This is a genomic window from Cohnella sp. AR92, assembly GCF_003990975.1.
Taxonomy (GTDB): domain Bacteria; phylum Bacillota; class Bacilli; order Paenibacillales; family Paenibacillaceae; genus Cohnella.
Window position 1 is genome coordinate 1 of sequence record NZ_RZJR01000004.1, and the last position, 380362, is coordinate 380362.

Consider the following 380362-nt stretch of genomic DNA (forward strand, 5'->3'; position numbering starts at 1 on the left):
ATGCCAGACTGCGCAACCTTAAAACCCGCCTACAAGATTCCGGCGCAACTAAGACGCAGATCGACGGAGCAAACAAGATGGACGTCATCGAGAGCGATCCACGGCTTAAAGAGATTTATACGAGTATCGTCAAGGAACTGGCGATCGGATCTTTAGCAGGGAAATGAAAAAGGCCCAAACTCGGGGTAGGAGCCGAGTCGGGCCGCGTCCAAAAAATGTTACCGCAATACTATCACGAAAGGAGCGGCTTTGACAATGCCTAATCTGGACCGCTTCTCGCAAGGGCTCCCTGACCCGCAGGACAAGCCGGCGGCACAAGTAGGTACATGCCATTATGCTTTCTGCGGGAAACCGATCTTTAACGGGGATCGCTGCTATGAAAGTGAAGACGGAGATTTGTACTGCGATGATACGTGCTTCTCGCAATGGAACGGCAAGTTCATCATCGCCGGGACGGACCAATTAACCTACTGAGGTGATTCGATTGAACGCATATCAACTGAACGAATTTGAAGGTATCCCAGCTCCGGAAGAGCGTGAGCAGTTCCGAATTGAAACGATCGATCAAGTGAATTGGGCGCTGCGCAAACTGGCGGCAATCGAGGCGAAGCAGAAGGAAGCCGAACGGCTGGCCGAAGCAGAATTGCACCGGATTCGCACTTGGCTTGAATGCGAGAAGTCTGCGCTAGAGTTGGACAAGCAGTTTTTTGAGTCGCAGCTCGGCTTGTATGCGCTCAATCAACGGGACGCGGACCCGAAATGGACGAAGGCTTCCACACCATACGGAACGGTGAAGTTCAGGAAGCAACAGCCGAAATGGCATTATGACGACGCCACTCTTGTTGAGAGCCTTAAGTCGGCAGGCCGAATCGATCTTATCCGGATCAAAGAGGAACCGAACAAGGTTGATCTTAAGAAATCCGTCAAGGTTGTTGGCGGACAGGTAGTTGACCCTGAATCTGGCGCTGTACTCGATGGAGTCAAGGTCGAGGAACAGGCGGATTCTGTAGTCGTCGAGGTGGGGTCATGAGCGCCCCATCTCTGTACAAAAAGATCAGCGCTGTCATGCAAGATGTATCTTACCTCTCCAAAGATGACAAGGTGGAGTTCGGGAACACGAAGTATAAGGCAATCTCCGAAGAGAAAGTAACCTCCACGGTTCGTGAAAGCCTTATAAAGAACGGGCTTGTCATCCTCCCAATTGAACAATCGCATCACCGTGACGGAACACTCTCCACCGTTGATACAAAGTACAAAATCATCGATATCGAAACGGGTGAATCGGAGATCATTGTGAGTTCCGGTACAGGTGCGGATACACAGGATAAGGGTGTTGGCAAGGCGATGACCTACAGCTACAAATACCTCTTGCTCCGAACATTCGCCATTCCAACCGGAGAGGATCCGGATAAGATCAGCAGCGCGGAATTGGACGCAAAGCAACAGCGCGAAGGGGATCAGAAACAGGATCAACAGAATAAACCGCCAGCCTCCCTTAAGGCTAAGTACAAACTCTATAAAGGGTCTGACGAAGGGTTCGATACGTGGGTAGCGGATCAATTGGGGAAAAAGCGTGATTATCCGAAAATGGAGCAAATATTGATCGAAGGCATCAAGAAGAAGGAGGAACAAGCTAATGCTTAATCGAGTTGTACTGATCGGAAGAACGACTAAGGACCCTGATCTCAAATATACCCCAAGCGGCGTTGCAGTTGGCCAAATGACGCTTGCGGTCGATCGTCCGTTTACCCGTGATGGCGAGAAGGAAGTTGACTTTCTCCCGGTCGTTATGTGGCGTCAGTTGGCCGAGACGGTTGCCAACTACGTTCGCAAAGGCAAACTCGTTGCCGTCGAGGGCCGCATTCAGGTACGCAACTACGAGAACAACGAGGGACGCCGCATCTACGTGACGGAGGTAATCGCCGACAACGTGCGCTTCCTGGAGCCGGCCAACCGCGAAGGTCACTCTAATCAAGATCCTTTTGCAAATGATAGCAAGCCTATCGACATTGATGACTCCGATCTACCCTTCTAACCTATGAATCTATTATCCCATCTTAACGAGATTACGAGACTTCGGCGGGAGGCGGACAGCCTCCCCGAAGATAACCCTGCTGCCCTAATACAGAAGATTGAACTATTGGCGAAATGCTTGGTGTATGTCGGCCGCGTCTCTAGCGTTCTGGACGGCGATTACAAGCGCGTGTACGCCGAACGTAAGCGCACCTATGCCGAAGCATATATCGCGGCTCCTAGACCGAAGGAAGCGCATGCTGAATTGGTTGTAAGCGAACTGAGAGAGCGCGAAGCCCAAGCATACGAGGATAGTCGGCGTTGGCGAAACGCACACGAGAGCATGATCGAAGAGATACACGCTCTAAAACTCAAGATGCGAATCGACTTCGCAGAGGCGGTGGTTGGCGATGGCGTTCGAGTTGCGACCCGTTCCGAAGCCCAAGCACAAGCGTAGGAGCAAGACAGCCAAGCAGCGGGGCCAAGTGACCAAGCCAGTCTATGCAATGGCGTGGGAACGCTCTGGCGGTCGCTGTGAACGCTGTGGCAAGGCTGAAGGACAAGCCTGGACTCTGGAAGCAGCTCACGTGGAACGGCGCTGGAGATACGGACAAGAGGGCGTAACGGCCGCAGATATTGTTATCCTCTGCGGTCCGTCCACTGACTCTCATACGTGTCATCATTGGGCGGATTATACCCGAGTGGGAAGAGAATGGCTGCTAAAGCAGCGTGAGGTGAACAAGCGGTGAAGGAGGCTTACTACTTCTCTCACGACGCGAATGCTCGGACTGATCCGAAGATATCGGCCATGAGAAGCGTCTACGGAGCGGAAGGCTACGGATGGTACTGGATTATCGTGGAGATGCTTCGCGAGGCTAACGACTTCAAGTTGGATATGCGTTCGAAATACGTTTACCATGCGTTCGCATCACAAATGCAATGCGACGCATCAAAAGCGCAAGAGTTTATCAATGATTGCGTATCCGAATTTGAGTTATTCGCATCGGACGGATCTTATTTTTGGAGCGATTCTCTGCTTCGAAGGATGCAGGAAAGGGAGTTGAAGTCCGAAAAGGCACGTCAGTCTGCTCGTGCTAGGTGGAGCCGAGAACCCGCGCCAAGTAAGGAATCTTCCGAATCTGAAGTGCAATCGGATTGCGTTGGCAATGCGAACGCATCGAAAAACGATGCTTTAAAGGAAAGTAAAGTAAAGGAAAGTAAAAGAAAAGAAATTAAAGATAAGACCTTCTCCGCTTACACGTCGAATGTTGGATTGATTGAATCTTTGGAATCCTTTGCCGAATTCCGGAAGAAGATCAAGAAGCCAATGACGGATAAAGCGATCACCTTGTTACTCGGCAACTTGGACAAGCTCGCTTCCAGCGACGAGGACAAGATAGCCATTCTTGAGCAGTCCATTTTGAACGGGTGGCAAAGTATCTACGAGTTAAAGGACAAGCGAGGTGGACGGAATGCAAGAACTGGGGGACGTCCTGAAGACCCTTATGCCGGAATTAACTTCGGCTTCTGAGATAGGACGGCATATCTGCGAAGGTTGCGGCAACGAAGTCATCACGGTCGAGGTGCCAATTATCGGCGGCCCGAACAAAGGGCAGATCATCAGGCAAAAGCGTGGTTGCGTCTGCTGGGAGAACGAGCAAGCACGTGAAGCCAAGCAACAGCAGCAGAGAGCGAAGGTTAATTACATGGTCGAGCGGTACAGCACGGTTAACCCAGACCTGGAAGAAGCGACCTTCGAAAGCTACCAAGCTAATAACGAAACCCTCCGTCAGGCGCTCGAATTGTCCAAGGAGTACGCAGAGACGTTTGAACTGGACAAGCCAAGAAATCTCTTATTCGCCGGCCTGTACGGTCTGGGTAAGTCTCACCTCTCATACGCCATATGCAAGCGCCTGAAAGAACGTGGGTTTATCGCCGTGTTCATCTCCGTACCGAAGCTGCTGACGATCATCAAGAGCACTTACCAGCGCAACAGCGAGTTCTCGGAGGCTGAACTGCTGGATGTGCTCTCGAAAGTGGACTTTCTCGCCTTGGACGATATCGGAGCTGAGAAGGTTCGGAAGGAAGAAGAGGGGGACAGTTGGGCGACCGAAAAACTGTTTGAAATCATCGACGGCAGAAGCGGCCGGCATACCCTCTACACCACAAACCTATCGTCGGAGGATCTTGGTCGGAAGGTAGGCCCTCGCAACTTCTCCCGGATGATGATGAACACCAAGTCGTTCAAGTTCGAAGGTAACGATTACCGGATTAACAATATGCGGTTCTGATCATGAAGATTCCGGATAGCATACACGAAGTCTGGGACAGTTGGGAACCTCTGCTGAAGAGCAAGCTCCAATCGCTCGATTACATGGCCCGGCAAATGTTCAGCGAGATGCGGTTAACAAACGCAGCAAACAGTGACTCGATACGGGCTTATATGCAAGAGCACTTTGCAATGCTTTGGGAGCAAGTAGCAGCAGAGGAAGAAGTGAAAACGAAACGGAGGGCAAGAGAATGAGCCAAGGAACCGGACTTAACATACGGGAGATTGAACGGCAGACTCGTCAGTCCATCGAAGGGGTGCAGAGCTTTTTCGGAACGATCGTTGAACTCTCATCCCTGGCGGTGAGGCTGGGGAAAGAGTATCAAATGGACCCGCGCATCGTAGCGACGATGATCAGCGCGAATATGAATCGAGGTGCTGGCAAATGAGATTCATAGGAATCGATCCAAGCACCAAAACCGGACTCGTCATCTTGGACAAGCACGGCGAAGTAATCGACACGATGGAGATCACCGCCAAGGGGACGGACCCGGGCCGGATGCTCGACATCATCGAGCAAGTGGACTTCCAACTGGATCACGGTGACCAAGCAGCTATCGAGGGCTTCGCATACGGCGCTAAGGGCAGAGCGGTAGACATCCAGTATGGCATCGGCTGGGGGCTCCGGATGAGATTGTTTGACGGCAATACGGATTACATCGAAGTCGCGCCGGCCGCGCTCAAGAAATTCGCTGGAGCAAAGGGAAACGCAAAGAAGGACGAGCTTGCGGTTCACATCTTCAAGCGGTGGGGATTCGAACATCCCTCTGACAACGTCCGTGACGCCTTCGTGCTGGCTCAAATCGCTCGGGCAGTGTACTTGGAGCGGAGCGCACGTCCAATCGATCTGACAGCCTTCCAGAGCGCTGTAGTAGCCGCCATTATTAATCCCCCAAGTAAGAAGAAACAAGGAGCGTAATAGATTGAGAGTTTTAGAACAGCTTCATGAACTACAGGAAGGCGAAGAAACGGTCATTGTCATCGGTGATAAAGCATTCGTCGTTACCCCGGCAACCGAGGACGACATCGAACGGATTGGCAGAGGATATTTTTGCATGGATTAGAGGTGTCCGGATGAACTGGAAACTAGCAAAACCATCCCAACTTTACGAGATCGCCTATTACGACCTAGGAGCCCCTTTAGAGCACCGGATCGCGGCGGAATCGCATTAAGCATGGACGGACCCAATACAAGATCAAGGAGGCTTACAGATGATCGGACCGGTTAAGGTTTGGAAGCTCCCGCCAGGGGAGTTTAATAGAGTCCTGCAAAATCCCGGGATGGAACTCGGGAAGCCGGACCGAGTGTATCAACCGCTATCCGAGTTAGCCAAGCCCCTACCGCCTGCCCTAGGAGGCCAGAAGCGCAAGAAGCTCGGCAAGGTCGGCGGGACCAAGAAGCCCAAGATCACCCGAGAGAAGTACCTGCAGTTTGTGAACGAGGGTCTGAACGAAGATCAGATATGCGAGCGAGTGAACATGACGCGAAACACTTTGCTGAAATACCTTCGCGAATGGAAGAAGGCAGAACGAGAGGTCGCGGCGGGCCTCCAATAACAGCGCATAGGCGCATAAAGGAGAAATGGGAATGAACCCAATCACTCAAGAAATGGCAGACGATTTAAACGCTGAACTGGTGAAGATCGGATCGGCATATCGCATCATCAAAAGTGAAGGTAACGATTACTCGTATGAGATCAACATCAACAAAGACCCGTTCGAAAGACATCGCCCGATGATCTATCCGAACCAAGAGTTCTTCGGAATCTTGGAACGACATTTTCGAAAATATGGAATCGTCATCACCTATAACAACACGAGGTCCACGTTTTGGACCGACGCACGATGAATTTGCGCTTGCGCCCCCGTACCGACCGAATAATCCCAGCCGAAGGCGGGGGCCGTATAAGGGTTTAATCCATTACTCCCAAGTAGGACGGACATCCTTCGGCCCCCACTTCGTTAAGCGGATTCGGTCGAGACGGAGAAAGGATGAAGAGCATGAAGGCCTTAAGCCTATTCAGCGGAATTGGTGGAATCGACCTCGCATGTGAATGGGCCGGCATAGAGACGGTGGCGTTCTGCGAGAGAGAGCCGTTCCCACAGCAAGTCCTCAAGAAGCATTGGCCTCACGTACCCATATACGACGATGTATGTACGCTCACGAAAGAGAGGTTAGAAGCGGATGGAATCGGAACAATTGACCTTATTCACGGAGGATACCCTTGCCAGCCTTACAGTCTCTATGGGGAGCGAGAAGGCGCGGAAGATGACCGTGCTCTCTGGCCAGAGGTATGCCGACTTATTGAAACYATCAGACCCAGTTGGTTCCTTGGTGAAAATGTTATTGGTCACGTCACATTGGGGCTCGACGAGACGTTATCTGACTTGGGAAACCTCGGGTACACCGCGCAACCGTTTGATATTCCGGCTGTCAGCGTCGGCGCCCTCGACGAAAGACGAAGAGTCTTCATTATTGCCTACTCTAACAGCGAGCAGTGGGAGACACCTTCGATTTTCCCAAGACTCAATACGAAAGGTTCACCAAAAGCGCCAAAAATCTGGAGTGAGTTTCAGTTTTACAATGGTGGAGCTAATGACTTTCTATTTCGGAAAGAGGATGAATCCTTGCTTTGCCGAGCAGATGATGGGGTTCCCAGAGAATTGGACGAACCTCGATTCAAAGCCCTCGGAAATGCCGTCAACCCATACCAAGTCTTCCCGTTCCTTGCCGGCATAAAGCAAATAGATAACATGATGAAGGAGATGCAAAAATGAGCAGCCACAACGGAAGTGATTACGATTATAAAGTCGGTCAAATCGTGCAAGACATGGTCGATGAAGGATGCAAAGAGATTCTAGTAAGAAAAGATCCAAATGGCGGATGGGATGTAAACGGGGATAGAAAACTGTTTTGGTTACTGGCGACTCCGAGCGACATTGAATCAATCAACGAGGTTAAGGAACTTAAAGCCAAGATCAAGAATCACATCGATGTTGTTCTGAAGATTCAAGATGAATTGATCGCCACTCGCAATGAACGGGATAAATACAAAGCGCTATATGAGCATGTTGAAAGGTCGTATGCCGAGCTATATAAGCTATCAGTCTCTTTCGAGAGACAGCTAAACATGTTGCGAGAACAAACGCCTTAACACTCCGAGACGACCGAACAACCTAGCGAAGCGGCAGCCGTACCAAGCCATTAACATCATCACCCCATAGAGGATGGATATAGAGTCCATCCCTCTAGATAAGGAGACAACCATATGGCACGTAAGTACACATGTCCATATTGCAAGGAGAAACATTACCCGAATGCTTGGAATGCTCGTACCCTCAAAACATACAAAAGAGAAATATTTTTCATTCAGGAAGAGGAAGATTATTCATCGTTCATCTGTCCGTCATGCGATAACGAGTCTGAATTGGTTAAGGGAGAACTTATCGAGGAGGCAACCAATCATGAGTGACGCTAAACGAGCCATCTGCCAAGAATGCGGCATGCAGTTAAGTCACCCGGCTGAGTATCATCCATACGATTTCTGCATTCTTGYAAAAGCCGGTCAGGATCCACGACGTTTGTATGCATCGATCGTTGAAAGAGTTGCATCTTCTCTCCCATCCCTCCCAGAGGGAGCAGCAGAGGGGCGGGTACTCAATGATGACAAGTATCAGTTCGCTCATAAGCTGCTGGACAAATGGAGCGTATATCACGATGACAAGCTCCTCGTTAAGTCAGTAGTCGATCGAGCGAGATACTTGGAGCAAGAAGTCGAGCGCTTATTGGCAGCAGAGGGACGGTATAGGGAGGCGCTGGAGAGAATCGCAACGATTCCTGACCGTCAATGGTGCATGGATGATCCGATTGTAATCGCCCGTGCAGCCATCTCCCATAGCGGTGAGCAGAAGGAGGAGACAGAATGATTAAACTGACGGAAGTTACATTGAACGGAAGAGACGACATCATCACGGAAAGCGCGGTATATATCCCCGAAAACGCCGTCGTTAAGCCTTGGAAGATTCGATACTCGCTCGTTACAGTACCAAATGCCGGCGCTTATGTAGTCAAGGAAGCTCCAAGTGAAGTAGTACGCAAGATCATGGAGTATAAGTTGGCAAAATGGCGGTATCCGAGTTCTGTTCTTCACGACTCGCAAGAAGGCCTAAATAAAAACGTCGATGAGTTAATTCGTCTCGCCGGACTGGAGGCCGATCATGCCTAACGATCCAAGGATAGAGATACAGAAGGCGCTAGAGGTAACGAAAGGTCAAGAATGGGATAACTTCGATGGTCATGTCGATTCAGCAAATGTATACGAAATTGACCGCATAACAGAGGAACACTGCAATGTAATTGCAGAATGCGAGACGGTTGAATTAGCTCATTTCATCGCCAACGCCCCCGAATGGCTCCGCTATCTCCTAACCCTTGTAGAACAGCAGCAGGGGGAGATAGAGAGGCTAATAAACGAACGCGATTATTGGCAGGGTTACGGCGAAGAAAGTATTCGAATTGAAGAGCAACTTCGCGATCAACTCCAAAAGGAACAGAAAGAGAACGAACGGCTGCGGGGAGAACTGGAACAGGTAGTTGAGAGCGTGAAATGTGCTCATTTGTCGCTGACATGGTGTAACACCGAGTATCAAGTTCCACACGCTGTCTGGCATTTAGACTCCATCCTATCCCGTTATACAGAGAAAGGAGATAGCCCGGATGATCAAATTCGAGATTAAGTGTACGTGCGGAGAGATTCATCCGGGACTGCTCTTCAAAGATTCCACCCATGACTCAATACATTGTCGGTGCGGTCTGATGTGGACGATCCCAAAGCCGGACAAAGAAGCAAACGTTACTCTGTCAATCGAGGACGTGAAGCCAGAAAGACAGTACGGAACAGGTGAGGGCGAAGTACATGTTCTCCCTGGTTACAAGGTGCTCACAATTACATTTCCCTCTTAAATCAAAAGGACTAAGGGATATATCATCGTCCGCCGCTAACGCTGAGTATTTCGGTCAAACGACGAATACACAAAGGACTCTCATTTACGAGAGTCCCGGTAATCAATTATTTGCTTTCTTAACCAGACCGGCCCACTTGCAAGACGCTGGATCGGGGAAGGGAATACGCCTCGACTCAGGTACGTGATTATGCGTTGCTTCGTCCATCCAAGGAGTTCGGCGGCTTCTGCTACGCCTGCAAGGGGCGGGATCAGTTTCCCTCCTGCCACTCCGAGTAGAAGCCGTAGGAACCGAATTGAGCAAGCACTTCGTCGTCTTCGCTCGGTTCTACGCCGTACCAATGGGATACGAGGATTTCAGCGCCATTCTCATTGAGGATTTTTACATCGGTTTGAGTATAGGCCATGCCTTCAAGTGCAGCAGTCTTTGCATCGTTCAGGTCACCTTCAACCGTATGGATAACGCCAGTACCGTAGTCAATCGTAAACATTAGAATCATCCTTTCGCCTCATCCGGTTTCTCCGGCTTGTCGGTGTTCCGCGTCTCTTGTTGTTAACTTTATAATACACCAATTGTATTACAAAGTAAACACGAACAAATGGCGAACAGAATAATTATTTTGCCGCAGGCCATCGCCACGACCGAATCCGCTTAGCGACAGCGGTAGCCGTATAAGGTCATCATTCAAGTAAGAGGGAGGTATTAACATGCTCAAGCTGCGCCAATATCTATGCCGCCATTATTTTAAAATAATCGCAAATCATAGAAGTGTATCGGAAAACCTTTGGCAGTGCAAAAAGTGCGGCGTTTACTGCATTCAACACTGGGGAATAGGAGTCAGTTACCTACACAAGACACCGCATATTGACGGATGGATCTACAAAAATCAATCCGAGGGAGGTAAATAGAATGAACACCAACGATCAGCCTGGTCATGAACTTAACATACTTGTAGCCGAGAAAGTATTCGGATACAAGGTATACAGAGGCGTTATCGGACGAAACACCGAACGGCAAGACGGAAAACTCATTTACCTCGATGATTACTCCACCACATGGGAAGGAATGCGTCTAGTAGTAGAGGAGATAGAGCGCCGAAGCTTCGAATGGGCGATACAAGGCAAGAGAGCAACTGTTTGGAATGACGACGAGGGAATTGACGAAGATGTAAAGGGAGAATCGTCTCCACATGCGTTATGTCTTGCTATTTTGGCCGCTCTGGGCGCTCTGGAGGGACAGAGAGATGAAACAGCCGCTAACTGATAAGCAGTTGAATGTCTTCCGGTACATCCGGGAGTACATCACCGACAAAGGATACTCTCCAACCGTCAGAGAGATCGCCAGAGGCGTCGGGCTGGCCTCTACAAGCTCAGTAGCTCGATACCTCACTGAACTTGAGGACAAGGGTTACATCGAGCGGAGAGAGGCAACCCCGAGGGCTATCGCGCTTAAAGGCGAAGGGAACACCGTCAGGGCCGTTGTGACAATCGTCAAAGCGAAAAAGGACATTCCCACGGTAATAGCCGTAAATGGGCATGAATATGTCCTGCGTCATCCGGACGAATACAAGGCGCCGAAGAGAGGTGAAGCATGAACGCCATGCAACTGGACTTCTTTCCCGARGCAACATCSGAAGAGTTTAAGCTAACCAARACGCTATTGTCCAAGTATCGTCGGCTGAAGTCGCTCGTAGGCGCGTTGGAGCAAGAAGGGGTAGACACGCTTGCTCCGAAACAGAGAAAGGCTTATACTGCCTACAAGGAAGCGACAGCTAGCATCGAGAGAGCCGTAAGACTGATTCTGGATGAGGAAGTCCGACGAATCATCGAGATGAGGTACATCAAGGGGCAGAAATACGTCGTAACGGTAGCGTACTTCGGGAATATGCACCCGGCTACTGTAGCGAGGAAGATCAACGAGGGAATTGAGTCCGTGGCTAACTCCCTAAAGTACATTGACTGAAAAATGCGACAAACATGCGAGTAAGGCGCGACAAATATGCGAGTTATATCGGGATACAGTTGGATCATAGAGCGAAAGCTCGGGTGATTCCCGCTGTATCCCTTATTATTTGCGGGACCCGGCCATGCGGTGGGTCTGAACGACCTTAGGCGCGAGTCGCCGAGCGTGTGGAGATGGGGACGGGTTTGAAACCCACTATTTTGTATTTTCTTCTGTGGATCGGAAAGTCCGGACTAGAGAAGAGAGTGCAAGCTCTCAAGAGCGGCTGTCAATCTCCAAGGAGGTTAGGCGGTCGCTTATTCCATTCTCGCAGAGCAAGATCAATATGTTGTGTGCAAACTCATACGGATCGAGGTGCATGCGAGAGATTCCTTTTCTTGCTCGTCTCTATCGGATCGGGATTCCCTGGTCGCCGCTAACGTGCCACGTTGACGGTCAAGTAGAGAGGGGCAATTGCTGAGTATGGGGACTAAGTACCGTAAGGTGTCCAATTAGATTGGAGACTGAGCGAGAACGGTTCCCTTTCTATTTTCCGGCCACGTCGCAAGGTTACGGGAACAGAGCCGTACCCTTCCTCCTACCGCGAATGGGCGGTGCGGCGTGGCTCCATATTATCATGATGCGGTGGCGGAATAGGTAGACGCTATATCTCGTAGGGTGAGGTGCAGACGAGAGAATAAGCCTTCGGTGCACACCATGAATGGTGCAAATCCATTCCCGCATCACCCGAAAAAAACAAAGACACCGCCGGATGCTTTCCGAACGGTGCAAGAAGATAATAGCACGACATGGAAGTGACTGGCAATTGAAAGTTTGGGCTAAATCATTCTATCGATCGAAAGCGTGGCGACAATGTCGTGACGCTTATTTTCATTTACGGCATGGATTATGTGAGAGATGTGGTGGAGCAGGAAAGATCGTGCATCACAAGGTATGGCTAACACCTCAGAACATCAATGACCCAAACATATCACTGAACCATAACAAGCTCGAGTTACTATGCCAGGAATGCCACAACAGAGAACACCATGGCAGTGGGACAGTAGGAGACGGGCTGATGTTTGATGAGCAAGGGAATCTGGTAGCGAGGTGAGAGACATGAGAGAGTTCGAAGAGTTCAACCAAGCATGGAATAGATTCCTGAATGAAATAGGTAAGGCGTTGAGGCTGAAGGAGCTTGGTGAGTGGTTGGTCTCGAGACTGAGCCGACACGTCTAGCCCCCCCTATGAAGAGAGTGGCAACCTCGCTCAGAGACCGATGTGTCCACATTCAAATAACACACAGGTCACACGCGTGAGGGGGTGTGGTCATTACGAAAGGAGGGAGTCCCGGTGGACGACGAAAAGGCAAAGCGAATAAACGCCGAGAAAGCGAAGATTAAGCGGCAGTTCGCCAAACTTGAGACAAGATCGAAGAAGATCGCGGAGTCCCTGATTGATAACGCAGCCTTTATGGTTGTTACGCTGCAGGACTTGCAGGAAACGATCAATAAGGAGGGCGCCGTCAGCACTTATCAGAATGGCGAGAACCAGTGGGGGACGAAGAAGTCTCCTGAAGTGGAGATATACAATGCCATGATCAAGAATCACATGGCTATTATGAAGCAACTCACCGACTTGCTCCCGATTGAGAAAAAGGCAGGTCCAGAGGAAGATGGATTCGATGAATTCGTGTATAGCCGATGAGTGCTCTTAAAAAGGTGTATCCACTCGCCTACAATCCGATCCTTGAATACTGGGATCAGATTGAGAGTGGCGCCGTCGTTGTTGGTGACAAGGTACGCCGGATTTACAAAAAGTTAGCCGCGGACGTCTATGATAAAGATTCCGAATACATCTATGACGCAAAGCGAGCCAATCATGCGATCGAGTTCATCGAGAACTTCTGTAAGCACTCGAAGGGCAAGTGGGGCGGCCGGCCGATTGATCTGGAGTTATGGCAGAAGGCTTTCCTTGCTGCCACGTTCGGATTCGTGCATGCAATCGAAGGAACGAGGAAATACCGCGAGGTCATGCTTGTTGTCGCCCGTAAAAACGGGAAATCGACGATCGCATCCGGGATTGGCCTTTACCTTCAGATTGCAGACGGAGAACCCGGCTCCGAGGTCTATGCGGTAGCGACAAAGAAGGACCAAGCGAAGCTCGTATGGCTCGAAGCAAAGCGCATGGTCAAGAAGTCTCCGGTCCTACTTCGACGCATTAAGCCGCTTGTCTCTGAGCTTGTCAGTGAGTGGAATGATAGCAGTTTTAAGCCGTTAGGGTCTGACTCCGACACGCTTGATGGTCTGAACGTTCACGGCGCCATGATGGACGAGATCCACGCCTGGAAGGACAAAAACCTCTATGATGTCATCGTGGACGGCACAAGCTCGCGGGAGCAGCCGCTGATCGTAATGATCACGACGGCCGGCACAGTGCGAGAATCTGTCTACGATATGAAGTATGACGAAGCGGAGATGTTGCTTAACGGCATCGATGATCCTAACGGTTACAAGGACCCGAGATTCCTTCCGGTCATCTACGAGCTCGACAACAGGCTTGAGTGGACGGATAAGGTGCATTGGCCTAAGGCAAACCCGGGATTAGGGACAATCAAGCGAGTCGACCAGGTCGAGACGAAGGTCAACAAGGCGAAAGCTAACCCTATGCTCGTGAAAAACTTACTCACGAAGGACTTCAATATTCGGGAGACATCGGCTGACGCTTGGCTGTCGTTCGAAGATATCGACAACCAAGAGACTTACGATATGGAGGAAATCCGAGATTGCTATGCGGTGGGGGGCGCGGACTTGTCGGCCACGACGGACCTGAGCTGCGCAACACTTCTGCTCATGAAGCCAGGGAGCTCGAAGAAATACGTCCTCCAGCAATACTTCCTGCCGGCCGAATTGCTCGAGTCACGAGTCAGAGAGGACAAAATCCCTTACGACCTATGGTCGGATCGTGGCTTGTTGACGCTCTGCGAAGGCAACAAGGTCAATTACAGCGACGTGACAAACTGGTTTATCCAAATGGTCGAAGAATATGATATGCGGCCTGTATGGGTCGGTTATGATCCATGGAACTCGAAATATTGGGTTGATGAGATGATCAGCCGCGGGTTCCAGATGGAAGTCGTTCGCCAGGGACCGCAAACGCTCAGCCAGCCAATGAAGGAGATGGGGGCGGATCTCGCTGCTAAGGAGATCAATTACAACAACAACCCTATCCTGAAATGGTGTCTTACAAACACGGTTGAAGAGCGAGACAAGAACGACAACATACGGCCAATAAAGGGAAAGAATCAGAGACGGCGCATCGATGGCGCGGTCTCTTTGCTTATCGCTTATACCATTCTCTTTAACCACATGGAAGACTATCAGGCGCTAATTTGAAGGAGGTGAGGAAGGGACATATGGCAGAGAAGAGATCGCTATTCAAAATCATCTTTGGCCGCGAACAGCCGGCGCCGCAGACAACGCAAGTCATGCAGATGCTCAACAGTTCGCCTGTATTCTATGATTTCTCCGGGGATGGTTACAATAGCGATGTTGTCCGATCTACAGTCGATGCTTTTGCTCGGAATGTTGGCAAATTGAAGCCGAAGCATATCAGACGAAAGCGAAACAAAGTCGAACCTGTGGGCGATTCCAACATCGAATGGTTGCTGCAGACAAGGCCAAATCCGCTGATGAACGCCTTTATCTTCTATTACCGGCTTGGAACTCAGTTTCTGATGACAAATAACGCATTCGTTTGGATCAAGCGCAATCCGGCGACAAACGCGGTTGAAGCGTTCTACCCGTTAACCTCTGCGGGAGTAGAATTGCACGATTACAAAGGCGGAATTGCAGTTAAGTTCCGGTTCTACGACGGCAAATGGTACACAGCGCCGTATGAGGACGTCATCCACCTGAGGCGCTTCTACTTCAATAATGATCTATTTGGCGAGTCGAACTTTGAGGCGCTAAGTCCGATGCTCAAACTCATCTCGACAACAGACCAAGGTATCGGAAATGCAGTCAAACAATCGGCTTTCATTCGCGGGATTCTTAAGTTCACAAGCATGCTAAAGCCTGAAGACATGAAGAAGCAAACGGAAGCCTTTAGGGACGATTACCTAACAGCAGCCAACAATGGCGGCATAGCGGCAACAGACGCGAAGGCAGAGTATCAGGAGCTTAAGAACGACCCTAAGATGATTGACGAAAAAACTATGAAGGCCTTGTCTTCCAAGGTACAGAGCTACTTCGGAAGCAATGAGAAGATCGTACAATCAAACTTCTCAGAGCAAGAGTGGGCCGCATTTTACGAGTCCATGATCGAACCGTTCGCGGTCCAGATGGGGCTTGAATTTACGAGCAAGGTGTTCAGCGATCGAGCGCAGGGTCATGGAAACGAGATCCTGTTCGAAGCAAATCGCCTGCAATACGCCAGCAACGATACCAAAATCAAGATCATTGAGACGTTGGTCGACCGCGGACTGATGAACAAGAACGAAGGCCGAGAAATCTTCAATATGGGACCCATCAAGGGAGGCGATAAGTACATCGTCTCCCTTAACTATGTTCAGGCGGATAAAGCAAACAAGTATCAACTTGGTGAAGACGATCCGGGGAAGGGAGGTGAGGAAGAAAATGACGACGGTGGAGATACGTGAGCTACCGGAATTTAGAGTCGAGTTGCGAGAAGAAGACGGCAAGAGGACCGTCACGGGTTACGCGGTCAAGTGGGAGCAGTTATCCCAGAAACTCGGCTACTGGCGAAGATTCCAAGAGAAATTCGTCCGAGGTGCCTTTACGAAGTCGCTCGAGTCGTTTGATCAGCGTGCTCTATGGAGTCATGACACCAACCAGGTGCTAGGTCGGACGAAGAACGGAACTTTAAGGCTGACAGAGGACGACATCGGGCTAAGGTTTGAGATTGACTTGCCGAACAGCCCGCTTGGAGACAACGCCTTTGAATCGATCAAACGCGGCGATGTTGATGGCGTAAGTTTTGGGTTCCAGCAGCGGATCGAAGAGTGGGACGACACAGACCCGGATAACATCGTTCGAACCATCAAAGAGGCTGACCTATATGAGATCAGCCCGACCGGCTTCCCTGCCTACCCTGATACCGAAGTTGCCGTTCGCAGTGTGGAGGACCCTTACAAGTCCTTCAGAGAAGACAAGCTTCGCCGCAAAAGACTTGCACTTAAAACCATGTGTTAATCGAGAGGAGCTATTATCCATGAATCGTATCCAACAAATCATTGCAAGACTTGCCGAGATCCGCTCTGCGCTGGACACAGCGAACGATGAGCAGATCACATCGTTTGAGACTGAGATCCGGGAACTGAATGCAGAGAAGTCCCTGATCGAGAAGCGCGAGGCACTTCGAAACGGCATTCCAGCCGGCAGCGCACCTTTCGAAAACCCGAATGCAAACCCTGCGGAGCAACGCGCTGATGAAGACGTGACAACCTCGCTGGAATACCGCCGCGCGTTCATGGAGTTCGCGAAGTCCGGCAAGCGTTCCGACCTTCTTGAATCCCGCGCCAATGCGGTAACCACGACGACGGATGCAGCGGCCGTGGTGCCATCGACCATCCTGAACGAAGTCATTCGCAAGATGACATCTTATGGTCAAATCTTCTCCCGCGTCCGCAAGCTTAACATCAAAGGCGGCGTATCGGTGCCGATTCTGTCGCTCAAGCCGGTCGCTACATGGATCGGTGAAACGGCTGTTTCTGACCGTCAGAAGGTGCAAGCCAATACTAGCGTCATCTTCAGCTACTACGGCCTCGAATGCCGCGTAGCAACGTCCCTGCTGGCTGAGACGGTCACGCTGGACATTTTCGAGACGCTTATCTCGGATCTGATTGCTGAGGCAATGATCAAGGCGCTCGACATCGCAATCATTAAGGGCAGCGGCACTGGCCAACCGGTCGGGGTCACGGTAGACACCCGCATCCCTGCTGCAAACAAGGTCGATCTGACGGAGGCGGAAGCCAAGACGTGGGCGGCATGGAAGAAGGAAGTCTTCGCGAAGATTCCTCTTGCCTACCGCGCTGGCGGTTCGTTTATCATGGCGGCCGGTACCTTCGAAACGTACATCGATGGCATGACGGACACGACGGGTCAACCGATTGGCCGCGTCGATCATGGCATCACGGATGGACCGCAAGAACGATTCAGCGGCCGCGAGGTTATCCTGGTCGAAGACGATGTAATCGCTCCGTTCGACGCTGCTGCAACTGGCGATGTCATCGCCGTCTTCTGCAAACTGTCCGACTATGCGATCAACAGCAACCTGAGCATGCAGCTCTTCCGCTGGATGGACCACGAAACAAATCAATGGGTCGACAAGGCGATTCTGATCGCTGACGGCAAGATCCTCGACCCTAACGGCGTCATCATCATCAAAAAGGCCGCAACGGTCTAAGGAGGCCTGACGAATGAAGAAGAAGGTCATTCTCGGCTTTGAAGAAACGGCGAGCAAAAAGCGCTATCGCGCCGGCGACGAGTATGAGTCCAAGGACGCCAAACGCATCAAAGAACTAACCGATCTCGGTCTCTTGGAAGGAGCTGCTGACGATGGCGATGATGGAATCGGTAAAGAAGGCACTCCGAATAAGCCCGAGTAATACGGCATTCGATGAAGAAGTCTCCGACTTGATCGCTGCAGCTAGGGACGACCTGAAACTATCAGGCGTCCTCGCTGCGAAGGCGGATCTCGATGAACCGGACCCACTGGTTAAGAGAGCGATCATTACCTATGCGAAGGCTAACTTCGGTTATGACAATCCTGACGCGGATCGGTTGCGGGATGCTTACAGCATGCTGAAGGCCCATCTAACGCTATCCCAGGAGTTCACGGTAGGTGATGACGCATGATGTGGCGAGATGTCATCTCTTTGATTCCCACTCTTGAAGGCCGGGATAGTTACGGCGATGAGACGGAGACAGACGGCGATCCGAGAGAAGTTTTCGCGAATAAGAAGTCCGTCCGTCAATCGGAGTTTTACCAGGCACTCGCCGCGGGACTGAAACCGGAAATCGTCTTTGAAGTCCGGGAGCAGGAATACCAGGACGAGAAGAAAGCTCGATACGGGGAAACGGATTATCACATCATTCGGACCTTCAGCCGAAACGGCGAGATTCTGGAGCTTGTCTGCAGCCGTTATCCGATGGAGGGCTAGCCGATGGCGAAGGGATTCAAGATTGAGGGGATGAAGGAACTGGAGCGATCTCTTAATAAGCTCGGGAAAGTTCCTATGTCGGTAGTTACGCCGGCCGCACGTGCAGGCGCTCAGATTGCCCTGAAGGCGGCTAAGGCAAATGCTCCGGTAGATACCGGGGCGCTTCGTGACGGAATCATCCTGAAGCCAGAGAGGCGGGTTAAGGCTGGAAAGAAGATGTACGACGTCATGATGGACCCAGCCAAGAACGACATTTTCGTCAAGATAACCGAGAGCGGGCATCGCTACTACTATCCGGCATCCCAAGAATATGGCTTCGTTACGGTTGACGGTGGATACGTTCCTGGTTATCACTTCCTTCGCCGATCGCTTACCGATAATGTTAGAGCGATTGAATCGAAGATCGTTTCCGTCGCTGGCAAAGCGGTAGACAAGGCGCTGAGGGGGTGAACGCGATGAACTTCGAAGAAGCATTAACCTACGAGCTCGAAACGATACCGGGGCTTTCCGGAAAGGTTTACCCAATCTCCACACCGGGGAAGGGAGCGCCATATGCGCAATATCAATCGAGTTTTGGCCGCCAAGACAAGGCTCTTGCCGGCCATCTGGTAAGCAAGTCAATCGAGGGAGAAATCAACCTCTTTGCAAAGTCATACGGTGAGCTGAAAGACTTGGAGAACGTCGCGATTGCTCTGATTGTGGGATTCGAACAAAGGACGATCGGAGACGATGGTCCTTTTGTTTATGAAATCACCTACGAGCAGCCGGTTGAGATGTTTGAATCCGCTCCGAAGCTTCATCGATGTGTGATCTCATTTAATGTTCATATTTGAAGGGGGTATGTACCTTGGCAGTACGCGCGGTTGGAACACAACTACTCTTTGGAACGACGCCTGTTGCGGAGCTGTCCTCGATTGGTGGACTCGAGCTATCGGCCGACACGATCGACGTGACGAGCCTGGACAGCGATGGCGGTTACCGTCAGTTCATCGGTGGATTCAAGGATGCTGGCGAAGTAAGCATTTCTGGATTCTTCAACCCAGAAGACGATGGACAAGCAGCCGTCTATGCTGCATTCGAAAGCGGGGAAACGCAATCTTGCAAAATCGTATTTCCGGCAGCGCTCGGCGCCTCCTGGGAGTTCAACGCGGTTGTAACGGGATTTTCGACGAGTGCCGAACTGGAAGACGCCGTAAGCTTCGAAGGAACGCTTAAGGTATCGGGCAAGCCGACACTGAAGCTTCCGACGACGCCGTAAGATAAGCAAGAACAAATCACAAGGCCGGGGGATAACCTCCGGTCTATTCCAATTTGGAGGGATTTACATGAGTAACGGAAATAACGATGTGGTCATGATCGATCTTGATCGTCCGCGGCAGCTTAGATTCGGTCATAAAGCCTTGAAGCAACTGGTTGCGCTGACGGGCATGAACATCGATGACCTCGACACGAGCAAACTCGATCTCGGTGAAATCGAGAAGTTCCTTTACTGTGGCCTGTTGTCCGATGCGAAATCGAACGGCGAGTTGCTGAGGCTCGAAGATATGGAGGATCTTCTTGACCAGGCTCCGTCATTCTCTCACATCGTAGAGAAGATGACAGAAGCCTTTAACGTATCGTTCGGTTCCTTCGGAGAGCAGGTCCCGGAGGGAAACTCGCAGGAGCTGGCGGTGAAGCCAGCTGCGGTAAGTGGGACTGGCAAGAAAGTTTAAAAGCGGCTATCCGAGTAGGCGTCACGATTACGGAATACAACGAGATTACGCCTCATGAACTGAATCTCTATATCCACGCTTACAATGAGCGAGCAAAGGCCGAGAACCGCGAGGGAATTACCCTAGCGTATCTGACGGCCTCTTTGAGTCGTGCCAAGAAGATACCGCAGCTCAAAAAGCTCATTGAAGATGACAAGCCTAAGCGACGAATTCAGACACCGGAACAGATGCTTGAGAACGTGAAGAAACTGAACGCCGCATTCGGCGGAACGAGCGGGTGAATATGTGGCAGTCGTAAAGAACCTAATGGTTCGTGCCGGAGCTGACTTCAGCGGGATGCGCCGGGAGATGGCAAAGGCAAATAAGAACCTGACCGACTTCAAATCCAACATCTCAAGAAGTTTGAAGGGTGTCGGTGCAGCTCTTGCAACTCTGAGCATTGGAGCRGGACTTAGTAGTGTAATCAAGAATGCCATGCAGGTMGAAGCGGCATTTGGCCAGCTCGAGCGAACGATGGGCGAAAGCGCTAAGGAGTTTAATCGTTGGGCAAGCAATACCGCATCAGCATTTGGTTTATCAAGAAGCGCGGCGATTCAATACGGGGCGACCTACGCACGGGTAATATCTGATTTCTCTAGCGGTTCGAAGGAGACGCTTAAACTAACGCAGGATACGTTGAAGGCAGCTTCGATGATTTCAGCGAGTACTGGCATGCGAATGACGGAAGTGGTCGATCGTATCCGTTCTGCACTTAACCAAGAAGCAGATGGAGCGGATGAATTGGGTGTGGACGTTCGTGTAGCTGCCATCACGGCTTCAAAAGCATTCAAGGAGTTATCTAATGGAAAACCTTGGGACCAATTAGGGACTGCACAGAAAAAGCAAATCCTGCTCATGCACGTCCTGATGGAAACTTCCCGTCGCTATGGCGACACGTTACAAAACAATACGATGGTCAAGCATAACCAGTTGATCGCACAACTCCAGAATGTGAAGGAAGCACTAGGACAAGCATTCTTACCGATTTACAACAGCATCCTACCTGCACTAACTCGAATGGCATCAGCGCTCGTTACTGCAATGCGGTTTGTATCCCAGTTTATGCAAGCATTATTCGGAGGCGGGAAGGCCAACGATCAAACAAAACAAACGTCGGCGCAAGTTGCGGCTGTGACTGATTTAGGCGACGCATATAAGACGGCTGGCAAGAAGGCAAAGCAATCCGTCGCTAGCTTCGATCAGGTCAACCTCATCGGAGATAAGAGCGGTGGAGCGGCTGGTGCTGCTGATACTGCCGCTGGAGTGGGCATCACGGACGACTCTCTGGTAGGTGGAGTCGGCAAGGGCATGGAGGAAGTCTCCAAGAAGGCTCAAGAGATGGCCGACAAGGTCAGTAAGGCATTCGGCAGAATGAAGGACTTTATCGTTAAGAACAAGGCTATCATTCTGTCGGCGCTGGCGGGACTAGCGGCAGGCTTCGCGACTTATATTGTTGCCTCGAAGTGGGCCGCGGGTGTAACGGCATTGACAACGGCATTCCAGAAACTTGGCGCCGCGATAAGAGTAGCATGGGCGGCTTTAACGGGTCCAATTGGACTGATCGCTGTCGCGGTTGCTGCTCTGGTTGCGGCCTTTGTTTACCTGTATCAGACTAACGAGAAGTTCAAGGCAGTCGTCGATAACGTTTGGGCGAAGCTGAAAGATCACCTATGGGAGATCCTTGCGATACTCGGAGGAGTCGGAACTTCTCTTCTGTACTTCTACAGCACAAACGAGAAGTTCCGGGATCTGGTAAACGGGATCTTCGAAAAAATTGGCGAGGCCGCAATGTGGTTGTGGAAGAACGTCATGGAACCGTTCGGAGCTTGGCTTTCTGATGTTATGCCGATCGCCTGGGATGCTGTTGCGAAGGCAGCGCAGTGGCTATGGCAAAACGTTCTCGTTCCATTCGGGGACTTCCTGCAGACATTATGGACAACCGTCCTTGTGCCAATTGGAAAGGTAATAGGTGAGGCATTAGCCATATCATTCAAAACAGTCGCTGCAGTTGCTAAGGACTTCTGGGAGCTTGTAATCGTTCCGCTAGGGAAAGCCCTTAAGGAAATGTTCGGGCCTGCGGTCGAAGCGGTGTCGGCGGTTCTGACATTCCTTTGGAAGAATGTCTTTTCTCCTTTTGGATCGTTTATCAAAATAACGATCATGCCGATCCTCCAAGGGTTAATCGACGTCATTAATTACTTATGGCAGAATGCTATGAAGCCGTTGGCAAACTTCATATCGGGAACCCTCGTTTCTACCTTCCGGACTGCGTTCACAACCATCGGTGATATTATCAACGGGGTTAAGACGACGTTCATTGGTCTCATGACCTTTATTACAGGAATCTTCACTGGAGACTGGAAGAAGGCTTGGGAAGGCGTTAAGACGATCTTCAAAGGTGTTTTCGATTCTCTATGGGGAATCGTGAAGTTTCCGCTTAACCAGATCATCGACGGAATCAATTCTTTAATTGATGGTCTCAATAGTATTAAGATCGACATCCCTGGTTGGGTGAAGGATCTTACTGGCTACAGTTCTTTTGGATTCTCGATTCCCAAGATTCCGAAGCTAGCCAAGGGCGGTCTTGCTTATGGTCCAACGCTTGCGATGGTCGGTGATAACCGCGGCGCTGCGAGTGACCCGGAAGTCATCTCCCCGCTTTCTAAACTGCAAGGAATGATCGAAGGAGGAAGCGACAACAGCGAGATGGTATCAGTCCTTCGAATGATCCTCCAGGCGGTCAAGGAGAGCAAGCCAGTCCAAGCAATTATTTCCGAGAGCGCCGTCGGATATGCGGCTGCTAACTGGAATAATACGCAAGTCAAGAGGACGGGTGTGAGTCCATTTGCATTTTAGGAGGCGATCTATATGTTGATGAAGATAAACGGCGTGGAGATCGCCGCTTACCCCGCTCAGATGAGTGTTACGGTGCTGGACCTGGACGACGCAGATTCCACAACTCGGACAGTCGATGGAACGATGAATCGAGACCGTGTGGCCGTCAAAAGGCAGATTGAGATGACGTTTACTGCTCTCCCCATGGAGAAGATATCGGCATTGCTCAAATCAATGCGGGGTGTCTTCTTCGAGGTTTACTATCCGGACCCCATGGACGGCGGTTATGCAACGCGGACGTTTTATGCGGGGAATCGGCCGGCGCCTGTTGCGATCGAGAAGAATGGCGTGGTCTGGTGGGATCAACTCCAAATCACGTTAACGGAGCAGTGAGGATATGTACCAATTAAGCGCGCTTTACGCTGACTACCTGCGCCGGATGGACCACCAGTTCATCGTTAAGGTCGACGTCGACGGGGTTGAATACGACAACACTGTAATCGTGGATTTCACAATCGAGAATGGGATTTCGCCTAACGATGAGTTCACGGTCGGCGCGGCGGTCGCGTCCAAGTTGACGATCAACCTTCGCATGCGCGGCGAGATACCGGTTAACGCACAGATGACGCCTTATCTGGCGATCGATACCGGAAACCTGACTTGGGCTTCCGCAAAGTACCCATGGAACGAGATGCACGTCGCGTGGGAGAGCGGCTCGACGGAATGGTTGCCACTTGGAGACTTCTACATCGACACACGCACGCGGGTGAACAATTACTGGACGTATACGTGCTATGACAAGCTGATCTGGGCTGATCAACCGTATACGTCTTTGCTGAGCTTCCCGGCGAGCCAGCGGGCTGTCTGGGATGATATCTGCAACTCACTCGGATACGAGTGCGAGGACGTCGTCATTGATCCGTCCTACTCGATCGAGACGGCGCCGACCAACCTCACCATGAGGCAGGTCATGGCGAACATCGCGGGGTGCAATGCGGCAAGCGTTTTTGTCTCTCTGGACGGTAAGATCAAGTTCAAGCGGTTCGCGGCCGCGGCACCGATTGACTTCGATATGACGTCTCGAGATTACATCCGCGCCAAGCTGACCAACCCCATCAAGACGTACACGCGCATCGTGGTAACGGCCAGTACGGAGGATGACATCATCTACGGTGCCGGTTCGGGGGACGAAGGGCATACGCTTAGCCTCGACAATACGTTCGCGACACAGCAGATCGTCAATGACCTGTATGCGCAGCTAAACGGATTTTCCTATCAGCCTGTTGAGATGGATACCCGCGGCTTCCCGCAGCTTGAGCCTGGGGATTCGATCGACTTTTCCCGGAATGAAGGTGCGACGTGGGCAGAGATGACATTGCAGTGGGCTAATGCCAATATCCCGTGGGATGGCATGGTCCATTATAAGTCGATCATCTTGCATCAGACGCTCTCCTTCAAGGGCGGGCTCAAGATGTCCATCAAGGCACCGAGCAAGTCCGAGCAGCGGTCTGAGTTTGTGACGAAGGGCCCGCTGACGCAGCAGGTTGAGACGATCGACAAGACGGCCGTTAAGCAAGGGAAATCCTATTACGGGGTCACGACGAGCAAAGAAGAAGGGCTTGTCATTGATCGAGATGACGGGAAGGCGAAGGCTGTCTTTAATGCGGACGAGCTGACCTTCTATAAGGGGAGCAGCAAGGCGCTCTGGTTTGACGTCGCGAATGACAAATACAAGTTCTCCGGCACGCTGGAAGGCGTGGACGGCATCTTCAGCGGCACAATCCAGGCAGGGACAATCATCGGCGGGACGATCTCGGGTTCGTCGATAAGCGCAGGGACAATCAGTGGAACCACGATTACCGGAGGAACGATAAACGGCACGACGATTACGGGATCACTGATTCGGACGGCGGCTAGCGGACAGAGAATTGAACTTAGCACAACCGGCAAACTGCTTGCTGCTTATTACAACGATTCTGACTATATCGCTTTGAATCCGCTACTCGGGAGCGGTCCAGCATTGGAAATGTTCAAGGGCGGAGCAAGGATCGGAAGCTTAGTGATGGACGGTACTAACGTATGGTTAAATGCCCAAAACTCTCTCGTTTTAAATGCTGGAGGGGGTATCTCAATTCAGGGAGGTTGGTCTAGCTTATCAGCTTCAGGACAAACGATGGAGGCTGCACTTGCAGCAAAGGCTTCAGCGTCGACAGCAATTGTCAATGTAGCGTTTGATAATTCTACTCGGAATCTTAAATTCTATAACGCGGCTGGAACGCAGGTTGCAACCGTAAATATTCCTGTCTCGTAACATGTGGTATACTGTCACCAAATGGAATAACATGGGAGGGTGCCACATGAAAAGGATTCCAACATTTCTTCTCGGCGCAGTGGTGGGCGTCGCTTTAACGGTTTCTGCCAGCACGTATGCCGCTTCTGCAGGTTTGATTGGAAAGAAAATTACATCTGAGGTGCCTATCGTTCTTGATGGAAAAAAGCTTTCCGAGAAGGGTTCGGTTGCAGAAGGAACGACGCTACTTCCGGTTCGTTCTCTGGCAGGAGCATTCCAAGCAGGCGTTGAATTCAAGGATGGAACGGTATATTTGACCACTTCAAGTGCGTCAACTGAAGGAGGCGCTTCGGCGTTGGATGACGAGGCGAAACAAGGGAAAATAGCGTTGCTCAATCAACAAATTCAAGAAATATCCGAGAGAATTGCTGCAGCTCAAGCCTCTTATGATGAAACTCAAAAAACAATTGAAAACGCAAAAGCATACCCGGAATTGGCAGATTTTGTTGAAATAACAACCAAGAATAATGAAAAAACAAAAGCAACAATTGATCAATTGGAAGCCGAAAAAGCCACTATCGAAGCCCAGCTTAAAGCCCTGCAGCAATAATCAAATAACATGCACACGGTCCGCCATTGGCGGGCCTTTTTGTTGTGCGAAGGAGAGTGTCCATTATGCCGAATATCGGAGAGCTTACGGTGAAGGTGAATGTGGAAATTGAGCCAAGTGTGGAAGAGAGTATTCGCCAGATCGTCCGCGAAGAAATAGCCGCCCACAAGGAGCGGCTGGAAGTGAAGAAAGAAACAGCCCCGTACTACGGGGTTCAAGTTAACCGATGAATCATTGTTTCAATACTGAGGCTGGTAAATACAACTCGACATACCCGCATGAATCGCAAATATGAGGGACGACAGGTAGAATCTTGTCTTCCGCCAATTCGAAGCCGTTGTCGGTTTGTTTGATTTCAACAAGACCGTTATAGACAGAATGTTCTTTTAGCGGTTTTCCGCATTGTCTACAATCCAAAATTTTCTCCATTGAGGATTCCTCCCTTCTCGGTAGATAGGCACAACATCCTATCCTTCGACATATTGGGAGGTTTTTCCTTGCAAACAAACGTTCGAAGGAGGTCATCCCATTGGCAAGAGTGGAACCCGTGATTCGTCTCGAGATCGACCCTCTGCAGCCGGTCCCTGAAATCTGCGCGGTCATTATGTCCGTCGTCCCTTATAATCCCGGACAAGAAGAGGCGATCCTTCAGGGGGTTAAAGAGGCCGTTGAGCAGAGGATAGCCCAATTGAAAGGAGCTGAGAAGCTTGGCTAATCCATATTGCAACCTTCCTGGCAATGAGAACATCAGTGACACATACCAGATGATCACCGAGGGGTTCGACGGCGTTGATACGGATCTCCAAGGCCACATCGGCAAAGGAGGCAATGCCCACGCCGTCGCTACGCCAACGAAAGCCGGTTTTCAGTCTGCAGAAGACTTCATCAAGCTGGACGGGATTGAGGCGGGAGCGGAGGTAAACCAGCCGGCATTCTCCAAGATCAATGGAATTCAAGCAGACGATCCGGAAGATGAACTGACATTCGAGGAAGGAACAGGCATTGCGATAACGACAGATCCTGCCTCGAAGAAAGTCAGGTTCACTGCAACAGGAGACGCAACACCGGGGCCTCACGCAACAAGCCACATCCCCGGGGGTAACGACGTCATCCCCGACGCGGTTGCGGGCGGAAGCTCGGGGCTTATGTCCGGAGCGGATAAGGCGCTATCCAATAACCGTAACGGATACGGCACGACAACCGGCACGGCAACTGTATTGGCGGTCACGCTGTCTCCTGTTCCGACAGGGCTGGTCGAAAGTCTCCGGATCGCCATTAAGCTTCATGTCGACGTTACTGCGGCTGCCACTCTTAATGTTAATAGTCTCGGAGCCAAGTCACTAAAGAAGGCTAATGGGAACGACTTCACGGGTAAGGCCGGTGGCATCTATACCTTCGTTTACAGCGGATCGGCTTTTATCTTACAGGGTGAAGGGGGGGAGTATGGGACAGCAGGCGCGGGTGATGTTCTTACTGGCAAGACGATCGGGACAGATACGGGCGTTGTCGAAGGTGCGATGCCTAATATCGGGGCAGTCACGATCACTCCAGGCGATGTCGAACAGACAATACCGCTAGGCTATCACAACGGGTCGGGCAAGGTTAAGGCGGTCACGCCGGTCACGGGGCAGACAGAAGAAACGTTCATCTTCGCAGAGTCGATCAACGTAAAGGATCCCGTTTATATCTCCCTAGTCGGGGGTGCGCCAACCAAGATCGCTGATCCTGATGTCATGCCGACCGGGAATCCATATACTGGACAAACAAATGCTTTCTCGCCAGACGGATTATACCTTGCTGTAGCCCATAACGGAACACCTTACATCACGATTTATAAGCGTTCAGGAGATAGCTTCACGAAGCTAGCTAACCCAAGCACGCTGCCCGCAGGTACGGGAGGGCGTTGTGCTGCGTTCTCTCCAGACGGAATTTATCTTGCTGTTGGATCTATTGCATCTCCTTATATCACGATTTACAAGCGTTCTGGAGATACGTTCACGAAATTATCTGATCCAGGTACATTACCAGCCTCAGCAGTAAACGGAGTGACATTCTCGCCAGATGGTCTTTATATGGTTGTTAGTCATGGGACTTCTCCGTACGTAACAATTTATAAACGTTCAGGAGACACCTTCACAAAACTAGCAAATCCAAGTAGTTTGCCTGCGTCAGCAGCGAATGGAGTTGCTTTTTCGCCAGATGGAAACTTTTTGGCGGTTGGTCATGCGAATTCGCCTTATGTAACAATTTACAAACGTTCAGATGATACATTCACGAAATTAGCTAACCCGAGCACACTGCCTACTGGTACCGTTATTGGAGTTGCATTCTCTCCAGATGGAAACTACTTGGTTGCTGCTCACGGGACGACCCCGTACATTACGATTTATAGCAAGGTAGGTGATGTGTTTACGAAATTGGCTAACCCAGCTACTCTGCCGACCGACAATTCGTATGCTGTTGCTTTCTCGCCAGATGGAAACTTTATGGTTATTGGTCACTCTACAGCTCCGTTCGTAACTATTTACAGTAAATCGCAAGACGTATTCACTAAATTGTCTGACCCATCCTCGTTACCAACGGGTCAGACCTATGCTGCCACCATTTCCCCAGATGGCGTCTATTTGGCCCTTAATTGTTACATTACTCCTTTTCTGATGTTATATAAATTCAACTTTAGCTGCTATCTATTTGACACAATGGCAGAGTGGAGGGCAGCGGCAGTAAGAAAGATTGGCTACGCCAAAGAATCGGGTGCGGCCGGAGAAAGCAAGAAGGTCATTATTACTCATAGATAAGGAGATGGGACAATGAGAACATTTTATTTTCAACTAGACGGCAATATCATCCGTGACGCGATCGAATATCCTTTTGACGGTTATACGGCTGTGCAGTTGGAGGTTACCCACCTGCCTGCAGGGATCAACGCTGGGTACTATCGTTGGAACGGAACGGCGTACCTGATCGATGAGGAGCTGCGAGCGCAGATCGAGCAAGCGTCGGTTGATCCGACCGTAGCCGAGAAGATGGCTCAGCTAGAAGAACGACAGAATCTAATGCAAGCGGCTCTTGACGATCTCATCCTTGGAGGTGGCTTGTAATGGCGGCATATATGGCTCAGAGGATTATCGACGGGGCCTTTGACGCTCAAGGCGGATACGCATACGTCATCAGTAAGCGGGCCGATCTAAAGGCGGGCATCGACGCTTACCTGACACAACAGGGACGAGAGGACTTGATCTTATAAAAGGGGCTGATCTGAGATGAATTGGCAATCCATAGTGAATGCAGGCGCCGGGATTCTCGGCGCTTTTATTACGTTTGCGTTCGGACACTGGACGGAGTCGCTGACGTTCCTGTTAACCGTCATCGCGATCGACATCGTTAGCGGCATGTATGCCTCGATCCGGGAGGGACGCGGCCTTAACTCAGCGGTTGGAGCTGCGGGACTGGCGAAGAAGGGCTTAATGCTCCTGGTCATCATCCTGAGCTATCGAGTGGATGTTCTACTCGGCAGCGAGGTGGTCATGGGCGGCGCGATCTATTTCTACATCGCGAATGAGCTCGTATCCGTGACGGAGAATTACGGCCGGATCGGGCTGCCGATGCCGGACAAGCTGAGGCAGATCATCGCGGTACTGAAGCAGAAGGGGGAAGCGTGATGGCTACCTATAAGAAATACGCCAAAGACGCCTTTATCGCGCTTATCGCTCCGATCGTAATGCAGGTCCACAAGGAGGGCGGCCGGCTGCTGCCTTCCGTCCGGATTGCTCAAGCATGGCTAGAGACAGGCGGCAGCGTGCCGAGCTGGAACAACCTCGGCGGCTACAAGGTCGGGAGCGGCAAGCCCACGGCATTCTGGGACGGCTCCAGCGTCAATACGGCGACCAAAGAGGTATACGGCGGCAAAACGGTCAACACGACGGCCAACTGGCGAGCCTATCCGTCCATCTACAACTATTTCAAGGATCAAGACCTGCTGTTCACCAAAGATCGCTATGCGGCTGTACGGGCGGCTACGACGCCGCTGACGCAATGCCAGGCGCTTAAGTCTTGCGGGTATGCAACCGATCCGGATTACGCCAGCAAACTCATGGCGATCGTCACGGCAAATGGTTTAACCAAATATGACGGCCTTGGGGCCGCGGGGGAGGAAGAGGAATTGAAGCTTTCCGAATATCAATGGGGAATTGTTGAGGCAAAGATAAAGGCATTGATCGACACCGGCACGGTTAAAGATGTGTCTTGGCTGGAGAAGGCCAAGAAGCGGACGCTGACGATATCTGATCTCGCATGGCTCACATTCGTTGTCGCTTAACGATCAGCCCGGGGGCTTCGGCTCTCGGGCTTTTTTTGTTTTCAAAGGCAGCGAGGCTACAATTCCTGCCCATCTTCGATATACGGGTGATGGTACTTTTCTTCAGCTTCAGCACGCAATGCGATTGCTTCCTCCTTGCTGATTCGGTACCCCAGATGAATAGTTTTTCCTTGGAACCCGATATAAGCTTTCCACTGCTGACGATCTTCTAGCCATATGACGCCTTTATGTCCGCTCTTATTGCCGCTATGCAGTTTGGCTTTAAGAGCGGTTTTGCGCGTTCCATCAACTTTATCCGATTCTATATGCTTTTTAGCTCCTAAATCGCGTTTAAGTGGTTGAATGCATCCGCAGCTTTTATAATAACCCGCTCTCAAACTTGTACCGGCCACATAAGTAATTTCTCCGCAGGCGTGACATTTACATTTCCACAATCTCGTTTTGTGTTCATTCCGTTCATTGCTTAATTCTATAACTTCAAGATCACCAAATCGTTGACCAGTGATGTCTATTCTTCTGCTCATCGATTGTTCCTCGAATCCCGATACTCATTAATCTGTTTCCTAAACCATATCGGCCCACTTGCAAGACGCTGGATCGGGGCAGGAAATACGCCTCGACCCAGGTACGTGATGATACGTTGCTTAGACCATCCGAGCAGCTCAGCGGCTTCCGCAACGCCTGCAAGGGGCGGAATCAGTTTCCCTCCTGCCACTCCGAGTAGAAGCCGTAGGAGCCGAACTGAGTTAATACTTCGTCGTCTTCGGCTGGTTCTACACCATACCAACGGGAGATCAGGATTTCAGCGCCGTTATCATCGAGGATTCTAACGTCTTGTTGCGTGTAAGCCATCCCTTCCAGCGCAGCAACTTTTGCTTCGTTCAGATCGCCTTCAACCGTATGTACAACACCAGTGCCGTAATCAATCGTTAACATCGCAATCATCCTTTCGCCTCATCCGGTTTCTCCGGCTTGTTGGTGTTCCGTGTATCTTGCTGTTAACTTTATAATACACTAATTGTATTACAAAGTAAACATCATTTTATCGTTAGATGGATGTTTTCTGTGGCTCCTTATTGTAACTTGATAAGAACGCTAGTTCGCATATATAATACAAAATATAACAAGAACACGTGTTCTTATATTTGGAGGCGAACGGGAATGTCCATCGAGAAGTTTATCGGGCGTCGCGTAGAAGTTATTTACCAAGATGGCAAAGGTGAGTTGTCGCAGCGGGTCGTCACCGTGCATTCCGTGAGAGACGGCAGCGCCCGCGTCTTTGATTGCGACAAGCAGGCGTTCCGGACACTTAACTTGGACCGTATCCTCGCCGTCATGCCAACTAGGAGGGCATCATGAGTAAAGTGCCAGTACCGGCCACAGGCCAGCTAACAGCAGACGAGATGTACCTGGTAAGAGAAGCTATCCTGCTTCCGTTGATCCTTCAGATGCTCGACAAGAAGCTAAAGGAAATGGAATGGTCATCCGACACGCTAAAGACGCTCTATAAACGTTCTATCGAGCTCGTGATAGATCGGGTGCTTCAGGATCACATTGGTGTACGTAAGGAGCTGCGGGCCAGAAGGATTAAAACATGGGACGGAGACAACACCGATTTCGCGCTATACATCAATTACAACTGTCGGGGATACGACGGGAATTTCTTCGTTACCCATGACCTGGCTAAGTCGGAGATAGGCGTGAGGCTAGGCAAGTACATCCAGGAGGCATTCTTGCCGATCTCTGGAGGCCTGACATGAGGGATATCTATGTCGTGATTCACGGCGGCGTCAATGTCCTTGTGACTCCCGTATTCATCGATGCCTTTAGACGATACATGGAGAGTTTTGAAGAGGGGATAAGGGTCGAGGTCTGGCGTAATGGAGAGTCGTCGACTTGCTGGGATATCTCTGATTTCATGGCAGTTGGTTTAGTAAGAAGGATGTAAAAAGTAACAGAAATGACAGGGATATAATTCCATATCATTGAAAGCTTAACGGATACATAGTTCGACAGCTTTCGACCATTTATTTGGTTTACAATTTATTTGGGAACGCCGGCGTTCCCAATGACCCAGGGGAGTGCGGTTTGTCCGCAATACCCGCTCATTCTGTCTGCCATTCGTACAATTCCTCCATGTTGCATCCAAGGATACGAGATGCTGTGTACATCGCCTCGACACTCATCAATCTAGTGCGATTGCAAAAGTGGGATACCATCCTCTTGGACCATCCGGAACGAATTGCAAAATCGGTTTGTGACAACCCACGAATGTCTAGCCAGTCTTGAAGCAGGCATCTCCCTCGGGAGTATGCCAATGTTTTATCTCCTTTCGCAGATTTCGCAGGTACATTATACCATCAAAGGTGGGAACAAGGTATGGGGGAGTTATGGCCAATCACTAAGATCACATTGAGATCAGCGAGGCTCCTTCGAAATTTAAGTCTGAATGAAGTTTCTATGCATGTTAAAATCTCTGCAAGGAAAATTAGTTATTACGAACGAAACGTTTGTGCAACTCCTCTAGATGTTGCTATCACCCTTCTTGACTTCTACGGAGTTCCATTTTATGCACTCGATTATTAAAGAAATTGTTGAGTCTAAAAATACAAAAGGCGATCCCATTGCCGATTTGTACGAGGATATAGCGGCAGAAGAAAAAGCGCGCGCAACTTATCAATGGCTGATCGATTATACGGATGATGTCGATATACAAGACGCCTTGAAATTCCTGAGGGAACGGGAGATCGTTCATTCGTTGCGCTTTAAGGAAGCGGTTGAGATCCTTAAAGCCGACCGGGAACAGAAGAAGGTTTTCTAAGCCGAGCTATAGCGGTTGCAGGAAGGAGATAGAAACGTTTGAGCGATTCCCCTCTGGAGGAGCATCGTTTCTGGCTGCAGATCATGGGCGACCATGGCCGATTCATCTTCTCCGCGTTGTCTCCGGCCGAGAAGACCGATATCCAAGCGGCAGAAGCCTTTAAACAGGCCTACGACAGCCTGTTGGAGCAGGCCCGCCGAATGACATCGGAGCAGGAGAGCGGAGCTATCGACCGACCGGCCTATGAGCTGACCTTGAATTTCAGGGAGTTCAAGCTTGATTTGCTTCGGAGAACGATTCTCGGACAAGTCGCGATCTCGTTTACCCCCACGTTCCTCAATCATATGGTCAACGAGCTCGAAGAGTATCTGCGCATCCTCTCCGCGTTAGTCGAAGGGAAGCCGGTTCCGCAGTTCGATGCGCTGCATCACGACTTTCTATGGCTGCCGGATGCGGCGGGCCACGCCGCTTCGATCGCGGGGGATCTGGATTTCATGGAGAAGCGGATGATCAAGGCGAGCCAGCAATTCGAGATGCACTTCGAGCAGCTCTACCTGAAGAGCATCGAAATGGCGGGCTACATGAGAACGAGGCTTAAGGATTTCCCCGCGTTCCGCAGGTTCCATACGGAGATCGATGTCGAGATGAAGCTGTTCGTCGCGTTCCTGGGCGAGCTGGAGGCGATGGAGCTTTCCGCCGAAGCGTTGGATAGGATCAGCCCGTTGATGCCGGATCATATGATGCGGGAGGAATGCTATTACTTAACCAAATTAGCCCGAATCGGTCTGGTTCCCGCTCCCGATTGCCGGCCGGATAAGCCGCGAATGGAAGCGTGAAGCCATCGGAAGCGGCAATAGACCGGGGAAGGGCCCCGTTCGCCATTAGGCGAGCGGGGCTTTTTTCTTTCGGTGTATTAGGAAATGATCTTATCGGCATCTAATGACGCCGAAAGCATTTTTTGCTTGCTGCATCGGGAATTGTCACAGACTTCCCATCGGGTCGTAACCGAATGGACGCAATTGATGCTCGAATAAGCCAACCGTTTGCCGTCATTTTTCGGTATGATGAGAAGGAGAATAGCAACGGGGCTCCTGTTGGCGGAAGGAGAAAAGCGCGAATGATTCAACATGGCGAAGACAGAAGAGGACGATGGCCGAGAAGGGCAGCGCTGCCGCTGCTCATGCTCGTTGCGATATTCTGGCTGGCGGGCTGCGGGAACGGAGAGAGCAAGCTCAGGTTCGACGAGGTCTCGCTTGCCAGCGAACCGGCCGCCGCGGCCGCAGGCGCGGAGACGAAGCTGATCGTCGAGGTCGATAACGATAAATACAAAGACAAGGAAGCGAAGGTTCAGATCCAGATCAATTCGAACAGCACGCTTCCGCAACTGCTCGACGCCGCCCGCGAGGAGGACAACTATGTCGTCTCCTACACGTTCCCGAAGGCGGAGCAATACACGATCACCATTCACATGTACTACGGGGAAGACGAGCATTACGCGTTCGGCAAGCCGTTTAAAGTATCTTGAGAGAACGGAACGAGACTATCAAGTATGGAATGGGGCTCCTGCTTAACGCGGGGGTCTTTTTCCATTCCCATCCGGTATTTTGGCAATACCCCCTCTTGTCGAGGCTAAAAATACGTTTAAGCGTCGCTCATCTCCGTAAGAATTCGTATTAGCCCCTTTTCGAGCGAAAAAGGGGCTGTCACTTCCGTTGCTATGAACGTTTTAGTCAAGCCCTTCGTATTTGTTCTGTTTTTACTCAAGCACTAGGCACAGGAGCAAATATGCGAGCGACGGTTGGCACGCTGCTATCCGTGGGTTGGTTACCACATTTTATGCCTTCGTCAGGGAGAGCAAGCGCTAGCTAGAAACGCACGTTCGACGAATCCTCGTCTAGTGCAAACGGAAAACGCGAATTCTCTCCTGAAACCTTCCATTTGCTCCTGGGCCTAATGCTCGAGCGGGAGCTTGTCAAGCGCATTCCTTGACAAGCGGTTCTCTATACGGAACACTGTCATTCCTTCCAACAGCTTGCTGTTGGAAGATGCGACACGGCGAGTGTGGGGGTGCAGGGGGCGACGTCCCCTGCGTATCCCCTTTAGGGGACGGAAGGGGGAATTACACGGCTGTTGGCTTCTCAACCGTTCGAGCTATTGCCCATATAAAGCCGGTCAATTCCCGTGCCACAGCCCCAATGGCTACATTTTTCTGCTTGTTCTTTCCGAATACCAGATGCCGATATTTACGGTGAAGCCGTTCCTGCGCTCTCCAAGACAACTGCTGTACTTCAGCAGATAATCCATCCAAACGCTTTACAAGCTCACCCTTAATCGCCGGACGGTGACGGTAACTCCAAGCCGATTCAATCAACGTGCGTCGCAAGTGTCCGTTGCCCGCCTTGGTCATGCCTCCCCGGCGTGTGCGCTGTCCAGTGGAATACTCGCGAGGAACCAGTCCCAAGTAAGCCATAAGCTGAACGGGAGAACGAAACCGAGCGAATGTGCCGATCTCTGCGGCGATGGTGATTGCCGTTAGAAGCCCTACCCCACGCAAAGACTGAAGCACTTGAATGATTGGCGCTTTCGCTCCTATGGTTGCCTGTTCGAAAAGCACTTTTTCAATCCGCGCTATGCGTTGTTCTACTTCTTCCAGTGCATGCAGCATTTCCGTAAAAGCAATTTGCAGGGCGATGTGCTCGAAGGTGAGCCGTGCCAGCCATTCCCGATACTTCTTGGTCCACCTGCGTTTGATTGTGGTTGGCGGATGGATTTGATGCCGAAGCAGGAACTTGAGCAACCGCTGCCTGGCCCTGTGAATATCTTCTCTTGCAGCTTCGCGAGTGCGAACAAGGTCGCGCAAAGCTTCATCTTCTCTCGATGGCACGTGAACGGCCGTCAGTTCGCCTGCACGGAAAAGACGTGCCAATTGCTCGGCGTCTCTGCGGTCTGTTTTCACATGATCTCCAGCGCGTTTTGGGATGAGAGAGGGAGCAATAACGGTGCAGCTAGCACCCATGGATTCAATCCAGCGATGCGTTTCAAAGCCAGTGGGTCCAGCCTCATAACAGAAGGTTAAACTATCCGCTGGCCCCAGTTCTTTAATGAGTTTACGAATCGCAGCAGGTGTGTGAGCGATGGTGCCGTAGTATCGCGGCGCCTCGCGCCCAGCATCCGCGATAGCAACGGAAATTTTTTCTTTGGAGACATCTAAACCGACGTATTTTGTGGCAGAATGCATAGTAGCAGCTCCTTTTGCTTGTAGCTCTGAAAATGGTGTGTTGATACTCTCCATTTTTAACCTACGACTTGAAGCAAATACGGGGCTGTTTTTGTTTTACGTTCATCATAGCTAGACGATAGCTGCATGCTGTAAGCGGATGCTGATAGGATGGGCCTTTTTCGCCCAGCAACTTTTTTCCAATTGTTCCGTCTTATTGGTTAATAAGATTGGAGGTATTTATCGGTGAAGAAGGCAGTGGGGGTGGCCGTTTTGCTTGGCGTGCTTCTAAGCGCGCTGCTTGCCGGATGCTCGAACGGCGAGATCGAAGCGGTAAAGGCCGATCCGGCCAGGCGGGTCGAGGAGGCCCCGATCCGAATCGTTCGGAATGGGAAAGAAGCCGGTCCCGGCCCTCTTACGAACGAGAACGTCTCGATAGCCGGTATCCGCATCGGCGACAGCCAAGACCAAGTCCGAGGGATCCTGGGCGAACCCTCGAGCTTTCAGAACGGGGGCGGAGGGAGCCCGGATATCTGGTGGACGTACGAGGAGAGAGACCTGTCCGTCAGTTTCTATCGCACAGGAGAAAAGGAGCCGGCTGGAGGAGTGGACGCCATTAAGCTAAACTCCGCCTCCAAGATGAGGAGCCGGAACAGCATCGGTATCGGCAGCACGAGGAAGGAGATCCTCGCCGCTTATCCGGAGGCGGTACAGAGCGAAAGTACAGCAGCCCAAGGTCTCTATACGCTATGGATAACAGGAATGACCGAGAGCGAGGGCTTCCATACCCCGACGCTTATTCTGAGCTTATCGGAAGACAAAGTAACGCATATGGAGCTGACGACTTTCCTGACCGATCCCGATAGATAAAGAAGAAGGTCCCCGCAGATTGGACGTTGCTTAAACGTCCAATCTGCGGGGACCTTTCTTGATGGGAAGGCGCTGTCCGAACCGGCCTTCGCCTTTATTGGAAGAACAAGAAATTCGTCGCGAGAGGGCGAAGCTGGCCGTCCGACGGACTGTTCACGACCCTTCCCTTGAACACAAGGGCGGAAGAGCCGCCGCCATCGAGGTTATAGCCGTCAATCGTCCCGTAACGGGTCAGCAGCATCTGTATCTCCGCCAGCGTAGCCCCCGAGCTTCCGTTCTCGTCGCGGCCGTCGATGACCAGGAAGAGCAGTTGGTCGTCCTTATAGTTAGCGACGATCGTGCGCGGAGCGCGATTCGGGCTCGTCTGCCACTTGAACGGAATCGCGAGATTCACGCCGTTCTTGCGCAGCATCGGCACGAAGGAGGCGCCGAATTTGGGGTTCAAACGGTCAAGCTGGGCTTGGCTGTTAAACACGCCGCCGATGAGTTCCATCCGATCGTTCAGCCCGACGAAGAACAGATCGTTGTAGCTCGCTTCGAAGCCGCTCACGTACTTGCCGTTCACGACCGTCGTGCTGAGCGGGTAACGCTTGCCCTTCGAGTCGGCGAAGCCTCCGGCGTTGACCCCGGCGACGGCGCCCGTACGCTTGACCGCTGCGAGCGTCGTCTCGGAGCCGCCGAACTTGTCCTTGCCCAGCGCCATGTTCATGGCTCCGTTGCTCTTCAGCTTGACCTTGAGCGCGTAACCGCTGAAGTTCTGGGCTTGGATCCGGAATAGCTGGGCGGTGAGCTTGTCCGAGGTGACGGAGTCGGCAACCGTACCCAACCGGCTCGTGATTCTCTTGTCGTAGATGAGAGCCGGCCTGTTCACTTGAGCCTTCGCCGTGGACATGATCGAGCTCATGCTGTTGTTCGTCTTGGCATAAAGCTCGGATACTTTCTTCATGGAAGACGATATTTCCTTGGCAATAATCTCGGCTTGATTCAGCTCGTCCAAGACGGGAGCGGCGCTCTCGGCCAGCGACGGCAGCTTGGCGGCCGAATCGTCCGTCCTCTCGATCTCCGGGGCCTGGACGGAGAATTGGACCGATAGAATCCAGATCAGCAGACCGATGAAGGGGGCGCAGGCAAGCAGCAGCGTCCGATTGAAGCGTTGGACCGTGCTTATCATTTGAGCACGTCCAGATTCTTCTTCAGGGCGTCGATCTGCTTCTTCAGCTCGGCGATCTGCGTATACAGCTTGTTGCTGTTGTCGGTCTTATCGTTCACGTTATCCTGATTGAAGGTCAGAAGCTCATTCAAGGATTCGACCTTCGATGACAGATCCGTCATCTCCTCCTTATAGCTGGCTTGCAGGCTGTCCAGGCGCTGCCGGTAGTCCTGCTGCATCGTCTCGATCTGCTTGGCGGTCTGCGCTTGCAGATCGCTGGAGATTTGTTCCTTCAAGTGCTCGGTATACAGGTAGGCTCCGGCGGCGCCGGCGCCGATCAGAACGATCCATAGTAGGAGGAAGGGAACGATCGATTTCTTGGGTGCGCGGCGCGGGGTCAACTGCTCGGAAGCATGGTCCGGGGCCGGCGCTAATCTGGGAAGGGAAGAAGAATTACTCATAACAACAAACCACCTCGTATTTCGGCAAAACCGATAATGAAAGTTTATTGTAGCACAACCTGGCGCAAATGGCCTGTCCGTTTGCCGGATTCGAGCGAACGAGAGCGAATCGCGGAGAATTCTGCCGAATCATGCCAGGCGGCAACACAGGGATAGACGATCCGAAGCGCCCGAAGGTTGCCTTTTTCGGTCCTTGTTCGTTATGATGGGAGGAAAATATAGGCGGCAGGAGAGGAAACAGCCATGACAAACGCCCACTCATTGAATAAGGATACTCTATACGTTCCCGAGGCGATGCTGTTCGATCTGGACGGCACGCTGTTCCAGACGGAATCGCTGCTCGCGACGGTTCATACCCGAGTCTTCGATACGCTTCGCGAAGAGAAGCTCTATACGAAGGAAGAACCGCCTCTTGAGAGACTGCTTGGAGCGCTCGGGATGCTTCTCGAGCATATCTGGCAGCGGGTCATGCCGGACGGATCGCCGGAGGCGCATGCCCGGGCGAACGAGCTGCTGCTTAAGTACGAGCTGGAGGATCTGGAAGCCGGCATCGGAGTGCTGTACGAAGGGGTAGAGGAGACGCTTCAAGCGTTGAAGAACAAAGGAATCCGTTTGTTCGTGGCGAGCAACGGGCTGGAGAGCTACGTGAAAGAAGTGCCGCGTCTGCGGGGAATCGGAACGTTGTTCGAAGGTTTCTACAGCGCGGGAGAATACCAGACGGCAACCAAGGCGGAATTGGTGCGGATTCTGCTGGATAAGCACGGGATTCGCTCCGCCTGGATGGTCGGAGACCGTTCTTCGGACGTGGACGCGGGCAAGCGCAATGGGCTGTTCGTCGTCGGCTGCGATTACGCGGGCTTCCGCAAAGACGGGGAGCTGGAAGGATCGGATGCGGTCATCGGGGACTTCCGGGAGCTGCTCCGGCTCGTCGAGTCGGCAGAAGCCAAGTAAGACTGCAAGCAATAGAAAGCCCGCGAGCCCGTTCCGGAATCGGAACGATGGCTTGCGGGCTTTCGTGGCGTTCTCGCGCCGTTTAATCGGTTCCGTCCAAGAGCTCGTCGTACCAGGAGCGCATATCCTGCTGCGAGACGTTCTCCGGGCTGCGCGACTCGTGGGAGGAGCGCGAGCGGGAGCGGGACTCGGAGCGGTTCTGGCGGTCCGCTTTTTTCTCCCGGTATAGCCAAAGGGCATATTCAAGGGGGCGGGTGATGGCGCGGCGGTAAACCTCGCGCTCGCCTGCCCGGATGAATACCTCGCGAGAGGGCTTGGGGTTGACCTCCAGCAGCCAGACTCGGCCGCTGCGGTCGATCGCGAGATCGAGGGCAAGCTCGCAAAGCGCGCTGTACGACGCTTCGAGATGCTTCGCGACGCGGATTCCGAAGGACTCGGCGGTCTCCCGAATCTGGGAGATCTTGGCGTCGTTGTCGATCCAGAGGCGAAGCAGGGAGTTCATCGGAGCGGCTCTTCCGCCGCCGTGCAGATTGGAGGTGATGCTGCGGGCCGGACCGACGCGGCCGGCGCAGCCGGTCACTTCCCATTCTCCGGAGCCGTTCTTCTGCACGAGCATGCGGTAATCGTGCACCCTGCCGCCCGGCAGCTTGATGTTCAGTCCTTGCTGCACGATATATTTATCCCCGTTCATATCCCATTCCGACAATTCGGCGGCAAGGCTCTGGCGGGACACCTGCCTGGGATTGACGATCTTCCTCTTGTGATCTCTTCCTTGAAGAAGATAAGTTCCGTTCTTCTGCTTCTCGATCCGCAGGATGCCGCGCCCTCCCGTGCCGTTGATCGGCTTCACGTAGAGGAGAGGGAACTTGACCAGCATGGCCGAGACGTCCTCGAACGATTGATAGAGCCGGGTGACGGGCAAGTGGTCGCGGAAGGAAGAGACCTTCGAGAGAGTGCGATAAACGGTCCACTTGTTGCGCAGCGGACGGTTCAAGAACGTAAGATGAGAATACTTCTTCCGGAAAGCGAGAAGCTGCTCGAACCGCCTGCTTCGCTGGATGCGGCAGCGGTCGTAAATCAGGTGAGGGAACCGCACCCAGCGCCGGCTCCAGCTCCGGGTGTCGGGTTGATAGACCATCGCGTGAATGCGGGCGCTCCGATCCTCCACGTCGTCGGGAGTGAAGACGAAGGCGTCCAGCCCCATCTTGGCGGCGGCCGCGATCATTTTCTCATAGACGCTCTTCTCTTCCAGAACCTTGTTATCGTTGAGATATAGGGTCAGAATGCCTAGCACAGGTTGCGTCAACCTTGTCACCTCTATGCCGAATACGGGCTGTAGGCAGATGCGTTACGTTGGCGTGCTGCCTTGCTGCTGAAGCGCGGTCGAATGAAGATATTGGCTGTAGTTGAAGATCTGCTCGAGAGACTTCTTGCGGATATGCGGCTCGTCGAACTTCATCGGCTTGGAATTGGCTTCGAAGAACCACACCTGGCCGGTGGCGTCCACGCCTAGGTCCATCGACATCTCGCCGGCCTTGTGCTTGGAGGATCTCTCGATCTGGCGAGCCAGGATCAAGGCGGTATTCTTGACCTTATTCAGAACCTTGCGGGCTTTGTCTTGGCCGAATACGGAGACGAGCAGCTTCTCCGGCTCTTCGATGTAGCCTCCCCGAGGCACATGAGTCGTAATGCTGGTATCGCCGGCAACCCTTGCTCCGATCCCCGTCAGTTCCCATTGGCCGAATTCGTTCTTCTGGATCAGCGCGCGAAGATCGAACGGTCTCTCGTTCACGGAAGCAAGGGCGATGCCTTGCTGGGCGATATAAGGCTCCCCGATGGAGTTGGACTGCTTCAGGATCCGGTTCCATAATCTAGACAACGTCGAGCTGCGGAACGTTCGGCTGCCCTTCTCTTCTTGAATCTGCAAAGTATAGGGAAGGTTTCTCTCCGGCTGAATCTTGAGAGACATGATGCCGACTCCGGCTTTGCCCCTTACGGGCTTCAGATAGAGGAGAGAATGGCGCTTCAGCAGGCTGGAGAGCACCGCGATCTCGGTCAGCTTCCTCGTCTCCGGGATGAAGGGGCGGGTCAGCTTGGAATCGTTCAGCCATTGAAACAAAGACCACTTATTGAAAAAACGTCGGTTGAAGAGCTGGACGTTCGGGTTCTTGGCGATCGAGATCAGCTTCTTGCGCACGCGGGGAAGCATCTCGTCTTCACGCAGAGGGATCCGGTTGTAAACCACGTCCGGGCGAGGATAATAAGCGCTGTTCCAGATGCCTTCGCTCTTGCTGTACGTGTAGCCAAGAACGATCGGCCTGCTTAATTTAAGGTGCTTCACGGTAACGACATAAGTCATGAAGCCCATTTTCTCCCCCGTGGCGATTAGATCCGCGAAGTTCTGCCGATTGCCTCGAAAATCCTGGACATCGTCATCGATCGTAAGAATGGCCAGAATCGGCTTCTCCCCGAAGCTATGGTTGGCATGGACAAGAATCTCCGGGGAGGGGAGAATCGGATTCATGACGACTCATCCTTCCTGCGGAATTTGCTCAGGTACAGGCAGTGGTCCAGAATATACTGCATGGACGCCTTGCCCTGCTCCTTCAACGCCGGATGCTTGAAGATGGAGCGTCCTGGCTTAGCGTTCGCTTCGAACATCCAGACGTCTCCGTCCCGGTCGATCCCGATGTCGAGCCCCAGCTCGCCGAGCGTATGGGAATAGTTGCGTTCGATCGCCTCCGACAGGCGGATCGCGACGGTCTTGGCGTTATCCAGAACCTCGCCCGCCCGATCGCCGAACGTCCTTCCTAGCGCTTGCTCCGGCGTCATGAGCGAGCCGCCGTTCTTGATATGGGTCGTCACGCTTCCGCGTCCGGCCTTCTTGGCTCCGATCCCGGCAACGACCCAATCGTTGTTGCCGTCCTTGTGCATATGAAACCGGAAGTCGATCGGACAATTGTCGATCTCCATCAGACGGATGCCCTGCTGGACGACATAGCCGCTCAGGGCGCTTCCGTGCCTTCCTCTAAGCATTCGCATCAAGCTGCCGAAGTTCGAGAACCGGAGCAGAACGTTCTGTCCGCTGCGCCGATACCGGGCGAAGTAGCCCCTGCGGGGATGGTAGGTCAACCGGTAGATCCCGTTGCCGAGACTGCCGCCCGTCGGCTTGTAATAGAGAAAATGATGCTTCTCCAGCAGCTCTTTGATTTGCTCCGGCTCCGGGTTGTTGATCGATTCCGGGAGATGACGAAGCGCCTCGGGATCTTTGTCCAGAAGGCTGTATACGTCCGATTTGTTGAAGAAGCTCCAGTTGAAGAACGGAATCTTCCGCCGAACGAACCGTTCCCTCAGCGTAGTGATCGCCGCGCCGGTCTCCGCCCTGCGGCTCGGCAGCCGGTTGTAGACGACATCGGGAAGAGGGACGACCTTGCGAATCCAGCCGCCTCCGCCGTCGAGGAACCAACCGTTCACCGTCTCTTCCTGCCAATCGATATCCCTCGGGGTGAAGGCGAAGAAGTAGGCTTTCTTCTGGCCCAGTTGGAGCAGTTGCTTCACGAAGGAGGTTCTCACGCCGAACGGGGCGCCGGCGGAACGAACGCTGCTATCGGTCAGAATGCCGATCAGCGGCCCGAGCTGGACCTCTTCGCTGTTGGCGTTGGCGATATAGATCTTGCCGGACTTCGGTATGCGGACGGAGCGGCGCAAGCCGGCGGAGAGGAAGACGTGGTGGCCGCTCCTCTTGACGGTCTTGACGGCTGCGGGAACGATGTCCCGCCCGAGCTTGACGTTGATCGATTTGCGCCCGTTAAGGTTGAGAAGCTTCGCAAGGGGGCTGGAGAACCATACGACTCGCTCCGCTTGTTGCGTGAAGTGAACGTTACATTGGGTCAAACTCATGAAATACCCTCCCAGGTGGTCGAAGCAGGATATATCGGGCGTAAGCAAGCGGACGATCGACGGCATCGGCAGCCGCGGATTCGCCTGCGCACGCCATGGAGGCGCGCCCGGGTTTGGTGTTCGCTTCCAAGAACCAGAGTCTTCCTGAACGTTCGATTCCGAAGTCGAGTCCAAGCTCGGAGAACCTTCCGTATTTGCTTTCAAGGCAATCGATCACGTCTCCCGACGCTTCGATCAGCTCTTCGTGCAAGCGATCGGCTTGCTCTCGGCCGAACAGAACGGTCAGATAATCCTTCGCGCGGCGAGCCTTGCCGCCGCCGTGAAGATTCGCCGTCACGCTATGCGCCCTGCCGCAGCGCGCCGCGATTCCCGCGACCGCCCATCGGCCGCTGCCGTTTCTCTGCATGAGCGCTCGGATGTCGAAGGGCTCTCCGCTCGTTCCTCTTAAATCAAGCATGGGCTGCATGAGATAAGCGCGAGACCCGATCGCCTTGTCGATGCGGCTAAAGGCTTCCTCTTCCGGGATTCTCGCGAGGTGAAAAGGGACATTGGCGGCATTGCGTCCTTGAATGCGCAGCATCTCCGGTTCTTCCGCATGCCGGGCCACGGCGATGACCCGGCGTCCTTTGGAGCCGTGAGAAGGCTTAAGAAAGGCGGCGCCGTGGTGCTCGGCAAGCCAGTCTCGCAGAGCGATCGTCCCTTCATAGGGTTTCGTCGGAGGCAATAGGCCGGCTAAACGAGACTCCTGCCTCAAGCTGCGGTAGACATCGAGCTTGCCGGGAAGCCGTCCGTTCATCAGCCGAACCTTAGGCCTGCTCCTCAGCAGCTGCCGAAGCCCCTCTCGATAGAGGCGGCGTTCTCTTGCGTCGCCGGGCCACGCCCGATCGTAGACGAGGCTTGGAGCGGGAAGAGTCTCCCGTCTCCATTCGGCGCCCCGGGAGCTCCAGGCGAATACGGTGCCTTGCTCCTCGTCGAGAGTCCATGGAGCGAATGCGAAAACGCGCAAGCCATGCTTAGGACCGGCGGCAACGAGCCGTCGGATGAAAGCCGCTTCCGCGAAAGGGGGATATCCTCCTCTCTCGCAAACGGCGATTCCAAGTGAGAGCGCGGGGCCGTCTCCTTCAGGAGGGGCCGGAACGTCCCGGAGCCGCTCTCTCGTCAAGAACGACCCTTTAGAAACCGGAGAGAAAACGGGCATATTGAATCATCATCCGCACCGACGGGCGGATTTTCCCTTCGTTTAGTGGGGTGTTATCGTTCTTGGACGGCTTGGAATTCACTTCGAGCAGCCAGACTCTGCCGGAGGTGTCGATCGCCAGGTCGATCCCGAGCTCGCCGAAATGCGCCTGGATATGCGTGTCGATCCCGCGGGAGATCTCAAGCGCCGCGCGGTTCAGCTTGCTGCCGGCGTCTCCCCGATGGATGGAGGGAAGATTCGATCTTGCGATCGACTCCCGCACCGTCGCGAGGGTGCCCCCGCGCGCCAGGTTCGACACATAATGCTGGTTGCCCGCCGTTCGGCCGACGATCGAAGTGACAACCCATTTGCCTGCCGAATTCTTCTGGGTCAATGCCCGGAAGTCGATCGGACGGCCGCCCGAATCGATCAGGGTCAAGCCTTGCTGGACCAGGTAACGGACCGTCTTCATCTTGCCGGAGATGACCGAGAAGAACTTGAGCAGATTCGGATAAGTGACCTTGCGGGTTCCGCCCGCCGTGGTGAACGAGGCCTGCCATCCCTCCGCTCCCGAACGGCTCAAGCGGATGATTCCTTTGCCGAGGCTGCCTCTTACCGGCTTCAGGAAGACGACCGGATAGCGCGAGCACATGCTCTTAAGCGTCGTGAAGTTGCGCAAAGAATAGGACTCGGGCAGATACCTCAGCAAGGAGGCATCGTGCTTAAGGGCCTCGAACACCTCCGACTTGTCAAGGAACTTCTCGTTGAAGATGATGGCGCCATAACGGTACTTGATCTCCGAAACGAATTGCTGGACGATGGGACGGTTCTCAAGCTTGCGGGAGGTCAACCGGTTGTTCACGACGTCCGGCGCGGGAAAATCGGATTGGCGCCAGCCGCCGGGGCCGAGCACCCATCCGCGTACGCCCTTCAGGTTCTCCTGAATGCCGGAGGGAGTGAAGAAGTACACGAAGGCGCCTTGGCTGCGGCAGGAATCAACCAGTTCCTGGCAGAACATCGTGATGGCTCCGAACGGCTTCTCGAGCTGGTCGGGATAATCGCGGCTAATCAACACGCCGATAAGAGGCCCTAGGGCGAGCGTGCGCGAAGCCGACCGATACTGCAGCCGAAGCGGAGTGCCGGAGGAGATCCCCATCCTGCGGGCCAGCGAGTGGCTGATCCGCAAGCCATCGTAGCGAGAGACGGACGAAACGGTAACGGTTTGCTTAAAGGAGCCGAATTGAAGCACAAGCTGCTGCTGGACCGGGATCTTGGCTTGCTTGATCACAGACTCCCCAAGCATGAGGACGTCCTCGGACAGGATTCCTGAGCTGATTACCTGGACGTCGATTTTCGGGGTGGACATGCGCGTTCTCCTTCCACCTTGTCGAATTCTGTGGCGTAAGCTCTCGTAGGCTTCCTTCCCGGGGGCATGCGAGAATACTCCATTGTATGAGGACGAATATCTATCGGTGATTGGCTACATCCGCCGAAAACGGCTATACTGGGGGAGGAATTGGAGAAAAGTGTCGGGTGGCGTTCGTTATGACGGAAGCAATGGAAACGATAACAAGATTGGCAAACGGCTATATTCAGGTCAAGGTGCCGCTTCCGTTCTCCCTGCGTTGGGTGAACGCCTATCTTCTGCCGCATGGGGGGAGCTGGACGCTCGTGGATCCCGGACTTCGCGCGGCGGAGACGCAAGCGTTCTGGGCGGATGCCTTGGCGGAGCTGGGAATCGCGTGGAAGGACATCGAATCGATCGTCCTGACCCATTATCATCCCGATCATTACGGATTATCCGGATGGTTCCAAGAGAAGACGGGCGCCCCGGTCTATATGTCCGATGTGGCCGCCGCTTACGCCGATCGGCTGTGGGGAGAGAACGAGACATTCTCGGAAGAGCTGATCGAAGCGTTCCGGCAGCATGGCTACCCGGAGGAGTTGATCCCGGGAATGAGGGAGCATCTGGCCGGCGTCAAGGATCAGGTGAGCCCGCCTCCGCGGGAGATTCGAATCCTTCCGGAGCCGGGCCAGAGCTTCGGGATGGCGGGGCAGGCTTGGAAGATTGTCGGAGGAGAAGGGCATGCGCCCGGTCATCGGGCCTTCTACCGGCCGGAATCGGGAGTCATCCTGTGCGGGGACCAGGTGCTGCCGAGAATAACGCCGAACATCGGCTGGCTTCCGGGAGGAGACCCCGATCCGCTCGGTTCGTATCTCGCCAGCTTGGAGAGCTTGCTGGCCTACGACGTGAGCCTGGCGCTTCCCGGCCATCGGGATCCGTTCCCAGAGTTTAGCGGCCGCGTGCGGGAATTGATTGCCCATCATGACAGAAGGCTAAAGCAGATAGAAGATCTTCTGGCGGAAGCGGAATCGTACAGCTCTCATGAACTGTGCGACGCGTTGTTCGGAGCTCGAATCAGCGGCAACTCCCATAACCACCGGTTCGCGATGTCGGAGACGATCGCCCATGCGGAACGGCTGGCTTTCTCCGGAGCGGCCCTCCGAACGTGCGAGCCGGATTCGGAGGCGGGACGGTCGGTCATCCGCTACCGCAAGGCATGAGGCCGGGCGCATGAACGGCTTATTGGCAGGACTATCGAGAATCAACCGGGCGCTGGAGAGAATCATGCCGCTGATTACTCCAACCGCCATCCTGATCGGAGTTTTGTTGGACTCTCGTTTGCACTCTTTCGAGCATTGGGTTCCGTGGATATTCGCTGTCATGACCTTGATCGGGAGCTTAAAAACGAGCTTCGGGGATTTGCTCCGCGTCTTGACGCATCCGAGCAAGCTGATCGTTCTAATGGTTATCCTGCATGTGGTCATGCCGTTGATAGGCTGGGGAGCGGGAAGCTTGTTCTTCCCGGACGATCCTTATCTCATCACGGGTTACGTGCTGCTGTTCGCCATTCCGACAGGAGTGGTGAGCGTCGTCTGGGTGACGATCTACAGCGGGAATCTCGCACTGACCCTTGCCCTTATCCTTATCGATACGCTGCTCTCGCCGCTCCTGGTCCCCGCCACGCTGCACGTTCTGATGGGCGCCAGCGTTCCGATCGAGACGTGGAGCATGATGAAGGGCCTGCTCCTGATGGTCGTTCTTCCGTCCCTGATCGGCATGCTGCTGAATCAATGGACGAGAGGACGGGTGAATCGGACCTGGGGGCCGCCGCTCGCCCCGCTCGTGAAGGTCGGCTTGTTCATCGTCGTCGCCATCAACGGCTCGACGATCGCGAACGATCTCAAGCATGCGGACGCCAAGCTGGCGGCCGTTATTCTCGTAACGCTCGCCACCGTCGTTCTCGGTTACTTGATCGGCTGGGGGATCTCCGCATGGAGACGCTGGAGCCTGGAGGATTCGATCGCCGTACAATTCAATTCGGGCATGCGCAATCTAAGCGCGGGGGCGGTGCTGGCGATTCAGTACTTTCCGGCAGCCGTATCGCTGCCGGTTATCTCCGGCATGCTGTTCCAGCAGCTGCTGGCCGCTACCTTCGGCTATCGAATCGGAAGAAGCAAGAGAAAAGCCGAGGCTGCGGAAGCGGAAGGCAGGCGGGGAGAGGAGTAAGGACCTTCGCCAACGGTTTCCCGAAGACGAAGAGGCTTTGGCCCGTCGCGCATAAGCTGCGCGCGGCCAAAGCCTCTTCTTTGTCGGAATGGAGAAGGAGGGGCGGACGGCTCCGCCCCTCCTTCCGTTTACTCATTGACGGATTCCTGGATGGCTTCCAGCTCGGCTTCCTTCTCCGCCTGCTTGCGGTGGGCGATGCGGCTGGAGGCCGCTGCGGCGATGGCGCCGACGATATCGTCAAGGAAGGTATGGCACTCCTTGCTGTTCTTATCGTTTAGCTTCTTGAGAATCCCCGGCTTGAACTTGTCGATATAGCCGAAGTTGGTGAAGCCGATGCTGCCATAGACATTCACGATGCTGAGCGCGAGCACTTCATCGCAGCCATACAATCCTTCATCGTTCTGAATCATCGCTTGCAGCGGGGGGAGCAGCTTGCCTTCCTCCGCGAGCATATCCAGCTGGATACCGGTCAGAATCGCATTCTGGACTTCGCGCTTGGACAGAACCCTCTCTACGTTCGCAATGCATTCGTCGAGAGTCAGGTCCGGGAAATAGTCCTTCTGCAGGAGCATGACCAGCTGGCCGATCTGGCCTTTGGATACTCCGCGCTTCGCCAGCCATTCCTCCGTTGCGTTAGCGACCTCTTTGCTGTTCAGACGATAGACGTTCGATTCGGGCATGAACGGCACCTCTTTCCGACCCTGTCAGTAACGGTTCTCCCCGCGAACGAGAATAAACTTGGCCTTCTCGAGGGACAAACCGTTCATACAATTCTCTAGGGTCTCGTATATATATTACTACAATTGGGGAAGCCGGTGATACCGGTGAGCCCTTCCTTGGGAGGAATTGGAATGAAGCCGATAACCGGCCGTAAGCACGTTCACAAGCTTCTAGCCGCTCTGCTGCTGCTGCCGCTCGCAGCAGGCTGCAGCTTGAGCAACAAGGAATCGCCCGATACCGCGGCCATAGATCCGCCGCCGTCGGATGTCGAGCAGCAGATGGTCGCGGCAGCCGCGGATCCCGCTATGGCGCCGCTCTCGGCGGACACCGACGGCCTCACGGTGTATCTGCAGGACCGCAATGGCTTCATCGCCCCGATGACCCTTCGTCTGACGGATGAGGAATCCGGCAAGCCGAAGGAACAGCAGGCCCTCTCTTGGATGACGGATGGCACGGCCGCGTCGGACCAGCTTCCGGCGGGCTTCAAGCCTATTCTGCCCAAGGGAGCGTCTATTCGCTCGGTCACGGAAGACGCGAAGACGTCGACGGTTACGATCGACTTCGAGTCGGCGTTCCCGAGCCTGTCGGCGAACCAAGAACGCAAGGCGGTCGAAGCGCTGGTATGGACGATGACGGAACTGCCGGGAGTGAAGCAGGTTCGATTCACCGTGGACGGCGTTCCGCTGAGAGAGCTGCCCGCCTCGAAGCTGCCGATCGACGAGAGCATGTCCCGCGCCATGGGGATCAACGTCGAACAAGCGTCCGACCTGAGACCGACCCGTTCCATGGCGGTCACCTTGTATTTCTCGGCCAAGACAACGGACGGCGAAGGGTACTTCGTGCCGGTCACCCGCTTGATCGAGCGTCAGCCGAACAAGAACAAGGCTGCTCTGCAGGAACTTATCAAAGGTCCCCTTCAATCCGGAAAGCTGCTGCCCGTCGTCGCGCCGAACATTACGCTCGGCGAGATCGCGGATTCGGACAACCTTCTTAGCGTCTCTTTGAAGGACGCTTCCTGGGAACCGGAGATGCAGGTTCCCGCCGATACGATCGAAGCTCTTGTCCTCACCATGACGGAGGTCAGCGGAGATCCGAAGGTCAAGCTCGCCATCAACGGCAGCGACTCCTTCACGGATACGAACGACCAATCCTACGCGGAGCCGATCAGCCGCCCGATCGCCATCAACGCTCTCGAACAATAACCGACGGCGGCCGCTTATCGGATGACGCCCGGTCCTCTCACGCGAACGTCGGTGACGACATTGAATTTCGCTTCGGGGTAAACGGACTGCCACCACTTGTAATCTTTTTCTTTGCCGAAGTAAGTCGACAGATACTTCAACCCGAAGCCGAGGGGATCGACGCCGGCATCCCGAATCTTGATTAGCAACTGCTCCATCTGTTCCGAGTAGCGATCCGCCATCCTCCTTTCCAGCCCATGCCAGTCTTTCTCAAGCAGGTTCGGAGGACTCTCTTCGAGGGTGCCGCCCATTCGGATCTTCACCGTGATGACCGGCACGGAGTCCCGCTTGATATGGACTTTTGCTTTGATATCGGATACGGTCATGACGACGCGCTTGCCGTCCTCCAGCGGCAGGACGAGCTCGGATTTGCCCGAATGCGAGCTTATCATCTTATAGAGCTGCGTTTCCCCCGGAGTCAGGGTGAGACGCGGCTTTTTTTTGTCCAGAAGCATCACCCTGTCGATCACGTACGTTTTTTCTTGGGTACGGATGATAGGAAGAACGGGATCGATTCCTTTCTCTAACAGTCTCCGGGAGTTGTCGAACAGATAGGAAGTGACCGTGTAAGGCGATTCGGTGCCCTCATTGCCGAAGCTTAAGAATAACGCGTTGCCTGGGTAACGTTCGGATTCCGGCGTGATCTTCAAGACGGAGAGGGCATCGGGTTCTCCGACCGCGAAATACGAGATCATCTGGATGTCCCGCCTTCTCGCGAACCAGCTCATCGCATCCGGCGAACTGCTCTCCAACAGGGATTTGCCCAGCACGAACACGCGGCAATGGCCGAATTCCAGCTCTTTGTCTACATAAGCCTTCAGATGCCGCACCCCTTCGGCGATCGAAGCGGCTTCGATCGTCTGAATCTCCGTGCGCGAGGAGCCGCTTTCTGCCTTAGCCGACGTGATGGCCAGCCGAAGCGAGATGCGGTATGGCTTCGCCGGGTTGTCGCTGAGGTCGACCCCGGTCGTCACGACATAGAAGCGCTTGTCGATGTCTTTCATCCCGCATCCGCTAACCAGCAAGCAGAGGAGGAGAGTAATCGCGATTCTCTTCAAGGGATCACCTCACTGACCGCTGGTTGCGGCGGGTTGTCCGGACTTGGAAGGCGCGGAGGAAGACCGGCGCTTGATCAGCACGGCGAAGATGATCATCTGGATCAGGTTGACGATCTCGAACAGGAATCGAATAATCAGCCAGATCTCCGTCGCCCAATGGCTTCGTCCTTCGTTCGCCCATAAGGAGAAGAGAAAGCAGAGGACGCCGAAGACGCCGCAGATGATCCAATTCGTCTTCGGAACCGGCAATTGCTCCGGCTGCGGCTTATGTCCGGGAACGCTTGCCTTGACGTATTCCATGCAGGCATGGAACACGTTCATCATGAACATCATCGACAGGAACGTGTACATGATGAGGAACAGGAACAGCACCCGTTGGATGAACCCGTACTTTAGGTACATGGAGTCGGCGGTGACGCTCCAGACATAGACGTATTGCTCGACCCCTACCGTGCCGTGGAATCCGATCGGAATGAAGAAGGAGACGAAGCCGAACATCGCGCCGAGAATGGGAATGGACCACACATGCTTGAGGCGGAAGTTGGCCGGATTCAACCGATTGAACAAAGTCAGGGAGAGGTATCCGGTAAAGAAGAAGGTGGAAGAGGCCATAACGCTGAGCGACGGCGTTCTTCCGAAATATCCGGCAACGATTCGAATGGCATCCCAGCTCAAATAAGGGTTGAAGAGCGCTTTGAACAGAATGAACAGGAGAAAAGGAACGCAGAGCCAGAACAGGATCTCGACCGAGAATTGAACGGTTCGCGTCGAACGGGAGCCGGAGAATATGCTAGCCACGATAATGAGAAGCAGGAAGTGATAATGGTTCATCTCGGGGTTGAAGAAGATTCCCATCGTCTGCGAGAACGTATAGGTAGCGAGCACTCCGCCCGCCAGCCACAGCAGGCAGGTGCTGTAGAGCATGGGGGCTGCGACCCAAGCGGGCACGAACATCTTGAGAATCTCGGGATAGCCTTGTTGAGGAAAAAAACGAAAGCAATAGATCGTTCCGATCGCGAGGATAGAGCCGACGACAATGCCCAGGAGGAGGCCGGACACGGCGCCGTCGAACCGATGCTTCAGCAGAATATGGGGAACGAAAAGCATGATGTTCATCATGCCGATGTAGAAGACGTGATAATAGAAGTAACGGTTCATGGCTAATCACCTCGGCTGGCTGGAATGCTTCTGGTCGCGCTTCAGATTGACCGCCAGATAAGGCTGGCCGAAGCTGCGCAGGTGGCACAGGTAAACGACGATGAGGAAGACCGCGACGATAATGCCGACCATTCCGTAGAAGGTGGCTACGATAACGAAAATATATTTCATGGCCCGAATGCTGTAGCTGAACGAGCTGTTCGGAATGAGGAAGTTGGAGATCGCCACGACGGAGGTCACGATGATCATGATGCTGCTGACCAACCCCGCTTGCTGGGCGGCTTGTCCGAGAATCAGGCCTCCTACCGTCGCGGCGGTGGAGCCGACGAACCGGGGCAGCCGTATGCTGGATTCGATCAGCGCCTCGATCATGAACAGCATGATGAACACCTCGACGAAAGACGGATAGGGAACGGCCGCCCGGCTGCCGTCGATGGAGAATGCCAATTGAACCCGGAATACTTCCGGGTTATAGGAGCAAGCGGCGATATATAGGGCGGGAAGCGTCATGGAGAGCATCATCCCGATATAGCGGAACAGGATCAGAATCCTTCCCATCCAATAAGGCTCGTAGTCGTCGTCCATCGCATGCATGAAGTCGAAGAAGCGGATCGGCAGCGTGACGGCGAAGCGGCTTCCGTCGAGCATCAAGGCGATCTTCCCGCGCTGCAGCAGCTGCGCGACCCGGTCCGGACGTTCGGTCTGGAGGGTGATCGGGAACATGCTGAAGCGGGCGTTGCCGATCAGCATGGCCAGTTGGCCGGCGGCCTGAATCAGCTTGGGATCGATCGACTCCAGCCGTTTTTTCACTTCGTCCAGGGAGCTCTTGTCGACGGTTACCCGGTCATAGACGATCATGATCCGGGTTCTGGAAAGCTTGCCCTTCGTCATCACGTCCGCATTCATGGTCGGGCTGTTGTAGCGAAGGCGGAGCAGGTTCATGTTCATGTCCAGATCTTCGGTAAAGGAAGATTGAGGCCCTTGCAGCGAAGCTTCGACTTCCGTGTTGCCCGGCTCCGTCAGCATTTTGCGAACGCAAGTAAAGCAGTAGACGACTCCCTCGTACTGCAGAAGCGCACATCCCTTCAGCAGCAGCTCGGGCCATTTCTGAGGCTCGTCCGACCGAATGAAGGAGATGTCCGATTTAAGCATCCGGCGGAATTCGTCCGGATCGAACCGGTAGGAGAACGGCACCAGAACGGCATCTTTGAGATGATCGATATCGCACATGCTGGGGAAGAAGCAGAGCTCCATGCTCGTATAGCCGTTATCCATCACTTCTGTGACCAAATCCTTCGGTTGGCCGAATACGGCTTCTATCCGCTCGAGCATCCGGGCTCCCCCCCTTTCTTCTCAATCATTCCCAACTCCGGTTATCTTGCCCTATCTTCCGGATATCATGCCGAGCATGCGAAGATCGCGAAGTGCTTTTGCCGAAGGACTTTGGTAAAATGGGATAGGTCTGACGATAGATCAGAGAGTTCAGGAGGAATCAAGATGCGATCCGACGGAAGGCAACCCCGCGATCTGCGGCCGTTCGCCATTACGCTTCATCCGAATAAATATGCGGAAGGCTCTGTGCTTATCGAGATGGGCGATACGAAGGTGCTTTGCACCGCCACGATTGAAGAGAAAGTGCCGCCATTCCTGAAGGGCCAGGGCAAGGGCTGGATCAACGCCGAATATTCCATGCTTCCTAGGGCGACCCAAACTCGCAACCCGCGCGAGTCGGTAAGGGGCAAGCTTGGCGGCCGTACCATGGAGATCCAGCGGCTTATCGGGCGGGCGCTGCGCTCGATCGTGAACCTGGAAGCGCTTGGGGAACGAACGATCATGCTGGATTGCGACGTGCTTCAGGCCGACGGCGGAACGCGCACGACCTCGATCACCGGCTCGTTCATCGCGTTGGCGCTAGCCTTACATAAGCTGGCGGAAGCCGGCAAGTTCAACAAATACCCGATCACGGATTATCTGGCGTCCGTCAGCGTCGGCTTGCTGGACGGACAAACTCTGCTGGATCTTAACTATGAGGAAGATTCCAAAGCGAAGGTGGACATGAACGTCGTCATGACGGGAGAAGGGGCCTTCGTCGAGCTGCAGGGCACGGGAGAGGATTCTCCGTTCACCCGGCAGGAGCTGGATTCGCTCCTCGAGATTGCCGAAGGCGGCATCGAGCGCTTGATCGCCTGGCAGCGGGAAGTGCTGGGAGAAGCGGGACGCCGTATCGGGGAGGGACGGGCATGATCGCTGCGGGAGATACCTTGCTGATCGCGACCCGCAACGCGGGGAAGACGAAGGAGTTCGCTCAAGCCTTCGCCGCGATCGGCGTGACCGTTAAGGATCTGAGAGAGGTCGATTCCATCCCGGAGATCGATGAGACGGGGACGACCTTCGCGGAGAACGCCCTGATCAAAGCGAAGACGGTCGCCGACCTAACCGGCTTGCCGGTGCTGGCGGACGATTCGGGGCTGTGCGTCGATGCGCTTGGGGGCGATCCGGGCGTTTATTCGGCTCGATATGCGGGAGAGAAAGCGACGGATTCGGAGAACAACGCCAAGCTGCTGAGGGAGCTTGGCGCGCTGTCTGAACGGCCCGCTGTCGAAGAGGAAGGGCCGGAGGGCAAGCGGCTGCTCAGCTCCGCCCGCTTCGTGGCTTCCCTCGTGCTGTACGAACCGGCTACGGGAGAGAAGACGGTCGCGGAAGGGGCTGTCTACGGCTTCATTATGGACAGCGCCAGCGGAGAGGGGGGCTTCGGCTACGATCCTCTGTTCTACGTTCCGGAGTTCCGCCAATCGATGGCCGAGATGAGCGTGGCCCAGAAGAACAAGATCAGCCATCGGGGACAAGCTTTGCGAGCGCTCCTGGAGAAGCTTCGTTAAATGACAAGTGGGGTTGCGCCAAGGCCATACGGGCCAGGCGGCAACCCCCATTTCGTTTCGTAAGGCGGGTTTTGCTCGGTCAGACGATCTTCACCTTGTAATGGCGAAGCCAGAAATCGAACTGCAGCAGGTACGCGAACAGCTGCGGCGCGGACATCAACTGACCGAACCAAGGCAGATGGGAGGACGTATCCGCGGTCACCGCCATCTCTCGGACCTTCTGCACGTTGATGAGCGGCAGAAGCGGCGAGGAGGAATCCTCCAGCTTCTCCAGCAGCATGCCGCGAACGGCATTCAGATAGCCGGGGTTGTGGGTCTTCGGATAAGGACTTTTCTTCCGGTACAGAACCTCTTCGGGAAGGGCTCCCGTCAGGGCTTTGCGGAGGATGCCTTTCTCCCGGCCTCCGGCCATCTTCAGCTCCCAAGGAATATTGAAGACGTAATCCACCAGCCGATGGTCGCAATAAGGGACCCTTACTTCCAAGCCGACCGCCATGCTCATCCGGTCCTTGCGATCAAGCAACGTCGGCATGAAGCGGCTGATGCTCAGGTAGGACATCGTTCTCATTCGGCGCTCCGCGTCGCTCTCCCCGGGAAGAAGGGGGACCTCCGCCAAGGCTTCCGAGTAACGATCGCCCAGATATTCCATCGGACGGGATTTCTCTCTCAGCTCGTCGGACATGACGCTCTCCCGGAGCTCGGGGAACAGGGACCATCCGAAGGTCTGGGCGTTCAATGCTTCCGGGCGATGGAACCAAGGGTAGCCCCCGAAGATCTCGTCGGCGGCTTCGCCCGAGAGGGCGACCGTGGCTCCTTTCTTGATCTCCCGGCAGAACAAATACAAGGATGCGTCGATATCCGCCATGCCGGGGGAATCCTTCGCCAGGACGGCCGCTTCCAACGCCGAGACGAGCTCCGGCGTATCGAACTTCACCTCATGATGCTCGGTGTCGAGGTACTCCTGCATCCTCTTGATCCAGGGGGCGTCGGAGTTCGGCTGATAAGCGTGCGCCGTGAAATATTTGTCGTTATCGACGTAATCGACGGAGTAGGTGTGAACCCGATCCTGGCCGGTCTGTGCGTAATATTGCACAGAATAGGACGTGAGGGCGCTGGAATCGAGTCCGCCGGAGAGGAGGGTGCAGATAGGAACATCGGACACCAACTGGCGTTCGACCGTATCGTAGAGCAGCTCCGCTACTCGCTCGGCCGTCTTCTCCTCGCTATCCTCGTGCGTCCGGCTCTCCAGTTGCCAGTACGGCGAGATTCTCATCCCGTCGCGGTTGTATACGAGACAATGCCCGGCTCTCAGCTCCGACATATCCTTCCAGATCCCTTGGCCGGGCGTTCGCGCCGGTCCGATGATGAAGAGCTCCGCGAGCCCTTCGCTGTCGATCTCCGCCGGCACGTCCGGATGGGCGAGGATCGCTTTCGGCTCGGAGCCGAACAGCAGGCGCCCTTCCTCGCGGCGGTAGAACAACGGCTTCACCCCAAGCCGGTCCCGCGCCATGAACAGCTGCTGCTTCTCCGTCTCCCAGATCGCGAAAGCGAAGATTCCATTGAATTTGTCGAGACAATCCGGTCCCCATTCCACATACGAGAGAAGAAGTACCTCCGTGTCGCAAGCGGTGCGGAACCGATGTCCCAGCGATTCAAGCTCCCTTCTCAGTTCGGGAGCGTTGTAGAGTTCTCCGTTGTAGACCAGCACGCAGTCGTGCTCTTCCGCATGCTTGGATGCCCTGACCATCGGCTGGGCGCCGCCGACAGGATCGATGACGCTTAATCGGCGATGGCCGAAGGCGGCATGGCGCGACAGCCATGTTCCGGATGCGTCCGGTCCGCGCAGCTCCATCGTCGTCGTCATTTTCTCAACCGTATCCTTGTGCCGCGTCAGATCCTCGTGCCAGTCAATCCAGCCCGTTATCCCGCACATTCATGCATTCCTCCCCAGAGATCGGCAACAGCCGACGTCAACCAAAAGAAACCGAGATAAACATCCCGCTTACACCATATTCCGATGAACGCCGTTTTGCCCCTCGAGTCATGAAAGTAGAGGTAGCAAGCGACATAAGTTCGCTGGAAATGGGACAAGATGAATGGGAGCAAGCTCACGATTCTGGAGTAGTCAGGGAGGGAGGATCGCCGAATTGGATTCTCAAACCGAGGAGAGAGTCTCGGGCTCAAGCGCCGCGGAAAGCCGCAAAACTTACTATGTGGCGGTCGGAGCCGGACAGATACAGCGGGATAAGGAAGCGGCTCCGTTCGAATTCGCGATCCGCGCGAACGAGGAAGAGTTGAACAAGCTTCAGGAGGCGTTCGAAGAGTTGGCCGGCTCCGACGAGCCTGCGATGCGATCGGCAAATGCCGAGACGAGCCAAGCTTCCGATCGTTCCTTCAAGAAGGTCTATCGAAAGCTTTACGAGCTGGGGACGGAAGAGACCAAGCGGCACATCGAGTCCAACGGCATTCTCGATTAAGCGGGCGGGGGAGGACTCGGATGATTACGATTCGGAACGCCGAATTCCGCCGCATTCTCGACAGAGGGGGCCAGCGCTTCGCCGAGATCGAGCTGGATACCGATCAGGCAAGCACTCCCCGCCTGCTCGCTTACTTCCGCAAGGAAGGGAACGGGCGCTACCAATTGGTGCGCATCATGGCCGACGATTCGGCCAGGGAGACGGAGAAGGAATCCTACGCGCATTCTTATGCGGACGGTTCGGATGTCACTTCACTGCTGTTCGCCGGTCCCAGCCATGGGGGGACGGAGGATCGCGTGCAGTTCGGCTATCAAATTCTAGATTTCGGAGATATTCGCAGGCAACTGGACAATCAGCTTCAATAAGCTCCTAGGAGGCGAAGAAATGGCGCAGAAACGCAAGAAGAACAAAGGCAACGAATACGCGGAACGCGGGGAAGAATTCGCCGAGAACGTCATCAAACAAACGAACAGCGGCACGCATCCCGCCCAGAACGCTCCGGCGACTCCGCACAACCGCTAGAACGGCAAACCGCCCGCGAACGAGGCTTCGCGGGCGGTTTTTTATGAGGAGCATAGAGTTTATGAATGCTCGGAAGAGCTCGTTGCGCTATAGAAGAGCCTGCCTATGTATCCGATCGCCTAAGCCTGCGAAGACGACAATCATGCCGTCTTGTCCTTCAACCATATCCGATAGCCTCCGTAGCCGGCCAAGAAGACAGCCGCATAAGCCCCGAGGAACAGCAGGAAGCTGCTCAGATCCGTGAACATGCTTTTCCCGATGTAGGAGAACAGCAGAATGGAAGGAATCTTGCCCAAGGCGGACGCGATCAGGTAAGGCCATAAGCGGATCGAAGTGAACGCCGGGTAAATATTGACCAGAGCCTGAGGGACAAGCGGAATAAGCCTCGCGGCCAGGACGGCCAGGAACGGACGGCTCTCCATCGCCTTCTCCAGCTTGGCCATCCCTTCGAATCGGTTCAGATGGCGTCTTGCCGGCTCTCGAAACAAGTAGCGGGACAGAACGAAGACGAGCACCGAAGCGGTAGAAGCGGCCAGCCAACTGATAAAGGCGCCCGTGAGCGGCCCGAGCACCATTCCGAGCGTTCCGATAACGACCTTATAAGGAATGACGGGGACAAGTACGAGAGCCAGGGCAATGAGATAGATGGTGCCGTATCCGGCCTCGGAGATAAAGGACAGAAGCTCGTTGCGATAAACGGCGATAGCCCCTATGAACAGCAGAGCAAGAAGAGCGGTTATCCATCTTCTCATCGGTCAGTTGAGCGCGGCCAGAATGGCTCCGACCGCGATAAGGCCGATGCCGATCCCGTTGACCAAGCTGATTTTCTCCCCGAGGAACACGAGCGCGAGCAGAACGGCGAAGACGACGCTAAGCTTATCGATCGGACCGACCTGCGAGACTTTCCCGTTCTTGAGGGCGATAAAGTAGAACAGCCAAGACAAAGCTCCCGCCATTCCGCTAAGGACGATAAAGAGCAGAGCGCGCCGATTGCCGAGAATCTCCCCGAGCTGGGCCGTTCGTCCCTGGAAGAAGACGACCGCCACCAGGAACACGGCCATGATGACGGAGCGGATCGCGGTGGCGGCGTTCGCATCCAAGCCTTTGAGGCCGATCTTGCCGAAGATCGCGACCAATGCCGCCATGACGGCGGACAGCAACGCATAAACGAGCCACATGGCTGTGCATTCCCTCCTGCTGGGGTCATTCTTTCGACCGGGGCTTGGGTTTGTCGGGCTGATCCTCGCTTGCCTTCGCCATCTTGGAATTCTTCTTAGCGGAGTCCTTCTCCTCCCTGGGATTCTTGGAGAAGTGGATTCCCCTCCCGACGAAGAAGATGACTCCGAAGACGATGCCGATTCCCGCCAGCGTATAAATCATCGTAAAGATCTTCCCGAAGGCCGTCTCGGGAGCCAGATCGCCCGCGCCGACCGTCGTTAAGGTCATGACGCTGAAGTAGAGGGCATCCAGGTAAGAGAAGTGCTCGACTTCATGGTAGAACAGCGTTCCGGACAGAAGCATCAGCAAGGTGGTCAGGAACAGATTGCGGAACCGCTTATCCTTGAAGGAATGCCATAGTCCCGTGAGCATGCGTTTGAGGGTCAAGATAAAGGAGACCATGACGCCTTCCTCCCCGCCGTATAAATAGGTTCTTTCGGATATGTTACCTTACTTTCCGAGAGCTAAGCAATCCAGCATGTTCCAATTGTCGGATTCGTTCTATTTCTGCCGCTTATGGTTCGCGTATTCGGCATTCAGGATGCCTCCGGTCAGCATGATGATGGAACTGATATAAAGCCAGATCAGCAGGACGATAACCCCGCCTAGGCTCCCGTAGGTTCGGCTGAAGCTGCCGAAGTTATTGACGTAGAAGGAGAACAGAAGCGAGGAGACGATCCAGCCGACCGAAGCGAAGACGGAACCCGGCATGACTTCGGACCAGGATAACCGGCGGTCGGGTGCCATTCGGTAGAGAAGGAGGAAGACGCAGAAAAGCACGACGACCGGCACGCATACCTGAAGGATGGACCATACTCGCGACCAGGACTCCGGAGCGTTCAGCCGGGTAAGGAGATCGTTCTCGATCGTCTTGCCGAAGACGAGCAGCGCCATGCTGACGAGAATGATCGCGGCCAGCACGAGGGTAGAGAGCATCGAGATTCCGCGCACTTTCCAGAGCGGGCGAGTTTCCTTCTCTCCATAGGCTTTGTTTAGACCCTTGATCATTGCGTTGATCGCGCCGGACGCCGTCCAGATCGTGCCGACCAGGCCGAAGGACAGCAGCGCGCCGCTCTGATTGGCGGTCACCTCTTGCACGACGTCCCGGACGGAACTCCCCGTGGCGCTGGGCAGCAAGCGGACCAGAATGTCCATCAGCGACTCGGCGGACAGCCGGAAGTAACCGATCAAGCTGAACAGGAAGATGAGGAATGGGAAGAAGGACAAGATAAGATAATAGCTTAGCTGCGCGCCCAGAGAGATGACATCCGTCTCGCGGAATTTCTCGATCAGGCTTCGGATCCGGCGCGGCAGCCGATTCAACAGCGATTTCATGACGACGCCTCCAGTCACCGGTAATGGGAGCGGCGAGATACTTGGCTTTAGCATAGTCTAACGGATGTCAATCTATGATGGGGCTCTTCGATGCTCCCTCAATCCGTGCGGCGTTCACCGCTCGAACGAATTCGCCCGGCTCGTCGACGGCGAGGTAGATCGCGCTCGCGGATCGAGGCAGGAACAGCAAGCCATTCGCTTGCAGAGGTTTGTCTAGCTCGATACTAACGTTAGGCACAGCCAGCGGAGGAGAGATCGCTCGGCGAAGCTCGGCTCCCGAGGGGCGATACTCCGCGGAACTCTCCGCATGGAGGATTAGATCCACAGGGACATCCGCCTGCAGACGCAAGCCATATCGAATTCGCAACACCCCGTCGCTTAGGACAATCGGCTGTAGAACGGACGCCCGATAATCCGCCCAGAGGAGGCCCAGAAGCCATAGATCCGCGACGGATAGAAACCACGCCGCCCATGCAGACCATTGCAGGAGCAGGAAATGCATGGCGACGCCTTCGAATACGATTAGATGGGTAATCCCGATGGCATACAGCGTTAGACCGGATTTACGGTGGTAAGTGTAGGAAGAAGCGGACGGTCCCCATTGCCTTTTTCCCCGTCCCCAGGAGAAAAACAAATAGTACAGCATGCTGATATCGTGCAGAAGCAAGCTGGCCGTCCGTCCGTTGCCGAAGCTTTCATACATGGCAGTACGCAGGGCTTCTCCCTTATTGGGCTCCCGCTTGGACACTTCTCGGAAGCGCTTTGCGAAACGATAGGCCAGACGGAGTTCGAAGCCGATAACGGCCAGCTCCAGGAGAATGAAGAAGGCTTCGAGGGGCCAAGCAGCTTTCCAGATTTCGCTTCTCATGGACGCAGGCACGGCGATCCAAGCGGCTGCGGCCCCTACGATCGCGAGCGGAGCGGCCTTCCGGATGGACTTGCCTTGTTTTCTCAAGAGGAGGAGCCAGCAAAGGAAAGGAACGACAAGCATATAATCGAACAAGACGGCGTAAAGAACGAGAGGATCGCCGTTTAGCGAAGGAGTTCTCGCCGCGAATGCGTCCACGGTCAGGATGACGAGAACCAATAGGCCCAATACGAAATAATTGGATCGTTGAAGCTTGATCGCGTTCATCGTATTCTCCCCTTCTCATGAATTCTAGCTATATTATAGTTCATTCTAGAGGCTAACCTGTAATCGGAAGCACGAAAAAACCTCGGAAACCCTTGCAGAACAAGGTGACCGAGGTTTTTGGTATGTTTAGCCGGCTTATTGAATCTGGATCAAATGGCGTCCCAGGAGGGATTCGAACCCCCGACAACTCGCTTAGAAGGCGAGTGCTCTATCCGACTGAGCTACTGGGACACAGCCAGATTATATTAACACAGCCCGCTCAGAAGCTCAAGTACAATTTTGGGAAAATCGGAACGTAAATCTACACGGGCTTTCGCATATGGCGGAATAAATGCTTATTGATGGTGATGTCTTTGTCCTGCTCATAGCCAAGCCTGCGGTAAAGCGCATGCGCCTTCTCGTTGTCGTAATCTACGTTTAAGGCGATTCGGTCGCAGCCCCTTTGGGCGGCCCAACGTTCGGCGGCGCGCAGCAGTTCGGTGCCGTAGCCTCTCCCTGCGTATTCCTCGAAGACGGCGACGGAATCGATGTAGAATTCGTCGGTGTCGGCCTCGACATCCAGAGCGATGTCGGGGTTGCCCGTTCGAAGTTTAAGCTCCTCCAGAAGGGGCTTGTCCAACGCGGCGGCGTCTTGGCCGCGGTAGCAGAGGATCATGCCGGCTACTTCGCCGTCCGCTTCTTTGACAAGGACGTTGCGGTAGCTGAAGCGGTTGCCTTCCATTCGATAGAATCGCTTCAGCTTGCCGGCGGCTTTCTCCTCCGTATCCTCGCCGGTCAATTGTTCGGCTATATCGTGTATGGCTCTAACGATGAGTTCGATTACGGGTTGTTCATCGCCTAACGCAGCCTGTCGAATCGTCATGAAGTCTGTCTCCCTTGGAATCGGATTGTTTCGCATAGATGGTTGTCCTTAGGCTCGGGCAAGAGAAGGGCGGAGCGGATTCGCGATCCGCGCCGCCCCGTCTTGAGCAGCTCAGGCGTTATTTTCTTCCGTCCGATGCCCGACACCGCCATGGAATCCAGGCCCTGGGCCGGGGAATCCGGGTCCTGGACCCGGACCGTGAAAGCCAGGACCCGGGAACGGACCCGGACCATGGAAGCCAGGACCCGGGAACGGACCCGGACCGTGAAAGCCCGGACCCGGGAAGAACGGTCCGACCGGACCTACCGGGAACGGAAGCAAGGCAGGCGAATAAGGGTACGGATAAGGATAGGGCGGGTAAGGCGGATAAGGATACGGCGGATAGGGGCCGAACGGACCTCCGAACGGACCGCCGAGCGGACCTCCGAACGGACCGCCGAGCGGACCCCCGATGGGGCCAAGTGGGCCGAGAGCCATAGCAACTCCTCCATTATCGTGATGATAACAGCCTATGCCTATCCCTGCCTCCGTGACACTAGCCGCTGTCTCGAAAGCCGAGTCCGAGTCCGGCCTTATTAGAACCAAGATATTATATAGTAAGAAATTCCTGACGGCATGGCGCTAAATGGGTTTATGCCCATGTACCGGCAATGGGCTGGAGCATACAATAGGTCGAAACCCATCCTGAAGGAGTGAACTTTTTGTATCATACGTTCGTAAACCCGGCGGCCCAGCAAGTTTCTCCGGCGCAAGTTTCTCCCGCGCAAGTTTCTCCCGCGCAAGTCTCCCCTGCCCAGAACGTCGTGCCGGTACAGACCGTGTCCCTGGTAGACCCGTATGTCGTGGAAACGTTGAGGCGCTTGATCGGGCACTGCGTTTATTTCGAGACGACAAGGGGAAGGATCGAAGGCACCATCCTGGATGTCAAGCCGGATCACGTCCTTCTGCAGCTATCGCATAATCGCCAGGCTTGCGTAAGAATCGCGGAGATCGTATGGACGATGCCGCTCTAATCCTACCGCTAGACAGGGCTGCCGGGGGCAGCCCCTTTTTCTCAACCGCAAGGGTTGTCCAAAATAAGAAAAAAGCCTTGCGGCGCAAGGCTTCTGGTCGATTATCGGATTGGAGCGGGTGATGGGAATCGAACCCACGCCTCAAGCTTGGGAAGCTGGCGTTCTGCCATTGAACTACACCCGCAAAAAACAGCTATGGATAATGTAACGTATTGCTTGAGAAAACTCAAGTCAGCCAACCGTTTTCGGAGACAAACACACTAGCCATTTGATGAACTTGGTCAAGATTATATAGCGTCTTACTCGGCTTGTCTAGTGTCTTTAAACGAAGAAAAAAGCTAGTGTCTTGATGGAACGGGGGAGGGGGGATTTCATCTCTAATCGTTGAAATGACGATTTTTATTCTGTCGCACCTCCACATACATATCAAACCTTCTTGAATGTATTATGCCAATTGGTGCCATAGAAGGGACTATTACATATGCGATGAAATAAGCTCTACCTCACAAAAAAAGTTTGACCCTAATGATATATTCAACTCGTTCGGAAAGGCGTCTATACGGCTCTGTGAGGCGCTTTAAGATATTTTGAAAGGAATTTGTGCAGGACATAACTTCGGCAGTTATTGTAGGGCTTACGGAGCGTTAATGAGGTGTTGTGTTTTTTTTGAAGCTAGGACGCTAACAGAAAACAAAAAAAGCCCCTGTTCAAGGCTTTGTTTTGGTTAAGGTTGTAGTTCTCGCTCGATAAGGTCACAATATCCTCTTAAGATTCCGTTGTCTTTTTCTGCTCTTGCCTTAATCAGCTTACGAACGACCTCAGAGCGTGAAATGCCATAACTCAATGCCAATAGCTTCAACATCTTATCGCTGTAGTCATCCAAGGTCAAATTAACATTTCTCATGACTTCTTCCCCCCGACTACAGAAATCATCTTCTTAACTGTTATAATTTCTCTTTGAGTGTCTAAGCCCGGATTCCTGCCTGAGTCGCGGAGTTTAACCAATATATCCGGCACTACCTCGGCAGAGATTAGAACTGTTCTTTCCGGCGTGAATCTCGTCTCCTTGATGTTCACGCTCATGGCTTCCTTGAATGTTAAGTTGCCCGCTGTAATCATATCCAACGACTCCTTCTCGATACCCCATTGAACAGCAAGAGCGGCATAGTCAAAGGCTAATGAGTCCCTTTTGCCCCCAAAGTCAATGAAGCCTTCCGGTTTGACTCTGTGCAATGTGTATTCTTCAAGCTGGTATGAATTTAATATTGTTACTTTATCCATTATTCTCCCCCTAATCGTAAATGTGCGAATGGCTTTCTTGACTGACTCGCAACTGATAAGAAAATAGCTTCCTTGTCGGCGGGATTAGCTACTACACCGACACCGCCAAATATGACTTCATTAAAGATTCGAGCAACACTCTTGCCCATGTATTGCTTACCCACATATGGAATGACACCTAGTTTTTCGGCTGTTGCATGGTCGAGTGTTTTGCCGCCGAGCGAATAGCTGGCGTTCTTGTAATAGCACTCCATCGACAGTTTTAAATCGCCGGAAGAAGCCTTTGCCTTTATCTCTTTGGCAAGGTTAGGATAGGTATACTTCCAGATGACGCCTGTTGCTTCAATATAGCCGACCCCGTTCGCGTATTCTTTATATACACTGTTGAGAATGGTTCCAATAACAGGTTGTCCGTGTTCCCAATTAATCGGTTTGTTTTTCGGCGTATACTGTGCTTGCTTAAGAACTTCGTTTGTGAATGTATCTCCATTTGCGTTCTGTTTCGCGTGACAGAGAATAAAGCGAATTATCATTAAATCGGGGTCATGAGACACTTCTTCATAGCCGCCTATTGCTAACTCAAACTTACAGTAATTGTTGTTCACTGTTTCACCGCCTTCATACGTTAAATAAATACGTTAGGAAAGGCTTACGCCTGTCCCTTGGAGGTCATAATGAAAGCTACGCAAAAATCTATGTCGCAAGGTCAGCCCTTACGTTCTGGAACCGGGAACCAGTCCGGTTCCTTTTTGGAAGGAGCCATTAACAAGGAGAACCAGTTTAACCCTTGTTAAATGACGTTTGCAAGGAGTGAATAAGGCTCCTTGCATTAGGAGATATATCAGGGATAGGCTCCCTCAAGCCCACTACTGATATGTGAAAGGATAAGTACTTCTTGTCCTAGAATCATAACTTCCTAATATTCTGTTTTTATGCGCTGTTGCGTATCCAATCGTGCATATTTACATGATTCATAACAAAAGGCAACCAGATTGAATGGTTGCCCGAGGATATTATTTATTTGTTGTAGAGGGCTAAATAGTCAACATTTTCATCACTATCGAGATGTGCAAGATATAAATCATAATCATCCTCAACATCAAATGTTTCCATTGGGACATCATTGAAGTATCCCGAATCAGGGTACGGTTCTTTAAAAAAGTCTCTGAATTGCTCATATGTATATTTATTATCTGCATTGTACTCTATGCCATTAACAATTCCGTTTACAAGGAGATATGATATATCTCCATACGTTATCTTTTCATCGTACTTTAAAAATGAAAACATATTATTAGGATTGGGCTTGCCAGGCTCGCCTAATGATTTGATTATTTCCTCACTTGTTGCACCGATTCCAAATCGGCTATCAAAAACTTTGCCAGAAGTAAAAGATTGGAATGAATTTCTATCACCGCTCTCATTGGCATTATTAATAAAATCAGTATTGTTTTCATCACTACCCTCAATTGCATCGCTTTTAGGAGTTTCGATATTATTGTTAAGTGATGAATGAGTCGGTTCTTGACTTTGTTCCTCAATAGCCTTGACAGCATCTATGTTTTTAGTTACTGATGGCTCGTTATTTAAAGTCATTTGATGAATTTCCAACCACTTTTTATAAATATCGCTGTTAACGTCATCAGGTGGGTACTTCCGTGCAGGGCATTTGTTGCACTTCATTACCCATTCTCCCATAGGCGAATCTTTGAGGTTTTTGTGCATTTCCACATCAATTTCAGAAACTCCAAGCCCATAGACCTCAACATAGCCTGTTAAATTGTATTTAATAAAATCATCAGTCTGGCTAATCTTCTCCACTTTGGCATCTGCAATTTCAATATCTTTAGGATATTCTATTAGCATTTCAGCAAAGTAGGGCTTGCTAGCATTGATAACTTCGTTGTCAATCTTACTAGAAGCCCAGTTAGTCGCAATGACGATGATGATTAATACGAACAATAGAACCCCGCCGATTATGAACTTCTTCTTCACCCAAAGTCACCTACCTTTTTTATCCATAATGTGATTTTAGCAAAAACATACACTGTTGACTATGGCCTTATCGAAACATAGCCTATTGTTTATGTAACTCTCTATTAGGCTTCCGTAACCTTGGATATAGCAAGGAGGTTAGCCGAATGGATGACTTTGGAAGGTTGCTTGGGGAACGGATTCGGTCATTTAGAAAACGCAAGGGTTTAAGTCAAGAGGAATTAGCTCACCGCGCTACATTTTCTACTTCTTTTATTAGTGATATTGAGCGAGGGATTAAATCACCAACAATGGAAAGTATGTATAAGATATCTACGGCACTGGACATATCTTTAGAAGAACTGTTCATCAAATTTCAACCGATAAAGAAAACGCCAGAGGGTGAATTGGTCGATTCAATTATTCGTAAGGTCAACAATCTACCAATGAAAGAACTCCAATCCGTAAATTCCATACTTGAATTGCTTGTTAATTTCAGAGCTAGATGAGAAGGAGCCTTTTAGTTTGGCTCCTTATTTTTTAGACCGGATTAGGCTATTACATTCATTTTAACAAATTATGTATTTATTTAAATCAATTTCTGCATTGGCTACTTTTCTTACAAATCTAGGATGAATATTAAACTTTTTCGCTAGTGCGTGTTGGTTATACTCTTCATCATGTGGAGTGTATACTTCGTAAATGTAAAGCACATCGTCAAGGGATAACTTGGTTCTACGCAGGCCCTTTCCCCATGAGTGACTTATGTTTTCCAAACTTGTCACCCAACATAGATTAGAAACTATATTATTGTTCTTCCTTCCATCAATATGATTAACTTGAGGTTTATCTTCTGGGTTCGGAATAAATGCTTGTGCAACAAGCCTATGAACCCGCTTTGATACTTTTGTTCCATGCTTAGATAAGCTAACAATTAAGTAACCATCCTTATCCTGTCGCAAAGAGCGTAGTTTGCCCTTTATAGGTATAGGTATTACAACTTTATTTCCCGACTGTTCTCGGTAAATAATTCTGTCAAGGCTTCTGACTCTGCCATAGCTACTTACTTCATACACTCCTTCATATCCAACAACTTCCTTCCATGATTCTTGTTCGTAAATGTCATTCATTATAGATACATCTCCTATTTTATATTCGCCAGCGTCTTGCTTGACGTGTTGTGTAACCCGCCGCGAATATCGGAGAATACTTTATTACATTACTGTAATGAAGGGTACTCATATCCATGTTTAACATTTCCGCTTTTACAATTCGTAGAACGTAGTAATGGTTGTTTTCCTGACTACATAGTCAATGTAATTTACGATTGCCTGAACGATATTTGATTGCTTTTTCTGATTTGCAAACGGGCTATAACAATACTCTGACTGACTATGTAAATAACTTTTAAGTCTTTTCTCCTGAATCTTACCGCACACTCAATTAAGCTTGACTCTTAACAGGCGGTAAGATGAACTCGACTTGTCAAAGTAATTACAATCAGCCCATTGGCAAGTCGAGCATTATAGATATTAAAATTATCAATTATCTTTATGTAATTTCTTCTACTTGACTGACAATGCCTTTTACTCGTCAATCACGAAATGGTGAACATGCTTGATATGATTGACGAGGCATATGCTTCGCATTTGCTGTGTTAAAATCTTTCTTTTTTTGTATTATAAAGTCAAATACTTTGACTAAGAGAATATAAGAACCCTATTTTAAGAATAAGAATAAAGTGAAGCCCCAAAAACATTAAAACCCTTGATATGACTGGGTTTTTTGCCATTTTTCGAGTCCGAGAAATTTTACCTTTTTGAGGTGTTCTGTCTGAGAAATTTTACTTTTTCGCATTATCAGAGCTAAATATGGATAGTAATGTTGCGTCTGGTTTGTATGGATTTAATTTTTCATCTAGCAAATCATCATTAGGAATCCCATCCATGCGATAGAATATCCAAGGATTAACTAAATATGATTTTTGTTGTCTCTTTTTTCTTATTTCAGCGAGTACAACCTTACCACCATATTCCATGTCTAAAAGACGGTTGAATGTAGGCTTACTAATTCCAAGCAATTCGCATACCTGCTTCTGATTTAGCTTCTTTAACTTTGTTGGGTCTGCTTCATATGGATTCTCACAGAGCGTATTAGTTTGCAAATGTATGTAAGGAATCAAATCATACAGCAACCCTAAATCTGCCCACTTAATTTTTCTCATCATATTCCTTACCTCCGTATTCCATATCTTTACAGTGTTATCGCCTTTGTTCTGTTTTCCTCTGAAATGGTACTTGCTGTTCAACTTATAGCTTTCGGTATCAGTCTTTATGATGATGTTGTTATCTAGGCAATTTTTCATAAAGTCCGAGAAAGTTTGCTTAGATATGCCTAAAGCTTCAATCATATCTTGATTGGTCATTGCCGTTTTATTTTGTTTTAGCCATGCAGGGTTTCTTAGGATACCTTCATAATCGACATATGTTTGAAGCACAAGGAACAGTCCGCGCTGTGGTCTAGTTAGCACGGCTTTAATTTCAGGTACTGCTTCCATTCTGGCAAAAACAAACTTTTCTTCGTGCTTGTTAGCCCATTTATAAGCATTAGCCGCTTTCTGCGCTTTTTGTTCGCGCTCGTACTGTGCGAGTGTTTTATCGTAAATTTCACCAGTTTTATTGTTAATTAAGCCGATATGTTCCTTTCTGATAGCTGAACTCAATCAACATTCACTCCTGTCTGTTCCTTATTCTTCTGAACCCATTCCGTCACTTCATCTAAGTAATATCTGACCATGTTGTAAGATAATTTAACCGATGGTAATCCTTCGTTTTTCCATCTGCATAGCGTTCTCTTAGAAATGCTGAACTTCTCACATACCACACTTGCTTTAACTAGGCTCTTGCTCATTCAAATTTCTCCTTTTGATTAGAGTTCTTAACACTATATAGGCTTCCTGAAAGTGAAAAATAATGCCCTAATGTGTCGTTACTTATATATTTAGGGAACTATTTCAAAAGTCGACACCATGCCGAAGAAAGATTTTAGCATTTTGGGAATTCTCGAAAGAAAGTGGGGGAGTTTAGGCAAGTACTACACAAATACTGCCAAGGTCGGAGGGAACAAAGAAAAAAACGACCTCCTGAAAAGGAAGTCGCCAAATAATCAAATATTAGACTGTTACTCTTAATATCTTTTCTCGCTCTGCTCTAAGCTGTCTAATTTCGTTTCTAATGGCTTCGCGCCTTTCAGAAGAGGTAAACCTGCCTGAATGCTCTAACGCTAATTTAACGTGCCTACGTGCGATTTCGGCAAGCTTGGCGGCGGCAACATCATCAAGTAAATATACAGTTCTGCTCATGGCTTCATTAAATACCAATCGAATTCAGCGGATTGAATTTCTCATTCTGCGTCTTTAACGCAGTTCCAAACATCCTAACGTAACGATTCGTCATGCTAATGTCATTGTGTCTAAGCAACCGTTGAAGCGTGAAAGCGTCCATGCCGTTTTGAATACAACGCACAGCAAAAGTTGAACGGAACGTATGGCAAGATAGACGAACATCCTTAAAGTTCATGATTCGTTTAAGACGCTTGAATATTGTTTTGACGGATTCCTCATGAAGCTGTGTATTCTTATCGGTGGGGAAAACATAAATACCAAGTTCCCCGAAATGCTGTTCGCAATAAAGACGGAACTCTGCAAGCTCCTTACATAAGCGCTCAGTAAGTGGCACAGACGATAGTTCCCGCTTCTTGCCCAAGATTGAAGCAGAACCGCTCTTAAGTTCAACGTCAGTCCATTTCAAGCCGATTAGTTCGCCAAGCCTGACACCTGTTCCAAGAAGGAAGACAATAATGGTGTAATCTCTGATTGCATAGTAACTCCGCTCACGTTGTTTTGTCCGGCGCAAGAAGCCCAACATCTGCTCTATGTGATAATCTGTGAATGGCTGGATAATGATTTCCTCTTTAGCATAGTTGACTTTCTTACATATGTTTTGCTTCTCGGTTATGATTTCATTTTCATACATCCAATTGAAGAAGTTTTTCAATACGCGCAGTTTGTTGTTTCGAGAAGTGGGGTTATTGCCTTTTTCATTTTGAAGCGTCATAAGGAAGGATTTTACTGTTTGAGCGGATACATCGTGAACACTGACAATTTCGTTCTTTGAACAATAAGCCTGAAACATGTCCAGAACCGAAACATAACCATCAATAGTCTTACTGGAGAGATTTTTGTAATTCTTGTCGGCAATGAAGTCCTTAACTGCAAACTTAATCAACATAACAAAAAACACACCTTTCCTATAGAGGTTTGTGTCCTCAAAGGTTAGTGTGTTACGGCTCTGATTTCCGGTTTTGAACTGACCACTAAACAATATTTGTTACAAATCCAATCGTGTCGCGGTTTATGTAGAGCGCCCTCGCCTCAAGCTTGGGAAGCTGGCGTTCTGCCATTGAACTACACCCGCAAACGAGAAGGATCATTCGATATAAATGTAGCATAAGCATGGGGAAAACTCAACAGCGGCGCCGGTTGAGGCGTTGTTTCCGCTGTATGCGCCAACCTAGTCTATCCCCGGGAGCGATATCGGATCACCAGAACGATAAGGGTCGATACCACGCAGAGCGAAAGGGTGTTCGTGATCAGGAAAGCGATGCCGACCCCGCTTGCCGCCAAGCGGATCGCATAGGCTTCCATAAGGCCGATGCCAAGCAGCATAAGCAGATAGGATTTGAGATTCAAATCCGAGACGGATTTGGACTTCCCTATTTGAACGATCTGGGGGATCCACCCAAGCGAGAGGATGATTCCTCCGGCAAGCTGCATAACGGAGAAGAGCATCGGAACACCTCTTCGGTTTATTTGTTACTGATATATTCGCCCGCATCCTCCGAGTAGACCTCTACCCGTTGTTCGCCGCTGCGCTTTTCCTATTTGGGGGAAGTTCATGGTATAATGCGGGAGAATCGGCAACCTAAAGGCCGGACGGCCGACAGGAAGGTGTTCGCCCCGTGACAGAATCGAAAGACAACTTGGTCTTGTTCCCCAAGACATTGGATTATTATCAGATACAATTGACTCGCATGCTGGAGACGGAGCGGTATGCCGAAGCCAGAAGCCTTCTGGAATTCCTGCTGCAATGCGGAGGGGAAGCGGAACGGCATCATACGGAGTGGCAAGCGCTCCTCGGATGGCTGGAAGCGGCGTTTCCGGAAGCGGAGGGCGGCGCTTACACCGGGGAAGCGTACACGGAAGACGAGGAGGACGCCGAAGAAACGCTTCGGCAGCGCTTGGCGGACCGCTCCGTGCAGGACTCCGAATACATACCCCGACTGATCGCGAATCTAAGCGAGACGGACGATCCGGAGCAGCAGCTGCTTATTCTCGGACAGTTGAATTACGCGGATCATCCCGAGCTGGAAGCCGGCTTGCGCAAGTGGCTCGCGGACGCCGAACGCCATGCGGTCGTGCAGTTTCGCGCCCTTCAGGTGCTACGCAGGCAAGGCGCCGCGGGAACGGTCTATTTCCTGCGAGGGGGAGAGCTCCTGTCGGTGGAAGCGGAGGCGACCCCGCTGCAGTTCGGCGAGTTCCCGCCGGCTGTCTTGGAAGTGCTTGACCGGGTGCGGCAGACGGCGGAGGTGTCCGACCCCACGCTGTCTTATTTCGCGGAAGAGATGTGGAAGGAATGCATTCAGGTGGCTTACGGGACGCCGATCTTCCGGTTCATGATGGAAGAGGAAGACGGCGCTTCGGATTTGTGGGCGGCGGCCCTCCACCAGTTCTTGACCGAGAAGCTGCATAATCACCAAGGAGACGACTGGGTCCGGGATCAGTACGGAATCACGGACGAATTGCGTTTCCGTTACGAGCAGGCGCTGCGTTGGCTGCGAATGTATGCGGGAGAATTGAATGCGAATGACTAGCTAATGCCTTCCGATCAGGAAGGTTGAGACAGATCTTGAAATGATGGTTGCGGTTGATTATAATAGAATGGTTTATGTTAAGCTGCCGCAAGGTCGGCAAGCTGTCTTCGGAGGGGAATGCAAATAATGAAAGCAACTTGGGAAAAAATAGAAAAGAACATCGGCCTCTTGGAGGTCGAAGTAGAAGCGGATCAAGTCGCAAGCGCATTGGACAAAGCCTTCAAGAAAGTCGTTCAGAAAGTGAACGTACCTGGCTTCCGCAAAGGCAAAGTGCCTCGCTCGATCTTCGAATCCCGCTTCGGAGTGGAAAGCCTGTATCAAGACGCGATCGACATCCTTCTGCCGGGCGCGTACAGCGACGCAGTAGAGCAAACGGGCATCGAGCCGGTCGACCGTCCGAGCGTCGACGTCGAGCAGTTCGAGAAGGGACAATCCTTCAAGTTCAAAGCTAAGGTTACGGTTAAGCCGGAAGTGAAGCTGGGCGAGTACAAGGGCCTGGAAGCTCCTGCCGCCGACGTGGAAGTTACCGAAGAAGAACTGAACGCCGAGCTGAACCGTCTGCAACAACGCCATGCCGAGCTGGTTGTCGTCGACGAAGGTCCCGCTCAGATGGGCGACATGACGGTCATCGACTTCGAAGGCTTCGAGAGCGGCGTTCCGTTCGAAGGCGGCAAGGGCGAGAAGTATTCCCTTGAGCTGGGCTCCGGTTCGTTCATCCCGGGCTTCGAAGAGCAAGTGGTCGGCCTGAACATCGCGGAAGAGAAGGACATCGAAGTCACCTTCCCTGAGAACTACCACGCCGAGAACCTGGCCGGCAAGCCGGTCGTGTTCAAGGTCAAGCTGCATGAGATCAAGCGCAAGAGCCTTCCGGCTCTGGACGATGAATTCGCTAAGGACATCAGCGAATTCGATACGCTGGATGAATACAAAGCGGACCTCTCGAGCAAGCTTAAGGAGCGCAAGGCAAAGGATGCCGAAGCAGCTCGCGAATCCGCGATCATCGAGAAGGCGTCCGCTAACGCCGAAGTCGAAGTTCCTGAAGTCATGGTCGACAGCGAAGTGGAGAACATGCTGCGCGACTTCGAAAGCCGCCTGCGCCAGCAAGGAATGACTCTTGAACTGTACTACCAGTTCAGCGGCCAAGACGAAGCGGCACTGAAGGGTCAAATGAAGACCGACGCTGAGAAGCGCGTTCTGAACAACCTCGTCCTGGAAGAAGTGGCCAAAGCGGAGAACCTCGAAGTATCCGAAGAAGAGCTGAACGAGGAGCTGGACAACCTGGCGAAGATGTACGCTCGTTCCGCGGACGAGCTTCGCGACATCTTTACCTCCAATGGCTACATCAGCACCTTGAAAGCCGATCTGAAGGTTCGCAAAGCGGTAGCTTTCCTGGTTGAGAACAGCAAGAACGCGTAACACATAATCGGTTCAATCATAGGACAAGGCACGTGGCATTCCCGCGTGCCTTGTTTTTCACCCTACATATGCCTGATTCTTCTCACCGGCTGTCCCCCAACATGACATTGCTCTTTGAACGTGTTAGAATATTACCGATACTCGAAGTCCACCGTATTTAAGTCCATTAGAGAAAAGAGGTTGGATCACATGAACTTGGTGCCTATCGTCGTCGAACAGACGAATCGCGGGGAGCGTTCGTATGACATCTATTCCCGTCTGCTTAAGGACAGAATCATCTTTCTCGGAAGCGCAATTGATGACGATGTTGCCAATTCCATCATCGCCCAACTGCTTTTCTTGGCAGCGGATGATCCAGAGAAGGATATCAGCCTGTATATCAATTCTCCCGGCGGTTCGGTAACGGCCGGAATGGGAATATATGATACAATGCAATTCATCAAGCCGGATGTAAGCACGATCTGCGTCGGGATGGCCGCTAGCATGGGGTCTCTTCTCCTGACGGCTGGCGCGAAGGGCAAGCGGTTCGCTCTGCCGAACAGCGAGATCATGATTCACCAGCCGCTTGGTGGCGTTAGAGGGCAGGCAGCCGACATCAAGATTCACGCCGACTGGATCATCAAGACCAAAGAAAAGCTCAATCGTATTTATGTCGAGCGTACCGGCCAAACCTACGAGACCATCGAGAAGGATACCGATCGCGACAACTTCATGAGCGCGGAGGACGCTTGCGCTTACGGGCTTGTCGACAAGGTCATCGCCTCTCCAATCAACGGCTAAAGGAGTGATCCCATGGGATTCAAGTTTAATGACGAGAAGGGCCAATTGAAGTGCTCCTTCTGCGGCAAGTCTCAAGACCAAGTTCGCAAGCTGGTCGCCGGTCCAGGCGTCTATATATGCGATGAATGCATCGAGCTTTGCACCGAGATCGTGGAAGAAGAGCTCGGCCATGAAGAAGAGCTCGATCTGAAGGATATCCCGAAGCCTAAGGATATCCGCAACATCCTTGACCAATATGTCATCGGCCAAGAGCAAGCCAAGAAGTCCCTCTCCGTAGCGGTGTATAACCACTACAAGAGAATCAATTCCCAGAGCAAGATCGAAGATGTCGAGTTGCAGAAGAGCAATATCATGCTCGTCGGTCCTACGGGATCGGGCAAGACGCTTCTTGCTCAGACCATGGCCAAGATTCTGAATGTTCCGTTCGCCATCGCGGATGCGACTTCCCTGACGGAAGCCGGATACGTAGGCGAGGACGTCGAGAACATTCTTCTTAAGCTGATTCAAGCGGCGGATTACGACGTCGAGAAAGCCGAACGCGGCATCATCTATATCGACGAGATCGACAAGGTGGCTCGCAAGTCCGAGAACCCGTCGATTACGCGCGATGTATCCGGCGAAGGCGTTCAGCAGGCTCTGCTGAAGATTCTCGAAGGTACGGTTGCTTCCGTTCCACCGCAAGGCGGACGCAAGCACCCTCATCAAGAATTCATCCAGATCGATACGACGAATATCCTGTTCCTGTGCGGCGGCGCGTTCGACGGCCTGGAGCAAATCATCAAACGCCGGATCGGCAAGAAGGTTATCGGCTTCAACACCGGAGCGGAAGGCCAGAAGGATCTGAAGCCGGGAGAGTACCTCTCCCTCGTTCAACCGGAAGACCTGCTGAAGTTCGGTTTGATTCCGGAGTTCGTCGGCCGTCTGCCCGTCATCTCCTCGCTGGAGCCGCTCGATGAGCCAGCTCTCGTTCGGATTCTGTCCGAGCCGAAGAACGCTCTCGTCAAGCAGTACCAGAAGCTGCTGGAGATGGATAACGTCAAGCTCGAATTCGACCAGGGCGCGCTGGAAGAGATCGCTCGCGAAGCAATCAAGCGCAACACGGGCGCCCGCGGCCTTCGCGCCATCATCGAGAGCTTCTTGCTGGAAGTCATGTACGAGATTCCTTCCCGCGAAGACGTGACGAGCTGCGTCATTACCGAGAAGGTCGTCAAAGACAAGATCGCTCCGGAACTGACGACGAAGAAAGGCAAGAAAAAAGAAGAAAGCGCGTAAGCGGACATTCATTCGGCTTCCATTCATTCGATGAAGCCGAGCGGTGCGCTTGCCGCTTCCGAAGTCTGCCGGTTCCACCCCGAGCTCGTTACCATTGAGCGGAGGGTGGACTTGGCGTATACAGGGAGATTGGGAGATATGTATTTACGTACGGATACCGTTCCCGTTCGGGTGGGGAACCTGACGATCGGCGGGAACAACCAAGTGATTCTGCAGAGCATGTGTACGACCAAGACCGCCGACGTCAAGGCGACGGTCGCCGAGATCAAGCGCCTGGAGGAAGCGGGGTGCCAGATCGTACGGGTCACCGTCAACAACAAGGAAGCGGCGGAAGCGATCAAGGAGATCAAGAAGCAGATCTCGATTCCGCTCGTCGCCGACATTCATTTCGATTATCGCTTGGCGCTGCTGGCCATCGAGAACGGCATCGACAAAGTCCGGATCAATCCGGGGAACATCGGTCGCCGCGAGAAGGTCGAAGCCGTCGTCAAGGCATGCAAGGAGAAGGGGATTCCGATTCGGATCGGCGTCAATGCCGGCTCGCTCGAGAATCATTTGCTCGAGAAATACGGTTACCCGACGGCCGATGCCATGGTCGAGAGTGCTCTTTTCCATATTGGCATTCTAGAAGAGCTTGATTTCCACGACATTATCGTCTCGTTGAAGGCTTCCAACGTTCCGATGGCGATCGAAGCCTACACGAAGGCGGCCGAGGTCATCCGGTATCCTCTGCATCTCGGAATCACCGAAGCGGGAACGCTGTTCTCCGGGACGGTCAAGAGCGCGGCCGGTCTCGGCGTTCTGTTGAACGCGGGAATCGGCAATACGATGCGGATCTCCCTAAGCGCCGATCCGGTCGAAGAGATCAAAGTGGCCCGCGAATTGCTCAAGACGTTCGGCCTGATCACGGACGCTCCGACCTTGATCTCCTGTCCGACCTGCGGACGGCTGGATATCGACCTGTTCTCCGTGGCCAACGAGGTCGAAGAATACCTGTCCAATCTGAAGGTGCCGATCAAGGTATCGGTGCTCGGTTGTGCCGTTAACGGTCCGGGGGAAGCGAGAGAAGCGGATATCGGCATCGCCGGCGCCCGCGGGGAAGGAATGCTGTTCCGCTACGGCGAGATGGTTCGCAAGGTGCCGGAAGCCGAACTGCTGAACGAGCTGAAGAAAGAAATCGACCAGATCGCGAAGGCCTACGCCGAGACCGGCGTTATTCCGGGCCGCAAGCACTGAGGCGCACGGGGGAGACACTCGAATGAAGATCAGGCTGTTCTGGCTGCTGACCGGGTTGGCCCTGCTTCTCTTGCTTGCCGCATGCGGCGGCAAGGGGGGCGAGTCCGGAGCCTCCGAGCTCGGCGGCAACGCGCATCTCCACGAGAGCGGGGATCTCCAGGAAGAGACGGCTTCGTTGACGGACATGCCTTCGTTCCTCCAAGGACAGAGCGAGCTGGTGGGATTGGCGTACACGGCAGCCGCCAAGCTGAAAGATACGCTGCAATACATTCCCTGCTATTGCGGATGCGGCGAATCCGCCGGCCACACGAGCAATCTGGATTGCTTTATCGCCGGCGTTCGCGAAGACGGAACCGTCATCTGGGATGACCACGGCACCCGTTGCGGGGTCTGCCAGCATATCGCCATCCAATCCGCCCAATTAAAGCAGCAGGGCAAGACGGACTTGGAGATTCGCCAGTTTATCGATCAGAACTATTCGGAAGGATATGCCGCATCGACGGACACTTCGATGCCGCAAGCCTAATCGTATCGCAAGAGGATTCCTTATTCCGATAAGGAATCCTTTTTTTGTTTCGTTTCGCTTGCCGGGGCGCGGCAAATCAGGGGATTCATGACTATCCTTCGGCATTCGGGCAATACTAGCATGTAGTTGCCTTGGGGACGCACGGAAAGGATGGGATCGAATTGACTCTAAGCTCGCTTCTTATGTTGGTTCAAGTATTCTTTGCCGTGGTAATCGGCGTTTATTTCTGGAACCTGCTACGCAATCAGAAGAACAACCGTACGGCGGTTGACCGGGAATCGCGCAAAGAAATGGATAAGCTTCGCAAGCTTCGGTCCATCACGCTGACCAAGCCATTGTCCGAGAAAACCAGGCCTGCCTCCATGAACGACATCATCGGTCAGAAGGAAGGCTTAAGAGCGCTTAAAGCGGCTCTCTGCAGCGGCAATCCGCAGCATGTCATCGTCTACGGGCCACCCGGCGTCGGCAAGACGGCGGCAGCGCGCGTCGTTCTCGAGGAGGCGAAGAAGAATCCGGCCTCCCCGTTCCGTCTCGATGCCAAGTTCACGGAGATCGACGCCACCACCGCGCGGTTCGACGAACGCGGCATCGCCGACCCGCTGATCGGCTCGGTGCATGATCCGATCTATCAAGGGGCCGGGGCGATGGGAGTGGCGGGCATTCCCCAGCCGAAGCCGGGCGCGGTGACGAAGGCGCATGGAGGAATCCTCTTCATCGACGAGATCGGCGAACTCCATCCCATTCAGTTGAACAAGCTGCTGAAGGTATTGGAGGATCGCAAGGTATTCTTGGAGAGCGCATACTACCATGCGGAGGACCCGAACATTCCGCTCTATATCCATGATATTTTCCAGAATGGCTTGCCTGCGGATTTCCGGCTTGTCGGCGCCACGACGAGATCGCCTAACGAGCTGCCTCCGGCGCTTAGAAGCCGCTGCATGGAGATTTACTTCCGTCCGCTTCTCCCGTCCGAGATCGGCCAGATCGCCGAGAACGCCATCTCGAAGATCGGCTTCCCGCCGCAGCCGGAAGCGGTAGAGGTCGTGAAGCATTATGCGACCAACGGACGCGAAGCGGTCAACATCATTCAATTGGCGGCGGGTCTCGCGCTGTCCGAGAACCGTCAGGGACTCTCGGCATCCGACGTCGAGTGGGTGGTGAACAGCAGCCAACTGCCGCCGAGACCGGACCGGAAGATTCCAACCGAACCGCAAGTCGGGCTTGTCAACGGCCTGGCCGTGTACGGCCCGAGCATGGGCGCGCTGCTGGAGATCGAAGTAACCGCCATGCCTGCCATTGCCGGCAAAGGCCAATTCACGATCACCGGCGTCGTCGACGAAGAGGAGCTCGGGGGCGGCCATCGCACGCTGCGGCGGAAGAGCATGGCCAAGGGCTCCGTCGAGAACGTGCTCACAATCGTTCGCAAGTTCGGGCTTCGTCCCGAGAATTTCGATCTTCACGTGAATTTCCCCGGGGGGAGCCCGGTCGACGGACCGTCGGCCGGCATCGCGATGGCGGTGGCGATCGCGTCGGCCATCACGGGCCGCCCGGTGGACAACAAGCTGGCGATGACCGGCGAGATCAGCATCCATGGCCGCGTGAAGCCGGTAGGCGGCGTGATCGCCAAGGTAGAGGCGGCATTCCAGGCGGGGGCCGAGACAGTCATCATTCCCAAGGAGAACTGGCAGGCCATCTTCGAAGGGCTGGAAGGGGTCAAGGTCATTCCCGTCGATACGATCGAGGAAGTGTTCACCCGCATCTTCGGCGAGTCATTGGCTTCGAATGCAGGCAAGGAAGCGGAGAGGCCGCCGGCTCCGGACGCCTTCGCCGCCGTGCCGATCTCGGTTCTGCACGCGGGTGGCATGGCGACGCAGAGCGAGCTTGTGTCTCCTCCTATCTATCCGAGAGACAGCCATGGGAACGCTCCGGCGGGAAATCCCGCTCCCGGCTGATACGGAGCCAAGTTCGTCGCGCCGATCGACATTCGATTCGAATAACCGGAGGACAAGGGCCAAGTTGGGCTTTAAGCCGCTTGGCCTTTCCTGCGTCGAGGCGGTTGGAACAAGCCGTTTTGCGACGGGTAAGAACATTTGATACAATGTCTGAAGTACCTAATCTAGCCATTCATTACATCTTTGGAGGTGTCGGATCATGGGTTCGCCTAAATCCAAAAGCCGTACCCTGCCCCTGCTGCCCCTAAGAGGGCTCCTGGTCTACCCCAGCATGGTGCTGCATCTCGATGTTGGACGGGAGAAATCGGTCAAAGCCTTGGAGCAGTGTATGATCGACGATCACATGATCCTTCTCTGTTCTCAGTCCGAAGTGAACATCGAGGAACCGACTCAAGAAGATATTTACAAGGTCGGCACGATCGCTAAGGTCAGACAGATGTTGAAGCTGCCCAACGGAACCATTCGCGTCCTGGTTGAAGGGGTCATCCGCGCGGAGATTGAACAATATTTGCCGAACGATCAGTTCTACGAGGTCGTCGCCAAGGAATTGGCGGAGCAGAACGGCTCGGATTCGGAACTGGATGCGCTCATGCGAGCCGCCCTTAGCCAATTCGAGCACTACATCAACCTCTCGAAGAAAGTCACTCCCGAGACGCTGGCCGCCGTATCCGATATCGATCAGCCGGGGCGTCTCGCCGACGTGATCACCAGCCACCTCTCGCTAAAGATCAAAGACAAGCAGGAGATTCTGGAGACGATCGACGTCCATAAGCGTCTGGAGAAGCTTCTCGACTTCCTGGGCAACGAGCGCGAAGTGCTCGAGCTGGAACGCAAGATCAGCCAGCGAGTGAAGAAGCAGATGGAGAAGACGCAGAAGGAGTACTACCTTCGCGAGCAGATGAAGGCGATTCAGAAGGAGCTTGGCGAGAAGGAAGGCCGGGCCGGAGAGGTCGAGGAGCTGCGCAATCAGCTCGAGGAAGCGAATCTTCCGGAGAAGATCGCGGCCAAGGTAGAGAAAGAGATCGACCGTCTGGAGAAAATGCCCGCTTCTTCCGCGGAGGGCGGCGTCATCCGTACTTATGTGGAATGGCTGCTTGCCCTTCCGTGGAACAAGGAGACGGAGGACCATCTGGACATCGCGAATGCGGAGAAGCTTCTGGCGGAAGAGCATTACGGCCTCGACAAGCCGAAGGAGCGGGTGCTGGAATACTTGGCCGTACAGCAGCTGGTCAAGAAGCTCAAAGGCCCGATCCTGTGCTTCGTCGGTCCTCCTGGCGTCGGCAAGACGTCCCTTGGACGTTCCATCGCGAAGTCTCTCGGAAGGGAGTTCGTTCGAATCTCCCTCGGGGGCGTACGGGATGAAGCGGAGATCCGCGGCCACCGTCGCACCTATGTCGGAGCGATGCCGGGACGCGTTATTCAAGGCATGCGCACGGCGGGCACGATGAACCCCGTGTTCCTGCTCGACGAGATCGACAAGATGGCGATGGATTTCCGGGGCGATCCCGCCTCCGCTATGCTGGAGGTACTCGATCCGGAACAGAACGGGACTTTCAGCGACCATTACATCGAGGTTCCGTTTGATCTCTCGAAGGTTATGTTCATCACGACCGCCAACGCCGTCCATCAGATTCCCCGTCCGCTGCTGGACCGGATGGAGGTTCTCTACATCCCGGGCTACACCGAGCTGGAGAAGCTTGAGATCGGCCGGAATCATCTGCTTCAGAAGCAGGTCAAGGACCACGGTCTCCAGCCGGAGCAGCTTATCCTGGAATCGGATGTGCTGATGACGCTGATTCGCGACTATACACGCGAAGCCGGCGTACGTAACCTGGAGCAGCAGCTTGCGGCCATCTGCCGCAAAGCGGCGAAGGAGCTCGTGGCGAATCCGGAGTCCGGACCGATTACGGTCGACGAAGCGAAGCTCAGAGAGTACCTCGGCCCGTCCAAGTACCGCTATGGGATGGCGGAGCAGGAGGATCAGGTAGGCGCCGTTACGGGGCTGGCCTGGACGGAAGTCGGCGGAGACACGCTCGTCATCGAAGTGACGGTCATGCCGGGAAGCGGCAAGCTGACTCTGACGGGCAAGCTGGGCGATGTGATGAAGGAGTCCGCGCAAGCGGCCTTCAGCTACATTCGCAGCCGCGCGAAGGAGTGGGGCATCGACCCGCAATTCCACGAGAAGAACGATATTCATATTCATATTCCGGAAGGCGCGATTCCGAAGGACGGTCCATCCGCCGGGATTACGATGGCGACGGCGCTCGTCTCCGCATTGACGGGGCTGAGAGTGAACCGCGAGGTCGCGATGACCGGGGAGATTACGCTGCGGGGCCGGGTGCTTCCGATCGGCGGCCTGAAGGAGAAGTCGCTGGCCGCTCATCGCGCGGGCATCAAGAAGGTGCTCATTCCGAAGGACAACGAGCGCGACCTGCGCGATGTCCCGGACAGCATTAAGCAAGAGATGACCTTCGTTCCGGTCGCTCATCTGGACGAGGTCCTGCTTCATGCTCTGTCCGATCCGCTTCCGAACAAGCCGGAAGGCGAGGACGACGCTACCATCGCTGCGGAGAACGTAGCCCTTGGCACCGCAGGCGATTCGGAAGACGTGCCGCCTCTCGGAGCCCATTGACAGGAGACATGCATTCTTATGAAAATCAAATCCAGCGAATTTGTCATTAGCGCGGTAAGTCCGAAGCAATATCCGGATGGAGGCCTGCCGGAGATTGCTCTGGCCGGCCGGTCGAACGTGGGCAAATCGTCGCTGATCAACAAGCTGCTGCTGCGCAAGAACCTGGCTCGAACGAGCTCGCAGCCGGGGAAGACGCAGCAGCTCAACTACTACCTCATTAACGAAGAACTGCACTTCGTCGATGTTCCGGGCTACGGATACGCGAAGGTGTCCAAGTCGGAGAGAGAAGCGTGGGGACGCATGATCGAGAACTATCTGCGCGAACGCGAACCTCTTCGGCTTGTCCTTCATCTCGTCGATCTGAGGCATCCCCCGACCGCGCTTGACGTCTCGATGTACGAATGGCTGTCGCATTACGACATTCCGATCTGCGTCGTTGCGACCAAAGCGGACAAGCTGACGAAGAATCAGCTGCCGAAGCATGCCAAGATCGTTCGGGAGACCCTTGGAATGCCCAAAGGCCAGCCGCTCGTGCTCTTCTCCTCGGAGACGGGAATGGGAAGAGACGAATTATGGAGCGTCATCGAGCAAGCAGCCGGTTTAACGCAGGAATCCCCTCCGGAAACCGTAGAATGACCCGCGGGAAAGCGAGGTTGACGGGGAAATGCTCAAGGAAAGTCAGGGAGAAATCGATTTTTACGGGATTATCCTTCAAAATCGAGATTCAGGCGCAAGAAACGATCTCGGAATTATCGTATAATTAAAGGGATTCAAGCGTTAAAACCTGTAACAAATGGAATTGAGGAGATTTCAATGGCTGAGCGAGTAGCCACGGATTATGTCCATGCAACCCTGAAGCTAACGGAAGCCGAAATGCCTGCTCTCTTCGCCTTGAGCGAGACCCAGCAATTGCGCATGCAAGTGTTCGTATTGGATACGGGCAATCATGAACTGATGTTGGAAGACGCAGCAGCCGGAGAATCCGTCCGAATGAAGTTCGAGCGGGTGGACGGCATGTACGTCTGCACGTTGTCCTGCAAGGTCGTCATGCCGAAGCTGACCAACTTCCTGCGCAAGCTCGTATCGACCTTTAGGGGCGATGCGGTCGTCAATCGGATTTATCCCGGCTTCACGATGATTTATCATTATTTGAACGGCAAAGTGATCCGGATCGCGGAATGCAAGGGCGAAGAGGTTCATACCGTATTCGAATATCGCAATACTCTAGGCTTAATAGAAGAGCAATTCAAGCGACGCCATGTGGAGCAAGAGATCGGAATCGTCCGTCACGCCGTCAACGAGCTGCTGGATCTGCGGAACCGCTCCGATTCGGAATCGGAGATCCTTGAGATCGACGAGAGATTAAAGCATCACAGCCGATTGTTGTTCGCTTTAGAAGCCTAAGTCCCATAAAATGACGAATGCCTGCAGAACTCTGCAGGCATTTTTGCATGCAGCCCGACAACTTTAACCAATATTTAGAAACTTCTCCGAATTCCGCGTCGTATATCCCTTGGATCAAAGCATGAATTGGGGGATAAATATGAGGAAATTTTGGGGTCTGGCAATCATTCTGGCTTTATTCGCAAGCCTTCTGACCGCCTGCAGCGGCGGAGGAGGAGAGGGAGAGCTCAAGAAGCTGGGCAAGGACGAGAAGGCTACGATCAAAGTCATGTTCTGGGACGAGAACTACTTTTTCCAGCAATACGGCAGTCTCTTCATCAGCAAGTTCCCGAATATCGACGTGGAAGTAGTGAATCTGCAGACCTTGTACAGCCAAGGAATGACCGACGAATCGTTCGCGAAGTTCGTGAAGGACAACAAACCCGATGTTCTTATGCTAACGACGGATCAGTATGAGAAGTTCGCGGCGGACGGCAAGCTGTACGATCTTGGGCCCGTCATCGAGCAGGACAAATACAAGACGGACACCATCCATCCGGCCGTCTTGAGTCTGCTGAGGGGGAAAGCGAACGGCAAGCTGCTCGGACTGGCGCCGTCCTTCAATAGCCAAGCTCTCTTCTATAATGTCGATCTGTTCGACAAATACAAGATTGCGCATCCGACCGACTCCATGAGCTGGAGCGAAGTGCTGAACTTGGCGAAGCAATTCCCGACCGACGGCGACAAGGATAACCGAATCTATGGCTTCAGCACGAATAACAGCAGCTATTTCACGCCTTTTGACATGCTATATGCCATATCCGGAACGGAGAACCTCCGAATTCTGAGTCCGGACGGCTCGCAGGCGACGCTTGCCAGCGACTCCTGGAAGCGCGTCTACGAGACGGTCGTGGACGCGGTGAAATCCAAAGCCGTCTTTATTCCGGACGGACAAGGCAACCAAGGCGGACAGACGATGGAGGATTACCTCATGCAGGATCTGTTCGTGGCGGGCAAATCGGCCATGGAAGTGAATTACCCGTACATCGTCGACAATATCAAGCAAGCCCAGAGTTATATTCACAAAGACAAGCCTTTGAACTGGGGAATCGTCACGGTTCCCGTCGATCCGAACAACCGCGGCCAGAGCAGCAGCTTCAGCCTCAACAATATCTTCTCCGTAAGCGCGGATTCGCCAAATCCGCGGGCAGCTTGGGAGTTCGTCCAGTACGTAAGCGGAGAAGACTTCGCGCGAGTCAAAGCGAGATCGAACGGTTCCGGAGAATTATTGACCCGTACCTCCTTCATTAAAGAGCAGGATGGAAGAAGCCTTGAGCCATTCTATAAGCTGGAACCGCGCACGGATACTTCCAACGGGCTCGAGAAAGCCCCGGCTGCCTTTTACGGTTCGTTGACGCAGATCGTGAATGAAGAGCTAGGCGCGGTCATTGACGATAAGAAGTCGATCGACGAGGCAGCCGGCCAAATTCAGGAGCGGGCGCAAGACGCGTTGACGACCGCCAAGGAGCAGGAGAAGGCGGCCAAAGCCACGGCTCCGGCTTCGACCGAAGAGGCCTCGGCAAGTCCGGCCGCGGCGAACTGACAGCGCTGGAAAAGCCTATGAAACAGGCGGGGAATTGCCCCAAAATAACTGTTGCAATTAGGGCGGATAGGTGTTATTTTTATTGTCGTTGACAACACAATATAGGAACCAGGATTCACTCAGGAACGGATTGCGATGAGATGCAAATTCCCTCGAGAAGTGAATGACGTAGGTCCTAGCGGATGAAATCGGTAGCCTAATTTTATTCCTAGGAAGGGGGAACCGGAAGGTGGAATACTCTACTTTCGGACGACACGTTGCGGTTGACACATGGGGAGTCGAATTCGACGTTCTGAACAATGCGGAGGTTCTGCAGTCTCACATGATCGAAGCTGCGGAGAACTGCGGCGCAACCGTACTCTCGGTTCAGGCCAAGCAATTCGAGCCGCAAGGCGCGACGGTACTTGTTCTGTTGTCGGAGAGCCATCTCTCCATTCACACGTATCCTGAAAGAGGTTTTGCCGCGATCGATTGCTATACTTGCGGCGAGACGGTCGATCCCCAGCTTGCCATCGACTACTTGGTTAGCGTGCTCAAGCCAACGAGCGTATATGCCAAGAAGCTGGTTCGCGGATTAGGCGAGCTCCAGGTTGAAGATCCAGGGATGAAGCAGGTTGAACTGGTCTGATCGACGGATGGAATCAAACGAATCAATACCAAGCCATAGGGACTCCTATGGCTTTTTATATTGTCCTGCGCAGCCCGCAACCGGAATAGGATTTGCCTAACTCGACAACAATAGGTAAAATACGGGGGCGACTGTTCGCAAACTTTTCATAAAACCTTCATGACGCGAGCGGCAACTGTGCTATAATTAATAAAGTGAAATTGCTGCTGCGCCAGCTACTTCTTGCGGAAAGGCAGGTGAATGTCTGTGCATTTGATCGTGGTCGGCTTGAACTACCGGACGGCGCCCGTGGAAGTGCGGGAGAAGTTCGCGTTATCGGAGCAGGACCTTCCTCAAGCGCTGACGGCACTTAGACGCACGATGGGCATTCTCGAAGGAGTCATCGTGGCTACCTGCAACCGCACGGAGATTTATGCTGTCGTCGACAGACATACTTTGTGCGGACATTTTATTCGTTCCTTTATGGAGCACTGGTTCAACGTACCGCGGATGGAATTCAATCCGTATTTGTTCATGTACGAGGACGATCAAGCGATCGACCATCTTTTCAAGGTCGCTTGCGGCCTCGATTCCATGGTGATCGGAGAGACGCAGATTCTCGGACAAGTCCGGGATGCGTTCTTGTTCGCCCAACAGCAGGGCGCTACGGGCACTCTGTTCAACAAGCTGTTCAAGCAGGCGATCACGGTGGCCAAGCGTGCCCATAGCGAGACTTCGATCGGCGAGAGCGCCGTCTCCGTCAGCTATGCGGCGATTGAGCTCGGCAAGCGGATCTTCGGACGCTTCGACAATAAGAAGGTCATGATTCTCGGCGCGGGCAAGATGAGCGAGCTGACGGCCCGTCATCTGAGCTCCAACGGAGCGAAGGAAGTATGGGTGGTTAACCGCACGTATTCCAGAGCGGTCGAATTGGCGGATAAGTTCGAAGGCGTGGCCGTTCCCCTGGAAGAAGCGATGGAGAGGCTGTACGAAGCCGACATCGTCATCAGCAGCACCGGCGCGAATCGCTATGTTCTCGACAAGGACATTCTTGAGAAAGCGATGCAGAAGCGGAAGCGGAAGCCGATGTTCCTGATCGACATCGCCGTTCCCCGCGACATCGACCCGGCCTGCGCCGACTTGCCTAACGTATACCTCTACGATATCGACGATCTGGAGGGAATCGTGGAGATGAATATCTCCAAGCGCAAGCAGGAAGCGGAGCTGATCGAAGCCATGATCGGCGAAGAACACGAAGCTTACCGTCAATGGTACGCTACGCTCGGCGTGGCGCCGCTCATCCGCGGCTTGCAGGAGAAGACGGCGTCCGTGCACGACCGGACGATGGAGAGTCTGCTGCGCAAGCTGCCGGAGCTCGACGAGCACCAGATCAAGGTCATCAGCAAGCTGACCAAGAGCATGTTGAATCAAGTCATTCACGATCCGATTCTGAAGGTCAAGGAGATGTCGGCGGAGAAGCGCGGCGAGACGGTGATGGATACCTTCACCGAGCTGTTCGGCCTCGAGGAGGACGTGCAGCGCCTTCGCGCGGAGATGAACGCGCAGGACAAAGCCCGCATGGCCGGCCAAGCTTCGGGCAAAGAAGCCAAATCCGGCGACAAGACGACTGCCGGCGCGGCATCCTTGCTCTCCCAGTTAGCCGGAGCGCTTCGCTAATGAAGCGTCAGACATCCCGTGATGGGACGCGGGAGGAGCTCTCGAATGCTGACGAACGATTGGTTAACCGATGCCGTATTGTATATGTACGCCCTGAGCCTGCTGTTCTTCGTCTCCGATGTCGCCTACGGCAATCGGAGACGAAGGCGGATAGGAACAGGGCTGCTTGTTTTCGCGTGGATCCTTCAGACCTTCTTCCTGCTTGACCTTCTGTTATCGCATCTAAACGATCCGGACGTCACGTTCCAGGAATATTTCTTTTTCGTCTCCTGGATTCTCTTATCGGTCTCTTTCGTTATCGATCTGTTCGTCCGAGCCCAGATTCTCGTCCTGCTTGTCAATGTCGTCGGCTTCGCCGCCTTCGTCGTCAACCTGCTGGGAAGGCCGCAGAAAGGCGTTACGCTGGCGACGGGAGAGGTGGCCCACCGGCTGCTGATCGTTCATGTGTCCATGATAACGATCGCTTTCGTCATGCTGACGATCTCCGCGTTGCTGGCCGGAATGCACCTGTTCTTGAACGAGCGGCTTAAACGGAAGAAATTCGGTACGGTATTGATGAAAATGCCGAGTCTGGAAACGATCGACCGCTACTCCTTCCATTCGAGCATCGTCGGCGTCCCGCTGCTGCTGATCGCCTTGTCGACCGGCACGGCCGCCTTCTTGCTGGAAGAGAGATATTACCGCGTTCTCGATCTAAGGGTGCTCTTAGCGTTCGCAGCGGCCGTCATGTATATTCTATATCTCGTTCGCAAAGGGACGAATCGCAATGCCGGCACGAAGGGAGCCCGTTGGAATCTGTACGGCTACCTGCTGCTAGTCATCAGCTTCTTCGCAAGCTCGCTGTCCGAATTCCACAATTGGCTTTAGGAAGAAGGAGATGAGGGTATGGCATCCGGTTATCCTGTCCTGCTGAATCTAGCGAATCGCTTGTGCGTCGTGGCGGGGGGCGGCTCTGTAGCCGAGCGCAAGGCCGCAGGCCTGTTAGAGGCGGAAGCGGATATTCATGTCGTTGCCCCCAGGCACTCGGCAAGACTGAAGGAATGGGGAGCGGCCGGTCGAATCCGATTGTCGGAACGATCGATCGAACCGGGCGATCTGGAGGGGGCGGCGCTGCTGTTCGCGGCGACGGACAAGCCGGATATCAACCGCTGGATCGCCGAGGAAGCTAGGGCAAGAGGGATTCCGGTGAACGTGGCGGATCTCGGGGACGGCGGAGATTTCTCCGTTCCGGCTCTCGTGCGGAGAGGAAGACTCGTCTTCGCGGTGAGCGCCTCGGGAGCCGGCCCTGCCTTCGCTTCGCGTCTAGCGTCGGAATTGTCCGACAGTTATGGCGAGGAGTACGAGAATCTCGCGGAGATCCTTTATAAGCTTCGCCGGGAAGTGCTGGTCTCCATCCGCGAGCCGGAGGAGCGCCGCCGGCTGCTTCATGCCTCCGTCTCCGACAAGGCACTGGAGCTGTGGCGGGGAAGCGCCGCCGAAGCGACCGGAGAAGAGCTGCTGAATCGATTGAGGCAGTTGGAAGGCTTGGAAGGAATGCTGTAAAATCTTACTCATCAGCCAGATCAGGAGGACGCCATGCGCACCATTATCGTAGGAAGCCGCCAGAGCGCGCTAGCCTTGACCCAGACGGGACAGACGATTGACCGAATGAAAGAAGCCTGCGCGGCCGCAGGCCTGGATTATACGTTCGAAGTGAAGCCTATCGTCACGCGCGGAGACCGCATTCTGGACGTGACGTTGTCCAAAGTCGGCGGCAAAGGCTTGTTCGTCAAGGAGATCGAACAAGCGCTGCTCGACGGGGAAATCGACTGCGCCATCCATAGCATGAAGGACATGCCTTTCGATCTGCCGGAAGGACTGACGATAGGAGCGGTGCCCGTGCGGGAGGATCCGCGCGATTGCTTGGTCAGCTTAAGCTCTCGTTCGCTGAAGGACCTTCCTCAGGGCGCCAAAGTCGGAACGAGCAGCCTGCGACGCGGAGCGCAGCTCAAAGCCAGCCGGCCCGATCTGCAGATCGAGTCGCTGCGGGGCAATATCGATACCCGGCTGAAGAAGCTCGAGACCGAGGGCTTCGACGCGATTCTGCTGGCTGCGGCCGGCTTGCGCCGAATGGGCTGGGGGGACCGAATCACGGCTTATATCGAGCCGGAGGAATGCCTGCCCGCCGTCGGCCAAGGGGCGCTAGCCATCGAATGCCGGGAGAACGACGCCGAAGTAATGGCCATGCTAGCCCTGCTTAATGATCCGAAGACGGAGCGCGCCGTAAGGGCGGAGCGCCGATTCCTGGGCCTGCTTAACGGCGGCTGCCAGGTGCCGATCGGCGCTTACGCCGAAGCGGAATCCGGGGAAGAAGGCGCGACGGTCAAGCTGACGGCAATGGTCGCCGAACCGAACGGCCGGACCGTTCTGAAGGCGGTAGCGTCCGGAACCGATCCGCTTAAGGTGGGAGAGACGGCGGCCAAGGAGCTGCTCGCGCAAGGAGCGGACCGAATTCTGGACGAAGCGAGGGAATAGCCGATGCCGATGGGCAAAGTATATCTGGTAGGCGCGGGTCCCGGCGACCCGAAGCTGATCACGCTGCGGGGCCTCGAGGCTCTGCAGCGCGCGGATGCCGTGGTCTACGACCGATTGGCGGGTCCTCAGCTTCTCAGCCGGATTCCGGATCACGTGGAGAGAATCTATGTCGGCAAGCGCCCCGACCGCCACACGATGAAGCAGGAAGAGATCAATCAACTGCTTGTCGATCTTGCCTTGCAGGGCAAGACCGTCTGCCGCTTGAAGGGGGGGGACCCCACCGTCTTCGGGCGAGTAGGCGAGGAGGCGGGCCTGCTGAAGCAGAACGGGATCTCCTATGAGATCGTTCCCGGCATCACCTCGGCGATTGCCGTTCCGGCCTATGCCGGCATTCCCGTCACGCATCGCGAGCTCGCTTCCTCCTTCTCCGTGGTAACGGGCCACGAGAGCCCGGATAAGCTGGATCGTACCATTCATTGGGACAAGGTCACGAATGCGACGGGAACGCTGCTCTTCCTGATGGGAGTAGCGAAGATCGGCTACATCAGCGAGCAGTTGATCAAGCACGGCCGTTCTCCGAAGACCCCGGTCGCTCTCGTGCGGTGGGGAACGCGGGCCGAGCAGGCTACTTTGGTCGGCACGCTTGAGGATATCGAGCAGAAGGTACGGGAGGCGGACTTCCAGCCGCCTGCGGTTATAGTCGTCGGCGATGTCGTCAAGCAGCGCGAAGAACTGCAGTGGATCGAGAAGAAGCCGCTCTTCGGCCGGAGAATTCTCGTTACCCGTTCCCGCTCGCAGGCAAGCGAGCTGGCGGATCGCATCGACGAGCTCGGAGGAGAGCCATACGAGTTCCCGGTGATCGAGACGCGGCTTCCGGAAGGACCGGAGGCCGTAGCGGCGATCGAGTCCGCTTTGCAAGAAGCGGATTCGTACGATTGGGTCGTGCTGACCAGCGTCAATGGCGTCGAATTCTTCTTCCGCTGGTTGGAGACGACGGGGACCGATATTCGGCGCTTCCATCGAGCCGAGTTCGCGGCGGTCGGACCGAAGACGGCGGAAGCTCTCAAGAAAAGAGGTATCTCGGCTACCGCCCTTCCGGAGAAATTCTTGGCGGAAGGCTTGCTCGAATCGTTGGCCCAGCGCGTTCAAGCGGGCCAGAAGGCTCTGCTGCCTCGCGGAGATCTCGCCCGGGACGTGCTTCCTCGGGAACTGAATGCCCTTGGGCTAGAGACGGTATCGCTGGACGTCTATGAGACGGTTCCGGCTGGCCGGCACGACGAGTTCCTGCTGGAGCTGCTTCAAGACGGCGGGATTCATGCGGTCACTTTCACCAGCTCCTCAACGGTAACCAACCTCATGGAGGCGCTGCGCCGGATGGGGGCGGAGTCTCCCGCCGAGCTGCTTGCCGGAGCGGCTGTGGCCTGCATCGGGCCGATTACGGCAAAGACGGCGGAAGAGCACGGCCTTCGCGTGACGGCAGTCGCGGAGGAGTCGACGATCGAAGGACTAATCCAAAGTCTGATCGAAGCGACGAATGAACGCCGATAGCAGTTGGTCTAATCCCATATTGATTCTCGGAGTACGGAAACTAGTTGGATATAGGGTATCGGGAAGAAAAAGAATCGTACAAGGAACGAACCGGCGCTCGGCCTAGCTGAAACCCGACAAAATCGGGTTAGGGAGCCCGAGCATGAGCTAGGTCCAGCTGTAACCCGACAACATCGGGTTAGAGAGCCGGAACAAAATCAAGGAGATGAGTTTTATGGGATTCCCCATTAATCGCCATCGCAGGCTCCGCCGCACGGCTGCTCTTCGCAGCCTGGTGAGGGAGAATTATTTGCACGTCAACGATCTGATCGCGCCGATCTTCGTTATTTACGGCGAAGGAGTCAAGAACGAGATTCCGTCCATGCCGGGCGTCTATCAATGGTCGATCGACCGTCTGGAAGAAGAGGTTCGCGAGCTGGTCGACGCCGGCATCCAAGCGGTGCTGCTGTTCGGGATTCCCGAGCACAAGGACAGCGCGGGAACGGGCGCTTACGGGGAAGACGGAATCGTACAGCAGGCGACGAGGAGAATCAAGGAGATCGCTCCTGAACTGCTCGTCGTGGCGGATACTTGCCTGTGCGAGTTTACCGATCACGGACATTGCGGCGTCGTCCATCATACCAAGGCGGCGGCGGTTATCGATAACGACGAGTCGCTGGAGCTGCTCGTCCGCACGGCGGTCTCGCAAGCGGAGGCGGGCGCCGACATCATCGCGCCTTCCAATATGATGGACGGCTTCGTCGCCGCGATTCGCGCCGGACTGGATGCGGCGGGCTTCGAGGATATCCCGATCATGTCTTATGCGGTCAAGTACTCGTCCGCTTATTACGGACCGTTCCGCGAGGCCGCGCAATCGGCGCCTCAGTTCGGAGATCGCAAGACGTACCAGATGGATCCGGCGAATTCCCGCGAAGCGCTTCGCGAGGCTGAGTCCGACGTGGAAGAAGGCGCCGACATGCTGATGGTGAAGCCGGGGCTGGCATATCTGGACATCCTCCGGCTGCTCAAGGACCGATTCGATCTGCCGGTCGCCGTCTACAACGTAAGCGCGGAGTACTCGATGGTCAAAGCCGCCGCCATGCAGGGATGGATCGACGAACGCGCCATCGTTCTCGAGACGCTGACGGGCATGAAGCGCGCGGGAGCGGACGTGATCATTACCTATCACGCCAAGGACGCGGCAAGATGGCTGCGAGGCTAAGTAATATAAAGAATTCGATCGGCGAAGTACGGCGAAGAAATCGAAGAACCGATGAACCGAAACCGATAAACCGATGGCCTCAACCTCCTCGCGGAGTTTTCCAATACTGATAGCAGGGAAGTGTCGATAATGACAGATACTCGTCGAATTCGTTCCGATTCGCGTTCCAAAGAAGCTTTCGAGCGCGCCAAGCGCTTCATTCCCGGCGGAGTCAACAGCCCGGTTCGGGCCTTCAAGTCCGTCGGGCTCACTCCGCTTGTCATCGAACGCGGCGAAGGCAGCCGTATTTACGATATCGATGGGCAAAGCTATATCGATTACGTGCTGTCTTGGGGACCGCTTATTATCGGACACGCGCATCCGGAAGTCGTCGAGGCTCTGCAGCAGGCGGCCGCGAAGGGAACCAGCTTCGGGGCGCCTACCGAGCTCGAGACCAAGATGGCCGAGCTCGTATGCGAGCGCATGCCGTCCGTCGAGATCGTGCGCATGGTCAACTCCGGAACGGAGGCGACGATGAGCGCCCTGCGTCTGGCTCGCGGCTATACGGGCCGAAGCAAGATCCTGAAGTTCGAAGGCTCCTATCACGGCCATGCGGACAGCCTGTTGATCAAAGCCGGCTCCGGCGTGGCGACGCTCGGCCTTCCGGACAGCCCGGGGGTGCCGGAGAGCATCGCGACCCACACGATCGCGGTTCCTTACAACGACATCGAGTCGGCTAAGCTTGCTTTCGAGAAGTTCGGAGAAGAGATCGCGGCGGTCATCGTGGAGCCGGTCGCCGGCAACATGGGCGTCGTTCCTCCGCTGCCCGGCTTCTTGCAAGGCTTGCGCGACTTGACGACGAAGTACGGAGCGCTCTTGATCTTCGACGAAGTCATGACCGGCTTCCGCGTCGGCTATAACAGCGCTCAAGGCCTCTACGGCATCACCCCGGACCTTACCTGCATGGGCAAGGTCATCGGCGGGGGTCTGCCGGTTGGCGCCTACGGCGGACGCCGCGACATCATGGAGAAGATCGCGCCGGTCGGACCGATCTACCAAGCCGGAACGCTGTCGGGCAATCCGCTAGCGATGACGGCCGGATACACGACCTTGAGCAAGATGACGCCGGAAGCCTATCAAATGCTGGAACGCTTGGCGGTCCGGCTGCAAGCCGGCCTGGAGAAAGCGGCGGCCGAGTTCGGCGTTCCGCTGACCGTCAACCGAGTCGGGTCGATGGTATGCCCGTTCTTCACCGACAAGCAGGTTATCAACTTCGAGATCGCCCGCACGTCCAACACGGAACGGTTCAAGACCGTATTCGCCCGATTGCTGGATGAAGGGATCAACATTCCTCCTTCCCAGTTCGAGGGCTGGTTCCTGTCCACGTCGCATACGGAAGCGGATATCGACGCCTCGGTCGCCGCTTTCCGCACGGCCCTGTCCAAGTTCTGACAACGAGGCGCTCTTGCTATAGCTCCTGATGCCGTCCCTTCCCGGGACAGGCTCGGGAGCTGTTCTATTTCTATAGGCATGCCCGAGTTAGGACGGCATATAGATAAGTAGTAAGCTGTGCCACCCCTGAATTGGCAGAGATATCTCCCCGAAAGGAGGACTAGGCTTGACTGAGTCGTACAATGGGCTTCGCTTCGATATTTTCGAGAGAGTTCACCTCCCCGATGATGTCGCGGCCATCGAAGAATTGGAAGAGATTGAATTGGTTCCGCATATGCAGGCATTGACGGTAGATGACCAGATTCTCTTGCGCGGGCATCTGCTGCTGACAGGCTCCTATCGCTCCGAGGAAGAGCGTTCCGAAACCAGGCAGCTGGAGCATTGGATTCCCGTCGAGATCTCCCTGCCGCTCGGACGCGTAGAGAGATTGGAAGACCTGGCCGTGGAGATAGACAACTTCGACGTCGATCTGTTGTCTACTCGTTCGCTCAATGTAACGGGAGTCCTGGGGTTAAGAGGGCTGCAGGTGTCGGTTCCGCAAGCGCCGGTCTGGCAGGAGGACAGCTTCACGGTCGTCCATCAAGCGCCGCCGGAAGCAACGCAAGCCGAAGAGCAAGCTTCGGAGGACGACAGGAACGGGGCGGGGGGAAGCGGGTATCCCGGTTATCCTTCTCCCGATTACTCCTGGTACGAGTCTTATTCGCAGAGAGAGCAGAACCCTGCGCATGCTCCTCCGGCGGAGTACGCCGCGCCGCCCGTTTATCTGCCGCAGATCGAGGAGCCAGAACCGGAGCCGTACCCGTTCCCTCCGAATGCATTCGGATATGGACAATCCGCTCCTTATTCCTATCGGCCTCCGGAGCCGTCTCCCGCCCCGGCAGAACCGGCTTACGGCGCAAGTTATTCGCCGCAGCCTTGGGGCGATCTGTCGCAGGAGCGCGTGGAGCCGAAGGCGCAAGAGGATTCTTCCATTCCGGGAATCTCCTCGGTTCCGTCAGCGCCGTCCGTACCCGCCGTGCCCGGCATATCGGCGGCGCCTGAGGTACCCGCCGAGCCTGAAGCGCCTGCTGTTCCGGGAGCGTCCGCGGAATCGTACGTTCATGCGGAACCGGCGCCCGCGCAGCCGCCCGCGGAAGAGAAGCCGGAGCTCAAGGTCGGCTTGAACGCCAAGTCTTCCGCTTCGGCGGCTTCCTCTCCCCTCGGCGTCGGAATTCTGTCTCAGCTTGGCGAGAAGGGAGCGCGGCGGGAAGCCGAGCTAAGGATCGCCGAGGAGGCGAATCAGGCCGATCAGGCCGCCTTGGCCGCGCAAACGAACGCATCGCTGCAAGCGAACTCGTCTTCCGCCGATTCCTCCGGCGACGAGGTGGAGTGGACCCGGCTTTTCCTGGCGAAGAGCGGGGCCGTCAACACCTTCCGCAAGTTCAAGCTTTGCATCGTTCAGCGCGAGGATACGTTGGACGCCATCGCAACGCGCTACAATGTGCAGGTTCGAGAGCTCCAGCTGCATAACCGCCTGCTCGATCCTCACGTAACGGAAGGCCAGATTCTCTACATTCCATAAGAGCCATGCCGCGAATGGGCCGCCGGTTATCCGGCGGTCCTGTTCTCGTTGCCGCTCCGCCTACGCCGCCGCCTTAAACCCAGTGTTTTCTCAACTTTTCCGTCTTCTCTCCCGACACCATTTTCCGCTAGAACGACATTGACCTCGAACCTGTACGATTTAGGCGATAATCGGATTCCTCTTGTTGGAAAATGGGCCATATTGACTGTGACCCCGCAGAAAAGGTATCATAGGGGAATAAAGACGTGGAAAGGGAATAGTATGCAGTTCGCCCCTACAGAGAGCGGAATCGGTGCCTTAGGCATCGCTGTAAGGTTCCGCAGGCAGGCCGCTGCTGAAGTCGCCCTGGAGTCTCCCGTTTGAAGCTTGCCGTAGAACGGGGCGGTGGCAGCCGTTAACATGCGTTCAAGCGCCGATCAGCCGGACAAGAAGGGCGATCGGAATGAAGGTGGTACCACGGAAGCGAGCCTTTCGTCCTTTGTGACGGGAGGTTTTTGTATTTTTTGTCCCTATGGAGGTATGGTTCTCAATGAGCGAATCCCAAGAACGGAATTCGGCCTCGATGCCGACGACCTACGACCCGACGAATGCCGAGCGCAAATGGTATGACGCTTGGACGAAGGGCGGATATTTTCAAGCCGGCCGCCGGCCGGACGCACCTAAATACACGATCGTAATCCCGCCTCCTAACGTGACCGGGATGCTTCACATTGGCCATGCGCTCGACTTCACGCTGCAGGACATCCTCATCCGCTTCAAGCGGATGCAAGGGTTCGACGCGCTGTGGCTGCCGGGTACCGACCACGCCGGCATCGCCACGCAGACGAAGGTAGAGCAGAAGCTCCGCGAGGAAGGCAAATCCCGCTACGACTTGGGACGAGAGGCGTTCCTGGACAAGGTATGGGAATGGAAAGACCAATACGCGAACACCATCCGCAGCCAATGGTCGAAGATGGGCCTGAGCCTGGACTACTCCCGCGAGCGCTTCACGCTGGACGAGGGGCTGTCCCGCGCGGTTCGCGAAGTATTCGTCCGCCTGTACGAGAAGGGACTTATCTATCGCGGCAAGCGGATCATCAATTGGGATCCGGCGGCCCGCACGGCCCTGTCGGATATCGAGGTCGAATACAAGGAAGTAAACGGCCATCTCTACCACCTCCAGTATCCTCTGGCGGACGGAAGCGGCCATCTGACGGTAGCCACGACCCGTCCGGAGACGATGCTCGGGGATACCGCGGTCGCCGTCCATCCGGAAGACGAGCGCTACAAGCACCTGATCGGCAAGATGCTGAAGCTTCCGATCGTGAATCGCGAGATTCCGATTATCGGCGACGAATACGTCGAGAAGGAATTCGGCAGCGGTGCCGTCAAGATTACGCCGGCGCACGATCCGAACGACTTCGAGGTCGGCTCGCGCCATGACCTGCCGCAGATCATCGTCATGGACGAGAGCGGCAAGATGAACGAGAACGCGGGCCCGTACCAAGGAATGGATCGCGCGGACTGCCGCAAGCAGATCGTGAAGGACCTGCAGGAGCAAGGCGTCTGCATCAAGATCGAGGACCACGTTCACCAGGTCGGCCACAGCGAGCGCTCTGGCGCGGTCGTCGAGCCGTATCTGTCCACGCAATGGTTCGTGGCGATGAAGCCGCTGGCCGAGAAGGCGATCGGCTCGCAGAAGTCCGGCCAAGGCGTAAACTTCGTTCCGGACCGCTTCGAGAAGATCTATCTGCATTGGATCGAGAACGTGCGCGATTGGTGTATCTCCCGCCAGCTGTGGTGGGGCCATCGCATTCCGGCTTGGTACCATGAGGAGACCGGAGAGATTCACGTCGGCATCGACGCGCCGCAAGGGGCGGACGAACCGGGCTCGCCTTGGAGACAGGACGACGATGTCCTCGATACGTGGTTCAGCTCGGCGCTGTGGCCGTTCTCGACGCTCGGCTGGCCGGAGAACACGGAAGATTTGAAGCGTTACTATCCGACCGACGTTCTCGTGACCGGATACGATATCATCTACTTCTGGGTTGCCCGGATGATCTTCACCGCGCTCGAATTCACCGAGTCCATCCCGTTCAAGGACGTGCTGATCCACGGTCTCGTTCGCGACGCGGAAGGCCGGAAGATGTCCAAGTCCCTGGGCAACGGCGTCGACCCTCTCGAGGTTATCGAGAAGTACGGCGCGGACGCGATGCGCTACATGATCTCGACGGGCAGCACGCCGGGCCAAGACCTGCGCTTCCGTTGGGAGAAGGTCGAGCAGGCGCGCAACTTCGCCAACAAGATCTGGAACGCTTCCCGCTTCGCGCTGATGAATCTCGAAGGCTTCGGCGTGGAAGACATCGATCTCAAGGGCTCCTTATCTACCGCGGACCGCTGGATCCTGCATCGGTTCAACGAGACGACGCGGGATATCACCCGCCTGATGGAGAGCTACGAGTTCGGGGAGACCGGACGCCTGCTGTACAACTTCATCTGGGACGATCTGTGCGACTGGTACATCGAATTCGCCAAGCTGACGCTGTACGGAACGGACGAAGCTTCGAAGAAAAGCACTCAATCCGTGCTGGCCTACGTGCTCGATCGGACGCTCCGCTTGCTGCATCCGTTCATGCCGTACCTGTCCGAGGAAATCTGGCAGCATTTGCCGCATGAGCCGGGCGAGACGATTACGCTGGCATCCTGGCCGCAATACAACGAAGCCTTCGAAGCGCCGGAAGCCGTGGGCGAGATGAGCTTGCTCATGGACGCTATTCGCGCCGTGCGCAACGTGCGAGCCGAAGTGAACGTGACGCCGGGCAAGAAGATCGAGCTTCACATCAAGCCGACGAACGAGTCGTCCAGCGGCATTCTCAAGCGGAACGAAGAGTACGTGCGCCGCTTCTGCAACACGTCCTCGCTGCTCCTCGAAGAGACGCTGACGCCGCCGGACAAGGCGATGTCGGCGATGATCACCGGAGCGGAGCTGTATCTGCCGCTTGCCGGCCTGATCGACATCGGCCAAGAGATCGCCCGCCTCGAGAAGGAGCTGGCGAACTTGAACGCCGAGGTGGACCGCGTGGAGAAGAAGCTGTCGAACGAAGGCTATATCGCGAAGGCTCCCGCCCACGTCGTTGAGCAGGAGCGGGCCAAAGGCGAGGATTATCGGGATAAGCGGGACAAGGTGCTCGCCCGGATCGCAGAGCTTCGCGGCTAATGGAGGCGCAGCATCATGAATGATCAACAACAAGGGGAATTCAAGACGGCGCAGCAAGCGGTGGAATGGATTACCGGATTGATGCCGACGGTCGGCATCCGTCCGGGCCTGGAGCGCATGGAGCTTCTGATGGAGAAGCTGAACAATCCTCACCGGAGGCTGAAGTTCATCCATGTCGCGGGCACGAACGGCAAGGGCTCCGTCTGCTCCTACCTGGATAGAGTGTTAAGAAGCAACGGCTATGATGTGGGGATGTTCACATCCCCCTACATAACCTCTTTCTCCAATCGGTTCCAATACAACGGAGAGGACATTCCGGACGACGCGATTCTCAAGCTGGTCAACCGGCTGAAGCCGCTGGCGGAAGAGATCGCCCGGACGGAATGGGGCCCTCCGACGATGTTCGAGATCACGACGGCGCTCGCGATTCTCTACTACGCGACGGTGTCCTTCCCGGACTACGTCGTCTGGGAGACCGGGCTCGGCGGAAGATTGGACGTGACGAACGTCGTGACGCCTCTCATCAGCGTCATCACGAACATCGGCCACGATCATATGGACATTCTGGGCTCCACGATCGAAGAGATCGCCGGCGAGAAGGCGGGGATCATCAAGTCGGGGGTTCCCGTCGTCTCCGCCGCGACTCAGCCGGAAGCGGTCGAAGTCATTCGCCGGACGGCGGCGTCGAAGAACGCATCCTTGTATTTGCTTGGCGAGCAGTTCTTCTACGAGAGGCTGTTCGCTTCCGAGAGCGGGCAGTCGTTCTCCTTCGAGGGCACCTTCCGCAAGTACGACTCGCTGGATATCTCGCTGGCAGGCGCGCATCAAGTAACGAATGCCGCCGTGGCGGTCATGACGCTTGACGTCCTTCGCCAATATTACGCGACGATGGTCGACGAAGAGACCTTGTCGGAAGCGTTGAAGCAAACGGTTTGGCCAGGACGCTTGGAGCTGGTATCGAGTTCCCCGCGCATTCTCGTGGACGGGGCTCATAATCCGGAAGGAATGGAAGCCCTGGCGAATGCCCTGGAGGATGTCTATTCGTACGATTCGCTCAATGTCATGCTGGCGATGATGCCGAATAAGAATCACGAGCAAACACTTAAGCATATATTACCAATGGTGAATTCGTTGATCGTTACCGAGCCGGATTTCCATAGAAAAATGAGTGCCGCGGATTTGGCCGAGTTGACGAAGAGGCTGCAAAGCGAGCTGGGCGGCCCCCGGAATATCGTCGTAGAACCGGACTGGCGGCAGGCATTGGATCTCCTTGGCAAGATGGCCGAGCAAGAAGGCGAACGCACTCTGTCGGTCGTGACGGGTACCTTGTACCTCATCGCCGATGTCCGTTCGTGGCTGCTCCATCAATCGAAATCAGAAAAAGGCTGGTGAAACGTCGTTGCGAACGGAACAGCGCGTACATTTTATCGGCATTGGCGGCTACGGCATGAGCGCGATTGCCCGAGTCATGCTGGAGATGGGTTATGAAGTAACGGGATCGGACGTCGCGCGTCAGGAGCTTACGGAGAAGCTGGCGGCGAAGGGCGCCCGAATCTCGATCGGCCATGAGGCGAAGAACGTTCACGGGGCGAATCTGGTCGTCTATTCGACCGCATTGCCAAGAGACAACGTCGAGAGGAAGGAAGCGGAACAGCTTAACATTCCGACGCTGCATCGGGCGCAGATGCTGGCCCGTCTACTGAACGACCGCAAGGGCGTTGCGGTGGCGGGGGCGCACGGCAAGACGACGACCTCCTCGATGATCGCTCTCGTCATGGAGCTCGGCAAGATCGACCCGACTTTTATTATCGGAGGCGAGATCGTCAACGTCGGCACGAACGCCAAAGCGGGCAACGGCGAATACGTTGTCGCGGAAGCGGACGAGAGCGACGGCTCCTTCCTGCAATACAGCCCGGCGATCGCCGTGGTGACGAATATCGAGCCGGATCACTTGGAGAATTATGAGGGAGACTTCGGCAAGCTGAAGGAAGCGTACGTCAAGTTCTTGAACAACGTGCGCCAAGGCGGCAGCGCCGTCGTCTGCCTGGATGACGAGAACGTCAAAGAGATTCTGCCGCAAGCCTCGTCCACGCGGGCGATTACCTATGCGATCGACAACGAGCAAGCGGATTATCGCGCGACGGACATCGTGCTGGGCGACCGGTGCGCTTCGTTCCAGGTCGCTAAGAACGGACAAACGCTCGGCGTCATCGAGCTTTCCGTTCCGGGAAGACACAATGTCTACAATGCCTTGGCGACGGTCGTCGTCTGCCTGGAGGCGGGGCTTTCGTTCGAGCAGATCGCCGAAGCCATCGTCGAGTTCCGGGGAGCGAAGAGACGCTTCCACGTGCTCGGCGAAGTGAAGGACATGCTCATCATCGACGATTATGCCCATCACCCCACGGAGATCGAAGCGACGATCCTCGCGGCCAAAGCGACGGGCAAACGGATTATCGCGGTCTTCCAGCCTCAGCGCTACACGAGAACGTTCTTCCTGCTGGACGCGTTCAGCAGGGCGTTCAAGGAAGCGGACGAGGTAATTATCACCGATATCTATTCTCCGGCCGGGGAGCAGAGGATCGAAGGCGTGACGTCGCAGCGGCTCGTGGAGCTGATTGCGGCGAACAGCAATCCGAACGTCGCGTACGTGCCGACGAAGGAAGAGGTCAAGGCGCTGCTTGCTTCCCGCATCGCGCCGGGAGATTTGGTTCTCACGATGGGCGCGGGCGACATCTGGAAGGTCGCGGACAGCCTGGCGAGAGAGCTTCGGGAGCAAGAGGAAGCTTAACGTGGACTAGCGATTCGCCGAAAGGGCGAATAAGAAAGAGAGAGGCGGCCTTGTCAAAGGCACGCCTCTCTTTGCCGTTTCAAGCCCTATCGCTAGGGGCCCATGGGGGTTGTTAGCGGATGATCTTGTTTTCTTGGGTGAGCTTGAATTGTTTATGGGCCTTATACGCGAAGATCAGGTACAGCGCGAACGTGAGCGGCGGTATGGCCCACAAGCAGCCTCTGAGGATGGCGAAGGGCGTTTCGAATAGAAATGCCCTCCAGAAAGCGGCTCCTTCCATGTCCCATAACCCAGGCGTGTAATAGATGGATTTCGGATCCAGCAATACGCCGGGATCGATCGCTTTGGAAACGAGGAGCGCCGTGAGAATGGGGATGAAGGTAAGGGCCATCGTCTCCCACATATCCGCCAACCGCTTATATCTGCCCGCTTTGGAATCGATATCGGAGAAAATGTCGTCGCTTCCCCGCGGGTCGGCTTTCCTGAAATATTGATAGCCCGAGCTTTTGGACCCCGAGAGATGCGTCCAACCGCTGTCCTCGAATAAGAAGAGGTACTCTTCGAAATCCTCTTTCTTCTTAAAGGTGCGGTAATCCACTTTAATAATGGCGTTATCCGGCGCGTCGGCCGCGAATTCATAGCAGAACGACCTTTTTGCAACGAATCGGTAACCTTGCTTCGCCATGTCGTTTAACCATTTCTCTTCCTTGTCGAAGTTCGTGAAGTGCTTGTATTTTTTCATGCGCTGCTCCTCCATTCCGATTTAAATTCGATCTCCCGTCACGGCAATCATGTGCCGCATCCGTTCCATGTCGAGTCTCAGAATAGCCAGCCCTTGGTCGGTAATGGCATATACTTTGCGCCTGTTGTTCTCGTCCGTCGACACGGGCTGAATGAACTTCAGCTTCATCAGGTTCTCGATCGCGCCATACAGGGTTCCCGCAGCCATACGGACCTGTCCGTTGCTGAGCTCCTCCACCTTCTGAATAATGAGATAGCCGTGAGCCGGCTCGGTCAAGGCCAACAGGATGTAATAGACGGTCTCCGTCAACGGCAGGTGCTTATCTCTTCCCATGCAAACCCTCCTGCAACAATTCGTTATAACGCGCGACTTTATATCGTATGACTATATAGTTAGACTATATACAGTTTGACTTTATAATGCAACCATAAAATTCTAATGATCCCAATTGATGAATCCGGCCCGCAGGCGCTCGTCCATTTCTCTCACATAATCCCGGGGTCTCCTTCATAGGATTTAATAGATTAGGGACAAGGGGAGAGGCCGACTCATGCAGCCGAATAAAGCGCGAATGACCTTTCGATTCGATAACAAGACGCCGGCGTCCGCCGTGCCTAACGTTCTAGCGCAAGAAGATCCGAAACAAGAAGATACGAAGCCGACTATTACGCCGGAACCGGAAGATAGAACGGAATCCGCAGCTGCCAGGGCATTCGCGGAACAAGGGACGATTCAAACGCCGATGCAGGCGCAGCCGTCTGCCCCGCTCTCGCGGAACAAGGCGAAGTCCGACTATCAAGCATGGAACAGCCCTTATCAGGACGATATTCTCGCGCTTGAAGAGATGATTCGTACGACAGAACGGGAGCCGGCTTCAACGTTAAACCGTGAGCCGGCGGAGAAGCGTAAGCCTGATCTTGGTCAAGAACGAATAGATGAACGCAAATATGAGTTTAGGCATGAGTTCGAACTAGAGCAACCGGAGAAAAAGGCAGCAAAGGAGTACGGGAAGAAGCGCGATACGAACTCCAAACGCGGGGAGACGATTCCTTTTCCGGGCTATCGAGTTCAAGATTCTCGGCCTGCGGAACCAAGGGAATTCCCTCGCGGCCCGCTGCAGCCTGCTTCGGAAACTCCGTTCCAGCCGAACCGATATGAGAATCCGGAAGAGGAATGGGCGGGAGTGAACGGCTTGCGCGGGGGAGGGCATACGTACCGGGAGGATGGGCCTTCCTGGATGAGGGTGTTCCTGACGGTGTTCGGGGCCATCGCGACGGGGGGGCTGTTCGGCTATCTGCTCCTGACGCTGTTCACGGGCGAACCGCTGCTCCCGGATAAAGGTTCTCCGCTGCCCTCCACGGACGTGCCGGCGATGGCGGCATCCCAGAGCTCCGCGGGCAACGCCTCGGGTTCGGCCGCCGCCAAGCCGAACGGCTCGAAGCAAGGGACTGCCGTTCAAGCCCAAGGGCAGGGGGGAACGAAGGCGAATTCGCAATCTCAGAGCGCGGTCATTCCGAGCGTTGCCTTATATGTGCTTCAGCATGGAGTGTTCCGCACGGAAGACAGCATGTTGGAAGCGGCCAAGAAATTGAGAGAGCAGGGCATCGCGGCAGCGACGGACACGAAGGACGGATACCGGGTCTATGTCGGCCTGTCGCCGACCAAGGCGGAGGCGGATGGGCTGGTCTCGAAGCTTGCCGGCACGGAAGTGTACGTGAAAGCCCTGGAGAGCGGCAGCATTCAGATTGCGGGAGTGAAAGAAGTCGAAGACTATGCAGGCTTCCTGCGCGAGAGCGCCGATCTTGCCGGCAAGGTGGCCGGGTTCGCGTCGCAGGCGCTACTTGGCGAGTCTCCTTCCGAAAGCAACGCCATTCTCTCTATCCGGACGGCGCATCAGCAGTGGCTGGAGAAGACGAAGCCTGCCTCCTCATGGACCGGAACCGCGAAGACATCCGCTCAGAAGGAGATCGAGCAGTTGAATGCGGCCGTGAACGCGCTGAATTCCTATGCCGATAAGCCGGATGAAGCGCTTCTGTGGAAGGCTCAGGAGGCGGTCATGAACGCCGTCTTCGCGGATCGGGAATTAAGATCCTACATCGAGCTTCAAGCAGGAGGATGACGGAAAGCAAAGAATATAGGGCAAGTTCCCCGCAAAGCTGTTCCTTCGGTCTGTCCAAAGACCGGGAACGGCTTTGTTGTTCTTTCGCGGATTAAGCAGCGATGAGGGATTCGTCAGACATTCAAGATAATGTCAGGGATGTAACGGGCATGTTAGCTATTTCCGATCCATCATCCAAAAATAGCTTACATGGCGTTTACATATGCGCATTTTGCCGATTGACGAGCGCGATTTCGGCTGATAGTATCTAATTAATAACATTGTGTTAATAATTGATGGCGTTATCGAGGGTCCAAACGACCCTCAAGGGAGTATTTGTTGCTTATTATTTGTTATTTAAGTCAATAATCGTCTTCAAATAATAACACGATGTTATTAATGTGAAGGAGTGCCTTATGTCGGATTCCAAGCATACGGTCAAGCAAGATCAAGATGTGATCAAGCAGCATAATAAGCAATTGGTGCTGGATGTCATCCGCACCAGGCGGCCGATCTCCCGTTCGGAGATCTCGAAGATCACCGAGATGAGCGCAACCTCCGTCGGACGCATCGTCGGCGAACTGGCGGAAGAAGGACTGGTGAGGGAGACCTCGCTTACCTCTACGGGCGTGGGGCGCAAGGCGGTCATGCTCGACATCGAGCCCGGCGGACGGTACACGATCGGCATCGACATCCAGAAGAAGCGGATCGTAATCGGGCTAATGGATTTCTCGGAGCAGCTGATTACGGCGAAGGAGCTGAAGCACACTTCGCTCGAATCGAGTTCCGAAGAGACCATCGTTTTGATGGCGGGCACCGTGCTCGGCCTTCTGGAGGAACGCAAGATCCCGGCTTCGAAGGTCGCCGGCATCGGGATCGGAACGCCGGGGGTTATCGACTACGAAGGCGGAGTCGTGCAATTCTCTTCGACGTTAGGATGGCGCGAAGTCCCGTTGGCAGGCAAGATCGAGGAGTCGACGGGAATCCGCACGGTCATCGACAACGACCTTAAGGTGAAGATCCTCGGAGAGTACCTGTTCGGAGCGGCGAAGGGCTCGGACAAGACGGTTCTGATCAACGTCGGCACCGGTATCGGCTCCTCGCTTATCATCAACGGCGATATTTTCCGAGGCGGATCGAACAGCGCGGGCGAGCTCGGGCACATGACGATCAACCCGCACGGCAATCTGTGCGAGTGCGGCAAGCGCGGCTGCCTGCAAACGTATATCGACGAATCGGCGCTTCTTACCGAAGCGCGCAAGGTCAGAGGGATAGGAGAGATCGGCGAGCTGTTCGCGGCCGTTCGGGCGAATGAGCCTTGGGCGGTCGAGATCATCGATCGGGCGGCGCTTCATATCGCGGTTACGATCAACAACATCGTCTGTCTCTATAATCCGGATACCGTTATCCTCAGCGGGGATCTGGTTGAAGAGTTCGGCGAGATTCTCGAATGGCTGGACCGGCATTGCTCGGTCGTCGTCTGGGAGCCTTTCCGTGATTCCTTCCAAGTCATCGCTTCCCAGCTTCATGGAAGATCCATCGTGCTGGGTGCCGGCGCGCTTGCTCTTCATCAGGTCACACACAACTAGAAAGAAGGCTTTGGCAAGATGAACCTACAACCATTGGTTGAGCAGTACCGGGGCAACATCCTCGAGAACGTGCATTTAGGCTTGCTCTGCGGGGTGAACGACAAGAAGGAGCTGATCTCGGAGATCGGCAACGCGCAGCACGTCACCTTCCTTCGTTCGGCGGCCAAGCCGTTCCAGGCCATACCGGTCGTGAAGGCGGGCGTCCCGAAGAAGCTTGGGCTGACCAGCGGCGAAGCGGCGCTGTTCGCGGCTTCCCAGCGCGGCGAAGCTTATCAGATCGAAGCGCTCGAATCGATTCTGAAGAAAGCGGATATCGCGGAAGAGCTGCTGCTCCCGTGCCCGACCGTTCCTCTTAACGACGAACCGCGCGCGGATTTCTACGCGAAAGGATTGCCCAAGCGGCGAATCTATCATAACTGCTCCGGCAAGCATCTCGGCATTATCGCCCTGTGCAAGGAGCTGGGATATCCGGTAGACACCTATTGGAGCCTCGACAATCCCGTCCAACAGAGCATTCTGGATACGCTGTCCTACATGACGGAAGTTCCGCGGGACGAGATCAAGATCGCGGTGGACGGCTGCGGCTTCCCGGTCTTCGGCATTCCGCTTCAAGCCCTGGCGGTCGGTTACCTGAAGCTGGCTTGCCCGGATCTGATCGAGGACGAAGCGACGCGCGAGGCCGTCATCGAACTGACAGGGTACATGAATGCAAGCCCGAACATGATCGCAAGCCATGGATTCATCTGTTCCTCGTTGTTAGAAGATTCAAACATCGTGGCCAAAGGCGGAGCGAAGGGAGTCTATGCCTTCGGTTTGAAGAAAGAGAGAATGGCTTTCGCGCTTAAGGTCATCGATGGGGCCGAGCCGCCGTGGGCGACGATTGTCGCTTCCGTCCTGGAACAGATCGGCTACGACAACCAAGCGACCATCGATCGCATGTACGCCCTGACTCCGAAGGAGATCGTCAATGACAACCAAGCGGTCGTCGGCGAGAATCGCGCCGTGTTCCGACTGTTCGATCGATAAGCTTCACCCTGCCAACGGGTTATACCGACAGGCGATGGCAAGCGCTGGCATTGTTAAGTTTCAAGCCGGACAAGCTAACCGGAAGCTCTCGGTTCAACTATATGTTTTGTCTAGACCATAACAACATGAGGTGAACGATTGTGAAGAAAAAAGGGTCTCTATCACTGCTGGCGCTAATGCTCGTCTTCTCCGTAGTCCTGGCTGCTTGCGGCAACAACAACGATAACGCGGCGAACGGCTCCAGTCCTTCCGCATCCGCTGGCGCCAGCGGCGGCGCCGCACCATCCGGCAAGCCGATTAATCTGTATGTCGAGAACGAAATCAAGAACCTGAGCCAATGGGCGGCGTCGGACGATATCTCCTTCACTGTCCTTAACAACGTAAGCGAAGGCCTCTACCGCCTGGACGCGGACAACAACCCGCAGCCGGCTCTGGCGCAAGACGTTGCCATCTCGGATGACAAGCTGACTTATACCTTCAAGCTTCGCGACGGCATTCAATGGAGCAACGGCACGCCGGTTACCGCAGCCGACTTCAAGTATGCTTGGCTGGGCGAGATGAATCCGACCACTTCGACGAACGGCTACTCGTTCATCCTGACCGACTACATCGTCGGCGGCGCCGAGTATGCCGCCGGCACGGGCACGGCGGATCAAGTCGCGATCGAAGCCAAGGACGACAAGACTCTTGTCGTTAAGCTGAAGCAACCGACTCCGTACTTCCTTCGCCTGACTTCCTTGGTTCCTTACTTCCCGCTTAACGAAGCCTTCGTAACGTCGCAAGGCGACCAATACGGCCTGGCTGCGGACAAGCTGATCTATGCGGGCCCTTACGTTCTGAAGTCGTTCGACATCGCGGCAGGCGCGGTTCTCGAGAAGAACCCGACTTACTGGGATAACGCGAACGTCAAGACCGACACGATCAACCTGAAGGTCATCAAGGAGCAAAGCACGGCGCTTAACGCTTACAACGCCGGACAGATCGACCGCGTTACGCTGTCTTCTTCCGATGTCGACGCGAACAAGAGCAACCCGGAATTCGGAACGGGCATCAAGTTCCGCACGACTTACCTGCAATTCAACACGAAGGCGGATGGCCTGAGCAACGTCAACATCCGCAAGGCTCTGTCCCTGGCGTTCGACTCCAACATCCTGGCTTCCACGATCCTGAACAACGGTTCCGCCGGCGCTACCGGCCTGATCCCGGACCTGATGAGCGGCGACGGCGCGAAGACGTTCCGCGAGCTGCAAGGCAACGTCATTCAAGCGAACGTCGAGCAGGCGAAGGAGCTGTGGGCGCAAGGCGTCAAGGAACTCGGTTCCGCGCCTAAGCTGACCCTTCTGATCGCGGACACTTCCGAAGTGAAGGACGTCGCGACGTTCCTGCAAAGCGAATTCAAGAACAACCTCGGCATCGACGTCGCCATCGACACGAAGACGAGCAAGGCTCGCAACGAGCTGATGGACAACAACAACTATCAGATGGCCGTAACGGCTTGGGGCGCGGACTACGACGACGCTATGACGTACATGGATCTCTGGACGAACCACACGCCATACCGCGGCAACTACGACAACTCCCAGTACGACACTCTGATCGCCAACGCGAAGAAAGAAACGGATGACGCGAAGCGTGCCGACATGCTGCTGCAAGCCGAGAAGCTTCTGGTAGAGACGGACGCGGTTGTCGCTCCGATCTACTTCGGCGGCTACTCTTACCTGCAGAAGTCGAGCGTAACGGGCCTGATCTACCACCCTTACGGCAACCCGGTTGAATTCAAGAGCGCTGTCGCACAATAATCCCACCAGATAGTCGGGAAGGAGAGCGGGCAACTTCTCTCCTTCTTTCTTTTCACGCCAAAGAGGTGAAAGAATGAAAAGGTATATCGCCAAACGAGTCGTCTATCTAGTCATTACCCTATTTATTATCACGACAGCAACCTTCTTTCTGATGAAGAACCTGCCGGGCACTCCGTTCGACGAGGAGAAGCTCGCCTTGCTGACGCAAGACCAGCGGGACCAAATCTACGCAAGCTACGGGCTGGACAAGCCGGTGTTCGTTCAGTACGTCAACTATATAGGCAATATCGTCAAAGGGGACCTTGGGACCTCGATTTATTACACCGGGCAAGACGTGAAGGATATCATCGTCGATCGGATCTATCCATCCGCGTTGGTCGGCCTTCAAGCCATCCTGCTGGGAACCGTCATCGGGCTCATCCTAGGCGTGCTCGCGGCCTATCGGCATAACTCCGGCTGGGATTACGCCGCGATGATTATCTCGGTGCTGGGCGTGTCGATTCCGAACTTCGTTCTCGCCGCCTTGCTGCAATACTATATCGGGTTAAAATGGGGAATTCTTCCGGTCGCGTTCTGGGAAAGTTACGATAGCTCCGTGCTGCCTTCCATCGCTCTGTCGGTAGGGGTAATCGCCATAATCGCGCGGTTCGTCCGTACGGAGATGCTTGAGGTGCTGCAACAGGATTACATCGTGACCGCGAAGGCGAAGGGCCTCGGCCAGATGGCGATCCTGTCCCGTCACGCGGTGCGGAACTCGCTGATTCCGGTCATCACGATCCTGGGACCGATCATCGTCAATCTGCTTACCGGCTCGCTCGTTATCGAGAACATCTTCGGCATCCCGGGGATCGGCAGCCTGTTCGTCGACTCGATCAAGACGAACGATTACGCGACGATCATGGGCGTCACCATTTTCTACAGCGCGTTCTATGTCGTCGTCATGCTTCTCGTCGATATTCTGTACAGCTTGGTAGATCCGCGGATTCGTCTCGGATCGGGAAGGGAGTGAGCGGAGATGCAAGCACCATCGGATTCTTTAGACAACTTGTTCGTCCCCGTTCGCCAGGAGAGCGGCGAGCAGGAACGGATCTCCCGGCCTGCGCTTTCCGCTTTCCAAGATAGCTGGCGGAGGCTTCGTCAGAATAAGGCGGCGGTCATCAGCTTGATTCTGCTTGCCATCATGGTCATTCTGGCGATCATCGGGCCATGGCTGACGAAGTACTCGTATGCGCAGACCAATTATTCGGCCGTCTATCAATCTCCCAGCTCCGAGCATTGGTTCGGCACCGACAAATTCGGCCGCGACCAGTGGGCGCGGATCTGGCAAGGCACGCGCATCTCGCTTCTGATCGCCGTTCTGGCCGCGGCGCTGGACCTGGTGGTCGGCGTCGCTTATGGCGCGATCTCCGCGCTGAAGGGCGGCAAAGTCGATAACGCGATGCAGCGGATCATCGAGATTCTGATCGGCGTTCCGAGCCTTATCATTATCATCCTGCTGATGATGATCATGAAGGCCAACATCTTCACGATCATGGTCGCCATGTCGATTACCGGCTGGGTAGGCATGGCGCGGCTCGTTCGCGCCCAGATCCTGAAGCTGAAGCAGCAGGAGTTCGTTCTCGCGGCCCGGACGCTAGGGACTTCGAATACCCAGATTATCATGAAGCATTTGATACCGAACACGATCGGCATGATCGTCATCAATACGATGTTCACGATCCCGTCGGCGATCTTCACCGAAGCCTTCCTGAGCTTCATCGGGCTGGGCCTCCAATCGCCTCAGGCTTCCCTGGGCGTGCTGATCCACGACGGCTTCCAGACGCTCAATTCGCACTTCTATCTGCTGTTGTACCCAGCGCTTGTTATCGTCGTCATCATGGTAGCGTTCAATATTCTGGGCGACGGCCTGCGCGACGCGCTGGATCCGCGGATGCGCAAATAAGGTAGGACAGGGGGGAGAACGATGAGCCAAACATTGCTTCAGGTACGCGATCTGGAGGTTGCGTTCCGAACTTATATCGGAGAGGTTCAAGCGGTCCGGGGCGTCAGCTTCGACTTGAACAAAGGCGAGACGCTGGCGATCGTAGGAGAGTCCGGTTCGGGCAAGTCCGTGACTTCGAAGAGCATAATGCGCTTGCTTGCTAAGAACGCGAAGATTCGCGGAGGCGAGATTCTCTTCGAGGGAGAGAATCTCGCGAGCGTCTCCGAGCGGCGGATGCAGAACATTCGCGGCTCGGAGATCTCGATGATTTTCCAGGATCCGATGACCTCGCTCAATCCGACGATGACCGTGGGCAAGCAGATCATCGAAGTTCTGAAGAAGCACCGCAAGCTAGGCGGGGCGGAAGCGACGGCCAAGGCGATCGAACTGCTCGCGCTGGTCGGCATTCCGAGCCCGGAGAAGCGCGTCAAGCAGTATCCGCACCAGCTGTCCGGCGGAATGAGGCAGCGCGTCGTCATCGCGATGGCGCTGGCCTGCAGCCCGAAGGTGCTGATCGCGGACGAGCCGACGACCGCGCTCGACGTTACGATTCAGGCGCAGATTCTGGAGCTCATGAAGAAGATCCAGGAGGAGACGGGAACGTCGATCATCCTGATCACGCACGATCTCGGAGTGGTGGCCGAATCGGCGGCGAGGGTTGCCGTCATGTATGCGGGAATCATCGTCGAGACGGGAACGGTAGACGAGCTGTTCTACGACGCGAAGCATCCGTATACGTGGGGACTGCTCGCCTCCATGCCGAAGCTTCATGAGAAGAGCAGCGAGCTGACGGCGATTCCGGGCACTCCACCGGACCTGATGTTCCCGCCTGTCGGCTGCCCGTTCGCGGCCCGCTGCCCGCATGCGATGGAGGTATGCGTCGCGAAGATGCCGGCGTATACCTCTCACTCGGTTACGCACAGCGCCGCATGCTGGCTTCAGGATCCTAGAGCGCCCAAAGTCAACGCTCCTTCGGGAGTTCATGAAGGAGGCGAGCGTTAATGGCGAATCCGAAGAAGAAGCCGCTCGTTCAAGTGAATAACCTGAAGAGGCATTTTCAGGTGGGAAGCGGCAAGACGCTGAAGGCCGTCGACGGCGTCTCGTTCGAGATCTATCAGGGCGAGACGTTCGGCCTGGTCGGAGAATCGGGCTGCGGCAAGTCCACGCTCGGCCGTACGCTGATCCGTCTCTACGACGCGACGGAAGGTACCGTCCTGTTCGACGGCGAGCCGGTGCACGGAACGAAGTCGAAGGCGGAGCTGAAGAAGCTGACCCGCCAAATCCAGATGATTTTCCAAGACCCCTATGCATCCTTGAACCAACGGATGAACGTCGAAGACATTATCGCCGAAGGCATGGACGCGCACGGCTTGGCCAAGAACCGCGAAGAACGTTCGAAGCGCGTCGTGGAGCTGCTCGAGACCGTCGGCCTGAACGCCGAGCACGCGAAGCGGTTCCCGCACGAATTCTCCGGCGGCCAGAGGCAGCGGATCGGGATCGCCCGCGCCCTTGCGGTCGACCCGGAATTCATCATCGCGGACGAGCCGATCTCGGCGCTCGACGTATCGATTCAGGCTCAGGTCGTCAACCTGCTGCAGAAGCTCCAGCGAGAGCGCGGCCTGACCTACCTGTTCATTGCCCATGACCTGTCGATGGTCAAGCATATCAGCGACCGGATCGGCGTCATGTATCTCGGCGGCATGGTGGAGCTTGCGACGAGCGACGACCTGTTCGACGAGCCCCTTCATCCTTATACTCAGGCTCTGCTGACGGCGATCCCGATTCCCGACCCTCGTCTGGAGCGGGAGCGCAAGAGACAGCTGCTGCAAGGCGATCTGCCAAGCCCGATCGACCCGCCAAGCGGATGCCGCTTCCGGACCCGCTGTCCGTTCGCGACCGAGCATTGCAAGAACAAGGCTCCCGAGTGGCGGGAAGCTCGCCCGAACCACTGGGTGGCTTGCCACCTCTATGGCAGCGAGAGCGATCAGGCGGCGATGAAGGCATGAGGAACGGAGTGGAAGCCATGGATTGGAACAAAGAAGCAGAGAAGCGTAAGGATCGGCTGTTGGCCGATCTCTCGGATCGAAACGGAGTTATGGATTGGAATAAAGAAGCGGAGAAGCGTAAGGATCGGCTACTAGCCGATCTCTCGGATCGAAACGGAGTTATAGATTGGAACAAAGAAGCAGAGAAGCGGAAGGATCGGCTGTTGGCCGATCTCTTCGCGCTTCTGCGTATAAATAGCGTGAAGGATCTAGGCACCTCCGGACCCGGCAAGCCCATGGGCGAAGGGATCTCGGAGGCTTTGAATTATATGCTTCGGCTCGGGGAAGAAGCCGGATTCGAGACGAAGGATCTGCAAGGTTATGCGGGCTACGCGGAGTACGCTCCTTCGGAGTCGGGCGATTACGTGGCGGTGCTCTGCCATCTGGACGTCGTTCCGGCTAGCGGAGAATGGACCGCGCCTCCATTCGAGCCGGAGATTCGGGATGGCCAGCTATATGCCAGAGGAGCGATCGACGACAAGGGCCCGGCGATGGCGGCGTTCTATGCGCTGAAGATCGTGAAGGAGCTCGGCTTGCCGGCTAAGCATAACGTTCGCCTCATCTTCGGCACGGACGAGGAGCATGCCTGCGATTGCATGACGATGTACCGCAAGCTGGAGAAGCCCCCGATCTGCGGCTTCACGCCGGATGCGGAATTTCCGATCGTGCGCGCGGAGAAGGGGCAGATCAACGTCAAGGTGCTGCTGACCGCTTCGGGAGACTCGGACTCGGAAGGTAGGGCTGACGGCTCCGAGTTCTGCCTGAAGGCCTTCCATGGCGGCGGCACGGCCAACATGGTGCCGGAGAATGCGGTTGCCTTCCTCGAAGGGGAAGAGGCGAACCTGGAAGCGTTGGCGGCCGGCTTCACGCAATATTGCATGGACAAAGGGATGGAAGGAAGCGCCTCGCGGGAGGACAAAGCGCTGACGCTTCGCCTTAAGGGCGTATCCGCGCACGGCATGGAGCCGCATCTCGGCCGCAACGCGGCGCTTGAGCTTCTCCACTTCCTTCGCCGCTTGTCGCTGCAGCCGGATGCGGAACGATACGTGGCTTGCGTGAACGATCATCTGCACGGGGACTGCCTGGGGCATGCCTTCGGCGTGGCCATGAGCGACGACGTGACGGGCGCGCTTACGATCAACTGCGGCATTCTCGAGTATGCTCCCGGCGAGCCGTCGTTCTTCCATCTGAACCTGAGATACCCGGCATGCGGGACCTCCGACTTCATTCTGGACCATATCTCCAAGCGGGTCGCCTCATACGGCTTCCAGGTGGACACCCCGATCCTCAAAAATCCGCACCATGTGCCGGACGAATATCCGATGATTCGCATGCTTCAACGAGTGTATGAGGAAGAAACGGGGCGGGAGCCGGCGCTCTTGTCTACCGGAGGAGGAACATACGGGGCGCTGATCCCGAACGGGGTTGCCTTCGGCATGGAGTTCCCGGGTACGAAATCCACCGCCCATCAGGGGGATGAGACGGTAAGCGTCGAACAGTTGATCAAGGCGACGGCCATTTATGCCAGAGCGATCTACGAGCTGGCGAACCTGGATTTCGAGCCGAACGACGCGGGAGGCGAAGGGGGATGACGGAGCTTGCGATTACGTCGGGCCGTTCCAGCCTCGCCGGGGAGGAAGCGATCGTATATCCCTCGTTTGAAGGAGCGGCGGAAGCTTCCGGGCTTCCGTTCGAGCTTGTCCCATATATGGCTAAGAGAGGGGAAGCGACCTGGTTCTTCGGACGCCGGGGTGAACGTCACTATCTGGTCATCGGTCTTGGACGCCGGGAGGAGTTAACCCTGGAGCGGGTTCGCGAAGCGGCGGGGATCGCCGGGCGGGCACTCCGCAAGCCAGGCTTCCGTTCCGCTGCCGTGTCGCTGGCATTCGGTTCTTCGGAGGCGTTCGGCGAAGACGAGATCGTGTCCGCATGGACGGAAGGCTGGCTTCTCGGAACGTACGAGTTCAATGAATATCGGTCCAGCCGCACGTCTTCTCCAATGGAGAGCCTTCACTTCTTGACCTCCGAAGAGTATGGCAGCGAGATTGAGCGGGTCCGCGATCGAGTCGAAGCGGTCAAGCTGGCCCGCGACTTGGTGAACGAGCCCGGCGATCGGCTGAATCCGGACGTATTCGCGGAACGAATCGTCGAGCGGTTCATCGGCACTTCCGTGAAAATAAAGGTGTACAAGGGGCTCGAGTTAGCGGAGAGAGGCATGAACGGGCTTCTGACCGTCGGGCGGGGAAGCAGGTATTCGCCCGCTCTCGTCGAACTGGTGTACGATCCCGTGCCGGGTGAGGCGCCGATCGCGCTGGTCGGTAAGGGAGTTACCTTCGACATGGGCGGGATGAACGTCAAAACCGCGAATGACATCAGCGACGCCCGAATGGACATGGGCGGAGCGGCAGCGGTCGTCGGCGCGCTTGACCTGCTGGTTCGTACGAAGGCGCGGCGCAATGTCGTCGCCCTGATTCCGATCGCGGACAACGTTCCCGGTCCCGGCGCCTGCTTGCCTTCGGAGGTTGTCGCCTACCCGAACGGCTTGACCGTTCAGGTGAAGAACACCGACGCCGAAGGACGGTTGATCATGGCCGACGCGATGCTTCATGCGGCGAAGTTCGATCCGGCGGAGCTGATCGACGTGGCGACGTTGACCGGCAACGTGGGGCAGGCTCTCGGTCTTGGCATTGCCGGCATGTGGGGCGACGCGGGAATGACCGCGCGGCTTCATAAGGCCGGCGAAGCATGCGGCGACCGCATCTGGGCGATGCCGCTGATGGACGATTATGAAGAGCAACTGCGCAGCGACTATGCCGACCTATCGAACTGGGCGCCGACTCCTTACGGCGGAGCGATTCTTGCGGCTCTGTTCCTGCGCCGCTTCTCCGGCGGGGTGCCGTGGGTGCACATCGACATGGCCAACACTTCGCAAGCGAAGAGCGAGCGGAGCTACTATCCGGTCGGAGCATCGGGCTACGGGGTTCGGCTGCTCGCGGATTATATCCTAGGGAATTGAGCAGGGGGAGATAGAATGCTGCTGGAAGTGATAGCGACCAATCTGGCGGACGCGATCGCCGCGGAGAGAAGCGGAGCCCAACGTATCGAGCTGGTCACCGGAATGCTGGAAGGCGGGCTTACGCCGAGCATCGGCCTGATCGAAGAGACGATTCGTTCGGTCTCGATCCCGGTGAACGTCATGGTTCGCCCCCACAGCTTGTCCTTCGTGTACGGGGCGGAAGACATTCGCACGATGAGGGCGGATATCCGCGCCATTCGGAAGTCGGGAGCGGCGGGCATCGTCATCGGCGCGCTCACGGCGGATCGCAAGATCGATTCGGCGGTGCTGCGGGTGCTGATCGCGGAAGCGGAGCAGCTCGACATCACCTTCCACCGCGCTTTCGACGAGGCGGAGGACCAGTTCGAAGCGCTGGAGCTGCTGGCTTCGTTCCCGCAGATCAGCCGAGTGCTCACCTCGGGCGGACAGCCCTCCGCGCTTCGCGCGATGGGCCGAATCCGCTCGCTTGTCGAAGCGTCGGAAGGAACGAACCTGCGGATTCTCGCGGGGGCGGGCTTAACCGTCGAAGCGCTGAAAGAGTTTATTCGGCAGACAGGAGCGCCCGAGGTCCACTTCGGCTCTTCCGTGCGCCAAGAAGGCCACAGCCTGCTTCCGATCGTTCCGGAACGGATCGAGGCGATTCGCTCCATCTTCGAAGAGCTGGAGCAGGAACGCGGGAGCGAGGCGTAAGCAAGCGCGGACAGGCGGCAGAATCACGCGGATTGCGTCGGTTGCGAAGCGCCGCTGTCGCCTACCAGCTGTAACCCGATAAATTCGGGTTACGGAGCCCCAGGCCCGTGGGCCGGGGGCTCTGAATATGAAACTTTAAGCAGATTCTATCCGGCCGCAGGGTCCCGGAGCGCTGGAACTGCTGCTCCAATCATAGAGGGTTTGCGTTCTATCGCCGACGGCGGAGGGAGCGCAACCCTCTTTTGTTTGGCTTCCGGAACGAATTCTTTAGAGATTCCACTTTTCTTCGCCAATTCGCCAATTGGCAGCCGATGACGGAATGAGGTCCAATTACGCATTGAACAGGTTGCCCAGGCAACGTATAATGAATGGACAAGTGTCAAAAAATGGTGGGAGACGTTGAAACATGAAGAAAAGCGCTTGGGTTCTCGTGCTGCTTGTATTTATCGGCCTGCTGGCGGGAGCTATGGTCGCCAGGTGGCTCGAAGACGTTCCCGGGCTTGATTTTCTGACTCGGACCTTCAAGATCGATTGGTCGCCTTCCGCCGATCTCCTCGTCGTCAATTATTCGATTCATATTGGATTCGACCTCAGCCTGCTCAGCATAATCGGAGCGATTGTCTCCATCTGGGCTTATCGCAGAATGTAACGCAATAGAAAGGAAAGAAAACAGCAATGACTTCCAATCAGAATCAATCCCCTTCAACTCCGCCGGCGCCGGCGACATTGGTGCTGGCATCCTCTTCGCCTCGCCGCCAGGAGCTGATCGCCAAGCTCGGGCTTCCGGTGCTTATCCGGCCGAGCCACGCCGACGAAGACACTCCCGCGGGCTGGAGCCCGGCGAGAATCGTCGAAGAATTGTCCCTTCGCAAAGCCAAGGCCGTGATCGACGGCGCCGAGCCGTCCGACCTCAAAGGCGATGGAGCGGTCTCCATCGTGGTCGGCAGCGATACGATCGTCGCTCTCGGAGAAGAAGCGATGGGCAAGCCGAAGAACGCCGCCGATGCCGAAGCGATGCTGGAGAGGCTGCAAGGCCGAACCCACGAGGTGTATACCGGCGTCACTTGCCTGGAGCTGGAGTCAGGCCGGGCCGTGACGACGCATCGGGTCACGCGCGTTCGGATGAGAAAGCTGTCGAAGGAGCAGATAAGCCGATATGTCGAGACCGGAGAGCCGATGGACAAGGCAGGCGCTTACGGAATTCAAGACCGCGGCGCTTTGCTGGTCGAAGGCATCGAAGGAGACTTCTATAGCGTGATGGGGCTTCCGGTCTCGCTGCTCGCGGAGATGCTTGAGTCCTTCGGAATCGTTAAGCCGTAAGTCTTAAGTTGAACGGTAAAGCCAATTACCTCATGACCTCAGACGATACCCGCGGCCGACGCGGATAACGGAGAAGAGGAAGCGGAATGGAACAACGCGCTTATACGATGAGGGAATTGCCGGCGGACGATCGTCCGCGGGAGAGAATGCAGCGGCACGGATCGGAGTCGCTCAGCCACGCGGAGCTGCTCGCGATTCTGCTGCGGACGGGAACCCGGAACGAGTCGGCCGTGCACCTGGCCCAGCGGATTCTGAACGATTGCGGCGGGCTGCGCCGGTTCGCGGAACGGAGCTGGGAAGAGCTGACGCACATCCGCGGGATCGGACCGGCCAAGGCGCTGCAGCTGCAGGCGTCCATCGAGCTGGGCAGGAGAGTCGCGAGGTCCCGCCTGCCGGAGATGCCGCGCATCTCGAGGCCGCAGGATGCGGCCGATCTTCTGATGGAGGAATTGCGGCACTACCGGGAGGAGCACTTCGTCTGCCTGTTTCTCAACACGAAGAACCAAGTGATCGGAAGGCAGACGCTCTCGATCGGAAGCTTGAACGCCTCGATCGTCCATCCCCGAGAGGTATTCCGGGCGGCCATCCGGCGCAGCAGCGCGTCGATTCTATGCGCGCACAATCATCCGAGCGGGGACCCGACCCCGAGTCCCGAAGACATCCAACTGACGAAGAGGCTGGCGGAAGCGGGACAGCTGCTCGGGATCGAGCTGCTCGACCATCTGGTAATCGGTGACAATCGCTATATTAGTTTGAAGGAAAGTGGATGCTTGTAATATAATAAGAAGGATTGTCCCAACAGGAGGTAGCAGCATATGTTTGGTGGATTTACTCGAGATTTAGGGATTGACTTGGGAACGGCTAACACTCTGGTTTATGTTAAAGGCAAAGGAATTTCTGTGAGGGAGCCTTCCGTGGTTGCCCTGCGTACAGATACGAAGAAAATCGAAGCCGTAGGAGAGGCCGCGAAGAAGATGATCGGGCGCACGCCCGGCAACATTCGCGCCATTCGTCCGATGAAGGACGGCGTTATCGCCGACTTCGACACAACGGCTACGATGATCAAATATTTCATTCGCAGAGCCCAGAAGGAACGTTCTTTCCCGCCGCGCCATCCGAACGTGATGGTATGCGTGCCTTCCGGCATCACGGCTGTCGAGAAGCGCGCCGTGGAAGACGCGACCAAACAGGCGGGAGCTCGCGAGGCTTATACGATCGAAGAGCCGTTCGCGGCCGCGATCGGCGCCGATCTGCCGGTCTGGGAACCGACGGGCAGCATGGTCGTCGATATCGGCGGAGGAACGACGGAAGTCGCGGTCATCTCCCTCGGCGGCATCGTAACGAGCCGTTCGATTCGAGTGGCGGGCGACGAGATGGACGAATCGATTATGCAGTACATAAAGCGACTGTATAATCTGATGATCGGCGAGAGAACGAGCGAGCAGCTCAAGATGGAGATCGGTTCCGCGCTTCCGCTGGATAAGGTAGAATCGATCGAGATCCGCGGACGCGACCTCGTGACGGGTCTTCCGAAGACGCTCGCCATTACTTCCGACGAGATCACGGAAGCCCTGTCCGACACGGTCAACGCGATCGTGGAAGCGGTCAAGGTTACTCTCGAGAAGTGCCCGCCGGAGCTTTCCGCGGACATCATGGACCGCGGCATCGTGCTGACCGGAGGCGGTGCGCTGCTCCGCAATCTGGACAAGATGCTCGCGCGCGAGACGGGAATGCCGGTCATCGTCGCGGAGAATCCGCTGGACTGCGTGGCTATCGGAACAGGCAGGGCGCTCGAGAATATTCATCTGTTCAGGAACAAGGGCGGCTCGTCCTCCCGCAAGCGTTGATTAAGCAAAGGTAATTAGTTCGGATCGGAGCCCGGCGGCAGGGAAAGCAGGTGAATGGTTATTTTTAAATTCATGCGCAACAAACGGCTGTTCATTCTGATGATTGGGCTTATCTTGTTCATCTCTTTGCTGGGTTTCTCCTCTGGACGTACCGGATTGACTTGGCCTGAACGCTTCGTCAACGATGCTGTCGGAACTGTTCAAGAAGCGTTTTATCGGCCGGTCGGGGCGGTCTCGGAGTTCTTCCGAGACCTCGGCCGGCTTTCCGACGTGTATGAAGAGAACGAACAGCTTCGGCAGACGGTCGCTCGTTATACGCAGGACAAGATCCGCTACAATATGATCGAGAACGAGAATAAGAGACTGCAAGATGATCTCCATTTTACGGAAAGACAGAAGCAATTATACGATTATCGCTATTTGATCGCCCAAGTCATCGCAAGCAGCTCGAACCCTTACGACAAGACGATCAAGATCAACCTGGGCTCGCATGACGGAATCAAGCCGAAGATGGCGGTCACGACGGTCGACGGACTCGTCGGGCTGGTCAGCAAGGTATCGGAATTCACCTCGACGGTGACGCCTCTCTCGGAGCTGGACTCCACTTCGACGGACGCGATCTCGATCGCGGCGACCGTCCTCGGGCGCGAAGACCAATCCTTCGGCATCGTCGATTACGACAAGGAGAACAAGGTTCTTCAGATGAGCAAGATCGACGAGAACGACCAAGTGGTCGAGGGAGACCTGATCGTCACGTCGGGTCTAGGCAACGTTCTGCCTAAGGGAATCATCATCGGCACGGTTATCAGCAATCAAGTGGGAGACTTCGGTCTGACCCACACGGCCACGCTTGAGCCCGCAGCTAAATTCGATCACCTGACCGAGGTGTTCGTCGTGGTCACTTCGGATGTGGATGCGCCCTGAACATGAGAATGAATCGGACGATCCTGCTGACGATCCTGCTGCTGATCATTCAAACCGCTATTCTCCCGTGGCTGATTCCATCGGCTTGGAGCGACAGGCTTCTTCCGCACATGCCGTTCGTGATGACGGTATTCGTCGCCTTATTCGGCGGAAGATATAAAGCTTTCTTCTTCGGTCTGGGCTTCGGCTTGGCGGAAGACATTCTATTCTATGGCGAGCTGCTGGGCACTTACGGCTTCGCCTTGGCGTTGGTCGGGTATCTTATCGGCTTGGCCGGCGAGAGAAAAAACCACCTTCTCAGCTTTATGCTCCTGGCAGTCGGCGTGGGAAGCGTGGTCATGGATACGATCGTCTACTTCGTCTATAAGCTTTTCCAATTAACGAGCTTGACTTATGCGTTCGCCCTCTATTGGCAGATCGTTCCGACCCTGCTGCTTCATGTGGGCTTCGCCTTGCTGCTGTACCTGCCCGTTCGCAAGTGGCTTGCGAAGGCGGGTGCCGGCGAGGAGAGTTCTGCTTCATGAGTCCGATCCGTTCCCGCGGGGGACGGTGAAGGGGGCGTCAGACCGAATGGTTGTTACTGTAGGGAGGAGCGGGCTTGCGTGAGCGTCAAATCGGCCATAACGATTAAGGGTACCAAGGAAGGCCTTATCTTTCTTCTGGACGACCAGTGCGACTTCGTGTCGCTGCTGGATGAATTGCATGCGAAGCTGGACAAGCATGAGCAACAATTGAACGGCCCGATGGTTCACGTATTCGTTAAGCTCGGCTCCCGGGTGCTCGAGGAGGAAGACAAGGAGAAAATCCGCAGCGCCATTCGCAGGCAGGGCAATTTCCTCGTTCAGAGCATCGAGAGCGACCCGGAAGTCGCGGAGCAGAAGGAAGAGCCGCTTGGTCTCCAGACGATAACCGGAATCATCCGTTCCGGCCAGGTCGTCAGCCATGACGGACATCTTCTGCTGATCGGGGACGTGAATCCGGGAGGGACGATCCTGAGCACCGGAGACATCTTCATTATGGGAGCGCTCCGCGGGATGGCCCACGCCGGCTGCGAAGGCAACGAGAATTCGATCATAGCGGCTTCCTTGATGACTCCTACCCAGCTTCGAATCGCTGAGGTCATCAGCCGTCCGCCGGAGGAATGGGCGTCAGCCGATCCGTTGATGGAATACGCGTTCTTGCGCAACGGGGCGATGGAGATCGATAAACTGACTCATCTGCACCAGCATCGTAAAGAAGCCATTTTATTTAAAGGAGTGTAGAGCGATGGGAGAAGCGATTGTCGTTACATCCGGCAAAGGCGGGGTCGGGAAGACGACCACCTCGGCGAATTTGGGAACTGCACTGGCCTTGATCGGCAAAAAAGTGTGCATGGTCGATACGGATATCGGCTTGCGCAACCTGGATGTCGTCATGGGGCTGGAGAATCGGATCGTGTACGATCTTATCGACGTCGCGGAAGGCCGTTGCCGCCTGCCCCAAGCGCTGATCAAGGATAAGAGGTTCGAGGAGCTCTACATGCTTCCGGCCGCGCAGACAAAAGACAAGAACGACATCACTCCCGAGCAGGTGACCAAGATCATCGAGGAGCTGAAGCCGGATTTCGACTTCGTGATCATCGATTGTCCCGCCGGCATCGAGCAGGGCTTCGATAATGCCGTTACGGGCGCGGATCAGGCGATTGTCGTAACGACGCCGGAGAAAGCCGCCGTACGCGACGCGGATCGAGTGATCGGAATTCTGGATAAGCGCGGCATCCATTCGCCCAAGCTCCTGATCAACCGCATTCGTCCGAACCTCTTGAAGAACGGGGACATGCTGGAGATCGACGATATCTGCCAGGTTCTGGCGATTGACTTGATCGGCATTATCCCGGATGATGAACTTGTAATCCGGGCCGCTAATCACGGGGAACCGACCGTGATGAATCCGAATTCCCGCGCCGCGATCGCGTATCGCAACGTGGCGCGCCGAATTCTGGGAGAGACGGTTCCCCTGATGCAGTTAGAAGAGAAAACAGGGGTGTTCGGACGGGTCAAGAAGTTTCTTAGAATGGGATGAGCAAGCTTGCTGAACCGGTTAAAAAAGATCGATTGGCTCATGGTGTTGATTCTATGCGGGTTCATGGTCATCAGTACGCTGGTGGTTCGAAGCGCCACGCATAACAACCCTCAATATTATCACTTTGACGTCAAGACGCTTATCTATTACGGAGTAGGGTTCGGCGTTCTCTTCCTGATGACTCTTATCGATTACCGGCTGCTGCTAAAAGTCTGGTACGTCTGGTATATCATCGGGATTGGCTCGCTGATTGCGGTCTATCTCTTTGGGGGGGAGCTTAACGGAGCCAAAGGCTGGTTCAAGCTTCCTGGGAACCTGGGACTTACGATTCAGCCTGCCGAGATCATGAAGCTGTTTCTCATCATCGCGGTTGCGGCGGTGCTTGGACGAAGGCAAGGCGACCCGTTGCGAATGAGAACAGATGTCATGGCGATCGCGATGATCGCATTCGTTCCGTTCGTTCTCGTCATGATTCAGCCGGATTTGGGCAATGCGATCATCTATCTCTTCATCGTACTCGGGATGCTGTGGATCGGCAATATTCGATATACCTACGTGATGATCGGGCTCACTGTCGTTTTAGGGGGCTTGATGCTCTTCGTCAGCTTGTTCAATGCCTATAATGATGATATCAAGAACTACCTTGACGATCATAAAAAGATTCACTGGTACGAACGAATCAACACGTATATTCACCCGGACGAAGCTTCAGATGACCAAAGACGGCAATCCGAGAACGCGAAGATCGCGATCGGTTCCGGGGGGTTGTCCGGAGACGGCTACATGCAAGGCGAGTCCAAGAACCGCAAGTTCATTCCTTATCCGTATTCCGACTCCATCTTCGTCGTGATTGGGGAGGAATTCGGGTTCCAAGGAGCGGCGGTCCTGCTGCTGTTGTACTTCGTCTTTATCTATCGGATGATTATAACCGCGTATCAGTGTTACGACTTAAGGGGCTCCTTTATTATCATTGGGGTCGCCTCCATGATGGTGTTCCAGATCTTCCAGAATATCGGCATGATGATCGGATTGATGCCGATAACGGGGATTACGCTGCCGTTCATCAGTTATGGAGGCACCTCTCTTATCCTGAACATGCTCTCGATCGGGCTCGTGTTCAGCATCCGGGCTCATCAAGAGAAATACACGATGGATACGTAAACAAGCCGTAGGCCGATAGATGGCAGGCTTGGCGGGTTAGGTAGGTAAGGCTGGCGAGGCGGGTAAGGCGGGTAGTGCAGGTAATGTAGGCAGTGCAGGTAGTGCAGGTAATGTAGGCAGTGCAGGTAGTGCAGGTAATGTAGGCAGTGCAGGTAGTGCAGGTAATGTAGGCAGTGCAGCTAAGGCAGGCGGCGTACGGGGCAACCCGGCGCTGCTTTTTTGTTGTATCAGCCCCCAGTTTGACTGGGGAGGTTAAGATCATGGACTTAATTTTAACGGAAATTTGCGACCCTTAGAGGCGCAGATTGGTGTCTTTTGAATTTTAACGGAAATGACAGACCCTTACATGAACAACTCCCCCTAACGTCGAGGGTAAAATGCAATTTAAGCGTCGCGAATATCCATTAGAATTTTAACGGCTCTTTTTCGAGCATTTAAGGGGCTGAAATTTCCGTTAAGCGAATTGATAAAAGACCGACGCGGGGTGATAGAGATGGACGAAGCGGCAGCGGCAGCCTCAGTCTAAAGTCGATAGCGGCAGCCGAAAGTCGCAGCCGTAACCCGTAAGCCGCAAACGATAAGCGATAGGCAGATGCCACATCCGCAAGCGATAGGCAGATGCCACATCCGCAAGCGATAGGCCAAAGTGGTTAGAAGCAGCCGTAAGTCGATAGCGGCGGCCGTAGCCCGAATCCTAATCCGAATGCGGATAACTATAGATGAGCAGCTTAGGACACCTGCGATTGGATGAGTATCGTAGGTGAAGGATTTATTGGCGCTTGTTATAGTAACGCCCCTATGTGCGAATGCAAGCCCCGGCTAAGCCGCAGGTTACGGCGAGCGATCGCCTCTCTGTTTCCCCCTTGCTTCTAAATGCGGCGGACTTGCCATATCGTGATAGTAAGAAGCGGGACAAGGGAGGAACGGGCGATGCACGTACGGGATAACGTCCGCGAGAGAAGAAGGAATCGGATCCGGCAGCTGACGGGGGTTCGTTCGGAGAGCTGGAGTCCGGAGGAAGCCGCGGCGGATAAGGACAGCTACGGTGCCATTCCGGACATGGCAAGGCGGGATGCCCTTGCCGAGGCCATTCGAACAAGTCCGAACCTGCTCCCGAGCAAAGGGGCTAAACGCATGGTGGCCTCCGCGACTCCGGAGGCCGATGCCGAGCCTGCCGACAGCTTGGCGGCGTTGAACGCCTGGTTCGAAGCGACGTCCGCGGAAGCCGGAGGATCTTCCCGGTCCGCTACTTCGTTGGATACTTGGCTGGAATCGGCAGCTTCTTCGTCCGGAGGAAGCCAGTGGAACGGGGGGAGGCCGCAGGAACGTAACGATTCGACGATTCCGTCGGCCGGACGAGCAAGCGGAGCCGCTCCAGAGCCGATTTTATGGCCCGATGCGGGTCCTCCGCCTTATGCGCCCGAAACGCTGACGCCGTTGCCGATCGAGGCGCCTGATGAGGAACCGGATCCCGAGAAGTGGTGGAAGGAGAGGCAACGCCTGCAATTCTCGAACCGAGCGCCCTCCGGCGACGCGGGCCGGACGGCGCTCGGAACGGGGCCGATCAAGCGCCTAAGCGATTATCCGGGACTTGTTCGCGGACCCGCGGAGTGGAACGAGGGTCCGTCGAGCTCGCCGCCGGGAGGGGCGTTAAGGAGATTCCTGCGAGGCTTCGCGCTGCGCACCGCGGTCGCTCTTCTTCTGCTTGGGGGAGCTTGGGCCTGGTTCCGCTTCGAGCTGCCAGGAAGCGAAGCGGCGCAAGCTTGGACCGTTCAGGCTCTTACCAAAGACATCGATTATATCGCCGTCCAGGAATGGTATGAGAAGAAGTTCGGAAGCACGCCGGCTTTCCTGCATCTGCTCAACCGATCGGATAACACGCAGGCCGTCACCGCAAGCTGGAGCCGCGAGGACATCGCGGTGCCCCTGGCCGGGAAGATCGTTCGGACATTCGGGCAGGACGGCGAGGGGATCCGAATGAGCGCGCCAAGCGGAAGCCCGGTTAGAGCCGTTCATTCCGGTCGCGTAACCCGAGTCGCGAGAGACGACCAGGGCTTCGCGACCGTCGAGATCCAGCATCCGAACCGGGTCGTCTCGATCTACGGCAACGTCGATAACGCCGCCGTGAAGGAGAACGACTGGGTGGAGACAGGCGCCTCGCTGGGAGAGGCGGCGGCCGATGAATCCGGAGAGGGGGCTTTCTACTTCGCGCTTAAGCAGAACGGGAGATCGCTCGATCCGTCGGAAGTGATCCCGTTTGATTAATTGGCGAGGCATCTCGTTTAAACTCCACCCTCTGTTCGTTCTGCTTATGCTTCTGGCTCTGGCGATGGGCCAGTGGCTAGGGATCGTTACGCTGTTCGCCATCGTTCTTCTGCACGAGCTCGGTCACTTGTTCATGGCGCTTCGGTTCGGCTGGACGATTCGAGAGGTGAAGCTTCTTCCCTTCGGCGGAGTGCTGGAGGTAGAGGAAGCGGGGGCGGTGCCTGCCCGGGAAGAAGCCTGGGTCGCGATCGCCGGTCCTGCTCAGAACGCCTTGCTGGCGCTGATTGCATGGCTGGCCGGAAGCGTCGGCTGGGTGGAGACGGCATGGGCGCACGACTTTATCAAAGCCAATGCGCTAATCCTCCTCTTCAATCTGCTGCCGATCATGCCGCTGGACGGGGGCAAGCTCGCCCAAGTGTGGATGTGCCTGCGGATTCCGTATCATCGCGTCCTGTTGTGGAGTACCCGTCTCAGTCTTTTTTTTAGCGCGGCGGTCGTGCTCTATTCGTTCGTCCCTCTCCTCCAAGGAGGGGTCCTGCAGATGAATACGCTTGCCGTAGGCGTCTTCCTGTGCGCTTCGAATTGGACTTACAGGCGCAACGTTCCGTTCGTCTTCCTTCGCTTTCTCGTGCATCGGGCTCGCCGCTCGGAAGGCCGAATCAGCGGAGGAACGCTGGCTCAGCCGATCGTCGTCTCGGAGCAAAGGCAGCCATCGGAGGTGGTCAAGCTCCTGATGAAGGAGCGCTATCATCTCGTTTATGTGATGAAGCAAGGAAGAATCCAGAAGGTCGTTCCGGAAGGGCAGATGGTGGACCGGTTCCTGAATACTTTGACGAACGGGCATGCGGATTTGCGGTTTTTCATGTAAAATGGAGAAAAGGCCAGGCAACGGGAGGTAGGCATGAAGCAGCTGTTTGTCCATTGTACGCGCAACGCAACCCATTCGGCATTAATGGAAGACGGTAGGTTGGCGGAATTCAGCGTTGAGAAATCGGAAGGCACGTCGCTCGTCGGGAATCTGTACATAGGTCGTGTCGTAAACGTGCTTCCGGGCATGCAGGCGGCTTTCGTCGATATCGGCTTGCCGAAGAATGCGTTTCTGTACGTGGACGATGCTCTTCATCCCCATCTGGACAAGCAGCCGAAGGTGAAGCCTTCGATTACCGAGCTACTGAAGCCTGGCGACGAGAGAATCGTTCAAGTCATGAAAGAGCCGCTGGGCGGCAAGGGAGCGCGGGTGACCACGCATTATTCCCTGCCCGGCCGCTGGCTGGTCTATATGCCCGAAGCGGATTACGTGGGCGTGTCCAAGAAGATCGAGAACGATCAGGAGCGCAATCGGCTTAAGTCGCTGGCCGAGCAGCTGCGCGAGCCGGGGGAAGGAATGATCCTTCGAACGAACTCGGAGGGCGAGAGCGCGGAGGCCTTGCTGGAGGACCTCAAGGCGTTAAGGGGAGTGTGGCGCGACATCGTCTCGCGAGCCTCGCATCTAAGCGCGCCGATCGAGCTGCACCGCGACTTCGGACTCGTTCAGCGGATGGTTCGGGACGTCTTCACCCCGGATACCGAAGAGCTGGTCCTCGACGACGAGAACGCGTACCAGGAAGCGGCCGCTTACCTTAGGCAAACCGCGCCGTCGCTTGCCGACCGGGTTCATCTCTATAAGGAAAATACGCCATTATACGATAAGATGGGAATCAACGATCAGCTGGACAAAGCGTTTAAGCAAAGAATCTGGCTGGACAGCGGCGGCTACCTCGTGTGGGACCAGACGGAGGCGCTCACGGTCATCGACGTGAACACGGGCAAATACATCGGCAACGTCGATCTGGAGGAGACCGTCTTCCGCACGAACCTGGAGGCGGCCGCCGAGATCGCGAGATTGCTTCGGCTTCGGGACGTCGGCGGGATCATCATCGTCGATTTTATCGACATGGAGACGGAGGAGCACCGCCAGCTCGTCGTGCAGCAGCTCGAAGGAACGATGAAGCGCGACCGAACCAAGTGCCAGGTGCTGGGCTGGACAAGGCTTGGCCTTCTCGAGATCACGCGGAAGAAAGCGCGGGCGAACGTGGAAAGCTTCCTATATGAGACGTGCGCGGCTTGCAAGGGCAAAGGCAAAATCTATATTCGGTAACCGATCGGCGAAAGTCCGATTGCGGGTTGTATTCTGCCCGAAGATATGGTAGTATCTTAGGGTGCGTGCAAAGTGCTTAATAGTTACGGCATGCTACAACCGCTCTCCAACGGGTCGGAAGACCGATTTATCGGCCTTGCGCTGATTCGATCGGCACCCCTAGAGGCGAGTCTTAGATATGAGGAGGTGCACACACATGTACGCAATTATCGAAACAGGCGGCAAGCAATACAAGGTACAAGCCGGCGACGTTCTCTTCATCGAGAAGCTGAACGCGAACGAAGGCGAAAGCGTAACGTTCGACAAGGTCCTCGCTGTATCCAGCGACAAAGGCTTCGTAACCGGAGCTCCGCTCGTAGCCGGCGCATCCGTAACGGCTAAGGTCGAGAAGCACGTGAAGGGCGAGAAGATCATCGTCTTCAAGTATAAGCCTAAGAAGAACGAGCGCAAGAAGCAAGGTCATCGTCAACCGTACACGAAAGTGACGATCGAGAGCATCAAGGCGTAAGAAGGTGCCTGAATGGTTACGATCACGATCTATCGCGGAAGGGATGACCGGATCAAGCGATTCTCCGTCACGGGGCATGCTATGTACGACGATCCAGGCAAAGACATCGTATGCGCGGGCGTATCGGCTATTACGGTCGGTGCCGTCAATGCCATAGAGAAGCTGACGGGACTCGTTCCGGAGGCGGACATGAAGTCGGGCTGGTTGTCGGCAACGGCGCCTCAGAGCGAAGAAGCATACCGGAACGATCAAGTCCAATTGCTATTGGAAGGCATGATCGTCGGGCTTGAATCCATCGTAGAACAATACCGCAAGCACGTGAAGATAAAGCACGCATTAGCCAAAGAAGGAGGTTGACACTCATGTTGAAACTGAATCTTCAGTTGTTCGCTTCCAAGAAGGGCGTAGGCTCGACGAAGAACGGACGCGACTCCCGCTCGCAGCGCCTCGGCGCTAAGCGCGCGGACGGTCAAACGGTAACGGCTGGTTCGATTCTCGTTCGCCAACGCGGAACGAAGATCCATCCGGGCAACAACGTAGGCATCGGCAAGGACGATACGCTGTTCGCGCTTGTCGAAGGCGTAGTCAAGTTCGAACGTTGGGGACGCGATCGCAAGAAAGTGAGCGTATACCCGGTTGAGCTGGCACCCGTTGCGGCTGCCCTGGAAGTCTAATCGACTGCCATCCACGAACCCCGGCCATCAGTGAGGCCGGGGTTCGTTGCATGATGGCGGGAATAGCACTTTGACATATGTCTATTCCCGCCATCATGGTATACTAGAGTTCAGAGTAGGATTTTTCCAGCCGATTACGAAACGGAGAAGTCGCGCATGTCGAGAAGATTTATCGCCCGAGCGAGCGGCATCGGCCTATCTCTCCTCTTGCCCTGCTTGGCGCTGGTTTTCTGGCCTGACGAAGGATGGCTGCTCGCGTTGTTCGTCCTGTGGACGATCGCCGCCGCCGCCGTCATCATTGCGATGGCGCAACGGGAGACGAACCGAAGGAACGAATTCGCTGTCGAATCGATGCGGATGACGACGATCAATACGGTTCGCCATCATCGGCACGATCTGATGAACGAGGTCCAGATTCTGTATGGCTATCTAAAGCTGGGCAAGCCCGATAAAGCAATCGACGTTGTGGAGAGACTAAAGAAGCAGATGGAGCAGGACAGCCGGCTGTCGCGGCTTGCGGCCCCCAAGCTGATCGCTTACCTGCTGTCTTTCCGGACGATGTGCAGCACGATGAAGCTCGAGGTCGAGGTCGCCGACGACTTTAGCCTAGACTCTGGCGGAAGCTTGGAACGAGGCAAGTTCGCCGAAGCGGTGATCGGCCTGATCGACGCCATTCGCGTTCGATCGGACGTCTCCCCGGTTGGGGAAGAGAACCGGCTGCAGCTCGTTTTCTACAGGTCGGAGAACGGCATCGAGCTGGCAATGAACTACGACGGCATGCTCGCCGCAAGAGACAGCCTTCCCTTCGAGTTGGAGCGGGTGCTTAAGGGGATCGGGCAATGGTCGGAGGAGGATCGTGAGCCGAGCTCCGGATTGTCCGATTCCAGGCAGCGGATGATCGTCGCTTTTCCTCTCAAGGAGCAAGCCGGTTAACGGGACGTAAAGGGGATTGGATTCAACCTCATTGACTCCTTCCGGCTGCCTTCGCAAAGCTCAACAACGGCAAGGGACGCCGCGGGCGTCTAGGCTTGCATAACGGAGTGAATAAAGAATGTTTGTAGATAAAGCGAAAATATATGTCAAAGGCGGAGACGGCGGGGACGGCTTGGTGGCGTTCCGACGCGAGCTCTACGTGCCGGAAGGCGGACCTGCGGGCGGCGACGGCGGCAAGGGCGGAGACGTGGTCTTCCGCGTCGACGAAGGCTTGCGCACCCTGATGGACTTCCGTTACCAGAAGCACTTCAAGGCTCCGCGGGGAATCAAGGGCAAGAACAAGACGCAGCATGGCGCCAACGCGGAGGATCTGATCGTTCGCGTACCGCCGGGAACGATCGTCTACGACGACGACACCGGCGAGATGCTGGCCGATCTGACGAAGCATGATCAAGCCGTCGTCATCGCCAAGGGAGGCCGAGGCGGACGGGGCAATACCCGCTTCAAGAGCCCGGCGAACACGGCTCCGGCGATCGCCGAGAACGGCGAAGAAGGCCAGGAGCGTTGGGTGACGCTCGAGCTCAAGGTCATGGCGGATGTCGGCTTGGTCGGCTTCCCGAGCGTAGGCAAGTCGACGCTGCTCTCGGTCGTCTCCGGCGCGCAGCCGAAGATCGGAGCTTACCACTTCACGACGATCACGCCGAACCTCGGGGTTGTCCAAGTGTCCGACGATCGAAGCTTCGTGATGGCGGACTTGCCCGGATTGATCGAAGGAGCGCACACGGGCGTCGGGCTCGGACACGAATTCCTTCGCCACGTCGAGAGAACCCGGATCATCGTTCATGTCGTGGACATGTCCGGCATGGAAGGCCGGGATCCGTACGACGACTGGGTCAAGATCAACGATGAGCTTAAGCTCTATAACGCGAAGCTGACGGAACGCCCGCAGATCGTTGCCGCGAACAAGATGGACATGCCGGATTCCGAAGAGAATCTGGCCGCGTTCAAGGAGAAAGTTCAGGCGGAGCTTCCGGATCTGGAGATCCTGCCGATCTCCTCGCTGACGCGTCAAGGGATTCCGGAGCTGCTCTATCGCGTAGCCGATCTGCTCGATACGCTGCCTGATCCGATGGAAGTCGCCGCGGAAGAAGCCAGACTCGCCAAGGAAGCCGAAGGCGTCGTCTATCGCCTGGAGGACTCGTCGGATAACCACGAGTTCACCATCTCCCGCGACAACGAGGTTTATGTGGTGGAGAGCGAATCGATCGAGAAGCTGCTCAAGCGGACGCAGTTCGCTTCTTACGAGGCGGTTATGCGCTTCGGCCGGATTCTGCGCAACGCCGGCGTGGATGCCGAGCTTCGGAAGAGGGGCGCGAAGGACGGGGACACGATCCGAATCGGGGACTTCGAATTCGAGTTCTTCGAGGGCGGCACGGACTCCTATCTGTACGAGGAACGTTGATCCGGAGCAGCACGCCTGACGGCGACGATGACCAATCGGGGATAACCCCCCGGTTGGTTTTTTTGTAAACGGGCAGCCGTTGAGCGCGAATCGTCGGTTTACCTATTGCCGAGGTCACGTTCATCCGATATAATGTCCACTATACACAAACAATCGTCTTTCCTGGGAGGACGTAATATGGCAGAGCAATATTATGTCGTTCGCGAGGATTTACTGCCGGAAGGCATCCTGAAGACGGAGCAGGCCAAGGAGCTCCTCCGCAGGGGAGAAGCGGCTACCGTTCACGAGGCGGCGGAGAAGGTCGGGCTCAGCAGAAGCGCCTTCTATAAGTATAAAGACGGCGTCTATCCTCTGGAGCAGAATTCCAGAGAGCGCATGGTTACGCTATCCATGGATCTGGAGCATCGTTCGGGCGTCTTGTCCAAGGTTCTGGGGATGCTTGCGTTAAGCGAAGGGAACGTCTTGACGATCTCCCAGTCCATCCCCCTTCAAGGGTTGGCTAACGTCGTCTTGTCATTGGACATATCCGGCCTGTCCGGGCCGTTCTCGGACTTGATCGAGCAATTGAAGGCGATCGACGGAGTCAAGCGTACGCACATTGTCGGGCGCAGTTGAAGCATTCGCCATGGCGAGGCGGGAACGTCCGATGTCTTCATACTTACGAACCTAATTGATTTTATGCACCACCATGAGGAGGAGCTATCAAGATGAAGCCCGTTAAAGTAGGATTGCTTGGATTAGGCACGGTCGGCACGGGGGTCGTTCGCATCGTGGAAGGCCACCAGGAGGATCTCCAGAGCCAGGTGGGCTCTCCGATCTCCATCTCCAAGATTCTGGTGAAGGATCGCTCCAAATCCCGCAGCATCGCCGTGGACGCCTCCAAGCTGACGGAGGACCCATGGGAGATCGTCCGCGATCCGGAGATCGATATTATCGTCGAGGTGATGGGCGGCATCGGTTCGACGAAGGAATATATTCTGGAGGCGCTGGAGCGCGGCAAGCATGTCGTAACGGCAAACAAAGACCTGATGGCGCTGCATGGCCAGGAGATTCTGGCGAAGGCGAGCGAGAAGGGCTGCGACGTTCTGTACGAGGCGAGCGTTGCCGGCGGCATCCCGATCATCCGGACGCTGATCGAAGGGTTCTCCTCCGACCGGATCACGAAGATCATGGGGATCGTCAACGGCACGACCAACTACATCCTGACGAAGATGAGCCAGGAAGGCGCCGCTTATGCGGACGTGCTGAAGGAAGCCCAAGCGCTGGGCTACGCCGAAGCCGATCCGACCTCGGATGTCGAAGGGCTGGACGCCGCTCGCAAAATGACGATTCTAGCCACGCTCGGCTTCCGCTCGAACGTGGCTCTGGACGACGTCGACGTGAGAGGGATCAGCTCGGTGACGCAAGAGGACATTCAGTATGCCCAGCGCCTCGGCTATGAAGTGAAGCTGCTCGGCATCGCCGAGAGGCAGGACGACTTCATCAGCGTAAGCGTGCAGCCGACCATGATCAAGAAGAGCCATCCGATCGCTTCGGTAAACGGAGTGTTCAATGCGGTGTACGTATACGGAGAAGCGGTAGGAGAGACGATGTTCTACGGTCCGGGCGCAGGCGCGATGCCGACGGCGACGTCGGTCGTATCCGACCTGGTGGCCGTTATCAAGAACTCCAAGCTGGGCGTGAACGGACGCCAAGCGGCGCTGACTTACAAGGAGAAGAAGCTTAAATCCGACGAACAGATCGCTTCGAGGTACTTCCTTCTGCTTCATGTCGAAGACCGAGCAGGCGTGCTCGCGCAGATCGCGAACGTGTTCTCCCGCGTCGAGATGAGCATCGAATCGGTCATGCAGCCGGCCGCTCCGGATCAATACGGCGCCGAGCTGATCATTACGACGCATAACGCCTCCAAAGCTTCCCTGAATCAAGTGCTAGGCGAGTTCGAGAAGCTGTCGGCCATCCGCCGGGTCAAGAGCGTTTATCGGGTCGAAGGCTGATAAGCGGCAAGCCGGTCTCATACGATTCTTCCTATTCCTACAGAAGAGGTAGCAAAATGAAACTAGATCAGCACCAAACGTTAGGAGCCCCGTCCGTGAAGGATCGAGTCGTCGTTCGGGTTCCAGCCAGCACCGCTAATCTGGGGCCAGGCTTCGATTCGCTGGGCATGGCCTTGTCTTTGTTCTCTTGGGTCGATCTTCGCCCTTCGAATGCAGGGGAAGGCACCACCGTCACGCTCTTGGGCGATCAGACCCAAGGGCTGGCGACAGACAAATCCAATCTGGTGTACAACGTAGCCCAGAAGGTATTCGCCAGAGCCGGAGTGGAGCTGCCGGAGCTTCACATCACGCTTCGCAGCGACATTCCTCTTACCCGCGGCTTGGGCAGCAGCGCCTCCGCCATCGTCGGGGCGCTCGTCGCCGCCAACGAGCTGATCGGCTCTCCGCTCTCGCTCGACGAATTGTTCCAGATGGCAACCGCGCAGGAGAAGCATCCGGACAACGTGGGCGCTTCCTTGTATGGCGGCATCATCGCGGCCGCGTGGGACGGCACCCGGGCGGAGGCGGTTCGCCTGGAGCCGCCTCAAGGGCTGGAAGCTCTTGTCGTGATCCCGGAATTCGAGCTGTCGACGAAGAAGGCGAGGACGGTACTGCCTCAGCAGCTGTCCATGCAGGACGCCGTATTCAACGTCAGTCACAGCTCGCTTCTGACGGCGGCGCTGGCGACCGGCCGCTTGGATCTGCTGCGGCACGCGATGAGGGACAAGCTTCATCAGCCTTACCGGGCTGCGCTTGTTCCCGGCATGGACGTCATTCTCCGCGATGCCGCCGATCATGGCGCCCTTGGAGCGGTATTGTCCGGAGCGGGACCGACGCTTCTGCTGCTGGCGGATTCCGCCGTCTCGGACCGCGAAGAGATGATTCGCTTCGTCACGGAAGTCATGGCGGAGAAGGGGATCGAAGTCACGACCCGCTGGCTCCAGCCTTGGCCGCTAGGCCCGGAATCGGTCGTCCTTCGCTCGTCCGACGAGAATTTCGGCCTTGAGCTGTCGGAGATTCTGCCGGTTCCCGTCGGGACGGAGGTGCAGCCGTGACCAATGCCCCTCGAGTAGCCAGCCTCCCCCGAGGAACGTTCTCGGACGAAGCCGCCCGTTACTTTTTCCGCGATCGTGAGATCCATCAAACCTATTATAAAATCATCTCGGACGTCTTCCGTTCGACAGAGCGCGGAGACACGGACTGGAGCGTCATCCCGATCGAGAATACGATCGACGGTTCCGTCAGCCTGCATACGGATTGGCTCGTTCACGAAGTAGACCTGCCGATCCGCGCCGAATGGGTCTATCCTGCCGTGCAGAATCTGGTCGGCCGGAGAACCGAGCTTGCGAACGACAACGGAGAATGGCAGCCGGAGAGAATCACGAAGGTTCTGAGCCATCCGGTCGCCATGGCGCAATGCTACGATTTTCTCCGGGGGACGCTGCCGCATGCCGAGCAAGAGACGGTCAGCAGTACCTCCGAAGCGATCAAGCTCGTCTCGCAGAATCCGGACAAGGGCTGGGCCGCTATCGGCACCCGAACGGCTGCGGCGGATTACGGGCTTGACGTCCTTCAAGAGAAAGTCACCGACCATGACAACAACTATACCCGCTTCTTGCTCGTAGGGAACAAGGAGTACGAGAATCCCGCCGCTACCGTCTACAAGACCAGCATTCTCGTCACCTTGCCGGACGACTATCCGGGTGCTCTCCATCAGGTTCTCGCCGCGATGGCGTGGAGGAGGATCAACCTCTCGAAGATCGAATCCCGTCCGACGAAGAAGAAGCTCGGCGTCTACTACTTCTTCATCGACATCCTGATGTCGATGGATTCCGTGCTGCTTCCGGCGGCGATCGCCGAGATCGAAGCGATCGGCTGTCAGGTTCGCGTGTTGGGCTCCTATCCGAGCCTTCCGTATGAAGGGTAAAAATATAATGTTCGCAGATCCTAAGTCTCCGCTGCGGCCGTCACGGCTATGGCGGAGATTTTCTTTTGGGTCGGTCAGATTTTTCGCCGGATGGATGTCAAACGCCTACTTCCTGCATAGGATGTTCGATCCCGGGAATCCTTGATATTACGGGGTTCTGTTCGAAGCGAGAGCGGAGTTGTTGCAAATTTGTTGCAAAAAATGTTCAAATTGCACGCGAAGTGAAGACAATTCCTTGTAAGTATGCTTCGTGTTTGAGAGGTGCAGTTCATTGCTGTATAGCTGTTTTAGGATTGAAGATGAGCGCCTCCAGCTTATCCGCAGCGGATTGGTCAGCAGAACGGAGAGCGTGCCCATATATATTCATCGTCGTCGTTATGTTGCCGTGACCGAGCCGTTCGGAGATAATCTTCGCATGAACGCCCTGGCTAATCAGAAGCGTTGCAGACGTGTGTCGCAGATCGTGGAATCGGATTCGTCGGAGTCCATTACCTTCAAGGAACAGCCGGAACCACTGATTCGGACTATGATGGTGAAACGGTGTTCCGTCTGCATTGCTGAAAACGAAGTTCCATTCTCGGCCTAGCTTGTCCTTACCGTTCCATGCGTCGCCCAGCTTGTCCCGTTCCTTCGCTCGATAAGCGTAGTATTCACGCAACTCCTCAAGCACAGAGGCGGATAGCGCAAGTTTGCGTTTTCCGTTCTTTGTTTTTGGTTCTTTAATGATGATCTCGCCTTTGCTGGCGTGGACAAGCGTTTGGGAGACCTCAATAATACCGTTCTTCCAATCGATATGCTTCCATTCCAGGCCCAACAATTCGCCTCGTCTCATGCCTGTCATTAGCGCTATGGTTATCATCATGCGCCAGTGATACGGCTCGCTCTGGGCCGCTCTGAGCATACGGTGAACTTCGTGTTCATCGAAGGGGTGGAACTCTTGATGACTCACCTTGGGCTTTTTAATGGTGACGACAGGGCTGTTCTTGATGATCCGCCATTCCACGGCCCGATTAAAGATGTTCATTAGGATACGACGGTTCATATCGATCGTGCTCGAGGATAGGCCACCTGTTCCCTTTACCTTCTTTTCGCGCTCGAGTTTGTCCAGGTAATTGACGATGTTAAGAGGCTTGATGTCCTCTAACTTCATACCGCCGAACTCCGGTATGAGACGTGTCTTAAGCTGCGCATCGTAGGCTGCCAAAGACTTAAATGCCAGATGCTTCACTGCATATTTCTGCCGCCATTCCTCTATGAACGCTCCGAACGTCATTTTCTCCGGTTTGATGTATTCCCCAGATTCCACTTCTTCCCGGAACTTCACGTATTCGGCGTCTAAATAGTCCTGCAGCCGCTTCTTTGTCTTCAATAAGGCCGGATCATCAACTGTAACCGTCTTGAACCTACGGATGTATTTGCCGTTCGCGTCCTTGCCGGCCATAACTGTGAGCAACCATGAGTTTTCTCCACGCTGGCGTATGCTAGCCATACATCATCCCTCCTCGTGTTCGATCTGATCGTTGTACATCAAGTCTAGATAGGCAGCAATGAGTTTCTTTTCCTTTTCAGAAATACTTATTCCCTTATAATTTGGTTCGACTTCGGGGCTGAGCATAAGATCCAAGCTTTTATTAACGCTAATCTCCGCTTTTGCTATTTCGTGTAGGTTTTGTAACGCTTCAAAAACGACTTCTTTTACGGATTCATTTTCATCATTATCAGAGTTCCAATTAAGCATAGTTAGGAGTTTATAGAAGTTAATTGGATCTAGCTCAAAAACATCTCCAGTAAGAACATTTCTTATGCTGTCTCTAATTTCATCCATATCATCAGTGAATCTGGTATAAAACCGATCTTCATTAACCATTGCAATTTCGATTCCGCCCCATAACCTTAAAACTTCTGCATTTAGGTTTGAGGCGCCATATGCCATTTTAGCTAGCGTCAACCTTCCGATCATATCAGCATATCCCGCACGAAGTAGAAGTGTAGAGTTCGGCACCCCCAACGGGCCAGCTAATTTATTAAGAATCTCAATTGACGGAATACCCCTGTTTCCATTCTCAATGTTAGACAAATAAGGTTGCGATACATCCGATGCCTTTGCTAGCTCAACAAGCGTTAACTTCTGTTCCTTCCTCAACGATCGGACGTATTCTCCGAATTCAATAGCTTTATCGTTTTCCAATGCAACGCGCTCCTCCATAAAAAAATATCTCTATTGGAATAAATTTATCATACCCTATTGAATTTGAGAATATACCGTGGTAATATTTCGTTAGAAATATTTCTAAAGTAATAAACGAATATTGTGATATTTCAACAGAATATTTGGAAAGATCATCAATGGTCGTACTTATGTGAGCACTGTACGCGGGAACTGGATTTCATTGTCTTTACTAGCTAAGGAATGATCATCTAATCTTATGCTCCTTGAAAACTGAATCCGGCAAAGTGAATAAATCATCAAGAGGGGGATGTTGTATGAGCACACAATTTCATCAACTGGCTGCAAAAATGGATGAAGCAATAGTTGCTGTTGCTGCAAGGGTGGATGCACTGAAGGATATTGATGTGAAATTCTCGCAACTGAGAGTAGACATGGATTCAGCTGTTATAAAGGGCATGGAGAAATTCGCCTACCGTGAACATCACTTAGAAGTGCGGGTGCTATCGGAACTTATGTTTTATGTCATGAAGGAATTACAAAGGAATATTGAGGTCGCTGAGAAACTCAGCCAACAGTTCTTTAAAGATACGAGTGCAGAAGCATCATGAATGCTATGAACTTGACCAGAAAAGCGTTGTGGTCTGCTTCCAATGAGGTTGCAGACCACTTAGTACAAATAGCTCGGGAGCACACCAGAATCGCTCTTGAGATCAGCAATGGCCGTAAGCGTAGAACCTTATCGGTTGAAGAGTATTCGAAGCTCATGGACCGCTTATCCTCGCTTAGATCGGAGCGGGCTAGAATCATAATGAATCTTGAGGAGGATATAACGAATGGAAAAACCAATTAAGTTGACGATCTCTGTAAGTGAAGTAGCCGAAATGGTAGGCGTATCAACGGGGACTATTTATACGATGGCGAGGGAGAACCAGTTGCCTCATGTTCGAGTTCGTGGTCGTATCCTATTCTACCGGGACAACATCGAAAAATGGCTGCGCGGTGAACTCCAGACGGCTGTAAACTCTTAAACCCTCAAGGGGGTCATTTTAACTGATATCCTTCCTATTATGACCTCATTTCTAATGATCCCACAAGTGGTTGGTGACCTAGTTTCAATCGAGGGCATGCATCAAACGCTGTGGGTTGAAACCACAGCATCAAGTAAATCTGAGAACGCAATATTTCGTTTTCTAAAACTTTGGAAACCGACCAGTTAGGGGGTAGAGAAGTGAAAAGGAACGATATGTTTGGCGAGGCAAATATAAGAGTGGTGGAGATGAATGGAAGGGTGGATTAAGCTTCACCGGAAAATACGTGCTAATCCGATATTCAACGACATCGAGTTGCTTCGGCTTTGGATGATATGCCTTCTTGAGGCAACCCATAAGGAGCGGGACCAGCTCGTAGGGCGCCAGGTTGTCCGGCTGATGCCGGGAGAATTTGTGACGGGAAGATTCTCTCTTCAATCGATGTACAACAACGGATTAAGCCGTGAGCAACAAAAAAGCCCCACTACGGTGTGGAGGTGGCTTGAGACATTAGAAAACGGTGAATTTCTGAGCATCAAATCGAGCAACAAATTCTCAGTGGTATCAATACTTAACTGGCATAAATACCAAAATGATGAGCAGCAAAATGAGCAACAAGTGAGCAACAAACGAGCAGCAAGTGAGCAACAAGTGAGCACAAACAAGAATGTAAAGAATTATAAGAATGAAAAGAATGATGTTACTACTGCCGGTGACGACCTAGAAAAAGTTTTCCGATCCTATTGCGAGATCCATGGTAAAGCAGAGCACCATGTTGCTAATCAAATGTACGACATGGAACAAGTTCTCAATAAGGGGATACCGGCTGATTTTATCATCTCAGTCATGAGAATGAAATACGAAAAGAAAGTAAGCGAGGGCGGGACGGTTCACTCATTCAATTATTACAACGATGCTATCACCCGGGAGTGGGAAGGGAGGAACAAGATTGAAGAGCTTAAAGAGCGGACTCAAGGAATTCAATCTGGAGGATCTACGCCAACGCGCCCAGAGGATTCAATCACTGGAGGCCAACTCGGATGGATCAGAAGAGGAAAAGTCGTACCGATGCCAAACATGCAAGGACGAGATGGGTTACCTGGTTAGAGACGAGGAAGGCGTTGAGAAATGGCGTATGTGCGTGGACTGCCGGGACTGGAGGAAAGCCGAAACCGTAATGAAGCAAAGCAAGATCACGGAAGAGTTCATGAGCAAGACGTTTAAGGGATTCCAGCATGAGACTCGGCCGCAAATCGTTCAGGACGCTTATCAAGCTGCTTATGAGTACGCCAAAGAGTTTCCAAACATCCGTAACAACCGCTTCAACAGTCTCGCCCTTCTCGGGGACCCGGGATGTGGCAAAACACATCTTTGTATGGCCGTAGCTAATCACCTAATGCGTAAGGGCGTTCCGGTAATCTATTTTCCATGGGTTGAGGGATTCAATGAAATGAAGAACAATCTCGCAGATTTAGAGACCCGGATCGGACTTATGCAACGGATTGATGTTCTGTATATCGACGACATGTGGAAGGGCCGCAAGACGCCGACTGATTTCCAGATTGAGCAAACATTTGCGGTCGTTAACTACCGGTACATGAACAAGAAACCAATTCTCGTATCCTCCGAATTCGACGTTGATGCAATGTGTAAGTTTGACATGGCGATTGGATCACGCATATTCGAGATGGCTCGTGAATTCTGCGTTGTCGTCCACGGTGATGCAAAGCAGGTCAACTACAGGCTATAAACCAAGACAGGCGGTGCCTATGCGAAAGAAAAGAGAACCGAAGGTCCATACCATCAAAATGGCAGGCGAAGTCATATTGATTGAGAGCGAGTATACAAAGGCCGACAGCATCGAGTTACTGATTAAGTCGCTCGCCGTGCATTATCGGGACAAGAAGCCAGAGAGATTCGATAACTTGGTGCAAATATTGAATTTCATCAACGAAGATAAAAAGCAAGGCGCTCGCTCCTGAATTGATCGTCACAACCAAATCGCAAGAAAATCGATAAATTTACAACCAGACTGCATTTGCCGTGATTCCCAACAAGATGGGGAGAGTGTCAAAATCGACGCGGATTATTCCAAAAATTATTCCATGGAGAGGAGGAGCGGGGATGCAAGTGGTTACTTTAAATCATTTATATCCAACTCGGCATAGCAAACCAATGAAGGCATTGTTGCTCGAAGAGGATTTAGTCATTACAAGCGATGGGTTCTTAACGTCGTTGGTCAGAGTGAACCCAACCGAACAGGAAGGGGTATATGTCCAGGCGGAAGCGGGTAACTTCATCATCGTTGCAAAGGGTGGTCGTACCCTTGCTTCTCTGGAGAAAATTGTCCGACAGTTAAAGACTATGGACGCTTATACGTTGCTGTACAAGCACTATGACATCCAGGACAATGTATTCTTCATAAACTACCCATCAAAGCCAATATACTGACGGAGCGGTAGATGATGTAGTTTCAAACTACCCCATTGCTTTAGTTATAAGTACGCTCATCAAATCTGGCGAGCGTAACACCCTCGATTCAAACGAGGGTGAGAGGAGTACAAGGACTTCAATAGTTATAAACTATAAAAAATACAATGTAGATAGATACAAACTATTAATGATAAAATGAAATCAGTAGGAGTTGATAGGATGGCTGGATTATTAAGCCGAATCTTTGGACGAAGGCGAGAGCAGCAGATGACCAGTGTAGATGTCATGAGTGGCGGCCCCGCGATCTTCACGCCATTCAGTGGTGACGCTTATGAGAGCGACATCTATCGGGCAGCGGTGGATGCGATCGCCAGAAATGCGGCGAAGCTTCGAGGGACCCACGTTGTCTCTTCAGAGCAACGGAGGAAATCGGGGGAAAGCAGCTTGAATTATCTGCTGCAAATTCGACCGAATCCATACATGACGGCTTATGACCTGATCTATAAGCTTGTCACGCACTATTACCTTCATAGCAATGCATTCGCCTATCTCCAGAAGGACGAGCGCGGATATCTTGTCGGTATCTGGCCGATCCGGCCCCAGAGCATGGAATACGTCGTGGATGGCGCTGGAACACTCTATTGCGCATTCATTCTAGCTGGCGGGCAGAAGTTCACGCTTCCGTTCAGCGAAGTGTTAACCATTCGCCGGTTCTTCAACTCTAATGACTTACTAGGCGAAGCGAACACCGCAATCCTTCCGACTCTCGACCTGGCACATACGCAAAGCGAGGGCATGGAGAACGCTATCAAGGCAGGGGCGACGATTCGCGGGCTGCTGAAATTCAACCAGGTCATAGCACCGGACAAGCTTAAAGCCGAAAAGGAAGCGTTTATCAATGATTACCTGACGGTGAGCAACAGCGGGGGCATTGCCGCGATTGACACCAAGGCCGATTATATCCCGCTGGAAATGAATCCCGCTGCCATTGACGAGAAACAGCTCAGCGCGGTCAAGACCAAGATTTACGAATACTTGGGAATCAGCGAGAAGATCGTCAACAGCACCTATTCGGAAGACGAATGGGCCGCATTCTATGAGAGTGTGATCGAACCGCTGGCCGTGCAATTCTCTCTAGAGCTGACGGACAAGCTATTCACGCAGCGAGAGAAGGCGTTTGGTAACTCGATCATCTTCGAGGCTAACCGGCTCCAATTTGCTAGTAACACCACCAAGACGAACATCCTTAAGGAACTAATGCCGCTTGGGTTATTTACCATCAACCAGGCGTTAGACATATTGAACCTTCCACCGGTTGAGGACGGCGACCGAAGGCTACAGACCTTAAATGTGGTCAACGCGGACAAAGCCGATCAATATCAGCTCAAAGATGACATAACGGGTCGTGAGGGCACCGGCAATGAGTAAACTGGATGACATCATTCGAGAAATGGAAGCTGAGCTAAACGAAAGCGAGGAGATCCAAGATGAAAGAACTGCGAATAGCAGAACTGAGGGCCGCTGATCCGGCAGGAGAAAGCACCCTCATTCTCACTGGTAGGCCGATAGTGTACGATCAGCCGACCACGATAAAAGATGTTTTTGGGACGTACACGGAAATCATACGGGCCGGGGCTTTGGAAGGCGCGGACTTATCCGACATTCGGTTGTTGTACAACCACGACATGAGCAAAGTACCTCTGGCCCGTACCCCAAGAACAATGCAATTTCAGGCAGACCCGGCAGGGCTGACCATGACCGCAGATTTACCCGATACGGAGGAAGGCAGAAGCGTTTATACGGCAGTAAAGCGCGGCGACCTCTCCGGCATGTCATTCGCGTTCAAAGTTCCACAAGGCGGCAGCCACTTCGACGCGAAGGCGAACACTCGAACCATCACCAAAATCGAAAAAGTATATGAGTTCAGTATTACGCCATTCCCGGCCTATCCTCAAACGAGCATTGAGGCCAGAGCAGCCATTGAAGGGACTTGGGCAAAGCTTAAAGATCCCGAACGATCGGAAGCTCGAATCAAGATCAACCAAATTCTAAAGAGGAGCGTGTAACACGCCATGAAATTCAAAACCGTAGCAGAAGCATTTAACCATTATCGCAACCACAGCATTACCGACATCGAGAAGCGAGCAGCAGAGATTGGGCAACTCATCGATAGCGACCCGAACGCTGAAATTGCCTCTCTGAACATCGAACTGGACGGCCTAAAGGAAGCTAAGGCGAACGTCGAACAACGCAGCGCGGGAGCCGGTGCAGGATTTAACCCAATCACGGGGATGGGTTTTCAACAACAAGCTCAACAAGATCCGGAAGGTGATGTGTTCGCCTCCACTGAATACCGCAGCGCCTTCTTCAAGACGTTACTGGGTCAGAAGCTCTCCGATACCGAATCCCGCACGTACAAGCGCGCTATGGAGCTTGTAGGCACTGAGCGCCGTGCAGATGCGTTCAACACGACGACCGACAGTGCTGCGGTCCTACCGACAACTACGTTGAACGAGATCATTAGCAAGGCCCGTAAGATGGGCGGCCTGATCAGCGTCTGCCGCAACTTCAACATTCCAACGAATCTGCGCGTCCCGATCGGCACACCAACGAGTAAAGCTGCTTGGCACGTTGAGGGCGCGGCCGTCGATAGCGAGAAAGCAACGACAGCCTATGTCTCCTTCGCGGGTTACGAGCTGTTGAAGATCATGTCCATGAGCGCGACCGTTCGCCGCATGAGCATTTCGGCATTCGAAGCATACATCATCGACGAACTGAGCAACAGCGTCATGGAAGCAATCGCAGACGCTCTGGTAAACGGAAGCGGGAGTGGGCAAGGAACCGGCGTACTAACCGGCATCACGTGGGACGCGACCAACAGCTTCACGTATGCTAGCGGGCAGATCCCGAAGTATACGGACTTCACGAAGATGATGGGGTTGCTGAAGCGGGGATACGGCGCCGGGGCACGCTTTGCCATGAGCAACGCAACGCTCTATAACAATGTTTACAGCATTGTGGACGCCAACGACCGTCCGATCTTCATCACTGACCCGAAGAACGAGGAAATCGGCTACATTCTGGGCAAGGCGGTCACCATCGACGACAACATCGAAGATGGAGTCATTGTTCTGGGTAACTTCAGTTACATGGGATACAACATCCCACAAGGCATCCTAATCGAGATGTCCAGAGAATCGAGCTTTAAGAACGGCCTTATCGATTACCGCGCCTTGGCGATCGCAGATACTAAACCTTTAGTAAGCGAAGCGTTCATCAAGTTGTCGGAAGGCGCCTAATATCTAACCAAGCAAGGGGGATCAGCGGACACGCTGGTTCCCTTTTCATAAGGAGAAATCGACATGCTGATAACAATCGAGGAAGCCAGGGACGCTCTTAGGATCGACGGCACGGACAACGACAGCATAATTCAGGCGCTGCTCGATTCCATTCCGTCATACCTGGAAGTTAGCACTGGAAAGTCATGGGACACGGAACCGGTGCATCCGTTAGCTCAGACCATAACGAAATTCATTCTACAGCTATGGTTCGATCCTCAAGGACCAGATAGCGAGCGGTTAAGGCGAACGATAGAAAGTCTATTTGTAGGGCTGACAGCGATCGGCAGGGCGTTAGAATAATGGCCCAGGATTACGCGAAGGCATTCTACAAAAGCGCGGCATGGATAAAGTGCAGGAATGGATACATGGCAAGCAAGCACTATGTATGTGAGCGGTGTGGTGGGTTAGCAGAAATATGCCACCACAAAACGTACATCACTCCGCAGAACATCCATGATTCAAGCGTTACGTTAAGCTGGAGCAACCTCGAAGCGGTTTGCCGGACCTGTCACCAACATGAACACTATTCGAATACAGAGGTATGCGTTGAGGGGCTGACGTTTGATGCAAGCGGCAACTTTGTACGCATACCCCCGGGTGCACCATCATCGTGACATCCGCTGGAGACCGAGTAGCCCCCTTTTTAAGCCCCTCCATGAGATTTCCTATAAAGGGTGGGTTAGTGACTATAAAAAGTAAAGGAGTGATTCCATGAAATCGCATAATGTTGCGGACGTCTCCACGGAAATGAAGAAACTTAAAGCGAATATGAAGCAGATTCCGAAAGAACGCCAAGCGTTGGCGCAAAGTCTATTTAACGAGCTTGTATTCATGCAGAAGACCCTCTCGACGCTCAAGGAACAAGTCGAGGAAGAGGGGCCGACGGCCATGTTCAAGCAAGGGGCGCAAGAGTTCCTTCGGGAGCACCCGGCTTTGAAGGCGTACAACACGACCGTTCAACGTTTCAGCCTTCTCTCGAAGCAGTTAGCCGATCTATTACCACCCGCGAACGCATTACCCACTAAAGACCCGCTTCTTGACTTCATCAAATGAACTGGATAATAGCATATTGGGAAGAGATCGAGACGGGCGGGGTGACCGTCTCCAAGCGGGTACGAAGGCAATATCAGCGGCTAGTTGATGAGATCAAGAATCCAAGAAACTATGTCTTCGATGAAGCCAAGGCGAATAAGCCTATCGAGTTTATCGAATCGTTTTGCAAGCATAGCAAAGGAGAATGGGCGGGGCAGCCAGTTCTCCTCGAACTGTTCCAGAAGGCCTACATTGCTGCTTTGTTCGGATTCATTGATAAGGAAACGGGGTTGAGACGGTATCGGGAAAGCCTGTTCTACGTGGCTCGTAAGAACGGCAAATCTACCATGCTGGCGGGGATCGCCGCTTATATGATGGTAGCTGACGGAGAGGGCGGCGCGGAGGTTTACAGTACGGCTACAAAACGCGACCAAGCCCGGATCCTGTTCGACGAGACCCACAACATGATTAAGCAGAGTCCAGACCTCTCCAGGCATATCAAGAAGCGCAAGAGCGATCTATATTTCCCGCTCACCATGAGCAAGTTTCAGCCACTTGGGAAGAACAGCAACACTTTGGACGGCCTGAACGCCCACTGTGTCATTATGGACGAGCTTCACGGGGTTACGGACCGCAACCTATACGAAGTTATGAAGCAGAGCCAGAGCGCCCGCAGACAGCCAATGCTCATTATGATTACCACGGCCGGCACGATCCGGGAGTGCATCTTCGATGATATGTACGCCTATGCCGTCAATGTGGTGGATGGGAAGTTCCAGGATGATAGTTTCCTGCCGATCCTGTACGAGCTGGATGAGCGCGAGGAGTGGACGGACTTCAAGATGTGGGGCAAGGCCAATCCGGGACTTGGAACAATCAAGAAACTGGACGATCTATCTCGCAAGGTGGAGAAGGCCAAAAACAGCCCGAATGACATCAGCGGCGTTCTCACGAAGGACTTCAACATTCGGGATACGATCGCCAGCGCCTGGCTCACGTTCGACGACATCAACAACGAGGAAGCCTTCGACATTTCTAGATTCAAGAACTGCTATGCGATCGGCGGCGCCGACCTGTCCATAACAACCGACCTGACCGCAGCCACGCTCCTAATGATGGATAAGGAGACCCAGCAGCGATTCGTTCACCAGATGTACTGGCTGCCGCGTGAGAGCTTCGAGAAGCGCGTTCAGATGGACAAGATTCCATATGACAAGTGGTTGCAGCAGGGACTTCTAAGGCTCTGTAACGGCAACAGCATCAATTATGCGGACGTGACTGCATGGTTCCTTGAGATGGTCAATGAGCACGGCATAACCCCTCTGTGGATCTATTATGACAGCTACAGCGCAAAGTATTGGGTTGAGGAAATGGAGCAGCACGGCTTCAAGATGGAGCGATGTATCCAGGGAGCCAAGACGCTCAGCCTACCGATGCAGATGATGGGCGCCGACCTTCAGGCCAAGAAGATCAATTACAACAACAATCCAATCCTAAAATGGAATCTGACAAACACAGGCATTCAAACAGACCGTAACGGTAACATCGTCCCAGTCAAGAACCAGGCGGCAAAAATGCGGATTGATGGAATGGCCTCCATGTTAGACGCTTATGTCGGACTGTTCGAACACTATGAAGAGTTTGTAAGAGCATTGTAGAAGGAGGAAGCCTTATGACCGGATCAAGTAGATTGAAGTCTAAGAAGATTTCCATTCTTAAAAGAACAGACGAGAGTGATTCCTATGGCGATCCTCTTGATATATGGAATCCCATTCCGGAAGGTGAAAATATCTGGGCATATTATCGCCAAACCTCGGGAAGTGAATTCTATGCGGCCGCAGCCGTCAATTCGAGGGTAGAAGCAATATTCGAAATTCGCTGGCGTGACGACCTAGACGTGGCAATGCGGATTCAGTATCAGGGTGATCAATATAGCATTACACGCATTGACGACTATGAAGGCAACAAGAACGACCTTAGAATATCAGCCTACAAAATTAACTGAGGTGAACCATCTGAAAAGCGTTAATGAACTGGATAGCCGACTCAAAGAAGCCGTGCAATCTTTTAACCATGAAGTTCGGTTCATGTTGGACACGTTCGAGCAGAGCCATGAAGACGAGTGCCTAACGAAAAGGGACCTTGAGGAAATCGGGAGGCAAGTGTTCTACTGCCTGTCCGAGTTCCGCGAACACATCGTTGATTTTCTGAACAAGCAGAATGGAATACTAACAAATCAAAATTAACATTGGGGAGGTTTTAAACATGAGCTTATGTATTGCTTTGCAGACTGCTGATGTTATCATGCTATCCGGTGATTCCCGACTATCGGTAAATATCAATGGCGAACACTTCGCACTTAAGAAGGAGATTCCTAAAATTCGCCAAATTGGGAACAAGGTAATTTTTTCTGGCGGAAGTGCTGAAGTGGCAACTCGAATTCTTGATGATTTCTCGAGATCGGGTGACCAATCGATTGAATATCTGCAGCATCTGACAATCGAGCATAAAAATGCCCACATTCAAAAGCATGGACCGGACTATTTGGGGAAGACTGCTCATGCGATGTTCTTGGTCGGATACTTTGATAATGGAAGATCGGTATTGTGCGGGATCAACTCCAACGATGACTGTAAAATTAAGATGAATTATGGAACAAACCAATTGACTACCGCTATTGTGGGACCAGGAGCTTATACGACTAAGGCACACGAAATCAAGCAGGAATTTCAGCGCAATGGCTACGGTGTCGAAGATATGTATCGAGCGGTATATGATAATTTAGCAAATGAAGAGATCGGCGGCGGCTTAACCATGTATACGATCCGCTCAACCACGATTAGTAGAAAAGTGTTTCCGATTATGGACAACCGACCGATTAAGACCGTTGATATCGCCCCACATTTCAATGCGGATGAAATGTTTTGGGAAGTTGCCGGGGAAAAAGTCTTCTGGATTGACATTCCTAATATGAAATTAAAGTTCGGTGGTACGCTAGAGGCTGCTACAGGGACGTTCACTGGAGATCTATCAGCAGCCGGGGGGACATTCACTGGGACACTTGTCGGAGTTGATGGCGACTTCAGCGGAACGATTTCAGCAGCAACGATTAATGGCGGAAGTATCAACGGTTCGACAATTACAGGCGGTTCGATAACGGGTACGTCGATTCAAACGGCAGCTAGTGGAAGTTATGTTAGAATGCAAGCCGGCTTTGCTAACCTAGCAATCTTCAGCGATGATGCAAATGTATTTCAGATTAACGGTAGCGGTGCAAATTCGCTTATTTGGAACCCGAGCGCCGGAGGTATTGAAACGAATTCCAGTGATACATGGTGGTTTTACAGCAACAACTATTTTGAAGGCTATACTCGATTTGACGCGGGGGTTTATTTTTCTCCTTCAGCTGTTGTTTCTGGTCTATCGATTTCTAGCGTTAGCGGGTTACAGTCATCGTTAGACTCTAAGGGAGTAAATCTAGCCTACGACTCAGCTACAAAGAATTTGAAACTGTTTTCCGCAACAGGAGCAACCCTTGCAACCGTAAATCTCTCATGATCGTATTATGTGGTATACTGACGAAAATACCACATGTTGGGAGATGGTGTTGTGTTCCAATTCATGCATCGAGCAAGAAAGTATATCATCGGCGCCGTAGCTGGAATAGCTTTGACATTTGCATTTCAAGCCGGAGCATCTAATCTTCTTACCGGATCAAAGGTAGTCGCTACGAAGGATGTAACTTTGAACGGAAAGACAATTGGTCAAGCTGCAATTATCAATAATTACAGTTATCTTCCTGTTCGCGCGACCGCGGAGGCTCTAGGATTAAAAATTGATCTGACTGGAGGATCGATAAATTTGAACAGCGTTCAGCAGACTTCCCAATCATTAACTGAAGAGCAGATTAAGTCTAGGATCTCAGAGATCGCTAAGCAATTAACGGACAATGCAACACTTAAACAGCAGACTGAGGAGCAGATTGCATATTATACTAACCGGACGGACGGAGAGAAGTATCTTGCTCCTCTCCAAAGCACTTTAGACTATGTTAATGAGTTGATTGAGAAGCTAACCACAGAAAGATCCGACCTGGAGAGTCAACTTCAATCACTGCAAAACCAATAATTGCTCTCAATATTAGAGGGTCCACCAATTAGTGGACCCTCTTTTGATTTTTCTACATGGAGGCTTCTTATGCAACAATTAAAGGTTGAATTGATGATCAACGTTCCTTCCGAATATGTTCTCATCAGCAAGGTTGAACTTGAGCAATTGAAGAGTAACGAACTGATCGGCGTCTATTGGTCAATGAGAGATCTGGAGCGGAGAACGAGCCGTAAGTGTGAGTGGATCAAGGAGAACATCCTTTATCCCCCACGCTTCCGAAAGGTCCTTGATATCGAACATGGCGGTTTCGTATTTTACCCCAAATCAAAAGGACAGGCATGGAGCTTCCAGGCGTCCATGATGGCCGACTTTTTAGAGAAGCATTTTGCTCGTATATTTAAAGGTGATAAAAGGATCTAGGTGACGAGTTCTACCTACTGAACGGAAAATATCGCTCAGTGATTTAACCGACGGAGATTTCCGTTCGTAGCCTTATGGGGTGATTTCAAATCACCTCATCCGGCAATTGGTCGCATACTAAGTTTTTAGTAAACGAGTCGGCCGCCTCCTTGTTGCAAAACTGTTGCAAAAAATTGTTGCTAAAGGCAGATAAACGACAATATTTAATATGAAGAGAATCCGCCCGAATCTTAAAACCCTTGATATCATTGGATTCCTGACAAACCCTGAAAACCCCTAGGCACGTGTACCATATTTCCTGCATAGGATGTATGGACTATGCGGGGGCATTCGCCCGCATGCGAATTTGACCCGATCAGGGAGGGAACGGCTTGAAGATCCATATGGTCAAAAAAGGCGATAGCTTATACCAGATCGCCCAGAAGTATGGAATCACACTGGAAGAGCTGCTTCAGGCGAATCCGGATATCGCGAACCCGGACGTCATCGACGTCGGAATGAAGGTCAAGATTCCGATGCCTGCCACGCCCGCCTATGAAATCATGCATCAGCACACCGTTCAGCAAGGCGATACTTTGTGGAAGCTCTCCAAAGCCTGGGGCGTTCCGCTAGAGACGATGATCAAAGCGAATCCCCAGCTTAAGAATCCGAATGTTCTTCTGACCGGCGAGGTCGTCAACATTCCGAAGCTTGCCTCCGAAGGAGAGAGTGGCACGGGCGTTACCGTTGCGCCGGCTCCTTCCGCAGACGGAGGCGCGCAAGCCGGCTGGTGGCCGGGCGGCAAGGCGAATACGGGCGTCGTGCCGGGCATGGGACATAAGAAGGAAACCGGCGTCATGCCGCTACCGCAGCCTATCGCTCCGCTTCCTATCGCTCCGGCCCCGGCGCCTGCGCCAGCCCCGGCTCCAGCTCCGGAAACCTACCCGGTGCCGCAGCCTATCTACCACGAATCTCATCATCATCACCACCACCATCCATACGCTCCCGTTCATGTGGAGTACAACACGGTCGATCTGTTCCAGCAATACCCGGTTCCTGCGGTTGAAGCGGCGGCTCCGATCGCGACGGGGGCTTATCCAACGCATGAAGCGGCAGCCGAAACCTCGTATGGGCACGGTTATGGCAAGCCGGAAGCCGCTCATGAATACGGCAAAGGCCAGGAGACTTACGGACAATACGGCCATGAAGGGTATGGGCATGGGGGCTATGGCCATGAAAGCTATGGCCATCAATATGGTCAAGTCGGTCACGCTCATGAAGGTTATGGGCATGTGGGCTATGGGCATGTAGGCCACGCTCATGAAGGTTATGGGCATGTAGGTTATGGTCAAGTAGACTACGGGCATGAAGGCTATGGTCAAGTCGGTCACGGTCATGAAGGTTATGGGCAAGTAGGCTATGGGCATGAAAGCTACGGCCATGAGGGCCATAAGCATGAAGGATATGGTAACGAGGGTTACAAGACGGAGAGCTATGGTCATGAAGGTTATAAAGCCGACGGCTATGGACACGAAAGCTATGGTCAAGTAAGCCATGGGCAAGTCGGTTATGGTCATCAGAGCTACGGCCATGAAAGCCATGGTCATGAAAGCTACGGCCATGGCGGTTACGGGCAGCTTTACGGATATGGCCATGGCCATGAGCCGATTCCGGGAATCGGCGCGGCGCCTCACTTCCCGACCGAAGCGCTGGCAGGAACCTATGCCTCCACTCACGGACATGGCTGGACGGGGTCCTTCGACATGACGCCATACAGCGGTTATTTTCCGGGAAGCACGTCTCCCGTTGTTTCTCCAGTCTCCACGATTCCGACTGCCCAGGCTTATGAGCCTTCCACGATGGTAAGTCCGGCAGCGGTCTCGCCAACGGCTATCGCACCGACGGCTTGGCAGCCTCAGCCATGCAGCACGTGCACGGGCGGTACGGCGCCATGGCCCGGGGCCGTTAGCCCGGCAGCGGTCTCTCCCGCCGTCGCCACGCCTTACCCCTATCCGGGAGCCGTTGCGCCCACAGCCGTTTCTCCGGCCATGGTTTCTCCGCAAGCTTTTGCACCAAGCGGCCATTACGGAGTGCCGGGAATCTCGCCGACGATGGTATCGCCGGCCATGACCTCTCCGCAGCCGTTCGCTCCCGCAAGCCAATATGGCGTGCCCGGGTTATCGCCGACCATGGTCTCTCCGGCGATGACATCCCCGCAGCCATTCGCGGGCAGCCATTACGGAATGCCTGGAATTTCGCCGACAGCCGTGTCCCCCGCGATGAGTTATCCGGGAACTTTTCCAACCGTATCGTCGACTCCTTCACTCTCCCCGTTAGCCGCGACACCGCTCGTCGATACGGAAACCACTTACCCGGGAACTTATCCTTACGTTGGAGGAGTAAGCGATTTTCCTGCAATCCCGCCGCTCCCTCCGATGCCTCCATTGAGAGAGCCGGAAGATGCGAATGAACAAGAAGAATCTGCGGAACTGAGGCTGAATTCCAGCGAGAACAGCTCGGCGCCGGCGAAGAAGCCCGCCTCCAAAGCGAAAGTCAAAGCGAAGAAGTCTCCCCGGCCAAGCGCTCCTCGGCGCAAGCAAAGCCTTCCTTGGGTAAATTGGTAACAAATGAAGCATAATGCCGGAATCCCTGGGCAACAATAGGAAAAAAACAAAGAAGGGGATTCCGGTGTTTGGATTACGCATCAAGGGAATCAAGAAGCGGCTCAAGCGAACGCGGCGTCCGATCTGGACTTTGGGCATGTGGGCAGGGTTGGCTGTATCCTCCGCAATCGCGGGAACCTGGGTATCCGGCCATCTCGTCCACGGTATTCTTCGGCCAGCCTCTGTGGCGGTCGATTCCTCTGCTCTGGAAGCGGACAACCATCCCGTGACCTATGAGCAAGGAGGCTCGCAGCGCGGCATCGCGCTCGATAAGCTGTCCACCTGGCCGTCGGATGTATCAATCGTGCTTCATCGGGTTTATCTGTGCGGAGAAGAGACGCGGATGCTGGGCCTTCACTCCACCTCGGAGACGATGAACCTCATCAAGTCCCATCGGGACTGGATGCCTACCTTCCATAAGGAAGGGACGGTTCGAATCGAGGAGAAGGTAGACGATCTGTCGCCGGAATGCCGCAAGTCCGCGTACATCTCGCTGGACCAGGACGGAAATCTCTCCTTGTTCGACGGACCTCCGCGCAAAGAGAAGGTCATGAGAACCTTCTTCCAGCTGGACGTCAAAGCGTTGGAGAGCAGCATGTCCAAGGAGAAGCTGCGGGAGCTGGCGGACGGAATTCGGATCACCGACAGGGACGAATACAACAGCGTGCTCTCTTCCTTCAGCGATTACGCGAAGGAGCCCGCCAAAGATGTGATGAGGCCGTCTCCTTGACGGCCTTTTCTATTTTCCGACAACCAGTTGACGAAAAATGGAATATTTATCTATAATAGATAACAACCTGACAGAACAAAGTCGGAGCATAAGGAATAACGCGAGGAAGAACCCGCAGACGATCGTAACCGCGTCGCGTGTGCTTTCTTTTTTTTGTCTCTTTTTATCGGGGGAGGGAGAGGTGGAACAGAGGTGAGCGAGAAGACTTCGAAAAGATGACGGGAGGATTATAGATGATTTTTCATACATAATTTTTGGGAATTTGGCCGATTGATCGATTATATCTGAATTTTCATATATAATCGTCTGCTTTTCTCGAGAAGGGCCCCATTATAGCTGAAAAATCATACACAATCCTCGACTGATGGGCTTTTCGCCAAAATGAATTCGAAATTTCATATCCATAGCATTCTTTAACCAAGTTGAACTCTAAAAGGAGGAATTAATGATATGAGAAAGTCGCTTCTCGTTTCTTTGGTGATGTTGGTTGCTTTTGCGTCTTTGCCTTCTGCTTGGAGCTCTAGGGCATTGGGGGCAACAGCGGGGGTAGCGGTAGCGTTGGATGGCGTCAATCTGGCGTTTACGGATGCCAAACCGTTCGTGGACGCTCAGAAGCGCGTACTCGTTCCGCTGCGATTCGTTAGCGAGAAGCTGGGAACGACGGTGGATTACCAGGAAGCGCAAGGCACGGTGTCGATCAAGTCCGACTCGCTGGACATCACGCTAAAGCTCGGGTCGCAGAAAGCAACCGTTAATGGCGTCGAGAAAAATCTCGGTACTCAGCCGGTGCTTAAGAACAGCCGCGCCTACGTGCCTCTACGTTTCGTGAGCGAAGCTCTCGGCCGCCGCGTCGTCTGGGACGGCGCGAACAATACGGCTCATATCTGGAATTTGATTAGCGATAAGGTGTTGGAGGAACAGAGCGCTATCGACTGGATGGCTAGTGGAATTTCTATGCCTGCTCATGTGTCCTATCATTACTTCGACGCAAAGGACGGCAAGCTGACTTTCGAGGATTCTCTATGGGATGGCCCGATGGGGCCGTATAAGGGATATAGCGTCAGCGAGAAAATCACGCCGGACTTGAGCAAGAAAGCTTATCAGATGGTGAAGTATCTGGCGAACGATGAGCAGTATACGAGTGCGCATTATTGGCCGGAGACTTCAAACGGAACGTCTTCATCGTTAGCAATCGCTTATGCAGTCCAATCCAGAGCAGTAGATAATGACAACTATTATTTTAGGTTCTCTTTTCCTGAGAAAACATACTACTCTAGCTTCGCTAGTAAAAAGGTTACCATGCGGTTAATTGTTAATCGACTTTTCTGGAATGAAGAGAGCGGTCGGAATTTTAAAGTCGAAAACAAACTCAGAATGGCACTAGTTGCGTTGTATGGGGATTCCATTGGTATCAGTATGTTTAACTGGATAATGTGTTACTACAATTCTGCAATGGTTGATTTTGAAAAGCTGAGAACAGTTAAAACATCTAAGACGTTCGGTAATGTACAAATTGATTTAGACGGAACGGGAGTGCAATTATTGACCTTCAGCTTCTCCAGTAAATAGGAGGTGAACGCTGGATGCCAATGAGGAAGATGAAGAAGCTTATCTTAATACTGTTATCGATTTTACTTTTATTCGGAGGATGGCCATTCTCTATAAAAAAGACATTGGCTGATGCAACGACTGGAACATTTAATAGTCAAGCAGAATTTTATGCCTACTTAGCTGGAGTTGGAGTTCCAAATAAATCGGCTTACAATAAGTATGATGCCTCAATGGCTACTTATAATTTGTATGGTCTTATTGTTTATGGCGCTCCTTTTGGAGAATGGGGGAAAGGGACTGTTACGCAAGGAAAATGCGTAGCAGGTACATCCTATCAGCGTTATTTAGGATACGATGTAGCAAACAACCCGGTCACTAATAGCTGTTTTCCTAACGACGATGATGCAGGCGGGAATCTAGAGGATCGAAGTTGGATTAGCGTAAGTGGAGCATCTACATGGGGATCAATGTCTAATGCACAGGAGAACCAACTTCTGTATAGTTCTCTCACAGGAAATGGGGTAAGTTCTCCCAAGTTCACCGTGGCAAGTGTAGGTGGTAAAGATTACGCCAAGGTACTAGCCAAGCCCACCCTCTGCGCTCAAGGCTCCGTTCAAATGCAGCATCAGAGAAGTTCAGGAACATGGTACGCAACATTTTTTGTTCCTGCCTTTGGCTGTGATAAAGCCGTCACGACAACGATCACGACTGACAGCTCCGAATATACAATCCCGGTTGGGCAGGATTCGATCACGATTCCGGTGTCGGTAACAACGCGGGCGGTCTATAAAGACTACTTTAACTCCAAAGATTACATCGACAAAATCGTGTCGCAGTTCGTAAACAATGGGGCGGGTAATACGACGAATAGAGACGATCTATCCACCGTAAACACCTCCCTGACGATCAAACGTAGCGACTTCAACGGGACCGTGTCGATGACGAAGACGTTGACCGGCAAAGGAACGCTGTTCGCATTCGGAGGTTATGTGTCCTCGTCGGCCGAAAAAACCATCACGATCAAACTCGCCGTCGAATCCGGAACCCCAAACGCAAGCTGCTCCTGCAATCCTAGCGAGGTTACGTTCGACGGATCGGAAGTGACAACGGTTGTGACGGTCAATGCTGCGATCACGGGTGTCTCCGGCAGCTCGATCTCGAAGTGGATTTTCTATGGGCACGATGGCGATGGAGGGCAGCAGCAGACAACCACTGTGACGCCTAGCGGCGACAAGACGAAAGCATCAACCGCGTTTACCTACAAGACTCCAGCTTCGAAAATGACCGGAGACTCGTATGTCGCAAGGTTCGAGCAGCGGGTGGTACTTGTTTTCGCAGATGGAACACGCAAGGAGACCGGTCTTGCCGTATGTACCACGACAATCGTTAAGCCTGGGGCAACGCCTCCGCCTACGACTCCGCCGGAAACGGAGCCGCCCGAGGTCGTTGGTCCTTCCGGTCCCGTTGCGGTCATTAGCGGGCCGACCAAAGTAAAGGCCAATCAACCGCTGCCGTTCCCGATCACCGGCGAGAAATCGTTTGATTGGGATAGTGTTCCGATCGTTCAATACACGTGGGACCAGAAGTTGGTTCAGAAATCGCCCATCTACGATATCCGATACGATGAGCCCGGAACTTATACCGTCATTCTGTCCGTCAAGAACGGCAACGGCGTCTTATCCGAAGAAGATACGCATACGATTGAGGTCGTTCCGGACGAGCCGCCGGTGACGTCGATCGCCGTTCCTCCGGAAGAGACCCGCCTTGGGAACGTTCGGGTCCAGAGCAACGCTTATAGCCCGGACGGCGATACGATCGCAAGCCATACGTTTGAGATGAAGTACGATTCGAACAACAATGGCTTCGAGGACGAGAGCTGGAAGACCGTTCAAACGGGAGCGGAAGCGGCTTATATCTTTAAACCGGATCGAGTCGGCAGGTATCTATTCCGCGAGACCGCCTGCGAGACCTACGGAGCCTGCGCGAACACGGACAAACAGCCGGAGAACGAGAGGACGCTTATTGTCCATAATCTTGCTCCGACGATCGATGTCGTGACTTCCTCCAACCAGACGGACACCTCCAATCAGACTCTTTTGCCCATGTCCGCGCTTTATCACTCGGGAACGGTAACCTCGCTCGACACCGGAGTATCGGGTGACAAGTCCGGATGGACGCTTCAGAACGAGACGCTCTCCACGATGAATTACCGGACCGATATCGGCATGTTCAACATGAATATGGCCGTGGATAGCTATTACGGCGATGATTTTATCGACCGAACGCTCTATGCCAGCATGCAGAACACGCCTACATTAGAAGTAATGCCATTTACTTCGACGCAGCTCGACCCCTATTATGCGGACGAGAGGTATATTTATAAGATCACCGGCCTCCCGATAAAGAACACTGCTTCAAGATTAATTACACTTTACATTTATGATCACAGCATGCAGCTAGTCCGTACGGTTCCGGTCAATTTGGACGTGAGTATAACGCCTGGTCTAACGTATACCCGATTGATGGTTAAAGGCGATCTTGTTTTTATTTCGATGGCGGAAACGTATAGCGCCAATAATCCCTTTACAACCGTCATCAACCGAGAGACAGGAGAAATCCTGGTAAAGCAACTGGCAATAGCTTCTCCCATCATGAATGACACAGCACGCTGGTACAATTACCAAAACGGACTATATGCGGATTCTAAAGGCATTATCGGCACTGCGCGAAAAAAATCGGCTTACAATTACAATAACCAGCCCTATATAACCGGATTTGATAGCTCGGGTCTAATGCGAGTAGAAGATCTCAACGCCTTGACAACAACCGATTATTTCAAGACCCAAGATCATCTATTCTTCAAGTTTTTCCTGCCAAGATATATTTCGCAGAAGGGTCCTTCGCTCTACTTCACTGGACAATTCGATGACTCGGTTGCGGTCATCTACGATACGAATCTTGTCCAGACGGGTTCCTTGCAGCAACCTGCCGGTAACCAGCGCTATACTTGGCAATTGATCGGTGTCGACGATGCCTATAATTTCTATTCGTCAGGTAGAATCGGCGAATGGACCGGACCGCCGATCATGGCCGTGCATGACCGTACGGGGAAGCTGCTTCGAACGTTCCCCTATCCGACCGATTTGCAAGGCAGGGACTCTTACGTAGAGACATACTCCGATGGTTCAACGAGAACCGTTTACTTCCAGACGGAGGGCGATACTTTCCCTTACCACGTCGATGCCAAGGGCAATATGTGGTTCGGAGCCAAAGGAAAAGCTATCGCGGTAACGCCGACAGGCGAGGAGAAGTACGTCCACGCATTTAAACAACCGAATTCGACTTCGACTCCGGTTACGTTTAAGATCCTGGAGGGTTCTGACGGCCTTATCACCTTCTTCACGTACCAAGGTTCTTCATCCAAAATAAATCTGGAGGTAACCGTCATTGATCCCGCCACCTATAGCGTGGTTAGTGACACGGATCTCGGCCAGATTTGGTCGTATAAGACCAACGGAACTGAAACTAGCGGTCTAGCATCTACAACTGTTAACAAAACAACTCTTTATGCTTTTAACGTTATACCGACTGGCGATCAGACGTACCTTCTTCAAGCGATTACGGATCGATATAATGCCGCTCCATATGTCTATAAAATAAGCTCGACAGGTGAACTGAACCGCCCTAAGAAGTTCGAGATCGGGACGCCGACGAAGGATCTCTGGCTTGGAAGCAAGGTAGGGGAAGGACTTGTTCTCCAAGGCAGCCTTCAACCGAAGAACGATTCGGCGGCCGCTGCCGGTTACGTCTATCTCGCCCAGGATAAGGACAACTATTACAGCGCCGAATTCGAGGACGGAAAGCTGAAAGTCAAGAAGACCGTTGCCGGGGTAACCCAAACAGTGTTCTCCAAAGCCTACTCTTTCGTCGCCGGACAGACCTACACGCTGAAGTTCGTTCCGGAAGGGACCGGTTTCTCTCTTTACGTCAATCGCCTGAAGCAGACGACGATCGAAGACAGCGGATGGACAAGCGGCAAGTATGGGGTTATCAGCCGAGGTCAGCCTGGCGTCTCGTTCTTCGGCGCTTCGACAGCGGAGCCGAGAGGAGCGACTACGGGGAAAATCTATGGCGTGGTGCTCGTGAACGAGCCGCTGACTTATGACGTTACCTTCGACGATCCGGAATCGGACAAGCGGATTACGGCCGGCGAAGCCTGGATCTACTCGCATAACCCGAACGTCTTCCTGAATCCGCAGGGAGCCTGGAGTGACGCCGGCAAATCGTTCGACACGCCCGTCCCTTCATTTAGCTTGCCGGGAGAGTATCCGTTCCGCTTCAGAACGAAGGACGATCCGAACCCGGACTATCCGTATCCGAGCGATGTTTTCGATAGCTACCGCCAGGAGTCGAACGAAGTGAACGGAACGATCCGCGTTCATCGGCGGCCGATCGCGAGCTTCACGGCAGCGGCGGACGACAGCGGGAATGTCGTTTATACGAACAGCTCCTACGACCCGGATCGTTACAATCCAACAACCGGCGCGTATTCGACCGAGAATACTGGACTTGACTATCAGTCGACCAAAGGGATCTTCACGACGAGGTGGCGGTTGCTTACGCCGAAGGCGGCCGAATTCAAGTACGTCGATCATCCGCCGACGAAGGTCACGGAGAGCGGTCATTATGTCATCGAGCTGCAGGTTCAGGACGAATACGGAGCATGGGCGGAGGATTGGGCGCGGCAAGAATTCGATGTAGCAGCTGCAACGCCGATCGCTCCGCCGGTCGCAGGGTTTACGATCTCTCCGATCACCACCTTCCGCGGCGTGCCGGTGACGATAAACTCTACGGCGTTCGACCCGCAGGATGGCGATCGGACCATGATTGCTCACCAATACTACTTGAAGCCGTCCGGAGGCGCAGAGACGCTTGCAAGCACGTCGAGAACGTCTTGGGAGAAGGCGTTCAACAGCTTGGGGATCTTCACCCTTCGGCAGATCGTAACCAACAGCTACGGCCTGAAGGATGAGGCGACTGGACAGATTGCCATCGTCAATCGGAAACCAATGGCTCAGGTTACGAATCCGACAAGCTCGGACTCGCTCCACCCGACCGAATTGGACATTTTGCGGCCGACTTTCACATGGTCTTATCTGGATGAAGATCATGATCCGCAGTCGAAGTACCAGCTTCGGATCTACAAGTACGGCGGCTATTCTTATCTCGATACGGGCGAGATAAGCTCTAGCGCGAAGTCGTGGACGCCATCGTCCGATTTGCCGGAGGAGATAAACTTCTATGTCATGGTTCGCGTCTATGACGGCTATGACTGGAGCGGGTGGAGCGATCCGAAGTATTTTGTCATCGTCACCAACAAGGCGCCCGATGGGGACTTCGACTGGATTCCGAAACCGGCATATGAAGGCGATACGGTTCAGCTAAGCACTTTAGTGTCGGACCCGGATCAAGACATGCTGGATATCAGCTACGAGATCGTGTCTCCGACAGGGGAGAAGTCAAGCTACGCCTATCAGTTAAGCTTCCCCTATCCCACGACCGGTTCTGTTAAGAGATTCGCAGAACCCGGCCGTTGGACCGTTACGATGACCGTAAGCGACCGGAAGGCGCCTGCCGCAACGGTTACGCATTCCATCGAAGTTCTGCCTCTCGGCATTGTCGGCTATGTACGCCATACCGAGGCGTGGGAGAAGAATCGCCTCGCTTACAATGAGAAGAACCCGAAGGCGCCGCGGCCGGCGGAATGGTTCTGGGCGGGCGAAGCGTTCGTGCTGGACGCGGTGACGACGGATACGGGAAGCTCGTCAACCAAGCCGGTGGAGGTAACCGCTGCGGCCGGAGAGACGCTCAAGCATCGGCTGGCTCCCGTGAATCCGAGCCTTCCGGTGAATTGGAACGGACTACTGGGAAGCAAGGAAGCTGGCTTCCCGCTCAGCGAGCTTCCGGAAGGTTTGTATACCTTCGTCTTCACTGTTCGTTACAGCAACGGAACCGTGAAGACGGCCGCCGTGACGATCCGAATCGTCGACCAGGTCGGCAATTACGTGCAGGTCCACCGAATCACCTAATCTCTCAGAGGCTGCCGAGTAAGGGCGTTGACCCCTCGGCAGTCTCTTTGGCATGGAGTCGATAGACAAGCGATGTTCGTCCTTTTGTTCTCATTCGTGCGAACATTTGCTATAATCAAGTCTATAACTTCAAGTTAAGAGAGCGGGGATTCCTTATGCGGGTGCTTGGAATTGACCCCGGTATCGCGATCATGGGCTTCGGATTCGTGGACAAAATCGGCCACCGGATCGTTCCCGTTCAATACGGATGCATCCAGACGGAAGCGGGAACGCCGACGGAACAGCGTCTTGTGCAGATCTACGAAGCATCCTGCCAGCTGCTGGATCGGTATCAGCCGGAGACGATCGCGGTCGAGAAGCTATTTTTCAATAAGAACGTAACGAATGCGTTCAGCGTCGGCCAAGCGAGAGGCGTCTTGCTGCTGGCGGCGGCTCAGCGCAATATCCCGATCGGCGAATACACGCCGATGCAGGTGAAGCAATCGGTCGTCGGCTACGGCGGCGCCGAGAAGAAGCAAGTGCAAGAGATGGTGAAGCGGCTGTTGAAGCTGTCTGCCATTCCGAAACCGGATGACGTGGCGGATGCTCTGGCAGTCGCGATCTGTCATGCCCATTCCATCGTATTGAATGATAGAGTGAACGGAGTGACTCCGAGATGATCGATTTTCTAAGAGGCAAAGTGGTGCACTTCGAGACCGAATACGTCGTGCTTGACGTTCGCGACATCGGCTACCGGGTGTTTACGCCGAATCCGTATGCTTTCGCGAGATCGGAAGAGCCTATAATGATGTACATACACCACCACGTGAGGGAAGACGCCATTCAGCTGTTCGGCTTCGCTACGCGCGAGGAACAAGCGATGTTCCGCAAGCTGCTGGACGTATCGGGCATCGGACCGCGGGTCGCCCTAGGCGTGCTGGCGGGAGGGAAGCCGGAAGTGGTGGCGGCGGCCATTCAATCGGAGAACTTGACGTTCCTGACGAAGCTGCCCGGAATCGGCAAGAAGACGGCTCAACGCATGGTACTGGATCTCAAGGACAAGCTCGGGGCGGTAGACGACCGCTGGATGGCCGCGACCTCGATGCAGCTTACGATGGAGGCGGCGCCCGTCGCTTCGGAGGCGAATGCGGCTTGGGCGGGAGCCAAGGAAGCGCTCGGCGGACTCGGCTACCGCGAAGCGGAGCTGGATAAGGCTTGGAATGCGATGAAGGATAACCTAACCGGCAGCGAGACGACGGACGTATTGATGAAGAAGGCGCTGCAGCAACTTTTCCAAGGATAAGAACGTATAGCGTCTAGCGGCATTACAGAGAGGCGGGGAAGCGATGGAGGACCGGATCGTCACGGCGAACCTGATGATGGAAGACCAAGCGGCGGAGTTCAGTCTCCGTCCGCGTTACCTGACGGAATACATCGGGCAGGCTCAGGTCAAGGACAACCTGAAGATCTATATAGAAGCGGCCAAGATGCGCAACGAAGCGTTGGATCACGTGCTTCTGTACGGCCCGCCGGGCCTGGGCAAGACCACCTTGTCCAACATTATCGCCAACGAGCTTGGCGTCAGCATTCGGACGACGAGCGGGCCCGCGATCGAACGGCCGGGCGATCTGGCGGCGATTCTGACGAATCTGCAGGAGAACGACGTGCTGTTCATCGACGAGATCCATCGCCTGCACCGGACCGTCGAAGAGGTGCTGTACCCCGCGATGGAAGATTTCGCTTTGGACTTCATCATCGGCAAGGGCCCGAGCGCCCGCTCGGTTCGTCTCGATCTTCCGAAGTTCACCTTGATCGGCGCGACGACTCGCGCCGGCTTGCTGTCCGCGCCGCTTAGGGATCGCTTCGGCGTCGTCAGCCGGCTGGAGTTCTATACCGAGGAGGAGCTCTCCTATATCGTCTCGCGGACGGCCGATCTGCTCGACGTCGGCATTATCGGCGAAGCGTCGAGGGAGATCGCACGGCGTTCGCGCGGCACGCCGCGGATCGCGAATCGCCTGCTGAAGCGGGTGCGCGACTATGCGCAGGTCCGCGGAGACGGCATGATTACCGAAGATTTGGCCCAAGAGGCGCTAGAGCGAATTCAAGTGGACCCGATGGGCCTTGACGCCATCGACCATAAGATGCTTCAAGCGATGATCGCCAATTATAAGGGCGGACCGGTAGGCGTCGATACGATCGCGGCATCCATCGGCGAGGAGAGCCAGACGATCGAGGATGTCTACGAGCCCTATCTCTTGCAGATCGGATTCCTGCAGCGTACGCCGCGCGGCCGTGTCGTGACGGCGGCGGCGTACCGCCACTTGGGGCTTCCGATTCCGGAGCAGAGATGAGCGGGGGGCGCGTTCCGGTAGTCTCGGGTGAGTCGGCCTCGAAGCTGATCGCCCTTTATGACGGACACTGCAATCTCTGTCTCGCAACGGCCTCCAAGCTGCAGGAGCTGGAATCGCTCGTTCCGGTAGATTGGATCACGATCCAATCCTATCAGAGCGGAGAGCACGGGAGCTGGCCCGCCTTGGCGAATACGCCGACGGAACGGTTGTTGGCTCAGATGCATGTCATCGACGGAGATCGGCTGTACTCCGGTCCGGATGGGGTCATGAAGCTTCTGCGCAATGTCCCGTCGCTGAGATGGATAGGCATTCTGGGAACCTGGCCCGGCTTCAGAGGATTAAGCCGGCTGGTTTACAAGCTGGTGGCGCGATATCGTTATCGCTTGTTCGGGAAGAACGACTCCTGCGCAGACGGAGTGTGTTCGCTGCCCCAATCGAAATCAAACGGCGGAGGGAAAACAACATGATCAACCGGCAACAGCATTTTATCGGCAGAACGGCTATCATTGGAACTCTTCTTGCCGCAGTAGCTCTCGGTACCACTGGAACGGCCGCGAACGCGGTCACCGTGCCGGATACCATTCGGGTCGGACTGTTCCTGGACCTGGGCAGCAAGTACAAAGCGACGACCCCGACCGCGACTCTGTCGTCCGATGGGGGGCTATCGATCCTGCTCGACGGCGTCGCGATCACGAAGGCGGCTTCCGCGCAGACGATTCGTTTCGCCGTGGACGGCTATAAGGCGAAGGTGCTCGAGACGTCCGACCTGCTGACGGCAGTCGGCGTGCTGAAGAAGATTCAGGCCTCGTCGAACGCCGCCTACATCACCAAGCTGACGAAGAACGGCAATGCGGTTTATCAAGTAACGGAGGGCAACTACGCGACGGCCGCGGCCGCATCGACCGCGCTGGCGAAGTACAATACGCCTTCGGTTACGCTTGGAGCCCCATCCTTGACTCCTGCGTCGGTGGTCGGTCCGCTCGCCGTAGAGGCGGGCCCTTACGCAAGCGAAGCGGCTGCGGCGGAAGCGCTGACCAAGTTCGGCAACGCCGGGCTCGACGCTTTCCTTGCTTATAAGACCGCAGGCGGCAAAGCGGCTTATTACGTTCGGATCGGACAAGCCTCCGATCCGGCGGCCCTGACGGCTATCCAGGTCCAGGCAGCCGCCCAAGGCGCGAATGCGAAGGCGGCTTCCGCCTCCGATTCCTACGTGATCGTCCGCAACGATATGACATACAACGGTTCGCTGAACAAGCCCGTTCCCCTATACGCCACAAGCGCCGCTTCCGGGTCGGTGCTGCGCGCGAGCCCGGCGGGGGACGCGGGCATCGCGGTTGCGGAGCGCAGCAAGCAGACGTACCGCGGCAGCATCGAGGTCAGCGTGCTTAACGGCAGCCTCGCGGTCGTGAACGAGGTGGACCTCGAGAAGTATCTGTATTCCGTCGTCGGCTCCGAGATCTATACCTCTTGGCCGGCCGAATCCCAGAAGGCGCAAGCGGTCGCGGCCCGCACGTATGCCCTGTCGTCGGGGGTCGGCTTCCAGATCGCCAACGTGGTGGATACGACCTATAGCCAAGCCTACACGGGAATCAAGGGCGAGAACGCCCAATCCATCAGCGCGGTCAATGCGACTGCGGGCGAAGTGCTGACCTATGGCGGCAAACCGATCTCCGCGGTGTTCTCCTCGAATGCCGGCGGAATGACGGCGGACAACGCGACGGAGATCTGGAGGAACGTGACGAACTATTTGGCGAGCGCGGTAACCAGCCCCGATGCGGGACCGCAGGAAGGCAAGCTGAATTGGAACCGCGTGGCTCTGGACGATGGAACGACCGGGTACATAAGAAGCGACTTCCTGAGAGACAGCGGCAAAACGAACGAAGCGGGAATCAAGCTTTATGACGTAACGGGCGACGGAGTCGCCGTGCGTTCCAGCCCTCAGGTCCTGTCGAACGTCGAGCCTGTGGCGCGGGTGAATAAGGGCGATCAAGTGGTTACCTTGGAGATCGTTCCGGAATATACCGCCTTCAGCTGGGTGGAAGCGCCGATGACCCCGGACGAGCTTCTGACGGCTATCAACAAGAGGGCGAAGACGCCGATCCAAGGGCCTCTTCGAACGCTTGAAGTGTCTCAGCGCGGACCGTCCGGAAGAGCGATCGAGATCAAGGCGAACGGCCGGGTGGTCGACGTCGGCGTCCCCGATAACCTTCGCAGCGCGCTTGGAGGAATCAAGAGTACGCTGTTCGAGATCGAAGAGACGGGCAGATATACCGTTGTCGGCGTCAATGGCCAGACGAACGAGGTTACCTCATCCGCTGCCGTCAGAGTTCAAGGAGCCGACGGCGCCGAGAACGTGTCGGGCAATCTTCTCGTGATGGGGGCTAACGGCCAACTGCGGTCCGTCACGACGGATCCGAGCTTCGTCATCAGCGGGCAAGGCTACGGCCACGGGCTGGGCATGTCCCAATGGGGAGCGAAGGGGCTTGCCGATCAAGGGTATGACTACAAATCTATTCTGCTATACTACTACAAGGATGTTAAGATCGAGAAGGATGAGCATTAATGAACGTTAACGACTTTGATTTTGAACTGCCGGAGCGGCTTATCGCCCAGACACCGCTGGCGGACCGCACGGCCTCCAGGCTTCTGGTGCTGCATAAGGATACAGGGGAGACGGAGCATCGAACGTTTACCGATCTGAAGGAATACTTGAAGCCGGGGGACACGCTCGTCCTGAACGATACCCGAGTGCTGCCCGCCAGGCTGTACGGCGTTAAGCCGGATACCGGAGCCAAGGTAGAGCTTCTTCTGCTCAAGAGACTGGAAGGCGATACCTGGGAAGTGCTTGCTCGACCGGGCAAAAAAGTGCATGTGGGCACGGTGCTGCACTTCGGAGCGCAGGAAGAGGACGGCGAGCCTCTGCTGACGGCGGTTGTCGAAGCGGAAGGCGAGATGGGAGCCCGGCATGTTCGCTTCCAATACAAAGGCATCTTCAACGAGCTGCTGGACAAGCTGGGCACGATGCCTCTTCCTCCTTATATTAAGGAAAGGCTGGAGGACCGCGAACGTTACCAGACCGTCTACGCCAAGCATGAAGGCTCCGCTGCCGCTCCGACCGCAGGGCTTCATTTTACCGAAGCGTTCCTGCAGGAGCTTCAAGCTTCCGGCGTCCGGCTCTGCTGGATCACGCTGCATGTAGGGCTTGGCACTTTCCGTCCGGTATCGGTCGAGAACATCGACGAGCACGAGATGCATTCCGAGTGGTACTCGGTAAGCGGAGAGAGCGCGGAGCTGCTGAATCGCACAAAATCGGAGGGTGGACGGATCGTGACGGTCGGCACCACCTCGGCCCGGACGCTGGAGACGCTCGGGCAGCGCTTCGACGGTGGACCGGTGTCCGCCTGCAGCGGGTGGACCGATATCTTTATTTATCCCGGGTACGACTATCGCATGGTGGACGCTCTTCTGACCAACTTCCACCTGCCCAAGTCGACACTCGTCATGCTAGTCAGCGCTTTGGCCGGACGGGAAGCCGTACTGAATGCTTACCGGGAAGCCGTCGAGCGAGAATATCGCTTCTTCAGCTTCGGCGACGCCATGTTCATCGTGTAGTTAAATCCGCTAGGAGGCTATAGCATTCATGTCAGCCATTAGATACGAACTGATCAAGACGTGCGCCCAGACGGGCGCCCGCTTAGGCCGCGTTCATACCCCGCACGGCGTTATCGAGACGCCTACCTTCATGCCGGTCGGCACGCAAGCATCCGTGAAGGGCATAAGCCCGGAGGAACTGAAGGATCTGAACGCTCATATCATTCTCAGCAATACGTACCACTTGTTCCTCAGACCGGGCCATGAGCTCGTCCGGGAAGCGGGCGGCCTGCACAAGATGATGAATTGGGACCGTTCGATCCTGACCGACAGCGGCGGCTTCCAAGTGTTCTCGCTAAGCGAGAATCGCAAGATCACGGAGGAGGGCGTCCACTTCCGCTCCCATCTTAACGGAGACAAGCTGTTCCTCTCGCCGGAAGTGGCGACGGAGGTGCAGAACGCGCTCGGCGCCGACATCATGATGGCGTTCGACGAATGTCCGCCTTATCCGGCGACCTACGAGTACGTCAAGCAATCGACGGAGAGAACGTCCCGTTGGGCGGAGCGATGCCTCAAAGCGCACCAGCGTCCCCACGATCAAGGCCTGTTCGGCATCGTTCAGGGGGGGATGCATGCCGATTTGCGCAAGCAGAGCGCCCGAGATTTGACTTCCCTGGATTTCCCGGGGTATGCTATGGGTGGACTAAGCGTAGGCGAGCCTAAGCATATGATGTACGAGATGCTTGAGGAGACCGTTCCGCTGCTTCCGGCTAATAAACCCCGTTACCTGATGGGGGTTGGCTCGCCGGATGCCCTGGTAGAGGGCAGCATTCGCGGCATCGACATGTTCGATTGCGTGCTCCCTACGAGAATCGCAAGAAACGGAACGGCCATGACCAGCCAGGGAAGGCTGGTCGTCAAGAACGCCAAGTATGTCAGCGATTTCGGTCCGCTTGATCCGGAATGCTCCTGTTACGCGTGCCGCAACTACTCCCGAGCCTACATTCGCCATCTCATTCGGGCGGATGAGATGTTCGGCTTGCGGTTGACGACGATTCATAACCTGCACTTCCTCGTCCATCTGATGGAGCAAGTCAGGGAAGCGATTCGGCAGGACAGGCTGCGCGATTTCCGCGACGAGTTCTTCGAGAAATATGGTATGGCTAGCAACGAGAGCGGTTTCTAAACACAGAGAGGAGGGGACATGGAATGCAAGGATTACTCATGATAGTGGTCATGATCGCTATTTTCTACTTCCTGTTGATTCGACCGCAGCAGAAGAGAACGAAGACTCGCAACTCGATGCTTCGCGCCTTGAAGAAGGGCGACAAGATTACGACGATCGGAGGCCTTCACGGCACGATCGCCGAGCTTACAGACGATGTCGTGGTACTGAAGGTGAACGACGTCACCAAGCTGACGTTCGACCGGTCCGCCATCAACAACGTCGTCGAGGCTTCCCAAGCCAAGTCGGAGCCGGCGGAAGTCAAAGCCGAATCCTAATGGCCGCATACAAAGAACGGAGAAAAGCCCTTCCCGGGTTCGCGATAAGCGAACGGGAAGGGCTTTTTCTCTAATAAAATTACGGCACAACAGGCGAAATCTTGTTGTCAGCTAATTTGACGTAGAGGAACTGGTCGATCGCGACGCGGCTCGAGCCCATCTTCTCTGAGGTTCGGCCTTGCCGGCGGCCCTGGCCTTGGCGGGGCGTTCCGCCCAAGCTCCGACCTTCAAGCCAACGGCAACGGAGATAGCGGCGAGACCGAGCCCAAGGGTCATATCCGTCAACCAATGAATGCCCAGATAAAAAATGGAGAAAAGAATAATGGTCGCATTGATCCCGGCGAAGACCGCCCATCTTCGGATGCCGGAGCGCGCCGCCAGCAAAGCCATCGTGACCGAGATGGAGGTATGAAGGCTCGGCACGCAGTTGTCGAGCCCGGACAAGTGCCGGTATTCCTGCTCGAAGCGAGGAAACACGTCCAGCATCAGGAATTGGATGTGCGGCGAGGCCGACCAGGCTTCATCGACCGGGACGAACAGGAAGAACGGCAGAGCGATCAAATAATTCAGCAGCAAAGCGACGCAGAACGCGTAGAAAAGCCTGGAATTCCCTTTGTATGTATAAATCGCGATGGAAGCAATCATGACCGCTTGGAAGAAGACCAGGTAAAAAACGGAGCAGAGGACCGTCAGCCAATCGGCGCGAAGAACGGACTGAAGCGTTCCTTGCCAGTTGCCTTCCCAGCCGGTCAAAGCGGAGGTCAGATCGTAGTGCAGCGGCAGCAGCGCTTCCAGCTTCAGCTCGAATTTGTTGATCAGAAGGATGGCGAGCAGTGACAGGAAAAATAACATGCGTTTCGGCGAGGTGACCAGAATCCTGACGAAAGCCGCCGCCGCGGCCAAGGGCTGACGGCCTGTCCCGAACCAGAGAAGCGCGGCCACCGCGATCCCCGTATAGATCGAAATCGTCAGCATGGAATCAAACAAAACCAACCTTCTCCCCCGCATTCCGTAACCAAATTAGGACTTAGTATATCATACCCGGAGGGGGAAAAGGAAAACGGAAGCCGCGGAGGTTATTTCCTGCCTTTGGAGCCGGAACCCGTATTGACCCCCATCATGCCTCCGATCGCTCCGGCTGCGCAGGATACCCCGAGCAAGGAGAGGATGCGCACCGTCCAGCCGATGTCATGGGCGAGATAGCTGGAGACCAGGACGAGCAGCGCATAGATAAGACCGGTCGCGAAGCCGACGTACCAGCCTCTGCGCCCCGAACGCCGGGCGGACACGAATCCTCCGCACAGGGAGGCGAAGCCGTGAACGCCGAATACCCAAGGGACGATCTCGTCCTCGCCCATGGACGAGCTGTACAGCAGTACGGAGACAAGCAGCGTTCCCGCAGCGAGCCAAATAATGGCCCAGAGGATTCCGGAAACGACCGGAGAAGCAATGCGGAAGCCGGATACTTGCGGAATGGACTTCATGAGACACGCTCCTTCACAAGAGTGTTTTGTATCAGCCTATGGCCGCTAGCCGAATGCTAGTACAAGAAACCTTGATCCGGCGCGAGCGAATGCCATTATTTCCACAAGCCGGGCCGTATGAGCCTGAGCGGGGAGGGTGACAATAACAGGCGCCTGAGCGCGCGCATCGCGACGCGACTTCCGAAGAACGAGAGGAATCGGAGCATGATGAAGAAGCTTACGGCCGTTCCTGCTGCGTACCCGAAGTTCCGTTTCGAACCTCTTCCGACTCCCCTGATCCTGGACGGACACGTTCAGGACGACAATCTGGAGAAGCTTGGCAAAACCCGGTTCTGGCTCAAAAAAGAGCTGGGGCTGCGAGGAGTCGGAAGCTTCAAAAGCGTATACCTCTGCACCTGCAGCCAGCAAGGCAAGCTATATGTGAATCGCAAATAACCGTTTAAAAGCGTCTCATCGGAAAAATCGGCCGACAATCGGTACCCTGGCGGCGTCCAGGCGGTCGATGAGCTTGAGCCAGATCAGCAGCAGCACATAGACGACGACGGCAGCGAGCGAGGCGGCGGCTAAACGGGCCGCGTCGTTCGCCATTCCGTCCCAGTTCCATATCGCGAGAGCGCAGGCACCCGTTATGATCATCGCAAGCGCTACCTTAAGGAAGTCGATCGGCATGAGCCGGAAGCCGGTCAGACGGGCGACGCTGAACCAATGAAGCAGCGTGACCAGAACCATGTTGACTCCCGCCGCGATTATCGCCCCTTGAATGCCGAATTCGGGACGGCTGGCCAATTGAACGATAAGAGTAAGCTTCACGACGGCTCCGACGAAAGTGTTGACGAGCGCCGTGCCCGGACGGTTGAGCGCTTGAAGCGCAGCCTGGAGCGGCGATTGCATATAGATGAAGACGGCGACGGGAGCAAGCCACCGCAGCATGCCGGCCATCGAGTCGTCCCCGTACAGCAGAGAGCAGATCGGCCCGGCGAGAAGTCCCATGAGCACGATGAACGGGGCTGCCGTCACGACGGCGAGCCGCAACGATTGATGAAGCCGTTTCTGGATACCGGCCCAATCCCCTTGGGCGGCGGCGTCGGACAAGGCGGGAACGAGAGAGACCGCCAGCGAATAGGTAAGAGCGCCGGGGAGGGTCAGCAGCGGAATGACCATTCCCTGCAAGGATCCATATAGAGAGGTGGCCATCGAGACCGCGATACCGGCCGCGATCAGGCTTTTGGTCGTCAGGATCGACTCAAGCAGATAAGATAGAGAGCCGATCAGCCGGCTTCCGGTGACGGGAAGGGCAATCCCTAGCATTCTCCGCGTGATCGAACGCTCCTCCGCGCTGTCTACATCATTATTTTCCGTTTCGGTTGGTGCGGACTCGGCTGGAGATCGCTTCGACCGGACTTCGATTCTCAGCTGGCGCCATAGAACAAGCAGGCCCGCGAGCTCCCCCATGACCAATCCCGCCATCGCTCCGGCAGCAGCCGCTTGCAGCCCCCAAGGAAGCAGCAGGGAGGTCAGCAGGAGCGTCAGCACGATGCGTACGATGGTCTCGGTCGTTTGGGAGATCGCAGTGGGAATCATGTTCTGCTTGCCTTGAAAATAGCCTCTCCAGACGGAGGAGGCCGCGACGAGCGGAAGCGCAGGAATCATGGTGATGAAGGCCGTTCCGACGCGCGGGTCGGTCATGATCGTCGTCGAGATCCAATCGGACAAGGCCAGGCAAGCGGTAGCCGCGGCGAGACTGGTCGCCAGCGCCAGCCCCATGGCGGTTCGCAGAATTCGCCCGATCAGCTTCGATTTGCCTCTGGAATCGGCTTCGGCGACAAGCTTGGCAACGGCAAGAGGGAGTCCGCCGGTAATGATCGTAAGAATGACGATCATGAAGGGGTAGACGAGCTGAATGAGCCCTACCCCTTCCGCTCCGATAATGCGGGGAAGCGCGATGCGCGGAACGAAGCCGAGCAGCCGATTCACGAGACCGGCCGCCAGCAGGATCATGGCCCCTTGAATAAACGTTTGCTTGCGTTTGGACATGGCAACCCCTTCTTCTCGTCCAGGTAGGTAATAGTACATGCTTATGCTCCCTCGGCGCCGCTTGATGACAGGAGTTGTCCGATTAAGATTCGTCTCGAAGGAGGAATTCGCGACGGGGACATCGAAGTTAGGGTATGACGATGTTGGAGGGGTCATGGAAGATGCGAGGAGGGCAAAGGCATGAAGGATGGGGAAGAAGGGACAGGGGCCGCCGACATTCTGAACGAGGCGGAACGCAATCAGATGTTCGAGCAGCTCTGCCGGGACAAGGCGGAAGAGTTCAAGATGCTCGGGTACGATCAGGTGACGGGCCAGGATATCTGGGAATGCGTCAGTGACAAATATTACAAGACGGGCACTCCGCCGCTGCATGCCGTCGTTAACGATATCATGTCGCTTAAGGTGAATCAGTATATGAATTTCATTACTCTCAGCTTATATCGCGGAGAAAAGCGGTAGAGAGGATCATAATCGCAGGACAAAAGAAAGGCAGCCGGGCGGGTTCGACGCCGGGCTGCCTTTGCTTTTGGAAGAGACTGCCCTGTTTTCGACAAATTGACTTCCTTTTTGGCCCGTAGGTATAATAGGAACATTGAGAACTGAAAGGGGATCGCAACGCATAATGAAACGACTGCTCACCTTCGTGTTTGTCGTCGTAGTAGCGTTCGGGGCAATCGCATGGACAAGCCCTCACCTGCTCGATCAAACAAAGCTAGGTCTAGACCTGAAAGGCGGATTCGAGATTCTGTACGAAGCGCAACCGCTTAATGAAGGCGGTACCGTAACCAAGGAATCTCTCAAAGAAACCGCGAAGAGCTTGGAGAAACGCGCGAACAAGACCGGCGTTGCCGAGCCCGAAGTGACAACGGAAGGGAGCAACCGGATTCGCGTCAAGATCGCGGGAGTATCGAACGAACAAGAAATCCGCGACAAGATGAAGAAACCGGCCGAACTGGAATTCCGCAGCGCCAGCGGCTGCGCGGCCGATGCGGGATACTGCAAGGTCGAACTGGTCGGCAGCGACTTCGTGGAAGGCGCGGCTAAGGTCGAATACAACTCTCTGAACGAACCGCTGATTGCGATTCAAGTCAAAGACAAAGCCAAGTTCGCCGAGATCTCGACCCGGCTCGTCGGCAAGAACCTGGCGATCTTCCTGGATGACGACATGCTGTCCGATCCGGTCGTTCAACAGCCGTTGACGGACGGCAACGCGACGATCTCCGGCCAACGCACGATCGCGGAAGCCAAGGATCTTGCGGATACCATCAATCTGGGAGCCCTTCCCCTCAGCTTGACCGAGAAGTACACGCAGAGCGTGGGAGCGACGCTGGGACAGAAGTCTCTTGAGGATACGGCTCTGGCCGGCATTGTCGCTTCTATCGTTATTCTTCTGTTTATGCTTATTTTCTATCGTCTTCCCGGCTTCATCGCCTGCATCTGTCTGCTCGTCTTCGTCTGGGTGCTGCTCGCCGTCTTCTGGATGATGAACGCGACCTTGACGCTTCCGGGCATCGCGGCGTTCGTTCTCGGCATCGGGATCGCGGTGGATACCAATATCATTACGGCCGAACGGATCAAAGACGAGATTCGCAACGGCAAGAGCATCGCTTCGTCCCTTCGTTCGGGCAACAAGAACAGCTTCCGGACCGTTATCGACGCCCACATCACGAACATCATCGTCGGCGCCGTGCTTTACTTTATCGGGCAAGGCACCGTTCGCGGCTTCGCCGTCGTTCACTTGTCCAGCATTATCATCAACATCGCGACGAACCTCTTCCTGGCTCGCTTCCTGCTGCTGCTTGTCGTGAAGAGCGGACGTTTCAACAAACCGTCTTATTATGGCGTAAAGGAGAGTGAAATCCGTGCGCTATAAGTTCAGCAACCTCAACTTCGTCAAGATCGCCCGGCCGGTGTTTATCTCCGCGATCGTGCTTGTTCTCGCCGGAATCGTCTCGCTGTCCATCTTCGGATTGAATTACGGAATCGACTTCAAGTCCGGTTCCTCCGTCGATATCTCGGTAAGCAAGAACGTGGAGAAGGCGCAGGTCGAACCGTTCCTGAACTCCGAGGAATTCGGCAAGTACACCTTTACCTCGGGCGAATCCCGCATCTCGATCCGTTTCGAGGAAGCGTTGACGGATGTCCAGCAGAAGAAGCTCGAGTCCGACTTTAAGGAGAAGTTCGATGCGAAAGCATCGTTCGAGGTTAATATCGTTGACGTAGACATCGCGAAGGAACAGGAATGGAACGCCTTAAAAGGCATTCTGATCGCTTGTATCGGCATCGTCATCTACGTGGCGATCCGTTTCGAATGGCGCTTCGCGATCTCCGCGGTCGCATCGCTGATCTTCGTGGCCTTCATGGTCATCACGATCTTCTCGATCTTCCGTCTCGAGGTCAACCTGCCGTTCATTCTGGCGATTCTGACCATTATCGGGTACTCGATCAACGATACGGTCGTCATCTTCGACCGGATTCGCGAGAATCTGCGCTTCGCTAAGCTGAAGACGGATTCGGACCTGACCGATGTCGTCAACAAGAGCATATCCCAGACTCTGACGCGTTCGATCAATACGGTCGTTACGGTCGCGTTCGCGGCTGTTTGCTTGTTCGTGTTCGGCAGCGAATCGATCAAGATGTTCTCGCTCGCGATGATTCTGGGCCTCCTGATCGGCGCGGCATCTTCGATCTTCATCGCTAGCCCGCTGTGGCATCTGCTGCGCCGCAAGGCGAAGCCTCATCAGAAGGCGAAGCCTCAGAGCGCTTCTTAAGCAAGCGAATATCTTAATAGCAAGATCAAGGGAGGGCTCGATATGTCTCAAAGGCGGTTCGCTGGCGCGGAGCATGGAGCTGGAATGTCCGCATTAGGGCTGCTTGGGCTCTCCATTCTCAAAGGCGGAGTCGGATGGCTGACGGGCAGCCGGGCGCTGCTCGCGGATGCCTGCCATTCGGCTGCGGATACGGCGGCGGCAACGACGACGTATCTGGAGATGAGAAGAGTCGGCCATGCTCCTAGGACTCACCTGGATAAGCAGAAGCTCCCCGCGGAAGCCGTCGTCGGAATCGTATTCTCGGCGCTGCTGTTCGTCGGAGGAATCGAGATCGCCATCTCTTCGATTCGCAAGATGGCGAGAGGCGTTGACGAAGCGCCCGGATGGAGCGCCGTCGCGGTCATCGTGTTCGGGATCTTCGTTCGCGAAGGGCTGATTCGCTATCGCAGAAGATACGAATCCCGGCTGGGCATGAGGCCGGACTCCGTTCGGGGAGAGAGCCGCTCGGATATTTTCGCCTCTCTCACCGCCCTTGTCGGATCGGTAGGGGCGATGACCGGCGAGCTGTTCGACATCCCGTCGCTGTACTTCCTCGATCCGGCAGCGGGCATCGTCATCGGCGTCTTCGTCATGAAGTCGGGCTATCAGCTCGTTCAAGGGGTTATCCGTTCCGTGGACGACAGCTCCCTCGACGAGGTTGACGTCCAGTCGCTGCTCGAAGCGGTTCAAAGGGTGGACGGCGTCGTCGCCGTCGAAGGATTGAGGGCAAGAGAGCTGGGCCATTACGTCATCGTCGACCTGACGATTCGGGTGAACCCGAGAATCACCGTGTTCGAAGGGCAGGATATCGCGCTTCGAGTCCGGAGGCAGTTGACCAAGAGGTTCCTCCACGTGACGGATGCGAACGTTCAGGTTCAGCCTTTCGACCCCGGCTATCCGTACAAGTCCAATCATCAAGAAGAAGAGCTTGGAGCCTTCGTCCAATAATAGGCAAGCAGGCAGCTCCGCCGAATTGCGGCAGCTTCGCAGGGAATCGTCATCCAACCTTCGGAGCGCTCTACTCGGCGGAGTTGATCTGTTTATGCCGCCCATAAAGCTAGGATAAATAGAAAGGTGGATACCGGCATGAGAAGATCTTATCGTTGGCTGCTTCGAGAAACGGACGAACGCGAGACTGAAGCGCTCGTTCGGGAGTTGAAGCTGCCGCCGATGGTTGCCAGGCTGCTCGTATCCAGAGGTTATCGAACGCCGGGAGAGGCGAGAGCGCTGCTCAGCTCCGAAGCGGAGTCTTTCCATGATCCTTTTCGGATGAAGGGCATGCAAGCGGCAACGGAGCGAATACATAAAGCGCTGCGGGACCGCGAGAAAATCAGGGTATACGGGGATTACGACGCGGACGGGGTCACATCCACGGCGCTCATGACCCGGCTCCTGATGCGCCTGGGAGCAAGCTTCGATACTTATATTCCCCATCGGAGCCTGGAAGGCTACGGCTTGAACCTGAAGGCGGTCGATCTGGCCGCGGAGGCCGGCATTGGGCTGATCATTACGGTCGACAATGGTATCAGCGCATCGGAGCAGATCGCTTACGCTCGCGAGAGAGGCATCGACGTGGTGGTGACCGACCACCACGAGCCGCCGGAGAAGCTGCCGGAAGCGGCGATCGCTCTGGTGAATCCGAAGCAGGAGGATTGTCCGTATCCGTTCAAGGGGCTGTCGGGAGCGGGGGTGGCCTTCAAGCTGGCTCACGCCATGCTCGGCACGATCGAGCCCGCATATGCGGACGTGGCGGCGATCGGAACGGTGGCCGATCTTATGCCTCTTACGGGAGAGAACCGCGCTATCGTGAAGCTAGGCCTGAGCCGTATGGTCAGCGATCCCGCGCCCGGGATTCGCGCGCTCGCCGAAGCGAGCGGAACGGATTATACGAAGCTGACGAGCGGCAGAATCGGGTTCGGCTTAGCCCCCCGGCTGAACGCAGGCGGAAGGCTGGAGCGGGCGGATGGAGCGGTTCGGCTGCTCGTGACCGAGGACGAGGAAGAAGCGAGAATGCTCAGCCTCAAGCTGGATGAATTGAACAAGGAGCGACAACAGCTTGTCGAGGATACGGTGGTGCAAGCCGAAGAGCTGTGGCAGGCGAAGATCGCGGAGCATGAAGGCCGGATGCCGGAAGCTATCGTGCTTGCCGGGGACGGCTGGAACGCGGGGATCGCGGGCCTTGTCGCCTCCAAGCTGGTGGAACGCTACTACCGGCCCGTGATTATTCTCGCCCACGATCCCGCCACCGGCAAGTGCAAAGGCTCCGCGCGCTCGATCGAAGGCTTCAACCTCTACGACGCGCTGACCGAATGCTCGGACCTGATGGATCATTTCGGGGGACATGAGGCGGCGGCCGGGATGACTCTTCCCTATTCGAACGTGCCGGAGCTCGGCGAACGGTTATCCGAGCTGGCGAAGGAGAGAATATCGGCGGAGGATTGGATTCCGAGCAAGAAGGCCGACCTGGTCTGCTCGATGAACGAACTGACCTTGGAAGCGGCCGATCAGCTGAACCAGCTGGAGCCGTTCGGCAACGGCAATCCGACTCCCCGCATCGTCATAAGAGGCGTCTCCATAGCCGAGAGCAAGACCCTGGGGAAGGAAGGCACCCATGTTCGCTTCGTCGCGGTGTCCCAGGGGCGGCGGCTGGAGACGGTCGGCTTCGGCATGGCGGATTCCCTTGAACTGTTCCGGTCGGGAGCCGAGCTGGACCTTCTAGGGGAGTTATCGGTGAACGAATGGAACGGCAGCCGGAGAGTGCAGTTCATGCTGCAGGACTTCAAGAAGAATCAACCTTCGGTCCGGGATTGCCGGCAAGAGAAGCTTGGGGATTCCGTGGCCGTTCGGCTTGCCGAAGAAGGACGGAAGGCGCTGTTTCTTTATTCCTCCGCCGCGGGAAGAATCGGCCTCGAGAATCTGGACGGCATATCCCCGGCCGGAATCAATGCCGCGGTCTACTCGGCTCTGGGCGATCGGGAAGATTCGGCGATATGGGAAAGGCTTGAGGCTTCCGCGTCCGCATCCTCGAACGCGGGCGCGGAAGAAGGATGGACGCTTGTGCTGGCAGGACTGCCTAGAACGACGGAAGAAGCGGAAGCGCTGCGGGCAGCGGTTGCGCGGAATTCCGACAAACTCGAGGAGATCCGCATCTATTTGGCGGAATCGGATCGCAGCTCCGAGAGGAAGCGATCTTTTCCCGACCGTACGCAATTCGGCAAGGTGTATACGATGTTCCGCAAGCAAGAGCGGTGGATCGACGCTCCCGACGGCTTCCTCAGGAAAGTATCGGAAGCTTCGGGCTGGCCGCTGGCGACGGTGCGCATGATGCAGGAAGTATTCCTCGAGCTTGGCTTCTTGACGGCGAACCGCTCCAACATCGATTGCGTGGCCTCGCCGCCGAAGCGCGAGCTGGATCGATCCGAGCGCTACCGCAAAGCCAAGGAACAGGCGGAGCTGTCGGAGCTAGCCGAGCTTCCGCTTCAACAATTCAAGAAATGGCTCTTCAAGCAAGGGGAAGGCTGACGGACGTGCCAAGATTAAGCAGTCATAGCCAGCCACCCTTCCGAAGTGTATAATTCTATTCGTGATCAGTACCGGAAAGGGGTATTCAGAAGGATGGATTTCAAGGATTACATTCGAGTGATTCCCGACTTCCCGCAACCGGGAATTCGTTTTAAAGACATTACGACTTTGCTGAAGGACGGCAAAGCTTACCAGGCGGCAATCGACGCGATGAAGGAGCTGGTCTCCGATCTTAAGATCGACGTGGTCGCCGGACCCGAGGCTCGAGGCTTCGTCGTCGGCGCTCCGCTTGCGCTTGCGCTTGGCGTCGGCTTCGTGCCGATTCGCAAGAGCGGCAAGCTGCCTTACGAGACGGTAGAAGCTTCTTACGATCTCGAGTACGGCAAAGACAAGCTTGCCGTCCATAAAGACGCCATTACGCCGGGACAGCGGGTGCTGATCGCGGACGATCTTCTCGCTACGGGCGGAACGATCGCCACGGCAACTCAATTGATCCGCCAGCTCGGCGGGGAGATCTCGGGCGCCGCGTTCCTGATCGAGCTGAGCTACTTGGACGGCCGCGACAAGCTGGCCGGCATCGAGACCCGCTCGCTCATTCAATATTGATGGTTTGATCCTGCATGCAAGAGGGCTGTCTTCTTGGTACACGAATTCGTGGCCATGAAGACAGCCTTTTTGCATTTTCGGCCGCAGCAGTCCGTGACAGAAAAGGAGATTCGTTTTCATCCTAGATTAAGGTCGAGTTCATCATCCGTTCATTTACGAGTGCTAGTATTCAGTTAATATTTGCTACATAGAAGGATCCGATATTGGGAGGCTCTCGCAGAATGAAGAAGAAACGCATAAAGAAAATCATTACCTGGGTAGTCATCGTGTGCATTCTCGGCGCGGCCGGCGGCACCGGTTATTGGTACTACACGAAGGACGACGCGGTCGCCGCGGCCCAGACCTTCCAGCAATCCCGGGTGACCAAGGGAACGATCACTCAAGGCGTGTCCGGTTCGGGATCGGTGGCCGTCAGCGAGACGGAGGACGCTCTCGTGTCCGAGGCGGGAACCGTGAGCACGGTCAAGGTGGAGGAAGGCGACGTCGTCAAGAAAGGAACCGTTCTGGCGACTTTCGAGGGCCAGGATGTCACCCTGTCGTTGAATAAATCCAAGCTCAGCCTGCAGCAGCAGCAGATGACGTTGGAGCAAGCCCAGGCGAAATGGAAGAACCTTCAGGTATCGGGGGGCAGCGAGGACGACATCGCGGCCGCGGAGATGAGCATCAAGTCGGCTCAGCTCAACATCGAGCAGACCAAGCTGGAGATCGAGGACTATGAGGAGAAGGCGAAGGCGCCGGATCCGATCGTGGCGCCGATCGACGGAACGGTGACGAAAGTGGACATCAAGGCGGGAGATGAAGTACAAGCCCGCTTGGCCGCTTTCACGCTGGTGAACTACGACAAGCTGGAAGTGACCATCTCCGCCGACGAGCTGGACGTTACCAAGCTTAAGGTCGGTCAGGAGGCGAACGTCTCCATCGAAGCCCTGAGCGGACAAGAGATTACCGGCAAGGTGACGGAGATCTCCAAGGACGGGACTTCCTCGAATGGCGTGGCGACCTTCCCGGTCATCGTCACGTTGAATGAGATCGAGAACGTGCTGCCGGGCATGTCGGCGGACGTGACCGTCGTCATCGAGCAGAAGAAGGAAGCTCTGATCGTGCCTGTCGACGCGGTCGAGTCGATCGCCGGCAAGTATTTCGTTCGCGTGCCGAATAACGGAACGAGCAGCTCGTCCGGCGCGAAATCCGGCAATGAAGAAGCGGCTTCGGGCGGCAAGACGGATGGAACGGCTGCGGGAGAAGCTCCGGCGGGCGGTGCCGTGCCGAGCGGCGCTCCGGAGGGCTTCGATCCCAACAATCCGCCGGAAGGCTTCGACCCGAGCCAGATGCAGGCGGGGGACAACGGCGGCCAAGCCGATCTAACGGGCAAAGCAAGTCAAGCGGGCCAGACGGGCCAGACAGGCCAGACAGCCCAAACGGACAAAGCGGGTCAAACCGGCCAAACTGGCCAAACGGGAGAAAACACGCAGCGCGGCCAAGGCTGGGGAAGCGGCAACCGCACAGGCGAGAATCGCCAAGGCGGCATGGCAAACTTCATGAACCAGATGAACTCCAGCAACGAGTTCAAGATGCAAGAGATCACGGTGGGCATCACGACCGATTCCCAAGTCGAAGTGCTGTCCGGCCTGACCGAAGGCCAAACGGTTCTGATTCCGGTCATCGTCAATACGTCTTCGACCAAGACCACCATAACAGGCTTCCCAGGGGGCATGGGCGGCGGCTTCCCTGGCGGCGCGGCCGGCTTCTCCGGAGGCGGGAACTTCGGCGGCGGCGGCTTCAGCGGCGGAGGCGGCACCAGAGGAGGAAGTCGCTAATGAGCAACAAAGAACAGGCTCCTCTGATCCGACTGGAGAACATCTACAAGCAGTATACGCTGGCAGGTGAGACCTTTAACGCGCTGGATGGCATCAACCTCACCGTGAATCATGGAGACTTCATGGCGATTATCGGCCCGTCGGGTTCGGGCAAGTCCACCCTGATGAACGTGCTCGGCTGCCTCGACCAGCCGTCGAGCGGCAAGTATTTCCTGGACGGGAACGAGGTCGAGGAGCTGAGCGAGCGGAAGCTGGCTACCATTCGCAACACGAAGATCGGCTTCATTTTCCAAAGCTTCCACTTGCTCCCCAAGCTTAAAGCCATCGACAATGTCGAGCTGCCGCTCGTCTATCGCGGGATGTCCTCCGGCGAGCGCCGCGCGAGAGCGAAGGAAGCCTTGACGAAGGTCGGCCTTGGCGAGAAGATGTTCCACGTCCCGAACCAGCTATCCGGCGGCCAGCAGCAGCGCGTCGCGATCGCGCGGGCATTGGCGGGGGTTCCTCCGCTTCTGCTCGCGGACGAACCGACGGGAGCGCTCGACAGCAAGACGAGCCGGGACGTGATGGGCCTGCTCAAGGAATTGAACGAAGAAGGCAACACGATCGTCATCATTACCCACGATCCGACCATCGCCGCCCAGGCGAAGCGGGTCGTAAGCATACAAGACGGCAAATTGACGGAAGAAAGGACTGAAGCATCGTGAAGTTATCCCAAGGTGTCAAGATGGCTTGGCACAGCGTAAGTTCTCAGAAGATGAGAACTTTGCTCACGGTGCTGGGAATCATGATCGGAATCGCCTCCGTTACGATCATGGTGGCGATCGGGAACGGGACGGCCGAACAGGTCAAGAGCCAGATGCAAGGGCTGGGCACGAACATGCTCACCGCCAACGTGGTCGGACGCGGTTCGGTCACCAGCATTACGCAAGCGGACGCGAAGACGCTGACGGATATCGACGGCGTGAAGGAATATGCGCCGGTCATCTCCGGCAACGTCACCGCGAAGTATAAGACGACGACGTATAGCGCTTCCGTCCAAGCGACCACGGCTTCGTTCGCCGATGTTCGCGACTACAAGGTAGCCCAGGGCCGCTTCATCAAGGATATCGACGGAGCGTTCTCGCAGAAAGTCGCCGTCATCGGCTCGGAGGTTGCTACGGAGCTGAACATCAGCAACCCGGTCGGCCAGAAAATCGGCTTGAACGGAAGCTCCTACAAAATCATCGGGGTACTGGAGTCGAAGGGTTCGACGACGAACGGCTCCAGCGACAACGTCGTCATAATCCCGGTCGAGACGGCGCGCGTCGCCTTGAAGACGGATGCGATCCGGACCATCTACGTTCAGGTCGAGAGCAGCGATAAAGTGGATTTCGTCCAGAAGATGCTCGAATTCAATCTTCAGACCTTCTTCCGCAACGACGAAGACGCTTATACCGTGTTCAACCAAGCGGACCTTCTGAAGACGATCACCGAGGTATCGACCTCCATGTCCACGATGCTCACGTACGTGGCCGCGATCTCGCTTCTGGTCGGCGGCATCGGGATCATGAACATGATGCTGACTTCCGTCTCCGAACGAACGAAGGAGATCGGCATTCGGAAGTCGCTGGGAGCGAAGCAGCGGGACATCCTGTTCCAATTCCTGGTGGAAGCCGCGATGATCGGCGGATTAGGGGGATTGATCGGGGTGATCGTCGGGGCGAGCGGTTCGTCCTTCGCGGGCAAGCTGATGGACTCGCCAGCGTCGCCTTCGGTTGATATTATGGTGTTAGCGCTGTTGTTCTCGATGGGAGTAGGCGTGCTGTTCGGCTTCCTGCCGGCAAGGCGCGCATCCCGTCTGAATCCGGTTGACGCATTGAGGCAATAATTCGTTACTTGACGGAAGGAGCCCGGCCCGATATGGCTATCGCCAACATCCTAATCATCGAAGACGATCCATATATCAGCGACCTTATCGGACTGTATCTCAGAAGGGAAGGCTTCGGCTTCGCCGTCGCGGTGAACGGGGAGGAAGGCATCGAGCTCTTCCTCTCCGAGACGCCCGATCTGGTCATCCTGGACCTGATGCTTCCGGGACTCGACGGGTTCGCGGTTTGCAAGAGGATTCGGTCCCAGCGGTCGACGCCGATCATCATGCTCACCGGCAAAGGCGAGAGCTACGACAAGCTCAAAGGCTTCGAGCTCGGAGCCGACGATTACCTGGTGAAGCCCTTCGACCCGAAGGAGCTGCTGGCCCGGATCAAAGCGGTGCTCAGACGGCTCAAGCCGGGCTATGCCCGCGAGCCGGTTCGTTACATGGATCTCGTCATCGATATGGACCGATACGTCGTTCAATGCGGAGGAGCCGAGATGACCCTGCCGCCCAAAGAGATGGAGCTGCTGCATGCGCTGGCTTCGATGCCGAATCGGGTGTTGACTCGCGAACAGCTGCTGGACCGGGTATGGGGCTACGATTTCGAAGGGGATCCGCGAACGGTGGACGTTCACATCAAGCGGATACGGGAGAAAATCGGGTCTTCGGAGCATTACCGGATCGAGACGATCCGGGGAGTCGGCTACAAGTTCGAGGTGAGCGGAGCATGATCCGGTGGAATGGCATCACCGCGAAGCTGCTGCTCGCCTTTTTTGCCGTTCTGGTCATCTCGTTCGCGTCGACATCGCTCTTCTCTTCCTGGTTCGTCCGAACGGAACTGAACGATCGGAATATCCGCTTCGAGAAAGACCAACTGAACGTCGCGGCGGCTCTCGTCCGCAGTTCCTACAGGGAGAGTTGGGATCCGGGGATGCTGCGCTCCGCGCTGTGGATGGCAACGGGACCGATGAACCGGACGCTCTTCTTGCTGGACGGGGAAGGCAGGAGGATTCTCAAGACAGGCCCGCAGGATTCTCTCGATTTATCCCAAGAGGATTTAAACGCGGCCATGAAGGCTCTCGGAGAGGGAACGGCTTATCTGGATGTTCCCTCTCTGACCAGCGCTCACGCGACGCTGTCCGCAACGCCGATTAACGGCACGGAGGACATGGCGGCAAAGTATCTCGTCATTCGCACCAAGGTCGAACCGCGGCCGATGTTCTTTTTCAACAAAACGTTCCGCTCCGTCATGGCGACCGCCTTCGTGCTCGGGTTCGTAATCGTGGCCTTCATCTCCGGCAGGCTGTCGCTCCGGATTCGCCGAATGAGCGACGCCGCGAGAAGGATCGCGAAGGGGAGATTCGATATTCGGCTGCAATCGAAGCCGAAGGATGAGCTTGGAGAACTGGCCGAATCGCTTAACCACATGTCGGAGGAGCTCGCCGGCTTGGACCGGATGCGCCGCGAGTTTCTCGCCAACGTGTCCCACGACCTTCGGTCTCCGCTAACCTCCATCGGCGGATACGTGGAAGCGATGATCGACGGAACGATTCCGCAGGAGAGGAACGGAACCTATCTGGGCCTGATCCGGGAACAGACCCGGCGGATGAACCGCTTGGTGGACGACCTCTTGGAGGTCGCCCGCATGGAAGCGGGACAAGTGGAGATCCATCCGGCGGATTATAACATCACCGAATGGGTTCGCCGGCTTCTGGCCGCCTTCGATCCGGATTTTACCCGACGGCAGCTGACGTTCTCGCTCCTCGGCGATCAGGACGACGTGTGGGTACGCGCCGATCCGCACCGAATCGATCAGGTTCTATCGAATCTGCTGCTGAACGCGATCCAATTCTCCCCCAACGGCAAGTCCGTCGAAGTGTCCATCGAACGGAGAGGAGACCGGGCCGTTATCGGCGTTCACGATCACGGAGTCGGAATCTCCGAGACCAACCTGGAGAAAATATGGCAGCGATTCTACAAATCCGACAAAGCGCGGTCGGTGCACTCCGGCAGCGGGCTGGGCTTGTCGATCGTTCAGCATATCCTGGAGAAGCATGGGACGCATGCATCGGCGGCGAGCCGATTGGGCGAGGGGTCCAGCTTCTGGTTCGAGCTGCCGACGGTCGAGCCGCCAAGCGGTCCTAGATCGCATACGCATCGCTAACGAATTCCGCGTCGCAGGCGTAGGCGCAAGGGAGGATTGCATAGCGTCGGTTGACGATTCCTGCCGCCAAGAGGCATAATGAAAGGAATACTTCAGGGTACAGTGGCGGCGCCTCCGGCCTGCGGAAAGGAACTTGCAATGGGCATGGAGCAATTGCTCGAGAAAGCATCGACTTATATGAAAGAGCAGGATTTGCAGCGAGTGAGAGAGGCGTTCGAATACGCCGACGAAGCCCATCGCGGGCAGATGCGCAAATCCGGTGAACCCTATATTCTGCATCCCGTTGCCGTTGCCGAAATTCTGGTCAATATGCAGATGGATGTCGTGACGGTTATAGCGGCTCTTCTTCACGACGTCGTCGAGGACACGACGGTCACTCTCGAGGATCTCAAAGAGTGCTACGGGGAGACGATAGCGGGACTTGTCGACGGCTTGACGAAGCTGGAGAAGATTCAGTTCCGCTCCAAGGAAGAGCAGCAGAACGAGAATTACCGCAAGATGTTCGTCGCGATGGCGAACGACATCCGGGTCATTCTGATCAAGCTGGCCGATCGCCTGCACAACATGCGCACGTTGAAATACCAATCCGAGGAGAGCCAGCGTCGCATCGCGCATGAGACGCTGGAGATTTATTGTCCGATCGCCCATCGTCTCGGTATCAGCGCGATCAAGTGGGAGATGGAGGATATCGCCCTCCGATTCCTGAATCCTCAGCAATATTACCGGATCGCGAATCTGATGAAGAAGAAGCGCACGGAGCGGGAAGAGTATATCTCCCATTTGATCAACAAGATCAAAGAGAAACTTGAAGAGATGGGCATTCAAGGAGATATCTCCGGCCGTCCCAAGCACATCTACAGCGTCTTCAAGAAGATGACGACCCGCAACAAGCAGTTCAACGAGATTTACGACCTGCTGGCGATCCGCATTCTCGTCGACAACGTCAAGGACTGCTATGCGACCCTCGGGATCATTCATACGCTATGGAAGCCGATGCCGGGACGCTTCAAGGATTATATCGCGATGCCCAAAGCGAACATGTACCAATCGCTGCATACGACCGTAGTCGGCCCGACCGGCGAACCGACGGAAGTGCAGATCCGCACTTGGGAGATGCATCGGACGAGCGAATTCGGTATCGCGGCGCACTGGGCGTACAAGGAAGGCAAGGAACAGGGGGTCGTCCAAGGCTCCTTCGGGGACAAAATGAATTGGTTCCGCGAGATCATCGAGCTGCAGCAGGAGACTCGGGACGCGGCCGAATTCATGGAATCGCTGAAGATGGACTTCTTCACCGATCTGGTCTTCGTCTTTACGCCGAAGGGCGAAGTCTTCGAGCTGCCGGCCGGTTCGGTTCCGCTCGATTTCGCTTATCGCGTCCATACCGAAGTCGGCAACCGCACGATCGGAGCGAAGGTGAACGGCCGCATCGTGCCGCTCGACCACAAGCTGAAGACCGGCGACATCGTGGAGATTCTCACCTCCAAGCACTCCTACGGCCCGAGCCAGGACTGGCTCAAGATCGCCCAATCCTCGCATGCCCGCAGCAAGATCCGGCAGTGGTTCAAGAAGGAGAAGCGCGAGGAGAACGTCGAGAAGGGCTGGGAGTCTCTCGAGCGCGAGCTGAAGCGCATCGGGCTTGAACCGTCGGAGTGGATGACCGACGACAAGCTGATCGAAGCCGCCCGCAAGTTCACGTTCAACGATATCGAAGACATGATGTCGGCGATCGGATTCGGAGGCATTACGGCCGCGCAGATCTGTACCAAGCTGACGGAGAAAATGCGCCGGGAGGCGGAAGAAGCCCAGCAGATCCAGCTCACGAACGAGGTCATCAAGGAATCGAAGCCCGTTCCGGCGGTTCGTCGGAATCGACCGTCTAACGGCGTTATTGTCAAGGGAGTCGAGAACCTTCTCGTTCGCTTCGCCCGCTGCTGCAACCCGGTTCCCGGCGACGATATCGTCGGTTACATCACGAGAGGCAGAGGCGTATCCGTTCACCGGACGGATTGCCCGAATCTGCCGCAAGCGACGGAGGGTGAAGAGGCCGCCCGCGTGATCGAGGTCGAGTGGGAGGAGTCTGTCGAGGCGAACTACAGCGTGGAGATCGAGGTGCTCGGCCACGATCGCCGCGGCCTGCTCAACGAAGTGCTCCAGGCGGTATCGGAGAGCAAGACCAACATGGCGGCCGTCTCCGGACGTTCGGATCGCAACAAGGTGGCCATCATGCATCTAACGATCCTGATCCGCAACAAAGACCATCTGCATACCGTCGTGGAGAAGATCAAGCGCGTCAAGGATATTTTCTCCGTGCAGCGGATGATGCAGTAGAGAATAGCAGAACGAGCATGACCCGGAGGTTGTCGTTAAAGTGAGAGTCGTATTGCAACGAGTATCGCAAGCGAGCGTTCGCGTCGAGGGCAAGACCGTGGGAGAGATCGGCAAGGGACTGCTGCTCCTCGTCGGAATCGCGCCGGGCGACGGCGATAAGGAGCTTGCCTGGATGGCGGACAAGGTCGCCGGCCTGCGGATCTTCGAGGACGAAGCGGGGAGAATGAATCTGTCCGCCAGTGACATTGGCGGAGAGATCCTATCGGTCTCGCAATTCACGCTGTACGGAGACTGCCGGAAGGGAAGGCGCCCGAACTTTATGGGGGCGGCGAAGCCGGAGCTCGCGTCCGTGCTGTACGACCGCTTCAACGGGCTGCTTCGCGAGAAGGGCTTCAACGTCGGAACGGGCGTGTTCGGAGCGATGATGGACGTGTCCCTCGTGAACGACGGACCGGTTACGCTGATCCTCGACAGTCCGGAATAAGCGAAGAGGATTGAGCCCCGTTGACTGAAGTTTCTATCGGATGGCAACACTACATGTCGATCCCTTGATTTGGAAAGGAAGTCGACAGCGGTGAGGCAATCCGCCAAAGAAGCGAAGCTGCAGCGTTTGATGCGCGAGGGCGAGCCCGTCGATCGCCGGGAAGCGATGGCGATTCAGACGGGAGTCGAGTTCGCGGGAGAGCTTGGAGAAGACGTTCGAAGCGGTGTCGGCTACAGCCGGAGACACCCTCCGATGTCGCGAGGATAAGGATGGAAGGACGCCGGCCTATGAATTAGGCTGGCGTCTTTTCTATTTATTTAGGACTTCGACCCGGCTGGCGAAGTGACCAAGGAGCAGCTTGCGACTTTCCTGATTCGGGGTCTTGGCGTTGATAGCAAAGCCCAGCCGACGGCTGGAACTCCAGACGGCACCGTCTCCGATTGGGCTAAAGGGTATGTCGCGCTATCTCTTGAACTCAAGTTGCTCTCGAATGGGTCGGACGGCAAATTCGGCGGGCAAGCCAATGCCACGCGGGATCTTCTTCTCACTGGAGCTTATGAGACGGCTAAATTGAGCGAGGCGAATAAGCCTTTGAACGTTTTGGGAGCCGACTTTACGGAGGGCAACACGCTGAAGCTGACGCTTTCCGCGGCGATCGACGAGAACTCGGTCGATCTGTCGAAGATCCTGGTCAACGGGGTTCCTCTCGATCCAAGCAAGGATAGCTTTACCTTGCCTGAAGACAAGAAGGGTCTCATCATCAAGCTGCATGATGGATTCACGATCGATCTGGCGAAGCAGCCGACGATCGGGGTCGAGGGGCTGAAGACGATTTTCGGCAATGAAGTGAAGAACGACGCGGAGAAGCCGTTTACGGTAACGGTGACCGCTCCGCCTGCCGGATCGACGTCTTCGGCAGCGGCTTCGTCGGGGTCTTCGGCGCCGCCTTCGTCTTCGGAATCTGTCCCGCCAGTGCTCCTTTACCCAAATGGGATTGAGGAAGGGCATGCTTACTACAACGTGTTCGGAACGTCAGCAGGCACCGTTTATTACGCGCTTTTCAAGGATAATGGATCTGCACCGAGCAAAAACCAGATTAAAACGGGCAGCGGCTCTTTATTTAAGGGGAATAAAATGCTCACTCCCGATGAGCAATTCGTCGCCAGCATCGATGTCCCAACGGCCGACTTGGAACCAGGATTCTATTTGTTATATACCGTCTTTCGCAGCGAGAACGGAGCTTATTCCGACATCAGTTCCGCATCGCTTGTGATCCAAGATGAAGGGGAGATCATTCCGCCCGACCCGATTGATGAAGGCGGAGCTGGGAATGGGGGAGGTCCAGAAGAAGATGGCGGTTCGAATGAAGAGGATAGCGGCGCAGGCGGAGAGGACACCGGTTTAACGCCATAATCCGGCTGCCTTCTCGTTGATGGTGTAGAGGTATGGCGGCGTGACGCATGCGCTCGTCGCCATCATGAACAAGCAACGGGTCGCTGGTGGATTATGTTAGCGTATAAGTCTCAATTCGAATAAATGCGATTTTTCGAGTATAATTGGCATTGAATAATGAAATTAAGGGATTGTATTCGAAAAATCATATAGAATCAGCCCTCTTTTCCCAAGAACCCACTATTGTGTATGAAATTTCATATATAATTAATCGATCATCCCATTGGCGGTTGATTATACTCGACTATTCGAATACATTCGCATTCGCCAACCTGACCGCGGCAAGATCAGGTTGCCGTTTCTCAAGTCCAACGTAACCGTTCAAGGTGAAGTCTAGAGCGACGCGACCATGCGCTTGACGCCTTTACTTTTCCATTCGCAACGAAGCGCTTCCAATCTTGTAATCAAACCGTAATCTCCGCAACATCGTTCTTTAAAACAAGTGCTTTATTATACAAGGTGACCCCCTTTTTTCAAAATAGATTCCATTGAACCTGCCCCTTGCGGCAGGTTATTTTCTTTGAAGCGGGGGTTCGCTTGACATGCCCTCCTTGGGCATATTAGAATAGAAGTCAATTGTATCTTGCCATTGATTCCATGACGGGAAGAAGTACTCCGGAACCAAGTCCCCAGAGAAGAGAGCCTTCGGCTGCAAGCTCTCCGACGATGACCGGACGAATGACCTCCCCGAGAACCGGATGGGAACGGCAGCTTATCGGCTGCTTAGTAGCATTGCGGCGTCGCCGGGCGTTAACCGGATCAAGCGCGAGCGCGGGCGGCTGACTCGGAAGAGGTTGGTTCGCTTCGTTCGAACGATGGGTGGTACCGCGGAAGAGAACCGAAGCTTCCGTCCCTGACAGGATTGTTCCTGCAGGGGCGGGAGCTTTTTTGATTCGCGCCCCAGTGGCAGATGGAAGAGGTAGAAAGGGAGGATCCAAAAGATGGCGTTCCAGAAACCTCCGGGCACGCAGGACGTGCTTCCCGGCAGCGTTGAGAACTGGCAATTCGTCGAGAAGACGGCAAGAGAGCTGTGCCGGAGATATCACTTCCGCGAGATCCGCACTCCGATCTTCGAGATGACCGAGCTGTTCAAGCGAGGCGTCGGCGAGACGACGGATATCGTGGAGAAAGAAATGTATACGTTCGAGGATCGCGGGGGCCGAAGCATGACCCTGCGTCCGGAAGGAACGGCGGGCGCGGTTCGCTCTTACGTGGAGAACAAGCTGTACGGCGAACCGGATCTGTCGAAGCTTTATTACATCGGACCGATGTTCCGGTATGAACGGGCTCAAGCGGGACGTTACCGCCAGTTCCATCAGTTCGGCGTGGAGGCGATCGGTTCCGACAGCCCGGCGCTGGATGCGGAAGTGATCGCGCTCGGCTTCAGCTTCTACAAGGAGCTTGGGCTGGAAGGAGTCACCGTCGAGATCAATTCCGTCGGAACTCCCGAAGTGAGAGCAACGTTCCGTTCCAAGCTGCTCGAATTCCTAACGCCGATGAAGGATAGCCTATGCAAGGATTGCCAGTCCCGCATGGAGCGCAATCCGCTGCGCGTTCTGGACTGCAAAGTGGATCAGGACAAGTTCGCGGACGCTCCTTCGATCCTGGACAGCTTGGATGAAGCGTGCGAGACTCACTTCTCCACGGTGCGCCAATGCTTGGACGCGATGAATATCCCTTACCGGATCAATCCTCAACTCGTGAGAGGACTCGATTACTACACGCACACCGCGTTCGAGTACAAGGCTCAAGGCATCGGCGCGATCGATACGGTCGGCGGAGGTGGCCGCTACAATGGTCTCGTGGCGGATATCGGCGGGGACGATCGTCCCGGCGTCGGCCTCGGAATCGGCTTGGAGCGCACGCTCATGCTGCTCGATAGCCAAGGAGTCAAGCCGGATAACGGCTCTCCGGTCGATGTCTTCTTCATTACGATGGGAGAGCGGGCGGAGCGCGAAGCGATCGGAATCGTACAGCGGCTGCGCAATGCGGGACTTGCCGTCGAGCAAGACTTCCAGGGCCGCAAGACGAAGAGCCTGTTCAAGGCCGCCGAACGCGCGGGAGCCGCATACGTCGCCATCCTTGGCGACGACGAGCTGGACCGCGGCGAGATTGCCCTCAAGAATCTGGCTGCGCAAGAACAGCGCCAAGTCAAGCTCGACGAGCTGGCAGCGGCGATTCGCGGGAACTAACCAACATACACCGCCTAATTTGGCAAAGGGGAACGATAACCATGATGCTCAAAAACCATGATTGCGGCACATTGACCAAACAGAACGTCGGGGAGACGGTCATTCTGAACGGCTGGGTGCAAGGCTGGCGCGACTTCGGCGGCCTGCTCTTCATCGACCTTCGGGACCGTTCCGGCATCGTGCAGATCGTCTTTAACCCGGACTTCAACAAAGACGCCCTCGAGATCGGCAGCCGAGCTCGGAATGAGTATGTACTTGCCGTCAAAGGCAAAGTCGTCGAGCGCGATCCGGAGACGTTCAACGCGAACCTGGCTACCGGCGAGATCGAGATTCAAGTTCAAGAAGTGGAAGTGGTGAACTCGGCGAAGACGCCTCCGTTCCCGATCGAAGACGGCGTTGAAGTGGATGAATCCCTTCGCTTGAAATATCGCTATCTCGACCTTCGCCGTCCGGAGATGCAGAAGACGCTGCGCCTTCGCTCCAAGGCAACCAAGGTCTTCCGCGATTATCTGGACGAGAACGGCTTCATCGACGTCGAGACGCCGATCCTGACGCTCAGCACGCCGGAAGGCGCGCGCGATTATCTCGTGCCGAGCCGCGTCCATCCGGGCGAGTTCTTCGCTCTGCCGCAATCTCCGCAGCTGTTCAAGCAGCTTCTCATGGTAGGCGGCCTCGAGCGCTATTATCAAGTCGCACGCTGCTTCCGCGACGAAGACCTCCGTGCGGACCGCCAGCCGGAGTTCACCCAAGTGGACATCGAGACCTCCTTCCTGTCCCAGGACCAATTGCTCTCCATGATGGAAGAGCTGATGGCGCGCCTGTTCCGCGAGACGATCGGCGTCGAGATTCCGACTCCGTTCCAGCGTCTCACATACCATGACGCCATTCATAAGTACGGCTCCGACAAGCCGGACCTCCGCTTCGACCTCGAGATCCAAGACGTTACCGACATCGTCAAGGGCAGCGACGTGAAGGTGTTCGCTTCCGTGGCCGCATCCGGAGGCGTCGTGAAGGCTCTCAACGCGAAGGGCTGCGCAAGCTGGAGCCGCAAGGAGCTTGACGATCTTCAGCCGTTCGCCGCCCGTTACGGCGGCAAGGGCATCGCTTGGATCACCGTGAAGGACGGCGAATGGAAGGGGCCGATCGTCAAGTTCTTCAAGCCGGAAGAGATCGCCGCTCTGACCGAGCGCCTGAACGTCGAAGAAGGCGACCTGCTGACCTTCTCCGCCGACAAGCTGAAGACGGCGGCGGACGTCATGGGCAACTTGCGCCTGAAGGTAGGCCGCGAGCTCGGGCTGATCGACAACAGCAAGTTCAAGTTCCTGTGGGTCGTGGACTTCCCGCTGGTCGAGTGGGACGAAGAGGCGAAGCGCTACGTGGCGCTGCACCATCCGTTCACCCGTCCGCATGACGAGGATCTTCCGCTGTTCGACACCGATCCGGGCGCGATTCGCGCGCAAGCGTACGACATCGTCCTGAACGGCTACGAAGTGGGCGGCGGCTCGATGCGGATCTATCGCCGCGACGTTCAGGAGAAGATGTTCTCCGCGCTCGGCTTCACGATGGAAGAAGCGAAGGAGAAGTTCGGCTTCTTCATGGACGCCTTCGAATACGGCACGCCTCCGCACGGCGGCATCGCGTTCGGTCTCGACCGTCTGATCATGCTGCTCGCCGGCCGTACGAACCTGCGCGAGACGATCGCGTTCCCGAAGACGGCGAGCGCAACCGATCTTCTGTCGGACGCACCGTCCGCCGTTACCGATCGCCAACTCGAGGATCTGCACATTCGCCTGTCGGCCAAAGCGATTGCCGCTCAAGCGAAGGCGGCTGCTCCGGCAGCGGCTGACGAGTCGGAGAAGCAGGAAGCCTAATGGAATTCGCCGCGTTCCCGGCCACTGCCGGAACGCGGCTTTCGACTATCCTTAGAGGAGTTGAACGCCGAACCATGCTGCATCAATTCTCAAGAACGGAACTTGCCATCGGCCCGGAGGGCCTTGAGATTCTGAAGGGAAGCACGGTTGCCGTGCTCGGAATCGGCGGCGTCGGCTCCATCGCGGCCGAAGCGCTTGCCCGTTCGGGAGTCGGCCGCCTGATCCTTATCGACAAGGACGTTGTCGACATCACGAACATCAACCGTCAGATCCATGCGCTGACGACGACGGTAGGCCAGCCGAAGGCCGATCTCATGAGAGATCGCATTAAGCTGATCAACCCGGACTGCGACGCCGTCTCGCTTCGCATGTTCTACACCGAAGAGACTTACGAGGAGCTGTTCAAGTATCCGCTCGACTACGTCATCGACGCTTCGGATACGATCTCCTATAAGATCCACCTCATTAAACAGTGCCTGCAGAGGAAGATTCCGATCATCTCCAGCATGGGAGCTGCCAACAAGACGGATCCGTCCCGTTTCGAAGTAGCGGATATCTCCAAGACGAGCGTCGATCCGATCGCTCGCGTCATTCGGACGAAGCTGCGGAAGGAAGGGATCAAGAAGGGCGTAAAAGTCGTCTTCTCGAAGGAAGAGCCGCTCAAGCCGCTGGAGGACGTGACCCAGCGGATCGTTCCGGATACCGCCCCGAAGGAGATTCGGAAGGCGCAGCAGCCTCCGGCCAGCAATGCTTTCGTTCCGCCGGTTGCCGGTCTCATCATGGTCAGCGTCGTCTTCCGCGAGCTGGTCGAGAACGGCAAGAAGAAGCTGGCGCAAGGCAAGCCCGATAGCGAATAACGAAGAAAAAGCCTCCACCCGTGCCGGCATTCGGCGGGATGGGGGCTTTTTGCTTATATCAGTCGCGGGACATTAACCTTATTCGGCTTCTCCGGCGGGAGGAGTGAACGAGCGAGTCGCGAGGTCGGCATCCATCATATAGAGGGCGTTGCTGTCCACATCGATGCGGCGCAGCTTCTGGATGATGGAGTCGAACGTATCCTCTTCCTCGACTTGCTCGTCGATGAACCACTTCAGGAAGTTGATGGTTGCATGCTCCCGGTCTTCCCAAGCGGCGTCGGACAGCGCATAAATCCGCTTGGTCACGGTCTGCTCGTGAGCGTAGGAATGCTCGAAAGCGTCCAGCAGCGATTCGTATTCGACTTGCGGGTTCGGCATGCCGGTGACGACGGCGCGCTTGCCCATTTGGTTGATGAAATGGTAGATCTTCATGGCATGGAATTTCTCTTCTTCCGCTTGCACGACGAAGAAGTTTGCGAAGCCGTCGTAGCTCTCGGCGGAGCAATAGGCGGCCATAGCCAGATATACTTGCGAAGAGTAGAACTCATAGTTCATCTGATCGTTAAGCTTGTCCAATAGAGCCTGATTCAACATAGATGGACACCTCCTGTCCCCATTATATGACAAGGAAGGTACTGGAGTAAACCGCAGGACCCGGACGCGACAAACCCGCCCGAGCCGATTGCGCGTGGCTCCAGGCGGGTATCCGTCAAGGCTTATGAATCGTTTTGATGTGATCGAGGTGAATGAACGAGCTGCAGCCGTCTGCGGTGACAAGCTCGATCAGATTGCTGCGGACCGTTTTCAGGAGGCCGATTTTGTCCGGTTGTTCTCCCAGGTCCAGGACGACGAATTCGCCTTCGAACTTCTTCAGCTGCTGCTCGAACGTGCGCGCGAGCGAGGTAGGCGTAGGATTGATCGGGAATTTCTCTTGGTCCAGCGCATAGGGAGTCGTTAACGGATCATATGGGATGAGGCTCTTCAGATGGCGCATGGACACGAAGAGGGACCGATACATAGGCGAGTAGAAAACGAAGAAGTCGTTCATGATGCTTGTGATATAGCCGTGGACGGAGCTGTTGCCTCCGATGGACATCTCCGAGAACATGCCTTTGGCGTTAAGAAGGACCTTGCGGTAGGAAAGTTCCGTGGTCGGGTCGAGCGGCGGTTCCTGGGGCACTCCGAAATCGGTCGATTCAAGGGAATTAAGCCGCGTCAGCATCTGCAGGTGGAGGAGAGGGATATATAAGAATTGATAGCCGTTATGAATGACGAAAATGTCGCTGCCGATATCGATCAAAGTGCCCTTGATGGGTAGTTTCTTGCCGGACACGCTTACCGTGACCGACTGGTTCAAATAAGTTTCCATGGGGTTGGCAAGGGCACCTCCTTTATTGTGGGATTATCCGGATAGGTCAACCCCTCTCATTCAGATGAGTCAGGAGGCGCCTTAGGTCCTGCCGCTTCTCCGGTTGCCTCCGCTCCGGGAGCGGTTATTGCCGGTACGGGAGCGGTTTGCGCCGCTCTTGCCGCCGCTCTTGCCGCCGCTTTTGCCACCGCTTTTGCCGCCGCTCTTGCTTCCGCTCTTGCTTCCGCTTTTGCTTCCGCTCTTATTGCCGCCGCTTTTGTTGCCGCTCTTGTTGTTCCCGCCGCTTTTGCTGCCGCTCTTATTCCCACCGGTCGTAATATTCACCGTTTTGATGTGGAAGACAGGGATGCGAATATATTCGCGTCCGGCAATGAGAAGCAGGTATTGCGGGTGGACTTCGGCGAGGAAGCCTTCGATTTTCTCCGGTCCGCCGCGGTTGATCTGGATAAATTGATGGTTCATCTTGCCGAGCAGCGAATGGAAGCTGGAAGCCGTGATATAACGATGGGACCAGCTGCGCAAGTTGGACTTGGAGCCTTCCGTAATGCTCTTCACGTGGCTGCCGTTGACATAAATGATGCCGTCCGCGGAAGAAAGCACGAGGTAATCGGACGGAACGGCGACCAGAAGGCCTTCCACGACTTCGGGTCCGCCGCGGTTGATCTTGACATGACGGCCGATCAGGTTGACCGCTTGCTGGGTTTGAGCATTCGTGCTCGGAGGACGATTGTTATAAACGACTTGTTGCCCTTGTTGACCTTGTTGACCTTGAAATTGGTATCCAAAGTAACCCATATACATATGGTTCATTCTCCTTCCGGAATATGAGGTTCTTGCTTCTTGATGATTTGACAGAATAACGACTCCCCGCATGACCTGACGGCATGGCAACCTTGTATCGTTAGTTATGCTTCCGCGTGTGTTCTGCTTCGTTCTATCCCTCCTTTGAACTTGTGTGGGATGTGAATTTATACTCTATAACTATGTGTACCCTCGATGAAGAGATACGGTTGGTTGTCCGAGGTCATACGAAATTCCACGAAATGATAGGAGAAGAATGCCCCTTTTGCCGCTGATTCTGCGATTGTCTCTATCGATGTCGATCCTTGAATCATAGACTGAACCATCCTTAGATTTCAGGAGGTGTAATGTGGTGAGCTTAAATACTCGCACCGCTCTTGGGACAAGTTCCTTCGAAGATGTACAACCGATTGCAAGATCTGCGGACGAAACCTGGGGCGATTGGGGAGGCTTCATTAGCGCGCGTTCCGGCGGACGCAGCGGAGGGCCGCTCAGTCCCGGTCGCTCTGGCGGACGCAGCGGAGGTCGCACGGGTGGACGCACTGGCGGACGTACCGGCGGACGCACGGGTGGACGCACTGGAGGCCGTTCCGGGGGACGCAGCGGAGGCCCGCTAAGCCCTGGTCGCTCCGGCGGACGCACTGGCGGACGCACGGGAGGTCGCACGGGAGGTCGCACGGGAGGTCGCACGGGAGGTCGCACTGGCGGACGTACTGGGGGCCGCACTGGCGGACGCACGGGTGGACGTACCGGCGGGCGTACTGGAGACGAATAAGCAGCAGGGATGAAACGAAGGAGCCGCCAATCGCGATGCGATGGCGGCTTTATTTGCGACTATCAGAAAGCATAAGTTTGGGAATGCCTTATCCCTTCTGATGCAAACGCAAAGTTTCAGCAGCGTCAATGAAAGACGCCGCAGGCGTTTTTGCTTGAGCGTCGTCTGTGCCTGATAGCGTTGGAAGGGCTTGCAGCATTGGAGTAGACATCGAGTTATTGAACTTTGTTCAATAACGAAGCACAAATGGCGGTACGCGAGCCAGATTTATTAAACTTTGTTCAATAACGGCGAATGAGCGGCGGTAAGCGGCGTCGAATTATTGAACTTTGTTCAATAACGAAGCACAAATGGCGATTCGCAAGCCAGAGTTATTGAACTTTGTTCAATAACGGATCATGAATGGCGGTACGCAAGCCAGAGTTATTGAACTTGGTCGAAAGTAATGCCTTATCCCATCTGATCCCAACGTAAAGCGTCTGCAGCATCGTGAAAGACGCCGCAGGCGTTTTTGCTTGGCAGAGGGAGTCCCGCTTACAAATCTGTACCTGCTTCGCGCTCGAATTCGACTCCACTTAAATAATCATTGCTTGCTTGGACCTTTCTCGCATCGGAAATCGAAGAGAGCCGCGGTTACTCACATCGGCCGCCGAACATGCAAATCGAAGTAACAACGGCTCCTTCAGGGCTCTCGAGCTTGCAAAATTGAAGAGGTGCACGGAAAGGACCGTCAGGGCGAACTTCCCTGACGGTTCTGCTTGGTTATCCGCGCTAGGCGTTTGCGACTAGACGAATGCCGTTTCCGCTAATAACGGGTGTTCATACCTTATACAGGAACGATAGCCCTGCCCACAGAAAGGCGGAGAACGGCATGACCCTACCGGTGCGGAATCTTCTCATCTCGGAGACGGAAAGCCATGAGCTGGAACGCAATTTGTGGAACGACCGGTACGTGCCGGCGGTCATGAGAACAAACGGACAGAACGTGTCGGTGAAGGTCAGATATCGGGGCGGGCATACCAGAGGTTATCCCAAGCGTTCTTATGAAGTCGTGCGCGAGGGACAATCGTTTCATTATAATGCCGAGTTCGACGATCCTTCGATGATTCGCAACGCACTATCCTTTCATTTTCTCCCGACCATTGGGGTACCGAGCCCTCGAACGAAGCATGTTCTGCTCTATCGGAACGGCGAGCCGCTTGGCGTTTACCTGGAGATTGAAGGAGTCGAGAGGAAGTTCTTCCAACGTAGGAAAATCGGCTATTCCTCGTTATTCTATGCCATTAACAACAATGCCGACTTCGGGCTGAGGGTCCCCGAGACGAACCGCAACAAGTCCTCGCTGTTGTCCGGTTACGAGCGTCGTTCGGGAGGAGCGGCCGAGAAAAGCAGGCTGGTGTCTTTTATCCGAGGGGTTAACGAGAAAAGCGGCAAACCGCTTCGTTATCACCTGCGCACCAAGCTGGATACGCCGAACTATCTCCGTTGGCTTGCCGGCGCGGTATTGACCGGCAACTATGACGGGTTCGAGCAGAATTACGCGATCTACCGGCATGCGAAGACCGGCAAGTTCCGCATGATTCCATGGGACTACGAGGGCACCTGGGGCCGGAATTGCTACGGCAGAGCCGTGGACAGCGACCTGGTCGACGTCAAGGGGTACAACTATTTGACGGAGAAAGTGCTGGAGATTCCGGCGATGCGAAGCCGCTATCGAACGATTCTCGGGAATGCGATCAAGGGTCCGTTCACCGAGCAAGCGCTTATGCCGACCGTATATGGGATGCTGGAAGGAATATGGCCGGCTCTCCGAGAGGATCCTTACCGCAGATGGTCGAGATCCGAGTTCATGGGGGAAGCCGACGTCATTCGCCAATACATTCGGGAGAGGCGTTCGATCGTGTCTTCGGCCGTGCAGAAAATGTAGGCGGGCGATTATGGCGAACGTGCGTTCCTCGATTCTTTCGAATCCTCCGTCATTCTGGTATGATGAAGGAACAGAAAGGCGGGGAGCAAGGTGGATTTGTTCAGCTATCGTGCGGAAGCGGAGCCGCGTGCCCGGCTGTTGGCGGATCGGATGAGGCCGGAGACGCTAGAGGAATATATCGGACAGGAGGATATCGTCGGTCCTGGCAAGCTGTTGCGGCGGGCGATCGAAGGGGACGCGGTCACTTCGATTCTGCTATTCGGTCCGCCGGGATCGGGGAAGACCACGCTGGCGCATATTATCTCCAAGCGGACGCAAGGCGACTTCGTTCGACTGAATGCGGTAGACGCTTCGGTAAAGGACGTCCGTGAGGTGATCGAGCAGGCGGAGAGCAACAAGACGCTGTACGGGCGCAAGACCATTCTTTTCCTCGACGAGGTGCATCGCTTCAACAGCGCGAGACAGGACGCCTTGCTGCCGGCGGTGGAGAAAGGAATCATCGTCTTTATCGGAGCGACCACCGAGAATCCGTACCATTCGGTGAATGGGGCGCTTCTGTCGCGTTCAACGCTGTTCCGCCTTCATTCTCTCACCAAGGAGCATTCGCTGCAGGCGATGAGAAGGGCGCTTGCCGATCCGGTCAAAGGACTGGGCTTCATGAAGCTGAACGTGGACGAAGAGGCGCTGGAGCACATCGCTTCCATGTCGAACGGAGATATTCGCCGCGCGCTTACCGCGCTCGAGCTGGCTGCCATCACGACGCCGTCCGAGCTTGACGGTTCCGTACGCGTGACGCTCGAGATCGCGGAGGAGTCGATTCGCCAACCGACCGTGCAAGCCGATGAATCGACCCAGTACGACGTCCTCTCCGCTTTTCACAAGAGCGTTCGGGGCTCCAGCGACGCCGCCTTGTTCTGGTTCCTGTACGCCGTCGAGAAGCTAGGGATGGACCCGATGACGTTCTTGCGCAGGCTGACGGTCGCTTGCAGCGAGGATATCGGTCTTGCCAACCCGCAGGCGATGGTACAGGCGGTAAGCGCGATGGAAGCTTATCACCGCATCGGCTGGCCGGAGTCCAAATACATCGTCGCCCAGGCAATCCTGTTCGCGGTGGAGAGCCCGAAGTCGAATTCGATCGCCGTCGCGATCGGCACTATCATGAGTACGCTGGAGAACCTCAAATCCGCCGAGGTGCCGCTGCATCTCAGGGACGGCCATTATAGCGGAGCCAAGAAGCTCGGGCATGTCGGGTACCAATACCCGCATGATTTCCCCGGGCATTACGTGGAGCAGCAGTACTTGCCGGATGCGATCCGCGACCGGCACTTCTATTCGGCGTCCGATCAGGGGACCGAGAAGAAAATCAAGCATAATCAAGACCTAAGGAATGGACGAGCTTGATAGGGCGTTAGGCAGCTATGCAAGGACAAGCCGTTCGGCTAATGAATAGGAATTATAGGAAAAATTAGACAAGCAATCTGCTCTTAGAGCTTCTATGGCGGGTTAACGGCGGATATGGGGCGATTCTCGGCGGAAAATCGGCCTCAGATTCCGTTTCGCGCGCGTGCAAGGCGTTTCTACGGCTTTTTACGGGGGGGAACGAAGTTTGACGCTCGCGGAATGATCGTCTAAGCTAATGTAAAGACGTTTATTCACTTACCATAATTTAATTTTTTATCATATGAAGGAGGTGTACCTATCCTCTGACTCAGAGGATAGGGAGCATTTGGATCCTGACCCCTTTCCGCTAGCCGTGGACATTATTTTGATTTTTGCATTAGTCTTCCTCAACGGATTCTTCGTATCCATCGAATTCGCGATGGTCAAGGTGCGCGGAACCCGGATCGATACCCTCGTGCAAGAAGGGAATCAACGGGCTAAATTCGCATCGCGCCTGACCGGCAACCTGGACGCTTATTTATCCGCCTGCCAGCTTGGCATTACGCTTGCTTCGCTGGGCCTTGGCTGGATCGGCGAGCCTGCGGTTGCGCGCGCGCTTGATCCCGTGTTCAAGTGGTTCGGAATGTCGGAGAGTCTCGTTCATCCTCTCGCGTTCATCATCGGTTTCTCGGTGATTACCATTCTCCACATCGTACTAGGCGAGCTTGCCCCCAAGACGTTGGCCATTCGTCAGGCCGAGACCGTTACGTTATGGGCTTCCTTCCCGCTGATCCTTTTCAGCAAGATCATGCGTCCTTTTATCTGGCTTTTAAACGGTACGGCGAACGGCTTGCTGAAGCTGGTAGGAATCCAACCGGCGAATGAGAGCTCCTCGGCTCACACCGAAGAAGAAATCCGCATTCTGATGAAGGAAAGCCACAAGAGCGGCCTTATCGATAAGACCGAAATGACGCTGGTGGACAACATCTTCGAATTCGCGGAGACGAACGCCCGCGAGATCATGATTCCCCGCACGGAGATGATCTGCCTTTATGCGAACCATCCGTTCGAAGAGAACCGGGCAACCGTTCTGAAGGAGATGCATACGCGTTATCCGGTCTGCGAGAAGGATAAGGACAACATTATCGGATTCGTGCACATTCGGGACGTCCTAAGAACTTCCGCTGAAGCTTCCGTGCAAGATATAAGAACGCTGTTAAGGCCCCTCCTTACCGTGCCGGAGAGCATGCCGATCAGCAATCTTCTTAAGCTCATGCAGAAGAACAAATCGCAGATCGCGATCTTGATCGACGAATATGGCGGCACCTCCGGCTTGGTTACGCTCGAGGACATCATGGAAGAGATCGTCGGAGAGATCCAGGACGAATTCGACGAAGAACGTCCCGACTTGGAGAAGAAGGACGAACAGACGTATTCCGTCAGCGGGATGATGCTGATCGAAGAAGTGAACAGCTACTTCGGCTTGGACATTCCGACGGAGGACTACGACACGATCGGAGGCTGGATGTATTCTCAGATCGAGAATCCGCCCAAGAAGAATCAGACGGTCGAAGTGGAAGAAGGAATACGGTTTATCATTGAAGAGACCGATCACTTACGAATTTCCCGCATTTATATCATACGAGACGAAGCGGCAAGCTCGTGGGAGCCTCCCGAGTCCGTTACGGGTTAAGATAGCAAAAAAAAGAGCCTTATTATCTCGCTGTTTAGCGAATAATAAGGTTCTTTTTTTAAACCCTCGACCGACGGAAGTGAACGAACATGAAGCCGATGACGGCTGTCAGCGCGAAGGCTCCGCCAAGCCGGAAGACGGCGCTGTAATCGTAAGCGTCGTACAGCCAGCCGCCCAGCGTACCTGCGATAAGGCCGGCTAGGCCCGTCCATACCATGCCGAACAAAGCCTGCCCGGAAGACCGGTATTCGTCCGGAACGATAATCTGCAGGAATCGCAGGGCGGTAATGTAATAAATGCCGAAGGTGATGCTGTGCATCATCTGAATGCAGACGAATGCGATCGGCTCGTGCGAGATGCTGAGGAGCATCATCCTTACCGCATACATGAGACTGGCGAAAGCGAGCAGCGGCAGTTCCTTGAAGCGATGCCCGTACTTGGACAGCAGGAAGAACATCGGAATCTCGCTAAGCGACGATGCGAGAGATGCGGCGCCGATCATGGATTCGGATGCTCCGAAGTCCTTCATGGTGACGGCGAGAAAGCCGTCGTTCATGCGGTGAGAGACCGAAACGAGAACGACAAGGGAGAAGAAAGCCAGACTTTCTCTTCTCTTTAAGACGTTCCATAGGTTGACGAACCGGAACGGGGTGGACGACTTCTGGAAGTCGCCGAGGGCAAGCGAGAGAATCAAGGAGATGCAGACGGTGATCAGGCCGATCCCTATCGTCAGATCCGATCCGGTCGATTTGAGCAGGAAGCCGAAGAGAATGGCGCAGATCGCGTAGCCGAGCGAACCGAACATCCGAATGGCGGAGAAGGAACGGTTCAGCTTCTCGGCAGCCAGCATCGTGACGCTGTCCATCATGGAGTTGACCGGCGTCTGGAAAAAATAGAAAATGCCCATGATCACGGAGATGACGCCGAATTCTTTCTGCGGAAGCAGAAGGGCGAGAGCAAGGATCTGTCCGAGGAAGATCAGGTTCAACACCCGGCGCAGCGCTTTGGTTTTGTCGGCGGCGAACCCGGCCAGAAGGTTGGAGAAGATCGAGAGCAGGGGGCCGATCGAGAAGATCGTTCCGATCTGCAGCTTGGTGAAGCCGATGTCATAGAAATAAAGCGGGAAATAAGTGACGACAAGGACCATCGTTGCGTAATTGACAAAGTGAAGGCCGCGGAGAACCGTTAGCTGCCCCGAGCCGTTAAGCCATCTCATCATGCTTGCGTCTCCTTGCTAGGTAGTAGAGTCAGCTTCTCGGCTGTCGCGCTTCGGGAGTGGCGGCGGAATAGCCAGATCAGCACAAGAAGCTCGGCGATCATGCCTCCGGACTGGGATAAGGCGGCAAGAGCGCCGGCCCATTGAGGGAGAATTAGCGTCAAGGTTACGATTAGAACAATGGTCAAGGCCGCATTGGCCGTCTGAGAACCGAACATCAGCTTCGTTTGGCTTCTCGACAAGACGATTCCGTTAAGCGTGTCGAGAAGCGGGAAGATGAGAACGTAGGGCAAGAAAGCTCTAAGCGCATGCACGCTGGCCTCCAGTAGCTGATCCTTTACCCCGTAGACGGAGGAGAATACCCATTCTCCGACGGGAGTGAACGCGCAAGCTGCGACAATCAGGCCGGGAATGCCTGCCATGATGAGCACGAACCTTCCGACCAGCTCCGGGTGGGTCCGGTGGAACTGCAGCGCGATCTGGTGGAAGTAGGTGAAGAACCCCAGTATCATGCCCATAAAGCTGCTCGCGAGGGAGAAGGATGAGATCGACAGCGCTCCTTGCTCGGTATGGCCCAGCAAAGCGTTCAGGACAGGCGGGACCCACACGATAATGAAGGAGGAGAACAACAAAGGATTATAGAAGTTCAGGACCTGCTTCGGACGGCGAATCTCGCAGCCGGGCTCCGCCTCCGGAAGCTCTCGGGCCAGCTTGCGTCCTTCCAGCCAACTGACGGCCGCTTCGATGACCATCCCGAAGACGAAGATAACGGCGCCCTGCCGGGAGCTTGTCACGCCGATATGAAGGATGTACTGGGAGAGAGCGAACATGCCTCCCAGGCGGAAGACCATTCCGATCGTTAGCCACTTCGTTCGCATCCGATAGATGATGATGCCTTGATAGAGGCAGCGAATGCCGGAGAACACGCTAAGGAACATCAAGACCGAGTAAACGTCGATTGAAGCTTTCGTCGTTCCTTCGTCTGCGCCGTAAGCTCCCCCGAAGACCCAGGTTCCCGCGGGTGAATAGGCGATAAGGGCGCCGAAGACGAGAGAGGCGCCGAACACGATAAAGGCGACCTTGCGGATGGCGGCGAATGAACGGCGGTCGCGCGCAAGCGCGGAACAAGTCTCGCGGAAGAGCACCGCGGGCCGTTCGGTCACGGTCAGCAGGCTCATGGCGGTCGCATAGCCCGCGATGATCAATTCGGGATTGTCGGCGCGCGCAAGCGTGCCGTTGATAATGGCGTGGGACAGGTTGATCAACAAGGCGGAAAGGCCAAGCGGAATAAAGAAGAAGAAAAGCCGCTTTAGGTTGACTTGGTCGGGCTGCGCTGACAAAAGCTCCATCTCCTTATGAAACGATACAGAATAATAATGTCGTCTAGGGCGTTGCCTGTATCGTCTTCGCAGAACGCTTCTTCGAAGGCATTCGTTCGAGGAGAGCGCTTTGCTAGCATAACGGAGTTATTATAACAGGTTAGATCGGGGATAGGGGATGTTTAAGAGAGATTTTGACTGGATTTAGACTTTCTGAAATGATAAATTAGAGAATGACATGGGAACAGGAGATGAGCATGAGTTATAGGGTTAACCGGCGCGCGGGGACGGAAGCCCATTTCGCGCACGATGACCGCCTGGGCATTGCCGTTCCAAGCCTTGCCCTTCCGTGGGAACGGCTTAGCCGGAGCGAACGGATCGCCGTGCTGGAAGCATGGGAGTCGATACGCGGAACGATTCCAGATCGGATCTTCGAGTTGGAGGACCGAATTCGGGGTCTTCAGAACGCGCTCTTCGAGGAAGAGGATTTCGACAAGTCCTGCCGATTGAACGGAATGATCGCCGAGCTGGCCAGCCGAATCAACGATCTGAATATCTGGTATCGCACGGAGCAGGATTTCGAAGAAAAGACTTAGGCTGCGCAGCTTAGTCTTAAGGCAGCTGGAGGTACGCAATTGATCGATAACAACTTGCTCGCAGGCCGTTCTCCTCGCGGCCCGGTCGCCATGATGGCGCGGGTCTACAAGCACATTCTTCCGGACGTCAGGCGCGAGCTTGGCGAATGGAGGAAGATCGCCGAGGATATACCGGATCCGGAGCTTCGCAAACAAGCGATTGACAGTATGACGGCTAAGGAGTTTCACTGCATCGGCGGAGGAGTTTATGCCGCGGCCAATCTGGATGCCAAGGCGGTTCTGCTTCCCTTGATCGTAGCTCTGCAGACGATCAGCGATTACCTGGACAACTTGTGCGATCGAAGCACTTCCCTCGATCCCGACGACTTTCGTCTGCTGCATCAAAGCATGCTGGACGCGGTAACCCCGGGAGCGCTGCCCGTGAACTATTACGAGCTGCGAGAGGAACAGGAAGACGGCGGTTATTTGCGGAAGCTGGTGATGAAGTGCCAAGACTGCGTATCCCGCCTTCCTTCCTATAAGCTGGTTCAGGAGGATGTCCGCTATCTGGTTTCTCTCTACGGCGATTTACAGGTTTACAAGCATATCGCCGTCGATCAGAGAGAGACGAAGCTTCTGGAATGGTGGGGGCAGCATTCCAGCCGCTATCCCGAGCTGAAGTGGAACGAATTCGCGGCTGCCACCGGTTCGACTTTGGGGATGTTCATGCTTTTCCTCGCCGCCAGCGACGAGAACCTGAAGCCCTCCGACGGCCGGGGAATCCGGGAGCTTTATTTTCCATCCATTAACGGACTTCACATCCTGCTCGATTATTTGATCGATCAGGAAGAGGATGCCAAGGGCGGAGATTTGAACTTCTGCAGCTATTACGAGAACCAGGAAGATTTGAACGACAGGCTGCTGAGAATGGTCCGAGCCGCCAGGGCTTCGGCCGACCAGCTCCCGTTCTCCAGCTTCCACCGGATGATCGTGGAAGGGCTGATCGCCCTCTATCTGTCCGATCCCAAGGTTCGGGGACAAGCTGAAGTTCGCCGCACCGTCCGGCAAATCATGAAAGGAAGTCCTCTGACGAGAGTGTTCTTCTGGCTGAACAGCCATTTGATACGCAAGGCCATGTGAACAAGGAATAGCAAAGATTTGAAGGGAGATTTTTGACATGAGCGCAGTCCAGAAAATTGCCGTTCTCACGAGCGGCGGAGATTCCCAAGGCATGAATGCTGCCGTTCGTTCGGTAGTGAGAAGCGCATTGTTCCGGGGCTTGGAGGTTTACGGAGTGCAACGCGGCTATCAAGGGCTATTGAATGAGGATCTCCGTCCGATGGACCTACGCAGCGTAGGCGACATCATTCAGCGCGGGGGAACGATTCTCCAGACGGCACGGTGCAAGGAGTTCGTGACTCCGGAAGGCCAGCAGCGCGGAGCGGAAGTTCTTCGCAAGTTCGGCATCGACGGGCTTGTCGTCATCGGCGGCGACGGTTCCTACCAGGGCGCGAACAAGCTGAGCAAGCTCGGCATCAAGACGATGGGCTTGCCGGGAACGATCGACAACGATATTCCGTTCACGGACTTCACGATCGGCTTCGATACCGCGGTCAGCATCGTCGTTGACGCGATCAACAAGCTGCGCGACACGATGACTTCTCACGAGCGCTCTTCCGTTGTCGAAGTCATGGGCCGCCACTGCGGCGACATCGCGCTATACGCCGGCCTTGCGAGCGGGGCCGAATCGATTCTAGTGCCGGAGGTTCCTTTCGATATTCAGGAGATCTCCAAGCGGATGAAGGAGAATTTCCAGAACGGCAAGCGCCACAGTATCGTTGTCGTTGCCGAAGGCGCGGGACGCGGCGAAGACATCGCCAGCGAAATCACCGGCCATTGCGGAATCGAACCTCGCGTTACGGTGCTCGGTCACATTCAGCGCGGGGGCACGCCAACGCACAACGACCGCATTCTTGCCAGCCGCCTGGGAGACTTCGCCGTGCAGAAGCTGACTGAAGGGGATTCGGGGAAGGGCTGCGGCATTATCAAGGGCGAGCTCGTCACGACGGACATCGACAAGGTTGTCAGCACGAAGAAGGGCTTCGACATGAACTTATACAACCTCGCTATTCGTCTCGCTCAATAACGATCATCGCAATGATTGCTGCTATCCACAGCACAGGTCAACCGGAGCTCTCCGGTTGACCTGTTTTTTGCAGATAGCCCCCGATCACGCCGGCACGTAAAATAAATAGGCAGTTCCCGACGATAGACGCGGGAACTGCCTATTATGCTTATTTATATGTCGCGCCGGACGAATACCGGTTGCCTGCGTTCCAGAGAAGGAACTCCTCGACGCCGGAATCCTTCAACGCCTTCACTTGAGCGGATACCTCGGCGGCTCCGTACTTGATGTAATGGCCCTTGCCGAGCCAGCTTGCGGTGAAGTCCTGAATCCACGGACGAATGACGGGCTGGGCGTCGCCCAGCTCTTCCAGCTTCTTGTGGGTGTCGTCGAGCGCGCCCTTGATCGTTGCGTACGGAGCGGTGTCCGGGTTCTTCTGGCCGAACCAGCCTGTGCTGTAGTGGCTCGGGTAGATCATCGGGCTGATGACGTTCACCGCGTCGGAGATCTTCACGAAGTCCTGCCCGATTCCTTCGGCAGCCGGCACGGAAGCGGCATAACCGAAAATATCGACGGAGACGCGGACTCCGAGCGGAGCTAGCTGCTCGCGGGCATAATGGACGAAGTCGGAGACGATCTGCACGCGGGTCTCGTCCGTCTTGGCGAACTTGAGCGAGTCGGCTTTCTTCTCGAAGCCTTCCGGGAATCTCACGTAATCGAACTGGATCTCCTTGAAGCCAAGCTTGGCCGCTTCCTTCGCGATCTCGACGTTGTAATCCCAGACTTCCTTCCGGTAGGGATTCACGAAGCTGTCTCCCTTGCCGTTCTTCCATACGCTTCCGTCCGATGTAACGTAAGAAAGCTCCGGATGCTTCTTGGCCAGGATCGTATCCTTGAAGACGACCACTCTTGCAATCGGGTAAATGTCGTGCGCCTTAAGCGTATCCATGAGGCCGTGGATATCTTTGATGAAGGGCTGAGGAGTACCCAGCTTCTGGAGCTCCGGGTTGTCGGTCTTGTACGTGATGTAGCCGTTGTCGTCCTTGATGTCGATGACCATGGCATTCAGCTCGGTCTTGTCGACGAGATCCAGCAAGGTGGACATTCGGGCTCCGCCCGCGCTGTAAGCGGTGACATAAATGCCCTTGACTTTAGGAGCGTTCGGCTGAGGGTCGGAACCCGAAGCCTCTTGGGCGCCATCCTCGGAAGCCGCTCCGCCGGTACCCAAGCTGGATGCGGATTGGAGCGCTTGTTCGGTCTGATAGACGGCGTGAACGAATTTGCCCAGCGAGCTTTGTTGCGGATGTTCGGAGGACAAAGCGCCAGTTGCGGTGTGTAGTAGCAGGAACAAGGTCAGCAGAATGTCCATCGAATCTCTCTCCCTATGACTCTTTGTCCCGATTATATACGAGATTTGAGCAAGGAGACAGGGGTATTTTGTAGGAATATGGCGAATATGAGAAGATAGACCATAGGACTCTGGCAGCCTGCTGGCCGGGGCCTTGCAAGAAGAAGCCGTTAATATAACGGCTTCTTGCGGAATTCGCCGATCACATCGATCGTCTGGACGACATTGACGAACGCTTGAGGGTCGATATCGCTGATTAATTTGCGAAGCTCGGCCAGCTCGTACCGGGTCGTAACCGTCATGAGCATATCCTTCTCTTCGCTGGTGTAGGCGCCTTTCGTTCGAAGAACGGTCACCCCTCTAGGCCACTGGAGCAACTGGCTGGCGATCTCGTTGGATTTTTTCGAGACGATAAACGCGGTAACTTTGCGATGAGGGGTGTGAACCGCATCAATTACTTTTCCCGTCACGAAGATGGAGAGCATAGAATAGAAGGCGGCATCCCAATTCCCGTTGTATAACCCGAGCGCTAACACGACGGCGGTATTCAGAATAAAGATAAGTATCCCCACGGGAAGATCCCGTTTGCGGGAAATAATGGAAGCGACGATATCGAACCCGCCGGACGAACCTCCGTAGCGCAAGGCGACCGCGGTGCCGGCGCCGACCAGCACTCCCCCCATGACGGCCGAGAGAAGCGGCTCTTCCGTCAGATTGCCAAGCGGGATGATCTGCATGAACAGGGTGGTAAAGATAACGTTCACTACGCTGAGCAGGATGAATCTTCGGCCCAGATCGGTTAATCCCCACATCAAAACCGGGATGTTCAGGACAAAATATAGGATACCGATATTCCAATCGGTGATATACCCGATGATCATCGCGACGCCCGATAAGCCGCCGCTTAACAGTCCTTCAGGAATGATGAGCAAGCGGAAGCCGCTGGCGATAGCCGCCGAAGAGACGATCATGGCGACGATTCCGAAAAGCAGAGTCAATCTTTTGTGCATTTCAAACTGTTCCTCCCGAACCTAAGATGCCTAAAATCAAACCTTAGGTTACCACGGGCGGAGCAGGTCATACAAGCTGATGTTTGCCGGTCGCCGAATGGCCCCAGAGGAACGAATCGCAAAGGTAAAATTCGGAGAAAAGAAGGGGGAAAACAGTCCAAATTTTGCGTGAAAGAGAATGACTGGAGTTTCCAGCGGAGTTTGTGGTATAATTACCTGTATATTTTTTTGGAAGCCGTTTGTTTAAAGGCACCATTACAGAAGGAGTTTGAAAAAAATTTGAGCACATTCTCAGAATTCGGGTTGGAGCCGGATGTACTCCAAGCCATTACAGATTTGGGTTATGAAGAACCCACCCCGATTCAAGCACACGCGATTCCCGTCGCTCTGAGCGGCAGAGATATGATTGGTCAGGCCCAGACAGGAACCGGTAAAACCGCAGCCTTCGGGATTCCACTCGTTAGCAAAATCGCCCCCTCTGAAGACCGTATCGTAACTCTGATCATGACTCCGACTCGCGAGCTTGCTATTCAGGTAGCGGAAGAAATCGAGAAGCTGGGCCGTACGAAGGGCATTCGCTCCCTTCCTATCTATGGCGGTCAAGATATCGGACGCCAGATTCGCGGATTGAGACGCCGCCCGCAGATCATTATCGGCACGCCGGGTCGTCTACTCGACCATATCAACCGGAAGACGATTCGTCTGGACGACGTTCAGACCGTCGTGCTGGATGAAGCGGACGAGATGCTGGACATGGGCTTCATGGAAGACATCACTTCCATCTTGAGCCTTGTGCCGGAAGCGCGCCAAACCCTGTTGTTCTCCGCTACGATGCCGACGAACATTCAGAAGCTCGCGCAGCAATTCCTGAAGAATCCGGAGCACATCTCCATGATTCCGAAGACGCAAACGACGAACAAGAACATTCAACAGTTCTACATCGAAGTCCAAGAACGCATGAAGTTCGACGGTCTCTGCCGATTGCTGGACATGGAACCGCCTGAGCTCGCGATCATCTTCGGACGCACGAAGCGCCGCGTCGCCGAATTGTCCGAAGCGCTCATGAAGCGCGGCTATGCGGCAGACGGCTTGCACGGCGACCTGTCCCAGAACCAGCGCGACGCGGTCATGCGCAAGTTCCGCGACGGCAGCATCGACGTTCTCGTCGCAACGGACGTAGCGGCTCGCGGCCTGGATATCTCCGGCGTAACGCACGTCATCAACTTCGACCTTCCTCAAGACCCGGAAAGCTACGTTCACCGGATCGGCCGTACCGGCCGCGCAGGGAAGGAAGGAACTTCTTGGACGTTCGTGACACCGCGCGAGACCGATCACCTGCACTTCATCGAGAAGATCACGCGTCACCGCATCTCCAAGAAGCCTCTTCCTACCCTCAGCGAAGCGATGGAAGGCAAGCAACGCGTCATTGCCGAGAGAATCATCGAAGCGGTCGGGAACGAAGAAGACACCAATGCGTATAAGTGGGTAGCGGCTCAGCTGCTTGAGCAATACGATTCGGTGCAGCTGCTTGCGGCTGCGATGAAGCTTCTCACCGGAGACAAGAAGGACGTTTCGGTCGAATTGACGCCGGAAGATCCGATCCGCTCCAAAAAGCGCAAGTTCGACGGTCGCAGCGGCGGCGGTTACGGCGGTCAGCGCCGCAGCGGCGGCTACAACGGCGGCGGTCAAGGACGCGGCGGCTACGGCGGCCAAGGACGCGGCGGCTATAACGGCGGCGAACGCCGCAGCAGCTATAATGGCGGCGGCCAAGGCGGCAGCCAAGGCGGCGGATACCGCAAGCCGTATCGCGAAGGCGGCAATCGCAGAGAAGACGGCGGCGGGTATCGCAACGATCGCCGAGAAGAGACTCGCAGCTCCCGCAACGAGGATTTTGTAAACATCTAATCTGATGGCAACTTAGTTGGCAGCTAGGGAGGATTACCCATGGAAATGCGGGGCATGATGGGCGGCTTCTACAAGATCTCCGAGTGGATCATGAGATTGGCCGTTACGAACGTTCTTTGGGTTCTGTGTTCCATACCGGTATTCTTGGCGGCTTTCTCTGGTCTCGTGACAGCGGACCAGGAAGGCTCGCTGGTATGGCACACGATCGTTATCTCCATACTGTCCCCATTTACTCTGTTTCCGGCGACCTCGGCTATGTTCTCGGTCGCCCGGAAGTGGGTAATGGGAGATACGGACGTTCCGCTGTTTAAGACTTTCTTCCGGAACTACAAGCAAAACTATGTACAAGCTATGCTTGGCGGCATCATCTACGCTGTGCTGTTCGCCGTCCTGTTCATCGATTATCGGGTTTACCTGAAGGATCTCGATGGCTTCGGCGTTCTCGCTATCCTGTTCCTGGCGCTGATGGTTCTGCTGTTCGTCTCGGTGTTCCAATTCTTCTCGCTGCTCTCGCACTTCCATATGAAGACGATGCAGCTTATCAAGAATTCGGTCATCCTGACAATCGGCCGTCCGTTCCGTTCCTTGTCAACGGCGATTGTGAGCGGTTTCATTCTTTATATCAGCATCTTCACCAAGTTTACTTTCCTCATCCCTTTCTTTATGGGGAGCTTAATCGCTGTCTTTGCCTTCTTTAACTTCTATCAGACGATTCAGAAGATGCAAGCGAAGGCTGCCGCCAACGAGGCAGACGAAGATGCGCTTCCGATCGAAGAGTCCCCGACCAAAGACGATGAGAAGATCAAATAAGAGCAGGTAATTTTCACAGGTTTACTTTTGCGGTGGCTGTGATTATAATGTTCTTACTCCTGCGATGTGCGTCACGACGATATATTGTTTTGAACCAATGGCTGTTTCAACGGGAGTTCGACATTGTACGGCGGCTGACATGCCCCCGAAAGGGGAAGTCAAAAGCGCGGACTGAGGACACCCACCTGCGAGAGCGGGTTCAGAAACTTGCGCGTCGAACGGCAGAGCGGGTTTTTTCTTTTTATTGCCTTTAATCCCCGGGACAAGCGTGTTATTATTATGAGAAGCGCATATGGCACCCGGAGGGAGAGAATGTGTATTGCTTAAGCGAATGCTCATCGGATTATTCCGCAGCCAAGAGCATACGGGCGATAAGGCTAAAGATCCAAAGCTAAAGTCTCATTATTACCGTATGTCGAAGGACAAGGCATGGGAAGAAATCGCATCCATCCTTAAGAAGATGCAGGGCTACAAGATTCTCCATGAAGTGCCGAATATCGGCGAGATCGTCATGGAGAAGCGTACGATGTCCGGACGCACGATGGACATCACCATCCAGATCGTAGGGACGGGTCCCGGGCGATCGGCAGTGGACATCTATTCGGCCTCCAGGGGATCTCTCGGAGATCTGGGAGCCAACTATCGCGTGATCCAGGAGATCTACGCGGTACTGGACAAGAAACTGGCCGCTTACAAAGCATAATAGGATTGGACGAACATACAAAAGCAAAAAAGCGAGAAAGGCGGCTAGCCTTCACTCGCTTTTTTTGACGATCGCGGCCGGATAGCGTTGACTTCCGCCGCGCCTATCGCTGACAATCGGTTACAGCAGGCTCTTGACGGCAGCGATTGCCGCTTCATAGTCCGGGTGTTCGGTCATCTCGTTAAGCACTTGGACGTAGGCAAGCTTGTTGTCGGCGTCCAGGACGAAGATGGAGCGCATATCCAATTGAAACTCTTTGATCAATACGCCGTATGACTTACCGAAGGAATTATCCTTGTAGTCGGACAGGAGCACGACGCGATCGACGCCGGCCGCGCCGCACCAGCGGGCTTGGGCGAACGGAAGGTCGGCGCTGACGGTCAGGATGACGACGCCGTCTCCGAGCTTGGAGGCTTCCTCGTTGAAACGGCGGGTTTGGGCGTCGCATACGCCGGTATCGATCGAAGGCACGACGCTGATCAGCTTAACCTTGCCCGCGTAGTCCTGAAGCGAAGCGGTCTCCAGAAGATTCTTGCTCAATGCGAAGTCGGGAGCCTGATCGCCTACCTTAAGCTCCGGTCCTACCAAGGTTAGCGGGTTGCCTTTAAATGTCGCTGCATTCGAGCGTTCTTGACTCATGTTAGGAAAAACCTCCCTTATAAATATGGGCTTGCCGACTTTCATTATAAACTTTGGCAATAATCATTGTCCAATAATGGGAAAAGAATAAAATCACAGCGAGACTGGAGGGACATCATGATCTTCATCCGTTACGAGAACTGGAAACAGTACCTCCGTTCCTATCCGGTCAACTCCCTCATCCTGGCTGCGTGCGTCGTCATGTTCGCGGTCGAATTGCTCACCGGCGGATTCGCGGAAGTCAATCTTGTCCGGCTGGGCGGGATAACGAACTTGGAGGGCTATGACGGCGTTTGGCGATATGCGGCTGCGTTGTTCCTGCACGGCAACTGGCCGCACCTGATTTTTAACCTGTTCGCGATATTCGTCTTCGCGCCGCCGCTCGAGAGGATGTTCGGACACGTGCGTTATGCGTTGTTTTATTTGGCTTCGGGCATTCTGGGCAACGTGATCTCGGAATGGTTTCCCTTGTCGGGCTATTGGGTCGCGGTGGGGGCGTCCACGGCGATATACGGTCTTTATGGGGCTTACCTCTATATCAGCCTCTTCGAGCGTCAACGGCTGGATCCGGGCTCTCGAACGACGGTATACGGGATCCTGATTACGGGGCTGCTCTATTCCTTCTTCGTGCCGAACATCGGCATTGCGGCGCATCTCGGCGGTCTGGTGAGCGGATTCGTGCTTTATAAGGTGCTTGGAGGCCGGTTGGAGCGTCAATCGCGCTAGCTGTTAAACTAAGAGTCATCGTCCAATTCGGAAGGGGTATCGTCAGGTGGAGCTGCGTCAATTGCAATACTTCGTTCATGTGGCGCGCATGCAGCACGTCACCAAAGCGGCAGAGGAGCTTCACGTCGCCCAATCGGCCGTGAGCCGGCAAATACATCGGCTGGAGGAGGAGCTGGGGGTTCGGCTCTTCATGCAGCGCGGCCGGAACGTTCAGTTGACTCCGGTCGGACAGCTGTTCCTCAAGCGAGCGGAAGAGATCATTCAGGACCTGGATCGCGCCGTCAACGAGATACACGAGTTCCTGGATCCCGAGGTCGGCGAGATCCGGCTCGGTTTCCCTCACAGCTTGGGCACTCATCTGATTCCGAAGGTGATAGCGGCATTCCGCCAGAAGCATCCGAATGTGAAGTTCCGATTCCGTCAAGGCATGTATCCTTCCTTGATCAGGGATGTCATCGAAGCGGAAGTGGATCTGGCGTTCATCTCGCCGATGCCCGATAAGAACGATCGGGTAGAAGGAGAAGTGATCCTCACGGAGAACTTGTGCGCCATCCTTCCGTTGGATCACCCTCTCGCCGGCGAGGAGTATATCGATCTGAATCAGTTACGGGACGATACGTTCGTGCTCTTCAGCAGCGGCTATTCTCTGCGTCCGATCGTTTGGGAGGCGTGCCGGACGGCAGGCTTCCTGCCCAAGATCGGATTTGAAGGAGAGGAGACGGACACGATCCGCGGCTTCGTCGCCGCCGGCATGGGAGTGAGCCTGCTGCCCGAGATGGCGTTAAGCCTGCGAAGCTCGTTCATGCCGGCCATCGTCAAGATACGGGAGCCGAACGTGACAAGAACCATCGCTCTAATCCGAAGGGCGGGGGAGAAGCCTTCGACCGTGGTGAAGCTGTTCCACGAGTTTATTCTGGATTACTTCCGGAACGATTACCAACCGACCTGAGGGCCGATCGATCATGTAGTCTAAGCGAGCATAACAAACAAAGGAGCTGTCCCCTAAGTCAGATGACTTTCGGGACAGCTCCTTTTGCTTTCTTTCCTTGCTTATTCTTCCCTGCTGCTGGTGAAGATCATGATGTACTTGACCAGCTCAAGCAAGGAGATGAGCGCTGCGGCCACATAAGTAAGCGCGGCTGCGTTAAGCACTTTCGAGACTCCGCGTTCTTCGTCGTTGCGGATGAAGCCCTCGGCGACCATCAGCCTGCGCGCGCGGTTGCTGGCGTTGAACTCCACCGGCAGGGTGACAAGCTGGAAGGCGACGGCTGCCGAGAAGAAGATGATTCCCAGGCCGATCAGATTCGTTGCTTGGAACAAGAAGCCGGCGATCAGCAGGAACGGCGCGATGCCGGAAGCGAAGCGCACGACCGGGAACATCTTGTGGCGAAGCACGAGCATCGGATAATGCTCCTTATGTTGGATCACGTGTCCGATCTCGTGGCAGGCGACGGAGACGGCGGAGATGGAGCTTTCATAATAGACGGGCTCGGACAATCTTACGACGCGATTAACCGGGTCGTAGTGGTCGGACAGCTTGCCGGGGATCGGCTCGATCGGAACGTCATGCAAGCCGTTGCGATCCAGCAGCCGCCGCGCGGCTTCGTAACCGGTCATCCCGCTCGACGCGCTGACCTCGGACCACTTGTTGAAGGTGCCGCTTACCCGGAATTGCGCCCACAGCGAGAGCAGGAACGCAATGATGATGAGAAAGTCCATAGGGTGAAAAAACATATTGATTCCCTCCGTGTTCGGTCGAACCTCATCTGGTTTACATCAAGTTGCTCTTGCCTAACAGGAGCAGAAGCGCTTCAACGCAAGCGGCTGTCTGGGGCGTAATGACGCTGAACAGCTTCTTTGCTTGCTGAGGCTTAAGCGTATCGAGCACGGGCTCGAGCTCTTTGACTTGTCTCTCGATCTGAGTGAGGTTGTTCTGGAGCTCGGCAAGCTGCTTGGTGACCTGTCCGGATGGAGAGGCTCGATGCAAAACGGCGAAGTTCTCTTTGATCTCTTCAAGCGTAAATTTCTGCGCCTTCAACATTTCAATACGGCGAATCCGTTCCAAGGTTTCATCATCATACAAACGATAATTTCCGGAGGACCGTTGAACGGGACTGATGAGTCCGATTCCGGTGTAATAATCGATGGTGCGGGGGCTGATTCCGGTTATTTTGGATAATTCTCCGATTCGATACAGGCTGCGCGGGGTTTCCGAAGATGCTTGTCGCACGACTTCCACCTTCTTTCTTAGCTGATTGCTTATCATCATTGTCTTTCTAGGTTAAGGCTTAGCTCGACTATATCCCTTAATATACTCATCCTCAACCATACAGTCAAACGTGATGCTTTTGGAATAAGTTTAGGATACGTTTTGGATAAGTCGTGTTAGGTTTCCTCTGCAAATTCAGTCTGATGCCTCCGGAGTTGGGATTTATGAACATTTCCCAAAAAGGCGAAAGTATCCCTTGGACGGTAAGTTGACAAGGGTTAAGGGTAAAAAGGCCCAAAAGGACGCTAAAATCTTAACGTTCGGATGATTTTACATTTGCAATGTTAGATATTTGGTTCAAAACTCCCCGTTTTTTCATATTTTTGTATTGTCAAATCGTGAACATCTTACTATAATGACACTAAGCCTTTCTTAAAATGTTATGAAACATTACACGTAGGGAGTGGTCGGTAGTGGTCAAAAAGAGTTTGCTCGCAATTGGCGCAATGCTCATGCTTTTCCCAACTATGGCATTCGCAGCAGATGGTGATGGCCCTTCAGCGGCGACTTTGGACATGGGACTTAATGCCCTGTGGATCCTGGTTGCGGGAATTCTCGTCCTCTTGATGCAAGGCGGCTTCATTCTCCTGGAGACAGGTTCGACTCGCATGAAGAATGCCGGACACGTGGCAGGCAAGACGATCTTCACCGTAGGTCTTGTTTCTCTGGTCTATTGGGCGGTCGGCTACGGCTTCTCCTTCGGCGGGGACGCGGGCGAAAGCTTGAACAAATTCATCGGCCTCGGCAACTTCTTCTTCGATCCATCGATCGTAGCGGCAGAGGGCGACAGCTATCCTTCTACGATCTTCTTCGTATTCCAGCTTGCCTTCGCGGCGGTATCGCTGTCGATCGCATGGGGCGGCTTCGCGGAACGCGCCAAGCTGTCCGTATACCTCATCTTTACTCTGGTCTTCGGCTCGGTCATTTATCCGGTCATCGCTCACTGGATCTGGGGCGGCGGCTGGCTCGCGGAAGACGGCTCCCAAGACTATGCCGGATCGACGGTCGTTCACTTGACGGGCGCAATGGCGGCGTTCGCCGCTACGATCCTGCTCAAGCCGCGGATCGGCAAGTACAATAAGGATGGCTCCGCGAACGAGATTCTCGGCCACAACCAAGTATTCACTTCTCTTGCGGTTCTCCTTCTGTGGGTTGGCTGGTTCGGCTTCAACGCCGGTTCCGCAGTAGCGGTCGGCGACGGCTTCTTCGGCTATGTGGCCTTCACGACTCAGCTCGGCGCTGCAGGCGGCGCGGTTGCTGCGCTGCTGATCTCCTGGCTGGTCAAGGGCAAGGCGGATATCGGCGTCACGCTGAACGGCGCGCTTGCCGGTCTGGTTGCCATCACCGCATCTTGCGCATACGTAGAGCCTTGGGCTGCGGTCGTCATCGGCCTCGTTGCCGGCGTGCTCGTCTTCCTGAGCCAAATGTTCTTCGAGAAGATCAAAGCGGACGACCCGATCGCCGCCATGTCCGTACACGGCGCGGCCGGCGTATGGGGCACGCTCGCAAACGGCCTCTTCGCGGCACCTGCTCTCGTTACGCAAGTAGGCGTAGGTAAAGAAGGTCTCTTCTACGGCGGCGGCGGACATCAGCTGTGGGTCCAATTCGAATCCGTTGTCGTGTGCGGTGCTTACGCATTCGCGGCTTCCTTTATCGTTCTCTGGATCGTTAAGCAAATCATCGGCCTCCGCGTCACGGAAGAGCAAGAAATCATCGGTCTTGACCTTAGCGAGCACGGCAACTATGGTTATCCGGAAGCTCTTAAAAAATCCGGGACGGCTAGTGTATAATTAAAGAAATATCTAGTCGGCCGTTGATTTACTGGCGTCCGTTCAGGAGGGAAGAAGCCGCATGTCCACTCTCCAATGGGAGAAGCGGCTGCTTGACGTCACCGGCGCCGGAGATCCGGATAGCTTACGGAAGATAAGGGAAGAGGAGCAGATTCGTCTTCGAGCGAATCTCTCCTCTTCTCCGGTGATTGAACTGGTCGGAGATCTCAACGAGCTGCACGACTTCCTTATCGGAAAAGCGTTGAAGCTCGCCGAGATCGAAATGGCACGGTTGGGGCATGGCGCTCCTCCCGTGCCTTATGCTTATCTGCTCTTCGGAAGCGGCGGGCGGCGAGAGCAGACTTTCAGCAGCGATCAGGATAGCGGCCTTATTTATAACGATCCGCAGAATGAAGCAGAGGCATTGGCTTACGAGAATTACTTTCAGACGCTTGCGCAGATCGCGGTGGGCTACTTAATCGATATCGGCTATCCTCCTTGCGAAGGGAACGTGATCGCCTCCAATCCGGAATGGTGCTTGCCGATCTCGGCATGGGAGAGGAAGCTCGACGCTTGGTTTGAAGAGCCCACATGGGAGAACGTGCGCTACCTGCTCATCGTCGCGGACGGCCGTCTGGTCGGAGGAGACAAGGAGCTGGGGGCGAGATGGAACAACCGTTTCTATCGGGATTTCCTGGGCACTCCGGTCATTGCGAGAAGAATGATGGAGAATACGCTTCGTCATAAGGTGCTTGTCGGCGTGTTCGGCCAGCTGCTTACGGAGAGATACGGCGAATTGGCCGGCAGCTTGGACATCAAGTACGGAGCTTACATTCCGATGGTCAACGTGTTTCGCTTGCTGGCGGTGCACGCAGGTTTAAAGGAGACTAGCACGATCGGGCGGATTCGGGCTTTGGAGAAAGCGGAAATCCTGTCTCCCCGAGAAGCGAAGGAATCCGTAGAGGCATTCGAACTCATTCTGAAGCTGCGTTTGAAGGCCGTAACGAAGGATGAGAACGGCCAATGGGTTGGAACCGGCGTGCTTCCGGTTGCCGATCTGAAACGGGAATGGAAGGTCCCCTTGAAGAAGGCGCTGAAGCTCGGACGCAAGCTCCAACGCCAGGTGGAGAAGGAGATGCGATACCGCTTCGGCGGGAGGTGAACAGCGTGAAAGAGCCTAAGAGCCCGATGGGGCGCATGTGGCATTTGTACAAAATGGGAGGGATAACTCCCGCGATCGCTTCGATGCTTGGTTCTGCCAACGCTCAGCAGATGGCTTTTATTCGTTCAATGTCCCGCGATCAACGGAAGGAATCCGCTTTGGATACGCCCCTGACCGAGATGGATGCCGTCGTGTTCGATCTCGAGACGACGGGGTTCAACCCTTATAACGGCGATGAGATCATGTCGATCGGCGGCGTGCTAATCCGAGGCGGGGAGCTTCAGGAAGCTGAGCCTTTCTATACCTTGGTCAATCCCAGAAGGAAGATTCCTAAGCATATTACGGAATTGACCGGCATTACGAACGAGATGGCGGAGGAAGCTCCCGATCTCATGCAAGGGCTGCACGACTTCCTGGATTTCGCGGGAAAAAGGGTTCTGATCGCGCACGGAAGCGGCCACGACAAGCAATTCCTGAACGCAGCCCTATGGCGGACGTCTAAGATCAACCTGACTCACCGCGTGCTGGACACGATGATGGTTGCCAAGTGGCTGGAGCCGAAGCGGAAGAGCTATGGCCTGGATGAGCTCCTGGAGACCTACGGCGTCGACGTGACCGTTCGTCATCACGCCCTGCACGATTCGGTGATGACCGCGAAGCTATGGTTCCAATTCCTGCCCATCATCCAATCCAAGCAAGTGGTAACGATAGGCGATTTATATGCTTATTTAAGCAGGCATTAAACAGCGACCAGAGGAACGGGGTTCCACTCCGCGCCGCGCCTGCTGTAGACGCGCGCTTCCCGATGGTCCCCTTCGAGACCGATGATCCAATACGTTCCGCATCCATCCCACCCTTCGGCGTCCTGAGCGCTGGGAAGGGCGGGACCCCGTGGATGGGAATGCCACAAGCCGACGACTTCTCGTTGGTTTTTTTGCGCTTGGATACAGAAAGCAAGCCATTCGGACGGCTCGAAGCGGAAGGAAACCTGAGGTTCCGCTGCGATATTGCGCAGAAGCCGAAAGCCATCGACCCAAAGCTCCCCGGCTTTCCGAACGCCTGTCAACGCGCCGCAGCTTTCGTAGGGCAATCGAGCCTGGCATTGCCGATACAAGTCATTCAAGATCCGCTCTGGAATCCGGCATCGCTCCAAGTTCTCCATGATATCCTCCGTTTGGCTGAATGCATCCAGTATGAAGGATGGACACGCGTCCCGCAACGTTATTCGGTTCGGGCAATAAGCGATTATTTCACTTGCTTATCAGGCTTAACAAGGAAAAAGACCGCACACAACGTCACGAAAGCGAGAACCGTAACGGAGATGAATACCGTTCTCTGCGAGATGCCCATCATCCAGCCGAAGATCGGAGGACCTAAGGCAACTCCGAAAAAGCGGAGACTGCTGTATAACGAAGTAATCATGCCTCGTTCGGCTTTTTCGACTACTCCCGTAATCATCGTCGTCAAGCAAGGCAGGAGCATGCCCGTGCCGATGCTTCCCACGCTCAGCAGCCCGATAAAGACGTACAGATTCTGGTTCAGCCAGATGGCGCAGGCATAAGCAGCCACCGTCAGGATAAGGCCGATGTTGATGAACCAGCGAATCAGCACCCCGTTCTTGCGTACGATGATTCCCGTCAAATAGGCAGTCGTCACCATGAAGAAAAGAGGAATGGCCAACACGAAGCCCTTGGTTACGCCGACAATCTGATAGGGCTTGTCTTCCAGCATATTGGAGAGGAAAAACAGGACCCCGAACAGAGTAAACATGGACACGGCGCCGGCCCAGAACGAGACCAGCATCCACCGTCCGTTTTTGGCGAAGATCGTTTTGATTTTATGGAGGTATTCCTTTAATCGAATCGGTTCGGCTGTTTTCTTGGGCTCCTTGATCAAGAATAACAAGGCAAGGACCGCAAGGAGACAGAAGCCGGGGAAAGAGAAGAAAGCGGCATACCAGACGATCAGGGCGAACAGGGAACCCAGAATCGGACTCACGACTTTGCCCGTTCCGTTGGAGGCCTCGATTAAGCCGAGAGCCTTGCTCTCTTCCGCATCCTTATATAAGTCGCCGACGAACGCCATCGCGATCGGCGTCGTTCCGGCGGCGCCGATTCCCTGAATCGCCCTTGCGCCAAGCAAGAGGCCGTAGTTATGCCAGACGGCGGCGAACCCGGACAGAATTCCGGCTGCGCCGTAGAGGATCAAGGCGGGAATCATGACTTTCTTGCGGCTGAAGCGATCGGATAGATAACCGGCAATCGGAATGATAAGAGCTGCAGTAATCGAGAATAATGTCACGACAAGGCTGCTCTGAAAGGAGGAGATGCCCAGCTCGCGCCTCAGAGTCGGGAGAATCGGAACGATCATGGAATTGCCGAGCACAAGCACGAGAGGGACGGAAGCCAATGCGAGGTACTCCCATACTTTTCCTTTCCCCTTGGGCTTGGCTTGGTTGGCTTCGCCGCTTTGGTCCTGAGTACGGGAGGAAGACTCCATGTCGCTGGTGAAGGTGACCCTGAGTTTGCGTTTGGCTTGGGCCGATGACGAAGACATGCTGCTCCTCCTTCATGTCGATTTGAGATGCGCGAACAGGGGTAATGTACCCTTTAGGGAAAGGCGGCATGCACTTCATTCGGTTGAAAAGATGGAAGGTTGTTTCGAAATGGGGTAAGATAAGGATCAGAGTTCGAGGAAAGAAGGAACAGCGATGAAGCGCAATCAGATTATTATCATTCTAGCCTTCTTATGCATCATTGGAATCGTCCTGTGGAGTTCGCTAGGTAACGACAAGAAGGAAGCCCAAGCGGTCAACGAACAGAAGGCGGGATCGGAAGTCGGCCAGACGGAGCTGAGAACGGCGCCCGTGCAAGGCTCGCTCGCTCCGGCATTCCAATTGTCTTCCATCGATAAGAGTACCCAATATTCGGTCGGAGGCAAGAGAGACAAGCTTCTCATCGTCAACTTCTGGGCTTCTTGGTGCGGGCCTTGCGATATGGAAGCACCCGATCTGCAGAAGATCTATGAGAAATACGGCGACCGGGTAGACCTGTACGCCGTGAATGCCACGAAGTACGATACCGTCCACGGCGCGAAGGATTTCGTGAAGGAGAAGGAGATCGAATTCCCGGTCATGATGGACGTAGACGGCAAGGTCGGGGACGATTATAAGGTATTTTCTTATCCCATCAGCTTCATCGTGGATAAGGACGGCGTCGTTCGGGAACGGATCGAGGGCGTTCAACCGCTGGAGAAGTGGGAGAAGATGCTGGATGATCTGTTGGACGCATAAAAGGAGTTAAAGCAAAAGGCGACGTTAGGGGTTCCTAACGTCGCCTTCTTATTTGCGGCTAAGGGTGTGATCAGTGGTTGACCAGGCCGATCGATTCCGGCAATTCATCGACGATGTGGGTGCTCTTCTTGCCGATGAGAGCGTAGCGAATGCTGTCCACGAGAGCTTCCCAGCTGGCTTCGATGACGTTGGAAGAGACGCCGACCGTGTTCCAGGTGTCCTTGAAGTCGGACGATTCGATCAATACGCGAACTTTGGCCGCGGTGGCGTCCTTCTCGTCCAAGACACGAACCTTATAGTCCGTCAAGTGAACGTTGGCAATGCTCGGATAATATTGAACGAGCGCCTTGCGAAGCGCGTTATCCAGCGCGTTGACCGGTCCGTTGCCGTCCGCGATCGTATAAACTTGCTGGTTATTGACGCGAATCCGCACGATCGCTTCGGTCACCGTATTGGCTTCCGACTTCTCGTACAGGATCTTGAACGATTCGATCGCGAAAGCGGTCTCTTCGTTGCCGAAGGCATCGCGAAGAAGCAGCTCGAGGGAGGCGTCCGCGCCTTCGAACTGGTAGCCTTGATGCTCCAGTTCTTTGATACGGTCGATGATCTGGCGGGATTGCGCAATCTGCTCCGCATCAAGGCCAAGCTCTTGGGCCTTGGAGAGAATGTTGCTTTGTCCGGCCAGCTCGGATACGAGCACGCGCTGCTTGTTGCCGACGAGCTCCGGAGAGATGTGCTCGTACGTCTTGGAATCCTTCATGATCGCGGACACGTGAATGCCGCCTTTATGAGCGAATGCCGCGTTGCCGACGTACGGCTGATTGACGGGTTGAATCATATTGGCGATCTCGCTGACGTATCGGGAGACGCTCGTCAGCGATCGGAGCTGGTCGTCGCTCACGCAGCTGTAATTTTTCTTCAATTGCAGGGTAGGGATGATGGAGCACAGGTTCGCATTGCCGCAGCGTTCTCCGTATCCGTTGATCGTTCCTTGCACCTGACGGGCTCCGGCGTCGATAGCGGAAAGCGTATTGGCGACGGCCAGTTCGCAGTCGTTATGGGTATGAATCCCGATCGGAGCATCGATGATACGGCATACGTTCGACACGATCTCATGAATCTCGTTCGGGAGCGTGCCTCCGTTCGTATCGCACAGGACGATCCAATCGGCTCCGGCTTCTTTGGCTTTCGCCAAAGCGGCGATCGCGTATTCCGGGTTCGCCTTGTAGCCGTCGAAGAAGTGCTCGGAGTCGAAGATCGCTTCCATGTTGTTTCTCTTCAGATAGGCAATCGATTCGTAGATCATGGCCAGGTTCTCTTCGAGCGTCGTCTGGAGCGCGGTGTGAACATGGAAGTCCCAAGTCTTGCCGACGAGAGTTGCGGCCAGCGCCTTCGAATCGATCAATTGCTTCAGATTGATGTCTTGCTCGCAGATGCTGTTCTTGCGCCGCGTGCTGCCGAAAGCCGTCAATTTGGCCTTGAGGTTCATCTCTCGGGCGCGCTTGAAGAATTCAATGTCCTTGCTGTTGCTTCCGGGATTGCCGCCTTCGATATAATGAACGCCCAGCGCATCGAGCTTCAGAGCAATCTTGAGTTTATCCTCTGCGGTGAGACTGATTCCCTCTCCTTGGGTCCCGTCGCGGAGAGTGGTGTCGAAGATGCTGATTGAAGTGGTCATGAAGTACGTGATGCCTCCTACCCTGAGTCCTTATAACAAAACCATTCTAGATATTATAACATGCCTGCATGGAAAAGTAGAGGGACAAGGTGCTTTAAAAGTGCTTATTTGGCGCGGCCGGAACGGGGGGGAGCTTGCTCGATACGCTCATTTGTTCGTATAATGATTGCATATTGGATTAGATGGCGGAGAAGGAGGGACTGCCTTGGAGGGACAGCTGGAACCAATCGTGCTGCAAGGAAATAAGGCAGTTCTGAGAACCCTGACGATAGAAGATCTGGAGACGCTGTATCGTTTGAGATACAGGGAAGAAGATCCCGAATGGAAGAAGTGGGATGCTTCGGGAAGAGTGGGAGCAAGCGAATTCATGAGCAGAAGGAGGGAAGGCAGGCATGGACGGACGGCGCGGAAGAATCATTCTGCACATGGACATGAACGCCTTCTATTGCTCCGTGCACGCGGCGGAGGAACCAAACTTATACAAAGGCAAGGCGACTGCCGTGGCGGGAAGCGTCGAGCTTCGCAAAGGGATTGTCGTGACGAGTTCGTACGAAGCCAGGGCGAGGGGAGTCCGAACCGGCATGACGGTTCGCCAGGCGCAAAGAATCTGCCCGGAGCTGATCCTCATCCGCCCGGACTTCGATTTGTATCGCCGGTATTCCCGGGCATTCCTTCGGATCAGCAACAGCTATACTCCCCTCGTCGAGGCCGTGTCGATCGACGAGTGCTATATGGACATTACGGGAAGCGGGCAGTTCGGAACGCCGCTCGAGATTGCGGAGGCCATCCAGAGAAGGGTCCGCGAGGAATTGAACCTTCCTTGCTCGATCGGAGTAGCCCCGAACAAGCTGCTTGCCAAGATGGCATCGGATATGCGCAAGCCGAATGCCATAACGGTTCTCCGCCGAAGGGACGTTCCTGCCGTTCTCTGGGACAAACCTTGCCAGACCTTATTCGGAATAGGGAAGAAGACGGCGGAGAAGCTAACACGGATTAACGTTATGACCATAGGGCAGCTGGCGAACGCGGACGCGAAGCTGCTCCAAGATAAATTCGGGGTGTATGGGGAGTGGATGAAGCGGGCGGCACACGGTATCGACGAGGCGCCGGTGGAGCCGCAGCGTGAGGCGGCGAAGTCGATCGGGCATACGACGACGCTTCCGGCCGACCTTACCGAGGAAGAGCAATTCAAGCATGTCCTGCTGAATCTGGCGGACCAGACGACGAGACGTCTCCGGAAGCAAGGAATGGTATGCTCAACCGTATCCATCACGATCCGCGACCCGGACATGAAGACGATCACCCGCGCGGCCGCCTTGGACTCGCCGACGGAATCGACGGACGACGTGTATCGGGTAGCGTGCAAGCTGATGGAACGCAATTGGAAGAACGGGCAGCCGGTTCGCCTGCTCGGCATTACGCTGCAGAGCTTGACGGAGAAGAAGGAGACGCCTATCCAACTGGATCTGTTCAGCTTCGAAGAAGCGCCGCGCAAAGAAGAATTGAATAAGGTGATGGATCGATTAAGGGATAAGTACGGGGAATCCGCGGTCCTCACGGCCGGCATGTTGACCGACGATCCGTCTTCGCTTATCCGCAATAAGAAACTGCGCGGAACGTCGCTCCAGACCGATTTTTTGCGGGAACAGGATCCGCATGGAGAGAACGATTATTAAGCGTGGTTCAACATGGGTACAATCTTCAAATTCGTTTGATCTAATCAGGTTTTTATATTATATTGGACAACAGAAGTACTCTTTCTTATGTACTTGTGTTCGATTAAGGAGGATCTGCAATGGCTAAATTTACTTACGTGGATAAGGACACATGCATCGCATGCGGCGCATGCGGCGCGACGGCTCCGGACATCTACGACTATGATGACGAGGGCTTGGCCGAAGTTATCTTCCAAGGCGATGGCAATCATGGCAACACGGAGATTCCCGAAGATCTGTACGACGATCTGCAGGATGCTTGCGACGGATGCCCGACCGATTCCATCAAAGTGGCCGACACACCGTTCAATAATTAAGCGGATAGCAAGCGGCTCCAAGTGGAAGCTTGCAGAAGCGTGACCGACCTCCCACGGGCGTTTAGCCTAGGGAGGTTTTTATTGTTGCGGGGATTGCGGACTCCTAACGGAAATTTGGGACCTTTAGAGGCGCAGATCGGGGTCGTTTGGATTTTAAAGGAAGTAGCGGCCCTTATTTTGGCGATCCCCTCCCTATTTGAGGCTAAAATGTATTTTAAGCGTCGCATATTTCCGTAAGAGTTTAATTAGTTCTTTTTCGGGCCTGTAAGGGGCTGAAATTTCCGTTAGCCGTGAGCCGCAAGCCGAATGACGGTAGCGGACGGCTTTATACTGTAAGCTAAAGCCGCAAGCCGCAAACCGATAGCCGCAAACCGATAGCCATGAGTCTTAACCGATGTGGAAAATAGGGCGGCTGTCGATGGAATCGTTAAAGGGCGGCGATGATAGCGATCGGAACGTTTGCGGTATAATGTGGGGGAGATAAAACCGAGCCCATTAAGAAGGAGCATGGAATGTCGAACCGTATCTGGAATGTAACCCTCCTCCTTCTCGCCTGCGCTTTTCTAACCCTGCTTATTCTCTTCGCGTTCTCGGCTGGGCACACCCGGGATCTGGCCCTTCAGCTCCGGCCGGAGAGCGCGGCGGAGCATCCCCCTTTGCGCGTTGCGCTTATCTCGCAGGAGCTTAACAATCCGTTCTGGAGATCGATCGAGGAGGGAGCGCGCGCTTCCGCGCAGCGGAATGGCATGACGGTCGAGTATGCAGGGCCTTTAAGGAATAATGCCGAGGAGCAGATCCGCCTGATGGAGAAGGCAGTCGCTTCGGGAGCCGACGCGCTGATCCTACAAGGGCTGGGCGATCCGGCTTACGCGAAGCTGATCGACGAGGCTTCGGAACGCGGCATTCCGGTCGTCACCGTGGACGCGGATGAACCGACGAGCAGGCGCATTGCCTACGTGGGAACGAACAATCGGCTGGCGGGGGAAACGATGGGAGAGCTGGTCGTCGGGAACTCGGGGGAATCCGGCGGGATCGGCGTGCTGCTTGGAAGCGAAGCGACCAACCAGAAGCTTCGGCTCGAAGGATTCCGCTCGGTGGTCGGCCGGAATCCGAAGCTCTCCATCGTTGACGTTCGGATCTCCCATATCTCCCGTCTTCAAGCGGCGAAGCAGGCTCAAGAGATGCTGCTGGAGCATCCGGATCTGAAGGCGATCGTCGGCTTCAGCGCGCTGGACGGAGCGGGAATCGCGGAAGCGGCGGCTTTGACGGGCTCCTCGGACGTGCGCGTCTTCGCTTTCGACGATCTGGAGAACACGAGGCGAGCGATTAGGGAGGATCGAATCGAGGCGACGATCGTTCAGAGTCCTTATGGAATGGGAGCGAAAGCGATCGACATTCTTCATGACTTCCTTCAAGGCAAGAAGATAAACGAGATGAACTACTCGGCCATTCGCGTTCTGGATAAATCCGCCCTCCCGGCAGAAGAGGAAGGGGAAGAGCGATGACCATCCGTGCCAAGCTTCTGATCGTCATTCCCCTGCTCGTCCTGCTTGCGAGCGGAGATTATTTCTTCTTGTTCCGGAGCACGGCGGTCGTTCAACGCAGCTATAACCGGATGATGGACCGGGTGCTGGGCTACCAACAGTCCATACAGAGCGCCGAGCAATCTCTTGAATCGCTTTACGGCTTCCTGCTAGACCCGAGCTCCGCCAAGCGATCGGAAATCAGCTCGCGGCTGGATGAGCTGGTTCGTCAGCGCGAGGCGCTCGAGCAAGGAGGGTATACGCCTGCGATGGCTTCATCGGCTGTCGGATATGTCCAACTGCTGCATACGCTGACGGAACAGGAGGTTGCCGCACTCTCCGCAGCGGCATCTCCGGCGGACGCTCTCGCCCGTTACGAATTGGCGGAGAAGACCGTCGGTTACATTCGGGAGTCGGGGGAAGAGCTCGTCAAGCTGGAGCTCAGCTTCGATCGTCCGATCTTCCGCAGCATCCAGGGGGAGAATGCCAGAATGAACAAGCTCGGCGCATCCATACTCGCGGTTCAGACGCTACTCGGCGTCGCGCTGGCCTACTGGATCTCCCGCAGCGTCACGGTCCCGGTCGAGCAGCTCGTTCGGGCGGCGAAGCGCGTATCCGAAGGCAAGCCGCAAGAAGCGCTGCCCGTCCTTCCGTCGGCCGCCTCCAAGGACGAGCTCGGCGTATTGACGGGCGCCTTCCTGCAGATGCTGGCCGATCTGAAGAAGTCCGCGGAACGGGACCGCGAGCGGCTGGAGCAGAGCCGCTTGGTCAAGGAGCTGGAGCTGCGGGCGCTGCAGAGCCAGATCCATCCTCACTTTCTGTTCAATTCCTTGAACGTGCTGTCCAAGCTCGCGCTGATCGAAGGGGCGGAGAAGACGAGCGATTTGATCGTATCCATGTCGAAGATGATCCGTTACATTCTTCGCAACCCCGACGAGCCGGTTACGCTAAGGGAGGAGCTGGGGCACGTGGCCGACTACGCGGCCATCCAGCAGGCGCGATTCCGCAATCGCATCCGCTTCTCCATCCATGCGGACGAAGCGGCGCTTCCGACCCGCGTTCCTTCGCTCACGATTCAGCCTCTCGTCGAGAACGCGTACGTGCATGGCGTCGAACGGCTGGAGAACGGCGGAGTGATTCGCTTATCCGTGGAGACCGACGGCGCTTGCGCGATCGTCACGGTGTCGGACAACGGAGTCGGCATGGATGAAGCGACCAAGCAGGCCCTCCTGCGCATGGACTATGAAGAAGAAGCTTCATCGGATAGCTTGTCGACGGGTCTTGGCACCCGAAACGTTTTTCGCAGGCTGCATTTGTTCGGAGGCTTGAACGATGCGGTGTCGATCCGCAGCGCGCCGGGAGCCGGTACGACGGTAACGATCCGCATCCCCATGAATAAGGAGGACGAGAAGAACGATGTACCGCCTGTTGATCGCGGATGACGAAGCGCTGGAGAGAGAAGGCTTGGAGTGGATCGTCCGCCGCATGCTGCCGGATACGTTCGAGATCCTGCACGCCGAGAACGGCAGGCAGGCGATCGAGCTTGCCGACGAGAGGCGGCCGCATATCGTCTTCATGGACGTGCAGATGCCCGGGATTCAAGGACTGGACGCCTTGAAGGAGATTCGGGCGATGCTCCCCGAGGCCAAGTTCGTGCTGGTAACGGCCTACGATTCTTTCGCTTATGCCAAAGAGGCGATTCCCCTGGGGGTTCGGGACTATATCGTGAAGCCGGCCGGACGGGAACAGATCGCGGCTCTCTTGAACAAGCTGGTCGAAGAGCTGGAGAAGGAAAAAGGGCGCCGCGCGGAGCAGTTGGAGCTGAAAAACAGGGTATCGACGCTGCAGCCTCTTGTCGAGAACGAGCTTGCCCTCATGTTAATGGTGGATCAGGTGCTGGACGCGGACATCGGGCAGCTCTCGGAGTGGCTGGACTTTCCGCTCGAGGATTGCCGCTGCTTCGTCGCCGCTTTCCCTTCGCATGAGCCGGCTCCGGCAACCGATCGCCGGACGTTATTCGAGACGATCCGCCGCTTCGCGAAGTCGAACGGCCAGTGCCTCGTCAGTTCAATTCTGGAGCATCACCTCGCGATCTTCCTCAAGAGGCCTTCCCCGCAAGCGGGAGAATGGAAGGAGGAGGCCGTCCGGTTCGCGCAGCGGCTCGGAGAGACGGTTCGAGCCCAGACGGGATGGGATATCTCCGTCGGCATCGGGAGCCTTAGCAGCGGGGCGGAAGGACTTCGCAACTCGTATTTCGAAGCGGTATTCGCTTCAACCCTGTCCCGGAAGGAAGGGGGGGCGAGCCTCTTCGACGACCTGAGGCAAGGGAAGGCGGAAGGTCTCCCTCCCGGGAGCTTCTCGGAGGATCGGGGCTACGTTCTGTCTGCGCTCATCCGAATCCGCGAGATGAGAGAGGAGCAAACCTCCTCCGTCATCGACCGGTCCAAAGCGTACATCAAGCAGCGCTTCGCCGAGGAATTGTCTCTGGAGGAGGTGGCGAACCATGTCCATCTGAATCCGTTCTACTTCAGCAAGGTGTTCAAGCAGCATGTCGGCGAGACGTTCATCGACTTCTTGACCGGGGTGCGGATCGATAGGGCCAAGCAGCTTATCGAGGAGGATCGCCTCAGCTTTAAAGAAGTTTGCTACGAGGTCGGCTATAAGGACCCGAACTACTTCAGCCGGGTATTCAAGAAGGTAACCGGCGTCGCTCCGTCCGAATATCGGGTTCGCAATCCATGATTGCCCAGAAGTCCATGCCGCCGCGGCATGGACTTTGTTGTTCAGCCCCCTCAATAAAGTGCAGATCGGCAAGGCGAAGAAGAGGGGCAAAGGTCCTCGGGAAGATAAGTGCGGGTTCTGAGCAAAATAATGCTGATTCTCGCTGAGGTCGCGAACCGAAACGGGTGTTATACTGAAACCCGCTTCGCAAGAAAGCATCGGAAGGAGACTTACTTATGACCTCAAAAGCCAATCTTAACGGGCATTCCGACAAACCGAACATGCGGTATGTCACGCTCGTCTCGATAGCCGCGGCGCTGGGCGGCTTGCTGTTCGGTTTCGACACGGCGGTCGTGTCCGGGGCCATCGGCTTCTTGGAAGATAAATTCCAATTGAACGATTTTCAAGTCGGTTGGGCGGTGTCCAGCCTCATTATCGGGTGCATCGTAGGCGCCGCCGCCTCAGGTTGGCTTAGCGACGGCCTCGGGCGGAAGAAGGTTCTGATCGGCGCGGCGATCCTGTTCATCATCGCCTCCATCGGTTCGGCGGTGCCCGAGACCTTCACCGGCTATATTGTCGCCCGCATGATCGGAGGCCTCGGCATTGGCGTCATCTCTACGCTAAGCCCGCTGTACAATGCGGAAATCGCGCCGGCCCGTTACCGCGGACGGTTGGTCGCCTTTAATCAGTTCGCCATCGTCAGCGGCATCTTTCTGACCTACTTCGTCAATTCCTGGTTAGCGGGGTTCGGGGACGACGCTTGGGACGTCTCGACCGCTTGGCGCTGGATGTTCGGCATTGGCGCGGTACCGGGACTGTTCTACATGGCTATGCTGTTCATCGTGCCGGAGAGTCCCCGTTGGCTGATCAAGCAAGGCCGCGCGGAAGAGGCGCTGCCGGTTCTGATCCGGATCCACGGGGAAGAAGCGGCCAAGCAGGAAGTGCGCGAGATCAAGGAATCGTTCAAGGAGAAGAAGACGCCGCTGCGCGAGCTGTTCAAGCCGGGCTTGCGCTTCGCCCTCTTCGTCGGGGTCGTCATCGCCGTGCTGCAGCAAGTGACGGGCATCAACGCGATTCTCTATTACGCTCCCGAGATTCTGAAGGAGACGGGGGCGGGGACGAACGCCGCCCTCATCCAAACCATTCTCGTCGGTTTCATCAACTGCGCGTTCACGATTCTGTCCATCTGGCTTATCGACAAGGTGGGACGTAAAGCGCTGCTGCTGGTCGGCACGTCGATCATGGCCGTAAGCTTGATCCTGATCGGCTTCGTCTTCCACACCGGGCACAGCTCGGGGTACCTGGTGTTGGGACTGATCCTGGTTTACGTCGCGGCATTCGCGATCTCACTCGGGCCGGTGGTCTGGGTGCTCTTATCCGAGATCTTCCCGAGCCGCGTGCGGGGAAGAGCGACCGCGATCGCTTCGATGGCGCTATGGGCGGCAGACTATGTCGTTTCCCAATCGTTCCCTCCGCTTCTTAAATCGGCGGGACCTGCCGGAACGTATTGGATCTTCGGAGCGCTCGCCCTGTTCACGGTGCTCTTCACCTGGAAGTTCGTGCCCGAGACGAAGGGCAAGTCGCTTGAAGAGATGGAAGAGATGTGGGCGAGCCGGGAATCCGGGAAAGCAGGAAAGGCAATGCGAGAAGCCAGCAATCCGTAACAGGCGATTGAACGACCCGAGAGACGTTGCCATTGGCCGCTTAGCCGAGGCAACGTCTTTTTGGCGTACCGCCGGACGATCTCCGCAGAAAATGACATTTTTCATCAATCTCCCGCCTTCATGCGTTATAATAGGAACGAATTGTCAGATTCTCATAGGGTGGGAAGCGGATTGAGAGAGAAAATCAAGAGGATCGCGATCGTGCTGAATGTTCTTCTGCTGATCGCGGTCTGTCTCGTCTATCAACAGAAATCGCTGCAGAAGATCGACAACCTGATCTTCGATTACGAGATGAAGCAAGCGGCCGGGCATCAAGCGAAGGACATCGTCGTCGTCGCGATCGACGACGAGTCGCTGCAGGAGCTTGGCCGATTCCCGTGGGACCGCGCCGTCTATGCGCCTTTTCTCGATGCGTTGAATCAGCCGGGGTACGAGCCCAAGGCGATCGCCTTCGATATCGTGTTCAACGAGGCGTCGGATCCCGATAGCGACGCCGCGTTCGCCGAGACGCTGGCCGCTTACGACAATATCATCCTTCCGGTCGTCGGAGTGACCGAAGGCGACTTTACGAACCGCACGACCTTGCATCGGGATGAATATATGAAAGCCGTTAGCATTCAGGGCCCGATTCCCTCCTTCGCCGAGCATGCGCGTCTCGCGAATATCAACCGGGTTGTCAGCGAGGACGGCGTCATTCGCCAGACCGTGCTCAAGATCGCTTCGGAGGAAGGAGAAGCCGTCCCTTCCCTTGGCTATGTCGCGGCGGAGATGGCGGGGGCGGATCTCGGCAAGTACGATCGGCTGACCGATCCCGACAAGCGCTTCGACCGGAACGTCGTGGCCAAGAATACGATGACGATCGATTATCAGCTGGTGCAGGACGACGTGATCACGGTGCCGTTCGTCCAGGTGCTGAACGGGGAGATCGACCCCTCCGTCTTCAAGGATTCGGTCGTGCTGGTCGGCTTCACGGCGGCGGGGTTGTCCGACGACAGCGGCCAGGATTCCGGAGTAACGCCGATCGACAAGCATATGAGACTGGTGTACGTTCATGCGAACATCATCAACCAATTGTTGAACGGGACGACGGTCGGCTTCGTGCCGGATTGGGCGACTCTGCTAGCGACGCTGGTCCTTTTCGGCCTCTTTATTCTGATTCCGTGGCGCCTTAAGAACATCTACTCGATCCTCTTGTTCTTGGTCGTCGCGGCGATCCTCTTATTCGGAGGACAGCAACTGTACGAGACGAGCGCCGTGCATGCGAATATCGTGTACGCGCTGTTGGCCATGACGCTGGCGTATCTGGCGAACGTCTCCATGAAGTCGTATCTGGAGAGCTCGCAGAAGAGCTTCGTCACCCGGCAATTCGGCCGCTACTTGTCTCCCGATCTGGTCAAGGAGATCGTCTCCAAGGATATGGACATCGAACTGGGCGGGGATTCGAAGGTCCTCACGATTCTGTTCCTCGACATCCGCGGGTTCACTCCGCTGTCGGAGAAGCTGACGCCGGCCGAGCTCGTCGATACGCTGAACACGATGTTCAATATGATCACCCAGACGGCGCTTAGCAACCGGGGAACGATCGACAAGTTTATCGGCGATGCCGCGATGATCCTGTTCAACGCTCCGCTAGACGTGGAGGACCATGAACGGCTGGCCGTGAAGACGGCATGGGAGATCCAGCGAGGCATGAACGCCATCCGAAGCCAGATCTCCGAGAAATACGGCTGCGAGGTTAATGTAGGAATCGGCATCCATACCGGCGTCGCGGTCGTGGGCAATATCGGATCCTATCTTCGGGTCGACTATACGGCGATCGGAGACAACGTCAATATCGCGGCGCGAATCGAATCGCAGACGAAGCCGGGTCAGATCCTCGTCTCGGAAGCGGTCTATGAGAAGACCAAAGAGCATTTCGATTACGGGGATTCGGAAGAGAGAATGTTCAAGGGCAAGTCCCAAGCCATCCGGGTCTATGAGGTTGTTCGTCCGGCGTAATCCTAGCGGCTATAAATTCCGGCTCTCCTGACCGATATAGGTGACAAGAGAACAACGAGAGGTGCCGGAAGGAGCGGAATCGTGAGTCGGGACGATCGACTGGAGAAGCAGATCAACGAATTCTATGAGCGAAGTCCGGAGTTGGCGGATTCTCTGCCGATGAAGGATTATTTATTGAAGCACGAGAACAATCAGATGGCGTGGTATCTGTTGGGCAAGCAGTATGCGGCCAAGGGCGAAGAAGGCAAAGCGAACTACTGCTTCGCTCAGGCGGGCTCGATCTATGAGGCTTTCGAAGCGAAAGAGAACCCGCTGCTGCAAGCGTCTTTGCCTTCGTCGTCCGCTGCCAAGGGCAGGGGGAAAAAGCGCAAATACTTGATCGCCGGCCTGCTTCTACTTCTGGCGGGAATGGGCGCCGGAGTTCTGATCGGAAGGGAGGCGGCCGCACCGGCGGCGGATTCTCCTTCGGCGGGAGCGTCCGTCCAGGGACAGGCTTCGGCGGAGCCAGGCGATTCCCGCGGAAAGCCAGCGACGGGCAAGCCTGCCGGCGGCAAAGGAACGGCGGCGGGCAAATCGAAGGCGGAGCTGGCTTATGTCGCGGGTGCGGCGGATTCCCAGTCGGACGGTCCGCTAACCCTTGGCGCCCTGCTGATGAAGAGCGCGGCGCCGTCGGCATCGCTGCTCGTTCAATCGCCGGTCCTGGACGGCAAGTGGACGGATTGGCAGAAGAGCGGCTTGCCGCTCGCCGAAGTGCGGCCGTCTTCTTCGGAAGAGAAAGCGGAGGTCGACTGGTTCGATTCGGGCTGGTGCCCGTGCGGAGTCGGCCAAGGGCAAGACAACGCCAAGGCCAGGCAGCAGGTCGCAGCCTGGAAGCCCCTTCAGGAAGGCAAGCTCGTGCTGAGATCCGCCGTCAATCAATACAAGGCGCGCACGGGCAACTGGCCCAAATCGGCGGAGCAGCTCGCGGCCGATTACCCGAACAACGCCATGTCCGGCTGGAACGAAGAGATGGGCGCTTGGTTCGAGGAATTGAGCGAGGAACTGACCAAGGTGGACGGCAAGCTTCCGTCCTCCGCGAGTTGGCCGAAGGCAAGCGGCCCGGAAGCGGGAAGCGGACAGCCGGCCGGCAAGCTCGCCGCGCTCGCCAGCCAGCCGCTTGAGATTATCGTCGACAAGTCGAACCACCGGCTTGCCGTCGTCAGCGGCCAGGTGCTGCTTCGCAATTATGAGGTAGGGCTCGGCGCCGGCCGAACGCCGGTTGGAACGTTCGTCATCTCCGAGAAGGTACGCAATCCGAACGGAAGCTCCACCGGCCCTTACGGGAGCCGCGGGATGGCGCTGTCGGACACGCTGTACGCCATCCATGGGACGGACGAGCCGGACAGCATCGGCAAGGATGAGTCCAAGGGCTGCATTCGGATGAACAAGGCGGACTTGGAGGAGTTATACGATCTGGTCTCGCTCGGAACGAAAGTGACCATCATGCAAAAGGGTCTGCCCCAAGAGCTGCGCGTGCCGACGGAGAGATTCCATCTGAAGCCTTCGCAGAACGAGACAAACCCCGATAAGAAATATGAATGGCTGGACTAGACTGTTAGACGTTAAACGTCAAAAATCATACGTTCAGGATCAAGAGGACGGCCACCGCGACGATGACGACGGCGACGATGCTTCCGATCCATATTAAAGCCCGTTTATTGACCTCTTCTTCTTGCTTGTGACGAGGGGTGACGGGCGGTTTTTTTTTGGCTGCGCTCACGATAATCAACCTTTCTATTATTATTGAAAGAAATGGCTTGTATTAATTGTAAACGGTTGCTACCCAAAAAGCCAGATGCGTTATGCAAGGGAATGGCCATTGTTCCCTTTTCTTTTCGCCAAGAAAAGGCTAAACTGATACCCGAAGGTTTTGTTTCTGCTAGGACAGCGGAAGACGCGCCATGACGGAAAGGATGTAAGACGTTCTCATGTACAAATTGGTCAAACCCTTGTTCTTCAAAATGGATGCCGAGGCTGCCCACCATCTGGTGGTAGACGGACTTGGAACGGCGGCCCGGGTCCCCGGGATGCCTTCCCTCTTATCCGCCATATGGGGAGTTCGCGAGCGCGCGGAGCTGGCGGTCGATCTATTCGGCATGCATTTCTCCCATCCCGTAGGACTGGCTGCCGGCCTGGACAAGAATGCGAAAGCCGTTAACGGCTTCTCGCGTATCGGACTCTCGTTCATGGAGGTCGGCACGGTGACGCCGAAGGGCCAGCCCGGCAACGAGCAGCCCCGTCTGTTCCGGCTTCCGCCGGATGAAGCGCTGGTCAATCGAATGGGCTTCAACAACGATGGGGCGGAAGCGATGGCCGAGCGGCTTGCGGGGCTCGCGCGCAGGCCGATTCCGATCGCGGTCAACATCGGGAAGAACAAGACGACTCCGAATGAGAATGCGGCGGACGATTACCGGGAGTGCATCCGCTTGCTCTACCCGCACGGGGATTTCTTCGTGGTCAATATCAGCTCGCCGAACACCCCGGATCTGCGCAAGCTGCAGCACGGGGACGAGCTTCGCCTGCTGCTGGATGCGGTCCGGGACGAGATGGGCAAGCAAGCCGCGGCGCTCGGAGGGAAGCCGAAGCCGATTCTCGTGAAGATCGCGCCGGATAACGACGAGACCCAGCTGGCCTATATGGCGGAAGCGATTCGGGCAAGCGGCATGTCCGGGATTATCGCGACGAATACGACGATCGGCCGCGACGGTCTCACGCATCCGAATGCGAAGGAGACCGGCGGGCTGAGCGGCCGTCCGCTTACCGAGCGTTCGACCGAGATCATTCGTTCGCTATACGCGCTGACAGAGGGCAAACTGCCCATTATTGGCTCGGGAGGAATCTTCTCCGCTCAGGATGCTTATGATAAAATCCGGGCAGGCGCGAGCTTGATCGAGGTCTATACGGCCATGATCTATAAAGGCCCGGGCGTTATTAAAGAGATCGCGGGCGGCTTGCGCCAGCTGCTGAAGCGGGACGGCTATGAACGAATCACCCAGGCGATCGGCGCCGATCATCGCAAATAACGATTATCGGGGACAGAGCTGCCTAAGCCCGAACGCTGCATCATTAGGCTTGTATGGAGCGGGGGCTGCGGCGCGGAAAGGAGTTGGCGGAATGGACGGCAGGGATTGGAACAAATTTTTGCTTCCTTACCAACAAGCGGTTGAGGAGCTTAAGATCAAATACAAGGGGCTCCGTACCGAGCTTAAGGCTCGCGACGAGTACGCGCCTATCGAATTCGTGACCGGCAGGGTCAAGAGGATCTCCAGCATTCTCGAGAAAGCGAAGCGGCTTAGCGTGCCGCTCGACCAGATCGAGACGGGGATCGAAGATATCGCGGGCATCCGGATCATGTGCCAATTCGTTGAAGACATTCATCGGGTGGCGGATTTGGTGCGCATGCGCAAGGATATGAAAGTCGTCTACGAGAAGGATTACATTACTCATTACAAGGACAGCGGCTATCGCAGCTATCATATTATCGTCGAATATCCAATCCAGACCTCCATCGGTTCGATGCCCGTGCTCGCCGAGATTCAGATTCGGACGCTTGCGATGAACTTCTGGGCGACGATCGAGCATTCGTTGAATTACAAGTACAAGGAAAAGCTGCCCGAAGACGTGAAGGAGCGGCTGTTCCGAGCGGCGGAGGCGGCGGCCAAGCTGGACGAGGAGATGTCCAGCATCCGGCAGGAGATCGTCGACGCCCAACAGGATTTCGAGGGCAAGAGCGGCATCGTCCGCAAGGTCCTTAACGATATTCAAGGCTTATACTTCTTCCGCCGGGTTCGCGAAGCGGCGCAGTTCCAGCTGCGATTCAACGAGCTGTGGGAGCAGGAAGACGTATGGGGCCTTACGGAGCTGTCCGGCGAGCTCCAGGAAGCTCTGCTGAGAGCCCGGAAGGGCGTATCGGATAGCTCGTCCGAATAGGCAAGGCGGGCAATCCGCCGCCTATATGAAGTTCAGCTAGCGGAAGCAACCGGGGCCGATGGGGCTTCGGTTGCTTTCTGTGTTAGAATGGAAGTCATCAGAAGTCGGGGTTGAACCTGCAAGGAGGCTTACGGGGCGAATGCGGCTTCCGGAAAAATTCGAGAGTACGATGAGATCGCTGCTGGGAGAGGAAGCGGAGGCTTTCTTCGCGACCTATTCGCAGCCAAGAACGTCCGGTCTTCGCTTTAACGGCTTGAAAATCGGATACGAGGAATACGACCGCAGGTTCGTTCAAGCCGGAGAAGGGAGCTTCGGGGACGGGAAGCGTCCGGCTGCCGCTATTCCATGGGTGCAAGGCGGCGTCTATACGGAGGAAGAGGATCGGCCCGGCAAGCACCTCCATTATTATCTGGGCTTGTATTACATACAGGAACCGAGCGCCATGCTTCCCGCCGAGCTGTTGGACGTTCGTCCGGGCCATAAGGTACTCGACCTGTGCGCGGCTCCGGGCGGCAAATCGACGCAGCTGGCGGCGAAGCTTCAAGGACGAGGGCTGCTTGTCGCGAACGACAACGCCGCGGAGCGCACGAAGGCGCTGGCGAAGAACGTGGAGCGGGCGGGAGCGGCGAATGCATTGGTCGCGAACGAGGAACCGGCAGCGCTGGCCGCTGCCTTCGGGGACTTCTTCGACCGGGTTCTGGTGGACGCCCCTTGCTCCGGGGAAGGCATGTTCCGCAAGGACGAGGAGATGATCCGCCAATGGGAGCGCCATTCGGTCGAACGATGCTCCCTCATGCAGGAGGAGATTCTGAGGGAAGCCGCGAAGCTGGTCGCGCCCGGAGGCAAGCTCCTGTATTCCACCTGCACGTTCTCCCCCGTGGAGAACGAGGCGTCGATCGCGAGATTCTTAAGCGAGAATCCGGAGTTCGAGGTCGTCCCGGTCGAAGCTCCGCCGGAATGGGGACTTGCCTCGGGACGGCCCGATTGGCTGATCGAAGAGAAGCGGTTCGGCCTTGGCGGCGACAGGCTTGCGTCGATCGCGGGAACGGTACGCGTCTGGCCGCATCGCGCGCGCGGCGAAGGGCATTATGCGGCGCTGCTCGTCCGCAAGCCGGGCGGCGACGCGGGGGCGGAGGTCTCGGCTGCCGGAGCCGCACCGGCAACTCAAGCCGAAACCGCAAGGGCAATGGGCGAGGCTAAGGCAATGGCGGCGGCAGAGGCAACGGCGGATGCGGCGGCTCGCCCGACAGGCGCGGGCCTTGGCGACGGATGGTCGTTTCCGCGGCTGGCGGAAGCCCCGGCGGCGGGCAAATCTCACCTGAAGGCGGCTGTAGACCGGAAGCGCTCCGGACGCGGCGACGCTCCGCGCGGACAAGGCTCGAAGGGCGCGCCGGCCGCCGAGGAAGACCCGAGAGAGAAGCTGCTGGCCTTCGCCCGGGAAATCCTGCCGGACTGGCGGCCCGAAGGCCGGCTCTACCGGAGAGGGGAGCAGCTTTATCTGCAGCCGAACGAGCTGCCGGAGCTGGGCCGCTTGAACCTTGTTCGGCCGGGTCTCTTGCTCGGATCGGCGACGAAGCACCGCTTCGAGCCCTCCCAGGCGCTGGCGATGGGCCTGCGGATGGAAGACGCTTCGCGGTCGCTTCGGCTGCGGAGCGGCGAGGACGAAGCGCTTAAATACATGAAGGGCGAGACGCTTCATCCGTCCCCGGAGCGAATCGTCGGACCGGCCGGGGCTCCGGCGCCCGGCAGAGGCTGGACGCTGGTGTGCATCGACGGATTTCCGGCAGGCTGGGGACGTTGGGACGGAACGATCTTGAAGAACGAGCTTCTGCCCGGCTGGAGATGGGTATGAGGCTTAAAGAGAAGCAGGTGAGGGCATGAAAAAAACAATTCGATTGGATAAGATGCTAGGCAACCTTGGCTATGGGACAAGAAGCGGCATCAAAGCTCTGGTCCGCCAGGGAGCGATTGCCGTGAACGGAGCGAGAGCGAAGGATCCCGGCATGCAGATCGATCCGGAAGCGGACGAGGTTGTCTTGGACGGGGAGAAGATCGTCTACCGCGATACCGTCTACGTGCTGCTGAACAAGCCGGCCGGCTACGTGTCGGCGACGGAGGATCGCCGGGACCGCGTCGTGCTGGAACTGCTGGATGAAGAAGTGAACGTGCTGTCTCCTTTTCCCGTCGGGCGGTTGGACAAGGATACCGAGGGGCTGCTGCTGCTCACCAATGACGGCAAGCTCTCGCATGAGCTGCTCTCTCCCCGCAAGCACGTCCCGAAGACGTACCAGGCTCTGGTGGAAGGCGCGGCCGGCGAGAACGACGTCGCTCTTTTCCAAGAAGGGGTCACCCTGGACGACGGCTACCGCACTCTTCCGGCCCTTCTGAGAATCGTATCGGTCGGACAAGCCGGGACGCTGCCGGATCATCCCGAAGCCGGGAAGGCGGCGGAGCGCATGAAGAAGGTGTCGGCGCTTCGAGGACCGGAGCTTCAAGCGGCGATCGACGCGGGAAGCCCTCTGAGCTGGATCGAGCTGACGATTCAGGAGGGCAAGTACCACCAGGTCAAGAGAATGTTCGAAGCCGTCGGCAAGAAAGTGCTGTACCTTCGCCGGGTGGCCATGGGGCCGCTCCCTCTGGACGAATCGCTGGAGGTCGGCGAGTGGCGGGAGTTAACGGAAGAAGAAGTGACCGCTTTGCGGGAATACCGGAAGGAGTCCGAGGGCCAATGAACTACCGGATTATCGCGCTTGACGTGGACGGAACGCTGATCGACGACCATCATGAATTGCGGCCAAGGGTGCGCGCGGCGGTGAGAGCCGCTGCCGAGCAAGGGGCGGAGATCGTCCTATGCACGGGAAGAGGGACCACGAGCACGCTGCCGATGCTGGAACAGCTGGGCTTGAACGGTACGGTCATCACGCACAACGGCGCATGCGTCGTCGACGGCCGGACGAGAGAGGTCCTGCACCAATCCGTCATTCCGGCTCAGGCGGTGGAGCGTTATCTCGCTTATTGCCGGGAGCGCGGCTATCATTTCGACATGAATACCGCCTTCGATCTGTATGTGGAGAGCTTGGACGAGACGATGGCGGCGGTGTATAAGCGAATTTTCGTGACGCCTATTCTCCGCGACGCTCTTGCCGAAGGGTTGCCGGAAGGAACTCTTAAGATTTCGATTTTTGCCCTGAAGGAACAATTGGACGAGTTGGAAAAGGATTGGGCGGAGTGGACGCACGACCTGCAGACGGTCAGAAGCGGAGACTTCTTCATGGACGTTCAGCCCCTGACGGCGTCGAAGGGGATCGCTCTTGAGAGGCTGGCCAAGCTTCGCGGGGTGCCCCGCGAGCAGATTCTCGCGATCGGCAATTATTTTAATGATATCGGAATGCTGACGTTCGCGGGCCACGGCGTGGCCGTCGCCAATTCTCCGGATGCCGTTAAGGAAGCGGCCGACGAGGTTACGGTATCGAATAATGAAGACGGAGTGGCGGTCGTGCTGGAGAGGCTGCTGGGGTAGCCGGAAATAGGTGGAAACGGCAGAAGGCTATTTCGGTTAAGGCGAATAACCGCAAAAAAATAAGCCAACCAGCTGACTGGTTGACCTCATTGCGATCCTGCGTATTTGGCGAAGGCTGCCCATAAGCGAGCTTATGGGACAGCCTTTTCTATTGGCACAAGTTCTGCTTCGTATCGGTTTCGTTCCGTGGGTTGCATCGAATAAGCATGGAACTTATTCGATGCGGCTAGAAATTAGTAGTACCCAGCTCTCAGAATGATGACAAGCAGGATGAACAGGACCAATACGAAAGCTGCGGATGCATAGGCGCCGCCGACAACACCGGACATGCAAACTCCTCCTTCATATGAAGTGTTGTTGGTTGCCGAAACGGGTGGCTAGCGTAGCTCGGAAGTAATGTCCCGTCATTCGGTCTACCCTATCATATGAGAATGCGGCACAGCGGATTGGACATTTGTCCCATGGCAGCTGATTTTGAGCAATTCGCCTAGTTGGGGCGGTGCCGCCGGTCGGACGGCCGACGGCGAGAGGCCCTTGCGGGCTGTTTGCCGGCAGCTGAAGATAACGATTAAGGCAACCGCAGCCCTTTGGGGAGGCGGTTTTTGAGTTGGCCGTCGCTCGCTTTAAACCAGCCGAGCGGCAGTCCCATGACCGTCAGCAAGCCCCAGCCTTTGACGGCGGGATCGGGAGCCGGGAGGCTCTCTCCGCGCAGGTAAGCCGCTGCCTCATGGCTGTCCGGAGCGTAATCCGCGCTTCTCGCGGCGTCCGTCGCGCAGGCGGCCATAGCGAGGGCGTGGCTGGGCTCGAAGCGTCCCTTGAGCACGTCGCCGAGATGAAGGCCCGGCCGAGGCGTGCGTAGCCCGGCTAGCGTATCGCTGCGGAGCGGACTGCCCGCGGGCGTGGGCAGCCAATAGAGCGCGTCGCCGAACAGAAGCGGCTCGCCGTCCGGGGAGAGGGCGAAGCCGGGCAGCGCTTCTCGCGCGAATTGCCGGAATAGCTCCATGGCCGCCGCTGGCGTTTGGGAGCTCGAAGCCGATGAATCGCTTCGCCGACCCTTCGAGGGTCGGCTCTTGGGCTTCGAACGCGATTCCTGAGCCTGAGGCCGGCTGGTTTCGTATTCGATATCGGTTGCGTTGACAGCCGTTGCCGCCCTCTCCAATACGGCGGCGTAGTGTCCTTCGCCTTCCAGTTGATGAGGCCACATGCGCTCTTCCTTCAGAAGAACGAAATCGGGATGCTCGCTCAAGAACCAGGCGATCGTCTCTTCGTTCTCCGCGCGATTGAACGTGCACGTCGAGTACACCAGCCTTCCTCCCCGCTTCAGCATCCGCGCGGCGTCGGGCAGGATCGAGCGCTGGCGGCCGACGCAGACGTCCACCGCTGCCGGCGACCATTCCGCGACGGCTCCGTCGTCCTTGCGGAACATACCTTCGCCCGAGCAGGGAGCGTCCAGCATGATGCGGTCGAACGCCTCCGGCCATCGCGTGGAGAGCTCGTCCGGCGCCGCATTCGTCACGACGGCGTTGCGGATGCCCATCCGCTCGACGTTCTCGGCCAGGATCTTCGCCCGACCCGCGTGAATCTCGTTCGCGACGAGCAGCCCTCGCCCGGCAAGCTTGCCGGCGATCTGGGTTGTTTTGCCGCCGGGGGCCGCAGCCAGGTCGAGCACGAGCTCGCCGGGCTGAGGATCGAGCAGCTCCGCGGCGATCATGGCCGACGGCTCTTGGATATAGAGGAGTCCCGCCGCATGGAAAGGATGCTTGCCCGGGCGAGTGCTCTCCTCGTAATAATATCCGGTTCCGCACCAGGGCACCGGCTTCAGCCGGAACAATTCCTTCGCAGCTTCTGCGGCAGGGTGAGCGCGCGTTCCATAGACGTTCGAGTCAGTGCGGCGGGAGTCGGCATCGGAATCGGCGTCGGCTTGCTGATTATCGGGAAAATGAGGAGCGGATGGGCTGTTTTCGGATGGAATGGCGGTTCCAAGAGGAAGGTCAGCCTCCGTCTCGCTCGTACAGTCGGTCTTCAACGGGTTCAGTCGCAGGCCGTACGTTCTCGGCGAATCATAGCTCCTTAGGAAAGCGTCGGCTTCCCCGCCCAACTGCTGCTTGATTCGTTCGACGTAGGCTGCAGGCAACGATGTCATGCGGACAATCTCCTCCGGTAAACTAAATAATGCTTACCAGTATACACGAAGCGGCTAGGCGGGGGAAATAAGCGGAGGCAACCGGTAGGAGTTCGATAAGGCGGGAGGCGACGTTATTGCGAAAATCGCATTAACTCGTCGCAGAAAGGCGCGGATAGATGGCCTATTGGGAAAATCATAAAAACTCGAGCTAGTAGGAGGATGTAGGTGGGCCGTTATTGAACAAAGTTCAATAACTAGGTCAAAGAGGAGCGAGAAACGGGGGCGTTATTGAACAAAGTTCAATAACTCGGTCAAAAAGGAGCGGGGAACGGGGGCGTTATTGAACAAAGTTCAATAACTCACATATGTAGCGCACGGAGAGGGAGATAGTCGAAAAAATCGACTACCGGAGCGCCGAACGGGCTGCAGAGGAGGGAGATAGTCGAAAAAATCGACTACCGGAGCGCCGAACGGGCTGTAGAGGAGGTAGATAGTCGAAAAAATCGACTACCGGAGCGCCGAACGGGCTGTAGAGGAGGTAGATAGTCGAAAAAATCGACTATCGGAGCGCCAAACGGGCTGCAGAGGAAGGAGATAGCCGAATAAATCGACTATCGGAGCGCCGAACGGGCTGCAGAGGAGGGAGATAGCCGAATAAATCGACTATCGGAGCGCCGAACGGGCTGCAGAGGAGGGAGATAGCGTCCCCAAACAAGAAAACCGTTCAAACTGTACCTCTGTCAAGAAAGTGGACACAACTTTACGCTCCCTGGAGTTGCTCGTAGTACTTTTTCTCGCAAGCATGTGGAGTTAAGTAGCTAATGGTCGAGTGGATGCGAATGCGGTTGTACTCTAACTCGATGTACTCGTAAATGGCATCATAGGCTTGTTTACGAGTTCTAAATTTGGTTTGGTAAATGAGCTCTTTCTTTATCACACTATGAAATGCCTCAATACAGGCATTGTCATAGCAATTCCCTTTTCGGCTCATGCTGCCTATCATGTTGTTTTTCGTTAACCGTTCCCGGTACTCTGCTGAGGCATACTGAGAGCCGCGATCCGAATGGTGGATAAGGCCTGCAGCTGGCTTTTGACGCTCACAGGCCTTATCGAAAGCTTCAAGTACAAGTTCCTTGGTCATCCGCTCTCCAAGCGCCCAGCCCACGATCTTTCGAGAGTAAAGATCCATTACGCTGGCAAGATAGACCCAACCTTGAAGAGTGGCAATGTAGGTAATATCCGTTACCCATACTTTGTTCGGCGCCTGCACCTTAAAGCCACGGTTCAGCACGTTCTCATAAACCGGTTGGTTATGGTTGGAGTTCGTGGTTGCTTTGTATTTCTTCACCGTGCAGGAACGTAGTCCCATTTCCTTCATCAGGTTGGCGACGGTCTTTGGCGCAACAACATCGCCCTCTTCACGCAATTTAGCCGCGATTTTATCGCTGCCATATCGTCTTTTAAAGGCGTAGAAGTGATGCTGAATTCGCTTCATACGCTTCTTGCGAAGCTTCTCTTGATCGCTTGGTTTACGATTTACCCACTTATAGTAGCCGCTTCGGGAAACACCCATGACAGCGCACATCTTCTCGACACGAAACTGGAAGCGGTATTTGCGAATGAACGCGTAAATCAGTTTCGGCTTTTGGTGAAGAAGTGCATCGCCTTTTTTAAGATCTCGAGTTCCTCCTGCAACTCGCGGTTTTGTTCTTCAAGCTTTTTCAGCTTTTCATAATCAACAAACACCTGCGATTTTTCTCCGGCATTAGCAAACTTTTTTCTCCATGCACGAATGCTGCTTACGGGAATGTCCAGCTCTTTAGAAACTTCAGCTGGTGTTTTACCGTTCTCTTGCATGTGTTTAATCGTTTGACGCTTAAACTCATCATCAAAATGCTGACGGATATCGCCCATGACACACCTCGACCTTTTTAGTGATTTTATTGTAGCAGGTCGCTGTTACAGCGTGTCTACTTTCTAGACTACATCCACTGCGCGCTCCGTTAGTCGATTTTTCCCACTATTTCGGCCTCCGGACACCCTCTGCGCACTCCGTTAGTCGATTTTTCCCACTATCTCGGCCTCCGGACACCCTCTGCGCGCTCCGTTAGTCGATTTTTCCCACTATCTCGGCCTCCGGACACCCTCTGCGCGCTCCGTTAGTCGATTTTTCCGACTATCTCGGACTCCGAACCCCCTCTGCGCGCTCCGTTAGTCGATTTTTTCGACTACTCGGACTCCGAACCCCCTCTGCGCACTCCGTTAGTCGATTTTTCCCACTATCTCGGCCTCCAAAGCCGCTATTTGCGTTCCGTTAGTCGATTTTTTGGACTATATGTTTAGAGCAGCGAGCTTCTCCCTCGCCAGACGGCTCCACTCCTCGGAGCTCTCGCTCTCGACTTCCCGCAGGAGCTGGGCCGCCTCCTCCTGCCTGCCGCGCAGCAGCATGGCGCTTGCCGCGTTATACTTGGCCGAGCTGAACAACGCTTGGTCCTTGTCGTCCCACGGGTTGCTCTTGCCCTTGTAGGTCGTGCGATATAGCTCGCGATACCCTTCGAACATGTCGATGGCAGCGTCGGCCGCGACGGCGGAGCGGTCGGTGCTGCCCGCCGCGGCGTAGCGCTCGGCCAAGACCGCCGTGCGCGCGATGGCGGCGTTCTGCGCCTCGCGGTCGAAGCGGTCGAGCCGCAGCGCTTCGCGCAAGTGCGCGGCCGCGGCCGCGGGCTCCGCCAGCTCGGCATAGGCCATGCCGAGCTGAAACTCCAGCGCCGGGTATTGCGGATCATACCGCAATCCCCGCGCCAACAGCTCTACCCTCTCCTGCGCCGGCAGGAGAGGGGCGAGCTCCAGCCGAACCCGGCTCCATGCCGGGTTCGATGCCAGAGCCGCGCGCAGCCCCGCCTCGCGCGCGGAAGGCGCCGCCGCGAGCGCGGAATCGCGCTCGCTCGCGGCGTCCAGGCTTCGCCACGCCGCAGGCAGCGCGGCGGCGGCGGCAACCAGCAGCAGCGCGGCGATCAGCGCGCTGGCTCCCCGCGCTTTGCGGCCGGATGAACCCGGCTGCGAAGCGCTTCCCTTGTTCGAGAAGGGCCACGATGGATCGGAGCGCGGTGAAGCATTTGACGGATCCGGGTCCGGCTCCGTGTTCAAAGGAGAATACGAATTTTCATCCTTCTTCAAGCTCGGGTCCCCTGCTTCCTCATCCGTACGAATCGTTTTCGCCTCTTCGCTCTCTCGCATCTGCAAAGCGAACCAGAACAGAAGCAAGAGCCAGACGAAGCCGAACGCCCAGTCGAAATCGACGGCGGAATGGGCGAGCAGCAGCGCGGCTGGCGGCCATGCGGCCGAAGGCCGAACCCGCAGCTTGAACAGGAAATAAAACAGCATGCCGAGCAGCAGCAGGATCCCGACCAGCCCCGTGTCGATCAGGATCTCCAGATAGCCGCTGTGGACTTCATTGCCGATATAGGGAACGTTCTTGTATTGTCCGACGAGCATTCGCCAGCTCTCTCCCCCGGCACCCACCCAAGGCCGATCGTTGAACATCCGCAGCGCGTCGGCATAATACAGCTGTCTGGCCGAGGCGGTCTCGTAATGCCCGTCCAGCCTGGCTCCGCCCGTCTCTCCCTGGGCTAGAAGCAGATAAGCTGCCGCGCAGCCAAGCGCCAGCAGGATCGCCCCCCACAGAGGCGACGCGAGCGAGAAACGCTTGTTTCTCGGAACCAGCCGAACCCTTCCGCTAGAGTCGAAGCTGTGCCAATAACGCTCCGCTTCCCGCCGAAGCGCCTCCAGCAGCAAGGCACCTAGGCAAGCGGCTCCAGCCAGCATCCAGATTCCGTTCCCGGGCTCTCCGCTTCGCATCGTTTGGAACGCCGTGCTAGCTGCAAGCGAAGCCAAGCCAAGGGAGATTCCCGCCGTTGCCAAGCCATAGCCGAGCTTCATTCTCCCTCCGAACAGCAAACCGAGCAGGAAAGCCCCCAGCAAAGCGATAGTCGCTCCTCTCGATTCGGTCAGGAGCAAGGCGGCAAGCGACGGGACAAGCAGCAGCGACGCCGTTCGGGATATCCGCCGATGGCTTGAAGTCAGAAGCTGCCACTCGATCACAACGATAAAAGCCGCGACGGCCCCGAAAGCATTCGGGTACTGCAGGAAGCCGGCGAGCCGCGCCCCAGTCGCAGCCAGCGCCGCCTGATCGGAACGGAACACCAGGCCGTCAACGTCGATCCAGCCGAACCAACCGATCCAGGAGCCGAGAATCAGAACGGAGAAGGTTGCCTGCAGGGCGATCCATGCAGCCTGCCGATTGCGGGCAGCAGACAGGTAGACCGCTAGCAGCACGGTCCAGGATCCATAAGCCGTCCAGCGAATGAAAGAGTCCATCGTTCCTTTCCAACTGACCGGATCCAGCAGGAGATGCAAGCCGTAAGCCGCTCCAATCGCGAAGGGGAGCAGCGCCCAACCCGGAATGATCCTCTGCCGTCGCCGCCATCCCAGGATAGCGCCGCCAATTCCGACGAGTGCCGCCAAGGCAAGCAGGAGGATCTCTACCGGGTAGATGTCCGCTTCGAAGTACATGCCTTGACGCAGCGCGGCGTCGATCAAGATCCATGCGACAGCCGCCCCTCCGGCCCATGCAACCGCTATGTTCCACGACTTGCTTCTCATAGACGCACACTTCTCCGATTCTTAGAATTCCAATTATTTTCCAAGCATATCCTCTAAGCTTAGACTGAACGGCAAAACAAGGCAAGAGGCGCCGCTCCTACCCGCCTATAAAGACAGTTCATTCCGGCATCTGGATGTTTGATTTCACGTTCATTAGTCCAAGCGCTTAACCCCGGCTCTAAGCCAAAAAAGCCCTCCATCCAACCGGACAGAGAGCGTTAATTGCGGATCGTTGGTGTTTGCCGTTCGTTATTACCGTTCTTCGTTCTGTTGCTGTCGTGATCGCCTATTGTTATTACCGTTCTTCGTTCTGTTGCCGTTCGTGATCGCCTTATGTTACGCCGTTCTTCGTTCTGTTGCCGTTCGCACCCTATTTGCCGTTCGCCCCGCGTTTGCGCCCCTCCGCGCTCCGGGCTTGGATATTGAGTTCCACCTGGTTCCGGAGAATAAAGGCTCTCAGCGGACGGAGCATCTCCGTATCAACCGCCTTCATGCGGAAGCCGTAATGAATCTCATCGAGAAGGCGTTCCCGGCGGACGACTTCAAGGTCGCAAGCGAACGGGAACCCGAGGTGGAGAACGGCGCCGATCCGGCTGACCTGCTTCATCTCCTCGTGCGGCGGCATGACGAGGCCCACGCCACCCAAGCTGATATCCCGCAATTTAGCCTCCAGCGGCGTACTCAGCGTTCGAACTTCCCCGTCGTCCCGGACCAACCGGATGATCTGGGCTTCTCCGGAAGCTTCCACGCGGAAAAACTCTCTTTTCTCCTGGAATCTCTGGCTGACGGCCGGAGGCTGAATGATGGCGATCGCCCCGTCGTACTTCGCGAAGACGATGGAGTGGAACGATTGAATGCCTGCGGGAGAGTATACCGTCAGCTTGACGCTCTCGCCAAGCTCGAACAGCTCGAACTCGTTAAGCTCGATCTCGAACAATTCCCCCTCCGCCCGCGTCATGATTCCCGTCGACACGAAGTTCTGCTTCTCCACGACCGTTCGGCAATGCAGCAGCGTTTTCAGAGAGATCGCATCCCTATCCGGGGCTAGCGCTGCCCTGCGATTGTTAGCTTCTTCTTGACCCATCGGGATCTACACCCTCTCCTTGGCCACTCGCCGCGAATAACCCGTAAGAAGCCATGAAAAAAGGCGGCCTCCACATGGAAGCAGCCCGGAACCGACTCTATAGCCTCTATGAAGAAGCGAAACCTTCGGCGGCCAGGCTGTCATTGTTCTCGCGAACGTTAGACCCTTTAGCTTTGCGTCCTTGCCTTTCGACAAGTTTGCCATTAACGTATTTCTTTGTCATTACGCTAACTATAGCATGTTTGGCCAAAATGAGGTAGATGAAGCTCGTCCATTCGATCGAGCGGATGCTAGGCGTTCATTCTCCGTGCAGGAGGAGCCGTCTCGACTTGCTTGATCGTGCTCTTGTTCTCGTACATCTTCCGATCGGCGCAAGCCACTAGTTGGGATAGCAGCTTGCCGTCGTCCGGGAAGACGGCGGAACCGATGGAGACCGACAATCGCTTGTTCTCCTGTTGGGAGAGCGCCTCGAGCTTGGCTTGGATCTCCAGGTGCAGGCTGCTCATCGCCCCGCGTTCCGCGTATGGACTCAAGAGGATGAACTCGTCGCCGCCCCATCGTCCGATAATCTCGCCGCGGTCCGTCCGTCCCTTAAGAACGTCGACGATCCTGTTCAGCACGTGATCCCCTGCGATATGACCGTATGTATCGTTGATGACTTTAAAGTCGTTCACGTCGATGAGAGTTACCGTCATCTTCTTGCTTCTGCCCAGAGCCTGTTCGGAGAGACGCGGGAAGCACTCTTCGATGAATCGCCGGTTATAGGCGCAGGTCAGGCTGTCCCGTACGGATCTCTCCTTGAGATGATCAAACTTCTGTCCCAAGTACCAGCCTAACGGAAGCAGGGTCAAGAGGAAGCCGATACCTGAGGAGGCGACGAAGAGCTCATGCCCGGTCCAACCCGAGCCAGCGGCGGCAAGCCCGACGGCAGCCGCGCTGATAAGAAGTCCAAGACTTAATCCCACGTAACGTCCCGATCGCTCCAACCTCGCCCCTCCTCTCCATGCAAACTTTTGTTAAGACACAGTATATCAATATTCGAACTAAGAGGCCACTACAATACAATTCCTGCCCTGGTTCTTCGCCTCATAGAGCGCCGTATCCACTTGAGAGAAGATAAACCTCAAATATTCCTTTACGTCCCTGATCGGAGTATCGAACGATTCCTCGGTGAACGTCCCCATGCTGATCGTGATTCCCGTCTTCTCCTTGCCGGTATCGACCTCGATCTCGGTCACGGCCCTCAGAATCCGCTCCGCTAGAACCTCCGCTTGCTCCCGGTTCGTATGAGGCAGGTAGATCGTGAACTCTTCTCCGCCGTATCGGGCCAGAATATCCGTCTTGCGAAGGGTGCCGCGCACGGTATCCACCGTCTTGCAGATCACTTCATCCCCGATGAGATGCCCGTATCGATCGTTGAAGAGCTTGAAGTGGTCGATGTCGAAAAGAAAGATGGAGAACGGCGTTTGGTAGCGATGGTTCAGCATGACCTCGTGCTCGAGCTGCTGCATAAGGAACCTGCGGTTGTAGCAGCCGGTCAGGCCGTCGGTGATCGCCATCTGCTCCAGCTTCTGGTTGACGCGGAAGAGCTCTTCCTGGATCAGGATCAGCTCCAGATTCCTCTCGTGCAGCGCTTCGTTCTTGCGGTTCATATCGTCCACATGCTTGCGCTGCTCGGTCACGTCCTGGAAGGTTATGACTTTCGCCAGCACGGACTTCATATCGTCGAGAACGGGCGAGATCTGAATCGATACGTACCTTCCGTCCCTCCATGAGATCTCCGTCTGCTGGCGAACGTACGGGGTGTTGCGGTAACGATATAGAAACTCGCGGACTTCTTCCTGATCCTCGACCGCGGAGAGGAACTTGTCCATCTCGAAGACGTCTTTCTTGGCGACCAGGGCGAACGGCTCGGTTCCCCGATTCACTTCGATCACCCGGTTGCTCTCGTCGACGACGATGATTCCCATGCTCATATGGTCGATGATGTCTTTCTGCGCCATGCTGAGCACGTCGAACATCCCGTAACGCGAGATCACCACCACAAAGCACAAATCCGAGAGCAGGATCCCGACCGACATCAATCCCGAAATAATCGGCAGCCTGTCCTGCAGAACCACGTTCAAGAGCATGTCCAGGACCGCGAACACGGTCAAGACGAGCATCCCGAACAAGGTAAGCATCATCTGCTTCCGCCTCTTGACGGAATGGTCGTTCCTCATGGTGTAGTACATGCTGAACAGGGTGACGGAGAGATAGATGAATTGGATCAAAGCCAGCAGCCAGAACATCGGCCCGTACTGGCGTTCGGCGAAGTGCTCGTTCTCCGATACGAAGAACAAACCGTTCGGATTCCAGACGACAGCGATTATGCTGATCAGAGAAGGAAGGAGGGCGCCCGCAATCCTTGGCTTCGTAAGCCAAGCGGTACGCTGCGTTAGGAACAAGACGAAGAACAGCCAACTGACGCCTATCAAAGCGATGGAGACGAAAGAAACCTTAACGAATATCCGTTGAACGTCCGTTCTCTCGGCGATGGATACGATGTACTGGCCAAGCGGCCAAAGCATCATAATAGAATGAAAAGCCAAATACACCTTGTGAGTCTTAGTGATTTGGCTAACAGAGATGACTATGATGAGTAGAAGAAGCAAGCAAAGGAAAATAAACAAGTCAGGTCGAAGTAGTCCCAAAGCATTCACCCTTCGATTCTATTCCCCCGGAAATATATGGGACTTAATTCCTTTATTCTAGCATACCGTTGTTTTTTTCGACAACAACTTTCTAGCATTTTCTTCCTATCCCGTTCGTCATGCCTTCGCTTTTCTTCCAAGCTCCCGCGGCGCCGTTCCCATTCGGTTGCGGCGAGCAAGCACGCTTTCCCCCATTCGATAGAACAGGACGGAAGACAAGGCGACGAAAGCCATCGATACGAACATGACCGTGCCGTTGTACCTACTCAGCAACAAACCGCCGACCCACGGTCCGATAAAATGGCCGAGGCTGCTGAACGATTGGGCTCCGTAGTAAGCTCCCCTCATTTTCTCCGGGGCGATCTTGTCCGTTAGCAAAGCCCCTGCCGGGAAGGTGAGAATCTCTCCGAACGTGAAGACGGCCATCGACAAGAGGAAGAACAACCAATTCTCGGATAAACCGAACCCGACGTTGCCCAGCGCGTACATGAGCGTGCCGACGGCGATCGCGGTAAGCGGCGTCCTCTTCTCGGCCCATCGGCTGAAGGGCACCTGCAGCACGACGACGATGATGGCGTTCACGCTGGTCATTACCGCGAAGAGAGTTACCCCATCCTCGAACTTGCCTCCTACGTATTGGGACAAGGTCGCCGTCATCTGGGAATAGCTGATCGCCGTCACGATTCCCCCAAGCAGATAATACCGAAGGACAAGATCGCTTCGGACGACGTTCCAGACCTTAAGGAAGGTCTGGTCCTTCTTCTTCTCGACTTCGATCTGGCGGATGCCGAACTTGTTCAGCAGCAAATAAAGTGAGAAGGCATAGGCAAAATAAGTGCCGCTCGTGATCGAGAAAGCCAGAGAGCTGTTCACCGCGGCGAAGAGCGCGCCGAGCAGCGGCCCTACCGTCACGCCGATATTGATGGCCAGATAACGAAGGGAGAACACCCGCATGCGCTTCTCCTTCCCCGTCAGATCCGCCATCAAGGCTTGGGACACCGGTTCATAGAAGGAGCGGCACAAGCCGTTAAGAAGGCTGAGGAGGAAAAAGAGCAGAACATTCTGGGCGGTCGCGAATCCCGCGAAGACGACGCCCCAGCCGAGCAAAGCTCCGAGCATGATCTTGCGGCGGCCGAATAGGTCCGACAGCGTCCCGCCGACGAAGCCTCCGAACGTTCCCGCAAGCGAGCCCGCGCCGATGATAAACCCGATCATGACCGCGCTGAGGTCGGTCGTCCGGGTCAAGTGGATCGCGAGGAACGGAAGGCTCATCGAAGACGCCATTCTCGCCAGAATCGTGCCGAGCAGCAAGGAATGAACGATCGGATGATAGGAACCGCGGAAATGAAGGAACTGCCTGTACAACGATTGAAGTCTCATGATCTCCCTCATCTCCTTTTTGAGTTGTTTCGTTAGATGAAACTAAGTTTCATTTTACACCAAATTTACACTTCCTATCATAGCGAATATCCGTTCGGATTACTAGTTAAAATTCCCTAAACGGAAAAAGAAAAAGATCCCTCTCCTAAAGGCAGGAGAGAGAACTTTGTAAGGGAGCGACAATTCGGTTTAAAGGCGAGCCAGGAGCTTCGCCAGATCGCCTTGGGCGTGCTTCTCCATATAAGGAGACAGATCCAGGAACGCCTTCAGCTCCTCGTACTCGCGCAGCGCTTCCGGCTTGGGAGGCTGACCGCTCCGCACGGCCCGGATGAGCAGGTTCTTGGGCGTATTCTCGAGATCGATGAACTCCAGCATCTGCACCTTGTAGCCGGCGAGCTCCAGAAGCTGGGCCCTTACCGCGTCCGTGACCAGCGCCGAGAACCTCTCCTTGAGAATGCCGTGCTTCAGCAGCGGCTTCAGAATCGGCTGCTTGATCTGCCCGAACAGCTCATGCTGGCAGCAAGGGACGGACAGCACGACCTCCGCTTCCCAGCCGATCGCCTGCAGCAGCGCCGCATCGGTTGCCGTATCGCACGCATGCAAGGTGACCACCATATCGACCTTGGTCGACTCCGCGTACTTGGAAATATCGCCGACCGCGAACGTCAAACGCTCCCAGCCCAGCCGCTTCGCAAGAGCGGAGCATGTCTCGATCACGTCCGTTTTCAGATCGAGGCCGAAGATGCGCACGTCCCGCTTCTCCTTGATCGCAAGGAGGTGATAAAGCGCAAAGGTAAGGTACGACTTCCCGCAGCCGAAATCGACGATCCGAAGCTCCCGTTCCCGCGGCAACGAATCCAGCGTGTCCGATACCATCTCGAGGAAGCGGTTGATCTGCCGGAACTTGTCGTACTTCGCTTTGACGACGCGCCCTTCGGGCGTCATGACGCCCAGCTCGATCAGGAACGGCACCGGCTCGCCCTCCGGCAAGACGTACGATTTCGTCTTGTTGTGGGAAGGCGCGGATGCGTTCTTGGCGGTAGGCGCATTGCGAAGCAGGGCGGGCTTGCCCTTCTTGCTGATCAGCACCTGCACGTCCGCTTCGGCCGTCTTGAACAGCGCTTGCCGGAATTCGCTCTCCAGCAGGCGGGCAATCTCCACGGCCGCTTCCTCCCGCGCGAGGTTGCTGTGCAGCGCCTTGGCGCCCACCAATCGTTCGAACTGGTAGCGCAGCCCTTCCTTCAGCTTCACGGGGCGCACCGTCACCTTGCGCGGAGCGTCCTCTCCCTTGTTCCTCTGCTGGCTGAACGTGGCTTGGAGGAGACGCTCCCCCGACACCGTCTCCCGGATGAACGCCGTCAGCTCTTCCCGCTTGTCCGCGCTCTCTTGATTAAGTCTATTCTCTTGATTCATCGTACCGTCTCTCCCGCTAGCAAATTCCATTGGGCCCTGCCTTCCAGGAGCTCTTCCCTCGGAAGGCCTCCGGCCTCCAGATCGCCATCCTCCAGCTCAGCCAGCCGGTCGTAGAAGGCCAAGCCCTCTTCTAAGCTAGCTCCTCCCGACTCCCGCAGCTCATAGAGCAAATCCTCCGCATCCGCAAGCTTAAGCTCGCTCTCGTACCACTGCCAGAGAGAGCGCTTGGTCTCCGCCATTCGTTCGTAGGGCTCCGTGCGTTCGATCAGCTCGGCCGCTCTGCGTTCCAGCTCGAAGCCTTTGATCGGCCCGTTCAACCGCAGGACGTATAAAATGAGCCGGAGCGCTTTCTCGTAGCGGGCCAGCGTATCGTGAACCTGGCCCTGCTGCTCGAGAATCTCGCCTTCCTCCTGGAGGAATACGGCGATCATGGCGACGGACTCCATGTTCGGCTGGCCGCCTACGCTGAGCATCTGCAGCAGATCCTCGTCCGAGAGGCCGAGCGCCAGCTTCGTCCGCATTCGCAGCTCCTTGTTCAGGAACTCGTCGATGAGAGCCAGAGCCTCGTCGTTCTTCCTCTGTTCCTTCAGCCCCATCAGCTGGCCCATCATCGTCGTCATCTGGGAGATGAGCCTCATCAAGTAGTCGCGGTTATACATGAGGCCCCTTGCCTCTCGCCTCCATCGCCCGGTCGACGTACTCCACGATAGTCTGCGCGAAGGCTAACGGTTTCTCCAGCATGCCCATATGGCCGGACTGGGGAAGCGTCACTTGGGTAATCAACGGGCCGCTTGCCGGGAACCTCTTCGCCGGTCCGATGACCTCGTCCGCTTCGCCCGCAAGCAGCAAGACCGGAACCGCCGTCTGCTCCAGCACGCTCGTGCGGTCGGGGCGTTCCTTCATGCCCAAGGCTCCTCCGATGGCGCCCAGGGGAGAAGTGCGATAGCCGATCTCGCGGGCGAAATCCAGCTTCTCCGGCATCGTGCTCCGATGCTCCGCCGCGAACAGCTTCGGGATCAGGTCGTTGATATGGCCCGTTATCCCTTCTTCGGCCACCCGCTTGGCGACCTTCTCGCGCCCGGCCCGTCCAGCCTCGTCGTCCGGATAAGAAGTGGAGTGCAGAAGCCCGAAGCCGAGCAGCCGGTTCGGATGCTTCTCCGCTAGAGCAAGCGCGGCATAGCCGCCCATGGAATGCCCGAGAACGAAGGCGCGTTCGATTCCCAGCTCGTCCAGCAGATCGACGACATCCTGGGCGAGCCGGTCCATCGAATACGCGCCTTCCGTCGCGCCCGATTCGCCGTGGCCCCGGCAATCCGGCGCGATGACCCGGAATCTCCAAGCCAGGAGCGGAATGACCTCATCGAAGTAACGGCTGTCTCCGCAGTATCCGTGCAGGAGGACAACCGGAATTCCTTGCCCTTCGTCGGCGTAAGAGATCTTGAGCTGATCCTTGCTCAATATGGATGGCATAAAGTCACGTCCCTTCCTATTGGTTGGTTCTATTGTAACGAATCGTCCTCCACGAACACAAATGATCGTTCATGCCCCAAGCGAGGGCCGCCGCGTCCGCGATCTCCTCCGCCATCCGGAGAACCCGGAGGAGCGGCGTCGTCTGCAGCGTCCAATGCGGCTTCGGCCCGTTGGCGTTCACTACCGCGGCGACGCTGAAGGAGCCGACGGGCGGAAAGCTTCCTCTCACCGATCTCGCCGGCTGAAGCGGCCCTTCGGCGAGCAGATAGCGGCCGACGCTCTCCGGCCTTCCGAGGCAGGCATCGATCGCGATAACCGGAGCTTCCGGAGGGAGCGACTTCAACGCTCTGGGCAAATAATCGGCGTCGCAGGGCTCTTCAAGCGTTCCGATCACGCGGCCGAAGCCTCTCTCCTGCAGCATCGTGCCGACCCAAGGGCCGAGGCTGTCCCCGGTCGACCGGTCGGTTCCGATACAGAGGAAGCGGATCTCGCCTGCGTCGTGCCGGGATGCCGCAAGGCGAAAGAAAGCCTCCAAGGAAGCGGCCTCTTCCGTCCGCCGGTAGTCGGAGTAATACGAGTTGGGCATGCGGGTTGCGGCTCCTTTCCAAGCGCTATGGCTTGCTCGATTCGTCTTGCATAAGGATGTCATTCAAAAAAAGGCCATTAGCCAGCCGATGGAAGCCCCACTCGCATGGACATGCGGCACATAGGATAAAGCTAGAGGACTGGTATGCACTCCGACTCCGACTCTTGAACGGGAGGTATGCGCCATGGGCGGTTGCTCCATCGGTCAGGTCTATATCGTCAACAACGGGGGCACGATTATTTTCGGCAATGTCCAGAATGCGGGCGGAAGCGGAACATCGTCGAGCTCCGCGAGCGAGACTGGCGGAAGCGGCGCGTCCGCCGAGGCTGGCGGCGCCAATGGACACGGCGAGTCCGCTCCGGGCGGCGCCGCTGCCGGCAGCGGCGCTTCGGGCAGGAGCACCGGCTCCGGCGCAAGGAACGGCGCGAATAGGAGCTATGGCGCCGGCGGGATCGACGGCGCGAACGGCAGCCATCGCTCGAGCAAAAGCCAAGGCTCGCACGGGAGCGGCGGCGTAAAATGGATCTGCAGCCCGAGCAGCTCTAAAGGCTCGGCGTCGGATTGATGCGGCAGTAGGATGCATCCTACGGCTTTCTTCTTCCCATGGCTACTACGATAACAAAAGATGCCCCATCCGCCAACTCGCCCCCTTCGCCAAGTTTCCTGGTTTCGAGCGATGCGGCGGTTATGGTACAATGGGCATCACTAAGCGTGATTAGCGAGAGGAAGATGTCCGATGGATTTATCCCAACCGACCCAAGAGAACGTCGAGTTCATGATAGAAGGAATCAAGGCTAAGCTGCGCATGGCTTCCGCCGCGGCCATGCAAGCCTCCCACTTCCAAGTCGACAAATACGAGGACATCAAGGACCTCTACGACATGGTGAGCTCCAAGGACCGGTTCAGCATCAGCGAGGTTGAAGCGCTCGTCTCCGAGCTCGGCAAGCTGCGCGGGTAAGCATTGAGCGGCCTTGAGGGCGGCTTCAACGATCCCGACGCCGAATTCTCGGCATTCGCAAACCAACAAACAGCCCCTGCGCATCGAATGCGCAGGGGCTGTTGCTTTACTCACCCGCCGAAGCCGACGGCCGCGAGGAAGCGTCCGATTGCGGCGCGGCCCGCTTCATTGTCCTTGTACACGCCCGCGTCGGCGAGCACGGCGCGGAACTTGTCGCCGACCGCCGAGCGGAGCAGGTTCAAGGCTTCCCATTCTCCGAGCGCGATGCCGTGCTCGGCAACGAGCTCCGCGATCCATGGCGCGTGCTTCGCCAGCGGATGGTCCGCCTTCGCCAGTTCGGCGGCGTCGTAAGGCGCGGCGCCGGTCAGGATCTGCGCGATCTCCGCGAGCTCCTCCTGAAGGCGTCCCGGCAGGACCGCGAGGCCCATGACCTCGATAAGGCCGATGTTCTCTTTCTTGATGTGGTGCAGCTCCTTGTGCGGATGGAAGATGCCGTCCGGATGCTCTTCGCTCGTGCGGTTGTTGCGCAGCACGAGATCGAGCTCGTATTCTCCCTTGTCCGTCATGCGGGCGATCGGCGTGATCGTGTTGTGCGGCGTCTCGCCCGTGAAGGCGGCGACTTCCGCCGCCGGATCGCTATAGCCGCGCCAAGCGTCGAGAATCGAGTTGCTGACGCGAAGAAGCGCTTCGCGGTCGGCGGAGCGAAGGCGCAGCACCGACATCGGCCAGCGGACGACGCCGACCGTAACGGCTCCTTCGGTCGCATGCTGGCGCCAGCGGTCGACGACGGCCGTCTCCATCGGGAACACGTGGCGCCCGGCCTGGAAGTGGTCGTGGTTCAGGATCGAGCCGCCGACGATCGGCAGGTCCGCGTTGGAGCCGATGAAGTAATGCGGGAAGCTCTCCACGAAGTCCAGCAAGCGCGGGAACGTCGCATGCGAGATCTTCATCGGAACATGCTCGCCGCTGAAAACAATGCTGTGCTCGTTATAGTAAACATAAGGAGAATATTGCAAGAACCAAGGCGCTCCCTGCAGCTCCAGCGGAATGGCGCGCAGGTTCTGGCGCGCCGGATGGTTCACTCGGCCGGCATAGCCGACGTTCTCCTTGCAGAGCAGGCACTTCGGATAGTTCGACTGAGGAAGCGTCTTAAGCAGCGCGATCTCCTTCGGGTCCTTCTCCGGCTTCGACAGGTTGATCGTGATCTCCAGCTCTCCGTATTCCGTCGCATGGCGCCAGTAGCCGTTCTTGCGGATGCGGTCCATGCGGATGTAGTTGGAGTCGACGCTGAGCTTGTAGAACCAGTCCGTCGCCTCCGAGATGCCCTTCGACTCCGCAAGCTGGCGGAAAATCGCGTTCGTCTCGGAAGGACGCGGCATCAAGAGGCCCATGATGCGGGCGTCGAACAGATCGCGGTACGTCGTCGTGTTCTCCGGGATCAAGCCCAGCTCGAATGCGGCGTCCAGCAGCGGCTCCAGGATCGGCATCGGGCCGTCCGGAAGCTCCGATGCTTCCGAAGGCTCCTCCGTCTCCGCCGGCTCCGACAGGTTGAAAAGATCAAGCAGCGAGTTGATCGCGTACTCCTTGTCGTGAGGAGCGATCATCCCGTTCGCCAGGGCGAATTCGACCAGCCGTTCGATGCCGGCGTAGAGATTGCGCGGCTCGGATGCCGCGGTGGACATAGATGAGGTTGCTGCGTTCATGATGGGTAAAGCCTCCGTCCTATTTCTCGTAACCGTTCGGATGGCTGCTGTGCCAAGCCCAAGCGCTTGAGATGATGTCCTTCAAATGCGCCCTGCGCGGGTTCCAGTCGAGTTCCCGGCGCGCGCGGTCCGAGGATGCGACGAGCACGGCAGGATCGCCGGCGCGGCGCGGCTCGACGCGAACCGGAATCTCGCGGCCGGTCACTTCGCGGGACAGGTCGATCACTTGCTTGACCGAGAAGCCCGAGCCGGTTCCGAGGTTGTAGATGGCGCTGTCCCCGCCGCGGCGAAGACGTTCAAGAGCCAGGATGTGCGCGTCGGCCAGGTCGCTGACGTGGATGTAGTCGCGCAGGCAAGTGCCGTCTTCCGTCGGGTAGTCGTCGCCGAACACCGAGATGAACTCGCGCTGGCCGAGCGCCACCTGCAGCACAAGAGGAATAAGATGCGTCTCCGGGCTGTGGTCCTCGCCGATGCGGCCGCTCTCGTGGGCGCCCGCCGCATTGAAGTAACGAAGCGACGTATACTTCACTCCATGCGCGTGGTCGAACCAACGGATCATTTTCTCCATGGCGAGCTTCGTCTCTCCATAAGCATTCGTCGGCAGAGTGCGGTCGTACTCGTCGATCGGCACCTTCTCCGGTTCGCCGTAAGTCGCCGCGGTCGAGGAGAAAATAATGCGTTTCACGTTCGCCTTGTTCATAGCTTCCAGCAAGCAGAGCGTTCCGTATACGTTGTTGTGGTAGTATTTGCCCGGATTCTGCATGCTCTCGCCGACAAGCGAATTCGCCGCGAAATGGATGACGCCGTCGATCTCGTTCTCCGCGAACACCTTATCCAAGAACGCTTCGTCCCTCAGATCCCCTTCGTAGAACTTGCCGCCGAGCAGCGCGTTCCGGTGCCCTTGATACAAATTGTCGATGACGACGACTTCCTCGCCCTTCTCCAGAAGGGCCGCTACCGCGTGGGAACCGACATAGCCGGCTCCTCCCGTTACCAATACCGCCATTTTAGTTTTCCCCCTTCCATTCCTTGACGCCATCGCCGATGTTGCAGACATAGAAGTCTGCCTTCAATCCGGTAGCCGCCAGGTACTTCTCACCGACCTCAGAGATGAAGCGCTCGACCGAATCCTGGTGGACAAGCGACACCGTGCAGCCGCCGAAGCCTGCGCCGGTCATACGGGAACCGAGCACGCCCGGAACGGCGCGAGCCGCGTCGACCATGGCGTCGAGTTCGGAGCCGGTGACTTCGTACAGATCGCGCAGCGAGTCATGGGATCCGTTCATGAGCAGTCCGAACGCCGCCAGGTCGTTCGCCGTAAGCGCCGCGATGGAGCGCTCCACGCGGTCGATCTCTTCCACCACGTGCTGAGCGCGGCGGCGGACCGTCTCGTCTTTGATCAGTCCCTTGCTCGCTTCGAACTGCTCGAGATTGATCTGGCCGAGAAGCGTCAGTTCAGGGAAAGCCGCCTTCAGGTCTTGAACCGCTTCTTCGCATTGCGCGCGGCGCTCGTTGTACTTGGAGTCGACCAGGCCGCGGCGCTTATTCGTATTGCCGATGACCAGCTTGTAATCGCCGGATTGGAAAGGCACGAGGTCGAATTTAAGCGTATCGCAGTCCAGATGGATCGCATGGTCCTTCTTCCCGTTCGCGACGGCGAATTGGTCCATGATGCCGCTCTTCACGCCGACGAATTCGTTCTCCACGTGCTGGGACCAGCGCGCGATCTCGACCGTATCGATTGGCTGCCCTTCCAGCGTGAGCAGGCCGAACATCGTCACGACTTCGATCGAAGCCGAAGAGGAGAGCCCCGCGCCGTTCGGAATCTCGCCGTGGAACAGCAGGTCGTAGCCGCTCGAAAGCTTGATTCCGCGCTGCTCCAGCTCCCAGACGACGCCCTTCGGGTAGTTCGTCCAATCGTCTTCTTCTTTGTAGCTGAGGCCGTCGGCCGGCACGTAGCGGGTCAGCTCGAAGTTCGTCGAAGCTAGCCCAAGCTGGCGATCGCCTCTCGGACGGATCAGCAGCGTCGTGCCGAACGTCAGAGCCGCCGGGAACACCGCGCCGCCATTGTAGTCGGTATGCTCGCCGATCAGGTTCACGCGCCCCGGCGCATGGAAGACGCGCAAGCCTTCCTCGCCGCCTCCGAAACGAGACAAAAATTGCTGGGTCAATTGTGGGATGTTCGGCATGGTATCGGATACTCTCCTTGTTAGAGACTTGTTTTTCTTGACTTCATTATAGCGAAACAAGCGATTATCGGAAAATGGCTGGATGTGTTATTCATATGGACAAATGTGACTTAATGTTGCTTTTGGCGCGGATCCGCATGGTACAATGGAGGTATTCCGGAAACGGTTAAAAACGATTCCGCGCCGCAAGGAGACCTGCCGATGAGCCTGCGTCCCACCTATCAAGTCGCCTCTCATCCTCTCATTCCCGCACCCGATGACCGTGCCGCTCTGCTGACTGTCCTGTTCGTCGGAGAGAGCCAGACCCGGCCCGAGCATAAGGTCGGTCCCAAGGTTGTCGATTACTACTTGCTTCATCACGTCATGTCCGGCCGAGGCGTGTTCGCCAGCGGAGACCTGAGGGTCGAGCTGCGGGCGGGGCAGAGCTTCCTTATCCATCCTCGCCAACTGGTCAGCTACGAATCGGATTCGAAGGAGCCTTGGCGATACCGCTGGATTGCCTTCTCCGGGCGAATCGCGGACGAGCTCGTTCTGGATGCCGGCCTGTCCGCGATGGCTCCGATCGCCGACACCGGCGACAGCCCCGGTCCCGGTTCCCGCTTCGAAGCGATCTTCGATGCGTTCCGGCAGAAGGCGAAGTCCGCCGCCTTGACGGCAAACGGACAGTTGCACCTGCTGCTCGCCGAGCTGAAGGAAGCGGCAGCCGACGGCAGTTCCGAGCCGCTTCGCCCGGACTCGCACAGCGAGGAGCTCGTCCAGCGTGTCGTCGGCTATCTCTCCGCGCAATACCCGGAGGTGGTCACGATCGAAGCGATGTCCGAGACGCTGGGCTACAACCGCGCGTACCTGTCCCGGATTTTCAAACAGCATACCGGCTTGACGCCGATCGCGTTCTTGACCCGAACCCGCATCGATCATGGACGCCGCCTGCTGCGGGAGCGCCACGAGCTCACCGTCGAGCAGATCGCCTCCTCCGTCGGCTACCCGGACGCTCTCTACTTCTCCAAGCTGTTCCGCAAGCACTACGGCCAGACGCCGACCGAATACCGCGCTTCCGTCGCCAAGCCGTGACATGCGTTCTCTCTTCCGGCTCGGGTTCATAAGCTAATCTATATGAAGCTATCGTCGAGAGGAGAGGGCGCGCCGTGGAACCTGGCCAATGGAGAATCGAAGCCGTAACGATCGAGAGAGACGCCGACGAGGTGTACGAATATGCGGCCAACCCGGCGAATTTCGCCGAATGGGCCACCTCCTTCTGCCTATCCGTCCGGGAGAACGAAGCCGGCTGGAGCATCGAGACGACGGAAGGCGAGATGACGCTGCGCTTCGCCGAACGCAATCCGTACGGGATCATGGACCATTACGTCGCAAGCGCCGACGGACCCGAACGCCCGAATCACGCCAGGGTCGTCCCGTTCGGCGGCGGCAGCCGGGTCATCTTCACCGTGTTCCAAGCGAAGGATCCTCTGGATCTCCCATTGGCGCTGGGCTGCCGCAATGTCAGGGAGGATCTGCAGAGGTTAAAAAGCGTGCTGGAGTCGGAGGTAAGCGAAGGGAGTCGGAGGATAGGCGAAGGGAAGCGGAGGAAGGCGGAGGATCGGAAAGGATAGCCGGTCGGCAAATCGTGGTAGAATAGGGGTAAACGTTGAACTGCCGCCTGCCGCGGGAGCTCAGAAGGACGACAGACATGAATTGGACCTCATTAACCGAAGAGCTTGCTCCTCTGGATCTGCGAAGCTGCTTGATTAGCAGGCGCGGAGAGCTTGTCTTCGAGAGATATCGGAATCCCGGCGACGGATCGGAGATCGCCGACACCCACTCCGTCACCAAGAGCTTCCTCTCCGCGCTCGTCTGCATCGCCATGGACCGTGAACTGCTGCCGGGTCCGGATACGCTTGCTTCCGAGTTTTTCCCTCGGCTGGGCGTGGACGAGGATCCCCGCAAGCGCAGCATCACGCTGGAGCATCTGCTCACGATGTCGGCCGGGTTCGAATGGACCGAATTCGGCGGCCGCAATTCATTTCCCAAGATGACGAGATCGCCTCGCTGGGCCGACTTCGTGCTGGAGCTGCCGCTGATGGACAAGCCCGGCGACCGGATGACCTACAATTCCGGCATCTCGCAGCTGCTGTCCAGCCTGCTCTCGCGAGCCGTCGGGATGACGGCCGCGCGCTTCGCGGAGGAAGAGCTTTTCGGTCCGCTCGGCATCGGAAGCTACGAGTGGGAGAGCGATCCGCAAGGCGTGAACACGGGCGGCTTCGGGCTACATCTCCGGCCGGCGGATCTGCTGAAGTTCGGGCAGCTTTACCTGCAGCAAGGACGCTGGGGCGACCGCCAGCTCGTATCCGCCGGGCTCGCCGAGCGTTCCGTGCGGCCCGCTCTCCGCTCGCGGGACCATCGCGAGGGCTGGTACGGCTGGCACTGGTGGAGCGATCGCTATTCAGGGGAAGAGTCGTCCGCCTCGGTTGGCTCTAGCGCCGCCGCGATGGACTACTTCTTCGCTCGCGGCTATGGCGGCCAGTTTATCTACGTCGTGCCGAGCCGGGACGCCGTCGTCGTGTTGACCAACGACAAGCGGAAGAAGGACCGGATGCCGGTGTCCGTCTTCCGCGAGCTTATCGCCCCCCGGCTGTTTCCTGAGCCGTAACGGCGGGGTTCGGGGGCTCAACAGGCTGAGTTATTGCGATTTTGGCAATAACGGCGGTTGCTCGGGGGCTCAACCGGGCGAGTTATTGCGATTTTAGCAATAACGGCGGCTGCTCGGGGGCTCAATCGGCTGAGTTATTGCGATTTTGGCAATAACGGCTGCTTCTCGGGGGCTCAACCGGGCGAGTTATTGCGATTTTGGCAATAACGACGGCTGTTCCGGGGCTCAACCGGCGGAGTTATTGCGATTTTAGCAATAACGGCGGTTGCTCGGGGGCCAAGGGAGTGAACGTTTAATGTTTTTCCCCTTCCAAACGCCTTCAGTGTTCTCGGTTAAGCGGAGATGTTGCTTTGCGCGCTTAGGCGATCTTTGCGGAAGACTATACAGGCAAAGAAGCTGCTTTGGATGACGAACCCGCCACCTGGAGCAGCTTCTTTCTTTTACACTTTCTGTCCCTTCACCTCCACAATCCGGAAGCTCCCTGTCCCGAAGGCGAGAAGCTCTCCCTTCTCGTCGTGAACGTGGGCGATCGTATGCACCGATTTTCTCGTGCGCTGCACGATCTCGGCTCTTACGGTGATCCGCCCTTCTCGCGCCGAAGCGACGTAATGCAGGTTCAGGTTGGTCGTCACCGAACTCTCGCGGGGATTATCCCGCATGACGGCAAGCCCCATGACGGAGTCCATCAACGAGGCATGGACTCCGCCGTGCACGATGCCCATCAGGTTCAAATGTCTGGGCTCGATCTGCAAGGAGACGACGACCGATTTCTCCTCCAGCCTCTCGAACTCGCACCCCAGCAGCCCCCAGAACGTCGATTTTCCAAGCTCCTCCCATTCCTTCAGCTTCGCGGCCAGCTCCTCCGGTACCTCCCTCTCCATCTCGCACCTCCTTCTCTGTATGCTGCGCAATAACGCATAGCCTCTTATCCCTGTCGCTCAGAATGAATGGGCTGCCAGGAAGCCCTGAGGCAAGGGGATAGTGGTTCATCTTAACAAAATAGAAACAATCGCCTCGGCCCAGCCCTCCTGAATTCGACATTCTTCGATATATTTGAGTTGCTCAATTTTCAATCCGCCGCAGATCCCGTCAACCTACAGACCCTCCCTTGATTTTCTGCATCGCGCCAACTAAGAGCCTTCCCTCGACCCCGAAGTCCGCTCGTTCTCCTCCTCCACCAGCTTACGCCTCAGCACCTTGCCGGCCATCGTCTTCGGAAGCGCTTCCCTAAATTCGAACTGCTTCGGAATTTTATAAGCCGCGAGCTTATCCTTGCACCAGAACCTCAGCTCGTCGGGACTCAGCTTCGCCCCTTCGCGAAGGACGATATAGGCTTTGACCGTCTCCCCGCGATAAGCGTCCACCACCCCGGCGACCGCGACCTCCGCGATCAGAGGGTGCTCGTAGAGCACGTCTTCGACCTCGCGAGGATAGATGTTGTACCCGCCGGCGATGATGAGATCCTTGCGCCGATCGAGAATGTAGCAGAAGCCGTCGTCGTCCATCGTGCCCAAGTCGCCGGTCAGCAGCCAGCCATCCCGGAGCACTTTCTCCGTCTCGCCCGGCTTCTGCCAGTAGCCTTGCATCACTTGCGGCCCTCGGACGGCCAGCTCTCCGATCTCGCCCGGCGCCACGTCCTCCAGCGTATCGGGACGGACGATCCGAGCCTCCGTGTCCGGAACCGGAATGCCGATCGAACCGGCCTTGCGGCGTGCCCAGATGTTATTCACGTGGGTCACCGGGGACGCCTCCGTGAGACCGTAGCCCTCGATCAGCTTCCCGCCGCTTAAGGCCTCGAACTTCTCCTGCACCTGCTGGGGGAGCGGAGCCGCTCCGCTGACGCAGATTCGGATGGAGGACAGCCAGCCTTTTTTCCCCTCGGCATGGTTAATGATCGCGATATACATCGTCGGAGCTCCCGGCAGTATCGTCGGCCGCTTCTTGCGGATCGTGCTCAGAACCTGCTTGATCTCGAAGCGCGGCAGCAGGATCAGCGTCCCCGCCGTGTACACCCCAAGGTGAAGCAAGGTGGTCAGCCCGAACACGTGAAAAAAAGGAAGAGCGCACATGTACCGTTCCTTGCCCTCTTGAGCTTTGTAGAACCAGAGCCGGCACTGGATCGTATTGGCGACGAGATTGCGATGGGTCAGCATGACGCCCTTGGCAAGCCCCGTCGTACCCCCGGTATATTGCAGGAGGGCGAGATCCGTCGCGGGGTCGATCGGCACCTCGATGGGCGCATCGGAAGCTTCGGCCAGCAGCCTGCGGAAGCTCAGGATCCGGTTGTCGTAGGAGATCTTAAGCAGCGCGCTCTCTTTTTTTTGTTTGATGCGGAAGAGCACATTAAGCGGAAAAGGAAGATAATCGCGAATGGACGTTACGATGATTCGGTTAAGAGGTACGTTCTCGATGGCCTGCTCCACCCTCTTCAGCAGTTGGTCGAGAGTGACGATGACGGCGGCCCCCGAATCTCTCAGTTGGTGCTCGAGCTCCCTCTTCGAGTACATCGGGTTCGTCATGACCGCGATCGCTCCGGTCATGAGCGTCCCATAGTAAGCGATGATCATCTGCGGGCAATTCGGAAGCATGAGAGCGACGCGGTCGCCCTTGCGGATGCCGAGCCCGATCAAGGCGTTGGCGAATCGCCGGGCGGCGGCCAGCACCGCCCGGTACGTCATGCGCTTCCCCAGAAAATCGAGAGCCGTCGTCTTCGGATAACGGGCAGCGGCGTCGATCAGGAAGCGCGGGATCGGAATGTCCGGGTACGAATAGGAGTCGGGGACCTCGGCAGGATACTGGGACAACCAAGCATTATCCGGCATAGCCTGCACCTCTCTTGCATTGAAGTGGGTGACGGCAAAACGCTAGCGGACCCTGACGCGAAAGCCGAGCGGTCAGACCGTGTATCTCTCCCCGGCGATGACCCGGGCGGCGATCTGCCGCTTCAACTGCGTCAGGTTCACCGGCGACAGGCGGGTAAGCTTCTTGAGGATCGACAGCTGCGTGCGCAGCACGTCCCCTTCGGCCAGGCTCGCCAGCGACTCCTTCGCCAAGCCTTCGATGAGGCCGAACTGCTCATGGACGAAGACGGACGTCATCGCGATCGCTTGGCTCGCCTTCTCTTCTCCCGCGTTAGCGAGCAGCTTGCGGGTGCGGAGAAGGGCGCTCTCCATCGCGTAAACGGAGATCATCATGTCCGCCAGCTGGCTGAGCAGCTCCTGCTCCTGTTCCAGCTTCGTCTGGTAGCGCTGGACGGCTTGCGCTCCGATCATCAGGAATATTTTCTTCGCCATCGACAGAAGATGGAGCTCCTGCTCCAGCGTTCCTTCGAACGTACGCGATGGAATCGGCTCCATCAGCTCCGCCTGCAGCGCCGTCGCGCTCTGCAGCAGCGGCAGCTCGCCCTTCAAGCCGCGCTTGATAAGCGTGCCCGGAATCAGCAGCCGGTTGATCTCGTTCGTCCCTTCGAAAATCCGATTGATCCGCGAGTCCCGGTAGATGCGCTCGACCGCGTATTCTTGAATGTAGCCGTAGCCCCCGTGGATCTGCACCCCTTCGTCGGCGACGAAGTCGAGCGTCTCCGAGCCGAACACCTTGTTGATGGAGCACTCGAGCTGATACTCCGCGATAGCCTTGGCGGAAGCGAGACCGCTGCCGCCGCCCGCTCCTGCCTGCTCAAGCTCGGCGAGGCCCTCGTCGAACAGGCCCGCCGTGCGGTAGACCATGCTCTCCAGCGCATAGGTCCGAACGTTCATCTCCGCCAGCTTCTTGCCGATCAGCGGGAAGGAGGAGATCGGGCGGCCGAACTGCTGCCGCTCGTTCGCGTACTTCGCCGAGATGGCGATCGTCTCCTTGCAGGCGCCGAGCGTTCCCGCCGCCAGCTTGAAGCGGCCGATGTTCAGGATATTGAAGGCGATCAGATGGCCTTTGCCGACTTCCCACAGCAGGTTCTCGGCCGGCACCTTCACGTCCTCCAGGATGAGCGGGCAGGTCGAGGAGCCTTTGATGCCCATCTTCTTCTCTTCGGGCCCGATGCTGACCCCCGGCATCGTCCGCTCGACGATGAACGTGCTGAACTGCTCTCCGTTCACCTTCGCGTAGACAATGAAGATGTCCGCGAAGCCGGCGTTCGTAATGAACTGCTTCGAGCCGTTCAGCACATAATACCGGCCGTCTTCGGACGGCGTCGCCGTCGTCTTCGCTCCCTGGGCGTCCGAACCGGAAGAGGGTTCCGTCAGGCAGTACGCCGCCAGCTTCGCGCCGCTCGCGAGCTCCGGCAAGTATCTCCGCTTCTGCTCCGGCGTCCCGAAGTAGACGATCGGCAGCGTGCCGATGCCGACATGGGCGCCGACCGACAGGGCGAAGGAAGACGCCTTCGCCAGCCTCTCGTTGATCAAGGTCGAGCTCACCTTGTCGAGCCCGAGCCCTCCATACTCCTCCGGCACGTCCGCGCCGAGGAGGCCGAGTTCGCCGGCCGCGCGCAGCTTCTCGACGGTGAGCGCGTAGTCTAGCTTCTCGATCGCCTCGTCGTGCGGGGCGATCTCCTTCTCGACGAAATCCTCCGTCGTCTGCGCAATCATTCTCTGCTCCTCGCTGAAGTCCTCCGGGGTCACGATGCGGGACACATCCGGGTCGCCCGATCCTTCCAGAATGAAGCTGCCCCCGAGAATCTTGCCTTTGGTCGCCTGACTCATCGCCGCACTCTCCTTATCGATATGAGATGGTAATCGATTTCAATCCGACGAATTCCGTTTCTATCCGTCCTATTCCGCATGAACCTCGAACACCCCTGCCGCCCCCATGCCTCCGCCGATGCACATCGACACGACGCCGAAGCCTCCGCCCCTTCGCCTCAGCTCATGAATCAGGGTGGCCGAGAGCTTGCTTCCGGTGCAGCCGAGCGGATGGCCGAGCGCGATCGCTCCCCCGTTGACGTTAACTTTCTCCTCGTCCAGTCCCAGCTCGCGGATGACCGCGACGCACTGCGAGGCAAACGCCTCATTGAGCTCGAACAGCTTCACGTCTTCCAGGCCGATTCCGGCCATGCGCAACGCCTTCGGTATCGCCTTGATCGGCCCGATGCCCATCATCTCCGGCTCCACGCCGGCCAGGGCGAACGAGCGGAACGTCGCGAGCGGCTTGAGGCCGAGAGACTCCGCCTTCTCGCGGCTCATGACGACCGCGGCGGCCGCCCCGTCGCTCATCTGCGAGGAATTGCCCGCGGTGACCGAGCCGCCCGCCTTGAACGAAGGCTTCAGCTTCGCCAGCGCCTCCAACGACGTATCGGCCCGCACTCCTTCGTCCTTATCGAAGACGAAACGCTTCGTCGCGAAGCCGCCCCTGCCGTTCTCTTCGGTCCATTGCGCCGCGACGGGAATGATCTCTTCGCGGAATCGGTCCTCCGCGATCGCCCGCGCCGCCTTCTCGTGCGACCGCATAGCGAAGCGGTCCTGCTCCTCGCGCGACACGCCGTAGCGCGCAGCCACGTTCTCCGCCGTGTGCCCCATGCCGATATAGACCTCCGGCATGGCGGCTACGATGGCGGGATTCGGCGACATCTTGAAGCCGGTCATCGGAACGTGGCTCATGCTCTCGACGCCTCCGGCGATCACGGCGTCCGCGTGCCCGAGCAGGATGCGCTCGGCCGCGAAGGCGATGGATTGCAGGCCGGAAGCGCAGAAGCGGTTGACCGTCAGCGCCGGTACCGTGTTCGGGAATCCGGCGTACAGCGACATGATGCGGGCGAAGTTCAGCCCTTGCTCCCCTTCGGGCATCGCGCAGCCGATGATGACGTCCTCCACGTCTTCTTTGCCTAATCCGGGCGTCCGCTGCATGACTCCTTCCAGAACCGCCTTGCCCAGGTCGTCGGCCCGGGTCTGGGCAAGGCCGCCCTTCTTGGCCTTGCCGACCGGCGTCCGTCCAATCGTTACGATCACGGCTTCTCTCATGTCCGATTCCTCCTCTCTTCGCTTTAATTGCGAAGCGCTTTGCCCTTCGTCAGCATGTGCTGCATGCGCTGCTGCGTCAGAGGCTCGCCGCACAGGCTGAGGAACGCCTCCCGCTCCAGGTCGAGCATATACTGCTCGCTCACGAGCGTCCCCGCCGGCAGGTCCCCGCCGGCCAGCACGTGCGCCAGCTTCTTCGCGATCTTCAGGTCATGATCGCTGATATAGTTGCTCTCCCTCATGCCGATCGCGCCAAGCTGCATAAGCGCCTTGCCTTCCGACCCGGCGACGGCCAGCTTCCGCTCCGGCACGGGCTCCCAGCCGCCCCGCGCCATCCGGAGCACCGCCTGCTTCGCCTCGTAGATCTGAAAGTCCGGGTTGGCCGCCACCCGGTCCGTCTCCCTTAGATAGCCAAGCTTCTTCGCGTCATGCCCGCTAGACGACACCTTGGCCATCCCGATCGTCTCGAACGCGCGAATCACGTGGGGCTGCACGTCCGAGCCCGGAAGCAGCGCGGCGGCTTCGCTTGCCCGGAGCGCGAATTCCTTGCAGCCTCCGCCCGCCGGGATCAGCCCGACGCCGACCTCGACGAGGCCGTAATACGTCTCCGGCGAGGCGATCACCAGATCGGCGGGAAGGCAGGCCTCGACTCCTCCGCCGAGCGTCATCCGATGCGGCGCGGCGACGACCGGCTTCTCCAGCCGCTTCAGCTTCAGCATCGCGTTCTGGAACTGCCGGATGATGCCGTCGATCTCATCCCACTCCTCCTCCTGCGCCTCCATAAGCAGGAGCATAATGTTCGCTCCGACGCAGAAGTTCTTGCCTTCGTTGGCGATAACCAGCCCTTCGTAGTTGCGGCGAACCTCGTCCGCGCCTTGCGAGATCATGGACAGAATGTCCGCCCCGATCGCGTTGTTCGGGGAGTGGAACTCCAGGCACGCGACGCCGTCTCCCAGGTCGATCAGGCTCGCGCCGCCGTTGGCCTTGATCGTCTTCCCCTGCTCCTTCAAGCTCTTCAGGGAGACGATCTCCTCCCGCTCTTCCACCCGGCGCCAGCGTCCTTCATACGCGTAGCTGCGCGCGCCGCCGCTCTCTTGAGCATAGAAGGACGTATGGCCTTCCGCGATCCAGGAACGGACCCACTCCGGCAGGGCCTCTCCTTCCTTTTCCATTCTTTGAGCGGAAGCGACGAGGCCGATCGCGTCCCAGGTCTCGAACGGGCCGAGCTCCCAGTTGAACCCCCACTTCATCGCGTTGTCGATCTCCTCGATCGAGTCGGCGATCTCGCCTAACTTGGCCGCCGAGTAGAGCAGCGTCCGCTTTAGCACGTTCCATGCGAGCTCGGAATAGCGATCCCCGCCGCCGAGCAGCGCGCGCAGCTTCCCGCGCGCCCCCTTCGCCTGCTTAGCCGCCTCCAGAGATCCGGAGGACGGCTTCCTCTGCGGCCGATAGTCCATGACCGCCAAGTCCAGGGCCAAGATCTCGCTCGCTCCGCCGGCGCCTTTGCTTTTGCGGTAGAAGCCGGCTCCCGTTTTCTCCCCGAGCCTCCCGCCGCTCACGAGATCGCTGATCACGGCGGGCGTCGAGAATAGCGCCTGCTCCCGCGGATCCGAGACGTTGCTTCGCACGTTGTCCACGACGTGCTCGAACGTATCCAACCCGACCAGGTCGAGCGTCCGAAGCGAAGCGCTCTTGGGACGGCCCATCGCCGGTCCCGTCACCGCGTCGATCTCCTCGACGGTATAGCCTTTCTCCGCCATCTCCTGAAGAATGGCAAGCAAGCCGTACGTCCCGATCCGGTTCGCGATGAAGTTCGGGGTGTCCTTCGCCAGCACGACGCCTTTGCCCAGCTTCGTCTCGCACCATTCCTTCATGCGCAGGACGAGCCCGGGAGCCGTATCCCGGCCCGGAATGATCTCGATCAGCTTCATGTAGCGGGGCGGATTGAAGAAGTGGGTTCCCATGAAGTGGTTCCGGAACGCCTCGCTCCGCCCCTTCGCCATCTCATTGATCGAGATGCCCGACGTGTTCGAGCTGACGACGATGCCCGGCTTCCAATGCCTCTCGATCCTGCCGAGCAGCTCCTGCTTCGCCTCCAGCTTCTCGACGATGACTTCGATGATCCAATCCACGCCCGCGATCTTCGGAAGGTCGTCCTCGAGATTGCCCGGCGTGATCCGGTCCGCGAACTCCTCGACGTAGAGCGGCGCGGGGTTCGTCTTCTTCATCTTGGCGATCGCGGCCGTCGCCAGGCGATTCCTAACGCTCGGATGCTCCAGCGTCAGCCCCCGCTTCTCCTCCTCTTCGGTGAGCCGATCCGGCACGATATCGAGCAGCAGGCAAGGAATGCCGGAGTTGGCCAGATGGGCCGCGATGCCGGAGCCCATGATTCCGGAACCGATCACGGCCGCGCTTCTAATCGCCATGCTTCTATTCATCGTTTGAGTCATACGGAGCGAACCTCCTTGTCGGATGAATTATTGCCTGCTCCGGATCGGTCGCCGAAGACGGACAGCTCCAACAGCTCCGCCACGTCCAGCGTCTTCACCCGGTCCTGGACTTCCTTCATTCTCGTTCCGTCCTCCATCATCGCGAGGCAGTAAGGGCAGCCGCTGCTGATGACGGTCGGCCGCGCCTCAAGCGCCTGCTCCGTCCGGGCGAGATTGACGCGCTTGCCGCTCGTCTCTTCCATCCACATCCGCCCGCCGCCCGCCCCGCAGCACATGCCGTTCTCCCGGCTTCTCGCCATCTCCGCGAGCCTCACGCCGGGAATCGCCTCCAGCACGTTGCGCGGCGCCTCGTACTCGCCGTTGTAGCGGCCGAGGTAGCAGGAGTCGTGGTAGACGACTCGCTCCTTCAGCACATGCAGGGGACGCAGCCGCCCTTCCCGAAGCAGCCGGTCCAGCAATTGAGTATGGTGGAGCACCTCCACCCCTTCCAGCCCGAAGTCCGGGTACTCGTTCTTCAGCGTGTTGAACGTATGCGGGCACGCGGTCACGATCTTCCTCACGCCGTATCGCTGAAGGATCCCGATGTTCTCCGCCGCCAGCTGTTGGAACAGAAGCTCGTTGCCCATCCTTCTCGCCGTGTCGCCGGAGCTCTTCTCCTCGTTCCCGAGGATCGCGAAGGAGACGCCCGCTTCCTCCAGCAGCCGGACGAACGCCCGGGAGATTCGGCGGCTGCGCGGGTCATAGGAGCCCATCGAGCCGACGAAGAAAAGGTACTCGAAGTCCGGACGCTCCTTCACGGTCGGAACGCGAAGCCCTTCGACCTCGCCGGTCCACTGGGCGCGGTCGCCGCGGCTAAGCCCCCATGGGTTGCCCTGCCGCTCGATGTTCTGGAGCGCCCGCTGCCCTTCCTGCGGCAGGCTGCCCTGCATCAGGACGAGATGGCGCCGCAGGTCGACGATCTTATCCACGTGCTCGTTGCCGACCGGGCACTGGTCCTCGCAGTTGCGGCATGTCGTGCACGCCCAGATCTCCTCTTCCGCGATGACGTCCCCGATCAGTTCCAGCTCGGTCGGCGATCGCCCTTCCGCGGATTTCCACGTCGCCTTCTGCCAAGCCTGCGTCGGCCGGATGTCGGTAACGACTTCCTCCTCCCCCTGCCAATCGACTTCCGCCAAGGAGGAGGTGTCCATCGCATGAGCGCGCACGTTCTGCTTTCGCCCCGACATAGCCGCCGAACCGCTGGCCAACCTTTTGCCCGAACCATCCGCCGATCCGTTCGCCGACCTTTTCCCCGAGCCTTCCGCCAATCCGTTCGCCGGCTTTTTGCCCGAGCCCTCCGACGCCCTTCCGAACGCGAACTCGGGAACCCAGGGGGACTTGCCGCTGATAACCGCCCCTTTCTCCTGCAGATGGTCTCTCAGCTTCGTGATCAGGTGCATCGGGGACAGCGCCTTCCCCGTGCTGGACGCGGGACAAACGCTCGTGCAGCGGCCGCATTCGACGCAGGCGTAGAAGTCGAGCATCTGCTTGCGGGTGAAATCCTCGATCCTGCCCGCTCCGAACGACTCCGCGTTCTCGTCCTCCAGGTCGAGCTTCTGCAGCTTGCCGGGCGGCTCCCGTCGGCGAAACCACAGATTCACCGGGGCCGACAGAATGTGAAAGTGCTTCGACTGCGGAACGTAAACGAGAAACGACAAGAGGACAAGAAGATGAACCCACCAGCAAACGTAGAAAAGAACCTTCGCGGAAGACGTCGATAGCCCGGAGAATAGGGAGGCGAGCAGCGAGGAGAGCGGGGCCTGCCAGGATGCTTCCTCCCCCGCCCAGACCCGTTCGAATCCCAGGGAGAAGAGAACGGACAGCATCAGCAGCAGGATAAAGAACAGCACCGCGCTCGGCTTCCAGCCCCGCTTCAGCCGGGGGAGCTTCTCCCCGTAACGCCGATAAGCCGCGTAGCCCATCGCCGCCAATACGAGGAACACGGTTATTTCTTGAAGCAGGCCGAACGAGCCGTACGCCGGAAGCGGCAGGTGGCGGCCGTCCGTCAGGCCTTTGACGATCAGGTCCAGGGCGCCGAATTGAAGCAGGATGAAACCGTAGAAAATAACAACGTGCATCATGCCGCTGCGGAGGTCTTTGAGGAGCTTCTTCTGACCGAACAGCTGCGAGAGGAATTCGCCGGTCCGTCCGGGACCGCCTCCGCGGAACTCCGCCGGGCGTCCGAGCCGGACATAGAGATAGCGATGATAGACGGCGCGATAGAAGAGATAGAGAGCGTAGCCGGTCGCCGCCAGGAACAGCAATAAATTCGCGAGCTGCCATGCCATGCGCATCCTTCCTTTCCTATACCGACGTGAAGGAGGAACCGAACGGGCGTGCAATGAGCGCAAGCTTCCGGGCGAGGAATAGGGGTTGAAAAAGAGTGCGGTCGCGAGTGCGAATGAGAAGAGGAAGAAACCGGGTGCGGATGCCGAGAAAGAGCGAGTAAAAGATTTCGTAACAGACGGTTGATTAAGCTTTGATAACGGTTACAATTTTGCCTTCTATAACGAGTTTATGAGCGCTGACCCCCTTGACTTTCGTTTGATTTTTCCCTACGATGAAGAAAAAATGAATGAGCATTCATTCAGTAATTGATTCAAATTGTAGCACCGGGGTGCCTTCATGACAAGTAAAAAGAAAGAAAAATACAGCCTGATTCTCGACGCCGCGCAGAAGGTCATCGCCGAGAACGGCTACCACGGCGCGCAGGTGTCCCGCATCGCCAAGGAAGCCGGAGTCGCGGACGGAACGATCTATCTGTACTTCAAGAACAAGGAGGATATTCTCATCTCCCTGTTCCAGAGCCGGCTCGGGGAGCTCGTCGAGCAGTTCAACGCGAGGATAGGCGAAGCCGGTTCGGCCTCGGAAGCGCTGCGCCAGATCTGCGAGATCCACTTCACGCAGCTGGAGCGGAATATCGAGCTGGCCTACGTGACGCAGATCGAGCTGCGCCAAAGCTCGCTGGAGCTGCGCAAGGCGATCGGCCAGGCGGTGAAGCCCTATATCCAGCTCATCGAGCATATGGTTAGAAGAGGGATGGAGACCGGCGAGTTCCGGGCCGATCTGGATCCGAAGCTGACCCGCTTGCTGCTGTTCGGCGCGATGGACGAGGTCGTCACCTCCTGGCTGATCTCGGGCTGCAAGTATTCCCTGGCTCCGCTCGTGGAGCCGACCGTCGGGTTTTTCCTGCGAGGCTTGCGATAAGAAGGGCCTGTCCCTTATTTCCCTATGGGAGGAGACGTCGCTATGAACATCTATGTTCTGTTAAAGCAAACGTTCGACACCGAGGAGAAAATCGTGCTGAAAGACGGGCGTGTCTCGGAGGACGGCGTCAAGTTCGTCATCAATCCGTATGACGAGTACGCCGTGGAGGAGGCGCTGCTGCTCAAGGAATCGCTCGGAGGGACGGTGACCGTCGTCTCCGTCGGACCGCCGCGGGCAGCGGAAGCGCTGCGAACGGCCTTGGCCATGGGAGCCGACGAGGCCGTGCTCGTGGACGGCGAGTCCCGCGAGTACGACGAGGCCGCCGTCGCAAGGCTGCTTGAAGCGTATCTGCGGCAGCAAGCTTACGATATCGTTCTCGCCGGGAACTTCTCGACCGATACCGGCGGCGGACAGGTCGCTCTCCGGCTCGCCGAGCGGCTGGGCATTCCCCACGTCTCCTCGATCATCAATCTCGAGGTGAACGGGAGCCAAGCGACCGCCGTCCGCGACGCGGAGGGCGACGCCGAGACGCTGGAGGTCGCCCTGCCCGCGCTGTTCACCGCGCAGCAAGGGCTGAACGAGCCCCGATACCCGTCGCTTCCGGGAATTATGAAGGCCAAGAAGAAGCCGCTGAGACAGCTCGAAGCCGCAGACTTGGGCTTCGGCGAAGGGCAGCTCGCCTCTCTCTCCGTTCGCGGCAAGCTGGCTCTGCCCGCTGTCCGCCAAGCGGGCCGTCGGCTCGCCGGATCGCCTGCGGAGCAGGCTTCCGCCCTAGCGCAGCTTCTTCATAGCGAAGCCAAAGTTCTATAAAGTCGGCTAGGAATCGATTAGCGATCGGATAGGATACGAGAATCGAAGGAGGCCGTCCCATGGGTCAACCTATTCTGGTTATTGCGGAAGTTCGCAACGGGAAGCTGCGGCAGGTGACTCTGGAAGCGCTTTACGCGGCACGTGCCGCTCGGTCGGGGAGCGGCGAAGCCGTCTCCGCCCTGCTTATCGGGCACGGGCTTGCCGACGCGGCCGAGGAACTGAAGGCTTACGTGGAAGGAACCGTCCACGTCATCGATCACCCCCAGCTCGCCGCCTACAATCCCGAATCGTATGCCCTCGCCGTCGGAAGCTTGCTGGACACGCAGCAGCCCCGGCTGGTCGCGCTCGGCCATACGGCATTCGGGCGCGATCTGGCGCCGGTTATCGCCGCCAAGCTCCAAGCCGGCCAGATCTCCGATGTCGTCGCCCTCGAAGGGGAAGGCGACGATCTCGCTTACGTCCGGCCGCTCTACGCCGGCAAGCTGTTCGAGACGCGCCGCTTCGCTCCCGGCTCCGCTCAGGTCGTCACCGTCCGTCCGAGCAACCTGCCTCCAGCGGAACGAAGCGCCTCTTCCGGAACGATCGAGGCGCTCCCTTACCAGCCGCCGGCTTCGCTACGCACGATCGTCAAGGACGTGATCCGCCAGGCCGCCGGGAAGGTGGATCTGACCGAGGCCCGCATCGTCGTCTCCGGCGGCCGGGGCGTTCGGAGCGCCGAGGGCTTCAAGCCGCTGCAGGAGCTCGCCGCCGTGCTCGGAGCCGCGGTCGGCGCCTCGCGCGCCGCGTGCGATGCCGGCTACTGCGAATATTCGATGCAGATCGGCCAGACCGGCAAGGTCGTCACTCCCGAGCTGTACATCGCCTGCGGCATCAGCGGCGCCATCCAGCACCTCGCCGGCATGAGCCGCTCCCGCGTCATCGTCGCGATCAACAAGGACCCCGAGGCGCCTATCTTTAAGGTAGCGGATTACGGGATCGTCGGCGACTTGTTCGAGATCGTCCCGCTGCTGACCGAAGAATTCAAGAAACTGCTGGCTTCCGAGGCGTCCTGATCCCCATCCAAACGAACACGCGCTGCCAATCCCGCCTGCTCTCCGATTCGCCGGAGAGCGGGCGGGATTTTTTTGGTGGCGTTTCCATTGATTTTCTCGATAGTTGACATGCAAATCCTTCGCTAACTGCTTCCCGCTCTTCGATGGTAAGATGATCCTCAATCCAAGCCGATCGGGGGCGAAAAAGATGTTGATTCACGAGTATCAGGCTTTTACAATATGGAAAATGAGCGAGGCGGAGATCGAACGAAAAAGCGAGTTGGCGCGTATGATTCAGTCGGAGCAGAATGACCGCAAAATTCCCGCGTATCGTAAAAATCGAATCCAGCAATTCGTTTCGCTCCTTATCCGCAAGCTATCTTAGTAAGACGGGCGGTGATCGGCCATGGACCTTACCACTCTCAAAAGCTTTATGGAAGTCGCGCGTTGCCAGAGCTTCACCAAGGCCGCGGAGAATCTCGGTTACGTACAATCGAGCGTAACCACCCACATTCAGAAGCTGGAACAGGAATACGGCGTCATCCTGTTCGAGCGATACGGACGCGCGATGAGGCTGACGTCCGAGGGAGAGCATCTCCACCACATTTTCGCGCAGATCCTGACGCTATACGAGGATTCGAAGATTCTGATCTCCCGGCAAGTGAACGGGAACCTCAACATCGGATCGATCGAGTCGATGATCGCCTACTTCCTGCCTCCCGTGTTCAAGCAATTCCGCCAGGCCTTCCCTCAGGTCAGCCTGCACGTTCAAGCCTTGCATGAGCAGGAGATTCTGCAGATGGTCCGTTCGGGCGAGATCGACACGGGCATCATCCTGGACCGGATGGTGACGGACGACGACATCGAGACGATTCCGATCCGCGAAGAATCGCTGGTCCTCTTCGCCGAGCCCGGCCATCCTCTGTGCCGGCAATCCCGGATCACGATGAGCGACTTGAACGGTCACAGCTACGTCGCCACCGAGCAGACCTGCACCTATCGCAACGCCTTCGAGCGCTTGCTGGCCAGCAACGAGGTCTGCTACCAGATCCAGCACGAGTTCGAGAGCCTCGAAGCGATCAAGCAATTCGTCGGATACGGTCTCGGCGTCGGCCTGCTGCCGCGTATCGCGATCGAACGGGAATTAGCCGACGGCCGTCTGGTCGCCCTCCCCTTCGAGAATCCGGGGATCGTCCTCTACACCCAGATCGTGCTGCATCGCAAGAAGTGGCGGAATCCGGCCATACGCCATATGATCGAATTGCTCAAAGAAGCGGCTTGCGCCGATGAGATAGTCGCTTTGTAAAAAACGCCAAAAACCGGATGCCGCCCCCCTTCGTTCAAGACGGGAGAGCAGGCTCCGGTTTTTTGTTGTCTTTTCCGCCTCTCGGACGGGTTATTCGGATTTGGATTTGGATTCGGATTTGGATTTGCCTTTCGCCTTGGAGCTGTTGGCATTCGCCGTGCTCTTGGGCTCCTCCGCCTTCGCTTCCTGGGCGGCTGCCGGGATCACCTTCTCGTAATACAAGCGAAACATGAGGTCCTGCTTGTAATTGCCGAATCCGTTGCCGAACAGCGTAATGCCGCCGATGTGGCTCGAATCGTTCTCGATGGCGATGCGAAGCGTCCATTGCTTGTCCCAGACATTAATCTGCTCAAGCGTTACGTCGGACAGCGGATGGCCGTCCATTCGGGTGCCCTGGTTCGTCACGGTCAGATGCTTCAGCAGCCCGTACTGGTTGATGTCGTCCGGCCACCAGGAAGGGTTGTACTTGCCCCTCTTGTCTCCGAAGTCTCCCGGGCTCGTCCAGGTGCCGAGCTTGACGTTATTCATATAGAAAGTGATGTCAGAAGGCCAGTTGTTGTTCGTCAGCGGAGCCTCCGAGGAGATCTCCATCGAGATGACAAGCTCCTTCGGGTTCTCGGTCGAGAGCAGGAAGTTCGGGATTTTATATTCGATGAAGCCTTCGCTGAACCAGATCACCTTCGCGTGGAACCTCTCCGCGTCCAGGAACGAACGAGGATCGTCGACGATGCCGATGAACTTCTCGGTCGTCGCCAGTCCGCAAGTCGGCTCCACCTGGAAGTCGGTGAAGTGGCCGACGGAGATCTCGCTCTGGTGGTATTCGCGAATATGCTCCATTTTGTTAGGGAAGATGATCTCCGCCTGTTCGACTTGAAGGGAGCAGACCTTCTGCACCCCGCCCCGGCTCGGATGCATCTCGCTCTGGACGATGCCCGCCTTCTCCAGCTTCTTGATATGCATGGTCATGATGGCGCTGCTTAACCCTACCGCTTCGGACAGCTCCCGGATGTTCATCGGCTGCTTGGCCAACAGTTGGATGACCTTGAGCCGAACGCCGCTCGCCAGCGCTTCGTAGACCGGGAGCGATTTTTCGGATATATCCAGATTCATGTGAACGACCTCCATCGGGGACCGTCGTCGCTAATTGAGCAACGTCTTTATAAATAATATATATATTTATTAATGATATGGCAACCGATTGCCGATCGACAAACATTAATGTATTTATTAATGATAAATTTTTATATTAATTTATTTATTGACATGTAAACGCTTTTTTGATAACGTTAATGCCAAGCAAATATATTTGTAGATTCATTAATGTTTTACGCCGGCCTTTTTGACTTCCTTTTTGACTTCATGAATGGTGAGAGTGATGGCATGTTAGAAACAACCGAGCTGCAAAGTGCGTATCGGAACCCTGTCGTTCCCCAACGCGCCGATCCTTGGATCTACAAGCATACGGATGGCTTGTACTACTTCACGGCTTCGGTGCCGGAGTTCGACCGAATCGAGATTCGCCGTTCCGCTTCGATCCGGGAACTCGAGACGGCGCAGACCCGGGTCGTCTGGCGCAAGCGCGAGAGCGGCGAGCTGAGCTCGCATATCTGGGCGCCCGAGCTGCATTTTATCGACGGCAAGTGGTACATCTATTTCGCGGCCGCGAGAAGCGGAGCGAACGGAGAAGGCTTGTTCGACCATCGGATGTACGTGCTGGAATGCGATTCCGATCCGATGAGCGGCGAATGGGTCGAGAAAGGCAAGATCGAGACCGCCTGGGAATCCTTCTCGCTGGATCCGACCACGTTCGAGCTTAGGGGGATCCGTTACCTGGTCTGGGCCCAGCGCGATCCAGACATCGCCGGGAATTCCAATCTTTACATTGCCAGGATGAGCAATCCATGGACGATTCAGCAGCCTCAGGTTATGCTGACAAAACCGGAATACGATTGGGAAACGATCGGCTTCCTCGTCAACGAAGGCCCCGCGGTGCTGAAGCGCAACGGCCGCATCTTCCTGACGTACTCGGCAAGCGCGACCGACCATCATTATTGCCTGGGAATCTTGTCGGCTCCCGAGGACGCGGATCCGATGGATCCGGCTTCGTGGACGAAATCCCCTGTTCCGGTCTTCGGGACGGACGAATCCGCAAGCCAATTCGGTCCCGGGCACAACAGCTTTACCGTCTCGGAGGACGGCACGCAGGACCTTATCGTATATCACGCTAGGAACTACAAGGAGATTGTTGGAGATCCCTTGTACGATCCCAATCGACATACGAGAGTCCAGCCGATCCAATGGAACCAGGACGGAACGCCGAACTTCGGCAGCCCCGTTCCCGATTCTTCCAAGTAAGCAGGAGCAATAGCGCCGGCAGCGATTGTCGGCGGTTGCTCGGCGCGAATATGTATGCGGTTTCAATTGCTTTTGGGCTTGAATGATTGGACAACTTATTCATTCTATTCATTCGGAGGGGTCTTACAATGGCAAAGAAAACTTGGATTCCAGCAGTATCCCTGATCGTGGCGGCAGGCCTCACCCTTACCGCCTGCGGAGGCGGCGGCAACAACGGGAACGAGGGCGCGAGCCCGTCTAGCGGCGCATCCGGAAGCCCGGCGAGCACGCAGCCGGCCGCCAAGAAAGAGAAAGCGGAGCTGACGTTCATGTTCCGCGGCGGACCGGACGAGCAAGCCGCCTACAAGAAGGTTGTCGACAAATACGAAGCCGACCATCCGGGCGTCAAGGTTAAGGTTATCACCACGGCCGCCGACCAATACGCCACCAAGCTGAAGGCCGCCATCACCGGCAAGAGCACGCCCGACGTCTTCTACTACGACCCGGGCGATCTGAAGGCCTACGTTAACGGCGGCGTGCTTCTGAATCTTACTTCTTTCGTCGAGAATACCCAGAACGTCGATATCAGCAAGATCTGGCAGAAGGGCGTCGATCTGTACCGTTACGACGGCGACAAGGTCGGACAAGGCGACATCTACGGCCTGCCGAAGGACCTCGGCCCGTTCGCGATGGGCTACAACAAGACGATGTTCGAGAAGGCGAACATCCCGCTTCCGGACAAGGACAAGCCTTACACCTGGGATGAATTCGTCAAGGTCGCCCAAGATCTGACGAAGGACACGAACGGCGACGGCAAGCTGGACCAATGGGGTACCGGGCTCAACGTCAACTGGACGCTGCAATCCCTTGTCTGGAGCAACGGCGCCGACTGGATCGATTCCAGCCGCACGAAGGTGACGATCGATGATCCGAAGTTCGCCGAGGCGCTGCAGTTCTTCGCCGACATGCAGAACAAGTACAAGGTTACGCCTTCGATCTCCGAAGCTCAGACGCTGGATACGTATCAGCGCTGGATGCAAGGCCAGATCGGCTTCTTCCCGGTCGGCCCTTGGGATATGAGCACGTATGAGAAGCTGCCTTTCCAATATGACCTGATTCCGTATCCGGTAGGCTCCACCGGCCAGACGGCGACTTGGCTCGGCTCCCTCGGCATTGGAGTCTCCAGCCAGTCCAAGTATCCGGAGCAAGCCGCCGAGCTCGTCATGTACCTGACGGCTTCCGACGAAGGCATGAAGATGCTCTCCGACGCGAAGGTTCAGATGCCGAACCTGACCGACATGGCTCAGACTTGGGCCGCCGACACGTCGACGAAGCCGGAGAACAAGGAAGAATTCCTGCAGATCGTCAACGATTACGGCCGTCCGCTCCCTTCGCTTCTGACTTACAACGCGGAATGGTATAACCTGTTCTTCACCGACATCCAGCCGGTTATCGACGGCAAGATCAGCGCGGCCGACTACGTCAAGCAAGAACAACCGAAGATGCAGAAGCTGCTCGATAAGGCGATCGAACAAGAACAGAACTCCAAGAAGAAATAAGCTCGCGACCCTAAGAGCGAAACGAGCGGTGCCCGCCCAACCGGCTGCGCCGCTCGTCGCGCTCGCGGATTCCCGTACATTAGAGGTGAACCATGAGGACCAAATCGAGGCTGTATCGCAAAGAGGCATTTTACGGATACTTGTTCATTCTCGCGCCGGTGCTGGGGCTTCTCTGCTTCGCTCTATATCCCGCGCTTTATTCCATTTACGGATCGTTTACCGACTGGGACGGCCTCGGCCAGAGGAACTTCATCGGCCTGGACAACTTCAAGGACATTTTCCAGGACGAGCTGTTCTATAAAGCCATGTACAATACGTTCTTCATGATGCTGGCGATTCCGGTCGGAATCGTTCTTGCCCTTCTCATCGCGATGGGACTCAACCGGGGCATTCGCGGGACGACGACCTTCCGCGTCATCTACTACATTCCGGTTATCTCCTCTCTCGCCGCCATCTCGATTATGTGGAATCTGGCCTACAACGGAGACTTCGGCCTCGTGAACCAATTCCTCGACTTGATCGGGATCGACGGGCCGAACTGGCTTCAGGACACGTCCACGGTCAAGCCTGCGATCATGCTCATGATGGTATGGAAAGGGCTAGGCTATACGATGCTGCTTTACCTTGCCGCTCTTCAGAGCGTACCGAAGGATTATTACGAAGCAGCCGATTTGGACGGGGCGGGCGGCTTCAGCCGGTTCTGGCACATCACCTGGCCGATGGTTAAGCCGGTCACCTTCTTCGTCGTCGTGACGAACATCATCGGCGGCTCCCAGGTGTTCACCGAGATCAACATCATGACCTCGACGGGCGGTCCCGAGTACAGCTCGGCCTCGGTCGTGTTCTACGTCTGGCAGAAGGCTTTCGGCAACCTTCAGATGGGCTACGCCTCCGCGATGACGGTCATTCTGGGTCTCTTTATCTTTATCGTGACGCTTATTCAGTTCAAGCTGGACAAGTCGTCGGATATCAACGCATAACGGTCGCGGAGAAAGGAGGAACCGGAATTGGTTCTTCGCAGAAAATGGACGAATTCCCTCATCTTCGTTCTGCTCTTGATCGGAGCGATCTTCATGATCGCGCCGCTGCTCTGGATGTTCACAACCTCGGTCAAGGATCGGTTGGATGTCTTCGCCTTGCCGCCTGTCTGGATTCCGAGTCCGATGCATTTCGAGAAGTACCACGAGATCTGGACGAAAGGCCCTCTGCTTAGCGGAATCAAGAATAGCGCCATCGTCGCCGTCACCGTAACGGTCGTCGGAACGTTCACGTCCAGCCTTGCCGCGTTCGCATTCGCGAAGCTGCGATTCGCGGGCAAGAACGCGATCTTCATGGGCCTGATCGCTTCCCTCATGATTCCGTACCCATCGGTCATGATCCCTCAATTCATGATGTTCTCGAACGTCGGCTGGACGGATTCCCTGCTGCCGCTTATCGTGCCGGGCTTGTTCGGCAACGTCATGATGATCTTTTTCCTGAGGCAGTACCTCTCCAGCATCCCGAACGAGCTTATCGAAGCGGCCAAGATCGACGGCAGCTCGTACTTCGGCATCTTTTGGAAAATCATCTTCCCGCTCATCAAGCCGGCAGTCGCCGCGCAGCTGATCCTGTGGTTCATGGCGATCTGGAACGACTATCTGGCGCCGATCATCTACCTGAACTCCGAGAACAAGCTGACGCTCCAGCTCGTCATCGCGAACTTCAACGCGACCTACGCGATTCAGACCGACTATCCGCTCATCATGGCGGCTTCCGTCGTCGCGCTGCTGCCGATGCTGATCGTCTTCCTCGTCTTCCAGAAGCAGATCATCGAATCCGTCGCCATCTCCGGCGTCAAGGGCTAAGCCGATGCGGACGAGAATATGGGCGGGATTCGGCGCGGCGCTCCTCCTCGCGTTGAGCGGATGCGACACGGGAGGCTCGGGGGGATCCGGCGGAACCGCGTTAACCTATCCGTCGCCTCCTCCCGACGAGAAGCTCTTCGACGTCGCTTCCATGCAGGACGAATCCGCATGGACGACGACGAACGCGCACGACCCTTCGATTATCAAGACCGGCGACGGAACGTATTACGTCGTGTCTACCGACGTCAAGGTCGGCGGCGCTCCGACGCCGGGCGTCATGATTCGCAAGTCGAAGGACTTGATCCATTGGGAATGGGTCGGACGCGCGTTCGACGGCGTTCCGGAGGACGCCGGGGCTTGGACCGGCGGACCGACGCTGTGGGCGCCCGACGTCGAGAAGTTCGGCGACACCTATTACCTGTACTACTCTTCTTCCACGTTCGGGTCGAACACCTCGTACATCGGAGTCGCGACCAGCTCCTCGATGGAAGGGCCTTGGACCGACCGGGGCGAGGTCATCAAGACGGGGGCGGGAGATGCTCCGAACGCCATCGATCCGAACGTCGTCATCGACGCCGAGGGGGAACCTTGGTTCGTGTACGGCTCGTTCTTCGACGGCATTCATATCGCCCCGCTTGACCCGGCTACGGGCAAGCTGAAGGAGCCGGGCTTCGGCAAGCGGATAGCGGCGAGAGACTCGAAGACCGAGTCGGGCGCCGTCGAAGGCCCGTATTTGATCTACAAGCCGGAGCTTAAGAAGTATTACCTGTTCGTCTCTTACGACTCGCTTTCCTCGGATTACAATGTCCGGGTCGGCCGGTCCGACTCCATCGAGGGACCTTATCTCGATTACAACGGCCGCGATTTGACCGACACGGCATACGATCCGCCATTCGACGTCGGAACGAAGATTCTCGGAGGCTACAAGTTCGGCGATTCGGACGGCTGGGTCGCGCCCGGCCATAACTCGATTCTTCAGGACGGGGAGAACGACTACATCGTTCACCACGCCAGGCCGGAGAGCGACTCCAATTGGATGTACCTGCATGTCCGCAAGCTGCTGTGGACATCGGACGGCTGGCCGGTCGTATCCCCTGAGCGGTATGCGGGCGAGAGCGTGCAGAGAATCCCAGAGTCGGCTATCGCCGGAGACTGGGAACGGATCGTTCAGCTTCGCTGGATCGACGGCCAAGCGGAGTCGGAGCCTCTGAAGCTGCTGAAGGATGGCCGAATCGACTCGGAAGGCTTAAGCGGCGCGTGGACCTTCGACGGCGACCATACGCTCACGCTTAGCTGGGACGATCCGAACGGCACGTCAACCCAAGAGAAGGTGCTGCTCCTTCCCGCTTGGGATTGGGAGCTGAATCGTCCGACGATCGTGTTCACCGGCCTCGACGGAGACGGCCAGGCGGTCTGGGGCAAGAAGCTGCTTACTAATGTCCCAGCCGATTGATACGAAGCCGTACACAAAAAAACCGTTCCTTGAAAGTGGTGGCGAAGCCTCCCGCTTTACCAAAGAACGGTTTTTTGCTGTTGAGCGTTAAGACCGATGACCGGCTCCGATCGGCTCTTTGCTGACATTCTTCCCCTGCGCAGCCGCCGAAGGGCGAGCCTCTCTGCCGTCTTCGCCCGGATCATCCTCGAAGTTCAGCCTGTCCGCCACGAGATAAAGCGGCCTGCGCTTGGCTTCCTCGTAGGTCCGGCCGATATATTCGCCAAGTACCCCAAGCAGCATAAGCGTGATTCCGTGGAACAGCAGGCTGATGACGACCATCGAGGTCCAGCCCTTCAACGTCGTATTGGTGAAGATGTGCTGGAAAATGACGACGAGCAAGTAGATAAAGCCGATGGCGGACATCGCGAATCCCAGCACTCCGGCGAATTTGAGCGGCTTGGTCGAGAAGGAGGTAATCGCGTCCAGCGACAGACGGATCATCTTGCGCAGCGGGTACTTCGTCTCTCCCGCGAAGCGCTCCTCGCGCACGTACTCCAGGGCGGTTTGGCGGAAGCCCGCCCAACTGACCATCCCGCGAATGAAGCGGCTCTGCTCCCTCATGCTGCTGAGAGCGTCGCACACCTTCCGGTCCATTAAGCGGAAGTCGCCCGTGTCGACGGGAATGCTCACCGACGTCATCGAACGCAGAAGCCGATAGAACATCGCTGCCGTCCACTTCTTGAAGAAGGATTCGCCTTTTCTTGCGATCCGCTGCCCATAGATTACGTCGTAGCCTTCGCGCCACTTCGCGATCATCTCCGGGATGAGCTCCGGAGGATCCTGCAGATCGGCGTCGATCAGCGCGACGACCCGGCCGGAGGAATAATCCATGCCGGCCGTAACCGCGATTTGGTGGCCGAAATTGCGCGAGAAGTCGACCATTTTGACTCTCGGGTCCTCCGCGCCAATTCGACGGACGATCTTGGCGGTATTGTCTCTGCTGCCGTCGTTGACGAACACGAGCTCGTACGTCTCTCCGATGGGATCAAGCGCAGTCGTCAGCCTGCGATAAGTCGTCTCGATGACTTCTTCTTCGTTGTACATTGGAACCACGACCGATAGAAAAACAGGTCCGTTCATTGTCGCTCTCCTTTGCGATTTCGCATCATGCTTCCTTAGAAGCCCCAACTATCCAGCCATCGTATTCCGAAGTTCATCCATTCCCGGCTGATCGTAAGTCCCGTGTAGATCGGATAGAACCATACGCACAGGAAGGCGGCTCCTGCCAGCGTGAGGGCCGACAGAGCTTTCCCGAACCGCGGCCACTCTTGCTCCGCGAATCTCAATATCCAGACGATAGAGAGAATGAGCAGCGGAACCATCGGGAAGTAGTGATATAAGAAGGTAATGCTGCGAGGCGATACCATCCACGGCACGTAGAAGGAAAGATACATGACCGCGATGACCAGAACGATTCGGCTTCGTCTCAGCAGCCCGATGACCCAAGCCGCGAGCATGGCGGCAAGCCCTCCCCACCAGATCAGCGGATTGCCGATCGCGGCGATGCTCTGCGCGTCTCCCGGCGCCAGATCCTTGCCTCCGTAATACCAAACCGGACGCAGCATAAGCGGCCAAGTGTACCATTTCGAGGCGTATGGATGCTTCTCCTTAACCCCTTTATGGTACTCGTACATTCTTTTCTGCTCGTGCCACAAATCCTTGATGCCGTCGTGATCGGCGGTTGCCCTGAAGTAGGGAATGTATGAAGTGGCATAGGTCGCTACCGGAACCGCGACGAACAACACGAGGCAAGACATCAGCGTCAGGATCATTCTCTTCGCATAGCCGTCGTCGCCGTTCTCCCTTGCTTCTCGGGCTCTTCGGTACAGGTACCAGAAGAACAGGATCGCAAGCCCGGCTCCCCCGTAGAGGTAATTCCACTTGACCGCGGAAGCGCAGCCGAAGAAAAATCCGGACAGCCCCAGGTAGAGGAAGCTCTTGCCGAAGCCTCCGTTTCGCCATTTCGTTTCGCCGTATAAATACATGAAGTAGTACATCAGGATCGTGAAGGTTACCCCGAATATGTCCACGTTCGCCATGCGGGAATGAACGAGATGGAACCCTTCGAACAACAATAGAAGCGTAGCCATGAAGGCATACCGGGTTCTCTTGAACATGCCCCTGGCAGCCATGTAGAATACCGGAATCATGATCGTTCCGCCGACGGCCGCCATGAAGCGCCAGCCATAAGGCGTCATGCCGAACAGCTCAACCCCGATCGACAGGATGACCTTGCCCAGCGGCGGATGCGTATTCTCGTAGGGCTGCATCTTCTCGATGAACTCATACGCGGTCCGTCCATGGTAGATCTCGTCGAAGTACATGCTGTTGCGGTAGTCCGGGCGGTAAGGCGCTTCCGACTGCTCGTCGAACGCGAGGGCTCCGCTTCCTTCCGTCAGCGAGCCTTTCTTCTCATTGTCCTTGACGGATTCGATCGGAATCGGAGTCGTGCTGTCCGGCGAGAAGAACGCCGCCTCGTAGAGCGTGAAGCCGGCCGTCGTGGCCGTATACCTCATATACCTGGCTTCTACCAGCTTGTCCTCCGATTTCCATGTGAATACCCGACTCACCTTATGTTCGATCTCGGCGTACGTTTGCCAGTTGAAGCCGTCGAGAGAATATTCGATCTTGCTCTTGCCGGAGGCCCCGGGCCCTTCGTACAGATTGAGCCGGCTGACCGAGCGCGCTTCCCCGAAGTCAACCGTAAAGCCGTCCCCCGATACCCCCGGCTTCCAGAACGTTTGCGGCGCAGATCGGTCCCCCAGGTCATGGAAAGAAGCCAAAGCGGATACCAACATGAGTACTGCGACTAGAATCCAATCTATCCGTCTCCATCGACGGCTTCTCCGCTCCCCGGAGTCGGTCGATCCCCACCCATAAGGCGCCGATCGATCGAACAATCTTCCTTCCATTTCCGTCCTCGCCTTCCGTAACAGTCTGTTCCTATTGTAGACCAAACGGTAAGCGTCGGAAAGTCCCATACCGGGCGTCTGGTTCATCTTCTCCGTCCAAGGGTAAAGAAGAGTAGCCACCCGCCGCTCCATTACGGAGAGGCGAATCAAATCCCGAAGGGAGGAGATACCGATGCTGGGATTGTTGATAAGCATTCTGATGGCGATCCTGATCGGAATTATCGGCGACGCGCTCGTCCGTTCGAGAATGCCGGGAGGGGTATTCGGCTCCATGATCGCCGGCTTCGCCGGAGCTTGGCTAGGCGTTCTGCTGCTGGGCTCCTGGGGACCTGTCATTGCCGGATTTCCGGTCGTCCCTTCCATTATCGGCGCCGCGCTGTTCGTCTTCCTGCTCGGCCTGATCAGCCAAGCGCTTCGCAAAGCCGCTTAACTTATCTCAAACTTATCTTAAGGAGGAGTTGTCAATGTCCCAAACAAAAGGAATGGTCAAAGGCGTCATGATCGGAGGAGCCATCGGCGCGGCAGCCGCTCTGCTGCTCGCCCCCAAATCCGGCCAGGAGATGCGCAAGGACATCCGCTCCAAATACAGAAAAGCTTCCGACCGCACGGCTCAATGGGTGTCGGACGCCAACGCCAAGACGAAGGAGCTCGCGAGCCAAGTCGGCCAGCACGCCTCCGAACTGATGGACAAAACCCTTTCGGTCGTCCGCACCGCCAAGTCGGAAGCTGAAGACGCTGCCAAAGCCATCAAAGAAGAAGTTTCCTCTGTCTCGGCCTCCCGCTCCGACTCCGAACGCAGCTCGTGAACTGCCATTTGCCGCAACGCGCCTCCGGGCGCGTTTTTTCGTGTCGACCGTGTCGTTCTCCTACTCTCCCTTCTCTCTCCGCTCCTCTAAGCAGCTCCATTTCTCCATTCCTCCATACCCCAATTAGAACCGCTATCCCCTTCGCTCAGTCCCGCCCTTCCCTATCTCTCTCACTATCCCCTCCTTTTCCGCTCCTCCTTTTTCCACCCTCCTCCCTCCTGTCACCTCCCTCCTGTCTCCCCCCCTCCCTTTAGCAGCTCTGCATTCTCCGAACTTCCTCAAGAACCGATATCCCAATGCCTCAGGAACTCCTACCTCGATTAATTTTATGGAAATTTAATGTTATTTGTTATTGATATGAGAACATTTGTTCGTTATAATGGAGAAAATAAGGCGAGGGGGCGTTGGGAGTGACGGAACGGGCAGTGGATGCGGCTTTTTTGGAGTTGTTTTCTTCCGAGGAGAATTGCGCCAAAGCGCTTTATCATTCCCGTTGGCCCGACGGTTACCGTTGCCCGCTCTGCGGCTGCGCCGAGCACTACTTGATTCGAACCCGCCGACTTCCTCTGTTCGAATGCAAATCGTGCCGTTATCAAGCTTCGCTTACGGCCGGCACTATTCTGGAGGGCAGTTCGACTCCGCTCAACAAATGGTTTAAGGCCATCCACCTTCTGACTCTTCCCGGCGGAATCAGCGCGACTCGGCTAACCGGGATCCTCGAGGTCACCTACAAAACCGCATGGTTGATTGCCCACAAGATCCGCGAAGCCATGCATTCGGCGGACGAAGCCGGCAAGCTGTCGGACTTCGTTCAAGTGATGTCGTTCGGCTATGGAGCTTTTCATTATCCCGATTCCTGTCAGCCCGTTCTATTGGGCGCTTCCTTCGATGGCGAAGATGAGATCCGGCATATCAAGCTGCATCAGCCCGATCCCGATCATGTTCGCCTGCCGGAGCGCACGATTCTTAAGGAAGGCTACCGAGCTTTTATCTCCAATGAGGTTCGCAGTTCGGAGGTAAGCGAGATTCCTTTCTACGGCAAGGCGAATCCCAAGCTAAGCCCTATTCGTCATGAGTTGCGGAGTTGGCTGACCTTCACGTTCCGAGGAATCGGAGCGAAGCACCTGCAAGCTTACTTAACCGAATTTTGTTTCCGCAGCAACAGAAAGCTGAATAGCCAGGAAGACACCTCCTTTTCTTACCTATTGTCTTGGTGCGCTTCTACCGCCAGGATCACGTATCGATACCTTACGAGGCCTCGCCGCACTCTTCCCGTTGCTTGGAGAACTTTCGAGACCAAATCCAAATGGATCAACATGCATCGCAGATCGTGGGGCTAGAAGAACCTATCCGTAGGCGGCAAGCCAATCAACGCCGCTTTCTCGCAGTGGGATCTACACGCCCGTTCTCTCCGCGCCCACTTTATCTATGCCCTCTCTGACTATGCCCTCTCTCTACTCCGTCTATATCTGTCCGTCTATAACTGTCCCTATAACTCTACACACTATCTCTGCACTCTCTCTTAACTCTCTCTTAACTCTCTCTTAACTCTCTCTTAACTCTCTCTTAAATCTCCTTTAACTCTCTCTTACTCTCTCTGCACTTTATCTATACTCTCTCCACACTCTCTTTCCTGAGGCGAGGGGATAGTGGTTCTTAGATGGATTTGTGAATAGCACCCACAGGAAATATGGTTATTTATGGAAATTTTGAATCGGTAGGGGAAAAAGAAAAAAGGGAGATGAGCGGAAGCGAATCCGCTGCATCCCCGATGGAAGCTAAATCAGTTGGGTAGTGGAAGGTCATGGGAGCGAGCTTCTTGCCGAAGGAGCTTAAGGAGCTCCTCAGGGCTTGTACGGCTCTCCAGCAGCTGGATAACGGAGAACGAAGAGTGCTCTCCTCTGCGGAAGTAACTGCCCTGAAGGAAATAATCGTGTTCTCGAGCCAAAGAATAGAGCTGGCAGAATCGGTCGGCTGCCGCAACCGCTTCGGATTCCGTTCCGTAATCCGCAATAGGGTTGCCGCGGCCCAATGGGTTCGAGAGAGATTGAATGCTTACCTGATAAGAGTCTTCGTTCTGGCGAACCAGGATATCGCATTCGAAGCAACGGAGCTCGTATCGGACACTCATCCTTGCCACCGCCTTTACCTTAAGAGATGGTACTGCTTATCTCTTATTACCCCTTCCCGGAGGAATGAATCAACGAATCTCCTCGCCTAGCCAACTTTTAAGCTGTTCGATCGCTCGCCTCTGGATGCGGGAGATGCTCATCTGAGACACGCCTAGCTGCTCGGCGACGTCTCTCTGCGAATAACCGTCGTTATAGAGAAGCAGCACGACCTTGCGCTCCTCCGGCTTCAAACGGTTCATCGCTTCCAGAAGGTCCATCCGACGTTCAGAGGTTAGGTAATCGTCGGATGGAGAATGGAGCAATTCGCCGAGCGTCGAGGTATTCTCCTCTTGGGAGATAGGAGTGTCGAGGGAGACATAGTTGTACAGTTCTCTTCCGGTCAACACCTCAAGGGTCTCTTCCACCTCCATCTCCAGCCGAGAGGCGATCTCTTCCACGCTAGGAGACCTCTCCAATTCGACAGTCAGTTCATCGATCGCCTGTTGGACCGTCAGACCCTTTTCCTTGATTCTCCTTGGAACTTGAATATACCAGGACTTATCCCGCAAATAATTTTTCATCTGGCCGACGATGCTCTTCATCGCATACGGCTCGAACGGGATGCCAAGAGAAGGGTCGTATTGCTGCAGGAGACGGAAGATCGACATTCTCCCCACCTGGAACAAGTCTTCTTGAAGATCGGGTCGATTGCGCGAGATTTTGGCGGCGGCCATCTTGGCTAACGGTTCGTATTCGCGAACCAATTCGTCGGCCAGCTCCGTGCTGAGCGTGCGTTGGTATTCCAAGAGCTTGAACGGGGCGTCATCGGGCCGATGGACACCCTGATTCATTCTCATCCCCTTTGGGCAGAAGCCGCTCTTCGCTTGGTCATCGTAACGGCTGTTCCGTTCTCCGTATTCAACTCCACATGATCCATCAACGCCTGCATCAGATAAAGTCCTAATCCGCCCGACTGGATCTCCTCGATGGACTTCCCGTGCAGGTTCGAAGTCTGCGAAACCGATGGGGCCGCGAAGTTCTCCCCTCGATCTTGAACGGTAATTCTAAGCTCACCGTCGTCATTCCATTCGAATTCGATCTCGATATGGCCCTCCGGTCCTTCGTAAGCATGAAGAACCGCATTGTTGCAAGCCTCCGACACCGCCACCTTCATGTCTTCGATCTCCTCAAACGAGAAGTTCAGTTTAGAGGCGATTCCAAATAACGTCAAACGCACCAGATCGACGAATTCCGGATGAGCCGGAACCGTCAGCTTCACGTTTTTTTCTAGCACCATGGAGTGTTCATCCTCTACCTTTCCTTTTTAAGGTTCATGCTGCAGGAGCAGACTACGAGTAACGCGTATTCGCGGCTTCCAAGAAGGGAGATATTCCCGTCATATCGAATAGCTTGCGGATATGATCCGATGCACCCTCCACGGCGAAAGGAGCTTTGCGGGCATGGCGCGATTTGAGAATGCCGATGAGAATGCCGATTCCGGTGCTGTCGATATAGGTTAATTCCCTCAAGTTAAGGACAAGCTTGCGATCGGTTAGCTCCACTAGAGGTTCCATCATCGCTCTCATATGCGAGGCGACTTCCAGATCAAGCTCCCCGGACAAATAGATGACGGTAAGTCCCTCCAGGTTCTCCGAGCGAAAGGTCAATTTATCTGTCTTCATGAGTTGCCTCCTTCAAAACCATCCATATAAGTTCCTTTTTCTTTACCCTTATAACACTCCATTGAAACAGATGAACGCAGATCATTATCGATAGTTGCGCTGCCGGTAAAATCGGGTAATTAGAGAATACTTAAGAGGGGCCGCCTTCAGCTAGCGCGGCTTTGCTAAACGGATACATACTTTCGGATGGAGGAACTCTTGTGACGTTGCATTTCGGATCGCTCTATTGGCCTTCCACAAGGCCGGATAGCCCCGCTTACTCTCCGTTGCTTGAACCCGTTCGCTGCGATGCGCTTGTCGTCGGAGGGGGGATGACGGGGATCGCTTGCGGCTACACGCTGGCGAGAAGCGGCATCGATACGGTCCTGATCGAACAGAGCTCGATCTGTTCCGGGAGCACCTCGGCCAACACCGGGATCTTGCAATATTCGAACGACATCATGCTGTCCGACCTGGCGGACCAGATCGGCGAGTACGATGCCGCGGAATTCTACCGAGCCTGCAAATCGGCCGTGGAACAGCTCGTGCAGGTGGCGGCAGGTTTACCCCGCGACGTGGACGTTAAACGCCGCAACAGCTTCTACTATGCGAGCAACGATAGAGATCTGATCGCCTTGGAGAAAGAATTCGAGATGCTGAGCCGCCATGGATTCGGCGTGGAGTGGTGGGATGCGGAACGAATCGGGAGCGCCTTTCCTTTCCGCAAGAGCGGAGCCATCGTAACGCACGGAGATGCGGAATTGAATCCGTATCGTTTCGTTTCGACTCTCGCGGAATCCGCCGTCCAAGCCGGCCTTCGCGTCTACGAGAAGACCAAGTTCCTGTCCGTCGACGGCCGCAAAGGCAGCTTTGTCGTCCGAACGAATTCCGCCGAGATTCACGCGGAGCATGTCGTTTATGCCGTCGGATATACGCCGGAAGCGGCCGGCGGCAGCTGGATACGAGCAAAGTTAAATCGGTCGTACGCTATGGTAACGAAACCGCTCGATTCGATTGAGGATTGGCCCCAAAGATTCATGCTGTGGGAGACGGCCCGGCCTTACCTTTACCTTCGGACGACGGCGGATAATCGGATCGTGATCGGAGGGCTGGACGAGAGCTTCCGCCAGCCCGTTCTAAGCGAATCGGAGGTCGAGCATCGATCTCTTCGTCTGCTGTCCGAGCTGAAGCTGCTTTTTCCGAATATGCGGGTCGAGAAAGAGTACGAATGGTGCGGTACGTTCGGGGAGTCCGCCGATAATCTGCCCTGGATCGGGGAAGATCCGTCGCGCCCAGGCCAATATTATGCTCTCGGCTACGGAGGCAACGGCACCATCTACAGCGCGATAGCCGCGCGTTTGATCCGAGACGACATCATGGGGATCAAGCATCCGATCTCTTCGATCGTCGCGCCGGATCGTAAAACAAAGGTACCCTCCGCTTAAGGAGCCAAAGCGAAAACCGCTCTCCATCCGTCGAGGAGAGCGGTTTTCGCTTTGGCGTTTACTGCACCACGTCGGAGGCGCCGAAGCTGCGCATAAGGCGAGCGGCTTCCTCCAAGGAAGCGACGTCCGCAAGCAGCAGCAGCTTCCCTTCTTCGACCGACGGCGCGCAGGTTCGGGCGGCGGAGCTGGAAAGCCCGAGCCTCACAAGCCCTTCGGTCGTGCTGACCTCATCCGACTCCGATAACGCGTATGCCGCAAAAGCCGCGGCTTGCCCGTTCACTCCCGCACCTTGAACGGAGTTCAAATAAGCAACCGCGGGAATCTCCCGGTCCTCGTCCGGCCAGAAAGCGCCATTCGACTCATCCGCTGCGGCTTGGAGGCCGGCCACCCCTTCCAGAGGGATCTCATCCTGCGAGGATAGGAGCGGCGCGTTCTCTTCGTTATCGACAACCGCGATTAGAGAGCGGCTCTCTCCGGCGAGGGCCCTCAACTCTCTGGCGGCGTCCAATACTTGCTGTTCGCGTTCGAATATTCCGATCGTCCACGTCATCAAGACCACCTCCCGAGGAATCCGGCGACGGACGAACCGTTGCCCTTCATCCTTAGATATACCCTTGTGCGGCTCGTTTGAACCGAACGCCTTCAGCTTATTTTCCGATAGATCCGGTACTTCTCGCTCAACGCTTCGTATCGGGCTCCGTAGCTGGTGAATTCCAGAGATTCTTTGCCTCCCAGCACCAGGATTCCTCCCGGAGCCAGACTTTCGTGGAACAACCGATGAACCCTCTCCCGCAGGCTCGAATCGAAATAGATCATCACGTTCCGGCAGAAGATCATCTGGAACTCGTTAAAGGAACCGTCCGTCGCCAGGTTGTGCTCCGCAAAAACGATGCGCTTCTTCAAGCCAGCGGAGAGGCGGAGGCCATCCTCGTCCTCTTCGCAATGGCTTCTAAGTTCCGACTTTCCTCCCGCTTCCCTGTAGTTCGATTCGTACAGCGGCACACGGTCGCGGGAAAGCCGCCCTCCTCTCGCCCGATCGAGCGCGGCGCGATTAATATCGGTCGCGTAGATTCGGGATCGCTCCAGCATCTTCTCTTCCTCAAGCCAGATGGCGGAAGAGTACGCTTCTTCTCCCGTGGCGCATCCGGCATGCCAGATACGGAGGAATGCGGTTTCTCTCAGCTCCGTCGCGAGATGTTCCCGGATCCAACGAAATACCTCCGGGTTGCGAAACAGCTCCGTTACCGAAATAACGAGGTCCGCCAGCAGCCGGTCGAACGCCTCCCGGTCATGCAGGATAAGACTTTGCAGGGAGGAGATCGTATTTATGTTCTCCAGCATGACGCGACGGCGGATTCTTCTTCGGATCGACGGATAGGCGTATTCGCGAAAATCATATCCGTACTTGCGATAAACGGCTTCGAGAAGGAGTTCGATCTCCAATCGTTCCAGCTGTTGATCCTCGACGGGCAGCATCCGTTCCTCCATCATTGGGACAACCACACTTTCAGCAAAGAGAGCAGTTGATCGATCGAGACCGGCTTGGCCAAATAATCCGAAGCGCCCGCTTGCAGGCACTTGTCTCTCTCTCCCTTCATGGCTTTGGCGGTTAGGGCGATGATCGGCAAGGCCGTCCATTCGGCCTGGCCGCGAATCCTCTCGATCGCTTCGTAGCCGTCCATCTCCGGCATCATGATGTCCATCAGCACCAAGTCAATCGATCGGTTCGAATGCATCCGTTCCAGAGCCTCCTTGCCGTTCTCCGCGGAAAGCACGTTCATCCCATGGTGACTCAGAAGGCTCGTCAGGGAGAAGACGTTGCGTTCGTCATCGTCGACAAGCAGAATGGTCTTGCCTTCGTACGCGGGTATGCCATTAGCCTTCTTAATCGGCGTTGACTCCTCTAGCGTAACCGACTGCTCTTGGAAGGCGATCGACTTGCTTATCGGAAGGGGGGCGAACGGCTCCGCTCTCGCTTTCTCGGCTCTCTCCGGCAAGTAAAGCGTGAATTCGCTTCCGCTTCCGACCTCGCTGTCCAGCGTGATCCAGCCTCCGAGCAGACCGGCCAGCTCGCGGCTGATGGTCAGCCCAAGCCCCGTTCCGCCGAACTTGCGGCTGGTCGTTCCGTCCGCTTGGCGGAACGCTTCGAATATAATCTCCCTCTTCTCCTCCGCGATGCCCAGACCGGTATCCTTCACGGAGAAGGCTAGATAGCTCCCATGCCGATCCTGGATCTCATCCTGACTTGCCGTGCGTACCGTCAGGGAGACGGAGCCTTTCGGGGTAAACTTCATGGCGTTCGAGAGCAGATTGCGCAGAACCTGCTTCAGCCTATGACCGTCCGTCTGGAGAGCGGCTGGGACGTCGTGCCCGATCTCTACCGAGAAAGCAATTCCCTTGTCCTCGGCGATCGATCGGAAGGCATGCTCCAGATCGACGGTAATGTCCTCCAGCGGCGTCGTCTCGTGCTGAATCTCCATCCGTCCGGCGTCCACTTTGGCGAGATCGAGAATCTCGTCGATCATCTTAAGAAGATCCTCCCCGGAAGAATGAATCGTCCTGACGAACTCGAGCTGCTTCTCGTTCAAGTTGCCTTCCGAATTGTCCTCGAGGAACTGCGAGAGAATGATCAGGCTGTTCAGCGGCGTTCTTAGCTCGTGCGACATATTGGCAAGAAACTCGGACTTGTACTGGGAGGCTCTGGCGAGCTCCGCCGTCTGGCGCTCGAGCTCGAGGTTCGCGGCCGCCACTTCGCGATTCCGGCGCGCCGTCTGGCGGATCTGCTCCTCCAATTCCATCGTCTTCGCCATCAATTCCTGATTCGTATTCTCGAGCTCCTCCGATTGCCTCTGAAGTCTCTCCTCGGACTTCTTGAGACGGGTCGCGTGGACTTCGAGCCGCTCGTTCGAATCGCGGAGCTCCTCCTGCTGGGAGATCAGCTCCTCGGATTGAACCTGCAGCTCTTCGGCCATCGCCTGCGACTCGCGAAGCAGCTCCTCAACCCGGTATCGGGATTGAATGTTCATCACGATATACGCGAACTTCTCGGACAGCCGCTCGAGCAGCTCGCGCTCCAGATTGCCTATCGGCCTCAGGTAAGCGAGCTCCACCACGCCGACGGTCGTGCCGTCCGCCTCGATCGGCTGAAGCACCAATTGAACGGGCGGAGCCTCGCCAAGGCCGGACCGGATCGGAACGTAGCCCGGGGGAAGCGGCTCCACCACCATCGGTTCATCCTTAAGCGCGCATTGGCCGACAAGCCCTTCGCCTAACGCAAACGTCCTCTCCCGTTCGTCGGCCGATTCAAGCTCATCAAGGGCGTAGCTCCCGTACTTCGTCAATCTCTTGCCCGGGCTCCCGCCTTCCTCGATCAGATAGACGACGCTGTAAGCCGCCCCAAGCACTCCGGTAAACTCGTTCAGGAACGCTTGGGCGATGCTTCCGAGGCCCGAAACGTCCTTCAGCAGCTCGGTCGACTTCGCCATCTGGCCGTCGATCCAAGCTTGCTGAGCTTTCGATTCCGCGAATAACGCTTCTTTCTCGTTCTTCTCTTGGAGGTCATTGGCGATTTGTTGGAAAATTTTGCCCAATTGACCGAGCTCGTCCGTCGATTGAATCTCCAACCGTCCCAAGCTGCGAAGCCGGCCTTGAGAGAACTTCTTCGCCATCAACGAGAGCAGAGAGAAGCCTTTGGTGATAGTAGGCAGCACCCACATCATGACCCCTAGCCCGATGAACAGGCCGGCGACCGTCAATCCCGCGAACCAGCGGACGGCATCGCGGTACATCGCGCGAGAATCGCTCGTCTCCTGCTCCATCGCCTTCTGCTCGAAGGAGATCAAGGCGTTCAAGGAACCGACGGCGTTATCCTGCCGGGTTCTGCCCAGGCTCTTGAACAAATCCAGCGCTCCCTGCTTGTCTCCCTTCTCGATCAAAGCAACGAAACGGTTCAAGAAGTCCTCGTAACGTCCGATATCCCGGTTGACTTGGTCTAGGCTCTGCCTCTCCTCCGGGTTTGCGACTCGGGCGAGAATGGAGGCCATCCGGACATCGAGGCTGTTCCCGATTTGCTTCAAGTCCTCCAGGCTGAGCAAGTCGGATTCCAGCACGCTGAGCAGAAGGTCGTTCACCGCGCCGCTTGCTTGATTCACGGTACCTCTGAGGTCGATAACCTCCTTGACCGTCACGAACCTAGTATCGTAGAGGTTGTCCATCCTCTCATTCATGCGGCTCATTCTGTCGTAACCGAAGGAGGTGATGCCGACGAGCAGGACCATTAGGATAATGAAGCCGATTAGCAGCTTCGTCTTGATTCTCATTGCCGTTCCCTCCCGCGCACTTCAAGCCGAATCAGGCAGCGGTCGTCCGAATGGCGATCGAAGGAGTCTTGTTCGAGCAGCCGCTCCAAGCGCTCTTCGTCTCCCCCGACATGGGCCAGCGTGCGGGCAAGCGCTGCCGACTTCTCCTCCAGATCGCCGGGGAACAAGTCCAGCAAGCCGTCCGTGTACAAGTGCACGGCATCGCCGGGCTCCAGCGTCACCGTATGGGTCGCCATCTCCAAGGAATCGAACAAGCCGACCGGCGGCGAGCTGGACGGCATGGCTACCGCCGCTCCCGTCCTTCCGCGGATCAGCAATCCCGGCGGATGCCCGGCATTCACATACTCGAGGACGCCGTGCTCCAGATCGATCCACATGCAGATCCCCGTGCAATAATAGTGCACCAGCTCGTTCTCGTAATCGAGCTGAAGCAGCCTGCTGTTCAGCTCCTGCATGATCCGCTTCGGGGTTACGTGCGTCCTCATCGCTTCCTTGAGAACGGAAGCGGAGAACATGCTCACCAGCGAGGAGGAGATGCCGTGGCCCATCGCGTCGATCACCGCAACGAGAATCCGATTGCGGTCGAAAGCATGCCAAGCATAAAGGTCCCCGGCCAGCTCTTCGGAGGCCCTGAAATAGGCTCGAATGCGGTATCGGTCCTCTTCAATGGCGGCGGGCAGCACGGCTTGCTGCACCTGCCTCGCCAGCTCCAGCTCTTCTCTTACGCGTTGATCGCGTTCCTTGTGCCAGTCGAGCTCCTTCTTCAGCCGAAGAGCCGAGCGGATGCGGGCAAGCAGCTCCACCTTGTTGATCGGCTTCGTCACGTAATCGGTCGCCCCGGCATCCAGCGCCTCCGCAAGCTTGCGCGAATCGCCGATCGCCGTGACGATGATGACCGGAATATCCCTGAAGCGGTCATCCTGCTGAAGCATGCGGCACGCCTCCATTCCGTCGATCTCGGGCATCATGAGATCGAGGAGGATAAGGTCCACGGCCATGCGATCCGCCAGCCTCGTCGGAGAGTTCAACAAGGCGAACATCTCCTTGGCGGAATGGACGGCGAGAACGGAATCATAACCCGAACGCCTCAGCATCTCTTGCACGACCATCACATTCATCGGATTATCGTCGACTACCAATATATTCACGGAATAAGATCGCTCCTTCCTAAGCCGTTCCAACTCTATCCTACCAAAGCGCAAACGGCATACGGAAGCAAGGAATGAGGCTTCCGCCGTCATTCCTTGCTTTCGTACGCCTTCGGGCTCCTTCCTCTGCCGGCCTTATTTGCGGGCGAGCACGAGCACCTTGCCTCGATCCAGTTCGGCTTCATAGGTTAGCGCTTCTCCCTTGGTCAGCCCCATCGCTTCGATCTTGCCGCGAAGCTCGTCTCCGCGGTTGCGGAAGAAATTCGCGACCGTTTGAAGTACTCCTTCCTCTGCCGGGCCTATCGTATTCACGCGAGCCGCGTCCGCCAGCCTCTCGGTTCGATCCGGCTCATGCGCCAGAACGTAGATGTCGTCGCCTTCGTACCCTTGGGCTCTGAGGTTCTGCACCGTTTGGAACGCCTCAAGCCCGTTCTCTACCAGCTTCGTGTAGGATTGCATAAAGATCTCCTCCTTCTTGTCGTTGGCAGCGTGTTACGCTCTTTATTTACCCCGCTTGCGGGAATCGAAACACCTTCCTTAGGTCTCGGAACTCGACATTCTGCCGGAGGAAGCCTCCCGTTGGGAAGACTTGAAGCCGCTTCGTACGACCCCCGCCAGCCTAATGCCGGCCTGTATCCACTTCGTCCAGCTATCCTCCTGCACCTGTTCCTTAACGGCTCTGGACAGCTGCCCGGTGATCTCCTTCGCGGTATGGGCGGTCTCCTGAATCGTCGCTCCCGCGTCCCGGGCCGCTTCGAACAGAGCGTCCGCGGCGTGCAGCTTATCCTTCACGTTTAGGGAGATCTCGTTCACGTTCGCCGTCAGCTCCTCCACCTTGCCGCGAATGGATTCTACCTTATCGTTCGCTTCTCCGATGGCGGTCCGAAGCCGCTCCAGCGTCCGCCTCGCGCTGGTCAAAGTCCGAACGATAAAGACGCACAAGACGGAGAAGCTGATCGCGGCTATTAGGGCGCTCCCTCCATAGATCAGTTGCTCGTTCATCGGTACCTCCTCCTTCTTCCTATTTCTCTCGAAGTACCTTACCCGCTGCCGCTCTCGCCGAAACGGCAACCATACCAAAAATACGCCATCCCCCTTCTGGCCGGAGGGGAATGACGTTGCAAGGACTCGGCTTCTATTCAGCGAACGAGCTTCAGCAGCTCCCCTGAGACCGTCTCTGTCCGGAATGGCACAGCTAAGCGAGGAGTCTTATTCGTTGTTTGCATGGGGTTCAATCCGGCATGAAAAGGGTAAGTCTAAAGCAAGCGTACTTGAATAAACAGGTGCCCTGCCGTGCACTGCGGTAGCGGACAAACAAATCGGAATAAGCCGGATCAGGGGATGCAGTTGGATTGGAATTGAAGCGGATTGAGGAACAAGCGTTTCAAACGCAGGGGAATCGCCGAGCGGCGGTAAAGCTGCGGGACGGGGGATACGAGGGACAAGCGCCGCGACATCACGAAGGCAAACAGCAGCAGAAGCAGCAAAGAGTTAAGCAGCTTGAACTTGGACGAAAAAGAATACGGCTGGCCGAGCGAGGAATTGGACAGCATCAGCTGACCTACCGTAACCCGGCTGCTCTCGGCCGTATTCGCTTCCGACTCCGATATCGGGACAAAGACAAGGGACGTGAACAGCGAGACGAGCATCAGCATCCAATTCATATTCCCTTCCTCCGAACCGTATCCATGGATAGAGAGGCCTATCCAACAGGCGTCGGCCAGGCGATTCCGTTGCGATTTTTGCTGCCAAAATTACAAGAATTTCGTCAACTTGAGTATCTAGCGGCAAGAATGAGAACACTTCTATAAAGAAATCGGTTTGCAAGTACAAATAAGAAGCGGTCAATAGCCGCGATCTGGAGGTGCAGCGTCCTTGAGTTCACCCTCATTGCAAATAGCGTATGTAAGTACTTATGTACCGAAAAAATGCGGACTCGCGACGTACACCGAACATTTGAGGGAAGCGGTCATGGCGGTCAAGCCGGCAGGCATCCCGGATCCGGTCGTCGCCATGTGCAACCCGGATGAAATCGCGACCTACGGGGAGAGCTGGCACATTCCTCTGCTCAAGTCCGAGAAGGAAGATTACCGCAAGGTCGCGGAGACGTTAAACCGCAGCTCCGTCGATGTCGTCTCTCTCCAGCACGAATTCGGAATCTTCGGGGGCGAAGCCGGAAGCCACGTGCTGGAGCTGCTCGAACATCTCACGAAGCCGGTGGTCACCACGTTCCACACCGTGTTCGAGAAGCCGGCCGAGCCTTATGCTTCCGTACAAGCCGCCATTGCGGCAAAAAGCGATCACCTGCATGTCATGAACAGCAAAGCGATCGGGTATCTTCATGAGCATTTCGGCATCCCGCTGAACAAGATTTCTTTTATTCCTCACGGCGCCCCGGTCCCGGTTCGCCGCGAACGCAACCAGACGCGCAAGCAGTACGGCTGGGAGAACCGCAAGATCGTCTTTCAATTCGGCTTGCTTAGCCGAGGGAAGGGAATCGAATCGCTGCTCAAGGCGCTCGCGGCCGCGGTGCATGCCGTCCCCGATCTTCTCTATATCATCGCCGGCCAGACGCACCCCGAGGTTCGCAAGCACGAGGGGGAAGCTTATCGCGAAGAGCTGATGATGCTGGTCAAAGAGCTCGGCCTCGAAGCTCACGTGCGCATGATCAATCGCTACGTGCCGGAAGAAGAGCTCGTCTCTCTCATCTCGGCTTGCGACTTGTACGCGACCCCTTACCCGGGAATGCAGCAGATCACGAGCGGCACGCTCGCTTATGCGGCAGGGCTGGGCCGACCCATCCTGAGCACCCCGTACAGCTATGCGAAGGATCTGCTGCAGGGCAATGAGGAGCTGCTGCTTCCGTTCGGGGATACGGCGCAGTGGAGCTCCAAGATCATCGAGCTGTTCAGCTACCCCGAGCTGTTGGCCCGAATCGAGAGACGAATCGCGGAGATCGGCCGCAGCATGCAGTGGCCCCAAGTGGGAGCGCAGTACTTGGGATTGCTTGAGCGGGTAACCACGGGCAAAGCCTGGAGCATAGCCGATGTCGTCTGAACGCATGCGGCGTCATCCGAGCAGGCCGTCCTTCACCCATCTGCGCAGGCTGACGGACGATACGGGGCTGCTCGAGCATGCGCTAGGGCGCATCCCGCGACGCAGAGAAGGCTACACGACGGACGATAACGCGCGCGCGCTATGGGCGGTCACCGAGTGGCTCCGTCCCGAACGTTCCTCTTCCCTCGAGATGGAAGACAAGGCGCTGTTAAAGGAGCTGGCGGACATCTATCTCGCTTTCTTGCTCTGGACGCAGAAGGAGGACGGCTGGTTCCACAACAACGTCGCCTACGACCGCACGATGGAGCCCGAGGATATCTCCCACGACTGCCAAGGCCGCTCCATCTGGAGCTGCGCGGTCGCCTGGATCCATCTGGAGGGCAGCCGGCGGGAGACCGCGTTCGTGCTTATGCAGCAATCGATCGGAACGTTAGGCTCGATCCGTTCCCATCGGGGCCAAGCATTCGCGATGGCCGCCTGCGCCGCCCTGCTGTCCGCTCACGGCGAGGGGACAATCTCTCTTCCCGGCAGTTGGGAAGAGGAACTGACGAACCATCTCTATCGGCTGGAAGGCGTGCTGATCCGGGCTTACCGCCACTTCTCCGCAGACGGGTGGCGCTGGTTCGAGCCGGCGATGACTTACGGCAACGGCGTGCTGCCTTGGGCCCTGCTGCGGGCCTTCCGCAGGACGGAGAATCCGGAGGCGCTGGAGGTCGGGCTGGGCAGCCTCTCCTCGCTTCGATCGGCCATGAGCTCCGGCACCGGAGGCTTCCGTCCGATCGGCAACGAGAATTGGCGGACGAAGGACTCCGTCAGCCATTGGGATCAGCAGCCGCTCGAGATGTTCAAGCTGGCTCTTGCCTTCGAAGAAGCGGCCAAGGCGATCGAGCTTGCGCAAGACGAAGAAGTGTCCCGTCTCATCTCCGTTGCTTCCTCCTCCCAGCCCGAGCCGCGGGGGAACGCCGCGAACGGCTCGATAACATCGGACAGAACCGGCTCTTATTCCTCCCGCCCTTCCCGCCATTCCGAACCCGGCAGCCATGCGGCAGAGCTGCGGGGAGCCCGCGACCGCTGCCTGGATTGGTTCTATGGCGATAACGACCTCAAAGTATCGATGGTCGATCCCGAAGAAGGAGCGTGCTCTGACGGCCTGCAGAAGAATGGCCCCAACCTGAATTGCGGAGCGGAAGCGACGATATCCTTCCTCATGACGCAAGCTCTGTGCTGCCCTTGAAGCCAAGCCCTGCCGCACCGTCGCTTTAATGGCAGAGGCTGCTTTCCGTCGGTCGATCTCGACCGGGAAGACAGCCTCTGCCATTCTTCTTATGCTCGGTACTTATATTCCTTCGTCAACCCTTGCAGCTGCTCAAGGCTTCGCTCCGCCCAACGCTGCAATCGGGACAATCGCTCCGTCTCCGCCTCCGCGGCCGCCAGCAGCGACTCCCGGTAAGCCGGTACCGCGCCTTCATACGGCTTTACGGCTCCCGCCGGCACCCATACTTTCTCGCGGAAGTGCGAGGCCGGCCGCTCATGGAACAAAGGGACGTCCGGATCGTTCGGATGATGCAGGTCTCCCTGCTTCGGATGGGCCAGCACGGCCAGAACCTGCACCAGCACCCTTCTCCCGTCCGCCTCCATGATTTCTCCGATATATTCTCCGGTTTTGTATACCGCCCTGACGATCTGTCCCGGCTCTTCCTGCCGTTCTGCCATCGGCGTCATCCTCCTCGCGATTGCTTTCCTGTTTTCTACATCGAATTTTACCCTATCGGCACCGCTTTTGCCTATCCGGCCGCCCCGTACCTAAAGTCCTCCTAATTTCGGCGCTCCGCACTTGTCCCCGGAGGGGGAAGGAAGTAATATGGTAGGTAGGTAAAGTGGAGGATTGTATGCTATGCGCAAAAAAAGAGTGTTACTGCTATCGGAAGGATTCGGCACCGGCCATACCCAGGCCGCATACGCTCTATCCGTGGGGCTGCGACAATTATCCCCTCATCTTCAGGCGAGAGTGATCGAGCTCGGGACGTTCCTCAACCCGGTCATCGGCCCGCTCGTCCTGTCCGCCTATCGCAGAACCGTAAGCAAGCAGCCCAAGCTGGTAGGACGAATCTACCGCAGCTATTACGATAAAGGCCTTAACCGAGTAACCCGATTTGCGCTGCACCGGCTGTTCTACGGCCACGTGTCTAACGTGGTCCAGCAGCTGAAGCCGGACGTTATCGTCTGCACCCATCCGTTCCCTAACGCGGTCGTCAGCCGGCTCAAGCAGCTGGGGCTGAAGATTCCGCTGCTGACCGTCATCACGGACTACGACGCGCACGGAACATGGACGAATCCCGAGGTGGACAAATACCTGGTGAGCACGCAATCCGTACGGAACAAGCTCGTTGCCAGAGGAATCACCCCGGATCGGGTCGAAGTCACCGGCATTCCGGTGCATCCGAACTTCTGGTCGCCTCATAACCGGGCGGAGATTCTGGAGCAGTTCGAGCTGTCGGACATGCCGACCGTCCTCATCATGGGCGGAGGCTGGGGGCTCCTGTCCTCGGACCAGCTTCTCGATTATATGACGTCGTACGCCGATAACGTTCAACTCATCTTCTGCCTCGGAAGCAACGACAAGACTCGCGAGAAGCTGCTCGCCGACTCCCGGTTCCGGCACCCGAACATCAAGGTGATGGGCTTCACGAAGGAAGTCAGCAAGCTGATGGACGTCTCCGAGCTGCTCGTCACCAAGCCCGGCGGCATGACCTGCACGGAAGGAATGGCCAAGGGGATCCCGATGCTGTTCTACGAGCCGATTCCCGGGCAAGAGGAAGAGAACCTCGATTACTTCGTCACCCAAGGCTTCGGCGAGCTTCTCATGTCCACAGAGACGGTCGATCGCTGGTTCCGCCTGATTCAGGAGCCTTACAAAGCGAATCAGCATCGCGACAGCCTGCTGGCCATCCGCAATGCGGAGTACACGCCGGCCAAGTGCGCGGAGACGGTACTGGGGCTCTTGGAGAAAAATTGAAAAAACGAAGAGGCTGATCCTAAGTCATGGCATGGACTTAGGATCAGCCTCTTTTTTATGCGCGACGCTGCGGTTTTTTGTAATACATCTCCCAACGGTTATTCTAGAATCGAATTAAACAAGTCGCTTTTGACTGACCAAGAGAGGAGAAGTGCGGGATGACGATAGCCAAATCCGGAGTCTGGACGGATGAAAGCTCCCGGTTATGCCGACATAAGCCGGGCGAAGGAGGACAGAAGGTGGGATGCCGCCTATGAATCGTAGAGGAAGCGTTCCGCTCCTTTTGGCGCAAATCAAGAGGAATGGCATACGTAAGTTTCTGGGCAGAGGATCTCCATGCCGCAAAGGAATGGTACACGAAGCTTCTGGGCGCGGAGCGTACTTCCAAAGCCCGAATCCCGAGAATCCGGCTTATATCGAATACCGGATCGGCAACTTCCAAGCGGAGCTCGGCATCATCGATAAGAAATACAAACCTCAAACGGCCGACATGGCCGGGACGGGGGGAGCGACGCTATGCTGGCATGCAGAGGATGTTATCGGCATGCTTGAGGTATTAAAGGGACTGGGAGTCACCGAGTATGCACCGCTTACGGAACGAGGCGTCCAATGGACCACGGCTTCCGTTGTTGATCCTTTCGGGAATAACATCGGTCTGATCCACAGCCCGCATTATAAAGACATTTGGGCATCGACTCATCCATCTGAATCAAGGTTCGGGCGAAGCAATAAATAAGCAGCCCGTCCTAGGAAGGACGAGCCGCTTGAGAATGGCCGGCGAATGCGATCAGTGCACGGAAGATAGGCCCGAGTCCAGGCTGATCGCCGTACGGTACTGCCTTGGCGTGAATCCGGTCGCCTGCTTGAACGTTCGCGTGAAGTGCGAGGAATTGTAATAGCCGAGACGATGGACGATGTGGCCGACCTGCAGATCGGAATTCGCCAGCAGCAGCTTCGCTTTCTCGATCCGGCGGTTGACGATGTACTGCGACAGCGACGTGCCGGTGCGGCTCTTGAAGAACCGGGACAGGTACACGGGGTGAAAATGCACCAGCTCCGCGATCTCCTCCCGCTTCAGCTCGTCCAGCAGATGCTCGTCCACGTACGAGAAGATCCGCTCCAGCACCGCGTTATCCGAAGCGCTGAGGGCCTTGATCTTGGCCTGGACGTCCGGCTCCTCCGCCTCCGGAAAGCCTTCGGGCTCCATGCCGTCTACCGGATCGGCCGGAAGGGCAGCCAGTTCTCCCCAATGAATGTCCAGCTCCGCATAGAAGTGACGGCTGGCCGCGCGGGCCAGTTCCCCGCAGCTCCTCTTGATTCGGCTGGCCAACGCGGAGGAGGCGGGGACCCGTGCTTGCAGCAGCGCCACGAACCCGCTGGCCGAAGGAGCCATGGCAGCGGTCAAAGGATCGCAGACAAGCTCCTCCGCCGCATTGCGAAGCGCGAATTCCAGCAGCTGCCGCTCCTGAACGGCCAAGGGGATTCGCCACTCGCGGATTCGCACGTGAATGGCCAACAACCCTGCACCGTCCGCTCCGTCCGCTTCCTCCGAATCCTCATTCCTTCGATCCAACCGTACCTCCCGAGTCGTAAATCCCCTCCTCTCGTCTACTTTGCTCAGCAGCCGTTTCAGCATCGACCGCGCTTCCTCCGCATGTACGGGCTTGCGAACGCAGACATAGCCGTCCAGCCGGTCCTGCCATTCCTGGCTGGCCAACGACGGACAGAGCAGCAGCCATTTAATATCCGGCCTCCACTCCTTCGCCCATTCCAGCAGTGCCGTCCCTTCAGCAAGCCCGTAGTCCTCCAGATCCAGACAAACGCATTCGATGGACTCGCGCAGAAGCCGGGCACGCGCGCGATCAAGATCCGTTTCGGCCAGAAATCGCAATCGGCCGCGATCCTTGCCTGCCAATTCCCCGTCCCATTCCTGGCTTAGGGGCGACCGAGCGACAATCAGCACGTTAGGCATTCCGTCCTCCTCCTCTTCAGTGAATGATAAGGACCTCTTCTATTGTAAATAATTTCCTTCCGTTTGGAGTGAGAAAACGATCTTGTCTTGCGGGCAGCGGCGAGAGTTAAGGGAGGAATTTGGTCGGATCGTCCGATGGCGAACCGCCGGAATCGGCGATTCGGGCGAAGAAGCAGACGCCCGCCTCTCCTATGAGATCGGCGAACGTCCGCGCCCATGCTTCTTAAGGCTCGGTTCCCCAAACAAGGGATCCGCCCTGATATAAAGTCACCTTGCTCCAGTCGGCAAACGAGGTCTTCGTCGGGTCATAGGAATAATCCCCGACCTCGTTGAAGTTCGTCCAGTCGGTCTTCGCGACGCGGACTTGAATGTCTCCGCTCTGGCCCCCCGCCGCGATCGCACCGGCCCCCGCGCCGAACGAGAGCTCGAGGTACGTATCCGCTCCGTTCGCCGCCGAGTTGGCCGAACCGAACGATCCGCTGACGTTGGAGCTTCCGACGACCGCGTAATCGACCCATGAATTCAGCGATGCGGCGCTGTCCTTCGTGAAGTAATAGCGAAGCTTGAGTCCGCTCAGGCTGACCGCGCTCGTGCCGTTGTTCTTGATGTTGAACTGAGCGTAGATCTGGTTGTCGGCGGCGCTCGAATTCGTCGTGCGGTACTGAACGACCAGGCTGGAGGACGGCGTGACCGAAGCCGTCGGCGTCGCGCTCGCTTGCGCCGAGTTCAGGCTCTCGCCCGCCGCGTTCGCCGCGCTGACGACATAGTAATAGGTCGTGCCGTTCGTCAGCCCCGTGTCCGCGTAGCTCGTCGCAGTAACGCCCGTCGCGACCGTCGCATAGGGGCCGCCGCTTGTCGTCGCGCGCTTCACGTTGTAGCTTGTTGCGCCGCTCGAGGCGCTCCAGGTCAGCGTCGCTTGCGCGTCGCCTGCCGTCGCCGCCAGGCCGGTCGGCGCGGACGGAACGGTCGGCGTCACCGGAGCCGTAGGCGTCGCGCTCGCTTGGGCCGAATTCGCGCTCTGGCCCGCCGCGTTCACCGCGCTGACGACGTAATAATAGGTCGTGCCGTTTGTTAAGCCCGTGTCCGAGTAGCTCGTCGCGTTAACGCCCGTCGCGACCGTCGCATAGGGGCCGCCGCTAGTCGTCGCGCGCTTCACGTTGTAGCTCGCTGCGCCGCTCGAGGCGCTCCAGGTCAGCGCCGCTTGCGCGTCTCCTGCCGTCGCCCCCAAGCCGGCCGGCGCGGCCGGGACGGTCGGCGTAACGGCTCCGCCTGCCGGTTCGGTTCCCCAGACGAGAACGCCGCCGCGATACAGCGTGATTCGATCGGTGAGCGCGTAAGACGTTTGGGTGCCGATATACGAATAATCGTCGTTCTCGTTCAGGGCCGACCAATCGGCCAGGTTAATCCGGAGCTGAATCTCTCCCGTGTTGGCTCCGGCCGCCAGGCTTCCCGCACCGGCCGCGAAGGAGATCTCCGCGTACCGGTCGGCGCCGGTGACCGGCGTCGCCGGGGAAGAGAAAGCCGCGCTCAGGTTGCTGCAGCCGAGGATGGCATAATCGCAGCCGAACTGGTCCGCTTGGCCGGTCGAGCCCTTCGTGTACCAATAGCGGAGCTTATAGTCGCTTAGGGAGACGGCCGTCGTTCCCGTATTCACCAGGTGCAGGTACGGCTTGATGACGTTATCCGTCGCGCTCGTATCCCCGACGCGGTATTCGACCTTCACGAGGCCTTTCGGCGTCGCGGAGACCGCGTTCGAATCCCTCGTTCCCACCGGGTTGGAAGCCGTCACCACGTAATCGTACGTCTGGCCGTTCGCCAGCGGAGCATCGGAATACGCGGTTCCCGTCAGGCCGGAAGCCACCGTCGCGAACGACGTTGAACCCGGCGACTTTCTCTTCACCTCGTATGCCGATGCCCCCACGGCCGCCGACCAGGACAGCGAGACGCTGCCGTCCTTGGCAACGGCGGACAGCGTGAAAGCGTTCGGCGGCTGGGCCGTCGGCTGGGCCGTAACCTGCACGGAGTTCGGGCTTGCGCCGATAACGTTGACCGCGTTCACGACGTAGTAGTAAGTTGTCCCGTTGGTCAAGCCGGCGTCGGAGTAGCTCGTTCCGCTGACGCCGGTCGCCACCGCCGTGTAGGGGCCTCCGGAGACCGTCGCCCGCTTGATCGAGTACGACTGGGCTCCCGTCGCCGCGCTCCAGCTGACGAGAGCGGACTGATGGCCGGATTGGGCCGTCACCCCGGTCGGAGCCGCAGGCGCCGCGACCGGCAGCGATTTCGCGTTCATGACGGCGGCATGGTTCGAGACGACCGTCGCGGTCGTGCTCGGGTTCACGATCCGGAAGCCGTCGTAATCCGCGTACAGGCTGCCGTCATCGTTGATCCCGGTCAGGATCCAGAACTGATCCCCCGCTCCGCCGTACTGGTCGACCGCGTTCAGCCAAGTCGTATACACCGAATCGCGCGTCGCTTGGTCCTTGTATCCGTATTCCTCCAGCACGACCGGCTTGCCGATCCGGTTGCCGTCCTGGATGTGGTCAATGATCCACTGGGTCCCCCAGCTCGCCGTCTGGTTCCACCCGTCCGGATACAGATGGTAGGTGCCGTAATCGATGTTCGGCAGCGCGGTAAGCCTTTCCCAGTCCACTCCTTCGCTGCCTTGGTACGGATAGCTCGAGCTTGAGGGCTCGTTGTAGAAGCCCTCGTCCCCGACCGCCACCAGATGGTTGCCGTCCAGCGACTTCACGTAGGTGCTCATCTCGTCCGCCCAGTTCACAAGCGTATTGCCCGTCGTGTCGGATGGGTTCCTCGGCTCGTTGGCGAGCTCCCAGGACATGATGGCCGGATCGTTCTTGTAGGCGACGCCGGTGTAGGTATTCACCCGGTTCAACATGTAATGGATATAGTTCTTGTAGGCTTGCTTGATGCTGGCGTTAGTGTAGAAATCATCATGGGAGGAAGCCCCGAACCAGGTGACGTATTGCTTCATGCCTCCGAAGTCGTTCCAGTTGTTCGTGAACGGAATGACGAGTTTGATTCCCGTCTGATCGGCCTTATAAATAGCGTAGTCCAGCTTCGAGAAGCCTGATTCCTCGTAGACGCCGGGGCTCGATTGCAGGACCGCCCCGTCCGCCGTTTCCCCGTCCAGGAAGCCCCAGATTCGAATCACCTTCAGGTTCATCGCGGCAGCCCGAGCGAACACGTCGTCCACCATCTTCTGCGACTTATAGTGGAAGTAGTAGTTGTTCGTTCCCGCGAAGTAGAACTTGCTGCCGTTCAGCATGAATTCGGTACCGTTCGTCGTCACGAAACCGGGAGATGAGGCAGATGCCTCCGGAGAAGCCTGCGGCACCGCCGTCCAAACGAGCATTGCCGCCAGAACCGACGCGGCCGTCCGAAGCCAAGGCTTGCGCTTGCCCATGTCGAACTCCTCCATTCCCCTTATTGAGGTTCGATTCCCCATGCGAGCGTTCCGTTCTGATAAAGCGTCACCTTGCTCCAATCGGCGAACGAGCTCTTCGTCGGATCGTAGGAATAGTCCCCGACCTCGTTGAAGTTCGTCCAGTCGCTCTTCGCGATACGTACCTGAATTTCGCCGCTCTGTCCTCCTGCAGCGATCGAACCGGCTCCCGCTCCGAACGTAAGCTCGAGGTAAGAGTCCGCCCCGGATACCGCAGGGGTGATTGATCCAAACGAGCCGCTGACGTTGGAGCTTCCGACGACCGCGTAATCGACCCAAGAATTAAGCGAGGCGCTGCTGTCCTTCGTGAAGTAATAGCGAAGCTTGAGTCCGCTCAGGCTGACCGCGCTCGTGCCGTTGTTCTTGATGTTGAACTGAGCGTAGATCTGGTTGTCGGCGGCGTTCGAATTGGTCGTGCGATACTGCGCGACTAGGCTGGAGGACGGCGTGACCGGAGCCGTCGGCGACGCGCTCGCTTGGGCCGAGTTCAGGCTCTCGCCCGCCGCGTTCGCCGCGCTGACGACATAGTAATAGGTCGTGCCGTTCGTCAGCCCCGTGTCCGCGTAGCTCGTCGCAGTAACGCCCGTCGCGACCGTCGCATAGGGGCCGCCGCTTGTCGTCGCGCGCTTCACGTTGTAGCTTGTTGCGCCGCTCGAGGCGCTCCAGGTCAGCGTCGCTTGCGCGTCGCCTGCCGTCGCCGCCAGGCCGGTCGGCGCGGACGGAACGGTCGGCGTCACCGGAGCCGTAGGCGTCGCGCTCGCTTGGGCCGAATTCGCGCTCTGGCCCGCCGCGTTCACCGCGCTGACGACGTAGTAATACGTCGTGCCGTTCGTTAAGCCCGTATCCGCGTAGCTCGTCGCGTTAACGCCCGTCGCGACCGTCGCATAGGGGCCGCCGCTTGTCGTCGCGCGCTTCACGTTGTAGCTCGCTGCGCCGCTCGAGGCGCTCCAGGTCAGCGTCGCTTGCGCGTTGCCTGCCGTCGCCGCCAGGCCGGCCGGCGCGGCCGGGACGGTCGGCGTAACGGCTCCGCCGCCGAGCAAGCGGTCGTATTCCGCATAAGCGGTAGCGATATCGACCTGGGACCAGAATCGATGGTACTTGAAGGTCGGCGTGCCGTTATCCCAAGATTGGGTGGTCGCGTTCCAAGAGTTGTTATACAGGTTCGTCAGATTGGACCAAGCCGGATCCTGCGTGATCTTCGGGCGAAGCTGCGCATAGCTGATATAGGAGCCGTTGCCGCCCTTCGCCGGATCGGATGCGACGACGCCGCTTCCCGGGATCGTGTTGCCTTGCCCGAACAGCCCCGTCCAGCCGCTTGGAATGTAGATCTCCTTCGTGAAGTAACGGTAGTAATCGCCTCTTGGTTCGTCAATGGCGATGCCGATGCCGTCGTTGTGGCTCCAGGCGGCGCCGAGCAGCTGATCGGCGAGCGTCTTCGCCTGGTTGCCGAGAGTCGAGAAGCTTCCCGTCTCGGCCTTGGTGCCGGCCGCGAAGAACGACAAAGCCTTGATGTAGCTTCCGAGAACGCCGACGTCTTGCCCCGGATTCTTCGTGATCGTGTGATAAGCCGGATTGCCGGTAAACGCGGAATAGCCGTTCCATGTATCCGGCTGTCCGGACCATTCCAGCGTGGAAGGAATCCAGAATTCGCCGGGCGCGCTTGTCGTGGCGATGGACGGATTCGTTCCCCCGAGTACTCTCTGGCCGGAGGAATTTAGATAGTAGCCATCCGAGTCCGTTACCGGCTTCTGATCGACGAAGACGTAATCGATCGACCAGTCGATCCACTTCTGGATGATGTTCTTCGCCATCTGGAAGTTCTGGGAGCTCGTGTCCCCGCTCGATGCGAGAATGTAATAGAGCTCAGCCACCCGTTCCAGCGGCCAGGACTGGAAGCCGAACCAAGTGTTCGAATTCGGATCGTGGTAGACAGGCGCTTCCTGATAGGCGAGTCCGTAGAATTGGCTCACTCCAGACGGATAAGCGCTGTAGCTGCCGTTCCAGCTGTTCGTCGCGCCGCCGCCCATACCGCCTTCCGAGGACAGCAGCCAGGTGTAGAATTCAAGCTGTCTCGTCAGCGAGGTGTTCCAGTCGCTCTGAGCCGTCGCGGAGGCCGGTACGAGCCCGCCCGCCGCCGTCGACAGGGCGTAAGCCGTGACCGGATTCTGGTAGGCTTGATGCGCATGGCTGGAGCCGATTCTCCACGCCCAGTTGCCGCTTCCGTTCGAGCCGAGCCCGCCGCCCCATGCCGTATACCAGGACATCAGGTAGAGGCTGGAGTCCTTGCCCGTACCGGCCGTCGGAGTTCCGTTCTTGGCGCTGCCCGTCTTCTGGAAGTACTTATCGAACATGCCGTAGCGCAGGTAATCGCCCATTTTCTTCGCTTTGTTCAGGTAGGTCGCGTTATTGTAGCCGAGCTGCTTAGCCCAGTACATGACTTGGATCGCGCGTCCGTCCGCGTCCGTCGCGTCGGTGTAGCGCCACTGAGCCGAAGGAGCGGACGATTCCTTCGTGAAGAGGGACATGAAGCCCTCGCCGCTCTTGCCGAAGCTCTTGTCGTCCTGCGACGGATGGTCGATCGCTTCCCAGACCGACTCCTGCTCGCCGCGCTGGAACGTGTTGACGTAAGTCGCCGTATGGGACGGGTTCAGCAGATTGCCGTAACCGTACCAGTTGTCCACGTCGACCAGCCAGTGCATCAGATAGGTCTGGTTGTTGCCGTAGGTCGCCTTCAGCTCCGCGTCCAGCGGGTCCTTCCCCGCCGCGTATTGGCCGGACAGCTGCGAAGGATACTGGTCGGGATAAGGCTTCTCCGCCGCATAGGTCGCCGGGCTGTTCGGGTTGTAATAGCTCATCGTCGGCTGTTCTTCCTTGCCGTCGCCTTCGTTGATCGGAATGATATACTTCTCCATGCTGTCCCACGCCGCCTCCAGCTTGCTCCAATCGCCGGTGTAACGGCCGTACAGCGCCTCCAGCCAGAGCCAGTAGCTGTAGGCTTCGGACGTGGTCATATGGCCGTAGTCCGGCGCTTCGCTGATCAGCGTCTCGATGGAATGGTACGGGATTCCCTCCGGCGAGAAATAGCCGTTCGCCGGATCCTTGATCTGATCGTACAACTCGAGAAAACGAGTCTCGTAGACGGTCGCCGCCGCGGCCTTGGGCACCGCTCCCGTTCCCAGGCCGGCGTAAGCCGTCAGGATGATGGCGAAGGCGATCGTCAGAAGAAAGCTTCTCTTGGATAGAGTTCGGATCATCGCTTTCATTCCTCCTTCAGTGAGGATTAGAGATTAAGAGGGCTCGCTGCCCCATACGAGCGTGCCGTTCTGATAAAGCGTCACCTTGCTCCAGTCCGCGAACGAGCTCTTCGTCGCGTCGTAAGAGTAGTCGTCCGCCTCGTTGAAGTTCGCCCAATCGCTCTTGGCGATGCGGATCTGGATCTCACCGGATTGGCCGCCGGCCGCAATCGAGCCGGCTCCCGAGCCGAACGAGAGCTCCAGGTAAGTATCGGCTCCCGTCTTCGCCGGGCTGATCGATACGAAGGATCCGTTGACGTTGGAGCTGCCGACAACCGCGTAATCGACGTAAGAATTGACCGAAGCGGAGCTATCCTTCGTGAAGTAATAGCGAAGCTTCAGTCCGCTCAGGCTGACCGCGCTTGCTCCCGTGTTCTTGATGTTGAATTGGGCGTAGATCTGATTGTCGGTCGCATTGGCGTTCACCGTGCGGTACTGCGCGACCAGCGTCCCGGTCGACGGAACCGTCGGAATCGCGCTCGCTTGAGCCGAATTCGCGCTCTCTCCCGCCGCGTTCACCGCGCTGACGACATAGTAGTAGGTCGTTCCGTTCGTCAGGCCCGTATCCGCGTAGCTGGTCGCGGCCACTCCCGTCGCGACCGTCGTATACGCGCCGCCGCTCGTCGTCGACCGCTTCACGTTGTAGCTCGCCGCTCCGCTCGACGCGCTCCAGCTCAACGTCGCTAGCGCGTTGCCTGCCGTCGCCGTCAGGCTTGCCGGGGCCGCCGGAACGACCGGAGCCGCCGGGGTCACGCTCGCCTGAGCCGAGTTGGCGCTCTCGCCGACGCCGTTCACCGCGCTGACGACATAATAGTAAGTCGTTCCGTTCGTCAGGCCCGTGTTCGTATAGCTCGTTCCGGTCACTCCCGTCGCGACCGTCGTATAGGCTCCTCCGCTCGTTGTCGACCGCTTTACGTTGTAGCTCGCCGCTCCGGCAGACGCGCTCCAATTCAGCGTCGCTTGGGCTTTGCCTGCCGTCGCCGTCAGACTTGCCGGAGCTGCGGGCGCAACGGGCGTCACCGGTCCCGGCTCGTTCCCGAATACCTTCACTCCGTTGTCATACACCGGAATGTAGGCGGTCTTGACGGCTGCGGTACCCGTCAGCCCGGTTGCCGAGTAATCGTTCGCCGGGTTCCAGAACGTCGTCGCCTGCGGCGCGGACAGCCGGAATTGAATCTCCTTCTTGTACGCCGATTGACCGCCCGGATAGATCTTCGTGCCCGTGAAGTCTACGACGACGTAATAGAGATGGTTGGCCGCGTCGAAAGGCTTCAGCGCCGAGACGGTCGCGCCTTGGTTATAGTTCGTCGAGATCGCGATGTCGTTCGCCGTGTAGCCGGCGTTGTACACTTCCGTCAGATCCACGTAATAGCGGAAGCTCAGCTTATCCCCCATCCGGGCCGGCCAGCCCGAGCGGTTGTTCAGCAGCGCCTTGATCTCGGTGTAGTTCGGTCCCGTGCTGTTGAAGGACGCTTCCACGAACATCTCGTCCTCGCGAGTCTCCGGCGCGGGGAACGAGGCGAGAGGCTGCTGCCCGGCTCCGTACAGCAGGTTCATCTTGGCGAGCACGCCCGTGAAGCCGGCGTTGTAGTCGGTCGCCACTTCGTTGCTGACATAGTCGCTGATCGAATCCGTGTACTCGTCGCTGCTGTTCGGCCCGCCTACCAAGGCGCCGTAAAGGATATGCCGATGGTTCGTCGGCACGGATTGGCTGTCCGCCCAAGAGCCGTGCGAAGTGCGATGGTGAGGATGCTGCGGCGAATTCGTGCCGAATCCGATGACATAACTGCTGTTGCGCGGGTTGTCCCCGAGCGCGTACAGCGCTTGGCCGACGGCAAAGTTCTTGTACTTCTGCTTCTTCGCCGTATCCGTCACCCAATCCGAATAGACGAACGCGAGGAAGGAAGCATTCATCGAGTAGCGCAGAGACCCCCAGGTATCAAGCCACGCAAGACCGCCGGGCGTGTACGTGACCCGCTCGTTCGTGTCCGACGTGCCGGACGTCCAGAAGTCCAGATTCCTCTCCGTGGACATAATAAAGCTGGCGTCGTTCGTGATTCGGGCAAGCAGGAGCTGGGCGCCGTAATGCTTGTCGTCCCAGGACTGCGTCCACTTGTAGCCCCATTTCGTCGTCTGCCCTTCCTTGCCCCATTGGGCCGAAGCGGCGATCGCCTTGTTCAGGTATGCCGTGTCGTTCGTCGCCAGATACAGCCACACCGCGCCCCAAGACAATTCGTCCCAATAGCCGGAGAAGGAGTTGTAATAGCTGGCGGCGTCGGTGACGCAATCGGTATACTTGCCTCGGTAAGTATCCGCGAAGGAATACAATTGCTTGGCGTGATTAAGCAGGGTAGCGGAATACGTCGGGTCCGTGTCCTTGAACACGATCGATGAGGCGGCCATCGCGGCAGCCGTCTCCCCGGCCACGTCGGAGCCCGGGCAAGAAGCCGTGATTTTGTACGAAGGGCGGCTCATCTGCATGACCTCCGCCGGCCCCCACCAGGCATGGTCCGTCCCCCCGTTGCCCACCTGAACGTACAATTCGTTCGGCGCCGTGTGCGCCTTGATAAAGTAATCGTTGACCCAGCGAAGGTTATCGAGAATCTCCTCGTACTGCCCCGCCTGCTTGTAACCGCTTGCATATTCATAGACGGACCAGGCCAGCATCGTCGCCGACGACGCCATCGGCAGTCCGAACTTGACATGGTCTCCCGCGTCGTACCAGCCTCCGGTCAGATCGACGCCGTTGTCCGCGCCGTCCGTCATTCCCGAATCCCCTCTCCACTCCACGCGATTGTTCGCCGGCAGGTCTCCGGAGCGCTGCGCTTCATAGAAGTAGATCGACTTCTGCAAGGCTTCCGCATAGTTGTAAGAGCCGGTGGACGCGTGAGCCGTCCGCGTTCCGGAGAACGCGCTTCCGAACAGGGAAGAGAACCCCGCAGATACGATTGCCGCATAGAGAACCGCCCTGCTCCACGCTTTTCTTGAACCCATCATTAAACATCCCTCCTGTCTTCGAATGAGTTGCCATGAGATCTACGCAACCCCCTCCCTTCTGCCAAAAGATGGAATGCAACATTATTATAAATCTTCAAATCTCGGGAAATTGTGCGGATTGTAACCTCTTATGAACGGTAATGTAACCACTTGGAAAACGATTTCCGAAGTCGCATCGCGTCGCCGGGCGACAAAAAACCGTCTCCCCTGAGGAAAGGGAAGACGGCTTGCGGGAACCTGTAAGTGCCAGCCGAGTCTCGGAAATCTTAGAGGGCGCTGCCTCCGTACAGGAAGCGATATTCCCAATGACGGCCTGCGATCGTATCGATTCGGACCCCTCCGGATTCCTTGGAGTAAGTCTGAAGGATTTTGCCGTCGCCGAGATAGATGCCGACATGGCCGATCTTCGTCTTGAACGGCGATTTGTTCGCGTACAGGGAGGCGCTTGTCCCCTTGTAGTCCATAAAGAACATCAGATCGCCGCGCTTCAGCTGCTTCCAGTCGGTCGTCACCGCGGAATGCTCGCGAACGTATGCGCCCTGCGAAGCGGAATCCGACGGAAGCGTAATGCCCAGAGCGTCCTTGAACGCCTGGCGCACGAAGTCGGAGCAATCGAACGTGGCAGTCGTATTGCGATCCGAGCCGTACTCATACGGCGTGCCGAGGTAAGCCATGCCGGCCGCGATGACCGCCTCCGCCTTGGCGGAGAGATCGGTAGAGGAGCTGGAGCCCGAGGAGCTCGATCCCGTCGATGAGCCGTTGCCCGTCGTGGAGCCGTTTCCGGTCGTCGAGCCATTTCCCGTCGTGGTGCCGTTGCCCGTCGCGGTGCCGTTGCCCGTCGCGGTGCCGGAGCCTGTCGAACTGGAAGAGCCGCCGCCCGCGACCGATCCCGTCAGCTTAATGTAAGACGAAGATGCGCTGACGTAGCCGGACACTCCCTTCGAGTCGGTTACCGCGTACCAGTAGCTGTTCACCTGCGAAGTCACGGTTACCTGCTCGCTTTTCTGCAAATATCGAATTTGGTCTGCCGACGCGGAAGGAGCCTTGCGGAAGTTGACGCTGGCTACGATCACGGCGTTCGCTGCGCTGTCCGCCGTCTCCGTCGGGGCGGTAATCAGCTTCAGGTAAGCCGACTGGGAAGAGACGTAACCGACCTGGCCGGAAGTGTCGCGCACCTTATACCAGTAGCTGTTCGTCTTCTCCAGCACCGCGACCTTCTCGCCTGTTTTCAAATAACGCATAACCTCGGATAAAGTGCTGGGGGCGGTACGGAAGCTGACCGAGGAGACGATCTGGGCCGAGCCCTCCTTGACGGCAGCGCTCGCTGCCGCCGGAATGGCCGTTGCCAGCATCGACGCCGCCACGGCGATCATCAAGCTTCTTCTCATGTTCTCGTCCTCCTGTAATCTCGTGAAGATGGGGCTATACCGTCTTGCCCACCTTCATTATAGGGAGACAAGCCCAGCTTTCCATGAGACGGAGTTCTTAGCACGTCCTGCATCTCTGGGCAATAAGAGCCACTTCTCAACTAGTTAAAAAGGACAAGAAGCGTTATGTGGCGGGGGTTCGGTTTCATCGTTTCCATAATTTGCATATCGCTTAAATCCGGATGGAGAACGTATCGTTCGTCTCATCCTTATTGGCCCCGCATGCCTTGAGACGGTATTCCTTCCCCTCATCCGTTGACGTTGCGCTCACTTCACCGCAGTAATCGATGAGCTTCCGCGGACTTCCGAACGCATCGTGAGTCGTATCGAGTTGATATCGGATGGCGTTGCCGTCGTAGGTCAAATCGTAGAAAATCGGATCTCCTTCGATCGTAAATTGAATCACTTGGACATCATCCGGCTTCTTCGCTTCCACGTTAGCTACGAATTGCGTCCATTTGTCCGCGTTCTTCGTCCCGCTAAGTCCAATCACTACATCGCCATTCTTTGCAGCCGCATCCGAAGTGTATTCGATCCCGTGAATAAGCCCGTAAAGCTTCGTCGTCGCTTCCTTCGTCAGGTTGTACCCGGTCCCCGTATTGTTAGCGTACATGAACATGCCATATGTATTCTCCGAGGCCGTCTGATCGATCCACAAGTGAATCGCGTTAGGAACGCCTGCTCGCTCGATCACGACATCGTAATCCGCGAACGCAACGTCCAGCAACCCCGGAATCGGTTCCGCTGTCGCAATTGCCTCCTCGAATGCCGTTATGGTTTGCGAATCGTTGAATGTCCCGTATACCTTCTTGTTAATCGATCCGAAATCGGCGAATCGGCTTACCGTCACTTTCGGCTCGGCATTCGTTGCCGGATAGGCGTCCTCCCGCACGGACTCCTTCGCGTCGCGGCCGCAAGCCGCTAGCAGCATCATTATGACCACGAAGATCAAACTCGTATGTTTCATGATGGCAATCCCTCCCTTTTGATACTAGACGACGGATTTTTCAGGAAAGTTTCAGTGATAGGGAAGGAGAATAGCAGACAAAAAGAGCCCCAGCCCTTCGCTTGAAGAGGGGCTGGGGTTCCAAATGCGAAATCCTGTTTAGCCTTCGAAGAAGAATTAAGCCGGAAGCATGCGAGCGCGAAGCTCCTTGATCTCCGGGTTCTCGAGGTACTCGTCGTAGGTCGTCATCCGGTCGATGACGCCGTTCGGGGTGATCTCGATGATGCGGTTCGCGATCGTCTGCAGGAACTGATGGTCATGCGACGTGAAGATCATCGTCTCTTCCGTGTCGACCAAGCCGTTGTTCAGCGCCGTGATCGATTCGAGGTCCAAGTGGTTGGTCGGCTCGTCGAGCAGCAGCATGTTCGCGCCGGTCAGCATCATCTTGGACAGCATGCAGCGAACCTTCTCGCCCCCGGACAGGACGGACGCTTTCTTCAGCGCTTCGTCGCCGGAGAACAGCATGCGGCCGAGGAAGCCGCGGATGAACGATTCGTCCGGATCCTTCGAATATTGGCGCAGCCAATCGACGATGGAGAGGTCGACGCCGTCGAAGTAGGCGCTGTTGTCCTTAGGGAAGTAAGCCGTGGTAATCGTTACGCCCCATGTAACCGAGCCGGAGTCCGGAACGATCTCGCCCGCGAGAACCTGGAACAGGGTCGTCTTCGCGATGCCGTTCGGGCCGACGAGGGCGATCTTGTCTCCCTTGTTCACGACGAAGGAGACGCCGTCCAGAATCTTCTCGCCGTCGATCGTGACCGAGACGTTGTCGACGGTTACGATCTGCTTGCCCGCTTCGCGCTCCGGCTTGAAGTTGATGAACGGATACTTGCGGTTCGACGGCTTGATGTCGTCCAGCGAGATCTTGTCGAGCATCTTGCGGCGGCTCGTCGCTTGCTTCGCCTTGGACTTGTTCGCGGAGAAGCGCTGGATGAACTCCTGCAGCTCCTTCATCTTGTCTTCCTTCTTCTTGTTCTGGTCGCGCATCAGCTTCAGGGCGAGCTGGCTCGACTCGTACCAGAAGTCGTAGTTGCCCACGTACATCTGAATCTTGCCGAAGTCGATATCCGCGATATGAGTACATACTTGGTTCAGGAAGTGGCGATCGTGGGAGACCACGATGACGGTGCCTTGATAGCCCGCAAGGAAATTCTCCAGCCATTCGATCGACTCAAGGTCCAAGTGGTTGGTAGGTTCGTCAAGCAGCAGGATGTTCGGGTTGCCGAACAGCGCTTGCGCCAGCAGGACGCGAACCTTCTCGTTGCCGCCCAGCTCGGCCATTTTCTTGTCGTGAAGCTCCGTCGTGATGCCCAAGCCGTTGAGCATTTCCGCCGCGTCGCTCTCCGCTTCCCAGCCGTTCATCTCGGCGAAATCCGCTTCCAGCTCGCCTGCGCGCATGCCGTCTTCGTCGGAGAAATCGGCCTTCGCGTAGATGGCGTCCTTCTCTTTCATGACCTTATACAGGCGTTCGTAGCCCATGATGACGGTCTCGAGAACTTGGAACTCGTCGTACTCGTAGTGGTTCTGCTTCAGGACCGCGAGGCGTTCCCCCGGGGTGATGTGAACCTCGCCGGAGGAAGGCTCGACTTCGCCGGAGAGAATCTTCAGGAACGTCGACTTGCCCGCTCCGTTCGCTCCGATCAAGCCATAGCAGTTGCCCGGCGTGAACTTGATGTTGACGTCCTCGAACAGAGGACGCTTGCCATATCTAAGACTGATATTACTCGTACTAATCATGTAATTCGATCCATCCTTTGCTATTGATTATCGCTTGCCTGCCGGCTATAAAATCTCATGGACTCGCCATGCTGAAGCACGAACATCTGATCCTGCGGGAGCGCCAGCCGCTGCCGCTCGGATTCCAGCCGGTCCAACGCCTCCTGAGGCGTGTCGTCCGCCAGCTTGAAGGAGCCGTAATGCATCGGCACGAAGTATTTGGCTCGAACGTCGAGGAACGCCTTCAGCGCTTCCTCCGGGCTCATATGCTCCTCGGACATGAACCATTCCGGATCGTAAGCTCCGATCGGAAGCAGGGCCACGTCGATATCGAAGCGGCGGCCGATCTCCTCGAACCCGCGGAAGTAGCCGCTGTCGCCGCCGAAGTAAATCGTCGGGCTATGGGCGGACTCGATCACCCAGCCTCCCCAGTGGGAATGATTCGTGTCCCATAGGTTGCGGCGAGCCCAGTGCTGGGCAGGAACGAAGGTGAACTTGACGCCGTGGAAAGAGACCTCTTCCCACCAGTTCAGTTCGTCGACCTGTCGGAAGCCCTTGCGCAGCATCTTCTTGCTCAATCCCGCCGGAACGTACAGCCGCTTGGCTCCGCTAAGCCGGCGCAAGGAAGAAACGTGAAGATGGTCATAGTGGGAATGAGAGACGAGAACGACGTCGATGGGCGGCATGTCCTCAAGCGCGATACCCGGAGGCGAGAGCCTCTTCTGCATAGCCATGCGTCTGGCCCAGACCGGGTCGGTCACGATATTAAGGCCGGACATCTGAATCAGAAAGGTAGAATGGCCGATCCAGGTAATGGACGGCTCGGTTCTATTCTGCTGCAGAAACGGCAGATCGGGATAAACGTTCGGAATGCAAGTCGAATAGTCTTTGGCATGTTGTCGAACCTGACGGACCATTCGTTCTTGTCCCCAGCGCATGATGCGGTGTCTGCCCGCTCGCACGGCCCCGTCGGAATCGAGGTTGCCGAAGCGATTTTTGCCCATGTAATCCCTCCGAAGATCTATTCATTCCTACTATATCAGGAAAGGAGCGAATGTACCAACGTAACAAGGGTATTCGACGGCAAGAAAATTGTTATTGTTATTAGAAAATTTGGTAGTGGAACGCGAATTGAGTTACTGTATAGAGGTGAAGATTAATTTTCGTTCGCAGGAGGGGTAACCATGAGATTGTTGTCCATCGAGCCGACGCCAAGCCCGAATTCCATGAAGCTTAACATAGACGAGAAGCTGCCGATGTCCGAACGGCATACGTACACGCTGGAACGCCGCGACCAAGTGCCGCCGTTCTTCCTCCGCTTGCTGCAGATCGACGGGGTCAAAAGCGTGTTCCGCGCCTCGGACTTCATTGCCGTGGATCGCCGGGCGAACAAGGACTGGGCCGTCATCCTCGGCGCCGTCCGCGAGCTGTTCGGAGCCGGCGGCGCCGACGCGGCGGCCGCTACCGCAGTGGAGGCGACCGGCTTCGGCGAAGCGTTCGTGCTCGTTCAGATGTACCGCGGCATCCCGATGCAGATCCGGGTGCGGTACGGCGGTCAGGAAGCGCGGGCGGCGCTGCCTGACAAGTTCGCGCAAGCGGTCGGCGAGGCTGCCGGATCGACGATGATCCGCGAGCGCAAGCTCGAGGAGTTCGGCGTTCGCTACGGCGAGCCGCAAGAGATCTTGGAAGAGGTGAAGCGCGAGCTGGACGCCGCGTATACCGACGAACGCCTGCGCAGCCTGATCGCGCAGGCGCAAGCCGCTTCGGCGGCGGGCGGCGCGGCGGAGGTCGCGCCGCCCGAGCCGCCGGCTCCGCTCTCGCGCGAGGAGCTCGCCGAGCGGCTGCGCGCGCCCGAGTGGCAAGACCGCTATGCGGCTCTTGCCCGCATGAAGCCCGACGCCGAGCAGCTTCCGCTGCTGGCGCAGGCCGTGCGCGACGCGCACATGTCGGTGCGCAGGCTCGCCGTGGTCTATCTCGGCGACCTGCGCACCCCGGAAGCGCTGCCGTACCTGTTCGGCACGCTAAAGGATTCGTCGGCGGCCGTTCGGCGGACCGCCGGCGACACCTTGTCCGATATCGGCGATCCCGCCGCGATCGGACCGATGGTTGCGGCGCTGTCGGACGCGAACAAGCTCGTCCGCTGGCGCGCCGCGCGCTTTCTCTACGAGGCCGGCGACGAGACGGCCTTGGAGGCTCTTAAGCGCGTAGCCGCCTCCGAGCCGGAATTCGAAGTTCGGCTTCAGGCCGAGATGGCCGTCGCGCGCATCGAGAACGGCGAGGAAGCCGCCGGATCCGTCTGGCAGCAGATGACGAGGATGCGCGAGCAGGAGCAGGAGTAAGCAGGTGTAAGTTAAGCTAGTGAAGAAGGCCGCGGAGAAGACGAGCGTCCGGCAGCCCCATGGACTGCCGGCGTTCTCCGACGGTCGGACGCAACGGGGTCATGCGTTTGATTAGAACAGTACTCATTCGCCTTGCCGATCCCATTAGGAGGCCGCGCTCATGCCGCGTTTTGTCGTCGTACCCGATTCATTCAAAGGAAGCCTGACATCCCTGCAAGCCGGCCATATTATTTCCGATTCGATCCGCAAGCATTTTCCGGACGCCGAGATCGACGTCATCCCCGTCGCCGACGGCGGAGAAGGAACCGTCGAAGCGCTCGTGACGGCCGCATCCGGCAAGCTCATCGACACGAAAGCCGCCGGTCCTCTCGGGGATGAGACCGATACTCAATTCGGTATCATCGGCGGAGACACGGCCGTATTCGAGCTGGCGAACGTCGCCGGACTTCCCATGGTTCCGAAGGAGAAGCGCAATCCGTACGATACCACGACGCGCGGCTTGGGCGAGCTGATAAAGCAAGCGCTGGACAAAGGCCTTAGGCGTCTTGTCGTCGGACTTGGCGGAAGCGCTACCAATGATGGCGGCATGGGCATGCTAAGCGAACTGGGCGTTCGGTTCCGCGATGCCGACGGCGATCTTCTTCCGGGCTATGGCAGGGATGTGGGACAAGCCGTCTCCGTAGACTTCGGCGGTCTCGATCCTCGTCTGGCCGAGTGCGAGCTGATCGCAGCCTGCGACGTCAAGAATCCTCTATGCGGTCCGGAAGGCGCTTCCGTCATCTTCGGGCCTCAGAAGGGAGCTACCCCGGAGCAAGCGGCAGAGCTGGACCGCGCACTTCTCGGGTATGCCGGTCTCGTCGAACGCGAGCTTGGGCGGCCTGCGCTGCATGAGGTTCCGGGAGCCGGAGCCGCCGGCGGCTTAGGCTTCGCTCTGCTGTCCCTCGGCTTTACTCTGGCCCCGGGAGCCGAGCTTATCGACCGAATGGCCGGCCTCGAGAGCAGGATAGCCGGCTCCGATTGGGTCATCACGGGAGAAGGCCGTACCGACGGGCAATCCGCCTACGGCAAGCTGCCCTATTATGCGGCCACGCTTGCCAAGAAACACGGAGCCAAGGCCATCCTGATCTCCGGAAGCCTGGGCGCGGATTACTTGGAGCTTAGAGAGCTGTTCGCCGGCTGCTTCGCCCTTATAACCGAGCCGTCCGATCTGCAGACGTGCATGGACCGCGCGGTTCCGGCGCTGGCCGCTTGCAGCGACAACGTGATGGGCTTCCTTCGGATCGCCCGGTCGCCATGGTAACCGTCCCAAAGGCATTTGCCATTGTCCCGGCCAACTTGTAATCAAACCGTAATCAGGCTTTCATGTACCCTTCATCTTCCGGCGTTATAGTAGATACATGACCCCCCTTTTCATTTATATATCTCCATTGGGCTTGCGGACCGTTTCCGCGAGCCCCCTTTTTTTGTCCGGATTCGCGGCTGGAGGGTTAATCCATCGTTTGTAATCAAATCGTAATAAGGCTTTCATGGTCCTTTCACATTCACGGGTTATGATACATACATGACCCCCCTTTTCATTAATATATCTCTTGAACGGGCTTGCGGACCGATCCGCAAGCCCCCTTTTTTTACCTTCCGAGGCTTCTCCCGACTCCGCACCTGCGGATGGGCAAACGCATATTGTGCAATAAAGGTGTGTTATGCCTACACAACGAAGAAGGGGGAGCCGAGATGCCGAAATCTCGCTCATTGACCGAGCGTTCGCTTCTGAGACGCTTAGGTATCGCCTCGAGCGCTAAGCCGTCTTCCCAAGGGCAGAAGAATGGATCTGCCAAGAGACGGCCCAGGGCCGCTAAGGTACGTCTTCATCTGAGCGGAAGCCCGGAGGAGCGGAAGCCTCCGGTTCGCCAGATTCCGTGGTGGGTTATTCCGGAGAACCAACGGATTCAGGCTCCGGGAGCCAAGCTGGGGGGAATGCTTGGCGGGCTGCTGAAGCCGGGCGGCGGCAAAGCAGGACCCGGACCTGAACCCGGCCCAGAGCCGGGACATGAACATAAACCGGAGCACGGGCCGGGACCCGGTCCGGATCCTAAACCTGGAACGCCTGGGCACGGGCCCGGGCCGGATCCTAAACCCGTAACGCCTGGGCATGGGCCCGGTCATGGACCCGGTCACGGACCTGGTCCTGGTGCCGGACCGACGCCTCCGCCGCCCAGACCGCCCGGACCTCCAGGGCCGCCTCCACCGCCGAGGCCGCCAGGACCTCCGGGACCTCCGCCGCCGCCAAGACCGCCGGGACCTCCCGGTCCTTTTCCGCCACCGCCAAGACCGCCGAGACCTCCGGTTCCGATCCCGCTTCCGATTCCCGTTCCGATCCCCGGCTTTCTGCCCGCGGCGACGCCGGTACAGACACCGGCTTATGTCATCGTTCAGGTCAACGGCGGCTTCGCTTACCCCGGAACGACAACGTCGACGTATGCCTTCTACTACCCCGGCCTAACGATCCGCCAAGCGCTCCAGTCGACCGGGCTTGTCACCATCGGCCCGAACGGCTTTATCGCCTCGGTGTCCGGGATTCCCGTCACGGGAGGCGTCGGCTTGCAGCTCCGCTATAACGGCCGGGTCATTCCGCAGACGCTGCTCGACCTGCCGGTCGATCCGTACGGCACGATCGGGATCGAGCTGTATACCCTTTAATAGCATAACAAAGGAGCCGATCTTCCGATTTCTCGGAGGACGGCTCCTTCGTTCTTGCTCTCATCTCGCTGCCTTCGCCCGCTTTCGGGCCGCCGGGGCGGCGGTTTCCCCTTCCACCTGCTTCTCCACGCGGGAACGGAAGAGCAGAGGAACGACCATCGCGACGGCGAACACGATCGCGGCGAGCGCGATTTCTCTCCAGCTTCCGTGCGTCAGGCTGGCGCCGAGGAAGGCGTAAGCGAACGTTCCCGGCAGCGCGCCGATGAACGTGGCGAGCGTATACGCGCGAAGGGGCACCCTCGCCAGTCCGGCCGAGTAGCTGACCAGATCGAACGGAACGAAAGGCGCCAGCCGAAGCAGCAGCACGATCGGGAAGCCTCGACGCTTCATCGCGTTCTCCAGCTTCTGCAGCCGCGGGTCGTCCTCCAGCCCACGCAGCAGGCCTCCGCCCATTCGTCGGGCAAGCAGATAGGACAGAATCGCGCCGGGGAGCTCGCCCACGATCGTGTAAACGACTCCCCAACCGGTGCCGAATGCCAGCCCGCCCGCTAGATTCAGGACGGACGCGGGGAACAGCGTGAAGGGACGAACGACGAACAACCCGATGTAGATGACCGGCGCGATCCACCCGAAGGAGAGCATCCAGTTCCTCAGCGATTCCGGCGTTATTTTCAGATAATGAAGATCGAACCAGAGCAGCGCGCCGACGACGACCGCCGCTCCGAGCAGCTTATACAGTCTAGAACGCCGCAATGGGGACGCTCCTCCTCACGCCGGCTCGGACGCCGGCTCGGATTTATGGGTGATCGCCACCACCGCCGGTATGAACAGCGGCAGGAAAATGAACGCGAGCAGCATCAAGGCGATGATGACCACCGTCGCCATCTGCACCAGCGTCAGCACGCCCGACGGGTACATCGCCGCGAACGTGCCGGAGAGGATGATGACCGCCGAGAGAATAATGCCCCCGGTATGCTTCATCGCCTCCAGAATCGCTCGCCGAGGACTCCGATCCCCATACTCCAGATATCTCATGATCAGGAAAATGCTGTAGTCGACGCCAAGGGCTACGATCATGATAAAGGAGAAAAACGGAATCGTCCAGGCAAGCTCGGCGTGCTCGGTGAACGCCGAGAAGATCCACTCCGTGGAAGTAAGCGCCGTGTAATAAGCCAGCACCAGCGAAGCGATCACCGCGACCGGCAGCCAGAACGCCCTGGAGATGAGGAGCAGCACGAGCAGAATGCCGGTCAGCATGATCGCGGCGGTGCGGGTAAAGTCGCCGCTTGAGACATCCTTCAGATCCAGGTTCTGCGATGCCACGCCTCCGATCCCGTATTCCTCGCCGGACAAGCCGCTCTCCTTGGCCAACTGCTCATACGCGACATGAATCCGGTCGACCGTGTCCATCGCAGCGGTCGAATAGGGGTCGTCCTTGAGCACGATCGACCATTTCGCCGTATGCCGGTCGTCCGACATGTACATGTTCAGCGATTGCGCGAATTCCGCTCCCGTCCGCACTTCCTCCGGTATAAAGAAGGTCTCCGCCTCGCCTGTGCCGGACATCTCGTCCAGATAATCCGTCGTGCTCGCCAGCCCGTCGGAGACCTTCCGCAGACCGGCCGCACTGTCCTTCAGCCCCTTCTCCAGAGAAGGCAGATTGGCGGAGAGCGTATCGAGGCCTTCGTTCAGCTTCGCCTGGCCCTGTTCGATAGCGGCCAGCCCTTCGGACAGGGCCGGCATCCGGCCGGTCACCGCCTTCTGGCCCGAGCTTGCCTGGCTCAGTCCGTCATGGAGCGAGCTCGCCCCGCTCTCCAGCTTCTTCGCGCCGAGCTCGAGCTGATCCTGGCCCGACTGGATCTGCTTCAGCCCTTGCTGGATTTGGGCCAGCTTGCCGTTCGCCGTGCTGAACTGGCCGTTCAGCGTCCCGATGCCCTCGCTCAGCTTGGCGAGCTGCGACGACAGCGTCGCCGCCGAGCTCTTGAGAGCCGCGAAATCGGCGTTGTCCGCCAGCCCGGATTCGGACTGTTCCAGCTTGGCAATCGAGCCGTTCATAGCCTCCGCCGCTTGAACCAGCGATTGGACCGACTTCTGAACGCCTCCGTATTGGCCGTACAAGGTGCTGTAGCCGCCGGAGATCGCCTGAAGGCCGGTCGCCAGCGTTCCGGTCGAGTCTCCGAGCTTCGAGAGGCCGGAGCGCAGGTCCGTCAGCCCCTTCTTCAGCTCTCCGGCCCCCGCCGTCCCCTGATCGATTCCCGCGGCGATCTTGTTCAGGGCAACGACGGACTGGTCGATTCCCGTCTGCACCTTCTTCGTGCCGGCGACCAGCTCATCCGCCTTGCCAAGCTCATCCAGCGGGATGGACCCGACCTGACTCGCGGCCTTCGAGAGGCCGTCCTGGATCGTTCCGATTCCGTCGTTCGCTTGCCGAATGCCTTCGCTCAGCTTCTGCGATTGGTTGGCCGTGTAGAGCTCCGGGATTTTCTCCCCCTTCGGCCTCGTCGCGCTGTACACTTTGTCCACGCCTTCCACCTTGGAGAGCCGTTCCGTCACCTTGTCGATAAAGGCGAGATTCCCGGCGGTATCCATCTCCTCGTCCGTCTTCAGGACAAGCGTCGCCGGCATCGCCTGGCCCGCGGAATAATGGTCGTAAATGACATGGATCCCTTTGACGGACGGATATGAATCGTTGACCTCGTCCAGCGAGTTATAGCTGAGCTGCCCAGAATAGAACAACGAGATCGGAACCGCGACGACCAGCGTGATGAGGATGCCCCAGATCGGCCGTTTGACCGCGAAGCCGGTGATCGCCGAGAGGACCCGATTCTCGGAGTGCCCTTCCATGGCCTTCGACGGCCAGAAAATCCGCCTGCCAAGCAGTCCCATAAGAACGGGAAGAAGCGTAAACAGGGAGATCAGCAGCACGCCGACCCCGATGCCGACCGCGGACGCGGACTTGAACAAGCCGAACTCCGCCAGCCCGAGCGCGCAGAACCCGATAAGCACCGCCGCCCCGCTGTAGAGCACCGTTTTCCCCGCCGTCCTGTACGTATGAACGATCGCTTCTACCTTGGATTCCCGATGGGCCATCTCTTCCTTAAACCGCATGAACAGCAGGATGTTGTAATCCGTGCCGATGCCGAAGAGCACCAGCACGAGGAAGATCTGGGTGAACCCGGAGAACGGAAAATCAAGCTTGTCGACGAGCTGAGTGACGATTCCAAGGGAGACGAGGAACGATAGCGCGACCGTGAGAAGCGAGATCAGAGGCGTCACCGGCGAGCGGAAAATAAGAATCAGCACGACGACGATGAAGATGACCGCCACGATCTCCGTTTTCTTGACGCCTTCCTGCGTCGTCTTGGTGAAGTCCTCGTTGATCAGCGCCGGTCCGGTCAGGTAATGAGCGACGGGAATGCTCTCCAGCGCATCGGACAAGCTGTTGCGAGCCTCTTCCTTGGTCCGGTCCTCCAGGCTCAGGGAACCGATCGCCATGACCGTCGTGCCGTCCGAGGAGAGCAATTGCTCCTTCGCCTCCGGGAAGTTCACGTGCGTCTGCAGGGACACGAGCCCGATCCGGTCCTTCTCGCTCTCCAGCTTCGCTAGCCCCTGCTCGATGTCGGCCATCTGCCGGTCCGTCAATTTATCTTTGGAATTGAACACGAGGATGACGGACATTCTTTTGTCTTCCTCCGTCTCCCCCATCGCCTTGAGCAATCGGCTGGCCTGGGTGGACGAATGGCCCTCCGGCACGCCGATCTGTCCTTTATCGCGCACAAGCTGGCCGATATTCGGCATGATGGAGAGAAGCACGATCGCGGCGACGATCCAGGCCGTGACGATCGGCCACTTCCATTTGAGCATGAATGTCATGATACCGACTCCTTTGCTTCGCTGCTCGCTTCTAAGCAATATTATCCAATGATGCCTCTCTCTATATTCCCCCGGCAATCGTTGCCATCTATTATATCGCGAGAAAATAAAATAACGATGAAAAGGGAGATTGGCGAGGCGGAAGATACGGAATATGTGGAAAGAGGCGGAAGTTCGGGCTGTGCTCCGGCAGTGGGTATCGGGCGCTTTGCGAATCAAGCTTCCGGCGAGGCGCTAGTCGATTTTTTCGACTATCGGCGCTCTCGACCGGGCTCCTGGCGGGGCGTTAGTCGATTTTTTCGACTATCGGCGCTCTCGCACGGGCTTCTGGCGGGACGTTAGTCGATTTTTTCGACTATCGGCGCTCTCGACCGGGCTCCTGGCGGGACGTTAGTCGATTTTTCCGACTATCGGCGCTCTCGCACGGGCTTCCGGCGAGGCGCTAGTCGATTTTTTCGACTATCGGCGCTCTCGCACGGGCTTTTGGCGGGACGTTAGTTGATTTTTTCGACTATCGGCGCTCCCGCACTGGCTTCCGGCGAGGCGCTAGTCGATTTTTTCGACTATCGGCGCTCTCGCACGGGTTTTAAGCAGGGCATTCGGTTAAAGAAAAAAGCCCGCCTCGCGAGTTGCGAGACAGGCTGTTCATTACAGCGAGCCAAGGAGCCGCTCAGGATTCTTGGTAGGCTCAAGTCTTAAACGTAATCGTCACCAAAGCGTCGTCCGCGTTGCCGATCGGGAACGAGCTCGTGCTCGTCTGGATGGAGGTTAGCTCCGGAACCGCGTCGAGCAGCTTCTGCAGATCCAGCTTCTTGCCCGCGCCGTGGACGTAACGGACCTTAACGGTCGTTTTCCCCGACTTGATGGCCGTCTTGATCCGCTTCGCGAACTCCTCGATCGTGGATGCCGAGTTCTCCGGCAGCAAGTAAATGTAGCCCAGCGCCGTCTCCAGATTGGCATAGAACGTCTGGCGGGAAGCATCCTTGGCCTTGAGCGCCTTCACCGTTTGCTGGTAAGAGGTCACGGCGGCGGGGTAAGTCAGCGTCCACTTGTGGTCCCGCTTGATCTGCGCATCGGTCAGCAGGTAGTACGAATAAGTCGTTCTTCCCTTCACGTCCGGTACCGGATCGTCGAACGTCGTGTCGAGATGGTACCACTTTCCGTCCAGCTTTACCAGGTTCCAGGCATGCGCCCCCGTCGAGACCGTGCCTTCCGCGATTCGCGTCTCTACCCCGGCGTCCTTCAGCAACCGATAGGCAAGCGAAGCATACCCCTGGCACACCGCCGTGCCTTTCGCCAGAGCGTCGTACGCCGAATGCTTCTGCAGCGTGCGGTCATAGGCCACGTTCAGCAGAATCCAATCGTGCACCGCCTTCACCTTCTGGTGGGCGTTCATTCCCGGCTTGATGATCGCCGCGCGAATCTCCTGCGAGCGCTTCGTCACGTAGGCTGACTGGGATGCGCTCTCCCAATAATTCACTTTGATATTGACGGTAGCCGTCTTGCCGTTGGACTTCGAGCTGTAGCTGTATGATTTGATCGTATAGTTGACGTAATCGTCCAGCTTCATCGCCGACGAGAAAGCCTGATCGACCGTCTTCACCGAAGCGGACGCGCTTCCCGCCACCTGGACGGTGAAGGAGGTGCTGCGAGCGCTCAGCTTCTGCTGGATGACGGAGATTAGCGAAGTCGCTGTACTGCTGGCTGCCGCCTCTGCGGAAGGGGGAAACGGATCGAACGGACCAACCATCGCTATCCCTCCCGCCACAAGCATAGAGAGCGCGATTCCGGTCGCGGCCGTCCGCTTCCAGCCTTTCGTTCTCATTCTGCAACTCCCTCCCTGTTCCGTAATCTGCACGAATGATTCCATTCTAACAAATGGACGAGCTTGCGAGCTATCGGGCTTAAGGCGCAGGGTCGATTACAGCCTACAATCCGGCATTATCCGTCAATTATCATCCGACTATTTTACACAAGAATAGCAGTCAGTCGGCTGCCATCAGAGCGGCTTAACGATCGAATTCGCGGCCATGAAGGGCGGCATAGACAAGTTCCTCGAATCGACGGGCTAGTCCAAGGAGATGGCCTAGCCGATCGTCTTCCTGAACAGCCGTATGCCCTCTTACATCTCCTGCGTGCTCCTGGACGTCGACTTCGGCCTCGACATCCTGCCGGCAGCCGGACTCGCTCCCGACTAATCGAGTTTCAAACTATTCTCTCGTTAAACAAAATAGAAAAAATGTCTAGCCCCGATCCGATTTTTTGTCGAATCGGGGCTTTTTGCCACTTATTTTAAGTGTTTGTTTAGAAGGTGATGGTACTTTCGATAGAGGTTGCTTCTTAGAGAGGACGAAATGAATGAAGAATCAAATTCTTGTAGTGGAGGCCGGGAATTCATATACGCTGCAGAACGAGCCTGATTTAGAGGTGGCTGCCATCGTAGACGGCTCCAAAGCGGTTGAGTATATCCGGAGGCACCTGGTTCAACTAGTCCTGTTGGATCTGAGCTCATCGGCTCCGAACGGACTTGCCAACATCAAAGCCATAAGACGAGTAGCGCCCCGATTGCCCATTCTCGCCGTCTCTTCGCGTTACGACGAGGAATCGTTCGTTCAATGCTTGGCTTACGGTGTGAACGGGTACCTCGTAGAAGAGCCCCATTCGGCCGGCCTGCCGCAGATGATCCGGGACATCCTCAAGGGCCAGCATGTCTACCCCGACAAGGTAGCTGCGCTTCTGTCCCGTTTTTTGCGCAGGCAATTGGACGGGATGGCCCCCGAGCTCTCCCTTCCTCCCCAGTGGGAGAATCAACTGTCCCCAAGGGAGAAGCAGATTCTCGCCCTCGTTGCCCAGAGACTCAGCAACCACGAGATCGCCGAGACGTTAAGCCTGTCGGAAGGAACGGTCAAGAACCATCTGACCGTTATCTTCGGCAAGATAGAGGTCAAGAACCGCCGCGAAGCCATTCGCGCTCTGGCCCAAACGTCCTCCGAGAGCCAGTATTCAACCATTCGATAGCGACGTTATCCGACAATTGTCATGTTAATTCCCTAGATCGTGACCAAAAGTCACTTCTCGCTTCGCGATTTATCGCTTACATTTGAGATTATGTCGAATGTGATTATTTACCTATTACGTTTGATTTAATAGGGATAATAGTTCTATATTTTCGACATTTAACGACATGTACCCGATAAAATCAGAGAGGTGACAATGACAAATGAAGAAGAGTTGGTTCATTCTGCTCGCGGCCGTTATGCTGCTGACCGTCAATGCGCAAGCGGCGTTCGCCCTCGGCCCCGTAGCGGAGGTGTATTACAACCCCGGCACAAGCGCCTATGATTCCACTGCTTTTGAAGCCAAGTTGACCGAAGCTATCAAGAGCAAGCTGGAAGACGAGGGAATCAATCCGAAATACGCAACGATCATGGACGCCAGCGCCAATCGGGTAAGCGTAAAGGACATGACTTACGTTCACTCCGGCTATGACACTTGGTATGGAGTAGGCAGCGAAGATCCGGAGATCGTCACGCCCGACTTCAACCACGTTCAATTGACGAACGAGGGCAACACTCTCTCCTTCTATGGATACACATCCCCGGGTTATAAAGATTTCATGCTGACCGGCGGCAACCCGTCCGGCAAGAAGATCATCACCTTCGACATGGACGAGTCCAAGGCGACTTATCACAGCATGGAAGGCGGAGGCTTCCTCATCAACTCCGCGATCGACTCCGACGGCCTCTTGAGCGGATATGCGATCATTTACGCGGAAGACGGCATCAACGTCTTTAGCATCGACGGCGTGAATGCCGAAGACCTTCATGAAACAACCGATTCCGGCTTGGAAGGCCTGGATGGCGTCACGAACATCGGCAGCTACGCCAAAGGCAGCTCGACCGAGCATTCGATCAAGATCGTCGCCACGGATTCCCGCTTGGACATGTGGGACAACGGCGAATATCTGATTCAGAACCAAGACCTTCCGCAGGTTTACGGCAATGAGATCGGCCCTATCGTCAGCTACGCCCCTCACGATTGCGAGATCATCTCGATCTTCACGTACGACAACATGAAGCTTTACACGACCTCCGTCAAAACGACGACCGAAGCCGCGAAAGATATCAAATGGGAACCGACGTCCCCGTATCGGTACGTGGTCGACATTAATGACGACAATACCGGGTATCTGAACGACAGCTTGGCTAAGCTGCTCAATAAAAACTCCGCTCAATATGTTAGCGTAACGAGCTCGGACAACGAGACGGATACCCAAACGTTTATCGACGGATTGAATCCCCCAGGCGGACTCTTAGTCGACTCGAGCCTGAGCGAAGACGACATTATCGAGGCTATCGCTTCGCGCGTCGCGAACGAGATCCTCGGCAAGAAGGATGACATTCTCGCCATCGAAGCCGCGGAAGCGGTCACCGAGATTCAATTCGCGGATGGCGACAGCAAGAACTCCGTCTCGGACAACCTGACCTTCGTTCAAGACGACGAGAACGAGAACGTGATCACGACCTGGTCCTCCGATCAGCCTTCCATTATCGCCCCGGACGGAACGGTAACGAGACCGGTTACGGCAACTGGAGGCACATACGTGACCGTTAAGGCAACGATCAGGTCGAACGGCCTCACCAGCGAGAGAACGTTCCCGGTGTTCGTGGCAGCCGCGGATCCGGCTCCATTGTCGACGTTGTCGGCCGTAGCCGGAAACGCTAAAGCGACCTTGAATTTCCCTGCTCTCGTCGGAAACGGTGAGGGAGATATCGTCGTTGAAGTGTCGACGGACGGCACCACGTTCGCGCCGGCTGCGACGACGGAACCGCTGGATTCGTCTTCCACGAGCGCAACGGTTACCGGGCTCAAGAACGGCAAAACCTACTACTTCCGTTTGATTGTCGCGAACGGCTATTACGCCGGAGAATCCAACGTCGTGCAAGTGAAGCCGGCGGCGCCGGCGACCGGAGGTTCGTCTACTCCGGAGACGATGGACGCTCAGCCCATCGTGACCGACAAGTCGAACGGCAGCGTCGTGACCGACAAAATCACGAAGCTGGTCGGGGAAGACCTTAAGCTCACCGGCAAGATCCTGACGTCGGACGGCCAAGTACTTAATGTAACTTCCATCGAGATGAACTCGGATGGCACCTTCAAGCTTCCGAAGCTGCCAACCGGAGAATATACGCTTTCCTTGAACGTGATTGCTCCGAACGGCGAGAAGCTTGCAGGCCCGGCCGGCAAGCTGACGGTCGACGAGAATGGCGAGGCCAGCCTGCAGGTCGACCTGGTCGATCCGTTCGGCACCATTAAGGATCGTCTGACCGGCCAACCGCTCGCGGACGTGAAGATGAGCTTGTATTGGGCGGACACCGAAGAGAACCGTTCCAAAGGCAGAACGCCGGGAACGCTGGTCGATCTTCCGGAGCTTGCGAACTTCGCGCCTAACCTGAACCACAACCCGCAGATCAGCTCCAAGTCCGGCGAATACGGCTGGATGGTATACGCCGACGCGGATTATTACTTCACGGCCGAGAAGGATGGCTACGTTCTCTTCGACAGCCGCAAAGACAATCGCGACGAGAAGGTCGGAACGGACAGCTACGTGAAGGGCGGCGTGATCCACGTCGGCCAAACGATCGTGCAGTTCAGCTTCCCAATGCAAGCGGAAGTGAAGGAATCCGGCAACCATACCCCTTATATGGTCGGCTTCCCGGACGGCTCCTTCCATCCGGAATACGGCATTACCCGCGCAGAAGTAGCGGCGATTCTGTCGAGACTGTATACGTCGGCAGGAGAGAAGACGAAGGCTGCTTCCTATACCGATGTCAGCTCCAAGCACTGGGCGGCCAATGCCATTGCGGCGGTTACCCAGCACCACTGGATGGTCGGCAACGGCAACCAAGCGTTCCAGCCTAACCGCCAAGTGACGCGAGCCGAATTCGCCCAAATCCTTCTTAACCTGAAGGGCTGGAAGGCTTCGGGAACGAGCGGCTACGCCGATACCCAAGGACACTGGGCGGACCAAGCGATCGCCACGGTGAAGCAGGAAGGCCTTCTGTTCGACTTCACGGAAGACAACTTCCAACCGGACCAAGCGCTTACCCGCCTCGAAGCGGTGCGCATCTTCAACCAGCTGCTGAACCGTCAGCCGTGGGAAGTCGTCGTCTCCCCTCGTTGGAACGACGTTCGGCAAGGCAACCCGAATTACTCGGACATCATGGAAGCTTCCGTCCCGCATGCGTACGAGCTTTATACGAACGGATACGAGGCTTGGCAATAAGCTTAGCAAGATGACCAACAACGAATGCCCGCCGATTCGTCTGCCCATGATGGCAGACGCGATCGGCGGGCTTTTCTTCATTAATGGCAAAGAGGCCGGCCTGGTTATCCCAGGCCGGCCTTTCTAACCTTTATTTTATGCCTTCGACACTTCGTCCTTCAGAGCCTTAAGCCGCTTCATGACGTCGTTCGCGCCGCGGCCGAAGTAGTCGTGCAGCGTGCGGTATTCCTGGTACAGGCGCTCGTAGATCGCCACGTTCTCCGGAATCGGCTTGAACGTCTCCTCGCGCACGCGGGCCATCGCTTTCGCCGCGTCGACGACGCTGTCGTAGCCGCCCTTCGCGCTGCCCGCCGCGACCGCGCCGAACATCGCCGCGCCGATCGCCGGCGTCTGCTTCGAATCCGCGATCTTGATCTCGCGGTTCGTTACGTCCGCGTAGATCTGCATCAGCAGGCGGTTCTTCTGCGGCAAGCCGCCGCAGGCATAAACCTCGTGCACCGGAACGCCGTTGTTGTGGAACGCGTCGATGATCGTTCTCGTGCCGTAAGCCGTCGCTTCCAGCAGGGCGCGGTACATCTCTTCCGGCTTCGTCAGCAGCGTGTAGCCGACGACGACGCCCGTCAGGTTCGTGTCGACGAGCACGGAACGGTTGCCGTTCCACCAGTCGAGCGCTACCAAGCCGGACTGTCCCGGCTTATAAGCGCCGGCCTTCTCGGTCAGCCACTGATGTACGCCGACGCCTTCCTTCTCCGCCGCTTCCTTCACGTAAGCAGGGACCGCTTCGTCGACGAACCATTCGAAGATGTCGCCGACCGCGGATTGGCCCGCCTCGTAACCCTTGTAGCCAGGAATGATGCCGTCCTCGACGACTCCGCACATGCCTTCGACTTCCACTTCCTCGGTGCCGAGCAGCATATGGCAGATCGACGTGCCCATTGCCATGACGAGCTTGCCCTCGTCCACGACGCCGACCGCGGGAACGGCCGCATGCGCGTCGACGTTGCCGACCGCGACAGCCGTGCCCGCCACGAGGCCCGTCAGCTCCGCCATAGCCGGAGTGATCTCGCCCGCTTTCGTTCCGAGCGGCTTGATCTCGCCGCGCAGCTTCGTCTCCGTCAGGTTCTCCAAGCGGGGATCCAACGCGGCGAAGAACTCGCGGCTCGGGTAGCCCTCCTGCTTGTGCCAGATCGACTTGTAGCCCGCCGTGCAGCTGTTGCGCACGAACTCGCCCGTCAGCTGCGAGATAACCCAGTCCGTCGCTTCCGTGAACCGATCGGTTGCTTCATATACGTTCGGAGCCTCGTTCAGGATCTGCCATACCTTCGCGATCATCCACTCCGACGAGATCTTGCCGCCATAGCGGGGAAGGAACTTCTCCCCGCGCTCCGCCGCGATCGCATTAAGGCGATCCGCCTCGTCCTGCGCCGCATGGTGCTTCCACAGCTTCACCCAGCCGTGCGGGTTGTCCTTCCATTCCGGCTTCAGGCAGAGCGGCGTGCCCGCCTCGTCCACGGGCAGCATCGTGCAGGCCGTGAAATCGATGCCGAGGCCGATGACGTCCTCGGGAGCGACGCCCGATTCATTCAGCACGGCCGGAATCGACCGGCGCAGCACCTCGATATAATCATCCGGATGCTGAAGCGCCCAGTCGTGCCCGAGCGCGATGCCGGACACCGGCAGCTTCTCGTCGATGACGCCGTGCGGATACGGGGTTACGTGGTCGGCGACCTCGTGGCCGTTGGAGAGGTTCACCAGAACCGCGCGGCCGGATTGGGTGCCATAGTCGACGCCGATGGCGTACTTTGTGCTCATCGTTCATTCCTCCATCAAGGGATAAGGATAATTAACGGATCATTGCCGCCCGGCGCCAGCGCCGAGCCATAAACCTCAGATCATCTCATTGATCTGCCATACCGGACATATTCATCCATCTGCCATACCGGACATATTCATCCATCTGCCATATAGGACGTATTCATCCATCTGCTATTTCGGACCATCTCATCGTCTGTCAATCCGGATGCATCCGTCTGCCATTCCGAACCTTCCGCCGACCGCTCAGTGCTCCTTGCCCGGTTGGCCGTAGTAAGCGTTCGCTCCATGCTTGCGCAGGTAGTGCTTGTCGAGCAGCTCCTGCTGCATCGACGGAATGCCGCCGTTCAGCTGGCGGGTATGGTAAGCCATCTTCGCCACTTCCTCCAGGACGACCGCGTTGTGCAGCGCGTCCATCGGGTCCTTGCCCCATGCGAACGGAGCATGGCTGTAGACCAGTACGCCCGGAACCGCCTTCGGGTCGATGCCGCGGAACGTCTCGACGATGACGTTGCCCGTCTCGTGCTCGTACGCTCCCTTGATCTCCTCCGCCGTCATCGGGCGCGTGCACGGAATCGTGCCGTAGAAGTAATCGCCGTGCGTCGTTCCCAGCGCGGGAATGCCTTGCCCCGCTTGCGACCAGATCGTCGCCCAAGAGGAATGGGTATGAACGACCCCGCCAATGCCGGGAAAAGCCTTATAAAGAACGAGGTGAGTCGGAGTATCCGAGGACGGACGCAGATTGCCCTCGACAACGTTGCCGTCCAGATCGACGACGACCATCTGCTCCGGCGTCAATTCCTCGTAAGGAACCCCGCTCGGCTTGATGACCATAAGGCCCGACTCCCGGTCGAAGCCGCTGACGTTGCCCCAAGTGAACGTTACCAACCCATAAGCCGGCAATTCCGCGTTCGCCCGGCACACGCTCTCTTTCAACTTTTCCAACAACTCGTATCCATCCCTTCCCGTGTCGCGGGTCTTCCTCTGCCCTATCCTTCAAGGACGACGCGCGATGTATCGTTATCATAAGTACTCGATCGAATCCGCTTCCATTATACACTTGTACGTACATGTATGTCGAGGGGTCCCCCCAAAACAGGACGCCTGTTCAGACAAGAAGCGACTCCTTTCCGCAGAACTCGTCTGAACAAGCCTTGGCCTCCCGCCGCAAACCGTCTACAACCTTGGAGCCGTCGACTGACGAGCCGCCACCTGCGGAGCGAACACCCAGCCCTTGCCCTCCTGCTGCGAGCCTCCCTCGAGCATCGAGATGAGCAGCTGAGCCGCTTTCTCGCCCAGCTCCTCCTTCGGATGAACGACGCTCGTCAGCTTGATCTCCGTCGCCGTCGCCAGGAACGAATCGTCGTATCCGATTATCGAGAGGTCCTCGGGAACGCGAAGTCCCGCTTCCCGGACGACGTCCAGCAGCGCCACGGCCAGCTGATCGTTGTAGCAGACGATCGCGGTCGGCGGCTCCTGCCGGTTCAGCAGCTCGCGGAGCGCCGTTCCCGGCAGTTCTTCCCTCTGCTCGGTCTCATAGCGGATCACCAGCTCCGGATCGACCGGAATGCCATGCTCGCGGTGCGCGCGGACAAAGCCCTTCATCCGGTTGACTCCCTGCAGGTCGTCCGTCTTGAAGAATCCGGCGATCCGACGATGCCCCAGGCTCAGCAGATGATCGGTCGCCAGCCTCCCGCCCGCTTCGTCGTCCTGCTTCACGCAAGGGCAGTCCAGGTCCGGGTACTGCTCGTTGATCATCAGGATCGGCACGCCGTGGTACTGCATCGCCATGTACGCGTCGAAGTTCGGGTTGCCCTCGGCGCTTCGCGTCGGCTCGACGATGAGGCCGCTCACCCCTTGGCTGAGCATCATCTCCAGGCTCTCCCTCTCCCGGTCCTTGCGGTTGTCGGTGCTGGAGAGCAGCAGGCGATAGCCCTGCTCCTTCAGCGCGGCTTCCACCCCTCTAACGATCGAAGGGAAAATATAATCCGATATATAAGTCGTAATCATCCCGACCGTTCGGCTGCCCCCGGCCGGCCTTCTCTCTCCCGACAGGCGGGAGACGAACGTGCCCTTGCCCTGCTCGCGCGAGAGCCAGCCTTCCTGCACCAGCTCTCCGATCGATTGGCGCACCGTCTGGCGGCTGAGGCCGAATTGCTCGGACAGCTCGTTCTCCGAAGGGAGCTTGTCACCCGGACGGTAGCGCCCGCCGGCGATCCAGGAGACGATTTCTTCTTTGAGCCTCATGTATTTCGGGGATTGCGGATTCAAACCATTCACCTCAGACGAGTTAATAGGCTCATTATAGCACAGGCTTGAACTTGTACGTACCTTTAGTTGATTTTGCGCAGCGCGGTAGGGGGCACGCCTTTGTAGCTTTTGAACAGGCGGCTGAAGTAGTACACGTCGTGGAAGCCGTGCGTGAGGGCGATCTCGGTGATCGTCTTGTCCGTATGCCTCAAGTCGTACTCGCAGCGGTTGACGCGCACGAAGTTGATGTAATCGGTGACCGAGCGGTCGGTCAGCTCCTTGAACATGCGGCCGAAGTGATAGCGGCTCATCCGCGCGACGGCGGCCAACTCCTCGACGCTCAGCCGTCTGGAATAATTCTCTTCGATATGACGCAGGACCGGATCGATCCTCTCCAGCTTGCGAAGGCGGGACGAGTACTCCTCGGGGGAAAATTGGACGGCGACGTGGTGGCGGAGCAGCGCGGTCAGCAGACGGTAGATCCAGGACTTGACGGCCAGCTCGTACCCGAAAGCCTTGCCGAAAAATTCTTCGATCAGCGAAGACAAGCTCTCCCGGACGAGAGGATCGTCCGAGATTTTGTTCTCGAAGCGGATCCGGCTGCTCGCGATCGGGGCGATGTACTTCGCTTCCACCGCGTCGACCGTGCGGCTGTGAAGCAGGGACGGGTCGACGATCACCGCGTAATAGAACAACCGCTCGGACAGGGTGATCCCGTGGTGCAGATCGGCGCTGTTCAGGATAAAGATGTCTCCCGGCACCGCATCGTAGGTTTGGGAATTGCACGTAAACCTCGCCCGCCCTTCTACGACGTAGATAAATTCGAGATGGGCATGCCAATGGTTCGGGAAGGTCGTAAGGCCGGATTTCTCGTATAGGCAACGATGGATCTTCATCGGGAACAGCGGATCCGGCATATCCATCTCTTCTCGCAGCATCGACGGCTTCTCCATGTTCACCCGCTCCGATCGCACAATTTTACAAAACAATCGCATCGCCGTTCATGGCTCGATTCTTCCTTCTATTCTATATTACGAAGTGTGGGAAGCAAAGACAGAAGGAGCGATGAATCGTGGGCAATACCGTCAGAATCGGAGTGATCGGCACCGGCTCGATCTCTCAGGCGCACCTGGATTCCTATTCGAACCACCCGGACGTGCAACTCGTTGCCGTCGCCGACAAGAACGCGGAACGGGCAGCCGAAACCGCACGGAAATACAATGCTTTGCGCAGCTATTCGGACTTCGGCGAGCTGCTCGCCGATCCGGAGATCGATGCCGTCAGCATCTGCACCTGGAACAATACGCACGCCGCCATCGCGATGGACGCCATCCGCGCGGGCAAGCACGTTCTCGTCGAGAAGCCTCTCAGCTTGACCGTCGAGGAGGCTCTCCGGATTCAAGAGGCCGTCCGCGCCTCGGATCGCATTCTGCAGGTCGGATTCGTTCGGCGTTACGATCCGAACGCTCAGCTTCTGAAGCGCTTCGCGGAACTAGACGAGTTCGGAGAGATTTATTACGCGAAAGCCTCCATTCTCCGCAGATTGGGCAATCCCGGCGGCTGGTTCGCGGACGTGACCCGCTCCGGGGGCGGGCCGCTCATCGACATCGGCGTCCACGTCATCGACCTCGTCTGGTACCTGATGGGCAAGCCGAAGCCGGTCTCGGTCAGCGGCAACGCGTACAACAAGCTGGGCAACCGCTCCAACGTCCGCGGGCTCGACTTCTACAAGGCGGCGGACTACGACGCTTCGGTCAATACGGTCGAGGATATGGCGAACGCGTTGATCCGCTTCGAGAACGGGGCTTCGCTGCTGGTCGACGTCAGCTACACGCTGCACGCCTTCGCGAACGAGACGTCGGTCAAGCTGTTCGGCACGAAGGGCGGCTTCGAGGTCGATCCGGCGATAAAGATCGCGACGGAGAAGCACGACGTCATGCTGAACGTCGTTCCCCAGACGGACGACGCAGGGTTCAACTTCGTTCGCGCTTTTCAAGAGGAGATCAACCATTTCGTCGCCTGCGTGCAGAACGGAACGGAACCCGTTAGCCCCGTCGAGGACGGAGTCGCCATGATGCGGATGCTGCGCGCGGTTTACGAATCGGCGGAGAAGGGCGTCGAGATTCGTTTGGATTAGTTCGCCAGATAGAAGGGAGACATTTCAATGAAGCTTGGGTTAAGCACATACAGCTTGCAGGGAGCGATGAACGACGGCCGGATGACCGTGCTCGACGTCATCGACTGGATCGCCGATCACGAAGGCGAGCACGTCGAGATCGTGCCGATCGGGTTCAGCCTGATCGAGGATCCCTCGTTGATCGAACGGATCAAGGAGCGCGCTTCGGCCAGAGGGCTGGACGTCTCGAACTACGCGATCGGGGCCAACTTCGACTGCGAGGACGACGCCGAGTACGAAGCGGAGATCCAACGGGTAATGGCACACGTCGATGTCGCTCGCGCTCTAGGCGCGAAGAAGATGCGGCACGACGTCGCCTGGCGGGATCATCCGACGACCGAGCTGTTCCAGCAGGAGCTGCCGAAGCTGGCCGCGGCCTGCCGGCGCATCGCCGAGTACGCGGAGAAGCAAGGCGTCGTCACCAGCCTAGAGAATCACGGCTATTACCTTCAAGGCAGCGAGCGGGTGCTGGCCCTGATCCATGCGGCGAACCATCCGAACTTCAAGCTGACGCTCGATATCGGCAACTTCCTGTGCGCAGACGAGAATTCGGTCGCCGCGGCGAAGCGCACGATCGGCCAAGCGTCCATCGTGCACCTGAAGGACTTCTACGTTCGCGAAGAGAAGGTTCAGCCCGGCGAAGGCTGGTTCCGGACCGCGGCCGGGAACCATCTGCGGGGAGCGATCTTCGGGCACGGCGACATCGACACTCGCGAGGCGCTGCGGGTGATCAAGACGTCCGGCTACGACGGCTATCTGTCGCTTGAGTTCGAAGGCCTGGAGGACTGCCTTCTGGGGGCAAGACTCGGTTTGGAAAATGCCCGAAGGCTGTGGGAAGAAGTTTAGGAGAGGAGCGGTAACCATGATCAAAATAGCCAATCCGATCGGCGTCATCGTTGACAGCTTCCGCGTCGGCGTCAGCGAGGGGCTGCGCAAGGCGAAGGAAGTCGGAGCCGACGGCGTGCAGATCTACGCGGTCAGCGGCGAGATGGATCCCGCCGGATTAACCGCGGCGCGCCGCAAGGAGCTTCGCGACGAGCTGGACTCGCTCGGCCTGAAGATCTCGGCGCTCGTCGGCGATCTCGGCGGGCACGGCTTCCAGGATGCGCGAGAGAATGCTTGGAAGGTCGAGAAGTCGAAGCGTATCCTGGATCTTGCCGTCGAGCTCGGCACGAACGTGGTGACGACGCACATCGGCATCGTGCAGGAGGACCCGAACGGCGCCGTCTACGCGGCGATGCAGTCCGCCTGCGAGGAGCTCAGCCAGTACGCGAGCAGCCTGAACGCGTACTTCGCGATCGAGACGGGGCCGGAACCGGCGGCCCGGCTGAAGGGCTTCCTCGATACGCTTAGCTCCAAGGGCGTATCGGTCAACTATGACCCGGCGAACCTCGTTATGGTCACCGGGGATGACCCTGTCCAAGGCGTGTACACGCTGCGCGATTACATCGTGCACACCCACGCCAAGGACGGCATCCGCCTGCGCGAGACCGACCCGCGCAACATCTACGGCGCGCTCGGCTTCGAGCCGATGGACCACGAGAAGCTCGCGAAGGAGGTCGAGTCCGGAGCCTTCTTCCGCGAGGTGCCGCTCGGCGAAGGCTCCGTCGAATGGAACGCCTACCTGCAGGCGCTGAACGACATCGGCTACGGGGGCTACCTCACCATCGAACGCGAGGTCGGCACCGATCCCGCCCGCGACATCGCCAAGGCGGTTCAATTCCTGAAGGCTTATCGATGAAGTTTGGGACGCCGCTCCGGCGGCAGAGTTAGTGTCGTACGGCAACGTCTCGGCGCTCCAACGACGCTCCAGAGGCGGAGTTAGTGTCGTACAGCAACATCTCGGTGGACTCTAGATGCTCCGGCCGCTGAGTTAGTCTCATCCGAGACTAATTCCCGCCTCATGCGGGGCCGCGCTGCTGAGTTAGTCTCATCCGAGACTAATTCCCGCCCCATGTGGGGCCGCGCCGCTGAGTTAGTCTCATCCGAGACTAATTCCCGCCGCATGTGGGGCCGCGCTGCTGAGTTAGTCTCATCCGAGACTAATTCCCGCCCCATGTGGGGCCGCGCCGCTGAGTTAGTCTCATCCGAGACTAATTCCCGCCTCATGCGGGGCCGCGCTGCTGAGTTAGTCTCATCCGAGACTAATTCCCGCCGCATGCGGGGCCGCGCTGCTGAGTTAGTCTCATCCGAGACTAATTCCCGCCCCATGTGGGGCCGCGTCTCTGAGTTAGTCTCATCCGAGACTAATTCCCGCCCCATGCGGGGCCGCGCTGCTGAGTTAGTCTCATCCGAGACTAATCCCTGCCGCATGCGGGGCCGCGTCGTCGAAACAGCCACTGGCTCGGCCTCCCCGTAAAACACCAAAAAGGCGACACCGGGATAACCACCCGGTGTCGCCTTTTGCGCTTACTTCTTCACGATATCCTGGATCGCTTGCTCGAGCTTGTCGAACAGCTTATCCTTGTTGATCGAACCGCCTTGGTATTCTTGCATCGCGGCTCCCCATCCTTGGATGACGCCGTCCGGGTAGCGGCCCCAATGCCAGCCGCCCGCATCCTTCGCTTGCTCGGAGACGGCGGCGCCGAGTTGGCCGATGTCGTCCGCGGTCGCCGGAATCGTGACGAGCGCCGGGATGAATTGGAATTCCTTCGTCAGGTAAGATTTGCCGGTCTCCGAAGTAACGAGCCAGTTGAGGAACGCCTTCGCCTCTTCCGGATGCTTGGACTTGCTGTTGACGATCCAGAAGTTAGCCGGACCCGTATAGATATGGGCATTGCCGCTGTCGTCGATCGGAATCGGCAGAATGCCGAGGTTCAGCTTCGCGACCTTGTCGATGTCGCCTTGGATCCAGTTGCCTTGTTGGATCATCGCCGCCTTGCCCGTCGCGAACAGGGATACTTGCGTTGCATAGTCCGTCGTCAGCTTGTCTTTCTGGCTGTGTCCGAACACCAGGTCGACGTAGTTGATCCAATTCTCGAATACGGAATTGCCCTTGAACGCGGTCGCGCCCGTCTTCGTATCTTCGATGAACTTCACCGGATCCGGCTGCTCGGCCAGGCCGATGTTGATCGTGTGATGGCCGATGGACCACCATTCGTTCGTCGTCGAGAACGGCGTGATGCCGGCCGCTTCGAGCTTCGCCACGGCGTCCTTCAGCTGAGTCAGCGTTTTCGGAAGCTCGGTGATTCCCGCTTTGGTAAACAGATCCTTATTGTAGATAATGCCATACCCTTCGATGTTCATCGGCATGCCGAGCAGCTTGCCGTCCACCGTCGCCGGAGCCGAAGCGGCCGGAACGACGTCCTTCGCCCACGATTCGCCGGACAGGTCCGTCGCGCGGTCATAGTAAGGCTCGAGCGCCGCGAAGCCTTCGGAGTTGAAGATTTCCGGCTCGGAGCCGGATGCGATCTCCGCCTTGAGCAGGGCGTTGTAGTCCTCTCCGCCGCCGTGAGTCTCGATCTCGACCTTGACTCCCGTCTGCTTCTCGTACTCTTCCGCCAACTGGTTGAACTTGTCGGCGATCTCGACCTTGAAGTTGAAGATCTTGATCTTGACGTCCTTCTTCTCGACAGCCGGGCTTGCCGATTCGGTGGAAGCCGGGCTCGAGGATCCCGACGATGCGCTTGGGCTCGCCGCGTTGTTGCCGTTGTTGTTGCTTCCGCAACCGGCCAGTACCGTCACCAGCGCCGTAACCATGAATAAGGCAGACATGCGTTTCATGCGAAGAAGACCTCCCTGATTTTCGTTTATGATTTAGCCTTGCAACTCCATTGTAGAAAACGTTTGCACAGACCAGAACCGAAGATGTTGAACGATTAGGTGGAACATATTGATCTTGCCCATTATTACCCTTTTACGGAACCGGATGTAATCCCTTCGACGATATGCTTCTGCAGCAGCAGGAACATGATGACGATCGGCGTGACGCTCATCGCAAGCCCGGCAAGCGCCAGATCCCATTGCTTCGTATATTGCCCGAAGAATCTCGTAACCGCCAGCGGGATCGTGGTCAGGTCCTTATTGGAGCCGATGATAAGCACCGGAAGCAAGTAATCGTTCCAGATCCACAGCGTGTTTAGTATGAGGACGGTAACCGTGATCGGCTTGAGCAGCGGGAACACGATTCTCCAGAAGACGCCGTACGGCGAGCATCCGTCCACGACCGCGGCCTCTTCGATCTCGAGAGGCACGCCCTTGATGAACCCGTGGAACAAGACGACCGACAGGGCCAGGCCGAACCCGAGGTAACAGACGACGATGCCGATCAGGTTGCCGCGAAGCTCCAGCGTGCTCGTGACCCGCACCAATTGAAGCATAACCGATTGGAACGGGATCGTCATCGAGGCTATGAAGCAGAAAAATAGAATTTTGTTGAATTTTGTCGGCCGGCGAACGATCCGATAAGCCGTCATCGAGCTAAGAACGATCAGGCCAATGACGCTCAGCCCCGTAATCAGGAAGGAATGGTACAGCACGTGCGGGAATCGGATGATGTCCCATACCTTCGAGTAATTCGAGAACAGATACTTCTGCGGGAAGGACGCGGCGTCGACCATGATCTCGCCGAGAGCCTTGACCGAGTTGACGAGAACGAAATAGAAAGGCGACAGGAACAACAGGGCCAGCAGGATGGCGACCAGCTCGACGCCGATCAGCCTCTTGCTCCTCCGTTCCGCGGCTTGAGGCTTGCTCATCAGGCTTCGACCTCCTTGCGCTTGGTCAGCCAAACCTGAGTGATGGCGATCAGCGATACGAGAACGAAGAACAGCATCGCTTTGGCGGTTCCCAGCCCGTACCGGTTATTGACCAGAGCTTCGGCATAGATGTTGTAAGCGAGCGACTGGGTGGACGTTCCCGGTCCGCCCTTCGTCAGCGACAGGTTCAGGTCGAACATCTTGAACGCGTTCGAGGTCGTCAGGAACAAGCAGACCGTGACGGCCGGCATGATCAGCGGGATCGTCACCTTGCGGATTGTCTGCCAGTAGGAGGCTCCGTCGATGATCGCGGCCTCCTGCAGATCCTTCGGCACGCCGACGATCGCGGCGATGTAGATGACCATCATGTAGCCGGCGGATTGCCAGATGAACACGATGACGAGTCCCCAGAAGCCGGTCTGCGGCGTTCCAAGCCATGGAAGCTCGAAGAGCGGCCAGCCGGTGAACTCCCCGATCGTCTTGAAGCCCTTGGTAAAAATAAACTGCCAGATGTACCCGAGCAGAATGCCCCCGATGACGTTAGGCAGGAAGAAGATCGTCCGCAGCGCGTTGCGGGTCTTCAGCGCCCTGGATAACGCCAGCGCCAGCAGGAAGGCAAGGCCGTTCGTCAGAACGACCGTGACGACCGAGAACTTCAGAGTGAACACGAGCGACTTCCAGAACTTCTCGTCGTCCGTGAAGATTCGATGCAGATTGTCCATGCCGATCCACTTGGCCTTGTCCAGATCAAGCCCGTTCCATTCCGTGAAGGAATAATAGAATCCCAGCAAGAAAGGGATCAGCACGATGACGGAGAATGCAAGAAGCCCCGGACCCACGAACACCGTCTGCTGGATCCACTCTCCCGTTTTTTTGCGCAATGACATTGCCTTTCTCCCCTTTCTCCAAACTCTACCTTGACTATAAAGAGATATTGTCAGGCGAGCCACCGATAGATATGATGGGTTTGGTGTAATATATTGACCTCGGGGGGAGAGCGCAAGATGTTCCGCACTAGCATCCGCAACAAATTGATGGGCTTGCTGCTCGCAGCCACCATCATTCCGATCCTGATCTCCATGCTCGTCTCCAATCACTACATCAAGTCGGCGGTCACCGAGAAGTCGATTACCGAGAACCAGACGATGCTCTCTCTGGGCGCGAATAATATCCTGAATTACATGAACACGATCAACCGCGTCTCCCTAAACGCCTATAATTCCCTGAACAGCCCGACTTCCCTCTATGCCATTATCGAGAGAGGGAGCGCGGCCAACGTTGTCAGCGAGACCTTCGACGCGAATAACCGCATGACGATTTATACGCATCTGCTCAATATGTATCAGTCGCTGCCAGGGGCCCACCAGATCCAGCTCCAGATTCTCGGGCCGGACCGGATGACCTACCTGCTCGCCCGCGGCCTGTACCGGGGCGGCGCGAACGGCACGATCGAGTGGCCTTCCGGGCGCACGAACAATCCCCAGCCCTTCGTCGAGGCGACGCATTCCAGCCTTCATTACGCTTTCGACCCGAACCGAAGCGTCAAGGACGAAAGCGTATTCACGCTAAGGCGGCCGATCATCAAGACGCCAAGCGACCAGATCATCGGCTACCTCTCCATCGACATCAAGAGCGAGGAGCTTCAGGGCATCTGCAACAGCTTGGTCACCTCGAGCAAGGAGACGCTCTATCTGATGGATCGCGACGGGCAGTTTCTCTGCTCCGCCAACTCGGATAAAGGCGCGGACAAGCTTCCTTGGGCCGGCAAGGTTCTATCCTCAGGGGCCGAGAACGGGCATATCGGTTGGAAGGACGGAAGCTTCTCGGGGATCGTGATCTACGACACCCTGAAGACGAATTACATGGACTGGGTCGTCGTGAAGGAGCTGCCGTATTCGTACCTGTATGAAAATGCAAAGACAGTGCGGACGATCAACTCCCTGATCATCGCCCTGTTCCTCATCGTCGTCGTGCTGGCGACGCTGTTCATCTCCTTCCAGTTCACGAAGCCGATCAAACAGCTGATCCTGCATATCAACAAGGCCCAGATCGGCAACCTGAACGCCGCGGCCGTTCCCGTTCAGAGCAAGGACGAGATCGGTATTCTAGCGAGGAGATTCAATTCGATGCTGGGGACGATCAACGATCTCATCAACAAAGAATACAAACTGCAGCTCGCGAACAAGTCCAATCAGCTCCGGGCGATGCAAGCTCAGATCAACCCGCATTTTCTGAACAATTCCCTGCAGTCGATCGGCACGCTGGCGCTCCAGTCGAAGGCTCCGAAGGTCTATTCCCTGCTCAATTCCTTGGCCAAAATGATGCGGTACACCATGAATACGAGCGACGCCATCGTGCCCCTCGAGGCGGAGATCGCCCATGCCAAAGCGTTCCTGGAGCTTCAGCAGCAGCGGTTCTCGGACCAATTGGACGTCCGCTACGACATCGATCCCGCTTCCCTTCAGGTGCTCGTGCCGAAGATGCTGCTCCAGCCTCTCGTCGAGAATTATTTCAAGCACGGCTACGAGCCGCGCGGCGGGTCGGGAGCCTTATCGATCGGAACGCAGGTCACGGACGATTCCCGGCTGGTCGTGACGGTCGAGGACAACGGAATCGGGGTATCCGCGGCCCGTCTATCCGAGCTTCAGCAGCAGTTCGCGCGTCCTTCCTCCGCCATGCTGGAGGAACCGGAAGGCATCGGCCTTCGCAACGTCGCCGTGAGGCTGAAGCTTTATTACGGCGAAGAGGCTTCGCTGGACATAGACAGCCGCAACCCGCTCGGGTTCCGCGTCACGCTTAGAATTCCGCTTCATACCACATTGGAGGTCGAACCATGAAGGTACTGCTTGTAGACGATGAACAGCACGTGCGCGAAGCGATCAAGCTGCTGGTGGATTGGGAGACGCTCGGAATTCGGAAGATAGTCGAGGCGGATAACGGAGAAGAGGCGATGCGGATCATCGAGAGGGAGAAGCCCGAGATCGTGATCACCGACATGAGGATGCCGATACGGGACGGAGTGGATTTGCTCGCCTGGATGGAGGAGCAGGATTGCCCCGCCCGGCGCATCGTGGTCAGCGGGCACGACGACTTCCATCTGGTGCGCAGCACGATGAAGTACGGAGGCCAGGATTACCTGCTGAAGCCGGTCGATCCGGACCAGTTGCAGGAGGCTCTCGGCAAGGCGGTCGCCAGTTGGGAGCAGGAGAACAAGGAGCGCCGGCTGACCCAGAAGCGCAATATCGAGATGAATCAGCTGAAGCCGGTTTATTGGGACAAGATTTTCTCCAATCTCGTCTCCGAACCGGGCTCTTACGCCTTCGTGCGGGAGACGCTGGAGGAGGAATTCCGGCTCGACCGGGCGCGCCAAGCGCAGGTGGTCATCCTGAGTATGGACACGATCGGCCGCTCCGTCACGGACAAGTACAGCCGCAACCGCGACCTGCTCTTCTTCACGGTGACGAACATCTGCAACGAATTCCTGCGGCCCGATAACCGCGGATTCGCTTGCCGATTCTGGAGCAGCGAGCAGGAGGTCATCTTGGTCTTATGGGATCGATTGTCCCAGACGAAGGACACGCTGGCCAGAATCCAGCAAGGGTTCCAGTCCACGCTGAAGTGCCGTTTCGATCTGGGGATCGGAACGGTCGAGGCATTCCCGAACGGGCTTGCCTCCTCGTATTCCGCCGCCCGCGCGGCGCTGAAGCATCGGAACCTTCTTGCCCGGGTCTCGTGGTGCCATGAGTACGATCCGTCCGAGCGCACGGCCGCGAGCAAATTGAACTTATTCGACTTCGAAGAAAGCTTCCGGATGGCCGTGCTGAGCGGCAACGAGTCGGAGATCGGGATTGTCGTCGATCGTTGGCTTGGCGAGGTCGGTCGGCTGCCGGTCGTGACGATGGAGCAGATGGAGCTGTGGCGGCACGAGTTCCATGCGATGCTCGAGCGCTGGTCCGGAGACGGCGCTGCGGGGTCGGAAGAGACGGGGACCAAAGCGGCTGCGAGCGCGGGAACGGCTGCGGCCGCCATGCCGGCGCAGACGATTCCGCTGACCGAGGAGGGCGCGATCTCGCTCGAACAATGGCGCCGCGACTGGACGGAACGCCTCGTTCGCCTCGCCGCGAAGCAGAACAGCGAGCGCGGCCGCGAACGCAACGTCATGCTCGAGATCGCCAAGTACATCGAACAGAACTATAACCGCGAGCTTACCCTGCAGGACATCGCAAGCCAGTTCTACCTCAGCCGCGAGTATATCTCGCGCCGGTTCAAGCAGGAGTTCGGCGAGAATCTCTCCGACTTCCTCGGCCGAATTCGCATCGACAAGGCCAAGCTGCTGCTCGGCAATCCTCAGCTCCGAATCGCGGACATCGCCGAGATGGTCGGCTATGCGGACGAGAAATACTTCAGCAAGGTATTCAAGAAGCTGGAGGGCGTCTCGCCGAATCAGTACCGCAAGCCGTTCATGAGATGAGCTTGGCGACGAGGAAGGCGATTCCCGCCGCCACGCCGCCGACCAACGTCGTTTGAACGGCGCTTCTGAACGGTCTCGAACCCGTGAATTTACCTTTGACGTAACCGAAAATAAACAAGGCGATCAAGGTGGCGACGACGGAGACCAGCAGAGCCTCGGAGGCTCGATGGAAGAGCATATAAGGGATTAATGGAATAATCCCGCCCACGATGTAAGAGAGCCCGATCGTTAAGGAGCTGTTACGGGCTCTTTTGGGCTCGGGTTCTTCAAGCCCCAGCTCGTGTTTCATCATGAAAGCGACCCATCGATTCGGATCGCTGCTTATTTCGTTTACCGCCGATTGGACGTTTGGCTCCTGGAGTCCCCAGCCTCGGAGAACCTCGGCCACCTCTTCCTTCTCGCGCTCCGGGACCTCGATGATTTCCCGCCGTTCCCTCTCCAGTTCGTTCTCGTAATGCTCTCGGTCCGTTCTCGCCGCGAGATAGCCTCCGAGGCCCATGGCTATCGAACCTGCCGCGATCTCGGCAAGGCCGGCGATCACGACGATATTCGTACTGGAGACGGTTCCGGATAGACCGGCAGCCAGCGCGAACGGGACCGTCAGCCCGTCCGACATGCCGATCACGACGTCCCGAATCGTATCCGATGCGGTAAAGTGACGCTCAACATGCGTTTCTCTTGCCGAATGGTTCACCTGAATCCCCTTCTGCTATCCATCATGATTTCCCTTGGGCGGATTAACCGAAGTCCCGTTAACCTTCACGCCTACGCCGTTGTCGTATACCATTTTGCCGCCATAGTACCCCGTACCCAAGACCAAACCGCACGAGGCAACCGCAACGGCCAAATAAACGACGAGGGTCGTCCGGACAAGGGACTGCTTGCCCCGGAACAGCAGGAACAGCCTTGCGGCGACCAGAAGGGTGACGGCCCAAGCCGTGATATCCGCCAACGTACTGTGGATATCCAAGAATGACGTATTGCCGTGCGCATCCTCTTCCGGTCCCGTCGCCACGGACAGCCAAGCGGATAGAGCGGCCGCAAGCCAAATCCATATTCCCTGGCTAAGCGGCAGAGCGCGCCGCCGAATCGAGACGAACAGGTCATACAAGAGACCGACGGTAATCAGCACAATGGGAAAATGGACAAGAATAGGATGCGCGTGGTTTAGAATCTCATTCAACAATGGACTTTTCCCCTTTGAGAATCATTTATTCCCTAACGGGGTCATCGTAACAGGTTATTATTTATTTTTTATTAACTCATAAGCTGCAGCGAAAATCGATTCCGGGCCGGAGTTACTTAGATATTCGAAGTTACGGGGGCTGTCGGAGGGTAATTGGGCTGGAGTAGTGTATTGTAGTAATAACAGGAAAGCCAAAATGCGACACTTAATCCGGGTTTCCGGAGAGTGTCGCATTTTTCATGGGGCAGTCCTTATGCTCCGATATCTCTTCACCCGCGGGCGGGCTTCGGAGTTCCTTGCTTGTGAAGGCGGCTCATCCATTCGTCGAACGGCAGCTGCGCGAGCGAGGTCGGAATGGTCAGATCCGCCTCGGAGAAGTCCATGAAGGCGGTCAGCTCGTTCGGCACCGCGACGCCGAACAGGCCGGCCGACTTGGCGGCGCGCAGCCCGTTGACGGAATCCTCGATCGCAATCGCCTCTTCGGGGCGAACGTTCAGGGATTCGACGGCCAGCTTGTACAAAGCGGGATCCGGCTTGACCTTCTCCACCTCGTCCGCCGTATGGATGGCCTGGAAGTAGGGCAGCAGCCCCTTCTCCTCCAGATGAGGCAGAACGGAGCTTCTGTACGAGCTCGTCGCGATCGCGAGGCCGAAGCCCCGGCGCGACGCCTCCTCCAGCACGTGAAGGACGCCCGGCCGAACCTCCACGTTCTTCACTTTCTCGGCGAAGGACATCTCGTACTTCTGCTGGATCTCCTCGCGATTGAGCAGGAGCCCGGTCTGCTGCTCCAGATCTTTAAAGGGGTCGTAGGCTCCCCAAGTGCCGATGCCCTTGGCCCACTTGGCCAGCGAAAGCTCAAGGCCGTACTCGTTAAAAATCCCTCGGAAAGCATCGTAAGCGACCGACTCGGTATCCATTATCGTTCCATCAAAATCAAAGACGATAGCGCGTATCATGGTTTCCCATCTCCCCGGTACAAAAAAAGAATGCGAATGTATTCGTTCCCCGCCGTCCGTCAAACGTCGATTCGATAAGGAAGCTCCAGCTCGTCCGCCGGCATGCCGTTCATTCCCCAATTCAAACGCGGCGATTCCAGCAGGACGATCTCCAGATCGTTCGCCATCAGGCCGCAGGAGGCCGCTCTCTCGTAGATAAGATTGATCAATTCTTTCTTGGCCCGATCGGAACGCCCTTCGAAGATAAGAATCTCGATGATCGTGTAATGCTCCGAGCGGCCTGCAGGGTAAAGGAAATCATCTCTCTCCAGCCAGAAGAACCGTTGAAACTTATCCGTCTCCGGAATGTGGAACGCTTCTACCAAGCTCATATGAATCATGTCGGACAAGGTTAAGCGAATAGCGCCAAGCTTGTCCCGTATTCCGTATATTTTGACTTGCACCATGCAGGCTCGCCTCCTATCTATAAGTCATTCGTTTACCCATATGATATATACGAATCATCATAGCATTGTTTTCAATTTAATTTTCAGAACAATTTTCAAACTTTTTTGACCAAATTTCGTCTCATTGGCGCTTATCATAGCGGAATCGGGGAAAAAGGGATGTCAAAAGAGTCACAGAATGAAGTCTTCTTCCCTTATTTTGTCTGAAACGTGAACAACTCAAACACCCCGCCGACGCAGGTTCGGCAGGGCGGTCATTCGTTTATCGGGTTCACTTCCAGAAGCCGGCGGAGGAGCTCCCCGGGCAGCGGCGGGTCCATGTCTTCCGGCGGCTTGTTCACCCCAAGCTTCGGGACGACATCCGCCGATCCGCTCACTTCGATCTCCAGCAATCCCACATCAGTGAGGCCAGCCCACCCCTTCTCCAGCACCTCGGCCGCCGTCGCTCTCCTCGAGGGCAATCCGTAGGCTTCCGCCAGATGGACGAGATCCGGGCAGCCGTAGCCTTGAACCGTCGAGCCGAGCCTGCCTTCAAAATTCTGATCCTGGAATTGCCGCACCATCCCCAGCGAGCGATTGTTCAGAACGAGGAGGAGAAGGGGAAGACGCAAGCGGACCATCGTCTCCAGCTCCTGGATATTGACCTGGAGCCCGCCGTCTCCCGCGATCACGACAAGGCGGCGGCCCGGCGAAGCAAGCGCCGCCCCGATCGCCGCGGGCAGCGCGAAGCCCATCGCCCCCATGCCTCCGGCATTCAGCAGCCTCTGCCCTTCGCGCAGCCGCAGCGACTGGCTCGCCCACATCTGATGCTGGCCGACGTCCAGGCAGATCAGATCGTCCTCGCGAAGATGAGCTGCGAGCGACTTAAGCAATAGAGTCGGATGAGGAACCTCGCCCTCAAGCCGTTCCTTCAGCAAGCTCCGGTTCGCTTGCAGGTGAATTCGCCACGGCTCCCAGCATGCGGATGCCTTCTCGCCATCCGGCTCCGTCCAGCGCGCGGACAGCTGCTTCAGGAACCTTCCGACGTCCGCATGCACCGGCAGCTCCGTTCTCACCTTGCGGCCAAGCTCGTTCGCATCGATGTCGACATGGATGACTTTGGCTTCGCGGGCGAACCATTCCGGCCGGGTGCCGGTCTGCCTCGTATCCAGTCGCGAGCCGAGCACGAGCAGGAAGTCGCTGTTGGCAACCGCCAGATTCGCCTGCCGGTGGCCGTAGGTGCCGATAAGCCCTAGAAAATGCGGCCAATCCGCCGGAAGAGCATCCAATCCGAGCAGCGAGGCGACGCTGGGCAGCTTCGTCAGCTCCAGCCATTCGCGCAAAGCCTCGACGGCGCCGCCGCTCCGGACACCGCCGCCGATCAGCACAAGCGGTCGCTTCGCTGCAAGCAGCAGCTTCATCGCCTGCTCGGCCCCTTCCGCCGCCCCGCGACTAAGCTCCGCCTGCTCCTCCCGATAACGTTTGAACTCCTCGCCGGCCCAATAAGACCGAAGCCGCTCCGGCACTACCTCCGCTCGCTGCACGTCCATCGGCAGGTCCAGCAGAACTGGCCCCGGCCTTCCCGTACGCGCGAGATGCAGCGCGCGTTCTAATGCAAACCGAATGTCCTCCGCCTGCGTCACCAGCTCGGCGTGCTTCGTGATCGGCTTCGCGACGGATACGATGTCCGTCTCCTGGAACCCGTTCTGCCGCACGGGAGCGTCGAATTTGAACTCGTAGGTGTTCACTTGTCCTGTAATAAACAAAGCTGGAATCGAATCGAAGTAACAGCTCCCGATACCGGTGAGCAGGTTGAGAGCCCCCGGTCCGCTCGTCGCCATCGCGACCCCGATGCCGCCCGAGCCGGCGCGGGCGCGGGCGTAGCCTTCGGCGGCGAACGCCGCCGCCTGCTCGTGGTGCATGGACACCGCCTCGAGCCGAGGATGCTCGTGAACGGCGTCCAGCAGATGCGCGATGGCGCCGCCGGCCATCTCGAACACGTGCCCGACCCCCGCAGCCGCCAGAAAATCCGCCACATAACGCGCGACCTTCATGGGCTCCACCTTTTCCACGGCGCCTTCCCGTTTGCCCACATGGCCTCCAACAGCTTCTGGTCCCGGAGCGTGTCCATCGGCTGCCAGAAGCCGCGATGCGCATAAGCCTTCAGCTCCCCCGCCGCCGTCAACCGCCGCATCGGCTCCTGTTCGAATACCGTGTCGTCCCCCTCGATCCCATCCAAAGCCTCTGGCTGCAACAGGAAGAACCCCCCGTTCACCCAGCCCCCGTCCCCTCTCGGCTTCTCCGCGAACCCCGCGACCTCTCCATCCTCCAGCAGCTCCAGAGCTCCGAACCGCCCCGCGGGCTGAACCGCCGTCACCGTCGCCAGCTTGCCATGCGCTTGATGGAATTCGGCGAGCCGATTTAACTCGATATCCGCCAGCCCGTCCCCGTATGTCATAAGGAACGTCTCCCGCTCGTTCAGATATTTTCGGATCCGCTTCAATCTCCCGCCGGTCATCGTATCGCGCCCCGTATCCACCAAGGTGACCCTCCAATCGTCCGCGCACGGCTGATGAACGGTGATCCCGCCGCCCTCCGCGCCTCCCAGCCGAATGGTGACATCCGATTCCCGCAGCCAATAATTCGCGAAGTACTCTTTGATCATGAAGCCTTTGTAGCCGAGGGGGATGACGAAGTCGGTTATGCCTTGATGAGCGAGCAGCTTCATCAGATGCCAGAGAATCGGACGATCCCCGATCTCGACGAGCGGCTTGGGACGAATGGACGTCTCTTCGCTGAGTCGGGTGCCGTATCCCCCAGCCAGGATGACTGCTTTCATCCCGATCTCCCCTTCCCGAGCGCTTTGCGGATCGAACTTGCGGAGTGAGCGAGCATCTCTTCCGTCAAGCCCGGGTAGACGCCGATCCAGAACGTGCGGTTCAGGATGAGGTCGGATACGGGCAGCTCCCCGTGAATACGGTGAGGAATGGCGGCGTAAGCCGGATGGCGAAGCAGATTCCCTGCAAAAAGCAGCCGAGTGCCGATGCGGGCGCGATCGAGTTCGGTCAGCAGCCGGAGGCGGGTTGCGGGCGCGTTGTCTCTTAGGGTAATCGGGAAGCCGAACCAGCTCGGCTCGCTTCCCGGCGTGGGCTCCGGCAGGATCAGAGCGTCTTGAAGCGAAGATAAAGCTTCGTATAGGTAGGCGAAGTTGCGGCGCCGAGCTTCGATAAAGGACGGCAGCTTGGCTAACTGGGCAACGCCGATGGCCGCCTGCATGTCCGTCGCCTTGAGGTTGTAGCCGATGTGGCTGTAGATGTACTTGTGATCGTAGCCGTGCGGCAGGTCGCCGAGCTTCCAGTCCCAGCGGCGTCCGCAAGTGTTGTCCTCGCCGGGCTCGCACCAGCAATCCCTTCCCCAGTCGCGGTAGGACTCCACGATTTTGCGAAGCAGGGGGCTCGAGGTCAGCACGGCGCCGCCCTCTCCCATCGTCAGATGGTGCGCCGGGTAGAAGCTGAACGTCGCGAGATCGCCGAACGTGCCGACCGGCTTCCCTTCATAGAGCGAACCGACCGCATCGCAGCAGTCCTCGATCAGCCAGAGGCCATACTTGTCCGCCAAGCGGCGAATCTCCGTTAGGTTGAACGGATTGCCGAGCGTATGGGCGAGGATGATCGCTCGGGTGCGCGGGCCGATCGCCTGCTCCAGCCGTTCGGAAACGTCTATGTTGTAGGTGGGCAGGGAGACGTCGGCGAACACGGGAACGAGCCCGTTCTGCAGGATCGGATTCACCGTCGTGGGAAAACCCGCCGCAACCGTCAGCACCTCGTCTCCGGGAAGAAGCCTTTTTCCGCCCAGTCGCTCCGAAGTGAGAGCGGCGACCGCCAGCAGATTCGCGCTGGAGCCGGAGTTCGTGAGCAAGGCGAACCTCCGCTGCTGGAAGGCGGCGAACTCCTTCTCGAACCGGCGGGCGAAGCGCCCGGTCGTCAGGTGGAAGTCGAGCGAGGCCTCCAGGAGAGACGCGACCTCTGCGCGGTCGAACACTTTGCCGCTGACCGGAACCGGGTCGATGCCCGGGCGAAAGCTCCGCTTCGGCCAAGCCGCCGCCGAGTAAGCCCCCGCAAGCTGCACGATCTGCGCGCGAAGGGCATCCGCTTCCTTGGACATCGGCACAGCCCCCTTGTACACAGGTGTAAGTGCAATATTCATATGTTCCGGGAACGGCGATGGTGTGGGGGGGCGCCGGAGCTCGGGACGGGGCAGGCGAAGTTTCTGCGTCCGAGATCGTGCCGTACGGCAACATCTACGTAGGATCGCGGTCTTGCTGCGGCCGAGATAGTGCCGTACGGCAACATCTACGGGGGATCGCCGCCTCGCTGAGGCCGAGATCGTGCCGTACGGCAACATCTCCGCGGGATCACCGTCTCGCTACGGCCGAGATAGTGTCGTATGGCAACATCTACGGGGGATCGCCGCCTCGCTGAGGCCGAGATCGTGCCGTACGGCAACATCTCCGCGGGATCACCGTCTCGCTACGGCCGAGATAGTGCCGTATGGCAACATCTCCACGAGTTGGCGGTCATGACTCACCAGAAGGGGATATGTGCGTTTGCTGGGGGCAAGTTGGGTTGCTATTACTTGCCTAATGGGGATATGTGTATTTGCTGGGGGCAAGTTAGATTGCTACTACTCACCGGATGGGGATATGTGCGCTTTTTTGGGGGCAAGTTGGGTTGCTGTTACTCACCGGACAAGGATATGTACGTTTGTTGGGGGCAAGTTGGGTTTCCGCTACTCACCGAACGGGGATATGTGCGTTTGCTGGGGGCAAGTTGGGTTGCTGCTACTCACCTGATGGGGATATGTGCGTTTGCTGGGGGCAAGTTGGGTTGCTGCTACTCGCCTGATGGGGATATGTGCGTTTGCTGGGGGCAAGTAAAAGCAATAGCAAAGGCGCCCAAAAGGGCGCCACCTGCTAGGCTCGTACTTGTCAGCCTCGACCGACTCTCGCTTAAGAGATTTGCTATCTACTCTTGCCGTCTATTATCTCGTCATCTCGAGCGCGCGCGCCAGAGCGGCCTCCGTCGGTTCGCTTCCGAAATATTCGAGGCCGACATAGCCTTGGTAGCCCGTTTCCCGGATCGCCGCGAACACGTACGGGTAATTGATCTCCCCGTTGTGCAGCTCTCCGCGTCCGGGATGGCCCGCCGCATGGAAGTGGCCGATCCATTCGACGTTCGCGCGGATCGTCCGAATCAGATCGCCTTCCGTGATCTGCTGGTGATAGATGTCGTACAGCACTTTGACCTTCCGACTGCCGACCTCCCGCACGATCGAGAATGCCTCTTCCGCCGATGACAAATAATACCCGGGATGATCCACCGCCGTGTTCAGCGGTTCGACCAGCAAAGTAACTCCTGCCGCTTCCAACAGGGGAACGCACTCCCTGAGCCCGTCAATCATATGCTGACGTTGAAGCTCTCTGGAGACGCCGGGGCGATCGTCGCCTGTCTGAGTGATGAGCCGAACGCAGCCGACGCTCCGCGCAGCCTCGATCGACTGCTTCAAGCCCTCTATGTATTCACTACGGCAATCCGGATCGACCAAGCTGACGAAGCGAGTGCAGAACGTTGCGACCGTTACGCCATTCGCTTCTGCCGCCTCTCGAATAGAAGCCAGATCCTTGTCCCACCAAGACCAGAACTCGATGGCGTCATACTCGTTCTCGCGTGCCAGACGAACAGCTTCCGGAGTGGGAATGCCGCGATAAACAGCGTCCGTACAGATGGATAATTTCATGCTGAACTCTCCTCCTCCGCTAAGGCAAAACCGACAATATCGCTTTCTTTTCCCATTGTACTGCCTGGAGAAGACCATGGGAAGAAGGGCGCTTCGCTTGACACCCCCGTTCAATTGGCGTACCCTGATTTTATATCGACATGACAGCAGGTCAAAAAAAAGCCATCCGAAGGAGGTTCCCGTCCATGTCGCCAAGAACGAAAGAGCAGAACGATGTCATCCGGGAGCAGCGATTCCAGCAGATTCGCTCTGCCGCCGCAGACGTCTACCTGGCCATGGGGACCGCCTTCGAGATCCGGGACGTCGCCCTGAGAGCGGGTGTCGGGTACGGAACCGTCTATCATTATTACAACAATAAATTCACGCTGCTCGCAGACCTGCTCTGGGGCGCCTTCGAGACCTCGCGCGAGCTGACTCGCGCCAAGCTGTCCGGAGTGCCCTCGTGGAGCGTCCTGGAGCGGTTCTCCTCCAGCCTGCTCAAGCAATGGGAACGGGAACCGGCGACTTTTATCCTGTATAAAATGGCTTCCGAGAAGTTCCACCAGCTGCCTGCAAGCGTGATTGGCGAGCTGCCGCAGCGCTTCGAGAACGAGCTTTTCGTTCCGGTTGCCGAAGCTTTCGCGGGAGTCGCGGACTCCGGCATGGCCGAGGAATCGGCGAATGTGCTTATCGGCTCGCTGGTAGGATGCGCGGGCTTATGGCTCTACCATAACCATCCCGCCCTGGACGCGGAGCGAACGTCTCGCCTGCTGCTGGCCGGAATCAAGCAGACTGCGACAGCAAGAGAGGAGCAACAACCATGTTAACTTTAAAATCTCCAAGCGAGATTGAGCAAATGAAGCCGGCAGGAGCGATCGTCGCCGCCTGCCACCGCGAGATCGCCAAGATGATCCGTCCGGGCGTATCCACCTGGGATATCGAGGAGCTTGTCGACGATATCCTGCACCAAGCCGGCGCCCGCGCCTATACAAAGGGCTACAAGGGCTTTAAATACGCCACCTGCGCTTCGGTCAACGAGGTCATCGCTCATGGTTTTCCGAATAAGAATCCGTTGAAGGAAGGGGACATCGTCACGATCGACATCGTCTCCCAGCTCGATGGCTGGATCGGCGATTCCGCATGGACTTATGCGGTCGGCCAAGTGTCCGAGGAAGCCGAGAAGCTCATGCGCGTGACGAAGGAGTGCCTCTATATCGGGATCGAGAAAGCCGTCGTCGGCAACCGGATCGGCGATGCCATGCATCCGCTGCAGAAGCATGCGGAAGCGAACGGCTACTCCATGGTTCGCGACCTTGCCGCCCACGGGGTCGGCCGGGAACTTCACGAGGAGCCCAGCTTCATCCATGTCGGCAATCCGGGCAAGGGCTTCCGCTTTCAGGAAGGAATGGTCCTGACCATCGAGCCGATGGTGAACGCCGGCACCTGGCGCATGAAGATCGATGCCGACGGCTGGACGTGCCGCACGGCGGACGGCAAGCTGTCCGCCCAATATGAGCACACGATCGCCATCACGAAGGACGGTCCGGTCATTCTGACGGCGCAAGACTAATAGAGGCAAACAAGACTAAGCAAGCCCTCCCTCCTCCGTTCCGGAAGATAGGAGGGCTTTTCTCTGCTTGAATATTATCGGACGAGCAATCGAATCGCGATGCCGGCGGGATCCTTCACCCGAAGCTCCCCGTCTTTCCGCACATAAGGATAATCTGCCGCTTGCAACCTGGTCTCTACCTCGTCGAGAGCGTCCGGATTCGGCACGACGATCTCGTAATCCTTCAAGCCGACCGCCGCTTCCGGGGCGAGCTTCGCTCCTACGCCGGCCCAAGTATTGAGGCCGATGTGATGGTGATAGCCGCCTGCGGAGACAAAAAGCGCCGCATCGCCGTATTTCGTTATCAGATCGAAGCCAAGCAAGCCGCAATAGAACTGCTGGGCGGCAGGAATCTCCGACACGTGAAGGTGAATATGCCCCATCGTCGTTCCCGGGGGAAGCCCCTCCCATCGGGTCCGGCCAGCCAGCGCCAGAAGGCTCTCGACGTCTACCGGATCCGTGCCCATACGGATCGAACCGGAAGGCTCGTACTCCCACTGTTCTCTCGGACGATCCGCGTAGATCTCGATGCCATTGCCGTCCGGATCGTTCAAGTAGAACGCTTCGCTCACCAAATGATCGCCTTGGCCTAGGGGAACGCCGCTCTCGGCGAGATGCCGAACGGCAACGCCGAGCGACTTGCGGTCCGGCACGAGAATCGCGAAGTGATAGAGCCCGGCGTGCCTGCGGGTCAGTTGCGCCGGATTCGGCACCTCTTCAATCACCAGCAACGGTCGCTCTCCGTCCACGGACAATTCGGCGGCACGATTGCCCTTCTCCTGGACGAAAGTAAAACCGATGATCTCTTGATAATAACGAATCGAACGCTCCAGATTGCTGACCTTGAGGCGTACGAGTCCGATGTGCGTATCGGGATGTATACTCGTCGACATCGAAATGTCCTCCTTGCGTAGGCTAAACCCGCCTCCTAGGCCAATGTCAGCCCCGTCAGCGTAATTTAGTTACTTTTTGTAAGTATAATACCCCTATACGGAACCGCAGTCAACGCCAAGAGCTTATCATAAGAGGGATCGGCTCAGCCCGAAATAGCCGCATCCCAAATCAGCGAAAGGGCAAGAAACACTCCCATGCCGGTTCCGGCCCATCCGGACAGACGTCTGCCAGCTAAGACCGCCGGGGCGGCAAACGCGTCCGCCTCCGGAAGGCCGGATGCCATTTTCCTGGCGAGAAGGGATCTTGCATACATAACGGTGCCGATGACGACAAGAACAAGCTCCAGGGCGATGCTCGCCTCTCGCCGGGTCCAGAGCCCGAGACCGAGGAGCGGCAGATCTCCGGCGTTGCCGGGTAGCAGCGGAAGATCCTCCCGATGAACGACGAGGTCCAGAACCCAGTGGCTCATCGTTACCCCCGCAATGATCGTTCCGGACTTGAGCCCCCATCTCCATCCCGCCAAACACCCGGCCAAGAGGGCAAGAAGAAGCGCTCCGACGAGCGAGTGCGTATAGGCTGCATGAATGAGGCTGCTGCCGTAGCCATGCGTTCCTTCGACCGTCTCTATCGTTTCATGCCCGGACAGGAGAAGCGGCACGAACGCGACATCCAACAATTGGGTGCTAAGCATCAACGCCCACAGCGGTGTTTGGCGGGTGCCAGACTTCACGGCGGCAGCGAGCGCGAAATGACCTGCGAACATTCCGTTCACATCCCTTTCTTGTTAAAAATGGGTTTCGCGGGCTCTGGCATCCAGCCACCCGCATCCGACGGTGAACAGCAGCATGAACACGATAAAGCTCATGTCGGCACTCCTTCCGAAGCCTCGTTCCTTCTCGCCTTTACACCGGCAATAAAGGTCTCCACCATAAGACGAAACGTATCGTCCAGATCAAGTTTTATGCCGAAGCCTCCTTGCCTCTCCAAGGAGGCAAAGCCGTGCAGGAAGCTGCGGACGGCGCGAACGGCGTGAATGGCTGCATCCCCTTGCAGCCCATAGGCCCCGATCGCCTGGACGGCGCGATCGACTACGAGAGCCGCCGCCTGCTTCAATTCCGTATCGTCGGGCTCCGGAGCCCGCTGAAAGGCTTCATATAGTCCCGGATGCTCACGGGAGAAAGACAGATAAGCTCGGCAGAAGGCCATTAGCGCTTCGTCCCCCAAGAGATTTGCCGCCGCGCCGTCCAGCTTGGTCAGAAGCAGCTCCAATCCCTTAAGTGCCAAGAGACGCCGCAGCTCGGGAAGGCCGTTCACGTGATTGTAGAGGGACGGTGAGCGAATGTTCAACTGGCTAGCTAGCGAGGCAAGCGTAACGGACTCCAGTCCTTGCTGGTCCGCCAGTTCCGTGGCCGCTTCTAGAAGGGTAGGCAGATCAAGTCCGATTCTGGGTGACATTCGAATTCGAGCTCCTTTTGATTTGCAGATTGCGTTCCGCTTCCTCAACGGCGCGAGCGATCGCATCTGCCGGATTCGCAAGCATCCGGCCGTGGCCGACCGCGAGCAGAGACGGGTTCAGCTGCCGCAGCTTCTTGACGCTGGCCAGACTGTCTTCCTTGCTCCAGGTAGCCATCGCCGGGAATGGGAACAACGCCTTGACCTGGCCGGAGACGGCGATGCCGCCTCGCACTTGCATAGCGTCTCCCGCTATCAAGCTTAGGGAGCGAACGTCGAGGTAGGACATCGAGCCCGGCGTATGCCCGGGAGTCGAGAACGCCTGGAGCGAGCCGATGCGGTCGCCTTCCTTCAGCAGAACGTCCGGCTTCGTCCGGATCTTGCCAGGCTTCGGAACCGCCCCTTTGATCGGTCCCGCGAACTCGCCGGGATCGAGCGAGCTGTCTCCAACCAGCAAGCGCGCGTCCCGCGCCGGAACGTACACCGTCGCTTCCGGCAAAGCAGCCTTCAGAGCATCGAGCGCGCCGATATGGTCTCCGTGCGCGTGAGTCAGCACGATCCGCGCGATCGGCTTGCCGATGTCTCGAGCAGCCTGCAGAATGCCCTTGGCGCTAAAAGGCATCGCCGTATCGATCAGCGTCAGGCTGTCTTCTTCTTCGACGAAATAAGCATTCACCGGAAAGAAACGAGGCATAAACGCCAATTGGTAAACCTTTTGCTCACGGGTGATTTTCACGAAGACCACTCCCTTAATCATTAACTAACTGGATTAGTTTTATAATAACTAATTCCATTAGTTTTGGCAAGGGGTTATTCGTCGAAACCGAAAATGGAGAACTCCTCCTGCTCGCCATCGCACCCGGATAGCTGCACTCTTCGAGAATCCGGGTCCTCCGTCCAACCGATCTCGTCGCAGACGAGCTGCATTCGTTGGATGTCCGGGCTTGCATAGACGTCTCGCGTATTGTCGATCGTCAGATAGATGCGGCCGTCCTGCTGGTCCGAGCGCAAGTCGTAGATGATTTTGCCGCCTTCGAGGGTGTTGCTCACGGCTAGTATGTAATCGAATTTGTTTAGCTTGCCTTGCGTGACGAAGCGTTCCATGCGTTCGCGGTCTTGCTTGTCGAAGCGAATCAGCACGTTGGAGTTCATTCTCGAGCTCTCCGTCTTATAGTTTGAGCAGCCTGCCAGGAAAATGACCATTGAGATCAAACCGACGAGCGTCGTAAGGAATCGGGTTCTCATTGACGTTCTCTTACCTCCTCTATCGTTTGCAGACTTGATCTTCTTTTTACGCCATTTCCTCCCATAAGTTCCTTATAGTCACTTTGAGCTTCTTCGCCCGATCCGATACGATAGGAGTATACGTTAAAAGGCAGGCTGCCTGCGGCTGTCGCGCCAGAGGAGGCATTAGGATGCGCATCGTCGTGCTGGATGGATACGTGCTGAACCCCGGGGATCTGAGCTGGGAGGAACTGAATAGGCTTGGCGACGAGGTCGTCGTGTACGACCGAACGCCTCCGGAGCTCGTCGTGGAGAGAAGCCGGGGAGCGGCCATTCTGCTTACCAACAAAACGCCGCTTCGGGCGGACACGATCGAGCAATTGCCGGGCCTTGCCTATATCGGAGTGCTCGCCACCGGGTACGATATCGTCGACGTCGCCGCCGCCGGGGCTCATGGAATTACCGTCACCAACGTTCCATCGTACGGGACGGAATCGGTCGCGCAGTTCGTGTTCGCGCTGCTGCTGGAACTCTGCCACCATGTCGGGTCGCACAGCGAATCGGCTCGCTCCGGAGAATGGGCAGCCAGCACCGACTTCTGCTATTGGCGCTCCCCTCTCGTCGAGTTGAGCGGCAGAACGCTCGGCATCGTCGGCATGGGCCGCATCGGCGAGAGCGTGGCGCGCATCGCGGAGGCGTTCGGCATGCGGGTCATCGCCTCGGGACGGCAGGGCTCTGCGGCGCAGCCGAACGGCATCGCGCCGCAGGTGCCGCGCGTGGAGCTGGACACGCTGCTCCGCGAGTCGGATGTCGTCAGCCTGCATTGCCCGCTGACGCCGAAGACCGAGCGGCTCATCAACCGCGACACCCTCGCCAAGATGAAGCCCGGCGCGCTGCTGATCAACACCGCGCGCGGCAAGCTGATCGCGGAGGCGGACCTCGCCGCCGCGTTGAACGAAGGGCGGATCGCGGGCGCTGCCGTCGACGTGCTGTCGACCGAGCCGCCGGCGCCGGACAATCCGCTGCTCTCCGCCCGCAACTGCATCGTGACGCCGCACATCGCCTGGGCGTCTTCGGAAGCCCGCAAGCGGCTGCTCGGCATCGCCGTCTCCAACGTAAGAGCCTTCCTTGACGGTACGCCAACGAATGTAGTCTCCAAGTAAAACGAAGGAGCAGGGATCGAATCCCTGCTCCTTCGTCTGTTTAATCGATGAGTCCGGCGTATTGAAGCATCCGCTTCAGGATCGTCGCCGCTTCCGCGCGGGAAGCTTGCGCGGAAGGCGCGAATCGGCCGTCCTCCGTCCCTTGGACGATTCCCGCGGACGTCGCTTGCGCGGTCGCCGCCTGCGCCCAATCCGAGATGCCGTCGCGATCCTTGAACTTCGCGAGAGCTTGATCCGTTGCCGCCCGGAGGTTCTCTCCCTTCGCCAGTTCGACAATCCTGGCGATCATGACGGCCATCTGCTCGCGGGTAATGCTGTCGCCCGGATGGAAGGATCCGTCCGCCATGCCCTGCACGATGCCGTACTCGGCCGCGACAGACACATCTTCCGCATACCAGGAGCCGGCTGCCACATCGGAGAAGGAGCGACCGGATGCTCCGTCTTGATGGCGCAAGCCAAGCGCCCGAACGAGCAGCGAAGCGAATTCGGCGCGGTTGATCGGACGGTCCGGAGCGAACTGCTGCTCGGAGATTCCCTTCACGATGAGCTTGGAAGCAAGCAGCTCGATGTCCTTCTTCGCCCAATGGGACGCGATATCCGAATACGTCTTCGGATGCTTCGCCACGACATAGAGGCTGTTCGTCGTGCTGCGGATCGCTGCCGTCGTCTTGCCTCCCGCGAAGGAGAACGTCGCCGGTACGAAGCGGAAGCTGCCGCCCGCCGGGTCGAAGACGAGAACGGTGCTGGCGCTTGCCGGCCATTCTCCTTCGACGGTGATCGTGCGCCCAACGAAGGTCGTGCCGAAGCCGCCGATCTCTTGAGCGACTCCATTCGCCGTCAACTGGATACTGAACTCGACCGGGTCGCCGGCCAGCTCGATTCCTTGTTCGCCGGCCGCTTTCTTCGCCGCGGCAGCCTTATCCGCGTCCGCCGGACGAACGATAATGCTCCAGATCGCCTCTTCGGGATTGGCGATCGTTCTGCCTTCTAACAGCTTCGAGATAACGCTTAGCGGCAAGGTATAGGTTGCCGACCCGTTCCTCACCTCGATAACGCCTTGAGGATGAGCGGCGAACGCCGCTTGCAAGCCGGACACGGAGAAGCGGACACTGCCATTCAAGCCCGGTGCCCCCGCATCGAATACGACGGTCGATTCCTTCGATTCGATCAGGAGCCGGTCGTTCGCTTCCGTCCCGCTCTCGCTCTCCGGCTGGCTTCCGCCGCCTGGGCCTCCGGACGAAGGTGCGCTGGCGACCGTTACGCGATAGCCTCTCGTCTCATCGCCCAGCGTAACCAGAAGATAGGTCGCTCCCCGCTGCTTGGCGGTCAGCTTTCCGTCCGCGCCGATGCTCGCCACTTGATCGTCCAGGACGGCGAAGCTCGCTTGCGAGACGACATTCTCTTCGGTCGAATCGACGACCTTTAGGACCGTCGCGCTTCCCGGTGTCACCGACAAGCTAGTTATTGCCGCAGCGCTGTCTCCAGCCTGTAGTACGAAAGGCAGCTTCGAGCTGGCGAAGCCTCGGCCAAGCTCGCTGACCGTAAGCGAAGACGCGTTCGAGACGTCGGCGATCCGGGCTCCCCGGATGATGACGTTATCGATCTTCAGTCCGCCCTTCACGGTCGAGGACATCTCGATTCCTTGCGTGCCCGCTCCGTCGACGACGATATTCTTCAGCAGCACGTCCTGCAGGGAGAAGTCTCCTTGCACCGCGATTCCCAGGTACGTGCTGTCCAGGGCGACATTATCGCGGACGATAATCTCTCCGTCCATGTCCTTGTCGCTCGCGAACACCCAGAGAGCGCCGAGGTCTCTCTGATAGCCCGTATCGTAGCTGCCGGTCCGGATCATCGTGTTGCGTTCGACGATCGTCGTACCGCCGAAAGGAACCGGATTGAAGCGCGTCGATACCGCGATGCCCGCTCCGTTCGCGATCGTATCGGAGACGATGTTGTCCTGCACCTTGTTGCCGATCCCCCCGAACACGACGATATTATCCGCCAGCCAAGGCAGCGAGACGTTGTTGAACCGCGCGACATTGTCGATGCTGGCGCGCCCTTCCGCCGACCAGATCGCGATGCCGTCGTCTCCCGGATAACGAACATCCGATTGCTCCATCATGCTGCCCGTCGTTCCCACGCAGAAGTTGATGCCGTCCGCCATCAGATCGCGGATGCGCAGGCCCGCCATGTAGAGACCGTGAGTGTACTCGTCGCTTTCCTTCAGCTTGGTCAGCCACAGGCCGGCCTTCGTGTGCTCGATCCACACGTTCTGGATGACCGATCCGGGACCGAAGCCGCCGTGAAAAGCATTCGTGATCGCTTCGTCGTCGCGGACGTTGATGCCCCCGTCGATGAGCAGATCGTATACTTGTATGTTGCTGCCCTTGCCGACGAATTTCGCTCCGTTCAGCTGGGTGTACCACATGCCCGCCCCTCGAATCGCGACTTGATCCAGGTAGAGCAGACCGTCGCCCAGCTCGAATTGTCCCGCCGGGAACCAGACTCCGGTATGAGCTTCCTGCGCGGCGGCCATCGCTTGCTTGAAGGCCGACGTGTCGTCCTGGCCGTCGTTCGCCGCTGCTCCGTAATCCGTGACGGACACGAAGCCCTGCGGCTTAGCCAGCGGATCCGCGACTTGCTCCAGATCGGCCAGGTCCACGATGTAATAGTCCGCATGGCTGTCCGCATCCTTCATCAGCCGGATCGTCGACCCTGCCGGAACGTCTTCAATCAAGGCATGCATCTCGTCGAAAAAGCGGTGCGCGCTTCCTTGGTTCGGATCGTTCGACCAAGGGTAGCTGCCGTATTCCCATGCGTACTTGGACGTGAGCTCCAGCTTCTTGCGGAATTGCCCGTTGACGTAAAGGCCCAGCGTCTCCGTCTGCCCCTGACCGTCTTCGCTGTCCGGAATGGAATAGCGAAGCACGATCGAGTTGGCGGCCTTCGCCGTCTTGAACTCCACGTATTGGCCCGTCTCGGACAGCTTCACCGCTTGCCGTCCCGAGGCTTCGGAGGCGACTTCGCGGTATACTCGCGACGGTCCGATCAACGTTCCGTTCGTCGTTCCTTGCTCCGCCTCATACGTGGTATACGGCAAGGTAGCGCCGCGCGCCGCCTTGTTCACGCTGTCTTTGACGGTGAGGGAGTCGATCGACACCTCTCCCGCGTCCGCCGAATCCAGTTCCAGCGTGACCGAGTTGATTCCCGCGCGAAGCTGCAAAGCAAGCTCCGCGTCCGTCCATTCGGATGCGACCGGAAGCGAAATCGCTTGGGCGAACAACCCGTTCACGTAAACGTTCAGGCTCTTCGCGCCAGCCTCTCTATTTACGTAACGAATCGAGGTGTTATACCCTCCTGCGGATTGGGCGTTGACGGCCCAGATCAGCTTATCTCCGATGGCGGCGAATCCTTCCGCGTAGCCATTGCCGGAATAACCCGTAACGGCTGTCGATGCCGCGACTTCGCCGCTGGCGAACGCATCTTCGGCTTCGTAAACGACATCGGCCGTAACCGGATTGAACGACCAGCGAACGGCGTCGGGGGAGCTCTTCGCCGCCAGCTTAACGGCTGCCGCCGTATGAGTAAGATACAGCGCCGGACTCGCCGCGTTGCGGACGGTTCGATAGCCGAGGTTCTCCTCGATCGTCCATTGCGCTTCGTTCAGAATCTTCGCCGTGCCTGTCGCCGCGATCAGCTCACCGTCAGCATCAAGGACGAGCAGACGTCCGGATGCTTTGTTCTTGATGAGCTTGCGGCCGTTGAAGTCCTGCAGCAGCCATTCCGACGCCGCGTTGCTGGTCTCCGTCAGAACGATCGAGCCGTTCGTGTCGGACAGCTTCTTCGAGCCGAACGAAATTTCGACGTACCGGGAGTCGTCCTGCGTCGGCGTGCTTGTTTGGTCGTTGCGGATGCCGCCGTCAGACGGCTTCTCGAACTGGGCGGGAGCCGCGACGAATTGCCACGACAGCGACCCGTACGAGACCGGGAGAAGGCCTCTCTCCGCATAGCCGGCTGAACTGTTCACGTGAATGTACTCGTCGTTCATGCTGCCGTCCAAGCTGCGAATGCGTACGCTCGCGCCGTCGGCGGCCGCTTCGAGCGCCCACTGCGCGGCCGGGTTCGACGCGCTTGCCGCAACGCTCTCCACGTAGCGGTAATCCCCGTTCACCGCGAGGTAATGGCCGGTTACCCGGTTCTTCACGCGGGTCTTGCCGTCCGTCGTCTCCAGAATCCAATGGGAGTAGCCGTTAGAGGCCTCCACATTGCCGTATAAAACAACGCCGGAAGCATTCTCATAGAGAGATTGACCGTTTAACGAGCTGCGGATCTGAATATAGCCGGTCGGCCACTGCGGGACTGCCGCGTCCGCCGCTTCCAGTTTGAATTCCGCCGAAGGCAAGAGCTTGCCGTCCTCGCCCTTGACCGTCTTGCTAACCTTCACCGCGCCGTCGGCATCCTCCGTCTTGATATAGTGGGAGGCCCATGCGCTCCGGAACGCGACGTACCCTTCGTCCGAAGCGTTCTCGAGAACCCACTTGGCGCTGCCCCAAGACGGATAGATCGTCTTCAGCGTCTGCAGCGGTTCCGGCGGATCCGGCAGCTCGACGTCCGCGCCGACGTTCTCCATCGCGACGTAGTTCCCTGTCGCGGAGTTTCTCAGGCGAAGCGAGCCGTCTCCGGCGTCCTCCAGCCCCCAGACGGACGAAGCGTCGGTCGCCGGCTTTTCCCCGTATTTCACCAGACCCGTCTCGCCGTTCTCCGCATTCGCTTCTTCATACAGAGCCTTGCCGGTCTGCTTATTGATTAGCCTTGCGTAAGCCGGGAGATCGTCCGATACCGGGAGGAACGTCCATCTCGGGCTGCTCCAGCCTCGGTTGATTACGGCATACTCGGCGTACTTCGTCAGGTTCTGAAGGTTGATCAGCCGATCCGTATCCCCTCCGGTGGCAGGGTCGTTCACGCTGCGGATCAGCTTCGATCCGCCGACCGTCTCGATGACCCAGATGGCGCTGGTCCAATCGTCTTGAACCTCCGTCACCCGGATGCGGCCGTTCTTCATCGATTCCAGGTTCACGTAGTGGCCGGTCGCCCGATTCTGGATCCTCTTGCGTCCATGATATTTCTGGATCAGCCATTGATCGCGGCGGTCCGTTCTCGGGTTGCCGTACTTCAGATCGCCGTTGTCGTCCTCGTACAGCACGTACGGCTGCCAAACGTTCTGGATCCGAACGTACTGCGCCGTCCCGTCGACCGGAACGGACGGATCCTCCAGCAGCCACTGGGCTCCGTTCGAATTAGGATCGACGGCGGCGGATTGCGCGTTCGCGTCGCCTTCCGCCAGGCTGAGATACTCTCCTGCGTTCGCTGCGTTCTCGATCGTCATGTAGTCGTCGTACTGCGCGGACGCCTGGATTCGCCATTGATCCGCGCCGTCCGATGCTCCCGCCGACTGGGCGGTCAGCGGAACGCCCGCCGTCGCGTAATGCCCGGTCGCCGCGTTGCGAATGCGTTTCGCCCCGTCGTAGTCCTCGATCACCCACTGATACACCGGGTTGTAGGCATTCGCTGTCCCCAGCGCGCCATGTTTGACGACACCGTTCTCCTCATAGAGATAATCCGTTCCGACGTCGCCTTCCGTGAAGTTGACGATGCGCACCGGCTTCTCGCCCACCGGCTCGATTCGCCAATGGGCATTGGCCAATGTCTCATTGGACCAAGAGTTCGACCTCACATTCGCGTCACCCGGAAATTGCGAATTCAGCACGAAGGTCGAGTCGGTCGCACTCTTGAACGTCACGTAGCCGACAACGGGAGAACCCGCACCGTCGATGGACTCGCCCATGTCCCATTCTAATGCGGCTGGATCCGCTACATTATCGGGGACATTCGTCTCGAGTGCGCGCCAATCCTCCGCCTGAACGATATATTGGCCGGTTGCCGCATTGCGAAGCTTGACCTTGCCATCCTCGCCCTGCTCAAGCAACCACTGGGCATGCGCGTCGCCCAGATCGACCTTGCCGAAGGCGACCACGTCGTTAGGCCGCGTCGGCGCTTCCGGATTGCCCTTTACGTACAAATATTGGCCCGCGCGATCCTGATTTCGAATGAGCACGGGAACCGGGTCCGAGACCGGAATCAGCTTCCATTGCGGACTCTCGAACGTCACGTTGATGTCGGTGCTCGCTTCCGCGAAGCCCAGTTGGTCTTCTTCATGAATAACCAGGTTGCTCGCCGAAGGGACCGTCGCGCTCTTGATGAGCGAGTAACCCGCGCGGCTCGCCGGCTCGATCAGCCAGCGGGTGTCCGGGCCGCTTGCGTCCGCCGTCGTCAAGGCGTCCCGGCGCTGCTTCACGTCCCCGATCGTTATGTAATGGCCGGTTCTGCGATTCTTGATCCGCTTCGCCCCGTCGGTGTCGTCCTCCAGCTGCCAATGAGAGGACTCGTCGCTTGGCGCGGTCAATCCGTAACGGACGATTCCGTTCGAAGATTCATACAGGTAATTGTTCTGCCATTTGTTCTTGATCCGAACGTATCCGTCGATAGAATCGGCAACCGGCTCTAGATCGGACTCTGTCTGCAGAGCTGCCGGGCCGTTCGGATCGATAGACGGATCCGTCGCCGGTTCGGTCGATGGATCGGTCGTCGGATCGGCCGGCTGTTCCGTAGTCTGTTCGATCGCCGCCGGTCCCCCGTCACCGTCCGCGCCTGTTCCTTCCGCGAACACGGGAGCCGCGGTAAGCAGCAGCGCAAGCACTAGGAAGCCGGATAGCCATGCTCGTAACCTGGCCATGAAGTACCCTCCTCTATATAAATGAATTCCCTCCAATCCTAGTAGAAAAGCGCTTCCAATTCGAGGTGCATTCCTCTAATGTTTAGGTGCTATTTTACGATCTCGCAACCTCATGTGAAAAGGCAGCCCTTCAAGCGTCCGAGCACCCGAAGAAGCTGCCTTTCTCTTAATTTTTGATGGTTAGGAGAAAATCGCCTTCCGCGTCGATCGATAGGATCAGACGTCGATTCTTCCCGTCATAGGTCCAGTTTACCTGCTCCTTGCCGCCCGAGAGAGCGACGGAAGCCGGAGCTTCATCAACCTGCTCGACGACGATCTCCAACTCCGCGCCCCTCTCGGAATAGCCGTTGCTTCGAACGCTTGATGTTAGAACCTTCCCGGTCGGGGATTCGCGCCATTCGAACTCTCTCAGCCGGAAGGCTCCGCTCTCATAGGCGTATGTCAGCCCGTCATCCTCATACAAGGAGAAGCTTCCCGTACCGCCGGAGTACACTCTCAGCTTCGTCGAGCCTTCCGGCCGCTCGTTCGCATGCTGCGTCAACGATTGTTCGGGGATGATCGCCCCGGCGCGAACGTAGACCGGCATCGTCTCAAGCGGAGTCTCGGCAAGGATCGAGCGCCCTCCCTCATGCTTCTCGCCGGTCCAGTAGTCGTACCAGACGCCTTCCGGCAGATAGACCGAGCGAGCCGGCGCTCCCGGACGAAGCACCGGAGCCACGAGCAGGTCCCTGCCCAGCAGGAACTGGTCGCAGAGGTTCGAGACGTTGCGGTCCTGCGGGTATTCAAGCAGCAGCGGGCGAACGAGCGGCAATCCTGTCGAAGTCGCCTCATAGAAGAGCGAATACAGGTAGGGCATGAGCTTATACCGAAGGCTCAGGTAGTCGCGACAGATCGCCTCCACCCGTTCGCCGAACAGCCACGGTTCTTGATGGATCGTGTCGATGGCGCTGTGGTTGCGGCAGAACGGATACAAGGCGCCAAGCTGCGTCCAGCGAGCAAGCAGCTCGCCCGTCGTGTTGTGCGAGAAGCCTCCGATGTCCGGTCCCGCGAAGGCGACTCCGGATAGGCCCAGGTTGAGCACCATCGGGATGCTCATCGCCATGTGCTCCCAGTAGCTGCGATTGTCTCCCGTCCATACGGTCGCGTAGCGCTGGATGCCCGCATAACCGGCTCTCGTCAGCACGAAGGGGCGTTCGCCGTTCAGGTTGCGGACCATGCCCTCGTACGTCGCTTTGGACATCAGCATTCCGTACAGGTTGTGCCATTCTCCGTGGGTTTTCGGATTGCCTCCATTGCGGTGAACGACGTCGAGGTCCATGGTCTTGGACGGAACGCCGAAAACAGACGGTTCGTTCATGTCGTTCCAGATGCCGCGAATGCCTTGGTCGATGTAGAACCGGTGAAGATCTCCCCACCACTTGGAGGCAGCCTCGTCCGTATAATCCGTGAAGGCGCTCGGCCCCGGCCATACGTCGCCGACGAACAGATCCCCCTCCAGCTTGGCGCAGAAGTGTCCGTTCCGTACCCCCTCCGCATATACCGGATACCTCGGATCTTTTTTGACCCCGGGATCGACGATCGGAACGACCTTGAACCCCATCTCCGCCAGCTCTGCGATCATGCCGCGAGGGTCGGGGAAGCGCTCGGTGTCCCAGGTGAACACCTTATACTCCTCCATATAATGAATATCCAGATACAGCACGTCGCACGGAATCCGCTTCTCGCGCATCGTCCGGGCAACCGTCAGGAGCTCCTCCTGGCTCATGTAACTGTAGCGGGATTGCTGATAGCCGATCGCCCAGCGAGGGGGCATCGGAGGCCGGCCAGTCAGCGCGGCGTAGCGCTGCACGACATCCTTAAGCCCCGGTCCACTCATCACGTAGAGGTCGAGGTTGCCGTTCTCGGAGCGGATCGTTGCTTGGCTGGAACCGTTAGCGCCGTTGCCGTTGCCATTGCCTTTGCCGCCCATGTCGAACGTGGTCCGGCCCGGGTCGTCGAGCAGGATGCCGGCCGCCGGGCGGTCGTACCGATAGTGGATCAGAAAAGGAATCGACTGGTACAGCGCGTCGATATCCGGAACGTGAGGCTCGTAGACGTCGCTGTTCCACATGTCGTACCTCTCGCCTTTTTTGTCGAGGAAGCCGGTTTTCTCGCCTAGGCCGTAGTAGTGGGAGTCCTCGTGCGCTTCGATCGTGCAGGTCGTCTGGCGCTTGCCCGTCCATTCGATCGAGGAGATGGCGAGGAAGGGTTCTTGTTTGGGGTCCGGGCGGTTGTCCAGTTGGTGAATGCCGGGTTGGTTGCCTCCGGGTTGGTTACTGTCTGCTTGGTTGTCGCCGTTTCCGTAGACTTCGATTCGGCCGGAATCCTTGCGGACGGTGACGATGAGATTCGCGAGCCGCAAGGTATAAGAGGAGTCGTCCTCGGAGATCGCGACGTCGGAGTTGTGCGTGTCGGCTTCGCTGCCCGATGACCCGCCAGCGAGTGGGCCGTTGCTGGGCATGTCGTTAGTCGGCAGGACGTTGCTGGGCAAAGCGTCAGTCGGCGGGGCGTTGCTGAGCAAAGCGTTAGTCGACAGGGCGTTGATTGATGAGCTAGGAGCAGAACGGACGTTGCCCAGAATGGCGGGCGTCGTTCTAAGGTCGGGCATTGCCGCGGCGCCGGATTGGCCGTGCGCCAGCTTCAGCCGGACGATGCCGTCGGCGACCGCCACGACCGCGAGACTGGCTTGGGCTCCGCGCAGGACGAAGCCTTGCTCGCCTGCCGCAAGCGGTTCCGCGGAATGGATTGCGCTATAACGGTGAAGCCTTCGGGAGCCGCCGCTCTCGGAGACGTCGCCTGAATTCGCGTTGTCGGGATGAATCTCTTCGCTGGTCAACATGAGTGATTAGCCACCTCAATCTATCAAGATGGCCTAATCATATCGAAGCGCGCCATCGATGGACATTGGCATCGTTACGCATCTTGTGCGCGATTTTACGGAGGTTGGGTAGAAGGGGGGTCTGTCAATAATTTTGTGTAAACTCATTTATAGAGAATCTCCCCCGAGGGGGAGATCGGCCCTCACGGTAAATGCTGACCGATCCGCTCCGGAAAGAAGACGGAGAGCTGAAGCAGCATTTGCCCCCAGTTTTGGACTCGGCCTGTCCATTTGCGGGTGACGTCCATTGTGACTAGATACAGCATTTTGAGCAGCGCTTCATCCGTCGGAAAGATGCTCTTACCCTTGGTCACCTTGCGAAGCTGCCTGTGGTAGCTCTCGATCATATTCGTCGTGTAAATGAGCTTACGGATTTCTGGTGGATACTTGAAGAACGTCGCCAGTTCGTCCCAATTGGTGCGCCAAGAGCGAACGATAAGCGGGTATTTGGTTCCCCACGTTTCTTCGAAGCGGTCCAGCTCGACAAGCGCCATCTCTTCTGAAACAGCCTTGTAGATGGGCTTTAGATCCGCCGTTACTTTCTTGAGGTCCTTGTATGACACGTAGCGCGTCGAGTTACGGATTTGGTGGATAATACACTTTTGGATCTCGGTCTTCGGATAACAGGCTGCGATCGCTTGAGAGAAGCCGGACAAGTTGTCTACACAGGTGATGAGGATATCCTGAACGCCGCGGTTCTTCAGGTCGTTGAGAACAGCGAGCCAGAACTTTGCCGATTCGTTCTCGCCGATCCACATCCCCAGCACGTCCTTGTTACCATCCAGATCGATGCCAATAACCATGTAGGCGGCTTTATTCACGATGGCGCCGTCTTGTTTCACTTTGAAGTGAATGGCGTCCAGGAATACGACCGCGTAGACGGTTTGCAGCGGTCGATTCTGCCACTCTTTGATGATTGGAACGATCTTGTTCGTTACGTTCGAGACTGTCTCTTATAACTATCTGACG

351 protein-coding genes, 2 tRNA genes, 1 other RNA gene, 6 pseudogenes, 1 riboswitch and 2 other annotated features are annotated in these 380362 nt (G+C 56.5%); of the genes and pseudogenes, 233 read left to right on the forward strand and 127 right to left on the reverse strand.

The genetic code is table 11. The features are described 5' to 3' along the window. Window positions 1–255 precede the first annotated feature (255 nt). The 18 genes from ELR57_RS06975 to ELR57_RS07055 all read left to right on the forward strand — a co-directional run bounded on the left by ELR57_RS06975 (window position 256) and on the right by ELR57_RS07055 (window position 9079). Window positions 256–474, forward strand: a complete 219-nt coding sequence (locus ELR57_RS06975; RefSeq protein WP_126958321.1) for a hypothetical protein — start codon at window positions 256–258, stop codon at window positions 472–474. 10 nt (window positions 475–484) lie between these two features. Continuing rightward, window positions 485–1030, forward strand: a complete 546-nt coding sequence (locus tag ELR57_RS06980; protein ID WP_158629952.1) for a host-nuclease inhibitor Gam family protein — start codon at window positions 485–487, stop codon at window positions 1028–1030. Next, a complete protein-coding gene (locus ELR57_RS06985) occupies window positions 1027–1644 on the forward strand; it encodes an ERF family protein (RefSeq protein ID WP_126958323.1) in 618 nt (205 codons plus the stop codon). The genes ELR57_RS06980 and ELR57_RS06985 overlap by 4 nt, the downstream gene beginning before the upstream one ends. Then, window positions 1637–2035, forward strand: a complete 399-nt coding sequence (gene ssb, locus ELR57_RS06990) for a single-stranded DNA-binding protein (protein WP_126958324.1) — start codon at window positions 1637–1639, stop codon at window positions 2033–2035. Before ELR57_RS06985 ends, ssb begins: the two co-directional genes overlap by 8 nt. 105 nt (window positions 2036–2140) lie before the next feature. Then, window positions 2141–2470 (forward strand): hypothetical protein, encoded by a 330-nt coding sequence (locus tag ELR57_RS06995; RefSeq protein WP_126958325.1) that lies wholly within the window; start codon window positions 2141–2143, stop codon window positions 2468–2470. 288 nt (window positions 2471–2758) lie between these two features. Beyond that, window positions 2759–3544 carry a DUF4373 domain-containing protein gene (locus tag ELR57_RS07000; protein ID WP_126958326.1) on the forward strand — a complete coding sequence of 262 codons (786 nt, stop codon included), beginning with the start codon at window positions 2759–2761 and terminating at the stop codon, window positions 3542–3544. After that, window positions 3486–4304 (forward strand): ATP-binding protein, encoded by an 819-nt coding sequence (locus ELR57_RS07005; protein ID WP_126958327.1) that lies wholly within the window; start codon window positions 3486–3488, stop codon window positions 4302–4304. The genes ELR57_RS07000 and ELR57_RS07005 overlap by 59 nt, the downstream gene beginning before the upstream one ends. Before the next feature lie 229 nt (window positions 4305–4533). Next, window positions 4534–4731: a hypothetical protein gene (locus tag ELR57_RS07010; protein WP_126958328.1), complete on the forward strand. Its 198-nt coding sequence runs from the start codon at window positions 4534–4536 to the stop codon at window positions 4729–4731. After that, complete coding sequence (locus tag ELR57_RS07015) at window positions 4728–5261, forward strand: RuvC family protein (RefSeq protein WP_126958329.1); 534 nt, start codon at window positions 4728–4730, stop codon at window positions 5259–5261. Before ELR57_RS07010 ends, ELR57_RS07015 begins: the two co-directional genes overlap by 4 nt. Window positions 5262–5265: 4 nt before the next feature. Next, window positions 5266–5406: a hypothetical protein gene (locus ELR57_RS28070; RefSeq protein WP_192896537.1), complete on the forward strand. Its 141-nt coding sequence runs from the start codon at window positions 5266–5268 to the stop codon at window positions 5404–5406. 148 nt (window positions 5407–5554) lie between these two features. After that, window positions 5555–5899 (forward strand): helix-turn-helix domain-containing protein, encoded by a 345-nt coding sequence (locus ELR57_RS07020; protein ID WP_126958330.1) that lies wholly within the window; start codon window positions 5555–5557, stop codon window positions 5897–5899. 31 nt (window positions 5900–5930) lie between these two features. Continuing rightward, window positions 5931–6191 carry a hypothetical protein gene (locus ELR57_RS07025; protein ID WP_126958331.1) on the forward strand — a complete coding sequence of 87 codons (261 nt, stop codon included), beginning with the start codon at window positions 5931–5933 and terminating at the stop codon, window positions 6189–6191. A gap of 143 nt (window positions 6192–6334) precedes the next feature. Beyond that, entirely contained in the window at window positions 6335–7120 is a 786-nt protein-coding gene (locus tag ELR57_RS07030) for a DNA cytosine methyltransferase (RefSeq protein ID WP_238162431.1), read from the forward strand. After that, window positions 7117–7497, forward strand: a complete 381-nt coding sequence (locus tag ELR57_RS07035; RefSeq protein ID WP_126958332.1) for a hypothetical protein — start codon at window positions 7117–7119, stop codon at window positions 7495–7497. The genes ELR57_RS07030 and ELR57_RS07035 overlap by 4 nt, the downstream gene beginning before the upstream one ends. Window positions 7498–7611: 114 nt before the next feature. Beyond that, window positions 7612–7815 carry a hypothetical protein gene (locus ELR57_RS07040; RefSeq protein WP_126958333.1) on the forward strand — a complete coding sequence of 68 codons (204 nt, stop codon included), beginning with the start codon at window positions 7612–7614 and terminating at the stop codon, window positions 7813–7815. Next, entirely contained in the window at window positions 7808–8269 is a 462-nt protein-coding gene (locus ELR57_RS07045) for a hypothetical protein (RefSeq protein WP_126958334.1), read from the forward strand. Before ELR57_RS07040 ends, ELR57_RS07045 begins: the two co-directional genes overlap by 8 nt. Then, entirely contained in the window at window positions 8266–8568 is a 303-nt protein-coding gene (locus ELR57_RS07050; protein WP_126958335.1) for a hypothetical protein, read from the forward strand. Before ELR57_RS07045 ends, ELR57_RS07050 begins: the two co-directional genes overlap by 4 nt. Further along, window positions 8561–9079, forward strand: a complete 519-nt coding sequence (locus ELR57_RS07055; protein ID WP_126958336.1) for a hypothetical protein — start codon at window positions 8561–8563, stop codon at window positions 9077–9079. Before ELR57_RS07050 ends, ELR57_RS07055 begins: the two co-directional genes overlap by 8 nt. Before the next feature lie 476 nt (window positions 9080–9555). Here ELR57_RS07055 and ELR57_RS07065 read toward each other — a convergent pair whose 3' ends face one another. Further along, window positions 9556–9795, reverse strand: a complete 240-nt coding sequence (locus tag ELR57_RS07065; RefSeq protein ID WP_238162432.1) for a hypothetical protein — start codon at window positions 9793–9795, stop codon at window positions 9556–9558. 419 nt (window positions 9796–10214) lie between these two features. On the opposite strand from ELR57_RS07065, the gene ELR57_RS07075 reads away from it, so the two are divergent. The 21 genes from ELR57_RS07075 to ELR57_RS27800 all read left to right on the forward strand — a co-directional run bounded on the left by ELR57_RS07075 (window position 10215) and on the right by ELR57_RS27800 (window position 26145). After that, the gene (locus ELR57_RS07075; RefSeq protein WP_126958338.1) at window positions 10215–10568 is read left to right on the forward strand and encodes a hypothetical protein; all 354 of its coding nucleotides are present in this window, start codon (window positions 10215–10217) and stop codon (window positions 10566–10568) included. Continuing rightward, complete coding sequence (locus ELR57_RS07080; protein ID WP_126958339.1) at window positions 10549–10899, forward strand: LexA family protein; 351 nt, start codon at window positions 10549–10551, stop codon at window positions 10897–10899. The genes ELR57_RS07075 and ELR57_RS07080 overlap by 20 nt, the downstream gene beginning before the upstream one ends. Before the next feature lie 65 nt (window positions 10900–10964). Then, entirely contained in the window at window positions 10965–11267 is a 303-nt protein-coding gene (locus ELR57_RS07085) for a hypothetical protein (protein WP_126958340.1), read from the forward strand. Window positions 11268–12018: 751 nt separating this feature from the next. After that, window positions 12019–12360 (forward strand): HNH endonuclease, encoded by a 342-nt coding sequence (locus ELR57_RS28230; RefSeq protein WP_126958638.1) that lies wholly within the window; start codon window positions 12019–12021, stop codon window positions 12358–12360. A gap of 239 nt (window positions 12361–12599) precedes the next feature. Further along, entirely contained in the window at window positions 12600–12953 is a 354-nt protein-coding gene (locus tag ELR57_RS07095) for a hypothetical protein (RefSeq protein ID WP_202866404.1), read from the forward strand. Next, window positions 12950–14641, forward strand: coding sequence for a terminase large subunit (locus tag ELR57_RS07100; RefSeq protein WP_126958342.1), 1692 nt, complete (start codon window positions 12950–12952; stop codon window positions 14639–14641). The genes ELR57_RS07095 and ELR57_RS07100 overlap by 4 nt, the downstream gene beginning before the upstream one ends. A gap of 20 nt (window positions 14642–14661) precedes the next feature. Then, window positions 14662–15906: a phage portal protein gene (locus ELR57_RS07105; protein WP_126958343.1), complete on the forward strand. Its 1245-nt coding sequence runs from the start codon at window positions 14662–14664 to the stop codon at window positions 15904–15906. Then, window positions 15884–16459: an HK97 family phage prohead protease gene (locus ELR57_RS07110; RefSeq protein ID WP_126958344.1), complete on the forward strand. Its 576-nt coding sequence runs from the start codon at window positions 15884–15886 to the stop codon at window positions 16457–16459. The genes ELR57_RS07105 and ELR57_RS07110 overlap by 23 nt, the downstream gene beginning before the upstream one ends. A 19-nt stretch (window positions 16460–16478) precedes the next feature. Beyond that, complete coding sequence (locus ELR57_RS07115) at window positions 16479–17672, forward strand: phage major capsid protein (RefSeq protein ID WP_126958345.1); 1194 nt, start codon at window positions 16479–16481, stop codon at window positions 17670–17672. Between the two features lie 13 nt (window positions 17673–17685). Further along, complete coding sequence (locus ELR57_RS07120) at window positions 17686–17874, forward strand: hypothetical protein (RefSeq protein ID WP_126958346.1); 189 nt, start codon at window positions 17686–17688, stop codon at window positions 17872–17874. After that, complete coding sequence (locus tag ELR57_RS07125; RefSeq protein WP_126958347.1) at window positions 17825–18124, forward strand: head-tail connector protein; 300 nt, start codon at window positions 17825–17827, stop codon at window positions 18122–18124. Before ELR57_RS07120 ends, ELR57_RS07125 begins: the two co-directional genes overlap by 50 nt. Beyond that, the gene (locus ELR57_RS07130) at window positions 18121–18429 is read left to right on the forward strand and encodes a phage head closure protein (protein WP_126958348.1); all 309 of its coding nucleotides are present in this window, start codon (window positions 18121–18123) and stop codon (window positions 18427–18429) included. The genes ELR57_RS07125 and ELR57_RS07130 overlap by 4 nt, the downstream gene beginning before the upstream one ends. Window positions 18430–18432: 3 nt before the next feature. Further along, a complete protein-coding gene (locus ELR57_RS07135; protein ID WP_126958349.1) occupies window positions 18433–18879 on the forward strand; it encodes an HK97-gp10 family putative phage morphogenesis protein in 447 nt (148 codons plus the stop codon). 5 nt (window positions 18880–18884) lie between these two features. Then, entirely contained in the window at window positions 18885–19262 is a 378-nt protein-coding gene (locus ELR57_RS07140) for a DUF3168 domain-containing protein (RefSeq protein ID WP_126958350.1), read from the forward strand. A 14-nt stretch (window positions 19263–19276) separates the two neighbouring features. After that, window positions 19277–19687 carry a phage tail tube protein gene (locus tag ELR57_RS07145; protein WP_126958351.1) on the forward strand — a complete coding sequence of 137 codons (411 nt, stop codon included), beginning with the start codon at window positions 19277–19279 and terminating at the stop codon, window positions 19685–19687. 67 nt (window positions 19688–19754) lie between these two features. Further along, the gene (locus ELR57_RS07150) at window positions 19755–20141 is read left to right on the forward strand and encodes a hypothetical protein (RefSeq protein ID WP_192896539.1); all 387 of its coding nucleotides are present in this window, start codon (window positions 19755–19757) and stop codon (window positions 20139–20141) included. 285 nt (window positions 20142–20426) lie between these two features. Then, window positions 20427–23036 (forward strand): phage tail protein, encoded by a 2610-nt coding sequence (locus tag ELR57_RS07155; protein WP_126958352.1) that lies wholly within the window; start codon window positions 20427–20429, stop codon window positions 23034–23036. A 12-nt stretch (window positions 23037–23048) separates the two neighbouring features. After that, entirely contained in the window at window positions 23049–23408 is a 360-nt protein-coding gene (locus tag ELR57_RS07160) for a DUF6711 family protein (protein ID WP_126958353.1), read from the forward strand. Between the two features lie 4 nt (window positions 23409–23412). After that, window positions 23413–25326, forward strand: a complete 1914-nt coding sequence (locus ELR57_RS07165) for a hypothetical protein (RefSeq protein ID WP_126958354.1) — start codon at window positions 23413–23415, stop codon at window positions 25324–25326. Window positions 25327–25372: 46 nt separating this feature from the next. Continuing rightward, window positions 25373–25915, forward strand: a complete 543-nt coding sequence (locus tag ELR57_RS07170) for a hypothetical protein (protein WP_126958355.1) — start codon at window positions 25373–25375, stop codon at window positions 25913–25915. 65 nt (window positions 25916–25980) lie between these two features. Beyond that, on the forward strand, window positions 25981–26145 hold the full coding sequence (locus ELR57_RS27800; protein ID WP_158629953.1) for a hypothetical protein: 165 nt from the start codon (window positions 25981–25983) through the stop codon (window positions 26143–26145). 1 nt (window position 26146) lies between these two features. On the opposite strand, the gene ELR57_RS07175 is transcribed toward ELR57_RS27800, so the two are convergent. Further along, entirely contained in the window at window positions 26147–26344 is a 198-nt protein-coding gene (locus ELR57_RS07175; RefSeq protein ID WP_126958356.1) for a hypothetical protein, read from the reverse strand. 100 nt (window positions 26345–26444) lie between these two features. Here ELR57_RS07175 and ELR57_RS07180 point away from each other — a divergent pair, with 100 nt between their 5' ends. Genes ELR57_RS07180 through ELR57_RS07200 form a run of 6 tightly spaced genes read left to right on the forward strand, consistent with a single transcriptional unit; the run spans window position 26445 to window position 30233 of the window. Then, window positions 26445–26630, forward strand: coding sequence for a hypothetical protein (locus tag ELR57_RS07180; RefSeq protein WP_126958357.1), 186 nt, complete (start codon window positions 26445–26447; stop codon window positions 26628–26630). After that, window positions 26623–28713 (forward strand): WD40 repeat domain-containing protein, encoded by a 2091-nt coding sequence (locus ELR57_RS07185; RefSeq protein ID WP_126958358.1) that lies wholly within the window; start codon window positions 26623–26625, stop codon window positions 28711–28713. The genes ELR57_RS07180 and ELR57_RS07185 overlap by 8 nt, the downstream gene beginning before the upstream one ends. Before the next feature lie 12 nt (window positions 28714–28725). Then, the gene (locus tag ELR57_RS07190) at window positions 28726–29016 is read left to right on the forward strand and encodes a hypothetical protein (RefSeq protein WP_126958359.1); all 291 of its coding nucleotides are present in this window, start codon (window positions 28726–28728) and stop codon (window positions 29014–29016) included. Continuing rightward, complete coding sequence (locus ELR57_RS28075; protein ID WP_192896540.1) at window positions 29016–29162, forward strand: hypothetical protein; 147 nt, start codon at window positions 29016–29018, stop codon at window positions 29160–29162. The genes ELR57_RS07190 and ELR57_RS28075 overlap by 1 nt, the downstream gene beginning before the upstream one ends. A 16-nt stretch (window positions 29163–29178) precedes the next feature. Beyond that, on the forward strand, window positions 29179–29577 hold the full coding sequence (locus tag ELR57_RS07195; protein WP_126958360.1) for a phage holin family protein: 399 nt from the start codon (window positions 29179–29181) through the stop codon (window positions 29575–29577). Continuing rightward, the gene (locus tag ELR57_RS07200) at window positions 29577–30233 is read left to right on the forward strand and encodes a glycoside hydrolase family 73 protein (RefSeq protein WP_126958361.1); all 657 of its coding nucleotides are present in this window, start codon (window positions 29577–29579) and stop codon (window positions 30231–30233) included. Before ELR57_RS07195 ends, ELR57_RS07200 begins: the two co-directional genes overlap by 1 nt. Before the next feature lie 56 nt (window positions 30234–30289). Here the strand turns inward: ELR57_RS07200 and ELR57_RS07205 are convergent, their stop codons facing one another. Together ELR57_RS07205 and ELR57_RS07215 are read right to left on the reverse strand one after the other, a co-directional pair. Next, the gene (locus ELR57_RS07205; protein WP_126958362.1) at window positions 30290–30757 is read right to left on the reverse strand and encodes an HNH endonuclease; all 468 of its coding nucleotides are present in this window, start codon (window positions 30755–30757) and stop codon (window positions 30290–30292) included. Between the two features lie 172 nt (window positions 30758–30929). After that, window positions 30930–31178 carry a hypothetical protein gene (locus tag ELR57_RS07215; protein WP_238162433.1) on the reverse strand — a complete coding sequence of 83 codons (249 nt, stop codon included), beginning with the start codon at window positions 31176–31178 and terminating at the stop codon, window positions 30930–30932. Window positions 31179–31394: 216 nt separating this feature from the next. Between ELR57_RS07215 and ELR57_RS07220 the strand changes: the two genes are divergently transcribed. The 3 genes from ELR57_RS07220 to ELR57_RS07230 are packed head-to-tail and all read left to right on the forward strand — an operon-like array spanning window position 31395 to window position 32181. After that, window positions 31395–31592 carry a hypothetical protein gene (locus ELR57_RS07220; RefSeq protein ID WP_126958363.1) on the forward strand — a complete coding sequence of 66 codons (198 nt, stop codon included), beginning with the start codon at window positions 31395–31397 and terminating at the stop codon, window positions 31590–31592. Next, window positions 31589–31993: a YhjD family protein gene (locus ELR57_RS07225; RefSeq protein ID WP_126958364.1), complete on the forward strand. Its 405-nt coding sequence runs from the start codon at window positions 31589–31591 to the stop codon at window positions 31991–31993. Before ELR57_RS07220 ends, ELR57_RS07225 begins: the two co-directional genes overlap by 4 nt. Then, window positions 31990–32181, forward strand: coding sequence for a hypothetical protein (locus ELR57_RS07230; RefSeq protein ID WP_126958365.1), 192 nt, complete (start codon window positions 31990–31992; stop codon window positions 32179–32181). Before ELR57_RS07225 ends, ELR57_RS07230 begins: the two co-directional genes overlap by 4 nt. Before the next feature lie 157 nt (window positions 32182–32338). Here ELR57_RS07230 and ELR57_RS07235 read toward each other — a convergent pair whose 3' ends face one another. Further along, window positions 32339–32551 carry a helix-turn-helix domain-containing protein gene (locus ELR57_RS07235; RefSeq protein WP_126958366.1) on the reverse strand — a complete coding sequence of 71 codons (213 nt, stop codon included), beginning with the start codon at window positions 32549–32551 and terminating at the stop codon, window positions 32339–32341. A 61-nt stretch (window positions 32552–32612) separates the two neighbouring features. On the opposite strand from ELR57_RS07235, the gene ELR57_RS28585 reads away from it, so the two are divergent. From ELR57_RS28585 to ELR57_RS07250, 4 genes and pseudogenes are all read left to right on the forward strand, one after another. After that, window positions 32613–32819 (forward strand): helix-turn-helix domain-containing protein, encoded by a 207-nt coding sequence (locus tag ELR57_RS28585; RefSeq protein WP_370452226.1) that lies wholly within the window; start codon window positions 32613–32615, stop codon window positions 32817–32819. A gap of 25 nt (window positions 32820–32844) precedes the next feature. Next, window positions 32845–33054 (forward strand): annotated as a pseudogene (locus tag ELR57_RS07240) (manganese catalase family protein); the annotation flags it as partial. A gap of 38 nt (window positions 33055–33092) precedes the next feature. After that, a complete protein-coding gene (locus tag ELR57_RS07245) occupies window positions 33093–33890 on the forward strand; it encodes a DUF2935 domain-containing protein (RefSeq protein ID WP_126958367.1) in 798 nt (265 codons plus the stop codon). Between the two features lie 281 nt (window positions 33891–34171). After that, window positions 34172–34579: a hypothetical protein gene (locus ELR57_RS07250; protein ID WP_126958368.1), complete on the forward strand. Its 408-nt coding sequence runs from the start codon at window positions 34172–34174 to the stop codon at window positions 34577–34579. 594 nt (window positions 34580–35173) lie between these two features. Here the strand turns inward: ELR57_RS07250 and ELR57_RS07255 are convergent. Continuing rightward, on the reverse strand, window positions 35174–36346 hold the full coding sequence (locus ELR57_RS07255; RefSeq protein WP_238162434.1) for an IS110 family RNA-guided transposase: 1173 nt from the start codon (window positions 36344–36346) through the stop codon (window positions 35174–35176). 171 nt (window positions 36347–36517) lie between these two features. On the opposite strand from ELR57_RS07255, the gene ELR57_RS07260 reads away from it, so the two are divergent. Next, window positions 36518–37141 (forward strand): hypothetical protein, encoded by a 624-nt coding sequence (locus tag ELR57_RS07260; protein ID WP_126958369.1) that lies wholly within the window; start codon window positions 36518–36520, stop codon window positions 37139–37141. 94 nt (window positions 37142–37235) lie between these two features. Here the strand turns inward: ELR57_RS07260 and ELR57_RS07265 are convergent, their stop codons facing one another. After that, window positions 37236–38312 carry a phosphodiester glycosidase family protein gene (locus ELR57_RS07265; protein WP_126958370.1) on the reverse strand — a complete coding sequence of 359 codons (1077 nt, stop codon included), beginning with the start codon at window positions 38310–38312 and terminating at the stop codon, window positions 37236–37238. Then, window positions 38309–38752 (reverse strand): type VI secretion system transmembrane protein TssO, encoded by a 444-nt coding sequence (locus ELR57_RS07270; protein ID WP_238162435.1) that lies wholly within the window; start codon window positions 38750–38752, stop codon window positions 38309–38311. The genes ELR57_RS07265 and ELR57_RS07270 overlap by 4 nt, the downstream gene beginning before the upstream one ends. Window positions 38753–38995: 243 nt before the next feature. On the opposite strand from ELR57_RS07270, the gene ELR57_RS07275 reads away from it, so the two are divergent. After that, entirely contained in the window at window positions 38996–39703 is a 708-nt protein-coding gene (locus tag ELR57_RS07275; RefSeq protein WP_126958371.1) for an HAD family hydrolase, read from the forward strand. Between the two features lie 82 nt (window positions 39704–39785). Here the strand turns inward: ELR57_RS07275 and ELR57_RS07280 are convergent, their stop codons facing one another. The 5 genes from ELR57_RS07280 to ELR57_RS07300 are packed head-to-tail and all read right to left on the reverse strand — an operon-like array spanning window position 39786 to window position 46146. Further along, window positions 39786–41009, reverse strand: a complete 1224-nt coding sequence (locus ELR57_RS07280; protein WP_126958372.1) for a YheC/YheD family endospore coat-associated protein — start codon at window positions 41007–41009, stop codon at window positions 39786–39788. A gap of 42 nt (window positions 41010–41051) precedes the next feature. Further along, window positions 41052–42227 carry a YheC/YheD family endospore coat-associated protein gene (locus tag ELR57_RS07285; RefSeq protein ID WP_126958373.1) on the reverse strand — a complete coding sequence of 392 codons (1176 nt, stop codon included), beginning with the start codon at window positions 42225–42227 and terminating at the stop codon, window positions 41052–41054. Continuing rightward, window positions 42224–43603: a YheC/YheD family endospore coat-associated protein gene (locus ELR57_RS07290; RefSeq protein WP_126958374.1), complete on the reverse strand. Its 1380-nt coding sequence runs from the start codon at window positions 43601–43603 to the stop codon at window positions 42224–42226. The genes ELR57_RS07285 and ELR57_RS07290 overlap by 4 nt, the downstream gene beginning before the upstream one ends. Beyond that, a complete protein-coding gene (locus tag ELR57_RS07295; protein ID WP_158629954.1) occupies window positions 43584–44765 on the reverse strand; it encodes a YheC/YheD family endospore coat-associated protein in 1182 nt (393 codons plus the stop codon). The genes ELR57_RS07290 and ELR57_RS07295 overlap by 20 nt, the downstream gene beginning before the upstream one ends. Window positions 44766–44775: 10 nt before the next feature. Then, window positions 44776–46146, reverse strand: coding sequence for a YheC/YheD family endospore coat-associated protein (locus ELR57_RS07300; protein ID WP_126958376.1), 1371 nt, complete (start codon window positions 46144–46146; stop codon window positions 44776–44778). Window positions 46147–46325: 179 nt separating this feature from the next. On the opposite strand from ELR57_RS07300, the gene ELR57_RS07305 reads away from it, so the two are divergent. Together ELR57_RS07305 and ELR57_RS07310 are read left to right on the forward strand one after the other, a co-directional pair. Then, a complete protein-coding gene (locus tag ELR57_RS07305; RefSeq protein WP_126958377.1) occupies window positions 46326–47345 on the forward strand; it encodes an MBL fold metallo-hydrolase in 1020 nt (339 codons plus the stop codon). A 10-nt stretch (window positions 47346–47355) separates the two neighbouring features. Further along, a complete protein-coding gene (locus ELR57_RS07310; RefSeq protein WP_192896541.1) occupies window positions 47356–48351 on the forward strand; it encodes a bile acid:sodium symporter family protein in 996 nt (331 codons plus the stop codon). Between the two features lie 128 nt (window positions 48352–48479). Here the strand turns inward: ELR57_RS07310 and ELR57_RS07315 are convergent, their stop codons facing one another. Beyond that, window positions 48480–49031 (reverse strand): phosphatidylglycerophosphatase A family protein, encoded by a 552-nt coding sequence (locus tag ELR57_RS07315; RefSeq protein WP_126958378.1) that lies wholly within the window; start codon window positions 49029–49031, stop codon window positions 48480–48482. 171 nt (window positions 49032–49202) lie between these two features. Between ELR57_RS07315 and ELR57_RS07320 the strand changes: the two genes are divergently transcribed. Further along, window positions 49203–50273, forward strand: a complete 1071-nt coding sequence (locus ELR57_RS07320; RefSeq protein WP_126958379.1) for a GerMN domain-containing protein — start codon at window positions 49203–49205, stop codon at window positions 50271–50273. A gap of 14 nt (window positions 50274–50287) precedes the next feature. Here ELR57_RS07320 and ELR57_RS07325 read toward each other — a convergent pair whose 3' ends face one another. The 3 genes from ELR57_RS07325 to ELR57_RS07335 are packed head-to-tail and all read right to left on the reverse strand — an operon-like array spanning window position 50288 to window position 53860. Next, complete coding sequence (locus ELR57_RS07325) at window positions 50288–51370, reverse strand: Ger(x)C family spore germination protein (RefSeq protein ID WP_126958380.1); 1083 nt, start codon at window positions 51368–51370, stop codon at window positions 50288–50290. Between the two features lie 9 nt (window positions 51371–51379). Beyond that, entirely contained in the window at window positions 51380–52528 is a 1149-nt protein-coding gene (locus tag ELR57_RS07330; RefSeq protein ID WP_126958381.1) for a hypothetical protein, read from the reverse strand. 6 nt (window positions 52529–52534) lie between these two features. After that, entirely contained in the window at window positions 52535–53860 is a 1326-nt protein-coding gene (locus ELR57_RS07335) for a spore germination protein (RefSeq protein ID WP_126958382.1), read from the reverse strand. A gap of 165 nt (window positions 53861–54025) precedes the next feature. Here ELR57_RS07335 and rph point away from each other — a divergent pair, with 165 nt between their 5' ends. Both rph and ELR57_RS07345 read left to right on the forward strand, forming a co-directional pair. Next, window positions 54026–54772, forward strand: a complete 747-nt coding sequence (gene rph, locus ELR57_RS07340) for a ribonuclease PH (protein WP_126958383.1) — start codon at window positions 54026–54028, stop codon at window positions 54770–54772. Then, a complete protein-coding gene (locus ELR57_RS07345; protein ID WP_126958384.1) occupies window positions 54769–55407 on the forward strand; it encodes an XTP/dITP diphosphatase in 639 nt (212 codons plus the stop codon). Before rph ends, ELR57_RS07345 begins: the two co-directional genes overlap by 4 nt. A 79-nt stretch (window positions 55408–55486) precedes the next feature. Here the strand turns inward: ELR57_RS07345 and asnB are convergent, their stop codons facing one another. Beyond that, window positions 55487–57340, reverse strand: a complete 1854-nt coding sequence (gene asnB / locus ELR57_RS07350) for an asparagine synthase (glutamine-hydrolyzing) (RefSeq protein ID WP_126958385.1) — start codon at window positions 57338–57340, stop codon at window positions 55487–55489. A gap of 214 nt (window positions 57341–57554) precedes the next feature. Here asnB and ELR57_RS07355 point away from each other — a divergent pair, with 214 nt between their 5' ends. Genes ELR57_RS07355 through ELR57_RS27805 form a run of 3 tightly spaced genes read left to right on the forward strand, consistent with a single transcriptional unit; the run spans window position 57555 to window position 58406 of the window. Continuing rightward, window positions 57555–57884, forward strand: coding sequence for a hypothetical protein (locus ELR57_RS07355; protein ID WP_126958386.1), 330 nt, complete (start codon window positions 57555–57557; stop codon window positions 57882–57884). A gap of 20 nt (window positions 57885–57904) precedes the next feature. Then, the gene (locus ELR57_RS07360) at window positions 57905–58249 is read left to right on the forward strand and encodes a hypothetical protein (RefSeq protein WP_126958387.1); all 345 of its coding nucleotides are present in this window, start codon (window positions 57905–57907) and stop codon (window positions 58247–58249) included. Window positions 58250–58268: 19 nt separating this feature from the next. Beyond that, entirely contained in the window at window positions 58269–58406 is a 138-nt protein-coding gene (locus ELR57_RS27805) for a hypothetical protein (protein WP_158629955.1), read from the forward strand. 140 nt (window positions 58407–58546) lie between these two features. Here the strand turns inward: ELR57_RS27805 and ELR57_RS07365 are convergent, their stop codons facing one another. The 8 genes from ELR57_RS07365 to ELR57_RS28080 form a co-directional block, all read right to left on the reverse strand. Beyond that, entirely contained in the window at window positions 58547–59158 is a 612-nt protein-coding gene (locus ELR57_RS07365) for a TVP38/TMEM64 family protein (protein WP_126958388.1), read from the reverse strand. Window positions 59159–59161: 3 nt separating this feature from the next. Next, window positions 59162–59584, reverse strand: coding sequence for an EamA family transporter (locus ELR57_RS07370; RefSeq protein WP_126958389.1), 423 nt, complete (start codon window positions 59582–59584; stop codon window positions 59162–59164). Window positions 59585–59609: 25 nt separating this feature from the next. Next, window positions 59610–60026 carry a potassium channel family protein gene (locus ELR57_RS07375; protein ID WP_126958390.1) on the reverse strand — a complete coding sequence of 139 codons (417 nt, stop codon included), beginning with the start codon at window positions 60024–60026 and terminating at the stop codon, window positions 59610–59612. 99 nt (window positions 60027–60125) lie between these two features. Beyond that, on the reverse strand, window positions 60126–60959 hold the full coding sequence (locus tag ELR57_RS07380) for a YihY/virulence factor BrkB family protein (protein ID WP_126958391.1): 834 nt from the start codon (window positions 60957–60959) through the stop codon (window positions 60126–60128). A 67-nt stretch (window positions 60960–61026) separates the two neighbouring features. After that, on the reverse strand, window positions 61027–62094 hold the full coding sequence (locus ELR57_RS07385) for a hypothetical protein (protein ID WP_126958392.1): 1068 nt from the start codon (window positions 62092–62094) through the stop codon (window positions 61027–61029). Window positions 62095–62248: 154 nt separating this feature from the next. Next, a tRNA-Arg gene (locus ELR57_RS07390) sits at window positions 62249–62325 on the reverse strand. Window positions 62326–62395: 70 nt separating this feature from the next. Then, window positions 62396–62956, reverse strand: a complete 561-nt coding sequence (locus ELR57_RS07395; protein WP_158629956.1) for a GNAT family N-acetyltransferase — start codon at window positions 62954–62956, stop codon at window positions 62396–62398. A 111-nt stretch (window positions 62957–63067) separates the two neighbouring features. Next, the gene (locus ELR57_RS28080) at window positions 63068–63433 is read right to left on the reverse strand and encodes a hypothetical protein (RefSeq protein WP_192896542.1); all 366 of its coding nucleotides are present in this window, start codon (window positions 63431–63433) and stop codon (window positions 63068–63070) included. Between the two features lie 224 nt (window positions 63434–63657). Between ELR57_RS28080 and ELR57_RS07400 the strand changes: the two genes are divergently transcribed. Beyond that, the gene (locus ELR57_RS07400; RefSeq protein ID WP_370452227.1) at window positions 63658–63969 is read left to right on the forward strand and encodes a DUF2642 domain-containing protein; all 312 of its coding nucleotides are present in this window, start codon (window positions 63658–63660) and stop codon (window positions 63967–63969) included. A gap of 110 nt (window positions 63970–64079) precedes the next feature. On the opposite strand, the gene ELR57_RS07405 is transcribed toward ELR57_RS07400, so the two are convergent. The 5 genes from ELR57_RS07405 to ELR57_RS07425 all read right to left on the reverse strand — a co-directional run bounded on the left by ELR57_RS07405 (window position 64080) and on the right by ELR57_RS07425 (window position 67245). Then, a tRNA-Gly gene (locus tag ELR57_RS07405) sits at window positions 64080–64153 on the reverse strand. 540 nt (window positions 64154–64693) lie between these two features. Next, complete coding sequence (locus tag ELR57_RS07410) at window positions 64694–64873, reverse strand: ribbon-helix-helix domain-containing protein (RefSeq protein WP_126958394.1); 180 nt, start codon at window positions 64871–64873, stop codon at window positions 64694–64696. Continuing rightward, a complete protein-coding gene (locus ELR57_RS07415; protein ID WP_126958395.1) occupies window positions 64870–65250 on the reverse strand; it encodes a hypothetical protein in 381 nt (126 codons plus the stop codon). The genes ELR57_RS07410 and ELR57_RS07415 overlap by 4 nt, the downstream gene beginning before the upstream one ends. Next, entirely contained in the window at window positions 65250–65855 is a 606-nt protein-coding gene (locus ELR57_RS07420; RefSeq protein ID WP_126958396.1) for a hypothetical protein, read from the reverse strand. Before ELR57_RS07420 ends, ELR57_RS07415 begins: the two co-directional genes overlap by 1 nt. Window positions 65856–66267: 412 nt before the next feature. Next, entirely contained in the window at window positions 66268–67245 is a 978-nt protein-coding gene (locus tag ELR57_RS07425; protein ID WP_126958397.1) for a hypothetical protein, read from the reverse strand. A gap of 146 nt (window positions 67246–67391) precedes the next feature. On the opposite strand from ELR57_RS07425, the gene ELR57_RS07430 reads away from it, so the two are divergent. Next, window positions 67392–67733 (forward strand): helix-turn-helix domain-containing protein, encoded by a 342-nt coding sequence (locus tag ELR57_RS07430; RefSeq protein WP_126958398.1) that lies wholly within the window; start codon window positions 67392–67394, stop codon window positions 67731–67733. Window positions 67734–67793: 60 nt separating this feature from the next. Here the strand turns inward: ELR57_RS07430 and ELR57_RS07435 are convergent, their stop codons facing one another. The 5 genes from ELR57_RS07435 to ELR57_RS07455 all read right to left on the reverse strand — a co-directional run bounded on the left by ELR57_RS07435 (window position 67794) and on the right by ELR57_RS07455 (window position 72073). After that, a complete protein-coding gene (locus ELR57_RS07435) occupies window positions 67794–68354 on the reverse strand; it encodes an NUMOD4 domain-containing protein (protein WP_126958399.1) in 561 nt (186 codons plus the stop codon). Window positions 68355–69067: 713 nt separating this feature from the next. After that, window positions 69068–69946: a replication/maintenance protein RepL gene (locus ELR57_RS07440; protein ID WP_126958400.1), complete on the reverse strand. Its 879-nt coding sequence runs from the start codon at window positions 69944–69946 to the stop codon at window positions 69068–69070. Continuing rightward, window positions 69943–70134: a helix-turn-helix transcriptional regulator gene (locus ELR57_RS07445; RefSeq protein ID WP_126958401.1), complete on the reverse strand. Its 192-nt coding sequence runs from the start codon at window positions 70132–70134 to the stop codon at window positions 69943–69945. Before ELR57_RS07445 ends, ELR57_RS07440 begins: the two co-directional genes overlap by 4 nt. A 458-nt stretch (window positions 70135–70592) precedes the next feature. Beyond that, window positions 70593–71513 (reverse strand): tyrosine-type recombinase/integrase, encoded by a 921-nt coding sequence (locus ELR57_RS07450; protein ID WP_126958402.1) that lies wholly within the window; start codon window positions 71511–71513, stop codon window positions 70593–70595. A 287-nt stretch (window positions 71514–71800) separates the two neighbouring features. After that, window positions 71801–72073 (reverse strand): PQ-loop domain-containing transporter, encoded by a 273-nt coding sequence (locus ELR57_RS07455; protein ID WP_126958403.1) that lies wholly within the window; start codon window positions 72071–72073, stop codon window positions 71801–71803. A 170-nt stretch (window positions 72074–72243) separates the two neighbouring features. On the opposite strand from ELR57_RS07455, the gene ELR57_RS07460 reads away from it, so the two are divergent. The 23 genes from ELR57_RS07460 to murC all read left to right on the forward strand — a co-directional run bounded on the left by ELR57_RS07460 (window position 72244) and on the right by murC (window position 102478). Continuing rightward, window positions 72244–73155 (forward strand): hypothetical protein, encoded by a 912-nt coding sequence (locus ELR57_RS07460; RefSeq protein ID WP_238162436.1) that lies wholly within the window; start codon window positions 72244–72246, stop codon window positions 73153–73155. A 126-nt stretch (window positions 73156–73281) separates the two neighbouring features. Beyond that, window positions 73282–74571 (forward strand): trigger factor, encoded by a 1290-nt coding sequence (gene tig, locus ELR57_RS07465; RefSeq protein WP_126958404.1) that lies wholly within the window; start codon window positions 73282–73284, stop codon window positions 74569–74571. A 189-nt stretch (window positions 74572–74760) separates the two neighbouring features. Beyond that, window positions 74761–75351: an ATP-dependent Clp endopeptidase proteolytic subunit ClpP gene (clpP, locus tag ELR57_RS07470; protein ID WP_126958405.1), complete on the forward strand. Its 591-nt coding sequence runs from the start codon at window positions 74761–74763 to the stop codon at window positions 75349–75351. 12 nt (window positions 75352–75363) lie between these two features. Continuing rightward, on the forward strand, window positions 75364–76623 hold the full coding sequence (clpX, locus tag ELR57_RS07475) for an ATP-dependent protease ATP-binding subunit ClpX (protein ID WP_126958406.1): 1260 nt from the start codon (window positions 75364–75366) through the stop codon (window positions 76621–76623). Window positions 76624–76761: 138 nt separating this feature from the next. Then, window positions 76762–77859 carry a flavodoxin-dependent (E)-4-hydroxy-3-methylbut-2-enyl-diphosphate synthase gene (ispG, locus tag ELR57_RS07480; protein WP_126958407.1) on the forward strand — a complete coding sequence of 366 codons (1098 nt, stop codon included), beginning with the start codon at window positions 76762–76764 and terminating at the stop codon, window positions 77857–77859. A gap of 22 nt (window positions 77860–77881) precedes the next feature. Further along, window positions 77882–78385 carry a PCYCGC motif-containing (lipo)protein gene (locus ELR57_RS07485; RefSeq protein ID WP_192896543.1) on the forward strand — a complete coding sequence of 168 codons (504 nt, stop codon included), beginning with the start codon at window positions 77882–77884 and terminating at the stop codon, window positions 78383–78385. Between the two features lie 161 nt (window positions 78386–78546). Next, window positions 78547–80337 carry an ATP-dependent protease LonB gene (gene lonB / locus ELR57_RS07490; protein WP_238162437.1) on the forward strand — a complete coding sequence of 597 codons (1791 nt, stop codon included), beginning with the start codon at window positions 78547–78549 and terminating at the stop codon, window positions 80335–80337. 199 nt (window positions 80338–80536) lie between these two features. Then, complete coding sequence (gene lon, locus ELR57_RS07495) at window positions 80537–82969, forward strand: endopeptidase La (protein WP_126958408.1); 2433 nt, start codon at window positions 80537–80539, stop codon at window positions 82967–82969. An 18-nt stretch (window positions 82970–82987) separates the two neighbouring features. Beyond that, window positions 82988–83605: a ribosome biogenesis GTP-binding protein YihA/YsxC gene (gene yihA / locus ELR57_RS07500; protein ID WP_126958409.1), complete on the forward strand. Its 618-nt coding sequence runs from the start codon at window positions 82988–82990 to the stop codon at window positions 83603–83605. Window positions 83606–83782: 177 nt separating this feature from the next. Beyond that, a complete protein-coding gene (locus ELR57_RS07505) occupies window positions 83783–84373 on the forward strand; it encodes a non-ribosomal peptide synthetase module (protein WP_126958410.1) in 591 nt (196 codons plus the stop codon). Between the two features lie 139 nt (window positions 84374–84512). Then, window positions 84513–85955: an ABC transporter substrate-binding protein gene (locus ELR57_RS07510; protein WP_158629957.1), complete on the forward strand. Its 1443-nt coding sequence runs from the start codon at window positions 84513–84515 to the stop codon at window positions 85953–85955. Window positions 85956–86184: 229 nt separating this feature from the next. Continuing rightward, window positions 86185–86583, forward strand: coding sequence for an adenosylmethionine decarboxylase (gene speD, locus ELR57_RS07515; RefSeq protein ID WP_126958412.1), 399 nt, complete (start codon window positions 86185–86187; stop codon window positions 86581–86583). A 246-nt stretch (window positions 86584–86829) separates the two neighbouring features. Further along, window positions 86830–88239 carry a glutamyl-tRNA reductase gene (hemA, locus tag ELR57_RS07520; protein WP_126958647.1) on the forward strand — a complete coding sequence of 470 codons (1410 nt, stop codon included), beginning with the start codon at window positions 86830–86832 and terminating at the stop codon, window positions 88237–88239. 45 nt (window positions 88240–88284) lie between these two features. After that, on the forward strand, window positions 88285–89106 hold the full coding sequence (gene ccsA / locus ELR57_RS07525) for a cytochrome c biogenesis protein CcsA (RefSeq protein ID WP_158629958.1): 822 nt from the start codon (window positions 88285–88287) through the stop codon (window positions 89104–89106). Between the two features lie 18 nt (window positions 89107–89124). Next, window positions 89125–89781 (forward strand): precorrin-2 dehydrogenase/sirohydrochlorin ferrochelatase family protein, encoded by a 657-nt coding sequence (locus ELR57_RS07530; protein ID WP_126958414.1) that lies wholly within the window; start codon window positions 89125–89127, stop codon window positions 89779–89781. A gap of 33 nt (window positions 89782–89814) precedes the next feature. Beyond that, complete coding sequence (gene hemC / locus ELR57_RS07535; protein ID WP_126958415.1) at window positions 89815–90753, forward strand: hydroxymethylbilane synthase; 939 nt, start codon at window positions 89815–89817, stop codon at window positions 90751–90753. Between the two features lie 3 nt (window positions 90754–90756). After that, a complete protein-coding gene (gene cobA / locus ELR57_RS07540) occupies window positions 90757–92301 on the forward strand; it encodes a uroporphyrinogen-III C-methyltransferase (RefSeq protein WP_126958416.1) in 1545 nt (514 codons plus the stop codon). Window positions 92302–92515: 214 nt separating this feature from the next. Beyond that, complete coding sequence (gene hemB / locus ELR57_RS07545; RefSeq protein ID WP_126958417.1) at window positions 92516–93502, forward strand: porphobilinogen synthase; 987 nt, start codon at window positions 92516–92518, stop codon at window positions 93500–93502. Window positions 93503–93631: 129 nt separating this feature from the next. Then, on the forward strand, window positions 93632–94933 hold the full coding sequence (gene hemL / locus ELR57_RS07550) for a glutamate-1-semialdehyde 2,1-aminomutase (RefSeq protein WP_126958418.1): 1302 nt from the start codon (window positions 93632–93634) through the stop codon (window positions 94931–94933). Window positions 94934–95099: 166 nt separating this feature from the next. Beyond that, on the forward strand, window positions 95100–96494 hold the full coding sequence (locus ELR57_RS07555; protein WP_126958419.1) for a LysM peptidoglycan-binding domain-containing protein: 1395 nt from the start codon (window positions 95100–95102) through the stop codon (window positions 96492–96494). Window positions 96495–96731: 237 nt separating this feature from the next. After that, window positions 96732–96976 (forward strand) — a binding site (T-box leader). A gap of 47 nt (window positions 96977–97023) precedes the next feature. After that, window positions 97024–99690 (forward strand): valine--tRNA ligase, encoded by a 2667-nt coding sequence (locus tag ELR57_RS07560; protein WP_126958420.1) that lies wholly within the window; start codon window positions 97024–97026, stop codon window positions 99688–99690. A gap of 15 nt (window positions 99691–99705) precedes the next feature. Next, a complete protein-coding gene (locus ELR57_RS07565) occupies window positions 99706–101082 on the forward strand; it encodes a bifunctional folylpolyglutamate synthase/dihydrofolate synthase (protein ID WP_126958421.1) in 1377 nt (458 codons plus the stop codon). A 7-nt stretch (window positions 101083–101089) separates the two neighbouring features. Continuing rightward, window positions 101090–102478, forward strand: a complete 1389-nt coding sequence (murC, locus tag ELR57_RS07570) for a UDP-N-acetylmuramate--L-alanine ligase (protein WP_192896544.1) — start codon at window positions 101090–101092, stop codon at window positions 102476–102478. Between the two features lie 112 nt (window positions 102479–102590). Here the strand turns inward: murC and ELR57_RS07575 are convergent, their stop codons facing one another. Together ELR57_RS07575 and ELR57_RS07580 are read right to left on the reverse strand one after the other, a co-directional pair. Beyond that, a complete protein-coding gene (locus tag ELR57_RS07575) occupies window positions 102591–103220 on the reverse strand; it encodes a DUF2812 domain-containing protein (RefSeq protein ID WP_126958423.1) in 630 nt (209 codons plus the stop codon). Between the two features lie 21 nt (window positions 103221–103241). Continuing rightward, window positions 103242–103553 (reverse strand): PadR family transcriptional regulator, encoded by a 312-nt coding sequence (locus ELR57_RS07580; protein WP_126958424.1) that lies wholly within the window; start codon window positions 103551–103553, stop codon window positions 103242–103244. A 217-nt stretch (window positions 103554–103770) separates the two neighbouring features. Between ELR57_RS07580 and ELR57_RS07585 the strand changes: the two genes are divergently transcribed. From ELR57_RS07585 to pheA, 32 genes are all read left to right on the forward strand, one after another. Then, complete coding sequence (locus ELR57_RS07585; protein WP_126958425.1) at window positions 103771–105339, forward strand: SPOR domain-containing protein; 1569 nt, start codon at window positions 103771–103773, stop codon at window positions 105337–105339. A 395-nt stretch (window positions 105340–105734) separates the two neighbouring features. Then, window positions 105735–106907: an ROK family transcriptional regulator gene (locus ELR57_RS07590; RefSeq protein ID WP_126958426.1), complete on the forward strand. Its 1173-nt coding sequence runs from the start codon at window positions 105735–105737 to the stop codon at window positions 106905–106907. Between the two features lie 18 nt (window positions 106908–106925). Continuing rightward, on the forward strand, window positions 106926–107933 hold the full coding sequence (locus ELR57_RS07595; protein WP_126958427.1) for an asparaginase: 1008 nt from the start codon (window positions 106926–106928) through the stop codon (window positions 107931–107933). A gap of 140 nt (window positions 107934–108073) precedes the next feature. Continuing rightward, a complete protein-coding gene (locus ELR57_RS07600) occupies window positions 108074–109732 on the forward strand; it encodes a peptide ABC transporter substrate-binding protein (RefSeq protein ID WP_126958428.1) in 1659 nt (552 codons plus the stop codon). Window positions 109733–109805: 73 nt separating this feature from the next. Continuing rightward, on the forward strand, window positions 109806–110741 hold the full coding sequence (locus ELR57_RS07605) for an ABC transporter permease (protein WP_126958429.1): 936 nt from the start codon (window positions 109806–109808) through the stop codon (window positions 110739–110741). 6 nt (window positions 110742–110747) lie between these two features. Beyond that, window positions 110748–111674, forward strand: a complete 927-nt coding sequence (locus ELR57_RS07610; protein ID WP_126958430.1) for an ABC transporter permease — start codon at window positions 110748–110750, stop codon at window positions 111672–111674. Between the two features lie 21 nt (window positions 111675–111695). Further along, window positions 111696–112715, forward strand: a complete 1020-nt coding sequence (locus tag ELR57_RS07615) for an ABC transporter ATP-binding protein (protein ID WP_126958431.1) — start codon at window positions 111696–111698, stop codon at window positions 112713–112715. Continuing rightward, window positions 112715–113719: an ABC transporter ATP-binding protein gene (locus tag ELR57_RS07620; protein ID WP_126958432.1), complete on the forward strand. Its 1005-nt coding sequence runs from the start codon at window positions 112715–112717 to the stop codon at window positions 113717–113719. The genes ELR57_RS07615 and ELR57_RS07620 overlap by 1 nt, the downstream gene beginning before the upstream one ends. After that, window positions 113716–115350: a dipeptidase PepV gene (pepV, locus tag ELR57_RS07625; RefSeq protein WP_238162438.1), complete on the forward strand. Its 1635-nt coding sequence runs from the start codon at window positions 113716–113718 to the stop codon at window positions 115348–115350. The genes ELR57_RS07620 and pepV overlap by 4 nt, the downstream gene beginning before the upstream one ends. Then, window positions 115347–116774: a leucyl aminopeptidase family protein gene (locus ELR57_RS07630; protein ID WP_126958433.1), complete on the forward strand. Its 1428-nt coding sequence runs from the start codon at window positions 115347–115349 to the stop codon at window positions 116772–116774. The genes pepV and ELR57_RS07630 overlap by 4 nt, the downstream gene beginning before the upstream one ends. Window positions 116775–116789: 15 nt before the next feature. After that, the gene (locus tag ELR57_RS07635; protein WP_126958434.1) at window positions 116790–117503 is read left to right on the forward strand and encodes a copper homeostasis protein CutC; all 714 of its coding nucleotides are present in this window, start codon (window positions 116790–116792) and stop codon (window positions 117501–117503) included. Between the two features lie 406 nt (window positions 117504–117909). Then, window positions 117910–118152 carry a DUF4321 domain-containing protein gene (locus tag ELR57_RS07640; protein ID WP_126958435.1) on the forward strand — a complete coding sequence of 81 codons (243 nt, stop codon included), beginning with the start codon at window positions 117910–117912 and terminating at the stop codon, window positions 118150–118152. A 26-nt stretch (window positions 118153–118178) separates the two neighbouring features. Beyond that, a complete protein-coding gene (locus ELR57_RS07645; RefSeq protein ID WP_126958436.1) occupies window positions 118179–118823 on the forward strand; it encodes a Maf family protein in 645 nt (214 codons plus the stop codon). Between the two features lie 86 nt (window positions 118824–118909). Continuing rightward, window positions 118910–119599, forward strand: a complete 690-nt coding sequence (gene radC / locus ELR57_RS07650; protein ID WP_126958437.1) for a RadC family protein — start codon at window positions 118910–118912, stop codon at window positions 119597–119599. A gap of 39 nt (window positions 119600–119638) precedes the next feature. Further along, on the forward strand, window positions 119639–120670 hold the full coding sequence (locus ELR57_RS07655) for a rod shape-determining protein (protein WP_126958438.1): 1032 nt from the start codon (window positions 119639–119641) through the stop codon (window positions 120668–120670). Window positions 120671–120724: 54 nt separating this feature from the next. Continuing rightward, window positions 120725–121594 (forward strand): rod shape-determining protein MreC, encoded by an 870-nt coding sequence (mreC, locus tag ELR57_RS07660; protein WP_238162439.1) that lies wholly within the window; start codon window positions 120725–120727, stop codon window positions 121592–121594. Between the two features lie 2 nt (window positions 121595–121596). Next, a complete protein-coding gene (gene mreD, locus ELR57_RS07665) occupies window positions 121597–122118 on the forward strand; it encodes a rod shape-determining protein MreD (RefSeq protein ID WP_126958439.1) in 522 nt (173 codons plus the stop codon). 78 nt (window positions 122119–122196) lie between these two features. After that, window positions 122197–122856: a septum site-determining protein MinC gene (locus tag ELR57_RS07670; RefSeq protein WP_126958440.1), complete on the forward strand. Its 660-nt coding sequence runs from the start codon at window positions 122197–122199 to the stop codon at window positions 122854–122856. Between the two features lie 4 nt (window positions 122857–122860). Further along, entirely contained in the window at window positions 122861–123655 is a 795-nt protein-coding gene (gene minD, locus ELR57_RS07675; protein WP_126958441.1) for a septum site-determining protein MinD, read from the forward strand. A 6-nt stretch (window positions 123656–123661) separates the two neighbouring features. Next, on the forward strand, window positions 123662–124816 hold the full coding sequence (locus tag ELR57_RS07680; protein WP_126958442.1) for an FtsW/RodA/SpoVE family cell cycle protein: 1155 nt from the start codon (window positions 123662–123664) through the stop codon (window positions 124814–124816). A gap of 930 nt (window positions 124817–125746) precedes the next feature. Beyond that, a complete protein-coding gene (locus ELR57_RS07685) occupies window positions 125747–127081 on the forward strand; it encodes a M23 family metallopeptidase (protein ID WP_158629959.1) in 1335 nt (444 codons plus the stop codon). Then, on the forward strand, window positions 127074–127949 hold the full coding sequence (locus ELR57_RS07690) for a site-2 protease family protein (RefSeq protein WP_126958444.1): 876 nt from the start codon (window positions 127074–127076) through the stop codon (window positions 127947–127949). The genes ELR57_RS07685 and ELR57_RS07690 overlap by 8 nt, the downstream gene beginning before the upstream one ends. A 33-nt stretch (window positions 127950–127982) precedes the next feature. Beyond that, a complete protein-coding gene (locus ELR57_RS07695; protein WP_126958445.1) occupies window positions 127983–129218 on the forward strand; it encodes an Rne/Rng family ribonuclease in 1236 nt (411 codons plus the stop codon). Window positions 129219–129305: 87 nt separating this feature from the next. Next, window positions 129306–129401 (forward strand) — a sequence feature (ribosomal protein L21 leader region). 13 nt (window positions 129402–129414) lie between these two features. Further along, complete coding sequence (rplU, locus tag ELR57_RS07700; protein ID WP_126958446.1) at window positions 129415–129726, forward strand: 50S ribosomal protein L21; 312 nt, start codon at window positions 129415–129417, stop codon at window positions 129724–129726. Window positions 129727–129738: 12 nt separating this feature from the next. Beyond that, a complete protein-coding gene (locus tag ELR57_RS07705) occupies window positions 129739–130083 on the forward strand; it encodes a ribosomal-processing cysteine protease Prp (RefSeq protein ID WP_126958447.1) in 345 nt (114 codons plus the stop codon). Window positions 130084–130088: 5 nt separating this feature from the next. After that, window positions 130089–130400, forward strand: coding sequence for a 50S ribosomal protein L27 (gene rpmA, locus ELR57_RS07710; protein ID WP_126958448.1), 312 nt, complete (start codon window positions 130089–130091; stop codon window positions 130398–130400). Window positions 130401–130556: 156 nt separating this feature from the next. After that, window positions 130557–131333, forward strand: a complete 777-nt coding sequence (locus ELR57_RS07715; RefSeq protein ID WP_126958449.1) for a Spo0B domain-containing protein — start codon at window positions 130557–130559, stop codon at window positions 131331–131333. Window positions 131334–131451: 118 nt separating this feature from the next. Further along, window positions 131452–132795: a GTPase ObgE gene (obgE, locus tag ELR57_RS07720; protein WP_126958450.1), complete on the forward strand. Its 1344-nt coding sequence runs from the start codon at window positions 131452–131454 to the stop codon at window positions 132793–132795. 177 nt (window positions 132796–132972) lie between these two features. Continuing rightward, window positions 132973–133410, forward strand: coding sequence for an ACT domain-containing protein (locus ELR57_RS07725; protein ID WP_126958451.1), 438 nt, complete (start codon window positions 132973–132975; stop codon window positions 133408–133410). A 92-nt stretch (window positions 133411–133502) separates the two neighbouring features. Beyond that, window positions 133503–134789 (forward strand): homoserine dehydrogenase, encoded by a 1287-nt coding sequence (locus ELR57_RS07730; RefSeq protein ID WP_126958452.1) that lies wholly within the window; start codon window positions 133503–133505, stop codon window positions 134787–134789. A gap of 56 nt (window positions 134790–134845) precedes the next feature. After that, a complete protein-coding gene (thrB, locus tag ELR57_RS07735; RefSeq protein WP_126958453.1) occupies window positions 134846–135883 on the forward strand; it encodes a homoserine kinase in 1038 nt (345 codons plus the stop codon). Then, complete coding sequence (gene pheA / locus ELR57_RS07740) at window positions 135880–136755, forward strand: prephenate dehydratase (RefSeq protein ID WP_126958454.1); 876 nt, start codon at window positions 135880–135882, stop codon at window positions 136753–136755. The genes thrB and pheA overlap by 4 nt, the downstream gene beginning before the upstream one ends. A gap of 268 nt (window positions 136756–137023) precedes the next feature. On the opposite strand, the gene ELR57_RS07745 is transcribed toward pheA, so the two are convergent. Further along, a complete protein-coding gene (locus ELR57_RS07745) occupies window positions 137024–138244 on the reverse strand; it encodes a site-specific integrase (RefSeq protein WP_126958455.1) in 1221 nt (406 codons plus the stop codon). Window positions 138245–138247: 3 nt separating this feature from the next. Beyond that, window positions 138248–138943: a helix-turn-helix domain-containing protein gene (locus tag ELR57_RS07750; protein WP_158629960.1), complete on the reverse strand. Its 696-nt coding sequence runs from the start codon at window positions 138941–138943 to the stop codon at window positions 138248–138250. A 296-nt stretch (window positions 138944–139239) separates the two neighbouring features. On the opposite strand from ELR57_RS07750, the gene ELR57_RS07755 reads away from it, so the two are divergent. The 30 genes and pseudogenes from ELR57_RS07755 to yajC all read left to right on the forward strand — a co-directional run bounded on the left by ELR57_RS07755 (window position 139240) and on the right by yajC (window position 169725). Then, entirely contained in the window at window positions 139240–139533 is a 294-nt protein-coding gene (locus ELR57_RS07755) for a hypothetical protein (RefSeq protein ID WP_126958457.1), read from the forward strand. A gap of 225 nt (window positions 139534–139758) precedes the next feature. Then, complete coding sequence (locus ELR57_RS07760) at window positions 139759–139953, forward strand: helix-turn-helix domain-containing protein (protein ID WP_126958458.1); 195 nt, start codon at window positions 139759–139761, stop codon at window positions 139951–139953. 252 nt (window positions 139954–140205) lie between these two features. Next, window positions 140206–141060, forward strand: a complete 855-nt coding sequence (locus ELR57_RS28235) for a hypothetical protein (RefSeq protein ID WP_238162440.1) — start codon at window positions 140206–140208, stop codon at window positions 141058–141060. Next, window positions 140978–141703, forward strand: a complete 726-nt coding sequence (locus ELR57_RS07765) for an ATP-binding protein (RefSeq protein WP_238162454.1) — start codon at window positions 140978–140980, stop codon at window positions 141701–141703. The genes ELR57_RS28235 and ELR57_RS07765 overlap by 83 nt, the downstream gene beginning before the upstream one ends. A 19-nt stretch (window positions 141704–141722) precedes the next feature. Next, window positions 141723–141935: a hypothetical protein gene (locus ELR57_RS07770; protein WP_126958460.1), complete on the forward strand. Its 213-nt coding sequence runs from the start codon at window positions 141723–141725 to the stop codon at window positions 141933–141935. A gap of 142 nt (window positions 141936–142077) precedes the next feature. Continuing rightward, entirely contained in the window at window positions 142078–142404 is a 327-nt protein-coding gene (locus ELR57_RS07775; protein ID WP_126958461.1) for a hypothetical protein, read from the forward strand. 201 nt (window positions 142405–142605) lie between these two features. After that, a complete protein-coding gene (locus ELR57_RS07780; protein ID WP_126958462.1) occupies window positions 142606–143814 on the forward strand; it encodes a phage portal protein in 1209 nt (402 codons plus the stop codon). A gap of 59 nt (window positions 143815–143873) precedes the next feature. Next, on the forward strand, window positions 143874–144452 hold the full coding sequence (locus ELR57_RS07785; RefSeq protein WP_126958463.1) for an HK97 family phage prohead protease: 579 nt from the start codon (window positions 143874–143876) through the stop codon (window positions 144450–144452). Window positions 144453–144458: 6 nt separating this feature from the next. Then, on the forward strand, window positions 144459–145685 hold the full coding sequence (locus ELR57_RS07790) for a phage major capsid protein (RefSeq protein WP_126958464.1): 1227 nt from the start codon (window positions 144459–144461) through the stop codon (window positions 145683–145685). Between the two features lie 63 nt (window positions 145686–145748). Further along, complete coding sequence (locus ELR57_RS07795) at window positions 145749–146027, forward strand: head-tail connector protein (RefSeq protein ID WP_126958465.1); 279 nt, start codon at window positions 145749–145751, stop codon at window positions 146025–146027. Between the two features lie 65 nt (window positions 146028–146092). Continuing rightward, window positions 146093–146341: an HNH endonuclease gene (locus ELR57_RS07800; RefSeq protein ID WP_370452232.1), complete on the forward strand. Its 249-nt coding sequence runs from the start codon at window positions 146093–146095 to the stop codon at window positions 146339–146341. A gap of 97 nt (window positions 146342–146438) precedes the next feature. Further along, entirely contained in the window at window positions 146439–146780 is a 342-nt protein-coding gene (locus ELR57_RS07805; protein WP_126958467.1) for a hypothetical protein, read from the forward strand. Beyond that, window positions 146777–148417, forward strand: a complete 1641-nt coding sequence (locus ELR57_RS07810; RefSeq protein WP_126958468.1) for a terminase large subunit — start codon at window positions 146777–146779, stop codon at window positions 148415–148417. The genes ELR57_RS07805 and ELR57_RS07810 overlap by 4 nt, the downstream gene beginning before the upstream one ends. Before the next feature lie 14 nt (window positions 148418–148431). After that, a complete protein-coding gene (locus ELR57_RS07815) occupies window positions 148432–148764 on the forward strand; it encodes a phage head closure protein (RefSeq protein WP_126958469.1) in 333 nt (110 codons plus the stop codon). Between the two features lie 260 nt (window positions 148765–149024). Further along, window positions 149025–150317: a hypothetical protein gene (locus ELR57_RS28085; protein WP_192896545.1), complete on the forward strand. Its 1293-nt coding sequence runs from the start codon at window positions 149025–149027 to the stop codon at window positions 150315–150317. Window positions 150318–150368: 51 nt separating this feature from the next. Further along, entirely contained in the window at window positions 150369–150887 is a 519-nt protein-coding gene (locus tag ELR57_RS07830) for a stalk domain-containing protein (protein WP_126958470.1), read from the forward strand. A 69-nt stretch (window positions 150888–150956) separates the two neighbouring features. Beyond that, window positions 150957–151289, forward strand: a complete 333-nt coding sequence (locus ELR57_RS07835) for a DUF771 domain-containing protein (RefSeq protein ID WP_126958471.1) — start codon at window positions 150957–150959, stop codon at window positions 151287–151289. A 371-nt stretch (window positions 151290–151660) separates the two neighbouring features. Next, window positions 151661–153892, forward strand: a complete 2232-nt coding sequence (locus tag ELR57_RS07840) for a LysM peptidoglycan-binding domain-containing protein (RefSeq protein WP_126958472.1) — start codon at window positions 151661–151663, stop codon at window positions 153890–153892. A gap of 64 nt (window positions 153893–153956) precedes the next feature. Continuing rightward, window positions 153957–154661 carry a BofC C-terminal domain-containing protein gene (locus ELR57_RS28240; protein ID WP_238162441.1) on the forward strand — a complete coding sequence of 235 codons (705 nt, stop codon included), beginning with the start codon at window positions 153957–153959 and terminating at the stop codon, window positions 154659–154661. A 450-nt stretch (window positions 154662–155111) separates the two neighbouring features. Continuing rightward, window positions 155112–156230 (forward strand): copper amine oxidase N-terminal domain-containing protein, encoded by a 1119-nt coding sequence (locus ELR57_RS07850; protein ID WP_126958473.1) that lies wholly within the window; start codon window positions 155112–155114, stop codon window positions 156228–156230. 212 nt (window positions 156231–156442) lie between these two features. Then, window positions 156443–156859, forward strand: a pseudogene (locus ELR57_RS28590) (Athe_2463 domain-containing protein); the annotation flags it as partial. Between the two features lie 114 nt (window positions 156860–156973). Next, window positions 156974–162301, forward strand: a complete 5328-nt coding sequence (locus ELR57_RS07855; protein WP_126958474.1) for a PKD domain-containing protein — start codon at window positions 156974–156976, stop codon at window positions 162299–162301. Window positions 162302–162456: 155 nt separating this feature from the next. Next, entirely contained in the window at window positions 162457–162960 is a 504-nt protein-coding gene (gene ruvC, locus ELR57_RS07860; protein WP_126958475.1) for a crossover junction endodeoxyribonuclease RuvC, read from the forward strand. Beyond that, a complete protein-coding gene (gene ruvA / locus ELR57_RS07865; protein ID WP_126958476.1) occupies window positions 162957–163583 on the forward strand; it encodes a Holliday junction branch migration protein RuvA in 627 nt (208 codons plus the stop codon). The genes ruvC and ruvA overlap by 4 nt, the downstream gene beginning before the upstream one ends. 43 nt (window positions 163584–163626) lie before the next feature. Then, a complete protein-coding gene (gene ruvB, locus ELR57_RS07870) occupies window positions 163627–164631 on the forward strand; it encodes a Holliday junction branch migration DNA helicase RuvB (RefSeq protein WP_126958477.1) in 1005 nt (334 codons plus the stop codon). Then, window positions 164628–165098, forward strand: a complete 471-nt coding sequence (locus tag ELR57_RS07875) for a thiol-disulfide oxidoreductase DCC family protein (RefSeq protein ID WP_126958478.1) — start codon at window positions 164628–164630, stop codon at window positions 165096–165098. Before ruvB ends, ELR57_RS07875 begins: the two co-directional genes overlap by 4 nt. After that, window positions 165095–167194: a SpoIID/LytB domain-containing protein gene (locus ELR57_RS07880; RefSeq protein ID WP_158629961.1), complete on the forward strand. Its 2100-nt coding sequence runs from the start codon at window positions 165095–165097 to the stop codon at window positions 167192–167194. Before ELR57_RS07875 ends, ELR57_RS07880 begins: the two co-directional genes overlap by 4 nt. After that, window positions 167194–168243 (forward strand): tRNA preQ1(34) S-adenosylmethionine ribosyltransferase-isomerase QueA, encoded by a 1050-nt coding sequence (queA, locus tag ELR57_RS07885; protein ID WP_126958480.1) that lies wholly within the window; start codon window positions 167194–167196, stop codon window positions 168241–168243. Before ELR57_RS07880 ends, queA begins: the two co-directional genes overlap by 1 nt. A 28-nt stretch (window positions 168244–168271) precedes the next feature. Continuing rightward, on the forward strand, window positions 168272–169408 hold the full coding sequence (tgt, locus tag ELR57_RS07890) for a tRNA guanosine(34) transglycosylase Tgt (RefSeq protein ID WP_126958481.1): 1137 nt from the start codon (window positions 168272–168274) through the stop codon (window positions 169406–169408). Between the two features lie 23 nt (window positions 169409–169431). Continuing rightward, window positions 169432–169725 (forward strand): preprotein translocase subunit YajC, encoded by a 294-nt coding sequence (yajC, locus tag ELR57_RS07895; RefSeq protein ID WP_126958482.1) that lies wholly within the window; start codon window positions 169432–169434, stop codon window positions 169723–169725. A gap of 111 nt (window positions 169726–169836) precedes the next feature. Here yajC and ELR57_RS07900 read toward each other — a convergent pair whose 3' ends face one another. Then, complete coding sequence (locus ELR57_RS07900; RefSeq protein ID WP_238162442.1) at window positions 169837–170712, reverse strand: phosphatase PAP2 family protein; 876 nt, start codon at window positions 170710–170712, stop codon at window positions 169837–169839. An 89-nt stretch (window positions 170713–170801) separates the two neighbouring features. Continuing rightward, window positions 170802–171209, reverse strand: coding sequence for a TIGR04086 family membrane protein (locus ELR57_RS07905; RefSeq protein ID WP_126958484.1), 408 nt, complete (start codon window positions 171207–171209; stop codon window positions 170802–170804). 204 nt (window positions 171210–171413) lie between these two features. Between ELR57_RS07905 and ELR57_RS07910 the strand changes: the two genes are divergently transcribed. Next, on the forward strand, window positions 171414–171644 hold the full coding sequence (locus ELR57_RS07910; RefSeq protein ID WP_126958485.1) for a YetF domain-containing protein: 231 nt from the start codon (window positions 171414–171416) through the stop codon (window positions 171642–171644). 15 nt (window positions 171645–171659) lie between these two features. Here ELR57_RS07910 and spoVB read toward each other — a convergent pair whose 3' ends face one another. Further along, the gene (spoVB, locus tag ELR57_RS07915) at window positions 171660–173243 is read right to left on the reverse strand and encodes a stage V sporulation protein B (RefSeq protein ID WP_126958486.1); all 1584 of its coding nucleotides are present in this window, start codon (window positions 173241–173243) and stop codon (window positions 171660–171662) included. A gap of 180 nt (window positions 173244–173423) precedes the next feature. Between spoVB and ELR57_RS07920 the strand changes: the two genes are divergently transcribed. The 18 genes from ELR57_RS07920 to ELR57_RS08000 all read left to right on the forward strand — a co-directional run bounded on the left by ELR57_RS07920 (window position 173424) and on the right by ELR57_RS08000 (window position 195201). After that, on the forward strand, window positions 173424–173702 hold the full coding sequence (locus tag ELR57_RS07920; protein ID WP_126958487.1) for a post-transcriptional regulator: 279 nt from the start codon (window positions 173424–173426) through the stop codon (window positions 173700–173702). Window positions 173703–173865: 163 nt separating this feature from the next. Continuing rightward, entirely contained in the window at window positions 173866–175116 is a 1251-nt protein-coding gene (secD, locus tag ELR57_RS07925; RefSeq protein ID WP_126958488.1) for a protein translocase subunit SecD, read from the forward strand. Further along, window positions 175106–176014 carry a protein translocase subunit SecF gene (secF, locus tag ELR57_RS07930; RefSeq protein WP_126958489.1) on the forward strand — a complete coding sequence of 303 codons (909 nt, stop codon included), beginning with the start codon at window positions 175106–175108 and terminating at the stop codon, window positions 176012–176014. Before secD ends, secF begins: the two co-directional genes overlap by 11 nt. Before the next feature lie 42 nt (window positions 176015–176056). Next, window positions 176057–177001, forward strand: coding sequence for a cation diffusion facilitator family transporter (locus tag ELR57_RS07935; RefSeq protein ID WP_126958490.1), 945 nt, complete (start codon window positions 176057–176059; stop codon window positions 176999–177001). Window positions 177002–177139: 138 nt separating this feature from the next. Continuing rightward, entirely contained in the window at window positions 177140–179575 is a 2436-nt protein-coding gene (recJ, locus tag ELR57_RS07940) for a single-stranded-DNA-specific exonuclease RecJ (protein WP_126958491.1), read from the forward strand. Window positions 179576–179668: 93 nt separating this feature from the next. After that, window positions 179669–180181: an adenine phosphoribosyltransferase gene (locus ELR57_RS07945; RefSeq protein WP_126958492.1), complete on the forward strand. Its 513-nt coding sequence runs from the start codon at window positions 179669–179671 to the stop codon at window positions 180179–180181. A 221-nt stretch (window positions 180182–180402) separates the two neighbouring features. Continuing rightward, entirely contained in the window at window positions 180403–181998 is a 1596-nt protein-coding gene (locus tag ELR57_RS07950; protein WP_126958493.1) for an efflux RND transporter periplasmic adaptor subunit, read from the forward strand. Beyond that, the gene (locus ELR57_RS07955; RefSeq protein ID WP_126958494.1) at window positions 181998–182702 is read left to right on the forward strand and encodes an ABC transporter ATP-binding protein; all 705 of its coding nucleotides are present in this window, start codon (window positions 181998–182000) and stop codon (window positions 182700–182702) included. The genes ELR57_RS07950 and ELR57_RS07955 overlap by 1 nt, the downstream gene beginning before the upstream one ends. Beyond that, window positions 182699–183865: an ABC transporter permease gene (locus ELR57_RS07960; protein WP_126958495.1), complete on the forward strand. Its 1167-nt coding sequence runs from the start codon at window positions 182699–182701 to the stop codon at window positions 183863–183865. The genes ELR57_RS07955 and ELR57_RS07960 overlap by 4 nt, the downstream gene beginning before the upstream one ends. Before the next feature lie 32 nt (window positions 183866–183897). Continuing rightward, on the forward strand, window positions 183898–184581 hold the full coding sequence (locus ELR57_RS07965) for a response regulator transcription factor (protein ID WP_126958496.1): 684 nt from the start codon (window positions 183898–183900) through the stop codon (window positions 184579–184581). Then, window positions 184578–186014: a sensor histidine kinase gene (locus ELR57_RS07970; RefSeq protein ID WP_126958497.1), complete on the forward strand. Its 1437-nt coding sequence runs from the start codon at window positions 184578–184580 to the stop codon at window positions 186012–186014. Before ELR57_RS07965 ends, ELR57_RS07970 begins: the two co-directional genes overlap by 4 nt. A gap of 138 nt (window positions 186015–186152) precedes the next feature. Further along, window positions 186153–188345 (forward strand): RelA/SpoT family protein, encoded by a 2193-nt coding sequence (locus tag ELR57_RS07975; protein ID WP_126958498.1) that lies wholly within the window; start codon window positions 186153–186155, stop codon window positions 188343–188345. Window positions 188346–188385: 40 nt separating this feature from the next. Continuing rightward, window positions 188386–188829, forward strand: a complete 444-nt coding sequence (dtd, locus tag ELR57_RS07980; protein WP_126958499.1) for a D-aminoacyl-tRNA deacylase — start codon at window positions 188386–188388, stop codon at window positions 188827–188829. Between the two features lie 90 nt (window positions 188830–188919). Beyond that, window positions 188920–189096: a hypothetical protein gene (locus ELR57_RS27815; protein ID WP_158629962.1), complete on the forward strand. Its 177-nt coding sequence runs from the start codon at window positions 188920–188922 to the stop codon at window positions 189094–189096. 75 nt (window positions 189097–189171) lie between these two features. Further along, on the forward strand, window positions 189172–190242 hold the full coding sequence (locus ELR57_RS07985) for a hypothetical protein (protein ID WP_126958500.1): 1071 nt from the start codon (window positions 189172–189174) through the stop codon (window positions 190240–190242). Window positions 190243–191222: 980 nt separating this feature from the next. Continuing rightward, complete coding sequence (gene hisS, locus ELR57_RS07990; RefSeq protein ID WP_126958501.1) at window positions 191223–192473, forward strand: histidine--tRNA ligase; 1251 nt, start codon at window positions 191223–191225, stop codon at window positions 192471–192473. 41 nt (window positions 192474–192514) lie between these two features. Continuing rightward, window positions 192515–194344: an aspartate--tRNA ligase gene (gene aspS / locus ELR57_RS07995; RefSeq protein WP_126958502.1), complete on the forward strand. Its 1830-nt coding sequence runs from the start codon at window positions 192515–192517 to the stop codon at window positions 194342–194344. A 74-nt stretch (window positions 194345–194418) separates the two neighbouring features. Further along, window positions 194419–195201 carry a tRNA threonylcarbamoyladenosine dehydratase gene (locus tag ELR57_RS08000; protein WP_126958503.1) on the forward strand — a complete coding sequence of 261 codons (783 nt, stop codon included), beginning with the start codon at window positions 194419–194421 and terminating at the stop codon, window positions 195199–195201. 78 nt (window positions 195202–195279) lie between these two features. Here ELR57_RS08000 and ELR57_RS08005 read toward each other — a convergent pair whose 3' ends face one another. From ELR57_RS08005 to ELR57_RS08015, 3 genes are all read right to left on the reverse strand, one after another. Next, on the reverse strand, window positions 195280–195795 hold the full coding sequence (locus ELR57_RS08005) for a ferritin (RefSeq protein ID WP_126958504.1): 516 nt from the start codon (window positions 195793–195795) through the stop codon (window positions 195280–195282). Window positions 195796–195910: 115 nt separating this feature from the next. Then, on the reverse strand, window positions 195911–196570 hold the full coding sequence (locus tag ELR57_RS08010) for a DUF2642 domain-containing protein (RefSeq protein ID WP_126958505.1): 660 nt from the start codon (window positions 196568–196570) through the stop codon (window positions 195911–195913). Between the two features lie 81 nt (window positions 196571–196651). After that, on the reverse strand, window positions 196652–197371 hold the full coding sequence (locus ELR57_RS08015) for a hypothetical protein (protein WP_126958506.1): 720 nt from the start codon (window positions 197369–197371) through the stop codon (window positions 196652–196654). 1646 nt (window positions 197372–199017) lie between these two features. Here ELR57_RS08015 and ELR57_RS08020 point away from each other — a divergent pair. From ELR57_RS08020 to ELR57_RS08030, 3 genes are all read left to right on the forward strand, one after another. Continuing rightward, the gene (locus ELR57_RS08020; RefSeq protein ID WP_126958507.1) at window positions 199018–200073 is read left to right on the forward strand and encodes a CotH kinase family protein; all 1056 of its coding nucleotides are present in this window, start codon (window positions 199018–199020) and stop codon (window positions 200071–200073) included. Between the two features lie 90 nt (window positions 200074–200163). Then, window positions 200164–201474: a replication-associated recombination protein A gene (locus ELR57_RS08025; RefSeq protein WP_126958508.1), complete on the forward strand. Its 1311-nt coding sequence runs from the start codon at window positions 200164–200166 to the stop codon at window positions 201472–201474. A gap of 280 nt (window positions 201475–201754) precedes the next feature. After that, window positions 201755–203146 (forward strand): hemolysin family protein, encoded by a 1392-nt coding sequence (locus ELR57_RS08030; RefSeq protein WP_126958509.1) that lies wholly within the window; start codon window positions 201755–201757, stop codon window positions 203144–203146. A 58-nt stretch (window positions 203147–203204) separates the two neighbouring features. Here ELR57_RS08030 and ELR57_RS08035 read toward each other — a convergent pair whose 3' ends face one another. Together ELR57_RS08035 and ELR57_RS08040 are read right to left on the reverse strand one after the other, a co-directional pair. Further along, entirely contained in the window at window positions 203205–204365 is a 1161-nt protein-coding gene (locus ELR57_RS08035) for an MFS transporter (protein ID WP_126958510.1), read from the reverse strand. Then, window positions 204362–205702: a multi antimicrobial extrusion protein MatE gene (locus ELR57_RS08040; protein WP_192896546.1), complete on the reverse strand. Its 1341-nt coding sequence runs from the start codon at window positions 205700–205702 to the stop codon at window positions 204362–204364. The genes ELR57_RS08035 and ELR57_RS08040 overlap by 4 nt, the downstream gene beginning before the upstream one ends. A gap of 236 nt (window positions 205703–205938) precedes the next feature. Here ELR57_RS08040 and ELR57_RS08045 point away from each other — a divergent pair, with 236 nt between their 5' ends. The 3 genes from ELR57_RS08045 to pfkA all read left to right on the forward strand — a co-directional run bounded on the left by ELR57_RS08045 (window position 205939) and on the right by pfkA (window position 208402). After that, complete coding sequence (locus ELR57_RS08045; protein WP_126958511.1) at window positions 205939–206277, forward strand: hypothetical protein; 339 nt, start codon at window positions 205939–205941, stop codon at window positions 206275–206277. 93 nt (window positions 206278–206370) lie between these two features. After that, window positions 206371–207396: a tetraprenyl-beta-curcumene synthase family protein gene (locus ELR57_RS08050; protein ID WP_192896553.1), complete on the forward strand. Its 1026-nt coding sequence runs from the start codon at window positions 206371–206373 to the stop codon at window positions 207394–207396. Between the two features lie 37 nt (window positions 207397–207433). Further along, a complete protein-coding gene (gene pfkA, locus ELR57_RS08055) occupies window positions 207434–208402 on the forward strand; it encodes a 6-phosphofructokinase (protein WP_126958512.1) in 969 nt (322 codons plus the stop codon). 148 nt (window positions 208403–208550) lie between these two features. Here the strand turns inward: pfkA and ELR57_RS08060 are convergent, their stop codons facing one another. After that, window positions 208551–209750, reverse strand: coding sequence for a putative glycoside hydrolase (locus tag ELR57_RS08060; protein WP_126958513.1), 1200 nt, complete (start codon window positions 209748–209750; stop codon window positions 208551–208553). A 149-nt stretch (window positions 209751–209899) separates the two neighbouring features. Continuing rightward, the gene (locus ELR57_RS08065) at window positions 209900–210739 is read right to left on the reverse strand and encodes a YitT family protein (protein WP_126958514.1); all 840 of its coding nucleotides are present in this window, start codon (window positions 210737–210739) and stop codon (window positions 209900–209902) included. A gap of 279 nt (window positions 210740–211018) precedes the next feature. Here ELR57_RS08065 and cshA point away from each other — a divergent pair, with 279 nt between their 5' ends. The 4 genes from cshA (at window position 211019) to ELR57_RS08085 (ending at window position 214157) form a co-directional block, all read left to right on the forward strand. Next, window positions 211019–212644 (forward strand): degradosome RNA helicase CshA, encoded by a 1626-nt coding sequence (cshA, locus tag ELR57_RS08070; RefSeq protein WP_126958515.1) that lies wholly within the window; start codon window positions 211019–211021, stop codon window positions 212642–212644. A 39-nt stretch (window positions 212645–212683) separates the two neighbouring features. Then, a complete protein-coding gene (locus ELR57_RS08075) occupies window positions 212684–213454 on the forward strand; it encodes a YesL family protein (protein WP_126958516.1) in 771 nt (256 codons plus the stop codon). Window positions 213455–213507: 53 nt separating this feature from the next. After that, window positions 213508–213691: non-coding RNA, 6S RNA (gene ssrS / locus ELR57_RS08080), on the forward strand. An 82-nt stretch (window positions 213692–213773) separates the two neighbouring features. Further along, window positions 213774–214157, forward strand: coding sequence for a DUF1499 domain-containing protein (locus ELR57_RS08085; RefSeq protein WP_126958517.1), 384 nt, complete (start codon window positions 213774–213776; stop codon window positions 214155–214157). Between the two features lie 120 nt (window positions 214158–214277). On the opposite strand, the gene tpx is transcribed toward ELR57_RS08085, so the two are convergent. Then, window positions 214278–214796 carry a thiol peroxidase gene (gene tpx, locus ELR57_RS08090; protein ID WP_126958518.1) on the reverse strand — a complete coding sequence of 173 codons (519 nt, stop codon included), beginning with the start codon at window positions 214794–214796 and terminating at the stop codon, window positions 214278–214280. Window positions 214797–214913: 117 nt separating this feature from the next. Between tpx and ELR57_RS08095 the strand changes: the two genes are divergently transcribed. Both ELR57_RS08095 and gltC read left to right on the forward strand, forming a co-directional pair. Beyond that, complete coding sequence (locus ELR57_RS08095) at window positions 214914–215522, forward strand: rhomboid family intramembrane serine protease (RefSeq protein WP_126958519.1); 609 nt, start codon at window positions 214914–214916, stop codon at window positions 215520–215522. A 46-nt stretch (window positions 215523–215568) separates the two neighbouring features. Beyond that, on the forward strand, window positions 215569–216471 hold the full coding sequence (gene gltC / locus ELR57_RS08100; protein WP_126958520.1) for a glutamate biosynthesis transcriptional regulator GltC: 903 nt from the start codon (window positions 215569–215571) through the stop codon (window positions 216469–216471). A 101-nt stretch (window positions 216472–216572) separates the two neighbouring features. Here gltC and ELR57_RS08105 read toward each other — a convergent pair whose 3' ends face one another. Further along, a complete protein-coding gene (locus ELR57_RS08105; protein ID WP_126958521.1) occupies window positions 216573–217256 on the reverse strand; it encodes a zinc metallopeptidase in 684 nt (227 codons plus the stop codon). A gap of 37 nt (window positions 217257–217293) precedes the next feature. Beyond that, window positions 217294–217752: a MerR family transcriptional regulator gene (locus tag ELR57_RS08110; RefSeq protein WP_238162444.1), complete on the reverse strand. Its 459-nt coding sequence runs from the start codon at window positions 217750–217752 to the stop codon at window positions 217294–217296. 452 nt (window positions 217753–218204) lie between these two features. Here ELR57_RS08110 and ELR57_RS08115 point away from each other — a divergent pair, with 452 nt between their 5' ends. The 3 genes from ELR57_RS08115 to ELR57_RS08125 all read left to right on the forward strand — a co-directional run bounded on the left by ELR57_RS08115 (window position 218205) and on the right by ELR57_RS08125 (window position 221465). Continuing rightward, entirely contained in the window at window positions 218205–219581 is a 1377-nt protein-coding gene (locus ELR57_RS08115; protein ID WP_370452228.1) for an ammonium transporter, read from the forward strand. A gap of 61 nt (window positions 219582–219642) precedes the next feature. After that, window positions 219643–220722, forward strand: coding sequence for a DUF294 nucleotidyltransferase-like domain-containing protein (locus ELR57_RS08120; protein WP_126958523.1), 1080 nt, complete (start codon window positions 219643–219645; stop codon window positions 220720–220722). 5 nt (window positions 220723–220727) lie between these two features. Further along, a complete protein-coding gene (locus ELR57_RS08125; RefSeq protein ID WP_238162445.1) occupies window positions 220728–221465 on the forward strand; it encodes an exonuclease domain-containing protein in 738 nt (245 codons plus the stop codon). On the opposite strand, the gene ELR57_RS08130 is transcribed toward ELR57_RS08125, so the two are convergent. Both ELR57_RS08130 and ELR57_RS08135 read right to left on the reverse strand, forming a co-directional pair. Further along, window positions 221462–221884, reverse strand: a complete 423-nt coding sequence (locus ELR57_RS08130) for a M67 family metallopeptidase (RefSeq protein WP_126958524.1) — start codon at window positions 221882–221884, stop codon at window positions 221462–221464. The genes ELR57_RS08125 and ELR57_RS08130 overlap by 4 nt on opposite strands. 83 nt (window positions 221885–221967) lie before the next feature. Then, window positions 221968–223278 (reverse strand): MFS transporter, encoded by a 1311-nt coding sequence (locus ELR57_RS08135; RefSeq protein ID WP_126958525.1) that lies wholly within the window; start codon window positions 223276–223278, stop codon window positions 221968–221970. Between the two features lie 154 nt (window positions 223279–223432). On the opposite strand from ELR57_RS08135, the gene ELR57_RS08140 reads away from it, so the two are divergent. After that, entirely contained in the window at window positions 223433–224014 is a 582-nt protein-coding gene (locus ELR57_RS08140) for a TlpA family protein disulfide reductase (RefSeq protein ID WP_126958526.1), read from the forward strand. A gap of 70 nt (window positions 224015–224084) precedes the next feature. Here ELR57_RS08140 and cimA read toward each other — a convergent pair whose 3' ends face one another. Further along, window positions 224085–225692 carry a citramalate synthase gene (gene cimA / locus ELR57_RS08145; protein ID WP_126958527.1) on the reverse strand — a complete coding sequence of 536 codons (1608 nt, stop codon included), beginning with the start codon at window positions 225690–225692 and terminating at the stop codon, window positions 224085–224087. A 392-nt stretch (window positions 225693–226084) separates the two neighbouring features. On the opposite strand from cimA, the gene ELR57_RS08150 reads away from it, so the two are divergent. The 8 genes from ELR57_RS08150 (at window position 226085) to ELR57_RS08185 (ending at window position 237220) form a co-directional block, all read left to right on the forward strand. After that, a complete protein-coding gene (locus ELR57_RS08150) occupies window positions 226085–227368 on the forward strand; it encodes a DNA polymerase IV (protein ID WP_126958528.1) in 1284 nt (427 codons plus the stop codon). 119 nt (window positions 227369–227487) lie between these two features. Then, window positions 227488–227724, forward strand: coding sequence for a ferredoxin (locus ELR57_RS08155; protein ID WP_126958529.1), 237 nt, complete (start codon window positions 227488–227490; stop codon window positions 227722–227724). Between the two features lie 512 nt (window positions 227725–228236). After that, window positions 228237–229229, forward strand: a complete 993-nt coding sequence (locus ELR57_RS08160; protein WP_126958530.1) for a substrate-binding domain-containing protein — start codon at window positions 228237–228239, stop codon at window positions 229227–229229. Further along, window positions 229226–230689 (forward strand): sensor histidine kinase, encoded by a 1464-nt coding sequence (locus tag ELR57_RS08165; RefSeq protein ID WP_126958531.1) that lies wholly within the window; start codon window positions 229226–229228, stop codon window positions 230687–230689. Before ELR57_RS08160 ends, ELR57_RS08165 begins: the two co-directional genes overlap by 4 nt. Continuing rightward, window positions 230664–231989, forward strand: coding sequence for an AraC family transcriptional regulator (locus ELR57_RS08170; RefSeq protein ID WP_126958532.1), 1326 nt, complete (start codon window positions 230664–230666; stop codon window positions 231987–231989). The genes ELR57_RS08165 and ELR57_RS08170 overlap by 26 nt, the downstream gene beginning before the upstream one ends. Before the next feature lie 215 nt (window positions 231990–232204). Beyond that, window positions 232205–233632: a sugar porter family MFS transporter gene (locus tag ELR57_RS08175; RefSeq protein ID WP_126958533.1), complete on the forward strand. Its 1428-nt coding sequence runs from the start codon at window positions 232205–232207 to the stop codon at window positions 233630–233632. Between the two features lie 171 nt (window positions 233633–233803). Next, entirely contained in the window at window positions 233804–235630 is a 1827-nt protein-coding gene (locus ELR57_RS08180; protein ID WP_158629963.1) for a CHASE2 domain-containing protein, read from the forward strand. A gap of 81 nt (window positions 235631–235711) precedes the next feature. Continuing rightward, window positions 235712–237220, forward strand: a complete 1509-nt coding sequence (locus ELR57_RS08185) for a L,D-transpeptidase (RefSeq protein ID WP_126958535.1) — start codon at window positions 235712–235714, stop codon at window positions 237218–237220. A 25-nt stretch (window positions 237221–237245) separates the two neighbouring features. On the opposite strand, the gene ELR57_RS28090 is transcribed toward ELR57_RS08185, so the two are convergent. Further along, window positions 237246–237389, reverse strand: a complete 144-nt coding sequence (locus tag ELR57_RS28090) for a hypothetical protein (RefSeq protein ID WP_192896547.1) — start codon at window positions 237387–237389, stop codon at window positions 237246–237248. A 208-nt stretch (window positions 237390–237597) separates the two neighbouring features. On the opposite strand from ELR57_RS28090, the gene ELR57_RS08190 reads away from it, so the two are divergent. The 5 genes from ELR57_RS08190 to ELR57_RS08210 all read left to right on the forward strand — a co-directional run bounded on the left by ELR57_RS08190 (window position 237598) and on the right by ELR57_RS08210 (window position 243119). Next, window positions 237598–238692: a quinone-dependent dihydroorotate dehydrogenase gene (locus tag ELR57_RS08190; protein ID WP_126958536.1), complete on the forward strand. Its 1095-nt coding sequence runs from the start codon at window positions 237598–237600 to the stop codon at window positions 238690–238692. A 91-nt stretch (window positions 238693–238783) separates the two neighbouring features. Further along, on the forward strand, window positions 238784–239599 hold the full coding sequence (yjbM, locus tag ELR57_RS08195; RefSeq protein WP_126958537.1) for a GTP diphosphokinase: 816 nt from the start codon (window positions 238784–238786) through the stop codon (window positions 239597–239599). Between the two features lie 139 nt (window positions 239600–239738). Then, entirely contained in the window at window positions 239739–241451 is a 1713-nt protein-coding gene (locus ELR57_RS08200) for an RsmB/NOP family class I SAM-dependent RNA methyltransferase (protein ID WP_126958538.1), read from the forward strand. A gap of 25 nt (window positions 241452–241476) precedes the next feature. After that, entirely contained in the window at window positions 241477–242331 is an 855-nt protein-coding gene (locus tag ELR57_RS08205) for a pseudouridine synthase (RefSeq protein ID WP_126958539.1), read from the forward strand. Continuing rightward, on the forward strand, window positions 242328–243119 hold the full coding sequence (locus ELR57_RS08210) for a Cof-type HAD-IIB family hydrolase (RefSeq protein WP_126958540.1): 792 nt from the start codon (window positions 242328–242330) through the stop codon (window positions 243117–243119). The genes ELR57_RS08205 and ELR57_RS08210 overlap by 4 nt, the downstream gene beginning before the upstream one ends. A 568-nt stretch (window positions 243120–243687) precedes the next feature. Here the strand turns inward: ELR57_RS08210 and ELR57_RS08215 are convergent. The 11 genes and pseudogenes from ELR57_RS08215 to yyaC all read right to left on the reverse strand — a co-directional run bounded on the left by ELR57_RS08215 (window position 243688) and on the right by yyaC (window position 258532). Beyond that, window positions 243688–245262, reverse strand: coding sequence for an RsmB/NOP family class I SAM-dependent RNA methyltransferase (locus ELR57_RS08215; RefSeq protein ID WP_238162446.1), 1575 nt, complete (start codon window positions 245260–245262; stop codon window positions 243688–243690). 742 nt (window positions 245263–246004) lie between these two features. Beyond that, window positions 246005–247149 (reverse strand): annotated as a pseudogene (locus tag ELR57_RS08225) (IS3 family transposase). Window positions 247150–247575: 426 nt separating this feature from the next. Next, complete coding sequence (locus ELR57_RS08235) at window positions 247576–249906, reverse strand: O-antigen ligase family protein (RefSeq protein ID WP_126958543.1); 2331 nt, start codon at window positions 249904–249906, stop codon at window positions 247576–247578. 370 nt (window positions 249907–250276) lie between these two features. Then, complete coding sequence (locus ELR57_RS08240; RefSeq protein ID WP_126958544.1) at window positions 250277–250990, reverse strand: PilZ domain-containing protein; 714 nt, start codon at window positions 250988–250990, stop codon at window positions 250277–250279. Between the two features lie 124 nt (window positions 250991–251114). Continuing rightward, window positions 251115–251202: riboswitch (cyclic di-GMP riboswitch) on the reverse strand. Window positions 251203–251280: 78 nt separating this feature from the next. Further along, window positions 251281–251976, reverse strand: a complete 696-nt coding sequence (locus ELR57_RS08245; RefSeq protein WP_126958545.1) for a GGDEF domain-containing protein — start codon at window positions 251974–251976, stop codon at window positions 251281–251283. Between the two features lie 57 nt (window positions 251977–252033). Next, window positions 252034–253692, reverse strand: coding sequence for a histidine kinase N-terminal 7TM domain-containing diguanylate cyclase (locus ELR57_RS08250; RefSeq protein WP_126958546.1), 1659 nt, complete (start codon window positions 253690–253692; stop codon window positions 252034–252036). Between the two features lie 108 nt (window positions 253693–253800). Beyond that, complete coding sequence (locus ELR57_RS08255) at window positions 253801–255063, reverse strand: MDR family MFS transporter (protein WP_126958547.1); 1263 nt, start codon at window positions 255061–255063, stop codon at window positions 253801–253803. A 189-nt stretch (window positions 255064–255252) separates the two neighbouring features. Then, window positions 255253–256476 (reverse strand): class I SAM-dependent methyltransferase, encoded by a 1224-nt coding sequence (locus ELR57_RS08260; protein ID WP_126958548.1) that lies wholly within the window; start codon window positions 256474–256476, stop codon window positions 255253–255255. After that, on the reverse strand, window positions 256473–257135 hold the full coding sequence (locus ELR57_RS08265; RefSeq protein ID WP_126958549.1) for a DUF6483 family protein: 663 nt from the start codon (window positions 257133–257135) through the stop codon (window positions 256473–256475). The genes ELR57_RS08260 and ELR57_RS08265 overlap by 4 nt, the downstream gene beginning before the upstream one ends. After that, complete coding sequence (locus ELR57_RS08270) at window positions 257128–257946, reverse strand: alpha/beta fold hydrolase (protein WP_126958550.1); 819 nt, start codon at window positions 257944–257946, stop codon at window positions 257128–257130. The genes ELR57_RS08265 and ELR57_RS08270 overlap by 8 nt, the downstream gene beginning before the upstream one ends. A gap of 16 nt (window positions 257947–257962) precedes the next feature. Beyond that, window positions 257963–258532, reverse strand: a complete 570-nt coding sequence (gene yyaC, locus ELR57_RS08275; RefSeq protein ID WP_126958551.1) for a spore protease YyaC — start codon at window positions 258530–258532, stop codon at window positions 257963–257965. A gap of 184 nt (window positions 258533–258716) precedes the next feature. On the opposite strand from yyaC, the gene ELR57_RS08280 reads away from it, so the two are divergent. Next, window positions 258717–259097, forward strand: coding sequence for a hypothetical protein (locus ELR57_RS08280; protein WP_126958552.1), 381 nt, complete (start codon window positions 258717–258719; stop codon window positions 259095–259097). Between the two features lie 171 nt (window positions 259098–259268). Continuing rightward, window positions 259269–259490: a DUF1128 domain-containing protein gene (locus tag ELR57_RS08285; protein ID WP_126958553.1), complete on the forward strand. Its 222-nt coding sequence runs from the start codon at window positions 259269–259271 to the stop codon at window positions 259488–259490. A 110-nt stretch (window positions 259491–259600) separates the two neighbouring features. Here the strand turns inward: ELR57_RS08285 and ELR57_RS08290 are convergent, their stop codons facing one another. From ELR57_RS08290 to ELR57_RS08300, 3 genes are read right to left on the reverse strand one after another with little or no spacing between them, the layout of a single operon-like run. Continuing rightward, the gene (locus tag ELR57_RS08290) at window positions 259601–261193 is read right to left on the reverse strand and encodes a UDP-glucose--hexose-1-phosphate uridylyltransferase (protein ID WP_126958554.1); all 1593 of its coding nucleotides are present in this window, start codon (window positions 261191–261193) and stop codon (window positions 259601–259603) included. A 19-nt stretch (window positions 261194–261212) separates the two neighbouring features. Beyond that, window positions 261213–262199, reverse strand: a complete 987-nt coding sequence (galE, locus tag ELR57_RS08295) for a UDP-glucose 4-epimerase GalE (protein ID WP_126958555.1) — start codon at window positions 262197–262199, stop codon at window positions 261213–261215. Between the two features lies 1 nt (window position 262200). Continuing rightward, window positions 262201–263382, reverse strand: a complete 1182-nt coding sequence (locus ELR57_RS08300) for a galactokinase (protein WP_126958556.1) — start codon at window positions 263380–263382, stop codon at window positions 262201–262203. Window positions 263383–263583: 201 nt separating this feature from the next. On the opposite strand from ELR57_RS08300, the gene ELR57_RS08305 reads away from it, so the two are divergent. The 3 genes from ELR57_RS08305 to ELR57_RS08315 all read left to right on the forward strand — a co-directional run bounded on the left by ELR57_RS08305 (window position 263584) and on the right by ELR57_RS08315 (window position 266029). Further along, window positions 263584–264453 carry an AraC family transcriptional regulator gene (locus ELR57_RS08305; protein WP_126958557.1) on the forward strand — a complete coding sequence of 290 codons (870 nt, stop codon included), beginning with the start codon at window positions 263584–263586 and terminating at the stop codon, window positions 264451–264453. Between the two features lie 74 nt (window positions 264454–264527). Beyond that, complete coding sequence (locus ELR57_RS08310) at window positions 264528–264992, forward strand: SRPBCC family protein (RefSeq protein WP_126958558.1); 465 nt, start codon at window positions 264528–264530, stop codon at window positions 264990–264992. A 77-nt stretch (window positions 264993–265069) separates the two neighbouring features. Beyond that, complete coding sequence (locus tag ELR57_RS08315; RefSeq protein WP_126958559.1) at window positions 265070–266029, forward strand: serine hydrolase domain-containing protein; 960 nt, start codon at window positions 265070–265072, stop codon at window positions 266027–266029. Between the two features lie 440 nt (window positions 266030–266469). Here the strand turns inward: ELR57_RS08315 and ELR57_RS08320 are convergent, their stop codons facing one another. The 6 genes from ELR57_RS08320 to ELR57_RS08345 form a co-directional block, all read right to left on the reverse strand. Beyond that, the gene (locus ELR57_RS08320; protein WP_126958560.1) at window positions 266470–266910 is read right to left on the reverse strand and encodes a PaaI family thioesterase; all 441 of its coding nucleotides are present in this window, start codon (window positions 266908–266910) and stop codon (window positions 266470–266472) included. A gap of 249 nt (window positions 266911–267159) precedes the next feature. Next, on the reverse strand, window positions 267160–268851 hold the full coding sequence (locus ELR57_RS08325; RefSeq protein ID WP_126958561.1) for a long-chain-fatty-acid--CoA ligase: 1692 nt from the start codon (window positions 268849–268851) through the stop codon (window positions 267160–267162). A 72-nt stretch (window positions 268852–268923) separates the two neighbouring features. Beyond that, window positions 268924–270723, reverse strand: a complete 1800-nt coding sequence (locus ELR57_RS08330; RefSeq protein ID WP_126958562.1) for an acyl-CoA dehydrogenase family protein — start codon at window positions 270721–270723, stop codon at window positions 268924–268926. Between the two features lie 69 nt (window positions 270724–270792). Continuing rightward, entirely contained in the window at window positions 270793–271977 is a 1185-nt protein-coding gene (locus ELR57_RS08335; RefSeq protein WP_126958563.1) for an acetyl-CoA C-acyltransferase, read from the reverse strand. 23 nt (window positions 271978–272000) lie between these two features. After that, window positions 272001–274424: a 3-hydroxyacyl-CoA dehydrogenase/enoyl-CoA hydratase family protein gene (locus ELR57_RS08340; RefSeq protein ID WP_238162447.1), complete on the reverse strand. Its 2424-nt coding sequence runs from the start codon at window positions 274422–274424 to the stop codon at window positions 272001–272003. Then, entirely contained in the window at window positions 274421–276751 is a 2331-nt protein-coding gene (locus tag ELR57_RS08345; protein WP_126958564.1) for a (Fe-S)-binding protein, read from the reverse strand. Before ELR57_RS08345 ends, ELR57_RS08340 begins: the two co-directional genes overlap by 4 nt. Window positions 276752–277088: 337 nt before the next feature. Between ELR57_RS08345 and ELR57_RS08350 the strand changes: the two genes are divergently transcribed. From ELR57_RS08350 to ELR57_RS08365, 5 genes are all read left to right on the forward strand, one after another. Further along, window positions 277089–277670, forward strand: coding sequence for a fatty acid metabolism transcriptional regulator FadR (locus ELR57_RS08350; protein ID WP_126958565.1), 582 nt, complete (start codon window positions 277089–277091; stop codon window positions 277668–277670). A 42-nt stretch (window positions 277671–277712) separates the two neighbouring features. Further along, window positions 277713–278480: an electron transfer flavoprotein subunit beta/FixA family protein gene (locus ELR57_RS08355; protein WP_126958566.1), complete on the forward strand. Its 768-nt coding sequence runs from the start codon at window positions 277713–277715 to the stop codon at window positions 278478–278480. 59 nt (window positions 278481–278539) lie between these two features. After that, complete coding sequence (locus ELR57_RS08360) at window positions 278540–279532, forward strand: electron transfer flavoprotein subunit alpha/FixB family protein (protein ID WP_126958567.1); 993 nt, start codon at window positions 278540–278542, stop codon at window positions 279530–279532. A 187-nt stretch (window positions 279533–279719) separates the two neighbouring features. Continuing rightward, on the forward strand, window positions 279720–279896 hold the full coding sequence (locus ELR57_RS27820) for a hypothetical protein (RefSeq protein WP_158629965.1): 177 nt from the start codon (window positions 279720–279722) through the stop codon (window positions 279894–279896). A 21-nt stretch (window positions 279897–279917) separates the two neighbouring features. Then, the gene (locus ELR57_RS08365) at window positions 279918–280817 is read left to right on the forward strand and encodes a LysR family transcriptional regulator (RefSeq protein WP_126958568.1); all 900 of its coding nucleotides are present in this window, start codon (window positions 279918–279920) and stop codon (window positions 280815–280817) included. Between the two features lie 90 nt (window positions 280818–280907). Here the strand turns inward: ELR57_RS08365 and ELR57_RS08370 are convergent, their stop codons facing one another. Beyond that, window positions 280908–281927: an ArsR/SmtB family transcription factor gene (locus tag ELR57_RS08370; protein ID WP_126958569.1), complete on the reverse strand. Its 1020-nt coding sequence runs from the start codon at window positions 281925–281927 to the stop codon at window positions 280908–280910. Between the two features lie 270 nt (window positions 281928–282197). On the opposite strand from ELR57_RS08370, the gene ELR57_RS08375 reads away from it, so the two are divergent. The 5 genes from ELR57_RS08375 to ELR57_RS08395 all read left to right on the forward strand — a co-directional run bounded on the left by ELR57_RS08375 (window position 282198) and on the right by ELR57_RS08395 (window position 288007). Further along, window positions 282198–283172: a glycoside hydrolase family 43 protein gene (locus ELR57_RS08375; RefSeq protein ID WP_192896548.1), complete on the forward strand. Its 975-nt coding sequence runs from the start codon at window positions 282198–282200 to the stop codon at window positions 283170–283172. Window positions 283173–283300: 128 nt separating this feature from the next. Then, window positions 283301–284710: an ABC transporter substrate-binding protein gene (locus ELR57_RS08380; RefSeq protein ID WP_126958570.1), complete on the forward strand. Its 1410-nt coding sequence runs from the start codon at window positions 283301–283303 to the stop codon at window positions 284708–284710. 92 nt (window positions 284711–284802) lie between these two features. Further along, window positions 284803–285690 (forward strand): carbohydrate ABC transporter permease, encoded by an 888-nt coding sequence (locus ELR57_RS08385; RefSeq protein ID WP_126958571.1) that lies wholly within the window; start codon window positions 284803–284805, stop codon window positions 285688–285690. Window positions 285691–285717: 27 nt separating this feature from the next. Further along, window positions 285718–286554 carry a carbohydrate ABC transporter permease gene (locus ELR57_RS08390; protein WP_238162448.1) on the forward strand — a complete coding sequence of 279 codons (837 nt, stop codon included), beginning with the start codon at window positions 285718–285720 and terminating at the stop codon, window positions 286552–286554. 4 nt (window positions 286555–286558) lie between these two features. Next, the gene (locus ELR57_RS08395; protein ID WP_126958572.1) at window positions 286559–288007 is read left to right on the forward strand and encodes an arabinan endo-1,5-alpha-L-arabinosidase; all 1449 of its coding nucleotides are present in this window, start codon (window positions 286559–286561) and stop codon (window positions 288005–288007) included. A gap of 87 nt (window positions 288008–288094) precedes the next feature. Here ELR57_RS08395 and ELR57_RS08400 read toward each other — a convergent pair whose 3' ends face one another. Both ELR57_RS08400 and ELR57_RS08405 read right to left on the reverse strand, forming a co-directional pair. Continuing rightward, entirely contained in the window at window positions 288095–289129 is a 1035-nt protein-coding gene (locus ELR57_RS08400) for a glycosyltransferase family 2 protein (protein ID WP_126958573.1), read from the reverse strand. Between the two features lie 35 nt (window positions 289130–289164). Further along, window positions 289165–290961, reverse strand: a complete 1797-nt coding sequence (locus ELR57_RS08405) for a phospholipid carrier-dependent glycosyltransferase (RefSeq protein WP_158629966.1) — start codon at window positions 290959–290961, stop codon at window positions 289165–289167. A 172-nt stretch (window positions 290962–291133) separates the two neighbouring features. Between ELR57_RS08405 and ELR57_RS08410 the strand changes: the two genes are divergently transcribed. The 3 genes from ELR57_RS08410 to ELR57_RS08420 all read left to right on the forward strand — a co-directional run bounded on the left by ELR57_RS08410 (window position 291134) and on the right by ELR57_RS08420 (window position 293107). Next, window positions 291134–291391, forward strand: a complete 258-nt coding sequence (locus ELR57_RS08410) for a GlsB/YeaQ/YmgE family stress response membrane protein (protein ID WP_126958575.1) — start codon at window positions 291134–291136, stop codon at window positions 291389–291391. A gap of 34 nt (window positions 291392–291425) precedes the next feature. After that, on the forward strand, window positions 291426–291767 hold the full coding sequence (locus tag ELR57_RS08415) for a YtxH domain-containing protein (protein WP_126958576.1): 342 nt from the start codon (window positions 291426–291428) through the stop codon (window positions 291765–291767). A gap of 410 nt (window positions 291768–292177) precedes the next feature. After that, complete coding sequence (locus tag ELR57_RS08420) at window positions 292178–293107, forward strand: transposase (protein WP_158629967.1); 930 nt, start codon at window positions 292178–292180, stop codon at window positions 293105–293107. Between the two features lie 443 nt (window positions 293108–293550). Here the strand turns inward: ELR57_RS08420 and ELR57_RS08425 are convergent, their stop codons facing one another. From ELR57_RS08425 to ELR57_RS08440, 4 genes are all read right to left on the reverse strand, one after another. After that, entirely contained in the window at window positions 293551–293898 is a 348-nt protein-coding gene (locus ELR57_RS08425) for a hypothetical protein (protein ID WP_126958578.1), read from the reverse strand. 69 nt (window positions 293899–293967) lie between these two features. Next, the gene (locus ELR57_RS08430; protein WP_126958579.1) at window positions 293968–294729 is read right to left on the reverse strand and encodes a sigma-70 family RNA polymerase sigma factor; all 762 of its coding nucleotides are present in this window, start codon (window positions 294727–294729) and stop codon (window positions 293968–293970) included. Between the two features lie 2 nt (window positions 294730–294731). Further along, complete coding sequence (gene rsbW, locus ELR57_RS08435; RefSeq protein ID WP_126958580.1) at window positions 294732–295175, reverse strand: anti-sigma B factor RsbW; 444 nt, start codon at window positions 295173–295175, stop codon at window positions 294732–294734. 52 nt (window positions 295176–295227) lie between these two features. Beyond that, window positions 295228–295560: an STAS domain-containing protein gene (locus tag ELR57_RS08440; RefSeq protein WP_126958581.1), complete on the reverse strand. Its 333-nt coding sequence runs from the start codon at window positions 295558–295560 to the stop codon at window positions 295228–295230. Window positions 295561–295760: 200 nt separating this feature from the next. Here ELR57_RS08440 and ELR57_RS08445 point away from each other — a divergent pair, with 200 nt between their 5' ends. Beyond that, window positions 295761–296984 carry an NAD(P)/FAD-dependent oxidoreductase gene (locus ELR57_RS08445; protein ID WP_126958582.1) on the forward strand — a complete coding sequence of 408 codons (1224 nt, stop codon included), beginning with the start codon at window positions 295761–295763 and terminating at the stop codon, window positions 296982–296984. Window positions 296985–297042: 58 nt separating this feature from the next. Here ELR57_RS08445 and ELR57_RS08450 read toward each other — a convergent pair whose 3' ends face one another. The 8 genes and pseudogenes from ELR57_RS08450 to ELR57_RS08480 all read right to left on the reverse strand — a co-directional run bounded on the left by ELR57_RS08450 (window position 297043) and on the right by ELR57_RS08480 (window position 304115). Continuing rightward, window positions 297043–297534, reverse strand: coding sequence for a hypothetical protein (locus ELR57_RS08450; protein ID WP_126958583.1), 492 nt, complete (start codon window positions 297532–297534; stop codon window positions 297043–297045). Window positions 297535–297626: 92 nt separating this feature from the next. Further along, on the reverse strand, window positions 297627–298475 hold the full coding sequence (locus ELR57_RS08455) for a CheR family methyltransferase (protein ID WP_126958584.1): 849 nt from the start codon (window positions 298473–298475) through the stop codon (window positions 297627–297629). After that, window positions 298472–298846: pseudogene (locus ELR57_RS28725) on the reverse strand (response regulator); the annotation flags it as partial. The pseudogene ELR57_RS28725 and the gene ELR57_RS08455, both read right to left, overlap by 4 nt. Window positions 298847–298981: 135 nt before the next feature. Beyond that, a pseudogene (locus tag ELR57_RS08460) lies at window positions 298982–301303 on the reverse strand (ATP-binding protein); the annotation flags it as partial. Then, window positions 301300–302451: a PP2C family protein-serine/threonine phosphatase gene (locus ELR57_RS08465; RefSeq protein WP_126958586.1), complete on the reverse strand. Its 1152-nt coding sequence runs from the start codon at window positions 302449–302451 to the stop codon at window positions 301300–301302. The gene ELR57_RS08465 and the pseudogene ELR57_RS08460, both read right to left, overlap by 4 nt. A 135-nt stretch (window positions 302452–302586) precedes the next feature. Then, complete coding sequence (locus tag ELR57_RS08470) at window positions 302587–302910, reverse strand: YflT domain-containing protein (RefSeq protein WP_126958587.1); 324 nt, start codon at window positions 302908–302910, stop codon at window positions 302587–302589. Between the two features lie 78 nt (window positions 302911–302988). Further along, the gene (locus ELR57_RS08475; RefSeq protein ID WP_126958588.1) at window positions 302989–303453 is read right to left on the reverse strand and encodes a DUF948 domain-containing protein; all 465 of its coding nucleotides are present in this window, start codon (window positions 303451–303453) and stop codon (window positions 302989–302991) included. 332 nt (window positions 303454–303785) lie between these two features. Next, window positions 303786–304115, reverse strand: coding sequence for a hypothetical protein (locus ELR57_RS08480; RefSeq protein WP_126958589.1), 330 nt, complete (start codon window positions 304113–304115; stop codon window positions 303786–303788). Window positions 304116–304422: 307 nt separating this feature from the next. Between ELR57_RS08480 and ELR57_RS08485 the strand changes: the two genes are divergently transcribed. Continuing rightward, on the forward strand, window positions 304423–305508 hold the full coding sequence (locus tag ELR57_RS08485; protein WP_126958590.1) for a glycosyltransferase: 1086 nt from the start codon (window positions 304423–304425) through the stop codon (window positions 305506–305508). Further along, entirely contained in the window at window positions 305498–306742 is a 1245-nt protein-coding gene (locus tag ELR57_RS08490; RefSeq protein ID WP_126958591.1) for a hypothetical protein, read from the forward strand. The genes ELR57_RS08485 and ELR57_RS08490 overlap by 11 nt, the downstream gene beginning before the upstream one ends. A gap of 89 nt (window positions 306743–306831) precedes the next feature. Here the strand turns inward: ELR57_RS08490 and kapB are convergent, their stop codons facing one another. Next, entirely contained in the window at window positions 306832–307221 is a 390-nt protein-coding gene (kapB, locus tag ELR57_RS08495; protein WP_126958592.1) for a kinase-associated lipoprotein KapB, read from the reverse strand. Window positions 307222–307402: 181 nt separating this feature from the next. On the opposite strand from kapB, the gene ELR57_RS08500 reads away from it, so the two are divergent. Both ELR57_RS08500 and ELR57_RS08510 read left to right on the forward strand, forming a co-directional pair. After that, window positions 307403–308524: an MGDG synthase family glycosyltransferase gene (locus ELR57_RS08500; RefSeq protein WP_126958593.1), complete on the forward strand. Its 1122-nt coding sequence runs from the start codon at window positions 307403–307405 to the stop codon at window positions 308522–308524. 253 nt (window positions 308525–308777) lie between these two features. Next, the gene (locus ELR57_RS08510; RefSeq protein WP_238162449.1) at window positions 308778–309260 is read left to right on the forward strand and encodes a VOC family protein; all 483 of its coding nucleotides are present in this window, start codon (window positions 308778–308780) and stop codon (window positions 309258–309260) included. 51 nt (window positions 309261–309311) lie between these two features. On the opposite strand, the gene ELR57_RS08515 is transcribed toward ELR57_RS08510, so the two are convergent. From ELR57_RS08515 to ELR57_RS08555, 8 genes are all read right to left on the reverse strand, one after another. Beyond that, window positions 309312–310496: a helix-turn-helix transcriptional regulator gene (locus ELR57_RS08515; protein WP_126958594.1), complete on the reverse strand. Its 1185-nt coding sequence runs from the start codon at window positions 310494–310496 to the stop codon at window positions 309312–309314. Between the two features lie 223 nt (window positions 310497–310719). Next, complete coding sequence (locus ELR57_RS28245) at window positions 310720–313920, reverse strand: cellulose binding domain-containing protein (RefSeq protein WP_238162450.1); 3201 nt, start codon at window positions 313918–313920, stop codon at window positions 310720–310722. 20 nt (window positions 313921–313940) lie between these two features. Further along, entirely contained in the window at window positions 313941–317213 is a 3273-nt protein-coding gene (locus ELR57_RS08530) for a glycoside hydrolase family 48 protein (protein ID WP_126958595.1), read from the reverse strand. Window positions 317214–317246: 33 nt separating this feature from the next. Further along, window positions 317247–320246 (reverse strand): glycoside hydrolase family 9 protein, encoded by a 3000-nt coding sequence (locus ELR57_RS08535; protein ID WP_126958660.1) that lies wholly within the window; start codon window positions 320244–320246, stop codon window positions 317247–317249. A gap of 269 nt (window positions 320247–320515) precedes the next feature. Continuing rightward, window positions 320516–321637, reverse strand: a complete 1122-nt coding sequence (locus tag ELR57_RS08540; protein WP_126958596.1) for a C40 family peptidase — start codon at window positions 321635–321637, stop codon at window positions 320516–320518. A 211-nt stretch (window positions 321638–321848) separates the two neighbouring features. Then, complete coding sequence (locus tag ELR57_RS08545) at window positions 321849–322643, reverse strand: DUF4362 domain-containing protein (RefSeq protein WP_126958597.1); 795 nt, start codon at window positions 322641–322643, stop codon at window positions 321849–321851. Window positions 322644–322799: 156 nt separating this feature from the next. Further along, complete coding sequence (locus tag ELR57_RS08550) at window positions 322800–324419, reverse strand: ABC-F family ATP-binding cassette domain-containing protein (protein ID WP_126958598.1); 1620 nt, start codon at window positions 324417–324419, stop codon at window positions 322800–322802. Between the two features lie 20 nt (window positions 324420–324439). Next, entirely contained in the window at window positions 324440–325402 is a 963-nt protein-coding gene (locus ELR57_RS08555) for an MBL fold metallo-hydrolase (RefSeq protein WP_126958599.1), read from the reverse strand. Window positions 325403–325582: 180 nt separating this feature from the next. Between ELR57_RS08555 and ELR57_RS08560 the strand changes: the two genes are divergently transcribed. From ELR57_RS08560 to ELR57_RS27825, 3 genes are all read left to right on the forward strand, one after another. Next, window positions 325583–326737, forward strand: a complete 1155-nt coding sequence (locus ELR57_RS08560) for a conserved virulence factor C family protein (RefSeq protein WP_126958600.1) — start codon at window positions 325583–325585, stop codon at window positions 326735–326737. 160 nt (window positions 326738–326897) lie between these two features. Then, on the forward strand, window positions 326898–328037 hold the full coding sequence (locus ELR57_RS08565) for a glycerate kinase (RefSeq protein WP_126958601.1): 1140 nt from the start codon (window positions 326898–326900) through the stop codon (window positions 328035–328037). 431 nt (window positions 328038–328468) lie between these two features. Then, window positions 328469–329434, forward strand: coding sequence for a hypothetical protein (locus ELR57_RS27825; RefSeq protein ID WP_158629968.1), 966 nt, complete (start codon window positions 328469–328471; stop codon window positions 329432–329434). Window positions 329435–329494: 60 nt separating this feature from the next. Here ELR57_RS27825 and ELR57_RS08570 read toward each other — a convergent pair whose 3' ends face one another. The 3 genes from ELR57_RS08570 to ELR57_RS08580 all read right to left on the reverse strand — a co-directional run bounded on the left by ELR57_RS08570 (window position 329495) and on the right by ELR57_RS08580 (window position 335132). After that, window positions 329495–330187: a TVP38/TMEM64 family protein gene (locus ELR57_RS08570; protein WP_126958602.1), complete on the reverse strand. Its 693-nt coding sequence runs from the start codon at window positions 330185–330187 to the stop codon at window positions 329495–329497. 15 nt (window positions 330188–330202) lie between these two features. Further along, a complete protein-coding gene (locus ELR57_RS08575; protein ID WP_126958603.1) occupies window positions 330203–333307 on the reverse strand; it encodes an MMPL family transporter in 3105 nt (1034 codons plus the stop codon). A gap of 688 nt (window positions 333308–333995) precedes the next feature. After that, window positions 333996–335132 carry a transglutaminase domain-containing protein gene (locus ELR57_RS08580; protein ID WP_158629969.1) on the reverse strand — a complete coding sequence of 379 codons (1137 nt, stop codon included), beginning with the start codon at window positions 335130–335132 and terminating at the stop codon, window positions 333996–333998. 533 nt (window positions 335133–335665) lie between these two features. On the opposite strand from ELR57_RS08580, the gene ELR57_RS08585 reads away from it, so the two are divergent. Beyond that, entirely contained in the window at window positions 335666–336325 is a 660-nt protein-coding gene (locus ELR57_RS08585; protein ID WP_126958605.1) for a LuxR C-terminal-related transcriptional regulator, read from the forward strand. A gap of 202 nt (window positions 336326–336527) precedes the next feature. Next, window positions 336528–339593 (forward strand): S-layer homology domain-containing protein, encoded by a 3066-nt coding sequence (locus tag ELR57_RS08590; protein WP_126958606.1) that lies wholly within the window; start codon window positions 336528–336530, stop codon window positions 339591–339593. 135 nt (window positions 339594–339728) lie between these two features. Here ELR57_RS08590 and ELR57_RS08595 read toward each other — a convergent pair whose 3' ends face one another. The 4 genes from ELR57_RS08595 to ELR57_RS08610 form a co-directional block, all read right to left on the reverse strand. Continuing rightward, complete coding sequence (locus tag ELR57_RS08595) at window positions 339729–341405, reverse strand: ribulokinase (RefSeq protein ID WP_126958607.1); 1677 nt, start codon at window positions 341403–341405, stop codon at window positions 339729–339731. 246 nt (window positions 341406–341651) lie between these two features. Next, window positions 341652–342353, reverse strand: coding sequence for an L-ribulose-5-phosphate 4-epimerase (gene araD, locus ELR57_RS08600; RefSeq protein WP_126958608.1), 702 nt, complete (start codon window positions 342351–342353; stop codon window positions 341652–341654). A gap of 228 nt (window positions 342354–342581) precedes the next feature. Then, window positions 342582–343652 (reverse strand): GntR family transcriptional regulator, encoded by a 1071-nt coding sequence (locus ELR57_RS08605; RefSeq protein WP_126958661.1) that lies wholly within the window; start codon window positions 343650–343652, stop codon window positions 342582–342584. A gap of 86 nt (window positions 343653–343738) precedes the next feature. Then, window positions 343739–344608: an AraC family transcriptional regulator gene (locus tag ELR57_RS08610; RefSeq protein WP_126958609.1), complete on the reverse strand. Its 870-nt coding sequence runs from the start codon at window positions 344606–344608 to the stop codon at window positions 343739–343741. Between the two features lie 119 nt (window positions 344609–344727). Here ELR57_RS08610 and ELR57_RS08615 point away from each other — a divergent pair, with 119 nt between their 5' ends. From ELR57_RS08615 to ELR57_RS08625, 3 genes are read left to right on the forward strand one after another with little or no spacing between them, the layout of a single operon-like run. Continuing rightward, window positions 344728–345792, forward strand: coding sequence for a Gfo/Idh/MocA family protein (locus ELR57_RS08615; protein ID WP_126958610.1), 1065 nt, complete (start codon window positions 344728–344730; stop codon window positions 345790–345792). A gap of 27 nt (window positions 345793–345819) precedes the next feature. Next, a complete protein-coding gene (locus tag ELR57_RS08620) occupies window positions 345820–346677 on the forward strand; it encodes a sugar phosphate isomerase/epimerase family protein (protein ID WP_126958611.1) in 858 nt (285 codons plus the stop codon). A gap of 16 nt (window positions 346678–346693) precedes the next feature. Beyond that, window positions 346694–347572 carry a sugar phosphate isomerase/epimerase family protein gene (locus ELR57_RS08625; protein WP_126958612.1) on the forward strand — a complete coding sequence of 293 codons (879 nt, stop codon included), beginning with the start codon at window positions 346694–346696 and terminating at the stop codon, window positions 347570–347572. A 668-nt stretch (window positions 347573–348240) separates the two neighbouring features. Here ELR57_RS08625 and ELR57_RS08630 read toward each other — a convergent pair. The 3 genes from ELR57_RS08630 to ELR57_RS08640 form a co-directional block, all read right to left on the reverse strand. Further along, the gene (locus ELR57_RS08630; protein ID WP_126958613.1) at window positions 348241–349554 is read right to left on the reverse strand and encodes an ABC transporter substrate-binding protein; all 1314 of its coding nucleotides are present in this window, start codon (window positions 349552–349554) and stop codon (window positions 348241–348243) included. Between the two features lie 125 nt (window positions 349555–349679). After that, window positions 349680–350528 (reverse strand): carbohydrate ABC transporter permease, encoded by an 849-nt coding sequence (locus ELR57_RS08635; protein ID WP_126958614.1) that lies wholly within the window; start codon window positions 350526–350528, stop codon window positions 349680–349682. After that, complete coding sequence (locus ELR57_RS08640) at window positions 350528–351415, reverse strand: carbohydrate ABC transporter permease (protein WP_126958615.1); 888 nt, start codon at window positions 351413–351415, stop codon at window positions 350528–350530. Before ELR57_RS08640 ends, ELR57_RS08635 begins: the two co-directional genes overlap by 1 nt. Before the next feature lie 117 nt (window positions 351416–351532). Between ELR57_RS08640 and ELR57_RS08645 the strand changes: the two genes are divergently transcribed. Together ELR57_RS08645 and ELR57_RS08650 are read left to right on the forward strand one after the other, a co-directional pair. Beyond that, complete coding sequence (locus tag ELR57_RS08645) at window positions 351533–353365, forward strand: cache domain-containing sensor histidine kinase (protein WP_126958616.1); 1833 nt, start codon at window positions 351533–351535, stop codon at window positions 353363–353365. Further along, window positions 353362–354999, forward strand: coding sequence for a response regulator transcription factor (locus ELR57_RS08650; RefSeq protein WP_126958617.1), 1638 nt, complete (start codon window positions 353362–353364; stop codon window positions 354997–354999). Before ELR57_RS08645 ends, ELR57_RS08650 begins: the two co-directional genes overlap by 4 nt. Here the strand turns inward: ELR57_RS08650 and ELR57_RS08655 are convergent. The 8 genes from ELR57_RS08655 to ELR57_RS08690 form a co-directional block, all read right to left on the reverse strand. Beyond that, window positions 354989–355693 (reverse strand): VIT1/CCC1 transporter family protein, encoded by a 705-nt coding sequence (locus ELR57_RS08655; RefSeq protein ID WP_126958618.1) that lies wholly within the window; start codon window positions 355691–355693, stop codon window positions 354989–354991. The two genes, ELR57_RS08650 and ELR57_RS08655, sit on opposite strands and share 11 nt — an antisense overlap. A 15-nt stretch (window positions 355694–355708) precedes the next feature. Then, window positions 355709–356182 carry a DUF2231 domain-containing protein gene (locus ELR57_RS08660; protein WP_126958619.1) on the reverse strand — a complete coding sequence of 158 codons (474 nt, stop codon included), beginning with the start codon at window positions 356180–356182 and terminating at the stop codon, window positions 355709–355711. A gap of 272 nt (window positions 356183–356454) precedes the next feature. Beyond that, window positions 356455–357141 carry an HAD family hydrolase gene (locus ELR57_RS08665; protein WP_126958620.1) on the reverse strand — a complete coding sequence of 229 codons (687 nt, stop codon included), beginning with the start codon at window positions 357139–357141 and terminating at the stop codon, window positions 356455–356457. A gap of 59 nt (window positions 357142–357200) precedes the next feature. Then, window positions 357201–357587 (reverse strand): tautomerase family protein, encoded by a 387-nt coding sequence (locus ELR57_RS08670; RefSeq protein ID WP_126958621.1) that lies wholly within the window; start codon window positions 357585–357587, stop codon window positions 357201–357203. Window positions 357588–357841: 254 nt separating this feature from the next. After that, window positions 357842–359659 (reverse strand): thiamine pyrophosphate-binding protein, encoded by a 1818-nt coding sequence (locus ELR57_RS08675; protein ID WP_238162451.1) that lies wholly within the window; start codon window positions 359657–359659, stop codon window positions 357842–357844. Further along, window positions 359617–360405: a glucose-1-phosphate cytidylyltransferase gene (gene rfbF, locus ELR57_RS08680; RefSeq protein ID WP_126958623.1), complete on the reverse strand. Its 789-nt coding sequence runs from the start codon at window positions 360403–360405 to the stop codon at window positions 359617–359619. Before rfbF ends, ELR57_RS08675 begins: the two co-directional genes overlap by 43 nt. Then, window positions 360402–361730, reverse strand: a complete 1329-nt coding sequence (gene rfbH / locus ELR57_RS08685; RefSeq protein WP_192896551.1) for a lipopolysaccharide biosynthesis protein RfbH — start codon at window positions 361728–361730, stop codon at window positions 360402–360404. The genes rfbF and rfbH overlap by 4 nt, the downstream gene beginning before the upstream one ends. Before the next feature lie 876 nt (window positions 361731–362606). Beyond that, entirely contained in the window at window positions 362607–363362 is a 756-nt protein-coding gene (locus tag ELR57_RS08690; RefSeq protein ID WP_126958625.1) for a hydroxypyruvate isomerase family protein, read from the reverse strand. A gap of 185 nt (window positions 363363–363547) precedes the next feature. On the opposite strand from ELR57_RS08690, the gene ELR57_RS08695 reads away from it, so the two are divergent. After that, window positions 363548–364168 (forward strand): TetR/AcrR family transcriptional regulator, encoded by a 621-nt coding sequence (locus ELR57_RS08695; protein WP_126958626.1) that lies wholly within the window; start codon window positions 363548–363550, stop codon window positions 364166–364168. After that, the gene (gene map, locus ELR57_RS08700) at window positions 364162–364911 is read left to right on the forward strand and encodes a type I methionyl aminopeptidase (RefSeq protein WP_126958627.1); all 750 of its coding nucleotides are present in this window, start codon (window positions 364162–364164) and stop codon (window positions 364909–364911) included. The genes ELR57_RS08695 and map overlap by 7 nt, the downstream gene beginning before the upstream one ends. A 74-nt stretch (window positions 364912–364985) precedes the next feature. Here map and ELR57_RS08705 read toward each other — a convergent pair whose 3' ends face one another. From ELR57_RS08705 to ELR57_RS08725, 5 genes are all read right to left on the reverse strand, one after another. Beyond that, a complete protein-coding gene (locus ELR57_RS08705) occupies window positions 364986–365843 on the reverse strand; it encodes a VOC family protein (RefSeq protein ID WP_126958628.1) in 858 nt (285 codons plus the stop codon). A gap of 143 nt (window positions 365844–365986) precedes the next feature. After that, window positions 365987–366607 (reverse strand): permease, encoded by a 621-nt coding sequence (locus ELR57_RS08710; RefSeq protein ID WP_126958629.1) that lies wholly within the window; start codon window positions 366605–366607, stop codon window positions 365987–365989. 98 nt (window positions 366608–366705) lie between these two features. Continuing rightward, entirely contained in the window at window positions 366706–367299 is a 594-nt protein-coding gene (locus ELR57_RS08715; protein WP_126958630.1) for a TetR-like C-terminal domain-containing protein, read from the reverse strand. Then, a complete protein-coding gene (locus tag ELR57_RS08720) occupies window positions 367277–368032 on the reverse strand; it encodes an MBL fold metallo-hydrolase (RefSeq protein WP_126958631.1) in 756 nt (251 codons plus the stop codon). Before ELR57_RS08720 ends, ELR57_RS08715 begins: the two co-directional genes overlap by 23 nt. A 74-nt stretch (window positions 368033–368106) precedes the next feature. Beyond that, the gene (locus ELR57_RS08725) at window positions 368107–368541 is read right to left on the reverse strand and encodes a DUF4362 domain-containing protein (protein ID WP_126958632.1); all 435 of its coding nucleotides are present in this window, start codon (window positions 368539–368541) and stop codon (window positions 368107–368109) included. Window positions 368542–368711: 170 nt separating this feature from the next. On the opposite strand from ELR57_RS08725, the gene ELR57_RS08730 reads away from it, so the two are divergent. Beyond that, entirely contained in the window at window positions 368712–369683 is a 972-nt protein-coding gene (locus ELR57_RS08730) for a D-2-hydroxyacid dehydrogenase (RefSeq protein ID WP_126958633.1), read from the forward strand. Between the two features lie 40 nt (window positions 369684–369723). Here ELR57_RS08730 and ELR57_RS08735 read toward each other — a convergent pair whose 3' ends face one another. The 3 genes and pseudogenes from ELR57_RS08735 to ELR57_RS08745 form a co-directional block, all read right to left on the reverse strand. Further along, window positions 369724–376476: an S-layer homology domain-containing protein gene (locus ELR57_RS08735; RefSeq protein ID WP_126958634.1), complete on the reverse strand. Its 6753-nt coding sequence runs from the start codon at window positions 376474–376476 to the stop codon at window positions 369724–369726. 166 nt (window positions 376477–376642) lie between these two features. Next, window positions 376643–379354, reverse strand: coding sequence for a glycoside hydrolase family 31 protein (locus ELR57_RS08740; RefSeq protein ID WP_238162452.1), 2712 nt, complete (start codon window positions 379352–379354; stop codon window positions 376643–376645). Between the two features lie 182 nt (window positions 379355–379536). After that, window positions 379537–380340 (reverse strand): annotated as a pseudogene (locus ELR57_RS08745) (IS256 family transposase); the annotation flags it as partial. Between the last annotated feature and the right edge of the window lie 22 nt (window positions 380341–380362).

What these genes read in the sequence shown, in the direction of transcription:
- ELR57_RS06975 (WP_126958321.1), top strand. Translation starts at nt 256, where the DNA reads ATGCCTAATCTGGACCGCTTCTCGCAAGGGCTCCCTGACCCGCAGGAC.
- ELR57_RS06985 (WP_126958323.1), top strand. Translation starts at nt 1,027, where the DNA reads ATGAGCGCCCCATCTCTGTACAAAAAGATCAGCGCTGTCATGCAAGAT.
- ssb (WP_126958324.1), top strand. Translation starts at nt 1,637, where the DNA reads ATGCTTAATCGAGTTGTACTGATCGGAAGAACGACTAAGGACCCTGAT.
- ELR57_RS07005 (WP_126958327.1), top strand. Translation starts at nt 3,486, where the DNA reads ATGCAAGAACTGGGGGACGTCCTGAAGACCCTTATGCCGGAATTAACT.
- ELR57_RS07010 (WP_126958328.1), top strand. Translation starts at nt 4,534, where the DNA reads ATGAGCCAAGGAACCGGACTTAACATACGGGAGATTGAACGGCAGACT.
- ELR57_RS07015 (WP_126958329.1), top strand. Translation starts at nt 4,728, where the DNA reads ATGAGATTCATAGGAATCGATCCAAGCACCAAAACCGGACTCGTCATC.
- ELR57_RS07020 (WP_126958330.1), top strand. Translation starts at nt 5,555, where the DNA reads ATGATCGGACCGGTTAAGGTTTGGAAGCTCCCGCCAGGGGAGTTTAAT.
- ELR57_RS07025 (WP_126958331.1), top strand. Translation starts at nt 5,931, where the DNA reads ATGAACCCAATCACTCAAGAAATGGCAGACGATTTAAACGCTGAACTG.
- ELR57_RS07035 (WP_126958332.1), top strand. Translation starts at nt 7,117, where the DNA reads ATGAGCAGCCACAACGGAAGTGATTACGATTATAAAGTCGGTCAAATC.
- ELR57_RS07040 (WP_126958333.1), top strand. Translation starts at nt 7,612, where the DNA reads ATGGCACGTAAGTACACATGTCCATATTGCAAGGAGAAACATTACCCG.
- ELR57_RS07050 (WP_126958335.1), top strand. Translation starts at nt 8,266, where the DNA reads ATGATTAAACTGACGGAAGTTACATTGAACGGAAGAGACGACATCATC.
- ELR57_RS07055 (WP_126958336.1), top strand. Translation starts at nt 8,561, where the DNA reads ATGCCTAACGATCCAAGGATAGAGATACAGAAGGCGCTAGAGGTAACG.
- ELR57_RS07065 (WP_238162432.1), bottom strand. Translation starts at nt 9,795, where the DNA reads ATGTTTACGATTGACTACGGTACTGGCGTTATCCATACGGTTGAAGGT.
- ELR57_RS07075 (WP_126958338.1), top strand. Translation starts at nt 10,215, where the DNA reads ATGAACACCAACGATCAGCCTGGTCATGAACTTAACATACTTGTAGCC.
- ELR57_RS07080 (WP_126958339.1), top strand. Translation starts at nt 10,549, where the DNA reads ATGAAACAGCCGCTAACTGATAAGCAGTTGAATGTCTTCCGGTACATC.
- ELR57_RS28230 (WP_126958638.1), top strand. Translation starts at nt 12,019, where the DNA reads ATGCTTTCCGAACGGTGCAAGAAGATAATAGCACGACATGGAAGTGAC.
- ELR57_RS07100 (WP_126958342.1), top strand. Translation starts at nt 12,950, where the DNA reads ATGAGTGCTCTTAAAAAGGTGTATCCACTCGCCTACAATCCGATCCTT.
- ELR57_RS07105 (WP_126958343.1), top strand. Translation starts at nt 14,662, where the DNA reads ATGGCAGAGAAGAGATCGCTATTCAAAATCATCTTTGGCCGCGAACAG.
- ELR57_RS07110 (WP_126958344.1), top strand. Translation starts at nt 15,884, where the DNA reads ATGACGACGGTGGAGATACGTGAGCTACCGGAATTTAGAGTCGAGTTG.
- ELR57_RS07115 (WP_126958345.1), top strand. Translation starts at nt 16,479, where the DNA reads ATGAATCGTATCCAACAAATCATTGCAAGACTTGCCGAGATCCGCTCT.
- ELR57_RS07120 (WP_126958346.1), top strand. Translation starts at nt 17,686, where the DNA reads ATGAAGAAGAAGGTCATTCTCGGCTTTGAAGAAACGGCGAGCAAAAAG.
- ELR57_RS07125 (WP_126958347.1), top strand. Translation starts at nt 17,825, where the DNA reads ATGGCGATGATGGAATCGGTAAAGAAGGCACTCCGAATAAGCCCGAGT.
- ELR57_RS07130 (WP_126958348.1), top strand. Translation starts at nt 18,121, where the DNA reads ATGATGTGGCGAGATGTCATCTCTTTGATTCCCACTCTTGAAGGCCGG.
- ELR57_RS07135 (WP_126958349.1), top strand. Translation starts at nt 18,433, where the DNA reads ATGGCGAAGGGATTCAAGATTGAGGGGATGAAGGAACTGGAGCGATCT.
- ELR57_RS07140 (WP_126958350.1), top strand. Translation starts at nt 18,885, where the DNA reads ATGAACTTCGAAGAAGCATTAACCTACGAGCTCGAAACGATACCGGGG.
- ELR57_RS07150 (WP_192896539.1), top strand. Translation starts at nt 19,755, where the DNA reads ATGAGTAACGGAAATAACGATGTGGTCATGATCGATCTTGATCGTCCG.
- ELR57_RS07160 (WP_126958353.1), top strand. Translation starts at nt 23,049, where the DNA reads ATGTTGATGAAGATAAACGGCGTGGAGATCGCCGCTTACCCCGCTCAG.
- ELR57_RS07165 (WP_126958354.1), top strand. Translation starts at nt 23,413, where the DNA reads ATGTACCAATTAAGCGCGCTTTACGCTGACTACCTGCGCCGGATGGAC.
- ELR57_RS07170 (WP_126958355.1), top strand. Translation starts at nt 25,373, where the DNA reads ATGAAAAGGATTCCAACATTTCTTCTCGGCGCAGTGGTGGGCGTCGCT.
- ELR57_RS27800 (WP_158629953.1), top strand. Translation starts at nt 25,981, where the DNA reads ATGCCGAATATCGGAGAGCTTACGGTGAAGGTGAATGTGGAAATTGAG.
- ELR57_RS07175 (WP_126958356.1), bottom strand. Translation starts at nt 26,344, where the DNA reads ATGGAGAAAATTTTGGATTGTAGACAATGCGGAAAACCGCTAAAAGAA.
- ELR57_RS07190 (WP_126958359.1), top strand. Translation starts at nt 28,726, where the DNA reads ATGAGAACATTTTATTTTCAACTAGACGGCAATATCATCCGTGACGCG.
- ELR57_RS28075 (WP_192896540.1), top strand. Translation starts at nt 29,016, where the DNA reads ATGGCGGCATATATGGCTCAGAGGATTATCGACGGGGCCTTTGACGCT.
- ELR57_RS07195 (WP_126958360.1), top strand. Translation starts at nt 29,179, where the DNA reads ATGAATTGGCAATCCATAGTGAATGCAGGCGCCGGGATTCTCGGCGCT.
- ELR57_RS07200 (WP_126958361.1), top strand. Translation starts at nt 29,577, where the DNA reads ATGGCTACCTATAAGAAATACGCCAAAGACGCCTTTATCGCGCTTATC.
- ELR57_RS07205 (WP_126958362.1), bottom strand. Translation starts at nt 30,757, where the DNA reads ATGAGCAGAAGAATAGACATCACTGGTCAACGATTTGGTGATCTTGAA.
- ELR57_RS07215 (WP_238162433.1), bottom strand. Translation starts at nt 31,178, where the DNA reads ATGATTGCGATGTTAACGATTGATTACGGCACTGGTGTTGTACATACG.
- ELR57_RS07220 (WP_126958363.1), top strand. Translation starts at nt 31,395, where the DNA reads ATGTCCATCGAGAAGTTTATCGGGCGTCGCGTAGAAGTTATTTACCAA.
- ELR57_RS07225 (WP_126958364.1), top strand. Translation starts at nt 31,589, where the DNA reads ATGAGTAAAGTGCCAGTACCGGCCACAGGCCAGCTAACAGCAGACGAG.
- ELR57_RS07230 (WP_126958365.1), top strand. Translation starts at nt 31,990, where the DNA reads ATGAGGGATATCTATGTCGTGATTCACGGCGGCGTCAATGTCCTTGTG.
- ELR57_RS28585 (WP_370452226.1), top strand. Translation starts at nt 32,613, where the DNA reads ATGGGGGAGTTATGGCCAATCACTAAGATCACATTGAGATCAGCGAGG.
- ELR57_RS07250 (WP_126958368.1), top strand. Translation starts at nt 34,172, where the DNA reads ATGATTCAACATGGCGAAGACAGAAGAGGACGATGGCCGAGAAGGGCA.
- ELR57_RS07255 (WP_238162434.1), bottom strand. Translation starts at nt 36,346, where the DNA reads ATGGAGAGTATCAACACACCATTTTCAGAGCTACAAGCAAAAGGAGCT.
- ELR57_RS07265 (WP_126958370.1), bottom strand. Translation starts at nt 38,312, where the DNA reads ATGATAAGCACGGTCCAACGCTTCAATCGGACGCTGCTGCTTGCCTGC.
- ELR57_RS07270 (WP_238162435.1), bottom strand. Translation starts at nt 38,752, where the DNA reads ATGAGTAATTCTTCTTCCCTTCCCAGATTAGCGCCGGCCCCGGACCAT.
- ELR57_RS07275 (WP_126958371.1), top strand. Translation starts at nt 38,996, where the DNA reads ATGACAAACGCCCACTCATTGAATAAGGATACTCTATACGTTCCCGAG.
- ELR57_RS07285 (WP_126958373.1), bottom strand. Translation starts at nt 42,227, where the DNA reads ATGAATCCGATTCTCCCCTCCCCGGAGATTCTTGTCCATGCCAACCAT.
- ELR57_RS07290 (WP_126958374.1), bottom strand. Translation starts at nt 43,603, where the DNA reads ATGAGTTTGACCCAATGTAACGTTCACTTCACGCAACAAGCGGAGCGA.
- ELR57_RS07300 (WP_126958376.1), bottom strand. Translation starts at nt 46,146, where the DNA reads ATGTCCACCCCGAAAATCGACGTCCAGGTAATCAGCTCAGGAATCCTG.
- ELR57_RS07305 (WP_126958377.1), top strand. Translation starts at nt 46,326, where the DNA reads ATGACGGAAGCAATGGAAACGATAACAAGATTGGCAAACGGCTATATT.
- ELR57_RS07310 (WP_192896541.1), top strand. Translation starts at nt 47,356, where the DNA reads ATGAACGGCTTATTGGCAGGACTATCGAGAATCAACCGGGCGCTGGAG.
- ELR57_RS07315 (WP_126958378.1), bottom strand. Translation starts at nt 49,031, where the DNA reads ATGCCCGAATCGAACGTCTATCGTCTGAACAGCAAAGAGGTCGCTAAC.
- ELR57_RS07320 (WP_126958379.1), top strand. Translation starts at nt 49,203, where the DNA reads ATGAAGCCGATAACCGGCCGTAAGCACGTTCACAAGCTTCTAGCCGCT.
- ELR57_RS07330 (WP_126958381.1), bottom strand. Translation starts at nt 52,528, where the DNA reads ATGAACCGTTACTTCTATTATCACGTCTTCTACATCGGCATGATGAAC.
- ELR57_RS07335 (WP_126958382.1), bottom strand. Translation starts at nt 53,860, where the DNA reads ATGCTCGAGCGGATAGAAGCCGTATTCGGCCAACCGAAGGATTTGGTC.
- rph (WP_126958383.1), top strand. Translation starts at nt 54,026, where the DNA reads ATGCGATCCGACGGAAGGCAACCCCGCGATCTGCGGCCGTTCGCCATT.
- ELR57_RS07345 (WP_126958384.1), top strand. Translation starts at nt 54,769, where the DNA reads ATGATCGCTGCGGGAGATACCTTGCTGATCGCGACCCGCAACGCGGGG.
- asnB (WP_126958385.1), bottom strand. Translation starts at nt 57,340, where the DNA reads ATGTGCGGGATAACGGGCTGGATTGACTGGCACGAGGATCTGACGCGG.
- ELR57_RS07360 (WP_126958387.1), top strand. Translation starts at nt 57,905, where the DNA reads ATGATTACGATTCGGAACGCCGAATTCCGCCGCATTCTCGACAGAGGG.
- ELR57_RS27805 (WP_158629955.1), top strand. Translation starts at nt 58,269, where the DNA reads ATGGCGCAGAAACGCAAGAAGAACAAAGGCAACGAATACGCGGAACGC.
- ELR57_RS07365 (WP_126958388.1), bottom strand. Translation starts at nt 59,158, where the DNA reads ATGAGAAGATGGATAACCGCTCTTCTTGCTCTGCTGTTCATAGGGGCT.
- ELR57_RS07370 (WP_126958389.1), bottom strand. Translation starts at nt 59,584, where the DNA reads ATGTGGCTCGTTTATGCGTTGCTGTCCGCCGTCATGGCGGCATTGGTC.
- ELR57_RS07375 (WP_126958390.1), bottom strand. Translation starts at nt 60,026, where the DNA reads ATGGTCTCCTTTATCTTGACCCTCAAACGCATGCTCACGGGACTATGG.
- ELR57_RS07380 (WP_126958391.1), bottom strand. Translation starts at nt 60,959, where the DNA reads ATGAAATCGCTGTTGAATCGGCTGCCGCGCCGGATCCGAAGCCTGATC.
- ELR57_RS07385 (WP_126958392.1), bottom strand. Translation starts at nt 62,094, where the DNA reads ATGAACGCGATCAAGCTTCAACGATCCAATTATTTCGTATTGGGCCTA.
- ELR57_RS07395 (WP_158629956.1), bottom strand. Translation starts at nt 62,956, where the DNA reads ATGACGATTCGACAGGCTGCGTTAGGCGATGAACAACCCGTAATCGAA.
- ELR57_RS28080 (WP_192896542.1), bottom strand. Translation starts at nt 63,433, where the DNA reads ATGGCTCTCGGCCCACTTGGCCCCATCGGGGGTCCGCTCGGCGGTCCG.
- ELR57_RS07410 (WP_126958394.1), bottom strand. Translation starts at nt 64,873, where the DNA reads ATGAGAAATGTTAATTTGACCTTGGATGACTACAGCGATAAGATGTTG.
- ELR57_RS07415 (WP_126958395.1), bottom strand. Translation starts at nt 65,250, where the DNA reads ATGGATAAAGTAACAATATTAAATTCATACCAGCTTGAAGAATACACA.
- ELR57_RS07430 (WP_126958398.1), top strand. Translation starts at nt 67,392, where the DNA reads ATGGATGACTTTGGAAGGTTGCTTGGGGAACGGATTCGGTCATTTAGA.
- ELR57_RS07435 (WP_126958399.1), bottom strand. Translation starts at nt 68,354, where the DNA reads ATGAATGACATTTACGAACAAGAATCATGGAAGGAAGTTGTTGGATAT.
- ELR57_RS07445 (WP_126958401.1), bottom strand. Translation starts at nt 70,134, where the DNA reads ATGAGCAAGAGCCTAGTTAAAGCAAGTGTGGTATGTGAGAAGTTCAGC.
- ELR57_RS07450 (WP_126958402.1), bottom strand. Translation starts at nt 71,513, where the DNA reads ATGTTGATTAAGTTTGCAGTTAAGGACTTCATTGCCGACAAGAATTAC.
- ELR57_RS07455 (WP_126958403.1), bottom strand. Translation starts at nt 72,073, where the DNA reads ATGCTCTTCTCCGTTATGCAGCTTGCCGGAGGAATCATCCTCTCGCTT.
- tig (WP_126958404.1), top strand. Translation starts at nt 73,282, where the DNA reads ATGAAAGCAACTTGGGAAAAAATAGAAAAGAACATCGGCCTCTTGGAG.
- clpP (WP_126958405.1), top strand. Translation starts at nt 74,761, where the DNA reads ATGAACTTGGTGCCTATCGTCGTCGAACAGACGAATCGCGGGGAGCGT.
- clpX (WP_126958406.1), top strand. Translation starts at nt 75,364, where the DNA reads ATGGGATTCAAGTTTAATGACGAGAAGGGCCAATTGAAGTGCTCCTTC.
- ispG (WP_126958407.1), top strand. Translation starts at nt 76,762, where the DNA reads ATGTATTTACGTACGGATACCGTTCCCGTTCGGGTGGGGAACCTGACG.
- ELR57_RS07485 (WP_192896543.1), top strand. Translation starts at nt 77,882, where the DNA reads ATGAAGATCAGGCTGTTCTGGCTGCTGACCGGGTTGGCCCTGCTTCTC.
- lon (WP_126958408.1), top strand. Translation starts at nt 80,537, where the DNA reads ATGGGTTCGCCTAAATCCAAAAGCCGTACCCTGCCCCTGCTGCCCCTA.
- yihA (WP_126958409.1), top strand. Translation starts at nt 82,988, where the DNA reads ATGAAAATCAAATCCAGCGAATTTGTCATTAGCGCGGTAAGTCCGAAG.
- ELR57_RS07505 (WP_126958410.1), top strand. Translation starts at nt 83,783, where the DNA reads ATGGCTGAGCGAGTAGCCACGGATTATGTCCATGCAACCCTGAAGCTA.
- ELR57_RS07510 (WP_158629957.1), top strand. Translation starts at nt 84,513, where the DNA reads ATGAGGAAATTTTGGGGTCTGGCAATCATTCTGGCTTTATTCGCAAGC.
- ccsA (WP_158629958.1), top strand. Translation starts at nt 88,285, where the DNA reads ATGCTGACGAACGATTGGTTAACCGATGCCGTATTGTATATGTACGCC.
- ELR57_RS07530 (WP_126958414.1), top strand. Translation starts at nt 89,125, where the DNA reads ATGGCATCCGGTTATCCTGTCCTGCTGAATCTAGCGAATCGCTTGTGC.
- hemC (WP_126958415.1), top strand. Translation starts at nt 89,815, where the DNA reads ATGCGCACCATTATCGTAGGAAGCCGCCAGAGCGCGCTAGCCTTGACC.
- cobA (WP_126958416.1), top strand. Translation starts at nt 90,757, where the DNA reads ATGCCGATGGGCAAAGTATATCTGGTAGGCGCGGGTCCCGGCGACCCG.
- hemB (WP_126958417.1), top strand. Translation starts at nt 92,516, where the DNA reads ATGGGATTCCCCATTAATCGCCATCGCAGGCTCCGCCGCACGGCTGCT.
- hemL (WP_126958418.1), top strand. Translation starts at nt 93,632, where the DNA reads ATGACAGATACTCGTCGAATTCGTTCCGATTCGCGTTCCAAAGAAGCT.
- ELR57_RS07560 (WP_126958420.1), top strand. Translation starts at nt 97,024, where the DNA reads ATGAGCGAATCCCAAGAACGGAATTCGGCCTCGATGCCGACGACCTAC.
- ELR57_RS07565 (WP_126958421.1), top strand. Translation starts at nt 99,706, where the DNA reads ATGAATGATCAACAACAAGGGGAATTCAAGACGGCGCAGCAAGCGGTG.
- ELR57_RS07575 (WP_126958423.1), bottom strand. Translation starts at nt 103,220, where the DNA reads ATGAAAAAATACAAGCACTTCACGAACTTCGACAAGGAAGAGAAATGG.
- ELR57_RS07580 (WP_126958424.1), bottom strand. Translation starts at nt 103,553, where the DNA reads ATGGGAAGAGATAAGCACCTGCCGTTGACGGAGACCGTCTATTACATC.
- ELR57_RS07585 (WP_126958425.1), top strand. Translation starts at nt 103,771, where the DNA reads ATGCAGCCGAATAAAGCGCGAATGACCTTTCGATTCGATAACAAGACG.
- ELR57_RS07590 (WP_126958426.1), top strand. Translation starts at nt 105,735, where the DNA reads ATGTCGGATTCCAAGCATACGGTCAAGCAAGATCAAGATGTGATCAAG.
- ELR57_RS07595 (WP_126958427.1), top strand. Translation starts at nt 106,926, where the DNA reads ATGAACCTACAACCATTGGTTGAGCAGTACCGGGGCAACATCCTCGAG.
- ELR57_RS07605 (WP_126958429.1), top strand. Translation starts at nt 109,806, where the DNA reads ATGAAAAGGTATATCGCCAAACGAGTCGTCTATCTAGTCATTACCCTA.
- ELR57_RS07610 (WP_126958430.1), top strand. Translation starts at nt 110,748, where the DNA reads ATGCAAGCACCATCGGATTCTTTAGACAACTTGTTCGTCCCCGTTCGC.
- ELR57_RS07615 (WP_126958431.1), top strand. Translation starts at nt 111,696, where the DNA reads ATGAGCCAAACATTGCTTCAGGTACGCGATCTGGAGGTTGCGTTCCGA.
- ELR57_RS07620 (WP_126958432.1), top strand. Translation starts at nt 112,715, where the DNA reads ATGGCGAATCCGAAGAAGAAGCCGCTCGTTCAAGTGAATAACCTGAAG.
- pepV (WP_238162438.1), top strand. Translation starts at nt 113,716, where the DNA reads ATGAGGAACGGAGTGGAAGCCATGGATTGGAACAAAGAAGCAGAGAAG.
- ELR57_RS07630 (WP_126958433.1), top strand. Translation starts at nt 115,347, where the DNA reads ATGACGGAGCTTGCGATTACGTCGGGCCGTTCCAGCCTCGCCGGGGAG.
- ELR57_RS07635 (WP_126958434.1), top strand. Translation starts at nt 116,790, where the DNA reads ATGCTGCTGGAAGTGATAGCGACCAATCTGGCGGACGCGATCGCCGCG.
- ELR57_RS07640 (WP_126958435.1), top strand. Translation starts at nt 117,910, where the DNA reads ATGAAGAAAAGCGCTTGGGTTCTCGTGCTGCTTGTATTTATCGGCCTG.
- ELR57_RS07645 (WP_126958436.1), top strand. Translation starts at nt 118,179, where the DNA reads ATGACTTCCAATCAGAATCAATCCCCTTCAACTCCGCCGGCGCCGGCG.
- radC (WP_126958437.1), top strand. Translation starts at nt 118,910, where the DNA reads ATGGAACAACGCGCTTATACGATGAGGGAATTGCCGGCGGACGATCGT.
- ELR57_RS07655 (WP_126958438.1), top strand. Translation starts at nt 119,639, where the DNA reads ATGTTTGGTGGATTTACTCGAGATTTAGGGATTGACTTGGGAACGGCT.
- mreC (WP_238162439.1), top strand. Translation starts at nt 120,725, where the DNA reads ATGGTTATTTTTAAATTCATGCGCAACAAACGGCTGTTCATTCTGATG.
- mreD (WP_126958439.1), top strand. Translation starts at nt 121,597, where the DNA reads ATGAGAATGAATCGGACGATCCTGCTGACGATCCTGCTGCTGATCATT.
- minD (WP_126958441.1), top strand. Translation starts at nt 122,861, where the DNA reads ATGGGAGAAGCGATTGTCGTTACATCCGGCAAAGGCGGGGTCGGGAAG.
- ELR57_RS07685 (WP_158629959.1), top strand. Translation starts at nt 125,747, where the DNA reads ATGCACGTACGGGATAACGTCCGCGAGAGAAGAAGGAATCGGATCCGG.
- ELR57_RS07695 (WP_126958445.1), top strand. Translation starts at nt 127,983, where the DNA reads ATGAAGCAGCTGTTTGTCCATTGTACGCGCAACGCAACCCATTCGGCA.
- rplU (WP_126958446.1), top strand. Translation starts at nt 129,415, where the DNA reads ATGTACGCAATTATCGAAACAGGCGGCAAGCAATACAAGGTACAAGCC.
- ELR57_RS07705 (WP_126958447.1), top strand. Translation starts at nt 129,739, where the DNA reads ATGGTTACGATCACGATCTATCGCGGAAGGGATGACCGGATCAAGCGA.
- rpmA (WP_126958448.1), top strand. Translation starts at nt 130,089, where the DNA reads ATGTTGAAACTGAATCTTCAGTTGTTCGCTTCCAAGAAGGGCGTAGGC.
- ELR57_RS07715 (WP_126958449.1), top strand. Translation starts at nt 130,557, where the DNA reads ATGTCGAGAAGATTTATCGCCCGAGCGAGCGGCATCGGCCTATCTCTC.
- obgE (WP_126958450.1), top strand. Translation starts at nt 131,452, where the DNA reads ATGTTTGTAGATAAAGCGAAAATATATGTCAAAGGCGGAGACGGCGGG.
- ELR57_RS07725 (WP_126958451.1), top strand. Translation starts at nt 132,973, where the DNA reads ATGGCAGAGCAATATTATGTCGTTCGCGAGGATTTACTGCCGGAAGGC.
- ELR57_RS07730 (WP_126958452.1), top strand. Translation starts at nt 133,503, where the DNA reads ATGAAGCCCGTTAAAGTAGGATTGCTTGGATTAGGCACGGTCGGCACG.
- thrB (WP_126958453.1), top strand. Translation starts at nt 134,846, where the DNA reads ATGAAACTAGATCAGCACCAAACGTTAGGAGCCCCGTCCGTGAAGGAT.
- ELR57_RS07745 (WP_126958455.1), bottom strand. Translation starts at nt 138,244, where the DNA reads ATGGCTAGCATACGCCAGCGTGGAGAAAACTCATGGTTGCTCACAGTT.
- ELR57_RS07755 (WP_126958457.1), top strand. Translation starts at nt 139,240, where the DNA reads ATGAGCACACAATTTCATCAACTGGCTGCAAAAATGGATGAAGCAATA.
- ELR57_RS07760 (WP_126958458.1), top strand. Translation starts at nt 139,759, where the DNA reads ATGGAAAAACCAATTAAGTTGACGATCTCTGTAAGTGAAGTAGCCGAA.
- ELR57_RS28235 (WP_238162440.1), top strand. Translation starts at nt 140,206, where the DNA reads ATGGAAGGGTGGATTAAGCTTCACCGGAAAATACGTGCTAATCCGATA.
- ELR57_RS07770 (WP_126958460.1), top strand. Translation starts at nt 141,723, where the DNA reads ATGCGAAAGAAAAGAGAACCGAAGGTCCATACCATCAAAATGGCAGGC.
- ELR57_RS07775 (WP_126958461.1), top strand. Translation starts at nt 142,078, where the DNA reads ATGCAAGTGGTTACTTTAAATCATTTATATCCAACTCGGCATAGCAAA.
- ELR57_RS07780 (WP_126958462.1), top strand. Translation starts at nt 142,606, where the DNA reads ATGGCTGGATTATTAAGCCGAATCTTTGGACGAAGGCGAGAGCAGCAG.
- ELR57_RS07785 (WP_126958463.1), top strand. Translation starts at nt 143,874, where the DNA reads ATGAAAGAACTGCGAATAGCAGAACTGAGGGCCGCTGATCCGGCAGGA.
- ELR57_RS07790 (WP_126958464.1), top strand. Translation starts at nt 144,459, where the DNA reads ATGAAATTCAAAACCGTAGCAGAAGCATTTAACCATTATCGCAACCAC.
- ELR57_RS07795 (WP_126958465.1), top strand. Translation starts at nt 145,749, where the DNA reads ATGCTGATAACAATCGAGGAAGCCAGGGACGCTCTTAGGATCGACGGC.
- ELR57_RS07800 (WP_370452232.1), top strand. Translation starts at nt 146,093, where the DNA reads ATGGCAAGCAAGCACTATGTATGTGAGCGGTGTGGTGGGTTAGCAGAA.
- ELR57_RS07805 (WP_126958467.1), top strand. Translation starts at nt 146,439, where the DNA reads ATGAAATCGCATAATGTTGCGGACGTCTCCACGGAAATGAAGAAACTT.
- ELR57_RS07810 (WP_126958468.1), top strand. Translation starts at nt 146,777, where the DNA reads ATGAACTGGATAATAGCATATTGGGAAGAGATCGAGACGGGCGGGGTG.
- ELR57_RS07815 (WP_126958469.1), top strand. Translation starts at nt 148,432, where the DNA reads ATGACCGGATCAAGTAGATTGAAGTCTAAGAAGATTTCCATTCTTAAA.
- ELR57_RS28085 (WP_192896545.1), top strand. Translation starts at nt 149,025, where the DNA reads ATGAGCTTATGTATTGCTTTGCAGACTGCTGATGTTATCATGCTATCC.
- ELR57_RS07835 (WP_126958471.1), top strand. Translation starts at nt 150,957, where the DNA reads ATGCAACAATTAAAGGTTGAATTGATGATCAACGTTCCTTCCGAATAT.
- ELR57_RS07850 (WP_126958473.1), top strand. Translation starts at nt 155,112, where the DNA reads ATGAGAAAGTCGCTTCTCGTTTCTTTGGTGATGTTGGTTGCTTTTGCG.
- ruvC (WP_126958475.1), top strand. Translation starts at nt 162,457, where the DNA reads ATGCGGGTGCTTGGAATTGACCCCGGTATCGCGATCATGGGCTTCGGA.
- ruvA (WP_126958476.1), top strand. Translation starts at nt 162,957, where the DNA reads ATGATCGATTTTCTAAGAGGCAAAGTGGTGCACTTCGAGACCGAATAC.
- ruvB (WP_126958477.1), top strand. Translation starts at nt 163,627, where the DNA reads ATGGAGGACCGGATCGTCACGGCGAACCTGATGATGGAAGACCAAGCG.
- ELR57_RS07875 (WP_126958478.1), top strand. Translation starts at nt 164,628, where the DNA reads ATGAGCGGGGGGCGCGTTCCGGTAGTCTCGGGTGAGTCGGCCTCGAAG.
- ELR57_RS07880 (WP_158629961.1), top strand. Translation starts at nt 165,095, where the DNA reads ATGATCAACCGGCAACAGCATTTTATCGGCAGAACGGCTATCATTGGA.
- queA (WP_126958480.1), top strand. Translation starts at nt 167,194, where the DNA reads ATGAACGTTAACGACTTTGATTTTGAACTGCCGGAGCGGCTTATCGCC.
- tgt (WP_126958481.1), top strand. Translation starts at nt 168,272, where the DNA reads ATGTCAGCCATTAGATACGAACTGATCAAGACGTGCGCCCAGACGGGC.
- yajC (WP_126958482.1), top strand. Translation starts at nt 169,432, where the DNA reads ATGCAAGGATTACTCATGATAGTGGTCATGATCGCTATTTTCTACTTC.
- ELR57_RS07905 (WP_126958484.1), bottom strand. Translation starts at nt 171,209, where the DNA reads ATGAAGTCCATTCCGCAAGTATCCGGCTTCCGCATTGCTTCTCCGGTC.
- ELR57_RS07910 (WP_126958485.1), top strand. Translation starts at nt 171,414, where the DNA reads ATGATGAAGAAGCTTACGGCCGTTCCTGCTGCGTACCCGAAGTTCCGT.
- spoVB (WP_126958486.1), bottom strand. Translation starts at nt 173,243, where the DNA reads ATGTCCAAACGCAAGCAAACGTTTATTCAAGGGGCCATGATCCTGCTG.
- ELR57_RS07920 (WP_126958487.1), top strand. Translation starts at nt 173,424, where the DNA reads ATGAAGGATGGGGAAGAAGGGACAGGGGCCGCCGACATTCTGAACGAG.
- secD (WP_126958488.1), top strand. Translation starts at nt 173,866, where the DNA reads ATGAAACGACTGCTCACCTTCGTGTTTGTCGTCGTAGTAGCGTTCGGG.
- ELR57_RS07935 (WP_126958490.1), top strand. Translation starts at nt 176,057, where the DNA reads ATGTCTCAAAGGCGGTTCGCTGGCGCGGAGCATGGAGCTGGAATGTCC.
- recJ (WP_126958491.1), top strand. Translation starts at nt 177,140, where the DNA reads ATGAGAAGATCTTATCGTTGGCTGCTTCGAGAAACGGACGAACGCGAG.
- ELR57_RS07945 (WP_126958492.1), top strand. Translation starts at nt 179,669, where the DNA reads ATGGATTTCAAGGATTACATTCGAGTGATTCCCGACTTCCCGCAACCG.
- ELR57_RS07950 (WP_126958493.1), top strand. Translation starts at nt 180,403, where the DNA reads ATGAAGAAGAAACGCATAAAGAAAATCATTACCTGGGTAGTCATCGTG.
- ELR57_RS07955 (WP_126958494.1), top strand. Translation starts at nt 181,998, where the DNA reads ATGAGCAACAAAGAACAGGCTCCTCTGATCCGACTGGAGAACATCTAC.
- ELR57_RS07965 (WP_126958496.1), top strand. Translation starts at nt 183,898, where the DNA reads ATGGCTATCGCCAACATCCTAATCATCGAAGACGATCCATATATCAGC.
- ELR57_RS07970 (WP_126958497.1), top strand. Translation starts at nt 184,578, where the DNA reads ATGATCCGGTGGAATGGCATCACCGCGAAGCTGCTGCTCGCCTTTTTT.
- ELR57_RS07975 (WP_126958498.1), top strand. Translation starts at nt 186,153, where the DNA reads ATGGGCATGGAGCAATTGCTCGAGAAAGCATCGACTTATATGAAAGAG.
- hisS (WP_126958501.1), top strand. Translation starts at nt 191,223, where the DNA reads ATGGCGTTCCAGAAACCTCCGGGCACGCAGGACGTGCTTCCCGGCAGC.
- aspS (WP_126958502.1), top strand. Translation starts at nt 192,515, where the DNA reads ATGATGCTCAAAAACCATGATTGCGGCACATTGACCAAACAGAACGTC.
- ELR57_RS08000 (WP_126958503.1), top strand. Translation starts at nt 194,419, where the DNA reads ATGCTGCATCAATTCTCAAGAACGGAACTTGCCATCGGCCCGGAGGGC.
- ELR57_RS08005 (WP_126958504.1), bottom strand. Translation starts at nt 195,795, where the DNA reads ATGTTGAATCAGGCTCTATTGGACAAGCTTAACGATCAGATGAACTAT.
- ELR57_RS08010 (WP_126958505.1), bottom strand. Translation starts at nt 196,570, where the DNA reads ATGGAAACTTATTTGAACCAGTCGGTCACGGTAAGCGTGTCCGGCAAG.
- ELR57_RS08015 (WP_126958506.1), bottom strand. Translation starts at nt 197,371, where the DNA reads ATGTATATGGGTTACTTTGGATACCAATTTCAAGGTCAACAAGGTCAA.
- ELR57_RS08020 (WP_126958507.1), top strand. Translation starts at nt 199,018, where the DNA reads ATGACCCTACCGGTGCGGAATCTTCTCATCTCGGAGACGGAAAGCCAT.
- ELR57_RS08030 (WP_126958509.1), top strand. Translation starts at nt 201,755, where the DNA reads ATGAAGGAGGTGTACCTATCCTCTGACTCAGAGGATAGGGAGCATTTG.
- ELR57_RS08035 (WP_126958510.1), bottom strand. Translation starts at nt 204,365, where the DNA reads ATGATGAGATGGCTTAACGGCTCGGGGCAGCTAACGGTTCTCCGCGGC.
- ELR57_RS08045 (WP_126958511.1), top strand. Translation starts at nt 205,939, where the DNA reads ATGAGTTATAGGGTTAACCGGCGCGCGGGGACGGAAGCCCATTTCGCG.
- ELR57_RS08050 (WP_192896553.1), top strand. Translation starts at nt 206,371, where the DNA reads ATGGCGCGGGTCTACAAGCACATTCTTCCGGACGTCAGGCGCGAGCTT.
- pfkA (WP_126958512.1), top strand. Translation starts at nt 207,434, where the DNA reads ATGAGCGCAGTCCAGAAAATTGCCGTTCTCACGAGCGGCGGAGATTCC.
- ELR57_RS08060 (WP_126958513.1), bottom strand. Translation starts at nt 209,750, where the DNA reads ATGGACATTCTGCTGACCTTGTTCCTGCTACTACACACCGCAACTGGC.
- ELR57_RS08065 (WP_126958514.1), bottom strand. Translation starts at nt 210,739, where the DNA reads ATGCACAAAAGATTGACTCTGCTTTTCGGAATCGTCGCCATGATCGTC.
- ELR57_RS08075 (WP_126958516.1), top strand. Translation starts at nt 212,684, where the DNA reads ATGGAAATGCGGGGCATGATGGGCGGCTTCTACAAGATCTCCGAGTGG.
- tpx (WP_126958518.1), bottom strand. Translation starts at nt 214,796, where the DNA reads ATGAGTCAAGAACGCTCGAATGCAGCGACATTTAAAGGCAACCCGCTA.
- ELR57_RS08095 (WP_126958519.1), top strand. Translation starts at nt 214,914, where the DNA reads ATGATCTTCATCCGTTACGAGAACTGGAAACAGTACCTCCGTTCCTAT.
- ELR57_RS08105 (WP_126958521.1), bottom strand. Translation starts at nt 217,256, where the DNA reads ATGTTTTTTCACCCTATGGACTTTCTCATCATCATTGCGTTCCTGCTC.
- ELR57_RS08120 (WP_126958523.1), top strand. Translation starts at nt 219,643, where the DNA reads ATGTCCACTCTCCAATGGGAGAAGCGGCTGCTTGACGTCACCGGCGCC.
- ELR57_RS08130 (WP_126958524.1), bottom strand. Translation starts at nt 221,884, where the DNA reads ATGGAGAACTTGGAGCGATGCCGGATTCCAGAGCGGATCTTGAATGAC.
- ELR57_RS08135 (WP_126958525.1), bottom strand. Translation starts at nt 223,278, where the DNA reads ATGTCTTCGTCATCGGCCCAAGCCAAACGCAAACTCAGGGTCACCTTC.
- ELR57_RS08140 (WP_126958526.1), top strand. Translation starts at nt 223,433, where the DNA reads ATGAAGCGCAATCAGATTATTATCATTCTAGCCTTCTTATGCATCATT.
- cimA (WP_126958527.1), bottom strand. Translation starts at nt 225,692, where the DNA reads ATGACCACTTCAATCAGCATCTTCGACACCACTCTCCGCGACGGGACC.
- ELR57_RS08150 (WP_126958528.1), top strand. Translation starts at nt 226,085, where the DNA reads ATGGACGGACGGCGCGGAAGAATCATTCTGCACATGGACATGAACGCC.
- ELR57_RS08155 (WP_126958529.1), top strand. Translation starts at nt 227,488, where the DNA reads ATGGCTAAATTTACTTACGTGGATAAGGACACATGCATCGCATGCGGC.
- ELR57_RS08160 (WP_126958530.1), top strand. Translation starts at nt 228,237, where the DNA reads ATGTCGAACCGTATCTGGAATGTAACCCTCCTCCTTCTCGCCTGCGCT.
- ELR57_RS08165 (WP_126958531.1), top strand. Translation starts at nt 229,226, where the DNA reads ATGACCATCCGTGCCAAGCTTCTGATCGTCATTCCCCTGCTCGTCCTG.
- ELR57_RS08170 (WP_126958532.1), top strand. Translation starts at nt 230,664, where the DNA reads ATGTACCGCCTGTTGATCGCGGATGACGAAGCGCTGGAGAGAGAAGGC.
- ELR57_RS08175 (WP_126958533.1), top strand. Translation starts at nt 232,205, where the DNA reads ATGACCTCAAAAGCCAATCTTAACGGGCATTCCGACAAACCGAACATG.
- ELR57_RS08190 (WP_126958536.1), top strand. Translation starts at nt 237,598, where the DNA reads ATGTACAAATTGGTCAAACCCTTGTTCTTCAAAATGGATGCCGAGGCT.
- yjbM (WP_126958537.1), top strand. Translation starts at nt 238,784, where the DNA reads ATGGACGGCAGGGATTGGAACAAATTTTTGCTTCCTTACCAACAAGCG.
- ELR57_RS08200 (WP_126958538.1), top strand. Translation starts at nt 239,739, where the DNA reads ATGCGGCTTCCGGAAAAATTCGAGAGTACGATGAGATCGCTGCTGGGA.
- ELR57_RS08205 (WP_126958539.1), top strand. Translation starts at nt 241,477, where the DNA reads ATGAAAAAAACAATTCGATTGGATAAGATGCTAGGCAACCTTGGCTAT.
- ELR57_RS08210 (WP_126958540.1), top strand. Translation starts at nt 242,328, where the DNA reads ATGAACTACCGGATTATCGCGCTTGACGTGGACGGAACGCTGATCGAC.
- ELR57_RS08215 (WP_238162446.1), bottom strand. Translation starts at nt 245,262, where the DNA reads ATGACATCGTTGCCTGCAGCCTACGTCGAACGAATCAAGCAGCAGTTG.
- ELR57_RS08235 (WP_126958543.1), bottom strand. Translation starts at nt 249,906, where the DNA reads ATGAGAAGCAAGTCGTGGAACATAGCGGTTGCATGGGCCGGAGGGGCG.
- ELR57_RS08240 (WP_126958544.1), bottom strand. Translation starts at nt 250,990, where the DNA reads ATGGGTCAAGAAGAAGCTAACAATCGCAGGGCAGCGCTAGCCCCGGAT.
- ELR57_RS08255 (WP_126958547.1), bottom strand. Translation starts at nt 255,063, where the DNA reads ATGAGACTTCAATCGTTGTACAGGCAGTTCCTTCATTTCCGCGGTTCC.
- ELR57_RS08260 (WP_126958548.1), bottom strand. Translation starts at nt 256,476, where the DNA reads ATGAATCAAGAGAATAGACTTAATCAAGAGAGCGCGGACAAGCGGGAA.
- ELR57_RS08265 (WP_126958549.1), bottom strand. Translation starts at nt 257,135, where the DNA reads ATGTATAACCGCGACTACTTGATGAGGCTCATCTCCCAGATGACGACG.
- ELR57_RS08270 (WP_126958550.1), bottom strand. Translation starts at nt 257,946, where the DNA reads ATGCCATCCATATTGAGCAAGGATCAGCTCAAGATCTCTTACGCCGAC.
- yyaC (WP_126958551.1), bottom strand. Translation starts at nt 258,532, where the DNA reads ATGCCCAACTCGTATTACTCCGACTACCGGCGGACGGAAGAGGCCGCT.
- ELR57_RS08280 (WP_126958552.1), top strand. Translation starts at nt 258,717, where the DNA reads ATGGGCGGTTGCTCCATCGGTCAGGTCTATATCGTCAACAACGGGGGC.
- ELR57_RS08285 (WP_126958553.1), top strand. Translation starts at nt 259,269, where the DNA reads ATGGATTTATCCCAACCGACCCAAGAGAACGTCGAGTTCATGATAGAA.
- ELR57_RS08290 (WP_126958554.1), bottom strand. Translation starts at nt 261,193, where the DNA reads ATGAACGCAGCAACCTCATCTATGTCCACCGCGGCATCCGAGCCGCGC.
- galE (WP_126958555.1), bottom strand. Translation starts at nt 262,199, where the DNA reads ATGGCGGTATTGGTAACGGGAGGAGCCGGCTATGTCGGTTCCCACGCG.
- ELR57_RS08300 (WP_126958556.1), bottom strand. Translation starts at nt 263,382, where the DNA reads ATGCCGAACATCCCACAATTGACCCAGCAATTTTTGTCTCGTTTCGGA.
- ELR57_RS08305 (WP_126958557.1), top strand. Translation starts at nt 263,584, where the DNA reads ATGAGCCTGCGTCCCACCTATCAAGTCGCCTCTCATCCTCTCATTCCC.
- ELR57_RS08315 (WP_126958559.1), top strand. Translation starts at nt 265,070, where the DNA reads ATGAATTGGACCTCATTAACCGAAGAGCTTGCTCCTCTGGATCTGCGA.
- ELR57_RS08320 (WP_126958560.1), bottom strand. Translation starts at nt 266,910, where the DNA reads ATGGAGAGGGAGGTACCGGAGGAGCTGGCCGCGAAGCTGAAGGAATGG.
- ELR57_RS08325 (WP_126958561.1), bottom strand. Translation starts at nt 268,851, where the DNA reads ATGCCGGATAATGCTTGGTTGTCCCAGTATCCTGCCGAGGTCCCCGAC.
- ELR57_RS08330 (WP_126958562.1), bottom strand. Translation starts at nt 270,723, where the DNA reads ATGAGTCAGGCGACCAAAGGCAAGATTCTCGGGGGCAGCTTCATTCTG.
- ELR57_RS08335 (WP_126958563.1), bottom strand. Translation starts at nt 271,977, where the DNA reads ATGAGAGAAGCCGTGATCGTAACGATTGGACGGACGCCGGTCGGCAAG.
- ELR57_RS08340 (WP_238162447.1), bottom strand. Translation starts at nt 274,424, where the DNA reads ATGACTCAAACGATGAATAGAAGCATGGCGATTAGAAGCGCGGCCGTG.
- ELR57_RS08345 (WP_126958564.1), bottom strand. Translation starts at nt 276,751, where the DNA reads ATGGCATGGCAGCTCGCGAATTTATTGCTGTTCCTGGCGGCGACCGGC.
- ELR57_RS08350 (WP_126958565.1), top strand. Translation starts at nt 277,089, where the DNA reads ATGACAAGTAAAAAGAAAGAAAAATACAGCCTGATTCTCGACGCCGCG.
- ELR57_RS08355 (WP_126958566.1), top strand. Translation starts at nt 277,713, where the DNA reads ATGAACATCTATGTTCTGTTAAAGCAAACGTTCGACACCGAGGAGAAA.
- ELR57_RS08360 (WP_126958567.1), top strand. Translation starts at nt 278,540, where the DNA reads ATGGGTCAACCTATTCTGGTTATTGCGGAAGTTCGCAACGGGAAGCTG.
- ELR57_RS27820 (WP_158629965.1), top strand. Translation starts at nt 279,720, where the DNA reads ATGTTGATTCACGAGTATCAGGCTTTTACAATATGGAAAATGAGCGAG.
- ELR57_RS08365 (WP_126958568.1), top strand. Translation starts at nt 279,918, where the DNA reads ATGGACCTTACCACTCTCAAAAGCTTTATGGAAGTCGCGCGTTGCCAG.
- ELR57_RS08370 (WP_126958569.1), bottom strand. Translation starts at nt 281,927, where the DNA reads ATGAATCTGGATATATCCGAAAAATCGCTCCCGGTCTACGAAGCGCTG.
- ELR57_RS08375 (WP_192896548.1), top strand. Translation starts at nt 282,198, where the DNA reads ATGTTAGAAACAACCGAGCTGCAAAGTGCGTATCGGAACCCTGTCGTT.
- ELR57_RS08380 (WP_126958570.1), top strand. Translation starts at nt 283,301, where the DNA reads ATGGCAAAGAAAACTTGGATTCCAGCAGTATCCCTGATCGTGGCGGCA.
- ELR57_RS08385 (WP_126958571.1), top strand. Translation starts at nt 284,803, where the DNA reads ATGAGGACCAAATCGAGGCTGTATCGCAAAGAGGCATTTTACGGATAC.
- ELR57_RS08395 (WP_126958572.1), top strand. Translation starts at nt 286,559, where the DNA reads ATGCGGACGAGAATATGGGCGGGATTCGGCGCGGCGCTCCTCCTCGCG.
- ELR57_RS08400 (WP_126958573.1), bottom strand. Translation starts at nt 289,129, where the DNA reads ATGAACGGACCTGTTTTTCTATCGGTCGTGGTTCCAATGTACAACGAA.
- ELR57_RS08405 (WP_158629966.1), bottom strand. Translation starts at nt 290,961, where the DNA reads ATGGAAGGAAGATTGTTCGATCGATCGGCGCCTTATGGGTGGGGATCG.
- ELR57_RS08410 (WP_126958575.1), top strand. Translation starts at nt 291,134, where the DNA reads ATGCTGGGATTGTTGATAAGCATTCTGATGGCGATCCTGATCGGAATT.
- ELR57_RS08415 (WP_126958576.1), top strand. Translation starts at nt 291,426, where the DNA reads ATGTCCCAAACAAAAGGAATGGTCAAAGGCGTCATGATCGGAGGAGCC.
- ELR57_RS08425 (WP_126958578.1), bottom strand. Translation starts at nt 293,898, where the DNA reads ATGAGTGTCCGATACGAGCTCCGTTGCTTCGAATGCGATATCCTGGTT.
- ELR57_RS08430 (WP_126958579.1), bottom strand. Translation starts at nt 294,729, where the DNA reads ATGAATCAGGGTGTCCATCGGCCCGATGACGCCCCGTTCAAGCTCTTG.
- rsbW (WP_126958580.1), bottom strand. Translation starts at nt 295,175, where the DNA reads ATGGTGCTAGAAAAAAACGTGAAGCTGACGGTTCCGGCTCATCCGGAA.
- ELR57_RS08440 (WP_126958581.1), bottom strand. Translation starts at nt 295,560, where the DNA reads ATGAAGACAGATAAATTGACCTTTCGCTCGGAGAACCTGGAGGGACTT.
- ELR57_RS08450 (WP_126958583.1), bottom strand. Translation starts at nt 297,534, where the DNA reads ATGACGTGGACGATCGGAATATTCGAACGCGAACAGCAAGTATTGGAC.
- ELR57_RS08455 (WP_126958584.1), bottom strand. Translation starts at nt 298,475, where the DNA reads ATGATGGAGGAACGGATGCTGCCCGTCGAGGATCAACAGCTGGAACGA.
- ELR57_RS08470 (WP_126958587.1), bottom strand. Translation starts at nt 302,910, where the DNA reads ATGCAATCCTACACGAAGCTGGTAGAGAACGGGCTTGAGGCGTTCCAA.
- ELR57_RS08475 (WP_126958588.1), bottom strand. Translation starts at nt 303,453, where the DNA reads ATGAACGAGCAACTGATCTATGGAGGGAGCGCCCTAATAGCCGCGATC.
- ELR57_RS08480 (WP_126958589.1), bottom strand. Translation starts at nt 304,115, where the DNA reads ATGAATTGGATGCTGATGCTCGTCTCGCTGTTCACGTCCCTTGTCTTT.
- ELR57_RS08485 (WP_126958590.1), top strand. Translation starts at nt 304,423, where the DNA reads ATGGCGGTCAAGCCGGCAGGCATCCCGGATCCGGTCGTCGCCATGTGC.
- ELR57_RS08490 (WP_126958591.1), top strand. Translation starts at nt 305,498, where the DNA reads ATGTCGTCTGAACGCATGCGGCGTCATCCGAGCAGGCCGTCCTTCACC.
- kapB (WP_126958592.1), bottom strand. Translation starts at nt 307,221, where the DNA reads ATGGCAGAACGGCAGGAAGAGCCGGGACAGATCGTCAGGGCGGTATAC.
- ELR57_RS08500 (WP_126958593.1), top strand. Translation starts at nt 307,403, where the DNA reads ATGCGCAAAAAAAGAGTGTTACTGCTATCGGAAGGATTCGGCACCGGC.
- ELR57_RS08510 (WP_238162449.1), top strand. Translation starts at nt 308,778, where the DNA reads ATGAATCGTAGAGGAAGCGTTCCGCTCCTTTTGGCGCAAATCAAGAGG.
- ELR57_RS08515 (WP_126958594.1), bottom strand. Translation starts at nt 310,496, where the DNA reads ATGCCTAACGTGCTGATTGTCGCTCGGTCGCCCCTAAGCCAGGAATGG.
- ELR57_RS28245 (WP_238162450.1), bottom strand. Translation starts at nt 313,920, where the DNA reads ATGGGCAAGCGCAAGCCTTGGCTTCGGACGGCCGCGTCGGTTCTGGCG.
- ELR57_RS08530 (WP_126958595.1), bottom strand. Translation starts at nt 317,213, where the DNA reads ATGATCCGAACTCTATCCAAGAGAAGCTTTCTTCTGACGATCGCCTTC.
- ELR57_RS08535 (WP_126958660.1), bottom strand. Translation starts at nt 320,246, where the DNA reads ATGGGTTCAAGAAAAGCGTGGAGCAGGGCGGTTCTCTATGCGGCAATC.
- ELR57_RS08540 (WP_126958596.1), bottom strand. Translation starts at nt 321,637, where the DNA reads ATGAGAAGAAGCTTGATGATCGCCGTGGCGGCGTCGATGCTGGCAACG.
- ELR57_RS08545 (WP_126958597.1), bottom strand. Translation starts at nt 322,643, where the DNA reads ATGAAACATACGAGTTTGATCTTCGTGGTCATAATGATGCTGCTAGCG.
- ELR57_RS08550 (WP_126958598.1), bottom strand. Translation starts at nt 324,419, where the DNA reads ATGATTAGTACGAGTAATATCAGTCTTAGATATGGCAAGCGTCCTCTG.
- ELR57_RS08555 (WP_126958599.1), bottom strand. Translation starts at nt 325,402, where the DNA reads ATGGGCAAAAATCGCTTCGGCAACCTCGATTCCGACGGGGCCGTGCGA.
- ELR57_RS08560 (WP_126958600.1), top strand. Translation starts at nt 325,583, where the DNA reads ATGAGATTGTTGTCCATCGAGCCGACGCCAAGCCCGAATTCCATGAAG.
- ELR57_RS08565 (WP_126958601.1), top strand. Translation starts at nt 326,898, where the DNA reads ATGCCGCGTTTTGTCGTCGTACCCGATTCATTCAAAGGAAGCCTGACA.
- ELR57_RS27825 (WP_158629968.1), top strand. Translation starts at nt 328,469, where the DNA reads ATGCCGAAATCTCGCTCATTGACCGAGCGTTCGCTTCTGAGACGCTTA.
- ELR57_RS08575 (WP_126958603.1), bottom strand. Translation starts at nt 333,307, where the DNA reads ATGACATTCATGCTCAAATGGAAGTGGCCGATCGTCACGGCCTGGATC.
- ELR57_RS08580 (WP_158629969.1), bottom strand. Translation starts at nt 335,132, where the DNA reads ATGAGAACGAAAGGCTGGAAGCGGACGGCCGCGACCGGAATCGCGCTC.
- ELR57_RS08585 (WP_126958605.1), top strand. Translation starts at nt 335,666, where the DNA reads ATGAAGAATCAAATTCTTGTAGTGGAGGCCGGGAATTCATATACGCTG.
- ELR57_RS08590 (WP_126958606.1), top strand. Translation starts at nt 336,528, where the DNA reads ATGAAGAAGAGTTGGTTCATTCTGCTCGCGGCCGTTATGCTGCTGACC.
- ELR57_RS08595 (WP_126958607.1), bottom strand. Translation starts at nt 341,405, where the DNA reads ATGAGCACAAAGTACGCCATCGGCGTCGACTATGGCACCCAATCCGGC.
- ELR57_RS08605 (WP_126958661.1), bottom strand. Translation starts at nt 343,652, where the DNA reads ATGAGGCTCAAAGAAGAAATCGTCTCCTGGATCGCCGGCGGGCGCTAC.
- ELR57_RS08610 (WP_126958609.1), bottom strand. Translation starts at nt 344,608, where the DNA reads ATGGAGAAGCCGTCGATGCTGCGAGAAGAGATGGATATGCCGGATCCG.
- ELR57_RS08620 (WP_126958611.1), top strand. Translation starts at nt 345,820, where the DNA reads ATGAAGCTTGGGTTAAGCACATACAGCTTGCAGGGAGCGATGAACGAC.
- ELR57_RS08625 (WP_126958612.1), top strand. Translation starts at nt 346,694, where the DNA reads ATGATCAAAATAGCCAATCCGATCGGCGTCATCGTTGACAGCTTCCGC.
- ELR57_RS08630 (WP_126958613.1), bottom strand. Translation starts at nt 349,554, where the DNA reads ATGAAACGCATGTCTGCCTTATTCATGGTTACGGCGCTGGTGACGGTA.
- ELR57_RS08635 (WP_126958614.1), bottom strand. Translation starts at nt 350,528, where the DNA reads ATGAGCAAGCCTCAAGCCGCGGAACGGAGGAGCAAGAGGCTGATCGGC.
- ELR57_RS08640 (WP_126958615.1), bottom strand. Translation starts at nt 351,415, where the DNA reads ATGTCATTGCGCAAAAAAACGGGAGAGTGGATCCAGCAGACGGTGTTC.
- ELR57_RS08645 (WP_126958616.1), top strand. Translation starts at nt 351,533, where the DNA reads ATGTTCCGCACTAGCATCCGCAACAAATTGATGGGCTTGCTGCTCGCA.
- ELR57_RS08650 (WP_126958617.1), top strand. Translation starts at nt 353,362, where the DNA reads ATGAAGGTACTGCTTGTAGACGATGAACAGCACGTGCGCGAAGCGATC.
- ELR57_RS08665 (WP_126958620.1), bottom strand. Translation starts at nt 357,141, where the DNA reads ATGATACGCGCTATCGTCTTTGATTTTGATGGAACGATAATGGATACC.
- ELR57_RS08670 (WP_126958621.1), bottom strand. Translation starts at nt 357,587, where the DNA reads ATGGTGCAAGTCAAAATATACGGAATACGGGACAAGCTTGGCGCTATT.
- rfbF (WP_126958623.1), bottom strand. Translation starts at nt 360,405, where the DNA reads ATGAAAGCAGTCATCCTGGCTGGGGGATACGGCACCCGACTCAGCGAA.
- rfbH (WP_192896551.1), bottom strand. Translation starts at nt 361,730, where the DNA reads ATGTCCAAGGAAGCGGATGCCCTTCGCGCGCAGATCGTGCAGCTTGCG.
- ELR57_RS08690 (WP_126958625.1), bottom strand. Translation starts at nt 363,362, where the DNA reads ATGAAATTATCCATCTGTACGGACGCTGTTTATCGCGGCATTCCCACT.
- ELR57_RS08695 (WP_126958626.1), top strand. Translation starts at nt 363,548, where the DNA reads ATGTCGCCAAGAACGAAAGAGCAGAACGATGTCATCCGGGAGCAGCGA.
- map (WP_126958627.1), top strand. Translation starts at nt 364,162, where the DNA reads ATGTTAACTTTAAAATCTCCAAGCGAGATTGAGCAAATGAAGCCGGCA.
- ELR57_RS08705 (WP_126958628.1), bottom strand. Translation starts at nt 365,843, where the DNA reads ATGTCGACGAGTATACATCCCGATACGCACATCGGACTCGTACGCCTC.
- ELR57_RS08710 (WP_126958629.1), bottom strand. Translation starts at nt 366,607, where the DNA reads ATGTTCGCAGGTCATTTCGCGCTCGCTGCCGCCGTGAAGTCTGGCACC.
- ELR57_RS08715 (WP_126958630.1), bottom strand. Translation starts at nt 367,299, where the DNA reads ATGTCACCCAGAATCGGACTTGATCTGCCTACCCTTCTAGAAGCGGCC.
- ELR57_RS08725 (WP_126958632.1), bottom strand. Translation starts at nt 368,541, where the DNA reads ATGAGAACCCGATTCCTTACGACGCTCGTCGGTTTGATCTCAATGGTC.
- ELR57_RS08730 (WP_126958633.1), top strand. Translation starts at nt 368,712, where the DNA reads ATGCGCATCGTCGTGCTGGATGGATACGTGCTGAACCCCGGGGATCTG.
- ELR57_RS08735 (WP_126958634.1), bottom strand. Translation starts at nt 376,476, where the DNA reads ATGGCCAGGTTACGAGCATGGCTATCCGGCTTCCTAGTGCTTGCGCTG.
- ELR57_RS08740 (WP_238162452.1), bottom strand. Translation starts at nt 379,354, where the DNA reads ATGTTGACCAGCGAAGAGATTCATCCCGACAACGCGAATTCAGGCGAC.